Source organism: Brevibacterium sp. BRM-1 (assembly GCF_026802075.1).
Taxonomy (GTDB): domain Bacteria; phylum Actinomycetota; class Actinomycetes; order Actinomycetales; family Brevibacteriaceae; genus Brevibacterium; species Brevibacterium rongguiense.
Genome location: NZ_CP113788.1, coordinates 57,672 through 512,882, shown reverse-complemented (window position 1 = coordinate 512,882; position 455,211 = coordinate 57,672). Strand labels below are relative to the sequence as shown.

General features: G+C 72.4%; 390 protein-coding genes, 11 tRNA genes, 1 other RNA gene and 7 pseudogenes (2 of these 409 running past the window's edge). 179 read left to right on the top strand and 230 right to left on the bottom strand.

Going from position 1 to position 455,211, the window contains the following annotated elements; genetic code table 11:
- On the top strand, positions 1-530 hold the 3' portion of the coding sequence (gene ald / locus BRM1_RS02260; RefSeq protein WP_268527784.1) for an alanine dehydrogenase. The gene continues 586 nt to the left of window position 1, outside the view; only the last 530 of its 1,116 coding nucleotides appear in the window; its start codon lies off the left edge, out of view; it ends in the stop codon at positions 528-530.
- Between the two features lie 95 nt (positions 531-625).
- Here the strand turns inward: ald and BRM1_RS02255 are convergent, their stop codons facing one another.
- The gene (locus BRM1_RS02255) at positions 626-1,351 is read right to left on the bottom strand and encodes a FadR/GntR family transcriptional regulator (RefSeq protein WP_268527782.1); all 726 of its coding nucleotides are present in this window, start codon (positions 1,349-1,351) and stop codon (positions 626-628) included.
- A gap of 85 nt (positions 1,352-1,436) precedes the next feature.
- Between BRM1_RS02255 and map the strand changes: the two genes are divergently transcribed.
- Positions 1,437-2,336, top strand: coding sequence for a type I methionyl aminopeptidase (gene map / locus BRM1_RS02250; protein WP_268527780.1), 900 nt, complete (start codon positions 1,437-1,439; stop codon positions 2,334-2,336).
- A 167-nt stretch (positions 2,337-2,503) separates the two neighbouring features.
- Entirely contained in the window at positions 2,504-3,331 is an 828-nt protein-coding gene (gene ppgK, locus BRM1_RS02245) for a polyphosphate--glucose phosphotransferase (protein WP_160952436.1), read from the top strand.
- Here ppgK and rnpB read toward each other — a convergent pair.
- Positions 3,332-3,710, bottom strand: an RNA gene (rnpB, locus tag BRM1_RS02240) — RNase P RNA component class A.
- A gap of 82 nt (positions 3,711-3,792) precedes the next feature.
- Here rnpB and BRM1_RS02235 point away from each other — a divergent pair.
- Positions 3,793-4,554: a YaaA family protein gene (locus tag BRM1_RS02235; RefSeq protein ID WP_160952437.1), complete on the top strand. Its 762-nt coding sequence runs from the start codon at positions 3,793-3,795 to the stop codon at positions 4,552-4,554.
- A 12-nt stretch (positions 4,555-4,566) separates the two neighbouring features.
- Here the strand turns inward: BRM1_RS02235 and BRM1_RS02230 are convergent, their stop codons facing one another.
- Positions 4,567-5,292, bottom strand: coding sequence for a zinc ribbon domain-containing protein (locus BRM1_RS02230; RefSeq protein WP_268527768.1), 726 nt, complete (start codon positions 5,290-5,292; stop codon positions 4,567-4,569).
- 236 nt (positions 5,293-5,528) lie between these two features.
- Positions 5,529-6,383, bottom strand: a complete 855-nt coding sequence (locus BRM1_RS02225; protein WP_268527767.1) for a Nif3-like dinuclear metal center hexameric protein — start codon at positions 6,381-6,383, stop codon at positions 5,529-5,531.
- 48 nt (positions 6,384-6,431) lie between these two features.
- Between BRM1_RS02225 and BRM1_RS02220 the strand changes: the two genes are divergently transcribed.
- Positions 6,432-7,943, top strand: a complete 1,512-nt coding sequence (locus BRM1_RS02220; RefSeq protein ID WP_268527766.1) for a fatty acyl-CoA synthetase — start codon at positions 6,432-6,434, stop codon at positions 7,941-7,943.
- 249 nt (positions 7,944-8,192) lie between these two features.
- Here BRM1_RS02220 and BRM1_RS02215 read toward each other — a convergent pair whose 3' ends face one another.
- On the bottom strand, positions 8,193-8,612 hold the full coding sequence (locus BRM1_RS02215) for an OsmC family protein (protein ID WP_268527763.1): 420 nt from the start codon (positions 8,610-8,612) through the stop codon (positions 8,193-8,195).
- Between the two features lie 19 nt (positions 8,613-8,631).
- Positions 8,632-9,906: an alpha-hydroxy acid oxidase gene (locus BRM1_RS02210; RefSeq protein WP_160952441.1), complete on the bottom strand. Its 1,275-nt coding sequence runs from the start codon at positions 9,904-9,906 to the stop codon at positions 8,632-8,634.
- Between the two features lie 345 nt (positions 9,907-10,251).
- Here BRM1_RS02210 and BRM1_RS02205 point away from each other — a divergent pair, with 345 nt between their 5' ends.
- The 3 genes from BRM1_RS02205 (at position 10,252) to BRM1_RS02195 (ending at position 13,667) form a co-directional block, all read left to right on the top strand.
- Positions 10,252-10,611 carry a hypothetical protein gene (locus BRM1_RS02205; protein ID WP_268527760.1) on the top strand — a complete coding sequence of 120 codons (360 nt, stop codon included), beginning with the start codon at positions 10,252-10,254 and terminating at the stop codon, positions 10,609-10,611.
- Positions 10,612-10,747: 136 nt separating this feature from the next.
- Positions 10,748-10,821 (top strand) — tRNA-Val (locus BRM1_RS02200).
- Between the two features lie 95 nt (positions 10,822-10,916).
- The gene (locus BRM1_RS02195) at positions 10,917-13,667 is read left to right on the top strand and encodes an excinuclease ABC subunit UvrA (protein ID WP_268527757.1); all 2,751 of its coding nucleotides are present in this window, start codon (positions 10,917-10,919) and stop codon (positions 13,665-13,667) included.
- A 72-nt stretch (positions 13,668-13,739) separates the two neighbouring features.
- On the opposite strand, the gene BRM1_RS02190 is transcribed toward BRM1_RS02195, so the two are convergent.
- The 4 genes from BRM1_RS02190 to BRM1_RS02175 form a co-directional block, all read right to left on the bottom strand.
- Positions 13,740-14,144, bottom strand: coding sequence for a DUF4186 domain-containing protein (locus tag BRM1_RS02190; RefSeq protein WP_268527754.1), 405 nt, complete (start codon positions 14,142-14,144; stop codon positions 13,740-13,742).
- Positions 14,145-14,261: 117 nt separating this feature from the next.
- Positions 14,262-14,699 (bottom strand): VOC family protein, encoded by a 438-nt coding sequence (locus BRM1_RS02185; RefSeq protein WP_268527751.1) that lies wholly within the window; start codon positions 14,697-14,699, stop codon positions 14,262-14,264.
- 137 nt (positions 14,700-14,836) lie between these two features.
- Positions 14,837-15,334 carry a TetR family transcriptional regulator gene (locus tag BRM1_RS02180; protein ID WP_160952446.1) on the bottom strand — a complete coding sequence of 166 codons (498 nt, stop codon included), beginning with the start codon at positions 15,332-15,334 and terminating at the stop codon, positions 14,837-14,839.
- A gap of 193 nt (positions 15,335-15,527) precedes the next feature.
- Positions 15,528-17,045 (bottom strand): APC family permease, encoded by a 1,518-nt coding sequence (locus tag BRM1_RS02175; RefSeq protein WP_160952447.1) that lies wholly within the window; start codon positions 17,043-17,045, stop codon positions 15,528-15,530.
- 235 nt (positions 17,046-17,280) lie between these two features.
- Between BRM1_RS02175 and BRM1_RS02170 the strand changes: the two genes are divergently transcribed.
- Positions 17,281-17,357: transfer RNA gene (locus BRM1_RS02170), tRNA-Pro, on the top strand.
- Between the two features lie 106 nt (positions 17,358-17,463).
- Here the strand turns inward: BRM1_RS02170 and BRM1_RS02165 are convergent.
- The 4 genes from BRM1_RS02165 to BRM1_RS02150 all read right to left on the bottom strand — a co-directional run bounded on the left by BRM1_RS02165 (position 17,464) and on the right by BRM1_RS02150 (position 20,386).
- Positions 17,464-18,591 carry an Fpg/Nei family DNA glycosylase gene (locus tag BRM1_RS02165; protein WP_268527748.1) on the bottom strand — a complete coding sequence of 376 codons (1,128 nt, stop codon included), beginning with the start codon at positions 18,589-18,591 and terminating at the stop codon, positions 17,464-17,466.
- Between the two features lie 3 nt (positions 18,592-18,594).
- Positions 18,595-19,038 (bottom strand): HIT family protein, encoded by a 444-nt coding sequence (locus BRM1_RS02160; RefSeq protein WP_160952448.1) that lies wholly within the window; start codon positions 19,036-19,038, stop codon positions 18,595-18,597.
- A 255-nt stretch (positions 19,039-19,293) separates the two neighbouring features.
- Complete coding sequence (locus BRM1_RS02155) at positions 19,294-19,650, bottom strand: redoxin domain-containing protein (RefSeq protein WP_268527745.1); 357 nt, start codon at positions 19,648-19,650, stop codon at positions 19,294-19,296.
- A gap of 295 nt (positions 19,651-19,945) precedes the next feature.
- Complete coding sequence (locus BRM1_RS02150) at positions 19,946-20,386, bottom strand: DUF3052 domain-containing protein (RefSeq protein ID WP_160952449.1); 441 nt, start codon at positions 20,384-20,386, stop codon at positions 19,946-19,948.
- A gap of 315 nt (positions 20,387-20,701) precedes the next feature.
- Here BRM1_RS02150 and aceE point away from each other — a divergent pair, with 315 nt between their 5' ends.
- The 8 genes from aceE (at position 20,702) to BRM1_RS02110 (ending at position 31,884) form a co-directional block, all read left to right on the top strand.
- A complete protein-coding gene (aceE, locus tag BRM1_RS02145) occupies positions 20,702-23,464 on the top strand; it encodes a pyruvate dehydrogenase (acetyl-transferring), homodimeric type (RefSeq protein ID WP_160952450.1) in 2,763 nt (920 codons plus the stop codon).
- Positions 23,465-23,575: 111 nt separating this feature from the next.
- Positions 23,576-24,790, top strand: a complete 1,215-nt coding sequence (locus BRM1_RS02140; protein WP_160952451.1) for a PucR family transcriptional regulator — start codon at positions 23,576-23,578, stop codon at positions 24,788-24,790.
- Between the two features lie 63 nt (positions 24,791-24,853).
- On the top strand, positions 24,854-25,765 hold the full coding sequence (locus BRM1_RS02135; RefSeq protein ID WP_160952452.1) for an ACP S-malonyltransferase: 912 nt from the start codon (positions 24,854-24,856) through the stop codon (positions 25,763-25,765).
- 23 nt (positions 25,766-25,788) lie between these two features.
- Entirely contained in the window at positions 25,789-26,793 is a 1,005-nt protein-coding gene (locus BRM1_RS02130) for a beta-ketoacyl-ACP synthase III (protein ID WP_160952453.1), read from the top strand.
- Positions 26,794-26,897: 104 nt separating this feature from the next.
- The gene (locus BRM1_RS02125; protein WP_160952454.1) at positions 26,898-27,149 is read left to right on the top strand and encodes an acyl carrier protein; all 252 of its coding nucleotides are present in this window, start codon (positions 26,898-26,900) and stop codon (positions 27,147-27,149) included.
- 78 nt (positions 27,150-27,227) lie between these two features.
- Positions 27,228-28,469, top strand: a complete 1,242-nt coding sequence (locus BRM1_RS02120; RefSeq protein ID WP_268527735.1) for a beta-ketoacyl-[acyl-carrier-protein] synthase family protein — start codon at positions 27,228-27,230, stop codon at positions 28,467-28,469.
- Positions 28,470-28,693: 224 nt separating this feature from the next.
- Positions 28,694-30,709: a hypothetical protein gene (locus BRM1_RS02115; protein ID WP_268527731.1), complete on the top strand. Its 2,016-nt coding sequence runs from the start codon at positions 28,694-28,696 to the stop codon at positions 30,707-30,709.
- The gene (locus BRM1_RS02110; RefSeq protein ID WP_160952457.1) at positions 30,706-31,884 is read left to right on the top strand and encodes a hypothetical protein; all 1,179 of its coding nucleotides are present in this window, start codon (positions 30,706-30,708) and stop codon (positions 31,882-31,884) included. The genes BRM1_RS02115 and BRM1_RS02110 overlap by 4 nt, the downstream gene beginning before the upstream one ends.
- 17 nt (positions 31,885-31,901) lie before the next feature.
- Here BRM1_RS02110 and BRM1_RS02105 read toward each other — a convergent pair whose 3' ends face one another.
- The gene (locus BRM1_RS02105) at positions 31,902-32,708 is read right to left on the bottom strand and encodes an acyl-CoA thioesterase (protein ID WP_160952458.1); all 807 of its coding nucleotides are present in this window, start codon (positions 32,706-32,708) and stop codon (positions 31,902-31,904) included.
- A 204-nt stretch (positions 32,709-32,912) separates the two neighbouring features.
- Complete coding sequence (locus tag BRM1_RS02100) at positions 32,913-33,656, bottom strand: VIT1/CCC1 transporter family protein (RefSeq protein WP_160952459.1); 744 nt, start codon at positions 33,654-33,656, stop codon at positions 32,913-32,915.
- 230 nt (positions 33,657-33,886) lie between these two features.
- On the opposite strand from BRM1_RS02100, the gene BRM1_RS02095 reads away from it, so the two are divergent.
- The 4 genes from BRM1_RS02095 to BRM1_RS02080 all read left to right on the top strand — a co-directional run bounded on the left by BRM1_RS02095 (position 33,887) and on the right by BRM1_RS02080 (position 38,342).
- The gene (locus BRM1_RS02095) at positions 33,887-34,045 is read left to right on the top strand and encodes a hypothetical protein (protein ID WP_160952460.1); all 159 of its coding nucleotides are present in this window, start codon (positions 33,887-33,889) and stop codon (positions 34,043-34,045) included.
- 75 nt (positions 34,046-34,120) lie between these two features.
- Positions 34,121-35,797, top strand: a complete 1,677-nt coding sequence (locus tag BRM1_RS02090) for an NAD-dependent epimerase/dehydratase family protein (RefSeq protein ID WP_160952461.1) — start codon at positions 34,121-34,123, stop codon at positions 35,795-35,797.
- Positions 35,798-35,851: 54 nt separating this feature from the next.
- Positions 35,852-35,925, top strand: a tRNA-Ile gene (locus BRM1_RS02085).
- 206 nt (positions 35,926-36,131) lie between these two features.
- Complete coding sequence (locus tag BRM1_RS02080) at positions 36,132-38,342, top strand: catalase (protein ID WP_268527720.1); 2,211 nt, start codon at positions 36,132-36,134, stop codon at positions 38,340-38,342.
- 98 nt (positions 38,343-38,440) lie between these two features.
- Here the strand turns inward: BRM1_RS02080 and BRM1_RS02075 are convergent, their stop codons facing one another.
- Both BRM1_RS02075 and BRM1_RS02070 read right to left on the bottom strand, forming a co-directional pair.
- A complete protein-coding gene (locus tag BRM1_RS02075; protein WP_160952462.1) occupies positions 38,441-38,875 on the bottom strand; it encodes a hypothetical protein in 435 nt (144 codons plus the stop codon).
- A 68-nt stretch (positions 38,876-38,943) separates the two neighbouring features.
- Positions 38,944-39,807: an oxidoreductase gene (locus BRM1_RS02070; RefSeq protein ID WP_160952463.1), complete on the bottom strand. Its 864-nt coding sequence runs from the start codon at positions 39,805-39,807 to the stop codon at positions 38,944-38,946.
- 250 nt (positions 39,808-40,057) lie between these two features.
- On the opposite strand from BRM1_RS02070, the gene BRM1_RS02065 reads away from it, so the two are divergent.
- The 4 genes from BRM1_RS02065 to BRM1_RS02050 all read left to right on the top strand — a co-directional run bounded on the left by BRM1_RS02065 (position 40,058) and on the right by BRM1_RS02050 (position 43,846).
- Positions 40,058-40,906 carry a tryptophan 2,3-dioxygenase gene (locus tag BRM1_RS02065; protein WP_160952464.1) on the top strand — a complete coding sequence of 283 codons (849 nt, stop codon included), beginning with the start codon at positions 40,058-40,060 and terminating at the stop codon, positions 40,904-40,906.
- 64 nt (positions 40,907-40,970) lie between these two features.
- The gene (locus BRM1_RS02060; RefSeq protein ID WP_268527714.1) at positions 40,971-42,230 is read left to right on the top strand and encodes a kynureninase; all 1,260 of its coding nucleotides are present in this window, start codon (positions 40,971-40,973) and stop codon (positions 42,228-42,230) included.
- Positions 42,231-42,427: 197 nt separating this feature from the next.
- Positions 42,428-43,165, top strand: a complete 738-nt coding sequence (locus BRM1_RS02055; RefSeq protein ID WP_268527711.1) for an alpha/beta hydrolase — start codon at positions 42,428-42,430, stop codon at positions 43,163-43,165.
- A gap of 189 nt (positions 43,166-43,354) precedes the next feature.
- Positions 43,355-43,846 (top strand): DUF3145 domain-containing protein, encoded by a 492-nt coding sequence (locus BRM1_RS02050; RefSeq protein WP_160952476.1) that lies wholly within the window; start codon positions 43,355-43,357, stop codon positions 43,844-43,846.
- Positions 43,847-44,000: 154 nt separating this feature from the next.
- On the opposite strand, the gene BRM1_RS02045 is transcribed toward BRM1_RS02050, so the two are convergent.
- On the bottom strand, positions 44,001-45,251 hold the full coding sequence (locus BRM1_RS02045) for an EAL domain-containing protein (RefSeq protein ID WP_160952467.1): 1,251 nt from the start codon (positions 45,249-45,251) through the stop codon (positions 44,001-44,003).
- 220 nt (positions 45,252-45,471) lie between these two features.
- Positions 45,472-47,094, bottom strand: coding sequence for an MFS transporter (locus tag BRM1_RS02040; protein ID WP_268527708.1), 1,623 nt, complete (start codon positions 47,092-47,094; stop codon positions 45,472-45,474).
- 219 nt (positions 47,095-47,313) lie between these two features.
- Here BRM1_RS02040 and gluQRS point away from each other — a divergent pair, with 219 nt between their 5' ends.
- Complete coding sequence (gene gluQRS, locus BRM1_RS02035; RefSeq protein WP_268527706.1) at positions 47,314-48,255, top strand: tRNA glutamyl-Q(34) synthetase GluQRS; 942 nt, start codon at positions 47,314-47,316, stop codon at positions 48,253-48,255.
- Between the two features lie 128 nt (positions 48,256-48,383).
- Here the strand turns inward: gluQRS and BRM1_RS02030 are convergent, their stop codons facing one another.
- The 7 genes from BRM1_RS02030 to BRM1_RS02000 form a co-directional block, all read right to left on the bottom strand.
- On the bottom strand, positions 48,384-49,637 hold the full coding sequence (locus BRM1_RS02030) for a glycosyltransferase (RefSeq protein WP_268527703.1): 1,254 nt from the start codon (positions 49,635-49,637) through the stop codon (positions 48,384-48,386).
- A 4-nt stretch (positions 49,638-49,641) separates the two neighbouring features.
- Complete coding sequence (locus BRM1_RS02025; protein ID WP_268527700.1) at positions 49,642-50,550, bottom strand: DMT family transporter; 909 nt, start codon at positions 50,548-50,550, stop codon at positions 49,642-49,644.
- Positions 50,551-50,596: 46 nt separating this feature from the next.
- Positions 50,597-51,571: an amidohydrolase family protein gene (locus BRM1_RS02020; protein ID WP_160952469.1), complete on the bottom strand. Its 975-nt coding sequence runs from the start codon at positions 51,569-51,571 to the stop codon at positions 50,597-50,599.
- 350 nt (positions 51,572-51,921) lie between these two features.
- Positions 51,922-52,896 (bottom strand): hypothetical protein, encoded by a 975-nt coding sequence (locus tag BRM1_RS02015; protein WP_268527695.1) that lies wholly within the window; start codon positions 52,894-52,896, stop codon positions 51,922-51,924.
- A gap of 75 nt (positions 52,897-52,971) precedes the next feature.
- On the bottom strand, positions 52,972-53,295 hold the full coding sequence (locus BRM1_RS02010; protein ID WP_202410773.1) for a hypothetical protein: 324 nt from the start codon (positions 53,293-53,295) through the stop codon (positions 52,972-52,974).
- A gap of 242 nt (positions 53,296-53,537) precedes the next feature.
- Positions 53,538-54,047, bottom strand: a complete 510-nt coding sequence (locus tag BRM1_RS02005) for a GNAT family N-acetyltransferase (protein WP_268527690.1) — start codon at positions 54,045-54,047, stop codon at positions 53,538-53,540.
- A 181-nt stretch (positions 54,048-54,228) separates the two neighbouring features.
- A tRNA-Asn gene (locus BRM1_RS02000) sits at positions 54,229-54,301 on the bottom strand.
- 469 nt (positions 54,302-54,770) lie between these two features.
- Between BRM1_RS02000 and BRM1_RS01995 the strand changes: the two genes are divergently transcribed.
- Both BRM1_RS01995 and BRM1_RS01990 read left to right on the top strand, forming a co-directional pair.
- On the top strand, positions 54,771-55,328 hold the full coding sequence (locus tag BRM1_RS01995; RefSeq protein WP_268527688.1) for a C40 family peptidase: 558 nt from the start codon (positions 54,771-54,773) through the stop codon (positions 55,326-55,328).
- 134 nt (positions 55,329-55,462) lie between these two features.
- Positions 55,463-55,969, top strand: a complete 507-nt coding sequence (locus BRM1_RS01990) for a thioesterase family protein (protein ID WP_160952472.1) — start codon at positions 55,463-55,465, stop codon at positions 55,967-55,969.
- On the opposite strand, the gene BRM1_RS01985 is transcribed toward BRM1_RS01990, so the two are convergent.
- Positions 55,950-57,665 (bottom strand): NTF2-like N-terminal transpeptidase domain-containing protein, encoded by a 1,716-nt coding sequence (locus BRM1_RS01985; protein ID WP_268527684.1) that lies wholly within the window; start codon positions 57,663-57,665, stop codon positions 55,950-55,952. The two genes, BRM1_RS01990 and BRM1_RS01985, sit on opposite strands and share 20 nt — an antisense overlap.
- A gap of 36 nt (positions 57,666-57,701) precedes the next feature.
- On the opposite strand from BRM1_RS01985, the gene lysX reads away from it, so the two are divergent.
- Complete coding sequence (gene lysX / locus BRM1_RS01980) at positions 57,702-61,079, top strand: bifunctional lysylphosphatidylglycerol synthetase/lysine--tRNA ligase LysX (RefSeq protein WP_268527682.1); 3,378 nt, start codon at positions 57,702-57,704, stop codon at positions 61,077-61,079.
- A gap of 124 nt (positions 61,080-61,203) precedes the next feature.
- On the opposite strand, the gene BRM1_RS01975 is transcribed toward lysX, so the two are convergent.
- On the bottom strand, positions 61,204-62,931 hold the full coding sequence (locus BRM1_RS01975; RefSeq protein ID WP_160952532.1) for an AMP-binding protein: 1,728 nt from the start codon (positions 62,929-62,931) through the stop codon (positions 61,204-61,206).
- A gap of 98 nt (positions 62,932-63,029) precedes the next feature.
- Between BRM1_RS01975 and BRM1_RS01970 the strand changes: the two genes are divergently transcribed.
- From BRM1_RS01970 to BRM1_RS01960, 3 genes are all read left to right on the top strand, one after another.
- Positions 63,030-63,464, top strand: a complete 435-nt coding sequence (locus BRM1_RS01970; protein WP_268527679.1) for an acyl-CoA thioesterase — start codon at positions 63,030-63,032, stop codon at positions 63,462-63,464.
- A gap of 176 nt (positions 63,465-63,640) precedes the next feature.
- Positions 63,641-64,831 carry a M20 metallopeptidase family protein gene (locus BRM1_RS01965; RefSeq protein ID WP_268527677.1) on the top strand — a complete coding sequence of 397 codons (1,191 nt, stop codon included), beginning with the start codon at positions 63,641-63,643 and terminating at the stop codon, positions 64,829-64,831.
- Between the two features lie 95 nt (positions 64,832-64,926).
- Entirely contained in the window at positions 64,927-66,099 is a 1,173-nt protein-coding gene (locus BRM1_RS01960; protein ID WP_268527676.1) for a hypothetical protein, read from the top strand.
- A gap of 97 nt (positions 66,100-66,196) precedes the next feature.
- Here the strand turns inward: BRM1_RS01960 and BRM1_RS01955 are convergent, their stop codons facing one another.
- Together BRM1_RS01955 and BRM1_RS01950 are read right to left on the bottom strand one after the other, a co-directional pair.
- The gene (locus tag BRM1_RS01955) at positions 66,197-67,426 is read right to left on the bottom strand and encodes a metal-dependent hydrolase family protein (protein WP_268527675.1); all 1,230 of its coding nucleotides are present in this window, start codon (positions 67,424-67,426) and stop codon (positions 66,197-66,199) included.
- Between the two features lie 232 nt (positions 67,427-67,658).
- On the bottom strand, positions 67,659-69,569 hold the full coding sequence (locus tag BRM1_RS01950) for an NAD(P)/FAD-dependent oxidoreductase (RefSeq protein ID WP_268527673.1): 1,911 nt from the start codon (positions 69,567-69,569) through the stop codon (positions 67,659-67,661).
- Positions 69,570-69,685: 116 nt separating this feature from the next.
- On the opposite strand from BRM1_RS01950, the gene BRM1_RS01945 reads away from it, so the two are divergent.
- The 3 genes from BRM1_RS01945 to BRM1_RS01935 are packed head-to-tail and all read left to right on the top strand — an operon-like array spanning position 69,686 to position 72,030.
- Positions 69,686-70,534 (top strand): MOSC N-terminal beta barrel domain-containing protein, encoded by an 849-nt coding sequence (locus BRM1_RS01945; protein WP_268527671.1) that lies wholly within the window; start codon positions 69,686-69,688, stop codon positions 70,532-70,534.
- 40 nt (positions 70,535-70,574) lie between these two features.
- Positions 70,575-71,246, top strand: coding sequence for a SatD family protein (locus tag BRM1_RS01940; protein WP_160952538.1), 672 nt, complete (start codon positions 70,575-70,577; stop codon positions 71,244-71,246).
- 1 nt (position 71,247) lies between these two features.
- A complete protein-coding gene (locus tag BRM1_RS01935; protein WP_268527669.1) occupies positions 71,248-72,030 on the top strand; it encodes a hypothetical protein in 783 nt (260 codons plus the stop codon).
- Between the two features lie 135 nt (positions 72,031-72,165).
- Here the strand turns inward: BRM1_RS01935 and BRM1_RS01930 are convergent.
- Positions 72,166-72,238, bottom strand: a tRNA-Ala gene (locus BRM1_RS01930).
- Positions 72,239-72,770: 532 nt separating this feature from the next.
- Here BRM1_RS01930 and BRM1_RS01925 point away from each other — a divergent pair.
- Both BRM1_RS01925 and BRM1_RS01920 read left to right on the top strand, forming a co-directional pair.
- Positions 72,771-73,940 (top strand): MFS transporter, encoded by a 1,170-nt coding sequence (locus tag BRM1_RS01925; RefSeq protein WP_268527667.1) that lies wholly within the window; start codon positions 72,771-72,773, stop codon positions 73,938-73,940.
- Positions 73,941-74,094: 154 nt separating this feature from the next.
- Positions 74,095-74,505, top strand: coding sequence for a phage holin family protein (locus tag BRM1_RS01920; protein ID WP_268527665.1), 411 nt, complete (start codon positions 74,095-74,097; stop codon positions 74,503-74,505).
- 70 nt (positions 74,506-74,575) lie between these two features.
- On the opposite strand, the gene BRM1_RS01915 is transcribed toward BRM1_RS01920, so the two are convergent.
- The gene (locus BRM1_RS01915; RefSeq protein ID WP_268527664.1) at positions 74,576-74,965 is read right to left on the bottom strand and encodes a cupin domain-containing protein; all 390 of its coding nucleotides are present in this window, start codon (positions 74,963-74,965) and stop codon (positions 74,576-74,578) included.
- 435 nt (positions 74,966-75,400) lie between these two features.
- Here BRM1_RS01915 and BRM1_RS01910 point away from each other — a divergent pair, with 435 nt between their 5' ends.
- The 6 genes from BRM1_RS01910 (at position 75,401) to BRM1_RS01885 (ending at position 80,318) form a co-directional block, all read left to right on the top strand.
- The gene (locus BRM1_RS01910) at positions 75,401-76,528 is read left to right on the top strand and encodes a nucleoside hydrolase (RefSeq protein ID WP_268527662.1); all 1,128 of its coding nucleotides are present in this window, start codon (positions 75,401-75,403) and stop codon (positions 76,526-76,528) included.
- Positions 76,528-77,337 (top strand): PfkB family carbohydrate kinase, encoded by an 810-nt coding sequence (locus tag BRM1_RS01905; protein ID WP_160952543.1) that lies wholly within the window; start codon positions 76,528-76,530, stop codon positions 77,335-77,337. The genes BRM1_RS01910 and BRM1_RS01905 overlap by 1 nt, the downstream gene beginning before the upstream one ends.
- A 121-nt stretch (positions 77,338-77,458) precedes the next feature.
- Positions 77,459-78,754, top strand: coding sequence for an inorganic phosphate transporter (locus BRM1_RS01900; protein WP_268527658.1), 1,296 nt, complete (start codon positions 77,459-77,461; stop codon positions 78,752-78,754).
- Entirely contained in the window at positions 78,751-79,077 is a 327-nt protein-coding gene (locus BRM1_RS01895; RefSeq protein ID WP_268527655.1) for a peptidase, read from the top strand. Before BRM1_RS01900 ends, BRM1_RS01895 begins: the two co-directional genes overlap by 4 nt.
- A 38-nt stretch (positions 79,078-79,115) precedes the next feature.
- Positions 79,116-79,304, top strand: a complete 189-nt coding sequence (locus tag BRM1_RS01890; RefSeq protein ID WP_268527652.1) for a hypothetical protein — start codon at positions 79,116-79,118, stop codon at positions 79,302-79,304.
- 195 nt (positions 79,305-79,499) lie between these two features.
- Positions 79,500-80,318, top strand: coding sequence for a thioesterase family protein (locus tag BRM1_RS01885; RefSeq protein WP_160952547.1), 819 nt, complete (start codon positions 79,500-79,502; stop codon positions 80,316-80,318).
- Between the two features lie 4 nt (positions 80,319-80,322).
- Here the strand turns inward: BRM1_RS01885 and BRM1_RS01880 are convergent, their stop codons facing one another.
- The 5 genes and pseudogenes from BRM1_RS01880 to BRM1_RS01860 form a co-directional block, all read right to left on the bottom strand.
- Complete coding sequence (locus tag BRM1_RS01880; protein ID WP_268527649.1) at positions 80,323-81,822, bottom strand: rhamnulokinase; 1,500 nt, start codon at positions 81,820-81,822, stop codon at positions 80,323-80,325.
- A complete protein-coding gene (locus tag BRM1_RS01875; RefSeq protein ID WP_268527645.1) occupies positions 81,819-83,861 on the bottom strand; it encodes a bifunctional aldolase/short-chain dehydrogenase in 2,043 nt (680 codons plus the stop codon). The genes BRM1_RS01880 and BRM1_RS01875 overlap by 4 nt, the downstream gene beginning before the upstream one ends.
- 51 nt (positions 83,862-83,912) lie before the next feature.
- Positions 83,913-85,079: an L-rhamnose isomerase gene (rhaI, locus tag BRM1_RS01870; protein ID WP_268527641.1), complete on the bottom strand. Its 1,167-nt coding sequence runs from the start codon at positions 85,077-85,079 to the stop codon at positions 83,913-83,915.
- 143 nt (positions 85,080-85,222) lie between these two features.
- Positions 85,223-85,450 (bottom strand): annotated as a pseudogene (locus BRM1_RS01865) (L-rhamnose mutarotase); the annotation flags it as partial.
- A 59-nt stretch (positions 85,451-85,509) separates the two neighbouring features.
- Positions 85,510-86,871, bottom strand: coding sequence for an MFS transporter (locus tag BRM1_RS01860; protein WP_268527639.1), 1,362 nt, complete (start codon positions 86,869-86,871; stop codon positions 85,510-85,512).
- A 271-nt stretch (positions 86,872-87,142) separates the two neighbouring features.
- Here BRM1_RS01860 and BRM1_RS01855 point away from each other — a divergent pair, with 271 nt between their 5' ends.
- Positions 87,143-88,135 carry a LacI family DNA-binding transcriptional regulator gene (locus BRM1_RS01855; protein WP_268527637.1) on the top strand — a complete coding sequence of 331 codons (993 nt, stop codon included), beginning with the start codon at positions 87,143-87,145 and terminating at the stop codon, positions 88,133-88,135.
- Between the two features lie 19 nt (positions 88,136-88,154).
- Here BRM1_RS01855 and BRM1_RS01850 read toward each other — a convergent pair whose 3' ends face one another.
- From BRM1_RS01850 to BRM1_RS01815, 8 genes are read right to left on the bottom strand one after another with little or no spacing between them, the layout of a single operon-like run.
- Positions 88,155-88,790 (bottom strand): TetR/AcrR family transcriptional regulator, encoded by a 636-nt coding sequence (locus tag BRM1_RS01850; protein ID WP_160952552.1) that lies wholly within the window; start codon positions 88,788-88,790, stop codon positions 88,155-88,157.
- Between the two features lie 35 nt (positions 88,791-88,825).
- Complete coding sequence (locus BRM1_RS01845) at positions 88,826-89,671, bottom strand: enoyl-CoA hydratase-related protein (RefSeq protein WP_268527633.1); 846 nt, start codon at positions 89,669-89,671, stop codon at positions 88,826-88,828.
- The gene (locus BRM1_RS01840; protein WP_268527631.1) at positions 89,668-91,875 is read right to left on the bottom strand and encodes an ATP-binding protein; all 2,208 of its coding nucleotides are present in this window, start codon (positions 91,873-91,875) and stop codon (positions 89,668-89,670) included. Before BRM1_RS01840 ends, BRM1_RS01845 begins: the two co-directional genes overlap by 4 nt.
- Before the next feature lie 5 nt (positions 91,876-91,880).
- Positions 91,881-93,473, bottom strand: coding sequence for an acyl-CoA carboxylase subunit beta (locus BRM1_RS01835; protein ID WP_268527628.1), 1,593 nt, complete (start codon positions 93,471-93,473; stop codon positions 91,881-91,883).
- The gene (locus BRM1_RS01830; protein WP_268527625.1) at positions 93,470-94,693 is read right to left on the bottom strand and encodes an acyl-CoA dehydrogenase family protein; all 1,224 of its coding nucleotides are present in this window, start codon (positions 94,691-94,693) and stop codon (positions 93,470-93,472) included. The genes BRM1_RS01835 and BRM1_RS01830 overlap by 4 nt, the downstream gene beginning before the upstream one ends.
- Positions 94,690-95,106, bottom strand: a complete 417-nt coding sequence (locus tag BRM1_RS01825) for an AtuA-related protein (RefSeq protein WP_268527622.1) — start codon at positions 95,104-95,106, stop codon at positions 94,690-94,692. Before BRM1_RS01825 ends, BRM1_RS01830 begins: the two co-directional genes overlap by 4 nt.
- On the bottom strand, positions 95,058-96,731 hold the full coding sequence (locus tag BRM1_RS01820; RefSeq protein WP_268527619.1) for an acyclic terpene utilization AtuA family protein: 1,674 nt from the start codon (positions 96,729-96,731) through the stop codon (positions 95,058-95,060). The genes BRM1_RS01825 and BRM1_RS01820 overlap by 49 nt, the downstream gene beginning before the upstream one ends.
- Entirely contained in the window at positions 96,728-97,624 is an 897-nt protein-coding gene (locus BRM1_RS01815; protein WP_268527616.1) for a TIGR03084 family metal-binding protein, read from the bottom strand. The genes BRM1_RS01820 and BRM1_RS01815 overlap by 4 nt, the downstream gene beginning before the upstream one ends.
- Positions 97,625-97,881: 257 nt before the next feature.
- Here BRM1_RS01815 and BRM1_RS01810 point away from each other — a divergent pair, with 257 nt between their 5' ends.
- From BRM1_RS01810 to BRM1_RS01775, 10 genes and pseudogenes are all read left to right on the top strand, one after another.
- Positions 97,882-99,498, top strand: a complete 1,617-nt coding sequence (locus BRM1_RS01810; protein WP_268527614.1) for an acyl-CoA synthetase — start codon at positions 97,882-97,884, stop codon at positions 99,496-99,498.
- A pseudogene (locus BRM1_RS14040) lies at positions 99,495-100,067 on the top strand (SDR family NAD(P)-dependent oxidoreductase); the annotation flags it as partial. The gene BRM1_RS01810 and the pseudogene BRM1_RS14040, both read left to right, overlap by 4 nt.
- 31 nt (positions 100,068-100,098) lie before the next feature.
- Positions 100,099-100,419 (top strand): SDR family oxidoreductase, encoded by a 321-nt coding sequence (locus BRM1_RS01805; protein WP_202410793.1) that lies wholly within the window; start codon positions 100,099-100,101, stop codon positions 100,417-100,419.
- Positions 100,353-100,967: pseudogene (locus BRM1_RS14035) on the top strand (acyl-CoA dehydrogenase family protein); the annotation flags it as partial. The gene BRM1_RS01805 and the pseudogene BRM1_RS14035, both read left to right, overlap by 67 nt.
- A 74-nt stretch (positions 100,968-101,041) precedes the next feature.
- A complete protein-coding gene (locus BRM1_RS01800) occupies positions 101,042-101,647 on the top strand; it encodes an acyl-CoA dehydrogenase family protein (RefSeq protein WP_268527612.1) in 606 nt (201 codons plus the stop codon).
- A gap of 323 nt (positions 101,648-101,970) precedes the next feature.
- The gene (locus BRM1_RS01795) at positions 101,971-103,647 is read left to right on the top strand and encodes an AMP-binding protein (protein WP_268527610.1); all 1,677 of its coding nucleotides are present in this window, start codon (positions 101,971-101,973) and stop codon (positions 103,645-103,647) included.
- A 213-nt stretch (positions 103,648-103,860) separates the two neighbouring features.
- The gene (betT, locus tag BRM1_RS01790; protein WP_268527608.1) at positions 103,861-106,008 is read left to right on the top strand and encodes a choline BCCT transporter BetT; all 2,148 of its coding nucleotides are present in this window, start codon (positions 103,861-103,863) and stop codon (positions 106,006-106,008) included.
- Between the two features lie 62 nt (positions 106,009-106,070).
- Positions 106,071-107,543, top strand: coding sequence for an aldehyde dehydrogenase family protein (locus BRM1_RS01785; protein ID WP_268527605.1), 1,473 nt, complete (start codon positions 106,071-106,073; stop codon positions 107,541-107,543).
- 224 nt (positions 107,544-107,767) lie between these two features.
- Positions 107,768-109,336, top strand: coding sequence for a GMC family oxidoreductase (locus tag BRM1_RS01780; RefSeq protein ID WP_268527602.1), 1,569 nt, complete (start codon positions 107,768-107,770; stop codon positions 109,334-109,336).
- Between the two features lie 216 nt (positions 109,337-109,552).
- On the top strand, positions 109,553-110,341 hold the full coding sequence (locus tag BRM1_RS01775; protein WP_268527599.1) for an Ltp family lipoprotein: 789 nt from the start codon (positions 109,553-109,555) through the stop codon (positions 110,339-110,341).
- A gap of 42 nt (positions 110,342-110,383) precedes the next feature.
- Here the strand turns inward: BRM1_RS01775 and BRM1_RS01770 are convergent, their stop codons facing one another.
- Entirely contained in the window at positions 110,384-111,976 is a 1,593-nt protein-coding gene (locus BRM1_RS01770; RefSeq protein ID WP_268527596.1) for an N-acyl-D-amino-acid deacylase family protein, read from the bottom strand.
- Positions 111,977-112,007: 31 nt separating this feature from the next.
- On the bottom strand, positions 112,008-113,327 hold the full coding sequence (locus tag BRM1_RS01765) for an MFS transporter (RefSeq protein ID WP_268527594.1): 1,320 nt from the start codon (positions 113,325-113,327) through the stop codon (positions 112,008-112,010).
- An 89-nt stretch (positions 113,328-113,416) separates the two neighbouring features.
- Here BRM1_RS01765 and BRM1_RS01760 point away from each other — a divergent pair, with 89 nt between their 5' ends.
- Positions 113,417-113,737, top strand: coding sequence for a hypothetical protein (locus BRM1_RS01760; protein WP_268527591.1), 321 nt, complete (start codon positions 113,417-113,419; stop codon positions 113,735-113,737).
- A 143-nt stretch (positions 113,738-113,880) separates the two neighbouring features.
- Here the strand turns inward: BRM1_RS01760 and BRM1_RS01755 are convergent, their stop codons facing one another.
- Positions 113,881-115,284, bottom strand: coding sequence for an aminotransferase-like domain-containing protein (locus BRM1_RS01755; protein ID WP_268527588.1), 1,404 nt, complete (start codon positions 115,282-115,284; stop codon positions 113,881-113,883).
- Between BRM1_RS01755 and BRM1_RS01750 the strand changes: the two genes are divergently transcribed.
- Entirely contained in the window at positions 115,283-116,269 is a 987-nt protein-coding gene (locus BRM1_RS01750) for a DMT family transporter (RefSeq protein WP_268527585.1), read from the top strand. The two genes, BRM1_RS01755 and BRM1_RS01750, sit on opposite strands and share 2 nt — an antisense overlap.
- 147 nt (positions 116,270-116,416) lie before the next feature.
- Here BRM1_RS01750 and BRM1_RS01745 read toward each other — a convergent pair.
- Positions 116,417-116,489 (bottom strand) — tRNA-Ala (locus BRM1_RS01745).
- 165 nt (positions 116,490-116,654) lie between these two features.
- Between BRM1_RS01745 and BRM1_RS01740 the strand changes: the two genes are divergently transcribed.
- The 3 genes from BRM1_RS01740 (at position 116,655) to BRM1_RS01730 (ending at position 118,484) form a co-directional block, all read left to right on the top strand.
- Positions 116,655-117,098: an NUDIX hydrolase gene (locus tag BRM1_RS01740; RefSeq protein ID WP_268527583.1), complete on the top strand. Its 444-nt coding sequence runs from the start codon at positions 116,655-116,657 to the stop codon at positions 117,096-117,098.
- A 6-nt stretch (positions 117,099-117,104) separates the two neighbouring features.
- Positions 117,105-118,043 (top strand): alpha/beta fold hydrolase, encoded by a 939-nt coding sequence (locus tag BRM1_RS01735; protein WP_268527580.1) that lies wholly within the window; start codon positions 117,105-117,107, stop codon positions 118,041-118,043.
- A gap of 153 nt (positions 118,044-118,196) precedes the next feature.
- The gene (locus tag BRM1_RS01730) at positions 118,197-118,484 is read left to right on the top strand and encodes an antibiotic biosynthesis monooxygenase family protein (RefSeq protein WP_160952569.1); all 288 of its coding nucleotides are present in this window, start codon (positions 118,197-118,199) and stop codon (positions 118,482-118,484) included.
- A gap of 90 nt (positions 118,485-118,574) precedes the next feature.
- Here BRM1_RS01730 and BRM1_RS01725 read toward each other — a convergent pair whose 3' ends face one another.
- The gene (locus BRM1_RS01725; RefSeq protein WP_268527575.1) at positions 118,575-120,062 is read right to left on the bottom strand and encodes an APC family permease; all 1,488 of its coding nucleotides are present in this window, start codon (positions 120,060-120,062) and stop codon (positions 118,575-118,577) included.
- A 182-nt stretch (positions 120,063-120,244) separates the two neighbouring features.
- Between BRM1_RS01725 and BRM1_RS01720 the strand changes: the two genes are divergently transcribed.
- Both BRM1_RS01720 and BRM1_RS01715 read left to right on the top strand, forming a co-directional pair.
- A complete protein-coding gene (locus BRM1_RS01720) occupies positions 120,245-121,171 on the top strand; it encodes a nitrilase-related carbon-nitrogen hydrolase (RefSeq protein ID WP_160952571.1) in 927 nt (308 codons plus the stop codon).
- A gap of 124 nt (positions 121,172-121,295) precedes the next feature.
- Positions 121,296-121,718, top strand: coding sequence for a hypothetical protein (locus BRM1_RS01715; protein ID WP_268527572.1), 423 nt, complete (start codon positions 121,296-121,298; stop codon positions 121,716-121,718).
- 143 nt (positions 121,719-121,861) lie between these two features.
- Here BRM1_RS01715 and BRM1_RS01710 read toward each other — a convergent pair whose 3' ends face one another.
- The 6 genes from BRM1_RS01710 to BRM1_RS01685 are packed head-to-tail and all read right to left on the bottom strand — an operon-like array spanning position 121,862 to position 128,348.
- Positions 121,862-122,584 (bottom strand): cation:proton antiporter, encoded by a 723-nt coding sequence (locus BRM1_RS01710; protein WP_268527570.1) that lies wholly within the window; start codon positions 122,582-122,584, stop codon positions 121,862-121,864.
- Positions 122,584-122,844, bottom strand: a complete 261-nt coding sequence (locus tag BRM1_RS01705; RefSeq protein ID WP_268527568.1) for a monovalent cation/H+ antiporter complex subunit F — start codon at positions 122,842-122,844, stop codon at positions 122,584-122,586. Before BRM1_RS01705 ends, BRM1_RS01710 begins: the two co-directional genes overlap by 1 nt.
- Positions 122,841-123,377 carry a Na+/H+ antiporter subunit E gene (locus BRM1_RS01700; RefSeq protein WP_268527566.1) on the bottom strand — a complete coding sequence of 179 codons (537 nt, stop codon included), beginning with the start codon at positions 123,375-123,377 and terminating at the stop codon, positions 122,841-122,843. The genes BRM1_RS01705 and BRM1_RS01700 overlap by 4 nt, the downstream gene beginning before the upstream one ends.
- Complete coding sequence (locus tag BRM1_RS01695; protein ID WP_268527563.1) at positions 123,374-124,900, bottom strand: monovalent cation/H+ antiporter subunit D family protein; 1,527 nt, start codon at positions 124,898-124,900, stop codon at positions 123,374-123,376. Before BRM1_RS01695 ends, BRM1_RS01700 begins: the two co-directional genes overlap by 4 nt.
- Positions 124,897-125,229 (bottom strand): sodium:proton antiporter, encoded by a 333-nt coding sequence (locus BRM1_RS01690; RefSeq protein ID WP_268527561.1) that lies wholly within the window; start codon positions 125,227-125,229, stop codon positions 124,897-124,899. The genes BRM1_RS01695 and BRM1_RS01690 overlap by 4 nt, the downstream gene beginning before the upstream one ends.
- Positions 125,226-128,348, bottom strand: a complete 3,123-nt coding sequence (locus tag BRM1_RS01685) for a DUF4040 family protein (RefSeq protein ID WP_268527559.1) — start codon at positions 128,346-128,348, stop codon at positions 125,226-125,228. The genes BRM1_RS01690 and BRM1_RS01685 overlap by 4 nt, the downstream gene beginning before the upstream one ends.
- 232 nt (positions 128,349-128,580) lie before the next feature.
- Here BRM1_RS01685 and BRM1_RS01680 point away from each other — a divergent pair, with 232 nt between their 5' ends.
- Positions 128,581-129,681: a glycosyltransferase family 4 protein gene (locus tag BRM1_RS01680; protein WP_160952577.1), complete on the top strand. Its 1,101-nt coding sequence runs from the start codon at positions 128,581-128,583 to the stop codon at positions 129,679-129,681.
- A 191-nt stretch (positions 129,682-129,872) separates the two neighbouring features.
- On the opposite strand, the gene BRM1_RS01675 is transcribed toward BRM1_RS01680, so the two are convergent.
- From BRM1_RS01675 to BRM1_RS01615, 13 genes are all read right to left on the bottom strand, one after another.
- The gene (locus tag BRM1_RS01675; RefSeq protein WP_160952578.1) at positions 129,873-130,493 is read right to left on the bottom strand and encodes a histidine phosphatase family protein; all 621 of its coding nucleotides are present in this window, start codon (positions 130,491-130,493) and stop codon (positions 129,873-129,875) included.
- Entirely contained in the window at positions 130,490-130,915 is a 426-nt protein-coding gene (gene rsfS / locus BRM1_RS01670; protein ID WP_268527550.1) for a ribosome silencing factor, read from the bottom strand. The genes BRM1_RS01675 and rsfS overlap by 4 nt, the downstream gene beginning before the upstream one ends.
- Positions 130,916-130,992: 77 nt before the next feature.
- Positions 130,993-132,654, bottom strand: coding sequence for a hypothetical protein (locus BRM1_RS01665; protein WP_268527547.1), 1,662 nt, complete (start codon positions 132,652-132,654; stop codon positions 130,993-130,995).
- On the bottom strand, positions 132,647-133,252 hold the full coding sequence (nadD, locus tag BRM1_RS01660) for a nicotinate-nucleotide adenylyltransferase (protein ID WP_160954247.1): 606 nt from the start codon (positions 133,250-133,252) through the stop codon (positions 132,647-132,649). Before nadD ends, BRM1_RS01665 begins: the two co-directional genes overlap by 8 nt.
- Position 133,253: 1 nt before the next feature.
- On the bottom strand, positions 133,254-133,409 hold the full coding sequence (locus tag BRM1_RS01655; RefSeq protein ID WP_202411108.1) for a hypothetical protein: 156 nt from the start codon (positions 133,407-133,409) through the stop codon (positions 133,254-133,256).
- A 141-nt stretch (positions 133,410-133,550) separates the two neighbouring features.
- Complete coding sequence (locus tag BRM1_RS01650) at positions 133,551-134,846, bottom strand: glutamate-5-semialdehyde dehydrogenase (RefSeq protein WP_268527543.1); 1,296 nt, start codon at positions 134,844-134,846, stop codon at positions 133,551-133,553.
- Between the two features lie 13 nt (positions 134,847-134,859).
- Positions 134,860-136,017 (bottom strand): glutamate 5-kinase, encoded by a 1,158-nt coding sequence (gene proB, locus BRM1_RS01645; RefSeq protein WP_268527540.1) that lies wholly within the window; start codon positions 136,015-136,017, stop codon positions 134,860-134,862.
- Entirely contained in the window at positions 136,014-137,543 is a 1,530-nt protein-coding gene (obgE, locus tag BRM1_RS01640; protein ID WP_268527537.1) for a GTPase ObgE, read from the bottom strand. Before obgE ends, proB begins: the two co-directional genes overlap by 4 nt.
- A gap of 121 nt (positions 137,544-137,664) precedes the next feature.
- Complete coding sequence (gene rpmA / locus BRM1_RS01635; RefSeq protein ID WP_160954250.1) at positions 137,665-137,916, bottom strand: 50S ribosomal protein L27; 252 nt, start codon at positions 137,914-137,916, stop codon at positions 137,665-137,667.
- 21 nt (positions 137,917-137,937) lie between these two features.
- Entirely contained in the window at positions 137,938-138,246 is a 309-nt protein-coding gene (rplU, locus tag BRM1_RS01630) for a 50S ribosomal protein L21 (protein ID WP_268527533.1), read from the bottom strand.
- A gap of 207 nt (positions 138,247-138,453) precedes the next feature.
- Complete coding sequence (locus BRM1_RS01625) at positions 138,454-138,762, bottom strand: chorismate mutase (protein WP_268527530.1); 309 nt, start codon at positions 138,760-138,762, stop codon at positions 138,454-138,456.
- A gap of 42 nt (positions 138,763-138,804) precedes the next feature.
- The gene (gene malQ / locus BRM1_RS01620) at positions 138,805-141,291 is read right to left on the bottom strand and encodes a 4-alpha-glucanotransferase (protein ID WP_268527527.1); all 2,487 of its coding nucleotides are present in this window, start codon (positions 141,289-141,291) and stop codon (positions 138,805-138,807) included.
- A 122-nt stretch (positions 141,292-141,413) separates the two neighbouring features.
- Positions 141,414-144,896: an Rne/Rng family ribonuclease gene (locus tag BRM1_RS01615; protein ID WP_268527525.1), complete on the bottom strand. Its 3,483-nt coding sequence runs from the start codon at positions 144,894-144,896 to the stop codon at positions 141,414-141,416.
- Positions 144,897-145,342: 446 nt separating this feature from the next.
- On the opposite strand from BRM1_RS01615, the gene BRM1_RS01610 reads away from it, so the two are divergent.
- Both BRM1_RS01610 and BRM1_RS01605 read left to right on the top strand, forming a co-directional pair.
- Positions 145,343-146,086 carry a vitamin K epoxide reductase family protein gene (locus BRM1_RS01610; protein ID WP_268527522.1) on the top strand — a complete coding sequence of 248 codons (744 nt, stop codon included), beginning with the start codon at positions 145,343-145,345 and terminating at the stop codon, positions 146,084-146,086.
- A gap of 129 nt (positions 146,087-146,215) precedes the next feature.
- Positions 146,216-148,774, top strand: a complete 2,559-nt coding sequence (locus tag BRM1_RS01605) for an HtaA domain-containing protein (protein WP_268527519.1) — start codon at positions 146,216-146,218, stop codon at positions 148,772-148,774.
- Between the two features lie 184 nt (positions 148,775-148,958).
- Here BRM1_RS01605 and ndk read toward each other — a convergent pair whose 3' ends face one another.
- The 5 genes from ndk to BRM1_RS01580 all read right to left on the bottom strand — a co-directional run bounded on the left by ndk (position 148,959) and on the right by BRM1_RS01580 (position 155,936).
- Entirely contained in the window at positions 148,959-149,384 is a 426-nt protein-coding gene (gene ndk / locus BRM1_RS01600) for a nucleoside-diphosphate kinase (protein ID WP_268527516.1), read from the bottom strand.
- 163 nt (positions 149,385-149,547) lie between these two features.
- Positions 149,548-149,937 carry a DUF4233 domain-containing protein gene (locus tag BRM1_RS01595; RefSeq protein WP_160953917.1) on the bottom strand — a complete coding sequence of 130 codons (390 nt, stop codon included), beginning with the start codon at positions 149,935-149,937 and terminating at the stop codon, positions 149,548-149,550.
- Positions 149,937-151,520, bottom strand: a complete 1,584-nt coding sequence (locus BRM1_RS01590; protein WP_268527512.1) for a bifunctional folylpolyglutamate synthase/dihydrofolate synthase — start codon at positions 151,518-151,520, stop codon at positions 149,937-149,939. Before BRM1_RS01590 ends, BRM1_RS01595 begins: the two co-directional genes overlap by 1 nt.
- Entirely contained in the window at positions 151,517-154,804 is a 3,288-nt protein-coding gene (ileS, locus tag BRM1_RS01585) for an isoleucine--tRNA ligase (RefSeq protein ID WP_268529897.1), read from the bottom strand. Before ileS ends, BRM1_RS01590 begins: the two co-directional genes overlap by 4 nt.
- 379 nt (positions 154,805-155,183) lie before the next feature.
- Positions 155,184-155,936, bottom strand: coding sequence for an SDR family oxidoreductase (locus tag BRM1_RS01580; RefSeq protein ID WP_268527509.1), 753 nt, complete (start codon positions 155,934-155,936; stop codon positions 155,184-155,186).
- Between the two features lie 462 nt (positions 155,937-156,398).
- On the opposite strand from BRM1_RS01580, the gene valS reads away from it, so the two are divergent.
- The 3 genes from valS to BRM1_RS01565 all read left to right on the top strand — a co-directional run bounded on the left by valS (position 156,399) and on the right by BRM1_RS01565 (position 161,295).
- Entirely contained in the window at positions 156,399-159,038 is a 2,640-nt protein-coding gene (gene valS / locus BRM1_RS01575; RefSeq protein ID WP_268527506.1) for a valine--tRNA ligase, read from the top strand.
- Between the two features lie 2 nt (positions 159,039-159,040).
- Entirely contained in the window at positions 159,041-160,453 is a 1,413-nt protein-coding gene (locus BRM1_RS01570; protein ID WP_268527503.1) for a low temperature requirement protein A, read from the top strand.
- A 173-nt stretch (positions 160,454-160,626) separates the two neighbouring features.
- A complete protein-coding gene (locus BRM1_RS01565) occupies positions 160,627-161,295 on the top strand; it encodes an AIM24 family protein (RefSeq protein ID WP_268527500.1) in 669 nt (222 codons plus the stop codon).
- Positions 161,296-161,493: 198 nt separating this feature from the next.
- Here BRM1_RS01565 and BRM1_RS01560 read toward each other — a convergent pair whose 3' ends face one another.
- Positions 161,494-162,165, bottom strand: a complete 672-nt coding sequence (locus tag BRM1_RS01560; RefSeq protein ID WP_268527497.1) for a TetR/AcrR family transcriptional regulator — start codon at positions 162,163-162,165, stop codon at positions 161,494-161,496.
- 237 nt (positions 162,166-162,402) lie between these two features.
- Between BRM1_RS01560 and BRM1_RS01555 the strand changes: the two genes are divergently transcribed.
- Positions 162,403-163,248 (top strand): fumarylacetoacetate hydrolase family protein, encoded by an 846-nt coding sequence (locus BRM1_RS01555; RefSeq protein WP_268527495.1) that lies wholly within the window; start codon positions 162,403-162,405, stop codon positions 163,246-163,248.
- A gap of 93 nt (positions 163,249-163,341) precedes the next feature.
- Positions 163,342-164,256 carry a hypothetical protein gene (locus tag BRM1_RS01550; RefSeq protein WP_268527492.1) on the top strand — a complete coding sequence of 305 codons (915 nt, stop codon included), beginning with the start codon at positions 163,342-163,344 and terminating at the stop codon, positions 164,254-164,256.
- 66 nt (positions 164,257-164,322) lie between these two features.
- On the opposite strand, the gene clpX is transcribed toward BRM1_RS01550, so the two are convergent.
- The 9 genes from clpX to BRM1_RS01505 all read right to left on the bottom strand — a co-directional run bounded on the left by clpX (position 164,323) and on the right by BRM1_RS01505 (position 172,932).
- A complete protein-coding gene (gene clpX / locus BRM1_RS01545; RefSeq protein ID WP_160954083.1) occupies positions 164,323-165,594 on the bottom strand; it encodes an ATP-dependent Clp protease ATP-binding subunit ClpX in 1,272 nt (423 codons plus the stop codon).
- Positions 165,595-165,797: 203 nt separating this feature from the next.
- Positions 165,798-166,442 (bottom strand): ATP-dependent Clp protease proteolytic subunit, encoded by a 645-nt coding sequence (locus BRM1_RS01540; protein WP_268527489.1) that lies wholly within the window; start codon positions 166,440-166,442, stop codon positions 165,798-165,800.
- A 20-nt stretch (positions 166,443-166,462) separates the two neighbouring features.
- Positions 166,463-167,035, bottom strand: a complete 573-nt coding sequence (locus BRM1_RS01535; RefSeq protein WP_160954092.1) for an ATP-dependent Clp protease proteolytic subunit — start codon at positions 167,033-167,035, stop codon at positions 166,463-166,465.
- A 294-nt stretch (positions 167,036-167,329) separates the two neighbouring features.
- On the bottom strand, positions 167,330-168,961 hold the full coding sequence (gene tig, locus BRM1_RS01530) for a trigger factor (protein ID WP_268527486.1): 1,632 nt from the start codon (positions 168,959-168,961) through the stop codon (positions 167,330-167,332).
- Between the two features lie 263 nt (positions 168,962-169,224).
- Positions 169,225-169,860: an ABC transporter permease gene (locus BRM1_RS01525; RefSeq protein ID WP_160954086.1), complete on the bottom strand. Its 636-nt coding sequence runs from the start codon at positions 169,858-169,860 to the stop codon at positions 169,225-169,227.
- Complete coding sequence (locus BRM1_RS01520) at positions 169,857-170,537, bottom strand: ABC transporter permease (RefSeq protein ID WP_268527483.1); 681 nt, start codon at positions 170,535-170,537, stop codon at positions 169,857-169,859. Before BRM1_RS01520 ends, BRM1_RS01525 begins: the two co-directional genes overlap by 4 nt.
- A 3-nt stretch (positions 170,538-170,540) precedes the next feature.
- The gene (locus BRM1_RS01515; RefSeq protein ID WP_268527480.1) at positions 170,541-171,710 is read right to left on the bottom strand and encodes an ABC transporter ATP-binding protein; all 1,170 of its coding nucleotides are present in this window, start codon (positions 171,708-171,710) and stop codon (positions 170,541-170,543) included.
- 13 nt (positions 171,711-171,723) lie between these two features.
- Positions 171,724-172,671, bottom strand: coding sequence for an ABC transporter substrate-binding protein (locus BRM1_RS01510; protein ID WP_268527476.1), 948 nt, complete (start codon positions 172,669-172,671; stop codon positions 171,724-171,726).
- 187 nt (positions 172,672-172,858) lie between these two features.
- Positions 172,859-172,932 (bottom strand) — tRNA-Pro (locus BRM1_RS01505).
- Between the two features lie 183 nt (positions 172,933-173,115).
- Here BRM1_RS01505 and BRM1_RS01500 point away from each other — a divergent pair.
- A tRNA-Gly gene (locus BRM1_RS01500) sits at positions 173,116-173,189 on the top strand.
- Positions 173,190-173,450: 261 nt separating this feature from the next.
- On the top strand, positions 173,451-173,861 hold the full coding sequence (locus BRM1_RS01495) for a GNAT family N-acetyltransferase (protein WP_268527474.1): 411 nt from the start codon (positions 173,451-173,453) through the stop codon (positions 173,859-173,861).
- Positions 173,862-174,139: 278 nt separating this feature from the next.
- Here BRM1_RS01495 and katG read toward each other — a convergent pair whose 3' ends face one another.
- From katG to BRM1_RS01480, 3 genes are all read right to left on the bottom strand, one after another.
- The gene (gene katG / locus BRM1_RS01490) at positions 174,140-176,431 is read right to left on the bottom strand and encodes a catalase/peroxidase HPI (RefSeq protein WP_442864335.1); all 2,292 of its coding nucleotides are present in this window, start codon (positions 176,429-176,431) and stop codon (positions 174,140-174,142) included.
- 303 nt (positions 176,432-176,734) lie between these two features.
- Positions 176,735-177,202: a ribose-5-phosphate isomerase gene (locus tag BRM1_RS01485; RefSeq protein ID WP_268527472.1), complete on the bottom strand. Its 468-nt coding sequence runs from the start codon at positions 177,200-177,202 to the stop codon at positions 176,735-176,737.
- Between the two features lie 133 nt (positions 177,203-177,335).
- Positions 177,336-177,941, bottom strand: a complete 606-nt coding sequence (locus BRM1_RS01480; protein WP_268527470.1) for a mycothiol-dependent nitroreductase Rv2466c family protein — start codon at positions 177,939-177,941, stop codon at positions 177,336-177,338.
- A gap of 148 nt (positions 177,942-178,089) precedes the next feature.
- Here BRM1_RS01480 and pepN point away from each other — a divergent pair, with 148 nt between their 5' ends.
- The 3 genes from pepN to BRM1_RS01465 all read left to right on the top strand — a co-directional run bounded on the left by pepN (position 178,090) and on the right by BRM1_RS01465 (position 182,488).
- Positions 178,090-180,708: an aminopeptidase N gene (pepN, locus tag BRM1_RS01475; RefSeq protein ID WP_268527468.1), complete on the top strand. Its 2,619-nt coding sequence runs from the start codon at positions 178,090-178,092 to the stop codon at positions 180,706-180,708.
- Positions 180,709-180,986: 278 nt separating this feature from the next.
- Complete coding sequence (locus tag BRM1_RS01470; RefSeq protein ID WP_268527467.1) at positions 180,987-182,051, top strand: mechanosensitive ion channel family protein; 1,065 nt, start codon at positions 180,987-180,989, stop codon at positions 182,049-182,051.
- Complete coding sequence (locus tag BRM1_RS01465; protein WP_268527465.1) at positions 182,048-182,488, top strand: globin; 441 nt, start codon at positions 182,048-182,050, stop codon at positions 182,486-182,488. Before BRM1_RS01470 ends, BRM1_RS01465 begins: the two co-directional genes overlap by 4 nt.
- 184 nt (positions 182,489-182,672) lie before the next feature.
- Here BRM1_RS01465 and BRM1_RS01460 read toward each other — a convergent pair whose 3' ends face one another.
- Positions 182,673-183,557, bottom strand: a complete 885-nt coding sequence (locus BRM1_RS01460; protein WP_268527463.1) for a hypothetical protein — start codon at positions 183,555-183,557, stop codon at positions 182,673-182,675.
- Positions 183,554-184,096 carry an acyl-CoA thioesterase gene (locus tag BRM1_RS01455; RefSeq protein WP_160953016.1) on the bottom strand — a complete coding sequence of 181 codons (543 nt, stop codon included), beginning with the start codon at positions 184,094-184,096 and terminating at the stop codon, positions 183,554-183,556. Before BRM1_RS01455 ends, BRM1_RS01460 begins: the two co-directional genes overlap by 4 nt.
- 108 nt (positions 184,097-184,204) lie before the next feature.
- Between BRM1_RS01455 and BRM1_RS01450 the strand changes: the two genes are divergently transcribed.
- Positions 184,205-185,095 (top strand): acyl-CoA thioesterase, encoded by an 891-nt coding sequence (locus tag BRM1_RS01450; RefSeq protein ID WP_160953015.1) that lies wholly within the window; start codon positions 184,205-184,207, stop codon positions 185,093-185,095.
- Between the two features lie 120 nt (positions 185,096-185,215).
- Here the strand turns inward: BRM1_RS01450 and ettA are convergent, their stop codons facing one another.
- The 5 genes from ettA to BRM1_RS01425 all read right to left on the bottom strand — a co-directional run bounded on the left by ettA (position 185,216) and on the right by BRM1_RS01425 (position 191,888).
- Complete coding sequence (gene ettA, locus BRM1_RS01445; protein ID WP_160953014.1) at positions 185,216-186,898, bottom strand: energy-dependent translational throttle protein EttA; 1,683 nt, start codon at positions 186,896-186,898, stop codon at positions 185,216-185,218.
- Positions 186,899-186,958: 60 nt separating this feature from the next.
- Positions 186,959-187,594, bottom strand: a complete 636-nt coding sequence (locus tag BRM1_RS01440) for a DUF6993 domain-containing protein (RefSeq protein ID WP_268527461.1) — start codon at positions 187,592-187,594, stop codon at positions 186,959-186,961.
- Between the two features lie 149 nt (positions 187,595-187,743).
- Positions 187,744-188,367 carry a single-stranded DNA-binding protein gene (locus tag BRM1_RS01435; RefSeq protein ID WP_160953013.1) on the bottom strand — a complete coding sequence of 208 codons (624 nt, stop codon included), beginning with the start codon at positions 188,365-188,367 and terminating at the stop codon, positions 187,744-187,746.
- Positions 188,368-188,598: 231 nt separating this feature from the next.
- Positions 188,599-190,182, bottom strand: a complete 1,584-nt coding sequence (locus BRM1_RS01430; RefSeq protein WP_160953012.1) for a GTPase — start codon at positions 190,180-190,182, stop codon at positions 188,599-188,601.
- Positions 190,179-191,888, bottom strand: coding sequence for a dynamin family protein (locus tag BRM1_RS01425; protein WP_268527458.1), 1,710 nt, complete (start codon positions 191,886-191,888; stop codon positions 190,179-190,181). Before BRM1_RS01425 ends, BRM1_RS01430 begins: the two co-directional genes overlap by 4 nt.
- Positions 191,889-192,039: 151 nt before the next feature.
- Here BRM1_RS01425 and BRM1_RS01420 point away from each other — a divergent pair.
- The 5 genes from BRM1_RS01420 (at position 192,040) to BRM1_RS01400 (ending at position 196,312) form a co-directional block, all read left to right on the top strand.
- A tRNA-Arg gene (locus BRM1_RS01420) sits at positions 192,040-192,115 on the top strand.
- Positions 192,116-192,148: 33 nt separating this feature from the next.
- Complete coding sequence (locus tag BRM1_RS01415) at positions 192,149-192,724, top strand: AAA family ATPase (protein ID WP_160953011.1); 576 nt, start codon at positions 192,149-192,151, stop codon at positions 192,722-192,724.
- Positions 192,725-193,020: 296 nt separating this feature from the next.
- Positions 193,021-194,202 (top strand): acyl-CoA dehydrogenase, encoded by a 1,182-nt coding sequence (locus BRM1_RS01410; protein WP_268527455.1) that lies wholly within the window; start codon positions 193,021-193,023, stop codon positions 194,200-194,202.
- Complete coding sequence (locus BRM1_RS01405) at positions 194,199-195,533, top strand: PIG-L deacetylase family protein (protein ID WP_268527453.1); 1,335 nt, start codon at positions 194,199-194,201, stop codon at positions 195,531-195,533. Before BRM1_RS01410 ends, BRM1_RS01405 begins: the two co-directional genes overlap by 4 nt.
- A 2-nt stretch (positions 195,534-195,535) precedes the next feature.
- Positions 195,536-196,312, top strand: coding sequence for a glycosyltransferase (locus BRM1_RS01400; RefSeq protein WP_268527451.1), 777 nt, complete (start codon positions 195,536-195,538; stop codon positions 196,310-196,312).
- 21 nt (positions 196,313-196,333) lie between these two features.
- Here the strand turns inward: BRM1_RS01400 and BRM1_RS01395 are convergent, their stop codons facing one another.
- Positions 196,334-197,557 (bottom strand): aminotransferase-like domain-containing protein, encoded by a 1,224-nt coding sequence (locus BRM1_RS01395; RefSeq protein ID WP_268527447.1) that lies wholly within the window; start codon positions 197,555-197,557, stop codon positions 196,334-196,336.
- Positions 197,558-197,744: 187 nt separating this feature from the next.
- Here BRM1_RS01395 and BRM1_RS01390 point away from each other — a divergent pair, with 187 nt between their 5' ends.
- The 5 genes from BRM1_RS01390 (at position 197,745) to BRM1_RS01370 (ending at position 202,329) form a co-directional block, all read left to right on the top strand.
- The gene (locus BRM1_RS01390) at positions 197,745-198,638 is read left to right on the top strand and encodes a dihydrodipicolinate synthase family protein (RefSeq protein ID WP_160953006.1); all 894 of its coding nucleotides are present in this window, start codon (positions 197,745-197,747) and stop codon (positions 198,636-198,638) included.
- Positions 198,639-198,645: 7 nt separating this feature from the next.
- Positions 198,646-199,962: a CynX/NimT family MFS transporter gene (locus tag BRM1_RS01385; protein ID WP_268527444.1), complete on the top strand. Its 1,317-nt coding sequence runs from the start codon at positions 198,646-198,648 to the stop codon at positions 199,960-199,962.
- Between the two features lie 86 nt (positions 199,963-200,048).
- The gene (locus BRM1_RS01380) at positions 200,049-200,645 is read left to right on the top strand and encodes a VOC family protein (protein WP_268527442.1); all 597 of its coding nucleotides are present in this window, start codon (positions 200,049-200,051) and stop codon (positions 200,643-200,645) included.
- Positions 200,642-201,403, top strand: a complete 762-nt coding sequence (locus BRM1_RS01375; protein WP_268527439.1) for a YggS family pyridoxal phosphate-dependent enzyme — start codon at positions 200,642-200,644, stop codon at positions 201,401-201,403. Before BRM1_RS01380 ends, BRM1_RS01375 begins: the two co-directional genes overlap by 4 nt.
- A 2-nt stretch (positions 201,404-201,405) precedes the next feature.
- Positions 201,406-202,329: an exonuclease domain-containing protein gene (locus BRM1_RS01370; RefSeq protein WP_268527436.1), complete on the top strand. Its 924-nt coding sequence runs from the start codon at positions 201,406-201,408 to the stop codon at positions 202,327-202,329.
- Positions 202,330-202,437: 108 nt separating this feature from the next.
- Here the strand turns inward: BRM1_RS01370 and BRM1_RS01365 are convergent.
- The 5 genes and pseudogenes from BRM1_RS01365 to BRM1_RS01345 form a co-directional block, all read right to left on the bottom strand.
- Positions 202,438-202,623 (bottom strand): annotated as a pseudogene (locus BRM1_RS01365) (thiamine-binding protein); the annotation flags it as partial.
- A gap of 266 nt (positions 202,624-202,889) precedes the next feature.
- Entirely contained in the window at positions 202,890-204,020 is a 1,131-nt protein-coding gene (locus tag BRM1_RS01360) for an NAD(P)/FAD-dependent oxidoreductase (RefSeq protein ID WP_268527433.1), read from the bottom strand.
- 141 nt (positions 204,021-204,161) lie between these two features.
- Entirely contained in the window at positions 204,162-204,464 is a 303-nt protein-coding gene (locus BRM1_RS01355) for a putative quinol monooxygenase (RefSeq protein ID WP_268527430.1), read from the bottom strand.
- Complete coding sequence (locus BRM1_RS01350) at positions 204,461-205,030, bottom strand: type 1 glutamine amidotransferase domain-containing protein (protein WP_268527426.1); 570 nt, start codon at positions 205,028-205,030, stop codon at positions 204,461-204,463. The genes BRM1_RS01355 and BRM1_RS01350 overlap by 4 nt, the downstream gene beginning before the upstream one ends.
- A gap of 1 nt (position 205,031) precedes the next feature.
- Positions 205,032-206,198 (bottom strand): glutathione-independent formaldehyde dehydrogenase, encoded by a 1,167-nt coding sequence (locus tag BRM1_RS01345; protein ID WP_268527423.1) that lies wholly within the window; start codon positions 206,196-206,198, stop codon positions 205,032-205,034.
- A gap of 154 nt (positions 206,199-206,352) precedes the next feature.
- On the opposite strand from BRM1_RS01345, the gene BRM1_RS14030 reads away from it, so the two are divergent.
- Complete coding sequence (locus BRM1_RS14030; RefSeq protein ID WP_442864360.1) at positions 206,353-206,502, top strand: sigma factor-like helix-turn-helix DNA-binding protein; 150 nt, start codon at positions 206,353-206,355, stop codon at positions 206,500-206,502.
- Positions 206,503-207,004: 502 nt separating this feature from the next.
- Here the strand turns inward: BRM1_RS14030 and BRM1_RS01340 are convergent.
- From BRM1_RS01340 to BRM1_RS01330, 3 genes and pseudogenes are all read right to left on the bottom strand, one after another.
- Complete coding sequence (locus BRM1_RS01340) at positions 207,005-207,316, bottom strand: thiamine-binding protein (RefSeq protein ID WP_268527420.1); 312 nt, start codon at positions 207,314-207,316, stop codon at positions 207,005-207,007.
- A 58-nt stretch (positions 207,317-207,374) separates the two neighbouring features.
- Positions 207,375-207,515 (bottom strand): annotated as a pseudogene (locus tag BRM1_RS01335) (thiamine-binding protein); the annotation flags it as partial.
- Between the two features lie 2 nt (positions 207,516-207,517).
- The gene (locus tag BRM1_RS01330) at positions 207,518-208,705 is read right to left on the bottom strand and encodes an acetyl-CoA C-acetyltransferase (RefSeq protein WP_268527417.1); all 1,188 of its coding nucleotides are present in this window, start codon (positions 208,703-208,705) and stop codon (positions 207,518-207,520) included.
- Positions 208,706-208,990: 285 nt separating this feature from the next.
- Between BRM1_RS01330 and BRM1_RS01325 the strand changes: the two genes are divergently transcribed.
- Positions 208,991-210,820: a cell division protein gene (locus tag BRM1_RS01325; RefSeq protein WP_268527414.1), complete on the top strand. Its 1,830-nt coding sequence runs from the start codon at positions 208,991-208,993 to the stop codon at positions 210,818-210,820.
- Positions 210,821-210,902: 82 nt separating this feature from the next.
- On the opposite strand, the gene BRM1_RS01320 is transcribed toward BRM1_RS01325, so the two are convergent.
- Positions 210,903-211,208: a hypothetical protein gene (locus tag BRM1_RS01320; protein ID WP_268527412.1), complete on the bottom strand. Its 306-nt coding sequence runs from the start codon at positions 211,206-211,208 to the stop codon at positions 210,903-210,905.
- Positions 211,209-211,342: 134 nt separating this feature from the next.
- Between BRM1_RS01320 and nucS the strand changes: the two genes are divergently transcribed.
- Complete coding sequence (nucS, locus tag BRM1_RS01315) at positions 211,343-212,038, top strand: endonuclease NucS (RefSeq protein WP_268527410.1); 696 nt, start codon at positions 211,343-211,345, stop codon at positions 212,036-212,038.
- Positions 212,039-212,045: 7 nt separating this feature from the next.
- Here the strand turns inward: nucS and BRM1_RS01310 are convergent, their stop codons facing one another.
- The 5 genes from BRM1_RS01310 to arcD form a co-directional block, all read right to left on the bottom strand.
- The gene (locus BRM1_RS01310; RefSeq protein WP_268527406.1) at positions 212,046-213,293 is read right to left on the bottom strand and encodes an arginine deiminase; all 1,248 of its coding nucleotides are present in this window, start codon (positions 213,291-213,293) and stop codon (positions 212,046-212,048) included.
- A gap of 222 nt (positions 213,294-213,515) precedes the next feature.
- Positions 213,516-214,424 (bottom strand): carbamate kinase, encoded by a 909-nt coding sequence (gene arcC, locus BRM1_RS01305; RefSeq protein WP_268527403.1) that lies wholly within the window; start codon positions 214,422-214,424, stop codon positions 213,516-213,518.
- 10 nt (positions 214,425-214,434) lie between these two features.
- A complete protein-coding gene (locus BRM1_RS01300) occupies positions 214,435-215,439 on the bottom strand; it encodes an ornithine carbamoyltransferase (RefSeq protein ID WP_268527401.1) in 1,005 nt (334 codons plus the stop codon).
- 107 nt (positions 215,440-215,546) lie between these two features.
- Positions 215,547-216,794, bottom strand: coding sequence for an arginine deiminase (gene arcA / locus BRM1_RS01295; RefSeq protein WP_268527399.1), 1,248 nt, complete (start codon positions 216,792-216,794; stop codon positions 215,547-215,549).
- 140 nt (positions 216,795-216,934) lie between these two features.
- Positions 216,935-218,404 (bottom strand): arginine-ornithine antiporter, encoded by a 1,470-nt coding sequence (gene arcD, locus BRM1_RS01290; protein WP_268527394.1) that lies wholly within the window; start codon positions 218,402-218,404, stop codon positions 216,935-216,937.
- A gap of 307 nt (positions 218,405-218,711) precedes the next feature.
- Here arcD and BRM1_RS01285 point away from each other — a divergent pair, with 307 nt between their 5' ends.
- Positions 218,712-220,019, top strand: a complete 1,308-nt coding sequence (locus tag BRM1_RS01285; protein WP_268527390.1) for an ISL3 family transposase — start codon at positions 218,712-218,714, stop codon at positions 220,017-220,019.
- A 457-nt stretch (positions 220,020-220,476) separates the two neighbouring features.
- On the opposite strand, the gene murA is transcribed toward BRM1_RS01285, so the two are convergent.
- From murA to BRM1_RS01155, 26 genes are all read right to left on the bottom strand, one after another.
- Positions 220,477-221,772: a UDP-N-acetylglucosamine 1-carboxyvinyltransferase gene (gene murA, locus BRM1_RS01280; protein ID WP_268527387.1), complete on the bottom strand. Its 1,296-nt coding sequence runs from the start codon at positions 221,770-221,772 to the stop codon at positions 220,477-220,479.
- Positions 221,772-222,236, bottom strand: coding sequence for a DUF2550 domain-containing protein (locus BRM1_RS01275; RefSeq protein WP_268527384.1), 465 nt, complete (start codon positions 222,234-222,236; stop codon positions 221,772-221,774). The genes murA and BRM1_RS01275 overlap by 1 nt, the downstream gene beginning before the upstream one ends.
- Before the next feature lie 16 nt (positions 222,237-222,252).
- The gene (locus BRM1_RS01270; protein WP_268527381.1) at positions 222,253-222,510 is read right to left on the bottom strand and encodes a F0F1 ATP synthase subunit epsilon; all 258 of its coding nucleotides are present in this window, start codon (positions 222,508-222,510) and stop codon (positions 222,253-222,255) included.
- 3 nt (positions 222,511-222,513) lie between these two features.
- Positions 222,514-223,968, bottom strand: coding sequence for a F0F1 ATP synthase subunit beta (gene atpD, locus BRM1_RS01265; RefSeq protein ID WP_268527378.1), 1,455 nt, complete (start codon positions 223,966-223,968; stop codon positions 222,514-222,516).
- A gap of 30 nt (positions 223,969-223,998) precedes the next feature.
- Positions 223,999-224,943 (bottom strand): F0F1 ATP synthase subunit gamma, encoded by a 945-nt coding sequence (locus tag BRM1_RS01260; RefSeq protein ID WP_268527375.1) that lies wholly within the window; start codon positions 224,941-224,943, stop codon positions 223,999-224,001.
- Between the two features lie 37 nt (positions 224,944-224,980).
- A complete protein-coding gene (gene atpA, locus BRM1_RS01255) occupies positions 224,981-226,618 on the bottom strand; it encodes a F0F1 ATP synthase subunit alpha (protein WP_268527372.1) in 1,638 nt (545 codons plus the stop codon).
- Positions 226,619-226,689: 71 nt separating this feature from the next.
- Entirely contained in the window at positions 226,690-227,496 is an 807-nt protein-coding gene (locus tag BRM1_RS01250; RefSeq protein WP_268527369.1) for a F0F1 ATP synthase subunit delta, read from the bottom strand.
- Positions 227,496-228,050 (bottom strand): F0F1 ATP synthase subunit B, encoded by a 555-nt coding sequence (locus BRM1_RS01245; RefSeq protein ID WP_268529892.1) that lies wholly within the window; start codon positions 228,048-228,050, stop codon positions 227,496-227,498. The genes BRM1_RS01250 and BRM1_RS01245 overlap by 1 nt, the downstream gene beginning before the upstream one ends.
- A 19-nt stretch (positions 228,051-228,069) precedes the next feature.
- A complete protein-coding gene (gene atpE, locus BRM1_RS01240) occupies positions 228,070-228,276 on the bottom strand; it encodes a F0F1 ATP synthase subunit C (protein ID WP_202410866.1) in 207 nt (68 codons plus the stop codon).
- 93 nt (positions 228,277-228,369) lie between these two features.
- Positions 228,370-229,167: a F0F1 ATP synthase subunit A gene (gene atpB / locus BRM1_RS01235; protein ID WP_268527366.1), complete on the bottom strand. Its 798-nt coding sequence runs from the start codon at positions 229,165-229,167 to the stop codon at positions 228,370-228,372.
- Positions 229,168-229,423: 256 nt separating this feature from the next.
- Positions 229,424-229,900 (bottom strand): hypothetical protein, encoded by a 477-nt coding sequence (locus BRM1_RS01230; protein ID WP_160952984.1) that lies wholly within the window; start codon positions 229,898-229,900, stop codon positions 229,424-229,426.
- Positions 229,897-231,000 (bottom strand): MraY family glycosyltransferase, encoded by a 1,104-nt coding sequence (locus tag BRM1_RS01225; RefSeq protein WP_268527362.1) that lies wholly within the window; start codon positions 230,998-231,000, stop codon positions 229,897-229,899. The genes BRM1_RS01230 and BRM1_RS01225 overlap by 4 nt, the downstream gene beginning before the upstream one ends.
- Positions 231,001-231,672, bottom strand: a complete 672-nt coding sequence (locus BRM1_RS01220; protein ID WP_268527360.1) for an L-threonylcarbamoyladenylate synthase — start codon at positions 231,670-231,672, stop codon at positions 231,001-231,003.
- A gap of 4 nt (positions 231,673-231,676) precedes the next feature.
- Positions 231,677-232,639, bottom strand: coding sequence for a N5-glutamine methyltransferase family protein (locus BRM1_RS01215; protein WP_268527358.1), 963 nt, complete (start codon positions 232,637-232,639; stop codon positions 231,677-231,679).
- 7 nt (positions 232,640-232,646) lie between these two features.
- Positions 232,647-233,732, bottom strand: coding sequence for a peptide chain release factor 1 (prfA, locus tag BRM1_RS01210; RefSeq protein WP_268527356.1), 1,086 nt, complete (start codon positions 233,730-233,732; stop codon positions 232,647-232,649).
- Complete coding sequence (gene rho / locus BRM1_RS01205; RefSeq protein WP_268527354.1) at positions 233,732-235,705, bottom strand: transcription termination factor Rho; 1,974 nt, start codon at positions 235,703-235,705, stop codon at positions 233,732-233,734. The genes prfA and rho overlap by 1 nt, the downstream gene beginning before the upstream one ends.
- Before the next feature lie 417 nt (positions 235,706-236,122).
- Positions 236,123-237,073 carry a homoserine kinase gene (thrB, locus tag BRM1_RS01200; RefSeq protein WP_268527351.1) on the bottom strand — a complete coding sequence of 317 codons (951 nt, stop codon included), beginning with the start codon at positions 237,071-237,073 and terminating at the stop codon, positions 236,123-236,125.
- Positions 237,073-238,161: a threonine synthase gene (gene thrC / locus BRM1_RS01195; RefSeq protein WP_268527349.1), complete on the bottom strand. Its 1,089-nt coding sequence runs from the start codon at positions 238,159-238,161 to the stop codon at positions 237,073-237,075. Before thrC ends, thrB begins: the two co-directional genes overlap by 1 nt.
- A gap of 28 nt (positions 238,162-238,189) precedes the next feature.
- Complete coding sequence (locus tag BRM1_RS01190; protein ID WP_268527346.1) at positions 238,190-239,500, bottom strand: homoserine dehydrogenase; 1,311 nt, start codon at positions 239,498-239,500, stop codon at positions 238,190-238,192.
- 41 nt (positions 239,501-239,541) lie between these two features.
- A complete protein-coding gene (gene lysA, locus BRM1_RS01185; protein WP_268527343.1) occupies positions 239,542-240,999 on the bottom strand; it encodes a diaminopimelate decarboxylase in 1,458 nt (485 codons plus the stop codon).
- Positions 240,999-242,639, bottom strand: a complete 1,641-nt coding sequence (gene argS / locus BRM1_RS01180; RefSeq protein ID WP_268527339.1) for an arginine--tRNA ligase — start codon at positions 242,637-242,639, stop codon at positions 240,999-241,001. The genes lysA and argS overlap by 1 nt, the downstream gene beginning before the upstream one ends.
- Positions 242,640-242,745: 106 nt before the next feature.
- Positions 242,746-242,818: transfer RNA gene (locus tag BRM1_RS01175), tRNA-Arg, on the bottom strand.
- A gap of 76 nt (positions 242,819-242,894) precedes the next feature.
- On the bottom strand, positions 242,895-243,869 hold the full coding sequence (locus BRM1_RS01170; protein ID WP_268527337.1) for a M15 family metallopeptidase: 975 nt from the start codon (positions 243,867-243,869) through the stop codon (positions 242,895-242,897).
- A 170-nt stretch (positions 243,870-244,039) separates the two neighbouring features.
- Complete coding sequence (locus tag BRM1_RS01165; RefSeq protein ID WP_160952856.1) at positions 244,040-245,089, bottom strand: hemolysin family protein; 1,050 nt, start codon at positions 245,087-245,089, stop codon at positions 244,040-244,042.
- Positions 245,082-246,419, bottom strand: a complete 1,338-nt coding sequence (locus BRM1_RS01160) for a hemolysin family protein (RefSeq protein WP_268527334.1) — start codon at positions 246,417-246,419, stop codon at positions 245,082-245,084. Before BRM1_RS01160 ends, BRM1_RS01165 begins: the two co-directional genes overlap by 8 nt.
- Before the next feature lie 179 nt (positions 246,420-246,598).
- Positions 246,599-248,053, bottom strand: coding sequence for a GuaB1 family IMP dehydrogenase-related protein (locus tag BRM1_RS01155; protein WP_268527331.1), 1,455 nt, complete (start codon positions 248,051-248,053; stop codon positions 246,599-246,601).
- Positions 248,054-248,153: 100 nt separating this feature from the next.
- Here BRM1_RS01155 and BRM1_RS01150 point away from each other — a divergent pair, with 100 nt between their 5' ends.
- From BRM1_RS01150 to BRM1_RS14025, 3 genes are all read left to right on the top strand, one after another.
- Positions 248,154-251,939: a multifunctional oxoglutarate decarboxylase/oxoglutarate dehydrogenase thiamine pyrophosphate-binding subunit/dihydrolipoyllysine-residue succinyltransferase subunit gene (locus BRM1_RS01150; protein WP_268527328.1), complete on the top strand. Its 3,786-nt coding sequence runs from the start codon at positions 248,154-248,156 to the stop codon at positions 251,937-251,939.
- On the top strand, positions 251,936-252,550 hold the full coding sequence (locus BRM1_RS01145; RefSeq protein WP_268527327.1) for a GDSL-type esterase/lipase family protein: 615 nt from the start codon (positions 251,936-251,938) through the stop codon (positions 252,548-252,550). Before BRM1_RS01150 ends, BRM1_RS01145 begins: the two co-directional genes overlap by 4 nt.
- Positions 252,551-252,724: 174 nt before the next feature.
- A complete protein-coding gene (locus BRM1_RS14025; RefSeq protein WP_407925008.1) occupies positions 252,725-252,799 on the top strand; it encodes a 50S ribosomal protein bL37 in 75 nt (24 codons plus the stop codon).
- A gap of 184 nt (positions 252,800-252,983) precedes the next feature.
- Here the strand turns inward: BRM1_RS14025 and rsrA are convergent, their stop codons facing one another.
- Together rsrA and BRM1_RS01135 are read right to left on the bottom strand one after the other, a co-directional pair.
- Positions 252,984-253,277 (bottom strand): mycothiol system anti-sigma-R factor, encoded by a 294-nt coding sequence (gene rsrA, locus BRM1_RS01140; protein WP_268527326.1) that lies wholly within the window; start codon positions 253,275-253,277, stop codon positions 252,984-252,986.
- A 200-nt stretch (positions 253,278-253,477) separates the two neighbouring features.
- Positions 253,478-254,080, bottom strand: a pseudogene (locus tag BRM1_RS01135) (sigma-70 family RNA polymerase sigma factor); the annotation flags it as partial.
- A 280-nt stretch (positions 254,081-254,360) separates the two neighbouring features.
- Here BRM1_RS01135 and BRM1_RS01130 point away from each other — a divergent pair.
- The 5 genes from BRM1_RS01130 (at position 254,361) to BRM1_RS01110 (ending at position 259,471) form a co-directional block, all read left to right on the top strand.
- Positions 254,361-254,852 (top strand): DoxX family membrane protein, encoded by a 492-nt coding sequence (locus BRM1_RS01130; protein ID WP_268527324.1) that lies wholly within the window; start codon positions 254,361-254,363, stop codon positions 254,850-254,852.
- Positions 254,853-254,860: 8 nt separating this feature from the next.
- Positions 254,861-256,177 carry a 3-phosphoshikimate 1-carboxyvinyltransferase gene (aroA, locus tag BRM1_RS01125; protein ID WP_268527322.1) on the top strand — a complete coding sequence of 439 codons (1,317 nt, stop codon included), beginning with the start codon at positions 254,861-254,863 and terminating at the stop codon, positions 256,175-256,177.
- Entirely contained in the window at positions 256,174-257,190 is a 1,017-nt protein-coding gene (gene rsgA / locus BRM1_RS01120; RefSeq protein ID WP_268527319.1) for a ribosome small subunit-dependent GTPase A, read from the top strand. The genes aroA and rsgA overlap by 4 nt, the downstream gene beginning before the upstream one ends.
- A 244-nt stretch (positions 257,191-257,434) precedes the next feature.
- On the top strand, positions 257,435-258,199 hold the full coding sequence (gene hisN, locus BRM1_RS01115; RefSeq protein ID WP_268527314.1) for a histidinol-phosphatase: 765 nt from the start codon (positions 257,435-257,437) through the stop codon (positions 258,197-258,199).
- On the top strand, positions 258,200-259,471 hold the full coding sequence (locus BRM1_RS01110) for an aminotransferase class I/II-fold pyridoxal phosphate-dependent enzyme (protein ID WP_268527311.1): 1,272 nt from the start codon (positions 258,200-258,202) through the stop codon (positions 259,469-259,471).
- Positions 259,472-259,622: 151 nt separating this feature from the next.
- Here the strand turns inward: BRM1_RS01110 and BRM1_RS01105 are convergent, their stop codons facing one another.
- Positions 259,623-260,174, bottom strand: a complete 552-nt coding sequence (locus BRM1_RS01105) for a YceI family protein (RefSeq protein WP_268527309.1) — start codon at positions 260,172-260,174, stop codon at positions 259,623-259,625.
- A 164-nt stretch (positions 260,175-260,338) separates the two neighbouring features.
- Positions 260,339-261,523 carry a non-homologous end joining protein Ku gene (ku, locus tag BRM1_RS01100; protein ID WP_268527307.1) on the bottom strand — a complete coding sequence of 395 codons (1,185 nt, stop codon included), beginning with the start codon at positions 261,521-261,523 and terminating at the stop codon, positions 260,339-260,341.
- Between the two features lie 138 nt (positions 261,524-261,661).
- Here ku and BRM1_RS01095 point away from each other — a divergent pair, with 138 nt between their 5' ends.
- Positions 261,662-264,478: an ATP-dependent DNA ligase gene (locus BRM1_RS01095; RefSeq protein ID WP_268527306.1), complete on the top strand. Its 2,817-nt coding sequence runs from the start codon at positions 261,662-261,664 to the stop codon at positions 264,476-264,478.
- 171 nt (positions 264,479-264,649) lie between these two features.
- Entirely contained in the window at positions 264,650-265,153 is a 504-nt protein-coding gene (locus BRM1_RS01090; protein ID WP_268527304.1) for a TspO/MBR family protein, read from the top strand.
- A gap of 378 nt (positions 265,154-265,531) precedes the next feature.
- Here BRM1_RS01090 and BRM1_RS01085 read toward each other — a convergent pair.
- The 3 genes from BRM1_RS01085 to BRM1_RS01075 form a co-directional block, all read right to left on the bottom strand.
- Positions 265,532-265,605: transfer RNA gene (locus BRM1_RS01085), tRNA-Met, on the bottom strand.
- 280 nt (positions 265,606-265,885) lie between these two features.
- A complete protein-coding gene (locus tag BRM1_RS01080; RefSeq protein WP_268527302.1) occupies positions 265,886-268,807 on the bottom strand; it encodes a UPF0182 family membrane protein in 2,922 nt (973 codons plus the stop codon).
- A 108-nt stretch (positions 268,808-268,915) separates the two neighbouring features.
- Positions 268,916-270,055 (bottom strand): YlbL family protein, encoded by a 1,140-nt coding sequence (locus tag BRM1_RS01075; RefSeq protein ID WP_268527300.1) that lies wholly within the window; start codon positions 270,053-270,055, stop codon positions 268,916-268,918.
- A 214-nt stretch (positions 270,056-270,269) separates the two neighbouring features.
- On the opposite strand from BRM1_RS01075, the gene BRM1_RS01070 reads away from it, so the two are divergent.
- On the top strand, positions 270,270-271,790 hold the full coding sequence (locus BRM1_RS01070; protein ID WP_268527298.1) for a zinc-dependent metalloprotease: 1,521 nt from the start codon (positions 270,270-270,272) through the stop codon (positions 271,788-271,790).
- A 149-nt stretch (positions 271,791-271,939) separates the two neighbouring features.
- On the top strand, positions 271,940-272,359 hold the full coding sequence (locus BRM1_RS01065; RefSeq protein WP_268527295.1) for an NUDIX domain-containing protein: 420 nt from the start codon (positions 271,940-271,942) through the stop codon (positions 272,357-272,359).
- Here the strand turns inward: BRM1_RS01065 and BRM1_RS01060 are convergent.
- Positions 272,322-272,864, bottom strand: coding sequence for a M48 metallopeptidase family protein (locus BRM1_RS01060; protein WP_268527292.1), 543 nt, complete (start codon positions 272,862-272,864; stop codon positions 272,322-272,324). The two genes, BRM1_RS01065 and BRM1_RS01060, sit on opposite strands and share 38 nt — an antisense overlap.
- Positions 272,865-273,434: 570 nt before the next feature.
- Here BRM1_RS01060 and BRM1_RS01055 point away from each other — a divergent pair.
- Positions 273,435-274,388, top strand: a complete 954-nt coding sequence (locus tag BRM1_RS01055) for a hypothetical protein (RefSeq protein ID WP_268527290.1) — start codon at positions 273,435-273,437, stop codon at positions 274,386-274,388.
- Between the two features lie 111 nt (positions 274,389-274,499).
- Here BRM1_RS01055 and BRM1_RS01050 read toward each other — a convergent pair whose 3' ends face one another.
- Together BRM1_RS01050 and nudC are read right to left on the bottom strand one after the other, a co-directional pair.
- A complete protein-coding gene (locus BRM1_RS01050; RefSeq protein ID WP_268527288.1) occupies positions 274,500-276,611 on the bottom strand; it encodes an ATP-dependent DNA helicase UvrD2 in 2,112 nt (703 codons plus the stop codon).
- Positions 276,608-277,708: an NAD(+) diphosphatase gene (nudC, locus tag BRM1_RS01045; RefSeq protein WP_268527286.1), complete on the bottom strand. Its 1,101-nt coding sequence runs from the start codon at positions 277,706-277,708 to the stop codon at positions 276,608-276,610. Before nudC ends, BRM1_RS01050 begins: the two co-directional genes overlap by 4 nt.
- Positions 277,709-277,807: 99 nt before the next feature.
- Between nudC and BRM1_RS01040 the strand changes: the two genes are divergently transcribed.
- Positions 277,808-279,385, top strand: a complete 1,578-nt coding sequence (locus BRM1_RS01040) for a phosphotransferase (protein ID WP_268527283.1) — start codon at positions 277,808-277,810, stop codon at positions 279,383-279,385.
- Between the two features lie 82 nt (positions 279,386-279,467).
- Here BRM1_RS01040 and BRM1_RS01035 read toward each other — a convergent pair whose 3' ends face one another.
- Entirely contained in the window at positions 279,468-282,848 is a 3,381-nt protein-coding gene (locus tag BRM1_RS01035; RefSeq protein ID WP_268527280.1) for an ATP-dependent helicase, read from the bottom strand.
- Complete coding sequence (locus BRM1_RS01030; RefSeq protein WP_268527277.1) at positions 282,845-286,345, bottom strand: UrvD/REP family ATP-dependent DNA helicase; 3,501 nt, start codon at positions 286,343-286,345, stop codon at positions 282,845-282,847. The genes BRM1_RS01035 and BRM1_RS01030 overlap by 4 nt, the downstream gene beginning before the upstream one ends.
- 836 nt (positions 286,346-287,181) lie before the next feature.
- On the opposite strand from BRM1_RS01030, the gene BRM1_RS01025 reads away from it, so the two are divergent.
- Entirely contained in the window at positions 287,182-287,412 is a 231-nt protein-coding gene (locus BRM1_RS01025; RefSeq protein WP_160952879.1) for a DUF3107 domain-containing protein, read from the top strand.
- 196 nt (positions 287,413-287,608) lie between these two features.
- On the opposite strand, the gene BRM1_RS01020 is transcribed toward BRM1_RS01025, so the two are convergent.
- Positions 287,609-288,232, bottom strand: coding sequence for a ferritin-like fold-containing protein (locus BRM1_RS01020; protein WP_268527273.1), 624 nt, complete (start codon positions 288,230-288,232; stop codon positions 287,609-287,611).
- 69 nt (positions 288,233-288,301) lie between these two features.
- Between BRM1_RS01020 and BRM1_RS01015 the strand changes: the two genes are divergently transcribed.
- On the top strand, positions 288,302-290,047 hold the full coding sequence (locus tag BRM1_RS01015) for a DEAD/DEAH box helicase (protein WP_268527270.1): 1,746 nt from the start codon (positions 288,302-288,304) through the stop codon (positions 290,045-290,047).
- A 321-nt stretch (positions 290,048-290,368) separates the two neighbouring features.
- Here the strand turns inward: BRM1_RS01015 and BRM1_RS01010 are convergent, their stop codons facing one another.
- A complete protein-coding gene (locus BRM1_RS01010; protein ID WP_268527268.1) occupies positions 290,369-291,214 on the bottom strand; it encodes a PHP domain-containing protein in 846 nt (281 codons plus the stop codon).
- A 103-nt stretch (positions 291,215-291,317) separates the two neighbouring features.
- Between BRM1_RS01010 and BRM1_RS01005 the strand changes: the two genes are divergently transcribed.
- Both BRM1_RS01005 and BRM1_RS01000 read left to right on the top strand, forming a co-directional pair.
- Positions 291,318-292,916 (top strand): aminopeptidase P family protein, encoded by a 1,599-nt coding sequence (locus tag BRM1_RS01005; RefSeq protein WP_268527266.1) that lies wholly within the window; start codon positions 291,318-291,320, stop codon positions 292,914-292,916.
- Positions 292,916-294,133 carry a P1 family peptidase gene (locus BRM1_RS01000; RefSeq protein ID WP_268527261.1) on the top strand — a complete coding sequence of 406 codons (1,218 nt, stop codon included), beginning with the start codon at positions 292,916-292,918 and terminating at the stop codon, positions 294,131-294,133. The genes BRM1_RS01005 and BRM1_RS01000 overlap by 1 nt, the downstream gene beginning before the upstream one ends.
- Positions 294,134-294,347: 214 nt before the next feature.
- Here BRM1_RS01000 and BRM1_RS00995 read toward each other — a convergent pair whose 3' ends face one another.
- Positions 294,348-294,812: a general stress protein gene (locus BRM1_RS00995; RefSeq protein WP_160954202.1), complete on the bottom strand. Its 465-nt coding sequence runs from the start codon at positions 294,810-294,812 to the stop codon at positions 294,348-294,350.
- Between the two features lie 216 nt (positions 294,813-295,028).
- Between BRM1_RS00995 and BRM1_RS00990 the strand changes: the two genes are divergently transcribed.
- The 3 genes from BRM1_RS00990 to BRM1_RS00980 are packed head-to-tail and all read left to right on the top strand — an operon-like array spanning position 295,029 to position 298,144.
- Positions 295,029-296,306 carry a magnesium transporter MgtE N-terminal domain-containing protein gene (locus BRM1_RS00990; RefSeq protein WP_268527256.1) on the top strand — a complete coding sequence of 426 codons (1,278 nt, stop codon included), beginning with the start codon at positions 295,029-295,031 and terminating at the stop codon, positions 296,304-296,306.
- Positions 296,299-297,009 carry a DUF1003 domain-containing protein gene (locus BRM1_RS00985; protein ID WP_268527253.1) on the top strand — a complete coding sequence of 237 codons (711 nt, stop codon included), beginning with the start codon at positions 296,299-296,301 and terminating at the stop codon, positions 297,007-297,009. Before BRM1_RS00990 ends, BRM1_RS00985 begins: the two co-directional genes overlap by 8 nt.
- Positions 297,010-297,016: 7 nt before the next feature.
- Entirely contained in the window at positions 297,017-298,144 is a 1,128-nt protein-coding gene (locus tag BRM1_RS00980) for an Mrp/NBP35 family ATP-binding protein (protein WP_268527251.1), read from the top strand.
- Positions 298,145-298,172: 28 nt separating this feature from the next.
- Here the strand turns inward: BRM1_RS00980 and BRM1_RS00975 are convergent, their stop codons facing one another.
- A complete protein-coding gene (locus tag BRM1_RS00975; RefSeq protein WP_235936543.1) occupies positions 298,173-298,604 on the bottom strand; it encodes a twin-arginine translocase TatA/TatE family subunit in 432 nt (143 codons plus the stop codon).
- Between the two features lie 120 nt (positions 298,605-298,724).
- Between BRM1_RS00975 and BRM1_RS00970 the strand changes: the two genes are divergently transcribed.
- Both BRM1_RS00970 and BRM1_RS00965 read left to right on the top strand, forming a co-directional pair.
- Positions 298,725-299,120: an MGMT family protein gene (locus tag BRM1_RS00970; RefSeq protein WP_268527246.1), complete on the top strand. Its 396-nt coding sequence runs from the start codon at positions 298,725-298,727 to the stop codon at positions 299,118-299,120.
- A gap of 47 nt (positions 299,121-299,167) precedes the next feature.
- Positions 299,168-299,803 (top strand): O-methyltransferase, encoded by a 636-nt coding sequence (locus BRM1_RS00965; protein ID WP_160954197.1) that lies wholly within the window; start codon positions 299,168-299,170, stop codon positions 299,801-299,803.
- Between the two features lie 97 nt (positions 299,804-299,900).
- On the opposite strand, the gene BRM1_RS00960 is transcribed toward BRM1_RS00965, so the two are convergent.
- From BRM1_RS00960 to BRM1_RS00940, 5 genes are all read right to left on the bottom strand, one after another.
- Complete coding sequence (locus BRM1_RS00960) at positions 299,901-300,071, bottom strand: DUF3117 domain-containing protein (protein WP_160954196.1); 171 nt, start codon at positions 300,069-300,071, stop codon at positions 299,901-299,903.
- Between the two features lie 126 nt (positions 300,072-300,197).
- Positions 300,198-301,634 (bottom strand): hypothetical protein, encoded by a 1,437-nt coding sequence (locus BRM1_RS00955; protein WP_268527241.1) that lies wholly within the window; start codon positions 301,632-301,634, stop codon positions 300,198-300,200.
- 94 nt (positions 301,635-301,728) lie between these two features.
- A complete protein-coding gene (locus BRM1_RS00950) occupies positions 301,729-302,223 on the bottom strand; it encodes a DivIVA domain-containing protein (RefSeq protein WP_160954213.1) in 495 nt (164 codons plus the stop codon).
- Between the two features lie 82 nt (positions 302,224-302,305).
- Positions 302,306-303,265, bottom strand: coding sequence for a dihydropteroate synthase (gene folP, locus BRM1_RS00945; protein WP_160954214.1), 960 nt, complete (start codon positions 303,263-303,265; stop codon positions 302,306-302,308).
- On the bottom strand, positions 303,262-304,011 hold the full coding sequence (locus BRM1_RS00940) for a TIGR00730 family Rossman fold protein (RefSeq protein ID WP_268527237.1): 750 nt from the start codon (positions 304,009-304,011) through the stop codon (positions 303,262-303,264). The genes folP and BRM1_RS00940 overlap by 4 nt, the downstream gene beginning before the upstream one ends.
- 76 nt (positions 304,012-304,087) lie before the next feature.
- Here BRM1_RS00940 and dapD point away from each other — a divergent pair, with 76 nt between their 5' ends.
- Positions 304,088-305,023 (top strand): 2,3,4,5-tetrahydropyridine-2,6-dicarboxylate N-succinyltransferase, encoded by a 936-nt coding sequence (dapD, locus tag BRM1_RS00935; protein WP_268527234.1) that lies wholly within the window; start codon positions 304,088-304,090, stop codon positions 305,021-305,023.
- Between the two features lie 67 nt (positions 305,024-305,090).
- Here dapD and BRM1_RS00930 read toward each other — a convergent pair whose 3' ends face one another.
- From BRM1_RS00930 to fdxA, 3 genes are all read right to left on the bottom strand, one after another.
- Entirely contained in the window at positions 305,091-306,383 is a 1,293-nt protein-coding gene (locus BRM1_RS00930) for a citrate synthase (protein ID WP_160954217.1), read from the bottom strand.
- A 223-nt stretch (positions 306,384-306,606) separates the two neighbouring features.
- Entirely contained in the window at positions 306,607-307,719 is a 1,113-nt protein-coding gene (gene dapC, locus BRM1_RS00925; RefSeq protein ID WP_268527229.1) for a succinyldiaminopimelate transaminase, read from the bottom strand.
- Between the two features lie 117 nt (positions 307,720-307,836).
- On the bottom strand, positions 307,837-308,163 hold the full coding sequence (gene fdxA / locus BRM1_RS00920) for a ferredoxin (protein WP_160954219.1): 327 nt from the start codon (positions 308,161-308,163) through the stop codon (positions 307,837-307,839).
- A gap of 314 nt (positions 308,164-308,477) precedes the next feature.
- Here fdxA and BRM1_RS00915 point away from each other — a divergent pair, with 314 nt between their 5' ends.
- Positions 308,478-309,521, top strand: a complete 1,044-nt coding sequence (locus BRM1_RS00915; RefSeq protein ID WP_268527226.1) for a GNAT family N-acetyltransferase — start codon at positions 308,478-308,480, stop codon at positions 309,519-309,521.
- Between the two features lie 84 nt (positions 309,522-309,605).
- Here the strand turns inward: BRM1_RS00915 and BRM1_RS00910 are convergent, their stop codons facing one another.
- The 7 genes from BRM1_RS00910 to BRM1_RS00880 all read right to left on the bottom strand — a co-directional run bounded on the left by BRM1_RS00910 (position 309,606) and on the right by BRM1_RS00880 (position 321,647).
- Positions 309,606-311,387: a VanW family protein gene (locus BRM1_RS00910; RefSeq protein WP_268527224.1), complete on the bottom strand. Its 1,782-nt coding sequence runs from the start codon at positions 311,385-311,387 to the stop codon at positions 309,606-309,608.
- A gap of 111 nt (positions 311,388-311,498) precedes the next feature.
- Positions 311,499-313,040, bottom strand: coding sequence for a PIG-L family deacetylase (locus tag BRM1_RS00905; protein WP_268527221.1), 1,542 nt, complete (start codon positions 313,038-313,040; stop codon positions 311,499-311,501).
- Entirely contained in the window at positions 313,037-314,950 is a 1,914-nt protein-coding gene (typA, locus tag BRM1_RS00900) for a translational GTPase TypA (protein WP_268527219.1), read from the bottom strand. Before typA ends, BRM1_RS00905 begins: the two co-directional genes overlap by 4 nt.
- A gap of 132 nt (positions 314,951-315,082) precedes the next feature.
- A complete protein-coding gene (locus BRM1_RS00895) occupies positions 315,083-317,062 on the bottom strand; it encodes an ABC transporter ATP-binding protein (RefSeq protein WP_442864334.1) in 1,980 nt (659 codons plus the stop codon).
- Complete coding sequence (locus tag BRM1_RS00890; protein ID WP_160953177.1) at positions 317,059-318,186, bottom strand: ABC transporter permease; 1,128 nt, start codon at positions 318,184-318,186, stop codon at positions 317,059-317,061. Before BRM1_RS00890 ends, BRM1_RS00895 begins: the two co-directional genes overlap by 4 nt.
- Entirely contained in the window at positions 318,183-319,727 is a 1,545-nt protein-coding gene (locus BRM1_RS00885) for an ABC transporter permease (RefSeq protein WP_160953178.1), read from the bottom strand. Before BRM1_RS00885 ends, BRM1_RS00890 begins: the two co-directional genes overlap by 4 nt.
- A gap of 90 nt (positions 319,728-319,817) precedes the next feature.
- A complete protein-coding gene (locus BRM1_RS00880) occupies positions 319,818-321,647 on the bottom strand; it encodes an ABC transporter family substrate-binding protein (protein WP_160953179.1) in 1,830 nt (609 codons plus the stop codon).
- Between the two features lie 243 nt (positions 321,648-321,890).
- Between BRM1_RS00880 and BRM1_RS00875 the strand changes: the two genes are divergently transcribed.
- Positions 321,891-322,544, top strand: coding sequence for a PH domain-containing protein (locus BRM1_RS00875; protein ID WP_268527214.1), 654 nt, complete (start codon positions 321,891-321,893; stop codon positions 322,542-322,544).
- 18 nt (positions 322,545-322,562) lie between these two features.
- Here the strand turns inward: BRM1_RS00875 and BRM1_RS00870 are convergent, their stop codons facing one another.
- Complete coding sequence (locus BRM1_RS00870) at positions 322,563-323,198, bottom strand: MBL fold metallo-hydrolase (RefSeq protein ID WP_160953181.1); 636 nt, start codon at positions 323,196-323,198, stop codon at positions 322,563-322,565.
- 116 nt (positions 323,199-323,314) lie between these two features.
- Here BRM1_RS00870 and BRM1_RS00865 point away from each other — a divergent pair, with 116 nt between their 5' ends.
- Positions 323,315-323,710 carry a DMT family transporter gene (locus BRM1_RS00865; protein WP_268527211.1) on the top strand — a complete coding sequence of 132 codons (396 nt, stop codon included), beginning with the start codon at positions 323,315-323,317 and terminating at the stop codon, positions 323,708-323,710.
- A complete protein-coding gene (locus tag BRM1_RS00860; RefSeq protein ID WP_268527208.1) occupies positions 323,710-324,267 on the top strand; it encodes a DMT family transporter in 558 nt (185 codons plus the stop codon). Before BRM1_RS00865 ends, BRM1_RS00860 begins: the two co-directional genes overlap by 1 nt.
- A 30-nt stretch (positions 324,268-324,297) precedes the next feature.
- Here the strand turns inward: BRM1_RS00860 and BRM1_RS00855 are convergent, their stop codons facing one another.
- From BRM1_RS00855 to BRM1_RS00845, 3 genes are all read right to left on the bottom strand, one after another.
- Positions 324,298-325,383 carry an NADH:flavin oxidoreductase/NADH oxidase gene (locus tag BRM1_RS00855; protein WP_268527206.1) on the bottom strand — a complete coding sequence of 362 codons (1,086 nt, stop codon included), beginning with the start codon at positions 325,381-325,383 and terminating at the stop codon, positions 324,298-324,300.
- Between the two features lie 79 nt (positions 325,384-325,462).
- On the bottom strand, positions 325,463-326,242 hold the full coding sequence (locus tag BRM1_RS00850) for an alpha/beta fold hydrolase (protein WP_268527203.1): 780 nt from the start codon (positions 326,240-326,242) through the stop codon (positions 325,463-325,465).
- 86 nt (positions 326,243-326,328) lie between these two features.
- Positions 326,329-326,958: a thymidine kinase gene (locus BRM1_RS00845; protein WP_160953185.1), complete on the bottom strand. Its 630-nt coding sequence runs from the start codon at positions 326,956-326,958 to the stop codon at positions 326,329-326,331.
- Positions 326,959-327,235: 277 nt separating this feature from the next.
- Between BRM1_RS00845 and BRM1_RS00840 the strand changes: the two genes are divergently transcribed.
- Positions 327,236-329,464, top strand: a complete 2,229-nt coding sequence (locus BRM1_RS00840) for an NADP-dependent isocitrate dehydrogenase (RefSeq protein WP_268527199.1) — start codon at positions 327,236-327,238, stop codon at positions 329,462-329,464.
- Positions 329,461-329,901, top strand: coding sequence for a LapA family protein (locus BRM1_RS00835; RefSeq protein WP_268527197.1), 441 nt, complete (start codon positions 329,461-329,463; stop codon positions 329,899-329,901). The genes BRM1_RS00840 and BRM1_RS00835 overlap by 4 nt, the downstream gene beginning before the upstream one ends.
- A 25-nt stretch (positions 329,902-329,926) precedes the next feature.
- Here BRM1_RS00835 and BRM1_RS00830 read toward each other — a convergent pair whose 3' ends face one another.
- Entirely contained in the window at positions 329,927-331,081 is a 1,155-nt protein-coding gene (locus tag BRM1_RS00830) for an FAD-dependent oxidoreductase (protein ID WP_268527194.1), read from the bottom strand.
- 99 nt (positions 331,082-331,180) lie between these two features.
- Between BRM1_RS00830 and BRM1_RS00825 the strand changes: the two genes are divergently transcribed.
- Positions 331,181-331,504, top strand: coding sequence for a putative quinol monooxygenase (locus tag BRM1_RS00825; RefSeq protein ID WP_268527191.1), 324 nt, complete (start codon positions 331,181-331,183; stop codon positions 331,502-331,504).
- Between the two features lie 4 nt (positions 331,505-331,508).
- On the opposite strand, the gene BRM1_RS00820 is transcribed toward BRM1_RS00825, so the two are convergent.
- The 3 genes from BRM1_RS00820 to BRM1_RS00810 all read right to left on the bottom strand — a co-directional run bounded on the left by BRM1_RS00820 (position 331,509) and on the right by BRM1_RS00810 (position 334,584).
- Positions 331,509-332,063, bottom strand: coding sequence for an OsmC family protein (locus BRM1_RS00820; protein WP_268527187.1), 555 nt, complete (start codon positions 332,061-332,063; stop codon positions 331,509-331,511).
- A 68-nt stretch (positions 332,064-332,131) separates the two neighbouring features.
- Positions 332,132-333,238 carry a diacylglycerol/lipid kinase family protein gene (locus BRM1_RS00815; protein WP_268527184.1) on the bottom strand — a complete coding sequence of 369 codons (1,107 nt, stop codon included), beginning with the start codon at positions 333,236-333,238 and terminating at the stop codon, positions 332,132-332,134.
- Positions 333,239-333,288: 50 nt separating this feature from the next.
- Complete coding sequence (locus BRM1_RS00810) at positions 333,289-334,584, bottom strand: C40 family peptidase (RefSeq protein WP_268527181.1); 1,296 nt, start codon at positions 334,582-334,584, stop codon at positions 333,289-333,291.
- Positions 334,585-334,740: 156 nt separating this feature from the next.
- Between BRM1_RS00810 and BRM1_RS00805 the strand changes: the two genes are divergently transcribed.
- The 5 genes from BRM1_RS00805 (at position 334,741) to BRM1_RS00785 (ending at position 340,969) form a co-directional block, all read left to right on the top strand.
- Entirely contained in the window at positions 334,741-335,118 is a 378-nt protein-coding gene (locus BRM1_RS00805; RefSeq protein WP_268527178.1) for a hypothetical protein, read from the top strand.
- Between the two features lie 226 nt (positions 335,119-335,344).
- Positions 335,345-337,597: an N-acetylmuramoyl-L-alanine amidase gene (locus tag BRM1_RS00800; RefSeq protein ID WP_268527174.1), complete on the top strand. Its 2,253-nt coding sequence runs from the start codon at positions 335,345-335,347 to the stop codon at positions 337,595-337,597.
- Between the two features lie 105 nt (positions 337,598-337,702).
- A complete protein-coding gene (locus BRM1_RS00795) occupies positions 337,703-339,328 on the top strand; it encodes a helicase HerA-like domain-containing protein (RefSeq protein WP_268527171.1) in 1,626 nt (541 codons plus the stop codon).
- Between the two features lie 4 nt (positions 339,329-339,332).
- Positions 339,333-340,094, top strand: a complete 762-nt coding sequence (locus BRM1_RS00790; protein WP_268527169.1) for a PIG-L deacetylase family protein — start codon at positions 339,333-339,335, stop codon at positions 340,092-340,094.
- Positions 340,095-340,135: 41 nt separating this feature from the next.
- On the top strand, positions 340,136-340,969 hold the full coding sequence (locus BRM1_RS00785; RefSeq protein ID WP_268529887.1) for a patatin-like phospholipase family protein: 834 nt from the start codon (positions 340,136-340,138) through the stop codon (positions 340,967-340,969).
- 36 nt (positions 340,970-341,005) lie between these two features.
- Here BRM1_RS00785 and BRM1_RS00780 read toward each other — a convergent pair whose 3' ends face one another.
- Together BRM1_RS00780 and tpx are read right to left on the bottom strand one after the other, a co-directional pair.
- Positions 341,006-341,287: a YchJ family protein gene (locus tag BRM1_RS00780; RefSeq protein WP_326957546.1), complete on the bottom strand. Its 282-nt coding sequence runs from the start codon at positions 341,285-341,287 to the stop codon at positions 341,006-341,008.
- Between the two features lie 103 nt (positions 341,288-341,390).
- Entirely contained in the window at positions 341,391-341,903 is a 513-nt protein-coding gene (gene tpx, locus BRM1_RS00775) for a thiol peroxidase (RefSeq protein WP_268527165.1), read from the bottom strand.
- Positions 341,904-341,925: 22 nt separating this feature from the next.
- On the opposite strand from tpx, the gene BRM1_RS00770 reads away from it, so the two are divergent.
- From BRM1_RS00770 to BRM1_RS00760, 3 genes are all read left to right on the top strand, one after another.
- Positions 341,926-342,774: an amidohydrolase family protein gene (locus BRM1_RS00770; protein WP_268527163.1), complete on the top strand. Its 849-nt coding sequence runs from the start codon at positions 341,926-341,928 to the stop codon at positions 342,772-342,774.
- Positions 342,771-343,697, top strand: coding sequence for a DUF808 domain-containing protein (locus tag BRM1_RS00765; protein ID WP_268527158.1), 927 nt, complete (start codon positions 342,771-342,773; stop codon positions 343,695-343,697). Before BRM1_RS00770 ends, BRM1_RS00765 begins: the two co-directional genes overlap by 4 nt.
- 114 nt (positions 343,698-343,811) lie before the next feature.
- The gene (locus BRM1_RS00760) at positions 343,812-344,756 is read left to right on the top strand and encodes a polysaccharide deacetylase family protein (RefSeq protein WP_268527156.1); all 945 of its coding nucleotides are present in this window, start codon (positions 343,812-343,814) and stop codon (positions 344,754-344,756) included.
- On the opposite strand, the gene BRM1_RS00755 is transcribed toward BRM1_RS00760, so the two are convergent.
- The 4 genes from BRM1_RS00755 to BRM1_RS00740 all read right to left on the bottom strand — a co-directional run bounded on the left by BRM1_RS00755 (position 344,746) and on the right by BRM1_RS00740 (position 347,373).
- Entirely contained in the window at positions 344,746-345,150 is a 405-nt protein-coding gene (locus BRM1_RS00755; RefSeq protein ID WP_268527153.1) for a VOC family protein, read from the bottom strand. The genes BRM1_RS00760 and BRM1_RS00755 overlap by 11 nt on opposite strands.
- 34 nt (positions 345,151-345,184) lie before the next feature.
- Positions 345,185-345,922, bottom strand: coding sequence for a peptidyl-tRNA hydrolase (locus tag BRM1_RS00750; protein WP_268527150.1), 738 nt, complete (start codon positions 345,920-345,922; stop codon positions 345,185-345,187).
- A 72-nt stretch (positions 345,923-345,994) separates the two neighbouring features.
- The gene (locus tag BRM1_RS00745; protein WP_268527148.1) at positions 345,995-346,474 is read right to left on the bottom strand and encodes a SufE family protein; all 480 of its coding nucleotides are present in this window, start codon (positions 346,472-346,474) and stop codon (positions 345,995-345,997) included.
- Entirely contained in the window at positions 346,471-347,373 is a 903-nt protein-coding gene (locus tag BRM1_RS00740; RefSeq protein WP_268527146.1) for a sulfurtransferase, read from the bottom strand. Before BRM1_RS00740 ends, BRM1_RS00745 begins: the two co-directional genes overlap by 4 nt.
- Before the next feature lie 369 nt (positions 347,374-347,742).
- Between BRM1_RS00740 and BRM1_RS00735 the strand changes: the two genes are divergently transcribed.
- Positions 347,743-347,883 (top strand): hypothetical protein, encoded by a 141-nt coding sequence (locus tag BRM1_RS00735; RefSeq protein WP_160953204.1) that lies wholly within the window; start codon positions 347,743-347,745, stop codon positions 347,881-347,883.
- 67 nt (positions 347,884-347,950) lie between these two features.
- On the opposite strand, the gene BRM1_RS00730 is transcribed toward BRM1_RS00735, so the two are convergent.
- The 3 genes from BRM1_RS00730 to BRM1_RS00720 form a co-directional block, all read right to left on the bottom strand.
- The gene (locus tag BRM1_RS00730; RefSeq protein WP_268527142.1) at positions 347,951-348,595 is read right to left on the bottom strand and encodes a DUF1697 domain-containing protein; all 645 of its coding nucleotides are present in this window, start codon (positions 348,593-348,595) and stop codon (positions 347,951-347,953) included.
- Positions 348,592-349,404, bottom strand: coding sequence for an alpha/beta fold hydrolase (locus BRM1_RS00725; protein WP_268529885.1), 813 nt, complete (start codon positions 349,402-349,404; stop codon positions 348,592-348,594). Before BRM1_RS00725 ends, BRM1_RS00730 begins: the two co-directional genes overlap by 4 nt.
- A gap of 254 nt (positions 349,405-349,658) precedes the next feature.
- Entirely contained in the window at positions 349,659-350,330 is a 672-nt protein-coding gene (locus BRM1_RS00720) for a cysteine hydrolase family protein (RefSeq protein ID WP_268527141.1), read from the bottom strand.
- A gap of 86 nt (positions 350,331-350,416) precedes the next feature.
- Here BRM1_RS00720 and BRM1_RS00715 point away from each other — a divergent pair, with 86 nt between their 5' ends.
- Together BRM1_RS00715 and BRM1_RS00710 are read left to right on the top strand one after the other, a co-directional pair.
- Positions 350,417-350,995, top strand: coding sequence for a MarR family winged helix-turn-helix transcriptional regulator (locus BRM1_RS00715; RefSeq protein WP_268527139.1), 579 nt, complete (start codon positions 350,417-350,419; stop codon positions 350,993-350,995).
- Entirely contained in the window at positions 350,992-352,620 is a 1,629-nt protein-coding gene (locus BRM1_RS00710) for an MFS transporter (RefSeq protein WP_268527137.1), read from the top strand. The genes BRM1_RS00715 and BRM1_RS00710 overlap by 4 nt, the downstream gene beginning before the upstream one ends.
- A gap of 114 nt (positions 352,621-352,734) precedes the next feature.
- On the opposite strand, the gene BRM1_RS00705 is transcribed toward BRM1_RS00710, so the two are convergent.
- A complete protein-coding gene (locus BRM1_RS00705) occupies positions 352,735-353,544 on the bottom strand; it encodes a hypothetical protein (RefSeq protein ID WP_268527134.1) in 810 nt (269 codons plus the stop codon).
- A 906-nt stretch (positions 353,545-354,450) separates the two neighbouring features.
- Between BRM1_RS00705 and BRM1_RS00700 the strand changes: the two genes are divergently transcribed.
- The 11 genes from BRM1_RS00700 to BRM1_RS00650 all read left to right on the top strand — a co-directional run bounded on the left by BRM1_RS00700 (position 354,451) and on the right by BRM1_RS00650 (position 370,639).
- Positions 354,451-356,769: an HNH endonuclease signature motif containing protein gene (locus BRM1_RS00700; RefSeq protein ID WP_268527131.1), complete on the top strand. Its 2,319-nt coding sequence runs from the start codon at positions 354,451-354,453 to the stop codon at positions 356,767-356,769.
- A gap of 383 nt (positions 356,770-357,152) precedes the next feature.
- Positions 357,153-357,593, top strand: a complete 441-nt coding sequence (locus BRM1_RS00695) for a DUF2316 family protein (RefSeq protein ID WP_268527129.1) — start codon at positions 357,153-357,155, stop codon at positions 357,591-357,593.
- Positions 357,594-357,602: 9 nt separating this feature from the next.
- Positions 357,603-358,490, top strand: coding sequence for a putative RNA methyltransferase (locus BRM1_RS00690; protein ID WP_268527126.1), 888 nt, complete (start codon positions 357,603-357,605; stop codon positions 358,488-358,490).
- 447 nt (positions 358,491-358,937) lie between these two features.
- Entirely contained in the window at positions 358,938-361,181 is a 2,244-nt protein-coding gene (locus tag BRM1_RS00685) for an integrin alpha (RefSeq protein WP_268527124.1), read from the top strand.
- Between the two features lie 5 nt (positions 361,182-361,186).
- Positions 361,187-362,518, top strand: a complete 1,332-nt coding sequence (locus tag BRM1_RS00680) for a hypothetical protein (protein ID WP_268527122.1) — start codon at positions 361,187-361,189, stop codon at positions 362,516-362,518.
- Between the two features lie 43 nt (positions 362,519-362,561).
- Positions 362,562-364,979 carry an excinuclease ABC subunit UvrA gene (locus tag BRM1_RS00675; protein ID WP_268527119.1) on the top strand — a complete coding sequence of 806 codons (2,418 nt, stop codon included), beginning with the start codon at positions 362,562-362,564 and terminating at the stop codon, positions 364,977-364,979.
- Entirely contained in the window at positions 364,976-365,461 is a 486-nt protein-coding gene (locus tag BRM1_RS00670) for a fluoride efflux transporter FluC (protein WP_268527117.1), read from the top strand. Before BRM1_RS00675 ends, BRM1_RS00670 begins: the two co-directional genes overlap by 4 nt.
- Positions 365,458-365,871, top strand: a complete 414-nt coding sequence (locus tag BRM1_RS00665) for a fluoride efflux transporter FluC (RefSeq protein ID WP_268527114.1) — start codon at positions 365,458-365,460, stop codon at positions 365,869-365,871. Before BRM1_RS00670 ends, BRM1_RS00665 begins: the two co-directional genes overlap by 4 nt.
- A gap of 124 nt (positions 365,872-365,995) precedes the next feature.
- Entirely contained in the window at positions 365,996-368,119 is a 2,124-nt protein-coding gene (locus tag BRM1_RS00660) for a potassium transporter Kup (RefSeq protein ID WP_268527111.1), read from the top strand.
- A 34-nt stretch (positions 368,120-368,153) separates the two neighbouring features.
- On the top strand, positions 368,154-368,930 hold the full coding sequence (locus tag BRM1_RS00655) for an NAD-dependent epimerase/dehydratase family protein (protein ID WP_160953240.1): 777 nt from the start codon (positions 368,154-368,156) through the stop codon (positions 368,928-368,930).
- An 86-nt stretch (positions 368,931-369,016) separates the two neighbouring features.
- Complete coding sequence (locus tag BRM1_RS00650) at positions 369,017-370,639, top strand: long-chain-fatty-acid--CoA ligase (protein WP_268527105.1); 1,623 nt, start codon at positions 369,017-369,019, stop codon at positions 370,637-370,639.
- Here the strand turns inward: BRM1_RS00650 and BRM1_RS00645 are convergent.
- The 5 genes from BRM1_RS00645 to BRM1_RS00625 form a co-directional block, all read right to left on the bottom strand.
- Positions 370,626-371,096, bottom strand: a complete 471-nt coding sequence (locus BRM1_RS00645; protein WP_160953238.1) for an SRPBCC family protein — start codon at positions 371,094-371,096, stop codon at positions 370,626-370,628. The genes BRM1_RS00650 and BRM1_RS00645 overlap by 14 nt on opposite strands.
- A 40-nt stretch (positions 371,097-371,136) precedes the next feature.
- A complete protein-coding gene (locus tag BRM1_RS00640) occupies positions 371,137-371,811 on the bottom strand; it encodes an NAD(P)H-binding protein (RefSeq protein ID WP_160953237.1) in 675 nt (224 codons plus the stop codon).
- 93 nt (positions 371,812-371,904) lie between these two features.
- Positions 371,905-372,150 carry a DUF2630 family protein gene (locus tag BRM1_RS00635; RefSeq protein ID WP_160953236.1) on the bottom strand — a complete coding sequence of 82 codons (246 nt, stop codon included), beginning with the start codon at positions 372,148-372,150 and terminating at the stop codon, positions 371,905-371,907.
- 28 nt (positions 372,151-372,178) lie between these two features.
- On the bottom strand, positions 372,179-372,700 hold the full coding sequence (locus BRM1_RS00630) for an O-acetyl-ADP-ribose deacetylase (protein ID WP_268527098.1): 522 nt from the start codon (positions 372,698-372,700) through the stop codon (positions 372,179-372,181).
- An 18-nt stretch (positions 372,701-372,718) separates the two neighbouring features.
- A complete protein-coding gene (locus tag BRM1_RS00625) occupies positions 372,719-373,459 on the bottom strand; it encodes a DUF3152 domain-containing protein (RefSeq protein ID WP_160953234.1) in 741 nt (246 codons plus the stop codon).
- Between the two features lie 89 nt (positions 373,460-373,548).
- On the opposite strand from BRM1_RS00625, the gene BRM1_RS00620 reads away from it, so the two are divergent.
- The 3 genes from BRM1_RS00620 to BRM1_RS00610 all read left to right on the top strand — a co-directional run bounded on the left by BRM1_RS00620 (position 373,549) and on the right by BRM1_RS00610 (position 375,121).
- A complete protein-coding gene (locus BRM1_RS00620; RefSeq protein ID WP_268527096.1) occupies positions 373,549-374,004 on the top strand; it encodes a rhodanese-like domain-containing protein in 456 nt (151 codons plus the stop codon).
- 83 nt (positions 374,005-374,087) lie between these two features.
- A complete protein-coding gene (locus BRM1_RS00615) occupies positions 374,088-374,750 on the top strand; it encodes a hypothetical protein (RefSeq protein ID WP_268527093.1) in 663 nt (220 codons plus the stop codon).
- 29 nt (positions 374,751-374,779) lie between these two features.
- Positions 374,780-375,121 (top strand): plasmid stabilization protein, encoded by a 342-nt coding sequence (locus BRM1_RS00610; RefSeq protein ID WP_268527090.1) that lies wholly within the window; start codon positions 374,780-374,782, stop codon positions 375,119-375,121.
- A gap of 172 nt (positions 375,122-375,293) precedes the next feature.
- Here the strand turns inward: BRM1_RS00610 and BRM1_RS00605 are convergent, their stop codons facing one another.
- The gene (locus tag BRM1_RS00605) at positions 375,294-376,028 is read right to left on the bottom strand and encodes a TetR/AcrR family transcriptional regulator (RefSeq protein ID WP_268527088.1); all 735 of its coding nucleotides are present in this window, start codon (positions 376,026-376,028) and stop codon (positions 375,294-375,296) included.
- A gap of 87 nt (positions 376,029-376,115) precedes the next feature.
- On the opposite strand from BRM1_RS00605, the gene BRM1_RS00600 reads away from it, so the two are divergent.
- Both BRM1_RS00600 and BRM1_RS00595 read left to right on the top strand, forming a co-directional pair.
- Positions 376,116-377,873 (top strand): oleate hydratase, encoded by a 1,758-nt coding sequence (locus BRM1_RS00600; protein WP_268527085.1) that lies wholly within the window; start codon positions 376,116-376,118, stop codon positions 377,871-377,873.
- Positions 377,874-377,906: 33 nt separating this feature from the next.
- On the top strand, positions 377,907-378,632 hold the full coding sequence (locus tag BRM1_RS00595; protein ID WP_268527082.1) for a mismatch-specific DNA-glycosylase: 726 nt from the start codon (positions 377,907-377,909) through the stop codon (positions 378,630-378,632).
- A gap of 10 nt (positions 378,633-378,642) precedes the next feature.
- On the opposite strand, the gene BRM1_RS00590 is transcribed toward BRM1_RS00595, so the two are convergent.
- The 3 genes from BRM1_RS00590 to BRM1_RS00580 all read right to left on the bottom strand — a co-directional run bounded on the left by BRM1_RS00590 (position 378,643) and on the right by BRM1_RS00580 (position 381,797).
- The gene (locus BRM1_RS00590) at positions 378,643-380,016 is read right to left on the bottom strand and encodes a DUF2254 family protein (protein ID WP_268527079.1); all 1,374 of its coding nucleotides are present in this window, start codon (positions 380,014-380,016) and stop codon (positions 378,643-378,645) included.
- Positions 380,017-380,125: 109 nt separating this feature from the next.
- On the bottom strand, positions 380,126-380,986 hold the full coding sequence (locus BRM1_RS00585) for a 3-hydroxyacyl-CoA dehydrogenase (RefSeq protein WP_268527076.1): 861 nt from the start codon (positions 380,984-380,986) through the stop codon (positions 380,126-380,128).
- Between the two features lie 196 nt (positions 380,987-381,182).
- Complete coding sequence (locus BRM1_RS00580) at positions 381,183-381,797, bottom strand: endonuclease (RefSeq protein ID WP_268527073.1); 615 nt, start codon at positions 381,795-381,797, stop codon at positions 381,183-381,185.
- A 71-nt stretch (positions 381,798-381,868) separates the two neighbouring features.
- Here BRM1_RS00580 and BRM1_RS00575 point away from each other — a divergent pair, with 71 nt between their 5' ends.
- Positions 381,869-382,444 carry a 1-acyl-sn-glycerol-3-phosphate acyltransferase gene (locus BRM1_RS00575; protein ID WP_268527071.1) on the top strand — a complete coding sequence of 192 codons (576 nt, stop codon included), beginning with the start codon at positions 381,869-381,871 and terminating at the stop codon, positions 382,442-382,444.
- Between the two features lie 46 nt (positions 382,445-382,490).
- Positions 382,491-383,327, top strand: a complete 837-nt coding sequence (locus BRM1_RS00570; RefSeq protein WP_268527069.1) for an SDR family oxidoreductase — start codon at positions 382,491-382,493, stop codon at positions 383,325-383,327.
- Between the two features lie 18 nt (positions 383,328-383,345).
- Here BRM1_RS00570 and hchA read toward each other — a convergent pair whose 3' ends face one another.
- Complete coding sequence (gene hchA, locus BRM1_RS00565) at positions 383,346-384,263, bottom strand: glyoxalase III HchA (protein ID WP_160953223.1); 918 nt, start codon at positions 384,261-384,263, stop codon at positions 383,346-383,348.
- Between the two features lie 166 nt (positions 384,264-384,429).
- Entirely contained in the window at positions 384,430-386,190 is a 1,761-nt protein-coding gene (locus BRM1_RS00560; protein ID WP_268527066.1) for an L-aspartate oxidase, read from the bottom strand.
- 71 nt (positions 386,191-386,261) lie between these two features.
- On the opposite strand from BRM1_RS00560, the gene BRM1_RS00555 reads away from it, so the two are divergent.
- The gene (locus BRM1_RS00555) at positions 386,262-387,206 is read left to right on the top strand and encodes a LysR family transcriptional regulator (RefSeq protein ID WP_160953221.1); all 945 of its coding nucleotides are present in this window, start codon (positions 386,262-386,264) and stop codon (positions 387,204-387,206) included.
- 171 nt (positions 387,207-387,377) lie between these two features.
- Here the strand turns inward: BRM1_RS00555 and BRM1_RS00550 are convergent, their stop codons facing one another.
- Positions 387,378-388,850 (bottom strand): amino acid permease, encoded by a 1,473-nt coding sequence (locus tag BRM1_RS00550; RefSeq protein ID WP_268527060.1) that lies wholly within the window; start codon positions 388,848-388,850, stop codon positions 387,378-387,380.
- A gap of 291 nt (positions 388,851-389,141) precedes the next feature.
- Between BRM1_RS00550 and BRM1_RS00545 the strand changes: the two genes are divergently transcribed.
- The 4 genes from BRM1_RS00545 (at position 389,142) to BRM1_RS00530 (ending at position 392,894) form a co-directional block, all read left to right on the top strand.
- Positions 389,142-391,649: a glycoside hydrolase family 3 C-terminal domain-containing protein gene (locus BRM1_RS00545; RefSeq protein ID WP_268527057.1), complete on the top strand. Its 2,508-nt coding sequence runs from the start codon at positions 389,142-389,144 to the stop codon at positions 391,647-391,649.
- Positions 391,650-391,716: 67 nt separating this feature from the next.
- Positions 391,717-391,962 carry a hypothetical protein gene (locus BRM1_RS00540; protein WP_268527054.1) on the top strand — a complete coding sequence of 82 codons (246 nt, stop codon included), beginning with the start codon at positions 391,717-391,719 and terminating at the stop codon, positions 391,960-391,962.
- Positions 391,959-392,519, top strand: coding sequence for a class I SAM-dependent methyltransferase (locus tag BRM1_RS00535; protein ID WP_268527051.1), 561 nt, complete (start codon positions 391,959-391,961; stop codon positions 392,517-392,519). The genes BRM1_RS00540 and BRM1_RS00535 overlap by 4 nt, the downstream gene beginning before the upstream one ends.
- Before the next feature lie 132 nt (positions 392,520-392,651).
- Entirely contained in the window at positions 392,652-392,894 is a 243-nt protein-coding gene (locus tag BRM1_RS00530; RefSeq protein ID WP_268527049.1) for a DUF6582 domain-containing protein, read from the top strand.
- A 58-nt stretch (positions 392,895-392,952) separates the two neighbouring features.
- Here BRM1_RS00530 and BRM1_RS00525 read toward each other — a convergent pair whose 3' ends face one another.
- The 3 genes from BRM1_RS00525 to BRM1_RS00515 form a co-directional block, all read right to left on the bottom strand.
- Positions 392,953-393,672: a DUF429 domain-containing protein gene (locus tag BRM1_RS00525; RefSeq protein ID WP_268527047.1), complete on the bottom strand. Its 720-nt coding sequence runs from the start codon at positions 393,670-393,672 to the stop codon at positions 392,953-392,955.
- Between the two features lie 54 nt (positions 393,673-393,726).
- Positions 393,727-394,539 (bottom strand): GIY-YIG nuclease family protein, encoded by an 813-nt coding sequence (locus BRM1_RS00520; protein WP_268527045.1) that lies wholly within the window; start codon positions 394,537-394,539, stop codon positions 393,727-393,729.
- Between the two features lie 123 nt (positions 394,540-394,662).
- Entirely contained in the window at positions 394,663-395,460 is a 798-nt protein-coding gene (locus BRM1_RS00515) for an ankyrin repeat domain-containing protein (RefSeq protein WP_268527043.1), read from the bottom strand.
- Positions 395,461-395,599: 139 nt separating this feature from the next.
- Here BRM1_RS00515 and BRM1_RS00510 point away from each other — a divergent pair, with 139 nt between their 5' ends.
- From BRM1_RS00510 to BRM1_RS00490, 5 genes and pseudogenes are all read left to right on the top strand, one after another.
- Positions 395,600-395,908, top strand: a complete 309-nt coding sequence (locus BRM1_RS00510; RefSeq protein WP_202411138.1) for a transposase — start codon at positions 395,600-395,602, stop codon at positions 395,906-395,908.
- Positions 395,909-395,947: 39 nt separating this feature from the next.
- The gene (locus tag BRM1_RS00505; RefSeq protein WP_268527040.1) at positions 395,948-396,640 is read left to right on the top strand and encodes a DDE-type integrase/transposase/recombinase; all 693 of its coding nucleotides are present in this window, start codon (positions 395,948-395,950) and stop codon (positions 396,638-396,640) included.
- Positions 396,618-397,967, top strand: coding sequence for an IS30 family transposase (locus tag BRM1_RS00500; protein WP_442864352.1), 1,350 nt, complete (start codon positions 396,618-396,620; stop codon positions 397,965-397,967). Before BRM1_RS00505 ends, BRM1_RS00500 begins: the two co-directional genes overlap by 23 nt.
- Before the next feature lie 7 nt (positions 397,968-397,974).
- Positions 397,975-398,265: pseudogene (locus tag BRM1_RS00495) on the top strand (IS3 family transposase); the annotation flags it as partial.
- A 64-nt stretch (positions 398,266-398,329) separates the two neighbouring features.
- Positions 398,330-399,205, top strand: a complete 876-nt coding sequence (locus tag BRM1_RS00490) for a hypothetical protein (RefSeq protein WP_268527037.1) — start codon at positions 398,330-398,332, stop codon at positions 399,203-399,205.
- Between the two features lie 21 nt (positions 399,206-399,226).
- On the opposite strand, the gene BRM1_RS00485 is transcribed toward BRM1_RS00490, so the two are convergent.
- Positions 399,227-399,778 carry a hypothetical protein gene (locus BRM1_RS00485; RefSeq protein WP_012397802.1) on the bottom strand — a complete coding sequence of 184 codons (552 nt, stop codon included), beginning with the start codon at positions 399,776-399,778 and terminating at the stop codon, positions 399,227-399,229.
- 103 nt (positions 399,779-399,881) lie between these two features.
- Between BRM1_RS00485 and BRM1_RS00480 the strand changes: the two genes are divergently transcribed.
- Positions 399,882-401,128 (top strand): IS3 family transposase gene (locus BRM1_RS00480; protein WP_442864227.1). Its coding sequence is split into 2 segments (ribosomal slippage): positions 399,882-400,197 and positions 400,197-401,128, totalling 1,248 coding nucleotides; the frame shifts between segments, so codons are not numbered across the junction.
- 230 nt (positions 401,129-401,358) lie between these two features.
- On the opposite strand, the gene BRM1_RS00475 is transcribed toward BRM1_RS00480, so the two are convergent.
- The 4 genes from BRM1_RS00475 to ychF form a co-directional block, all read right to left on the bottom strand.
- Positions 401,359-401,667 (bottom strand): hypothetical protein, encoded by a 309-nt coding sequence (locus tag BRM1_RS00475; protein ID WP_268527033.1) that lies wholly within the window; start codon positions 401,665-401,667, stop codon positions 401,359-401,361.
- Positions 401,664-403,577, bottom strand: a complete 1,914-nt coding sequence (locus tag BRM1_RS00470; protein WP_268527028.1) for a heavy metal translocating P-type ATPase — start codon at positions 403,575-403,577, stop codon at positions 401,664-401,666. The genes BRM1_RS00475 and BRM1_RS00470 overlap by 4 nt, the downstream gene beginning before the upstream one ends.
- Positions 403,574-403,933, bottom strand: a complete 360-nt coding sequence (cmtR, locus tag BRM1_RS00465) for a Cd(II)/Pb(II)-sensing metalloregulatory transcriptional regulator CmtR (protein WP_012397799.1) — start codon at positions 403,931-403,933, stop codon at positions 403,574-403,576. Before cmtR ends, BRM1_RS00470 begins: the two co-directional genes overlap by 4 nt.
- Positions 403,934-404,011: 78 nt before the next feature.
- Positions 404,012-405,097 (bottom strand): redox-regulated ATPase YchF, encoded by a 1,086-nt coding sequence (gene ychF, locus BRM1_RS00460; RefSeq protein ID WP_268527008.1) that lies wholly within the window; start codon positions 405,095-405,097, stop codon positions 404,012-404,014.
- 207 nt (positions 405,098-405,304) lie between these two features.
- Between ychF and BRM1_RS00455 the strand changes: the two genes are divergently transcribed.
- A complete protein-coding gene (locus BRM1_RS00455) occupies positions 405,305-405,967 on the top strand; it encodes a biliverdin-producing heme oxygenase (protein WP_268527006.1) in 663 nt (220 codons plus the stop codon).
- Between the two features lie 35 nt (positions 405,968-406,002).
- On the opposite strand, the gene BRM1_RS00450 is transcribed toward BRM1_RS00455, so the two are convergent.
- Positions 406,003-406,509 carry a phosphoribosyltransferase gene (locus BRM1_RS00450; RefSeq protein WP_268527004.1) on the bottom strand — a complete coding sequence of 169 codons (507 nt, stop codon included), beginning with the start codon at positions 406,507-406,509 and terminating at the stop codon, positions 406,003-406,005.
- A gap of 113 nt (positions 406,510-406,622) precedes the next feature.
- Positions 406,623-407,672: an LLM class flavin-dependent oxidoreductase gene (locus tag BRM1_RS00445; protein WP_268527003.1), complete on the bottom strand. Its 1,050-nt coding sequence runs from the start codon at positions 407,670-407,672 to the stop codon at positions 406,623-406,625.
- A 124-nt stretch (positions 407,673-407,796) separates the two neighbouring features.
- Here BRM1_RS00445 and BRM1_RS00440 point away from each other — a divergent pair, with 124 nt between their 5' ends.
- On the top strand, positions 407,797-408,408 hold the full coding sequence (locus BRM1_RS00440) for an HhH-GPD-type base excision DNA repair protein (protein ID WP_268527000.1): 612 nt from the start codon (positions 407,797-407,799) through the stop codon (positions 408,406-408,408).
- Between the two features lie 193 nt (positions 408,409-408,601).
- Here the strand turns inward: BRM1_RS00440 and BRM1_RS00435 are convergent, their stop codons facing one another.
- The 5 genes from BRM1_RS00435 to BRM1_RS00415 are packed head-to-tail and all read right to left on the bottom strand — an operon-like array spanning position 408,602 to position 414,573.
- Positions 408,602-409,588, bottom strand: coding sequence for an ABC transporter substrate-binding protein (locus BRM1_RS00435; protein WP_268526998.1), 987 nt, complete (start codon positions 409,586-409,588; stop codon positions 408,602-408,604).
- Between the two features lie 27 nt (positions 409,589-409,615).
- Positions 409,616-410,560 carry an ABC transporter ATP-binding protein gene (locus BRM1_RS00430; protein WP_268526996.1) on the bottom strand — a complete coding sequence of 315 codons (945 nt, stop codon included), beginning with the start codon at positions 410,558-410,560 and terminating at the stop codon, positions 409,616-409,618.
- Positions 410,557-411,651: a FecCD family ABC transporter permease gene (locus tag BRM1_RS00425; protein WP_160953090.1), complete on the bottom strand. Its 1,095-nt coding sequence runs from the start codon at positions 411,649-411,651 to the stop codon at positions 410,557-410,559. The genes BRM1_RS00430 and BRM1_RS00425 overlap by 4 nt, the downstream gene beginning before the upstream one ends.
- Positions 411,648-412,790, bottom strand: a complete 1,143-nt coding sequence (locus tag BRM1_RS00420) for a FecCD family ABC transporter permease (protein ID WP_268526991.1) — start codon at positions 412,788-412,790, stop codon at positions 411,648-411,650. The genes BRM1_RS00425 and BRM1_RS00420 overlap by 4 nt, the downstream gene beginning before the upstream one ends.
- Positions 412,783-414,573: a siderophore-interacting protein gene (locus tag BRM1_RS00415; RefSeq protein WP_268526988.1), complete on the bottom strand. Its 1,791-nt coding sequence runs from the start codon at positions 414,571-414,573 to the stop codon at positions 412,783-412,785. The genes BRM1_RS00420 and BRM1_RS00415 overlap by 8 nt, the downstream gene beginning before the upstream one ends.
- Before the next feature lie 237 nt (positions 414,574-414,810).
- Between BRM1_RS00415 and BRM1_RS00410 the strand changes: the two genes are divergently transcribed.
- On the top strand, positions 414,811-415,908 hold the full coding sequence (locus BRM1_RS00410) for a DNA recombination protein RmuC (RefSeq protein ID WP_268526984.1): 1,098 nt from the start codon (positions 414,811-414,813) through the stop codon (positions 415,906-415,908).
- An 89-nt stretch (positions 415,909-415,997) separates the two neighbouring features.
- Here BRM1_RS00410 and BRM1_RS00405 read toward each other — a convergent pair whose 3' ends face one another.
- A complete protein-coding gene (locus BRM1_RS00405; RefSeq protein WP_268526982.1) occupies positions 415,998-417,701 on the bottom strand; it encodes an APC family permease in 1,704 nt (567 codons plus the stop codon).
- Positions 417,702-417,943: 242 nt separating this feature from the next.
- Positions 417,944-419,002, bottom strand: a complete 1,059-nt coding sequence (locus BRM1_RS00400; protein ID WP_268529883.1) for a 4-hydroxy-3-methylbut-2-enyl diphosphate reductase — start codon at positions 419,000-419,002, stop codon at positions 417,944-417,946.
- A gap of 108 nt (positions 419,003-419,110) precedes the next feature.
- Here BRM1_RS00400 and xseA point away from each other — a divergent pair, with 108 nt between their 5' ends.
- Positions 419,111-420,526, top strand: coding sequence for an exodeoxyribonuclease VII large subunit (xseA, locus tag BRM1_RS00395; RefSeq protein ID WP_160953086.1), 1,416 nt, complete (start codon positions 419,111-419,113; stop codon positions 420,524-420,526).
- 1 nt (position 420,527) lies between these two features.
- Complete coding sequence (locus tag BRM1_RS00390) at positions 420,528-420,812, top strand: exodeoxyribonuclease VII small subunit (protein WP_268526978.1); 285 nt, start codon at positions 420,528-420,530, stop codon at positions 420,810-420,812.
- A 112-nt stretch (positions 420,813-420,924) separates the two neighbouring features.
- Here BRM1_RS00390 and BRM1_RS00385 read toward each other — a convergent pair whose 3' ends face one another.
- Complete coding sequence (locus BRM1_RS00385; RefSeq protein WP_268526975.1) at positions 420,925-421,548, bottom strand: DUF4245 domain-containing protein; 624 nt, start codon at positions 421,546-421,548, stop codon at positions 420,925-420,927.
- Between the two features lie 66 nt (positions 421,549-421,614).
- On the opposite strand from BRM1_RS00385, the gene glpX reads away from it, so the two are divergent.
- From glpX to BRM1_RS00370, 3 genes are all read left to right on the top strand, one after another.
- Positions 421,615-422,778, top strand: a complete 1,164-nt coding sequence (gene glpX / locus BRM1_RS00380; RefSeq protein WP_268526973.1) for a class II fructose-bisphosphatase — start codon at positions 421,615-421,617, stop codon at positions 422,776-422,778.
- Positions 422,778-423,419, top strand: coding sequence for a carbonic anhydrase (locus BRM1_RS00375; RefSeq protein WP_160953082.1), 642 nt, complete (start codon positions 422,778-422,780; stop codon positions 423,417-423,419). The genes glpX and BRM1_RS00375 overlap by 1 nt, the downstream gene beginning before the upstream one ends.
- Before the next feature lie 122 nt (positions 423,420-423,541).
- Positions 423,542-424,915: a class II fumarate hydratase gene (locus BRM1_RS00370; protein WP_442864359.1), complete on the top strand. Its 1,374-nt coding sequence runs from the start codon at positions 423,542-423,544 to the stop codon at positions 424,913-424,915.
- Between the two features lie 60 nt (positions 424,916-424,975).
- Here BRM1_RS00370 and BRM1_RS00365 read toward each other — a convergent pair whose 3' ends face one another.
- Positions 424,976-426,271, bottom strand: coding sequence for a PhoH family protein (locus BRM1_RS00365; protein ID WP_268526966.1), 1,296 nt, complete (start codon positions 426,269-426,271; stop codon positions 424,976-424,978).
- A gap of 269 nt (positions 426,272-426,540) precedes the next feature.
- A complete protein-coding gene (locus BRM1_RS00360) occupies positions 426,541-427,317 on the bottom strand; it encodes an isoprenyl transferase (protein ID WP_160953079.1) in 777 nt (258 codons plus the stop codon).
- Positions 427,318-427,484: 167 nt separating this feature from the next.
- On the opposite strand from BRM1_RS00360, the gene trhA reads away from it, so the two are divergent.
- Positions 427,485-428,300 carry a PAQR family membrane homeostasis protein TrhA gene (gene trhA / locus BRM1_RS00355; protein ID WP_160953078.1) on the top strand — a complete coding sequence of 272 codons (816 nt, stop codon included), beginning with the start codon at positions 427,485-427,487 and terminating at the stop codon, positions 428,298-428,300.
- A gap of 260 nt (positions 428,301-428,560) precedes the next feature.
- On the opposite strand, the gene BRM1_RS00350 is transcribed toward trhA, so the two are convergent.
- Both BRM1_RS00350 and mca read right to left on the bottom strand, forming a co-directional pair.
- A complete protein-coding gene (locus BRM1_RS00350; RefSeq protein WP_268526961.1) occupies positions 428,561-428,956 on the bottom strand; it encodes a hypothetical protein in 396 nt (131 codons plus the stop codon).
- Positions 428,953-430,026 carry a mycothiol conjugate amidase Mca gene (gene mca, locus BRM1_RS00345; RefSeq protein ID WP_268526958.1) on the bottom strand — a complete coding sequence of 358 codons (1,074 nt, stop codon included), beginning with the start codon at positions 430,024-430,026 and terminating at the stop codon, positions 428,953-428,955. The genes BRM1_RS00350 and mca overlap by 4 nt, the downstream gene beginning before the upstream one ends.
- 166 nt (positions 430,027-430,192) lie before the next feature.
- On the opposite strand from mca, the gene BRM1_RS00340 reads away from it, so the two are divergent.
- Together BRM1_RS00340 and greA are read left to right on the top strand one after the other, a co-directional pair.
- Positions 430,193-430,615 (top strand): DUF4307 domain-containing protein, encoded by a 423-nt coding sequence (locus BRM1_RS00340; protein WP_268526956.1) that lies wholly within the window; start codon positions 430,193-430,195, stop codon positions 430,613-430,615.
- Positions 430,616-430,927: 312 nt separating this feature from the next.
- Positions 430,928-431,419, top strand: coding sequence for a transcription elongation factor GreA (gene greA, locus BRM1_RS00335; RefSeq protein ID WP_160953074.1), 492 nt, complete (start codon positions 430,928-430,930; stop codon positions 431,417-431,419).
- 89 nt (positions 431,420-431,508) lie between these two features.
- On the opposite strand, the gene BRM1_RS00330 is transcribed toward greA, so the two are convergent.
- The gene (locus tag BRM1_RS00330; protein WP_268526951.1) at positions 431,509-432,819 is read right to left on the bottom strand and encodes an AI-2E family transporter; all 1,311 of its coding nucleotides are present in this window, start codon (positions 432,817-432,819) and stop codon (positions 431,509-431,511) included.
- Positions 432,820-432,885: 66 nt separating this feature from the next.
- Between BRM1_RS00330 and BRM1_RS00325 the strand changes: the two genes are divergently transcribed.
- From BRM1_RS00325 to BRM1_RS00315, 3 genes are all read left to right on the top strand, one after another.
- Positions 432,886-433,959, top strand: coding sequence for an SGNH/GDSL hydrolase family protein (locus BRM1_RS00325; protein WP_268526949.1), 1,074 nt, complete (start codon positions 432,886-432,888; stop codon positions 433,957-433,959).
- Positions 433,956-434,633 carry a Maf family protein gene (locus BRM1_RS00320; RefSeq protein ID WP_268526946.1) on the top strand — a complete coding sequence of 226 codons (678 nt, stop codon included), beginning with the start codon at positions 433,956-433,958 and terminating at the stop codon, positions 434,631-434,633. Before BRM1_RS00325 ends, BRM1_RS00320 begins: the two co-directional genes overlap by 4 nt.
- 95 nt (positions 434,634-434,728) lie before the next feature.
- Positions 434,729-436,513, top strand: a complete 1,785-nt coding sequence (locus BRM1_RS00315; protein WP_268526943.1) for an acetyl/propionyl/methylcrotonyl-CoA carboxylase subunit alpha — start codon at positions 434,729-434,731, stop codon at positions 436,511-436,513.
- A gap of 100 nt (positions 436,514-436,613) precedes the next feature.
- Here the strand turns inward: BRM1_RS00315 and BRM1_RS00310 are convergent, their stop codons facing one another.
- Both BRM1_RS00310 and BRM1_RS00305 read right to left on the bottom strand, forming a co-directional pair.
- The gene (locus BRM1_RS00310; protein WP_268526940.1) at positions 436,614-438,056 is read right to left on the bottom strand and encodes an NAD(P)H-quinone dehydrogenase; all 1,443 of its coding nucleotides are present in this window, start codon (positions 438,054-438,056) and stop codon (positions 436,614-436,616) included.
- Between the two features lie 153 nt (positions 438,057-438,209).
- Positions 438,210-438,794, bottom strand: a complete 585-nt coding sequence (locus BRM1_RS00305; RefSeq protein WP_235936350.1) for a gamma carbonic anhydrase family protein — start codon at positions 438,792-438,794, stop codon at positions 438,210-438,212.
- Between the two features lie 259 nt (positions 438,795-439,053).
- Here BRM1_RS00305 and BRM1_RS00300 point away from each other — a divergent pair, with 259 nt between their 5' ends.
- On the top strand, positions 439,054-439,302 hold the full coding sequence (locus BRM1_RS00300) for a WhiB family transcriptional regulator (RefSeq protein WP_268526936.1): 249 nt from the start codon (positions 439,054-439,056) through the stop codon (positions 439,300-439,302).
- Positions 439,303-439,323: 21 nt separating this feature from the next.
- On the opposite strand, the gene BRM1_RS00295 is transcribed toward BRM1_RS00300, so the two are convergent.
- A complete protein-coding gene (locus BRM1_RS00295; RefSeq protein ID WP_442864333.1) occupies positions 439,324-440,829 on the bottom strand; it encodes a sensor histidine kinase in 1,506 nt (501 codons plus the stop codon).
- 1 nt (position 440,830) lies between these two features.
- A complete protein-coding gene (locus tag BRM1_RS00290) occupies positions 440,831-445,717 on the bottom strand; it encodes an NAD-glutamate dehydrogenase (protein WP_268526933.1) in 4,887 nt (1,628 codons plus the stop codon).
- 176 nt (positions 445,718-445,893) lie between these two features.
- Here BRM1_RS00290 and BRM1_RS00285 point away from each other — a divergent pair, with 176 nt between their 5' ends.
- Complete coding sequence (locus tag BRM1_RS00285; RefSeq protein ID WP_268526931.1) at positions 445,894-446,352, top strand: DUF2505 domain-containing protein; 459 nt, start codon at positions 445,894-445,896, stop codon at positions 446,350-446,352.
- On the opposite strand, the gene BRM1_RS00280 is transcribed toward BRM1_RS00285, so the two are convergent.
- The 3 genes from BRM1_RS00280 to BRM1_RS00270 are packed head-to-tail and all read right to left on the bottom strand — an operon-like array spanning position 446,302 to position 448,624.
- Positions 446,302-446,757, bottom strand: coding sequence for a DUF6912 family protein (locus BRM1_RS00280; protein ID WP_268526929.1), 456 nt, complete (start codon positions 446,755-446,757; stop codon positions 446,302-446,304). The genes BRM1_RS00285 and BRM1_RS00280 overlap by 51 nt on opposite strands.
- Positions 446,754-447,992, bottom strand: coding sequence for an AAA family ATPase (locus tag BRM1_RS00275; protein WP_268526926.1), 1,239 nt, complete (start codon positions 447,990-447,992; stop codon positions 446,754-446,756). The genes BRM1_RS00280 and BRM1_RS00275 overlap by 4 nt, the downstream gene beginning before the upstream one ends.
- A complete protein-coding gene (locus tag BRM1_RS00270) occupies positions 447,989-448,624 on the bottom strand; it encodes a hypothetical protein (protein WP_160953063.1) in 636 nt (211 codons plus the stop codon). Before BRM1_RS00270 ends, BRM1_RS00275 begins: the two co-directional genes overlap by 4 nt.
- 205 nt (positions 448,625-448,829) lie before the next feature.
- Here BRM1_RS00270 and BRM1_RS00265 point away from each other — a divergent pair, with 205 nt between their 5' ends.
- Positions 448,830-449,048 (top strand): helix-turn-helix domain-containing protein, encoded by a 219-nt coding sequence (locus BRM1_RS00265; RefSeq protein ID WP_160953062.1) that lies wholly within the window; start codon positions 448,830-448,832, stop codon positions 449,046-449,048.
- Between the two features lie 30 nt (positions 449,049-449,078).
- Here BRM1_RS00265 and BRM1_RS00260 read toward each other — a convergent pair whose 3' ends face one another.
- Positions 449,079-449,765, bottom strand: a complete 687-nt coding sequence (locus BRM1_RS00260; RefSeq protein ID WP_268526920.1) for a hypothetical protein — start codon at positions 449,763-449,765, stop codon at positions 449,079-449,081.
- 114 nt (positions 449,766-449,879) lie between these two features.
- Here BRM1_RS00260 and BRM1_RS00255 point away from each other — a divergent pair, with 114 nt between their 5' ends.
- Together BRM1_RS00255 and BRM1_RS00250 are read left to right on the top strand one after the other, a co-directional pair.
- Positions 449,880-450,908: a LysM peptidoglycan-binding domain-containing protein gene (locus BRM1_RS00255; RefSeq protein ID WP_268526917.1), complete on the top strand. Its 1,029-nt coding sequence runs from the start codon at positions 449,880-449,882 to the stop codon at positions 450,906-450,908.
- A complete protein-coding gene (locus BRM1_RS00250; RefSeq protein ID WP_160954299.1) occupies positions 450,905-451,345 on the top strand; it encodes an Rv3235 family protein in 441 nt (146 codons plus the stop codon). Before BRM1_RS00255 ends, BRM1_RS00250 begins: the two co-directional genes overlap by 4 nt.
- Before the next feature lie 156 nt (positions 451,346-451,501).
- Here BRM1_RS00250 and secA read toward each other — a convergent pair whose 3' ends face one another.
- Positions 451,502-454,228: a preprotein translocase subunit SecA gene (gene secA / locus BRM1_RS00245; protein ID WP_268526915.1), complete on the bottom strand. Its 2,727-nt coding sequence runs from the start codon at positions 454,226-454,228 to the stop codon at positions 451,502-451,504.
- Between the two features lie 54 nt (positions 454,229-454,282).
- A protein-coding gene (locus tag BRM1_RS00240) for a winged helix-turn-helix domain-containing protein (protein ID WP_268526912.1) crosses the window boundary here: on the bottom strand, positions 454,283-455,211 show its 3' portion. It continues 367 nt past the right edge of the window; the window shows 929 of its 1,296 coding nt (coding positions 368-1,296); its start codon lies off the right edge, out of view; the stop codon is at positions 454,283-454,285.

The following is a 455,211-nucleotide window of genomic DNA, read 5'->3' as shown; positions in this document are numbered from 1 at the left end:
TCATCGACATCAACATCCCGCGCCTGCGCCACCTCGACGAGGTCTTCGGCAACAGCCTGCAGACCACGGTGTCGAACGCCTTCGAGATCGCGCGTGCACTGCGCGAGTCCGACCTCGTCATCGGCTCCGTGCTCATCCCGGGCCACCGCGCTCCCAAGCTCGTCACGGACGCCATGGTGGCGGACATGCCCAAGGGCTCCGTGCTCGTCGACATCGCGATCGACCAGGGCGGCTGCTTCGAGGGCTCCCGGCCCACCACCCACGACGACCCGACGTTCCGCGTGCACGACTCGCTGTACTACTGCGTGGCGAACATGCCCGGCGCGGTGCCGACCACCTCGACGAAGGCGCTGACGAACGCCACCCTGCGCTACGCGGTGTCGATCGCGGACAAGGGGTGGCGCGAGGCGCTGCGCGCCGATCCCGCCCTCGCCAAGGGGCTCAACACCTACGGCGGCGAGGTGACCAACGCCTCGGTGGCCGAGGCCTTCGACCTGCCGACGACCGCGGTGTCCGAGGCCCTCGCCTGAGCGAGTAGCCCCTCTCCCCTCACGGTGTGCGCTGCCGTCGGGCCCAGGCCCGGCGGCAGCGGTCTGTCTGGTGCGACCCCGGCGGCAGCGCTGCGTCAGCCTGCGGCGCCGGAACCGCCCGGCGCGGTGAGCATCGTGGTCGTGCGGAAGTGCTCCTCGCACAGGCTGCCCGCGCGCTCGGCATCGCCGGCGGCGACCGCCTCCACGATGCCCGCGTGGTCGAGGGCCGCGCGGCGGGCCAGCTCCGCGGAGAACGGATCGTGCCGGAAGCCCGTGTTGATCCGCAGATCGAGGCCGCCGGCGATGGCCGCGAGCTCCTCGTTGTGCGCCGCGCGCGCCAGCGCCGCGTGGAAGCGCGCGTCGGCAGCCCTGGCCGGTCCGGCCTCGTGCTGGGCGGCGTAGTCGGCGGCCAGGCGGCGGACCAAGGCGAGCTCCTCGTCCGTGCGCCGCTGGGCCGCGAGACGGGCGATGCCGTTCTGCACGAGGGCGCGGGCCTCGAGCGCACCCCGCTGGCCGTGGCGGAAGCTCTCGAGGCGGTCGGCCACGCCGCGCAGCCCCGCCGGGGAGACCAGGGCGATGAACGTCCCTCCCCCGCGCCCGCGCCGGCGGTCGACGAAGCCGCCGCGCTGGAGGCGGTCGAGCGCCGCGCGCACACTCGAGCGCGAGACGCCCAGGGCCGCGGCCAGCTCCCGCTCGGGCGGCAGCGCGGTGCCCTCGGGCAGCGCGCCCACCGCGATGGCGGAGAGGATGTGGTCGGCGATCTGCTGGGGGGTCGACTGGGTCGCGACGATCTCGCCCAGCCCGTTCAGCCCGTCATCCACGTCCTCACCTCCCCCAATGCCCATCCTACGGTGGGCGGGGGCACCACCCGCCGGCGCCGCGGTCCCATCAGTAGACTTGCCCATCATGACCGCACACGCGCCGCTCGGCACCCTGCGCAAGGGCACCCTGTCCCCCGTCCGCCCCGTCCCCGCCAGCATCGCCCGGCCCGAGTACGTGGGCCGGGCCGAGCCGAACGAGGGCGGCGGCAGCGACCTCTACACGCCCGAGGAGATCGAGCGGATCCGTGCGGCGGGAACCCTGGCGGCGAATGCGCTGGCAGTGGCCGGCGCGCTCATCGCTCCGGGAGCAACGACCGATGCGCTCGACGCGGCTGCGCACGAATACCTGTGCGACATGGGCGCCTACCCGTCCTGCCTCGACTACCGCGGCTTCCCCAAGTCGATCTGCACCTCGGTCAACGAGGTCATCTGCCATGGGATCCCGGATTCCACCGTGCTGGCCGAGGGCGACATCGTCAATCTCGACATCACCGCCTACAAGGACGGGATGCACGGGGACACGAACTTCACGTTCGAGGTGGGCGAGGTCGACGGCGAATCGCACGACCTCATCGTGCGCACCTACGAGGCGATGATGCGCGGCATCAAGGCTGTGCGCCCCGGCAGGGAGGTCAACGTCATCGGCCGCGTCATCGAGAAGTACGCCAAGCGCTTCGGCTACGGCGTCGTGCGCGACTTCACGGGCCACGGGGTGGGCCGGGAGTTCCACTCCGGCCTCGTCATCCCCCACTACGACGCCGCACCCCAGCACGCCGAGGTCATCGAGCCGGGCATGGTGTTCACGATCGAGCCCATGCTCGACCTGGGCACCGAGGACTGGGAGCAGTGGGACGACGGCTGGACCGTGGTGACCGCGGACCGGAAGCGCTCCGCGCAGTTCGAGCACACGCTGGTCGCCACCGAGGACGGGGCGGAGATCCTCACCCTGCCCGATGCCGAGCACGCGGCGGCCCTCACCCTCTGAGCCGCATCTGAGCCGCGCACCGGGGAGCACCCGCCGGTGCGCGGTATCCCGTGCCGGTTCGCAGTATCTTTGGAGACAGACCGCCGCGGCACGGCATGCGTCGCGGCGCACACAGCCCCCGACAGCCTCTGCGCCTCCGCCCCGGAGCCAGACACGGAAAGGCAGCCATGAGTTCGAAGACGCACACCAGCTGGGCAATCGGCATCGACATCGGCGGCACCGGCATCAAGGTCGGCCTCGTCGACACCGCCACCGGAAGCCTGCCATTCAAGCGGGTGCGCGTGCTCACGCCCAAGCCCGCGACGCCGGAGGCCGTCATCTCCGAGGTGGCCGGCGCCGTCGACCAACTGCTGGAGAAGGCCGTGCGCAAGGCCGCCATCGGCCACGCGGACGAGGTCGCCGACGTGCCGCTGGGCGTCGCGTTCCCGGGCGTCATCAAGGACGACACTGTCTCGTTCTGCCCGAATCTCGACCAGAGCTGGCTGGGCGAGAGCCTGGGCGCCGCGATCCAGGAGCGCACCGGGCGGGTCTGCTACAGCCTCAACGATGCCGATGCCGCGGGCTTCGCGGAGATGGCGTTCGGCGCCGGCCGCGATTGGCGCCACGGCGTCGTCCTCGTCACGACGCTCGGCACGGGGATCGGCACCGCGCTGTTCACCAGCGGCCACCTCGTGCCCTATACCGAACTGGGCCACCTCGAGATCGACGGGCACGATGCGGAGACGCGGGCCGCGGAGTCGGTGAAGGTGCGCGAGGGCCTGGACTACCCGACGTGGGCCGCGCGCCTGCAGCGCTATTACGAGGAGCTCGAGAAGCTCTTCACCCCGGACGTGTTCATCGTGGGCGGCGGCGTGTCGAAGAGCCATGAGGAGTTCCTGCCGCTGCTGCGCCTGCACACCCCCATCGTGCCCGCGCACCTGCTCAACGATGCGGGCGTCGTGGGCGCCGCGGCGCTCGCGGCCAACGCCGGCAAGGCGAAGGTGAAGAAGAAGTAGGGGGACAGGCCGCCGATACGCCGGGTTCTGTGGCGCCTGCGCCCTTGCGGGTGCGGACGCGACGGTCATCTATCTAGGAGCGCCGTTGCCGGCGCCCTCGAGCGATCCACCCGACGGCTTGGGCGAGCAGCCCTCAAGCACCGTCTGTCTGATCTTGCTCCCGGTGGGGTTTGCCGAGCGATTCCGGTCACCCGGAACCCTGGTGGTCTCTTACACCGCCGTTTCACCCTTACCCGCCCGGTTGCCCGGGCGGGCGGTCTGTTCTCTGTGGCACTGTCCCGCGGGTTGCCCCGGGTGGGTGTTGCCCACCACCGTGCTCTGCGGAGCCCGGACGTTCCTCGGCGGCTCATGGAGCCGACGCGACCGTCTGGCGACCTGTCCCCCTCCATCGTAGCCGCCCGCCGGGAGCGAACTCCCCCGCCCTCACTGCAGACTTCCCCGGCCTCACTACAGTGGGTGCCGTGATCATCCTGCTCCCGCCCTCCGAGGGCAAGACACCCGCGCGCTCCGGGCGCCCCCTGGACCTCGAGGCGCTGAGCTTCGCGCAGCTGGCGCCCGAGCGCGCCCAGGTGCTCACCGCCCTCGCCGAGGCCTCGGCGGCCCCCGATGCGCTCCTCACCCTGGGCGTGGGCCCCAGTCTGGCCGCCGACGTCGAGCGCAACACCCACCTGCGCACCGAGCACGCCGCCCCCGCGATCCAGACCTATACGGGCGTGCTCTACGGCGCGCTGGGCGCCGCCGACCTCGATGCGCGGGCCCGGCGCCGGCTGAGCGGGGTCTACGTGTCCTCCGCGCTGTTCGGCATCGTGGGCGCCCGTGACCGGATCCCGGCCTACCGGCTGGCGATGAAGACCTCGCTGCCGCCGCTCGGCGGGCTCGCCGCCTGGTGGCGGCCGCGCCTGGCACCGGTCCTCGACGACGCATTCGCCGGCCAGCTCATCCTCGACTGCCGCTCCGCGGAGTACCGCCGGGCCTGGCCGGGGCCACCGGAGGCCGTCGTCACGGTCGAGGCCGTCACGGAGACCGGCGGCAAGCGCAAGGTGATCTCGCACAACGCGAAGCACGCCCGCGGCGCGCTCGCGGGCCACCTGCTGCGCCGGGCCGGCCGGATGCCGGCCACGCTCGAGGCCCTCGAGTCCGCCGCCGCTGAGGCGTTCCGCGTGGAGCTGCGCCCGCCCGTCGGCGCGCAGCCGGCGGTCCTCACGCTCGTCGTCGAGGGCTGAGGGCCGCGCCGCTCACGGCTTGACGAGCGGGACCTCGCACTCCTCGCACACGAACGTCTGGCCGCCGGGCGCCTCGGCGACGGCCGCCGCGGTGCGCCCGCTGAACGCCGTGCCGCAGGCGCCGCACGCGCCGGCGGAGATGAGCGCCGCGCCCACCCCGCCCTGCGCGGCATTCCCCTCGATCTGGGCACGAAACTCCACCGGGATGAGCGACGCCTGCGCCTCGAGCTGGGCGCTGAGGTCCGCGCGCTCGGCGTCCAGTCGCTCGGCGGTCTCCTTGCGCTCGGCCTGCAGCCTGCCGCCCTGCGCGGCCAGCTCCTGGGCCCTGGCGCGCAGCGTGGCGAGGCGCTCCTGCGTCTTCTCCAGCGCCTCGATCGCAGCCAGCTCGCCCTCCTCGGACTCCCCGAGCAGCCCCTGGGAGGTCGCGATGTCGCCCTGGAGCGCCACGAGGTCCTTCGACGTCAGTCCCTCGCCGGCCTGCAGCTTTGCGTCCATCGCCTCGATCTGGCCGCGGCGCTTGGCGACCTCGGCTTCGCGCTCGGCCAGCTCCTGCTGGCGCTCGGCCTCGCGGGCCTCCCCCGCGGCGATCGTCTGAGCGGTGTCCTTGTGCTCGGCCGCGACGGCGCGCAGGCGCTCGAGCAGGTCCGCTTGCTGTGCCTCGTGGCGGTTGCGCCGCAGCCGGCCGGCGATGTCGATCCACGCAGCGACCGCTCCAGCGGCTTGAGAATCGAGCTTCATGGGCGACCTCCGTCGATCGTGGGTAGAGAGTGAGACGCGGGTCCGGTGTAGGACACGGGCACTGGGCTGGACACGGGCATTGGGCTCAACGCGGGTGCGGGGCTGAACGCGGGTGCGGGACTGGGCAAGGGGCGGGTCTGCGGCGCAGCCGGGCCGCGCGCAGGCGCCGGGGAAAACGCGGGCGCCCGGACGGGGGCGGTCCGGTGCCGCGGCGCGGCGGCAACGCGGGCGGCCACCTAGGCGAACCCCGGCTGCCCGATGCACAGGTCCCAGGGATCCGAGCGCACGGCGGAGAGCTCGATGCGCACGGCGAAGCCGTCCCCGGCCAGCGCGTCGGCCAGCTGCGCGGCCGCCCGGGGCAGCCACAGCGCCTCGGCGGCCCAGTGGGAGATGTCGATGAGGTGCGGGGTGCCGGCGCCCCGGTGGGCGGTGTCGCGGGCCTCGGAGGCCGGGTGATGGCGCAGGTCGGAGGTGATGTAGACGTCGCTGCCGGCCGCGCGCACCTCGTCGAAGAGCGAATCGCCGGACCCGCCGAGCACGGCGGCCGTCTCGACGCGGGCCTCCGGGTCGCCGGCGACGCGCACGCCGGTGGCCGTGGGCGCCAGTGCTTCGGCCAGCGCCTCGGCGAGCTGCCTGACGCTCAGGGGCTCCGGGAGCGCGCCTGCCCTGCCGATGCCCACGCCGTCCGGGGCGCCGGCGGTGGGCGCGAGGGGCCGCCGCTCGCGCAGCCCGATGGCGTCAGCGAGGACATCGGAGACCCCGCCCACTGCGGAGTCCGCGTTCGTGTGCGCGTTGAAGGCGGCGATGCCCGCCTCGATGAGCTCGGCGACCTGGCCGCCCTTGAGCGTGTCCGCCGCCACCGAGGTCACGCCGCGCAGCAGCAGCGGATGGTGGGTGAAGAGGAAGTCCGCGCCTCCCTCACGGGCCTCGGCGATGACGGCATCGACCGGATCGAGGGCGCACAGGATGGCCTCCACCGGCGCCTCGGGGCGCCCGACGGCAAGGCCGACGGAATCCCACGGCTCGGCCCAGGCGGTCGGCCAGAGCCGCTGGCAGGCGGTGACGACATCGCGAACGCGGGGCGAATCCATATGTCAAACCTAATACACGCCCGGGTGCGCGGAGGCTAGATTTGCGCCATGACGATCACCCCCATGCGCTCCTCGACCATCTCCGACGTGATCCGCCGCTCCGCGCGCCGCTTCCGCACGGACACCGCCCTGCGCTTCGCCGACCGCACGTGGTCCTACGAGCAGCTCGATGCGGCCGTCACCGCGCTCGCCCGCGAGATGCTGGCCCGCGGGCTGGGGCCGGGAGACCGCGTGGCCGCCTACGGCAAGAACTCGGACCTCTACGCGCTCGCGTTCCTGGCCACGGTGCGCGCCGGCCTCATCCACGTGCCGGTGAACTACCAGCTCACGGGCGACGAGCTCGACTACATCCTCGACAACTCCGGAGCGCAGACCGTCATCGCGGATGCGGACTTCCTGGGCGCCGTGCGCGCCACGCAGCGCGGCCGCGAGGCGCAGCTGCTGAGCTTCGAGGACCTGCTGCCGATCGTCTCCGCCCAGGACATCGAGCCCGCGGGCGACGACGAGTTCCCGGTGGCTGACACGGACGTTGCGCAGTTGCTCTACACCTCGGGCACCACCTCGGCCCCCAAGGGCGCGATCATGACCCACCGCGCACTCGTCCACGAGTACCTCAGCGCGCTCGCGATCCTCGACTTCACCTCCGAGGACCGCCAGATCCACGCGCTGCCGCTCTACCACTCCGCCCAGATGCACGTCTTCCTGCTGCCCGGGCTCATGGTGGGCTCGGAGAACATCATCGTGCCCGCGCCCGTCCCCGGTGAGCTGCTGGCCGCGTTCGCCGCCGAGCGCATCAACACGTTCTTCGCCGCGCCCACCGTGTGGGTGGCACTGGCCAACCACCCGGACTTCGACTCGTTCGACCTCTCCAGCCTGCGCAAGGCCTACTACGGGGCCTCGATCATGCCGGGGCCGGTGCTCGCCAGGCTGCAGGAGAAGCTGCCGGGCCTGGGCTTCTACAACTGCTTCGGGCAGTCGGAGCTGGGCCCGCTGTGCACCGTGCTGCGACCCGAGGAGCACGCCGATCACCCCGGTTCTGCCGGCCGGGCGGCGCTGTTCGTGGAGACGAAGGTCGTCGACGCCGAGGGGCAGACGGTCGGCACCGGGGAGCAGGGCGAGATCCTCTACCGCTCCCCGCAGCTGTGCGAGGGGTACTGGAACAAGCCGGAGGCCACGGCCGAGGCATTCACCGGCGGCTGGTTCCATTCCGGCGACCTGGTCCGCCAGGATGCCGACGGCTTCGTCGAGGTCGTCGACCGCGTCAAGGACGTCATCAACACCGGCGGTGTGCTCGTGGCCGGGCGGCAGGTCGAGGACGCCATCTTCGAACTCGACGAGGTCGCAGAGGTCGCCGTCGTCGGCCGGCCCGATGAGAAGTGGATCGAGGCCGTCACCGCCTACGTGGTGCGCAAGGGCGAGCTCACCGAGGAGCGCGTCATCGCGCACGTGAAGTCCCGGCTGGCCGGCTTCAAGGTGCCCAAGTCCGTGCGCTTCGTCGACGCGCTGCCCAAGAACTCCTCGGGCAAGATCCTCAAGCGCACGCTGCGCGACGACGACTGACCGACGCACAACGGCCGGGGCACGTCGTCGGTCGGTGCACGTCGTCGGTCGGTGCACGTCGTCGGCCGGCCGCAGGCGGCCGGGAGCCGCCGCATGACGGCGACTCCCGGCCCCGTGCTCACGCCGGCGCCGGGGTACAGCACACCGCGCCCGAGGCGCGGGCCGGGCGGTGCTCGGCCCGCACCTCGGGCGCGGTGACGGTGGTGGCAATGGCGAACGCGGCCGGGCGGAATGCGCCGCCCGTGGCGCTCAGATCGCCTGGCCGGCCGCCTCGACCACCGGTGTCCCCTGGCCGCGCAGCAGCTTGGAGACCGGGCAGCGGGCGTGGCCGGCCCGGGCCGCCTCGAGCGTTCGCTGCGCGTCCAGGCCCGGGATGTCCACCCGCGCGCGCGGCTCGAACGCGTACTCCCCGTCCCGGCTCAGCAGCGCGACCTCCACGCTGACCTGCGGCGGGTGCGCGGCCGCGTCGATGCCCAGGCGCCCCAGAGCCACCTCGACGGAGGCGGACAGGCAGGTGGCCCAGGACATCGCGAGGAACTGCTCCGGGTTCGTCCCGGCCTCCGGGTGCTGGGGCGGGCCCGTCGTCACGCTGGGCCCGTCGCTCAGGCTCACGGTGCCGTGGGTGCCGCCCGTGTTGTGCGCCGTCGTCGCGTAGATCCGCTCGCCCATGGGCCGCCCCTCCCCCGGCTCAGCGCTTGGCGGCGGCGCGGTTGCGGGCGGCGTCGACCTCGTCGGCGATGCGCGGGCGCAGGTCGTCGAGCTGCGTGACGTGCTTGGGCTCGAGCTCCTCGAGCGAGGAGACGCCCAGCAGCTTCATGACGCGCGTGACCTCGCTCGTGAGGATCGCGAGCATCCGGTTGACGCCCATCTCACCACCGGCCATGAGGCCGTAGAGGTAGGCGCGGCCCACCTGCGTATATCGGGCGCCGTGGGCGATCGCCGCGACGACGTCGGCTCCGGACATGATGCCCGTGTCGACGTGGACCTCGAGGTCCTTGCCGACTTCGCGTACGACCTCGGGCAGCAGGCGGAACGGGACGGGGGCGCGGTCGAGCTGGCGGCCGCCGTGGTTGGACAGCTGGATGCCGTCCACCCCGAAGTCCGCGAGCTTCTTGGCGTCCTCGACGTTCTGCACGCCCTTGACGACGACGGTGCCGCCCCACAGGTCGCGGATCTCGGCAAGGTCGTCGTAGGTGATGGACGGGTCGAACATCGTGTCGAGCAGCTCGCCCACCGTGCCGTTCCAGTTGCGGATCGCGGCGAACTCGAGCGGCTCGGTGGTGAGGAAGTTGATCCACCACTCGGGGCGCGGGGCTGCGTCGATCATCGTCTTGAGCGTCAGCTGGGGCGGGAAGGACATCCCGTTGCGCTTGTCGCGGTGGCGGGCGCCGGCCACCGGCGTGTCGACCGTGACGAGGAGGGTGTCGAAGCCCTGGGCCTTGGCCCGCTCGACGAGCTCATAGGAGCGGTGGCGCTCCTTCATCATGTAGAGCTGGAACCACAGCCGCGCATCGGGGGCGGCCTTGCGCACCTCCTCGGGGCTCGTGGTGCCCAGGGTGGACAGCGCGAAGGGCACGCCGTAGTTCTGCGCGGCGCGGGCACCGGCGCGCTCGCCTGCGGCGTGCATGAGGCGGGTGAAGCCGGTGGGCGCGATGCCCACCGGGAACTCGACGCGCTTGCCCAGCACGTCCCAGCCCGTGTCCACGTTCGTGACGTCGTGGAGGATGCTCGGGTGGAACTCCACGTCGCGGAAGGCGCTGATGGCCCGCTGCAGGCCCACCTCGTTCTCCGCCGCGCCGAACGTGTACTCGAAGGGGCCCTTGGGGGTGCGGCGCTTGGCGATCTTGCGCAGGTCCCAGACCGTCTGCGCCTTCTCCAGGCGGGCGATCTTGGGGTTCTTGAACGGGTTCTCGAACTTCATGACCGACTTGAGGTATTCGAGGTCCGGGATCTGGTGCTCCATGGCGGCTCCTTCTGTGCGGCGTCCTGCGGACTGGGTGGCGCTGCCGGCGGCGCGTCCCGCATGGGGCCGCAACCGCACAGCCTCGCTCTTAGGCAAGCCTATCTGGTTGGACCGCGGGTGCGAGGTGCGGGGGCGGTCACTCTGGCGCAGGGCGGCGGGCCACCATGGACCATGGATGGCGGGGGTGTGCGCGCTCATGCGCGGCGATGACCCGCGCGGCGGGGTGCGCCCGCGCGGCGCGGCCGCACCCCGCCGGGGCCCGTGCACCGGTTGTCGGGCCCCCGGTCGCCCAGTAGTCTGCCAGCAGCGCGCCGCGATGGGCCGCGCCCAAGGGAAGGCGGCCGCATGAGTGCCTCACTGCTCCACCTCATCATCCTGGTGATCGTCGTTGTCGTGTTCCTCGTCATCGCCGGTGGGATCACCCTCATCATCGTGCTGGTCACTCGCAGCAACAAGAAGCAGACGGCGCAGCGGCCGCAGGGGCCACAGCCCGGCCAGCCCGGCCAATACGGGCAGCCCGGCATGAACCAGGGGCCGGCACATCCCGGCCAGCCGGCCTACGGCCCGCCCGGCCAGCAGAGCCAGGCGCCCCAGTACGGTCAGCCGCAGCAGGGCGGCGCCGTGCCGCCGCAGGGCTCGCAGGGGCAGCGGCCGCCGCAGGGCGGGCAGCCGCCGCAGTATGGCTCCGGGCAGTCGCCAAGCTGAGGCCAGCTCGAATCAGAGCCGACCCACGGTCAGCGGTTCCCAGCGACCGCGCCGAACACGGCTCGCCTGGGCCGCTGCGCACCGCGCCTGTGGCATACTCGGAACTCGTCGCCGGCCTGGCCGGATGACGCAAGTGGGGCCTATAGCTCAGTTGGCTAGAGCATCTCGTTTACACCGAGAGGGTCGGGGGTTCGAGTCCCTCTGGGCCCACCCCACCTGCCCTTCGGCGATGTTTTCCCGATCGCCGCCGTAACGGCAGTGCGACCAAGGCCCGATGCCCTCCCCCACTGGGTAGCCTGGGCCACATGTCAGCTGACTCCGGTCCCGCCTCCGCGTCCATCGCCCCGCCCGCCATCCAGCCCGACGTCCGCGTGCGCGGCGCCCGCGAGCACAACCTGCGCGATATCGACCTCACGATTCCCCGCGACGCCATGGTCGTCTTCACCGGCGTCTCCGGTTCCGGCAAGTCCTCGCTGGCCTTCGGGACGCTGTTCGCGGAGTCGCAAAGGCGCTACCTCGAGTCGGTGGCGCCCTATGCGCGCCGCCTCATCGACCAGGCCGGTGTGCCGGACTTCGACTCCCTCACCGGCATGCCGCCTGCGGTCGCGCTCCAACAGCAGCGCGGCGGCCGCAGTGCCCGCTCCTCGGTGGGCAGCATCACGACCCTGTCGAGCCTCGTGCGCATGCTCTACTCCCGCGCCGGGGACTACCCGCCGGAGCAGCCCATGCTCTACGCGGAGGACTTCTCCCCCAACACCGTCGAGGGGGCGTGCCCGGAGTGCCACGGCATCGGCCGGGTCTACGAGGTCACCGAGGAGCGCATGGTGCCCGACCCCTCCCTGACGATCCGCGAGCGCGCGATCGCCGCCTGGCCCACGGCGTGGCACGGCCACCAGCTGCGCGACGTGCTCGTGGCCCTGGGCTACGACGTGGATGTGCCCTGGCGCGACCTGCCGCAGAAGCAGCGGGACTGGATCCTCTACACGGAGGAGACGCCGAACGTGGGCGTCTATTCGCGCCTGTCGCTGCCGGAGGCGCAGGCCGCCGCCGAGGCGGGGGACGAGTACAGCTATCACGGCACGTTCGTGGGTGCGCGCAAGTACGTGCTCGACACGTTCGCAAACTCCAAGAGCGCCGGCATGAAGCGCCGGGCCGCCGAGTTCCTCAGCTCCGCGCCGTGCCCGGCCTGCCACGGCAAGCGGCTCAAGCCCGAGGCCCTCTCCGTCACCGTCGACGGCCTCGACATCGCCGATTTCTCCGCCCTGCCGCTGTGGGAGCTCACCGAGCGCCTGACCGCACTCGCCCAGGCCCCCGAATCTGCGGACCTCGACGGCGCGGTGTCCGAGGACGCGGGCCAGGGGACGACGGCCAGTGGCGAATCGGCGAGCACTGGCGCGGACGCCGGGCTCGATGCCGAGGCGCGGCGGGCCGCCGTCGAGCGGCGCGTTGCCGCCGGTGGATCGGCTCACGCGGCCGCCCCAGACGTGCGCCGCACGGGCAACCAGTCGGCGGAGAAGCGGGCCGCGGCCGCGCGATTGGGCGCGGAGCTGGTCAACCGACTGCGCCCCATCATCGACCTGGGGCTGGGCTACCTCTCGCTGGGCCGCACGACCCCCACGCTCTCCGGGGGCGAACTCCAGCGCCTGCGCCTGGCCACCCAGCTGACCTCCGACCTGTTCGGGGTGGCGTACGTCCTCGACGAGCCGTCCGCGGGGCTGCATCCCAAGGACGTCGCGGCGCTGCTGGGCATCCTCAGCGGCCTCAAGAGCGGGGGGAACAGCCTCTTCGTCGTCGAGCACTCCGTGGAGGTCATGCGCGAGGCCGACTGGCTCGTCGACATCGGCCCCGGTGCCGGTGAGCACGGCGGACGGGTCGTCTACAGCGGTCCCACCGCGGGGCTCGCGAACGCAGCGGACTCGCAGACCCGCGGCTATCTGTTCGGCGGGAGCGGGCTGGCCCCGCACACGCCGCGCACGCCCTCCGACTGGCTGCGCCTGTCGCACGTCGCCCGCAACAACCTGCGCGACGTCTCCGTCGACTTCCCCCTGGGTGCGCTCACGGCGGTCACGGGCGTATCCGGCTCCGGCAAGTCGAGCCTCGTGAGCCAGGTGCTGCCCGCCGTCGTGGGCGAGCGGCTAGGCCGCCCGACCGGCGCCGAGGACGAACAGCCGGAAGGCGATGAGCTGCTGCTGTCGGAGGGGCCCGGACAGCTCGACGGCACGATCTCGGGTGCGCTCAGCGGCGTGCACCGGGTGGTGAGCATCGATCAGCGGCCCATCGGCCGCACCCCGCGCTCGAACGTGGCGACGTACACGGGTCTGTTCGACCACGTGCGCCGGCGCTTCGCCCAGACACCCGAGGCGCGCTCCCGCGGCTACAAGCCCGGTCGCTTCTCGTTCAATGTGTCCGGCGGCCGCTGCCCCACCTGCGAGGGCGAGGGCCAGGTCATGGTCGAGCTGCTGTTCCTGCCCTCCGTCTTCACCCCGTGCCCGGACTGCCACGGCACGCGCTACCGGGCCAGCACGCTGGAGATCACGTGGCGCGGCGCGACGATCGCGCAGGTGCTCGACATGAGCGTTGAGGCGGGCCTCGAGTTCTTCGAGGGCGAGTACGACATCATGCGCTCGCTCACCGCACTCCACGATGTGGGCCTGGGCTACCTGCGCCTGGGCCAGCCGGCCACGGAGCTCTCCGGCGGTGAGGCGCAGCGCGTGAAGCTCGCCAGCGAGCTCCAGCGCGCGCAGCGCGGCGACACGCTATACCTGCTCGACGAGCCCACCTCCGGCCTGCACTGCGCGGACGCGGACCGGCTCGTCAACCACCTGCAGACGCTCGTCGATGCGGGCAACACCGTCATCATGGTGGAGCTCGACATGCGCGTCATTACCGCCGCCGACTACGTCATCGACCTGGGGCCCGGTGCCGGTGACGAAGGCGGCAGGATCGTGGCGGCGGGCACCCCCGCACAGGTCGCCGAGGCGCCGGACAGCACCTCGGCGCCCTACCTCGCCACCGCCCTGCGCGAGGCGGATGCCCACGGGGCCGAGCGCGAATAGCCGCGCAGGCAGCGCGGGCGAGGCCGGCCGGCACCGGGGCGTGCGCACCCCTCCCGGCGCGGCGCCCCGGGCTCAGAACAGCGCCGACTGGTGATCCGCACCGGGAGCGCCCCCTGCGACCGCGGCCTGACGCTCGATCCAGCGGCAGAGCAGGTCGACGATGTACGCCTGCTGGTCCTGCGTGAGCGGCTGGCCGCGCGCGAAACCGTGATTGCGCTCCAGGCACGTCCGGCAGCACGTCGCCGTGGCGTGCTGGCCGCGGAAGACGGGGTGACCGCCCCACGGGGTCTGCTGGCCGTCCTTCGCCGGCCGGGCCGGGGCCAGCCGGGAGCCGATGAAGTCCTGAGCGTGGCACCGGACCGTGGCCATGCCGCGCGAGCGCACGTACTCCTGCTCGCCGCCGCGCAGGTGGAAGCGCGCGCGAAACGAGCTGCGCGCCAGGCGCAGCAGAACAGCATCGAGTGCGAGGGTGTCCATGGTGCGGCCACCGTAACCCGGGCCACTGACATGGGCGGCTTCGTCGAACGGGGCCAGGGGCGCCGCGCCCCAGGAGACTCTGACTTGAGCGCTATCAGTCAAGGTCCCCGATCCCGCTCACCCAATCGACTCGGCCAGTCCCAGCAGGATGCCCTCGGGACCGCGGATGTAGCACAGGCGGTAGACGCCCCTGTAGTCGACGACCTCGGTGCTGACGAGCTCGGCGCCGAGCGCCCGCGCCCGGTCGAGTACCGTATCGAGGTCGTCGACGTTGAACATGACGCGCAGGTAGCCCAGCGCGTTGACCGGCGCGCGGCGGTGGTCGGCCGCGGGGGCGGGCTCGCGGAAGCGCGAGAGCTCGAGCCTGCCGTGCCCGTCGGGGGTGCGCACGGTGGCGATGTCGACGCGCTGCCCGGGCAGCCCCGTCACGCGGCCGGCCCAATCACCATCAACGGATGCTCGGCCCTCGCACTCGAGACCCAGCACCACGAAGAACTCGATCGCCGCATCGAGGTCCTCGACCACGATGCCCACATTGTCCAGCCGCACGCCCATGCCGACAGGCTAACGCCCGCCGGTGCCGTCGCCGCGGCCTCGCTCGGCCCTGTGCCGATCCGCCGGGGTGGCGCCCCGGCCAGGGGCGGCCGCACCGCGCGCGAGGTGTTCGCTGGGCCCGTCGGCGCGGTCGGTGCTCAGGGCAGCAGGGCCCGTGCGACGGAGGACAGCGCGGCGGCAAACCGCTCCCCCGCGCCCGCATCGGCGACGCCCAGCAGCTGCCGGTTCTGCTCGATCTGCACGTGGCCCAGTACGAACGACAGCAGGGCCTCCTGCGCGGCCGGGTCCGGCACCGCCTCCTCGAGGCGCTCCGGCACGGTCGATTCGGCGTCGAGGGAGTAGGCGAGGAGGAAGATCTCCGCCCCGTCGCGGTGGCGTAGCAGCACATCGCGCAGCGCGGTGGCGACCACGACCGCGCTCGCCGCGGTGCCGCGGGGCAGGCGCGCATCGACCTCGGCGGACAACCTCCGGCTGACGAGGACGAAGACCTCCTGTTTGTTCTTCACGTGCCAGTACAGCGCGGAGGGTTGGACATCGAGGTCGCGGGCGAGCCTGCGCATCGACAGATCCCCCATGCCGAAGTCCGCGAGGATCGCGAGCGCGGCGTCGGCGATCGAGTCGGTGGTCAGCGGCATGGGCGGGGCCTTTGATCGTGGTGGACGGGCGAGAAGAGCCTACCGGGGCGCGGCCGCGACCGGGCGCACCGGCCCGCGCACATCCGCACCGGGCAACGCACATGCCCACCGCGCGGTGTGTATCCGCACCGGCCCGCGCGCGGCCACACCGGGCAACGCACCGCCGGGCCGGCACGCGGCGGGCAGCACCGCCTCAGCCCTGCGTGCGGCGGCGCCGCTCCTCGACGCTGACCACCAGTTCCTCCTCCGCACCGGGCCCGGCCTTGATGCCGGTGGGCAGGCGGAGCATGAAGAACACGCCCACTGCCAGCCACAGGCCGAACATCGTCCACGAGGGCCACTCGAGCTGGGCGGAGAACGGCGTGATGGGCAGGTAGAGGATGAAGAGGATGAGCGTGAGCACGGCGGCGATCGCGCCGATGACCATGCCGCCGCCGCCCTTGCCGCCGATCCGCAGGGGCCGGCCCATGTCCGGCTCGCGGCGGCGCAGCACGAGGAATGCGACGCTGACGAGGAAGTACGCGATGACGATCGCGGGCGAGCCCGCATCGACGATCCAGCCGAGCGCGGCGGTGCCGAGGAACGGGGCCAGCGCGGAGAGCGCACCGATGAAGAGGATCGCGTTCGACGGCGTGCGGTAGCGCGGGTGGAGCTTGCCGAACCAGCGCGGGATCATGCCGGCGGCGGCCATGGCCCACATGAGCCGCGAGGAGCCCATGAGGAAGGCGTTCCACGAGGTGATGATGCCCGCCAGGCCGCCGGCGATGACGATCTTGCCCCAGATGGGCGAGCCGAGCATGGCCGAGAGCGCGTCGGCGGTGACGAGGTCGTGGGTGCCCAGCTGATCCGACGGGATGCCCACGGAGGTCATCGCGATGATGACGATGTAGAACGCGATCGCCATGACGACGGAGACGACGACGAGCTTGCCGATCTTCTGCGGCGGGAGCTTGACCTCCTCGGCCGCCTGCGGGATGACGTCGAAGCCGACGAACAGGAACGGCACGACCGCCATGACGCCGATGAAGCCGGTCGCCCCGCCTGCGAACAGCGGCTGCGCATCCGCGACGTCCCCGCCGACGAGTCCGCCGGTGAGCAGGAGGAGGGCCACGATGATGAGGAACCACACGACGAACGTCTGGACGAGTGAGGCGACCTTGACGCCGCGGATGTTGATCCACGTGATGATGAGCGCCGTGACGGTGCCCACCAGCGCCCAGGTGAGGTGGACGTCGAAGCCTGCGATCGTCCACAGCTTGATGTGCTCGAGGCCCGGGAACAGGAAGACCGCCGTCTTGGGCACGGAAACGGCCTCGAACATGACGACGCTGATGTAGCCGCCGGTGATCGCCCACGAGCCGAACAGGGAGGCGCGCGGGCCCATCGCGCGGATGAGGTAGTTGTGCTCACCGCCGGCGTGCGGCATGGCCGCGACGAGCTCCGAGTACACGGTGCCGACGAAGCACATGATGATGCCGCCCGCGGCGAAGGCGATGACCGCCCCGAGCGTGCCGGCCCCGTTGATCCAGTCGCCGGTGAGCACCACCCAGCCGAAGCCGATCATCGCGCCGAAGCCGATGAAGAGTGCGTCGATGCTGCCGAGCGCGCGGACGAACCCGTGACCGCGGTCGCGGTGCTCGAGCGGGTTGCCACCGGACGAACCGCCCGATGGCTGGTTCGCGGCAGAGTTGGGTGCGTATTCGCTGCTCATGTCCGTCGTCCTTCGTGTCCGTGCCTCATTGCTGCGGGCCAGTGGGCGGATGTTCAGAAGGCTAGCAGGCTTCGCTCAGGATCGGCGTCCCGTCGCGCCCGTGCGCCGCGGCCGCCCCGAGGCGCTCCCCACCGCTCGAACGCACGCCGCGCGGGCGCCCCCGATTATGCGAACGGCCCGCCGGCGGGTTAGAGTGTCTCCTGTTGTTCGGCCACCGCGGGTGGCGGCACAGCCTCGGGATATAGCGCAGCTTGGTAGCGCGCCTCGTTCGGGACGAGGAGGTCGTGGGTTCGAATCCCGCTATCCCGACCAGCTCAACGGGCCCGGAATCTCATGATTCCGGGCCCGTTCGCTCTTCGCCCTCGCCGCCGTCGCTCGGTCTTGGCCCTCGTCGTTCACAGGAGTGCACGGCTGCGCCTCAGCGCTGCTGGCAGACCGGGCACCAGAACAGCTTGCGGTTCTGCATGAGCTCCATGGCAATCGGCGTGCCGCACACGCGGCAGGGCTGACCGGCGCGCCCGTAGACCCAGTGGCGCTCCTCGCGGTGCTCGAGCGCGGCCTCCTTCGCGCGGCCGCGCAGACCGGTGCGGGTGACGATGACGCCGGTGTCCACCCCGATCGGCAGCAGCTTCGCCCAGTCATCCCACAGCGCGTCGACCTGCTCCGCGCTCAGCGCGCTGCCCGGGGCGAACGGGCTGATGCCCGCGCGGAACAGCATCTCCGCGCGGTAGATGTTGCCGATGCCCGCGATGACCGCCTGGTCCATGAGCAGCGTCCCAATGGGAGTGCGCCGCTTGGCAACCGCCGCGGCGAACCGGCGGCGGCCCCGCGCGCGCCCGTCGACGAGCGGATCGGGGCCGAGCTTCGCCAGCACGGCATCCACCTGTGCCGCGTCGAGCACCTCGCAGGCGGTGGGGCCGCGCAGGTCCGCGCACGCCCCGGCTCCCAGCAGGCGCACCCGCACCGCTCCGATCGGCTCGGGCGGCCACTCCTGTTCGAGCTCCCCCCGGCCCGCGCCCGAGGCGCCCGGCAGCTCGGTCTCGGACTCGCCGGCGCGCAGGCGGCGCGGGGCGCCCATGGACGCCGGCCGCTCGACCCGCGCCCGCCGGGCATCGAGGGCGCGTGCGGGAAGCGAGTACTCGCCCGTTTGGCCGATGCGCTCGGTGCTCCCCCGCTCACCGGGGTCTGCGGCCCCTCCGTGCGGCGCGCCGACTGCGTCGCCACCACGAGCGTCTGCGCCAGCGGTGTCCGCAGCACGAGCTGCCGCGCCACGGGCATCCGCGCCGACCTCATCCGGCCCCGCGCCCGCCCGCAGCGCGAAGTCCCATGCGCCGTAGATGCCCAGGTGGACGCGCAGCCAGAGGTCGCCGTCGAACTCCATGAACATCTGCTTGCCCACCGCGATCGTGCGCAGCACCGTGCGGCCGTCGAGCCGCTGCGCCCCCGCGGCGAAGCGGCCCTGCGGAGAGGTCACGCGCACGGGCTGTCCGGCGAAGAGCTCGTCGAAGCGGCGGGCGATGCGGTGGACGGAGTGGCCCTCGGGCACCGCTCAGCCCTCGGCGCCGCCGACCGCGCCGGAGTCACCGGCCGCGCCGGAGTCGCCGAGCTCCGCGGTGAGTTTGGCCGCCGCCACCTGCAGCGCCTCGGGCTGGGCCTGCGGGCCCTTGTTGCGCGGGTCGAAGTCGGCCGTCGAGGTGGTGGGCCAGACGTGGATGTGGACGTGGGGCACCTCGTAGCCCTGGATCATGAGGCCGATCCGCTGGGCGCCGAAGGCCGCGAGCTGCGCGCGGCCGATGCGCTGGGCGACCGCCATGAGGTGGTCGGTGAGCTCCTGGGGCATGTCGACCCAGTGGTCGTACTCCGTGCGCGGGACGACGAGCACGTGGCCCTCCGTCAGCGGCTCCACATCGAGGAACGCCGCGCACTGCTCGTCCTCGTAGACGAACGCGCCGGGAATCTCGCCGTCCATGATCTTCGTGAAGATCGTCGCCATCTCAGTCCTCCTCCTCGCGGGGCCGGGCCGCCAGGGCGCCGGCGCGGGCCCCGCCCGTTGCCGGCGGCGGCCCTGTGCCCAGCCTACCGAGCCCGATGCGGGGCGCACCGCGGACGGCGAAGCGGGGATGATGGGCGGCCGGACGCACCGCGCAGCGGTGCCCGGCCCGGTGCGCGGCGCGCTCGGAAGAGACCGGCGCGCTCGGAAGAGGTCCGGGCCGGGGGGAACCCGGACGGGGTAGGCGCTGCCGGGGGATCAGGGCCGAACGGCGCGGGCGCTCTCGAGCCACGGCGCGAAGTCGCGCCGAGCGCCGGCCGGCAGCACCTGGGAGGCCAGGATGCGGCCGGCTGCCACGAGGAATGTGGCGCGCACGGCCATCCCGCGCGCATCGTCGAACGCGCCGTAGGAGCGCGCAACCGCACCGTGCGGCCAGAAGTCCGACAGCAGCGGGAAGGGAGCCCCGAGCTCCCGGGCCCACGCGGCCAGCGCGAACTTCGGATCGCAGGAGATGCCCGCCAGCCCACAGCCGGCGGCCGCGAAGTCGGCGTGGCGCGCGGTCAGCTCGCCGAGCTCCTCACCGCAGACCGGGGAGAACGCGAACGGGTAGAACACAATGAGCGCCGAGCGGGCCGGCCGCGCCCCGCCCCCCGCAGCATCCGAGCCCGCACTCCCCGGGCCAGTGCCAGCCGGTGCGTCGCCGACATCGTCCCCGGGTGCGGGGGCAGGCGCGGGCGCCGGTGCGGCATACCCAGGTGCCGACGCCGGAGCGTCGGCTCGGACGATTGGATCGGCTCCGGCCACGAGATCGGCCGGGCCCAGCTCCTCGCCCCAGTGGGCGGGCAGGGCGAAGTCCGGGGCGGCGTCACCGGGCGCGGGCGCCTGGGGCGCCGGCTCGCCGGCGGCTGGGTCAGCCGTAGTTCTTCTTCCCCACGAGCCGCGTGGCCGACCAGTCGGACCCCACCGTCACGGTGTTCGTCACGTGCATGCCCGCGGTGGGGGCGGCATCGGCGATGTCGACCGGGGTGATGTGGCCCGCGCGCCCGGCCTTGGGCGTGAGCAGCCACACGATGCCGCCATCGGCCAGGGTGGTCTGGGCGTCGACGATGCCATCGGTGAGGTCGTCGTCATCGGAGCGCCACCACATGACGATGACGTCGAACACGTCGTCGACGTCCTCGTCGGCCATCTCCTCGCCGGTCGCGGCCGCAATGCCGTCCCGCAGCGCGGCGTCGACGTCCTCGTCGTACCCGATCTCCTGCACGTACTGGCCCGAACGCAGTCCGAGGGGATTGCCCTCGCTCTGCTCGCCGTCCGCTGCGCTCGTCCTCTCCGAAGGGGAAACACTCATGTGATCATCTTCCCGCCTCGGGCGGCCTGCCGCAAATGGCCGCACCGCGCGTCGCGGCGGCGCCCTCCCCCCGCCCGCACCCGAGGCGCCGGCCGCGGCCCGTCCGCCCGCACCTCGGGCGCGGCGCACCCCCGGGCCCGAGCACGAGCGAGCGCGCGGTGCGAGGAGGGAGCGGTGTGAGCAAGGACCTGCCCGCGCGGCGCGCGAGCACGTGCGCGGTGTTCTAGGCTGGGGGCAACCCGGCTGCCGGACGGGGTGGTCCTTGGCACCTCCGCCGTCTTTCGATGCCGTCGTCTCGCAAGAAGAGGAAGCGCAGTGGACAAGAACTTCAGGGGACCCATCCTCAACGGCCTGCCCAGCCAGGTCCCGGACACGGATCCGGAGGAGACGCAGGAGTGGATCGAGTCCCTCGACGCCCTCGTCGAGGACGGCGGCCGCACACGCGCCCGCTACGTCATGCTCAGCCTCATCCAGCGCGCCCGCGAGAACAACCTGGGCGTGCCCAGCCTCACGGCGACGGACTACATCAACACGATCGGCCCGGAGGCCGAGCCCTGGTTCCCGGGCGATGAGGAGATCGAGCGCCGCTACCGCCGGTGGAACCGCTGGAACGCCGCCATCATGGTCCACCGTGCCCAGCGTCCCGGTGTGGAGGTGGGCGGGCACATCTCGACCTATGCCTCCGCCGCCACGCTGTACGAGGTGGGCCTCAACCACTTCTTCCGCGGCAAGGACCACCCGGGCGGCGGCGACCACATCTTCTACCAGGGTCATGCCTCCCCCGGCATGTACGCCCGCGCCCTGCTCGAGGGCCGGATGACCGAGGACCAGCTCGACGGCTTCCGCCAGCAGGTCTCCCACCACATCGACGGCAAGCCCTCCGGCCTGCCGTCCTACCCCCACCCGCGCCAGCTGCCGGACTTCTGGGAGCACCCCACCGTCTCCATGGGCCTGGGGCCTATGAACGCGATTGCGCAGGCGCAGTTCGACAAGTACCTGCTCAACCGCGGCATCAAGGACACCTCCCAGCAGCACACCTGGGCGTTCCTGGGCGACGGCGAGATGGACGAGCCGGAGAGCCGGGGCATGCTCCAGACGGCGGCGTACGAGGAGCTGGACAACCTCACGTTCGTCATCAACGCGAACCTCCAGCGCCTCGACGGCCCGGTGCGCGGCAACGGCAAGATCATCCAGGAGCTCGAGGCGTACTTCCGCGGCGCCGGCTGGAACGTCATCAAGGTCGTCTGGGGCCGCGAGTGGGACGCCCTGCTCTCCCGCGACCGCGACGGCGCGCTCGTCAACCTCATGAACGTCACGAACGACGGCGACTACCAGACGTACAAGGGCGAGTCCGGCGGCTTCGTGCGCGACAACTTCTTCGGCCGCGACCCGCGCACCAAGGCGCTCGTCGAGGACTACAGCGACGACCAGATCTGGAACCTCAAGCGCGGCGGCCACGACTACCGCAAGGTCTACGCGGCCTATAAGGCGGCCGTCGAGCACACGGGCCAGCCCACCGTCATCCTCGTGAAGACGGTCAAGGGCTACTCGCTGGGGCCCCACTTCGAGGCCCGCAACGCCACCCACCAGATGAAGAAGATGACGGTGGACGACCTCAAGCTCGCCCGCGACCACTTCTCCATCCCCATCTCGGACAAGGCACTCGAGGAGAACCCCAAGCTGCCCCCGTACTACTTCCCCGGCGAGGACGCCCCGGAGATCCGCTACCTGCGCGAGCGCCGCGCGGAGCTGGGCGGCTTCACCCCCGAGCGCCGCTCGAAGTACGTCGACATCAAGCTGCCCGACGACAAGGACTTCCAGATCGGGCTCAAGGGCTCGGGCAACCAGAAGATCGCCACGACCATGGCGTTCGTGCGCATCCTCAAGGACCTCATGCGCGACAAGGAGTTCGGCAAGCGCATCGTGCCGATCATCCCGGACGAGGCGCGCACGTTCGGCATGGACTCGTTCTTCCCCACCGCGAAGATCTACAACCCGCACGGGCAGAACTACGTCTCCGTCGACCGCGACCTCTTCCTCGCCTACAAGGAGGCCTCCGACGGCCAGCTCCTGCACATGGGCATCAACGAGGAGGGCTCGACGGCCGCGCTGACCGCCGTGGGCACGAGCTATGCCACCCACGGCGAGCCGATGATCCCGTTCTACATCTTCTACTCGATGTTCGGCTTCCAGCGCTCCGGCGACGCGTTCTGGGCCGCCGGCGACCAGATGGCCCGCGGCTTCGTGCTGGGCGCCACCGCCGGGCGCACAACCCTCGTGGCCGAGGGCCTCCAGCACGGCGACGGCCACTCGCACGTGCTGTCGTCGACGTACCCCTCGATCGTGTCCTACGACCCGGCGTACGCCTACGAGATCGCCCACATCGTGCGCGACGGCATCCACCGGATGTACGACCCGGCCGATGAGCGCAAGGACCCGGACGTCCTGTACTACATCACGATGTACAACGAGCCGATGGTCCAGCCGCCCCAGCCCGAGGGCATCGACCCGCAGCACATCATCAAGGGCCTGTACAGGCTGCGCTCCGGCGCCGAATCCGATGGCCCGAAGGCCCAGCTGCTGTCCTCCGGCGTGGGCGTGCAGTGGATCCTCGAGGCCCAGGAGCTGCTCGAGCGCGATTGGGGCGTGAGCGCCGATGTGTGGTCCGTGACTTCGTGGCAGGAACTGCGCCGCGACGGCCTGGCCTGCGACGACGAGCGCCTCGTCAATCCCGAGCGGGAGCCCCGGGTGCCGTTCGTCACGCAGCAGCTGGCAGACGCGAAGGGCCCGGTCATCGCCACGAGCGACTACGAGCGCGGGCTGCCGGACATGATCCGCCAGTACGTGCCCGGCCACTTCACCTCGCTGGGCGCGGACGGCTACGCGATCTCCGACACGCGACCGGCCGCACGCCGCCACTTCCTCATCGACGGCCCCTCCGTCGTCGTCCAGACGCTCATCAGCCTGGGTGACCTGGGCGAGGTCGACCCGTCCCTTGCCGCGCAGGCCGCGAAGAAGTATCAGCTCGACGACCCGCGCGCCGGCGCCACGGGCTCCACGGAGGGCGCGGGCGCCTGAGCCCAGCCCTCCCCACGGCCGCCGAGGTGCGGCGCAGGTCCTGCGCCGCACCTCGGCGGCTTTGTGCTTGCCTCACAACGTTTTTGTCTGCCAGGCGGTACAGTTCCCGTCATGGCCCAGACGAAGGATGCAGCGCCCACCAGCACCGCCGGCCGCGCGGAGACGATCCGCCGGCTCAAGGCGGGCCAGGCGCTGCTGTCGAAGATCACCCTGCACCACATGGAGTCCCAGCTGCCGTGGTACCGCTCGATGAACACGGCGGACCGCGGCTGGGTCGTCGTGCTCGCGAACTCCGGCATCTCCTCGTTCATCGAGTGGTACCGCAATCCCTCGGCGCCCCTGCGGGTGGTCAGCGAGATCTTCAAGTCCGCGCCGCGCGAGCTCGTCCGCTCGGTCAACCTCCAGCAGACGCTGCAGCTGCTGCGCGTCGTCGTCGAGGTGGTCGAGGAGCGGGTGGGCGACCTCGCCCGGCCCGATGAGCAGCGGGAGCTGCGCGACGCCGTCCTCGTCTACTCCCGCGAGATCGCCTTCGCGGCCGCCGACGTCTACGCCCGGGCCGCCGAGGCGCGCGGCAGCTGGGACGCCCGGCTCGAGGCGATGGTCGTCGACGCCCTGGTCCGCGGCGATTCCGTCGACGAGCTGGCCAGCCGGACCGCCGCGTTCGGCTGGCGCTCCCAGGCCCCGGTCCGCGTGCTCATGGGCCGCGCGCCCCAGCGCAAGGCCCACCGGGGGACGAACGAGATCCGGCGCGCCGCCCAGAAGTGGGCCGAGGACGCGCTCGTGGGCATCCACGACGACCGGCTGCTCATCGTCCTGGGCGGGGTGGAGAGCGCGGACGAGGCGGCCGCCTCGCTCTCACAGTTCTTCGGCCCCTCCGACGTCGTCATCGGCCCGGAGGTCGCCTCGCTCGCCGAGGCCGGCACCTCGGCGGCCGCCGCGGTCTGGGGCCTGCGCACCGCCGCCGCCCGGCCCGCCACGCCCAGGCCCGTCTACGCCGACGACCTGCTGCCCGAGCGCGCGGTCGCCGGCGATGAGCGCGCCGTGCGCGCGCTGACCTCCCGCTACTACGAGCCGCTGGCCGCCGGCAGCGGGCAGCTCCTCGACACGGTGGCCAGCTACCTGGAGTTCGGCGGCTCGCTCGAGACGACGGCCAAGGCCCTGCAGGTCCACCCGAACACCGTGCGCTACCGGCTGCGCAAGATCACCGACCTCGTCGGAGCCGATCCCACCGATGCCCGCACGGGCTTCGTCGTGCGCATCGCTTTGGTCTACGGCCGACTGTCCGAGGCAGGCCAGTTGTCCCGCACCGACAAAATCCGGGGCTGAACCGCCTCCGTGCACTAGGTTCGGATGGCGCGCCCGCACGCCTGAAGATTTGGGAGTTCCTCTTTGCTCGTCATCGCCTGCCCCGGCCAGGGGGCCCAGAAGCCCGGTTTCCTCTCCTCGTTCCTCGAGCTCGAGGCCTTCGCCCAGGCGATCGGCGAGATGTCGGAGGCCTGCGGGCTCGACCTCGCCGCCCTGGGCACCACCGCCGATGCCGAGGAGATCAAGGACACCGCGGTGGCCCAGCCGCTGCTCGTGGCGGCGGCCATCGCCGCGGGCCAACAGCTGCTGCCCCAGGCGGCGCCCCAGCTGCTCGCCGGGCACTCCGTGGGCGAGATCGCCGCGGCCCAGCTCGCCGGCATCCTCTCGCCCGCCGATGCCATGCGCTTCGTGACCGTGCGCGCCCAGGGCATGGCCCGCGCCTCGGCGGCCGAGCCCACCGGCATGGCCGCCGTCGTGGGCGGCCAGGCCGACGACGTCCTGGCGGCCATCGGCGCCGCCGGGCTCTCCCCGGCCAACGTCAACGGCGGGGGCCAGACGGTGGCCGCCGGCAGCCTCGCCGGCATCGAGCGACTGGCCGAGGCGCCGCCCGAGCGGGCCCGCGTCCTCCCGCTCAAGGTGGCCGGCGCGTTCCACACCGCCTACATGGAGCCCGCGCTGCCGGAGCTGCGCGAGACCGCGGGCCAACTGCGCGCCGCGGACCCCACCACGCCGATCCTCACGAACGCCGACGGCTCGGCCGTCGCCTCCGGAGCGCGCTACGTCGAGCTCCTCGTCCACCAGGTGACGAACCCCGTCCGCTGGGACCTGTGCCAGTCGACCATGCTCGAGTCCGGTGCCACCGGCCTGCTCGAGCTGGTGCCCGGCGGCACGCTGACCGGCATCGCCAAGCGCGCTCTCAAGGGCGTGGAGACCTTTGCCATCAAGAGCGCAGACGACCTCGACGCCGCCCGCGAATTCGCCGCAGCCCACGCCTGAGCTGCGAGAACAAGGAGGAACCCGTGCCCAAGCTGAGCACTCCCACGCCGCAGCGCTACTCCCGCATCTCCGGGATCGGCGGTTACCGATCCGAGCACGCCGTCTCCAACGACGAGATCGTCGGGCCCATCAACTCCTCCGATGAGTGGATCCGCCAGCGCACCGGCATCATCACCCGCCACCGCGCGGGCCCGGACGTCCAGCTCATCGACATGGCCGAGGAGGCCGGCAGCGAGGCCATCGCCAACGCCGGCCTCAAGCCCTCCGACATCGGCGGCATCCTCATCGCCACCGTCACATTCCCCTACCCCACCCCGTCGGCGGCCTCGCTGCTGACCGAGCGCCTGGGCACGGGCCCCATCCCCGCCTGGGACATCTCCGCAGCCTGCGCCGGCTACTGCTACGGCATCGCCCAGGCCGACGGGCTGGTGCGCGCCGGCACCATGGACAACGTGCTGGTTATCGGCGCGGAGAAGCTCTCGGACATCATCGACCCCACCGATCGCTCCATCTCGTTCATCCTGGGCGACGGCGCGGGCGCCGTGGTCGTCAGCCACTCCGACGAGCCGGGCATCGCCCAGTCCGTCTGGGGCTCCAAGGGCGAGAACTGGGAGACCATCCGGATGACGAACTCGCTGCTCGACCTGCGCGACGACCGGGAGAACGCGCCCTGGCCCACGCTGCGCCAGGACGGGCCGAGCGTCTTCCGCTGGGCCGTGTGGGACATGGCCGAGGTGGCGCAGGAGGCGCTCGATGCCGCCGGGGTCCAGGCCTCGGACCTCGCGGCCTTCGTGCCCCACCAGGCGAACATGCGCATTATCGACGAGCTCGCCAAGCAGCTCAAGCTGCCGGATACCGTGAAGATCGGCCGCGACATCGCGGACAACGGCAACACGTCCTCGGCCTCCATCCCCCTGGCCACGGAGCGCCTCCTGCGGGAGAACCCCGAGCTCCACGGCGGACTGGCCCTGCAGATCGGGTTCGGCGCGGGCCTGGTGTACGGCGCGCAGGTTGTCGTCCTGCCCTGAGCGCCGCGGCCCGTGTCGTAGGATTCTTCCCGGGACACTCGTCGATTACACGTTCCACAATCTGGCGGCGAACCGGCCGCCCAATCAGTAGAAAGCAGGATCACATGGCACACAGCGAAGCCGAAGTCCTCTCCGGGCTGGCAGAGATCGTCAACGAGGAGACCGGCCTGGCGACCGAGGCCGTCGAGCCCAGCAAGTCGTTCACCGACGACCTCGACATCGACTCCATCTCGATGATGACGATCGTCGTCAACGCCGAGAAGAAGTTCGGCGTGAAGATCCCCGATGACGACGTCAAGGACCTCGTCACCGTCCAGGACGCCGTGGACTACATCGTCAAGGCCCAGGACGCCTGAGACCGACCCCGCCGCGGGGCGGGCGCGCGATCCGCGCCCGCCCCGCGGTCACCACCCCCTAATCGACGAGGTTTTTCAATGACATCGACAGTTGTCGTCACCGGAGTTGGTGCCGTCACGCCCATCGGCGGAACGGCGGATGCCACCTGGCAGGCCGCACTCGCCGGGACGCCCGGCGCCCGCACCCTCGACAACGACTGGGCCGAGAAGTACGGCATCCCCGTCACGTTCGCCGCCCAGGCCGACCGCTCCGCCGTCGACGAGACCCTCACCCGGGTCGAGACGAAGCGGCTCGATCCCTCCAGCCAACTCGCACTGGCCTCCGCCCGCGAGGCCTGGGCCGACGCGGGACTCGACGAGGTCGACAACGACCGCCTGGCCGTCTCGTGGGCCACCGGCATCGGCGGGGTCTGGACCCTGCTCGACGCGTGGGACACGCTGAAGGAGGACGGCTCGCGGCGCGTCATGCCGCTGACCGTCCCCATGCTCATGCCCAACGCGCCCGCCGCCGCCATCGGCATGCACTTCAAGGCGCACGCCGCCGTGCAGACGCTCGTCTCCGCCTGTGCCTCGTCCACCGAGAGCATCGGCAACGCGCTCGAGGCCATCCGCGGAGGCCGCGCCGATGTCGTCATCGCCGGCGGTTCCGAGGCCGCCGTCCACCCGATCACGCTGTCCGCCTTCTCGTCGATGCGCGCGCTCTCGCGGCGCAACGATTCGCCGGAGACGGCTTCGCGGCCCTACGACGTCGATCGCGACGGGTTCGTCATGGGCGAGGGCGCCGGCGCGCTCATCCTCGAGACGAAGGAGCACGCCGAGGCGCGCGGAGCGACGATCTACGCGGAGATCGCGGGCTGGGGCATCTCGAACGACGCCCACCACATCACCGCCAACGAGCCCGATGGCACGTTCGCGCGCCAGGCGATGGAGCGGGCCATGGAGATGGCCGGTGTGAGCGCGTCGGATGTCAAGCACATCAACGCCCACGCCACCTCCACCCCCGTGGGCGACGTGCCGGAGTCGCTGGCCATCAACGCGGCCATGGGCGACCACGTCGACGACGTGCTCGTCTCCGCGACGAAGTCGCAGATGGGCCACCTGCTCGGCGGCGCCGGAGCGGCCGAGGCGATCCTCACGGCCCTGGCGCTGAAGAACCGCACCGCCCCTCCGACGATCAACATCGAGAATCTGGATCCCGCCATCCACCTCAACATCGTGCGCGATGAGCCCGCGGCGCTGCCCTCCGGCGACATCGCCGCGCTGTCGAACTCGTTCGGCTTCGGCGGTCACAACGCCGTCGTCGTGTTCAAGAGCGTCTGAGCCCCAGCGCTCCCCTGGCGCCCCCGAGCCGCGGCTCGGGGGCGCTCGTGCGTCCGGATCGGGTCCGCGGCGGGCGCCGAGTCGCTGGCACGGGGTGCTCGGAGGGCCGATCCGCGCGCTTCCGGCCCGCGTGGTGTGGCCGGGCTGCCACAGCCAGTGCCGAATGGGATGCACCCGGCGGCTCTCGCACTAACCGTCAGGGTGCGCTGACTAGACTCACCAGCGTGTCTGCTTCCGATGATGGCTTCGATGCCTTCCAGAAGGCCCAGAGCGCCTCGGAGCCCGAGCGCTCCTCCCGCCTGGTGAGCGCGCTTGCCGCGGCCGTGGCCCCGCAGCTGCGGCGCGGACGCCTGGCGATCCTGCCCTCCGTGGCCCCGGGGCTCGACCCCGGGTTCGCCGACCGGGGCCGCGCCGCCATCGCAGCCTCCGGCGCGCCGCTCATCGTCATCGTCGGCCCGCAGCTCGAGGTCCGCACGGGCGACAACATCCTCCAGACCTATATCGACCTCCTCCTGCGCGTGGGGCCCAAGGACGGCACCGGCATCCTCGCCTACTTCGAGGTCTCCTCCGGCGGCGGGGTGCTGCCGCACATCGTCGCCTCAGGGGCCCGGGGAACGAGCGACCGGTTGGACGCCACCCCGGACAGCAACGACCTGCTCGAGGACCAGCTCGGCGGCGTCTTCCCCTTCGACCCGAGCCCGTATATCGCGTTCGCCGCCGCCGCCGGGCAGGCGTGGCTGCAGAACCGGCCGGCGCCCAACCCGAAGGACTTCGCCGGCTCCCATTCGAACGCATCGATGTCGCGTTACCTCGAGCTCGCGAAGCCCGGCGGCACGAGCGCGCTTGCTGCTACCACCACCGCGGTGACGGTGGGTGCCGCCACGGTCTGGGTGCTCGAGCGGCGCCGGCGGGCCGCGACGGTGGCCACGGTCCTCCCCACCGAGGTCGTCGAGCGGGTCCGCTCCACAGCCGGAAAGGCCTACGAGTTGCCGCCGCTCAAGCCCAATCCGAAGCCCAAGCAGCTCGAGCGCCGCTCGGAGCGCTCCGAGATGCTCGGCGCCCTGGAGGACGTCCGGGCGCGCGTCGGCCTCGAGGGCCCGCGTCTGGGCGGGGCGGCCACGGACATCGCCGCGCTGTGGATCATGGACCAGCTCGCCGCCGAGCCCGTCACCCAGCCCATCACCGGCAGCGGCCGCACGACCTGGTGCTACTTCAATCCCTTCCACGGGAAGCGGACCCGGGAGATCGCCTGGCACAGCGGGCGCGGTCAGCTCTCCGTGCCCGCCTGTGAGAACTGCCGCACCGCGGTCAAGGACGGGCACGAGCCGCGCGCGCTGCTGGTGCGGGCGGGCACGCGCGTGCGCCCCTACTACCAGCTCGACGACGGCTACGCCCGCACCGGGCTGGGAGCCTTCGCCCCCATTCACACGGATATCCCGAACCGCCCGGCGTCCGGACCCCCGCCCGATCCCCGTCGCCATCGGCGGCGCGCCGGCGGGCGCATCGCGTTGGGCGTGGGAGCGGTTCTCGTCGCGACGGTCGTGGGCGCGGGGATCGGCGCGATCGTCGCCGACCGCGTGGTCGACACGTCGAATTCCTCGTTCGACCCGGAGCGCTACGCCGATACCGAGGACTACCCCACCGAGCGCATCGACGCGCTGGCCGGCCAGCTGAAGAAGTCGCACCTCGCCGTCGAACCGGGCGCCGAGGGGCTCTTCACGAAGGCTGAGCGCGCCCGCGCCGCGAAGGCGGCCGCCTCCGCCCACACGCCCATCTGGCTGGTGTTCGCCCCGTCCGCGGGGACGGACGAATCCGGTGGCGAGGAGGAGCTGCTCGCCAACCGCATTGCGGCACAGACCGGCAAGGGAATCGTGGTGCTCGCCTCCCCCACGCATACGGCGTTCGGGGCCAACGGCTACGACCTCACACGCCCCGACAACGTGACGAGCGGCCTCAAGCTGGGCTGGAAGGACGGCTACAATCCGGACGGGGGCGCGGGCGCAGAGCGCCTCGTGCGCGCCATCGACGAGAGCCATCCCCAACCGGATCCGGACGTGAAGCCGAAGACGGCGCGCACACAGGGGCTGAGGACCGCCCCCGATGAGCGATCGGCCATCGTGCCGAACGCGCTGCGCGGGGCGGGTGCCGGCGCCGCCGTGGGCCTCGTCCTGGGCGTCATCGCCGAGGCGTTCCTCGCGTGGACGGCCGCGCGACTGCGAGCACGGAGGAGTCAGCGATGACGGACACCATCGAATACGCGAAGAATGCGGCGCAGCACCTGCGCAAGGACCCGCTCTTCATCGATCCGGCGGTGGCGGGCCGGGTGCCGCAGGCGACGAAGTCCTCGATCGAGCAGAAGCTCAAGGCGGACTTCCCCCGGCCGGTCAAGGTCCTCATCACGCCGAAGGACGTCGCCAGCGGAGACCTCGCGACGGTGGTGAACGCGGCGGAGGGCAAGCCCGACGCCGCCTACCTCATCCTCACCCCGGGCACGGGGATGGTCTACGCGCGATCGGAGGGGCCGAATGCCTACCGCGGGGACACCAGCGCCCGCCTCTCGAGCGGGCAGGACAAGGCCGGGGCCCAACCCACCCTGACCGCGGTCCAGACCTACCTCGATGTGCTCGGCGACCCGAACTTCACCGCGCCGCGCCACGACGCGGACCAGGGCCAACGGCCCGCCGTCCAGCACCAGCCCCCGCCGGCAACGCACCGGTCGGCGGACGGAGGGCTGCTCCTGGGTGTGGCCACGCCGCTGCTCGGCATCGCCGCGGTGGCCGCCGTGCTCGTCTACGTGTTCCGCCGGCGCGCCGACCGCCGGCGCTACGCCCTGCCCAAGCCGCTGTTCGACAGCGCGCGTCGTCTCCAGTCGCAGTCGATGCAGCGCCAGCTCAGCGAGCAGAGCCTCGACATCGCCGGCAGGCTCACCGAGCTGCGCACCGATGCGCTGCCGGCCGCGCAGGCGGACAGAGTGGAGCACGGCCTCGATGCCTATGCGCTTGCCGGCCGCCTCATCGACGATTCCGCGGCCACCGAGGCGGACCTCGCCGGTGCGCTCGTGCTGCTCAATACCGCAGCGGCGGACCTCAACGCGGTCGACCAGGCACAGGCCAGCGGCGCGCGGGGGGCGCGCCGCGCCAAGCGCTCCGCCCGCGGGGCCGGACGGATTCCCCGGCTGTGCGCGATCAATCCCACCCATGGCGAATCCGAGTCCACGATCGACGCGCCCACGGGCGGTGGCCGCATCCCGGCGTGCCGACAGTGCGCCGCAGACCTCAGCGCCGGGCGCGAGCCGGACTGGATGCTCGCCGGCGGCAAGCCGTACGTGGAAGGCGACAGCGTGTGGGCGAGCACGCTCTACGGCGCGGTGGGCGACGACCTCGTGGCCGAGCTGCACCGCACACACGGGGCATAGGGCCGGCACCGTGCCGGTTATTCCTGGGGCGCGGCCTTGTAGTAGCAGAGCTGCGTGGTCGTCGCGACGAGCGAGCCGTCTTCGCCCCACAGCTGGGCGTGCTGATCGGCCAGGCCGTCGGCGAACTGGAGTCCGCGCACGGTGCCCAGCAGGAACTCGCCCTGCGCGGCCAGGGCCTGGGCATCGGCGTGGAAGTAGGCGGTGAGCGTGACCGTGCCCGCCGGGACCGGTCCAAGGCGCTGGAAGATGCGCGGGCCGAACACATCGGCGGCCGCGGCAAGGCCGGGGTAGTCCCAGCCGCGCGCGGGCAGCTGCCGGAACCACTTCGTCGTCGTCGAGTCTGGCCCCGCCTCCTCGGCGCTGGCGACGAACGGCCCCTCCACGAAGCGCATCTCGTAGTTCTCGATCCACCGCAGCGGGAAGTGCCCCGAGACCACCGGGTATTCGTGCGGCCCCTTCACCTGCGGCATCTGCGCCTCGAGCGATGCCCATGAGGGGCGGTCGCGGACGAAGAGCGCGGTGCCTGTCATACGGTTCTCCCCGGCCTGGTCCACGCTGATCGTCCAGTGCTGGTTCGAGTTGTTCGTGCGGGCCGGCTGGACGTCGATTTCGTAGTCCCCGTCGGCCAGCGGGCCGGTGAAGTTGAGCGTGAGGGCGGCCGGGCGCCCGATCGAGCGCTCATCGGCCTGGATGGCGTGGACGATCGTCGCGGCGGTGATGCCGCCGAACGGGCCCACGAAGTTGCCGAACGCCGGGTGCGTGCGGGCGGAGAAGGTGTCGGGGCCGGCGGGGGAAACGGCGATGGCGTCATCGAATGCGGTCACGGGGGCTCCTCGGTCAGGTCGGGCGCAGTGTCAGGACGGGGTACGGAGCGCCGCAATCACGATCGGACGCCGCGCCAGCAGTCTACCAAGCGTTTGAACAAGCGTTCGATCGGAGGGGTGAAAGACCGACGGTGCGGCCAGCCTGGGTTCGGAAGCTGTCACCCGTTGCGCCAGCAGCGCGGTGTCGGGAACCGGGCGGGGCGATCAGCCCATCGCCGATGCGCCCAGGAGGGTGCCGACCGCGTAGGTCACCGTGAGCGCGAGCGCGCCGCCGATCACCACCCGCAGCGCGGCCCTCCACTTCGAGGACCCGCCGATGTGCGCGGCGATCGCGCCGGTGAGGGCGAGGGCCGCGATCGTGACGACGAAGGTCACGGGGACCCGCGCCTCGGGCGGGGGCAGGAGGATGGCGATCATGGGCAGCAGCGCACCCACGAGGAACGAGAGGAACGAGGCGAAGGCGGCATGCCAGGGTGAGACGAGGTCCTCGCGGTCGATGCCGAGTTCTATCGCCAGGTGGGCGCCGAGCGCGTCGCGGGCCGTGAGCTCGCGGGCGACGCGGGCGGCCGTGTCGGGGCTGAGCCCCTTGGCCTCGTAGAGTTCGGCCAGCTCTTCGAGTTCGCCGTCCGGGTTGTCGCGCAGCTCTCGGGTCTCCTGGGCGATGAGCTCGCGCTCGGAGTCGCTCTGGGAGCTCACGGAAACGTACTCCCCCAGCGCCATGGACACCGCCCCGCCCACCACGGCCGCCGCGCCGGCGGTGAGGATGGGAGCCGTGCTCGTCGTGGCGCCCGCGACGCCCACCACCACCGCGGCGACGGAGACGATGCCGTCATTGGCCCCGAGCACGCCGGCCCGCAGCCAGTTGAGCCGCTGGGAGAGGTTGGACTGGCCGCCCGGCACTGGGTCATGGGCCGCATGGAGCGAGGCATTCCTGCGCGTTGAGCTCATTGCCCCATACAAGTGATTCGGGTGGCCCGGGGCAAGTCAGGGCATCCCACGTCGACGGTGAGATGCTCGGCCGATGTGGCGCGAAGGGCCAGCGGCCGCATCGGCCGCGATCCGGTTGACGGCCCACCGGCACCCGGTCATAGCATGGCAGTAGCGCGGCTGCGGGTCGCCGCACACCGTCGGGACCTCCCCGGCGTTCAGGCATGGGCCCGGCCCCGCCGGAGTCATCGATGATCACACTCTCACATGAGCAGAAGCAGCTCATCTGCCTCGCTCTCGAGGACTATGCGAGCGGCCTTCCTCCACGGCTGTCGCCGTCCGATGCGGCCGAGGCCCGGCACATCGCGCGACTCATCATGCAGGCGGACCGCGTCCTCGTCGAGCGCTGACACCGCCCTTCGCAACACAGGCACATCGCCCCCGCCACCCCGCCTGTCGAAGGCGGCCCATTGAGAGGTTCTGCCATGAGAATCGCAGTCGTCGGAGCGACCGGCAACGCCGGCACCGCTGTCCTTCGCGCGCTGCACCGACGCGCCGAAATCGATTCGATCGTCGGCATCGCGCGCCGATTGCCGCCGTCCGACCGCGCTCCCTATCGGGGCATCGAATGGGAGAGCATCGACATCGGCGCGGCGGCCGCACCAGCCGCATCCGAGGCGGCCCTGACGCAGGCATTCACCGGTGCCGACGCCGTCATCCACTTGGCCTGGCTGATCCAGCCCAACGACCGCCGGGCCCTGCTGCGCCGGGTGAACGTCGAGGGGACGCGCCGTGTTCTGGCAGCGGTCGCAGCGGCAGGCGTGCCCGCGGTCATCGCGGCATCATCGGTGGGCGCGTACAGCCCGGATTCCACCGCAACACCGCGCACCGAGACGTGGCCCACTCGGGGGATCTCCACCTCGCACTACAGCGTGGACAAGGCGGCACAGGAAGACCTGCTCACTGAGTTCGTCGCCGAGCACCCGGAGATCGCCGTCACACGCCTGCGTCCGGCGCTGATCTTCTGCCGAGAGGCCGCATCGGAAATCCAGCGCTACTTCGTCGGCAGCGCGGGCGCCGCGGCTCTGCTGGGAGCACGGGGCGCGCCGGTTCTGCCCGTTCCGGCCGCACTGGCCGGAGTCCAAGCGGTGCACGCGGATGACCTCGGCGAGGCCTACGCCCTGGCGGCGGTGTCACCGGTTGCCGGGGCGTTCAATATCTGCGCCGACGACGTCCTCGATGCGCGTCAGCTGGCGTCCGCGGTCGCTGGAGGCCGGCGCATACCCGTGCCCGCCGCACTGATGCGCGCGGCGATCGCCATCGGCCACTCCTCCGGACTCATCACGGCCGACCCTGGGTGGCTCGACATGGCAATCGGCACCCCCCTCATGGACAATTCCCGAGCCAAGCGGGAGCTCGGCTGGCACCCGCACCGGAGTGCGCGCGAAGCGCTGGACGAGCTCCTGTGCGGGTTCGCCAACCGAGAGGGAGGGCAATCGATTCCGCTGCGCGCGGCCCGGGCAGCCCCGCCTCCACCGGCACCGGGCACCGCTGTCACCGGGCAGATCCGCAGAACGCTGAGTCGGTACCTTGCCGATCATCAGGCAGGCGCGACGGCCGGCGCCCAGCACGCGCAGCGGGCAGCGGAGCTGTTTGCCGAATCGGAAGCGTTTCCCCTGCTGTCGCAGATCGCTGCGGAGATCCAGGCAGAGCGCGACTTCGTAGCGCAGCTCCGCACTCGCTGGAACCTGACCGGGCCGCCGTTGCGCCGGCGCGCCGCGGACGCGGCCGCGGGCCTGTACCGCACCGTGGGCGGGCACCGGACGCGGGCAACCGGGCCTGAGCACCCCCTCCTCGCCCTGGAGCTCCTGGCGAGCGCGATCAGCGGTAAGGCTGGCTTGTGGAGGGCTTTGGCCGAGGCTGCCGGCACAGCAAGGGCGGAGCGGGCGCCCTTCGACGAGCGGATTCGCGCAGCCCAGCGCCAACTGGCGGACATCGCTCGCGTGCACGCGCGCGAGAGTCGCCGCCTTTTCGCTCGGCGGGGCGCACAGTCGGAGCGGGCCGGTGCCGATCGAGCGCGGACTGCGCGCGAGGAGGATGCCCTCGCCGATGAGTGGGGCCGGGAATCGTTCCCCGCCAGCGATGCCCCGGCTTTTCCCTGACGACACGAGTGGGCGAACGGCTCCGGCGAACCGGCCCTGTTACTATCGTCGCGCGCCCCTGTAGCTCAGCTGGTTAGAGCAGAGGACTCATAATCCTTTGGCCGTCGGTTCAAGTCCGACCGGGGGCACCCCCGACCCTCCGCCACGGCCCCAGCGGGCTGCGTCCGGTGCGAAGCCCCAGCCCCGTTGGCCGCTCGATCGAACCCGGTTTCGGCGTGGCGCACCTTCGTTGACGCCAGTGATGCGCGGTCCTACGGTGGGCGACCACACAGGGCATCTTGCTTTGTGAGGGGCCGCGTGCGCAGTCCTTGCCATAGCCACCTTGGAGGTCACCATGGCACATCCGACCATTCCCGGTCAGCCCAGCGCCGAACATCCCACCGTGAACGAGCCGACGCAGGCTCGTCCGCCGCTTTCGCCCAAACCCGATCAGGAGGCGCCCGCCGAGGTGGGGCCCACCGGTGTCCCCTGGACCGAGGCGTCCGACGCGGGCGGCGCTCGCAACGGCCGCGCCCAGGCCGGCGAGCGGCTCACCACCGCCCAGGGAGGCCGGCTGCGCGACACCGACCATTCCCTCAAGGCCGGTTCGCGCGGGCCCACGCTGCTGCAGGATCACCACCTGCGGGAGAAGATCACCCACTTCGACCACGAGCGCATTCCCGAGCGGGTCGTGCACGCGCGCGGCGCTGCCGCGCACGGGACCTTCGAGTCGTACGGGGCGGCCGCGGAGCTCACGTGCGCCTCGTTCCTGGCGGAACCGGGCACCGTGGACGTCTTCACCCGGTTCTCGACCGTGCTGGGCTCGCGGGGTTCGGCCGACACGGTCCGCGACACGCGCGGCTTCGCCGTGAAGTTCTACACCTCCGAGGGCACATTCGACCTCGTCGGAAACAACATACCGGTGTTCTTTATTCAGGACGCGATCAAGTTCCCCGACGTCATCCACGCCGGAAAGCCGCACCCCGATCGCGAGATCCCGCAGGCCCAGAGCGCGCACGACACCTTCTGGGACTTCGTCTCGCTGCACACCGAAGCGCAGCACCACACCATGTGGAACATGTCCGATCGTGGCATTCCGCGCTCGCTGCGGATGATGGAGGGATTCGGAATCCACACGTTCCGCCTGGTCAACGGCCGCGGTGAGACGTCGCTGGTCAAGTTCCACTGGAAGCCGCGGCTGGGTGTCCACTCCCTGACGTGGGACGAGGCGCAGCTGGTCGCCGGGGCGGACCCGGATATGCACCGGCGCGACCTCGCCGATGCGATCGAGGCGGGGGCCTACCCCGAGTGGGAGCTGGGCGCGCAGGTCTTCCCGGACACGGATGACCAGATGTTCGAGGGCATCGACCTGCTCGATCCCACCAAGCTCGTGCCCGAGGAGCTCGCCCCGGTGCGCCCGCTGGGCAGGCTCACGCTCAACGGCAATCCGACGAACTACTTCGCGGAGACGGAGCAGGTGGCCTTCCACCCCGGCCATCTGGTTCCCGGCATCGAGGTGACGGACGATCCGCTCCTGCAGGGGCGCCTCTTCTCCTATCTGGACACCCAGATCAGCAGGCTGGGCGGCCCCAATTTCGGTCAGATCCCCATCAACCGTCCGCACGCACCCGTCAATGACATGCTGCGCGACGGCATGCACCAGAGCGCCGACTTCGATGGGGTTGCGCCCTACAGGCCCAACTCGCTCGACGGCGGCTGCCCGTTCACCTCCGGCGCGGGGGACAAAGCGCTCATCGACTTCCCCCAACCCGTGGGACCCGCGCGCCGCGTGCGCGAGAACCCGGCCAGCTTCGACGACCACTACTCGCAGGCGGCCCTGTTCTACCGCAGCCTCACCGAGGTGGAGCGCGAGCACCTGCACAGCGCGTACGCGTTCGAACTCGGGAAGTGCTACGAGACTGCGATCAAGGAGCGCCAGCTCGCCTGCCTCGCCCGCATCGACGGCCGGCTCGCGGCAGCGGTCGGAGCCGGCCTGGGACTCGAGGTCCCGACCGGCATCGCGGCCGTCGCAGATGACGGGGAGACCAGCCCAGCCCTGTCCCAGGTGGGCGGCGAATGGCCCCTGGACGGGCGCCAGGTGGCGGTCGTCGTGGATGACCACGCCGATCCCGAGCAGGTCAGCGCGATCTGCGCGCGAATCGCCGAGCGCTCGATGGTGCCCCTGATCGTCGCCCCCACCGGAGCCCCGCTGCCGAATGGTCAGCCGGTGCAGCGGACGTATCTGACGGCCCGTTCCGTCGAGTTCGACGCCTTCGTGTTCCTCGCGGCCGCGCCCCCGCCCGGTGACTCCGCCGTGGCCGACGCCCGGGCCGGCGAGCCCTCCAAGGCGGCGGACGTCGATCCCCGCGTGTCGCTGCTGGCCGCCGAGGCCTACCGGCACTGCAAGGCCCTGCTGTTCGCGCCCGAGTCCGCCATTGCGACGGCGGCGGGCATCGTCCCCGACGCGCCGGGGGTCATCACCGCCGACCCCGTGGAGGGCACGGAGGAACTGTTCTCCCTCATGGCGGCCCACCGGGCCTGGGAGCGCTTCCTCAGCGCCGGCTGATCGCGGGCGCCCGGCAATCCGCCGCGCGGGGGCTTCACGCGCAAGGGGCCGCGACGACGATGTCGTCGCGGCCCCTTGGCTGCGGTGGGCGCGGCGGCTCAGCGAGCCGGGTGGCTCCCCTCGCGGCCGGAGCCGTGGTCATCCTCATCGCGTCGGGTGCCGCGGCGCTCATTCGGGTCATCGGCGTTGACGGGGGCATCCTCACCCTCCGTGGCCTTCCGGCGCTCACCGATCCCGGAGCCGGCCAGCGTGTCCGTCTCCGCGTGCTCCGAGTGGCTCGCCCCCATTTCGTCGAGCTTGTCCGGCCGGGCGACCTCGACCTCCTCCTCCGAGACGACGAGATGCGAGCCGTCCGGTTGGCGGATGACGCGATCGCCATGGTGGGCCGCGAGTGCCTGCACGTCTTCCTCATCCGCGTTGAGGGAGTAGCCGGGGCGATCCCCGTCGTTGCGGTTGGCGGGGCCGCCCAGCTTGGACGCGGCCTCGTCGAGCGAGCCCGCCGCCTTGCGCGCCGCATTCCTGTCATCGGCCATGATGCCCTCCTCTGTGTGGCCGCGGGGCGTCCCCGCGGAGCTTCGTCCCATCATAGGGCGCGGACCCCTCAGCCGATCGAGTCGAGTGCCGCGATCTCCTCGGGCGGGAGGATGAGGCCGGCGGCGGCGACGTTGGCGCGCAGATGGTCCACCGAGGACGTGCCCGGGATGAGGAGGATGTTGCCCGAGCGCTGTAGCAGCCAGGTCAGGGCAACGGCCTGCGGGCTCTGGCCCAGCCGCGCCGCAACCTCGTCCAGGGTGGCCGACTGGAGCGGAGTGAACCCGCCCAGCGGGAAGAACGGAACATACGCAATCCCCTGCGCCGCAAGCTCGGCGATGAACGCGTCGTCGCCGCGGTTCGCGAGGTTGTAGAGGTTCTGGACCTCGACGACCGGGGCGATGCACTGCGCCGCGGCGAGGTGATCCGGCGTGGCGACGCTCAGGCCCAGCTCGCGCACGAGCCCTTCCTCGCGCAGCGCGGCCAGGGCTGCGAAGGACTCCTCGAAGGGGACCTCACCCGCCGGCTCGTGACCGGGATCGGCCAGCCGCAGGTTGACGACGTCGAGCGCCTCGACGTCCAGCACGCGCAGATTCGCCTCGACCTGCGTGCGGATTGCCTGCGGCGAGCGATCGAGCAGCCAATCTCCGGCAGCGTTGCGGGTTGCCCCCACCTTGGAAACCAGCGTGAGCCCGTCGAAGGGATGCAGCGCCTCGCGCAGCAGCTCGTTCGACACGTCCGGGCCGTAGTAGTCGGCCGTGTCGAAGTGGTCGATGCCGAGGTCCACCGCGGTGCGCAGCACGGCCAGCGCCTGGGCCCGATCGCGCGGCGGCCCCATGACTCCGGGCCCGGGCAGCTGCATGGTGCCGAACCCCATGCGCGCCACCTGGGATCCGGCCAGCTCGAAGGGTCCGCCGGGGATGTCCTGTGCCATGTGCGCTCCTGTCTCTCACCGCGCACTCCGCTGCGCGCCGGTTCATCCTAAGCCCGCGCTCACCGGTCCCCCGCGCACAGCTCCCCGGATTGCGCCTTCCGCGCTTCCCCGCCCCTGCCGTAGCCCCGTTGTCGCGCCTGCCGTCGTGTCCGGGGGCAACCGCCCGGGCTGGGCGCCCGCTTCGCAAACGCATCGGCGTGCCTTAGCCTGAACGCGTGCTCGCAGCGCCGCGCGCACACGAGAGGAGCCCATGTCCAACGCCCGCGACCTCGAAGACGGGATCGTCCGCGATTTCCGGCAGAGCATGTCCTACGCCTCGTACCTGGACCTGCCGACGCTGCTCAGCGCTCAGCACCCCGTCAGCCGGCCCGAGCACCACGACGAGATGCTCTTCATCGTCCAGCATCAGACGACCGAGCTGTGGCTCAAGCTAGTCCTCCACGAGCTGCTGGCCGCCCGCGCCGCCTTCGATGCCGATGAGCCGGGCCCCGCCCTGAAGGCCATTGCCCGCGTCAAGCACATCCAGCGCACGCTCACGGAGCAGTGGTCCGTGCTGGCGACGCTGACTCCCACGGAATACGCGCAGTTCAGAGACTTCCTAGGCGCGTCGTCCGGCTTCCAGTCCGCGCAGTACCGGGCCGTCGAGTTCATCCTGGGCAACACGAACGCGGGGATGCTCGCAGTCTTCGAGGACTCGGACCCGCAGGCGCACGAGCTGCTCAGCCGCCTGCTGCACGAGCCCAGCATCTACGACGCCTTCTGGGCGCACCTGGCGCGCAGCGGCTACGACGTGCCCGCCTCGGCCCTCGACCGGGACGTCTCGCAGCCCTATGCGGCCAACGACGAGCTGCTGCCGCTCATCCGCGGGATCTACGAGCGCGCCGAGGACAACTGGAGCGCCTACGAGACCTGCGAGGAGCTCGTGGACCTCGAGGAAAACTTCCAGCTCTGGCGCTTCCGCCACATGCGCACCGTCATGCGCACGATCGGCATGAAGACCGGCACCGGCGGCTCCTCCGGCGTGGGCTTCCTGCAGCGCGCGCTCGACCTCACGTTCTTCCCCGAGCTGTTCGCCGTCCGCACGCAGGTCGGTCGCTGAGACCCCCTGCCCGTACCGCCGCACCCGCGCCATCCCTGCCCGCACCGCACCGAAGGACTCCCCCATGGCATCCGCCTCCGCCCCCCGCCCCGATCGCACCGCAGATGCCGCGTTCGCGGCCCGCGCCGCGGACCTCGACGCGCGCGACCCGCTGGCCGCCTACCCCGCCCGGTTCATCGGCCATGACGATCCGGAGATCGTCGCCTACCTGGACGGCAACTCGCTGGGCCGCCCGCCCAAGGCCGCGGCCCGGCGCATGGCCGACCTCGTCGAGCAGCAGTGGGGCAGGCGCCTCATCCGCGGCTGGGACGAGGGCTGGTTCGACCTGCCCCTCACGATCGGCGACCGGCTCGCGCGCACCGTGCTGGGCGCCGCACCCGGTCAGGCGACCATCGGCGACTCCACCACCGTGCTGCTGTTCAAGCTCATCAGCGGCGGGCTCGACCTGCGCCCGGGCCGCACGGAGATCGTCCTCGACCGCGAGAACTTCCCCACCGACCGCTACCTGCTCGAGTCGATCGCCGCACAGCGCGGCCTCACCCTCCGCTGGCTCGAACCGGACCCCGCGCTGGGGGTCACGACCGCAGACCTGGACTCCGTGATCGGCGAGCAGACGGCGCTCGTGGTGCTCAGCCACGTCGCCTACCGCTCCGGATTCCTCGTCGACGCCCCCGCGGCCGCGCAGGCGGCCCACGCGGCGGGTGCGCTGCTGCTGCTCGACCTCTGCCACTCGGCGGGCTCCGTCGAGCTGGCGCTCGACGACTGGGGTGTCGACCTCGCCGTCGGGTGCACGTACAAGTACCTCAACGGCGGGCCGGGCTCGCCGGCCTTCGCCTACGTCGCGGCCTCCCACCAGGAGCGGTTCGCCCAGCCCATCTGGGGCTGGATGGGGGCGGCGGACTCGTTCGCCATGGGCCAGGGCTACGAGCCCTCCCCCGGCATCCGGCGCATCATCAGCGGCACACCGGCCATCACCGGCATGGTGGCGATCGAGGACACGCTCGACATGCTCGACGAGGTGGGCATGGCTGCCGTGCGCGCCAAGTCCGTGGCCCTCACCTCGTTCGCCCAGGACGCCGCCGCCGAGGTGCTCGCCCCGTTCGGCGCGGTCCTCTCCTCGCCCTCGGATCCGGCCATGCGCGGCGGGCACATCACCCTCGACCAACCGGACTTCCGTGCCGTCGTCGCGCGGCTCTGGGAGCGCGGGGTCATCCCCGACTTCCGCAACCCCACCGGGATTCGGCTGGGGCTGAGCCCCCTGAGCACGACGTTCGCAGAAACCTGGGCCGGCATCGAGGCAATCGCGGAGGAGCTGTCCGCGTGAGCGAGGACGCGCCACGTCCGGGCGATCACACGCGTTCAACCGGGACCGCCGGAGAAGGCGGTGAAGACGGCGCGGCCGGGGCCGCCGGTCTGGCCAGGGCAACCGGGGCAACCGTTTTGGCAGGAGCAGCCGGTGCGGCGGGCCTAACCACCGCCGGCCCGAACGTCGCCTTCTACGGGCCCGACCCCGAGCAGCGGGTGGAAGTGTGGCGCCCGGCCCGCGCCGATCCGGCCGCAGCCGCGCAGGATCGTGCCGAACCGGCCGTGCCCGCACCGGTCGCGATCCTCATCCACGGCGGGTACTGGCGCTCGCGCTGGGCGCTCGACCTCATGGATCCCCTGGCCGCGGACCTCGCCGCGCGGGGCTGGGCGGTCGTCAACGTCGAGTACCGGCGGCCCGATCGGCACCCCTGGGCCGCCACGGTGGGAGATGTCCGCGCCGCACTCGCCGCCGTGCCCGCCCTGGCCGACGGGGTCGGCGCCGATGCGGGGCGGGCGGCGGTGTTCGGCCATTCCGCCGGCGGCCAGCTGGCCGTCCAGGCCGCCGGGGACGCCGCGCGCCGGCCCATCGCCGGGCTGGGCATCCGAGCGGTCGCTGCGCTGGCCGGTGTCCTCGACCTCGAGGCGGCCTGGCGCCTGCGGCTCAGCGACGGCGCCGTCGCCATGGCCCTGGGCGCGCCCTTCGACCCGGCCAATCCGGTCCACACCGCCGCCTCGGCCATGCACCGACCGCCCGGCGGACCGCCGGCCGTCATCGCCTGCGGCACCGGCGATGATCCCCACCTGGTGCGGATGAGCCGCGCGTTCGCCCGGCGCTGCGCGGAAGAGGGCCGGCCGTGCGAGCATATCGAGGCAGCGGGCGATCACTTCGACATCATCGACCCTGCCCATCCGCTCTGCGCCCGGGCCGTGGACGCCGCGCAGGCGCTCGTCTGAGCCCGCCCACGCGCGGCTGCCCCTCGTGAGCCCCGCCGCCTGCGAGCGCCGCACGAGCGTGCGTTCCGTCCGCGCAGGTCATCGCCGCGCCAGCCTTTGAAATCGGCTGTCCGTCGCATAGAATCGCACCAGGCTCCCGCCCGGATCGTAGGGGAAGACGTATCCGGACACTGGGAGGCACAGATGGATATGACACAGGGCGTTCTCTTCGTCCACTCCGCACCTCGCGCGCTCTGCCCGCACATCGAATGGGCAGCCGGCGGGGCCATCGGCGCGCAGGCGAAGTTCGACTGGACGCCGCAGCCCGCCGCGCCCGGAATGGTGCGCGCCGAGGTCTGCTGGAAGGCACCCGCTGGCTCGGGCGCCCGCATCGCCACCGCGCTGCGCGGCTGGGACGGGGTGCGCTACGAGGTCACCGAGGAGCCCTCCGCCGGCACCGACGGCGGCCGCTGGTCCCACACACCGGCCCTGGGCATCTACCACGCGGTCACCGATGCCCACGGCAACATCGTCGTCCCCGAGGACAACATCCGCACTGTGCTCGAGCGCTCCGCGGGAGACCCGCACCGCATGCAGCGCGAGATGGAGTCCGCCCTGGGCCAGTCCTGGGACGACGAACTCGAGCCCTTCCGCCACGCCGGAGACGGCGCCCCCGTGCGCTGGCTGTCCAAGGTGGGCTGAGGCTCCGGCCACCCGGACCGCACGCGCACGCCGAGCCCCGGCTGGCCGGCGCCGCCTCCCGGCCGGCCAGCGCTCCCCCGACCGACCGAGCCCAGAAGCAGCCGCTGGCGCCCGCTCCCGCCTCCGGAGCGGGCGCCAGCGTCTGCGTTGCGGCTCAGCGCGCCGCGGAGATCCGCGAGAGCAGCGAGCGTGCCGCGTCGACGCACGCGTAGCGCTCAGAGGTGACGAAGACGTCGTATTCGAGGCGCCCATCGGAGCCCAGGTCCACGCGCTGGGAGGCCGTGACCATCCCGGACCAGTCCGGTCCGACGACGATGATCGCGTACTCCCGGCGCAGCGGGTCCGAGGAGTCGACGCCGCCGGAGCGCACCCCGGCCACGGGAGCCTCGGAAAACCCGCCGGAGAGCATGCCCACGAACCCGCAGGCCTCCTCGAGCGCCGCGAAGCCGGAGACCATCTCCTCGGACAGGTCCGCCTCCTCCGCGAATGCCCCGATGGCCACCGTGGACGCGCCGCTGCCCAGGGCGCGGCGCACGAGCGAGCGCAGCTGCGCGCCCAGCATCGCGTGCGGCAGCACGAGCGGGTCGCGCCGCAGCCCCTGGGCGATGGAGTACGGGGTGCCGGACACGGGCAGGTTGCGGGCGGTGTGCTCGCCGAGGGGATCCTCGCGGGGGACGTCGATGGTGGCCGGCTCGCTCGTCGCCTCGCCCACGAAGGGGCCGGTGATGAGCCGGGCGCCGATCGCGGCGACGAGGTCCAGATCGTCCTCCTCGCTCACACCCTCGGCCACGATGACCGCGCCCGTGCGCTCGACGTGGGCGTGGAGCAGGCGGATGAGCTCGGCGAGGTAGTCCTCGTCCTCATAGCGCAGCACGTCCTCGTGCAGCGTGACGACGGACGGGTTGACCAGCGGCAGGAACGCGGTGCTCTCGATCGTCTGGCCCACGCCGGTCACGCCGATGCCCCAGCCCAGCTGGCGGGCCGCGCGCACGGAGCGCAGCACGGCCGCGGGATGCCGGGCCACGCGCCCGGCGTCGAGCTGCAGGATCACGGAGCGGTCCGGCTCACCGGAACGGTCCTCGAGGGTGACGAGAGACTCCGGCTCGGCGGTCATGAACAGGCGGGTGTGCGATTCGAGTCCGGCGGCCTCGGCCGCGCGCAGACCGGTCTCGCGGAAGGAGGAGTCGATGTCGCCCACGAGCGGGGACTGGCGCAGCACTGCGCGCAGCGAGGTCGACTCCTCGTGGCCCAGCTGCGGGTCCTCGCTGTTGATGTGGCGCACGCGGTAGCCGGCGGGCGCGTCGGTGGTGACATCGCGGACGGGCTCGAAGACGCAGTCGATGAGGCCGGAGCGGATGAGGCGCTCGAGATCGGGGGCTGTGGCGTCGGAGCTTGCGGTGAGCACGAGTGTGACCTTCCCTTCGGCGGCACGGGGGCGCCGCCGTCGTCATCGTCTCACGCCCGGCAGACGCGATCCGGGCCGCGCGGCGACTGTGGCCGAATCGGCACACGCCTTCATCTGCCCGCAACAGTCGCCGCCCGCGGGACTCAGCCCGCCGTGCGCGCCGCCCTTACGGCCCGCGGGACTCAGCCCGCCGCGCGCGGCGTCCTTGCCGCCCGGGAGCTCAGTCCGCCGTGCGCGCAGCCTCGCGGCGCCCGAGCACCCAGTCGTAGGCGCCCACGGCCCCGGCGGCCGCGACGACGACGGCGATCGCGGCGAATGCCGCCATGAAGCCGCGGTCCCAGCCGCCGTGGCCCACCGCGAAGAAGAACAGCGCGGTGATGAGCGCGATCCCGATCGCGGTGCCGATCCGCTGCCCCGTCTGGAGCACCCCGCCGGCGGACCCGGCGTAGGCGACGGGCACCTCGGCGAGGGAGAGCGTCTGGTTGGGGCTGATGACGGAGCCCTGCGCGATGCCGACAAAGCACAGCGTGAGCAGCAGCCACCAGACGCTCACCCCGTGTGCCGCATTGAGCCAGACGACGAACGCGCTCGAGGCCAGCCCCAGCAGGCACACCGCGGTGCCGAACACGACGAGCGGGCGGCCCACCTTCGTGACGAGGCGGCCGGAGACGTTGGCGGCGACGATCGAGCACAGCGCCGCGGGCAGGCCGATCATGCCGGCGGCCAGCGCGCTGTAGCCCTTGCCGTCCTGCAGGAACATGGCGATGACCACCCAGATGCTCGTGACGCCCATGAAGTACAGCGACACCAGCAGGGTGCCCGCGCTGAAGCTGCGGGTGCGGAAGAGGGCGAGGTCCACCATGGGTGTGCGCCCGCGCGCCACGGTCCGGCGCTCCCAGCGCACCCAGGCGAACACGAGCGCAAGGCCCACGGGCAGCAGCGCGTAGACCCACAGGCCGGCGGCGTGCTCGAGGAAGGGCACCATGACGGCGAGGATCGCGAGGCCCAGCAGCAGGTTGCCCACCGGGTCCAGGTCGACGCGGGGGCGCGCGGGGTCCCGGCCCGCCGCCGAGGCGCGGGCCGGCTCGCCTTTCGCGCGCGCCTGAGCATCTGCTGCTGCGCGCGGTTCAGCGCCTGCTGCTGCACGCGACTCGTCGCCTGCTGCTGCGCGCGGTTCGGCGCCTGCGCGCGACTCATCTCCTGTGCGCGGCCCTTCGCCGTCTGCGCGGGGTTCGTCCGGGACGGAGCCGCGCCAGGCCGAGGGCGGGAACCACGCCTTGGCCAGCACCACCGCGGCCACGCCGATGGGCACGTTGACGAGGAACGCGAGGCGCCAGCCCCATTCCGCGCCCGCGAGCGCGATGAAGAGCCCGCCGAGCACCGGGCCGATCGCCACGGAGACGCCCACCACGGAGCCGAAGACGCCGAACGCCCTGCCCCGTGCGGCGCCGTGGAAGTACTGCTGGATGAGCCCCACGGTCTGGGGGTTGAGCAGGCCCGAGCCGAAGCCCATGAACACGCGCGCGATGTTGAGCACGAGCGCGTTGGGCGCGAACCCCGCGGCCAGCGAGGCGAGCGCGAAGACGACGACGCCGAGGACGAAGAGCCGGCCGCGGCCCAGCACGTCGCCGGCGCGGCCGCCGGGGACCAGGAGGACGCCGAACGCCAGCGTGTAGCCGGAGAGCACCCACTGGAGGGCCGAGGTGGACGCGCCGATCGTCTCGCCGATCGAGGGCAGCACGACGTTGACGATCGAGACGCTCAGCAGCGACATGAAGAGGGGCACGAGGACCACGGCGAGGATGTGGCGGGATACGTCGGGGGCTTCGTCGTCGGGTCTCACCCGTCTTTGTTACACCCTGGACCGGGACGGGGCAACACGGTCCGCGCACTGGCACGCGCCGCGGTGCGCCCCGCCGGCCCCGCGCCCGTGCGCCGCATGCCCTGTGGGCTTCGAACCCCTGCGCGCGGGGTTCCTGCGCACGGGGTTCCGGCGCACCCCCGGCTCCCCTGAGCCGAGCTCCCGCGCGCCGGCTCCCGGCCCTGGCCTAGGCTGGCTGCGATGGACACCACGACTGTTTTCGGCCCCATCGAGGGGCCGCCGCCCGCCGCGCACGGCGCCGGCCGGTTCGCGCCCAGCCCCAGCGGTGATCTCCACCTGGGCAACCTGCGCACGCTCGTGCTGGCCGCCCTGTTCGCCCGCGCCTCGGGCCGGGCGTTCCGCTGGCGCATCGAGGACCTCGACCGCGTGCGCGCGGGCAGCGCGGAGTCCCAGCTGGCCGATGCCGCGGAGCTCGGCATCGACTGGGACGCGCCGCTCGTCGTGCAATCGGAGCGCACCGCCGCCTATGAGGCCGCGCTGGCCCAGCTGACGGAGCGCGGGGAGGTCTTCGAGTGCTACTGCTCGCGCAAGGACATCCAGGCCGCGCCCACCGCCCCGCACGCTCCCCCGGGTGCCTATCCGGGTACGTGCCGCGACCTGGACGAGGACGAGCGGCGCACCGCGCGGGCGGCACTGGCCGAGGCGGGACGGCAGCCCGCACTGCGGCTGCGCAGCTCACTGCGCGAGGCGCGGGCACACGATGCGCTGTTGGGCACGCTCACCGCCCCGCTCGACGACTTCGTGCTGCGCCGCGGGGACGGCGTGTTCGCCTACAACCTCACCTCCGTCGTCGACGACGGGGCCGCGGGGATCGACCAGGTGGTGCGCGGGGACGACCTTGCGTCCTCGGCGCCGCGGCAGGCCGACCTCGCCGCCCGCCTGGGCATCGAGCCGCCCGCCTACGCGCACGTCCCGCTCGTGCTCTCCGCCTCCGGCGCGCGCCTGGCCAAGCGCGATGGCGCGGTGACGCTCCAGGAGCTGCGCGCGCTCGGCTTCGACGTCTGGGGCTGGATCGGCCGGTCGTCCGGGTTCGGGGCGTGGGGCTCGTTCGCCGAGGCGCTGGGCGAATTCGACCCGGCCCGCCTGGTCCGCGAGCCCGCGGTGTTCATACCGCCGGAGTGAGCATCCGCTCCCCGCTCGAGTGGGGCTTCTCCCCGGGTGGGGTGGTTATCCCCGGTCGCCGAGCAGGCCTCCTCCCCCCGGTCCGCTGGGACCGAGCACCGCACGCCGGGGGCGGAGCCCCGTGCGGCTCAGGCCGCCCGCGCGGCGCGCTCGGCGATGACGCGGCGGTAGATGCCCTCGAACGTGTCGAGCGTGGTCTCGATGTCGTGCAGCGCGGCCACCTCCTGGGAGGCGGCGCTGAACTCGGCGAGCCGCTCGGGCGAGGCGGCGCACAGTTCCTCGAAGGCCCGCGTGTAGCCCTCCACGCTGTTGGGCTCGATGAGGTAGCCGTTGACCCCGGAGCGGCACAGGTGCGGCAGCGCCACGGAATCCGCGAGCACGACGGGCTTGCCGGACGCCAGGGCCTCGAGTGTCGCGATGCTCTGGAGCTCCGCGGTGCTGGGCATGCAGAAGAACGTGGCGCGGCGGTAGGCGTCGACGAGCCCGGTCTCGCTGACCTTGCCGAGCAGGTGCACGCGATCGGCGACTCCCAGCTCGCGCGCAAGCTGCTCCAGGGGGCCGCGCTGCTCGCCGGCGCCCACGATCTCCGCGTGGAGGTTCGCGGCGGGATCCATGGCGGCGACGGCCCGGATGATCTCGTCGATGTGCTTCTCGCGGCTCAGCCGCCCGACGAAGAGGACCGTGGGGTGGTCGGCCCCACCCGCCGCGGCGCGCTCGGCCGCGCTGGCGGGGTGGAACCGGGAGAGGTCGATGCCGCAGGAGACCGCCTGGATGGGGGCCTCGAAGCCGTGCGCGGTGAGCAGGTCCGCGGCGAGCTGGGTGGGCACGGTGATGTGGGCGGCCAGCTCGAACTTGCGGCGCAGATCCCACCAGACGGTGCGCGTGGCCGCGCCGACGAGGGGCGGGGGCACCGGCAGGTAGGGCTTGACGTTGTCCGGCATGAAGTGGTTCGTCGCGACGACGGGGATGCCGCGCTTCTCCGCCTCGGTGAACGCGTAGCGCCCCACGACGAAGTGGGCCTGCGTGTGGACGACATCGGGTTGGATCTCATCGAAGAGCGCGCTGAGCTCCGGCTTGGCCTGCCATGGGAAGCAGATCGTCCAGGAGGGGTGGAAGTACCAGCGGTGGGCGGTCACGTAGTGCACCGTGACCCCGTCGACGATCGCCTCGTGAGCGCGGCATGTGGGCGAGGGCGCGATGACGTGGACGTCGTGGCCGCGCGCGGACAGGCCGGCGGCGAGGTTCTCCGCGAACTTCGCGGCGCCGTTGACCTCTGGGGCGTACGTTTCGGCGGGAATGCAGATGCGCAGCCGCGGCCGCAGTTCGCTGCCGGTGCCGGCTGCTGCTCGCTGGTTGTCGGAGAAGTCGGTCAGTTGGCTCACCTGATCAGTTGTGCTGCGCGGCGGAGTCCTCCGCACGGCGCATCTTGCGTTCGCGCTCCCGCGCTATCGCGTCGGGATGATATCGGGACAATACAACGACCGCGCAGCAGGCAACCAATCCCGTGACCGCCATCACGACTACGAGCCACCAGGGGGCATGGGAGGCCTCGCCCAGCACGACGGCGCCCAGGATGACCGCGAAGATCGGGTCGATGACGGTCAGCCCGGCGATCACCGTCTCCGGGGGCCCCGCCGCGTAGGCGGCCTGGACGAACCACGAGCCCACGGCCGAGCCGGTGACGAGCGCCGCCACGGCCAGCCAGCTCACGGCGCCGAAACCGCCGTGGAGGAACTGGACGGCGACGAGGTGGACGTTCGTGGCCACGCAGCCGAACTGCAGGCCGGCGCCCAGCACGAGGACGAGCTGGCGCGGCCGGCGGTAGACGAGGATGGTGAGGAGGAAGAGCGCGGAGATGCCGAGCCCCACCCACGAGACGATGTTCGCCCGCAGCCCGTCCTGCACCTCGGACCGCGCCGTGAGCGCGGACAGGGCGACGAAGACCGCGACGCCTGCCACGCACACGATGACGGAGATGCCCACGCGCTTGCCCACGCGCAGGCCCCGGTAGTGCACGCCCAGCAGGACGGACACGAGCAGGGAGGCGGCGCCGATCGGCTGGACGACCATGACGGGCGCGATCGCCAGGGCGATGACGTTGCAGGCGATGCCCAGGCCCATGACGAGCGTGCCGAGCACCCACGTGCGGTCCCGGAACAGGCGGAAGACGGCGGTGATGCCGAACGCCTTCGCATCGTCGTGGTCGTCGGCGACACCGCTGTGCTGGAGCATTGCGCCGTACCCCAGCGCCACGGCGGCGGCCAGCGCCAGGGCGATCGCGATGAGTGTGGTCACGCCCACGAGTGTAGCGAGCGCCCTGAATGGCGTTCTGCGGATACCCTCAGGCGGCAGCGAGGCGCGGGAACAGCGCCAGGGCGTTGAGCCGGTCGATGCCCTCCTTCACCGGCTGGGCGAGGCCGGCGCCGTCGAACTCGCTGCGCATGAGGCCCACCGCGGGCGCCGGCGCGAACGGGAAGTCCGAGCCATAGACCACCTGCGTGTCCAGCGCCACCCGCAGCAGGCTGGGCAGGGCGGAGGGCGTGGAGCTCAGCGCGACATCGAACCAGAATCGCTGCAGCAGCGCACCGTAGCGGCGCACCGCCCGGTCGCGGTCCAGCAGCAGAGCGGCCTGCTTCCACTTCGGCTCGCGGTTGGCCAGGGTGAGGATGACGCGATAGGAGATGTAGGGCAGGAAGCCCCCGGCGTGGGCGAGGACGAAGCGGATGTCCGGGTAGCGCTCGAGCGCCCCGGAGAGGATGAGGCTGAGCGCGGTGCGGGTCGTGTCGAGCAGGAAGTCGGCGGTGAACGCGGGCACGCCCGGCACGGGCTCGGCGGGCAGCTCGCCGGGGTGGACGAAGACCACCGCGCGCCGCTCGTGGAGGAACGCGAGGAGCCGGTCGAAGGCGGGATCGCCCAGGTACAGGCCCTCGGAGTTGGCGAGCAGGACGATGCCGTCGGCACCCAGCTCGTCGAGCGCATAGGCGGCCTCGGCGATCGCGCCGTCGACGTCGGGCAGCGTGAGCGTGGCGAAGAACCCGAAGTGCGCGGGGTCGTCGTGGCGGACCTGGGCGGCCTCCTCGTTGACTCGCCGCCCCCAGCGGCGCGCCTCACCGGCGCCGCCGAACCAGACGCCGGGGGTGGACACGGAGAGCACGGCCGTTTCGATGCCGTTGTGCTTCATGAGGTGCCGGGAGCGCTCCGTACTCCACTCCGGGACGTCGATGCCGCCGGGGCGCACCCCCTTGTCCCGCAGCAGGCGCGCGTAGTCGCGCGGGACGATGTGGTGGTGCAGGTCGATGCGGCGCGGATTGTCCACTGGCGGATCCTTCGAGGGTGGGGCACGACGGCGAGGGTGGTACGACGGGCTGTGAGCCGGAGGCGATCGGGACAGCCCCTGGCGGGTCGTTCCGGGCGGAGTGGCCGGGGCTGAGCCTACGCCTCGGCGGCGGTGCGGGCGCACGGCCAGCCGCGCAGGCTCGGGGAGGCGGGCGCGCCGTGAGCGCGGGGGTAGTCGCCGGGCCGGAGCGGTGGCATGCTTCACGGCATGAGGAGGATGCCGAGGTTCGCCGTGTGGGCGCTCGCGATCGGAGCCGCGCTCCTGGCGGTGGCATTCGCGATCCAGGGGCAGTTCGGAGTGCTGCAGCCCTCGGCCGAGCTGGCGCGGTTCTACGGAGTGTTCGGCACGGTCATCCCCGCCGTCTGCTTTCCGCTGGGCCTGCTGGCACTGGGGGCTGGGATCGGCGCGATCGTGCAGGCCGCGGTGGGCGCCCCGCGCACCGGCGGTCCCGTGGAGCCGGCCGGTGGCGACGAGCGTGCGCAGCGTGGGGAGTCGCCCCGCGTCCGCCGGTGAGCCTCAGTCCCCGTCCAGCGCGTCCAGCGCTGCGGGCAGGGTGCCATGCTCGCCAGGGGCGAGAGGAGGACCGGCAGGGCCGAGCACACGGCGACCGCGGCGAAGATCCACAGGGTCGGCACGAGGCCGCACGCGTGGCCCAGGAGACCGGCCGCCAGCCCGCCCAGCGGCATCGGACCCCAGACAAGGAAGCGGATGGACGCGTTCATGCGCCCCAGCAGGGGCTTGGGGCAGAGCCGCTGGCGGAAGCTCACCAGGGTGACGTTGGACAGCACCGCCGCCCAGGACATCGCGCTCCATGCGGCCACCATCGTGGGCAGCGGGGGCAGCCACGAGGCCGCGGGCAGCAGGAGCGGTGCGGCTCCCGCAAGGTCTGCGGCCACGGCGATCGCCCGCCCCTCGCCCAGTACTCGCTGTGCCCAGCCCGCCGACAGCGCGCCGAGGACTCCGCCCAGCGCGCGGCCCATCACGAGGCTGAGCTGGAATGGGCTGAGGCCCAGCGCCCCCAGCGCGTGGAGGACGAGCAGGGCGGAGGCCGCCGCGGAGGCGCAGTTCGCCATCCCCGTGCACAGGATGATGCGCCGCAGGATCGGGTGGCCGAGGACGAACGCGAGGCCCCCGCGGATCTCCGCGACGAGGCGCGGGCGCCCGGCGGCCGAGGGGGTGTCCTCCCGGTGGCGGATACGGCTCACGAAGAGGCTGGAGAGCGCCATGTACACGCTCGTGGCGCCCACGGTCAGCGGGCCGCCGAGGAGGCCGATGAGGCCTGAGGCCAGCGACGGGCCCGCCACCGCCGCCGTCTGCTGGCTCGCCTGCAGCCTGCCATTGGCCGTTCCCAGCCAGTCGGCTTCGACGATATCCGGCAGCTAGGACTGGTTCGCGATGTCGAAGAAAACCGTGACCACGCCTGCCGCCCAAGCGAGGGGAACGGTCAGTAGGAGGCCGGCGCGCAGCAGGTCGCCCACGACGATCACGCGCTTCTTGCGCATCCGGTCGACCCACGCGCCGGCGGGGAGGCTGATGAGGAGGAACGCCGCGGTTTCGAGGGCGGAGAGAATGCCCATCTGGAGAGCCCCGGCATGCAGCAGCTGGACGGCGATGAGCGGGATCGCGAAGGCCGCAAACGCGTTGCCGAACACGGAGACCGTGTCGCCCATCCACGGCAGCCGGAAGTCGCGGCGGACGCTCATCCTCGGTCCTCGCTCGCAGGAGAGTCCGGCCTGCTGCACGCGGTACCCTCAGGCGGTTCGGGCTGTGCGGGGGTCGGTGCGGACATGTCCTCGCCCTCGAGTGAGGGGAACCGCTCATCCAGGACGAGGCCCTGTGGTACGAGGCCCTGCGGCGGTTCGGCGGGGCTCACACCGGCTGCCGAGCCGGATGCTCGAACAGTCGCTCCATCACCAGTCTGGCTGCTGCATCCGCTCGCCGTCGCTCACAGATCGCCGAACGGCGCCGCGTAGCGGATGCGCCCGCGTGGCAGGGGCCCGCCCTGCAGGCTGAGTGCCATGAGCGCGTCGTCGGGCACCGGCGTCCGCAGCCAGATGCCGTGCGCGCTCGCGCGCTCGAACCCGAAGCGCGGGTAGTACTGCGGGTGGCCCAGGACCACGACCGCGTCCTCTCCGCTCGCCCGGGCCGCTTCCAGGGCCGCGCGGGTCACGGTGCTGCCGACGCCCGTGTTCTGGCGCCCCGGCAGGACCGCGCACGGCGCCAGGCACAGCGCCGTCGAGTCGTCGATCCAGCAGCGCGTCAGCAGCGCGCAGCCCACCACGCGCCCGGTGGGCTCGGCGCCGGCCATCGCCAGCTGCGGGATCCACGCCTCGTCCGTGCGCAGCGCGTCGACGAGCTCCGCCTCCTCGGGGCCGGGAAAGGCCGCCAGCAGCAGCTCCCGCACGCCGTCGCGCTGCGCGGCGGTCTCCGGACCGATCGTGAGGTCGTCGCCCATGGGGCGCTCCTTCCCGGTGCGGTGCTCGGCCCATCGCCTGCGGCCGCACCGCATTCCAGCGTTCCTGAGGTGTTCGGCTGCGTTCCCGCAGCGCTCGGCGGCGCGTGGCGGGCCGCACGCCCGACGGCCCCCTTGCCACGGCGAAGGGCCCCAGACTCTCGTCTGGGGCCCTTCGAGTGCGCTCCCCCGGCTGGGCTCGAACCAGCGACCCTTCGATTAACAGTCGAATGCTCTGCCAACTGAGCTACGGAGGAAGAACGTGCCATGCACGCGAGTAAGAACTCTAACGCACCTGCGACCGGCCGGCAAATCGCCGGCCGCTACCGGCGCCCCGCTCTCGTGGCAATCCCCCAACGTGCCCCTCTGGCACTCCCCTCACGTCATGCCGCCGACACCTCGCCGCGACGCGCACCCACACCCCGCCGCAAACCCGCGCAGCCCCCTGCAGCCCGCACGCGGGACGTGAGACACGTCCGTGTTGAAACATTTCCCCGAAGCCCCAATATCGGCCCTGGCCTGGGGGTTTACCCCACCTCGAGGTCACGGGAGGATCACGCGAGGGTGAAATTGATTCAGAACCGCAATGTCTGTGTCATACTCGGTGAGCGCTTCGTGATGAGCGCACAGGATTCGCGCTCACCCGGCGCAGTTCGACCGTTTGACCACAGCGACAGGGCCCCCTTCCTTTCCCAGCCCTGCGCCCAACGATCCAAGGGGAAGTACATGAAGTTCAGGTCTGCCAGCGCGGCTGCCCTCATCGCAGCTGTCGTCGCCTCCGGCGGCACCCTCACCGCCACCAGCGCTTCGGCGGTGAGCCTGGGCGGCTCCTCGAGCCACAGCTCCTCGCACCACAAGAAGAGCTCGCCCAAGAAGCACTCGTCCAAGAAGAAGGCCTCCAAGAAGAAGTTTTCGAAGAAGAAGTCGAGCGCCGCCGCCAAGCGCGCAGCGATCGTCAAGACCGCCCGCAAGAACCTGCACGTGAAGTACCGCTACGGCGGCACCACCCGCAAGGGCTGGGACTGCTCGGGCTTCACCCGCTACGTCTACGGCAAGAACGGCATCAAGCTGCCCCACTCCTCGTCGGGCCAGAAGAGCAAGGGCCACCGCGTCTCCGCGAAGAACGCGAAGGCCGGCGACCTCATCTGGAGCCCCGGCCACGTCGCCATCAAGTCCAACAAGAAGGGCAAGATGTTCGACGCGGGCGGTCACCGCACCAACACCACCGAGCGCTCCTATGCATGGATGGTCGCCCAGGGCGCGCGGTTCATCCGCCTGACCTGAGCCTCCGGCGCCCCAGCTCCGGGCGCACGCGAAGCCGGCCCCGCCTCTGCACAGCAGGGCGCGGGCCGGCTTCGCGTTTCCCGCCGCCCCGCACGCACTCCCCCGCCGCTGCCCGCCGCCACCCAGGAGCCCCCATGCCCGCCTCGCCCGTTCCCGCCTTCGCGCAGGTCGCCGAACTGCCCATCCTCGTGGACCGCGCCGTGCCGGATGAGTGGATCGACGTCAACGGCCACATGAATATCGCGCACTACCTTGACGTGTCCTCGGACGCGGTGACGGCCTTCATGAACGACCTGGGGCTCGCGCAGTCCTACCGCGATGAGCGCGGCCTGGGCGTCTTCACCGCCGAACAGCACCTGAGCTACTACTCCGAGCTCCACGCGGGCCAGCGCCTCACCGCCCACGTGCGCCTCGTGGGCGTGAGCTCGAAGGCCATCCACCTCCTCGCGTTCGTCCTCGACCCCGCCCACGACCGCCTTGCGATGGTCTTCGAGACGGTCCTCGTCCATGTGGACCTGCGCGCGCGCAGCGCGGCACCGGTGCCGGCAGACCTGCGGGAACGGCTCGACGCCAGCGCCGCCGAGCACGCGGGCCTAGCCTGGGAGCCGCCCCTGTGCGGCGTCATGGGCGTGCGCGGCTGAGCACCTGAGCCACGGCCCGGGCCGCCGCGGCATCGCCGTCGTCGGCGACCACCGCCCAGCTGCCGCGCGGCTCGCTGCCCCAGCTCCACGCGGCTCCGGCGGTGCGCTGCTGCCCGGCGCGCAGCGCCGCGCGCATCGCGGCGACGTGGGCCGTCAGGCTCTCGTCCCGCTCCCCCGCCGCCGCGGCGCGCCCAGGCGCGTGCGCGTCGGCCGGCTCGGTGACGGGTCCGGTGCCCTCCGCGGCCATGCGCAGCACCACGGAGCGTCCCGCCCGCGCCGAGGCCAGCGCGCCGGCCGCGGCGAGCGGGCTCGAGCGCACCTGCGCGCCCCGTCCCTCCGGCGCCGCCGCGGCCAGGCCGAGCGCGCCCGTGTCCGTGCCGAGGCCCTGCGGCGATGCCCCGGCCGCGGCGGCAACGGCCACCGGGCCGCCGGGGTAGAGCCCGGTGCGCGAGCCCGTGGGGTCGCCGCCGCTCCCGCCGGTTGAGCGCCCGTCCGCTGCACCCCCATCCGCTGCGCGCCCGTCGCCCAGCGCCGCGACGGTGCCGTCCGGGCGCACGAGCGCCGCGTGCACCGCGGGGTGCTGGGCCAGTGCGGTATCGAGTGACTCCTGGGCGGGAATGTCGAGGGAGGTCGCCACCGGCGCACCGCGCTGGGCCGACCCGGTGCGCTCGGGCTCCGGGAGGTCCGCATCGGCCGCGGCGGCTCCCTCGGCATCCCCGTCGGCCACCGTGCGCGAGGCCCGCTCGGCGTCGGCCGGCCCCACGATCCGGACCGCAAAGCCCGGGCGCCCGCGCAGCGCGGAGTCGAAGGCCCGCTGGATCCCCGACTGCCCCACGAGCTGCCCCGCCCGGACGGCGGGGCCGCCGGCGCGGATCTGCTCCGCCGTGGCCGGACCCACGCGGCCCAGGGCGCTGGCCGCGAACCCGGTGCGCAGCGCGATCGGCCGGCGCTGGGCGTGGAAGACGGTGCCCGCCAGCGGTCGCAGCCGGCCCGCCAGCCGCCGGTATTCGCTGCGGCGCAGCGTGATCGCCTCGACGAACGCGTGGGGCTTCGCGCGCGCCACGCGGGCGGCCAGGGCCTCCCCGTCCACTCCCGTAATGGCCGCCGTGCGCCGCGCGACGGCGGCGGGGTCCTTCGCCCGTGCCCTCTCGATGCCCACGGCGACGATGTCCTGCGTGCTGGCGATCGCGGTGCCGTCCGCCGCGGTGACCGGCCCGCGCTCGGCGCCGGTGGTCTCGACGGCGAAGCCGCGGCGCTGGCTCAGCCGGGGGTGGATGATCGCGGGATCCCACACGGCGCGCCACGAGAGGCGCTCCTTGCGCACCGTCAGCGCGCTGTCATAGGTCCAGTCGGGGACCTGCGTGGCCGATCCGGGGTCCGTGATCCAGCCGATGCGCACCCGGGCCGTCGCATGCGCATCGTCGGTGCGCGTGACCTCGCCGACGTCGACGACTGCGGGATGGGCCACCCCCAGCGCGCCCAGCGGCGCAAGCGCCCGCTTGGCCCCCGCATCGGCGGCCCCGGGATCGGTCCACGGGCCGGAGCCCACGGCGCCGGACTCGAGGGACTCGGCGGCGCGGCGGGCCGCGGAGTCCGGTGTCGTGCCCATGTCCGGGTTGAGCCGGATGAGCAGTCCGAGGCCCAGCCCCAGCGCGACGAGGAGGATCGCCGCGAGCACAATGCGCGCGCGCTTCATCGGCCGGTCTCCCTCCCTGTGTTTGGATGGAGTCTAATGAACGCGCAGCCACAGACCCCCCACAGTGCCCGGACCGGGCGGCCCGGTCCGCTTGCCCACGCCCAGCGCGGCGGCCGCATCGCCTCCCTGCGCTCGCCCGAGGGCCGCGAGCTCGTCGCCCGCATGCTCGCCGCGCTCTACGCCTATGCGGGCCTCGCCGCCGCCCTCCTGTGGCTGCTGGGCCGAGTCGCCCCGACCGTCGTCGTGTGGCCGGTCCTGGCCTCCGGGGCGCTCAACATCCCCATCGCGCCCTCCCCGGTCTCCGTGGTGCTGCTGTGCCTGCTGGCCTGGGGGCTCAAGCGCCGCATGCGCCTGGCCCTCATCCTCGTGGTCATCACCGAGGTGCTGGGCGCGCTCATCTCCGTGCGCGCCCTGTTCTGGATCTGGACGCACGGCGTGCGGACGCACCCGCCGCAGTGGGTGGCGCTGCACACCGCGCTCGAATCCGTGGCGATCCTCGCCTGCGCGTTCTTCATCGTCGTCACCTGGTGGCTGCGGCCCGCCTATCCCGCCCGCGTGCCCGGCCGCGCCGTCGCCCGGGCCGGTGCCGTCCTGGGCGTGGGGCTGCTCGCGTGCGTCCTGTGGGCGGCGCTCATGTCCCAGCTCACCGCGCGCAGCGCCGAGCCGGGCATCCTCTCCGTGCTCGTGTCGTTCGTCCGCTCGTTCGGGCTGGGCCGCCCGCACTCGGGCGAGCTGCCGAGCCTGCCCATCTGGGTGCCCGGCACGATCTCGCTGCTCATCTCCGCCACCCTGGTGCTGGCCGCCTACGTCCTCATGCGCCCCGTCCAGTCGACCCACCGCTGGTCCGGCGAGCAGGAGGTGCGCCTGCGCGAGCTGCTGGCGCGCTGGCCCCAGGCGGACGCGCTGAGCTACTTCGCCACGCGCCGCGACCGCGAGGCCGTCTTCGCCCCCTCGGGCGCCGCCGCCGTGACCTACCGGCAGCAGGGCGCGCACTCCCTGGCCGGGGGCGATCCCGTGGGCGACCCCGCGCAGTGGGGCGCGGCGATCGCGGCCTGGCTCGAGCACTGCCGCACCCGCGGGCAGATCCCGGTCGCCTGCTCCGTCTCCGAGGCCGGGGCGCGCGCGTACTCCGCGTTCGGACTGGCCGTCATCCCGCTGGGCGACGAGGCCGTCATCGATGTCGACCGCTTCGACCTCAAGAAGGCCGCGATGACCCCGGTGCGCCGCGCCGCCGATCGCGCCGCCCGCGCCGGCGCGCAGATCCGCATCCGCCGCCAGGGCGAGATCGCCCCCGCCGAGCTCGCCGACCTCGGGACCCTGGCCGAGGCGTGGCTGCGCGGGGCCGACGACCGCGGGTTCTCCATGGCGCTCAACCGCTGGGGCGATCCGGCCGATTCCAGGACCGTCGTGGTCGAGGCCCTCGTCGACGAGGCGCCCGTGGGCCTGCTGACGTTCGTCCCGGCCGGCGCCTCGACGATCAGCCTCGACGTCATGCGCCACGCCGTCCAGGCCCCCAACGGCGTGACCGAGGCCATGGTCGCGGCGCTCGTGGCATGGTGCGGGGACAACGGGATCGCCGCCGTGTCGCTGAACTTCGTCGTGGGCCGGCGCATCTTCTCCGAGTCCGAGCGGATCGGGGCCGGGCCCGTCACCCGCTTCAACAGCCGCGTGCTCACGTTCTTCAACCGCTTCTTCCAGCTCGAGAGCCTCTACCGCTCCAATGCGAAGTACGACCCGCTGTGGTTCCCGCGCTTCATCTGCATCCCGGATGCGACCTCCCTGCTGCCGGCGGGCGTGGCGTTCTCCATGGCGGAGGGCTTCCTGCCCGAGGTGTTCGGCCGCATCCGCTCGACCGGGACCCTGGCCGCCGACCAGCTCGAGCGGATCGCGCAGCTGGGCGCGCTGCCGGCGCACGAGGCGCCCCACGGCCCCCGGCGCTCCCCCGTCTTCCACCACCGGCTCGCCCACGCGCGGGCGCTGCAGGACGCCGGGCACAGCCCGTACCCGATCGGCGCGTTCGACGGGATCGCCCTGGCCGACCTGCCCGCGGCCGGTCCGGAGCCCGCCGCGCTGCTGGCCGCGTGGCCGGCCGCGCGGCCGGTGGTGGCGCGCATCCGCCGGCTGCGCCGCCACGGGGGCGTCGTCTTCGCCGAGCTCGTCGACGGCCGCGCTCACGTCCAGGCGGTCCTCGAGCGCTCGGCGCTGGGCGAGGACTTCGGGGTGTGGGAGCACAACCTCGACACCGGCGACCTCGTCGCGGTCACCGGCCGCCCGGGCGCCTCGCGCAACGGCACTCCGTCGGTGCTCGTCAGCGCCGTGGAGATCGAGTCGAAGGCGCTCGTGCCCATCCCCTTCGACGGGATCGCCGACCCCGAGTTCCGGGCCCGCCACCGCTCCCTCGATCTGCTCACGAGCCCGGCCGAGCTCGAGACGCTGCGCCAGCGCTCGGCGGTCATGGCCGAGGCCCGCGCGTTCCTCACCGCCCAGGGGCTGCGCGAGGTCGAGACGCCGGTGCTCAACACCGTCCACGGCGGGGCGTCCGCGCGGCCGTTCCGCACCTACATCAACGCGTATTCGGCGGACCTCACGCTGCGCATCGCCCCCGAGCTCTACCTCAAGCGCCTGCTCGTCGCGGGCTCCGGGCCGATCTTCGAGTTCTCCCGCAACTTCCGCAACGAGGGCGCCGACACGACCCACAACCCGGAATTCACCGCGCTGGAGGCCTACGTCCCGTTTGCCGACTACACCGTCATGAAGGACCTCACGCAGGGCCTCATCAAGGCGGCCGCCACCACGCTGTTCGGCAGCCCGCGCCTGCCGCTGGGCAGCGTCCGCGGCACGGACTTCACGTGGACCGACGTGGACTACGACTGGCCCATGGTGCCCATCGAGGATGCCCTGAGCGAGCGCCTGGGCCGGCCCGTGGGCCTCGAGACCGATGTCGACGAGCTGCTCGCGATCGCCCGCGAGCACGGCATCCCGATCGGCCCCACGATGGGGCCCGGGGCGATCCTCGAGGAGCTCTACGGCGAGCTCGTCGAGGCCACGACCACCGCGCCCACGTTCTACTGCGACTTCCCCCAGGAGACGTCCCCGCTCACGGGCCCCCACCGGACGAAGCCGGGGCGGGTGGAGCGCTGGGACCTCGTCATCAACGGGATGGAGATGGGCACGGCCTACTCGGAGCTCACGGACCCCGTGGAGCAGCGCCGGCGCCTGACGGAGCAGTCGTGGAAGGCCGCGCACGGCGATCCCGAGGCGATGCAGGTCGACGAGGACTTCCTCGCGGCCCTCGAGGCAGGCATGCCGCCCACCGGCGGGATGGGCCTGGGCATGGACCGCCTCGTCATGCTCCTGACCCGCTCGACGATCCGCCAGGTCCTCACGTTCCCGTTCGTGCGCCCGCGCCGCTGAGCCGCGCCCGAGGCGCGCGCCGGGCGCCCCCGGCCCGCACCTCGGGCGCGGGCCGGGAGCGCAGGCGCTGCCCACCTCGGGCGCGGGCCGGTCGAACGTGCCCAGCCCGGGCGGGTGCGCGGGCTCAGCCCCCGTGCGAGAGCCGCTCGCCCTCCGCCCGCAGCTCGACCTTGCGGACCTTGCCGGAAACGGTCATGGGGAAGGACTCGCGGACCTCGACGTAGCGCGGGATCTTGTAGTGGGCGAGCTTGCCGCGGGAGAACTCGCGGACCTCGTCCGCGGTGAGCGAGGCGACGCCCTCGCGCAGGATGACCCACGCCATGAGCTCCTCGCCGTACTTCTCGTCGCTGACGCCCACGACCTGCACGTCGGCGATCGACGGGTGGGTGTAGAGGAACTCCTCGATCTCGCGCGGGTAGATGTTCTCCCCGCCGCGGATGACCATGTCCTTGATGCGCCCGGAGATGTCGACGTAGCCGTCGGCGTCCATGATCGCGAGGTCGCCCGTGTGCATCCAGCCGCCGGCGTCGATCGCCTCCGCCGTCTTTTCCGGCTCCTCCCAGTAGCCGCGCATGACCGAGTAGCCGCGGGTGCACAGCTCGCCCTTCTGCCCGCGCGGCAGGGTCAGGCCCGTGATGGGGTCGACGATCTTGACCTCGACGAAGGGCATGACGCGGCCCACGGTCTCCGTGCGGCGGGCCAGGGTGTCGTCCGTGCGCGTCATCGTGGACACCGGCGAGGTCTCCGTCATGCCGTAGCAGATGGCGACCTCGGACATGTGCATCTGGGAGATCACGCGCTTCATGACCTCCACGGGGCAAGGCGAGCCGGCCATGACGCCGGTGCGCAGGCTCGTGAGGTCGTAGTCGGCGAAGTTCGGCAGGTCGAGCTCCGCGATGAACATCGTGGGCACGCCGTAGAGGCTGGTGGCCCGCTCCTCGGCGGCCGCGGCCAGCGAGCGCTCCGGGTCGAAGCCGGGCGAGGGGATGATGGCGGAGGCGCCGTGGGAGAAGATCGCGAGGAAGCCGATGACCATCCCGAAGCAGTGGAAGAACGGCACGGGGAGCACCACGCGGTCCTCGCCCGTGTAGGCGAGCACCTCGCCGATCGAGTAGCCGTTGTTGAGCAGGTTGTGGTGGGTGAGCGTCACCCCCTTGGGGAACCCGGTGGTGCCGGAGGTGTACTGGAGGTTGATGGGATCGTCCGCGTCGAGGGCGCCCATGGCCTGGCGCAGCCGCACGGGCATCTTGGCGCCCGCGTCCGAGCCCAGGGCCCGCCCGCGCTCCATGAGCGCGGCGAACGACTCGGACGGCTGGATGGCCGCCGGGCGCTCGTCCTCGCCGGTGACCTCGGCGTGGGCGGTGTCGATGAAGACGAGTTCGAGGCCGCTTGCGCCCTGCGCGACCTCGCGGGCGATCTGCTCGAAGTTCGAATGGGGCGGGGCCGTCAGCTGGCTGATGAGCAGGCGGGTGCCGGACTGCCGGACGACGAACTCGAGTTCGTGCGTCCGGTAGGCCGGGTTGATGTTCACGAGGATCGCGCCGACCTTGGCGCACGCGTACATCGTCAGCGTCCACTCCGGCAGGTTCTGCGCCCAGATCCCCACGCGGTCGCCCTTGGCGATCCCGCGCTCGATGAGCGCGTAGGCCAGGGCATCGACGTCCGACTCGAGCTCCTCGTAGGTCCACCGGCGACCCGAGGGGCGGTCGATGAGCGCGGTCGCCTGCGGTGAGGCGGCGGCAATCCGGGAGAAGTGGCCGCCGATCGTGTCGCCGAGCAGCGGGAACTGCGAGGGTCCCGAGGCGTAGGACAGGGCGGCGGGGGTGCGCTCCGGCTGGGTGGTTGAGGTCACGTCGCTGTGCTCCTTCGAAGGGGTCTGCTCGAGCGGGCCCGTGAGGGTGCTCCGCGTCACATCGAAGCCTAGCCCAGGGCGGCTGGCAGGATGGGGCCATGAGCGAATCCAACGCCGACACCCTGGCCCACTTCCCGACGCACGCCACGGACATCCTGCGCTACGGCGACACGGACCGGCAGGGGCACGTGAATAACGCGGTCTACGCCACGTTCTTCGAGACCGGCCGCGTGGCGCTGCTGGCAGACGCCCTGGGCCCCGGGGACGCCTGGCCGGGTGAATTCGTGCTCGCCCAGATCACCATCGAGTACCTGCGCGAGGTCCACTGGCCGGGCACCGTGACGATCGGCTCGCGGGTGCAGCGCCTGGGCACCACCTCCCTCACCGTCGACCAGGAGCTCGCCAGCGGGGGCGAGGTGTGCGCGCGGGCGCGCAGCGTCATGGTCCAGATCGACGCGCACACGCGCCGCCCGCTGCCGTTGGACGAGGGTGCTCGCGGCGCGTTCGCGCGCTTCACCGCCGCGGGTGAATGACGCGAGCGAGTGATGCGGGCGAGTGACGGTGCCGGATGACGCGGCACGTCACGATTCTCAGAACAACGTCCCACCATGTGAAATGAGGCCCCTGGCAACGGCCGGTGTTACGCGTTCGAAACGGGCACGGTGCTAGTGTTCCCGGCAGATTGTTGCCCGCCTCACATGGAGTTCACATGGCCATCGACTTCCCCGCCGAGGGGGCCGCGCTGCTGCCCGACCTCGTCGAGCTCCGCCGCACCCTGCATCAGATCCCGGAGCTCGGCAACGAGCTGCCGCTCACCCAGTCCGAGGTGCTCTCCGCGCTCGACGGCCTGCCGTTGGAGATCACCCTGGGCCGCAGCGTCTCGTCCATCACCGCCGTGCTGCGGGGCGGTAAGCCCGGTCCGGTAGTGCTCCTGCGCGGCGACATGGACGCCCTGCCCCTGCACGAGGAGTCCGGCGAGGAGTTCGCCTCCGCCAACGGCCGCATGCACGCGTGCGGGCATGACCTGCACACCGCGGGCCTCGTGGGCGCCGCCCGCCTGCTCGCGGCCCACCGGGACGAGCTGCCCGGTTCCGTCATCTTCATGTTCCAGCCCGGCGAGGAGTCCCCCGGCGGGGCGCAGCCGATGATCGCCGAGGGCCTGCTCGACGCGGCCGGCGACCGGCCCATCGCGGCCTACGGGATCCACGTGGGACCCGGGCCGCTCGGCGAGTTCGCCACGCGCCCGGGCACCATGCTCGCCGGCGTCAACGACCTGCACGTCGTCTTCCGCGGAGTCGGCGGCCACGGCTCGGCGCCCCACCTGGCGCAGGACCCCGTGCCGGCGGCCCTGGAGTTCGGCACGGCCATCCAGTCGCTTGTCACCCGCAGGTTCAGCGTCTTCGACCCGGTGGTCGCCACTGTCACGCAGCTGCAGGCCGGCACCGCCGTCAACATCATCCCGGACACGGCGACCGTGGGCGCCACCGTGCGCACGCTGTCGAAGGACAGCACCGCGCGCTTCGGTCCGCTCGTCACCGAGCTGGCGGAGGGCATCGCCGCCGCCCACGGTGTCAGCGCCGAGGTCGACTGGGTCGAGCACTACCCGGTGACCGTCAACGACGACGCGGAGGCCGACTTCGCGCTGCGCACGCTGAGCGCAGAGTTCGGCGCCGCGCGCGTCATCACCGCACCCGATCCGCTCATGGGCTCCGAGGACTTCTCGTTCGTCCTCGAAGAGGTGCCCGGCTGCTTCCTGTTCCTGCGCTGCACGCCTGCGGACACGGACCTCGAGACCGCGCCGAACAACCATTCGGCCCACATCCGCTTCGACGACTCCGTCCTGGGCGACCAGGCGGCCGCGCTCGCACAGCTGGCCTACGAGCGGCTGCGCGCCGGCTAGAACCCAGCGCGGGCGCGAGCGCGCCCGCCCACTGAGCCCGGGTCGCCTCGGCGGCCCCTCCCATCCCGCACCACCGGCACCGGCAAAGGAAACCCATGACACCCATCTACGCAGCCGCGATCGTGCTGGCGTTCGTCGCCCTGGGCGAGCTCGTCTCGATCTGGTCGAAGGCCCGCGTGCCCAGCCTGCTCGTCGCCATGCTGGGCGTGTTCATCGTCGCGAAGGCCGGGATCATCCCCGACTCCGTCGTGAATGACTCGACCCTGCTCCAGGCCTACACGATCCTCTCCGCGCCCCTGCTGTTCCACATGGGCTCGATCATCCCGCTCAACACCCTGCTCAAACAGTGGCGCTCGGTGCTCATCTCCGTGGCCGGCATGGCCGTGGCCGTGGGCCTGCTGTTCGCCGTGGTCGGCCCGCTCTTCGACTTCCAGACGGTCATCGCGGGCGCCGGCCCGCTGGCCGGCGGCATCGTCGCCACGGGCCTGACGACGGAGGGCCTGACGAAGGCCGGTGTGGCCTCGACGATCGTCGTGCTGCCCGCCCTCGTGCTCATGCTCCAGTCCGTCCCCGCCATGCCGATGACGAACTTCCTGCTGCGCCGCTTCGCGATCGGCGTGCGCGACAGCGGGGAGCTCACGCGCCTCGCGGCCGAGAACCAGGCGGCCCAGGAGCACCAGGCCAAGCGCAAGAAGCTCGTCAACCTGCCCCAGGACCTCGTCGACAACCAGCTCTTCGTCCTGTTCCTCGTGCTCGTGGGCGGTTCGCTCGCCACGTTCCTGGGCGGCATCACCCACATCCCGTCGTCCATCGTCGCGCTCATCCTGGGCATCGTGTCCACGTACTTCGGCTTCACGCCGGAGCGCACGCTGGAGAAAGCGAACTCGTTCGGCCTGGCGATGGCGACCGTCATCGCGGTCGTCATGGCCCCGCTGCTCAAGGCGACGCTGGCCGATGTCATCGCGGCGATCCTGCCGGTGCTCGCCATCCTCGTGGTGGGCGGCATCGGCATCATGCTGGGCGGCTTCCTCGCGACGAAGCTGCTGAAGTGGCGTTCGGCGCTCGGCATGTCCGTGGCGCTCACCGCCATGTACGGCTTCCCGGCGGACTACCTGCTGACGAACGAGGTGGCCCGCTCCACCGGCCGCGACGACGAGGAGCGCAAGGCCCTGCTCGACGTCATGCTCCCGCCGATGCTCGTGGGCGGCTTCACGTCCGTGAGCGCGGGCTCGGTCGTCATCGCGAGCATCCTCGTGAGCTTCATCTGAGGCGCGCTCTCGCCCGGCTCCGCTAGGAGCCCGGCACGGCGAAGGGCCCGGCAGCCGAGCGGCTGCCGGGCCCTTCGCGCTGTCGCTGCGGACTGCCTCAGCGGGCCTGCACGCCGTTCTTGAACACGTGGCGCACGCGCTGGCGGATGTCGCCGACCCCGGTCTCGCGCAGGTCCCCGTCGAGGACCACGAGGTCCGCCGCCGTGTCCGCGGCGATCGTGCCGATGTCCTCGCGGCCCAGGACGGCGGCGGCCCTCGTGGTCGCCGCGCGCAGGGCGTCGACGTCGGTGAGCCCGATCGCGGCGAGCAGCTCGATCTCCTCGAGGTTCTCCCCGTGGGGGCCCACCCCGGCGTCCGTGCCCATCGCGATCGTCACGCCGGCCTCGTAGGCCCGGCGCACGGAGTCGTCGTGAGCGTCGGCGACGCGCTTGGCCTTCTCCACGAGCACCGGCGGCAGCGGCACGCCCGCGTCGGCCGCCGCGATGACCGCGCGCGGGGCCTGGAGCGTGGGCACGAGGACGGCACCGGCGTCCTTCATCATCTGGATCGCCTCGTCGTCCAAGTAGATGCCGTGCTCGATCGTCTTGACCCCGGCGCGCAGGGCGTTCTTGATGCCGTTCGTGCCCTGTGCGTGGGCCATGACGTACGTGCCCTGGGTTTGCGCCTCCTCGACGATGACCTCGATCTCCGCCTGCGTGAACTGCGAGTGGCGCGGATCGTCGGCTGGTGAGAGCACACCGCCGGTCGAGCAGATCTTGATGTGGTCCGCCCCGGCCCGCAGGATCCGGCGCACGGCCTTGCGGACCTCCTCGACACCGTCGGCCACGCCCGAGGGGCGTCCCGGGTGCTCCATGAGCATGGGCGAGTCGATGCCCGAGGGCATGTGTCCGTCACCGTGGCCACCGGTCTGGGACATGATCGTCACCGCGATCGTGAGGTCGGGTCCCTCCGTGAGACCCGTTTCGAGGGCCGCGCGCACACCGGCATCGGCGCCGCCGGCATCGCGGGCCGTCGTGACGCCGCCGTGCAGGGTCTTGCGCAGGTGGTCCGCGGCCTTGAAGAACTGGAGGGAGAACGGCTCGGAGAAGGCAGCGAGCGAGCCTGCCTGCGCGGTCGTCACGTGCACGTGCAGGTCGATGAAGCCGGGGGTGAGTGTGGCACCGGTGCAGTCGATGACCGTGCTGTCCGCGGGGCGCTCCGGTTCCCCGGCGGGGCCGATGGCCACGATCCGGCCGTCGGCGACGACGACGTCCTGGGGCTCGGGCAGGAAGTCGGTGCCGTCGAAGACGGTGGCTCCGGCGAAGACGGTGGATGCGGGTGCGCTCATGGGGTGCCTTTCGGACGGGTTGATGTGCCAGGCAGTCCTCGGGTGCCGTCGCTGCGGGTGAGGGCAGCGGCTGCGGGACCGCGGGTTGCGGCGGCTCGCGCGGTGCGCGGGCAGAGCGGGCGCGGACCGATCGTGCGGGCCTGCCCGGGCGCGCGAGTGCCGTGCTTCCCACGCTATCCCGAGGCGCGAACCGGCGCCCACCGGTCCGCGCCTCGGCGGCCTCATCCGGGACTCACCGGGTGTGGTGGGATTCCTGCAGCCCGTAGACGGGGGTCTCGATGCCCTGCTCGCGGGCCTTGAGCTGGAGGGCCAGGTACTTCGAGTAGTGGCGCGACTGGTGGAGGTTGCCGCCGTGGATCCACAGCTGCTCGACGTTCGTGGGCTTCCACATGTTGCGCAGCTCCCCCTCCCAGGGTCCCGGATCGCGGATCGTGTCCGAGCCGTAGCCCCAGCACTTGCCCACGGCATCGGCGACCTCCGGCGAGACGAGGTCGGCCAGCCACGCGTTCATCGACCCGTAGCCGGTGGCGTAGACGATGAGGTCGGCCGGGATGAGCCGGTCGCCGTCCACCACGACGCCGTCCGGGGCGATCTTCGTGACCTGGCCGCGCTCCAGTCGGATGCGCCCGTCGATGATGAGCTGGGAGGCGCCCACGTCGATGTAGTAGCCGGAGCCCCGGCGCAGGTACTTGAGGAACAGACCCGATTCGTCCTCGCCGAAGTCGAGTTCAAAGCCGGCGTCGGCCAGCGCCTGGTAGAAGTCCGCGTCCCGGCGCTTCATCTCCTCGTAGACGGGGATCTGCGCACCGGGCAGCAGCCGGTAGGGCCAGGAGGCGAAGAGCATGTCCGCCTTCTCCGTCGTCACGCCGGCCGCGAGCGCCTCCTCCGAGTACAGCGGTCCCAGTGCCAACTCCCGCAGCGAGTCGGAGCGGGAGATGTGGGTGGACGAGCGCTGGATCATCGTGACCTCGGCACCCTTCTCCCACAGGGTGGCCGCGATGTCGTGGGCGGAGTTGTTCGAGCCGATGACGACGGCCCGCTTGCCCTCGAAGGAGTCCTCGTCGCCGGTGAACTCGGAGGAGTGGCCCTGCCAGCCGGTGAAGTCCTCCGCGCCCTCGAAGTGGGGGATGTTCGGATAGCCGGACACGCCCAGGGCGAAGACGAGCTGCGTGGGATGGAGCTCGACCTGCTCGCCGCGGCGGTTGACGCGCACGGTCCACGTGCCGCTGGCCTCGTCGAACTGGGCGGTTTCGCACTCCGTGCCGGACCAGTAGTCGAGCTCCATGATGTCGACGTAGTGCTCGAGCCAGTCGCCCATCTTGTCCTTCGAGGGGAAGACGGGCCAGTCGTCGGGGAACGGCAGGTAGGGCATGTGGTCGTACCAGACCGGGTCGTGCAGGTGCAGGGACTTGTAGCGGTTGCGCCACGAGTCGCCGGCGCGCTCGTTCTTCTCCACGACGATGGCGGGCACGCCCAGGCGGCGCAGGCGCGCGGCCAGGCCGATGCCGCCCTGTCCCCCGCCGATGATGAGGACGTAGGGCTGCTCCTCGTAGCCCAGGGCGGCGTCGCGCTGTGCGCGCGCCTCCTTCCACGTGGTGCGCCCACGGGTGATCTCGTGCTGGACGCCCAGTTCCCGTTTGGGTCCCTTCTTCTCCTCGAACCCGGTGAGCTCCTGGAGTGTGGTCAGCAGCGTCCAGCACTTCCCGTTGACCAGGCGCAGGTGGGCCCAGCCGCGGCCCACGGCCGTGGAGAAGTCCACCCACGCCTCGGCCTCCTCGGCCGTGCCGCTGGCGGGCTCGGCGAGCTGCCAGCCCTGGGGCTGGATGGCAGGCAGCTGGGCGGTGAGCATGTCCGCGATCGCGTCGAAGCCCTCAAGGGTGGTGAGGTTCCACGTGAAGGCCACGAAGTCGCGCCAGTAGCAGTCCTGGGCGAAGAGCCCGCGGAGGGCATCGAGGTCGCCCGCCTTCAGGTCCCGGTCGAAGCGGTCGAGCCAGTCCTGCACGGCGGCGGTGGCCGCCTGGGGATCCTCGGCCGCGGGGTCCGGCTGGGCCTGCGGGTGCTGTTCCCCGGCTGTGGGATCGATCGTGTTCGTCATGTCCACTCCCTTGTGTCCATTCGGTGCGTCCATCGCGTGTACGCTCATGACCCATCTCACACTAACCCTCTGACATGGGCCGTGCCATCGTGTTCACGACGCGAAAACGCGCCCGCCACGTGGGCAAACGTCTGGGCGGCGCGGTGTGCGCGGAGGGAGGCCGAATGGTGCAGGAGATCGCGCTGCGCGTGCGCAGCGCCGGCTTCGCAACGGTCAAGGGCACGGCCCACGCACCCCGGCCGGGCATCCGATTCGACGCGGCCGGTCCCGTGGGTGATCGCCGCTACTGCGTCGTGGACCCGGAGCGGGGCGCCGTGCTCAAGACCGTGCAGACGCCGCAGCTGCTGCGGGTGGCCGCCCGCGAGTGCGCGGCCGGCCTCGCACTCGACATCCCCGGTACTGGCATCGTCGTCGCCCCGGTCGGCATGGGGCGCGCGCTTGACGTGGACTACTGGGGCAGGCGCGTGCGGGCCAGACTCGGAACCGGGCCCCACGCCGAGGCGCTCTCGGACTTCCTGGGCCGGCGCGTCGCGCTCGCCCGGGTGCCGCGCGGCGGGGCCGTGTACGGCGATCCGACCAGCATCGTGACGACCGGCTCGCTGCGGGCGCTCGGTGAGGCCACCGGACACCCGGACCTGCTCACGGAGTTCGTGCGCTTCCGGCCCACGCTCCTCGTCGAGTCCGACGAGCCGTTTGGCGAGGACGCCTGGGCAGGCGCCGAGGTGCGGGTCGAGCGGGTGCCGGCCGGCGCCTCGGGCGCGAAAGGCGATGGGGAGCGGACTCAGCCGGGGGCCGGTGAGGGCGGCATGGAGGGGCTGCGCCTGCGCGTGGGCGACCCCATTCCCCGCTGCGCGGTCATCGACCTGGACCCGGTCACGGGCGAGCGGGGCGGCGGGCTGCTACGGGCGCTTGCGGCAATGCGGCCGCGCAACGAGCGGGGCGAACCGCTGTTCGGCGCATATGCGCGGGTGGTGCGACCCACCGCTGAGACGCCCGGCACTCTAGGGCAGTAAATTGCTTATATATAGCCAATATAAGCGTTACAGTGGCGCAATGGACTCCTCGCAGCAGGTCATTGCCGTCATTCTCGACATCGTGGGCTCTCGGCGCCTGTCCGACCGCGCGGCGGCTCAGGCCGGGATCGAGCGGGCCCTGGCCGCCAGCGCCGCGCACGCGGTGCCGCGCACCCCGCCCGCGCCCACGGTCGGGGACGAGTTCCAGGCCGTCTACGACGAACTGCCGACCGCGATCCTGGGCTGCACCCTCACCGCCCTTGCACTGCCCGAGGGCGTGGAACTGCGGGTGGGCTACGGCGTGGGGACCATCCGCAGCGTGCGGTCGGCGGACGATCACGGAGGCGCGGGCATTCAGGACGGCCCCGCGTGGTGGAATGCGCGGGAGGCCATCGAGCAGGCACACGGCCGCCAATCCGCCGGCAACCCCTGGGTCCGCAGCCGGCTGTGCGCGGGCGACGACGGCCCGCTCGCCGGCCCCGCCGAAGCCGCGGTGAACGCCGCACTCACCCTCGCCGACCACTGCCTCACGCGCATGAAGCGCCGGGAGCGCAGGGTGGCCGCGGCCGCCCTGCGCGGCACCCCGCAACGGGAGATCGCGAAGCAGGAGGGTGTATCGCAGTCCGCGGTGTCACAGCTGCTCCACCGCAGCGGCGGTGCGGCGCTGCGCGTCGCCCTGGACCTCCTGGCCGACCAGGCGAAGGCACGCTGAGGTGGGTGCGGCGATCCTGCTGGCTGCCACGCTGAGCGACCTGGGTGCGCGGCTGGTGTGCCGCGGAACCGACCGGGCGCCCCGGTGGGTGCTCCTCCTCGCGTGCGCCGTCGCCCTGTGCTCGGGCGCCGCCGTGGCCCTGAGCGTCTGGGGGTGGCCCGGCCTCGTCGCGTTCGTCGTGACGGCGATCGCGTGGGGTGCGGTGGCGGCGGCGTCCGACGCCGGAGCGCGACCCCGCCTTCACCTCGGTGCGCTCTGCCTCCTGGGCGCAGCGCTCGCTGTCGCGGCCGCCATGGCCCCGTGGCACCAGGGGGCCACCGCTCCCGGCGGCGTTGCCTGGGACGCGCTCATTGCCTGGGCCGCCGCGGCGGGCTTCCTCACGCGACCTGCCAACGAGGCATGCCGCAGCGTCTTCGCGCTGCTCCACCTACGGCAGCCCAGCGGTTCTCAGGCCATCGGACCGGTGCGGCCGCCGCGCCGGTGGACGATTCGCGGATTCGCCGAGCGCACCGTCGAAGTCGAGGAGCCGGCCCCGGCGCCGGGCGCACCGCTGCTGGGAGGGGGCCGACTCATCGGCACCCTGGAGCGCGGCCTCATCGTGGCGCTCGTCATCGCCGGCATGCCGCCGGCACTGGCGGCCCTCGCGGCGGCCAAGGGCATCGTCCGCTTCCCGGAGATCGCCGCCGACCGCGAAACCGGCGCCAAGGCCGAGGAGTTCCTGGTGGGCAGCCTCATGAGCTGGTCGATCGCAGGGGCCGTGACGGCGTTCCTGCTGCTGGGGTGACGCCCCAATAAGATAAATCGCTTATATCGCTACGATATAAGCGATTTATCGGCCATGTGGGCTCTGCAGGCCCAACAGCGCAAAGCCCCGGCCCGCGCTCTGCGCGGAACCGGGGCTATGGGATGAAGCGAACTGTGGAGCTATGGGGAATCGAACCCCAGACCTCTTCATTGCGAACGAAGCGCTCTACCAACTGAGCTATAGCCCCTCGGGACACCGCTACTGTACTCGCATCTGCGCGCGTGTCCAAACTGGCGCCCTGTCCCTCGCAGCAGCCGCCCGCAGCCCTGGCGAGGACAGCCACCGGACTCCGTGCGCAGGAACGCGCGCACCGCAGCCCTGCACACACGTGCAGGTCAGCTCGCCCGCCGCCGTCTCGCGCCGCGGGCCGATGCGCACGCGCCGCCGCGATCGGTGGTGGTATGGGGCGATGAGCGCAGACGGCGACGGCGGCGGCCCGCCCCCCGACGCACCGGGGGCGGCCGGCGGCGCCCCGCGCGACCCCCGGCGCCCGGGCATGCTCGTCTTCGCGATGTGCCTGGCCCCCATGGCCACGATGTTCAACTCGACGATGGTCAACGTTATGGTCCCGCAGATCGGCACGGCGTTCCGCGTGGGCTCCGGCAGCCTCGAATGGGTCAGCGCCGCCTACACGCTCAGCTACGGCGCCCTGCTCCTGCTGGGCGGCGGCCTGGGGGCGGCCTACGGCCGCAGGCCGGGCGTTCCTGTGGGGCGTCGCCGTGTTCGCCCTGTCCTCTGCCGCGTGCGCCGCGGCCCCCACCATGGGCCTGCTGCTGCTCTTCCGCTGCCTCCAGGGCGCCGGCACAGCGCTCATGCTCCCCCAGACGCTCGCGGTGCTCACCGCGGAGTTCGAGGAGCCGGCCCAGCGCGCCCGCGTCGTGGGCCTGTGGGCGGGGGTCTCCAGCCTGGGCCTCGCCGCCGGCCCCGTCCTCGGCGGCCTCATCACCAGCATCGCGAATTGGCGGTGGGGCTTCGGGCTCTCCGCCCTCCTCGGCCTCGCCGCCCTGGTGATGGGCGGGCGGGCGATCACCGCCGAACACGGCCGCCCCGCGGACCCGCCGAGCCTCGACGTGGTGGGCGCGGCCCTCGGGGCGCTCGGGCTGGGCGCGCTCGTCGAGGGGTTGCTGGCGCTGCCGGCCCACGGGCTGGGCGCCCCGCGGGTGGTGGGCGCGTTCGTCATCGCGGCCGTCGCGCTGCCCGGGTTCCTCGCCTGGCAGTTCGCCCGGCAGCGGGCGGGCCGATCGGCGCTCATGCCCCCGCGCCTGTGGCGCTCGCGGGCCCTCAGCGCCGCCAACATCTCCGGCGCCGCCTACTTCTTCCTGTTCTTCGGCACGATGTACTTCTACTCCGTCGACCTGCAGGACGCACGCGGGCACTCCGCGCTCAGCACCGGGCTCATGTTCCTGCCCATGATGGCCCTCACCGCCTTCATGGGCCCGGTGGCCGGTCGCATCACCGCCAGCCTGGGAGCCGGCCGCGTCATGCTCACCGGCCTGGCGATCGGAGTGCTCGGCAGCGTGCTGCTCGCCTTGCTGCCAGCGCACTACTCCGTGTGGGACTTCGAGTGGCGCATGGCTGTAGTCGGCATCGCGGCGGGTCTGATGAGCTCGCCCATGTCCAACCTGGCGGTCTCCGGGGTGCCCACGGCGGAGGCGTCGACCGCGGCCGCAGTGCACAACACGTTCCGCCAGATCGGCTCCACCATGGGCGTCGCGGTGCTGGGCGTCATCACAGCGCACGCCACCGCGGCCGCGGGCTCCTCGGGACGCGGCGCGGGTCTGCCCGGCCTCGACACCGCCATGCTCACCACCGCGGGTGTGCTCGGCGCGGCCCTCCTGGCCGCCGGTGCGCTGCTCTTCGGCCGCCGAGGCGCGGGCCGGGGCGCATAGCCCCGCTCTTCGGCGATGGCAGAGCGGGGCACCACAGCACGGCTGCGGGCAAGGCACGGCTGCGGGTGAGGTGCTGTGACGGCGCGGATTCGCTGCGGCGTCTGCTCACGCACCCTTCAGGGCGCGCACACGGGGCCCCGCTAGGGTGCGGGGCATGAACGCCGTCCTGCGCATCGCCGTCAACGCCCTGGCCCTGGCCGCCGCCGTCTGGCTCGTGCCCGCCCTCACCGTCACGACGAGCTCCGGGCTCGCAGCCTCGGTGGGGACCGGCCCCGCGACCGCCGTCGCCTTCGCCGTCCTCGCGATCCTCTTCGGCCTCGTCAACGCGGTCATCCGGCCGATCCTCGCGTTCTTCGCGACGCCGCTGACCTGCCTGACGCTGGGCCTGTTCACCCTCGTCATCAACGCCGCGATGCTGGCGCTGACGGCGTGGCTGTCCCAGTTCACCCCGTTCCAGCTGGGCGTGGGCGGCTTCTGGTCGGCGGTCATCGCCGCGCTCATCGTCTCCGTGGTCTCCGCGGTCCTGGGGTGGTTCCTGCCCGACCGCGAGCGCAGCCGGGACTGACCCGGCCGCCCGCGGCGCGCCTCGGCGGCTGCCTCCGGGCGGGGCAGACGGGGCAGCTGGGGCGGGCGCCTTAGGCCAGATAGACCTTTCGCAGGCGCTCCGTGACCGTCCAGCGGGTGCGCGCGCCCGCGGCCAGGCGCACGATGCTGCCCGGGCCCACCTCGATGCTGCGGTCCTCGTCGAGGAAGTCGATGACCGCCCGGCCCACGACGACGATGAAGACCTCATCGGCTTCGACATCCGTGGCCGTGCCCTCCGTCATCTCCCAGACGCCCAGCTGCGCGCCGCGGAATGAGCCGAGCTCACCGGCGCCCGCCTCCGGGTGACCTGCCACGGTCTGCTCCTGCGGAAGCGGCTCGAGCAGCACCTCGACCGCGGTGGCCTCGATGGCCCCGTTGACCGGCAGTGCCCCCGCCGGCAGGTGCGCTGCCCCGGCTGCTTCCATGCGCTCATCGTCCATGTCCGTCTCCTCGCTCCCTGCGCTCGGCCCACGCCGAGGCGGCCGTCGTCGCTGCTCTGTGCGCTGCGGCCCGCGCTGTCTGCTGCGCACACCGTGTGGCTGGGGTTTGCACCGCTGGGCCTGGTTCGCTGTGCCCGGCACCGGCCGCGGTGCGCACTGCGGACCCGGCCGGCCCGCACCCTGCCATTGTCCCCGACCCCGGTGCCGAGCACGGCACCCACGCCGGGGGCACATCCGAATGGCACCAGCGCACTCGCAGCGGGCAGCGTGACCGTACCCGTCAGTGTGGCCGCACCGAGCCAGTGTGACCGCACCGAGCCAGGGCGCCCGCGCCGGGCAGCGTGCGCGCACCGGGCCGGCGCACCAGCGCCGCTCGGTGCGGCCAGCTCGCGGCGGTTCAGGAGGCGCCAAGCACGGCTGGCTAAGATCGCGCACATGCCCACCACTCCCGTCATCCTCGACGTCGACACCGGCATCGACGACGCCCTCGCCCTCATGCTCGCCGTGCGCCACCCCGCCTTGGACGTGCGGGCCATCACGTGCGTCGCGGGCAACGTCGACCGCGACCAGGTGGTGCGCAACACGCTGGGGATCCTCTCGCTCGTGGGCGCGCCGGACATCCCGGTGGGCGCCGGGGCGGCCGCACCCCTCGTGCAGGAGCCCCGCCCGGCCGATCACGTCCACGGGGGCGACGGCGTGGGCGGCGTGGCACTGCCCCAGGACGGCCGCACCGCCGATGGGCGCGGGGCGCTCGAGCTCATGCGCGCAGCCCTGGAGGCGGCGCCGGCGCCCGTCACCCTCATCTGCCTGGCCCCGCTGACGAACCTCGCCCTCCTCCTGCGTGCCCACCCGGAGGCGGCCGCGCGGATCGGGCGCATCGTCTGGATGGGCGGGGCGATCGGGGCGGGCAACGCCACCGCCAGCGCGGAATTCAACGCCTGGCACGACCCGGAGGCCGCCGCGGTCGTCGTGGGCAGCGGCATCCCCCTGCTCATGTACGGCCTCGAGCCCTTCTACCAGGCCGCGGTGCCCGCCGGCGCCATCGACGAGCTGGCGGGCTCCCCGGATCCCGTGGCCGCCGCGGTGGGCGCCCTGCTGCGCCGCAGCCAGGAGATGGGCGCGGGCGAGGCGCGCCTGCCGTTCCCGGACGCTGCGACCCTGGGCGACGCCGGGGCCGTTGCGGTGGCCATCGACGAATCCCTGGCCGCCTGCACGGAGGCGCCCGTGGCCGTCGAGCTGCGCGGCGAGCTCACCCGCGGGCGCACCGTCGTCGACCTGCGCGAGGCGGCCGTCGACCTGCACGGCCACGCCCAGGCGCCCCACCGGGCGCCGCTGCGCCACACCACGCCCGGGGCCGCCACGACCGTGGTCACCGGCGTGGACGGCGGGGCCGTGCGCGAGCTGTTTTTCACCACCGTGCTCGGGCCGCACGCGCCGACCCTCGGCGAAGCGCCCCACGGCACGGCGACTGCGCCCGACACCGCCCGTGAACCGGTCGCAAGCGCATCGGCGCCCGCCCACACGTCCGCCAGCTCAACGTCGAGCGAAAGGGGGGCCCGCTGATGGGCCGCGTCATCGTCCTGGGCTCCCTCAACGTCGACGTCGTCGTCTCCGTCGACCGCCATCCCAAGGTGGGCGAGACGATCCGCGCCACGAGCATCACCACCATGCCCGGCGGCAAGGGCGCCAACCAGGCCGTCGCCGCCGCAGCTGCCGGCGCGCAGACGCACATGATCGGCGCGGTGGGCACCGACCCCCATGGGGATCGCTACCTGAGCCACCTGGCCGCCAGCGGCGTGCAGACCTCGGCGGTGCGCCGCGCCCAGGAGCCCACCGGCAGCGCCACGATCACCGTGGACTCCGCCGGCCGCAACTCGATCATCATCGACCCGGGCGCCAACGGCAGCGTGGGCCAGCCCGAGCTCGACGCGCTGGGCGAGCTCCTGGCGCCCGGCGACGTGCTCACGACGATGCTCGAGATCCCGGAGGGCATCGTGGCCGCCGCCTTCGAGCTCGCGGCCGCGCGGGGGGCCACGAGCGTGCTCAACCCCTCGCCGTGGAGCCCGGGGGCCGCAGACCTGGCAGGAGCCGCGGACCTCGTCGTCGTCAACACGCTCGAGGCCAACGAGCTGGGCCGCAGCGACGACGCCGTCGTCATGACGTTCGGCGAGCAGGGGGCACTGTGGGCCGGGGTGCACGCCTCGGCCCCGCGGGTCGAAACGGTCGACACCACGGGCGCCGGGGACACGTTCACCGGTACGCTGTGCGCCCGGCTGGCCCTGGGCGAGCAGCGCGATGCGGCCCTCCAGGCGGCGGTGCTCGCGGGGGCGGCGGCCGTCACCCGGATCGGCGCGCAGCGGTGGGCTGTGTGAGCACCGGCTCCGGGCGCGCTACGCTGGGGGCGGCGCCTGTGAACTGTGGGTGAAATCGAGTTGAATGCTCGCAACAGTCAGCGGGCGCGCAGACCACCGCACCCGCGAGACTAGGCAGCCTGTGGAATACGTTGTCCTCACCGTCGTGCTCGTCATCGTCCTGGCGCTGTTCTTCGACTTCACGAACGGCTTCCACGACACGGCGAACGCCATGGCGACCCCCATTGCCACCGGCGCACTCAAGCCCAAGACGGCCGTCACCCTGGCCGCGGGGCTCAACCTCGTGGGGGCGCTGCTGTCCACCGAGGTCTCCAAGACCGTCTCCGGCGGCATCATCCGGGAGGACCGGATATCCGGCGGGGTCTTCCCCTCGATCATCTTCGCGGGCCTGATCGGCGCGATCTGCTGGAACATGCTCACCTGGCTGCTCGGGTTGCCCTCGAGCTCCTCGCACGCGCTGTTCGGCGGACTGATCGGCGCCACGATCGTGGGCATCGGCGCCTCCGCCGTGAACTTCGGCATCGTCGTGTCCAAGATCATCCTGCCCGCCCTGCTGTCCCCGCTGACCGCGGGGATCATCGCATTCATCGCCACGAAGCTCGCCTACGCGATCACCCGGCGCTACGACAAGAAGCCCGACGGCCGCGACGGGTTCCGGATGGGCCAGATCCTCACGAGCTCGCTCGTCGCCCTGGCGCACGGCACGAACGACGCCCAGAAGACCATGGGCGTCATCACGCTCGTCTTCATCGCCGTGGGCTGGCAGTCCGCCGGCCACCACGAGCCGCAGTTCTGGGTGGTCCTCGCCTGTGCCGGGGCGATCGCCCTGGGCACCTACGTGGGCGGCTGGCGGATCATCCGGACGCTCGGCAAGGGCCTCACCGAGGTCAAGCCGGCCCAGGGATTCTCCGCCGAGACGTCGACCGCCGCCACGATCCTCGCCTCCTCCGCCCTGGGCTTCGCCCTGTCGACGACACAGGTGGCCTCCGGCTCCGTCATCGGCTCCGGGCTGGGCCGGCGCGGCTCCAAGGTCAACTGGGGCACGGCCGGGCGCATCGTCATCGGCTGGGTGCTCACCCTCCCCGCCGCGGGCATCGTGGGCGCGATCTCCGCCCTCATCGTCGTGTGGCTGGGCCCCTGGGGCCTGGCGCTCGACGCGGTGGCCGTGGCCGCCGTGGTCTGCGGCCTGTTCGTGCGCTCGCGACTCAACCAGGTCGACCACACGAACGCGGTCAGCGACGTCGCGGAGTCCGGCACCGCCGTCGTGCTCGACAGCGACCCGCCGCTCACCCCCCGGCAGGAGCGCGCCCGGCAGCGCCGCAAGCGCGCCAAGCAGGTGCGCGGGGCCGCGCAGAAGTCCCAGGAGCGCGCAGCACAGGAGCGCTCCTCCGCCGAGGCGAAGGGAGACCGGCCGTGACCATCGACTGGTACGCCTTCCTCGTCGTCTTCGTCGTCGCCCTGGTGGGCGCTGGCGTCCTCGTCACGCTCTACGCGCTGGGCCTGCGGCTCCTCGTGGCGGCCGGCCGACCGCCCGTGGTGCCCCCCGCAGAGTTCCCCGACGCCATCACCGTCCTCACGCCCAAGCAGGCGGCGAAGGCGGAGAAGAAGGCCGCGAAGGCGGCCAAGAAGGTCGCCCTATACCCCGCCCAGCAGACGCTCGTGCTGGCGCTCGCCTACGCGTGCTTCGGGCTGTGCGGGGCATGCGTGCTGGCAGCGGTGGCGCTCCTGGTCTTCGGGTAGCACGGGCCTGCGGACAGCACTGGGCTTCGGGCAGCACGGTGGATCCCGCGTTCGAGCGCTGGCGCGCGGCCGGCGGCACCTGGCGGGTGCTGAATGGCGCTGGCGCGGCCGAGGTGCAGGTCGAGCTGCGCACGTGCGACGGTGGTGAGCCGATGGGCGTCCTCACGGTCGCCGATGCCGCCACGTGCGCCTTCCTCGCCGAGCACCCCGAGGGGCCCGCCGACTGAGGTCGTGCAATGCGCGCGGCCGCGAATCGGGGGGACACCAGCCCCCAGCCGGCCCACGGACGGGAGAAGCAGCCCCACCGGGACCAGCAACGCCGGGAACGCTGCGCTGGTGTCTGCTGCGGCGACGCTGTGCCGCGGATTACACTGCGAACTGAACGCCCGTTCGACAGGCACCCGGACAAAGGAGACGGACGCATGAGCTCCTTCTACAGCCAGCTCGACGACGCGGTGTACGCATCGCACCCGGCCACGGCCGGCCCGTGGAGTGCGGAAGCGCAGCACGCCGGGCCGCCCTCGGCGCTCCTGGCCCGGGCGATCGAGCGCCACGAGCCGCGCGAGGGCATGCGCCTGGCGGACTTCCGCGCGGACATCCTGGGCCCCATCCCCGTGGCGCCGCTCGAGGTGAGCGCGCGCACGCTGCGCGGCGGCCGGTCCATGGAGCTCATCGAGGCAACGGCCTCGGCCGGCGGGCGCCCGGTGCTCGCGGCCCGGGGGTGGCGGATCCTGCGCGCAAGTGCCGACTTTCCGCCCCTGCCGGCCGATGGCGCCGCCGCGGTGGCGGGATCGGGTCCCCGGCGCACCGCGTTGGAGCTGCCGCCCGCCTCCGCGACCCTGGAGGGCTCGCTCATCCCCGGCGCGCATGAGGACGGCTACCTCGCCGCCGTCGAATGGCGCTTCACCACCGGCGGGCCGGGCAGCGGGGGTGTCGCCGAAGTCTGGGGCCGCCAGCTCATCGACCTCGTCGAGGGCGAGGAGCCGGACGCGTTCCAGCGCGCGCTCGTGCTGGCCGACTCGGCGGGCGGGGTCACGTTCACGCTCGATCCCCGCCGCCACCGCTACATCAACTGCGACATCTCCGTGTCCCTGCACCGGGACCCGGAGGGCGAGTGGCTGCGCATGAGCGCGGAGTCCATCGCCTCCCCGGGCCACGGTGGCCTGGTCCGCAACGTCCTCGCCGATGGGCGCGGCGAGGTGGGAATCGGCGTGCAGACGATGGTCGCCCAGGAGCTGTGAGGGCTCAGTAGCGCTGGACGGGGGCGGAGGCGCGCACGATCTCCCGGAGGTCCTCGAGGCTCGCCGCGGGATCGATCGCACCCACCGCCCGGGCCTGGACGAGAAGATTGCCCATGGCCGTCGCCTCGACCGGGCCGGCGATGACGGTGCGGCCCGTCCGCTGGGCGGTCAGGCGGCACAGCGGCGCGTTCTGCGAACCGCCCCCCACGATGTGGATGACATCCGCGCGCCGGCCGGCAAGCGCCTCGGCCTGCTCGATGGTCTGCGCATAGGCCGCGGCGAGCGATTCGAGGATGCTGCGGACCACCTCCGGCCGGGTACGGGGCGGTTCGATGCCCCGCTGCGAGCACCACTGGGCGATGCGGGCGGGCATATCGCCCGGGGCGACGAATACCTCATCGCCCGCATCGAAGACGGGCACGGGCCGCTCGACGGCCTCGGCGGCGGCCAGCAGCTCCGCGAGGTCCGAGGCGCGCTCCGAACCGCTGGAACTGCGCTCCCACGTGCGCATCGATTCGCTGAGCAGCCACAGGCCCGAGACGTTCTTGAGGAATCGCACGCGCCCGTCGACGCCGCCCTCGTTCGTGAAGTTCGCCTCCTGCGCCGCCGCGCTGAGCACCGGTTCGTCCAGCTCGAGTCCCACCAGCGACCAGGTGCCACTCGAGATATAGGCGGCGCTGCGCGATTCCATGGGCACGGCGACGACCGCGGATGCGGTGTCGTGTGAGCCCACCGCCGTCACCGGCGTGCCGGGGGCCCCGATGCGCTCTCCCACCGCGGTGGTCAGCGTGCCAAGCCGCTCACCGGGGGCGATGAGGTCCGGCAGCAGCGCACGCGGATAGCCCAAGCGCTCGAGCAGCGCGGCATCCCAGGTGCCGCTGCGCACCCCCAGCAGACCGGTGGTGGAGGCGTTGGTCGCCTCCGCGCGGGCCTGCCCCGTCAGCCAGTAGCCCAGGAGATCCGGGATGAGCAGGAGCCGGTCGGCCAGCTCGAGCCAGCCGCCCTCGGCCTCCAGCGCCAGCCGGAACACGGTGTTGAAGTCCAGGTGCTGGAGGCCGGAGGCCGAGAACAGCTCCGCCGCGGTCAGCCGCTCGCACACGAGCTCCACGCCGCGGGCCGTGCGCTCATCGCGGTAGTGGTAGGGCACGCCGAGCATCCGCCCGGTGCGCAGCAGCGCATAGTCCACAGCCCACGAGTCGATGCCGATCGAATCGAGGCCTCCGGCCTCCGCAGCCGCGGCGCGCAGCCCGTCCTCCACGCTCTGGTAGAGCGCGGTGATGTTCCAGTGCAGGCCCACCCCGCCGTCCTCGGTCAGGCGAACCGGATCGTTTGAGAACCGCGCGATGTGGCGCATGCGCAGCCGCCCGCCCTCCACGGCGCCCAGGATGACGCGGCCGGACGTCGCGCCCAGGTCCACCGCGGCCAGCCGCGCCCCCGGGCCCGAGGTGCGGAGCGCCTCGGGTGCGGGAACGGCGCCGTTCGCGCCCGGTGCGGCTGCGCTCACCGCAGGAACGCCGCGGCGACGCCGGCGTCGACGGGCACGTGCAGGCCCGTCGTGTGGGAGAAGTCGGCCGTGCACAGCGCGTAGACGGCATTCGCGACGTTCTCCGGGACGACTTCGCGGCCCAGCAGGGTGCGCTGGGCGTAGAACTTGCCCAGGTCCTTCTCCTCGATGCCGTAGGTCTTGGCGCGCTGGGCGCCCCAGCCGCCGGCGAAGATGCCGGAGCCGCGCACCACGCCGTCCGGGTTGATCCCGTTGACCTTGACGCCGTACTGGCCGAGCTCCGCTGCCAGCAGGCGGACCTGGTGGGCCTGGTCGGCCTTCGTCGCGGAGTAGGCGATGTTGTTGGGGCCGGCGAACACGGAGTTCTTCGAGGAGATGTAGATGATGTCCCCGCCCATGCCCTGGTCGATGAGGTAGCGGGCGGCCGTCTTCGACACGAGGAACGAGCCCTTGGCCATGACGGAGTGCTGGAGGTCCCAGTCCTGCTCCGTGGTCTCCAGCAGCGACTTCGACAGCGACAGGCCGGCGTTGTTCACGACGAGGTCGATGCCGCCGAATGCCAGCACCGTCTCCTCGAGCGCGGCCTGCACCGCTGTCTCGTCCGATACATCGGCGGCCACTCCCACGGCGACGTCCGACGAGCCGAGCTCGGCCGCGACCTCCTGGGCCTTGGCCCTGTCGAGGTCGGCGACCACGACGCAGGCGCCCTCACCGGCCAGCCGAGTGGCGATCGCCTTGCCGATGCCGCTGGCGGCGCCGGTGACGAACGCGATGCGGCCGGCCAGCGGCTTTGGTGCGGGCTTGCGCTTGAGCTTGGCCTCCTCGAGCGCCCAGTACTCGATGCGGAACTTCTCCGACTCGTCGACGGGCGCATAGGCGGAAAGGGCTTCGGCGCCGGCCATGACATTGATCGCGTTGACGTAGAACTCGCCGGCCACGCGGGCGGTCTGCTTGTCCGCCCCGTAGGAGAACATGCCCACACCCGGGACCAGGATGATGGCAGGATCCGCACCGCGCATCGCGGGGCTCTCAGCGTCTGCGTAGCGCTCGTAGTAGGCGGCGTAGTCCGCGCGGTAGGCATCGTGCAGGTCCGGCAGCGCCGCGACGATCTGCTCGACCGTGGCGTCTGCGGGCAGGTCGACGACGAGCGGCTTGACCTTCGTGCGCAGGAAGTGGTCCGGGCACGAGGTGCCGAGCTCGGCCAGTGCGGGCATCTTCTCGCGGGCGAGGAAGTCGAGGACGACCGGGGAGTCCGTGTAGTGGCCCACCTGCGGTTTGTCCTGGCTGGCGATCCCGCGCAGGTGCGCGGCGATGGCCGCGGCCTTCCGGTGGCGCTTCCCGTCCGGAAGCGCCTCGTAGCCCTCGCGCACTGCGCCGAAGGGCTCGGCTGCGCCGTGCTCGCGGATGTATGCCTCGGCGGTGTCGATGATCCACTGCGAGTTGGTGCGCGCCTCCTCGCTCGTCTCACCCCACGCGGTGATGCCGTGGCCGCCCAGGATCGTGCCCACGGCCTGCGGGTTGGTCTCCTTGATCGCTGCGATGTCGAGGCCCAGCTGGAAGCCGGGGCGGCGCCACGGGACCCACACGACGCGATCGCCGAATACCTTCTTCGTCAGCTCCTCGCCGTCTGCCGCCGTGGCCAGTGCGATCCCGGAGTCCGGGTGGAGGTGGTCGACGTGGGCGGCGTCGACGAGCCCGTGCATGGCGGTGTCGATGGACGGGGCCGCACCGCCCTTGCCGAATGCGCAGTAGTCGAACGCGGCGACCATCTCGTCCTCGCGCTCGACCCCGGGGTAGACGCCGGTGAGCGCCTTGACCCGGTCGAGCTGGAGGACGGCCAGGCCCTCGGGCTTGAGCGTGCCCAGGTCTCCCCCGGATCCCTTGACCCAGACGACCTCGACGTCCTCGCCGGTGACCGGGTCGCGCTCCACGCCCTTGGCTGACGTATTGCCGCCGGCGTAGTTCGTGTTGCGGGGGTCCGAGCCGAGGCGGTTGGACCGCTCGATGAGCTCGGCGACGGTGGGATTGGTTGTGGGCACGGCTGCTCCTGCTGGTTGGTCTGGTCTGCGTTGAGAGAGGTGAGGCGGGGCTCAGGCGCCCCAGCCGGCCTGTTGGCCGCCCACGCGCTCGGCGGCGATCGTCTCCTGGTAGCCGGAGTCGAGGAAGGCGCGCATCGGGTCGGCCGGCAGGCCGCGGGACTCGCGCCACTGTGCGAGCTGCGGGCGCACGTCGGTGGAGAAGGCATCCATGAAGATCGCGTTGGCGGCCAGCACGTCATTGGCGGCCTGGGCCTGTGCCAGCGCTTCGCGGTCGAGGAGGAGGGCGCGGGCGGTCATCTCCTGGACGTTGAGCACGGAGCGGATCTGCCCGGCGATCTTGTCCTCCACGTTGTGGCACTGGTCGAGCATGAACGCGACGGGAGAATCCGGGCCGTAGCCCCCGCCCCGGATGACCTCGACGAGGATCCGGAAGAGCTGGAACGGATCGGCCGCGCCCACGATGAGGTCGTCATCTGCGTAGAAGCGGGAGTTGAAGTCGAACGAGCCCAGCTTGCCCAGGCGCAGCAGCTGCATGACGATGAATTCGATGTTCGTCCCCGGTGCGTGGTGGCCGGTGTCCAGGCACACCATCGCGCGCTCGCCCAGGGCGCTGACCTGGGCGTAGCTCGTTCCCCAGTCCGGCACGTCCGTGTGGTAGAACGACGGCTCGAAGAACTTGTATTCGAGCACGAGGCGCTGCTCGTCGCCGATGCGGGCGTAGATCTCCTGCAGGGAGTCCTGGAGGCGGTCCTGGCGGCCGCGCATGTCCGCCTGGCCCGGGTAGTTCGACCCCTCGGCCAGCCAGATCTTGAGGTCGCGCGAACCGGTGGCGTCCATGATGTCGATGCACTCGAGGTGGTGGGCGATGGCCTTGCGGCGGATCGCGTCGTCCGCGTGGGTGAGCGCGCCGAACTTGTAGTCGTCGTCCTGGAACGTGTTGGAGTTCACCGTGCCCAGTGCGACGCCCTGTTCCGCGGCGAATTCGCGCAGGGCCGCGTAGTCGTCGACCTTGTCCCACGGGATGTGGATGGCCACGGTGGGCGCCAGGCCGGTGTAGCGGTTGACCTGTGCTGCGTCGGCGATCTTCTCCTGCGGGGTGCGGGGCGTGCCCGGTGTGCCGAAGACCTTGAAGCGGGTCCCGGAGTTGCCGAACGCCCAGGAGGGCAGTTCGATGGCCTGGGTGGCGAGCTGGTCGGCGATGTCGTCGAATGTCGGCATGGTGCGTCCTTTCGAGCCCGGGTGCCGGGCGGGGTTGAAGCAGGTGGGCTGGGCGCTCTGCCCAGGTTCGCGAGCTGGTCTTCGAGGTGGAAGATCTCGGCCAGGCGCACCTGGCCGGTGTCGAACGAGCCGCCGGCGGCGAAGAGCCGGCTCATGTGGGCCTGCCACTGGGCGTTGATCTCCGTGGCGCTCATCCTGTCCTGGGCGGTGGTGTAGTCATCCGTCTCCACGTATCCGATGATCATGCCGTCGGGTCGGGCGAAGAGGGAGTAGTTCGTCCAACCGGCGGCGGCCAGCGCGCGCAGCATGTCCGGCCAGACGGCGGCGTGGGCCTCGATGTACTCGTCGAGGCTCTCGGGGTCCACCTGCATCTGGAAGCAGATGCGCTCCCGCGGCTGTCCGACAGGCGGTCGCTGCTCGGCCGCCTGTCTCACTGCGGGCTGCCATCGCGCGCCGCCGAGGTGCCAGCGGCCGGGGCGGCCGCCGCGGGTGCTTCCGCGGCGAGCGAGGGCCGGATGGCGGCGCGGGTGCCGTAGCGCTCCTCCTCGATCTCCTCGAGGGTCTTGCCCGAGGTGTTCGGCGCCCAGATCGTGCCGATGAGCAGGGCGGCGACGAGAAGGGCGATGATGAGGGTGCCCAGCCCGTGCAGGCCGATCGATTCGAGCATGAGCGGGAACCACAGGGACAGGACGCCCACCATGACGCGGGCGAGCATGAAGAGGAAGCCCTGGGCACTGGCGCGGTAGCGCGTGGCGAAGAGCTCCGCGGTCCACAGGCCGTAGAACGCCTGGGCGCCCACACCGGACGAGATGCCCCAGCCGATCGCGAAGGCGAAGAGGGAGAAGTACCCGGGGGGCGAGTAGATGAGCACAGCCCAGGCGATGATGCCGATGAGCGCGAAGACGAAGTACAGCCAGCGCCGGGAGACGCGGTCGCCGAACTTCATGAAGCCGATGACGGTGAACAGGGAGGTGAGGCCCCAGACAAGAACCTGCAGCCAGTTCTGCTGCGCGGGATCGGTCAGGCCGGTGGCCTCGTAGACGCGCGGCTGGAAGATGCCGGCCTGGCCCGCCACCGTGTTCCACAGTCCGTAGACGCCGATGAGGAAGGCGAGCGCAGTGAGGTTGCGCTTCTTCGTGAAGAGCTGGCCGACCGATTTCCAGTAGCCCTGGCGATTCGGATCATCGCGGTGTGCCTTCCAGCGCTCGGACTCCTCGAGGCCGCGGCGGACCCACCAGGTGATGAACGCGATGACGAAGAGGTGGGCGAAGACGATGCGCGAGCCCAGCAGGCCCAGCGGGCCCACCACGATCGCGAGGAGGAACCCGACCATCGGGCCGATCGACCAGGCGAGCTGGGCGACGCCCACGTGCGCGGCGCGCTGACCGTCCGGGGCCTCCTCGGCGATGTAAGTCCACGCCGCGGTGACGCCGGCGCCGACTGCGATGCCCATGGCGATGAACGCGGTGAGGAGTATGGCGAAGTTCACCGCGAAGACGGCGAGCAGCGCCCCGACCATGTAGAGCAGCAGATCGTAGGTGTAGATGAACTTGCGGCCGTAGCGGTCGGACAGGGGGCCGCCGATCGCCGAGCCGATCGCAGCGCCGAACGCGTTGGCCGACAGCGCGGCGAGCAGCCCGACGGCCAGGCTGGTGAGTCCGAACTTCTCCTGCCACATCGTCAGGCTCGTGGCGATCGCGATGATCGAGCCCGCTTCGATGTAGTTCGACATGGCCACGACCGTGGCGCGCCAGCGCCGTCGCGAGGCCCGGATGGGCTTCTGAGCCGTCATCGGCTGCCTCCGTGGGTGATGCGGTTCGACGATGAACCGTGGTCGGTGAACGTATTGAAACGTTTCATTCGTCGGGAGCGACGCTAGCATCCTGTGATCCGTGTGACAAGATGAGAGACGCGGTTCGCCCGAATCCGCGGACACCCGTCCGGTTCGACGGTGCCACCGTCCGCCCGCCTCATCGCGGCTGGGCCGCACCGGCACTGAGGCCGGGCGGAGTCGGCGCAGCCGAAACGCAGCCCAGCCGGGCAGCCAGCGAAAGGAGCAGCGCGTGGCACGCATCGGAGTCCGCGACGTGGCGCGCGCAGCCGGCGTCTCCGTGGGCACCGTGTCCCACGTGCTCAACCACCGCGAAAAGGTCGCCGCCGACACCGTTGCCCGCGTCGACGCCGCCATCGCCGAACTGGGCTTCGTGCGCAACGGAGCCGCGCGCCAGCTGCGCAGCGGCCGCAGCCTCACGGTGGGCGCGGTCGTCCTGGACGCCGCAAACCCCTTCTTCGCGGACGTCATCCGCGGTGCGGAGGAGCAGGCCGACGCGAGCGAGCACGCGGTGCTCGTGGGCACCTCGGGTGCGGATGAGGCGCGCGAGCGGCGCTACCTCGACCTCTTCTCCGAGCAGGGCGCCGACGGCATCCTGCTCTCCCCCGCGGCGTGGCCGCCGCAGCGTCTGGCGCAGATCGCGAAGCGGGGCACGCCCGTGGTCCTCGTCGACGCGCAGCCGGAAGGCTCCGCGCTGCCGTCCGTCGCCGTGGACGACGTGGCCGGGGGCGCGCTGGCGGTGTCACACCTCATCGGCGCCGGGAGGCGCCGGATCGGGTTCGTCGGCGGCCCGCACCGCATCCGGCAGGTGGCCGACCGCTGGACCGGTGCGCAGCAGGCCGCAGAGCTCGCCGGTGGGAACGTGGAGCTCGAGCGCTTCGACACTCCTGCCACGACCGTGCTCGCCGGCCGCGCTGCCGGCGAGCAGCTCATCATGCGGCCCGCCCCGCGCCGACCCGATGCGCTCTTCTGCGCGAACGATCTGGTGGCAGTGGGGGTCATGCAGGCCCTGGTGCTGGCGGGGGCCGCCATTCCGGACGACATCGCGCTCATCGGCTACGACGACATCGACTTCGCCGCGGCGACGATGGTGGCGCTGAGCTCCGTTCGCCAGCCCGCCCGCGAATTGGGCGCCACCGCCGTGCGCATGCTACTGGGCGAGGACGACCGGACGAGTGTGACGTTCGCCCCGGAGCTGGTGGTGCGGGAGTCCACGGACGGCTGAGGGGCCGAGCTGCGCTCCCTCAGCGCCGTTTGATCGAGCGCAGCTCGCCGGCCCAGAACTTCGCGATCCGCGCGCGCCGAGCCGAATCGTCGGTGAGGACGTCGGCCAGGCCCAGGCCGCGGGCGAGGTCGAGGGTGAGCTGGATGAGTCGGCGCGTGCGCTCATCGGAGATGTCCGCATCGAGCAGCTCGACCGCCTGCTCGAAGACGCCGCGGGCGAACTTCGCCTCGAGCGGCAGGATGCGGTCGCGCAGCGCGGGCTCCCCCGCCGCCGCCGTCCACACGTGCAGCGCCGCCGTGAACGCATCCGAGGTGTAGTAGTCCATGATGCGCGCGACGAGGACGTCGAAGCGCTCGTCGCCGTCGGGCAGCCGCTCCTCATCGCGCATGGTCAGCTGCAGATTGCGCTCGAACATCGCATCGAGCGCCGTGAGGAAGAGGTCCTCCCGCGTGCGGAAGTGGTGCTGGAGCGCCCCCCGGCTGATCCCGATGCGCTCGGCGACCACCGTCGTCGTCGTCGCCTGCCAGCCGCGCTCGGCGAGCGCCTCGATCGTCGATTCGAGGATGCGCTCGCGCGTCACGCGGCTGCGATCCTGCTTGGGCGCGTGGCCGTGCTGCGGAGCCGGCGAGGCGGGGGCGGGGTCTGCGGCGGTCATCGCGCTCGATTCTAGGGCAGGGGCGCCGCCCGCCGTCACGAGCGACCCGCGGCCCACGGCGGGTCCGCCTTGCGCGCGAACGCTGCCAGCCCGGCCTGGGCATCGGCCCCGGTGAAGAACTCCGCCGACAGGGCGACGAGGTCCTCCCCGCGCTCATCGACGGCGGCCAGCGCGCTGCGGTTGACCAGTGCCTTCGACGCCGCAATGGCCTTCGGCGCACCGCGCAGCAGGTCGGCCACGACCTCGTCGACCGCGGCGGTGACGCTGACCTCCGCACCGTCCACGGCGCGGGTGATGAAGCCCGCGGTCGCTGCCTCCGCGGCGCCGACGGGGCCGCCGCGCAGCATCCAGTCCGCCGCGGTCCGGTCGCCCAGCCGCGCGAGCACCGGCGCCGCGATCATGGCCGCCACCACGCCGATCCGCACCTCGCTCAGCCCGAACGTGGAGCGGGGGCCGGCGATGACGATGTCGCAGCATGCCACCAGGCCCATCCCGCCGGCCCGCACGTGGCCGTCGAGGGCCGCAATGACCGGCAGTGGGGAGGCCAGCAGGGCCCGGTTGACCGCCTGGCTCGCCCGGCCGCGTTCGCGCATCGCGGCTTGGGCATCACCCGGGCCGCTCGGGGACTCGCTCCCCTGGCCCGCCTCGGCGCCGGTCACTCCTTCGGTGTCCTGGCCCGGGCGGCGGGAAAGGTCGGCTCCGGCGCAGAACGTGGTGCCGGTGTGGGCGAGTACGAGGGCGCGCACCCGCTCATCGGCCTCCGCGGCGGCGAGGCCGTCCGCGATGCCGGCCAGCAGCTCGGGCGTGATCGCGTTGCGGTTTCTCGGCTCGTCCAGGGTCAGAGTCGCGACGCTGCCCTCCACCGCGTACTGCACGCTCATGATTCGCGTCCTTTCGCACCCGTGGCAGCTGGTTCGCCACCGGCACTGTCGGCTCCGCCTTCGGCCGGTGCCCCATCGTCCGCGATGACCGCGACGAGCGCCCCCACATCGACCTGGTCGCCCTGGGCCACCCGCAGCTCGGTGAGCGTGCCGGCCACGTCCGAGCGGATCGTGTGCTCCATCTTCATCGCCTCGATGGACAGCAGGGGCTGCCCGGCCTCCACGCGCTCGCCCACCCGGGCCTCCAGCCGGATGACGGTGCCGGGCATCGGCGCCAGCAGGCTGCCCGGCACCGCCTCGGCGGCCGGGTCGCTGTAGCGGGGCAGCCATGCGAGCGCCTGCGCCTCGGTGGGCGAGGACACGAGTGCCCCGCTCGCGGTGGGCTGGACAGCGAAGCGGCACTCCACCCCCGCGGCCCGCAGCGTCACCTCGCTCGGCGCCACCGCGACGACCTCCACCGCCTCGCCGACGGGCAGCGTCCCCGGCTCGAGCTCCCACCCGCCGCGCAGCCGGCGGTAGCCGATCTGGGCCTCGAGGCCGGCCACGCGCGCGCTGCGCCGGGTCCAGTCCGTGTGGAAGAGCCGCCAGCCGCCGATGTGCGGGCGGGGGTTGTCCCGCGCGATCGCGAGCGCGAGCGCGTCTTCACCGCTGCGCTGCCCCCCGGCCCGCTCACCGGCTGCAATGCTGCCCGGTGCAGGGACCGGCATGTCCGACAGCCCGGTGGGCTGGCCGGCCTCGACGGCAGCGGCCTGGGCGAGCGCCGCCGCCGCGGCCATCCACCCGGCCTCACGGCGCACACGATCATCGGGCCCCTGGGCCCCGAGCACCTCGGGGTGCTCTGCGAAGTACGTGGTGGCGGTCTCACCGGTGAGGAACGCCTCGTCGCCCAGCACGCGGATGAGCATGGCGGCGTTCGTCACGGGGCCGTCCCATTGCATTGTCCGCAGCGCCGCTGCGAGCACCCGGGCCGCCACGCGGCGGGTGGGGGCCACACCGATGATCTTGGCGATCATCGGGTCGTAGAACGTCGTGATCGCCTCGCCTGCCTCGATGCCGGCGTCCAAGCGGACATAGGGCTCCCCCGCATCGGCCAGGCGGAAGGCGGTGCGCGCACTCGGCAGCGCGAACGCCGTCACGGGGCCGGACTGGGGCTGCCAGTCCTCGGCCGGATCCTCCGCGTAGAGGCGCACCTCAATCGCATGCCCCCGGGGCGGGCCGGGCTCGGCACCCAGGGCTGCGCCGGCGGCGATGTCGAGCTGGAGGCCCACGAGGTCCAGCCCGCACGTCGCCTCCGTCACCGGGTGCTCCACCTGGAGCCGGGTGTTCATCTCGAGGAAGTAGAACGACCCGTCGTCGGCGGCGAGGAACTCGACGGTGCCCGCGCCCACATAGCCAATGCGCGCGGCGGCGGAGCGGGCGGCCTCGTAGAGGTCCGCGCGCATGGCCTTGCCCACCCGCTCCACGAGCGGCGCGGGCGCCTCCTCGACCACCTTCTGGTGCCGGCGCTGGATGGAGCACTCGCGCTCGCCCACGGCCCACACCGTCCCGGCACGGTCGCCGAACACCTGGACCTCGATGTGGTGGCCGGTGGGCAGGTAGCGCTCGCAGAAGACCGTGTCATCGCCGAAGGCGCTCGCGGCCTCGCGCGCCGCGGCGGCGACGGTCTCGTCGAGGTCGGCCAGCCGCTCGACGACGCGCATGCCGCGCCCACCGCCCCCGGCCGAGGCCTTGACGAGGATCGGCAGGTGCTCCTCGCCGATCGCTGCGGGGTCGAGGCGCTCGAGCACGGGCACACCCGCCTCGGCCATGAGCGCCTTCGACTCGACCTTCGAGCCCATCGTCTCGATGGACTCCGGATCCGGGCCGATCCACGTGAGCCCCGCCGCGGCGACGGCGCGGGCGAAGTCCGCGTTCTCGGAGAGGAACCCATAGCCCGGGTGGACGGCGTCGGCCCCGGCGCTCAGCGCGGCCGCGACGATGAGGTCGCCGCGCAGGTAGGTCTCCGCCGGTGTTGTGCCGGGAAGGGCCACCGCCGCATCGGCCTCGCGGACGAAAGCGGCCCCGGAGTCGGCATCGGAGTGCACCGCCACCGTCTCGATGCCGCGGGCGCGGCAGGTCGTGAAGATCCGGCGGGCGATCTCGCCCCGGTTGGCCACGAGCACGCGGCCGATCTCACCTGCGGTTCGCAGTGCCTGGTCGCTCATCGTCATCACATCCTGAAGATTCCGTAGGTGCGGTCGGACTCGATCGGCCCGTTCGCGATCACCGACAGCGACAGTCCGAGCACCGTGCGGGTGTCGCGCGGATCGATGATGCCGTCGTCGTAGACCAGCCCGGAGAGGAACAGCGGCAGGGACTCAGCCTCGATCTGGCGCTCGATCGCCTGGCGGCGCAGTTCGTTCTTCTCATCGTCGAACGGCAGTCCGCGCGCCTCGGCCGAGGCCTTCGCCACCGAGGTCACGACGTCGGCCAGCTGCGCGCCCCCCATGACGGCGGACTTCGCCGAGGGCCAGGCGAACAGGAACCGCGGATCGAAGGCGCGACCGCACATGCCGTAGTGCCCAGCGCCGTACGAAGCGCCCACGAGCACGGAGATGTGGGGCACCTCGGAGGTGGAGACGGCGTTGACCATCATGGACCCGTGCTTGATGATGCCCCCTTCCTCATAGCGCCGGCCCACCATGTAGCCCGTCGTGTTGTGGAGGAAGAGCAGCGGGGTGCGCTGGCGATTCGCGATCTGGATGAACTGGGTGGTCTTCTGCGCCTCCTCGCTGAAGATGACCCCCTTCGAATTCGCGATGACGCCCACGGGGTAGCCGTGGATGCGCGCCCAGCCGGTGACGATGCCCGAGCCGTAGAGCGGCTTGAACTCGTCGAAGTCCGAGCCGTCGACCACCCGGGCCAGGACCTCTCGCGGATCGAAGGGGATCTTGAGGTCACCGGGGACGACCCCCAGCAGCTCCTCGGCATCGAAGAGCGGCTCGACCGAGGGGCCCGGCGCCGGCCCCGCCTTGGCCCAGTTGAGCCGCGCGACGATCCGCCGCCCGATGCGCAGGGCGTCCTGCTCGTCGCGGGCGAAGTGGTCGGCCAGCCCGCTCGTGCGCGCGTGCATCTGCGCGCCGCCCAGGGACTCGTCGTCGCTGATCTCGCCGGTGGCGGCTTTGACGAGCGGTGGGCCGCCCAGGAAGACCTTCGAGCGGTTCTCGATCATGACGACGTGGTCGCTCATCCCGGGGTGGTAGGCCCCGCCCGCCGTCGAATTGCCGAACACGATCGCGATCGTGGGGATCCCGGCTTTGGAGAGCTCGGCCAACCTGCGGAACGTGTCGCCGCCGGGGATGAAGATCTCCGACTGCGTGGGCAGGTTCGCCCCGCCCGATTCGACGAGGCTGATGTGCGGCAGCCGGTTCTTCAGGCTGATGTCCATGAGCCGCAGGCTCTTCTTCAGCGTCCGGGGGTTCGAGGTGCCGCCGGCGATCGTCGGGTCATTGGCGGTGATGAGGCACTCGACGCCGGAGACCACGCCGATCCCGCCCACCATGCTGGCACCCACCGGGAAGTCCGAGCCCCACGCGGCGTAGGGGCACAGCTCCAAGAACGGCGTATCGCGGTCGATGAGCAGGTCGATGCGCTCGCGGGCGGTGAGCTTGCCGCGGCCGCGGTGGCGTTCGACGGCCTTCTCCCCGCCCGCCTGGGCGAGCTCGGCGTTGACGCCGTCGAGCTCCGCGAGCTTGGCCTCCATGGCCTGTGCGGCGGCGGTCCATTCGGCGCTGCCCGCCAGGGCCGAGGTGAGTGCGGTCATGCGGTGTACCCCATTCTCTTCGCGGCCAGGGCCGTCAGGATTTCGGTCGTGCCGCCCCCGATGCCGAGGATGCGTGTGTCGCGGTAGATCCGCTCGACCTCCGATTCGGCCATGTAGCCCATCCCGCCGAACAGCTGCACGGCCTGGCTGGCACACCATTCGGCGGCCTCGACGGCCATGTTCTTGGCAAAGCACGCGGTTGCCACGAGATCGAGCCCGCCCTGCGGCTCTGGGGCTGCCTGCTGATCGTCGTAGCGCGCGGCCAGCACGCGGGTGTAGACCCGGGCGGCGTCGATCCGCGCGGTCATCTGGGCGAGCGTGGCCTGGACGGTGGGGCGCGCGATGAGCGGGTCGCCGAACGTCACCCGATCCCGACACCACTGCACGGTGAGGTCGAGTGCGCGCTGGGCGCCGGAGTACGCCTGCGCGGCCAGGCCCACGCGCTCCGTGACGAAGGCCTGGGAGATGTAGGCGAAGCCGGCGTTCTCCGCGCCGATGAGGTGGTCGGCGGGCACGCGCACCGCGTCGTAGTGCAGCTCCGCGGTGTCCGAGGCGTGCCAGCCCATCTTCGCCAGTTTCTTCGCGACGCTGAAGCCGGGGGAATCGGCGGGGACCACGAGGAGGGAGACTCCCTTGGCCCCGGGGCCGCCGGTGCGCGCGGCCGTGACGACGAAGTCGGCGCGGGTGCCGGAGGTGATGAACGTCTTCTCGCCCGAGATGACGTACGCATCGCCGTCGCGCTCGGCCCGGGTGCGCAGTCCGCCGACGTCGGAGCCGCCGGAGGGCTCGGTGATGGCGAGCGAGCCGATGAGCTCACCGGCGGGGGTGGGCCGGACGTAGGCGTCGATGAGCTCGCGCGAGCCGGCCGCGATGAGGTGGGGCACCGCGATCCCCGCGGTGAACAGCGAGGCGAATGTGCCGCCGGACATCCCGGCCTCGTGCGCCGCCTCATTGATCGTCAGGGACGCGCGCAGGCCACCGCCGCCGCCGCCCACGTCCTCGGGGAAGCTCGCGCCCAGCAGGCCGGCGTGCGCGGCGTGTTGGTGCAGTGCGCGGGGCAGGACACCCCGTGCCTCCCATTCCTCCTGGTGGGGCAGCACGTGCGCTGCCACGAAGCGCCGGGTGGTCTCCGCGAGAGCCGCGAGTTCCGCGGCATCGGGCCCGGTCTCCGGCTGCGCTGCGGCCGAGGCGGCATCAGGGCGCTGGGCTGCGGATCTCATGGGTTCTCCTCTCCGGCGCGGGTGTCGCGCCCGCCCGCCGGGGCGGTGCCGTCTGCGGGGCCGGTGCCGTCTATGGGCGCTGGGTTGGCCGTGGGTGCGTCGGCCGTGGGTGCTGCATCTGCTGTTGGTGCTGCGTGTGCCGTTGGACCGGCGCCTGCTGCCAGCTCGGCCGGCACGCGGATCGTGCGGCTGCGCAGCCATTCGGCCAGCCCCTTGGCCTGGGCGTCGAAGCGCGCACCGTAGGCAACGCCCTCGCCCAGAATGTCGTGGATGACGAAGTTGACCGCGTGCAGGCCGGGCAGCTCGGTGCGGTCGATAGCCAGGCCGGCGGTTTCCGGCAGCAGGGCGCGCAGGGCATCGGCGGTCAGCTCATCGCGCAGCAGCGGCCATGTGTCCGGCGTGCGGGCCCACACGCCGATGTTCGCGCCGCCGCCCTTGTCGCCGCTGCGAGCGCCGAAGAGCGCGCCGAGCGGCAGCGCCGCGCGGCCCGCCGCGGCGTCGGGGGCGCGTCCCGCGGGTCGGTGCCCGCATCGCCGGCGGCCTGCGGCCCGGCCGGCACGGGGGCCGGTGCCGTAACGGGGCTCCCGGGCGCCTCGACCGCGGGGTGGCTCGTGTCCGCAGGGGTGGCTGCAAGCGGGCGGAACTCCGGCGGGGGCGCGATGGGCGCAGTGCTCCCATCGGGGGCGTGCACGGTGTGGGCCGGGGCGTCCTGAGGCACGCTTCCCGCGCGGAAGCGGCCGTAGACGCTCGCCTCCCCGGGGGGCGCGGCCATGAAGAAGCCGGGGATGGAGCCCAGCGCGAACTCGACACAGGTGTTGGCGAAGGCGCGCCCCACCGCCTGGGGGTCGCGGTCCCGGGCGATGAGGCGCAGGCGGGCGGTGGCCTGCTCCTGGGTCGCGGCGTCCGAGCGGTCGGTGCGCGAGAGCTCCCATTCGAGCTCCGCGGGCTCGGGCAGTCCCGCGGCGGCCAGTCCGGCTGCGAACTGTGCGCGCACCAGGGCGGCCTTGGCCTCGATGTCCAGACCGGTGAGGAAGAAGGTGAGCTCCTGGCGGAAGCCCCCCAGCTCGTTGACCGAGACCTTGAGGTCCGGCGGGGGCGCCTCACCGCGCACTCCGCAGATGCGCACGCGGTCGGGGCCGGCGGCCTCGAGTCGGATCGAGTCGAGGCGCAGCGTGGCATCGGGGCCCGGGTAGCGGGCGCCGGCGACCTCGTAGAGGAGCTGGGAGAGGACGGTCTCCACCGTGACCGCGCCGCTCGTGTGGGCGGGCTTCGCGATGATCGACGAGCCGTCGGCGGCGACCTCCGCGATGGGGAAGCCCGGGCGGATAAGGTCCGCGATCTCGGTGAAGAAGGAGAAGTTGCCGCCGGTGGCCTGCATGCCGCATTCGATGACGTGCCCGGCCGCCATGGCCCCGGCCAGCGCGTCGTAGTCTGTGCGCTCCCAGCCGTGGAACCAGGCTGCGGGTCCCGTGACGAGCGAGGCGTCGGTGACCCGGCCGGTGACGACGACCTGGGCGCCCTCGGCAAGTGCGCGCGCGATGCCGAACCCGCCCAGGTAGGCGTTGGCGGCAAGCGGCTCGCCCAGGCTCAGCTCACCGGCGCGGGTGGTCAGGTCGTCGCCGTCGACGAACGCAACCGGCAGGTCGATCCCGGCCTGCGCGGCGGCCTCGGCTATGGCGGCGGCGAGTGCGGCCGGATTCATCCCGCCGGCGTTGGCAACGACGCGGGTGCCCGTTTCCGCCAGGCGCGACATGGCGCCGGTGACCTGGGCGAGGAAGGACTTGGCGAACCCCGCGGCCGGGTCCTTCGCCTTCTGGCGCGCGAGGATGAGCATGGTGAGCTCGGCCAGGTAGTCGCCCACGACCACGTCGACCCCGGCGTCGACGAGTTCGCCGAAGGCCGCGAGGCGGTCGCCGTAGAAGCCAGATGCGCAGCCGATGCGCAGCGTGCGCGGCTGGGCGCCGGCTCCCGGCCCCTGGGCGGCTGACGCTCGCGCACGGCCCGGCGCCGCGGCGGTCTGGGGCTGCACAGCGCTCATGCGTTCGCGCTCCCGACCGCGGGGGCGCCGATCGCAGGTGTGCGGACCAAGGGGTCACCGGTCGCGGAGGCGCCGGACGCCCGGCCGGCACCCGTGGTGCGGGCCGGTCCGCGCTCCCCGGGTGCGGGCCCCTGGGTGGGCGCGCCCGCGAATGCCTGTGCGATCTCCATCCAGTGCCGCGCGCCCTCACCCACGATCGCCAGGTCGACGTCGGCGGGACTGCGGCGCTGCGTGACGACCGCGGCGAACCCCCAGGCATCGCCCATGATCCGCTCAGGCGCATCGGCCGGGCCCTCGGCGAACGAACCGTGGGGCAGGGCCAGCTCAACCCGCACTTCGGCGGTCGGCACCTCGAGGCCGCGGGAGGCGAAGGCGAACCCGCGGGTGCGGCAGCCGATCCGCGCGACCGCGGCGAGCGCGTCGGTGGCGGGCTTGTCGAGGCCGAGCGCATCGCAGACGTCGAGGCTGTGGGCCCAGGTCTCCATGACGCGGGCGGTGGCCATCGTGAGCGGCCGCATGGGCGGGCCGAACCACGCGATCTTCGCAGCGGGATCGGCCGCGGCGAGGGCCTGGGCGAGGGCCTCGCGCCCCGCGCGCCACTGGGCCAGGAGCTCCGCGGGCGCCTGGCCGGCGAGCCGGCGCGCCTCCTCGTCGACGAGGGCGGGCCGGGGATCGGCGCGCATGTCCGCCACGAGCGCGGCGAAGGCCGGGTCGCCGCGCACCGTCTGCACGCTGACGAGGTCTGTCCAGTGCAGGTGGGCGATCTGGTCGGCGATCGTCCAGCCCGTCGCCGGCGTGGGCAGCTTCCACTGCTCGGCGGGGAGGTCGGCGACGACCGCGTCGAGCCGCTGCGACTCATCGGCCAGGAGCGCAAGGGCCTCGTTGACGTCCATCGTGTGGCCTCCTGGTGCCGTGGAAGGGGAGTGTGGCTGCGGACCGCTCACAGGGGCGTGCAGCCTCTGCGCTGCCGCCGTCGCCGGTCCGGTCTGCGGCTCAGCGTGCCACAGTTCACACGAACAATCAATCACGTTTGCTTGTTTTGTCGAATGGCCCTAGTGTGTTGTCCACATCACACGTGGGCCGTGTTCCCCACGGTGACGGGATGGCCGCGCAGTGCCGCGCGGCCACCGCGACGACGCGAGGAGATCGCATGAGCGTTCCGCTCGGATCCTGGCCCGCCATCCACGCCCTGCGCTTCCCCGAGAGCACCGCGCTCATCGACGCGGATACCGGCGCGGCGCTCACCCACGCGGAGCTCGACGCGCTCACCACCGCTCTGGCGGCGGGCCTGCGCTCGAAGGGCGTCCTGCCCGGTGACCGGGTGGCGCTGCTCGCCCTCAATTCCGTCGAGATGCTCGCGCTCATCGTCGCGACGGCGAGGGCCGGGGCGATCGGAGTGCTCATCAACTTCCGGCTCACCGCGGAGGAGGTGCGCTACATCCTCAGCGACTCCGGGGCCGTGCTGCTCTTCGCGTCGTCCTCGCTCATGGACGTGGCGGATGCGGCCCAGCCCGATACCGGAGTCCGCGAGGTGATCGCCCTGCCCACGGCGGTGCAGCGCTCGCGCGGCCAGCGCACCGGATATCACGAGCTGGTCGACGCGGGTTCGGCCACCGCCGCGAGCACAGGTTCCGAGTCGCCGGAAGTCGATCCCGACTCCCTCGCCCTGCTCATGTACACCTCGGGTACTACGGGCCAGCCCAAGGGCGCAATCATCACCCACGCCAACCTGTTCTGGGCCTCGATCCTGCACAACTACAACGATGGAGGCTTCGACCGCTCCGATGTCTGCCTTGCCTCCGCACCGCTCTTCCACATCGGGGCCCTGGCGGTCAACACAATCGCCGCACTGTACTGGGGCGCCTCCTCCGTGGTCATGGAGTCGTTCGATCCTGGCCGGTGGGCACACCTCGTCGAGCACTACAAGGTGACAAGGGCCTTCAACGTGCCGGTCATGTGGGGAGCGATCCTCTCCTCCGGAGCTTTGGACCGCCACACGACGTCAACACTGCGGGCCTCTATGAGCGGCGGGGCCGCATGCCCCATCACGATCATCGAGGCTCTGCGGGACAAGGGGCTGAGCTTCTCCGAGGGCTACGGGCTCACGGAGACGACCGCCGGGGCCGCCATTCTGGCCGCTGCCGACGTGGTCGACCACGCCGGTTCAATCGGCCGACCGTGCATGCACGTCGACGCTGCCATCGTCGACCCGCTGGGCGAGCCGGTGCCTGTCGGCCAGGTGGGTGAGCTGGCGATGCGCGGGCCGAACATCTCCCCCGGTTACTGGCGGCGACCGGAGGCCACCGCTGAGGCCTTCCGCGACGGTTGGTTCTACAGCGGCGATCTCGCCACCGTCGATGAGGACGGCTACTACCGCATCGTCGACCGGAAGAAGGACATGGTCATCACCGGCGGTGAGAACGTCTACCCCACGGAGATCGAACAGGTCCTCTACCGCCACCCGCGGGTGAGCGAGGCCTCCGTCTACGGGCTTCCCGACGAGCAGTGGGGCGAGGCCGTCACCGCAGCCGTCGTGGTCAACGACGGCGAGGGCTCCGCCGAGGGGCCGGGTGAGCTCGTCGACGAGGCGGATCGCGCCGCACTCGCCGAGGAGCTGCGCGCCTTCGCCCGCGAGCGGCTCGCGGGCTTCAAGATCCCCAAGCGATTCGTGTTCCTGCCCGCGCTGCCGCGCACCGCGACCGGGAAGGTCCGCAAGGTCGAGCTCCGGCGAGCAGGCGGCGGCACGGGATCCGCGGTGCAGCGATGACGCCCCCGGACCGTCGGCCGCCGGTGCCCCATTCGCCGTTCCGCGCCGATGCGCTGGCCGAGCGCCGCATCCTCGTGACCGGCGGCGGCAGCGGGCTGGGCCGCGGCATGGCCGCCCACCTCGCCGCGCACGGTGCGCACGTGGTGCTCTGGGGCCGCCGGGAGTCCGCGCTCGCCGAGTCCGCCGAGCACGCCAACGCAGGAGCCGGTGCCCGGCTCGTGGCCTATCAGACCGTCGACATCCGCGACGCCGCGGGGGTCGACGCGGCCATGGCAGAGCTGTGGGCCGAACACGGGCCGCTCACCGGGCTCATCAACAATGCGGCTGCGAACTTCGTTGCCCCCACGCAGGACGTGAGCCCCAACGGCTACGAGGCGATCGCCTCCACGGTCATGGACGGAACCTACTTCACCACCCAGGCGGCCGGCCGGCGCTGGATTGCCGAGGGCCTGTCCGGCAGCGTCCTGTCCACGCTGGCGACCTGGGTGTGGACGGGGTCGGCCTACACAGTGCCCTCGGCCATGTCGAAGTCCGCGGTGCACGCGATGACGATGTCGCTGGCCGTGGAGTGGGCGAAGTACGACATCCGCCTGAACGCCATTGCCCCGGGGCCCGTTCCCCACCGACTTCACGTGGACCGTGCTGGGCGCGGACAGCAGGGCCAGGCGGCTCTCCGATGCGCAGGCCGTGCCCGCGGGGCGCACCGGGGAGATCTGGGAGCTCGGCAACCTCGCGCTCTTCCTGCTCTCCGGGGCCGCGGACTACATCACGGGCCAGACCATTGCGATCGACGGCGGCCAGATGTTCGCCGGGCCCGGCACGTTCGCCTCCCTGTCGTCCATGACGGACGGCGAATGGGAGGACGTGCGCGAAGCCGCGAAGGCCGCCACCGCCGCCTCGAAGGCCCAGCGCAGCGTGTAGCCCACAGCCCTCACCGCCGGCGCGCAGCGCCGGGAAGCCCCACGACGGCCCCGCCCCCGAAGCACCCCAATGACCCGGAGGTCCACCACATGCCCACCGAACTCGCAGAATTCCGCTCCACCGTGCGCGCCGTCTGGGAGCGCGAGGTGCTCGCCCACATCGACGAGTGGGAGGCCGACGGCTTCTTCGACGCCCACGCCCTGTTCCCCATCCTCGCCCGGCACGGGCTGCTGGGACTGAGCCACAGCGCCGAGGACGGCGGCGAGGGCGCGCCCATGGAGTACCAGATGGCGATGGCGGAGGAGCTGGGCCGCGGCAATGCGGCCGGGGTCGCGATGGCGGTGAATGTGCAGATGTACATGGCCACGCCGTCGCTGGCCCGCTTCGGCACTCCCGAGCTCAAGGAGCGCTACCTGCGCCCGGCCATCGCCGGCGAGCAGGTCGCCGCGATCGCCGTGACGGAGCCCGGAGCCGGCTCGGATGTCGCCCACCTGGCGACGAAGGCCCACCGCGACGGCGATCACTGGGTCATCTCCGGGCAGAAGATCTACATCACCAACGGCACCCAGGCCGACTGGTTCTGCATGCTCGTGCGCACCTCTGACGAGGGGGCTTCCGGGGCATGTCGCAGATCATCGTCCCGGCGGGCACGGAGGGCTTCGAGGTCGTGCGCAAGCTCGACAAGCTGGGCAACCGCGTCTCGGACACCGCGGAGCTGCGCCTCGAGGACGTGCGCGTTCCGGTGTCGAACACGATCGGCGAGGCCGGGCGCGGGTTCCAGCAGCAGATGCAGCAGTTCGTCATCGAGCGGCTCTCCGCCTGCTTCGCCGCCGTGGGCGCGTGTGAGTGGGCGCTCGGGCGCACGCGGGACTACCTGCGCACGCGCGACGTCTTCGGCGGGCCCCTCGCCCAACGCCAGTATCCGGTCTTCCGGCTGACCGAGGCATCGGCCCAGCTCGAGCTGCTGCGCGCGCTCAACGAGAAGATGGCCCTCATGCTCGACGCGGGCGAGGACATCACCCGCGAGGCAACGGCGGGCAAGCTGGCCGCAGGGCGCCTCATCCGCGAGGTCGCGGACCTGGCCGTGCAGTACCACGGCGGGATGGGCTACATGGAGGAGAACTGGACGGCGCGGTTCTACCGCGACGCCCGGCTGTCCTCGATCGGCGGCGGCGCGGACGAGGTCATGCTCCAGGTCCTCGCGCGCCTGGACGGATACGAGGTGTGACGATGGCGCCGCCCTGACCCGTCCGGTCCCGCTGTGCGCGGCCACCGCCCGCCCCCGCTGTGCCGTGCGGCAGCCGCGCAGCCGACGATCCTCCCCTCGCGCTGCGGCGCATCCCCCGGCACTCCCCTCATCCCCGCTGGCTCCGTCCCGGTGCCGCCCCCCAGACCGAGGCCCGGCCCGCACCCGAGCGGGTCCGGCCGCGCCTCATCGCCCGCCCCCGCACCCACCCATCCAAACCCGCTCATACCCGCGCATTGCCTCACGAAAGCGCGCGACAGCACCGGCACGGACAACGAGGTCCACGAGTCCCAGGAGGAAACCCTATGTTCGCCGACACCGCCCAGGTCGATCCGGTCGATCTCAATCTGGCCCGCCGGACGACGATCGGCGATGCGCTCACCCGCACCGCCGACCGCGTGCCGCATTCCATCGCCGTGGTCGATCGCGACCGCCGGATCTCCTACGCACAGCTCGAGCACGACGCCGAGGCGATCGCGCGAGGGATCATCGCCCTCGACGACGGGCCCGCGCAGGGCGAACCCTGCGCCATGCTCATGCGCAATTCCTCGGAGGTGCTCGCGGTCTACTTCGGCATCGTCAAGGCCGGCCGAGTGGCACTGCCCGTCAACGACGGCCTGACCGCGGAGGACATCGCGTGGATCCTCACGGACGCGCAGGCCACGACACTATTCGCCGACGAGGCGCTCCTGCCGCTCGTCCGCGAGGTCGCCGCGGCCGGAGCCACCCTCACGACGATCGTCGTCCACACCGAAGAAGCAGGCACGGCCGAGCCCGCAGCCGCCGAAGCGCCCGGCGGCGAGGTGCCGCAGGGGGCTGCGCGCCATGAGCTGAGGCAGCTTGTGGGCACGGAGGTCGGGCCCGAGCTGTGCCTCGCCATCGGCAGCGATGATGCGGCACAGTGCCTCTACACCTCGGGCACCACGGCCAACCCCAAGGGTGCCCTCGCGGCGCACGCGGCGGTGGTCACCGGTGCGATGTCGAACGCACTGCAGATGAGCGATGGCTGGGGCCGGGAGCCGGGCACCGTGCTCATCGTGCTGCCGCTCTTCCACGTCACCGCGCTCAACACCCTCGCCATGCCGGTGCTGTTCACCGGCGGCACGGTGGTCATCCAGCACGGGTTCGATCCGGCCGCTGTGCTCGATGCGATGGAGGCCGAGCGCATCACGATGTTCACCGGCCTGCCCATGATGTGGGCGGCGCTCATCGCCGAGAACCAGCGGCGCCCGCGCGACCTCAGCTCCATGGACACGGCCATGTACGCGATGGCGCAGATGCCCGAGCGGGTCCTGGCGGGCATGGACGAGATGATGCCGGATGCCAAGAAGGTGCTGGGCTCGGGCCAGACCGAGGTCATCCCGGCCACCACCTATCAGCGGCCCCACCACCGGCACGGCAAGAACGGCTCGTGGGGCATCCCCTCGCCCACGGTGCGCACGCAGATCATGGATCCGGACGGGAACCTGCTGCCGGTCGGCGAGGTGGGCGAGATCGTCTACCGCGGCCCGCACGTGACCCTGGGCTACTGGAACCGGCCGGATGCCAACGGCGAGGCGTTCCGCCACGGCTGGTTCCACTCCGGTGACATCGGCTACCTGGACGACGAGGGCGTCGTCTGGTTCACCGACCGGGTGAAGGACATCATCAAGACCGGGGGCGAGAACGTCTCGTCCATGAAGGTCGAGCGGGTCGTGGCGAATGCGCCGGGCGTCGTGGAGTGCTGCGTCATCGGCACCGAGCACGCCCACTGGGGCGAGGCCGTGACCGCCGTGGTGCTCAGCGACACGGTGCCGGCCCGCGGCGAGGTCGGCGACGAGGAGCGCGAGCGCGCGCAGCGGGCCACTGAGGAGGGCATCCTCGCCTACGCCCGCGAGCACCTGAGCGGGATCGAGGCGCCCAAGCGCGTCGAGTTCGTCGACGCGCTGCCGAAGACGACGACGGGCAAGATCCGCAAGAACGTGCTGCGCGGGCTGTTCTGATCGAGCGGGCCGACCGCTCGGCTGCGGGGCCCGTTCCCTGAGACGCACACGTCCCAGGAACGGGCCCCTTCTGCACCACCAGTGTGACCAATCCCCCACCGCAGCGCTCACCAGCGCTAACGCGTCCACCACCGCCCCACGCCATCCCCGCGTCGCCTCCGCTTGCTACCGTGAAGGCTCGCACCACTCCCCGGCGCCGACCCCTAGGAAGCGATGAGCAGACCCCGCGAAGCAGAGGAACCGACCACGGCGGAAGCGCCTACGCCCCCATCGAAGGCCATCGCTCCCCCACCCAATTGGCCGGTCCTTGCCATCTCCGGGGCCATGATCATCGCGATCGCCGCATGGGCGATCATCGCGCCGGAGAACGCCAACACGGTCATCACGACCATCGTGGGCTGGCTGTCGGCGAACTTCGGCTGGTACTACATCCTCACCGCGACGCTCATGGTCGTCTTCGTCATCATCATCGCCCTGTCGCGGATGGGGCGGATCAAGCTGGGCCCGGACCACTCCCGCCCGCAATTCAACCTGTTCACCTGGACGGCCATGCTGTTCGCCGCGGGCATCGGCATCGACCTCATGTTCTTCTCCGTCTCGGAGCCCGCCTCGCAGTTCCTCAGCCCGCCGGAGGGCGCGGTCGACCAGCCGCTCGACCCCTCGACGGACCCCGCTGGCCGCGCGCGCATGGCCGTGGTCTGGACGCTCTTCCACTACGGCATCACCGGTTGGGCGATGTACGCGCTCATGGGCATGGCATTCGCCTACTTCGCCTACCGCAAGGGCATGCCGCTGTCGATCCGCTCGATCCTCTACTGGGCGCTGGGCAAGCGGATCAACGGCTGGCTCGGCCACACGGTCGACATCGCCGCCGTGCTCGGCACCGTGTTCGGCATCGCCACCTCACTCGGCATCGGTGTCGTGCAGCTCAACTTCGGCCTCTACCTCATGTTCGGCATCCCCCAGGGCGTGGCCGCGCAGATCGGCCTCATCGCGCTCTCCGTCATCCTGGCCACCATCTCCACCGTCACCGGCGTGGAGAAGGGCATCCGGCGCCTGTCCGAGCTCAACGTCATCCTCGCGATCGTGCTGCTGGGCTGGGTGACGGTCACCGGCAACACGCGCTTCCTCTTCGACTCGCTCGTCACGGACATCGGCGACTACGCGGCGAACTTCCCGCACATGATGCTCAACGTCTTCCCGTTCATCCAGCCCGATGACTGGATGGCCTCGTGGACGCTGTTCTTCTGGGCGTGGTGGATCGCCTGGGCGCCGTTCGTGGGCCTCTTCCTGGCCCGCATCTCGCGCGGCCGGACCATCCGGCAGTTCGTCACCGGCGTGCTCGTGGTGCCCTTCGCCTTCATCGCGATCTTCATCTCGATCTTCGGCAACAGCGCACTGCACCGCATCCTCGGGGGCGACGTCCAATTCGCCCAGACGGCCATGGAGCAGCCCGAGAGCGCGTTCTACACCCTCCTGGAGTCCTACCCCGGGGCGTTCTTCGTCATCGGCCTGGCCACCGTCGTGGGCCTGCTCTTCTACGTGACCTCGGCGGACTCCGGGGCACTCGTGCTCGCGAACTTCACGTGCACCACGGAGGACCCCAAGCAGGACGGCCCCAAGGGCCTGCGGGTGTTCTGGGCGGTGGCGACGGGCGTGCTCACCCTGGGCATGCTCATCGTCGGCGGCGTGGCCACGCTCCAGGCGGCCACCCTCATCATCGGCCTGCCGTTCTCCGTCGTCCTCTACCTCGTCATGATCTCCCTCTACCGGGCCCTGCACCAGGAGGCCCTGCAGGCCGACGGCCGCATGGCCTCGCTGCCCACGCGCCTGGTCAGCGGCGATGGCCTGTCGTGGAAGCAGCGGCTCAAGCGCTCCACCTCGTTCCCGGCCGTGGGCGCCGTGCGCAAGTACGCGGAGTCCGTGGCCAAGCCCGCGCTGCAGGAGGTGGGCCGCGAGCTCGCGGAGTCGGGCGCGGACGTGTCCGTCGACACCGCCGAGGTGCCCTCGCTGCACCTGCCCCAGGTGTCCCTGCGCGTGGAGTTCGGCGAGGACGGCCCGTTCGTCTACCAGATCTACCCGGTGGCCGCGGAGACGCCCTCGTTCGCCATCCGCTCCCAGTCGCCGGGGGCGGACACGTACTACCGGCTGGAGGTCTTCACCGCGGACGGCTCGCGCGGCTACGACGTCTTCGGGTTCACGAAGGAGCAGCTGATCTCCGATGTCATCAGCAGCTACGAGTCCCATCTCGAGTACCTGCGAATCTCCGACGGCACGCCGGTGGACCTCACGGAGTCGCGCCAGACCATCACGACGGACTGGGCCGACGACTTCGCCTCGGAATCGGAGGAGCCATCGTGAGCCCCGCGCCCCCGCCCAGCCAGCCGAGCACCCCAACGACCTCAACCCAAAGGAGCACTGACATGCCGAACACGCTGTTCATCGACGGCGAATGGGTCTCCGCCCAGGAGGGCGGCACCCGGGACATCACCTGCCCGGCCAACGGCGACTTCGTCGCCACGGTCGACGAGGCCACGGAGGCGGATACGATCCGCGCGATCGAGGCCGCCCGCCGCGCCTTCGACTCGGAGGTGTGGTCGGCAAAGCCCACCTCGGAGCGGGCGGACCTGCTGCTCAAGGCCGGGGCCGCCATCCGCGAGCGCCGCGACGAGTTCGCCCGTGCGGAGTCCCTGGACACCGGCAAGCGCTTCGTGGAGTCCCAGCAGGACATGGACGACATCGCAGGCTGCTTCGAGTACTTCGGCAAGATCGCGGCCACGGACGCCGGGCGGATCGTCGATGCGGACTCGCAGGACGTCTTCTCCCGCATCAGCCACGAGCCGGTGGGCGTGTGCGCGCTCATCACCCCGTGGAACTTCCCGCTGCTCCAGGCCTCGTGGAAGATCGCGCCCTGCCTGGCCGCGGGCAACAGCTTCGTGCTCAAGCCCGCCGAGCTCACCCCCCACACCGCCATCCTCACGATGGCGCTCCTCGAGGAGCTGGGCCTGCCCAAGGGCGTGGGCAACCTCGTGCTGGGCTCCGGCGCCAGCGCCGGCGGTCCGCTGTCCACCCACCCGGACGTGGACATGGTCTCGTTCACCGGCGGCCTCGCCACCGGCAAGAAGATCGCGGCCAACGCCGCGCAGACCGTCAAGAAGGTCGCACTCGAACTGGGCGGCAAGAACCCCAACATCGTGTTCGCGGACGCGGACTTCGATGCCGCGGTGGACAACGCGCTCAACGCGGCGTTCGTCGATTCCGGCCAGGTCTGCTCGGCCGGTGCCCGGCTCATCGTCGAGGAGTCCATCGCGGAGCGGTTCACCGACGCCCTCGCCGAGCGCGCAGGCTCGATCCGCCTGGGCGGCCCGTTCGATGAGGCCGCGGAGAGCGGCCCCCTCATCTCCAAGGAGCACCGGGACAAGGTCACCGCCTATGTCCAGTCCGGTGTGGAGGAGGGCGCGCGCGTGCGCTGCGGCGGTCAGTGGGGGCAGGGCGAGCTCGAGTCCGGCTACTACTACGAGCCCACCGTCATCGACCAGGTGAAGCGCGGCATGTCCGTCGTCGCCGAGGAGGGCTTCGGCCCCGTCGTCACCGTCGAGACATTCACGACGGAGGACGAGGCCGTCGCGACGGCCAACGACACGATCTACGGGCTGGCCGGGGCTGTGTGGACGCAGGACGCGGGCAAGGCCCAGCGGGTTGCCAACCGGCTGCGCCACGGCACCGTGTGGATCAACGACTACCACCCCTACCTGCCGCAGGCGGAGTGGGGCGGCTTCAAGCAGTCCGGCATCGGCCGCGAGCTCGGGCCCACCGGCCTGGCCGAGTATCAGGAGGCCAAGCACATCTACCAGAACCTGCGCCCGGGCGTGACCGGGTATTTCCCCGAGCACTGAGGAACACGCCCCGCCCACGCGGGCAGCCTCGCCCAGTGGGCCGACCCGCCTGCGCGCGCATGAGCGCGGGCCGGTGGGCCGTTCCCGAGGCGCCCCGGGCCGGCGCTGGCACGCGCGGCCGGGGCGCGCCTCGGGCGCGGGAAGCACGGAATCCGCACACAGCGCACTGACATGAGCGGCCCGGCACTGCGGGCCGCGGAGCACACCGAAGAGGAAGGATCGAGATGGAGACGACGCACACGTTCGACTATGTGGTGGTGGGCGCTGGCTCGGCCGGCGCCGCCGTGGCCGCGCGCCTGAGCGAGGATCCCAGCGTGAGCGTGGGGCTGCTGGAGGCGGGTCCCACGGATACGGACAAGGACGTGATCCTCCAGCTCAACCGGTGGATGGAGCTGCTGGAGTCCGGCTACGACTGGGACTACCCCATCGAGGAGCAGGAGCACGGCAACTCGTTCATGCGCCATGCCCGCGCCAAGGTGCTGGGCGGCTGCTCCTCGCACAACTCGTGCATCGCCTTCTGGGCGCCCCAGGAGGACCTGGACGCGTGGGAGGCCCGCTACGGCGCCTCGGGCTGGGGCTCGAAGGAGACGTTCGAGCTGTTCACCAAGCTCGAGACCAACGAGGACGACGGCCCTCTGCACGGCCACGATGGGCCCGTCCACCTCATGAACGTCCCGCCCCGGGACCCGTGCGGCGTGGCGATCCTCGACGCCTGCGAGCAGGCGGGCATCCCCCGTGCCGCGTTCAACACCGGTGAGACGGTGACGCGCGGCGCGAACTTCTTCCAGATCAACCGCAGGGCCGATGGCACGCGCTCGTCGTCGTCCGTGTCCTACCTCCACCCCATCCTCGACCGGGAGAACCTCACGGTGCTGCCGGACACGTGGGCGCGCGAGATCGAGTTCGATGAGGACAACAACGCCGTGGCCGTGCACGTGGTCAACAACGCGTTCGGCACCACCCACCGGATCGAGGCGAGCCGCGAGGTCATCGTGTCCGCCGGTGCGATCGACTCCCCCAAGCTCCTCATGCTCTCCGGGATCGGGCCGGCCGAGCATCTGAAGTCCGTGGGCGTGGACGTGCGCGTGGACTCCCCCGGGGTGGGCGAGCACCTGCAGGACCACCCGGAGGGCGTCATCCAGTGGGAGGCCAAGCAGCCCATGGTCGACGAGTCAACGCAGTGGTGGGAGATCGGGATCTTCGACTCATTGGGCGTCGCGGGCTCCGACGAGGGCGTGCCGGACCTCATGATGCACTACGGCTCCGTGCCCTTCGACATGCACACGCTGCGCCAGGGGTACCCCACCTCCGACAACGCGTTCTGCCTGACCCCCAACGTCACACACGCGAAATCGCGGGGCACGGTGCGGCTGCGCTCGCGGGACTACCGCGACAAGCCCAAGGTGGATCCGCGCTACTTCACGGACCCGGACGGCTATGACATGAGGATCATGGTGGAGGGCATCAAGCGCGCCCGCGAAATCGTCTCCCAGCCGGCCATGCAGGACTGGGCCGGGCGCGAGCTCTACCCGGGCGCCGATGTGCAGACCGATGAGCAGATCGAGGACTACATTGTGCGCACGCACAACACGGTCTACCACCCCGCGGGCACCGTGCGCATGGGCGCGGCCGACGATGCGCGGTCGCCGCTCACCCCGGACCTCCGGGTCAAGGGCGTGGAGCGCCTGCGCGTGGCCGATGCCTCGGTCATGCCGCAGCTGACCGCGGTGAACCCGAATATCACGACGATGATGATCGGCGAGAAGTGCGCGCAGCTCATCAAGGAGGGCTGATGCGCTGAGGTGGGGCGGCTGCGCGATCGCGCGGCTGCGGGGTTGTGCGCCGCCCAATGACCGTGAGGGGCCGGTGACCTGCAGAGATGCAGGTTGCCGGCTCTTCGGTGTGCTGGGTGCAGTCGTTGAGAACCGCGGAGGATCGTCCGGGTCTTACGATTGTGCGAGAAGAACAGGCCCGACTGAGGGCGCACGCGACGCACGGACGGAAGTCACATGGCATACCAGTACCCGCCCGCCTCACCTGCCGGCCAGAACCCCCAGTGGCAGCAGCCCTGGCAGCCTGCCGCGCCTGCGAAGTCCTTCGTCGCCACCTGGCTGCTGAGCCTGTTCCTGGGCAGCCTCGGCATCGACCGGTTCTACCTGGGCAAGATCGGCACCGGCGTCCTCAAGCTCATCACGGGCGGTGGCTTCGGCATCTGGTCGCTCATCGACCTCATCATGACGCTGTGCGGTGCGCAGCGCGACAAGCTCGGCCGGCCGCTCGAGGGATACCAGCGCAGCCGGAAGATGGCCTGGATCGTCACCATCGTCCTGTGGCTGCTGGGCATCATCATCGGCATCATCGTCGGCTTGACCGCCGGCGCACTCGGGGCGGCTGCGTTCAAAGCCGCGGAGAACGGGAGCGATTCGTCGACGGCGCCCCAGAGCCCGGGCGCCACCGCATTCACCGGCCAGAGAACCGCAGACCCGAATGTTCCCGCGGAGTACTCTGACGCCCTGTCGAAGGCCGGGTACTACGCCGGCGACGGGCATATGAGCAAGAAGGGCCTGTACCGCCAGCTGACAAGCAAGAACGGCGAGGGCCTCTCAAAGGCAGCCGCAACCTACGCGGTCAACCATGTCGATGCCGATTGGAAGAACAACGCGCTCGAAACGGCGAAGGCCTTCAGCAAGAACCCGTCATACTCGCGGAGCACGGTGTATGACCTCCTCATCAACGAGAAAGTAGGCGGGTTCACCGAGGCCGAGGCGAAGTACGCACTCGACCACCTGGACGACTGACGTTCCGATGCGAGGCACCACCCGTTGAGTGCGCCGCGCGTGTCAGTGCGCAGCTCTGACGAACTCCCCGGCCCTGCGCCCAGTCCACTGGCCGGCTGCCACGGCACGCACGCCGTTGACGAACACCTCCTCAACGCCCTTCGGAGCGCAGGTCGGCTCCTCGAAGGTGGCCCGGTCGCGCAGCTCCTGCATGTCCAGGATGACGAGGTCGGCGATGCCGCCTTCCACAATGCGTCCGCGGTCCTTGAGTCCGAAGACCTCCGCGGGGAACGAGGTGATACGCCTGACCGCCTCAGAGAGGCCGACTAGTTTTTCATCGCGAACGTAGTGCTGGAGGAAGCGCGCGAATGAACCGTAGCCCCGCGGATGGGGCTTCCCGCCGCCGCCCACAGGGAGCCCGTCGGTACCGATCATCGTCGAAGCATCCAGCAGTCCGCGGCGCACATCGGCCTCGGCCATGACGTGCAGGATCATCGTCACCTGAAGGTTTTCGGCAATGAGCATCCGGGCGACCGCATCGACGGGGTCGAGGTGCTCCCGCGCGGCGATCGACTGCAGCGATTCCCCCTCGTAGCGGTGCGATGCCGTACTCGCGATGACGATGTTGTCCCACCCTGCCGAGCGTGCGTAGTTCTCGAACTCTGCGTGTGGATCTCGGATGTCGGCTTTGGCTCGCTCCAGAGCGGCGGGTGAGCCCAGGCGTGAGAGGAGTTGAGGGCTCCCGCCATCGTGCATCCAGGGCGGAAGCAATGCCGTGAGCATCGTGCTGGCGGCCGTGTAAGGGTACATGTCCTGCGTGACGGGCTGCCCCTGAGCGCGGCGTTCGCTCAGCAGTGCAAGGGCGTCTGGCATTTGCGAGGGCGCGTGCAGATCGGCGAACTTCAGATGGGAAACGTGGCATCTCAGCCCACCGGCCTGTGCCACGCGAAGGGTCTCTGCAATGCTGGGCAAGAGGTTTCGGCTCTCGTTCCTCATGTGGCTGGCGTAGACGGCAGTGGACGGAAGACGCGCGGCCAGCACACTGAGTTCGTCTGAGGTGGAGAACACGCCGGGCGGGTAGATGAGCCCCGAGGATAGCCCGGCCACGCCATGCTCCACAGCTTCGTCGACCAACCGCTCCATGGTGGCGAGCTCAGTGCGGCTAGGAGCACGCATCTCGTCGCCCATCGCGGCGATCCGGATCGTGTTATGGCCGATGAGGGTCGCGAAGTTCGTGACATACCCATTGCGGCCCATGACTTGGCGGTATTCCGCAATGGTCGACCACTCTAGGTCGAAGGGTGGAAAAATCCGCTTCACGAGCGTCCGGAATCCATCGCTGTGATCCCTCGAGACCGGAGCGAGGCTGAAGCCGCAGTTGCCGTTGATCTCCGTGGTCACCCCCTGCAGGATCTTGGAGGTGTCGTCTCGTGTGAGCAGTGGGCTGTTGTCGGCATGGGCGTGTGCGTCGATGAACCCGGGAGTGACGGTCTTTCCCTCTGCTTCGATTCGCTGAGCCCGCCGGACTCCGTCGAACCCACCCCGCGGGCGAATCGCAGCAATCCGCCCGCGCTCGATGAGCACGTCGACCTGGCGGTCTTCGCCTCCGGTCCCGTCGATGACGGTTCCACCGGCAATCACTATGGTTTCGGACATTGGGTGCCGTTCCCTTCTGCGAAGACGAGGCTCAATCCTGCGGTGCAGACACCACTTCCGGCTTCTGCTTCCAAAGCGTCTGCTTGAGCACTGCCAAGGCGGCTGCCGAGACCAGCAGGAGTGCCACCATCGTCATGAGGCCCCCACGGCTCGAACCGGTGGCCTGTTGCACGAAACCCATGATCGTGGGTGCAACGAAACCACCCAGGATGCCGATCGTGTTGATGAACGCAATGCCGCCCGCGGCGCCGGTGCCCCCGAACGTCTCCGTGGGCACCGCCCAGAACACGGCATACGCGCTCTGAATCATGCAGACCGCTAGGCACAGGGCCATGAACGAGATCGCGAACTGGTTCGACCACACCACCGCAGCGACCAGGCCGGCGGCGCCCACCAGCGTCGGGATGAAGGAATGCCAGAAGCGATCCCGTTTGCGATCCGAATGCCACGTCATGGCGAGTACCACCGGGATGGTGATGAGGTAGGGAACCGCCGTGACGAAGCCCAGCACGATCGGGCTCACGATTCCACTGTCGTGGAGGATCGTGGGCAGCCAGAAGCTGACCGCGTAGATCCCGCACATGATGCCGAAGTATGCGAGTGCCATGACATACACCGCGGGCGTCTTGAGCACGTCGACGAACCGTGAAGCTGCGTGACCTTCACTGGTGATAGAGAGATTGCGGTCCAACGCCACCCGTTCGCCATCATTGAGCCACGGGGCCGTGGCAGGGCGATCGGGAATGACGAACCAGAAGAGGATGCCCAGAACGAGCGCCGGAAAGCCCTGGAGGAGAAACATCCACTGCCAACCGGAGAGGCCACCGGTGTCGTGCATAAGTCCAATGATGAGCCCGGACGTCGAAGCGCCCACGATCGAACCGATCGGGCCAGCGGTCGCGAAGATGCCCATGACGAAGGCAAGACGCTTGGCGGGGAACCAATAGGTGAAGTAGAGCAGAATTCCGGGGGCAAAACCGGCCTCGAAAATGCCGAGGATGACGCGCAGCACATAGAAGGATACCGGTCCCTGAACGAAGAGCATGGCCATGGAGGCGATGCCCCAAAGCACCATGATGCGCGTGATCGTCTTTCGTGCGCCGATGCGGTGCATGAGCAGATTGCTCGGAATCTCGAGGCAGGCATACGCGATGAAGAAGATTCCCGCACCCAGGCCGAAGACAGCGTCAGTGAGATGCGGCATCTCCTGCTGCATCTGGATCTTCGCGAATCCGATGTTGGTGCGGTCCAAGTATGCGAAGACATAGCAGAGCAGGAGGAAGGGCAGTAGCCGCAGCGTGACCTTGCGGTAAAGACTCTGTTCATCAACCGAATCGACGTGCGTGGCCATGGCAGTCCTCCGGGCCTGGGTGCGAGAGCGGGGTACGCGTGTTCCCAGCGTAGTCCAATGAGACGCGCATCACGGAAGGCGTCCATGGCATGAAGAAGGCCCCGGCAGATGCCACGGAGTTCAGCGACGGCGTCACCAAGAGCACCGGTGCGGCGATCAACGCCCTCGCCCAGAACTCCGCCACCGCTATGGTCGCTGACGCGGCACCTGAGGCGATGACTCACGCACTGGCGTTCGGATCCTTCCTCACGGCGGGATTCCTGGTAGTCGGAGTCGTCGCCACGCTGTTCATCCCGAGCACCCGGCACGCCGACATCACGGCCGAAGACAGCCGTGAGAACGACGAGACCGAAACGGCGCGGAGCGAGCACGACTCGGAAGACGAACCAGCGGCGACACCCAGGAGGTGAACTGGCACATGCAGTTGCGGCGGGCGGCGGAGCAAGGCTCCTCCGCCCGCCGTCCATCGCCTACCCCAGGACGGACTCGCTCGGAGCAGGTGCCGACACCACCGATGTCGGTGCTGATGCAGCGACGATCACTGATCGAGCAGTCACCCCCCGAGGGCGGCTGCGATGATGCGGGCGGCCTCCGGGAAGGCACCGGGGTTCGGGCCTGCGTAGTTGAGCCGAAGATATCGGCCAGCGGGCTCCGCCGGGAACCACTCGTCTCCGGTAGCCACGATGACCCCCCTCGCCTCACAGTCTCGTGCCAATTGGGTGAGATCCGTGGCATCTGGCAGGCGCACCCAGAGGTTGAGGCCGCCGCTGGGCACGAACTCAAGATGCGCTGCGGGAGTGTGCTCGCGCAGCGCATCGACGAGCAGGTCACGACGGGCCGCGAGTTGACCGCGCAGACCTCGCTGGTGAGTACCCCACGCCGGTTGGGTCACGACATCGAGGGCGGCCTGCTGCAGCACTCCGCTGACGTACATCGCCTGGGCACCCGTGTCTGCGAGGATGCGGTCGCGAGCCGGGCCTCGCGCAATCAAGGCGGCGACCCTGATCGCCGGTGAGACGCTCTTGGTCAACGACCGCAGATAGACGACGTGTCCTTCATGATCACGGGCAGCCAACGGCACAGCGTCGGTGGTGATGCCGAAGTCGTGGGCCCAGTCGTCCTCGATGAGAAACGCACCGTGTTCGCGCACGACATCGAGCACCAGACCGGCACGATCAGCCGACCACTGGGCTCCCGAGGGGTTGGCATAGTTCGGCTGGCCGTAGAAGGCGCGCGCCCCGGTCCGGGAGAACACCCGGGCCAGTTCCTCGGGATCGGGGCCCTCCGGACCAGCAGGGATTGGGACCAGCTCCACACCGACCTGCGCAGCAGCGAGGATGGCACCCCAGTAGCTGGGAGACTCGATCAGCAGCGGCCGCCCAGCGCCGACGAGGCTGCGGAAAAGGGTGCTCAGTCCACTCTGGCTGCCTGGCAGAACCACGACATCGCTGGCGGCCGGTGGTGTCGACTTAGTGGGGACGTAACTGGCCAACTCGGAGGCGAACCAGGACTGCAAGTCGGGCAACCCGGCCGCCGGTGTTCGGCGCAATGCCGCCTCGCTTCGGGAGGCCCTTGCCAGCGCGGTGCGGACAAGCCGTCCGGGCAAGAGCTCCTTGTCGGGATAACCTGCGTGCAGCGCGATCACATCATTCGGCGCGGTACGCAGTGCCGGCGTCACCGTGGGCAGACGGTGCTGGGGGGTTCCGAGCGCGGCCGTCTGCCACCCGTAATCCTGGGGCAGGGCCGCGCGCGCCTCGCGCACGAAGGTGCCGACACCGGGCCGGGATTCAATCACCCCCTGTCCGGTGAGCGTGCGCAATGCCTTCTGCACTGTCACCGGGCTCGCCTCAAACCGGCTGACGAGCGCTCGCGTGGACGGCAGCCGGGCACCGGCGGGAGCCGAGGCTATCCATTCGCGCAGTGCAGACACGATCCGGTCACTGCTATTGTGAGACATGAGTATATATAGTACCGCTACTAATCAAGTTCCACTACCGCTATCAACACCCCGCGCCGGACTGTGGTGGGGATTGCTGGGCGTGACCGCGTTCTCCTTCACCGTGCCTTTCACGCGCGTGGCGGTGGAGAACGGGCACATGTCGGCCCTATTCGTCGGCTCCGGCCGCGCCGTCATCGCGGCCTTGCTCGCCGCACTTACACTCGGGCTGACACGTCAGCGACTTCCCCGTGGCACACAATGGATCCAGGTGGCCATCGTGGCGAGCGGCGCGGTAGTGGGATTTCCCCTCCTCACCTCGTTTGCGCTGATCACCGCCCCGGCCAGTCACGGTGCTGTGGTGATCGCCCTGCTGCCCGCCGCGACCGCAGTCATCGCCGTGCTGCGCACGGGAGAGCAGCCGGCGCGCTCGTTCTGGATCGCCGCCGCGCTCGGCGCGTTCGCGGCTGTCGCGTTCGCCGTCGTCCAGGGCGGGGGCTTCGGCGGGCTGCACCTCGCCGACCTGCTGCTGTTCGCCGCAGTGATCGTATGTGCAATCGGCTACGCCGAGGGTGGGCTGCTCTCCCGCTCACTCGGGTCCTGGCAGACGATTTCCTGGGGCCTCGTGCTCGCCTCCCCGCTGATGTTGGTACTCACCGGCATTGCCGTGATCCAGCAACCGCCCACCGGCTCCGCTGTTGAGTGGAGCGCATTCGCCTACCTGTGCGCGGTGAGCATGTTCCTGGGGTTCTTCGCCTGGTATCGCGGGCTGGCGATCGGGCCGATGGCGCAGGTCAGTCAGGTGCAACTGGCTCAACCGGTGATGAGCATCCTATGGTCCGGTCTGCTGTTGGGAGAGACCATCGGGTGGGCCACGGTTCTGGGAGGCATAGCGGTCATCGCCTGCGCCCTCACGGCCGTGCGCGCCCGCAACCGCGGCTCTCTGACCGCTAAAGGGCCGGGCCGCGACGCCCGTCTCCTCCGCCAGGAAGCCGAACACCCGTGACTTCCCGCCGCTCCGCCCATGCCACCACGCCAGTGGGCGCATCCTCGCAGCTGGACAGCGGGCACGTTCAGGAGTGCCATGGTCCCTCAACGAGCGAGAGCCCCCGACCTCTTGCTCATGTCGGGGGCTCTCGCTCATTGCTTTCGGTGGAGGTAACGGGATTCGAACCCGTGACCTTCTGCATGCCATGCAGACGCGCTACCAACTGCGCCATACCCCCGAAAGGTCGTCCCCGCTCCCGCGGCGACTCGAATAATACTAGGACACCGTCCTGCGTCATGCCAAATCGGCCGCTCGCCTCGAACGCGGTTACGCGCACGGCCACCACGACGGGGTCGCCATGCACCCGCCAGAAGCCCGAGACCACCCCCCATAGACTGCCCCCATGGCACCCGCTCACCCCGCACCTCGGCCCCCGCGCCTGGCCGCCAGCGCCGTCATCGCCGACGCCCAGGGCCGCGTGCTGCTCATCCAGCGCGGGAACGAGCCGTCGAAGGGCAAGTGGTCGGTGCCCGGCGGTTCGGTTGAGCCCGGGGAGACCCTGGCCGAGGCCGCCCAGCGCGAGGCGTACGAGGAGACCGGCCTGCACGTCGCCATCGGCCGCGAGCTGTGGTGCGTGACAGCGCCGGACGGCCGCGGCGGTGAGTTCGAGATCCACGACTTCGCCGCCACGGTCACCGGCGGCACGCTGCGACCGGCCGACGATGCTGCCGATGCCCGCTGGTGCACCGCCGCAGACCTCGACGAGCTGGAGCTGACCCCCAACCTGCGGGAACTCTTCGAAGGCGCGGGCGTCATCCCCCGCGATCCCGGTGCGCCGCTAGGCTGAGCGGCAATGTCCGACTACATCAGCCCTGCGCGCCACGACCTCGAACTCGACCTCCACGACCGAGGCACGGCAGCCCACCTCACAGCCCCCGCCTGGGTCCACGCGCCCCGTGTCCCGGCAGCCACCGCAGGAATCGGCAACCGCCGGCCGCTCCTGTTCGTCCACGGCTTCCGCGGCGACCACCACGGCATGGACCTCATCGCCCACCACCTGCCCGCACATCCCGTCATGGTGCCCGATCTGCCCGGCTTCGGACTCGCTCCTCCGCTGCCCGGCGGCCTCACGCTGGAAGGCTACGTCGCGTTCGTCGACGCCGCGGTGCGCGCCGTCGAGGCCGAATACGGTCAGGCCCCCATTGTCGTCGGCCACTCGTTCGGCTCCGTGCTCGCCGCCCACTGGGCGGCCGACCATCCGCGCGCGAGCGCACTCGTCCTCATCAATCCCATCGCGAGCTCAGCGCTGGAGGGGCCGGCGCGCGTGGGCACGCAGCTCGCCCGCGCCTACTACGCGCTCGGGCGCGCGCTGCCGCCGGCGGCGGGCAGCGCGCTGCTGTCCAACCCGGGCGTCGTGCGCGTCATGAGCGAGGTCATGGCCGCCACCTCGGATCCGGGCCTGCGCCGCTACATCCACGACCAGCACGCCCGCCACTTCTCCGCCTATGCGGACCGCGCCTCGCTGGCGCAGGCGTTCGACATCTCGGTTGCCCACACCGCCGCCGAGGTGTCCGCCCGGTTGGTCATGCCCGTGCTCGTCATCGCGGGCAACCGGGACCAGATCGCGCCGCTGGGCCCCACCCAGCAGTTCATCGCGGACCTGCCCAACTCCACGGCGCGGATCTTCGACGGGGTGGGCCACCTCATCCACTACGAGCGCCCCGAGGCCACGGCACAGGCCATCGCGGAGTTCGTGGCCGATATCGACGCCGTCGAGGCCGGCGAGGCCTGACGACCGGCCGCCGCGCGCTCCGTCCCACATGGCGTTGCCTTGCGTACCCCATCGCGATACGGCGCGCTCAGGCAGGCCTTACTCCCCTAGACTCGAAGCGCCAGGAGCTGCCGGGGCGGCACGAGCGCCGGCCCCACGATTGAGGAGTCCGCCATGTCGCTTGTGAAGATCAACGTGCTGTCCGTGCCGGAAGGCGACCGCAGCGAGCTCGAGGCCCGCTTCGCCGCCCGCAAGCACTCCGTGGACTCCGAGCCTGGCTTCGAGGGCTTCGAGCTGCTGCGCCCGGTGCGCGGCGAGGACCGGTACTACGTGCTCACCCGCTGGGCCGATGAGGAGAGCTTCGAGGCGTGGCGGGACAAGCGCACGCCGCGCGCCCCCGGCACCGCGGTCTCTCAGTCCGACGGGATGCTCGAGTTCGAGGTCGTCGACCTCCCCGACTGACCGCCGAGCTCGGCACGGACCAGCACTGCACTCACCACAGCGCCCTGCGCGCCGCCCCACGGGAGCGGCGCGCAGGGCGCTTGTCGTCGCTCAGTGCCCGCCGCCGGACTGCTCGGGCGGCTGCTGGCGGAAGCCCTTGGACAGGCACGCCAGGATGATGAGGCCGAGCACCAGCCAACCCGAGCCGATGAGGAGCGCGTGCGCGTCGAGCTGGGTGAAGAGGAAGATCGTCACGAGCGTGCCGATGACCGGCAGCAGGACGTGGCGCACGGGGGTGGTAAAGCGCACCTCGGCGTCGTCCTCCCCTCCCCCGGCACCCGCATCGGCATCGGCACCCGTGCGCGCCCCCGCCTTCCGGTCCTTGCAGAAGAGCACGACGACGGACACGTTGACCATGGCGAACGCCAGGAACGCGCCGAAGTTGATGAACGACGTCGACGTCTCCACGGACAGGAACAGCCCGCCCAGGCCCACCGCGGCGGAGACGAGGATTGCGACCCACGGGGTGGCGAAGCGCTTGGCGACCCGGCCGAACACGCGGTTGGGCAGCACGCCATCGCGGCCCATGGCGAACACGAGGCGCGCCGCCGAGGCCTGGGCGGCGATGCCGGAGGCGAACTGCGTGACGATGAAGCCGGCCAGGAACACGGCGGCGAAGAACGCGCCACGCACCTGCAGCGCGATCTCCGAGGCGGCGGTGTCCTCGTTGGCGAACTCGGTGCCCGGGTGCACAAGCGTCGTGACGTAGGTGACGATGACGAAGATGACGCCGCCGATGAGCGCGACGAGCATGATGGCCCGCGGGATCGTGTGCTTGGGCCGCTTCGCCTCCTCCGTCAGCGTGGTGATCGCGTCGAAGCCCAGGAACGAATAGCAGGCCACGGCTGCACCGGCCCCGATGACGAGCGGGGTCGTGTGCTCGTTGATGAACGGGTGCATCTGCACGAGCGAGCCCGCCCCCTGGCTGCGCACGACGAAGCCCGCACACAGCGCCGCGAAGATGGCGAGCACGAGGATCTGGAACGTCATGAGGACGAGGTTGACCTTGTCCGCGACCTTGACGCCCAGGATGTTGAGCGTCGTCGTGACGAGGATGAACGAGCACACCCACACCCACTTGGGCACGGCGGGGAAGGCCTCGGAGAGGAAGCTCGTGCCGATGAGCCAGATGACCATGGGCAGGAAGAGGTAGTCCAGCAGCACGGCCCAGCCCACGAGGAAGCCCACGCGCCCGTCGATCGCGTTGCGCGAGTACGTATACGCGGAGCCTGCCACCGGGAAGCGCTTGGACAGGACGCCGTAGGAGTTCGCGGTGAACAGCATGGCGACGGTGGCGAGCAGATAGGCCATCGAGGTGGCCCCGCCGGTCTCCGTCGCGATGACGCCGAACGTGCCGAGCACGATCATGGGCGCCATGTACGCCAGCCCGAACAGGGTCACCGACCCCAGGCCCAGCGTGCGCTTGAGCTCGCCCGATTCGGCACCGGATGCCTCGCCACCGTCACCCGTTCCGGAGCCCGCCGAGGTGGTAGCTGGGGACGTCTGTGCGGGTCCGCCCGCGTGTGAGCCAGTTGACATGAGCCACATCGTACGCCCGCGCGGGCAAGCCGCGTTGTCGGCCCGCGGACCGGATGGCGGACCCGCCGCGGCGCAGGCCGAGCGGGCCCGTGAGGCCCCGGGCCACCGGTCGCCCTGGTGAGTGTGCCAGGCGCTGTGGCATGTGCGCTCCGCACGCCTGGCCGCTGTGCCAGGCTGGGGCAATGACCGCAGTCACCGTCGCCCAGCTGCCCATCCGCATCGGCGAGCCCGAGCACAACCGGTCGCTCATCGCCGCCGCCGTGCGTTCCGCCCCGCCCGGCATCGTCGTCCTGCCCGAGCTCGCCAATTCCGGGTACTGCTTCCGCAGCCCGGCCGAGGCGCGCGGGCTGGCCGAGGACCTCGACGGACCCACCGTCGCGCTGCTCGCGCAGTTGGCCGCTCAGACCGGTTCGACGCTCGTCTGCTCTCTGGCGATCACCGCAGCCTCCGCCGCCGAGGCGGGGCTCGCCTTCGCCGGCCACCCGGCTCACGCGCTCGCGGGCTCCGAGGAGCCCGGGCACGAGGCACCCGGTGCCGAACCGCGCGACGCGGCCGGGTGCATCGTGAATGTGGGCGTCGTGGTGGAGGCCGGTGGCGTCGTGGGCGCCTACCCCAAGGCCCACCTGTGGGCCCGCGAGGCCGAGTTCTTCGCTCCGGGTGCCATGCCGCCGGCCATGGTCGCCTCGCAATTCGGGCGGCTGGCCCTCATGGTCTGCTACGACCTCGAGTTCCCCGAGTGGACGCGCATGGCCGCGCTGGCCGGCGCCGACCTCATCGTCGCGCCCGTGAACTGGCCCCTCGAGGGGCGGCCCGCCGGTGAGCGGGCAATCGAGCAGGTGGTCGTGCAGGCCGCGGCGCGCACCTCCCGCGTGGCGATCGCCGTCTGCGACCGCACGGGTGCCGAGCGCCTGGGCGAGGACGTGGGATCCGAGTGGGTGGGCGGTTCCATCCTCGTGGGCCAGGACGGCTACCCCCTCACCAAGCCCGCCTACGGCCAGGAGGCGCAGCTGAGCGCCGAGGTGGACCTGTTCGCGTCACGGGACAAGGCACTGGGCCCGTTCAACGACACGCTGCGCGACCGCCGCCCGGAGCTCTACCGGTTCGACTGAGGCGGTGCGACCGGCCGCCCCGTGGCGCGCGCACCTGTGACCCCCGGGTGGGTCGCCAGCTCCGGTTGTCCACAGATTGCGCGGCCGGCTTCCGGCCATCGCACGCACCGCTCAGGCTGGGCGCATGACTTTCGAGAATCTGCCGAAGAACTGGACCGCTCTGCCGCTGACCAGCCCGGCGCTGGCCGCCGACGTCGTCGATCTGCTGCTCAGCTGCGCCGATCGCGCACTGAGCTCGCTGCTGTTCCTGCCCTGCAGTGCCGACGGCATCGGCTACCCCCGACCCGTCATCATCGGCGGCATGGACTGGCGCTGCGCCGCGGTGGAGCGGCACCGGACGCTGCGCTCGCTCGGGCAGTCCGGGGCGGCGTCGGCCGTGCTGGCGATCTCCGCGCCTCGCCGCCTGCCGCTTGGCCTCGTGCGAAGCTGGCACACCGCGGCACACGACGAACTCGCTGCGGAGGGCATGCGGCTGCTCGGCTTCTGCTCGGCGGATCCTGACACCGTGCGCATCCACAGTCCCGCCGATGCACGGCGCGCGGCGTGAGTGCACCGCTCCCCAGGGCCACGCGTCCGGTAACCCCCGCACAGGCCGCGCGCTCGGGAAATCGCCTCCTCGTGCGGGCCCTGCGGCTGCGCCGCGCTGGGAGTGGCATGGGTGCGCCGGGCGGGGCACCACCCCACGGTGGCTCAGCCCCGGGCGTCGTCGAAGCCGTCGGAGGAGTTCGGGTCGATGTCCTCGTCGTAGTGGCCCGCGGGGTCGTCGTGGGCCGCGCGGGCCCCGCCCGTCGCCTCCGCTGCCTCGGCGGCCTGGCGGGCGCGCCTGCGGCCGCTGCGCCAGCGGGCGGCCTCGTCGCCGAACTGCGGGCCGAAGCCGCGCCGTGCCCGCACCTCAGCGGCATGGTGCCGGGCTGCGGCCAGCCGCTCGCGGGTCTGGTCGCCGGCGTCCATCGCATCGGCCTGGGCCTGGGCGTCCTCGTAGTCGGCCAGCTCCTCGGCCGTGAGCACCTCGGCCTCCGCCCGCTCGGCCTGGGCGAGGGCCTCGGCGTCCTGCGCGGGATCGCGGGGCTGGGCCAGGCGATTGGGCTCGGTCTTGCGCCACACGGGCGAACCGGAGGCGAACGTGGCGCGCGAGAGCGTGTTGGATGCAACGGAGGAGACGATGATGAGGGCGAAGAACGCGATGATCGCCATGCAGAGCTTCTTCAGGCTGAACCCGTCGTGCCACAGGGTGTAGGCGTAGGCGGCCACGAGGATGAGCGGCATGCCCACCCCGCTCGCGGGCGAGAAGACGTTGACTCGCGACAGCGCGTCGTGCGTGCGGAACATGGCCACCGCGCTCAGCAGCATGATGAGGCTGCCGGTGATCCCGCAGACGCCCACGATGACGGTGAACAGCACGTCGGCGCCCATCAGCGGTGCCCCCTCGTGAGGATGCGCGAGAGGGCCACTGTGGACAGGATGCCCAGCAGGGAGGACAGCAAGATGACGTCGAGCACGATCGACAGCCCCCCGAGCATCGCGATGAGCGTGAGGATCCCGATCGCGGAGAAGTACACGAGGTCGCCCACGACCGCGCGGGAACCGGAGTCCTTGGCCGTGACCGCCCGGACGATGCCGAGCACGATCGCGGCGGCGAGCAGCAGAATGCACACCCAGACGATGATGATCATGGCCTGCCTCCCGGGGCGCGGCCGCGCATAGCGCGCAGCAGCCTGTCCTCCATGTCGTAGAGCCCGTCGAGCACCTCGTCCTCCGAATCGCCGAACTGCGCGTGGACGAACAGCGTGGCCGGCGCGTCCTGCGTGCCCGCGCCCGTGGCCACGACGAGCGTGCCCGGGGTGATCGTGATGGACGAGGCCATCATCGTGATCTCCACGTCCGTCACGCACCGCAGCGGCAGCTCGACGATCATGGGCTTGCCGTAGGGTCCCGGGCGGAAGAGGTTCGAGATGACATCCCAGGTGCCCGTGAGCACCTCCTTGGCCACCCACAGCACGTAGGCCGCGAGCCGGAAGGGCCGCAGCAGCCGGTTGGCCGGCGTGCCGCGCCCGGGGCCGCTCGCACCGGCACCGCTCGCACTGGCACCGCACGCGCCGCCACCAGCCCCGCCGGCGCCGCCCACCGCACCGCCGCTCGCCGTGCTACCGCCCGCCGTGCCGCCGCCGTCGCGCGGTCGCTGGACCGTGCCGTCGTCGTCCTTCACAGCCCCATCACCGCCTGGATGTAGCGGGTGGGATCGAGCAGGCCCGCGGCCGCGCGCTGCGTGATGGGCACGAGCACCTGGGCCCCGCAGAACAGCGCCACGGACAGGGAGACCATGATCGTGCCGGGAACGAGCAGGCGCGGGCGGATCCGCACGCCGTCGGGCAGCTCGGTGGCCTCGGAGCGGCCCGTGTGCGGCGAATCGGGATGGTAGGTCTGCATGGGCGCACCCCAGAACGTATTGGCCCACAGGCGCTGGAGGACGAGCAGCGTGATGAGGCTGCCGGTCACGATGGCCGCGATGAGCAGGCCCGCCTGGCCCTGCCCGGAGGCGGCCACGGCGCGCACGAGCCCGAGCTTGCCCCACAGCCCGGACGTGGGCGGCAGGCCGATGAGGCTGAACAGGCCGAGGACCATGAGCGCGGCCGCCCACTTCTCCCGGGACGCCAGCCCGGAGAGCTTCTTGAACGCCCCGGTGCCGTACGTCTGCTCCACCGCGCCGATCGTGAGCAGCAGGCCCACCATCGTGAGGATGTGGTGGACGAGGTAGAACATGCCGGCGGCGAGCGCGGCCTGCGTGTACACCGCGATGCCGATGAGGATGCTGCCCACGCCCGCGGTCATCTGGAACGCCAGCACATTGCGCACCCGCTCCGGGCCGAACGCGCTGATCGCGGCGCCCACCACGGTGAGCACGACGAGCCCGGTGAGCGCCCAGTCCCAGCCCGGCCGCTCCGGGTAGAGGGCGGTGGTGAACCGGTAGATGCCGTAGAGCGCCACCTTCGTGTGCAGCGCGGAGAACAGCGCCATCATGCCCGCCGAGGTGTTGGGGTACGTGCGCACCAGCCAGCCGTGGACGGGCATCGCCCCGGCCTTGATGAGGAGCGCCGTGAGCACCACGCCGAAGCCCAGGGAGCCCGCGGGCGTCACCCGCCCCTCGGCGGCCAGGCGCGCCAGCGCCCCGACGTTGACGGTGCCCAGCGCCGCGTAGACGAAGCCCACGCCCACGAGCAGCAGCGTGGACGTCAGCAGGTTGACGATGACGAACGTGCGGCCCACGCCCAGCCTGCGCCAGGTGCCGGTCACGGCGATGAGCGCGTAGGACGGCAGCACCATGACCTCGACGAACACGAAGAAGTTGAACATGTCGCCGGTGAGCAGCGCGCCGTCGACGCCCGCGAGCATCATGAGGATGAGGGCGGGCACGAACCGGTACTGGTCCTCGCCCGTGGTGATGAGGAAGATCGCGCACACGAGGCTCGCCAGCGCCGTGATGACGAGCATGAGGGCCGTGAAGGAGTCCGCGACGAACGGGATCGCCAGGCCCTGCACGTACCCGCCCACCGAGTGGGCGATGACCCCGCCGTCGGAGAGCGCGACGAGCAGCCAGACGCCCACCGCGCCGATGAGGGTCGGCACCGCGGTCAGCAGGACCGCATCGAGCGCGCGCGAGCGCACCATGACGCTCAGGGCGGCCGAGCCCAGCGGCACGGCGATGATGAGGAGGAGCAGGGCGGGGTTCACAGCTGGTGGCCCTCCCCCGTCTCCGGCGTGCGCTGCTGGTCGTCGTCGTGGCCCAGGACCGCGAGCGCGAGCATGAAGATCGTCACGGCCAGCGTGATGACGATGGCGGTGAGCACGAACGCCTGCGGCAGCGGGTCCGCGGCGGATGCGGCATCCGAGCGGCCCTCGATGGGCTCACCGCGCCACGCCGTGACCCCGGAGGCCAGCAGCGCGAAGTTCACGGCGTGCGAGACGAGCGTGAGGCCGAAGACCGTGCGGACCATGGACCGCTGGAGCATGAGGTAGACGCCGCCCGCGGTCAGCACGGCCACTGTGATTGCCAGGATCATTCGCCGCGCTCCTTGGGCTGCTCGCCGCGCGAGGTGTGCCGCGAGGTCATGCTCAGGCGGGTGGGCTCGTGCTCGGCGCGGGCGGCCAGGCCCGCGCGGCCCGGGCGCTGGCCGCGGGTGAGGTCGAGAGGGCCGGGCAGCTCGCCGTAGAGCATCTCGTCCGTGCGCTCGCGAGTGCGGGGAATGCTCGGCACATCGCGCTGCATGCGGCCGTCCTGGAGCACGTCGTCACCGGCGGGCGTGAACGCGGAGTCGGAGGTGCCCAGCAGGTTGAACGACACGAGGATGAGGCCGAGCACGGCCATGTAGACGCCCGCGTCGAAGATCATGGACGTCGTCCAGTGCTGGTGGAGGAACTCCGCGTGCTTGGGCCCCAGGAACGAGCCGGTGAGCACGAGCCCCAGCAGGCCGGTGAGGACCGCGAGGCCGATCCCGCCGCCGATGAGGTAGAGGGGCGCCCGCGGCGGCCCGATGGGCCGGTCCTTCGACGTGGACATGTAGAGCAGGCCCACGATCGCGGAGCCGATGAGCGCGGCGATGAACCCGCCGCCAGGCTCATTGTGCCCGCGCCAGAACACGACGGCGGAGACGATCGCCAGCAGCGGTCCCACGACGCGCACCATGAGCTGGAGGGCGACGACGTTGGGCCAGGACTGCGTGACGGCCCGGTAGGCCGAGGTGCCGGGCGGGCGCAGCCCCAGCCAGGGACGGTGCGGCACCTCGCGCACCTGCGAGGCCGGCGGATCGATGTAGCGGTCGCGCACCGAGGACATCACGGCGACGATCGCGATGCCGGCCATGCCGAGCACGGAGAGCTCGCCCAGGGTGTCGAGCGCGCGGAACTCCACGAGGATCGTGTTGACGATGTTCTTCCCGCCGCTGATCTGCGGGGCGTGGTCGAGGTAGTACATCGCAAGGTCCGAGCGCCCGCGCCGGCCGGACACGGCCCACACGGTCCCGCCCATCGCCGCGCCCACGGCCAGGGCGAACACGGCGCGGCGGACCTGGCCGGCCTTCGGGTAGCGCCAGAACGTGCGGGGCAGCTTCTGGAGCACGAGCATGAAGACGATGATCGTCATCGCCTCGACGAGCAGCTGGGTGAGCGTGACGTCGGGGGCTCCGAGCGCCATGATCTGGACCGTCGCGAGGATGCCCACGGCCGAGAGCGCGACGACAGCGGTCAGGCGCGAGCGCGAGAGGCACACCGCGAGGACCGCGAACGCGATGAGGGCCAGCAGCACCCCGTCGATCGGGCGGCTGAGCCCCTGCACCGCCGGCGGCAGGCCGGGGCCGGCGAGGATCGCGAGGATCCCCCCGCCCATGACCGCCGTGAGCAGCGAGAGGTTCGCCGCCACGTGCGGGGCGGAGCGCTCCGTGCCCAGCGCGCGGTCCATGGCCCGGCCGGCCACGGCGAGGCCCTTCGCCTCGCCGCCCAGCACCTGCGCGCCGGAGACCGGGAACTGCGCGCGCGCGAAGAACGCGAACACCGCGGTGCGCAGCCGCCGCGAGGCGCACAGGACCGCCCCAACGGCCAGGAGGACGGCGGATGCGGCGAGCTCCGCGTTGAGCCCGTGGAAGAGCGCCAGATGGGCGTGCGCCTCGGGCTCGCCCATGACGGCTGCGAGCGCCGGGTCCGCGATCGCCGCGAACGGGTCGAGCAGGAACGCGAGCGGCACGGAGGCGACGATGGGCGCCGCGGCGCAGACGACCATGATGGGATCCTCGTGGCCCAGCCGATCGGCCGGCGGCAGCTGCGCCTGGTCCCCCGGCACAGGGCCGTCGATGAACGCGCCGAAGACGATGCGCACGCAGTAGACCACCGTGAGCACGGAGGCCCCGGCCGCGGCGAGCATGAGCAGCCAGCCGCCGGCCGTCGCCGCCGCGTCGCCCGCACCGGCTTCCAGCAGCCCGGTGAAGATCATCTCCTTCGAGGCGAAGCCGAGCAGCGGGGGCACGCCGGCCATCGAGGCCGCGCCCAGCGCGGTGATCGCGAACGAGGCCGGGGCTGCGCGGATGAGCCGGGGAATCGAGCCGAACTCGCGGGTGTGGCCCAGGTGGTCGACGACGCCCACCATCATGAACAGGCCGGACTTGAACAGGGCGTGCGCGACGACGTGAACGATCGCGGCGATGAGCCCCAGCTCCGTGCCCGTGCCGATGGCCGCGACGATGAGGCCCAGCTGGCTGACGGTCGAGTACGCCATGAGCTTCTTGAGGTCGGACTGCGTGAGTGCGCCCCAGCCGCCCACGAACGCGGTGACCAGCCCGGCGCTCAGGAGCAGCGCGCTCCACACGGGCAGCCCGGCGAAGGCCGGGCTGAAGCGCAGCAGCAGGAAGATGCCGGCCTTGACGACGGCCGCGGCGTGCAGGTAGGCGCTGACCGGGGTGGAGGCTGCCATGGCATCGGGCAGCCACGAGTGGAAGGGGAACTGCGCGGACTTCGTCAGCGCCGCGACCGCCACGAGCGCCGCCGCTCCCGAGGCGAGCCCCGGGTGCTGCGCCCACGCCGGGCTGGCGAGCACCTCGGCGACGCTGGTGGTGCCCGTCAGCGCGGCGATGAGGCAGACGGCCACGAGCAGCGCCAGGCCGCCGATGAACGTGAGGAACAGGGTGCGCAGCGAGGGCGCGCGCGCCGTGGGCCCGGAGCGGGCGATGAGGAAGAACGACGCGAGCGACGTGAGCTCCCAGCAGATGAAGAGCACGAAGATGTCATCGGCCAGCACCAGGCCCACCATCGCGAAGGTGAAGACGGCCATGAGGACCTCGAAGCTCGTCTCCCGGCGCTCGAAGTAGCGCGTCGAGTAGAAGAGCACGGCGGCGCCGATGAGCAGCGCGATGTAGGCGAAGACCACGCCCAGCCCGTCCAGGCGGAACGCCAGGCCGATGTCGTAGCCCGGCACCCACGGCACGGACCAGCGCGTCGCCGCGGGGTCGCCGGAGCCTGTCACCACGGTGCGCGCGGCCGGCAGCAGCAGCGCGCCGGCCACGAGGTAGCCGATCCCCAGCGCCCAGCCGGCGTTCCTGCCCAGCAGCCGGGCTAAGAGCGCCGCGACGGGGATGAGGATGGCCAGGAGGATGAGCGTGAGCGGGAGGGCTGCGAGGTCGAGGGAGGCGGGCAACGGTCACTCCCCCTCGGCGGTGCGTCAGCGGTCCGGCATCGTTTGCGGCTGCACGCCGACTCGCGGTGCGGGCCCGTCGCCGGGCGGGCCGCGGTGCGGTCGCCGAGCGGCGCGCCGGCCGGAACGTGCGGTACTCGATCCTAGCGAACGCGAAGAACGCGGGCCAACCGGAGCACCGGCCAACCGGAGCACGGGCCGGCCGCTGTGCCCGGCGCGGCTAGAGTGGTCGCCCATGAGGCTCTTCTTCGACGCCCGCTTCACCCGCACCGACCGCCACGACGGGATTTCGCGCTACGGCTCCTGCCTCCTCGCGGCCGTCATCGAACAGGCGCGCGGCACGGACGTCAGCGTCACCGCGATCGTCTGCGATCCCCGCCAGCTGAGCCTGCTGCCGCCCTGCGAGCACGTCGTGCTGAGCGGGCCCATGTCCCCCCGCGAGCCGTTCATCGCCCGCGACCTCAACCGGCTGGGCGCCGACGTCGTGTTCTCCACGATGCAGACGATGGGCTCGTGGGGGCGCCGCTACCGGCTCATCCTCACGCTCCACGACCTCATCTACTACGACCACCCGGAGCCTCCGCACGATCTGCCCGCCCCGGTGCGCGGGGCCTGGCGGCTCTACCACCGGGCCTACTGGCCCCAGCGCCTCATGCTCGACCGGGCGGACGCGGTGGCGGCGGTCAGCGCGACGACGGCGGGCCTCATCGCCGCCCACCGGCTGACGAAGCGCCCCGTGCGGGTCGTGGCGAACGCGGCCCAGCCGCTGGCGCAGCCCCCGCGCCGCGCGCCCGGCCACGCGGCGCGCAGCCTCGTCTACATGGGCGCGTTCCTGCCGTACAAGAATGTCGAGGCGCTCATCCGCGCGCTCGATCACCTGCCCGGCTACACGCTCCACCTCGCCTCGAAGATCGCCCCGGAGCGCGAGCGGGCGCTGCGGGCACTCGTCCCGGACCGCGCCCGGGTGGCCTTCCACCGCGGGGTCACCGATGACGAGTACCACGCGCTGCTCGACTCCGCGACGGCACTGGTGACGGCCTCCCGGGCGGAGGGCTTCGGGCTGCCCGTCATCGAGGCGATGATGCGCGCCGCGCCCGTGGCGATCAGCGACCTGCCGATCTTCCACGAGATCGCAGACACGGCCGCCGAGTACTTCGACCCCGAATCCCCCGCCGCCATCGCGGCAGCCGTGCGCCGCCTCGAGGATCCGGAGGTGTGGGCCGCCCGCAGCGCCGCGGGCCCCGACCAGGCGCGCACGTTCTCGTGGGAGTCATCCGCCCGCGGGCTCCTCGAGCTGGCCGGCGAACTCGCGGCCCAGGGCCCCGTCCGAAGCTGAGTCCGCACCCGAGGCGCGGGTCGGGTCATCGTGGGCCCGCCCGGGCGGAGGGCCGGAGTCGCCGAGGACGGGCGCGCCGGCTGTGCCGGTGCCCGGTCGAGCTGCCGGGCCTCACCGAGCCCCGGCCCTGCAGCCCGGTGGGCGCCGGTCCTGCCGCCGGCCGGGCGCGCGCTGAGGCTCGTGCGCTGAGCCTAGGAGGAGGCGCCCGCCGGCGCACTGCCGCCCCAGCGGCGCAGCACCCAGAGCGAACCGCGGCGGGCGAACTCGGCGTAGTCGCAGTTGTCGAGCACGCCCAGCGTGGCCCGCGGGGAGTCCACGAGGCCCAGGAAGATCTCCGCGGTCCCGCGGATCACGGCCCCGTGGGCCACGATGACGAGGACCTCGTCCTCGCCTGCCTGGTCGACGAGGCGCTCGACGGCGTCCGCGACCCGGCGGCCGGCCTCGTTGCGGCTCTCGCCGCCCGGCGGGCGCATGTCGGCCCCGGCGTTCCATTCCGCGAGCAGGTCCGGCCACTGGGCGTGGATCTCGTCGCGGTCGAGGCCCTCCCACTCGCCCACCGTGATCTCGCGCAGCCCGGGGTCGAACTCGACGTCGACGCCGGCGGCGCGGCCGATGGCCTGGGCGGTCTGGCGGGCGCGCGTGAGGTCCGAGGCGACGATCCGGTCGATCGACTCGGTGGCCGCGAGGTGGGCGGCGATCGCCTGCGCCTGGGCCTCGCCGCGCTCGTTGAGCGCCACGTCGATCTGGCCCTGGAAGCGGCGCTGGGCGTTGTAGGCGGTCTGGCCGTGGCGGACCAGGAAGAGGCGCTTCACCGCGCGGCGCCGCTCGCGCCGCGCTCCGGTGCCTCTGCCGATGCCTCCGCCGGCGGGCCCACCACGTCGTCGACGCCGATGGCCGGGCAGTCCTGCCAGAGCTTCTCCAGCGCGTAGAACTGGCGGTCCTCGACGTCGAAGACGTGGACGATGATGTCGCCGAAGTCGAGGAGCACCCAGTGCCCCTCGCCCTTGCCCTCGCGGCGGATGACCTTGGCCCCGTGCTCGCGGTGCAGCGCTTCTTCCACGGCGTCGACGATCGCGCCCACCTGGCGCTCGTTGTTCGCGGAGACGATGACGAACGCGTCGGTGATGACGAGCTGACCGCTGACGTCGAGCGCGACGATGTCGTAGCCGAGCCTGTCGGAGGCCGCCCTGGCCGCAGTGCGGGCCTGGGCGATGGCGGTGTCGGTTGCCGGCACGGATGTCCTTTCGGTTGGATGGGGGCGCTGGGCGGCCGCGCGGAGACGCGCGGGTGCCCGGGCCGCGCCCTGGGCGCTCAGAAGAGCAGGACGAGCGCCAGGACGATGAGGATGATGGCGAGCAGGCCCGCGACGCCCAGGACGATGTAGGGCACGGGCGAGGGACGGTCGCCCACGAGGATCTCACCGTCCTCCTGGGTGATGTTGCGGGCGCTCATGGGCGGTACGGGCGGCTGCTCGACCTCCTCGCCGGGGCGATCGTCGGGCAGCTCGTCGGCGTCGGCGAGCAGCGCGGGGTCCACCGAGGCGATGGGCCGCGTGGCGGGTCCGGCTGCGTATTCGCGGGGGTCGAGGCCCGCCCCGTCCACCGTCGCGGCGCTGTCGGCGCCCGCGGGCTGTGCGTCACGGGTCCGGCTCAGCGGCAGGGACCCGGTGACGACGCGGATCCCCTCCGTGTGCGGGGGGCGCACGAGCGGCGCCTTGCGGGGGCGCCGCGGCTCGGCGCCGTCTTCAGCGGCGGCGCTGCTTTCGGCGGCTGCGCTGCCTTCGGCGGCTGCGCTGTCGTCGGCGACGGCCCCGGCAGCGGCCCCCTGCCGAACCCGAGCGCTCAGGTTCCCGTCCGAGGCGGCGCTCTCGGCACCCGGCGCGGCGGCATCGCTGCCTTCCGTGCCCGGCACGGGGTGCGCATCGGCGCCCCGGGATACGTCCGAAGCGGCTCCCGCGCGCGCGGCGCGCCCGGCCGCCTGCCGGCGGGCGGTCATGTCGGGCATGCCACCGCGAGCCTCGCGGCCGGAGACGCTGTCGTCGGCCGGTCCGCCGGCGGTCGACTCCCCCGGCTCGGAGGCGCCGGCGCGCGGCGCGGAGCCGGCGGGTTGCGATGAGCTGGTGTTCGGCGCGGCAGTGGTGTTCGGCGCGGCAGTGGTGTTGGGCCGGGTGCTGGTGTTCGCCGCAACGGCGGCGTCGCGCTGCGAGCTCGGCGCGGCGCCAGGGGCTATGGGCTCCTCGCGCTGGCGGTGCCCGGGGGTCCCCGCGGCGTGGCGCGGGGGCGCATCGTCGCGGGCGGCCGACTCGTCGAGCCCGGCGCCGAATGGGGCATCGCCGCCGAGTCCCCTGCTGTCGAAGCCCCCGCTGCCGAGGCCGTCACTCCCCTGCCGCACAGCCGCGGGCTCCTGCGAGCCGGCGGGGCCACCGGAGGCGGCGGCGCCCTGCGGACCGGCGCCGTGCAAACCGGTACCCTGCGGGGCGGCGGCAGAGTCACCGGGGTGGGCGCTCAGGTAACGGCGCCGCTCGGCCCGCGATTCGAAGTGCGGCGCATCGCCGCCGGCGGCCGCGGACCGGGGCGTGGTGCCCTGCGGCTGCGAGCCCCGGGGTGCGCTGGCCGGCGGGGTGTCCGGGCGCTGCGGCTGCACGACCGGGGCGGGGGCGGCGGCCGGGCCGGAGCCGAGCGGCGCCGCGGCCAGGCGCGGGGGCATGGGGGGTGCGGCGGGCGGAGTGGGGGCCGTGCCGGGGCGCGCGGGCGCGCTGCCCGCGCCTGCGGCACTCGAGTCGGGCCGGGCGGCGGGCGCCTGCGGGGGCACGGCCGGGCGGGCCGGCACCTCGGCGGCGGCGAACGGCACGCCCGTGGACGGCCCGGCGGAATCCTGCCCCGGGCCCTGGGCGTGTGCGGCCTCGTAGGCGGCCTCGGCGGCGCGCCGTTCAGCCTCGCGACGCTCCTTGCGAGTCATGAACTGCTCAGCCATTTGCACTCCTGTAGAGGTCGTATTTTGCGATGTACTGCACCACGCCGTCCGGCACGAGGTACCAGACCGGCAGGCCCTCGCCCACGCGCTCGCGGCAGTCCGTCGACGAGATCGACAGCGCTGGGATCTCCAGCAGGCTCACCCCGTCCGTGGGCAGGCCCTCCGCGCTCAGCGCGTGGCCGGGGCGGCTGACGCCCACGAAGTGCGCGAGTGCGAACAGCTCGTCCGCGCTCTTCCACGTGAGGATCTGCGCCAGCGCATCGGCGCCCGTGATGAAGAACAGCTCCGTGGCCTCGCCGTAGACGCGGCTGAGATCGCGCAGCGTGTCCACGGTGTACGTCTGCTTGGGCCGGTCGACGTCGACGCGCGAGACCGTGAACCGCGGGTTCGAGGCGGTTGCGACGACGGTCATGAGGTAGCGGTGCTCCGCCGCCGTGACCTGCCGCTCGGCCTTCTGCCACGGGCGGCCGGTGGGCACGAAGACGACCTCGTCCAGCCCGAAGCGCGCGGCGACTTCGCTGGCGGCCACGAGGTGGCCGTTGTGGATCGGGTCGAAGGTGCCGCCCATGATGCCGACCCGGCGGGAGACGACTGGCATATCAGTGGCGGTAGGAGATGCCCTTCCAGGACAGCGTCACGATGAAGAGCAGGGCGAACACCGTCAGCGCGATGATCGGGAACATGATGGCGGGCATCGGCAGGTGGATGACGTGCTCGTGTTCCTCGGCCGCCATGACCAGAATCGCTGACTTCACTTCTACTCCTCGCAGTGCGCGGACCCGGGCGGGCCGCGTTCGCCTATCAGTCTCTCACGTACCGTACGCCACGCCGCGCACCCGCGTCATGCCGATCGGCGGCGCGTCCGGGCGCTCGGCCGCGGGCCTGCCGGCGCCGGCTCAGGCGCGCACCTGTCCGCTGCCGCGCATGATCCACTTCGTCGTCGTCAGCTGCTCGAGCCCCATGGGACCGCGGGCGTGGAGCTTCTGCGTGGAGATCCCCACCTCGGCGCCCAGCCCGAACTCCCCGCCGTCGGTGAAGCGGGTGGAGACGTTGACGCCCACGGCGGCCGCGTCGATCGCCGCGACGAACGTCTCCGCGTGGTCGAGCTCGTTCGTCACGATCACCTCGGTGTGGCCCGAGGAGTAGGCGCGGATGTGCTCGATGGCCTCGTCGACGTCGCGCACCGCCTTGATGGCGATCTCCATGCCCAGGTACTCCTTCGCCCAGTCCCGGCGGGTGACCTTGCGGACCCTCATGCCCTCCGGGGCGTACTGGGAGACGTCGGCGTCCGCGTGCACCGTGACGCCCAGCTCGCCCAGCCGGGCGAGGATCTTGGGCAGCACGCGCTTGGCCGCCTTCTCGTGGACGAGGAGGGTCTCGAGCGAGTTGCACACGCTGGGCCGGTGGGTCTTGGAGTTGACGACGAGGTCCGTGGCCATCCGCACGCCCGCGGAGGCGTCGACGAACATGTGCACATTTCCCACGCCCGTCTCGATGACGGGCACGATCGACTCGTGGACGACCGTGGAGATGAGCTCCGCTCCCCCGCGCGGGATGAGGAGGTCCACGTAGTCGCGGGAGTGCATGAGCACCTTGGCCCCATCGCGGCCGTGCTCGTCGATGCCGGCGACCGCCGCGCGCGGCAGCCCGGCCGTCTCGATGGCGTTCTGCAGCAGCTCGATGAGCAGCGTGTTCGACGACTTGGCCGCCGATCCGCCGCGCAGCACCACGGCGTTGCCGCTCTTGAGGGCGAGGGCCGCGATGTCGACCGTGACATTGGGCCGGGCCTCGTAGATCGCGCCGATGACGCCCATGGGAACGCGCTGCTCGGTCAGCTGGATGCCGTTGGGCAGCACCCGGCCGAGCACCACGTCGCCCACGGGATCGGCCAGGGCGGCCACCTCGCGCACGGCGCCGGCGATGCCGGCCACGCGCGCCTCGTCGAGGGTGAGGCGGTCGATGAGGTTCGCGTCGAGGCCCCGCTTGCGGGCGGTCTCGATGTCCTCCGCGTTCGCGGCGATGATCGTGTCGGTGTTGCCCTCGAGCGCGGCGGCGATCGCCTCGAGCGCGGCGTTCTTCTGCGCCGTCGTCGCCATGCCCATCGCCGTCGACGCCTCCTTGGAGGCCGCGACGATCTTCGTCACCGCGCGGACCGTCTTGGGGCGGACATCGGCGATCGTGCGATCGGGCATGGGCGGACTCCCCTCAGAAGACTGCGTCGGTGAGCACCAGGTCGTTGCGATGGACGACTTCCTTGCGGTAGTCGCTGCCGTAGCGATGGCCGAGCTCTTCGATCGACAGTCCGAACATGTGCGGCAGCTCCGAGGCTGCGAAGTTCACCATACCCCGGGCGATGAGGTCCCCGCGCGGGCCCAGGATGTCGATCGGATCACCCGCCTCGAAGTCTCCGGTCACGTCCGTGACGCCCGCCGCGAGCAGGGAGGTGCCCCGTCCCAGCAGGGCCTTCTGGGCACCCGCGTCGACCCGCACGCTGCCCTGGGTGCGCGCCAGGTGGGCCAGCCACAGCAGCCGGGTCTGGCGGCGGCGGTGCGTGACGCCGAAGTACGTCCCGACGTCCTCACCGGCCAGCGCCGCGGGGGCGTTCGCGGCGGCGGTGAGCACGGTGGGGATGCCGGAGTCGGCGACCATCGTGGCCGCCTGCACCTTCGTCGTCATGCCGCCCGTGCCGACCCCGGCGGCGCCGGTGCCGCCGATCGTCAGCCGCGCGAGCGCCTCGGCGCCGGGGACGAACGCGACCCGCTCGGAACCCGGATCCGAGGGCGGGGCCGTGTAGAGCGCGTCGACGTCGGAGAGCAGGACGAGGGCATCGGCGTGGGTGAGCTGAGCGACGAGCGCGGCCAGCCGGTCGTTGTCGCCGATCCTGATCTCGTGCGTCGCGACGGCGTCGTTCTCGTTGACGATGGGCAGGAAGCCCAGCGTCAGCATCCGGTCGATGGCCCGCTGGGCGTTGCGGTACTGGGTGCGGCGGATGAGCTCGTCCGGGGCCAGCAGCACCTGGGCGGGCACGATCTGGAAGTCCGAGAGCGCCAGGGAGTAGGCGGACATGAGGATGCCCTGGCCCACCCCCGCGGCGGCCTGCTGGGTGGCGAGGTCCTTGGGCCGCACGCGCAGGCCCATGGGCCCCATGCCCGCGGCGATCGCACCGGAGGACACGAGGATGACCTCGCGCCCGGCGGCGCGCTGGCCCGCCAGCTCGATGGCCAGCGCGTTGAGGTGCTCGAAGTTCAGGCCCCCCGGGGCGGTGAGCGAGGAGGAGCCGATCTTGACGACCACCCGGCCGGCATCGCGGATGAAGGCCCGCGTCGTGTCGAAGTCCGCGCCGATCGCGGCGGCGGGGCTCACCGGCCCTCGTCCCGGGAGGCGGCCTTCTCCGCGACGCGCTCGGCCTCCATCTCCGCGCGGGCCTCGGCCTTCGCGTCCATCCGGTCGTGGAAGGCCGCCTTGCGCTCCTTGCGCGAGGGGCGGCGCTCGTCCTCGAGGCGCAGGTCCGTCCCGCGCGAGCCCAGCAGCTCGGCGCCGCCGACCATCGTGGGGTCCCAGTCGAAGACGACAGCGTCGTCGGTGCCGATGACGATCGTGTCGCCGGGCACGGCGCCCACCCGGAAGAGCTCCTCCTCCACGCCCAGCTTCTCCAGCCGGTCGGAGAGGTAGCCCACGGCCTCGTCGTTGGAGAAGTCCGTCTGGAGCACCCAGCGGCGCGGCTTCTCGCCGAGCACCCGGAACAGCCTGCCGTCCGGGCCGTCCTCGGCGCGCACGGTGAAGCCGGAGTCGTCGACGGCCAGCGGGCGGATGACGGTGTGCACGGGCTCGGCCTCGAGCGATTCGCGGCGCTCGCGCTCGGCGGCGACGAGGCCCGCCATCGCGAACGACAGCTCGCGCAGGCCCGTGTGGGAGACGGCCGAGACCTCGAAGACCCGGTAGCCCGCGGCCTCGAGGTCGCCGCGGACCATGTCCGCCAGCTCGTGGCCGTCGGGCACGTCGACCTTGTTGAGGGCCACGAGCGCCGGGCGCTCGCTCAGGGGCAGCAGGTCCCCGCTGCCGGGGCCGATGTCCACGGCGTAGGCGGCGAGCTCCTCTTCGATGGTGCGCAGGTCGCCCACGGGGTCGCGGCCCGGGTCCCACGTGGCCATGTCGATGACGTGGACGAGCGCCGCGCAGCGCTCCACGTGGCGCAGGAACTCGAGCCCGAGCCCCTTGCCCTCGGAGGCGCCGGGGATGAGGCCGGGCACGTCGGCGACGGTGTAGCGCACATCGCCGGCCTGCACGACGCCCAGGTTGGGCACGAGGGTGGTGAAGGGGTAGTCGGCGATCTTGGGCCGCGCGGCCGACAGCGCCGCGATGAGGCTCGACTTGCCCGCCGAGGGGAAGCCGACGAGTGCCACATCGGCCACCGTCTTGACCTCGAGCACGAGGTCGCGCGACTCCCCCGGCTCGCCGAGCAGCGCGAAGCCCGGTGCCTTGCGCTTGGGCGAGGCCAGGGCCGCATTGCCCAGGCCGCCGCGGCCGCCCTGGGCGGCGATGAAGCGGGTGCCGGGCTCGACGAGGTCCGCGAGCACCTCGCCGTCGGGGGACTTCACCACCGTGCCCACCGGCACCGGGAGCACGAGGTCCTCGCCGTCCTGGCCGTGGCGCAGGTCGCCCTTGCCGATGCCGCCGTTGGGGGCTGCGCGGTGGGGGCCGCGGTGGTAGGGCAGCAGCGTGGTGGTCTGCTCGTCGACGGCGAGCACGACGTCCCCGCCGGTGCCGCCGTTGGCCCCGTCCGGCCCGCCGAGCGGCTTGAATTTCTCGCGGCGCACGGATGTGCAGCCGTTGCCGCCGTCGCCCGCGCTCACGTGCAGGGTGACCCGATCGACGAACTCCGTGGCCATTGTGCTCTCCTGTGCTGGTGGTGGGTGCGAACGGCCGGTGGGGCCCGGGAATGCGCGAATGGGGCGAGTCCGATACGGACTCACCCCATTGCGCGCTGCAGGCCGCGGCCTGCGGGCCGTATCAGCCTGCGACGATGCTGACGACCTTGCGACCGCCCTTGCGGCCGAACTCCACGGAGCCCGCGGAGAGGGCGAAGAGCGTGTCGTCGCCGCCGCGGCCCACGTTGTCGCCGGGGTGGAAGTGGGTGCCGCGCTGGCGGACGAGGATCTCGCCCGCGTTGACGACCTGCCCGCCAAAGCGCTTGACGCCCAGGCGCTGGGCGTTGGAGTCACGACCGTTGCGAGTCGAGCTCGCTCCCTTTTTGTGTGCCATTGTTCGTCTCCTGAAACAGTCTTACTTGATGCCGGTGATCTTGAGGCGGGTGAGGTCCTGGCGGTGGCCCTGGCGCTTCTTGTAGCCCGTCTTGTTCTTGTACTTCTGGATGACGATCTTGGGGCCGCGCAGCTCGCTGACGATCTCCGCGGTCACGGTCATATCGGCGAGCGCCTTGGCATCGTGGGTGACGGTGTCCCCATCGACGTGCAGGACGAGGTCGAGGTCGACCGAGTCCCCCGCTTCGCCCTTCATGCGGTTGACGGTGATGATGTCGCCGACGCTGACCTTCTCCTGGTGGCCGCCGGCGCGGACAATGGCGTAGACCATCTCGAACCTCTCCTGATCGATGGGCGCAGCCCTATGCTGCGGCTTCGTCTACGGCGACTCTTCCTTGGTTCGCACGCGCGCGCCGCCGCTGAGGCGGAGGCGCGCGGATGCCGCCCATTGTGAGGCAGAATCAACCGTGGTGCAGATGCACCGACACACCATCATAGCCGGGCGCAGCGCCCCCGGTCAAAGCGGCGGGCGGGCCGCTCAGGCGCCGCGGCGCTCCTCGGCGATCCGCTCGTGGCGCCGGATGACCTCGTCGACGATGAAGGCGAGGAACTTCGAGGCGAACTCGGGGTCCAGGTGGCTCTCGAGGGCCAGCGCGCGCAGCCGCTCGACCTGCTCGGCCTCGCGCTGCGGGTCCGCGGCCGGCAGCGCGTGGGCGGCCTTGAGCTCGCCGACGCGCTCCGTGAGCTTGAACCGCTCGGCGAGGATGTGCACGAGCGCCGCATCGACGTTGTCGATCGAATCGCGCAGCCGGTGCAGTTCGGCAATGGCCTGGGTGTCCTCGCTCATGCCCGCATCCTAACCGCGCCGCCCGCCCGCGGGCGGGGCGTCTCAGTGCTCCTTGTGCGCGCCGGCCTGGTCGCGCACGGCCGCGGAGCCGGGGGCGGCGTGGCTGCCCGCCGACTGGCCGCCCGCGCCGGACGCCGCGGCCGCGGCCGCGGCCGCGGATTCGGTCCCGCCGGACTCGGCCCGCCCGGCCTCGGCACGGCTCGACTCGGCCTGTCCCGACGCATTCGCCTGTCCCGACTCGGCCTGTTCCGACGCACCGGCCGAGGCGCGGCCGCCGCCCGCCGCCGCGTCCCCGGGCCGCCGAGCGCGGTCCGCCGCCCGTTCGCCGCGCTCGTGGAGGCCGGCGGCCAGCAGCTGGCCGATCTCGCGCAGCCCCCGGTGCGCGACGAGGTCGTCGACGAGCACCGGGCGGCCCGCGTCATCGGCCAACGGCAGGGTCCAGTTCGGGTACTCGGTGCTGGTGCCCGGCTTGTTCTGCGCCCGCCGCTCGCCCACGATGTCGGCCAGTGCGACGCCCGTGAGCGCGGCATCCGTGCGCGCCAGGCGCTTGACGAGCGCGCGCATGACGGGCCAGGCCTCGTCGATCCGGCCGGCCTCGATATCGTGGGCCAGCTCACCGTCCGGGTCCTGCGCCGCGAGCGCGCGCAGGGCGGCGGTGCGGTCCTCCGCCTCGGCGCGCCGGATGGCCTGCGGGTCGTCGACGAGGACGCCCAGGCGCTCGGACAGGTCGATGTCCTCGAGGTTGAGGTAGCCGGAGATGGGCGTCATGTCGTGCGTGTTGAGGGTGGCGAGGCTGCCGCGGCGGTAGCCCGCGGGATCGGCGAGTGCATCGCCGTCGCGTTCGAACCACATGACCGAGGTGCCCATGATGCCCAGCTGCGCGAGGCGCTCGCGCACGCGCGGCTCGACGGTCCCCAGGTCCTCGCCCACCACGGTGACCCCGGCCCGCTGGGCCTCGATGAGGAGGACGGCGAGGATGGCGCGGTCGTCGTAGCGGACGTAGGCGCCCTCGGCGGGGACGCGGCCGGCCGGCACCCACCAGAGCCGGAAGAGGCCCATGACGTGGTCGATGCGGATGCCGCCGGCGCCGGTGAAGGCCGTGCGGAACAGGTCGCGCAGCGGCACGTAGCCGGCCGCGGCCAGGGCGTCGGGGTCCCACGGCGGCTGGGACCAGTCCTGGCCCTGCTGGTTGTAGTAGTCCGCCGGCGCCCCCACCGTCGCATCGGCGGCGAGGTAGGGCTCGAGTGCCCAGGCATCGGCGCCGCTGTGGGACACGCCCACCGCGAGGTCGGTGACGATGCCGGTGCGCATGCCCAGCACCTCCGCGGCGCGCGCGGCATCGGCCAGCTGCTCGGCGGCGAGGAACTGCGTCCAGAGCCAGAAGCCGACCTCCCGCTCGTGCGTGCGGGCGAACTCGGCGACCGCCTCGGAGTCCGGGTCGCGCAGCTTGGCGGGGATCCGGCCGTCCTCCGTGCTGCGGATGATCGCGTTGTACACCGCCCACGCGCGCATGCCGGCAGGCGCTTCCTCGCTGAAGCGGGCGAAGCGGGAGCGCCGCGCGGCGGTGAACGGCACGTCGTAGAGGGTCTCGAGGGCGAGGATCTTGTCGTCGAGGATCCCGCCGCGCTCGATCGGCTGGTTGTCGATGTCGGCGGACATCCAGCGCCGGCCCAGGCTCACGACCGCGGAGACGACCGGCTCCCCGGCCGAGGCGAACTCGGGGATCGCCTCGATGCGCAGGTAGATGGGGTCGATCGCCTGCCGGGAGGAGGGCAGGTAGGGCGAGTTCTCGACCGGCGCCTCGGGCGCCCCGGCGTGGATCGGGTTGATGAGGACGAAGTCGGCGCCGGCCTGGGCGGCGGCCGCGACGATGTCACCCAGGTCGCCGAAGTCGCCGATCCCCCACGAGGCGCGCGAGCGCACGGAGTACAGCTGGATCGTCAGGCCCCACTGCCGGCCGGGCGGGATCGGCAGGCGCTGCGGCGCGACGGCCAGGGTCGACTCCGCAATGACCTCCGGGGCGCCGTCGCCGGTGCGCGAGCGCAGGCGCAGCGTGTGGTAGCCCACCGCCAGCTCGCGCGGGAGCCGGGCGCGGTGCTCGCGGCGCAGGACGGCCCGGCCATCGCGCATGACGGTGTGCGCGGGGCCGGCGGGACCGGCCGCCAGCTCGATGGGCGCGCCCCCGTCCTCCGGCACGAGCTCGAGGGTGGCCGTTCCCCGGTCGTCGACGACGACGGGGATCTCCGGTGCGGGCTCGCCGATGAAGGCGCCGACGAACGGGGGCAGCGCGCGCTCCCAGCGCGCGGCCTCGAGGCGGCGGAGGGATTCGGCGATCTCCTCGGCGGTGCGGGCCGGATACCCGCGGGCGGCGAGCACATCGGCCAGCACCTCGTCGGCGACGAGCGCCCGCTGGGACTGCGAGTCCTCGTACTCCCAGAGCACCCCGGCGGCATCGGCCAGATCGCGCAGCGCGCTGGTCGTCTCGGAGATGATGGCGGGGCGCGCCGGGCGCGGCGATGAGGCGGGCATGGGCCAAGCCTAACCGCGGCGACGGCGAGGGGGCGCACACCCGCGGGTGTGCGCCCCCTCGCCGCAGCGGCGGCCGGCCGGGCCGGCCTGCCCGCACCGCCGGCTGCCCGGCGGCCGGGGCCTCAGTCCTGGCCGATGATGAGGATCGGCGGGGCGGCCGGCGCCGAGGCGGGGGCCGCGCTCTGTGCCGCCGGGCGCTTGGCCGCGGGCGCGGCATCGGCTGCCGGAGCGTCCGCGCCGGACGTGCCGGACGTCGCCGGGCGGGCCGGGGCCGCTGCCTGCACGCGCGTCTGCGCGTCGCCGCCGATCATGAGCGGGGCGGGCCCACTCGGCTTCGCGGCCGGCTTGCGGCGCGCGCGGGCGGGCTTCGCGGCCGGCTGCTCCGCCGCGGCGGACTGCGCGTCCGCCCCGGACTGCCCAGCGTCGGCCGAAGGGGCAGCGTTTGTCGACTGCGCAGCGTCGGCTGCGGCGTCAGCGGCCTCCGGCTGTGCGCTGGCGGCGCTTCGGCTCGACCGGCGCGCGCGCTTCACGGCCGGGCCGGCCTCCGCGTCCGGGCGCTGCTCGGCCTCGACGTCGCGCTTGCGCGTGCGCCGGCCGCGGCGCGCCCCGCGGCCCTCGTCCGCCTGCTCGGCACCCGCGGTGGGCTCGTCAGCGGCCGGCGCACCGTCGCTGCGCGCGCCGTCGCCCTGCCCCTGCGCGGACTCAGCGTCCTCGGACTGGAAGCCCTCGGACTGTGCCTCACCGGCAGCCGCGCCCTGGTCGGCCGCCTCGGAGGCGGTCTGGTCCTGGCCCTCGGCCCTGCGCCCACGGGAGCGGCGTCCGCGCCCGGAGCGCTTCTGCCCGCTGCCGCCGTCGGCTTCGCCGCCGCCCGCGGCGTCCTGCCCGGCCTCAGAGGCTGGGGCGCCCTCGACCCCGGCCTCGGCGCGGGCCTGCTCGGCGGCCTCGTCCTTGCTCAGCGTCGCCTTCGCGACCGCGGCCATGGCTGAGCGCGTGGCGGTCTGCTTCTCCTCGTCCTCCGCGGACTCCGGCTGCTCGCGCCCCTTGTCCGCGCGCTCACCGCGCCCGGAGTCGCGCCCCGCATCGTCGGAGCCCCGGCGCTTGCCGCGCCCGCGCTTGGGCTGCGGCTCGGGCTCGCTCTCCGGGAGCATGAGGCCCAGGCCGTTCATGTCCTCGCCCGCCGCGGCGAAGGACTCGGCGAGCCCCGTGCCGATGCGCTTGCGGGTCATCTGCACGAGGCCCAGCGAGGTCACCTCGGCGACCTGGTGCTTCGTGCGATCGCGGCCCAGGCACTCCACGAGCCGGCGGACCACGAGGTCGCGATTGGACTCGAGGACCATGTCGATGAAGTCGACGACGATGATGCCGCCGATGTCGCGCAGCCGCAGCTGGCGGATGACCTCCTCGGCCGCCTCGAGGTTGTTCTTCGTCACCGTCTCCTCGAGGTTGCCCCCGGAGCCGGTGAACTTGCCGGTGTTGACGTCGATGACCGTCATCGCCTCGGTGCGGTCGATGACGAGCGAACCGCCGGAGGGCAGGTTGACCTTGCGCGTGAGCGCCTTGTCGATCTGCTCGCTCACGCGGTAGTGGTCGAAGATGTCGTCCTCGCCGTCGTAGCGGCTCACCCGCTCGCGCAGGTCGGGGGCGACGGACTCGACGTACTCGCTGATCGTCTCCCACACCTCGGCGCCGTCGACGACGAGCGCGCCGAAGTCCTCGTTGAAGACGTCGCGGACGATCCGCACGATCATGTCCGGCTCGCTGTAGAGCAGCTGGGGGGCGAGGACCTTCGTCGAGGTCGACTTCTTCTCGATCGTGTCCCACCGCTTCGTGAGGCGCTCGACGTCGCGGCCGATCTCCTCCTCCGAGGCGCCCTCGGCGGCCGTGCGCACGATGACGCCGGCCGAGGCGGGGACGATCTCCTTGAGCAGCTTCTTCAGCCGCTGGCGCTCGACATCGGGCAGCTTGCGCGAGATGCCCGTCATCGTGTTGCCGGGCACGTAGACGAGGAAGCGCCCCGGCAGGGAGATCTGGCTCGTCAGTCGGGCGCCCTTGTGGCCGATCGGGTCCTTCGTCACCTGGACGAGCACCGAGTCGCCGGACTTGAGCGCGACCTCGATCCGGCGCGGCTTGCCGTTCATGCCCAGGGCGTCCCAGTTGACCTCGCCGGCGTAGAGGACCGCGTTGCGGCCCTTGCCGATGTCGATGAAGGCGGCCTCCATGCTCGGCAGCACGTTCTGGACCTTGCCCAGGTAGACGTTGCCGATGAGCGAGGCCTGCGCGCGGCGCTCCGAGAGGTAGTGCTCGACTGCGATCCCGTCCTCGAGGACGACGAGCTGGGTCCGTCCGTCCTGCTCGCGCACGAGCATCGAGCGCTCGACGGATTCGCGCCGGGCCAGGAACTCGGCCTCGGAGATGACGGGCCGGCGCCGCCCGGCCTCGCGGCCCTCGCGGCGGCGCTGGCGCTTGGCCTCCATGCGCGTTGAGCCCTTGATGCCCTGGACGGCGTCCTCGCCGGTCGAGGAGTTCGCCGAGCCCGAGCCGTTCGAACCACCGGAGTCGTTCGAGCCGTTCGAGCCCCGGCCGCTGCGCGCGCGGCGCCGACGGCGGCGCGAACCGCCCTCGGAGTCGTCCTCGCCGTCGTCGTCGGAGGCGTGCTCGCCCTCGGCCTTGGGGGCCTCGCCGGCGCCTGCGTCCTTGGCCCTGTCCTTCTTGGACTTCCCACCGCGCTTCGAGCGCCCGCCGGAGGAGTCGTCGGCCGCCGCGGCGTCGCCGGAGTCCGCCTCGTCGTCGCCGCTGCCGCGCTCGGACGGCTCGTCCTTCTTTGAGCGGCGTCCGCGCCCGCCGCGGCGGCGCCTGCGGCCCTCGCCCTCGCCCTCGTCATCAGAGTCATCGTCGTCCGCGACTGCGCGCTCGCCATCGCCCGCCGTGCGCTCGGCTGCCGCTCCACGGTCATCCGCGTCGTCGTCCGCCCCGCGGGCATCGGCCTCGCGTCGCGCGCCTCGGCGGCCGCGCCTGCGGCGCCCGGCGGGCTCGTCGTCATCGTCATCGCCGGCGCCGCGGCCGGCATCGTCTTGGCCCTCTTCGTCGTCGTCGTCGTGCTCGTCGCTCCAGTCGGGGTCGACCTGCTGGCCGAGCTCGGCCTGAGGCGCCTGGAAGAGCAGTCCCCCGCCGGCGGGGGCGCCCACGGGCGCATAGGGCACCGGCTCATCCTGGGCGGAGAACATCCGGCCGGAGCTGAACGGCGCCGAGGCGGCCGGCGCCTCCGGCTCCTGGGCGGGCGCACCGGCGTCCGCCGGCTCCGCCGCATCGTCGGCGCTGTCGGAGAAGATCGCGTCCTCGAACGCGCGGCCGCGGTTCGAGTGCGCCGAGCGCGCCGAGCGCTGGCCGCCCTTGGCTGCCTTCTGCGCGGGGGCCTCCCCGCTGTCCGCGGGCTCCGCGCGCAGGTGCGCTGCGGCATCGGCGATCGAGTCGAGGACGGACTCGGAATCGGCTCCGCCGCGCGGCTGGGCGTCGGCGTCCTGGTGGGAGGCCCGCAGGCTCTCCAGGTCGGCGAGGATGCCGGCCGTGGGATCCGTGGTGCGGTCCTGCGAATTGTCGTTGTTCATGTGTATCGGCTCCTGTGCCGACTCGGGCGCCACACCCTTGCGCCCGCGTCGGTTGCTGGCATCGTCCGCGGTGCGGACGGAAAAATCCGTGTGCGGCCGTCGGCTCGCGCAGTCAGTCGTGCGCGGTGGCGTCGTGGCCGCCGCCTCGTCTTCGACCTCATCCGGGTGTGCACCCGATGGGTGGAGGCGGGCAGATCGCCGGGTGTGTCGGGCGATTGCGTCTGGACCAGTATGGCACAGGGCCCCCTCACACCCGGTCAGGCGCCGCCGGGCCGACGAGGCGGTCGGCGCGCCGGCGCCGCTGCGGCGGGCCCGGTGCGCACTGCAGGCACACCCCTGCCGGTGCGGGTAAGGGTCCGTTCCGGGACCGGTCCGCATGTCGGGCGGGCGGCGCCCCGGGGGCGGACCGTGTGGACGCGGCCTGCGAATCCGGGCAAGCTTGCCCCGTGAGCGCTTCGAAGAACCCCCGCACCGCGGACCCGCTGGCCGCCGCCGACGCCGAGCCCGGCTGGACCGCAAACGAGGCTCTGGCACCCGATGATGACCGTGCGGCGGACGATGGCCCGACCCCCGCCTCGGGCGCGGGACGCGGACCGTGGTTCACCCGCGACCGGCCGCTGGGCATCTTCCTCATCATCGCCTCGGCGATCGGCTTCATCGCCTCGTTCGACCTCTCGGTGGACAAGGTCAAGAAGCTCGAGCAGCCGGACCGCGTGCTCTCCTGCGACTTCAACCCGTTCTTCTCCTGCGGCTCCGTCATGCGCTTCCCGCAGTCCCAGCTCTTCGGCTTCCCCAATCAGTTCCTGGGGATCATGGCCTTCGTCGTGCCGCTGCTGCTGGGCATCCTCCTCGTCTCGCGCACGCCGATCCCGCGCTGGGTCATGATCGGGCTCAACGTGGGCCTGGCGCTGGGGACGGTATTCGTCATGTTCCTGTTCATCACGTCGATCTACGTCATCGGGATCGGCTGCCCCTGGTGCATCGTCGTGTGGTCGGTGACGATCCCGATGTTCTGCATCGTCACGGCCCGCAACGCGCTCACGGGCGCGTTCGGGGCGGGGATCGCGGACAGCACGGGGACCTACGCGCTCGCGTCCAATGCGGTGTTCGCGGCGGTCGCCTGGATGCTCGTCATCTACGGCTGCATCGTCCTGCACTTCTGGCCCTACTTCTCCTCGCTCATCGGCTGATCCGGCCGCCGACACCTCCCTCACCGGGATGGACGTCACAATTCAAACCACTCAGGGCACGCTAACCTTATTCACATCCGACGTTCAGTGGGCGCGCCTTCCCCGGCGCCCCAGATGTGAAAGCAGCCCATGCCCACACCCCCCTCCCCGGCCCAGCGCGCACAGCGGCCCCGCGCCCTCCACGCGGCGCTGAGCCTGCTGGCGCTCATCGCCGCCACCGTCTTCGCACCCGCCGCCGCGGCCTCCCCCGCGGCGGCCGATGCAGCCGCCCAGACCGCCCACGAGCTCACCTGGCGCCTGCGCGCCTCCTTCGACTCCTACACCGGGGGCGGCGAGACCTCCGATGGAGCCCGCGTCGCAGACGGCGTCTACCGCTTCCCCCTCAAGGACTCGGCCTACGACGCGAAGACCCGCACGACCACGGCGCAGTTCGGCGGCACCGTCCACTACCGCAAGTGGCACGGCTACCACGCGGCTTGCCCGGACGTCGACGCGCTCGACCTCACGTTCTCGGACATGCGGATCGTCCTCAGCCCCTCGGGCTCGCACCTCTACGCGCACGCGAAGTCCCGCGCCTTGGACGAGACGAAGTGCGATCCCGTCCCCGACCTCGGCGAGGTCGAACTCGCCGACCTCGATGCCGCAGCCGTCACGCCCGCCGTCGGTGAGGCCGGCACCACATGGACCGCGATCCCCGCCACGCTGGGCTCCGGTGGCAAGCGGGCGTTCGCCGGCTTCTACCCGGACGGCTCCCCCCTGGACCCCGTCACATTCTCCGTGCCGGAGGCCGGCGGGCCCGTGGCCGACGCGGACCAGGGCGCGGAGCCCAACGTCCCCGTGTTCAAGCGAGGTGAGACCTACCTGCCCGACCACAAGAACTCGCTCACGGAGATGACGGCCGCGTCGTCGGACGGCAAGCGCCTCTACTTCACGGAGAAGGTCTCCGGGGGCACCCGCCAGATCACGGTGCTCGATGCGCAGACGCTGCGGCCGGTCGTGGGCGCACAGCCGCTGCCCCTGCCGACCACCTACTCCAATGACGACGGCTACTACGATGCGGCCGGCGACCGCTTCTTCGCGCTCATCCCGGAGAACGGCCACAACTGGCTGACCGAGGCCGCGTTCCGCAACGGCGCCTGGCAGACCCGCCACATGCACGAGCTGCCCGCCGACGCGGACGAGGACGGCATCACGCTGGCCGGCCTCGGCTACGATCCGGTGAGCAGGCGCGCGCTGGCGATCACCGGCCTCGACGGTCCGAAGTCGGCGCAGCCCTACCGTGCCCACGTCATCGAGGAGACCGCCTCCGGCTGGAAGGGAACCGACACGCAGCTGCCGCCCGTCAAGGGCTACGCGGACTACACGTACCGGCAGCTCGACTCCCGCGCCTCCGACAACCTCATGGCGTTCGCCGATGCCGATCACGCGATCTACACGCCCGCCTCCACGGCGTACAACGACGACCGCGACTCCGTCCAGATGCCGCCCTTCGTCCTCACGATCGCCGCCGACCGGTCCGTCACGGTGACGCCGCAGAACGATCTGCTGTTCCCCGGCGACCGCACCCGCACCCACGATGCAGTGAAGAGATTCGACGACGGCACCCTGGTGCTCTACACCCGCCGCAAGCGCACCGACCAGGGCGGCCCCGACGATGCCCTGCGCACCGTCGAGCTGCACGGCACCGCGCTGTCCGTGACGAAGACCGTGCGCTACGCGGACGCGAACATCAAGCTGCCCGGCACGCTGGGCGAGGACACGGGCCTGGGCCTGCGCTACACGTTCGACACCACGGCGGCCTCCCTCGTGCCCTCCCGCGCGGGAACGGAGCTGCCGCGCACTGCGATGCCCGACTCCGTGGGACAGTCCCCGCTGGACGGCAAGTTCAGCATGGCGGTGGGGCCCGACCACAGCATCTACTACCCCATCCGCGACACGACCACGGCGTACAAGCAGTACGGCGTCTCCGTGCTGCGCCTGCGCGGGATCACACCGCACTTCACCCGCACACCGGAGTCATCGCTCGTGCTGGACGGGAAGGCGGCCGCGCTCTCGGCGCGCGCCGAGGGCACACCTCGGCCCGCGATCACCTGGCAGGTCAAGGCCCCCGGCGGCACGTTCGCGGAGGCGGGAGCGCAGAACCGGGAGACGGCCGAGGGCTCCGGCGAGTTCGCAGTCGCGTCCGACACCCCTGCGGGGACGCAGGTCCGCCCCGTGGCGACCAATGCCGCCGGCACGGTCTACGGCCCGGCGACCACGATCGATCACGCAGGTGCGGTGCCGGACTTCCCGGATCCCAGTGCCACCGCCTCCCCGAGCGCGGAGCCGAGCGACGATTCCAGCGCAGAGCCCAGCTCCCCCGCGAGCCCGGGCCCCTCGGAGTCCGCCAGCACCGCGCCGACGGCTGCCTCGCCGCAGCCCTCGACCACGGCGGGTCGGCCCGCGCCGGCGTCGTCGAGCGCCTCGCAGCGCCCGCACCCGGGCGGCCGGGACGACACGGACGGCTCGGATCCGAGTGCCTCGCGCCCGGGGCACCCTGGTGCGGGCGACTCGGACCCGAGCGCTTCCCACCCGAGTGACGATCCGCTGCCGCGCACGGGCGCAGCCGCCCTCGCCGCATTGGCGCTGGGCCTCGCGCTCGTCATCCTCGGGAGCGGGACGGTCATCCTCAACCGCCGCCGGCGCTGAGCCGGCGGAGGGAGGAGCCTGAGGAGCCGGCCGTCCGGTCGGCGCCCAGGGGCCGGCTGTCCGCACTGCCGGCGGCCCACCGCCGGCCGGCAGCAGTGAGCAAACGCGCCCGCCCATGAGTGAGGCCCCCGCCGCGGCGGGGGCCTCACTCATGGGCGGGCGCGGAACGTGGTCGCGGGGTGCCTCAGCCCTCGTCGGCGGGGAACCAGATCGCGATCTCGCGCTTGGCCGACTCTGTGGAGTCCGAGCCGTGCACGATGTTCTGCTGCACGGCGGTGCCCCAGTCCCGGCCCAGGTCGCCGCGGATGGTGCCGGGCGCGGCCGTCGTCGGGTCGGTGGCCCCGGCCAGCGAGCGGAAGCCCGTGATGACCCCGTCGCCCGTCGCGACGACCGCCGCGATCGGGCCGGAGGCCATGAAGTCGACGAGCGGCTGGTAGAACGGCTTGCCCGCGTGCTCGGCGTAGTGCTCGGCCAGCTGCTCCTTCGTGGCGCGGACGAGCTGGAGCCTCTCGATCTCGTAGCCCTTGGCCTCGATGCGGGCGAGCACCTGGCCGATGAGCCCGCGCTTCACCCCATCGGGCTTGACGAGCACCAGCGTGCGTTCGGTCATGACTCCTCCTCGCTTCGGCGTGATGGTTCCGCGCGGCCCGCGGGACAGGCCCGAACGGGTCGCGCTCCGCGCCCGAGTCTAGTTCAGCGGCCGCGGCGCGCCTCCCCCGGTCTCACCCAGCGCCCGCCCGCGGACCGCCTGGTGAACCCGCCGGAGGCGCGGTTCAGCGCGCGTTGTGCTCCACGGCCCAGGCGGTGGCCTCCCGGTCGATGCGCCGTCCCCAGTAGAGGCCCGCCACCCACATCGCCCCGAACACCGCGCCGACGATGAGCATGGAGGGCATGACGATGCCGCTGAGCAGGATGAGCGCCTGCACGGCCCATCCCAGGGCGATGCCGGGGCGGCGCTGGCCGGCCCGGCGCGGCAGCAGCGCGGTCGCGGCGATCGCGACGACCGTGATGACGGCGGCGCCGGCGACGAGCCACGCGAACGGCACGGGGCGCAGCCCGTAGCCCACGAGCAGGGCGAAGTACAGCGAGAGCACTTCGCAGATGAGCACGGTGCCGCACAGGATGGGCAGCTTCGACTTCAGCGGCAGCGCGATGGGCTCCATCACGCCTCCTGGCTGCCCAGCAGCGTGCGGGCCTCAGCCACCGTGGCCAGCGAACCGGTCACGACGATGCCGGCGCCCGTGTCCTCGGTGCCCACCACCAGGTCGATCGCCGCCATGAGCGCGGCGTTCATATCCGGTGCCCGGTGCACATCGTCCGGGTCGTACCACTCCTCGGCCGCCGCGGCCAGGCGGTCGACCGGCATGGCGCGCGGGCTCAGCGCCTGGGTCACGACGATCCGGGAGGCGAACCGGTGGACGTACTCGAGCATCCCGTGCGGGTCCTTGTCCGCGTACACCGCGACGACGGCCACGACGTCCGGGAAGTCGAACGCCTCGTCCAGCGCCTCGGCCAGGGCCTGCGCCCCGGCGGGGTTGTGCGCGCCGTCCACGATGATCGTGGGCTCGGTGCGCATGATCTCCATCCGGCCCGGCGAGGTGACCTGCGCGAACCCGGCCCCCACGACGTCCGCGTCGAGCGGCTTGTCCTGCGCCGCCAGGAAGCACTCGACGATGGCGAGCGCCTGCGCCGCGTTCTGGGCCTGATGGGCGCCGTGCAGCGGCAGAAAGACCTCCGGGTACTGCGCGAACGCGCCGCGCAGGTTGAGCAGCTGCCCGTCGACGGCGCGCGAGCGCTCGACGACGCCGAACTGCTCACCCTCCCACAGCGCCTCGTCGCCGCGCTGGGCGATCTGCTCGGCGAGGACGCCCGCCGCGGCCTCCGGCTGCTCGCCCACCACGGCGACGGGGTGCGGGGCCGGGCTCGGGTCGAGCGTGCGGTCGAGGATGCCGGCCTTCGTCGCGGCGATCTGCTCGAGCGTGTCGCCCAGGAAGGCCTGGTGGTCCAGCCCGATGGGGGTGAAGCCGCAGATGGCGGCGTCGGCGACGTTCGTGGAGTCCCATTCGCCGCCCATCCCCACCTCGAGGACCATGACGTCGACGGGCGCATCGGCGAAGACGGCGAAGGCGAGCACGGTGAGCGCCTCGAAGTAGGTGAGCGGCGCACGGTCCTCGGCCGCCAGCTGCCCGTCGACGAGGTCGAGGAAGGGGGCGATCTCGTCCCAGACCCGGCCGAGTGCGAACGCGCTGACCTCCGCGCCGTCCACGCTGATGCGCTCGCTCAGGCGGTGCAGGTGAGGGCTGGAGAATCGGCCCACCCGCAGGTCGTGGGCGCCCAGGAGCGCATCGACCATCCGCACGGTCGACGTCTTGCCGTTCGTCCCGGTGACCGTGATGACCGGTGCGGACTCGTGGATGTCGCCCAGCAGCTCGCAGGCCCGGCGGGTCGAGTCGAGGCGCAGCTCCGGCTGGGCTTCGCCGGCGCGCGCCTGGAGCGCGGCCTGAACGCGGGCGAGCTCGGCGATCGCGGCCGGGTCGCGGTGCTCCTCGGCGCGCAGCTGCGCTGCCCGCTCGGCCGCCGAGGCGCCGGCGGGCTCACCGTCTCCCCCGCGGTCGGTCGCAGGCTCGTCGGCGTAGGCGGCGTCGGCCTCCTCACCGCCGCCGATGAGGCTGTCGATGCCGAAGACGTCGTCGAAGTCCCCCTCGGGCTCGACGCCGTCGTCGTGGGGCTCGCGCGGCTCGCTCATGCGCGCACCACCTGGACCTGGGCACCGGGGGCGACGTCTCCCGCGGCGAACACGCCGTCGCCGGCGAGCTCGTCCGCGGTCAGCTCCACCCCGAGGGCGAGGGTTTCGGCCCCGATGAGCTCGGCGTGGGCGGCCAGCGCCGCGCGCACCCCGTCCTCCGGGGCCGCGATGCGCAGCCGGATGCGGTCGGAGACGTCGAGTGCCAGCTCACGGCGGGCCGACTGCACCGCGCGCACGGTGTCGCGGGCCAGGCCCTCGGCCTCGAGCTCCGGGGTGACGACGGTGTCGAGCGCCACGAAGCCGCCCGCGGTGGGGGCGAGGACAACGCCCTCGGCTCCGGATTCGGCGACGTCCTCGAGCGCGTACTCGCCCTCGACGAGTTCGATGCCGCCGCTCGTCACGGTGCCGTCGTCGGCCACCGACCAGTCGCCGGTCTTCGAGCCCTTGATGGCCTGCTGGACCTGCTTGCCCAGGCGAGGGCCCGCGGCGCGCGCGTTGACGGTGAGCCGGCTGGCCAGCGTGAAGCCGGCCTGCGCCGCCTCATCCAGCGTGAGCACGCGGACGCTGCGGACGTTGAGCTCGTCGGCGATGATCGCGGTGAAGTCCGCCCCGAGCTCGACGTCGGTGGCGACGGTGAGCTCGGACAGCGGCAGGCGCACGCGCAGGCTGTTGGCCTTGCGCAGGCTCGAGCCCACCGAGCACACGCTGCGGGTCACGTCCATGGCGGCCACGAGGCCCTCGTCCACGCCGAACGGCGCTGCGTCCGGGTAGTCCGCCAGGTGGACGGAGCGCTCGCCGGTGAGGCCGCGGTAGATCTCCTCGGCCGCGAACGGCAGCAGCGGCGCGGCCACCCGCAGGAACGCCTCGAAGCACGTGGCGAAGACATCGAACGTCTCCCGCGTGTCCGGGGTGCCCGCCCAGAAGCGGCGGCGCGAGCGGCGCACATACCAGTTCGTGAGCATGTCGAGGTAGTCGCGCAGGATCGCGCAGGCGCTCCACACGTCGTAGCCGCTCATCGCGGCACGGAAGTCCTCGATGAGCGCGTGGGTCTTGGCCAGCAGGTAGCGGTCGAGCACCTGCCCGGACTCGTAGCGCTGGGAGGCTCCGTAGCCGCGGGTCCCGGCGGGCGCCTCGGCGGCGGGATCCGCGCTGTTGGCGTACGTGGCGAAGAAGTGCCACGTGCTCCACAGCGGCAGCAGCACCTGGCGGACGCCCTCGCGGATGCCCTGCTCCGTGACGACGAGGTTGCCGCCGCGCAGGATGGGGCTGGACATGAGGAACCAGCGCATCGCGTCCGAGCCGTCGCGGTCGAAGACCTCGTTGACGTCCGGGTAGTTGCGCAGCGACTTCGACATCTTCTGCCCGTCGGAGCCGAGCACGATCCCGTGGCAGATGACGTCGAGGAACGCGGGCCGGTCGAACAGCGCGGCGGCGAGGATGTGCAGCGTGTAGAACCAGCCGCGGGTCTGGCCGATGTACTCGACGATGAAATCCGCCGGGTAGTGGTACTCGAACCACTCGCGGTTCTCGAACGGGTAGTGGACCTGGCCGTAGGGCATGGAGCCGGAGTCGAACCACACGTCGAGGACGTCCTCGACGCGGCGCATGGTCGAGCGGCCGGTGGGGTCGTCCGGGTTGGGCCGGGTGAGCTCGTCGATGAAGGGGCGGTGGAGGTTCGGCTGCCCGTCGGGCCCGGTGGGGATGCGGCCGAAGTCGCGCTCGAGGTCCTCGAAGGACCCGTAGACGTCGATGCGCGGGTACTCGGGATCGTCCGAGCGCCACACGGGCACGGGGCTGCCCCAGAAGCGGTTGCGGGTGATCGACCAGTCGCGGGCGTTCTCCAGCCACTTGCCGAACTGGCCGTCCTTGACGTTCTCCGGCACCCAGGTGATCTCCTGGTTGGTCTGGAGCATGCGCTCCTTGACCGCGGTGACCTCGACGAACCAGGAGCTCACGCCCTTGTAGATGAGGGGGTTCCGGCAGCGCCAGCAGTGCGGGTAGGAGTGGTCGTAGGTCTCGTGGCGCACGAGCACGGTGCCCGGCGTGACGGAGCCGGCCGGCTCTCCCTTCGTAGCGGCCTTGAGGTCGCGGATGACCATGGGGTTGGCGTCGAAGACGAGCTCGCCCTCGTATTCGCGCACCGGGGCCGTGAAGCGGCCGTCGGCGCCCACCGGCATGACGGCCTCGATGTTCTCGCGGGTCGTGACGACGTAGTCGTCCTCGCCGAACGCGCCGGCGGTGTGCACGAGGCCCGTGCCGTCCGTGGTCGTGACGAAGTCGCCCTCGACCACGCGGAAGGCGTTGGGCTGGTCGGCGAAGTAGCCGAACGGGGGGCGGTAGTGGGTGCCCAGCAGGTCCGCGCCCGAAAGCTCCCTGAGCACCGTGGGCTGCTCGCCGAACTCGCGGGCGTAGGCGCCCAGGCGGGTGCGGGCGATGACGTAGCGCTCCGGGCTGCCGGTGGGCCCGTCGGATTCGATGAGCACGTAGTCGATGTCCGTGCCGACGACGATCGCGAGGTTGGACGGCAGCGTCCACGGCGTCGTCGTCCACACGAGCAGCTTGGCGCCGGCCAGCTCGCCGTCGGTGGCCTCGAAGCCCACCGTCACGGCCGGGTCCTGGCGCATCTGGTAGACGTCGTCGTCCATGCGCAGCTCGTGATTGGACAGCGGCGTCTCGTCCGACCAGCAGTAGGGCAGGACGCGGAAGCCCTCGTAGATGAGGCCCTTCTCGTAGAGGCTCTTGAAGACCCACAGGACGGATTCCATGAAGCTGGGGTTGAGCGTCTTGTAGTCGTTGTCGAAGTCGACCCAGCGGCCCATCCGGTTGATGTAGGCCTGCCACTCGTCCGTGTACTTGAGCACGGAGGCCCGGGCGGCCTCGTTGAACTTCTCGACCCCCATCTCGAGGATCTCGTCCTTGGTCGTCAGCCCCAGCTGGCGCATCGCCTCGAGCTCCGCGGGCAGCCCGTGGGTGTCCCAGCCGAAGCGGCGCTCGACGCGCTTGCCGAGCATCGTCTGGTAGCGGGGGACGACGTCCTTGACGTAGCTCGTGAGCAGGTGGCCGTAGTGCGGCAGGCCGTTGGCGAACGGGGGGCCGTCGTAGAAGACGAACTCGTTGTCGCCGTCAGGGCCGGGATCGCGCTGGGCGACGGACTCCTCGAAGATCGCGTTGTCGTTCCAGAAGGCGAGGATGTCGCGCTCGAGGGCGGGGAAGTTCGGGGATGCGGTCAGGCCGGCCGCGGCCGTGGACTGCTTGGGGTAGACGGGCTGGGTGGCATCGGCCATGGCGTCCTCTTCCTGTGCGAGCCCGGCGTGCCGGGCGGGGGCTGCTTCGCACGAGGACGACATCACTGCCGCGGTACCACCTCGCTTATCCCCGGGCCCGAGGTGCGCCGGGGCTGCGCATTCGCACCGCCCCGCCGGCCTGGGCCAGAGGATCGCTCTTCGGGGCTGTGACGGGCCCGCCCGTCCGGGTCTACTGGGCGCTGGCGCCGTTCTTCCGGATGCTCCCCGGTGATGGCCGGATCACTGCGCGTCCAGTCTAGCGCGCCGGGCGGGCGCGGGCGAGGCGGGCCGCCGCGCAGCCCGGAGCGAGGCGGTCAACCGGGCGAGCGCAGTCGAGGCGGACCGCCGGGAGGCCCCGCTGGTCACAGGCCTCTGCTGCTCACAGGCCCCTGTTGCGCGCGACCTTGTGCTGGGCGGCCTGCGCGATGGGGCGGATGACCATGAGGTCGACGTTGAAGTGGTGGGGCCGGGTGAGCGCGTAGACGATCGCGTCGGCGCAGTCCTCGGCCGTCAGCGGATTCTCCACCCCCGCGTAGACCTTGTCCGCGGCCTCCTGCGAGCCCAGGCGCTTGGCCGAGAACTCCTCGGTCGCGACCATGCCGGGGGCGATCTCGATGACGCGCACGGGCTCGCCGGCGAGCTCCAGGCGCAGCGTCTCCGCGATCGCCGCGGTGCCGTGCTTGGCGGCCGTGTAGCCGCCGCCGCCCTCGTAGACGATCCGCCCGGCGGTCGACGACATGATGACGATGTCGCCGCGGCCGGACTCGATGAGGGCGGGGATGAGCGCCTTGACGCTGCGAAGCGTGCCCAGGACGTTGATGTCGAGCATCTTCGCCCAGTCGTCGATGTCCGCGCTGCGGATCTCGTCCTGGCCGAAGGCGGCACCGGCGTTCGCGACGAGCGCGTGAACCGGACCGCCGGCGGTGACCTCGGCGGCCATCCGCGCAACGTCGTCGTCGCTGGTCATGTCCGCCACGACGTAGTCGCAGCCCGTCTCCTCGGCCAGCTCGCGCAGCCGGTCCTCGCGGCGGGCGACGGCGACGACGTCCCAGTCGAGGTCGCGCAGCTGGCGGACCGTTGCCGCCCCCATCCCGGAGCTCGCGCCGGTCACCACTGCTCGCAGCTTCGCCATGTCTCTCCCCCTGTGCCCTCGCATTTGCCTTCGTACAGGGGCCCGCGGCCGCGCGCCCCGCGCGCGGGCCTCGTCCCGGCGCGCCCACCCAGCGTATACCGCGGCCCAGGGCACCCGCCTGCCGTTTCGCGGCGGGCCGGCCCGCGCCTCGGCGGCCATTTCGCAGCGGGTGCGGCGGCGGCTTCGCGGTGGGCTGGCCCGCGCCTCGGCAGCCGTTTCGCGGTGGGCAGGGGGCAGGAGCAGCGGGGGTGCACCGGCCGCGGGCTGTTCACCGGCCCCCCCGCGCCTTCCTGCCGCCGGATCGCGCGCTCTCGACCGCATCCCCCGGCTCGCCCTGCTCGGGCCCCTCGCCCGGCCCGGAGCCCTCGCCTCGGCGGTCCCGCCCGGCTCGCGGAGCCCCGCCCGGTTCGGAGCACCCGCCCGGCTTGGAGGCCCACGGGCGGGGATGGGAAGATCGTCACCATGAACACCCCAAGCACACATGACTCGGTGCACCTGCCGGACAAGCCGGCCCTCGAGGGCCTCAAGGACAAGTGGGATCGGGCGTGGGGTGAGGACGGCACCTACGCCTTCGACGCCACCGCGGACCGCGCGGACGTCTACTCGATCGACACTCCCCCGCCCACCGCCTCGGGCTCCCTGCACGTGGGCCACGTGTTCTCCTACACGCAGACCGATGTCATTGCCCGCTATCAGCGCATGACCGGCAAGAGCGTGTTCTACCCGCTGGGCTGGGACGACAACGGCCTGCCCACCGAGCGCCGGGTGCAGAACTACTACGGGGTCACGTGCGACCCCTCGGTGGCCTACGATCCGGGCTTCCGGCCGCCGGACAAGCCCGCGAAGAACCCGCGCGACTTCGTGGCGGTCTCTCGGCAGAACTTCATCGAGCTGTGCGAGGCCCTGGCCTCCGACGACGAGCAGGTCTTCGAGGATCTCTTCCGGTCCGTGGGCCTGTCCGTGGACTGGCGCTACACGTACCGCACGATCGACGACACCTCCCGGGCCGTGTCCCAGCGCGCCTTCCTGCGCGACCTGGCCGCCGGCCACGCCTACTCCCAGGACGCGCCGACGATGTGGGACGTGACGTTCGGCACCGCCGTGGCGCAGGCCGAGCTCGAGGACCGGGAGAAGGAGGGCGCCTACCACCGGGTGAACTTCTACCCCGAGGGCCCCGACGGCCTCGCCGATACCGCGCGCGAGCCCGTCGTCATCCTCACGAGCCGCCCCGAGCTCATCCCGGCCGTCGTCGCCCTCGTCGCCCATCCGGACGATGAGCGCTACCAGCCGCTGTTCGGCACCCGCGTGGTCTCCCCGCTGTTCGGCGTCGCCGTCGAGGTCCGCGCCCACGGCCTGGCGAAGTCGGACAAGGGCACCGGCATCGCCATGGTCTGCACGTTCGGCGACCTCACCGACGTCACGTGGTGGCGCGAGCTCGACCTGCCCACCCGCGCCGTCATCACGCGCGATGGCCGCCTGGCCCGCGAGACCCCCGAGTGGATTGCGGCATCGCCCAAGGAGGATGCCGTCGCCCGCTACGAGGCGCTGGCCGGCAAGACGACGTTCACCGCGCGCAAGGAGATCGCGGAGGCGCTGCGCGAGTCCGGCGACCTCATCGGCGAGCCGGAGGCCATCACCCACCCGGTGCCGTTCTACGAGAAGGGCGACAAGCCCCTCGAGGTCGTCGCGAGCCGCCAGTGGTACATCCGCAACGGCGGCCGGGATGCCCGGCTGCGCGACGAGCTCATCGCCCGCGGCCGCGAGCTCGAGTGGCACCCGGGCTTCATGCGCTCGCGCTACGAGAACTGGGTCGAGGGCCTCAACGGCGACTGGTTGGTCTCGCGCCAGCGCTACTTCGGCGTGCCCATCCCGCTGTGGTACCGCCTGGACGCCGAGGGCAACCCGGACTACGACGCGCCGCTGACCCCGGACGATGCCGCCCTGCCCGTGGATCCGCAGGCCCAGGCCCCGGCCGGGTTCGACGAGTCCCAGCGCGACCGGCCCGGTGGCTTCACCGGCGACCCGGACGTGCTCGACACGTGGGCCACCTCCTCGCTGACCCCGCAGATCGTGGGCGGCTGGAGCCGCGACAACGAGCTGTTCGGGACCGTCTTCCCCTTCGACCTGCGCCCCCAGGGCCACGACATCATCCGCACGTGGCTCTTCTCCACCGTCGTGCGGGCAAATTCGCTCAACGACTCCGTGCCGTGGACGCACACCGCGCTGTCCGGCTGGATCCTCGACCCGGACCGCAAGAAGATGTCGAAGTCCAAGGGCAACGTCGTCGTGCCCAGCGACATCCTCGCGGAGGCCAAGCCCGGCTTCGGCCCCGACGCCGTGCGCTACTGGGCCGCCAGCGCCCGCCTGGGCGGTGACACCGCCTACGACGTCGCGCAGATGCAGATCGGCCGCCGCCTGGCGATGAAGCTGCTCAACGCCTCGAAGTTCGCCCTGGCCCAGGGGGTGCACGCGGACCTCGTGGGCCGCACGGACCTCGTCACCCACGACCTCGACCGCTCGCTGCTCGTGCGGCTCGACGCCACGGTGCGCGCGTGCGGTCAGCACATGGCCGCCTACGACTACGCCCACGCGCTGCGCGAGGCGGAGTCGTTCTTCTGGACGTTCACCGACGACTACGTCGAGCTCGTCAAGGACCGCTCCTACGGCGCACAGGGTGAGGCCGCGCAGGCATCCGCGCACGCCGTGCTCGCCACGGCCCTCGATGCGCTCCTGCGCCTGTTCGCGCCCATCATGCCGTTCGTGACCGAAGAGGTCTGGTCCTGGTGGCACGAGGGCTCCGTGCACCGGGCGCCGTGGCCCGTGCCCGCCGCCGAGGCGCCCGCCGGCGATGCGGGGCTGCTCGACCGGGTGGCCGGGGTGCTCGCCATCGTCCGGCGAGCGAAGACCGAGGCGAAGGTCTCGCAGAAGACGGAGATCGCCGCGGCGCAGCTGAGCGCGCCCGCGGAGACGATCGAGGCGGTGCGCCTGGCGGGAGCGGACCTGCGGGCGGCCGGCCGCATCCGCGACTGGCAGCTGAGCGCCGACGACTCCCGCACGGGCGCCGAGCTCACGGGCGTTCAGTTCGTCCCCGCGGAGAGCTGAGCGTGGCAGGCGGGGAGCCGCAGGCGGCCTCCCCGCCTCCCGGGTCGGCATCTCCCGGATCCGCGCCTCCCGGATCCGCGCCTCCCGGGTCCGCGGAGGACGGAGGCGCGCCGCAGGCAGCCGGACCCGCCGAGCACCGGGCGTCGTGGGCCGAGCTGTTCTTCGACCTCGTGGCCGTGGCCGGGGTGGCCGCCTTCGCCCACGTCCTCCACGCGCCCTCGCCGCACGCGTGGGCGGTCTTCGTCCTGGGCTTCGGCGCGCTGTGGATGTGCTGGACGAGCTTCATGGTCTACGGCAACACCGCGGGGACCACCACGCGCACGGTGCGCCTCGTGATCGGCATGACGATGATCGCGGCGATGGTCGCCTCCGTCGACGGCCTGGCGGAGAACCTGGGCGCCGGCAGCGGAGAGACCCACGCCGATGCGCACAACATCCACGCCACCGTCTTCGCGATCGCCTATCTGGGCGCGCGCTTCTTCGCCGCCCAGTCATGGAACAGGGGCGAAGTCGTCACCGACTGGCCGGTCGCCCAGCAGGCGGTGGGTGCGCTGCCCTGGCTCGCATCGATCTGGGCCCCACCGTCGTGGACGCTGTGGCTGTGGGGCGCCGGCCTCACGATCGACGTCCTCATCCTCGTCCTCGTGCAGCGCTCCGACATGGTCGAGCGATTCAACGAGCGCATCCGCGAGCACGAGCGCCGGGCCCAGGCCGGGCGAGGCAGGCCCGCGCGCCTGCGCCGGCTGGGACAGGACACCGCCCACCGGGGACCGCGCGGAGGACGCCAGCGGCGCGGGGAGCGACCGCTCACGGTCGTCGGCCGGGCGCTCGACCCCGAGCACCTGGACGAGCGGATGAGCCTGTTCGTCATCATCGTCCTCGGCGAGTCCATCCTCCAGGTCATCGAGGCCGCCGCTCAGGCCGAATGGACCGCCGCGCTGCTGCTGGCCGGGGCCGCCGCGATCACCGTTGCGGCCTGCCTGTTCGGCCTCAGCGTCGTGCTGGGCGGGGCGGGCGTGCCGCTGCTGCGCCTCTCCGGGCTCGCGCTGCGCGCGGCCCTGGGGTTCCACTCCCTCACGACGGCGTGCCTCGTGATCATCGCCGTCGGACTCGGCGGGGCGGTGGAGTCCGCCGCCGAGGCGCCCGGCGGCACCGTGCGCTGGCTGCTGTGGGGCGGCCTGGGCGGCTACTTCCTCATCGGGGCCCTGGCCAGCCTCATCACCCTGCCCGGCAGTTGGCCGCGCGCCCTCATGTGGCTGCTCACCGGCACGCTCCTCCCGGTCCTGTGCGCGATCTTCGTCACCCGTCTCCCGGGAGCGGCGATGCTGTGGCTCACCGTCCTCATCGTGGGCTTCCACCTGGCCGGTGGGGCGCGACCGGCCCCGCAGCCGACCGCGCCCGAGCACGCCGGCTGAGCAGATCGCGCGGGTGCACCCGCCCGCCCCGGTGAGGCCGCCCCCTCCCCCGTGATCTTGCCCCGTGGTGTTGCAGCGCTGCCATCGAAGGCTCTGGGCACGGCGGCGCGCAGCGTCTAGCGTGGCACGCAGGATGCGGCAGCGGGCCGCAGCCGACATCACAGGAGGATGCCGTGCGCAGCGAACTGTCTGCCGCTTCACACCAGGAGAAGGAGTCCCAGCAGCGCTGGACGCTCCAGTCAGCGAAGATGCTGCGGACGTACATCGAGCCCAGCGGCCCGCTCATCGCCACCAAGGGGGCCATGGTCGCCTATCAGGGCAACGTCGACTTCGCGCATCAGGGCTCGACGTCGGTCGGCCAGTTCCTCAAGAAGGCCATGACGAGCGAGGACACGCCGATGATGCGGGTCGAGGGGCACGGCGAGGTGTTCTTCGCCCGCGCAGCGTCCAACATCTTCATGATGCAGCTGGAGGGCGGCAGCGACTCACTCTGCGTCAACTCTTCCTCGATGCTCGCGTTCGACGCCTCGCTCAACTGGGACATCAAGCGCATCAAGGGCGTGGGGGCGCTGGCCACCGGGTCGGGCCTGTTCAACCTCGAACTCTCGGGGCAGGGCACCGCGGCGCTCTGCTGCCAGGGCGAGCCCATGATCCTCGACTGCTCGCAGACGCCCACCTTCGTGGACCCCCAGGCGGTCGTCTGCTGGTCGGCCAACCTCGTGCCGCAGATCAAGGCGGCCGTGAGCCTCGGCTCGTTCATCGGCCGCGGCTCGGGCGAGAGCTTCCAGCTGCAGTTCCACGGCCCAGGCTTCGTCGTCGTCCAGCCCGCCGAGATCTTCTGAGGCCCGCTGTTCGCCGGGCCGCTCCGCTCGGGGCCGCTGTGCTCGGGATCTCTGCGCTCGGCCTCGAGCCGAGCGCGCCGCCGTGCTCGCCGTGCGGCGAGCGGGCCGCCGCGCCCCGAGCGAGCCGCCGCGCGGCCAGCGGTGCGAACCGGCCCCCGCCGTCCTCGCGGCTGAGGGCTGGCGGAGCCGCAGCGCCGCTCAGACCGCTCGCTCGGGCGCGGCGGGCAGCGCCGGCAGCGGACGGGCGCACACCTCGGCGGCCTCTGCCGGCGTCAGTCCGAGCAGGCGCAGGTTGTAGGCGGCCAGGTCGACCGTGGGGTCGCGGTCGGGCAGCGGGCTGCGCTGGTGGGCGTGGATGGCGCTGAGCACCGACCCGAATGCCACCTCCTCGGCCATCGGGAGGTTCGGGATGTCGAAGCGCCCCTCGTCGATGCCCCGCTGCATGTCGCGCGAGGCGCGGGAGCCGAGCGCTGCGACGAGGCTGGGGTGCGCAATGCCCAGGCGGACGATGAAGCCGCCCCAGACCGGATCGGATGCCGCGGTGGACATGAGGTGTCGCACGGAGATCGCGATGACCTCAGCGGGGTCCGCCATCGTCGCCGTCAGCGCATCGATGCGCCGGCCCAGTGCCTCGACCTCCTCCTCGATGAGGGCGGCCACGGTGTCGTCCAGGCCGGTGAAGTAGTTGTAGAACGTGCCGGTCCCCACGTCCGCCCGGGCGGTGATATCCGCCACCGCCAGCGCGTCGAGGCCCACCTCCGCCAGTCGCGTACGGGCGGCATCGAGGAGCCTCCTGCGCGTCTGCCTGCGCTTGCGCGCGCGGCGGTCGCCGGTCGCCTCGCCGCCGGTCCGGTCTGCCCCGTCTGCCATGCCGCGTCCTTCCGCTCGCCCTGCGCCACCGGCCGATGTCCGGCCGTCCGTCCAGATTCTCACAGCCGGGGGTTGCGCAGCAGCACACGGGCGTGCAGACTGTATACAGAACTGAAAGTGAATCATGATTCACATATGAGTTTCAGTTCAGTGCTGGCTCCCGGCAGCGCGCCTGCCCACCAACGACGATGGTGCAGCGACGACCCGCCCCCACGGGCGGCAGACGAAGGGAACACCATGCGATTCCGCTCCTACGCCTCACCCGACCGGGGAGCGGTGCTGGCCGCCACCGCCGGCGGTGCCTGGCACGACCTCGGCTCGGCCGACCTCGTCGACATCATCGCCGACGGCCGCCAGGCCGACGCGACGCTGCTCGACGGCGCACCGGAGCTCAGCACCCGGGGCCTGTCCCTGCTACCGCCCGTGCAGCGGCCCGGCAAGATCCTGTGCGTGGGCCTCAACTACGTGGACCACGCGGCGGAGAGCCCGTACGAGAACGTGCCCGACTACCCCACGTTCTTCACCCGGTTCGCCAGCACGCTCATCGCCGACGGCGACGCGATCATCCGCCCGCGTGCCAGCGCCGAGCTCGACTTCGAAGGCGAGATGGCCGTCATCATCGGCACCGGCGGGCGCCATATCCCCGCAGACGACGCCCTTGACCACGTGGCCGGCTATTCGGTGTTCAACGATGCGTCGATCCGCGACTACCAATTCCTCACCCCCCAGTGGACACCCGGCAAGAACTTCGACGCCACGGGCGCCTTCGGCCCGGACTTCGTCTCCGCCGACGAGGTCCCGCCGGGCGGTGCGGGCCTCAGCCTCGAAGTGGACCTCAACGGCGCTCCGATGCAGCGGGCCAACACCTCGGACATGGTCTTCAGCACCGCCCAGCTCATCGCCCTCGCCAGCGTCTGGACCACGCTCGAGCCGGGAGACGTCATCGTCTCCGGCACCCCCGCCGGGGTGGGCTTCGCCCGCAGGCCCCAGGTCTACATGGCGGCCGGCGACGTCGTCGAGGTCAGGATCGAGGGCATCGGCACGCTCCGCAATCCGGTGGAGGACGAGCCGGAAGCGCTTTGAGCCGACCGCCCACACCCCAGACGGCCGCGCACGCGCCCGCCGGACAACCGCACCGCCCAGACAGCCGCACCACCCGGTCAAAGGAGACTGACCATGCGACCTCTCATCCAGCGCCTCGGCTACCTCGTCGTCGATGCCATCGACCCCCACGCAGCCGCGCGGGACACCGTGAACATCGTCGGGGCGCGCATCGTCGAGGAGGGCCCCGACTCCGTCGCCCTGTCCTCGAACCAGCGCCACGCGGAGCTCATCATCCGCAAGGGGACCGCCAACGCCCTCGTGCGCTGCGGGCTCGAAGCAACGAGCGCGGCCGCCGTCGAGCAGGTGCGCGCCAACTGCGAAGCGGCGGGCCTGCGCATCCTCAGCACCGAGCCCTCGCTGCCCGGCATCGAGGCGGCGGTGACGTTCGCCACCTCCGAGGGCCACGTCTTCGAAGTGCACACGCCGATGAGCGCCGATCGTCCTGCCCGCTATCACGGCCCCGGGGCGCACCCGCGGGCCCTCGACCACGTGAACTTCACTGCGGTCGATCCCCGGGCGTGGGCGGACGAGATGCAGGCAGCGTGCGGTCTGCTGCTCAGTGAGCGGACGACGGGCTACGAACTCGCCTGGCTGCGCGCGGCCGACGGGCGCCACCACACGGTGGCGGTCGTGAAGAGCCACTCCCCCGGCATCCACCACATGAGCTGGGAATTCCCGAGCTTCGATGACTTCAAGAACCTGGCGGACGCCCTCATCCCCGATGCCCGGAAGCTCACCTGGGGCCCGGGCCGCCACGGAGCCGGCGACAACCTCTTCCTCTACTTCGCGGACTCGGCGGACTTCCTCATCGAGTGCGTGGCGGAGATGGAGGTCATCGACGACGAGGCGGCGCCCGTGCGGATCTCCGCGGCGGGTGAGAACCTCTCGAACTGGCGGGTGGTCAACCAGTGGGGCGCCCTGCCGCCCACCGAATGGGTCGAGCACCACTCCCCGCTCGCAGCGCTCGCGGAGGACCGCGCGGCCTGACGTCGCGCACGACAGCGCCGGGCCCCGCCTCCATCACGAGGAGGCGGGGCCCGGCGCTGTGCGCTGCTAGGCGCTCTTCTTCTTGCGGCGCTCGGCGATCTCGCCGCGCGGTACGAGGGTGGGCGCCACGTTGTTCTCCACGACGTCCTTCGTCACGACGACGCGCTCGACGTCGTCGCGGTCCGGGACGTCGAACATGACGGGCTGGAGGACTTCCTCCATGATCGAGCGCAGCCCGCGGGCTCCCGTGCCGCGCAGCAGCGCGAGGTCCGCGATCGCCTCGAGCGCCTCGTGCTCGAACTCGAGTTCGACGTTGTCGAAGGAGAACATCGCCTCGTACTGCTTGACGAGCGCGTTCTTGGGCTCCGTGAGGATGGACATGAGCGCCGCGCGATCCAGGTTGGACACGGTGGCGAGCACCGGGAGACGGCCGATGAACTCCGGGATGAGCCCGAACTTGTGGAGGTCCTCCGGCAGCAGCTGCGCGTAGAGGTCCTCCTCGTCCTGCTTCGAGGCGATGAGCGCGCCGAACCCGATCCCGTGCTTGCCCTGGCGCGAGGCGATGATCTCCTCCAGGCCCGCGAAGGCGCCGGCGACGATGAAGAGCACGTTCGTCGTGTCGATCTGGATGAATTCCTGCTGCGGGTGTTTGCGCCCGCCCTGCGGCGGCACCGAGGCCTGCGTGCCCTCGAGGATCTTCAGCAGCGCCTGCTGCACGCCCTCCCCGGACACGTCGCGGGTGATCGAGGGATTCTCGGACTTGCGGGCGATCTTGTCGATCTCATCGATGTAGATGATGCCCGTCTCCGCGCGCTCGACGTCGAAGTCCGCGGCCTGGATGAGCTTGAGGAGGATGTTCTCCACGTCCTCGCCGACGTATCCGGCCTCGGTGAGCGCCGTGGCATCGGCGACGGCGAAGGGCACGTTGAGCTTCTTGGCCAGCGTCTGGGCCAGATAGGTCTTGCCGGAGCCCGTGGGGCCCACCATGAGGATGTTGGACTTGGCGATGTCCACGCCGGACCCCGCGTCCTTCTCCTTGAGCGACTTGATGCGCTTGTAGTGGTTGTACACGGCCACGGCCAGCGCCTTCTTGGCGGGCTCCTGGCCGATCACGTACTCCTGGAGGAAGTCGAAGATGGCGCGCGGCTTGGGGAGCTCGATCTCCTCGGCGGGCTCGGCCGCCTGGTTGAGCTCCTCTTCGATGATCTCGTTGCACAGGCCGATGCACTCGTCGCAGATGTAGACACCGGGTCCGGCGATGAGCTTGCGCACCTGCTTCTGCGATTTGCCGCAGAAGTTGCACTTGAGAAGGTCTGCACCTGAGCTGCCTCGGGCCACGTTCACAACCTTTCGCGGGGGGAGTCAGCCCCCATCGTACTGAAGTCCGCCATGCGGCGCTCCCAGCATCGCACACGCGTGCGAGTCGGGCGCGCCCGCGGCAACAGGGGGCGTGTCGGGCCGGTGCGGCGGGGAGGGCACACGGCCCTCCCCGCCCGGCGCACGCGGCGCATGCCGCGTCCCGCCGAGGGGCGGGGCCGGGCTCAGGCCGTCTTGCGGGAGCTGAGCACCTGGTCCACCAGGCCGTACTCCTTGGCCTGCTCGGCGGTGAGGAACAGGTCGCGCTCGATGTCGTTCGAGATCTGCTCCGGTGTCTTGTTCGAGTGGTGCGAGAGCGTCTCCTCGAGCCACGTGCGCATGCGCAGGACCTCGGCGGCCTGGATCTCGATATCCGAGGCCTGGCCCTGCCCCTGGCCCTCCATGGCGGGCTGGTGGATGAGCACGCGGGCGTTGGGCAGCGCGAGGCGCTTGCCGGGCGCGCCGGCGGCCAGCAGCACGGCGGCCGCGGAGGCCGCCTGGCCCAGGCACACGGTCTGGATCTGCGGCTTGATGTACTGCATCGTGTCGTAGATCGCGGTGAGCGCGGTGAATGAGCCGCCCGGGGAGTTGATGTAGAGCGTGATGTCGCGATCCGGATCCTGCGACTCGAGCACGAGCAGCTGGGCCATGACGTCGTCGGCCGACGTGTCGTCGACCTGGACGCCCAGGAAGATGACGCGGTCGTCGAAGAGCTTCGTGTAGGGGTCCTGGCGCTTGAAGCCGTAGGGGGTGCGCTCCTCGAACTGCGGCATCACGTAGCGCGACTCGGGCATCTGGCCGGCAGCCGACCAGGGGGCGATGTTCGTCATCGTTGTCTTCCTTTGCTTCGTCAGTTCAGGGCGTTTTCGCCGTCGACGTCCGAGGCGCGCTTGACGACCTTGTCGATGAAGCCGTAGTCGAGCGCCTCGTCAGCGGTGAACCAGTGGTCGCGGTCGTTGTCCTTGAGGATCTGCTCGAGCGACTTGCCGGTCTGCTCCGCGGTGAGCTCGGCCATCTGCTTCTTCATGTGCAGGATGAGCTCGGCCTGGATCTTGATGTCCGTCGCGGTGCCGCCGATGCCGCCGAGCGGCTGGTGCATGAGGATGCGCGCGTGCGGGGTCGCGAACCGCTTGCCCTTGGCACCGGAGGACAGCAGGAACTGGCCCATCGAGGCCGCCATGCCCATGGCGACGGTGCCGACGTCGGGCTTGATGTACTGCATGGTGTCGTAGATGGCCATGCCGGCGGTCACGGAGCCGCCCGGGGAGTTGATGTAGAGCCAGATGTCGCGCTCCGGATCCTCGGCGGCCAGCAGCATCATCTGCGCGCAGATGACGTTGGCGTTGTCGTCGCGGACGTCGGAGCCCAGCCAGATGATGCGCTCGCGCAGCAGCCGGTTGAAGATGTGGTCGTCGAGGCCCATGCCCCCGGGGTTGCTCTCAGCAGCCGTGGGCTGGGCGAACAGCTCGTCGCTCGTCACGTTTCACTCCTGTTGTTCTTCGTCGATTTCTTGAGACTCTAACCGGTGGGTGCGGGCATTTAGTCCTGGCGACGGCGCTGTTCGCCATCAGCGTGACGATGGCCCCGCCGCTGCCCCGGCCGGTCCCCGCGCGGGTGCGGAACCGGGTGCGGCGCACACGCCGCGAGGGCGGGCGCAGCGGCTGCTGCGCCCGCCCTCGCGGCGGTCGAACCCTGCGGGGCGCAGGGCCCCGGCGGCTCACTTCTTCTCGTCGGCCTTCTTCGCGTCCGACTTCTTGGAGTCCGACTTCTTCGCATCGGCCTTCTTGGCATCCGCCTTCTTCGGCTCGGCCTTCTTGGCCGGGGCCTTCTTGGCGGCGGGCTTCTTCGCGGTCTTCTCCTCGTCATCGGCGGCGTCGGCCTTCGCAGCCTTCTTCGCCTCCGACTTCTTCGCCGGCGCCTTCTTGGGCGCGGCCTTCTTCGCAGGCTTGGCCTCGGCCTCGGCACCCGCGGCGGACTCGGCGCCGGCGGCGGCCTCATCGGCCTCATCGGCCTCGGCGGCGGCCTGCGCGGCGGCGGCGCCCTGGGTCGCCTCCTCGTCCTCGCCCTCGCCCTGGGGGGTCGTGAACGCGGTCATGTCGACGGTCTTGCCGTTCGTGTCGACCACGGTGGCCTCGGCGAGGACCGCGGCGAGGCCCTTGCGGCGGCCCACCTCGGAGACGATCGCGGGGACCTGGCCCTGCGCGTCGAGCGCCTGGGCGAACTCGTTCGGGTTCATCCCGTACTGCTGCGCGGCGGAGATGATGTACTCGATGAGCTCGGGCTGGCTGACCTCGACGTCGGCGGCCTCGACGACCTCGTCGAGGATGAACTGGGTGCGCAGGGTCTTCTCCGTGTCGGCGGTGACCTCTGCCCGGTGCTCGTCGTCCTCGGTGCGGTTCTCCTGCTCGAGGTGGCGGTTGACCTCCTCCTCGACGAGCTTGGCCGGAACCGGGACATCGGTGGCCTCGATGAGCGCCTCGAGGACCTTGTCGCGGGCCTGGACGCCCTGCTCGAACTCCTTCTGCGACGCGGCCTGCTTCTCCAGGTCCTCGCGCAGCTCGGCGATCGTGTCGAACTCGGAGGCGAGCTGGGCGAAGTCGTCGTCTGCGGTGGGCAGCTCGCGCTCCTTGACGGCCTTGAGCTCGATCGAGACCTGCGCGTCCTCGCCCGCGTGCTCGCCGCCGGCCAGCTTCGTCTCGAACGTCGTCTTCTCTCCGGCGGAGAGGCCGTCAAGGGCCTCGTCCATGCCGTCGAGCATGGTGCCCGCGCCCACCTGGTAGGAGATGTCGGAGGCGGAGTCGATCTCCTCGCCGTCCACGGAGGCGCTGAGGTCGAGGGTGACGAAGTCGTCCTTGGCGGCGGGGCGCTCCACGGTCTTGAGGGTGCCGAAGCGGCTGCGCAGCTCATCGAGCTGGGCATCGACATCGGCCTCGGTGACCTCGAAGGGCTCCACCTCGACCTTGAGCGAGGAGTACTCGGGCAGCTTCACCTCCGGCTTGACGTCGACCTCGATGGTGAAGGACAGCGTGCCCTCCTCCTTGCCGTCGAGCCCGGGGATCTCGCTGATCTCCACCTCGGGCGTGCCGAGCGGCGTGATGTCGTGCTCGTCGATCGCCTGGCGGAAGAAGCCGTCGAGGCTGTTGTTCACGGCCTCCTGCAGCACGGCGGGGCGGCCCACGCGCTGATCGATGATGCGCGCGGGGACCTTGCCGGCGCGGAAGCCGGGCACGGAGACCTGCTTGGCGATCTCCTTGTAGGCCTCGTCGATGCTCGGCTTGAGCTCGGCGTACGGCGCTTCGATGCTGAGCTTGACCCGGGTGGGCTCGAGGTTCTCGACGGAGCTCTTCACTGTTTACCTCTCGTTGCGGCGGACACTGTGCGGGCCAGCGGGCCCGCGTGACGTTCGGCGTCCCGCTCTCCGGCGCGCGGGGGCGCGGCGCGGCAGGGCTGGGACTGACTGACCACTCTAGTCGCGCGGGGCGAGGTTGTGCACACCGGGCCGTGGCCTAGCAGGCCCCACGGTGCCGTGTTCGCGCTCAGCGCAGGACCGCGGGGGCACGCGCGGCACCGGTCCGCACTCCGGCGGCGCCCCCGGGTGTGCGGGACGTCGTGCTACGCCGAGGCGCGGACCGGCCCGCGCAGGCGCGCGCGGCCCGCACCGGGGGCCAGGAGGCGAGCGGCGAGGGCCAGCAGGCCGTCGACGAGGACGGCGAGGCCCGCGACGAGGACGGCGCCCAGGAGCACCTCGCCGTAGTCGTAGACGGCCAGGCCGTCGAAGACGAAGCGGCCCAGGCCGCCCAGGTTGACGTAGGCGGCGATCGTCGCCGTCGCGATGACCTGGAGCGCCGCCCCGCGGAAGCCGGAGACGATGAGCGGCCCGGCGTTGGGCACCTCCACGCGCCAGAGGATCTGGCTCTCCGTCATCCCCATGGCCCGCGCGGCGTCCACGGCGGAGGCGCCGGCCGAGCGGATGCCGGAGCTCACGCCCGCGATGAGCGGTGGGATCGCGAGGATGACGAGGGCGACGATCGGGGGCATGAGGCCCAGGCCGAACAGCAGCACGAGGAGCGTCATGAGGCCCAGGCTCGGCAGCGCGCGCAGGGCATTGGCGCCGGCGACCAGCGGCATGCCGCGCCCCGTGTGGCCCACGAAGAGGCCGATCGGCACGGCGATGAGCGCGGCGATGGCCACGGCCAGTGCGGAGTAGCCCAGGTGCTCGGCGAGCCGGGTGCCGATGAGCGCGATCATGTCCGCGCCGCCTTCGCGCCGCGGGCCGCGGCGGCCGACTGGTCGCCGGCCCGCGCCCAGCGGGTGAGCGCCCACCCGATGAGGGCGAGGACCCGGTCGACTGCGAGGGCGAGGACGAGGATGGCGATGAGTCCCGCGATGATCTGGTCCGGATAGCTGCGCTGGTAGCCGGTGGTGAAGAGGTTGCCGAGTCCGCCCACGCCGATCACGGCCCCCACGCTGACCATGGACACGTTCGTCACGGCGACCACGCGCAGCCCCGGCAGCAGGACGGGCACGGCTAGGGCCAGGTCGACGGTGAGGGTGCGGCGCAGGGGGCCGTAGCCCATCGCCTCGGCGGCCTCGCGGACATCGCGGGGCACCGCGTCGAGCGCATCGAGGGCGGTGCGCAGCAGCAGGGCCAGCGAGTACAGGGACAGGGCGATGACGACGTTGGCCGGGTTGAGGATCGCCGTGCCGATGACGGCGGGGATGACGACGAAGAGCGCCAGGGAGGGGATCGTGAAGACGATCCCGGCGATGACGACCGCGATCGTCCGTGCCGCGCGGCGCCCGCGCAGCACGGCGGCCAGCGGGACGGCGAGCAGCAGGCCGATCACCGTGGGCAGGATGGCCAACAGGGCGTGCTGGGCGAACAGGCCCGCCACGATGTCGATGTTCTGGATGCCCCAGCGCACGTCTCAGACCTCCGTGTCCGCGGCGCCCGGGCGCCCGCCGCCGGCGGGCGTGGTCGTGTCGATGCGGGCGAGCACCGCGGTGCGGTCGATGAACCCCGCGAAGGCGCCCGCCTCGTCCACGGCGATGCCGGGCCCTGCCGGGGACGACAGCACCGAGTCGAGCGCCAGGCGCAGGTCGCCGCCGCGGTGGCACAGCGTGCCGACGATGACGGAGCCGGCGGGGCCCTCCCAGCGGACCGGCTTGGACTCCGCGTCCAGGCGCAGCGCCCAGTCCTCGCCCGCCACCTCGGCGGCGGGCCGGACCAGTGCGGGATCCGGACCGGGCAGCGGGGGCGTGACCGGCACCTCGGCGGCCTCGAAGCCCAGTGCCCGGAACCCGCGGTCGCGGCCCACCATCTCCGCGACGAAGGCATCGGCGGGGTCCGTGAGGATCTCGCGGCCCGTCGCGAACTGGTGGAGCCGGCCACCGGGGCCGAAGACGGCGAGGCGGTCGCCCAGGAGCAGGGCCTCGTCGATGTCGTGGGTGACGAAGACGATGGTCTGCGACAGCTGCCCGCGCAGCCGGATGAGCTCCTGCTGGAGCTCGCCGCGCACCACGGGGTCAACAGCGCTGAATGGCTCGTCCATGAGGAGGACGGGCGGGTCCGCGGCGAGCGCGCGGGCCACGCCCACGCGCTGCTGCTGGCCGCCGGAGAGCTGCGCGGGATAGCGGCGGTCGAGCTCCGGGTAGAGGCGCACGAGGCGCAGCGCGGCCTCGGCGCCCTCGCGCGCCTGGCCCTTCGACCGGCCGTCCAGGCGCAGCAGGGCCGCGACGTTGTCGAGCGCCGTGAGGTGCGGGAACAGGCCCGCGTCCTGGAGGACGTAGCCCATCGAGCGGCGCAGCGCGGTGGGGCGCTGCCCCGCGATGTCCTGCCCGCCCACGAGGATCCGCCCCGAGGTGGGGGTGACCATCCGGTTGATCATCCGCATGCTCGTGGTCTTGCCGCAGCCGCTGGGGCCCACGAAGGCGGTGAGCGAGCCGGCGGGCACCTCAAGGCTGAGGTCGTCGATGGCCGTGGTGCCGTCCGGGTACGTCTTCGTCACGTGCTCGAAGACGATGGACGGCGCCGAGCCGCCCGGGGTCTCGGTGCCGCTCGCGGCGGCGGGCTGTTGGGAGGAGGCGCTGGAGGTCATCGCCGGGCCCGCCTCAGCCGAGTCCCTTCTCCTTGAGCCAGTCCTCCGCGGCCTTGGACGGCTCCGTCTTCGCGTCGCCGGAGACCTCGTCGTTGAGCTTGCGCAGCTCATCGGTGGACAGCTGCTTCGAAACGGCGTTGAGCGCGTCCTTGACCTCATCGCTGGCGCCATCGGCCTTCATGACCGGGATGACGTTCTGCGCCGGGAAGTTGTCCTTGGGATCCTCGAGGACGACGAGCCCGTTTGCCTTGATCGCCGGGCTGGTCGTGAAGATGTTGGCGGCCTTGACCTTGCCGTCGGTGAGCGCCTTGACCGTTGCCGGGCCGCCGCCGTCGGAGATCGCCTCGAACTTCGCGGGCTTGACGCCGTAGAGCTTCTCCAGGCCGGGCAGGCCCACCGAGCGCTTCTGGAACTCGGGCGGGGCGCCCACCGTGAGGTCTGCGTTGTGGGCCTTGAGGTCGCCGATCGACTTGAGGCTCCACTGCTTGGCGGTGTCCGCCGTCACCGTCATGGAGTCCTTGTCCTCGGCCGGGGCCTTGTCGAGCATCGTCAGCCCCTTGGCGTCGAGCGCCTTGGGCAGCTCCGCGTCGATCTTCTCCGGGCTGCTGATGTCGGCCTTCTCGTCGAGGAAGCTCAGCAGGTTGCCCGTGTAGTCCGGCACTACGTCGATCGAGCCGTCCTCGAGGGCGGGAATGTAGGCCTCGCGGGAGCCGATGTTGAACTTCTCCTCGACCTCGACGCCCTTGGCCTTGAGCGCACCGGCGTAGAGGTTGCCGATGACCTCGGACTCCGGGAAGTTGGCCGAGGAGACGGTGACGGTCTTCGAGTCGCCGTCCTTCTTGTCGTCACCGCCGGAGAGGGGGTCTCCGCCGCAGCCGGCCAGGCTGAGGGCGCCCACGAGCGCGGCGGCGGACAGGGCGAGCGCACGGCGGCGCGCGGGGGCGTGAAGTGTGGGGGTCATAGTGCGCGATCTCCTCGTAGGGTTGAAAACCGGCCGAGTGCGGCGGATGTCGGAGCGCGTTCGCTGCGGGTCCGGACTGAGTCCACGTTAGCCGATGCGCGCGATGCGTGGGAGTGGGCGGCAGCAACTGCGGTTGTCGAAACCGGTGGCGGCCCACGCGAGGTGGGGACGGTCGGACGAGGCACGGTCGGGATGACAGGATTTGAACCTGCGACCCTCTGCTCCCAAAGCAGATGCGCTACCAAGCTGCGCTACATCCCGGTACAGGTACGACGCCCTGCAACGCCACCATCGTAGCGGGTCGACACGGCCGGTCGCGCGACGCGCACGGCAACGGCATCGGGGTGAGGCCGGGGCGCACCGGGACGGGACCGGAGTGCGCAGTGGGATCGCCGTGGGATTTGGCATCGCCCTGGGGGTGCACTACAGTCAACGGAGCAACTCGGGGATGTAGCTCAATGGTAGAGCCTCAGTCTTCCAAACTGATGGTGCGGGTTCGATTCCCGTCATCCCCTCCACCGGTGTTCTGCCTGGTGAGAGTGGTTAATTCGGTTGTGGAAATAGCAACCTTTCTTGCCTCTCAACCCCCATTCGTGACCCACTATGACCCAACGGGGCGCGTCGTGGGAAGCAGACACGATGAATCGGCCCCGTTCGGCCAGCCGCGCGCGGTCCCAGTTCGGGGCGATTGACCGGCTGCCCTCCGGCGCCTGCACCGCCGTCCCCCACGGCCTGCCGTCCGCACCGTGGTTCTTTCCGCACCGTGGTTCACTGGGGCGATGATCACCTACGAGACCGCGCAGCACGCCGTCCATCCCGCGCAGGCCGAGGGATTCTTCGTCGGCTGGCCCGCGCCGCCCACCCCGGAGATGCTCGTGCGCGTCATGGACGCGAGCCACCGGCGGGTGTGGGCGCTGGAGTGCGGGCGACCGGTGGGATTGGCCAATGCCATCAGCGACGGGCTGCTCACTGCCTTCATTCCGTGGCTGGAAGTGCTGCCCAGCCATCAGGGACGGGGCATCGGGTCCGAGCTGCTGCGCCGCCTCGTCGCCGAACTCGACGACATGTACTCGATAGACCTCACGTGCGACGAGGACCTCGTGCCGTTCTACACCGCGCGCGGGTTCACGGGGCTTGCCGGTGCCGGTGTTCGCAGGCCGGGCGCGCTGCGGGCCGCAGTCACGTCCTAGGCGCGCCCAAGCCGCGCGGGGCGCGGCCGGACCTGCGGATTCGACGGTGGACAGTCGCTCCCCGCCGCCGGCCTGCGACCCGCCGAGCTCCACAGCCTCGCACTCCGCATCCTCACCACCGCCGCGCCCGCCTGGCGGCGCACACGGCGGCACACACAGCGAGGGGCCCGGACACCACAGGGTGTCCGGGCCCTGCTGCATCAGCCGCTCAGCCGCAGCCCATCGGCCTCAGCCGATCAGCCTCAGCCGCTCAGCCGCAGCCCAGCGACCGCAGCGCCTCAGCGGTGCAGGTCGAAGCGGTCGTTCTCCGCGACCTTCTGCCATGCGCGGGCGAAGTCGCGCACGAACTTCTCCTTCGCGTCATCGCTCGCGTAGACCTCGGCCAGCGCGCGCAGCTCGGAGTTCGAGGCGAACACGAGGTCCGCGCGCGTGCCCTTCCACTTCTCCTCGCCGGTGACGGCGTCGACGCAGCGGAAGACCGTGCGCGCCTTGTCCTCGGCGATCCAGTCGTTGCCGAGCTCCAGGATGTTGACGAAGTAGTCGTTCGTCAGCTGGCCCGGGCGATCCGTGAGGACGCCCAGCTGCGAATCCTGGTAGTTCGCGCCCAGCACGCGCATGCCGCCCACCAGCGCCGTCATCTCCGGCGCCGTGAGCTTGAGCAGCTCCGAGCGGTCCACGAGCAGGTGCTCGGCGGGCACGCGGACGGCATCGGACTGGTAGTTGCGGAAGCCGTCGGCGGCCGGCTCGAGGAACTTGAACGCCTCGATGTCCGTCTGCTCCTGGCTGGCATCGACGCGGCCCTGGGTGAACGGCAGGTCGATCTGGACGCCGGCATCGGCCGCCGCCTTCTGCACGGCCACGGCCCCGCCCAGCACGATGAGGTCGGCGAGCGAGACCTCGTACGGCGCGTGGGCAGCATCGAAGTCGCGCTTGATGCCCTCGTAGACATCGAGCACCGCAGACAGCTGCGCCGGCTCGTTGACCTCCCAGTCGCGCATGGGCTGCAGGCGGATGCGCGCGCCGTCCGCACCGCCGCGCTTGTCGCTGCCGCGGAAGCTCGAGGCCGAGGCCCAGGCCGTCTTCACGAGCTGCGAGACGGTGAGCCCGGAGTCCAGGATCGCCCGGGTGAGGTCCGCGATCTGCGCCTCGCCGATCACCTGCGCGGGGCGCGCGGGCAGCGGGTCCTGCCAGATGAACTCCTCCTGCGGCGCCTTGTCGCCCAGGTACCGGGAGCTGGGGCCCAGGTCGCGGTGCGTGAGCTTGAACCACGCGCGGGCGAACGCCTGCGTGAACGCGGCCTGGTCGTCCTTGAACTTCCGGGAGATCTTCTCGTACTCCGGATCCACGCGCAGCGCCACGTCCGTGGTGAGCATGCGCGGCTCGCGGAAGGCATCGGAGTGGGCCATGGGGACCATGTCGCGGCCCGCGCCGTCCTTGGGCCGCCAGTGGATGTGCCCGCCCTCGCCGGTGGTGGGCTCCCACTCGTAGGCGAAGAGGATGTGGAAGAACTCGTTGTCCCACCGGGTGGGGTGGTAGGTCCAGGTGACCTCGATGCCGGAGGAGACCTGGTCGTCCCCGCGCCCGGTGCCGTAGCTGTTCTTCCAGCCCAGGCCCTGCTGCTCGAGCGGTGCCGCCTCGGGCTCCTCGCCCACGTACTCGGCATCGGGCGCCGCGCCGTGGGTCTTGCCGAACGTGTGGCCGCCGGCGATGAGCGCGACGGTCTCCTCGTCGTTCATGCTCATGCGCCCGAACGTCTCGCGGATGTCGTGGGCCGCGAGCTCCGGGTCCGGGTTGCCCTCGGGGCCCTCCGGGTTGACGTAGATGAGGCCCATCGTCGTCGCGCCGAACGGCTTCTCGAGCTCACGGGTAGTCGTGTTCGTGCCGTTGTAGCGCGCGTCCGTGCCCAGCCAGGTGGTCTCGGCGCCCCAGTAGACGTCCTCGGGCTCCCAGACGTCGTCGCGGCCGCCGGCCCAGCCGATCGTGTCGAGGCCCATCTGCTCGAGGGCCACCGTGCCGGCGAGCACGAGGAGATCGGCCCAGGACAGCGCCTGGCCGTACTTCTTCTTCACGGGCCACAGGACGCGGCGGCCCTTGTCGAGGCCCACGTTGTCCGGCCAGCTGTTGAGCGGGGCGAAGCGCTGCTGCCCGGCGCCCGCGCCACCGCGGCCGTCCATGACGCGGTAGGTGCCCGCGGAGTGCCAGGCGGTGCGCACGAGCAGCGGGCCGTAGTTGCCGAAGTCCGCGGGCCACCAGTCCTGGGACTCGGTGAGCAGCGCGGAGATGTCCGCCTTGACCTCGTCCAGGTCGAGCTTGGCGAACTCGGCCGCGTAGTCGAAGTCCGGGTCGGTGGGGCGCAGCTCCTGCGGGTTGTGCGCGAGGACGCGCAGGTTCAGGTGCTTGGGCCACCACTGCTGGTTGGCGTCGCCCTCGGTGGGGCTGAGCAGGCGCTCGCCCATCGCATCGGGCTCGTCGACGGCCTGGTTGATCTGCGGGGCGTGGCCGTGCTGCGGGGCGGGCTCGTCCTTGCCAGCGCCGTGGGGCACGGGGCAGCCGTTCATGGGGTCGGTCATGTCTTCCTCCTGTGGTGCTGCGCCCGGCTGCGGGACCGGGCGCCTGCGTGGTTCGGTGCTGTCTTCGTGCTCGGTGACGCGGTCACCGAGGCGGCGGGCCTGTGCCTGTGAGCCTAGGCCAGCCGTGCGCGCGCGCAGAGGGCCTGTCCGGCCAGCGGGCACGCGCGCGCGGCCTCCCGCCGCCGAGGCACGGGCCGGCACCCGCGCCCGCGCGCCTCGGGCGCGGCGGACTTCCGGGCCTGCCGGTCCGCCCGAGTGCCAACCGGCCGCCTGAGCACCCGGGCCTCCGAGGTGCGGGGCGGCTCAGACCTCGCCGGTCGCCTCGTAGTCGGCGATGATGCGCAGGCGGCGCACGTGGCGCTCGTCGTCGCTGAACGCGGCGGCGAGGAACGCATCGACGATGGCGAAGGCCTCGTCCTGCGGGTGCTGGCGCGCTCCCACCGCGACGATCTGGGCGTCGTTGTGCTCGCGGGCGAGCTTCGCGGTCTCCGTGTTCCAGGCGAGCGCGGCGCGGGCGCCGGGCACCTTGTTGGCCGCGATCTGCTCACCGTTGCCGGAGCCTCCGATGACGACGGCGAGCGCGTCCTGGCCCGCGGCGCGCTCGTCCACGGCCGCCCGGGCGGCGGCGATGCAGAACGCCGGGTAGTCGTCCTGGGCGTCGAAGGCCTTCGCGCCGTGGTCGACCACCTCGTGGCCGACCTGCGCGAGGTGCTCGCGCAGCGCTTCCTTGAACTCGAATCCTGCGTGGTCCGTTCCGAGATGGACTCTCATGTCCGCCTTTCTCCCCGGCCGCGTGCGGCCGGGGTGTGGGTGTGTCGTGCGGGTGCCGGGGCGGCCGGGCCGCCGCGCACCGGCTGGGCCTGCGGGTCCGGCAGGTGCTGCCGGACCCGGCGGCCCGTGCGGCTCAGTCGAAGACGGGGCCGGTCGTGCGGGTGCGCTTGAGCTCGAAGAACCCGGGGACGCCGGCGACGGCGAGCACGCCGTCGTAGAGGCGCCCGGCCTCCTCGCCCTTCGGGGCCGGCGAGACGACGGGGCCGAAGAACGCGACGTCGCCCACGGCGATGACGGGGGTGCCCACGTCCTCGCCCACCTTCTCGATGCCCTCCCGGTGGGAGGCGCGCAGCTTCTCGTCGTACTCCTCGGAGTGGGCGTACTGCGCCAGTTCGGCCGGCAGGCCCACCTGGGCGAGCGCATCGGCGATGACGCCGTCCCAGTCGTCGCGGCCGCCCGGGTGGATGAGCGTGCCCATGGCGGTGTAGAGGGGCTCGATGACCTCCTCGCCGTGCTGGTCGGCGGCGGCGATGACGACGCGCACCGGGCCCCAGACGGCATCCATCTTCGCCCGGTACTCCGCCGGCAGCTCGCGGCCCTCGTTGAGCACGGACAGGCTCATGACGTGGAAGCGGACCGTGACGTCGCGGACCTTCTCCACCTCCACGGCCCAGCGCGAGGTCATCCACGCCCACGGGCAGATCGGGTCGAACCAGAAATCCATCGTGCTCTTCGCCATGGGGCCTCCTTGAAGCGGTGGGCGGGTGCCGGGTCTGCGCGGGCAGCGGACCGGTGGCCGGGCCGACGCCGTGCGTACGTGGAACAATGGGATCGCCCCCATCATTTCAAACGGCGGGCAGAATCCGGAAAATGCGGGAAGGGTCTCAGTGCCACAGCACAATCTCACACGCGTCGAAGCCGCGGAGCGCGCCTCGCTCCTGTCCGTGACGTCCTACGACGTCACCCTCGTCCTCGACGGGCAGGGAGAGACGTTCCGGTCCGTGACCACCGTGCGCTTCACCGCGCACGAGGGCGCCTCCTCGTTCATCGACGCGATCACCGCGTCCGTCGACCGGCTGGTCCTCAACGGCGAGGAGCTCGACGCCGCGGCACTGCGCGGGGATGCCCGCATCGAGCTGCCGCACCTGGCCGCGGAGAACGAGCTCGTCGTCGACGCCCGCTTCTTCTACATGAACACCGGTGAGGGGATGCACCGGTTCGTCGATCCGGTCGACGACGAGGTCTACCTCTACTCGCAGTTCGAGGTCCCGGACTCCCGCCGCGTCTTCGCCGTGTTCGAGCAGCCGGACCTCAAGGCGAGCTTCTCGTTCACGGTGCTGGCCCCGCAGGCCTGGACGGTCGTGTCCAACGCGCCCACCCCGCAGCCGGAGGACCCGGCGGCCATCGCGGGCGGGCTCAACATCGCGGCGGAGGGCCTCGCGGCCTGGATCTTCGCCCCCACTCCCCCGATCTCCAGCTACATCACCGCCATCATCGCCGGACCCTACCGGAGCGTGCACGACGCGGTGCGCAGCTCCGACGGGGAGGAGGTCGCACTGGGTGTCTACTGCCGCGCCTCGCTGTTCGAGTACCTGGATGCCCAGGCGATCATCGGCATCACGAAGGCCGGCTTCGAGTTCTACGAGGCCGCGTTCGACACGCCCTATCCGTTCGAGAAGTACGACCAGCTCTTCGTCCCCGAGTTCAATGCGGGCGCCATGGAGAACGCCGGGGCCGTGACGATCGTGGAGAACTACGTCTTCCGCTCCCGCCCCACGGAGGCGATCGTCGAGCGCCGGGCCGTCACGATCCTCCACGAGCTCGCGCACATGTGGTTCGGCGACCTCGTCACGATGAAGTGGTGGAACGACCTGTGGCTCAACGAGTCGTTCGCGGAATTCATGTCCACGCTGGCCACTGCCGAGGCCACCGAGTTCGCCTCCGCGTGGACGACGTTCGCCTCGCTGGAGAAGTCGTGGGCCTACCGCCAGGACCAGCTGCCGAGCACCCACCCCATCGTCGCGCCCATCGAGGACCTCGCCGATGTCGAGGTCAACTTCGACGGCATCACGTACGCGAAGGGCGCCTCCGTGCTCAAGCAGCTCGTCGCCTGGGTGGGGCGGGAGAACTTCTTCGGCGGCCTCAAGGCCTACTTCGACGCGCACAGCTGGTCCAACACTGAGCTGCCCGACCTGCTGCGCGCGCTGAGCGAGGCATCGGGCCGCGATCTCGACTCCTGGACCCGCCTGTGGCTCCAGGAGTCCGGCATCAACGTCGTGCGCCCGCTCGTCGAGACCGATGAGCAGGGCCGCCTGACCCGGCTGGCGCTCGTGCAGGAGCCGTTCGCCATCGCCGGGCAGCCGGTGCCCTCACTGCGCCCCCACCGGATCGGCGTGGGCCTCTACGCGCTCGAAGGCCGCACCCTGGTCCGCACGGGGTTCGCGGAGGTCGACCTCGACTCCGCACTCGCCGAGGTGCCACTCGACCTGGGCGGGCCGCGCCCGGACGCGATCATCGTCAACGACGCGGACCTGTCCTACGCCAAGGTCCGCTTCGACGAGGCCACCCTCGCGACGGTGCTGGCCCGCCTCGACGGCTTCGAGGACTCGCTCACGCAGGTCATCGTGCTCACCACGCTGTGGGACATGGTCCGCGACGGCGAGCTGCCGGTCAGCGACTACATCGCAGCGCTCACCCGCCACCTGCCCTCGATCGAGCAGTCCACCGCCCTGCTCGTCCAGTTCCGCCAGCTCGCCACCGCACTGGGCTCCTATCTGGCGCCCGAGGCGCGCTCCGCCGCCCGCGCGCGGCTCGCCGCGGCGCTGTGGGACATGCTCGCCACCGCCCCCGCCGGCTCGGACCAGCAGTTCCAGTGCTTCCAGGCCTTCGTCAAGCACGCCCAAACGCCGGACCAGCTCGACCGCCTCGCGGCGATCCTCGCCGGTTCCGCCGAGGCGCCGGCCGGCATCGTCATCGACACGGACCTGCGCTGGGAGCTCATCATCGCGCTGGCCGCCGCCGAGCGGCTCGACGCCGAGGCAATCGCGCGCTGGCGCGAGTCCGACGACACCGCCGCAGGCCGCCGCGCGGCCGCGACCGCGCTGGCCGCGCCGGCCACCTCGGAGGCGAAGTCGCGGGCCTTCACCATGCTCAGCGAGGACCGCGAGCTGCCCAACGCCATGGTCGCGGCGATCGCCCGCGGGTTCGGCATCGGGCTGGAGCGCCCCGACGGCAGCCCGGTGGCAGCCGAGGCGCCGCTCGACGCGTTCGCCGCCGAGTACTTCGCCCGGCTCGCCGGGTGGTGGGAGACACGCACCCTCGAGATCGCGCAGACCCTCACGCTCGCCCTCTATCCGCCGGCCTCCGAGGCGGCCGTCGCCGCCACGCGGGTGTGGCTGGACTCTCACCCCGCCGCCCCGAAGGGGCTGGTGCGGCTCATGCGGGAGAACCTCGACACCGCCGAGCGCGCGCTCGCCATCCGCGCCGCCGACCGCGAAGGCGCCTGAGCGCGCAAGGCCCCGCCCGCACCGGATGGCCGCCCCGATAGGCGGGAGTGCCCCGCTGACCTGCAGCGGAGCCCGCGCCGGTTGGCAGCGGGCCCCGCTGCCAACCGCGCTCGGCCGGCGCGGGGCGGGCGCGCCTCGGCGGCGGAGCGGGGCCCGGCCCGCGGCGCGGGCACCCGGGCGCGGCCGGCGTGCGCACGAGCCCGGCCGGTGTTCCTGGGCGCGGCCTCAGCCGCACCTTGGAGCCGCGCTCAGACTCCGCCGGTAGCCTCGGAGGCGATATGACGAACGACCTCCTCACCCTCGCCTCACCCTCGCTGCCGGGCTCCCTGTCCGCGGCCGCCGCCCAGCTGGCCGCCATCAACTGGGAGTTCATCCTCGGCACGCCGCTGCGCATCGCGATCATCATCGTCGTGGCCGTGCTCATCAACATCGTGCTGCGCAAGGCGATCCGCAACTTCGCCCACAAGATCGCCGACGGCACGACCGCCGTGTCCCGGCGCCGCTTCTCCTCCTCCGGGGCCGACGAGCAGCAGGTCGAGCCCGCGCGCCATCGCACGGACGCCCGCGCGGACGAGGAGACGCTCAAGCGCCGCGCCCAGCGGGCCCGGACCGTCGGCTCGATGCTGTCGTCGTTCACCACGATCATCGTCTTCATCATCGCCTCGCTCTTCGTGCTTCAGGAGCTCGGCTTCGACCCGACGCCCATCCTCGCGTCCGCGGGCGTCGCCGGCGTCGCGATCGGCTTCGGGGCGCAGTCGCTCGTCAAGGACTACCTGAGCGGCTTCTTCATCGTCGTCGAGGACCAGTACGGGATCGGCGACTCCGTGGACCTGGGCGAGGCGATCGGCGTCGTCGAGGGGGTGGGCCTGCGGATCACGAAGGTGCGCGGCTCCGACGGCACGCTGTGGCACGTGCGCAACGGCGAGATCCTGCGGGTGGGCAACCAGTCGCAGGGCTGGGCGCGCGCGGTCATGGACATCCCCATGCCCTACAACGCCTCGCAGACGCTCATCGACGAGATCGTCCACACCGCGATCGCGAACCTGCGCAAGTCGCCCACGATCGGCCCGGACATCATCGAGGACCCGGAGGTGCTGGGCGTCCAGGAGCTCACCGGCACGTCCATGACGATCCGCACGCTCATCAAGACCAAGCCCAACCAGCAGTGGGCGGTGGCGCGGGCCTACCGCGCGGAGATCAAGCGCCAGCTCGATCGGCGCGGCATCGCCATCGCCCTGCCGGAGCAGACGGTCCTCACCACGATGCCCGACCCGGTGCAGGCGGCCGCCACGGCGCCCTCCAGCACTCCGACCGACGGCGATACGGCCGGTGACGGCGCATGATCGACCATGTCTCGCTGCAGCGCCCGGACAGCTTCTACGCGATGATCGGCGGGCACGCGACCTTCACGAAGCTCGTCGACGAGTTCTACGCCGGGGTCGCACAGGACGAGCTGCTCATCTCCATGTACCCGGACGGCGCGGACCTCACGGGCGCCAAGCACCGGCTGCAGAGCTTCCTCGAGCAGTACTTCGGCGGCCCTGGCACCTATTCGCAGGAGCGCGGCCACCCGCGCCTGCGCATGCGCCACCTGCCGTTCCCCGTCACCCCGCAGGCCCGCGACCGGTGGCTCGTCCACATGCGCGCCGCGCTCGATGCGATCGAGGTGCCGCCCATGTACGACGCCATGATGTGGGACTACTTCGAGCGGGCCGCGACGGCCATGGTCAACAGCCCCGAGGGCGCCACCGAGGGGCCCGGGCTGCCGGAATCGCGCTGAGCCGCGCGCGGGGCACCGGGTCACCGGCTGGCCCGCCCAGCCGCGGGGGGGGCAGAGCCACCGGCTGCGGGGCGCAGCCGAGCCATTCTTCGCTTCGGGGAGGGGCGGAGGCATTCGCGCCGGGGAGAAGCCGAGCCATTCGCGCCGGAAGAGGCGGAGTCACCCGCTCCAGGGAGTCGCTGTGTCACCCGCTGGCTCGGGTGAGGATGTGCCCGCCGCGGGTGCTCAGCCGCAGCCAGGGCCCGCTGGCGAAGACGGTCGCCGGCTCGGAGCCCGCGGCCAGGAATCCGAGCGCGTCCATCCCGAACGCCGCACCCGCCGGAAGGAGGCCGAGCACCGGCGAGGCACCGCCGGCCGGCTCAGCGGGTCGTGCGCGGGCCGAGGCGTTGTCGGCCCCGGTGGTGCCGGCGGCCTGGGCGGTGCCGGCGGCGCCCATCCCCTCGGCGGTATCGGCGGCGCCCACCCCCTGGGCGGAGTCGCCGGTGCCCATCCCCTCGGTGGTGTCGGCGGCGCCCGCCCCCTCGGTTGAGTCGGGGGCGCCCAGCCGCTCGGCGGCCCCACCCGCCTCGACGAGGCTGCGGCCCCAGACGCGGCGGCGCAGCGCGGCCACCGCGTGCGCCCCCGAGCCCTCCGGTGTGCCCCGTGCGATCTCCGCGATGCCGGCGCGGGCGATAGCGTGCAGCACCGCGGCGGGCACGCTGCCCGCGGCCGACCAGCCCCCGCGCGGAGGCGCGATGCCGGCCCAGGCGGCGTGCACCTCCTGCGGCGGCACGCCGATGTGCAGGGAACCGCGCGGGTTCGCGCGGGCGAAGCGGTCGAGGAGCGCCGCCGCCGGCACCACGGCATCGAGGCCGTCGGCCGAGGAGTCGGCGAGGCGGATCATGCGCATCCCCAGCACCAGCGGCATGCCGTCGCCCAGGCTCGCGGGATAGAGCGGCGCGCACGTGAGCACGAGCGTCGAGCCGGCGGCGCTCAGCCGGATCGCGGCCTCGGGATCCGCGCGGCGGGCGCGCTCGACCAGCGTCTGCCAGTCGGCCAGCGCGGCCGCGCTGGGCAGGGCGATGCTCACCGGCGGCGCTTGAGCGGAATCGGGTCGACGACGACCCGGCCGAGCGCCTCGACCTCGTCCTCGCGCAGACGGCGGGCACGGCCGGAGTCCGGATCGACGAAGACGACGTCGGTCTCCGCCACCGTGTAGACCCGCGACTCGTCGGGCTCGAGGACGACGTAGCCCACCGTGATCGTCACGGGGCTCACCCGGCTGATGACGACGTCGACGGCGATCGGGCCCTCCCTGTAGGGAATGGGCAGCCGGTACTCGACGGTGTGCGTGGACACGAGGATGTCCGTGTCCGCCGAGGCGGCGCGGAAGACCGGCGGGATCGGCACGCCGAACACGGAGGGGGCGGCGCCGTCCGCGGGATCCGAGGGCGCGGCATCGCGGGCCGCGGTGGGCGAGCCGAACGCGCGCACGCGCGCCTCCTCCAGCAGCCGAACCTGGGTCACATTGTTCACGTGGCCGTACGCGTCCATATCGCCCCAGCGCAGCTCGAGCAGCACGCGGGTGAAGGGGCCCGCGATGAGCGGATCGTGTGGGGTGCGTTCCATGCGCCCCATCTTGCCATCGGGGGCCGGGGACCGCGGCGGGCGGGTGCGCGCGGTGTCCTGGGCGCCGTGGGCGGCGGCTAAGCTGATCGCAGTCAAGCAGGAGGACACATGGACGATGCGCAGAACGCTGCGAACATGGCCGAGCTCGCACGCGTGCTCGACCTCGAGCCGCTGGGCGGACCCGGCCCGGGCGGCGAGGCACACGCGTTCCGCGCGTGGAACCAGCCCAAGCCCGGCGGGCGGCTGTTCGGCGGCCAGGTGCTCTCCCAGTGCGTCATGGCCACGTCGGCCACGGTCGACGATGACCGGCCCATCCACTCGTTCCACGGCTACTTCCTGCGCGCGGGCCACGACGACGTCGAGCTGCTGTTGGGCGTCGAGGACCTGCGCGACGGCGGGTCCTTCACCACGCGCCGCGTCCAGGCCTATCAGGACGGCACGCCCATCTTCTCCGGCATCGCCTCGTTCCAGCTCCGGCAGTCGGGCCTCGAGCACCACGACGAGATGCCCGCCGGCGTCCCGCGGCCCGAGGACGTTGCCCCGCTGCAGGACATGCTCGCCGCCTCGGACAACCCGCACGTGGCCGGCTGGGTGCTCAAGCGCCCCTTCGACATCCGGCCCATCGGCGGGGAGATCCACTCGCACTTCCACGGCCCCCAGGCACCCGACCAGCGCTTCTGGCTGCGCGCGGCGACCGCCTTCCCCACGGACCCGGTGCGCAACGCGGCCGCCGCGGCCTACGCCTCGGACTACAGCCTCCTCGAGCCCACCCTGCGCGCGCACGGGCTGAGCTGGAGCGACGCCCGCCTGCGCATGGCGAGCCTCGACCACGCGATGTGGTGGCACGCCCCCATCGACTTCAACGACTGGCTGCTCTTCGACTACCGCTCCCCCGCCGCGGAGAACGGGCGCGGCCTGGGCATCGGCCGGATCTTCAGCCGCGATGGGCGCCTGCTCGCCTCGGTGGCCCAGCAGGGCATGGTGCGCGTCAAGGAGTAGCACCGCCCCTGTGGGCAGGAACGCAGTGGGACTCACCGCCGGCCCGCGCATGCGAAAGGGGGCGCCGCCCGGCAGTGCCGGGCGGCGCCCCCTTGCGTGAACCGCAGGCGCGGGTGAGGCTCAGTCGCGCGTGAGGCGGCGGTGGGTGATGCGGTGGGGGCGTGCGGCCTCCTCACCCAGGCGCTCGACCTTGTTCTTCTCATAGGCCTCGAAGTTGCCCTCGAACCAGTACCAGTTCGCGGGATTGTCCTCCGTGCCCTCCCAGGCCAGGATGTGGGTGGCGACGCGGTCGAGGAACCAGCGATCGTGCGAGGTGACCACGGCGCAGCCGGGGAAGTCGAGGAGCGCGTTCTCCAGCGAGCCCAGGGTCTCGACGTCGAGGTCGTTGGTGGGCTCGTCGAGGAGCAGCAGGTTGCCGCCCTGCTTGAGGGTGAGGGCGAGGTTGAGCCGGTTGCGCTCACCGCCGGAGAGCACCCCGGCCTTCTTCTGCTGGTCAGGGCCCTTGAAGCCGAACGCGGAGACGTAGGCGCGCGAGGGCATCTCCACCGCGCCCACCTGGATGAAGTCCAGGCCGTCGGAGACGACCTCCCAGAGCGACTTGTCCGGGTCGATGCCGCCGCGGGACTGGTCGACGTAGCTGATCCGCACGGTCTCGCCGACCTTGAGGTTGCCGCCGTCGATCTCCTCGAGGCCCACGATCGACTTGAACAGCGTCGTCTTGCCCACGCCGTTCGGGCCGATGACGCCCACGATTCCGTTGCGCGGCAGAGTGAAGGACAGGTCGTCGATGAGGAGGCGGCCGTCGAAGCCCTTCTCCAGGTCCTTCGCCTCGATGACGATGTCGCCCAGGCGCGGGCCCGGCGGGATCTGGATCTCCTCGAAGTCGAGCTTGCGGGTCTTCTCCGCCTCCGCGGCCATCTCCTCGTATCGGTTGAGGCGCGCCTTCGACTTCGTCTGGCGGGCCTTCGCGTTCGAGCGGACCCACTCGAGCTCTTCCTTCAGGCGCTTCTGCAGCTTCTGGTCCTTCTTGCCCTGGACCTTGAGGCGCTCCTGCTTCTTCTCCAGGTAGGTGGAGTAGTTGCCCTCGTAGGGGTAGAGGTGGCCGCGGTCGACCTCCGCGATCCACTGTGCGACGTGGTCGAGGAAGTACCGGTCGTGGGTCACGGCGATGACGGCGCCGGGGTAGCTGGCCAGGTGCTGCTCGAGCCAGAGCACCGATTCGGCGTCGAGGTGGTTGGTGGGCTCGTCGAGGAGCAGCAGATCCGGCTTCTCCAGCAGCAGCTTGCACAGCGCCACGCGGCGGCGCTCACCGCCGGACAGGTTGGTCACCGGGGTGTCCGGCGGCGGGCAGCGCAGCGCGTCCATGGCCTGCTCGAGCTGCGAGTCGAGATCCCAGGCGTCGGCCGCGTCGATGGCCTCCTGCAGCTTGCCCATCTCCTCCATGAGCGCGTCGAAGTCCGCCTCCGGATCCGCCATGAGCTCGGAGATCTCGTTGTAGCGGTCGACCTTCGCCTTGATCTCGCCCACGCCCTCTTCGACGTTGCCGAGGACGGTCTTGTCCTCGTTGAGCGGCGGCTCCTGCTGGAGGATCCCCACGGTGTAGCCGGGGCTCAGGCGGGCCTCGCCGTTCGAGGGCTGATCGAGGCCGGCCATGATCTTGAGGATCGTCGACTTGCCGGCGCCGTTGGGCCCGACCATGCCGATCTTGGCCCCCGGGTAGAAGGACATCGACACGTCGTCGAGGATGACTTTGTCACCGTGCGCCTTGCGCGCCTTGTGCATGGTGTAAATGAATTCGGCCATAGTGGTCCCAGGTTATCCGCCGGGCCGGTGGCCTGCCAGTCGGGGCGCGTGGGCAGGCGCTCAGTTGCCGCCCAGGCCGCCGCCGGAATCGGAGTCGCCGTCCGAGTCTCCCGAGTTCGAGCCACTGGAGCCGGGCGATCCGCCGGACGTCGAAGCGCTGCCGGAGCTCGGCGACTGCGTCGACTTGGGGTTGTTGAGGTCATCGCCGGGCAGGTGGCCCGCCCCGTTGTCGGTGTCGCCGCTGCGGCGCTGCTCGCCGGTGGGCGCCTTCACGCCCTTGGGCCGCTCGACCTTGCCCATGAGGCAGGTGCCATCGGACTTCATCGGGGGCATGAGCTCGGCGGTGACCTTGCCGTCGCGGATCTCGCCGACGACGCAGCCCTCCTTGACCTTGACGCCGAACATCTTGGCGGGCACATCGTGCTTGAGAGGAGAGGAGTCGATCGTCGTCTCCAGGTTCTTCTTGGCGTACCCGGCCTTGGTCATGGCGGCGAAGAACTGCTTGCTGTCGGGCATCGTGCCCGCGTCGGTGAGCGGCTTGAGCGCGGCGGCGACCTTGTCGACCGCGGCGGGCACCTCCTTCTCCTCGGTCTTGGGCGCATTGCCCTTGGGGCCGAAGAAGCCGCACCCGCTGAGCGCGGCGAGGCCGGCACATGCGACTGCGACGGGCGCTGCCCGGAGGATGCTGTTGCTCACGCCCGCAAGCCTACCGCGAACCGGCCCACGAGCGGCCAGCGCACCGCCGCGGGGCCCTGCCTGGGCCCGCGCGACACAGCACGAGGAGCTCCGGAGGCCGGGGCGAACGCGCCCGAGTGCGCCGAACCCCGAACGGAGCCCGCCCTCGGTCAGAACGGCGGGGAATCACCGCCCCCGCCGTCCGCACCGGCGCCCACGAGGCTGCGCTCACCGTCCGCCTCGTCAGCGGAGCCCTCGGAACCGCGACGCTGGGTCTGGGCAGCGCGCCCGCCCGCTCCCGCTCCTCCCTCGACCGCGCGCTCCTTGCCGGGGCCTCCTGCACCCGCGGCGGCACCGCCGGGGCCACCACCGCCGGCCCCGGGTGCGCCCGCCGTGCCCGGGACGGTCTCCTGGGCGGTCTCGCCGCCGTCGGGGCGCTTGGCCGCGCGGCTGAAGCGCGTGGCTCCGAAGCGCATGTTGTGGCCCACCATCTCCGCGACGACCTGCGGGGTGGAGCCGGACTTCTCCTCGGTCTGCCACTCGCGCACGCGCAGCCGGCCGACGACGATGACGGGCTCGCCCTTGTGCAGGGAGGCGAAGAGGTTCTCGGCCAGCGCGCCGAAGGCCGACACGTCGAACCAGGTGGTGTCGTACTCCTCGAAGGCGCCGGTGGACGGATTGAAGCCGTCATGGGAGACGGCCATCCGGAAGCTCAGCCAGCGCTTGCCGTCCGCGGTCGTGCCCGCGCGCGGCTCTGAGCCGACCGTGCCGATGAAGTGGTTGAGGATCTTCATGGTGTCTCCTTCTGAGTCCGGGCCCAGGCAGGGCCGTGCTCAGAGGAGATCACGCGGCGGACGCGCACCCCGGGCAAACGGCGGGCGCTGTGGACGCACCTCCGGCGTCCCCAGCCACCACCTCACACCGGGCGCGGGCCTTCCACCGCTCGCAGCCGCCGCGGCCGCACGGGGAACCCGCTCAGTACAGAGGCTCCGCGCGGCGCACGCGCGCGCTTGGCAGCGCCAGCCTCAGCGCAGCGCGTCGTAGATGGCCCGGTGCTCGGCGAGGACCTGTGCGATCGGCGCGAAGTATGAGCCTGCGGCGGCCCGGCCAATGGCATCGGCCATGCGCTCGCGCACCTGGGCCGCAGCGCGATCGGCACCGCGAAGGCGGGCGCCCGCGGCCAGGACGGAAGTGATCAGCGAGCCCACGGCGCCGAGCACGAGCACCCCAGCGGGCACGATCCACAGCAGCGGGCTCCCATCGAGCAGGCCCAGCACTGCGGCGATGATCCCTGCGACCAGGGCCAGCGCGCCGATGATCGTGAGGACGAAGAACAGCACCTGGAAGAACCGTGCCGCCCCCCACCAGCCGGGCGTGGGGCGCTCCAGGTGCACGCCTGTCACCGCCTCGTCAAGGGTCTCGGTGAGCTGCGCGGTGCCGCGCTTCTCCGCCGAGCTCACGGAATCCCGCCAGCTCAACGGCAGGCCGGCAGTGGCCTCGGCGACGAATTCGTGGGCGGCGAGGTTGACCCGCGCGCTCTGGGCGGGGCTGGTCTCCGGCACGCCGGCGCGCAGCAGATCGTCCCGGTCGCCACCGTGGCGGGCACCCAGCGGGTCCGGCTTGCCGCGCTGCAGGCGGGCGAGCACGGGGTACGCGCTCACCCGGTAGGCCCGGCGCAGGTAGTCGTCGTGCACGGTCTGGGCCAGCGCCTCGACGCCGGCAGCCTCCTCCATGGCGGCCACGAGCCTGTCCGCGCCGGCAAGCTGCTCGGGATCCGCGACGGGTTCGCCGAGTTCGCCGCGGATCCGCTGGCCCATGGCCTGCAGATCGGCGACGAGGCGCTCACCGGCCGCATCGTGTGCGGAAACGGTCTCCTGCAGCAGGGTGCGCAGCTCGGGCACGCCCTCGCGGGTGGCCGCGGAGGCCAGTCGCACCTCGGCGTCGGCCAGCCCATCGTGCTCGAGCAGCTTGCGGAGGTGGTCGGCTGTGGCCCTGCGCTCGTCGAAGGCGAGCCGGTCGACCTGGTTGAGGACGACCACGACGCTGTCGGAGTACTCGGCCAGCCGGGTGAGGTAGCGCGAGTGCAGCGCGTAGTCGGCGTACTTCTGCGGGTCGACGATCCACAGGACCACATCGACCATGCCGACGAGGCGGTCGGACTCCACGCGGTGGGCCTGCGCCGTCGAGTCGTGGTCGGGCAGGTCGAGGAGCACGAGGCCGTGGAGGGCCTCCTCATCGTGGCCGTCGAGGGCGCTCTCGCGCCACGTGCGGTTCTCCGCGGGCACCTCGAGCCAGTCGAGCAGGTCCTCGCCGCCGCTGCCCCACACGCACGCGGTGGGCTTCGACGTGGTGGGCCGGCGGACGCCCACCTGGGCGATCTCCAGCCCGGAGACGGCGTTGAACAGGCTCGATTTGCCCGAGCCGGTCGAGCCGGCGAACGCGACGACGGTGAAGTCGTCGCCCAGCCCCTGGCGCTGCTCGGCGCGGCCCAGGAGCTCGGCGGCGGCCGTCGCGGTCTGCGCGCTCAGCGCACCAGCCTGGGCGTTGAGCGCGGCGCGGATGCCCGCCGCCCGGCGCTTGATCTCGCTGCGGGTGGACTCGCTGGTCACAGCAGTTCCTCCAATCGGGCGGCGGCCCCGCGCAGGGCACCGGCCTGGCGCGCGGGCACCTCGGAGACCGCGAGCGCATGGTCGTAGGGGGCGCGGCAGGCGCGCAGCAGTGCGCCGGCGTCCGTGAGGAGGCTGCGGCGCGCGGCGACGGCGAGGTCGCGCGTGACGTCCTCGCCGAAGATCGTCACGAGCAGCTTGTCGGCCACGAGTGCGGTCGAGGTGCGCTGCTGGGGTCCGCGGTCGCCGCCGATGCCGCAGAAGACGCCGATCATGAGGACGGCCGCGACGCCGTTGACGCCGAAGGACAGGATGCGGGCGCGGGCCCGCTTGCTCTGCCCGACCTCGCCGACGAGCTTGTTGACGTCGTCGATCCACTCCCCCACCAGGGCGCGCAGGCGGGCGTCGAAGTCGGCCGGCAGGCGCGTCATCTCCGGATTGGCCTGCACGATCGCGGCACCGGCCGGCGAGTCCTGCCACTGCCGCGAGGTGGCCGCGACGGCCTCGACTGCCTGCTCGCGCACGAGCACGGATACGGCGCCGGCGATCGCGTTCTCGAGTGGCTCCGCCGTGTCGCGGCGGCCGGTGACGGCGGAGGTGATGCGGTCGCGCAGGCGGGCGACGGTGGGCTCGAGGCCGCGGAAGAACTGCCCGGCGCCCACGAAGTCCTGCCAGCGGGCCAGCACCTCGCCGCGCAGGGCGCGCCCGCCCACGAGCGCGCGGGCGAGCTCGTCGGCGGCGTGGGCGAAGGCCACGTCGACGCTGCGGGACAGTCCATCGTGGGCGGCCTCCTGCTCGGCGGCGCAGTCCGCCAGCGCCTCGATGCGCGGGGGCACGGCCCGCAGGGCGCCGGCCAGGGTGCGGGCCATGACGCGTTCGCGGGCGCGCTCGCTGCGCCCCAGGTTGAGCACCCATGACTGGAGCGGGAAGATCGCGGCATCGGGGATCATCCCGTCGCGCAGGTTAAGCTCCGGCACGGTGAAGATGGGGGCGGACTCCAGGCCCTGGGCGGCGAGCAGCTCGCCCAGGTGGTGGCGGACCTCCCGGTTCGCGGCGGCGGGCACGCGGTCGAGCACGATGGCCACGGCGGTGCCGCGCTCCGAGCAGTCCGCGAGCAGCTCCCACGGCATCGCATCGGCATAGCGCGCCGCGGTCGTGACGAACAGCCACAGGTCCGCGGCGGCGAGGAGCTGGCGGGCGAGCGCCCGGTTGTCCGCCTCGACCGAATCGATGTCCGGCGAGTCGATGAGCGCCAGCCCAGGGGGCACCGCCTCGGAGGAGACGAGGCGCAGCTGCGGGTCGTCCCCGCGCTGCTCGGAGCGGGCGACGCGGCGCAGGCCGGGGAGTACGCGGGCGGGGTCGCCGAAGTGCGCGGAGTCCGCCGGGTTGTGCACGAGTACCGGCCAGCGGGTGGTGGGCCTGAGCGCGCTGGCGGCGGAGACCTCGGCGCCGATCATCGAGTTCACGAGGGTGGACTTGCCGGCGCCGGTCGACCCGCCCACGACCACGAGCAGCGGCGCGTCCGCGTGCGCGAGTCGCGGCAGGAGGTAGTCGTCGAGCTGGTCGCCGATGCTGCGCACGAGTTCGTGCCCGCGCACCCCGTCCGGGGTCCGCAGGGGGAAGCGCGTGGCGTGCACGCGGGCGGCGAGGTCGCGCAGCGCGGACCCGATGCCCGGCCGCAGCGCCTGTTCGTCGGATGCATGAGTCACGCGTCCACCTTCTCCGCTTTCTCTCAGACTCTCCACTCACCACGCCGGTGAGCCCCCGGATTCCGGGCCGCGTGCGCTCCGGCACCGTGCCCGGTGCACCGCGGCGAGCGCGAACCTCGTAGTAGTGTGTGGGCGCCGGGCGATCCGGCGCGCCTCCATAGCTCAATGGATAGAGCAACGGCCTTCTAATCCGTAGGTTCCCGGTTCGAGTCCGGGTGGGGGCACCAGGGACCCGGAGGCACGGAGGGGCGGGAGGCGCCATGGCACGCACCGCCCCGCCTCTTCACGGCACTCCCCCGGCCGCGCGCATCCTCATCGCCGGACCCTCCGGGACCGGGAAGACGACTCTCGCAAGGCGGGCCGCGAACCTCACTGGCATCCCGCACACGGAGATCGACGCCCTCTTCCACGGTCCCGGCTGGAGGCCGCTGCCGGACTTCGCTGCGAGGGTGGAGCGCCTGAGCGCCCAGAGTGCCTGGATCACCGAGTGGCAGTACCGCGAGCACGTGGGCGACCTGCTCGCCGGACGCGCTCAGCTGCTCGTCCACCTGGACTACGCGCCCCACGTGCACCTGACCCGACTCGTGCTGCGCACGCTGCGCCGCCGCCTGCGCGATGAGCCCCTGTGGGCGGACAATCGCGAACCGCCGCTGCGCACCTTCTTCACCGACCCCGAGCACATCGTGCGCTGGGGCTGGGCCACTCGCGCGCGCATCCGCCGCGCGGTCCGCACTGCCGCCGAGGCGCACCCCGGGCTGCGCACCCTCGTCCTGTCCTCGCCCCGCCAGGCGGAGGCGTGGCTGCGCTCGCTTGCGGGCGAGGGCACACAGCACTGAGGACACGCGCGGGCCGCACAGCAAGCGGCTTGAGTGCTCGAGCCAGGGTGAATTCGATGATGCCCGGGGACCTGCCCGAGGTGCCTCTGTGTCTGCGCTGGCGTCGACCAGGGGCTTTAGTCCAGAACCCCTCCGGCCCGGTGGCAACGCTCGCGGAAGCGAGTGCGCGTTGCCGCCTCCACGGCGGGACAAGTAGCCTTGCAGCAGCCGCGCCGGAGTTCTCGCGCGCGGCCACACCGCCCCACTCGCACCGCGGAGTCCGCGGTGGAGACGTCCACAGGCAAGGAGCGCCCCCGGTGAATCCCCTTCTCCTCATCCCGGGCACCTCGCCACAGGACCGCGGCGCCGTGGTCGACGCCTTCGCCCAGGCCCGCGCTGCCGCGGCGGCCCCCGACCCCATCGGCGCCGCGCTCGCGGCCGCCGATGCCTGGGCGGGCGACCTCCCACTGCCCGGTTCGAGTGCGACCGCGCTGCGCTGGTCGGCGCTCGCCGCCATCGGCGCCGCGGACCTGACCGTGGCGCGCGCCGCCGAGCCCCACCTCGACGCGCGCGCCATCCTCGCCGAGGCGCTCACAGGCGGCGCCGGGTCCCCCAATCCTGCCTCGCCCTCACCCACCGGCATCGACGTCGATGCCGGCACCGCCGCCCGCTGGGCAGTCTACGCCGCCGAAGCCCCCGGTCTGCGGGTCGAGGCCGCACAGGGTGCAGACGGCGCCTGGAGCCTCACCGGCACCAAGCCCTGGTGCTCGCTGGCCGACCGTGCGAGCGCCGCGCTCATCACCGCCGCCTACCCGGACGGGCGCCGGGGCCTGTTCGCCGTCGACCTCGGGCAGCCCGGTGTCACTGTGGGCGACGCCTCCGCGTGGCAGCCCCACGGTCTGGCCGCGATCACCACCGCCGAGGTGCGCCTGGACTCCGCCCCCGCGCTGCCCGTGGGCGGCCCGGGCTGGTACCTCGAGCGGCCGGGCTTCGCCTGGGGCGGGGTGGGCGTGGCAGCGATCTGGTACGGCGGCGCCGTGGCCATCGCCGAGCGGGCCTTCCGCCACTTCTCCGGCCGGGAACCGGACCAGGTCGCAGCCCTCCATGCCGGCCGCCTCGACCTCGTCCTGCGGGCCGCCCGCGCAGCGCTCGGCGAGGCCGCCGCCGCAGCAGACACCCCCGCGGATGATGGCTCCGAGGCACGTGGCACGTGGGCCCTGCGCGCGCGCAGCGCGGTCGCCCAGGCCGCCGATGAGGTCATCGCGCTGGCCGACCACGCGATGGGCCCGGCCCCCCTCGCGCTCGACCGGGAGCACCTGACCCGCGTGTCCGACCTGCGGCTCTACGTCCGCCAGCACCACGCCGAGCGCGACGTCGCCGCCCTGGGCCGCGCGCTCATCGCGGCCCGCCGCGACCCCGCGGCAACGACAGGGTCCACCGGGGCCGACGCACCGCGCGCGGCTGCCGACGGGCAGCGCGCGGAAGCCGGCGGCCGATGAGCGCCTTCACGCACCTCGGCGCCGGCACCCCGGCTCAGGCGTGGGCCGAACGCGCGGCGGCCGAGGAGCCCGCCCGGCTCGACCTGCGGCCCTACGGCCGAGTCGTGGTCCTCGCGGCGCACCCGGATGACGAGACCTTGGGCGCGGCAGGACTCATCGCCACGGCGGTCGCCGCCGGCTGCGACGTCGAGGTCATCGTCGCCTCGCTCGGCGAGGCATCCCATCCGGACTCCCCCACGCACTCGCCGCGCGAACTGGCCCGCGTCCGGGAGGCGGAGCTGCACGCCGCCGCGGAATGCCTGGGCGTCGAGCCGGCCCACGTCTCGGTGCTCGGCATGCCCGACGGCGGGATCGCCGCGCGTGAGGAGGAGCTGGTGCACGCCGTCGTCGAACGACTGGGCGAGGCCGCCGGCACGCTGCTGGCGGCGCCGTACTCCCACGACGGGCACCCCGACCACGAGGCCGTGGGCCGCGCGGGCCGGGTCGCCGCCCTGCGCTGCGACGCCGAACTCGTCGAGTACCCCATCTGGCTCTACCACGCGCAGGCCCCGGACGCCCTGCACTGGGCAGACGTCCGCGCGCTCCCGCTGGGTGCGCAGGCTCGGGCGGCCAAGCGCGCCGCGCTCGCCGCGCACGCCTCCCAGGTGGCACCCCTGTCGGATGCGCCGGGTGACGAGGCGATCCTGCAGCCGGGCATGCTCGCGCACTTCGACCGGGACACCGAGTGGTTCGTGGCCGTCCCGCGCGGCGAGCTGCGCGACGATGCGCTCGACGCCCTCCACCGCCGCCGGCCCGAACCGTGGGGCGCCCACGAGCGCTGGTACGAGGAGCGCAAGCGCGCCATCACCGTGGCGATGCTGCCCCAGCGCCGCTATGAGCGCGCCCTCGAGGTGGGCTCGTCGACGGGCTGGCTCGCAGCGGCGCTCGCCGAGCGCGCCGCCGCTGTGCTGGCCCTCGACGCCTCGCCTGCCGCCATCGCCGCCGCCCGAGCCCACGTGCCGGACACGGTGGAGCTCGAGCGCGCCCGGGTTCCCGAGGAGTGGCCCGCCGGGACCTTCGACCTCGTCGTCGTGTCCGAGACCGCCTACTTCCTCAGCCCCGCGCAGAACGCCCGCCTGCTCGAGCGCATCCGCGGCAGCCTCGCGCCGGCGGCGACGGTCGTCTACTGCCACTGGCAGCACCCGATCGCCGGCTGGCCGCTGTCGCCGGCCGCCATCCACCACCGCTTCGCGGCCGCCGGGCTGCTGGACGAGTTCGCCCGCTACCGCGACCGGGACGTGGAGATCCTCGTGCGCGCCTCGCCCGCCCACCGGCCCGATCCGGAGCGCTGAGCGTGGGCGCCATCTGCGCGGTCGTGCCCGCGTGCAACGAAGAGGACCACATCGGGGCGTGCCTTGCCGCCCTCGACACAGCGCGGCGGGTCCTCGCGGTGGAAGCCCCAGGCTGGTCCTCGCACGTCGTCGTCGTCCTCGATGCGTGCACCGATGCCACCGAGGAGATCGTCCGGCAGCACCCGGGGGTGCAGGCCATCCGGGTGCAGGAGCGCTGTGCGGGGGCCGCCCGAGCCGCCGGAGCCGCGGCTGCGCTGGACGGGCCGGCGGCAGCCCCGCGGCCGGGGCCGGTCCCGCAGCAGGCGGCAGTCCCACAGCAGCGGCAAACGCCACCGCAGGCGAAAGCCGCGGCAGCCCCGGCGCCGGAACTGTGGCTGGCCTGCACCGATGCAGACAGCACGGTGCCCGCAACGTGGCTGGTCGATCACGTGCGCGCCGCCCAGGCCGGGTGGGACGCCCGCGTCGGCACGGTCGAACCGCTCCTGGGCGAGGACTTCACCGCGGCGGACGCGCAGCGCTGGGCCTCCCAGCACACGCTGGGGCCCGGGCATCCCCACGTCTTCGGCGCCAATCTGGGCATCTCCGCCCACGCGTACCGCGCGGTGGGCGGCTTCGCGCCGCTGCACGTGGGCGAGGACGTCGACATCGTCGAGCGGATCCGCGCCCGCGGGCTGCCCGTGCAGGCGACGGCCGAGGCGCCGGTCACCACCTCCGCCCGGCCCCGCAGCCGTGTGGCCGGCGGCTTCGCCAGCTACCTCGCGCGCCTGAGCGTCCAGTAGGCCGCGCCCGGCAGGCCGCGCTCAGCCGCGGCCTGCGGAGTCTTCGCCCGCCAGTTCGGCGCGCACGGCGCCCACGAGGCGCGCCACGCCCTCGTCTAGGTGCTCCTCGGTCTCGAAGGAGAACGCGGCGCGGACCGAGCTGCTGGTGGCGCCGTCGATGCGGAACATGGTGCCCGGGAGGAACACGAGCTTGCGCTCGAGCGCCCGGTCGAGCACGCGCTGGGCGTCCGCGCCCCCGGGCAGATCGAGCCAGCAGAAGAAGCCGCCCTCGGGGCGCACGTAGTGCAGGCCCACATCGTCGTGGGTGCGCAGGGCCGCAGCGAATGCCTCGAATTGGCGGCTGTAGCGGCGCGCGGATTCGCGAATCGCCTCGCGCCAGCCGCCGCGCTCAACGAACCGGGCCGCGAGCTCCTGGGCCAGCACGTTGGGCGAGATGACGCTGCTGTTCGCGGCGTTCTGCACGAGAGCGCGATACGCATCGGGGCAGACGGCCCAACCGACCCGCAGGCCGGGCGCCAGGATCTTGGAGAACGAGCCCAGGTGGAAGACGGCCTGCGGGTCATACGACCACAGCGAGGGGCGCCTGCGGCCGTCGAACGCGAGCTGGGAGTAGGCCGCATCCTCGACGATGAGCGCACCCGCGGCGCGGCAGGCCTCGACCACCCGCGGCCGGCGGTCCTCCGCCAGCGTCGTGCCGCGCGGATTGTTGAAGTCCGGGATCGTGTAGAGCATGCGCGGCGCGCGCCCCTCCCGGCCGGCCCGCGCGAGGGCCGCGTCGAGCGCCTCGGGCACCAGCCCCTCCGCGTCGGTGGCGACCGGGATGACGTGCGCCCCGGCCGCCCGCAGCAGGTTGAGCATCGCCGGGTAGGTGTCCTCGTCGACGAAGACGGCATCGCCGGGGCTCACGAGCAGGCGGGTGATGACATCGAGGGCGTTCTGCGCGCCGGAGAACACCTGGACGGCATCCGCGGCGAGGTCCGCGCGCTGGTCGGCCATGAGCTCGACGATCGCCTCGCGCGTGGAGGGCTGGCCCGCGCCGGAGCCGTACTGGAGCATGGGATCACCCGGCTGGCGCAGCAGCCGCGCGGCCTCCTCGGCCATCCAGCCGGTGTCCGTGAACGCGGGGTTGGGATCGCCGCTGGCGAACGAGATGTAGCCGCCCTCCAGGGCGATCTCGAAGATGCGGCTCAACGGCTTCGGCTCGAAGGCCCGGGCATAGCGTGTGGGTTCGTCTGCGCTCGTCATCGTGGTGTCCATCGTAGTGGGGCGGCCTGTGCGGGCGTTTCGGACCCCGGACGAGTTCGGGCGCGCCCCGGTGCCGGCGCATAGGCTGAGCACCGCGGTGCAGGCCCTGCACGACACAGGGCCTGCCCCGGCCGCGCGCCGCCCCCACAACCGCCGCGCCAGCACCCGTACCCCGCAAGGAGCCACGATGTTCACCGGCCTCAACGCCTTCCCCCTCACGCCGCTCGCCGAGGACGGCATCGACGAGGCCGCCTTTACCGGCCTCATCGAGCGGCTGGCCGCCGCCGGGGTCGACGCGATCACGGCGCTGGGCTCCACCGGGTCCTATGCCTACCTCACGCGGACCGAGCGGGCGCGCACGGCACACCTCGCCGTCGCCGCCGCCGGCGAGGTGCCCGTCATGGTGGGCATCGGGGCGCTGCGCACGCGCCATGTGCTCGAGGCCGCCGAGGACGCCCAGCGCGCCGGCGCCGCCGGGGTGCTGCTGGCGCCCGTCTCCTATCAGGCGCTCACCCACGATGACGTCTACGGTCTCTACGCTGATGTCACCGCCGAGCTCTCCGTGCCCCTTGCCGTCTACGACAATCCCGGGACCACGCACTTCGCCTTCGACGATGAGCTCTACGCGGCCATCGCGAAGCTGCCCGGGGTGGCGTCGATCAAGATCCCCGGCGTGCCCGCGGACCCCGGTGAGGCCCGGGCGCGGATCGACCGCCTGCGCGCGCTGCTGCCCGACCGCGTGACCCTGGGCGTCTCCGGCGATGCGTGCGGCGCCGCGGGCCTGGCCGCCGGCTGCGACGCCTGGTACTCCGTCATCGCCGGCACCCTGCCCCAGGCGGCCCTCGCGATCGCCCGCCCGGCCCTGGCCGGGGACCGCGCGGCCGCGCACGCCGCATCCGAGCGCCTCGCGCCCCTGTGGGAGATGTTCGCGGCCCACGGCAGCCTGCGCCCCACCGCCGCAATCGCCGAACAGCTGGGGCTCGTGGCCCGGCCGTGCCTGCCGCTGCCCATCCGCGGCCTGGGCGAGGGCGAGCGTGCCCGGCTGGCGGGGATCGTCGCCGACCTCGGGCTGGACGGCTGAGGCGCCCGTGAGCGCACCCCGGAATCCGCCCGGCCCGCCGCCCGAGTCCGAGGCCGCGGCGTCCGCAGCCCGGCCGCGCGTGCGCGGCGCGCTGGCCCTCGTGGGGCTCCTGCTCATCGCGTCGAACCTGCGGGCGGGCATCACGAGCGTGGGCCCCGTCGTCGGCCTCATCCGCGCCGATCAGCACCTGAGCGCGGTGGCCGCCTCGGTCATCGTGAGCACGCCGCTCGTCGCATTCGCCCTCGTATCCCCCATCGCCCCCGCGGTCGCCGCGCGCTTGGGCCTCGAGCGCGCCCTGGGCCTGGCACTGGCCATCCTCGCCTGCGGCATCGTCCTGCGCTCCACCCCGCCGCAGCTCCTCCTGTGGGTGGGCACCGCGCTGCTGGGCGTCGCGATCGCGCTGCTCAACGTCTTGCTCTCCGCGCTCGTCAAGCGCGACTACCCCGACCGCATCGCGCCCATCACCGGCCTCTACGCCTCCGTCCAGTCCGCCATGGCGGCGCTGGCCTCCGGGCTGGCCGTGCCGCTGGCCGGCGAGCACCCCAGCGGCTGGCGGCTGGCCCTGGGCGTCTGGGCCGGCCTCGCACTCATCGCGCTTGCCGTCTTCGCCCCGCGCCTGCGCGCCAGGCCCCACCCGCCCACGGTGCTCGCCCACGCCGCAGCGGGCCCCGCCGAGGCGCGGGCCGACGCCGGCGCGCCCGTGCCGGCCAGCGCCTCGGCGGCGGGCTCCCACCGTGCCCGCACCCGCGCCCGGGCGATGTGGACGAGCCCGCTGGCCTGGCAGGTCACGCTGTTCATGGGCCTGCAGTCGCTGGCGTTCTACGTGCTCATCGCCTGGCTGTCCTCCATGGAGCAGTCCGCAGGGATCACCGCGGCGCGGGCCGGCTTCCACCTGCTGCTGTTCAACCTGTGCGCGCTCGTGGGCAACCTGCTGTGCTCCTCGCTCACCCACCGCACCTCCGACCAGCGCCTGATCGCCGCGGGCTGCTCGCTCGTGCTCATCGGCGCCTACGTGGGCCTCATCCTCGCGCCGCAGGCCGGCGTCGTCTGGGCCTGCGCGTCCGGGTTCGCCGGCGGGGCGACGATTGTGCTGGCGCTCTCGCTGTTCGGCCTGCGCACCCGTGACCACGCCGCGGCGGCCGCGCTGTCCGGCATGGCGCAGGCGGTGGGCTACGCGATCGCGGCGGTGGGGCCGATCCTCATCGGCGCGCTGCACGACGCGGCCGGCGGCTCGTGGACCCCGGGACTCCTCGTGCTCATCGGCGCCGGAGCGCTGCAGCTGCTGTTCGGGGTCCTCGCCTCCCGGCCCCGCATGGTCCAGTGAACGCCCGCCCGGGATGGGAGGCGCCGCGCGGGCCCGGAGTAGGCTGAGCCGCAGCCATTGGAGCCCCGAGCGAAGGAACGACGAGCATGTCCGAGCGCGCACCCCTGCCCCTGCCCCGCGGGATCCAGCACCTCGGCATCACCGTGCCGGACCTGGATGCGGCCACCCGGTTCCTGCAGGACGGACTGGGCGCCCGCATCGCCTATGACGGCCTCACCGCCGCAGACGAACCGCGCCAGGGCGCCGAGGTCGAGCGCCAACTGGGCCTCCCGCCGGGCGCCAGGATCGTGCGGCAGCGGATGTTCGCGGTCGGCGACGGGCCGGGTCTCGAGGTCTTCCAGATCGAGGGAGACCAGCGCGCGGCCAGCGGCCTCGCCGATCTGGGCCTCAACCACATGAGCCTCTACTGCGACGACATCGACGGGTGCCTGCAGCGGCTGCGCGCGGCGGGCGGTGAGCCCCTGAGCGAGGTGCACGGCAATAGCCGGCACGAGGACACCCCGGGCAACGGCAGCGTCTACGTGCGCGCTCCCTGGGGCATGCTCATCGAGCTCCAGACGATCCCGGGCGGCCACTACTACCCGCCGGACAGCGAGGCCGAGGTGTGGATGCCCTCCCCGCGCGACGCCTCGGATGCCCCCGCCCGGGCCGCGGACAGCGACGCGGCCGGCAAGCCGCGATGAGCGCCGAGGAGCGCTACCCCACCGCCGAGTCGACGGAGGACTTCGCCCGCAATCTCGCCCGGGTCCGCGCCCGCATGGACGCCGCCGCCGCTCGCGCCGGCCGCAAGGGGGACCGGGTGCGCCTGCTGCCGGTGAGCAAGACGGTCCCCGCGGAGCGGATCCGGCTCGCCGCGGCCGCCGGCTGCACCCGGCTGGGTGAGAACAAGGTCCAGGAGGCCGACCGCAAGCACAGCGAGCTGGCCGACCTGCCCCTGGAGTGGGCGATCATCGGCCACCTGCAGCGCAACAAGGCCCGCGAGGTCGCCGGCTTCGCGGCGGAGTTCCACGCGCTGGACTCGCTGCGCCTGGCCGAGGCCCTCCAGCGCCGCCTCGTCGCCGCCGAGCGCACGCTGGACGTCTACGTGCAGGTCAACACGTCCGGTGAGGCCTCGAAGTACGGCCTCGCCCCCGAGGAGCTGGCCGGCTTCCTCCGTGAGCTGCCGGCCTTCGACCGCCTCCGGGGCCGCGGGCTCATGACACTGGCGGTTCTGAGCGCGGATGCCGAGCGGGTGCGCGGCTGCTTCCGGCTCCTGCGCGAGCTGCGCGATCGCACCCGCCAGGAGGAACCGGATCTGCTCGGACCCGGCGAGCTGTCCATGGGGATGTCCGGGGACTTCGAGACGGCCATCGAGGAAGGCGCCGACGTGGTGCGCGTGGGCCAGGCGATCTTCGGAGCGCGGGCGACCTCGGACGCCCACTACTGGCCGGCGGAGGGCTGAGCGTGGCGGGGGTGCCGGCCGCGGGACTCGACTTCGTCGCGATCGACTTCGAGACAGCCAATCGCACGAGCGCCTCGGCGTGCCAGGTGGGCGTGGCCGTGGTGCGCGACGGTACCGTGGTGGCAGCCGACGGCTGGTTCATCGTCCCGCCCACCGGGCTCGATGCCTTCGATGCGTGGAACATCCGGATCCACGGGATCACCCCGGATGCGATTGTCCGCGGCGGCGGCCTGAGCTGGGCGGACTCCGTGGAGCGCCTCATGGGCATCGCCGGGGGCCTGTCGTTCGTGGCCCACAACGCGCCGTTCGACCGCGGGGTGATGGCCGCCGCGTGTGGCCTGACCGGCGTGCCGATGCCCGCCAACGACTGGCGCGACACCGTCCCGCTTGCGCGCCGGCACCTGCCCGGGCTGCCCAATCACAAGCTGCCCACCGTGAGCGAGCACCTGGGCGCCGCGCCCTTCGCCCACCATGATGCGGCCGCCGATGCGCTCGCCTGCGCGCAGATCGCCGTCGAGGTCGCCAGGCGGGCCGGCCTCCACACGGTGGCCGACCTCTGGCCGCAGCCGGCTCCGGGTGCGAGCCGGCCCGGTTGGGCGGGGAAGAACGCGAAGCCGCTGCCGCCGGACCCGGCGGCCGATCCCGCCCATCCCCTGCACGGGCGGCGCATCGTCCTCACGGGCGACGTGGCGGGGTTCACCCGCGCCGAGCTGTTCGCGGCCCTCGCCGCGCGCGGTGCCATCGTCCAGTCGAGCGTGACGAAGGCCACGGAGGTCTTGGTGATCGGCGGCGTGGGAAGCGTCGAGGCGGGCTATCCGTTAGAGGCCGGCACGGGCAAGGAGCGCAGGGCCGCCGCCTATCGTGCGGCCGGGCAGCCGATCGCGCTGCTGGGCGCCGACGACATCCGCCTGCTGCTGGGCGGCTAGCGGACCCGCCGCGCCCGGCGCTGGAGCACCAGCCACGCGAGCGGCCCGACGATCGGAAACGCGACGATGCCCGCGCCGGCATCCGCGATGCCGGCGCGGGCCGGCGCCTCAGTCCGCGTCCGCCTGGGCGATCGCGTTCTCGAGGCGTTCGAGCTTGCCGGTCAGCTCGCCGGTGTGCCCGGGCCGGATGTCGGCCTTGATGACGAGCGAGACGCGCGGGCCGAACGCGCCCACGGCCTCGGTGGCGCGCTTGATGACGTCGAAGACCTCATCCCACTCGCCCTCGAGGGTCGTGTGGGTGGTCGTTGTTCGAGCGCCGCTGCGAGAAACCCTAGCCAGGACGAACCGCTGCTCGATGCGGGCAACACGGTCGTCGCCGCGGAGCTGGACAAGGGCGTCGGTGCTTCCGCGGACTACCTTGCCGCCGCACTGCAGGCAGCCACCAACGTGACCCCAATGTCACGAGTGTGTCGCTGTGCGATCTGAACATCGCACAGCGACACACTCGACAGTTTGCCGGCCAGAATCGCGGGTCACCCCCGGCGATTGGGGGACACGTCCTAGCTCTGGGCCTCGCCGAGGCGCGCTTCGGGCGTGAGCTCGGCGTGGAGACCGCCGCCGGTCGCAGCCCGGGCAAGAGCGCGACCCAACGCAGGTGCCTGCTTGAACAAATTGTGACCGGCCACAAAAAGGACAGAGCCTGCCTCCCACACGGCCACGCCGTCCTCACTCCACGGGAGGTCGGTCACCCAGCAGTGAAGGAAGTCGCGCGGCTCTGGGTGGAGACCGGGCAGCGCCCGTGTCACGTATTCGCGTGCGCGTTCGTCCAGCGATCGAATCGCCGCCGGGTCGATGAAAGTTCCGTCGTCGCGGACGCCGACGGTGTCGCTGAGTCCGACCGAATAGTTGCTGTTGCCCGGTAGCGGCGTCGCGTAGACGCCGACTTCGCCGAAGACGCCGCTGCTGTCCTGCAGGCACGCGACTCGTGCCGGGGCGGCGGCTTTCACGTCGAAGGTCAGCCTGACGTGTGCGGCAAGGCGAACCGGCAGCGACAGGCCGACGCTGCGTGCCAGGCGGGCGGTTTCGCGGCCGGCGCACACGACCACCTTGGAGTAGACAGCCCGGTCGGTGACGCTGCGCACCTCGACCGTCCCGTCGGCGCGGGGATCGATGGAGATGACCTCACCGGTGGTGATTGCATCTGCGAGGGCACCCGTGAGTGCCGTGATCGCGGCTCGGGTACGGATCGCGCCGCCCGACTTATCGAGCACCGCTGGCCCCGAGTACCCGGCGAGCAGCGGCATCCGCTGGGCGACCTCGGCCGCGTCGATCTCGTGTGCTTCCACGCCGCCGACCTGGTCGAGCACCCGCAGCCGCGCCAGGGCGCTGTCTCCGATCGCCAGGACACCGTCTGATGAGACCAGCTCGACGTCGAAGTGTTCGGCCCACTCATCCCATATGCCGCGGCTTTCGCGCGCGAAAGCGACGAGGCGCGGGTCGTCGTGGGCATGCCGGAAGATCCGCGCCTCGCCTGCGGACTGACCCGTCCCCGGCAGACCAGCCTCGTACAAGCGCACCGGCACGCCCTGCTCCCGCAGCGCGTACGCCGTGGACAGACCGACGATCCCGCCCCCGATCACTGCTACCTCGGGTGAACGCGTCGTGGCAACGCCGTCGTCAGTTCCTGTCATCGCGGTTCCCCGATCTGTTGGTGATTAGCGATAGGCCGCAAGAGAAGGGGCCGCTGCCACGACGTCAGCGGGCTGTGTCAGCCCGAAGTCACCGCGCGCGGCGACCCCTCCTTCCTGGGCCAGTACTCCCGCTCTGTGGTGTCAGGCGGGGAGTTTGGAGCCCAGGACGTCGAGCTTCTCGATCGTCGGTTCGCTGAACAGTTTGCCGGTCTGCTCGCCGAGAGCGGCAGCGACTGCGCCGGACAGGTGCGCGTCGCGGCCGGCGTCATCGGGGAACACGTCGAAGATCCCGAATGAGGACGGGCCGAGACGGATCGCGAACCACGCGATGGTGGCCGGTTCCTCCTCGACGAGCCCCCGCCCGATGCCGAGAAATTCCTGGACCTCGTCTTCCTTGCCGGGCAGGGCCTCCAGCCTGACAAGCAGTCCCGTCGTCACGCTCATGACGTCACCTCTCCCTGGGTCGAATTGCTCGCAAATTTCGCCACGATCGTGTCACAGAACGCAGGCAGGTCGTCGGGTGAGCGGCTGGTGATCAGGTTCCCGTCGACCACGACGTCCTGGTCGACGACGTCCGCACCGGCGTTGCGCAGGTCCGTGCGGATGCTCGGGAAGGACGTCAAGGTGCGACCTCCGACCACGCCAGCCTCGATCAATGTCCAGGGCCCGTGACAGATCGCCGCCACGAGCTTGCCACTCTCGACGAAGTCGCGGACGAAGGAAACGGCGTCCTTGTCGACCCGGAGCTGGTCGGGGTTCACCGTGCCGCCGGGAAGCAGCAGGGCGCCGTAGTCGCCCACCGAGGCGTCGGCGACCAACCCGTCGACGGTGAACGTGCCCGCTTCATCCAGGTCGTTCTTACGGGCCTTGATCTCGCCGTCGTGGATCGAGAGGACCTCGGTCTGAGCGCCGGCCCGTTCCAGTGCTTCGCGGGGTTGCTCGAGCTCAACGCGTTCGACTCCGTCGGCGGCGAGGATCACGACTCTCTTGCCCTGAAAATCTGCTGCCATCTCAGTTTTCCTTCTTTCCGTTCGACATGCCGGGCTTGATGAGGACCTTGGTCCAACCCTTGGACCTGGCGTCGAAGTTCTTGTAGGCATCGGCGGCTTGGTCCAGCGAGATTTCGTGGGAGACGATCCAGGAAGGGGTCGCCTTGCCGGCCGCGATCAGGTCTCGCAACTGGCGGTTGTACCGCTTCACCGGGGCTTGACCGGTTCCCATCGTCTGCCCCTTGAACCAATGTGTGCCGAAGTCGATGGCTGCCTTGCCCTGCTTGGCCAATTCGCCCTTGGCACCCGGGTCCTGGGGGACGAACACGCCAACGGTGCCGATTCCTCCGGTGAAGCGGACCGAGTTGATGAGCATGTTCAGCGTGGCGGCGTTGTCCTCGTTGCCCTGGGGATCATGGGCCTGGTAGCCCACGCATTCGCAACCACGGTCAGCTCCGAGCCCCATCGTCTCGTCCAGCACCGCCTGCACGGGGTCGACCTTGGAGTCGTCGATGGCAATCGCACCGATCTGCTCGGCCAGCGCGAGCCGGTCAGGGTGGCGATCGACCACCATCACCTTTGCTGCGCCCTTGATCATCGCGGACAGGGCGGCCATCAATCCGACCGGACCCGCCCCAGCGATCACAACGCTGTCGCCGGGTATCACGCCGGCCATCTCGGTGGCGTGGTAGCCGGTGGGGAAGATGTCAGAGAGCATGACGTAATCGTTCTCCCTCTCCTCCGCATCCTCGCCCAGGCGCAGCGCGTTGTGGTCACCGAAAGGCACGCGGAGCAGCTCCGCTTGGCCACCGCCATAGGTACCCATGTCGGCGAACCCATAGGCCGCTCCGGCGAATGATGGTTCGGGCTGGGTGGTGAGACAGTAGTTGGTCAGGCCGCGTTCGCAGTTCTTACAGAATCCGCACGAGATGTTGAACGGGAGCACAACCCGGTCTCCGACCCTGACCTTCTCCACGCCGCTACCGACTTCGATGACCTCCCCCATGTTCTCGTGACCGAACGTCCGGCCTACTTCGAAGGAGGTCCGCCCCTCGTACATGTGGAGGTCCGAGCCGCAGATGTTCGTCGTCGTGACCCTGACCAGGACATCGGTGGGTCGCTCGATCTTCGCGTCCGGGACGTCCTTCGTGCTGACCTGACGGGGTCCCTCGTACACCACTGCTTTCATGTCTACTCCGATCCGATTGTGTTGATCGATGTATTTCTGGCAAGGCCTCTCCGATGCCGGCCCCATAGGCAGCAAACGCCCCCAGGAATCTCGTGTCAAGGGGCTCGCCTTGAGTTGATGTGTAGCGATCGAGCCGGGATAGTGCCCGGGTCCGCTGCTCGATCCCAGAAAGCGCACAGTCATCCTCGCCCGTCGAGAGAAGCGCGAGTCCATCCGCGAAATCGCAGCAGCCGCTGGTATCTCTGTGGGAGCCGTGCACGGGGTGGTTGCCGCGCATGAGCGTCAGACGAAGACGGGGGTCTGAGCCAATGTTCGAGCCTGTAGACGAGGAGTACCGCACCTGCGGCGAGCGCGGAGCGGACTGTGAGCCGGAGCCGTTCGATGCCGGAGAAGGGCAAGGCGTCAGAATCGCCCTCGCATGCCCGACCCACGGTGTCCACAGCGTCGTGGACCCATTCGAGGGCAAGCGGTAGCTCGTAGTTCTACAACAGCGCCGCCGCCCTAAGCGAATGCGTGGCGGGAGCGCGTCGAAGAACGGGCTGGAAGTAGCACGGAAGCGCGGCAAGGACGGTGGCCGGCCGCGGGTGATCGACGACGACAAGCGCACTGTCATCCTCGCTCGTCGGGAACGGGGCCAGTCCATCCGCGAGATCGGAGCAACCACTGGCGTCTCCCTGGGGGCTGTGCTCGGCGTGGTATCCGAGGAAAAGGCAGGGGCCTCCTCGTCACGAGGGACGAGGAGGCCCATCGCATCGAGAGCACGTCCAGTTGAGGATCACCGTCTCGGACGGCTCCGGGAGCAGTTACTACTCATCCGACTCCGAGATCGCCTGTTCGAGCCGTTCGACCTTGGCGTCCAGCTCGCCCTCGTAGCCTGGACGAATGTCAGCCTTGATGACGAGAGAGACCCGCGAGCCGAATGGCTCAACGGCCTCTGTAGCACGCTTCACCACGCCGAAGACCTCGTCCCAGGTACCTTCAACCTCGGTGAACATGCTCGACGTCCTATTGGGCAAACCGGAGTCGCGGACGACCTTCACTGCGGCAGCGACAGCATCGTGGACTGATCCATCTTCGCAGCCAGTTCCGGACGGGGCAACGGAGAATGCAAGCAACATGGCGGTTCCCTCCTCAGATTCCTGCGGACCGGATGAAAGACCCATGTCCTCGATCGAGGATACTTGTGAACATCGCGTCGGTGCGGTTGGGCAGCCCGGATTCCCGGACGATGCGCACGGCGGCGGCCACCGCCTCGTGGACGGAGCCGTCGCCCGCGTCGGCACCGCCGGAGGGGGCCACGGAGAATGCCGCGAGCATCGTCAGCGCCCCGCGACGTCGAGCACGAGCGCATCGCCCTGGCCGCCGCCGCCGCACAGGGCCGCGACGCCCTTGCCGCCGCCGCGCCGGCCCAGCTCGCTGACGATCGCGAGCACCACGCGCGCCCCGGAGGCCCCGATGGGATGCCCCAGCGCGATCGCGCCGCCGTTGACGTTGACCTTCTCGGCATCGATCCCGAGGTCCTTCATGCTCGCCAGCGACACGGCGGCGAACGCCTCGTTGATCTCGTAGAGGTCGAACGCCGCGGCGTCGACGCCCTCGCGCTGCGCCGCCGCCTTGATGGCCTGGGAGGGCTGGTGCTGGAGCGTCGAATCGGGCCCGGCGGTCCACGCGTGGGCGCGGATCTCCGCGAGGATGGGGGCGCCGAGCTCCTCGGCCTTCGTCCGGCTCATGATGACGAGCGCTGCCGCGCCATCGGAGATCTGCGAGGCCGAGCCCGCCGTGATCGTGCCGTCCTTGCGGAAGGCCGGCTTGAGCTTGCCCAGCCCCTCGGCCGTCGTGTCCGGGCGCACGCCCTCGTCGCGGTCCACGACCGTCTCGCCCTTGCGCGACTTCACGGTCACCGGCGCGACCTCCTCGTCGAAGCGGCCGGCCTCCCACGCCGCCGCGGCGCGCTGGTGGGACTGCGCGGCGAACGCGTCCTGCTCCGCGCGGCTGAACTCCCGGTCGCCCTTGTTCGCATCGTCGGTCAGACCGCCCATCGCCTGATCGGTGAACGCGTCCCACAGCCCGTCGTAGTCCATGTGGTCGCGCACGGCGATCGTGCCGTACTTGTAGCCGGCGCGGGAGTGCTCGAGCATGTGCGGGGCGTTCGTCATGGACTCCTGTCCACCGGCCACGACGATGTCGTACTCGCCGGAGCGCACGAGCATGGCCGCATGGGTGATGGCGGAGATCCCGGAGAGGCAGAGCTTGTTGATCGTCTCCGCGGGCACGCTCATGGGGATCCCGGCCTTGGCCGCGGCCTGGCGCGCGGGGCCCTGCCCCTGGCCGGCCTGCAGCACCTCGCCCATGACGACGAACTGCACCTGCTCGGGCGAGATCCCGGCCCGCTCGATGGCCGCTCCGATCGCGTGGGCGCCCAGCTCCGGGGCGCTCAGCGAGCCCAGCGCGCCGGACATCCGGCCCAGCGGCGTGCGTGCGCCTGCAACGATGACTGCGTCTTCCATGTTCGCTCCTCGTCTGCGCTCGGTGCGCGGGTGTGCGCGGCATCCGCGCGATGGGCGCTGCGGGCGGCGATGCCCCGCGGCGCGGGCCGCCCGTGCGCTGCGCGCCGGGCCGTCGAGGCCCACCCTAGTGCAGTCCCCCGCAGCGCGGCGCGCCACCGGGGGCGCCCGCCCGGGCGCGGCGCTCAGCCCGCCCGCGGTTTGGGTCGATAGAGTGGGGACCAGCAGACAGGCGTGCGCCTGCGGGTGTCACCGCTGACACAGAGGCCAACAGACAGGAGATGGACCGTGTCGCCTTCCGATGAGTTCCGCACAGCCATGCGCGGCTATGAGAAGAACGAGGTCGAGGCTCGCATCGGCCAGCTCCGCCAGGAGATCGACTCGCTGCGCAAGGCGCTGGCCGACGCGCGCTCCCAGGTCATCACCGCCGACCGCGCCAAGCTCCAGATCGCCGGCGAGCTCTCCGAGGCCAGGGCGCAGCTGAAGAAGGCGAGCACGGACCAGGGCGAGGCGCAGGGCGCGCCCGGCAGCCGCATCGACCACCTGCTCAAGATCGCCGAGTCCCAGGCGCGCGAGACCCTGGCCCAGGCGACCGCGGATGCGGAGACGATCCGCAACAAGGCCCGCGCCGATGCCGCGAGCGCCCGCGCGCGCATGCACACGGAGAGCAACGACACGCTCAACAGCGCCCGCTCGGAGGCCGAGGCCACGACGCAGTCGGCGGAGCTGCGCGCCGCGGAGACGATCGCGTCGGCCGAGACCCGCGCCGAGGAGATCCGCGCCGCCGCCGAGCGCGAGGCCTCGCAGCTGCGCGAGACCGTCGCCGCGGAGGCCGCCGAGGCCCGCGAGTCGCTCAAGCGCGAGCTCGCCAGCCGCAGCGCCGACGCGGGCGCGGAGGCCGCCCAGCTCACCGCGCGGGCCAAGGAGGAGGCCGAGGAGCGCCTGAGCTCGGCGCGCGCCCAGGCCGAGCGGGTGACGAAGGAGGCCGATGCGCACGCGCAGCAGGTCACCTCCGAGGCCCAGGAGCAGGCCCGCGTCGCCACCGAGGGGGCGCGCGCGCAGGCCGAGCGCGTCACCCGGGAGGCCGCGGCCGAGGCCGAGCGCGTCACCGCCGAGGCGAATGCCGAGGCCGAGCGGCTGCGCACCGAGGCGCAGGAGGCCCATGCCGCGGCGCGCGCCGCGGCCGACGCGCTCGACGTCGAGCTCGCCGAGCGCCGCCAGGCGCACGAGAAGGACGAGCAGGAGCGCTTCGCCCGCGCCGCGGAGGAAAGCCGGCGCCTGCACGAGGAGGCGAAGGCGCGCGCGGCGAAGGCCGACGAGGAAGCCCGCGAGGCCGCCCAGCGCGCGGAGGCGGCGCGGCAGGAGGCCGTGGAAAAGGCCGACACGATCATCGCCGACGGCAGGAAGCGGGCCCAGGACCTCATCGCGGAGGCCCGCGCCACGGCCGAGGCGACCATTGAGGAGTCCTCCGCGGAGGCCAAGCGCAATGTCCAGGCCGCCCAGTCCCAGGTCGACCTGCTCACCAAGCAACGGCGCACGATCACCGCCCAGCTCGAGCAGCTGCGCTCGATGTTCTCCGCACCGGGGCTGTTCGAGGGCGTCGACTTCGACGACGACAAGTCCGATCAGGCCGCGAAGGCCGCGGTGCCCACCGAGCGCATCGCGTCCGAGTCCGAGCTGCGCGCGATCGCCGAGCGCGCCGATGCCGCGGCCGATGACGCGGAGGTCAGCGAGGCCCAGGCCGCGCCGATCGCCCAGGACCAAAACCAGGACTACGGCGAAGGACAGGGCCGAGGCCAGGACACGGCCCACGACTCGGCCCAGGATGCGGCCGACGGCGCCGCCGCGGGACAGGCGCCGGGCCGCGCGCAGGAGCAGGAAGCGCCGCGGGAGCCGCGCGCCGACACGCTCGTCATCGACGCCGAGGCCGTGAGCGCGCAGAGCGCTGACGGCCAGAGCGCGGAGGCGCCGACCACGCAGGCGATCGACGCGCAGGCGACGGAGGCCCACGAGGTGGTGGCCGACGGGGCGAAGGACGAGGTCTTCGACGCCGAGGGCAGCGCCGAGTTCGACGGCTCGCTCGACCACGGTGGGGAAGCCGACAAGCGCCTGCGCTGAGCCCCGCACCCACCCCACTCATCGACCACCAGCCGCGCCCGAGGCGCGGGCCCAGCGCGAGCTGGGCCCGCGCCTCGGGCGCTCACATGCGGCGGGTGCGGGCGTTGAAGCAGGCCGTGTGCCAGTGGCGCCGGCCCGTGACCCCCGTGCCGTAGCCGAAGTCGTCATCGGAGCGCCAGGCGATGGTGTGCGGCGTGGCGGCCGCGAGCTCCTGGTGGCAGCCGGGGCACGTGTAGACCTTGCCCGAGGCGCTGCCGCGCACCTGCTGGATGACCCACGTGCCGTCGGGCTCGACCACGGTGCGCCGCAGCGCGCTGACCGCGGCGCCCAGCTCCCGCTGGGGCCGCTGCCACTTGTTCGCGCGGCGCGAGGACGAGGACCGGGGCATGGGTGCAAGCGTAGTCTCGGCCGCCCGCCGCGCGCACGCCGCCCGGCGCCGGCCGGCGCGTTGCCCTCCACCGCGCGGCGTGGCTCCACTCACCGCGGTGCCGTTCGCACGGCGGCGCTCGGTAGGCTGGTGCCGTGCGATTGGTGATAGCGAACTGCAGCGTCGACTACGCGGGCCGGCTGACGGCCCACCTGCCCCTGGCCCCCCGGCTCATCATGCTCAAGGCCGACGGCAGCGTCCTCGTCCACTCCGACGGCGGGTCGTACAAGCCGCTCAACTGGATGACGCCGCCGGCCGCGCTCACGATCGCGGAGCCGAGCGCCGAGCAGGCCGAGGCCGGGATCGCGGAGATCTGGACGGTGCGGCAGGCCAAGACCGACGACCGGCTCGTCATCTCCGTGGCCGAGGTGCTCTCCGACACCCAGCACGAGCTGGGCGTGGACCCCGGGCTCACGAAGGACGGGGCCGAGGCCCACCTGCAGGAGCTGCTCGCCGAGCACATCGAGACCCTGGGCGAGGGGTACTCCACGATCCGGCGGGAGTACATGACCGCGGTGGGGCCGGTGGACATCCTCGCCCGCGACGCGCGCGGCGCGGCGGTGGCGGTGGAGATCAAGCGCCGCGGCGGCGTGGACGGCGTCGAGCAGCTCACCCGCTACCTCGAGCTCATGAACCGCGATCCGCTCCTGGCACCCGTGGCCGGGGTGTTCGCCGCGCAGGAGATCCGACCGCAGGCGCGCACGCTCGCCGAGGACCGCGGGATCCGCTGCGTGGTGCTCGACTACGACGAGCTGCGCGGGATGGACGACCCGGAGTCGCGGCTGTTCTGAGCCGGGCTCAGTAGTCGACGGCCTCGCGGACAATCGGGCAGGTCATGCAGTGCCCCCCGCCGCGCCCGCGGCCCAGCTCCGCGGAGTCGATCTCGATGACCTCGACGCCAGCGGCGCGCAGCAGCGCGTTCGTGTGGACGTTGCGGTCGTAGCCGACGACGACGCCCGGCTCGAGCGCCACGACGTTGTTGCCGTCGTCCCACTGCTCCCGCTCGGCCTGGTAGGCATTGCCGCCCGTGGGCACCGTGCGCAGCTTCGGCAGCCCGAGCGAGCGCGCGACGACGTCCATGAACGGCCGCACCTCGAGGGTGGCGGAGAAGCCGCGCCGGTGGTCGTCGGGGCGCAGCGTGATGGGCTTGATGCCGGCCACCACGTCGTCGAAGGCCGTGACGAGGTCCCGGTCGCAGAAGGAGAAGACGGTGTCCAGGTGCATCGAGGCCCGATCGCGGCCCATCGCGGCGACGACGACCTGCTCGGCCGCGCCCCCGTCGAAGAGCCGCATGGCCAGCTGCGAGATCGCCTGCCACGATGACCGCTCCCCCATGCCCACGAGGACGACCCCGTTGCCGATCGGCATGATGTCCCCGCCCTCCAGGCTCGCCAGCCCGTGCTGGCGGTCCGGATCGCCGTACCAGATCGAGAAGTCCTCGCCCGTGAAGCGCGGGTGGAAGCGGTAGATCGCGCTCGTGAGCATCGTCTCCTGCTGCCGCACCGGCCAGAACATGGGGTTGAGCGAGACGCCGCCGTAGATCCAGGCGGTGGTGTCGCGGGTGAACTGGGTGTTGGGCAGCGGGGGGAGGATGAATTCGGTGGGCACGCGGGAATCGGCGAGCACCCGCAGCACGTGCCCGGAGAAGTCCCGCGGCAGGTCCGCATACGCCAGGCCGCCGATGAGCGTCTCGGCCAGCCGGTCCGCGGGCATCTCCGCAAGGAAGGCGCGCAGCTCATCGCCGACGCCCAGGCCCACGAAGTCCGGGGTGAGCTTGCGGTCGAAGATCCACTCGCGGGCCTCGTCGATCGCGACGGTCTGGGCGAGCATCTCCTGCATCTCGAGGACCTCGATGCCGCGCCCGCGCATCATCGCGATGAACGCCTGGTGGTCTTCGCGGGCGCGCTGGACCCACAGCACCTCGTCGAAGAGCAGCTCCTCGCGGTTGCGCGGGGTCAGGCGCTGGTGGGCCAGCCCGGGCGAGCAGACCATGACGGTCTGGAGCCGGCCGACTTCCGACCACGCTCCGATCGGGGTGTGCGACATCGGGGATCCCTTCGCAGGTGCCGGGGCCGCCCCCGGGCAGGTGAGACCCAACCTACCCCAACCGGGCTGCCCCGGTGCCCCCGCGCGCAGGCGCCCCCGGCTACGGTGCCCACCGGCGCCGAGGCGCGGCGCGGCCCCCGCTCCCACGGTCGGGAGCGGGGGCCGGGTCCGGGCCCGCCCCGGGCGCGGTGCCGGCGGCCCGGCCCCCGCCTCGGGGCCGCCTCAGCCGGCGACGACCGAGGTGCCGGCGGTGCCCGCGACGAGGCCCTCGATGTCGGCGAGCGCGCCGATGACGGCCCGCCTGCCGGTCTCGCGGACGAAGTTGCAGGCGGCCTGCACCTTCGGGCCCATGGAGCCCGCGGCGAACTCGGAGCCCTCCGCCTCGGCCAGCGTCAGCTGCGGGATGAGCTCCTGCGCGCCGGTCCCCCAGTTGCGGTAGACGCCCTCGACATCGGTGGCGATGACGAGCACGTCCGCGTCCAGGTGGGCGGCGAGCATGGCGGCGGCAAGGTCCTTGTCGATGACCGCCTCGATGCCGCGCAGGATGCCGTCGGAGCCGAGCACCGTGGGGATGCCCCCGCCGCCGGCGCAGATGACGAGCGTGCCGGACTCGACGAGGAGCTTGATGGGCTCCTCCTCGATGACGCGCACCGGCAACGGTGAGGGCACAACTCGCCGGAAGTAGGGGCCGTCGGGCGCGATCGCCCAGCCCTTCTCCTCCGCGAGCCGGTTCGCCGCGTCCTCGTCGTAGACGGGCCCGATGAACTTCGTCGGGTGCTCGAACGCGGGGTCGTCGGGATCGACCTCCGTCATCGTCAGCACCGTCACGAGGTGCTGCTCGGGGGGCATGACGTTGCCGAGCTCCTGTTCGAGCATGTAGCCGATCATCGCCTCGGACTCGGCCCCCAGGACGTCGAGGGGGTAGGCCTCGACGTCCGTGTAGGCCGCCGCCTGGAGGGCGAGCAGACCCACCTGGGGGCCATTGCCGTGGGCGACCACGACCTCGTTCTCCCCGGAGATCCGCGCGATCCGCTCCGCGGCGATCGCGATGTTCGCGCGCTGGTTGGCCGCGGTGAGCGGCTCCCCGCGCTTGAGCAGGGCGTTGCCGCCCAGTGCCGTGAGGACTCGCATGATCCCTCCCTCAGCCCATCGTCGAGACGAGGACGGCCTTGATCGTGTGCATGCGGTTCTCCGCCTGGTCGAAGGCGATGTTGTAGGAGGACTCGAAGACCTCCTCGGTCACCTCGATGCCCCCGGCCAGCTGCGGGTACTGCTCCGCGATCTGCTTGCCCACCTTCGTCTCCGAGTTGTGGAACGCGGGCAGGCAGTGCATGAAGCGCACGCGCGGATTGTGCGCCGCCTCGATGAGGTCCATGTTGACCTGGAACGGCAGCAGCGCGTCCACGCGCTCGCCCCAGCTCTCGATGGGCTCGCCCATGGAGACCCACACGTCCGTGTGGATGAAGTCCACGCCGTCCACGGCCTCCTTCGGATCGTCGGTGATCATGATGCGCGCACCGGACTCCTTGGCCCAGTCGCGGCACTTGGCCACGAGCTCGTCGTCCGGCTGGAGGGCCTTCGGGGCGGCGATGCGCACGTCCATGCCCAGCTTGGCGCCCAGCAGCAGCAGCGAGCGGCCCATGTTGTTGCGGGCGTCGCCCACGTAGGCGTAGGCGATGTCGTACATGGGCTTGTCCGAGTGCTCGATCATCGTGAGCGCGTCGGCGAGCATCTGGGTGGGGTGGAACTCATCGGTGAGGCCGTTGAAGATCGGCACGCCGGCGAACTCCGCGAGCTCCTCGACCGTGTGCTGGCTGAAGCCGCGGTACTCGATCGCGTCGTACATCCGCCCGAGCACGCGGGCGGTGTCCTTCATCGACTCCTTGTGCCCGATCTGCGAGGACGTGGGGTCGATGTAGGTGACGTTCGCGCCCTGGTCGTAGGCGGCCACCTCGAACGCGCAGCGGGTGCGGGTCGAGGTCTTCTCGAAGATGAGCGCGATGTTCTTGCCCGTGAGCGTCGGCTGCTCGGTGTGGGAGTACTTGGCGCGCTTGAGGTCGCGGGCCAGGTCGATGAGGAAGCGCAGCTCCTGGCCGCTGTGGTGGGTCAGCGAGAGCAGGTTGCGGTTGAGCAGGTTCATGCCCATGGTGGTCTCCTTCTGCTGGTGGTACGGGGATGGTCGTGGGTTCGGTCCCGGGCCCGAGGTGCGGGCCCGGGGCGCCGCGCCGGCGGGGTCCGCCGGCGCGGCGGCGCTCAGTAGTCCACGGGGTCGCGGGTGATGGGGCAGGTCATGCAGTGCCCGCCGCCGCGGCCGCGGCCCAGCTCGCCGGAGTTGATCGTGATGACCTCGACGCCGGCCTTGCGCAGCTGGGTGTTCGTGTGGGTGTTGCGGTCGTAGCCGATGACGACGCCCGGGGACAGGGCGACGACGTTGTTGCCGTCGTCCCACTGCTCGCGCTCGGACTGGTAGGCGTTGCCGCCGGTGGGCACCTCGCGCAGCTTCGACAGCCCGAGGGCCGCGGCGACGACGTCGGTGAAGGGCCGCTTCTCCATGGTCACGGAGAAGCCGCGCTCGCGGTCGGCCGGGCGCAGGGAGATCGGCCGGATCGTGTCGACGACGTCGCGGAAGACCGTCACGAGGTCGCGGTCGCAGAACGAGAACACCGTGTCCAGGTGCATCGAGGCGCGGTCGCGGGCCATCGCGGCGACGATGATGTGCTGCGCGGCGCCCTGGGCGAACAGGGACTGCGCGAGCTGCGAGATGGCCTGCCACGAGGACCGCTCCCCCATCCCGATGAGGACGACCCCGTTGCCCACGGGCATGATGTCGCCGCCCTCCAGGCTCGACAGCCCGTGGTTGGCGTCGACGTCGCCGTACCAGGTTGAGAACTCGCGATCGGCGAACTTCGGGTGGAACCGGTAGATCGCGGCGTCGAGCATCGTCTCCTGCTGGCGCACCGGCCAGTGCATGGGGTTGAGCGTGACGCCGCCGTAGATCCACGCGGTGGTGTCGCGGGTGAACTGCGTGTTGGGCAGGGGCGGGAGGAGGAAGTCCGTGGGCACGTGCGCCCCGGCCAGGGCCACGATGACCGAGCGGTTGAAGTCCGCCGGCAGGTCCGCGTAGGCCAGCCCGCCGATGAGGTAGTCGGCGAGCTGGTTCGAGGGCAGCTCGTCGAACCAGGCGCGCAGCTCCTCGTCCACGCCCAGGCCCACCATGTTGGGGCTGAGCTTGCGGTCGAGGACCCAGGCGCGGGCCTTCGGCTGCTCGAGGATGTCGCGCAGCAGGTCGTGCATCTCGAGGACGTCCACCCCGCGATCGCGCATCTTCGCGATGAAGTCGAGGTGGTCGCTCTTGGCCTTCGCGACCCACAGGACCTCGTCGAACAGGAGCTCTTCGCAGTTGCGGGGGGTCAGGCGCTGGTGGGCGAGGCCCGGGGTGCAGACCATGACCTCGCGCAGCGTGCCGACCTCCGACCAGGCTCCGATGGCTGGTGCATTCATGGTGTTCCATCCTTTCGATGTGCGGTGCAGACCGCGTCAGGAGTGCAGCCCGCGGTCGCGGGGCTGCGTGGGACAGCTGGGGCGGGAGGCGCGCCTCCCGCGGGGCCGCAGCGGTGGTTCGCTGCGGCCCGGGGCCCCGCTCAGCCCAGGAGGCTGAGCGAGCCGTTGGCCAGGCGGATGACCGCGATGACGGCGCCGAGCGCGAATGCCGCGAGCACGAGGAGCTCCCACCAGGTGAAGAGCCTCTTCGCGTGCTGTTCGCGCTTGGCCCAGATGTAGACGACCACACCCGGCAGGTAGATGAGGGCGGAGAGCAGCAGGCTGCCGAGCCCCGCCGCCACGAGCAGCCAGATGCCGTAGGCCACCGCGATGATGGACAAAATGAGATCGCGCACCCGGCCCTTCCTGTGCGCCCCGGTGTAGGTGTCGCCGGTGGCGGTGACCTCGAGGGCATAGCCCGCGGAGAGCAGGTAGGGCAGGAGGATGAGCGCCGCGGCCAGCGTGGCCATGGCCAGGTAGACGTCTTCGGAGAAGAACGTGAGGATGAGGATCGCCTGGCACAGCCCGTTCGTCACCCACAGCGCGTTGGCGGGCGCGTGGTGCTTGTTGAGCTTGCCGAAGAACGTCGGCATGGTGCCGTCGGAGCCGGGCACCTGCATCGTCTCGCCGCACAGCAGGATCCAGGCGAGCAGGGCGCCCAGCAGCGAGACGATGACGCCCACGCTGATGAAGACCGAGCCCCAGGGGCCCACGACGGCGGCGAGCACATCGCCCATGGAGGCATCGCCCAGGCCGGCGAGCTCCGCGCGCTGCATAATGCCCATGGACAGCAGGTTGACGGCCACGAGCATGGCGAGCACGGCCAGGAAGCCGATGATGGTGGCCTTGCCGACGTCGCTGCGCTTGCGGGCGCGCTGGGAGTAGATCGAGGCGCCCTCGATGCCGATGAAGACCCACACGGTCACGAGCATCATGTTCTTCGTCTGCGTGAGCACGGAGCCCAGCCCGGAGTTCTCACCCCAGAAGTCGAAGGAGAACAGGTCGTACTTGAACCCGATCGCGCAGATGACGATGAAGACGATGAGCGGCACGATCTTCGCGATCGTCGTCACGGTGTTGACGAACGCGGCGGTCTGGACGCCCTTGATGACGAGCAGGTGCGTGAGCCACAGCAGCACGGAGGCGCAGAGGATGGCGATGGGGGTGTTGCCGCCCTTGAACGCGGGGACGAACTTGCCGATCGTGGAGAACAGCAGCACGAGGTAGCCCACGTTGCCGATGAGGGCGGAGAGCCAGTAGCCCCAGGCCGAGTTGAAGCCGATGTACGAGCCGAACCCGGCGCGGGCGTAGGCGTAGATGCCGTTGTCGAGCTCCGGCTTGCGGTTGGCGAGGAACTGGTAGACGAAAGCGAGCGAGATCATGCCGACGCCCGTGATCGTCCAGCCGATGATGACGGGGCCCGCTGCGGCGACCGAGGCGATGTTCTGCGGGAGCGAGAAGATGCCACCGCCGATCATCGAGCCGATGACGAGGGCGAGGAGCGCCGGCAGGGACAGTCCGCCCGGGGCGGTGCCCGCGGCGGGGGCTTTCGACTCCGTTGTCGTAGACATTGGCATCCTTTCACCAATCGGGGTGACTCCCAGCGGCGGAATTTCCGCTGCGATACGTACACCCGCGCTATGGGAAATACGCTAGTCGGGCCCGCGCCGGGAAACTCCGAAAAGGGCTCGTTTGAGTCCTGGATCACACGTTTTATCTGCCTGCCGACCCCGATTTGTCCGTTATACGATACGGCGGATGAAACAGGCTCTTCACGAACGAGGGTGTAGTCGGTTGAGCGCGTCGGTGGCCGGGTAGGGGTCGAGGTCTCCCGGATGATGGAAGTTCTTCACGCTCGCCATCCCGAAAGACCTCGACGTGCTCCACCCTACTTTCGCGACCCCTGACCTGACCACGTTCTGCCGCCTCGACGAGCTCGGCCTCGTCGCCGTCGGCCACCTGATCGAGCCGGATCGGGCCACGATCGAATGCCGCGTCGTCGGGGACGACCCGTGGTGTCGGAAGTGCGGTGTCGAGGGCGTGCCGCGGGACACGGTCACGCGTCGACTGGCGCACGAGCCGTTCGGGCACCGGCCGACGACCCTGCTGGTGCGGGTGCGCCGGTACCGGTGCGGACACTGCCGGCGCACGTGGCGGCAGGACATGACGCGGGCAGCGGCGCCGCGTGCGAAGATCTCCCGCGGCGGCCTGGAGTGGGCGCTGCGGGGCATCGTCATCGACCACCTCACCGTCACCCGCGTCGCCGCAGGTCTCGGGGTGTCCTGGAGTGCCGCGAACGCCGCCGTCCTCGCGGAAGGCAAGCGGCGCCTGATCGACGACCCCGCCCGGTTCGACGGGGTCACCACGATCGGTGTCGACGAGCACGTCTGGCGACACACGAGGCTGGGCGACAAGTACGTCACCGTGATCATCGACCTCACGCCCGCGAGGAACAAGACCGGGCCGGCGAGGCTGCTGGACATGGTCGAGGGCCGCTCCAAGGCGGTGTTCAAGCAGTGGCTCGCCGCCCGCCCTGCGGACTGGGCGAAGCGGATCGAGGTGGTCGCGATGGACGGCTTCGCCGGGTTCAAGACCGCTGCCGCCGAGGAACTCCCCGACGCCGTCCCCGTCATGGACCCGTTCCACGTGGTCCGCCTCGCCGGCGACGCGCTGGATGTCTGCCGGCGTCGGGTCCAGCAAGACACCACTGGTCACCGCGGGCTCAAGGGCGACCCGCTCTACAAAGCCCGCCGCACCCTGCACACCGGGGCGAGCCTGCTCACCGACCGGCAGCGGGCACGCCTGGACGCAGTGTTCGCGAGCGAGGAGCACGTCGAGGTCGAGGCGACCTGGGGCATCTACCAGCGCATCGTCGCGGCCTACCGGGAGCCCGACAAGAAGAAAGCGAAGGCGATGATGCAGGAGGTGATCGCTGCGATCAGCAGCGGCGTTCCCGCGGCGCTCGTCGAGGTCCGCAAGCTCGGCCGGACCATGAAGCAGCGGGCGGGCGACATCCTCGCGTTCTTCGACCGCCCCGGCACCAGCAACGGCCCGACCGAGGCCATCAACGGGCGACTCGAACACCTCCGCGGCTCCGCCCTCGGCTTCCGCAACCTCACCCACTACATCGCTCGGTCGCTGCTCGAAGCCGGAGGGTTCAGACCCGCGCTACACCCTCATTCGTGAAGAGCCATGAAACAGGCGCGTCGAGACCGGCCGCGCACGCCCACCGACGCACAGGCGGGCCGTACTTGAGCGTCTGACCTGCATGAACGCACCGTTAACCGCGGGCGTCTGACGGGTGCGCTGCCCGCACCGAGCCTCCCGGAGAGCCCACCCTCGCCACCCCCGACGGTCGTGCGCAGGAGAGCAGGAGGCACCGCCGCGGGGGCAGGGAATATCCGCAGCGCATTGCTGCGCGGATATTCCAAACGCCGCATGAATATGCATCGCAATGAATGCATAGGAGATCCCGAATGAATGCGCGAAGAATGAATGCGCCGCAGCGCTCCGCGCCCCCCGGACGCAGGATCGCCGCCGGCGACGGACTGCCGCCCGCAGCCCCGGCACGCCAGCACCCCGCATCCCAACGTCCCAACGCCCCGACACCCCGCGACCCCGGCACCCCGGGGCCGCGGCCGCCTCAGAGCTCGGGCGGGAGGATGTCGGGGCGCTCGCTGCGGGCCACCGTCGCCCCGAGCGCGCGCAGCTGGGCGTCGAAGTGCTCGTAGCCGCGGTCGATGTGGCTGACCCCGGAGACCTCGGTGCGCCCGTGCGCGGCGATGCCCGCGATGACGAGCGCGGCGCCCGCCCGGATGTCGGAGGCCTCCACCTCGGCCCCGGAGAGGCGCTGAACGCCCGTAATGAGCGCGTGGTTGCCGTCCACGCTCACCTGCGCGCCCAGCCGGGCGAGCTCGCTGACGAAGCGCCAGCGCGCCTCGAAGAGGTTCTCCGTCAGCAGGCCCTCGCCGTCGGCCACCGCGTTGAGCGCGACGACGAAGGGCTGCAGGTCGGTGGGGAACCCCGGGTAGGGCAGCGTGGAGACGCGGATGCTGTGCGGCCGCGCCGGGCCCACCACCCGGAATCCGCCGTGGGGGGCGTCGAGCTCGGTGACCCGGGCGCCGGCGGCCTCGAGCTTGTCGAGCACATTGGGCAGCAGCCCGGGATCCGCCCCGAGGACCTCGACATCGCCGCCGGTGATCGCGGCAGCGAAGCCCCAGGTGCCGGCCACGATCCGGTCGCCCACGCAGCGGTGCTCCACCGGGTGCATCCGCGCCACGCCCGTGACGGTGAGCGTCGACGTCCCGATGCCCTCGATGTGGGCGCCCATCTGCACGAGCAGCGAGCAGATGTCGATGATCTCCGGCTCCTTGGCCGCGTTCTCGATCCGCGTGGTGCCGCGGGCCAGGCACGCGGCCATGACGAGGTTCTCCGTGGCCCCGACGGAGGGGAAGTCCAGCCGGATCTCCGCGCCCGTCAGCCCCTCGGGCGCCGCGGCGACGAAGTACCCGTGCTCCAGGCGCACCTGCGCGCCGAGGGCCCGCAGGCCGGCCTCGTGGAGGTCGAGGCCCCGTGAGCCGATCGCGTCGCCGCCCGGCAGCGCCACCTCGGCCGAGCGCATGCGGCCCACGAGCGGGCCGAGCACGGAGATCGAGGCGCGCATGGCCCGCACCAGCTCGTAGTCGGCCTTGATGCCCGGCGCCTCGGGCACGTCGATGGCGACGGTGCCCGCCGCCTCGTCGTAGTCGACGGCGCAGCTCAGGCGCTCGAGCAGCTTGGCCATGATGGCGACGTCGAGGATCGCCGGGACATTGGTGATGACGGAGCGGCCGGGGGCCAGCAGGCACGCGGCCATGAGCTTGAGGACGCTGTTCTTGGCGCCGCGCACCTCGACGCGGCCGCGCAGGTGGGCGGGGCCCTCCACGGAGAGGATCTCCATCAGGTGAACCGTCCGATCGCAAGGTTGTAGCCGGGAGGGGAGGACTCGAGCCAGGAGGACAGAGCGGACACCGCATCGCGCTCGAGCGCGAGCCGGGTCTCCGACGGCTGTCCAGCGTGGTCCCCGCAGCGCAGGACGATGACCTGCGCGTCGGCGAGGACGCTGTGGCGCTCGCCGTCCGCGGGCTCGCTGCGGGCCGCGATGACCATGTCCGCGCGGGGCAGGCGGATGGCGGGGCGGCGCGAGAAGCCGAAGACGGGGTACCAGTTGAACGTCGTGGCGGTGAGGAGGCCCACCCCTAGACGCCAGCGTGGGCGAGGGGTTCCCTCGCCCACGCGGATGGAGCAGTCGAACGAGCCGGCCATGCGGCTCATGGCGCGCCGACGCGAGGTCAGCGCGTACGCGACGATGAGTCCCAGGCCTGCCGCCGAGAGCAGAATGAGCAGCAGGGCTGACGGGTTCACGGTCGCGGGGTGGGGCTCAGACCAGCTCGGCCTGATCCGCGACGACCGTCACGCGGTCGTTCTCCACCGACAGGAATCCCCCGTCGGCCTTCGCGCGGATGTGCTCGCCGCCGGTCGTGAGGATCCGGACCTCTCCCCCGGCCACGAGCGCCATGACGGGCTCGTGGCCGGCGAGGATGCCGATGTCGCCGTCCCAGGTCTTCGCGACCACGCGCGAGGCCTCACCGGACCACACGGCGTGGTCCGCGGCCACCACGGTCACGTTGAGGGCCATGGGTCAGTTCTCCTTCTTGAGCTTCTCGTAGTTGGCGAGCACGTCCTCGATCGGGCCGACGTTGAAGAACGCCTGCTCCGGGATGTGGTCGTATTCGCCGTCGCAGATGCCCTTGAAGCCCGCGATCGTGTCCTTGATCGACACGGTGGAGCCCTCGACGCCCGTGAACTGCAGCGCCGTGTAGGTGTTCTGCGAGAGGAATTGCTCGATGCGGCGCGCACGGTGCACGGTGAGCTTGTCCTCCTCGGAGAGCTCGTCCACGCCGAGGATCGCGATGATGTCCTGCAGCTCCTTGTTCTTCTGCAGGATCTGCTTGACCCGCACCGCGGTGTCGTAGTGCTCCTGGCCCACGTACAGCGGGTCGAGGATGCGCGAGGTCGACGTCAGCGGATCGACGGCCGGGTAGAGGCCGCGCGAGGCGATGTCGCGCGAGAGCTCCGTCGTCGCGTCGAGGTGCGCGAACGTCGTCGCCGGCGCCGGGTCCGTGTAGTCGTCGGCCGGCACGTAGATGGCCTGCATCGAGGTGATCGAGTGGCCGCGCGTCGAGGTGATGCGCTCCTGGAGCACGCCCATCTCATCGGCCAGCGTGGGCTGGTAGCCCACCGCCGAGGGCATGCGGCCCAGCAGCGTCGACACCTCGGAGCCCGCCTGCGTGAAGCGGAAGATGTTGTCGATGAACAGCAGCACGTCCTGGTTCTGCACATCGCGGAAGTACTCCGCCATGGTCAGGCCCGTCAGGGCGATGCGCAGGCGGGTGCCCGGCGGCTCGTCCATCTGGCCGAACACGAGGGCCGTCTTGTCGAGCACGCCCGACTCGTCCATCTCGAAGATGAGGTCGTTGCCCTCGCGGGTCCGCTCGCCCACGCCGGCGAACACGGAGACGCCGCCGTGGTCCTGCGCGACGCGGGTGATCATCTCCTGGATGAGCACGGTCTTGCCGACGCCGGCGCCGCCGAACAGGCCGATCTTGCCGCCCAGCACGTACGGGGTCAGCAGGTCGATGACCTTGATGCCCGTCTCGAACATCTGGGTCTTCGACTCGAGCTGGTCGAAGTTCGGCGCCTCGCGGTGGATGGGCCAGCGCTCGGTGATCTCGTAGGGCTCCTCGATCATCGACGTGTTGAGCACATCGCCGGTGACGTTGAAGACCTTGCCCTTCGTGACGTCGCCGACCGGCACCATGATGGGCGCGCCGGAGTCGATGACCTCCTGGCCGCGGACCAGGCCGTCGGTGGGCTGCAGCGAGATGGCGCGGACAATGCCGTTGCCCAGCTGGAGCTCGACCTCGAAGGTGACCTTGCGGGTGCCCTCCGAGAGCTGCACCTCGGTGGACAGCGAGTTGTAGATGGCGGGCACGGCGTCGAGCGGGAACTCGATGTCGACGACGGGGCCGATCACGCGTGAGATACGGCCGACCGACTTCTGAGTCTGGGTGGTATCCGGAACTGTGGCAGTCATGTTCTCTTTCTTCTCTGCTCTTCTCGCCGCTCAGTCGTCGGCACCGGATGCCGCAAGGGCATCGGCGCCGCCGACGATCTCGGAGATCTCCTGGGTGATTTCGGCCTGGCGGGCCGTATTCGCCATGCGGGTGTAGGTCTTGATGAGGTCGTCGGCGTTCTCGACCGCGGTGTGCATCGCCTGCTGGCGGGCGGCCTGCTCGCTCGCCGCCGAGTTCAGCAGCGCGGTGAGGATGCGCGAGTCGATGTACTTGGGCAGCAGCGCATCGAGCACCGCCTCCGCGCTCGGCTCGAACTCGTAGAGCGGGAACACCTCGTCGTGCGCGGGGTGCCCGGCACCGGTGCCGGCGCCGCTGCCGGCACCGGCCTCGTGGGCGTCCACGACCGCCAGCGGCAAGAGCCTGCGGTACTGCGGATCCTGGCTGACGCTCGAGACGAAGCGGGTGTCGACGAGGTAGATCTCGTCGACGCCGCCGTCCTCGAAGGGACGGTGGAAGTCCGCGAGCAGGGCCTCGCCGATCTCCGCCGCGTGCTCCGCGGTCGGCGCCTCGGAGAAGCCGGTCCAGGCCCGGCGGATCTCACGGTCGCGGAACGTGTAGTACGTCTCCGCCTTGCCGCCCACCGTGAACAGCGCCACGTCCTTGCCGTCGCGGCGCAGCAGCGTCACGAGCTCCTCGGCCTTGCGGATGAGGTTGGCCGAGTAGGCGCCCGCGAATCCGCGGTCGGGGCCGATGACGAGCACCGCCGCGCGGCGGATCTCCTCCGGCTCGACCGTGAGCGTGTGCGCGACGTTCGACTGCGTCGCCACCGCCGCCACCGCCCGGGTGAGGGCGGAGGCGTACGGCGACGCCGCGTGCACGCGGTCGATGGCCTTCTGGATGCGCGAGGCAGCGATGAGCTCCATGGCCTTGAAGATCTTGCGCAAGGACTGGGTCGAGTTGATCTTCGCCTTGAAGACCCGCTGCTGGGCTCCCATCAGCTCTTCCTTTCGTTCGTCGTCATGAAGATGCGGCTCAGCGCTTCTTCTGCGTGACGATCTGCTCCTGCTGGACGTCGTCGGCCTGCGCGGCCTCGAACTCCTCCGTGCCGGCGCCGGAGCCCTCCTCAGTGGGCTGGAACTCCTGGGCGAAGGCGTCGGTGGCCTTCTTGAGCTCGGCGAGCACATCGCCGCCCAGCTTGTCCTTGAGCTCCCCGATCGTCGTGAGCAGGTTCGTCTTGCGCTCGAGGTAGTCGTGGTACTCGGCCTCGAAACGCAGGACGTCGGAGACGGGGATCTCGTCGAGGTAGCCCTCGGAGCCCGCCCAGATCGACACCGTCTGCTTGGCGGCCGACATCGGCTGGAACTGGCCCTGCTTGAGCAGCTCGGTCATGCGCGCGCCGCGGTCGAGCTGGCGGCGGGTCACCGGGTCGAGGTCCGAGGCGAACATCGCGAACGCCTCGAGCGAGCGGTACTGCGCGAGCGTGAGCTTGAGCGTGCCGGACACGCCGCGCAGCGGCTTCGTCTGGGCCGAGCCGCCCACGCGCGACACGGACACGCCCACGTCGACGGCGGGGCGCTGGTTCGCGTTGAACAGGTCCGACTGCAGGAAGATCTGCCCGTCGGTGATCGAGATGACGTTCGTCGGGATGAACGCGCCGACGTCGTTGGCCTTCGTCTCGATGATCGGCAGGCCGGTCATCGAACCGCCGCCGAGCGCGTCGGAGAGCTTCGCGCAGCGCTCCAGCAGGCGCGAGTGCAGGTAGAAGACGTCGCCCGGGTAGGCCTCGCGGCCCGGCGGACGGCGCAGCAGCAGCGAGATCGCACGGTAGGCCTCGGCCTGCTTGGACAGGTCGTCGAAGACGATGAGGACGTGCTTGCCCTCGTACATCCAGTGCTGGCCGATCGCCGAGCCCGTGTAGGGGGCGAGGTACTTGAAGCCGGCGGGGTCCGAGGCGGGCGCGGAGACGATCGTCGTGTACTCGAGCGCGCCGTTGTCCTCGAGCGCGCGGCGCACGGAGGCGATCGTCGAGCCCTTCTGGCCGCAGGCGACGTAGATGCAACGGACCTGCTTCGTCGGATCGCCCGACGCCCAGTTCTCGCGCTGGTTGATGATCGTGTCGAGCGCGATCGCGGTCTTGCCGGTCTTGCGGTCGCCGATGATGAGCTGGCGCTGGCCGCGGCCCACCGGGATCATCGCGTCGATGGCCTTGAGGCCGGTCTGCAGCGGCTCCTTGACCTCCTTGCGGTCCATGACGCCGGCGGCCTGCAGCTCGAGCTCGCGGCGGCCCACGGTCTCGATGTCACCGAGGCCGTCGACCGGGTTGCCGAGCGGATCGACGACGCGGCCCAGGTAGCCGTCGCCCACGGGCACGGAGAGCACCTCGCCCGTGCGGTAGACGTCCTGCTCCTCGGCGATGCCGGAGAACTCGCCCAGGATGACGACGCCGATCTCGCGCTCGTCGAGGTTCTGAGCCAGGCCCAGCGTGCCGTCTTCGAAGCGCAGGATCTCGTTGGCCATCGTGCCGGGCAGGCCGGAGACGGACGCGATGCCGTCGCCTGCCGTGACGACCTTGCCGACCTCGGTCCTATCAGCGGCCTCGGGCTTGTACGACTCGACGAATCGGCCCAGGGCGCCCCGGATCTCCTCCGGGGAGATTGTCAGTTCCGCCATTGCGGTTTCCCTGCTTCCTTCATTCCTCGCAGCGACCCAGCGGACCGCCGCCTGCGTATGTGTGTGTGGGCTCAGCCGACGAGCCGCCGGCGGAGGTCCGCCAGGCGATCCGCGATGGTGGCGTTCATGACCTCGTCGCCGATCTGCACGCGCACGCCCCCGACGACCGCGGGGTCGACGTGGACGTTGAGCACGAGGCGCCGTCCGAAGGAGGCGGACAGCGCGCCGGCCAGCCGCTGCGCCTGGTCGGCGCTGAGCGGACGGGCGACGGTGACGTCGGCCACCGAGCGCTGCTGGCGGAACGCGAGGATCTCGCTGTAGTTCTCCAGCGCCTCGGTCACGCGCTTGCCGCGCGGGTGCACCGCGGCCTGCGTGGCGAGCTCGACGGTCTCCTCGGCGGCCCGGCCGCCCAGCAGGTTCGCCACGAGCTCGGCCTTCGCGGCCCCGGACGCTGCGGACTCGAACGCGAGGTCGAGCTCCGGCTCGGAGACGATGAGGCGGGTGAAGCGGAAGATCTCCTCTTCGACCTCGCCGAGCCGGCCCTGGGCCTGCGCCTGCGCCGCGACCGCGGTGACGCCCGCGGTCTCGAGCGCCGTCACGAGGTCCTGCCCGCGCGCCCAGCGGCGCGCGGCGGCCTTCGCGGCGACCTCGAGGGCGGTGGCGTCGACCCTGCCGCCGAACACGGAGGACAGCAGGCCGCGCTTGGCGTCCGCGGCGATCGCCGCATCCGCCAGGGCGCGGCGCAGCGGTGCGCTGTCGGCGAGCACGCCGACCATGGCCAGCAGGCCGCCGCCGAGGCCCGTCGCCAGGCCCGCGTCGATGCCCGCGTTCGCGTCCTCGAGCGTGAGGGCGAGCGAGTTCCTGCTCGACTGGAGCATCAGTTCTCCTTGGAGGCCGCGGCCGGGGTCTGCTTCTCCAGGTCGGAGATGAACCGGTCGACGACGTTCGCGGCGCGGGCATCGTCGGTGAGCGTCTCGCCCACGATGCGCCCGGCCAGGTCCGTCGCCAGGCTGCCGACCTCGCCGCGCAGCGAGACCATGGCGGCCTGGCGCTCGGCCTCGATCTGCACCTTGGCCTGCGCGGTGATGCGCTCGGCCTCGTCGGCGGCGCGCTGCTTCATCTCGGCGATGATCTGCGCGCCCTCCTCCTGGGCCTCGGCGCGCATGCGCGCGGCCTCGGCCCGGCCGTCGGCGAGCTGCTTCTGGTACTCCTGAAGCGCGGCATCGGCTTCCGCCTGCACCTTCTCGGCCTTCTCGATGCCGCCCTGGATGCGCTCGGCGCGCTCGTCCAGGGTCTTCTTGAAGGCGGGCAGCACCATCTTCCAGAACACGAGGAAGATGACGATGAAGACGACCGCGCTCCAGAAGATGTCGTAGACCGCGGGGATGAGCGGGTTCGGCGTCTCTTCCGCGGCGATGAGCATGGGAGTCATGGAGGTGGTCACCCTGTTCTTACTTCAGGAAGAACGGCGTCGCGATGCCGATGAGGGCCAGCGCCTCGATGAGGGCGATGCCGATGAACATGAGGCCGCGGAGCTGGTTGGCCATCTCCGGCTGGCGGGCGGTGCCCTCGATGGTCTTGCCGATGACGATGCCGAGGCCGACGCCCGGGCCGATCGCGGCGAGGCCGTAGCCCACGGTGGAGAGCGAGCCGTTCATTTCAGCGAGAATATCCACTTGGGAGTTTTCCTTTCGGTTGCGCCCCGGCCCGTGCCGGAGCGTGCAGCGGTGCGTTCAGGGGGTCGGTGCGGGTCAGTGCTCGGCCGAGGCGGCCTGGCGGATGTAGACGGCGGCCAGCAGCGCGAACACGTAGGCCTGCAGCAGGGCGATGAGGATCTCGAGCAGCGTGACGAAGAAGCCGCCGGCGATTGTGATGATCCCGAAGAACTTGAAGCCCAGGGAGGCGTCGAAGAAGAAGAACCAGGTCGCGGAGAAGCACAGCACGAGCAGCAGGTGGCCCACGATCATGTTGCACAGCAGTCGCAGCGTCAGCGTGAAGGGCTGGATGACGAACTTCGTGAGCGCCTCGATGGGGACCATGAGAAACTGCAGCGGCAGCGGAACGCCCGGCAGCACGAGGGCGTTCTTGAGGTAGCCGAAGAGGCCCAGCTCGCGGATGCCCTCGATGTGGTAGCTGAAGTACACGATGAGCGCGAGCAGCAGCGGCACGCCCACGACCGAGGAGCCGGGGATGTTGAGGAACGGGATGATGCCCGTGATGTTGAGCGCCAGCACCATGAAGAAGATCGTCGTGATGAGCGGCAGGAAGCGCTCGGCCATCTTCTTGCCCATCGAGTCCTCGGCGATGCTCACCCGCACGAAGTCGAGGGTCATCTCCATGACCGACTGCCCGCGGCTGGGGACGAGCTTGAGCCGGCGGGCGCCGATGGCGAACACCGCGCACAGCGCCAGGGCGGCGATGACGCGGATGATCATGATGCGGTTCATCTCGAACGGCGTGCCCTCGAAGAGGACCGCGGGCGGGAAGAACTCCATGATGCTCGGGGCGTGGAAGCCGCCTTCGGCCAGAACGGTGGTCGCAATCGCCATGTCTTCGGTATTTCTCCCACATCCGGGCCCGAGGTCATCGGACCGCACCGGTTCGCCGGGCGCCGGGGCGACACCGCCCCAGGGCTCTCACAGAAGCATTCTGTGCGGGGGCTTGGCGCCCATCGCGCACGCGCCCCACTCTACCAATCGGGCCTTGCAGTTCACAAATCCTCGACAGCCGGCCGCGCGCCGCCTGAGTGCGCTCGCCGGCGCTCCCACCGGGGCCGTGGAGGCCGGCGGCCCGCCGCGGACGGGCTCAGCCGGCCTCGGGGTCGACGTAGGGGATCCGGGCGCGCTGGACGGTGAGCACCTCGAGCGCGGAGGTCGCCAGCACCGCGGCGACGATCGTGAAGAACGCCACCGGGCCACTGAGCCACGGCGCGTCCTTGATGTTCCACACGATGATCATGAAGATGAACGCCTTGAACGCGAACCCGATCCCCAGCATGCCGCCCACGGCGGTCAGGCTCGCATTGCGGCCCACGTACATGACGCCGACGCTCACGAGGACGAAGACGGCGGCGAGCGCGGAGCCCACGCCCGCGCCAGCCAGGCCCCGGGCGCCCGCGAGCAGGCCGCCCACCAGCAGGGAGGCGGCCGCGATCGCCGCGACCACGCACGCCCCGCGCACGAGCAGCCGCAGCCACACGCGCCGCCAGGCGGCCTGAGCGGCGGTCTCGGCCGGCCGGCCGCCGCCCGCCGCGGAATCGGCCGGGCTGTGCTCAGTGCTCATGCGAGGGTCTTCTTTCGGTGCAGGAGGAACGGCGAGAACGTCAGCGCCAGGGTGACGACGACGGCGCCGGCGAGGATCGGGATGACCGCCCCGGCCGGGCAGACGAGGAACGCGACGGAGCCGAACGCGAAGTCGGCCGTCCACAGGTACATGATGAGCACCGCGCGGGCGTGGGAGTGGCCCAGCCTGAGCATGCGGTGGTGGAGGTGCTTGGCGTCCGCGGAGAACGGGGACTTGCCCGCCGCCATCCGCCGGACCACCGCGAGCATGAGGTCGATGAGCGGCAGGGCCATGACGGCGATCGGGAGGATGATCGGCAGGAACGTGGGCAGGGCGCGCTCGTCGCTGAGCACGGCCGGGTCCACCTGGCCGGTCACGCGGATCGTCGAGGCCGCCAGCAGCAGGCCGATGAGCATCGAGCCCGAGTCGCCCATGAAGATCCGCGCGGGGTTGAAGTTGTGCGGCAGGAAGCCCAGGCAGGCGCCGACGAGCAGCGCGATGATGAGGGAGGCGAGGTTGGCGTAGCTGTCCGGGCTCGTGTCCCGGGCGAGCATGTAGGAGTAGGCGAAGAACGCGACACCGCCGATCGACACGACGCCGGCGGCCAGCCCGTCGAGGCCGTCGACGAAGTTCACGGCGTTGATGGTCACGAGCACGACGAGGACCGTGATGACGATCGACATGCGCGGCGAGCCGATGATGACGCCGTTGAACGGGATGGAGAGCAGGGAGACGCCGTTGAGGGCCATGAAGCCCGCCGCCATGGTCTGGCCGGCGAGCTTCGTGATCCAGTTGAGGTCCCAGATGTCGTCGATGACGCCCAGCAGGCACAGCATCGCCCCGGCCCCGGCCACGCCGACGATGGGCCCGGGGGCGTCGAAGAGCCGTTCGAGGAACGGGGTGCCGGAGGCGAAGGCGAGCCCCGCGAGCAGCCCGGCGAACATCGCCACGCCGCCCATCCGCGGGGTGGGCACGGAGTGCACATCGCGGTCGCGCAGGGGCGAGAAGATGAGCCCGCGCTCGGCGATCCTACGCACCATCGGGGTGACGAGGTAGCACGTGATCGCGCTGACGAGGACGATGAAGAGGTAGGCGCGCACTCAGCTTCCCGCATCCGGGTCGGGGCCCTCGGGGTCTGCGAGGTCCGCGACGATCTCGCGCAGCGCGGCGGCGCCGATCGGGCCCGCGCGGAGGATGCGCGGGGGCTGCGAGGTCATGTCGACGATCGTCGAGGACGCCTGGCCGGGCGCCTCGCCCCCGTCGAGGTAGACGTCCACCGAGTCGCCGAGCATCTCCTGGGCGCCGGCCGCGGTCACCGCGGCGGGAGCCCCCGAGGTGTTGGCGCTGGAGACCGCGAGGGGCCCCGTGCGCGCGAGCAGCTCGAGGGCGAGCGGGTGGTCGGGCATGCGCACCGCGACCGTGCCGTGGGTGTCGCCCAGATCCCAGTCCAACGACGGCTGGGCGGGGCACACGATCGTGAGGGGACCCGGCCAGAAGCGCTCGGTGAGCTCCATGATCCGCTGGTCGAGCACCTCGGCGATGCCGAGGAGCGTGCTGCGCTGGCCGATGAGCACGGGCGGGGGCATGTCGCGCCCGCGCCCCTTGGCGGCGAGCAGACGGGCCACGCCGGCGGCGGAGAATGCGTCCGCGGCGATGCCGTACACGGTGTCCGTGGGGATGACGAGCAGCCCGTCGTCGGCGACCACCCGGGCGCTCTCGTCGAGGATGAGGTCCCTCACCTGCTCGGAGCGCAGGTCGAAGTTCCGCGCCATGTGCTCAGCTCTCCATCCGGTGTGCCGTCGTGTACCGATCCCGGCCAGTGTAGTCCGAGTGCGTGGCCGCTCCCCCGAACCCCAGCGCGTGGGCCGCGCGCCGCAGGGCGGGCCCCTGCGCCTCCGCGTGCTCGAGGACGAGCAGCCCCCCGGGGGCGAGCAGCGCGGCCGCGGTCGCGATGATGCGGCGCGGGATCTCGGTGCCGTCGGGACCACCGCCCCACAGGGCCGCCGCGGGATCGCTCGCGGTGACCTCCGCGCTCGCAGCGCCCGGGGGCACATAGGGCGGGTTCGACACGACGACCTGCGGGCGCTGGCCGAGCTCGCGCTGGACGAGCCCGGCGACCTCCGCGGCCTGCGTCGCATCGCCCTGGGCGAGCAGCAGCCGGGAGCCGGCGGCCGCCAGCTCGTCCGCGTGCTCGGCGCGGGCGCGGCGGGCCCACTCGAGGGCGGCCTCGGATCGCTCGATGCCGAGCACCCGCGCTCCGGGGGCCTCGGTGGCGAGCGCGAGCCCGATCGCACCGCTGCCGGCGCACAGGTCGACGGCCACGGGCGCGGCCGAGGTGCGGGCGAGCACCGCGTCGACGAGCAGCTCGGTCTCGAGGCGGGGCACGAAGACCCCCGGCCCCACGGGCAGCGTGAGGCGGCGGAACGGGGCACGGCCCGTCAGGTGCTGGACGGGCGCGCCGTCGGCGCGCGCGGTGAGCAGCTCCCGGTAGGCCCGCGCTGTGCGGGGGGCGACGGACTCGCCCATGAGGCGGGCGCGGGCCAGCTGGGCCCCCGTCCGGTCCCACGCGTGGGCCAACAGGAGCGCGGCGTCGGCGGCCGGGGAGGCACTGCCCGACAGTGCCGCCGCGCCCTCGCGCAGCAGGGCATCGGCGGTGGGGCCGGGGTCCGCGTGAGCGGGGCCCGTGTGGGCGGAGTCCGTGTGCTCGGGGCCCGCGGACTCGGTGCTGCCGGCTGCCATCAGCGGCTCATCCGATCTCCTCGAGGCGCTCGGCGCGCTCGGCGGCGCGCAGCGATTCGACGACCTCGTCGAGCCGGCCGGCGAGCACCTGATCGAGGTTGTAGGCCTTGTAGCCCGTGCGGTGATCGGCGATCCGGTTCTCCGGGAAGTTGTAGGTCCGCACCCGCTCGGAGCGGTCCACGGTGCGCACCTGCGAGCGGCGGCGGTCGTTCTCCTCCGCCTGGGCCTCCTGCGCGCGCACCGCGAGCAGGCGGGCGCGCAGCATGCGCAGCGCCGCCTCCTTGTTCTGCAGCTGGGACTTCTCGTTCTGGCAGCTCGCGACGATGCCGGTGGGCAGGTGGGTGATCCGCACGGCGGAGTCGGTCGTGTTCACCGACTGGCCGCCGGGGCCCGAGGAGCGGAAGACGTCGATGCGCAGGTCGTTCTCGTCGAGCGAGACCTCCTCCGGCTCATCGGCCTCCGGGAAGACGAGCACGCCCGCCGCCGAGGTGTGGATCCGGCCCTGCGACTCCGTCACCGGCACGCGCTGGACCCGGTGGACGCCGCCCTCGAACTTCGTCCAGCCGTACACGCCGCCGGCCTTGGCCTTGACGGCCAGGGTGATGTCCTTGTACCCGCCCAGCGCGGATTCGGCGGCGTCGAGGATCTCCGTGGACCAGCCGCGGGACTCGGCCCAGCGCTGGTACATGCGCGTGAGGTCGGCCGCGAAGAGCGCGGACTCCTCGCCGCCCTCCCCCGCGCGCACCTCGATGATCGCATCGCGCGCGTCATCCGGGTCGCGCGGCACGAGCAGCTCGCGCAGCTCGGCGCCCAGCTCCTCGCGCTCGGCGGCGAGGTCGCGGGCCTCCGCCGCGAACGACTCGTCCTCCGCCGCGAGCTCGCGGGCCGCGCCGAGGTCGCGCTCGACGGCCTCGAGCCTGCGCCACGCGGATGCCACGGCGTCGAGCTCCGCATAGCGCCGGTTGAGACGGCGCGCGCGCCCCGCATCGGCGTGCACGGCCGGATCGGCGAGTTCCGCCTCGATCCGGCCGTGCTCGTCGAGCAGGGCGCGCACGCTGCTGACCAGCGACTCGAGGTCGCCGGGGGTGCTCATCAGAGGTCGTCGGCCGCCGACTTCGGCAGCGGAGTCGACTTCTGGACCTGCATGAGGAACTCGGCGTTCGAGCCGGTTTCCTTGAGCTTCGTGAGCAGCAGCTCCACGGCCTGCTGCTGCTCGAGGCCGGCGAAGAGGCGGCGCAGGCGCCACATGATCTTCATCTCCTCGGCGCTCATGAGGTTCTCCTCGCGGCGCGTGCCGGAGCCGTTGACGTCCACGGCCGGGTAGATGCGCTTGTCCGCGAGGTTGCGCGACAGACGCAGCTCCATGTTGCCGGTGCCCTTGAACTCCTCGAAGATCACCTCGTCCATCTTCGAGCCGGTCTCGACGAGCGCGGTGGCGAGGATGGTGAGCGAGCCGCCGCCCTCGATGTTGCGCGCCGCGCCGAAGAACTTCTTGGGCGGGTAGAGCGCGTTCGCGTCGACGCCGCCGGAGAGGATCCGGCCGGAGGCGGGCTGCGCCAGGTTGTAGGCGCGGCCCAGGCGGGTGATGTTGTCGAGCAGGACGACGACGTCCTGGCCCATCTCGACGAGGCGCTTGGCGCGCTCGATGGCGAGCTCCGCGATCGTCGTGTGGTCATCGGCCGGGCGGTCGAAGGTCGAGGCGATGACCTCGCCCTTGACCGCGCGCTGCATGTCCGTGACCTCCTCGGGGCGCTCGTCGACGAGGACGACCATGAGGTGGACCTCGGGGTTGTTCGTCGTGATCGCGTTCGCCAGCTGCTGCATGATCGTCGTCTTGCCGGCCTTGGGGGGCGAGACGACGAGGCCGCGCTGGCCCTTGCCGATAGGCGAGACGAGGTCGACGATCCGCGTCGCGATGAGCTTCGGATCCGTCTCGAGCCGCAGGCGCTCCTGCGGGTAGAGCGGCGTGAGCTTAGAGAACTCGACGCGGCGCTTGGCCTCGTCGGCGCTCAGGCCGTTGATGCTGTCGAGGCGCACGAGCGCATCGAACTTCTCGCGGCGGTTGTTCTTCTCGCCCTCGCGCTGCTGGCGGATGGCGCCCACGACGGCATCGCCCTTGCGCAGGCCGTTGCGCTTGACCATGTTGGCCGACACGTAGACGTCGTTGGGGCCGGGCAGGTAGCCGGAGGTGCGCAGGAACGCGTAGTTGTCGTGGACGTCGAGGATGCCGCCCACGGGGATGAGGACGTCGTCGGGGCGCAGGTCCTGCTCGTCCTCGCGCCCGTTGCCGCCGCGGCGCTTGCGATCGCGCCGGTTGCGCCCGCGGCGGTCGTCCCCGTCGCGGCCGTCGCCCCGATTGTTGTCGCGGCCGTTGCCGTCGTTGCGGCCGTTGCTGCCGTCGCCCCGGTTGCTGTCGCGGCCGTTCTTGCTGTCACCGCGGTTGTCGTTGCGGCCGCCGTTGTTGTCGTTGCGGCCGTTGCTGTCGCTGCGGTCCGCGCGGCTGTCGCGGCCCTCGCGGCCACCGCGGGCCTCGGTGTCACCGTCGCGGTTGCCGCGGCGGCTGCGCCCGCGGCGCTCGTCGCGGTCGTCGGACTCGGTGCGCTCCGCGCGGTCCTGCTGGCCGCGCTCCTGGCCGTCCTCGGCGTCGCCGCGTCGGCTCTCGCCCCGGCGGCGGCGCTGACCGCGCTCCGGGCGGTCCTCCTCGCGCTGCTGCTCGGCGGCCGCACCGCGATGCTCGGGCTGGGGCTCGGCTGCCCGCGGCTCGCTGCCGGGGGCCTGCGCCTCGGGCTGCTCGGCCTGCGCCTCGGGGGCGCGGCGGGGCGCCCGCTCGCGGGGCTGCTGCGCGGCGGCCTCGGGGGCCGCAGCGGCGGCCGGCGCCTGGCGCTGGGGTGCCGCCGCGGGGGCAGCGCCGGAGCCGGCGGACTGGATGGCGTCGATGAGCTCGCCCTTGCGGAGGCGGCGGTAGCCCTTGATGCCCAGGCCGGCGGCCATCTCCTGCAGCTGGGGCAGGCGGAGGCCGGTCAGGCTTCCCGAGCGCACGGTGCCGGGGGTGGTGGTTTCTGACACGAAGGTTTCCTTCTCCCTCGTTCGGCCGCCGCGCCGGGCCCGAGCGGACTCGGGACGGTGCGCGGCAGCGGACGTGCACGGCTGATGCGTGCTTCGGAATCGGTGTACGGGCGATCCCACTGGGGTTCCCGTACTCGTGATGTTCCCGGTGAGCGGGCGGTCCGCGCGCAGTGAGCGGGTAGCGCCCCGATGCGGCGGCCCCGGAGGGGGCTGAGTGCCGGTGGGAACGTGATCGATTCTACCCCTTCCCCGCGGCGGTTGGGAAATCGCATGGCGGCGATCCGCGCGGAGTCGAGGTGCGGCCCCGGCCGCGGGCGCCCCGCACCGCGCAGACACCGCCGGCCCGGCCCGGCCCCGTGGGGCGGCGTCGGTCAGATCGCGCGGGACACGGGACTCGGACCGCGCCGAGCACGGGGCTCAGACCGCGTCGGGCACGGGGCTCAGCGCGGTGGTCGTGGCCCCCGCCTCGCTGATCTGCGCGCCGCGCACGCGCGCATCGTCGCCGGGCAGGGCGGCGGCCGTGCGCTCGGCGAGGTCGCCGCCGGTGCCGAGCACGAGCACCGTCGGCCCGGCCCCGGAGACCACGGCGGCCAGTCCGGCCGCGCGCAGGGCGTCGACGCGCGCCAGCGCCTCGGGCATGGCGGGACGGCGGAATTCCTGGTGGAGGCGGTCGGCGGTGGCATCGAAGAGCAGCTCCGGGGCGCTGCCGATCGCGTGGACGAACAGGCCGGCCACCGCGCTGTTCGCCGCCGCCTGCGCGTGCGGGACCGTCGCGGGGATGAGCGAGCGGGCCACCGCGGTGTCGAGGCGGGCCGAGGGGATGACGAGGGCCGCGCTCACCCGCGGATCGACCGGGATGGAGGCCGACTGCGGGCGGCCCTGCGCATCGGCATAGCTCACGGACACGCCCCCGTAGAGGGCGGGCGCGGCGTTGTCCGGGTGGCCCTCGAAGCGCGTGGCCCAGGCCAGCTTCTCCGCCGCCGCGGGCTCCGGCAGCCCGGCCCCGGCGCTCAGGGCATCGGCGATCGAGATCCCCGCCACCACGGCGGAGGCCGACGAGCCCATGCCGCGGGACTGCGGGATGCGGTTGAGGCAGTGGAGGAGCAGCCGGTCGGCGAGGTCTGCCAGGCCGCGCTCGGCGAGCACGGTCGAAGCGATCCGATGCACGAGGTGCGAGCGGTCGCCCGGCAGGCTCCCCTCCCCCTCCCCCTCGACCTCGACGCAGCGCGCCGGGTCGACGGGCTCGGCGCACAGCCAGGCGGTCACCTCGTCGCGCAGGTCGAGCGCGAGCCCGAACGAATCGTAGCCCGCCCCGAGGTTCGCCGAGGTGGCCGGCACCGTGACCTCGAAGGCCGCCGCTGCGGGCATCACCCCTCCTCGAGGCCGAGCTCGCGGGCGGCGGAGACCGCGTCGACGGGCACCCGCGTGGGCGTGAGATCGCTGCCGTCGGCCGTCCGCAGGGCCCACTGGGGATCCTTGAGGCCGTGGCCGGTCACGGTGCACACGAGCGTGGCGCCCGCGGGCACGCGCCCCGCATCGGCCTGCTTGAGCAGGCCGGCGATCGAGGCGGCGGAGCCGGGCTCGACGAAGATGCCCTCCGTGGTGGACAGGAGCCGGTGGGCGGCGAGGATCTGCTCGTCGGTGACGGCGTCGATGAGGCCGCCCGATTCGTCGCGGGCGGCCTCGGCCTGGGTCCACGAGGCCGGGTTGCCGATCCGGATCGCGGTGGCCACGGTGTCCGGGTCGTCCACGGGGTGGCCCAGCACGAGGGGCGCGGCGCCGGCGGCCTGGAAGCCCCACATCTGCGGGGCGGTCTCCGCGAGCCCCGCCTCGCGGTACTCGCGGTAGCCCTTCCAGTAGGCGGTGATGTTGCCCGCGTTGCCCACCGGGAGGAGGTGGACGTCGGGTGCGCGGCCGAGCGCGTCGACGACCTCGAACGCCGCGGTCTTCTGGCCCTCGATGCGGTCCGGGTTGACGGAGTTGACGAGGTGGACGGGGTAGGCCTCGGAGAGCTTGCGGCACAGGGTGAGGCAGTCGTCGAAGTTGCCGTCGACCTCGAGCAGCTGCGCCCCGTGGGCGATGGCCTGGCTCATCTTGCCCACCGCGATCTTCCCGGCGGGCACGAGCACCGCGCAGGTCAGCCCCGCCTTCGTCGCGTACGCCGCGGCCGAGGCGGAGGTGTTGCCCGTCGACGCGCAGATGACGGCCTTGGCGCCGTGGGCCCGCGCCTGGGTGATGGCCATCGTCATCCCGCGGTCCTTGAACGAGCCGGTCGGGTTCATGCCCTCGTACTTCACGTAGACCTCGGCGCCCACCCGCTGCGAGAGCGCCTCGGCGGCGATGAGGGGCGTGCCGCCCTCGCCGAGCGTCACCGCCCGCGTGGACTCCGCGAGCCCCAGCAGGGGCCGGTATTCCTCGATGACTCCCTGCCACTGGTGGCGGTGCGCTAGGGCCATGGCTGTCCTCAGTCCTTCTTCCGGTCGTTCAGAGTCCCTCGATGCGCAGCACCGAGGTCAGGTCGTTGACTACGGAGAGCGCCGCGATGTCCGCGACGGTCTGGGCGAGCGCCTCGTCCGTGCCGGAGTGGGTGGCCACGACGAGCTTGGCGTGCCGCTCGGCGGCCTCCGAGGCGGGCAGCTGGGTCTGCTGGACGAGCTCGATCGACACGCCGTGGGCGGCGAAGACCTCCGTGACGGCGTTGAGCACGCCCGGGCGGTCGAACACGTCGAGCGTGATCTGGTAGCGGGTGGTGATCGCGCTGATCGGCAGGACGGGCAGGGTGGCGGTGCTCGCGTGCTCGTACTGGCCGCGGCCGCCGAGCACCTTGCGGCGGGCCACCGAGACCACGTCGCCGAGCACCGCGGAGGCCGTGGGCGCCCCGCCGGCGCCCTGGCCGTAGAACATGAGCGAGCCCGCGGCCTCCGCCTCGACGAAGACGGCGTTGAAGGCGCCGGAGACCTGCGCCAGGACGTGCTCGCGGGGCAGCAGCGCGGGGTAGACGCGCGCGGAGACGCCCGCGCGGCCCTCGCTGACGAGCTTCTCGCAGATCGCCAGCAGCTTGATCGCGAACCCCTGGGCGCGCGCCGTCTCGATCATGTCCGCGGTGACGGACGCGATGCCCTCGACGTGGACGTCGTCGATCGAGACCGGCGTGTGGAACGCGAGCGCGGCGAGGATGGCGGCCTTCGCGGCGGCGTCGTGGCCCCCCACATCGGCGGTTGGATCGGCCTCCGCGAAGCCCAGCTCCTGGGCCGTGGTGAGCGCGCGGTCGAAGTCCCAGCCCTCGCGGTCCATCTGGTCGAGGATGTAGTTCGTCGTGCCGTTGACGATGCCCATGACGCGGGTGATCTCATCGCCGGCCAGGGAGTCGCCCACGGGCCGGATGATGGGGATGGCGCCGGCGACCGCGGCCTCGTGCTCGAGGCGCACCGCGGCGGAGTCGGCGGCCGCCATGAGCTCCCCGTAATGGGCGGCGAGCAGCGCCTTGTTCGCCGTGACCACGGAGGCGCCGGAGTCGAGCGCGGCGAGGATGGCCCGCCGCGGCTCGTCGATGCCCCCCATGAGCTCGATGACGATGTCGGCTCCCGCCATCGCCTGGTCGACGTCGTCGGTGAGGAGCCCCACGGGGATCCCGGGGCGCTCGCGCTGCGCATCGCGCACGGCGACCGCCGTGAGCTCGAGCGGGGCGCCCACGCGGCGCTCGAAGTCAGCAGCGCGGCCCAGGAGGCGGCGGGCGACCTCGGTGCCGACGACGCCGCCGCCCAGCAGGGCGACCTTGAGGGGTGTGGTTTCCATCGTTTCCTTCTCATCGGGTGCGCTCGGGCGCACGGGCGGGGTCAGCGCGCGCTGCGCGGGGGCTCGGCGGTCTCGGGTGCCGTGGCGGCGAAGCCGGGATCGGCGGCGAGCATCGCCTCGTGCGTCTCCGGCAGGAGGATCCAGCGCGCGCGGCCGTCCTCGACCGCGACGATGCCGGGGCGGGGCACGAGGTTGTAGTTCGAGGCCAGTGGGCGGCAGTAGGCGCCGGTGCCGGGCACGGCGACGAGGTCGCCGGGGCCGATGTCGGCCGGCAGGTACTCGTCGCGCACGACGATGTCCCCGCTCTCGCAGTGCTTGCCCACGACGCGCACCACCGCCGGCTCGGCCCGCGAATCCCGGGAGGCCAGCGAGCACGAGTAGTCCGCGTCGTAGAGGGCCGTGCGGATGTTGTCGCTCATGCCCCCGTCCACGGAGACGTAGGTGCGCACGCCCGCGCCGGTCTCGACCCGCTTGACGGTGCCCACGGTGTAGAGCGTGAACACCGCCGGGCCGATGAGGGCCCGGCCCGGTTCGAAGGACACGAGCGGCAGGGAGGTGCCCGCTTCGCGGCACGCGCGGGCGAGCGCCTGCGCCAGTCCCTCGGCCAGCTGGGCGAACGTGCCCGGGGTGTCCTGGGAGGTGTAGCGGATGCCGAACCCGCCGCCCAGGTCGAGCTCCGGGACCTCGATGCCGTGGGCCTCCTGCAGCTGGGCGCGCAGCTCCACGAGGCGGCGCGCGGCGACCTCGAAGCCCTCCGCGTCGAAGATCTGCGAGCCGATGTGGCTGTGCAGGCCCACGAGGTCCAGGTGCTCGGCGGCGACAACCGCATCGGCGGCCGCGCGGGCCTGGCCCGTCGTCAGCGACAGGCCGAACTTCTGGTCCTCGTGCGCCGTGGCGATGAAGTCGTGCGTGTGCGCTTCGACGCCGACTGTGGTGCGCACCATGACCGGTGCGCGCACCCCGCGGGCGGCGGCGGCGGCCTCGAGCCGCTCGATCTCCGGCAGGGAGTCGATCACGATGCGCCCGATCCCCCAGTCGAGGGCGAGGGCGAGCTCGGCATCGGACTTGTTGTTGCCGTGCAGGCCGACGAGGGCGGGATCGACGCCGGCGCGGCGGGCCACGAGGAGCTCGCCGAGGCTGCACGCGTCGATGCCGAGCCCGGCCTCGGCCATCCAGCCGGCGATCGCGGTGGTGAGCAGCGCCTTACCGGCGTAGAAGGCCCGCGCGCGCCCGCCCACCGCTGCGAATGCGGCTCCGAACGAGGATGCGAAGCCCTCCGCCCGGGCGCGCAGGTCGGCCACGTCGAGGACGTAGAGGGGCGAGCCGAATTCGCGCGCCAGCCACGGGGCCGAGCAGCCGCCCACCGTGAGCACCCCGGCGTCGTCCTTGGACACGCTCGCGCCCCACAGGCTGGGCATGAGCGCGTTGACGTCGGCGGGGTACGGCAGCCAGACCGGCGAGGGCCCGGCGTGCAGCACGCCGGAGACGTGCGCCGGCATTACATGCGCTCCGGCGCGCTCACGCCCATGAGCTCGAGGCCGTTGGCGAGCACCTGGGCGGTGGCGCGGTCGAGGACGAGGCGGGCGGAGTGGGTCGCGGTGACCTCCTCGTCGCCGCGCGGGGAGACGCGGCAGGCGTCGTACCACTTGTGGAACGCAGCCGCCAGCGATTCGAGGTAGCGGGCCACGCGGTGCGGCTCGCGCAGGCGGGCGGCCTGGGCGACCACGCGCGGGTAGTCCGCGAGCGCGGACAGCAGGACCGCCTCCGTGGGTTCGCTCAGCAGCGCGGGGTCGAAGTCCTCGGCCCCGACGCCGGCGGCCCGCGCGTTGCGCTCGACGCCGCGGGCGCGCGCGTGGGCGTACTGGACGTAGTAGACCGGGTTGTCCGCGCTCGCGCTGCGCAGCACCTCCGGGTCCAGGGTGAGCGGCGAGTCCGCGGGGATGCGGGCCAGCGAGTAGCGCAGCGCGTCCGCGCCGAGCCAGTCGATGAGGTCGCGAAGCTCGATGATGTTGCCGGCGCGCTTGGACAGCTTGGCGCCGTTGACCTTGATGAGCTGGCCGATGAGGATCTCGATGTTGGCCTCGGGGTCGTCGCCCGCGGCGGCCGCGATCGCCTTGAGGCGGCCCACGTAGCCGTGGTGGTCGGCGCCGAGCAGGTAGACCTTGCGCTCGTAGCCGCGGTCGCGCTTGTTGAGGTAGTAGGCCGCGTCCGAGGCGAAGTAGGTGGGATTGCCGTCGGCCCGGATGAGCACGCGGTCCTTGTCGTCGCCGAACGTCGTCGTGCGCAGCCACACCGCGCCGCCCTCGTCGTAGACGTGGCCCTGCTCGCGCAGCCGCTGCACGCTCGTGGCCAGCGCGTTCGAGTCGTAGAGGGACTGCTCGGAGAACCACACGTCGAAGGCGACCCCGAAGTCGTCGAGCGTCGAGCGGATGTCGGCTAGCTGCAGCTCGTAGGCCTCCGCGCGCACCTGAGCGCGGATCTCGTCCTCCGGGGCGTCCGCCCACTGCGGGTGGCGCTCCAGCAGCGCCTGGGCGATGTCGGCGATGTACTGGCCCGGATAGCCGCCCTCGGGGACGTCGCGGCCGTGCATGCGCGCGAGCACGGAATCGGCGAACGTCTCCATCTGGGAGCCGGCGTCGTTGATGTAGTACTCGCTGGCGACGCTGCCGCCGGCCGCCCGGAGCACCCGGGCGATCGCATCGCCCAGGGCCGCCCAGCGGGTGTGGCCCAGGTGCAGGGGGCCCGTGGGGTTGGCGGAGACGAACTCCATGTTGATCGTCTCGCCGGCGAGCTCGTCGCTGCGGCCGTAGTCGCGCCCGGCCGCCACGATGTCCGCGGCCACGGCGCCGGCGGCGGCGGCCTCGAGCGTGATGTTGATGAAGCCGGGGCCCGCGACATCGGCGCGGGCGATGCCCTCGCGCGCGCTCAGCAGCGCCGCGAGGTCCGCGCCGAGCTCGCGCGGGTTCAGGCCCGCCCCCTTCGCCGTCTGCAGCGCGACGTTGGTCGACCAGTCGCCGTGCGCGCGGTTCTTGGGCCGCTCGACGACGAGTGCCGCGGGGGCCTCGATGGACAGCCCGCGCTCCTCGTTCAGCTGGGAGATGGCGGCTGCGATGGCGTCTTTGAGTTCTTCCGGAGTCACATCACAAGCCTATTACGACGCGATTGCGGGCCGAAATCCGGGGCGCGGTCGGGCGGGAGGGGGTGCGCGAAGGGCCCCCGGTCATACCGGGGGCCCTTGCGTGCGGTGCCCGCGACAGGATTCGAACCTACGACCTTCTGCTCCGGAGGCAGACGCTCTATCCGCTGAGCTACGCGGGCGGACGACCGTGTCAGCATAGCACCGGTGGCGCGGCGGTCGAAACCGCCGCCCGCCGGGCCGCCGGCACGGCGGGACTCAGTGGCCCTTGATCGTCTTGCGGGCGGGGACGTACTCCCAGTGCCAGGGCTCGTACTGGCCGCCCTTGGCCCAGTCCGGGTTCTCCCAGCCGTACTTCGCGGCGTTCTTCACGAGCCAGTCGTACTGGGTGCCGCTGGCCTCGGCGGAACCGCCGGCCATGTCGAGGGCGATGCCCCAGCCGTGCATCGAGGTGCCCGGCTTGGCGGCGAGGCCCGGCTTGCGCCCGGCGACCGAGATCTGCCCGTCGAGCGAGCGGTAGGAGTCCGTGACCGCCATCGAGGAACCGGTGTCGGCCTTGAACGCCGCGTTCATCTTGGCGAAGGCGACGGCCGCGTCCGCGCGCAGCTTGTGGTCGCCCACGCCGATCTTGCACAGCGAATCGGCCGGGACCTGGCCGTTGGAGAACTCGCCCTTGGGCGGCTTGCCGGAGCAGCCGGGCAGTGCGGTGCGCTGCACGGAGCTGGCGGCCGCGGCCGCCTTCTTGTTGTTCGCGGTGGGCGCGCCGCCCGCGAAGTTGTGGGCGCCCGAGGACTTCGCGTCCTTGTCCGCGCTCGCCGCGGAGCCGTCGACGGCCTCGGGGGCGAGCTCGGCGCGGTCGAGCTCGGTCTGCTGCGCGACGTGGCCCTCGGCGGCCTGGACCTGGTCCCCGCCGCCCATGTTGCCACCCACGAGCACTGCGGCGATCGCGATGCCGGCCGCGGAGACCGTGGTGAGCGCGGAGATCGTCGCGGTCCTGCGGCGCCGGTGGCGGCGCAGCGCGGAGCCGTCGGAGCCGCGCACGGCGCGGGCGGCCGCGGTCGCGGCGCTGCGCCCGGGACGGTCCGCGGCGGGCGCGGGCTCGGCGTCCGCGGCGGAGCTGAAGGTCCGGCGGTGCAGCGGCGACACGGCGTGGCGATCGGCCCGGCGGGCCGCCTCCTCCTGCTTGCGCAGGTCCCGACGGCGCACGACGGGCTCAAGACCAGACTGATCCACAGAATCTCCAAACAGACGGAAGTCATGCTTGCGCGGCACGGCCGCGAGTTCGCATGTCACAGCACTATAACGAGAAATCGCGGGAAAGTCACAGAACTGTGACGCGATTTTCCGGTCGCGCCATCGCCCGAGGTCAGGGCGCCGGCTCCCGCGGCATTCCGCCCGGGCGCTCAGGGCCGCGGGCTGCGCTGCATCGCGTCGTGGACCTCGCCCACGAGTTCCTCGAGGACGTCTTCGAGGAAGAGCACTCCCACCGCCTGCGCGCGGTCGTCGAGCACCCGGCCCACGTGATTGCCCGCGTCCTGCATCTGGGCCAGCGAGTCCTCGATCTCGTCGCCCGCGCGCAGCGTGACGAGCGGCCGGAAGCGCTTCGCCGGCACCGGCGCGCGGTAGTCGGCCTCGGTGTCCGCATAGAGGACGTCCTTGATGTGCAGATAGCTTTCCGGCACCCCATCGGAGCCCAGCACGATGTAGCGGGAGTACCCCGTCCTGCCCACGAGGTGCTCGAGCTGGGCCGGCGTGACCTCCGCCGGGATCGTCACCACCTCATCGAGCGGGACCATGACGTCGCCGATCGTCTTGTCCGAGAACTCGAGCGCGCCCTTGAGCAGGCCCGTGTCATCGCTGAGCAGCCCCTCGCGCTGGGACTCGGCGACGATCGACTGGACCTCCTCGACCGTGTACGCGGCATTCACCTCGTCGCGGGGCACGACGCCCAGCAGGCGCAGCACGAGGTTGGCGAACGCGTTGAGCGGGCGGATCGCGAACCCGAACACCCGCGAGAGGAACACGAGCGGGGGCGTGAGCAGCAGCGCCGCCTGGCGGGCGGCCGCCAGCGAGATGTTCTTCGGGATCATCTCCCCCACCACCACGTGGAGGAAGGTCACGATGGCCAGCGCGAGCACGAACGCGATCGGCGCCGACAGCGCCTCCGGGGTCCCCAGGCGGTGCAGCGGCCCCTCGAGCAGGTGGTGGATCGCGGGCTCGGCGACGTTGCCGAGCAGCAGCGAGCACACGGTGATGCCCAGCTGGCAGATCGCGAGCATCGCGGAGACGTGCTCCATGCCGTAGAGCGTGGTCTTGGCCGCGCGCGAGCCCTCCTCCGCGGCCGGCTCGATCTGGGAGCGCTTGGCGGAGACGACGCCGAACTCCGCCGCGACGAAGAAGGCATTGCCCAGCAGCAGCACGACAAGCCAGATCAGCCCGAGCCAGTCACTCATGGCGCTCCCCCGCCCCGCCCGGCTGGGCCGGATAGTCCGCGTAGTCGGGGATGAGGCGCAGCCGCTCGATGCGGTGGCCGTGCATCCGCTCGACGACGAGCTCGGCGTCGTCGAGGCGCACGCGCTCCCCGACGACGGGGATCCGCCCGAGTGCCAGCAGCACGCAGCCGGCCACGGTCTCGTAGTCCGGGTCCTCCGGGATCTCGATGCCGGTCACCGCCTCGACCTCGTCGGGGCGCAGCCGCCCGGGCACGATCCACGAGCCGTCGCGGGCCGGCCGCACGCTCACGCGCATCCGGTCGTGCTCATCGGCGACCTCGCCCACGAGCTCCTCGACGACGTCCTCGAGCGTGACCACCCCGGCCGTGCCGCCGTACTCGTCGACGACGACGGCCATCTGGTTGCCGCGCTCGCGCAGGACGCGCAGCAGCGGGTCGAGCGGCAGCGTCTCCGGCACCTCGGAGACGTCCGTCATGAGGCCACCGGCAAATGCATCGCCGCGGTTGGGCAGGGGCACGGCGAACGCCTGCTTGACGTGGACGACGCCCAGGATCTCATCGCGCGAATCGCCGACGACGGGGAAGCGGGAGAAGCCGGTCTCGCGGGCGAGCTCCATGATCTCCGCCGCCGTCGTGGACTTGCGCACCGTCGACATCCGGGTGCGCGGGCTCATGACGTCCTCGGCGGTGCGCTCGGAGAATGCGAGCGTGCGGGTGAGCAGGTCAGCGGTCTGCTCGTCCATCGTGCCCTCCTCCGCGGAGTGGCGCACGAGGGCGGTGAGCTCATCGGCGGAGCGGCCGGCGGTGCTCTCCTCCTGGGGCTCGATGCCCATCGCCTCGAGGACCTTGTTGGCGGTGCCGTTGAGCACCGCGATGACCGGCTTGAAGGCCAGCGAGAACACGTACTGGATGGGCACCGCGATCCGCGCGGCCGCCAGGGGCGCGGCGATCGCGAGGTTCTTGGGCACGAGTTCGCCGATCACCATGGACAGCACGGTCGAGACGAGGAGCGCGGCCGCCAGGGCCACCCCGTCGGCGAGCGCGACGGGCACGGGCAGCAGCTCGAGGACCGGGGCGAGGATCCGCCCGAGCGAGGGCTCCATGAGGTAGCCGGTGAGCAGGGTCGTGATCGTGATGCCCACCTGCGCGGCCGACAGCTGCGTCGACAGGTGGTGCATGCCGCGCTCGATGTAGCGCGAGCCGCGCTCGCCGCGGGCCACCGCCTGCTCGACCGTGTGCTTGTCGAGCGTGAGGAGGGAGAACTCGCCGGCGACGAAGACGCCGGTGCCCAGGATGAGCAGGAGCGCGAGCGCGAGGAGCAGCCACTCCATCAGGCGCGGACCGCCGACGGGCGCGGCAGCGGCGGTGCCGGGCGGCGGTGCCGCGCGAACGCGCCCTGCCGGGGGCTGCGGGCCGGGCGGGCCGCGGGGGCGTGAAGGGGGCCGGCGCAGCGCCGGCTCGGACTGTCACCGCTCATGGGGCGATCCTAGCCGAGTCCGGCGCCCGCCGGTCACCAGCTGCGCTCGACGGGCCGGCCCTCGTCGTAGCCCGCGGCCGACTGCGCGCCCACCAGGGCCCGCTGCGCGAACTCGGGCAGGCTCGCCGCGCCGGCGTACGTGCACGACGAGCGGACGCCGGCGGCGATCTGGTCGATGAGGTCCTCGACGCCCGGCCGGGCCGGGTCGACGTACATCCGCCCGCTCGAGATGCCCTCCTCGTAGAGGCCCTTGCGGGCCCGCTCGAAGGCGGAGTCGGTGCGGGTGCGGGCGGCCACGGCGCGCGCCGAGGCCATGCCGAAGCTCTCCTTGTACTGGCGGCCCTCCGGGTCGACGAGGAGGTCCCCCGGGCTCTCGAGGGTGCCGGCGAACCACGAGCCCACCATGACCTGGGAGGCGCCGGCGGCCAGGGCGAGCGCGATGTCGCGCGGGTGGCGCACGCCCCCGTCGGCCCACACGTGGCCCCCGGCCTCACGCGCGGCCTGGGCGCACTCGACCACGGCGGAGAACTGCGGGCGGCCGACGGCGGTCATCATGCGCGTCGTGCACATGGCACCGGGGCCCACCCCCACCTTCACGATGTCCGCACCCGCCGCGAGGAGGTCCTGGGTGCCCTCGCCCGTGACGACGTTGCCGGCCACCACGGGCACGCCCGGGCCCAGCTGCGCGATCGTCGCCAGCGCCTCGAGCATCTTCTCCTGATGGCCGTGTGCGGTGTCGACGACGAGGACGTCCGCACCCGCCGCGGCGAGCTCCCGGGCGCGCCGCGCGACGTCGCCGTTGACGCCGATCGCCGCGGCGACGCGCAGGCGTCCGCGCGCGTCGAGCGCGGGCGCGTAGACGGAGGAGCGCAGCACGGCCTGCGGGGTCAGCGCCCCCACGAGGCGCCCGGCGGAGACGACGGGCGCGAAGTCCACCCGGGCGCCGGCCATGTCGTCGTAGGCCGCCGCGAGGGCCGACCGGTCCGCCCCGGCGAGGTCCGCCGCCTCGAGCACGGTGACCGGCTCGGCCATGACCTCGCGCACCGCGCGGAAGCGGTCGATGCCCTCGAGCGAGCGGCGGGACACGACGCCCAGCACCTCGCGGTCGGGCCCGACGACGACCGCGTGGCCGTGGGCGCGCTTGGGCAGCAGGTGGAGCGCGGAGAGGGCCGTGTCGTCGGGGCCGATGCGCACCGGCGTCTCGTAGACCGGGTCGCGGTCCTTGACCCAGCGGATCGCCTCGCCCGCGACGGCCAGCGGGATGTCCTGCGGCAGCACGGCCAGCCCGCCGCGCCGGGCCAGCGTCTCCGCCATCCGCCGCCCGGACACGGCGGTCATGTTCGCCGCGACGATCGGCAGCGTCGTGCCGGTGCCGTCGCCGGTGGCCAGGTCGACGTCGAAGCGCGAGGCCAGCGCCGAGCGGCGCGGGACCAGGAAGACATCCGAATAGGTCAGGTCGGTGGCCGGGGGCTCGGTGATGAAGCGCATAGGCACATTGTCCACCCACTGGAACACCGCGGACCGAAACGGGCTTAAGCTTGCTAGACGACGTCGAAGCTCCGAGCTGAGGAAGAGGGCGATTCCCGCCGTGTCCGAAACACTGCCGGCCCAGACCGCTGAGGAATTCGGTTCCAACGAGTGGCTGGTCGAAGAACTCTACGAGCAGTACAAGGCCGATAAGAACTCCGTGGACTCCTCGTGGTGGCCATTCTTCGAGAAGTTCGAGGCCGAGGGCGGTGCCGGCGGCGATGCGCCCCAGCCCGCCGCGAAGTCCGCCCAGCAGGCCTCCAAGCCCGCCGCGAAGGCGCCGGCCCCGAATTCCACGGGCGCCGACAGCGCGCAGCCTCGCGGCGCCTCGGGCCCGGAGCAGGGCAGCGCCAAGCGCGCCGAGCCGAAGCCCGCCAAGGGCGTCGAGCCCTCGGTGACGGACTCGGAGACGCCCAAGGCGGAGTCCAAGGGCGTGCCGGAGAAGCAGAACTCCCCCGCGCCCAAGGCCAGCGCGCCGGCGCAGGACGCCGAGGACACCGTGGTCAAGCTGCGCGGGCCGGCCAAGCTGCTCGCCCAGAACATGGACGACTCGATCTCCCTGCCCACCGCCACCTCGGTGCGCGCGATGCCGGCCAAGGCTCTCATCGACAACCGCATCGTCATCAACTCCCACCTCAAGCGCACCCGCGGCGGCAAGGTCTCCTTCACCCACCTCATCGGGTTCGCGGTGATCCGGGCGCTCAAGGCGTTCCCCAGCCAGAACGTCTACTACGACGTCCGCGACGACAAGCCCGTCATGATCCAGCCGGGCCACATCAACTTCGGCCTCGCGATCGACGTGCCCAAGAAGGACGGCAGCCGCTCGCTGCTCGTGCCCAACGTCAAGAATGCCGAGACGCTGACGTTCCGCGAGTTCGTCGACGCCTACGACGACCTCGTCGCCCGCGCCCGCGACGGCAAGCTCACCGCGGAGGACTTCGCCGGGACCACCGTGTCCCTGACGAACCCCGGCGGAATCGGCACCGTGCACTCAGTGCCGCGCCTGACCCGCGGGCAGGGCTGCATCATCGGCGTCGGCGCGCTCGACTACCCCGCCGAGTTCCAGGGCGCCAGCCAGGAGACGATCAACCGGCTGGCCATCTCCAAGGTCCTCACGATGACGTCGACCTATGACCACCGCGTCATCCAGGGCGCCGGCTCCGGTGAGTTTCTCAAGCTGATCCACGGCTACCTGCTGGGCGAGGACGGGTTCTACGACGAGGTCTTCGAGTCCCTGCGCCTGCCGTACGAGCCCGTGCGCTGGGTGCCCGACGTCGACACGAGCGACCAGGACGACGTGTCGAAGTCCGCGCGCGTCATCGAGCTCATCGACGCCTACCGCACCCGCGGCCACCTCATGGCCAACACGGACCCGCTCGTCTACCGCCAGCGCAGCCACCCCGACCTCGACATCAACTCCCACGGCCTGACGCTGTGGGATCTCGAGCGGGAGTTCCCCACCGGCGGCTTCGGCGGCAAGCCGATGATGTACCTGCGCGACATCCTGGGGCTGCTGCGCGACACGTACTGCCGCACGATCGGCTTCGAGTACATGCACATCGCCTCGCCGGAGCAGCGCCGCTGGTTCCAGGCCAAGCTCGAGGTGCCGATCACGGACCTCAGCCGCGAGGAGCAGGGCCACATCCTGGGCCGCCTCAACGCCGCGGAGGCGTTCGAGACGTTCCTGCAGACGAAGTACATCGGCCAGAAGCGCTTCAGCCTGGAGGGCGGCGAGTCGGCCATCGTCATGCTCGACGAGGTGCTCAACCGAGCCGCGGACAGCCAGATGCATGAGGTCACAATCGGCATGGCCCACCGCGGCCGGCTCAACGTGCTCACGAACATCGCCGGCAAGAGCTACGACCAGGTCTTCCGCGAGTTCGACGGCACGCAGGCCCCGGACAGCTTCCAGGGCTCGGGCGACGTCAAGTACCACCTGGGCACCTCCGGGTCGTTCACCTCGCCGGCGGGCAACACCACCGACGTCTACGTCGCCGCCAACCCGAGCCACCTCGAGACGGTCGACCCGGTCCTCGAGGGCATCGCCCGGGCCAAGCAGGACGTGCTCGACCAGGGCGAGGAGGGCTTCTCCGTCCTCCCCGTGCTCGTCCACGGCGATGCGGCCTTCGCGGGCCAGGGTGTCGTCTACGAGACGCTCAACCTCTCCGAGCTGCGCGGCTACCGCACCGGCGGCACGATCCACCTCGTCATCAACAACCAGGTGGGCTTCACGACGCCGCCGGCCTCGGCCCGGTCCTCGTTCTACAGCACGGACGTGGCGAAGGCGATCAGCGCGCCCATCCTCCACGTCAACGGCGATGACCCGGAGGCCGTCTACCGGGCCGCCCAGCACGCCTTCGAGTACCGCATGGAGTTCAACCGCGACGTCGTCGTGGACCTCGTGTGCTACCGCCGCCGCGGTCACAACGAGGGCGACGATCCGTCGATGACCCAGCCGGTCATGTACTCGCTCATCGAGAAGAAGGGCTCGGTGCGCAAGCTCTACACCGAGTCGCTCGTGGGCCGCAAGTGCATCACCGACGACGAGGCCGCCGAGGTCGTCAAGGACTTCCAGTCCAAGCTCGAGCAGGCGTTCGCGGAGACGAAGGACGCGGAGTCCCGCGAGGGCTCCTCGACCGGGTTCCCCAAGCCCTACGAGCGCCCCGCCGACCTCGAGGCCGATGCCGACGTCTCGACCGCGGTCAGCGCCGAGGTCATCGAGGCGATCGGCGATTCGATGCTCAAGGTGCCCGAGGGCTTCTCGGTGCACAAGAAGCTGCGCGGCCTGCAGGAGAAGCGCTACGAGATGTCGCGCTCCGGCGGCATCGACTGGGGCTTCGCCGAGCTGCTGGCCTTCGGCTCGCTGCTCATGGAGGGCATCCCGGTGCGCCTGGCCGGCCAGGACTCGCGCCGCGGCACGTTCACCCAGCGCCACTCGGTCCTCATCGACCACGAGAACGGCAACGAGTGGACGCCGCTGTCGAACCTCAGCCCCGAGCAGGCGAAGTTCTGGGTCTACGACTCGCTGCTCAGCGAGTACGCGGCCGTCGGCTTCGAGTACGGCTACGCCGTCGAGCGGGCCGATGCGCTGGTCGCATGGGAGGCCCAGTTCGGCGACTTCGCGCAGGGCGCGCAGTCGATCATCGACGAGTTCATCTCCTCCTCCGAGCAGAAGTGGTCGCAGACCTCGGGCGTGGTCATGCTCCTGCCCCACGGCTATGAGGGCCAGGGTCCGGACCACTCCTCGGCGCGCATCGAGCGCTACCTGCAGATGTGCGCGGAGAACAACATGACGGTGGCCTACCCGTCGAACGGCGCCTCGTACTTCCACCTGCTGCGCCGCCATGCCCACGCGCCGGTCAAGCGCCCGCTCGTGGTGTTCACGCCCAAGTCCATGCTGCGGCTCAAGGCGGCGGCCTGCTCGGTCGACCAGTTCACGCACGGCACCTTCGAGCCGATCATCCCGGACACCGAGGTGGCCGCAGACAAGGTCGACCGGGTCGTGCTGGTCTCCGGCAAGCTGTACTGGGACCTCGTGGCGGCGCGGAAGAAGGCCGGCGACGAGAAGACCGCGATCGTGCGCGTCGAGCAGCTCTACCCGCTCGACGGCGACCTCATGAACGAGGTCCTGGGCCGCTACCCGTCGTCCGCCGAGCTCTACTGGGCCCAGGAGGAGCCGGCGAACCAGGGCGCGTGGCCGTTCATGGCGCTCAACCTCACGCCGCTGCTCGACGGGCGCCAGATGACGCTCGTGTCCCGCGGGGCCTCCGCCTCGCCCGCCACGGGCCTCAAGAAGGTCCACGACGCCGAGCAGTCCGGCCTGGTCGAGCGAGTCTTCGACCGGTGACCGGCACGAAGGACACGGCCATCGTCGTGGCCGGCGACGAGCTCGTCGCCGGCCACGGGGACGGCCGCGGCCTGGGCTGGACCGGGCGCGTGGCCGCGCGCACGCTGCCCGCGCTGCCCACCGCGCGCTTCTACCCGCTGGGCGTGCCCGCGGAGGACAGCGCGGCCTTCGCCAAGCGCGCGCTCGCCGAGGCCGGCCTGCGCTTCACTCCGGAGTCGGAGAACCGCCTCGTGCTCGCGCCGGGCTCGCACGACATCGCCTCGGGCCTGTCGACTGCCCGCTCGCGGCTCAACCTCGCCAACGTCCTGGATGCGGCGCTGGCCGCGGAGGTCGCGACGTTCGTCGTGGGCCCCACCCCGGCGCTGCGCGCGGAGGACAACCGCCGGATCGGCGAGCTCAGCCAGGGCTACGCGGACGTGGCGCTGCGCCGCGGCGTGCCCTTCGTCGACGCGTTCACCCCGCTCGACGGGCACCCGGTGTGGCAGCGCGAGCTCGCGGCCTCGGCGGCGGGCCTGCCCTCGCAGGAGGGCTACGGCCTCATCGCGTGGCTCGTGCTCAACCGCGGCTGGTTCGACTGGCTGGGCGTCGAGGACGCACTCGCCCGCGCCTGAGCGCCGAGCCCTGAGAGCCCCGGCCGCCGGGGCCGCGCACGCGGCTGCCGGGAGCGCGCCCGGGCCCGCGGGCGCCGGGCGGCGCAGGATTGGTCCCGGGTGTCGACCGCCGCGCATTGGCGGGCCCGCGGGCCGTATGGGAAGATGGTCCGGGTCAATGAGAAGGAGAGAGCTATGAGCAAGCGCGCACGCAAGCGCCGCGACCGCAAGCGCCGCGGCCCCAACCACGGCAAGCGCCCCAACGCATGAGCTGACGCTCTGACGTCGCAGCAGGGCCGAGGTGCCCCCGGGATCTCCCGAGGGCGCCTCGGCCCTGCTGGTGTCTGCGCTGTGGGTGGTGTCTGCGCTGCCGGCGATTGCCGCGCTTGTCGGTGGTCGCTGCGCTGCCGGCGGTTGCCGCGCCGCCTGTGATTGCTGTGCTGCCGGGAGCCGCTCAGCCGTTCCAGCGAGCGATGATCGTGCGCTGCTCGACGACGATGCGCGCGCGGATGCGCTCGCGCAGGCCGTCGGGCGCCTCCTCGGACTGGCACGAGCGACGCACGAGTTGCTTGAGCATCGCCTCGATCGCGTACTCGCTCTGGCACTCCGGGCACGTGGCCAGGTGGTGCTCGATCTCGCCGAGCTCGGAGGCGTCGAGTTCGCCGTCCAGGTAGTGGTAGATCCGCTCGAGGCTCGAGAGCCGCTCCGGTGAGAAGCGGGCGGCTTCGGGGGTGCGCTCCTCGCTCATCGCTGCTCTCCCTTCTGCGTGCTGGCGGCTTTCCCCTGCGTGCTGGCGGCCTTGCCTGCCGCGGGCTTCTGCCCGGACGCCTTCTGGCCGGGCGTCTTCTGCGGCGCCGTCTTCTGGGCCACCGGCTTCTTTCCGCCGGACTTCTTCGCCGGGGCCTTCTTCGCCGCCGTCTGCTGCGGCGCGGCCTGCTGCCCGCCGGAGCGCGCGGCGCTGGGATCCGTGCCGAAGCCGCGGTCGGCCGCGTAGTCGGAGAGCATCTCGCGCAGCTGCCGGCGCCCGCGGTGCAGGCGCGACATCACGGTGCCGATGGGCGTCTCCATGATCTCCGCGATCTCCTTGTAGGGCAGCCCCTCGACGTCCGCGTAGTAGACGACCATGCGGAACTCCTCCGCGAGCCTGCCCAGGGCGTCCTTGACGTCGCTGTCGGGCAGGTGGTCGAGGGCCTCGAGCTCGGCCGAGCGGCCGTCCGAGGACGAATGGCTGGCCGCCCGCGCGATCTGCCAGTCCTCGATGTTCTCGCCCGAGGACTCCTGGGGCTGGCGCTGCTTCTTGCGGTAGGTGTTGATGAACGTGTTCGTGAGGATGCGGTAGAGCCACGCCTTGAGGTTCGTCCCCGGCGTGTACTGGTGGAAGGCCGCGTAGGCCTTCGCGTAGGACTCCTGGACGAGGTCCTCCGCATCCGCGGGGTTGCGCGTCATCCTCAGCGCCGCCGCATAGAGCTGGTTGACATACTCCATGGCGTCGCGCTCGAAGCGCTCCGTGCGCTCACGGTCGGTTTCCTCTGCGGGCGATTGCGCAGTCATCGAGTCACTCATCACCGTCAATCGTACGTCGGGCCGCTGCCGCGGCGCTCGGCGCTCATCCAACGCCTGCACGCGCATCACCTCTCAGCTGGAGAACAAGCGGACCTGCCGCCCGCCGGGGCGCGACCGCGCAGGCCCCTGGGGCGTCCGCGGCCGCTGCCGTCGTGGGTGCACAACGGAGCCCCCGGTGCGAATATTCCGCGGCCGGGCCCCGGTGCGCCCCGGCCGCGGCGCGCTATGCTGGCGCTTGAGACAACAGCCGCAAGCGAAAGGCATCATCGTGTCCCTGGTCCGACTGCTCGCCCGCCCCATGCTCGCCTCCGCCTACATCGCCAACGGCGTCGCGCGCGTGAAGAACCCGAAGGCCAGCGCGGGCTCGGTGGCTCCGCTGCTCAGCCTCGTGAAGAAGAACGTCGACATCCCGGTCGACGCGGAGACCGCGGCGCGGATCGCCGGCGGCGCCCAGGTCGCGGCCGGTGCGCTGCTGGCCATCGGCCGCTTCCCGCGCATCTCCTCCACCATCCTCATCGGCACCTACGTCCTCGACGTCGTGGGCGAGCAGATGTCGAAGGGCAAGCTCGATCCCAAGGAGGAGCTGGCCAACGGCTCGCTGCTGACGAAGACCTCGCTGCTCGGCGGGGCCCTCCTGGCGGCCGTGGACACGGCTGGGCGCCCCGGCCTCGTGTGGCGCGCCCAGCACGCCGCCGAGGAGCTGCGCGATGCCGTCGAGCGCAACACCGCCAAGGCGATCGACGCGGTCTCCCCCAACTGAGGACCCCCGTGAGCTCCACGCCCTGGCCCGCACCGGAAGCACGCCATCCGGTGCGGGCCACTGTCACCGTCCCCGGCTCGAAGTCGCTGACCAACCGCTACCTCGTGCTCGCCGCGCTGGCCGACGGCGATTCGCGCATCGCGAACCCGCTGCGCAGCCGCGATGCCGACCTCATGATCGGCGCGCTCACGGCGCTCGGCGCCGAATTCTGCGAGCCCGAGCCCGGCGTCCTGCGGGTCCGCCCGGCCCCGGGCCCCGGCGCCGGGTCGCCTGCCGGCCAGGCGCGCATCGAGTGCGGGCTCGCGGGCACCGTCATGCGCTTCGTCCCGCCCCTGGCCGCCGCGCTGGGGCGCGCCGCGGACTTCGACGGCGACGAGCAGGCGCGCGGCCGCCCGATGGGCACGATGCTCGGCGCGCTGCGCGAGCTGGGCGTGGACGTGGACGGCGAGGCCCTGCCGTTCGCGCTGCGGCCAGCCCCCGGGGGCGTGCGCGGCGGCCACCTCGAGATCGACGCGAGTGCCTCGAGCCAGTTCGTCTCCGGCCTCCTGCTCGCCGCGTGCGCGTTCGACCTGGGCCTCGAACTCGCCCACACGGGCACCGCGCTGCCCTCGCAGCCCCACATCGACATGACGCTCGAGGCGCTCGCGGACGCGGGCGTCATCGTCTCCGCGCCCCGGCCCGGGCGCTGGGTGGTCGAGCCCGGCCGCCCGCGCGGGCTCGAGGTGGCCGTGGAGCCGGACCTGTCCAACGCCGCCGCGTTCGTCGCGGCCGCGCTCGTCACCGGCGGCACGGTCGACGTGCCGCTGTGGCCCTGCGCCACCACGCAGGCCGGCGACGCGATCCGCGGCCTCGCCCGGGACTTCGGTGCTCAGGTCGAGCTCTCCCGCGCGGGCCTGCGGGTGGAGGGACCGCAGCGGCTGGCCCCCATCGAGGCGGACCTGAGCGCCGTGGGCGAGCTCACCCCCGTCGTCGCCGCGGTCGCGGCGCTGGCGGACGGGACGTCGACGCTGCGCGGCATCGGCCACCTGCGCGGCCACGAGACGGACCGGCTGGCCGCACTGGCCGCCGAGCTCCAGGCCGTGGGCGCACGGGTGGAGGAGGGGCCCGACTACCTCCGGATCACCGGGCCCGCCGACCGCGGTGCTGTGTGGCACACGTACGCCGATCACCGCATGGTCATGGCCGGGGCAATCGTGGGCCTGCGCGTGCCCGGCGTGGTCATCGAGGACCCGGACACCGTCGCGAAGACGATGCCGGACTTCGCGGCCCGCTGGACGAAGATGCTCGAGCGGGCACCCGGCACCGCCGCCGCGGAGCGCAGGTGAGCCCGCGCTACCGGGACTTCACCGAGGACGACTACCGGCCGCGGCCCAACCGCCGCGGCAGCCGCCCCCGCACGAAGGAGCGCCCCGCCTACGAATCCGCCGTCACCGGCATGATCACCGCCGTCGACCGCGGCCGCTACCGCGCCGTCGTCCTCGACGGCGCGGAGGACCGAACCGTCACGGGGGTGCGCGCGGCGCGGCTGCGGCGCACGGCCCTGGTGCCCGGCGACCGGGTGGACCTCGTGGGCGACACGAGCGGGGCCGAGGGCTCGCTCGCCCGGATCGTCGGCCTCCAGCCGCGCCGCACGGTCCTGCGCCGCAGCGCCGACGACGCGGATGAGACCGAGCGGGTGATCGTCGCCAATGCCGATCAGCTCGTCATCGTCACCGCAACGGCGGACCCCGCCCCGTCGGAGGGCCTCATCGACCGGGCGATGGCCGCGGCCTTCGATGCGGGCATCGAGCCGCTGCTGGCCGTCACCAAGCTCGACCTCGCGCCGCTCGACGACATCGTCGAGCGCTTCGGCGCCACCGGCATCGACATCGTGCCCTGCGGGCTGGGCCCGGACGGCCGGGTGCGCACCGAGGAGCTCCGCCCTCGCCTGGAGCACCGCCTGAGCGTACTGCTCGGCCACTCCGGGGTGGGCAAGTCGACGCTCATGAACGCCCTGCTCCCGCAGGCCGAGCGAGCCACCGGTGCGGTCAACGACGTCACCGGGCGCGGTCGCCACACCTCGTCCTCCGCCCTCGCACTGCCCGTGGGCGCCGACGGGTGGGTCGTCGACACCCCGGGCGTGCGCAGCTTCGGGCTCGCCCACGTCGATCCGGACAGCGTGGTGGCGGCGTTCGCCGACCTCGTGCCGGCGACCGCGGACTGCCCGAAGGGCTGCACCCACCTCGCGGACTCCCCCGGCTGCGCGCTCGATGCGTGGGTGGCCCAGGGCCGGGCCGGCGAGGCGGGCCCGGCGCGCCTGGCCTCCCTGCGCCGGCTGCTCGCGGGGCTGCGCGGCTGAGAGGCTGCGCGGCCAAAACCCTGCACGGCTGGGGGACCGCTTGATTCGGGGGCGGAGCGGTTCAAGGTCTGAGCGGTGAAGGGTCTGGGCGGTTCAGGGCCCGCGCGACTGAGGGCCGCACCGCCGCGGGCCAATGCGCGGACGGGCCTCCGCGGTGCCCGGGGCCGCGCCGCCGCCGCCGCACCTGCCCCGCGGGCGGCGGGCGCCCGCCGTCCGCGGGCCGGCCGGCCGTAGTGTGGGGCGCATGGACGATCTCCGATTCGCACTCGACCTCGCCGACCGCGCCGACGCGATCTCGCTGCCCGCCTTCCGCGCCCACGACTTCGCCGTCGAGCAGAAGCCGGATCTCACCCCGGTCACCGACGCCGACCGCGCCGTCGAGGCCATGATCCGCGAGCGCCTCGCCGAGGCCCGGCCCGCCGACTCGCTGCTGGGCGAGGAGTTCGGCGAGCGCGGCGCGGCCGCCCGGCGCTGGATCGTCGATCCCATCGACGGGACGAAGAACTTCGTGCGCGGCGTGCCCGTCTTCGCCACCCTCATCGCCCTCTACGAGGAGCGCACGCCCCTGCTGGGCGTCGTGAGCGCCCCGGCGCTCGGACTGCGCTGGTACGCCCAGCAGGGCCAGGGCGCCTGGCGCAGCATCGCCGGCGGCCCGGCCGAGCGCCTGCGCGCCTCGGGCGTCGCGCGCCTGGCCGACGCCTCGCTGTCCTACGCCTCCCTGAGCGGCTGGGCGCAGCGGGGCACCCGCGAGCGCTTCATCGAGCTGTGTGACACCGTGTGGCGCACCCGCGGCTACGGCGACTTCTGGTCCTATATGTTGGTCGCCGAGGGCAGCGCGGACATCGCGTGCGAGCCGGAGCTCGAGCTCTACGACATGGCGGCCCTCGTCCCCGTCGTCACGGAGGCGGGCGGCGCGTTCACGGATCTGGACGGCCGGCCCGGCCCCTTCGGCGGCAATGCCCTGGCCACGAACGGCCGCCTGCACGACCAAGCCCTGGAGTACTTCTAGATGACGCCTGCCGCCCGACCCTCCCTCGAGCGCGCGAACCTGTGGCACCGGGCCTCCGCGGCCGCCGGCCTCATCGATGCGCAGGGCAGGGTGGGCGGCACGGTCTACGCCGCGATGACGGAGCTCGCCGCCCGCACGGGGGCGGTCAACCTGGGCCAGGGCGCGCCCGGCACGGACCCGGACCCCCGGCTCGTCGAGGCGGCGGCACGGGCCATGCGGGCGGGCGCCAACCAGTACTCCCCCGCCCAGGGCCACCCGGACCTCATCGCGGCGGTCGCGCAGTACCGCAGCTCCCCCGCCGTCCCGGTCGCCCCGGAGGAGGTGCTCATCACCGTGGGCGCCACGGAGGCCATCACCGCCTCCGTGCTGGCGCTCGTGCCGGCCGGGGGCGCGGTCATCGCGTTCGAGCCGTTCTACGACTCCTATGCCGCCGCTGCGGCGCTCGCCGGCGCCGAGCTGCTCACCGTGCCGCTGCTGCCCACGGCCGAGCGCGGCTTCGCCCCGGACTGGGCGGCACTCGACGCCGCGCTGTCATCGCCGCGGGCCGCGGTCGGCGCCGCGCTCATCGTCAACGATCCCCACAACCCCACCGGCACCGTGTTCTCCACCGCGGAGCTGCTGCGCCTGCACGCGGCTGCGCAGGCCGCCGATGCGTGGCTCATCACCGATGAGGTCTACGAGTTCCTCACCTTCGACGGCCGGCCGCACGAGCGCCTCGCGCAGCTCGTGCCGGACTCGCAGCGGATCGTGAGCATCTCCTCGGCGGGCAAGACCTTCAACGTCACCGGCTGGAAGATCGGCTGGCTCACCGCGCCGGCGCCGGTGCGCCTCGCGATCCAGGCCGTCAAGCAGTACCTGACGTTCGTGGGCGGCGCGCCGTTCCAGCCGGCCATCGCGCAGGCCCTGGCCGATCCGTCGCTCGCCGCGGCCAACCGCGATTCGCTGGCCCGCCGGCGCGAGGCGCTCACGGCGCCGCTGCGGGAGATCCCGGGGCTCACCGTTGCCGAGGCACAGGCGGGCTACTTCGTCCTCGCCGACTTCTCCGCCCTCACGGACCTCGACGCGGTCGCGCTCAACGAGCGCCTCGCCGTGGACTGCGGGATCGTCGGCATCCCGGTGGCGGCGCTGTGCCGCCCCGGCAGCCCGGCGGCGCAGGCCTATCGCGGCACGCTGCGCTATTCGTTCTGCAAGGCGCCCGAGGATGTCGCCGAGGCCGCGCGCCGGCTCTCCGGGCTGGGCGCCGGGCTCGCCGCGGGCCTCAACTCCGCCTGAGCCGGAGCCTAAGCCCGAGTCTGCGCCCGGGCCCGCTCCTGCGACTGCGCTCCGCAGGCGCCCGCGGGCCGTCGCACGGTGTTCGCGCACGTCGAAGGGGCGGGTGCGAGCACCCGCCCCTTCGCTGCGCGCACGGGGTGCGCGGGATCGCTCAGGCCTGCTTGACGGCCTCGATCTCGATGGCGAGCTGGATCTTGTCGGACACCAGGAGGTCGCCGCCTGGCAGCTTCGCGTCGAAGCTCATGCCGAAGTCCTTGCGGCTGATGGCGGTCGTGGCGGAGAAGCCCGCGACGGTGTTGCCGTACGGGTCCTCGTTGGCGCCGTTGAACTCGGCCTTGAAGGACACGGGGCGCTCGACGCCGCGCAGGGTCAGCGTGCCCTCGAGGGTGAATTCGGGGCCGTCGACGCCCGTGATCGCGGTCGAGGCGAAGGTGATCTGCGGGTGCTCGGAGGCGAGGAAGAAGTCACCGGACTTCAGGTGCTCATCGCGCTGCTCGTTGGCGGTGGAGACGGTCGCGGCATCGGCCGAGGCGCGCACCGAGCTGGCGGTGAAGTCCTCGGCGATCTGGAGGACGCCCTCGATGCCGTAGATGTTGCCCCGGACCTTCGAGACGCCGGCGTGGCGGGCGGTGAAGGCGAAGTCGGAGTGGGCCCCGTCGATGTTCCAGGTGCCTGCGGTCAGTCCGGTGGGAAGGGTGCTCATGTGCTCTCCTTGGCGATTGCGGGCGGGCCTGCGGCTGCGCCCCGTGGTCTGTCGGTGTCCTGTCGAACCAGTCTAGTTTAAACGTAAACCACTTGGTTGTGCTGGTGTAACCGGCTCCCACAGCCGATCATTCCCGCCCCGCGGAAAAACTTCCGCGGACCCGCTCAGCCCGCGGCCCGCTCCTTCGCGCCCTTCGACTGCACAGCGCCCTGCTTCTTGCTGCTGTTCTGCTTCTTGCCGACGCCCTGTTTCTTCACGGTGCCCTGTTTCTTGGGCCCGCCCTGCTTCTTGCTGGCACTCTGTTTCGTGGTGGTGCCCCGTGTCGTGGTGGTGCTTTGCTTCTTCGTGGTGCTCTGCTTCTTTGTGGCGCTCTGCTTCTTGGCGTCCGCAGTCCCGGCGCCCTTGCTCGCGGCCCCGCTCTTCTTCGAGCCCTTCTTCGCGGTGCTCTTCGTTCCGGCGCCCTTCTTGCCGGCGCTCTTCTTGGCCGCACCCTGTTTTGCGGTACCCTTTTTGCTGGCGCCCTTCTTCTCGCTGCCTTTCGCACGGGCCCCGTTCCCACCGCCCGCGCCCGTACCCGGCTCCTGCGCCCCGGAGCGGCGGGCCGCCACGCTGCGCTTGAGGGCCTCCATGAGGTCGATGACCTCACCGCCGGAGTCATCGTCGTCCTCCCCCAGCGTCACGGCGGTGTCGGTCGATTCGCCGCGTCCCAGTTTGTCCTCGATGAGGGCGTCGAGCTCCTCCTGGTACTCGTCGTGGAACGCCTCCGGTTCGAAGTCGGCGGAGAACTCCTCGATGAGCGAGCGGGCCATCTTCTTCTCCTGCGCACTGGGCTCGGCATCCTGCGCGGCGGTGTCCAGATCGGCCGGCCGGACCTCGTCGGCCCACAGGAGCGACTGCAGCGCGATGACCTCTCCGCGCACCCGCAGTGCGCCCAGCCGGGTGCGCGAGCGCAGCGTGAACGTGACGATGGCGGTGCGCTCGGCCTCCGCGAGCGTCTCGCGCAGCAGGGCGTAGGCCTTGGCGGACTTCGCGTCCGGCTCCAGGTAGTAGGCGCGGTCGACCATGAGCGGGTCCACCTGGGCGGCGGGCACGAACTGGGCGATGCTGATCTCGCGGCCCGCCTCGGCGGGGAGCGCGTCCAGCTCCTCATCGGTGATGATGACCGTCTCGTCACCGTCGTCATAGGCCCGGTCGATGTCCTCGTAGGCCACCTTCTTGCCGCAGATCTCGCAGCGCCGCTCGTAGCGGATGCGGCCGCCGTCCTCGTCGTGGACCTGATGGAGCTCCACGTCGTGGGACTTCCGCGCCCCGTAGAGCCTGACCGGCACGCTCACGAGCCCAAAGGCCACCGTGCCACTCCAGATTGCCCGCATTGCCCGCACTCCCCTTCACCGCCGCAACCGTGCTGACTACGCTGAGCCTAGCGGTGCGGCCCACGCCCCGCCCGCGGCCGCGGCGCACGCGCAGAACCCGCAGGAGGCAGCGCCATGCCACGATCCGATCGCCCCCGCGGCGGTTCGCGCACCGCCTCCGCCCACGCGCGGACCGTCACGATCGACGGGCACCGGCTCAAGCTGACCCACCTGGACAAGGTCCTCTACCCCGCCGCGGGCTTCACGAAGGCCGACGTCCTCGACTACTACGTGGCGGTCGCCGAGGCGCTCATCCCCCTGGCCCGGGCGCGCCCGCTCACCCGCAAGCGCTGGCCGGACGGGGTCGGAACCGCGGCGCATCCCCTGCGGCCGTTCTTCCGCAAGGCCCTCGAGGCATCCGCGCCGGCCTGGATTCCGCGCGTGTCCCAGCACCACGCCGATCACACGAGCGTCTACCCGCTGCTGGACTCCCCCGGCGTCCTCGCGTGGCTCGGCCAGCTGGCCGCGCTCGAACTGCACGTCCCGCAGTGGCGCGTGTCCGCCGAGGGCAGCGCCCTGCCGCCCGACCGCATGGTCCTCGACCTGGATCCCGGACCCGGCGCCGGGCTGGCCGAGTGCGCCGAGGTCGCCCGGCTGTGCCGCGAGATCATGCACGGCATGGGCCTTGAGCCGCTGCCCGTGACCTCCGGTTCGAAGGGCATCCACCTGTACGCAGCGCTGCCCGGTGACACGGGCGCGGAGGAGGTCAAGGAGGTCGCGCACGAACTGGCGCGCTCCCTCGCCGCCGAGCGCCCGGAGCTCATCGTCAGCGAGATGGCCACCGCACTGCGCCGCGGCAAGGTGCTCATCGACTGGAGCCAGAACAGCGCGGCGAAGACCACCGCCTGCCCGTACTCCCTGCGCGGTGGCCCCGAGCCCACCGTGGCCGCGCCCCGGACCTGGGAGGAGCTCGACGACCCGGGGCTTGCGCAGCTGGGACCCGCCGAGGTCGTCGAGCGGCTGCGCTCCGGCCTGGAGCCGCTGGCCGCGCTGGCAGGCGGGGGCGGCGACCGCCTCGACGCCTACCGCGCCAAGCGCGACGGCAGCCTCACACCCGAGCCGGTCCCGGTGGCGGGCACGCTGAGCACCTCGGGCGGCTCTGACGCGCCGAACGGCTCCGGCGCATCGAATGGCTCTGGCGTATCGCATGGCTCTGACGTATCGGATGGCTCCGACACATCGGCAGGCGCCGGCGCCTCGGCGCCCCGGAACGGCGGGGACGCGCGCAGCGGGCCCGGCGGCGGGCCGGGCCGGATCTTCGTCATCCAGGAGCACCACGCACGCGCACTGCACTTCGACACCCGCCTCGAGCACGACGGCGTGCTGGTCTCCTGGGCGGTGCCCAAGGGGCCGCCCCTGCGCCGGGGCGTCAACCGGCTGGCCGTGCAGACCGAGGACCACCCCATGGACTACGCGGACTTCTCCGGGACGATTCCCGCGGGGCAGTACGGCGCCGGCACAGTGAGCATCTGGGACACCGGCGCGCTGGAGGTGGAGAAGTGGCGCCCCGATGAGATCGTGGCGGTGCTCTTCGGCCGGCCCGACGGCGGGCTGGGCGGCGTGCCGCGGCGCTACGCCCTCATCCGCACGCGGGGCGAGGACTGGCTGCTGCAGCTCATGAAGGACCAGCCGCCGAAGGGCGCCCGGCCCCCGAGCGGACAGCCGCCGGCGGACGGACAGCCGCCGGCGAGCGCACCGTCAACGGCGAACCCACCGGACCGCGCGGACGCAGCGGACCGGGCGGACGCAGCGGACCGGGCGGTGGCACCGGGCCAGGTCGATGCACCGGACCGAGCGGGCGCGGCGGGTCATACCGCCGGTGAGGACGAGGCGGCCGGCGAGGACCGTCCCGGTGCCGCCGATTCCCGTGAAGCCCCCGCCGGGCACGCCGGGCACGCCGGGCACGCCGGGCACGCGGGGCCCGCGGCGCCCAGCGCTGGCGGCCTGCCCGCCCCCATGCTCGCCGTGGCGGAGCTCCCCGGCCCGCGCCTTGCCGCCGAACCGCGCGCCTGGGAGGCGAAGTGGGACGGCTACCGGGCCATCGCCCGGGTGGGTGAGCACGGGGTCGAGGTGCGCAGTCGCAGCGGGGCGGATCTCACCGAGCGCTTCCCCGAGCTCGCGACGCTTGCCGAGGCCGGCGCATCGGGCACGGTCGTCGACGGCGAGATCGTGGTGCTCGACTCCGACGGCCGCCCGGACTTCGCGCGCCTGCAGCGGCGGGCGGACCTCCCGGTGGCGCAGACCGCCCGGGCCGCGCAGTCGCAGCCCGTGTTCTACATGCTCTTCGATCTGCTCGCAGCCGCCGGGGAGGACCTGTGCGAACTGCCCTACGCGCAGCGCCGCGCACGGCTCGCGGACACCGTGGAGCCCGGTGGTCCCATCGCCGTCCCGGCGGGCCTGGGCGATGCCCTGCCCGCCGCGCTCGCCGCGAGCGCGGGACTGGGCCTCGAGGGCGTGGTGGGCAAGCTGCGCGAGAGCCCGTACCGGCCCGGGGTGCGCTCGCAGGACTGGGTGAAGATCAAGCACACGGCGGACCAGGCCGTGGTGATCATCGGCTGGCGGCCCGGCCGCGGCGGCCGCGCGGCCACGTTCGGCTCGCTGCTCGTCGCGGTGCACAGCGACGGCGAGCTGCGCTACGCCGGTCGTGTGGGCGCGGGCTTCGACGACCGGCAGCTGCGGACCCTGCGCACGCGCCTCGACCGCCTGCGGCGGGCCACCGCGCCGGCCACCGGCGTGCCCGCGGCGGTCGCCCGCGAGGCCGAGTGGGTCACTCCCCGGTTGGTGGGCGAGGTCCGCCACTCCGGGCGCACCGCCGGCGGCGCGCTGCGCCATCCCGTGTGGCGCGGGCTGCGCGAGGACGTGGCCCCCGACCAGGTGCAGTGGGAGATGTGATGGCCGCCCGCGCACCTCGGCGGGGCCCGCATGCCCACGGGTTTCCCAGCGGGGGCGCCTAGGCTGGGAGAGCGCCGGGGCGCGGCAGCCGCCGGGACCCGGCCATCCGAGCACCACGCACGCGCGAGGCTCCGCACAGGGACGCCCTGCCCGACCTCTCGAGGAGACCCCTTGTCCAGCGCCGCCGCCCCCGTCCACCGCTCCACGACCCCGCCCACCGGCAGGAGCCTGCTGGCCCTCCTGGGATTCGGTGCCGCCGTGCTGGCCGCCGCCGTCATCGGCGGCCTCGCCTCCGGTGGCTCGCAGCAGGTCTACTCCTCGCTCAAGCTGCCCGCCTTCGCGCCCCCCGGCTGGCTCTTCGGCCCCGCCTGGGCGCTCTTCTACGCGCTCATCGCCCTTGCCGGCTGGCTGGTCTGGCGCCACGCGGGCTTCGATTCCGCCCTGTGGGTGTGGACCGCCCAGCTCGTCCTCAACGCCGCCTGGACGCCCCTGTTCTTCGCGGCCGGAATCTACTGGCTGGCCTTCGCGGAGATCGCCCTGCTGTGGGTGGTCCTCCTCGTATGCATCGGCATGTTCTGGCGCCGCAGCCGCCCGGCCTCCCTGCTCATGCTCCCCTACCTCGCGTGGGTGACGTTCGCGGCCGCCCTCAACCTGGCGATCGCCGTCCTCAACTGATCCGCTGATCCGCGCCCGCTGGGCGTCTGGTCCCTTGGGCCCGTGCGCGGCCGGTTCGCCCGTGGGCGGCCGGCCGCACACTCGTGTCTCGCAGGGTCCGCCGACGGCGCCGGCACAGCCGGGCCGCACCTCGGGTCCGGAGGGATGCCGCGCCCCCGCCCGGGCCCCGTGGGCGCCTGACGATCCGAACGCCCCGCGGCCCCGTACGCACCTCGGTCCTGCACGGACCTCGGGTCCGAACTCCGCGCAGCCCGGCCGCAACGCTGGCCCCGCTCGGGTGAGGCCCGCCGTCCGCTGCCGACCGCCGTGCGCAAACTCGCTGCCGGTGAGCATGACGAAGGCCCCCGATCCTCATGAGGATCGGGGGCCTTCTTCTCGTGGCGGGGGAGGGATTTGAACCCTCGACCTCCGGGTTATGAGCCCGGCGAGCTACCGAACTGCTCCACCCCGCGATGCGTGTCCCACTATACGCACTCCCCGCTCGGGGGCCAAATCGAGGGGCTGTGACCTGCCCGACACCCCCCGGCGGCCCCTCGGGAACGCGGGCCGGGGCTGGTGTGCACCCGAGCCGGCGCACGCAACCCGGCCCCTGCGCGCCGCGGGCGCGGCCTCGGCCTCACCCGCGGCGCAGCCCGCGCTCCGGGACCGGGCGCAGCCTGCGCGCCATGCCCGGCCTGCGCCTCGGGCCGCGCGCGCCCGGCCCCTGAACCGGGACCGGGCGCGCCCGGGCGCTCACCCCTCGGCCGACTCGGCCTTCTCGAGGGCCTCGCGCAGGCGCTTCTGGGCCTCGCCGTACTTCGTCCAGTCGCCGTCCTTCATGGCGGCGTCGGAGTCCTCCATCGCCTTCTTCGCATCGGCGAGGCTCTTCTTGTAGTCCGCGCTGCCCTGCGCGCCCGAGGAGGACTCGCTGGCCTCGGTGCCGCCGGCCGCATCCGAGTCCTTCTTCTTGCCGGCCTGGTTCGAGTCGCCCGCATTGGCCCCGGAGTTGCCCCCGAACACCTGGTCGAGCGCCTCGTCGAGCGTGGAGGCGTAGCCGATCTTCTCGCCGAAGGCCACGAGCACGCGCTGGAGCACCGGGTAGGACGTCTCCCCCGAGGAGCGCACGTAGACCGGCTGCACGTAGAGCAGCCCGCCGGCCACCGGCAGCGTGAGCAGGTTGCCGTTCTCCACCTTCGACGAGCCCAGGCGCAGCACGTTGAGGTTCGACTGCACCTTGGGCTGGGTGTTGAAGTTGTTCTGCGCCTGGCCCGGCCCGGGGAAGGTCGTGTTGCGCGGCAGCTGCAGCAGCCGCAGCTTGCCGTAGCCCTCGCCGCGCACCCCCTTCTTCGAGCCCGCGTCCGCGGAGGCGGAGAGGAAGCCGGTGAGGTTGTTGCGCGTCTGCCCCTCGATCTGGCGCGGGATGAACGACGACGTCAGCGAGAACGACGGCTGCTGCTGGCCCGGCATCTTGAGGGTGAGGTAGTACGGCGGCTGGGTGAGGTTGTCATCGCGGGCGACCGTCGGATCGAGCGGCGACGTCCAGAAGTCCTGCTTCGTGTAGAAGGAGCCGGCGTCCTCGACGTGGTACTGCGTGAGCAGCGAGCGCTGGACCTTGAAGAGGTCCTCCGGATAGCGGACGTGGCTCATGAGATCGCCGCTCATGGAGTCGACGGACTTGAACATGTCCGGGAAGACCTTCGACCACGACTGGAGGATGGGGTCGTCCTCGTCCCAGTCGTAGAGCTCGACCTTGCCGTCGTAGGCGTCCACGGTGGCCTTGACGGAGTTGCGGATGTAGTTCGCCTGCTTCTTGGGCAGCGCCGCGTTCGCGCTGCCGCGCTGCGTGTTGGAGTCCTCCGTGGCGTCCTGGAGGACCTGCGGCTTGGAGTACGGGTACTGCGAGCTCGTCGTGTAGCCGTCGACGATCCACTTGATGCGCCCGTCCACCACGGCCGGGTACGGGTCGCCGTCGACCTGCAGGAACGGGGCGGCCTTCTCCACGCGCTCGCGCGGGCTGCGCTCGTAGAGGATCTGGGACTTCGAGTTCAGCGCGTCGGAGAGCAGGATCTGCTCGTCCTGGAACTTCACCGCGTAGAGGAGGCGGTGGAAGAGGTTGCCCACGCTGGGGCCGCCCTCACCGGAGAACGTGTTGTAGACCTGCGCACCGCCGTCCTCCTTGTCCGCCGGGTAGTCGATCTCCTGGGGCTTCGCGCCGTCCTCGGCGCCCACGATCGAATAGCGCGGCGACTGCTCGCCGAAGTACACCCGCGGCTCGTACTCGCCCAGCTCGCCCGTGGGCGGGATGTTGGCCTCGGAGAACGCGGGCTGGCCATCGGTGCCCTGGCGGTTGCCGTAGGCGGACACGACGCCGAACCCGTGCGTGTAGACGACCGCCTGATTGAGCCACGAGGCATCGGACTGCGACTGCGGGTTGAGCTCGCGCACCGCGATGACGGTGTCCTGGCTCTGCCCGTCGATCGTGTAGCGGTCGACGTCGAGCTGGGAGGGGAACGAGTAGAAGGACCGCTGCTGCTGGAGCTGGCGGAAGGTATCGGAGACGAGGTTCGGGTCGAGCAGCCGGATCGAGGCCGCCGTCTGGGCATCCGAGCGCAGCGCGCCCGAGGGCGCATCCGTCTTGGGCGTGTAGGGCACCACGTCAACGTCGTCGATCCCGTAGGCCTTGCGCGTGGCGTCGATGTTGCGCTGGATGTAGTCGCGCTCGAGGTTCTGCTCGCTCGGCATCACCTGGAACTGCTGGACCGCGGCTGGCAGCGCGATGATTGACACCGCACCCAGGACGAACAGCATGACGACCGCCACGACGGACAGCCGCCAGATGGGCCGGAACGCGTTGGCGGCCATGAGCACCGCGACCACGGCCGCGGCGATCGCGACGATGAGCATCGCCGGCAGCGTCACGTGGGCCGCCGTGTACGTGGCGCCGGTGACGAGCCCGCGCTCCGAGGTCAGGTCCGCGTAGCGCTGGACGAACAGGCGCGCGGCCTGGGCGAGGACGAGCACCGCCGCCGTGATGGCCAGGTGCACGCGGGCGGGCTTCGTCAGGTGGATTCCCCGCTCCTCCCCCGGGCGGATGCCGCCCATGAGGTAGTGGCCCACGAGCGCGGCGATGAAGGACAGCAGCGCGGCCATCCCCAGGAAGCCCAGCGCGATCTGCAGCATGGGCAGGCCGAAGACGTAGAAGGAGATGTCGTGGCCGAACTGCGGGTCCGCCTGGCCGAACGAGGTGGGGTGGAGGAAGAGCTGCGCCTCCTTCCAGCTGGCCGCCAGGGCGGTGCCGCCCAGCAGGCCCACGACGATCGGCAGCGCGATCGTGAAGACGCGCCGCAGCGGCTCGACCGCCGCGCGGTAGCGGTCGAGGTTCTCCTGCCGCGGCGTCGTGGGCGCATAGACCGGCCGCTGGCGGTGCGAGAACCACAGCGGGAACCACACGGCCGCGCCCATGAGGACGAGCCCGATGGCGAAGAGCACCGCGCGGGTCAGCCACTGCGTCGTGAAGACCTGCAGGAAGCCCGCCTGGTCGAACCACAGCACGTCCGTGTAGACCTGCGCGAACACGACGAAGAGGATGAGGAGGATCACCACGGCGATGATCGTGAGGATGAGCGGCGAGGGCCCGCGCCGCTTCGTTCGGGTGTGCTGGGTCTGCGCTGTCACGCGAGTCCTTCCGCGGTCGGGTCCGCCCGGCGGGCCGGGCGCACCTGGGGGGCCGCTGCGCGGCCGCTCACTGCCATGGGGTCGTGGGGGCTGGGCGGGCGGCGGGCGTCACTGCGCCCCGCCCGAGGTGCAGGTGGGCAGGCTGTCGGTGTCGTGCTTGCCGATGCGCTCCACCGAGGTGCGCGCGGAGTGCAGCGTGTCGATCCGCACGACCGTGATGTCCTCGCCCTGGGCGGCCTCCTGGGCCTCCGCGCAGTTGTCCTTGGGGGCCAGGAAGTACTTCGCCCCCCGCTCGGCGGCGGCCGCGACCTTCTGGCGCGCACCGCCGATGGGCGAGACGGTGCCGTCGGGGCTGATCTCGCCGGTGCCGGCGATCGGAACGCCCCCGGTCATGGCCCCGGGCGTGAGCTTGTCGACGATGGTGAGCGCGAAGATCGTGCCGGCCGAGGGCCCGCCGATCCCGCTGACGTTGTAGGTCACCCGCACGGGGAAGTCGTACTGCTGGGCAAGCCGCACGCCGATCGCCTTCTGCCCGTCCGTGTCCCGGGGGGTGAGCGTGGCACTGCCGCGCTCGGAGCCGCGCCGGTAGTCCACGGTGACCGTCGCGGAGGCGCGCACGGCGTCCTGCACGGCCTGCGCACCGGCATCGTCGCCGGTGATCTTCGTGCCGTTGACGGCCGTGATCCGGTCGCCGGCCCGCAGCTTGCCCACCGCCGGGGTGTCGGGGAGGACCTCGGAGACCGCGATCTGCGAGGTGTAGGGCTTCTTGAGCTCCGTCATCGCCGCGGCGGTGGCGGTGTCCTGCGAGCCGGCCATCTGGGCCGCGTTCTCCGAGGCCACCTCGTCGCGGGTGGTGGTCAGCGGGTAGTAGGACTCGGTCGGGATGACGGTCTGGGCGCGCTTGAGCACGGCGCCCAGCGCCTGCGAGGCGAAGACCGTGCGGCCGGGCCCGCCGGACACGCCCACGGTGAGCATGTCGAGCGAGCCCTGCGTAGGATAGGTCCGCGCCCCGCTGATGGCGATGACGTCCTTGCCGTCCTGGCTGCCGAACGTGTTGAGCACGGGGCCGGGCACCTCGATGAGATAGGGCACGGGCACCAGGGCCGCCGCGAGGACGAGGGCGTAGGTGAGCAGGCCGGAGACCATCCCGGAGTCGAGGCGCCCGCCCCGCCTGCGGCGGACCGCGAGCGATGATCCGGCCGGGCGCGCCGGGGCGTCCGCGTGTGCGCGGGCGTCGTGGGTGCTCACCAACCGCATCCTTCCAAACCGGGGTCTGCCCGAGTCTAGTTCAGAGGCACCCGGTGCGGCGAATGCCCCGGGCGCTGCCGCGCCGCCCCCGGGGCCGCGCGATCGCGCCCGGTTTCGCCCTCGACGAAACCGGGCGCGCGGCCCGCGGATTCGGAAGGTTTGACCAGGCGTCGTCGTTAGGGTGGGGAAAACGCCACCGACCCGGGGAGACGCCATGAGCGAGAACGACCGCGACAATGAGAAGCCGGATGAGAACGATCCGCTCGGCAACCTGTTCAGAATGATCTTCGGCCAGGGCGGGATGCCCGGCCAGTCGGGTGCGGGCCAGCAGTCCGGCCAGAGCGGGATGCCCGGCATGTCCGGGATGAATATCGACCCCGCGATGCTCGGCGGCATCATGTCGCAGCTCCAGGGGATGTTCTCCGGTGCGGGCGGCGGCGTGAAGACCGCCGCCGTGCGCGCCGCCGAGGCCAAGCTGCCCACGCCCGACCCGCAGCCGGGCGAGGAGGCCAAGCGCACCAGCGCGGATGCCTTCCGCGTGGCCGAGCTGTGGCTGGGCGGCGTCACCGAGGAGCCCGCAGGGGTGCCCGCCGGCCGCCCGCTCAGCCGCAAGCAGTGGGTCGAGGACTCCGCCGAGGGCTGGCTGGAGCTCGTGGGCCCCATCCGGGAGAACATGAGCGAGGCGCTGCTCGGCTCGCTCGGCGAGCAGGTGCCCGAGGAGATGAAGCCCATGCTCGCCCACGCCGGGCAGATGCTCGGGTCGATGACGGACATGATGTTCGGCGCGCAGCTGGGCGAGCTGCTCGGAGCGCTCTCCGGCAGCGTCCTCACCGGCACCGAGTTCGGGCCCTCCGTCATGCGCGGCGGCGAGCCCGTGCTCGTCGAATCGAACATCGCGGGCCAGGCCGCCGAGAGCGGGCTCGACACCGCCGAGCTGCGCATCTACCTCGCCGCCACCGAGCTCGCCCACCTGTGGCTGTTCGCCCGCGTGCCGTGGCTGGCCGGCCACGTGCGCACCGCGCTGGCGAAGTACGCCGACGGGATCGAGGTCGACACCGAGCGCATCCAGGGGATGGCCGCCGGGGGCCTCGACCCCAGCCAGCTCGAGCAGATGGGTGAGGAGCTGCGCCAGGGGATGTTCCGCCCGCAGCCCACCGCGGACCAGCGCGAGGCGCTCGAGACCCTGCAGACCGTGCTGTCCGTCATCGCGGGCTGGGCCGACGTCGTCGCCTACGCCGCGTGCGCGCAGCTCGAGCAGCGCGAGGAGATCCGCACGGCGCTGCGCGAGCGCGCCGCGGCGCAGAGCCCGGCCGATGTCGCGCTGTCCGACTTCATCGGCCTCAACCTGCAGCCGGCGCGCCTGCGCGAGGCGATCAGCCTTTTCGCCTACCTCGAGTCGACGAAGGGCGCCGAGGCCCGCGACGACGTCTTCCGCCACCCCGACATGCTGCCCACCGCCGCCGACCTCGACGATCCGCTGGGCTACTACGAGCGCCGCAGCGCCGAGTGGTCCGCCGACTCCTCGATGGACGAGGCCCTCGAGCGGCTCCTCAGCGAGGAGTCCGGCACGGGTGCCGGTGCGGCGGGGACCGCGGATTCGGGTCCCGCGGAATCCGGACGGGCCGAATCGGAGGGGTCCGGGGAACCGGAGCACTCGACGGACGAGGGCACCGGGCGCACGCACCGGGACGGCCGCTCAGGCGACGGCGGCGACGAACGGGACGAGGACCGCTGAGCGGTCCCGCCCGGGCCGTCCGCGCCGAGCTGCGCGAGGCCGCGGCCGACCTCAGGGCCACCGACCCGCAGACCGCGCGGGCATGTCGCACCCTGGCTGCAGAGCTCGCGGCCGGGCTGGGTGTCGAGCGGGAGTCCGGGCCCGCCCACGTGACGGCTAGCTGCGCCGTCTTCTCCCCGGGCTTCGACGCCGTCCTCCTCCATCTGCACCGCAAGGCGGGGGTCTGGCTGCAGTTCGGGGGCCACATCGAGTCCGCGGACGCGGGCGCTCGGGCCGCCGCGCGGCGCGAGACCGGCGAGGAATCCGGGCTGGCCGAGCTCGCGTGGCTCTCGCCGCTGCCCGTCGACGTCCACCGCCACGCGCTCGCCGGGCGCTTCGGCTCGTGCGCCGAGCACACGGACATTGTCTTCGCCGCCACGGCGGACCCGGCCGCCGCGACGCGACGCTCGGCGGAATCGGCGGGCCTGGCCTGGAGCGCCCTGGCTGAGCTGCCGGACGGCATCGCGGCCGACCTGCCCGCCCGCCTGCCGGCTATTGCCGCGCGCGCTCGGCGGCTCGCCCGTGGCTGAACCCCGCGAGGTAGATGTCCGCCTCGGCCGTGCGCTCGTAGCGCGCGACGAGGGCCTTGAACGCGGGCGAGTGGTTGGGCTCGCGCAGATGGGCGAGCTCGTGGACGAGCACCGCGTCGATGACCCACTGGGGCGCCTCCCGCAGCTGGGCTGAGACCCGGATGGCGCCCGTGGCCGTCGTGGTCGAGCCGAAGCGCTCGAGCTGCTGTTGGGACCATACGACCGAGGCCGGTGCCAGGCCGTCGTCGAAGATGCGGGCGTTGAGCACCGCGGCCCGTTCGGCCAGCGCCGCATCGGATGCCGGGCCGCGCGCCGCCCGCCGCTCCATGCGCGTGATGAGCTGCGCGATCTGCGCGCTGTTGCGCCGGGGGTCGTAGGACTGCGGGACCGCCAGGTGCCAGCGCTCGCCCCGGCGGGTCAGCGAGATCGTCTTGCGCCGCCGCGCCGAGCGGCTGATGGAGATCCCGTCCGCCGCGAGCAGCGCCCGCACCTCCTGTGCATCCATGGCGCCACCGTAGCCCCCGGCGCCCGGCCATTGGACACGGCATGTCCGCCCTGTGGCCGGTGCGTCCGACATGCGGGCCCGGCCGAAAAAATTTTGCGCTCCCGTGCATCCCGGGCGCGTCGCACGTCCCCGGGACCGCCCGCGCGCACCGCTCGGCCCGCAACGGCGGGCTCCGCCCGGCCGGTACCACGGCGGCCGGGTCCGTGCGCGGAGCGCGTGCTCCACAGCACTGTCCACAGCCCAGCGACGGCCCTGCACACCTTGTCCACACGCCATCCACAGTTCTGTGGTCGTGCGGCTTTGACGGGAGCGGCGCGCCGGCATAGTTTGAGCAGTTAGATCCGCGGAAAACCCGGAGTTCATGGGCAAGGGGAAGGCTCATGAACAGCCGCGAGCGCCTGTGGATCGTCCGCGGACGGAGGCGGTCGCAAGCCCCCCGGCACCTCGATGCCGGAGAGCCGAGCGCCTCCGTCCGCTCTGTGCGTCCACAGTTTTTCCACAGCGCTTCCGCGCGGGTGGCCGCCGGCGCCGCGCGTTCCTAGAGTGAGCCTCCCGAACAAGGGAGGCCCCGTGTACACCATCTACCGCTGCGTGCCGCTCGTATGGCGCTCCCCCGGCTGCGTTCAGTTCGGCGCCGATGACCCCGTGCTCATCGATGGGCTGCGCCCCGCGGACGCCGATCTGCTCAACCTGCTGCGGATGGGCGTCTCCGCCGCCGGGCTCTACGACGCCGCGGCGCGCTGCGGGGTGGAGCGCACCCGGGCGGCCTCGCTGCTGGCCCTGCTCGACGAGGCCGGCGTCCTCGTGCCCGTCGGGCCCCCTGCGCTCACCGGCGCCCCGCCCGGTGCCGAGGCGCTGGCGGCGCACCTGCACGCGGCACCGGCCCGCGTGGCCGAGGCGCTCTCCGCCCGCCGGGTGCGCGTCACCGGCCCCCTCGCCGAGCCGCTGGTCGCCGCCCTGCTGCGGGCCGGCCTGAGCGCGCAGGCAGTCGGCAGCGCCGAGGAGGCGGCGGCGGACCCGGACGCCCTCACCGTCCTCACGGCCGTGTGGGCCGCCGATCTGCTGGGCGCGGGCCTCCTGAGCGAGGCGGGGGCAAGCCACGCCCACGTCGTCATCGGCGAGGGCCTGGCGCGCGTCGAGCACCCCGTCGTCCCCGGCTGCACCCCGTGCACGGGCTGCCGGGTGGGCGCGCTGAGCCGGGAGGACCCCGGCTGGCTCGATGCCTGGCGGGCGCTGCGCGCCCTGCGCGCCTCGGCCGAGCGGGCGGACCCGGCCCTCGTCGCGCTGGCGCTCGCGCTCGCCGCCGCGCGCCTGCGCTCGTTCCTCGTCGCCGAGCGCCTGGACCCGGCCGATGTCACGATCGCCCTCGATGGGTCCACCACGATCGCAGCGCCCGCCTTCCACCCGGCGTGCGACTGCCGCCTGCCGCTGGCCGCGCCCGGCGCACCGGCCGCGCACCCGGCTGCGCGGGAACCGCTCCCGGTGGCCGCCGGCCCGAACCGGGCCGCCGAGCGCGCTGGCTGAGCCGGCGCGCGGGAAGCGCGAATCGGGCACCGGCCCCGGGAGCTCACACCGGGAGGCGCCGGCACCGCGGGCGGGCTCCGGGGCCTCGCAGCGGGCGCTACGAGACGAGGACTACGGGGCGGGGCTGCCGTGCACGGCGGCGGCGACGACGGCCACGACCTCGGCGCCGAACTGGCCGAGCTTGACCGGCCCCATGCCCGGCACCCGCTCGAGGTCGGCGGGTGTCTGGGGCACCACCTCGGCGATGGCCGCGAGCGTGGCGGTGGTGAAGACCATGTAGGCGGGCACGCGCAGCCGCGCGGCGGTCTCCTCCCGCCAGGCCGTGAGCGCCTCGAGCACCCGCGCATCGGCGGCCTGCGCGCAGCGCGAGCAGCGGCCCATCCGCCGCTCGGCCGCCCCGTCGAGCGGACGGGCGCAGCGCGCGCACTGCTGCTCGCGCAGCCGCGCGCCGGCCGCACCCGGGCGCCGGGCGCCCGAGCGGGCAGGCTGCGCCGCGGGGGCCCCCTGGGCCCTCCCCCGCAGCTCGCCGACGAAGCGGGAGGCCCGGCGCTGGACGCGGCTGCCGGGCTGGCGGGCCAGCGACCAGCTGAGCGTGAGCTCGTCGCGGGCCCGGGTGAGCGCCACGTAGAACAGGCGCCGCTCCTCCGCGATCTGGGCCGGCGTCGTCGCGTAAGAGATGGGCAGGAGCCCTTCCGAGAGGCCCACGATGTGCACGCTGTCCCATTCGAGGCCCTTCGCGGCGTGGACGCTGGCCAGCGTCACCCCGTCCACCGGCGGCGCGAACTGGTGCTCCCGGCGGTCCTCGAGCTCTGCGACGAACTCGGCGAGCGGGACCGGCAGCTCGCGGTCGGACTGCAGCCGGCGGGCGAGCTCCACGAGCGCGCTCAGCGATTCCCACCGTTCGCGCAGCGCCCCGCCCCGCGCGGGGCCGGCGGCGGTCCAGCCCAGCGATGCCAGCACCTCGGAGACGGCGTCCGGCAGCGGCTGGGGGGCGCGCGCCGAGCGGGCCGCGCGCAGCATCGCCATGGCCTCCTTGACCTCGCGGCGGGCGAAGTAGCGCTCGCCGCCGCGCAGCACATAGGCGATGCCGGCGTTCGCCAGCGCCTCCTCGAGGCCGCGGGACTGGCCGTTCGTGCGGAAGAGCACCGCGATGTCCGAGGCGCGCCTGCCGGCCGTGAGCTGGGCGGCGATGCGCTGGGCGATGCCCTGCGCCTCCGCCTCGTCGTCGGGGAACTCGAGGAGCGCAGGCGGCTGGCCGCCCGTGCGCGTGGGCTGGAGGACGAGGGGGCTGCGGCCCGTGTGGGCCAGCACCCGGTTCGCCGCGTCGACGATGGGGGCACGCGAGCGGTAGTTGCGCACCAGGGAGATCGTCGCCGCGTCCTCGAAGCGCTGGGGCAGGCCGAGCAGGAACGAGTCGGTGGCGCCGGCGAACGTGTAGATCGTCTGCGCGGGATCGCCCACGACGCACAGCGAGCTGCGCCGGCCCAGCCAGCGGGAGAGCAGGTCGAACTGGACCGGGGAGACGTCCTGGAACTCGTCGACGACGAAGTGGCGGTACTGCGAGTGAACCTGCGCGGCGATGTCCTCGCGGGTGGCGAGCACCCCGGTGAGGACGAGGAGGACGTCTTCGAAGTCGAGCATCCGGCCGCGGGTCTTGATCTCCCCGTAGGCGGTCATGATGCGCACCATGGCCGCGGGGTCGATGCCCTCGGGCAGCTCCCGGTCCGCGGCCAGGCCTGCGTACTCCTCCGTGCCGATCATCGACACGGCGGCGAACTCGATCTCCGCGGCGACGTCGCGCACCGTCTCCCGCTCCACCTCGAAGTCGGCTTCGGCCAGCGCGCGGGCGACGGCGCCGGCCTTCTGTGCGATGAGCTCGGGAAACGGCCCCTCCGCGAACGCCGGCCAGAAGAACCGCAGCTGCCGCAGCGCCGCGGAGTGGAACGTGCGGGCCTGCACGCCGGGCACCCCCAGGCTGCGCAGGCGCGCGCGCATCTCCCCCGCCGCCTTGGCCGTGAACGTGAGGGCGAGCACCTGCTGGGGCTCCAGGGCGCCGGTGGCCGCGGCGTAGGCGATGCGGTGGGTCATGGCGCGGGTCTTGCCGGTGCCGGCGCCGGCCAGTACGACGAGCGGGCCGATGGGGTGCTCGACGACGCGGCGCTGCTCGGGATCGAGGGCGGCCAGCAGGGCCTGTGCGTCCTTGCCGCCGGGGGCTGCGCTCATGCGCCGCCGGCCAGCCAGGCGGCGATGATCTGGCCCGCGATGGAGACCTCGCCGGGGATGAGGACGTCTTCGGCCGCCACCGCCGCGCGCAGCTCACGGCGGGTGAACCAGCGCACCTCGGACATCTCGTCGCCGTCCGGCTGCAGGTCCGCGCTGCGCGCCTCCGCGGTGAAGCCGAGCATGAGGGAGCACGGGAACGGCCATGGCTGCGAGCCCACGTAGCGCGGATTGTCGCAGTGCACACCGGCCTCTTCGAAGACCTCGCGCTGCACGGCGCGCTCGAGGGTCTCGCCCGGCTCCACGAATCCCGCGAGGATCGAGAAGCGGCGCTGCGGCCAGGCCGCGTTGCTGCCGAGCAGGATCCGCTCCTCGCCGTCCGGATCCGTGTGGACGACGGCCATGATGACGGCGGGGTCGGTGCGGGGGAAGTGCTCGGCGCCCGTGGTGGGGTCCCTGCGCACCCAGCCGCCTGCCGCGGGCTCGGTGGGCTCGCCCGTGCGCGGCGAGCGCGGGTGGGCCGCATGCCAGTTGCCCAGGGCGACGAGCGTGCAGGCCAGGCCGGCGTCGAGGTCGCTGAGCGCCAGGGCGAGCGCGCGCAGGTCGAACCACGTGGGCGCCGCGACGTCGAGGCCGGTGGCGGGCGCGTCCAGCAGGTCCTCGGCCTGGGCGCCCTGGGCGCGGGCGAGCGCCTCGTCGACCCGGGAGCGGGAGGCGTCGTCGAGGAGGAGGCCCACGCAGTCCGTGCCGTCGGCGGCCCGGCCCAGGTAGATGCGGGTGCCGCCGAGGGCGCCCAGCTCGGTGGTGAGCGGACCCGGCCCGGGGGCGGGCTCAGCAGTCGGCTGCGAGGGCTCCGCGCTGGGCTGGGCGGGCGCCCCGTCATGGGGGGCGGTCAGCTCCACCGCCTGCGGCTCCTGGAGCCGCAGGCGGTGGAGCTGGCCGCGCGAGACGAGGAGGCTGCCGCGGTGGGCGAGGACGATGACCGTGCCGGGGCGCGCGAGCACCTCGTCCAGCGCTGCGTCGGAGCCCCGATCCAGGTGGTTGCGCAGCGCCGCGCTGCGGGCGAGGCTGGCGGGGGCGAGGACGGGCAGCGGCAACATGGGGACCACGATAGCGAAGGGCGCTGACGCGGCCCGCCCGCCCAGACACGCACCGCGCGGGCGGGCCGGCCGGGTGCCCTGTCCGGGTAGATTGGGCGTGTGGATACTCTCGCCCTTCGCATCGCAGCGGCCAGCGCCCAGCTCGTCGAGGACTTCGAGCCCAGCGGCTTCGCGCCGCTGAGCGATCCGCGGGGACCCCGCCTCCTCCTCAGCGACGGGCAGCGCAGCGTCGTCGCTGCCCTGCTGGGCCCAGCGCAGGCACTCGAGGCCGCGGCCGAGCAGGTGGCCGCCGCCGTGCTGCGGGCCATCCTGCCCGACTCCCCCGTGGCATTCCCCACGGTCCTCGCCCGCCAGCCGATGCCCCGGGGCTTCATGCCGGACGAGGAAGTCGTCCTGCAGGTCAGCGAGCCGCTGCCGGGGGCGCCGGTGTCCACGCTGGACTTCCGGGAGTCGGCGCTCGCACCCTCCCTGGCCCGCTTCCTCGCGGCGCTGCACTCCGCGGACGCCGGCGGGGTCGCCGATGCCGGCCTCGTCGCGCAGGAGTCGCAGGAGATCCGCGAGGCGCTGCTGGGCGAGCTCGATCGCGGTGCCGAGACGGGCGAGGTGCCCGGTGGGCTGCTGGGCCGCTGGGAGGAGGCGCTCGAGACCGTCTCCCTGTGGCGGTTCCTGCCCGCCCCCGTCCACGGGGACCTCAGCCTCGAGGCGCTGCGCGCGCAGGACGGTGAGCTGAGCGCGGTCTCCGAGCTGGCGCGCCTGCGGGTGGGCGATCCGGCCGCCGATCTCGCCGCCGTCTCGGGGCTGCTCGATCCCGATGACTTCGATGCGTTCCTCGCCGCCTACGCCGCGGCCCGCCCGGCCGAGGACGCCGGGCTGTCCGAGCGCATCGATTTCATGAGCGAGTTCGCGGTGCTCCAGTGGTTCCTCGCCGCGGTGGACGCCGGCGACGCCGAGGCGCGGGCCGAGGCCGTGGCCCTGCTGTGGCAGCTCGCCGAGCTCACCGGCGGCACGGCCGCCTCCGGCGCGCCGGCGCGGGCCGGGGCTGCCGGGGCTGCCGGAGCTGCCGAAGCTGCCGAAGCAGAGCGAACGTCGGACGAGCATCCGTCAGCGGAGCCGTCCACGGCGGACGACCCGGGCGCAGCCGCAGCCGGGGCGCCCAGTGCTTCCGGTGCTTCCGCGGCCGGCGCGGACGGTCGAATCGACGGCACCGGCCGCGGCGCGGAGGACGGGCGAGACGGTCACGGTGAATCGCCGGCGCGGACGGGCGCCGAACCGGCGGCCCCCCACGTCACCGAGGACATCGACCGCGACCGCGCGGCGTTCCGACCGGCAGCGCCGGTGCGCCCGGCTCGCGCGGGCCGGCAGGAGGCCGGGGGCTCACACGCCGCCGGGCACGGCGCGGCGGCGCCGGGCACGTCACCCCAGGGCGCCTCGCCTCAGGGCACCGCAGCCCAGGGCACGGCTGGGCGGGGCGGGATCCCCGAGGACCCAGCCGAGGCGGAGACGGGCAGGATCGCCGGCCCGGACGAGCTCGAGCGCATCGGCTCGCCCACTGACTCCGCTGACTCCGGTGACCCCGGCGACGCGCGAACCCGTTCGTCTCTCGTGGACACCCAGCGCACCGAGCTGGGCGAGGACTTCGCAGCGGGCGACGACACGGCGCCCGTCGAGCGCCCCTGACCGGGCGAACGATTCCCCGCGAGCGGGCGGCCCCGCCCCTGACCGGGCGCGCCCCTCTCCGCCTTCGCCCGCCGCTGACCCGTCAGGGGCCGCTGCCGCGCAGCAGCTCGGCGAGCTCGGTGGGGCCGAGGAGCCGCTCGGGGCGCACGAGCCGGTCGTCGGCGACGAAGTAGAACGCGCCTCCCACCTCGCGGCCGGAGAACCGGTCCATCTTCTCCACCGCCAGCGCATAGACGGACAGCTGGACGGTCATGGCGGCCAGCCGCTCGTCGTCGGGCACGCCGCCGGTCTTCCAGTCGATGACCTCGATGCCCTCGCCGCGGTCGAAGACGGCATCGATCTTGCCGGGGATGTGGACCCCGCCCAGATCGAGCTCGAAGGGCAGCTCGATCGCCAGCGGCTCGCGCTGGGCGAACTCGGAGGCCTCGAATGTCCGGCACAGGCGGTCGAATCGGTCCTCGAGCTCGGCCGGCAGCCGGCGCCGCTCCGCCTCGTCGGCCAGGCCCTCGAGGGCGGCCTGCCCGTAGCGCTGCTCGACCCAGGCATGGAACGCGGTGCCGAGCGCGGCGGCCGGGGCCGGGCCCTGCGGCATGGGCCGGGCGAGGTCGGTGAGGAACGCGCTGCGGTCGGCGCGCAGCGCCACGATGCTCGTGGTCGAGAGCCGTTCGGGCAGCGCACCGCGGAACTCGCGGGGCGCCCGGTCGGCCAGGAGGTCGAGCGCGCGGCGGGCGTAGGGGGCTGCGGGCCCGTCCGCGAGTGCGTCGAGCGCGACGGCGGGGGTCGCGGCCAGCTGCCGCAGGACCGCGGTGCGCAGCGCGAGCTCCGCCGCCGGCGGCTCGACGGGCCAGGGCACCGGCGGGGCATCCCCGGCCTCCACCTCCGCGTCCTCGGCGGGCAGCTCCACCTCGGCGCCGAGGGCCTCGATCGCCTCGAGGAGGAACGGGGAGAACTCGCTGCGCCTGGTGCGCCGGGGCGAGTGGGCCGCGGCGCCGAGCCACAGCTTGGTGCGGGCCCGGGTGATCGCGACGTAGGCCAGGCGGCGCTCCTCCGCGAGGCTCTGCTCGCTGAGCGCGGGGCCGAGGGTGCCCTTCAGCCAGTCGGCGAGCTCCTTCTGCGAGGCGAACGAGGTCGCCGTGAGGTCGAAGCGGGGCAGCTTGTCCCGGTCGCCGCGCAGCGGGTAGGGCAGCCGGCCCAGCGAGAGCCAGCCGCGCCCATCGCGGGGTGTGCTGGGCAGATCCCCCACGACGAGGTTGGGAATCGCCACCGCGTCGAACTCGAGGCCCTTCGAGGCGTGGACGGTCATGACGACGACGCTGCGGTCGGCGGGATCGGACCCGTCGGGCAGGGCTGCCTCGGCCACGGCGAGCGCCGCGGACTCCTCGGCCAGGGCGAGCCACGCGAGCAGGTCTTCGGCCCGCACCGCGGGGTCGGTGGCCACGTAGCCCGCCACCGTCGACAGCAGGGCGTCGATCGCGGCCCGGTGCTCGGCCGCCCGCGCCGGCGCCAGCGCCTCGATCTCCGCGTCGATGCGCAGCTCGCGCACGGCCTCGCGCACAAGCCCCGTCACCGTGGTCTGGGCCGCGCGCAGCCGGCGCAGGCTGCGGGCCAGCCGGCCGGCGCGCTCGCGGGCGTCCCCGCTCAGGCCAGCCGCGGCGATGTCGTCGCTCAGCTGCGGGCCCGGCTGCTGCGCGGCCAGGTCATCGAGGCACTCGGCCAGCCCGATCGGCTCGACATCGTCCGCGCTCGCGCCGAGGGCGACCTCGAGGCGCCGCTGGCGCAGCCGGCGCAGGCGGCCCAGCGCCGCGACGTCGGCCGCACCGAGTGCGCACGAGGCACCGGTGAGCAGGCGCATGAGGTGCTCGCCGGCTCCCGGGTCGACGACGACGTTGAGCGCGGCGAAGACGTCGGCCACGTAGGGATCGTCGAGGCCTCCGGCGCTCCCGGCCATGATGACTTCGAGGCCCGCCTGCTCGAGCGCCGCGGCGACGGAGGCGAAGTCCGCCCGCTTGCGGCACAGGACCGCGCGGGTGCCGTGGGTGCCGGCCATCCAGGTGGCGAGGGAGGCGAGCTGATCGGTGCCGTAGTCGGCGTCGGCGTGGCCCACCGTCACGGCGAGGGCCACATCGCCGGCCTGTGCCGTGGGCGCGGCGGTCAGCTGGGCGGCGGGGTCGATGTCCGGCAGCTGCGCGGCGATGCGGTTGGCCACCGCTAGCACCCGCCGGCTGTTGCGCCAGCTCGTCGTCAGGCCCAGCGTGCGCCCGGGCCCGCCGTCCGGGCCGGGGAAGTCGAGCGGGAACTGCCCGATGTTGCCGGCGCTGGCTCCGCGCCAGGCGTAGATCGACTGCCGCGGATCGCCCACCGCCATGACCGGCAGGCCCGCGAACATGAGCTGCAGGAGCTTCGCCTGGCTGTCCGAGGTGTCCTGGTATTCGTCGAGGAGGATGAGCTGCCAGCGCGAGCGCTCGATCTCGAGCGCCTGGGCGTCCTCGGCCATGATGCGGTGGGCGAACGCAACCTGGTCGGAGAACTGCATGGCGTGGCGGGCGCGCTTGAGGCTGCGGAAGCGCTCGACGAGGCCCGCGAGGCGGCGCTTGGCCTCGAGGGCGGCGACGTCGCTCGACAGGTCGTTTGCGCAGATGAAGTCCACGAGCTCGGCGCGGGTCGCCGCCGACCACAGCTTCGGCGGCGCCCCGCCCGTCGCGCCGATGATGCCCGCGAGCCGCGCGCGCAGCTCGGCCTTGTCCTCGGTCGGCATCTTCTTCCTGCCGATCGTCGCGTCGAGGGCCGCGAGGTAGTCCGGATTGAGCAGCGCGGCGAGGCTTGCGTCGATGTGCTCGACGACTCGGGCGGGGGTGCTCAGGTGCTCGTCGATCTGCCCTGCGAGTTCGAGCACGGCGGTGACGATCGTGCTGCGGGCCCTGCCCGCGGGCACCTCGGCTGGTCCCGCCGCGTCGACGATGCGGCCGGCGAGCAGGGTGGCGGAGGCGTCGTCGAGCAGGACCGTGTCCGGTTCGACGCCGATGGCCATGCCGTAGTCGCGCACGAGCCCGGCGGCGTAGGCGTTGTACGTCTGAACGCTGGGCACGTCGAGGCCGTCGAGCGGGCGCGGCGGCGCAGGGGCGCGGCCCGGCGCGCCGGCCGTGCCGCTCTGGCGCTGCCAGTGGCGCAGCGCCGCGAGGCCGCGCCGGATGCGGTGGCCGAGCTCCCCCACCGCCTTGCGGGTGAATGTGAGGCCCAGGATGGCGCTCGGCTCGATGAGCCCATTGGCGACGAGGTAGACGATGCGCTGGGCGAGCACCGTCGTCTTGCCCGACCCGGCGCCCGCGATGACGACGGTGGGGCCGAGTCCCGCCTCGATGACCGCCTCCTGTTCTGCGGTGGGCGGCGGTGAGCCCATGATCTGGGCGACCTCTCGCGCGCTCAGCCGCGCGACCGGGGCCACTCCCGCAGTCGCAGCGCTCACGGCGCCTCCTCTTCTCCGGCACCGGGGACCATGGCGGGGCAGGAGCTGCGCACGGGGCAGGTGCGGCAGACCGTGGTCGAGGGGGTGGCAGGGAACACCGCGCTTCGCATGCCCTCCGCGGTGCGCTCGATGAGCCGCAGCGCCCAGCCGGGATCGTCCGCCTCGGCCAGGGGCGGCTGGATCCGCCGGTTCGGCGCTGAGGCGCCGCTCTTGTGCGCCTTGCGCGGGTAGACGAGCTCGGCACCGCCCGCCGCCGTGCCGCCGAGCTGCTCGGCGCTTCGGCTGCCATCGGCCCCGGTGAGGGTGGCACCCGGAGTTTCGAGCGCCGCCTGGTAGGTGCCGAGCTGCGCGTGCTCGGCCATCTGCGCCTGGGTTGCCGGGACCTTGGCCGTCTTGAAATCTACGACGTGGAGCCGACCCTGCGCATCGCGCTCGAGGCGGTCGATCCGCCCGCGGATGCGCCAGGGGCCCGCGCGCTCCGGGTCGTCCGTGGCGGCGAGGACCTCCTCCTCGACCCCGAGGAGCTCGTAGCCCTCACCGCGCCGGGAGACGAGGAAGTCGTTGAGGTTCGTCACCATCCCCAGGCCCGCCTCGCGATCGGCCTCGCGCTGCCACGCAGAGGCGTAGGGCAGCTGCGCGAAGGCCTCCTCGAACTCGCGGCGCATGGCGTTCAGGCCCCCGTGCGGATGGTGCTCGGCAAGCGCGTGGATGAGCGTGCCGAGGGACTGCGCGGCGGTTTGGCCCGCCTGCCCGCCGCTGTCGGTGAGGAACCAACGCAGCCGGCACTCGGCGAACGACTCGACGCGCGAGGGCGAGATCGGCACGGTGTCGTGCTCGCCGAGCACGGGGTCCGTGGAGCTGATGCGCTGCCAGTTCAGCCACGTGGCCGGGCGGGCTTCGGGGACCCCGGCGGCCTCGAGGGCGCGCAGCAGCAGCGCCCAGTCCTGTCCGGCGGGGTCCGCACCGACCGCGGCACCGGCCTGCGCATCGGCGGTGCGGGCGTGCTCCTCGCGCAGCCGGCGGCGGGCGTGGGCGGCCACGCCGCGCAGGCTGAGGGGAAGGTCATCTTCACCCGTGTTGCCCGGTGCACCGGGCGCCCCGGCCGCGCCCCCGGGAGCCCCGCGGTGCTCGGCGGGGCCGAAGAGCTCCTCGCACAGGCGGAAGAACACGCCGGGGGTCTGCTCGCCGTCGTCGATGCTGGCGAGCACGAGTTCGGTGCGCGCCCGCCCGATGCCGCACAGCAGGAGGCGCCCCTCCTCGTCCACCGTGGCCCGCTGGCGCCGGCGGTATTCGGCGGGGTCGAGACCGGGCGGGGGCGTGCCCTCCATGGCGCTCGCGAGGCCCGCGAGGTCGAACACGGTGCCGCGGACCCGCGGGTTGGGCCACGTCCCCTCTTCGAGGTCGACGATGCACACGCGCTCGAACTGCGTGTGCGCCACCGCAGCGGGCGGGGCCACGGTGACGATGTCGCCGTCGGCGCCCTGCGCGAGCGAGTCCTGCGCGAAGTGCTGATCGGCCACGAGCTCGGCGAAACCGGCGGCGTCGAGGTTGCCGCGCTCGGCGAGCTTTTCCGCGAGGGCCATGAGGCGCACGACGGCATCGAGGCGGTCGTTGTGGGGGCTGGTAGGGCTGGCGAGGGCCCGCCGGCGCCAGTCCTCGGCGACGCCCGCCGCGGTCCACAGCCGCCACAGCGCGGTGTGCGGATCGAGTGCGGCGGACTCCACCGCGGCGTCGAGGATGCGGTGCACGGTGCGCAGCGGGCCCGGCAGCCGATCACTCGGCAGCTCCCGCAGCGCGCGGTCGATGAAGCCGTCGCGTCCGCCGGGCGCGTCGGCGGCGCCGGGCGCGTCAGCGGCGCCGGGTTCCGCCGCCGGGGCTTCCATTCCATCCCCCGGTGCCTCAGTTTCCTCCCTCGGGGTGCTGGGATGCTCCGCCGGGTCGCCGTGCGTCTCCCCCAGGTCCGCGGCACGGTCTGGGGGGCCGGCGCCCTCGGCGGGCCCGAGGTCGCCGGCGAGTTCGCGCTCGAGGCCGCGCAGGGCGATGGCGTCCAGCCCCACGTACGGCCCGGTGAGCAGCTCGCGGGCCAGCGCCCCCAGCCCCGCGCGGTCGCCCGGGTCGAGGGTGAGCGCGCGCAGCAGCGGTGCGGTGGCACGGTCCACACCGAACGGCAACTGGGTGTGGGCGACGGGGATGCCGAGGTATTCGAGCTGCTGGGCCAGCGCCGCGGCGGTTCCCGCCGTGCGCGTGAGCAGCGCGCAGTCGGCCCACGGCACGCCCTCGTCGTGGTGCCAGCCGCGCAGCAGTGCGGCCAGCGACCGCGTCTGCGCGGCAGCGCCCTCGAAGGTGCGCAGGCGCACGGTGGAGGGCCCTGCGGGATCCTCGGCCGCGGTGGCCGGGACGTGGCGCAGCGCCAGCGCGGCGGAGACCGTACGAGCGAGCTCCCGATAGCAGCGCAGGATCTCCCCACGTCCGCGGGCGGGCTCGCGCAGCACGAGCGGGCCCCGCCCGCCGCCCGCCTCGAGCGCCCAGCGCAGCACGGCGCCGCGCGCCCCGCGGAACGATTGGCTCGCCGTGTCCGGCGAGGCGAAGACGACGATGCGCGTGCCCAGTTCCCGCAGCCGGGCGAGCATGGGAACCGCCGCGTCGGGGACGTCCTGCGCCGCGTCCAGGAGCAGGTAGCGGGGCGCCGGCTCGGAGGAGAAGCTCCACGGCTGCCCGGCGGCGGTGCCGGCGGCCACCTCGCCGGCGATCGCGGCCGCCGCCTCGACGAACACGGCCGCGGTGTCGACGCCGCCGAAGTTCGGCACCGCGAGGAGGTCCGCGTAGTCCTGCAGCACCTGGGCGACGACGAGCCACTCGCCGCGCCCGAACCGCTGGGCGGCCGCGGCGATCTCGCTCTGGGCCCAGTCGCGGCCCATGACCTCGTTGAGGGCCTCGCGCAGGTGGTCGCGGAAGCCCGCGGTCGCTCGCAGCTCCGGGGACATGCGCGCGGTCCACGTGGGCGGGGCCTGCCGCCCGGCGTCGTAGCCGGCGAGCAGCTCGGCCAGCAGCGCGTCCTGATCGGCGCCGGAGACGAACGACACGGGCGATCCGAACGCGGTCTGGGCGTGCGCGGAGACCAGCCCGAACGCGAACGAGTGCACGCTGCGCGCCGGGGGGCCCTGCCGGAGCCCGGCGGCACCCGCGCCCAGTTCGTCGCGCAGCGCATCGGCTCCCTCGCGGCTGGGGGTGAGCACCGCGATCTCCTCGGGGCGCACGCCGCGGGCGCCCAGCGCCGCGTGCAGCCGGCGCAGCAGGGCGGTCTTGCCCGTGCCGGCCCCGCCCACCACCGGGACGACCTGCGCTGCCGCAAGCGCCTCCACCAGCTCCGCCTGCACTGCCTCGAGGCTCGCCGAGAGCCCGGCGCCGGTGCCGGTGCCGCTCGCGGACTCCCCCGCCGCCTCGCGTGCACCGCCGGCCGCGGGCTGCGGCTGCGGGGTGGGCTCTGCTGTGCTCATGGGCCCATTCCACCACGCACCACGGACACGGCGCCGCGCCGGGCCGCGCGGCCCCATATCTACCCGTGATATCTACCCGTGCGTCCCTCCATCCGGCACGGCCGACGCCCCCAGCGGACCCCACTGGCCCGGGCGGTGCGGGGCCGGGGTGAGAACGGGCAGCGTCGGCGGGAGGCGCCACGGGCACCGCGTATCCGGCACGGGCTCGGGAAAAGTCCAAGGCAGGGGGCACGGGAAGACGCGGGCTGCGCGCACCGCTGTCCCGGCAGGGCGCCCAGCGGTCCCGGTGCCGGGCACTGTTGCCCGGCAGCGCTGCGCTGCCCCGGTGCTGCACTGCTGTCGTCAGGTTCCCGGCGCTGCGCTGCGCTGTGCTTCCGGTGCTGCGCTGTGCTTCCGGCGCTGCGCTGTGCCCGGTGTTCGCGCTGCCGGCGCTCGCACTCCCGCTGCCGCCACCGCTGCTCGCCCTGCCGCTGCCGACACTGTGCTGCGCTCCCGGCACTGCACTGTGCTGTCGGCACTGCGCTGTGCTCCCGGCGTCCCGCTCTACTCCCGGCACTGCGCCGTGCTCCCGGCGTTGCGGCCTACTCCCGCCGCTGCGCTGCGCTCCCGGAATTGCGCTGCCGCGCCCGGTGTTGCGCTGTGGACGAAACCCGGCGGGGAGCAGCGCTGGCGGCCGTACAGTGGGGTCGTCGGCGGCGCGGCGCGGACTCGCCGCGGCCACCGCGCCGGATCCGCGGTGCTCACCTGGGCCGCGCGGTGCTCACCCGGCCCGCGCCTCGGGCCCGGGCAGCATTCGGCCCCGCCGCCCCGCACCACCTGCAGAAGAGGAGAACAGCATGGAGATCAAGATCGGCATCCGCCAGTCCAACCGCGAGGTCGTCGTCGAAAGCGACCTGAGCGCCGATGAGCTCGCCGAGCGCGTGTCCGCCGCCCTCGCGGCCGAGGGCGTGCTCTCCCTCGAGGACGCGAAGACCAAGGGCCGCCGCGTGCTCATCCCCGCCGAGCAGCTCGCCTACGTCGAGACCGGCGCGGAGCACCAGGCCCGCGTGGGCTTCGGCATCGCCTGAGCGAGCCACCCCCACCGGGCCCGCCGAGCCCGTGCGCACCGCAGCCGAGGCGCCCACGCGAGGGCGCCTCGGCTGCGGTGCTGCTGCGGCCAGGCAAACCCAGCGCCCGCTCCCGCCCGGTCAGCCGTGCACGGGGCCGACCTACCAACGGGGCTGAGCACGCAGCCGGCCGGCAGGGCCGAGCGCCGGGCGGCGCTCAGGCGACGAGGCCGAGGGCGGACATCCGCCGCGAGTGCTCGGACAGCGCGTGCTGCGTGAGCTCCGCGGAATCGACGCTCGCGCGCGGGAACTGCTCGGTGAGCTCGCGGACCCGGTGGAGCGTCTCCGCCACGAGCTTGCGGCCCCACAGGGCCAGGCGCGAGGCCAGCACCGGATCGCCGGCCACGGCGGCGGCCAGGCGCTCGCGGAGGTAATCGGCCTGCCGTGTATCATTCAAGGCGGTGACGGCGACCTCGTGGCTCGCCTCATCGAGCTCGCCCAGGGCCGCTCGGCTGAAGTCCTTCATGATCCCGTCGTAGACGTAGCCCTTCATGAGGCTCTCGTACCAGTCCTTGGGCTTCGTCCGCTCGCGAAACGCCGTGAACGACGGCTCGGCCTCCGCCAGGAGGCGGGGCAGGTCTCCACCGAGATCCTCGATGCGGTCCGTGAGCGCCTCGAAGTGCGCCAGCGACCGCCCGGCGATCCGGGACAGGTCGATCGAATCGCGCACGGTGGGCGCGTACTGCGCATCCGTGGCCATCCGGTGGAACGCGGAGAGCTCGCTCAACGACAGGATCGCAAGCGTCGTCACCGAAGCGTCGGAGGAATCGGGCGTGGGCATGGCCCCACCCTATCCCGCCGGCGAGATGACAGCGTGCTCCCGCGGGAGCACCGTGAGGAGTGAAGAAACATGTCAGCAGATCCCAACGCGGCGACCGCCGCGCAGCCGGCCGACGAGCAGTCCGCCCCGCCCGCCGTGCTCGTGGCCGATGCCGCGCCCGCAGGCGAGACCGCGCCCGCCGCCGAGGCGGAGCTCGGCGAGGCCGACCTCGTCGCCGCCCGCCCCGGCTCGGAGCCCACCGAGCAGACGTTCGCCGACTTCGGCGTCGCCGAGCCCATCGTCGAGGCGCTGGCCGAGGACGGCATCGTCCACCCGTTCCCCATCCAGGCGCTCACCCTCCCGGTGGCGCTGACCGGTGCGGACATCATCGGCCAGGCCAAGACCGGCACCGGCAAGACCCTGGGCTTCGGCATCCCACTGCTCCAGCGCTGCGTCGCCCCCGACGAAGACGGCGCCGAGCCCGCCGAGGGGCGCGCCCCTCAGGCGCTCGTCGTCGCGCCCACCCGCGAGCTCGCCAACCAGGTCGCCGAGGACCTGCGCACCGCCTCGACGAAGCGCAGCCTGTCGATCGTGACGATCTACGGCGGCAAGGACTTCGATCCGCAGATCAAGGCCCTCAAGGACGGCGTCGACGTGGTCGTCGGCACCCCGGGCCGCCTGCTCGACCTCTACGGCCGCCGCGTGCTGCGCCTGGACCGCGTGCGCACCGTCGTCCTCGACGAGGCAGACGAGATGCTCGACCTGGGCTTCCTGCCCGATGTCGAGCGCATCATCGCCGCGCTGCCCGCCAGCCGGCAGACGATGCTGTTCTCTGCGACGATGCCGGGTGCGGTCATCTCCATGGCCCGCCGCTACATGAGCCGGCCCACCCACATCCGCTCGCAGGAGGTGGGCGACGACTCGCAGACGGCGCGCAACACCGTCCAGCACGTCTACCGGGCCCACTCGATGGACAAGGCGGAGATGGTCGCGCGCCTGCTCCAGGCCGAGGGCCGCGGGCGCACGATCATCTTCGCCCGCACCAAGCGCACGGCGGACAAGCTCGCCGAGGAGCTCGCCGACCGCGGCTTCGATGCGCGCCCGCTGCACGGCGACCTCAACCAGGGCATGCGCGAGAAGGCCCTCAAGGCCTTCCGCGAGGGCAAGTCCGATGTGCTCGTGGCCACCGACGTGGCGGCCCGCGGCATCGACATCGACGATGTCACCCACGTCGTGAACTACCAGTGCCCGGACGACGAGAAGACCTACATCCACCGGATCGGCCGGACGGGCCGCGCCGGCCACTCGGGCATCGCCGTCACGCTCGTGGACTGGGACGACATCCCGCGCTGGAAGCTCATCAACCGGGCGCTCGGCCTCGACTTCGACGAGCCGGCGGAGACCTACTCGACCTCCCCGCACTTCTACGAGGAGCTGGGCATCCCGCAGGGCACGAAGGGCCGGCTCAAGCGCCGCCGCCCGGCCGCCGGCGAGGTCGTCGAGGACCGGCCCGGCGACGATGCGCCCGCCCGTCGCTCCGAGCGCTCGCGCGGCGAGTCGCGCTCGAACGGCCGCAGCGAGTCGCGCTCCGAGGGCCGCTCGCGCTCGCGTCGGCGCACGCGCTCCGGCTCCGAGAATGCCCAGGGGGCGCAGAACGCCCAGGGCGCCCAGGACTCCGCCGCTCCCGCGGGCGCGCAGCACGGCGCGGGAGCCGAGGCGGGGACCGGGGATGCCCCGCGCCGCCGGCGCCGCCGCCGGGGCGGCCGCGGCCGCGGGGCCGGCCAGGGCGGCGGCGAGCAGGGTGGCTCGGCCCAGGCCGGGTCCGACCAGGGCTGAGCCCGGGGCACCGAACGCACCCAGGGGCGCGCACTCAGCGGAGTGCGCGCCCCTGTGTCGTGAACCGGCCGCGTCATGGACGGGCTGTGCCATGGGCGGTGAACGGCTCATGGGAGGGCTGTGCCATGGGGGGGTAGCCGCGTCGTGGGAGGGCCGTGCATCGTAGGTGGGCTGCGCTGTGCGGGGCCTGCATCCTGGCGGCGCGTGTCTTTCGGGGGCGCGTGTCTTTCGGGGGCCCGTGTCTTGTGGGGACATGGCGCAGTTGGGCAGCCCTCAGCCTGACCCCAGCTCAGCGCCTCGGCCCGGCACCAGGGCAGCGCCTCAGCCCGGCAGGAAGTCGCTGCCCGACGCCCGCTCGACGAGCGCGGCGAGCTGCTCGGGCGCCGTGGAGTGCTCGCCCAGCCGGTTGGGCTTGCCCGCCCCGTGGTAGTCGCTCGAGCCCGTGGTGAGGAGCCCGTTGTCGGCTGCGATCGCGCGCAGCCGTTCCCGCGCCTCGGGCGGGTTGTCCCGGTGGTCGACCTCGAGTCCGTCGAGTCCGGCTGCGATCATCTGCGCGAAGCCCTCCCGGGGCACCACGCGCCCGCGGCTGGCGGCCATGGGATGGGCGAAGACGGAGACGCCGCCCGCCTCGCGGACCATGCGGATGGCGTCGACCGGGGAGATCGTGGGCAGCGAGACGTAGTACTTCGAGGCGCCGGAGAGGATCTGCGCGAACGCCGCCGAGCGGTCGGGCACGACGCCGGCGGCCACGAGCGCGTCCGCCAGGTGCGGGCGCCCGATCGTCGCGCCGTCGCCCGCCTGGGCGCGCACGCCCTCCCACGTGATCGGGAAGTCCTCGGCCAGCCGCTCGGCCATCGTGCGGGTGCGCCGCAGCCGGGCCTCGCGCGCGGCGTCGGCCGTCGCGGTGAGCTCCGCCCCCCGCGGATCGTGGAGGTAGGACAGGAGATGGACGCTGATGCCTTCCCAGTGGCACGAGACCTCCATGCCGCGCAGCAGCCCCACGCCGTGCTCGCGGGCCGCGCGGGCGGACTCGTCCCAGCCGCTGACCGTGTCGTGGTCCGTGAGCCCCAGCACCGCGATCCCGGAGGCCGCCGCATCGGCGATCAGCTCCGCCGGCGCCTGCGTGCCGTCCGAGCGCCGCGAATGGGTGTGGGCATCGATCGTCATGCGCCGAGTCTAGCCAGGCGGCTCGCGGCCGGCGCCGCTCCCCGCGCCGTGGCCCGCTCCCGTGGCCCGCTCCCGTGTCACTCCCGGGTCCTAGACTGACACCATGTCCAACCCAGAGACCCCCGCGACGCCCGAGCCCATCGACCCCAGTGCCGCCGCTCCCCCGGCCGCCGGCGAGCCCGAGCTGGATGAGCGCGTGAACAACCGCTCCCGCCGGCCCGCCTCGGCCGCGTTCCGCGACTTCGTGGCGGCGGGCTGGGACACCTCGGCACAGGAGGCCGAGCCGCTGGCCGCGGCGGCCTTCACGCCCGCCCGCCGCGCCGCCGTGTCCGCGCGCTTCCCCGGCGAGCGCATCGTCGTGCCCGCGGGCCCGCTCAAGGTCCGCTCGAACGACACGGACTACCGGTTCCGCGCGCACTCCGCGTTCATCCACCTCACCGGCCTGGAGACGGACTCGGAGCCGGACTCGGTGCTCGTCATGGAGCCCACCGACGACGGCCACGAGGCGACCTTCTACTTCCGCCCGCGCGCCGGCTTCGACACGGAGGAGTTCTTCTCCGATTCGCGCTACGGCGAGTACTGGGTGGGCCCGCGCGATGACCTGCGCACGATGTCCGTGCGCACCGGCATCGCCTGCCGCGACAGCGCCGAGGCGCCCGAGGCCATCGCGAAGGACCTCGGCTCGGTCTCCGTGCGCCTCGTCCGCGCGGCCGACGAGGCCGTCCAGACCCAGGTCGACGAGGCGCGCGCACAGGTCCAGGCCGACCTCGAGACCGCGCGGGCCGGCGATGACGAGCTCGCGGAGTTCCTCTCCGAGCTGCGCCTCATCAAGGACAGCCACGAGGTCGACGCGCTGCGCGAGGCCGTGGCCATCACCCGCGAGGGCTTCGACCGCGTCGTGGCCGCGCTGCCGGCCGCGCTGGCGGACGAGCGCGGCGAGCGGGTCATCGAGACGGCGTTCGAGACCGCCGCGCGCACGGCGGGCAACGGGGTCGGCTACGACACGATCGCCGCGGCCGGCGACCACGCGTGCACCCTGCACTGGATCAAGAACACCGGGCGGGTGAGCCCGGGCGACCTCGTCCTCGTCGACGCGGGCGCGGAGGCGGACTCGCTCTACACGGCCGATGTCACCCGCACCCTGCCGGTCGACGGCACGTTCACGCCCGTGCAGGCGAAGGTCTACGATGCCGTGCTCGAGGCGGCCGATGCCGCGTTCGCCCGCGCCGCCGAGCACGCCACGCGCCCGGTGATCTTCGCCGAGGTGCACGATGCGGCGATGGAGGTCCTCGCCCACCGGCTCGAGGAGTTCGGCCTGCTGCCGGTCACCGCAGAGCAGGCGCTGAGCCCCGAGGGCCAGCAGCACCGGCGCTGGATGGTCCACGGCACCAGCCACCACCTGGGCCTCGATGTGCACGACTGCGCGCAGGCCCGCGCGGACATGTACCTGGGCGCGCGCCTGGAGCCCGGCATGGTCTTCACGATCGAGCCCGGACTGTACTTCAAGGCCGCGGACCTCCTCATCCCGGCGGAGTTCCGCGGGATCGGCGTGCGCATCGAGGACGACGTCCTCGTCACCCCCGACGGGGTGGAGAACCTCTCCGCCGCCTTCCCGCGCACCCGCGCCGAGGTCGAGGCGTGGGTGCGCGGGGCCGGGCGCGCGGGTTCCACGGCCGCAGGCTCGGCTGCGGCGCGGGCCTGATGCCACTGCCGCCGCAGGGCCGCCTGGCCCGGGGCGCCGGGCTGGGAGCCGTCCCCGGTGTGCGGCTGGGCCTGTGGGGCAGTGTCGAGGCGCTGACCGGGGTCGCCGTCGTCCTGCCCCCGCCGGGCACCGCCGCCGGCGTCGATGTGCGCGGCGGTGGGCCCGCCAGCCGTGAGACCGCGATCCTGGCCCCCGGCACGCTCGAGTACGGGGCGGACGCGGTGGTCCTCACGGGAGGCTCTGCGTTCGGACTGGCCGCGGCCGGCGGTGTGCAGGCGGGTCTGGCCGAGCAGGGCATCGGCTGCCCCGCCGGCGCCGGGCTGCGCGTGCCGATCGTGCCCGCCGCGGCGATCTTCGACCTGGGCCGGGCCGACGGCGCGCCCCATCCGCCCGGTGAGGCCGAGGGCCGCGCGGCGCTTGACGGCGCCCTCGAGCCCGCGGGCGGGCGCCAACCGGTGCGCGGCAGTGCGGGCCCCGGCCTGGGCGCCTGGACCGGGCGCGGGGTCAGCCGCGGGGGCCTGGGCCAGGCGGCCGTGACGACCCCGGCCGGCCACACGGTCGCAGCCCTCGTCGTGGCCAATCCCATGGGCACGGTGCTCGGCGCCGATGGCGGGCTCCACGCAGCCTCCGCGCTCGCCGGCTACGGGGTCGAGCTGCCGCGGGTCGATCCCCGCGCGGTGCGCGAGCTGCTCACCGGCGCGGGCGCCGCACCCGGGGCCCCTGCCGCCACGGCGGGCGGGGCTGCACCGCCCGGGGCTGGGCGGTCGAGCGCGCCGCCAGCGACCGCGGGACCGCTCAACACCACGATCGCCTGCCTCGTCACGGACGCGGCTCTCACCGACGCCCAGGCCACTCGCCTTGCCGCCTCCGCGCACGCCGGCATCGCGCGGGCCGTGTGGCCCTCGCACACGCTCTTCGACGGCGACACGGTGTTCGCCCTCGCGCTGGGCTCGCAGCCCCTGCCGGCCGGGCCGGCCGCGGGCGAGGCGCTGGCGCTGCTCAACATCGCCGCCGCCGATGCCCTGAGCGCGGCGATCGTCGACGCGGTGCTCTGCGCGGACGACGGGCCCGAGCCCGGCGGCTCGGCCGGCGCCGGGCACCGGGAGGACCGAGCGCGCCGGGAAGCGGAGGGGGCCGACTCCCCCGCTGCGCCGCGTCCGCCGGCGCTGGCCTCGGTGTTCCCGGAGCTCGCGCGGGCCTGGCGCGCCGTCGACTGAGCCCCGGCCGGGCATGACCGACCCGGCACGCGGCGGACGCGCCGCGGACCCGCACTCAGCCGGTGCTCGTCCAGTGGATGCCCGCCATCGGCGGATGCGCGCCAGGTGAGCGCGGCGCGTGCGGGCTCTGCCCTGCTCGAACTCATGCCGGCCCAGAAGAGTGCGCGTGACCGGTGCGCGCGCCCAGCGCTGCGCGCCCTCGGTGCGCGTGCGCTCAGTGCGTGCCGAGCAGCAGCCGCGCCTCGGCGGCCCGGGCGGGGGCGCACACGATGTCGTAGCGCCCGGCGAGCACCTGCGGCCGGCCGGCCACGGAGCCCCGGCGGCCCGCCTGCCAGCGCATGAGCAGGCCCCAGATGATGCCGATGCCCACGCCGATGAGCAGGGCGGGCAGCAGTCCGCCGGAGGTGAGCGACTGGTCCCCGCCCAGCAGCGCCATGATGAGGCCCAGGAACAGGCCCAGCCACGCCCCGGACAGCGCGCCGGAGCCGGCCGCCGCAGCCCAGCTGCGCAGGCCCTCCATCGACTCGACGATCGCGACGTCGGAGCCGACGATCGTAAGCGCGCTGACGTCGAAGTCGCGCTCGGCCAGCCGCGCGACGGCGGCGCGCGCTTCCTCGTGCTTCGAGTACGAGGCGATCGTCTCCCCGCGGGGGACTTCCGTGATGGGCTGCTTGGGCATGGGCCCAGCCTAGCCGCCGGGCACGGCACGGCCCGCCCAGCGGGCGCCCGCGCCCACCGCGGCGGTGCGGCGGGCGCCCGGGTCCCGGTCGCAAACCTCCACGTCAGGGCCGCAGAATTCGGCCGCAGAAGTCCGCTCCATGGGGCCCCGGTGAGGCGCCCGTCGCGGCGTGGACACCGCTGCCGGGCGCACCCCGCGCTGGCGTAGGCTGTCCGGGTGAGCACTGCAGACCGAGTCTTCGTCGCACGCCTGGCCTCCACAGCGGTCTTCGACCCGCTGGGCGACCAGGTGGGGCGCGTGCGCGATGTCGTCATCGTCTACCGCGCCACGATGCGGTTGCCCCCCAAGGCGATCGGCCTCGTCGTCGAGGTCCCCGGCCGCCGCCGCGTCTTCGTCCCCATGGGCCGTGTGACCAGCATCGATGCGGGCGCCGTCATCACCACGGGCCTGGTGAACATGCGCCGGTTCGAGCAGCGCTCCTCGGAGACCCTCGTGATGAATGACCTGCTGGGCCGCAAGGTGGTGCTGCGCGACTCCGGTGCGGAGGTCACGATCGAGGACGTCGCGATCGAGCAGCAGCCCAACCGCGAGTGGGAGGTGGGCCGCCTCTTCGTGCGCCGCGTCACGGGCAAGACGGCGTTCGGCTTCCGCAAGCGCGGCGAGTCCACCCAGGTGGACTGGGTGGATGTCGACCACCCCGTCGACTCGACCGTCGACCAGGACGCCTCGCAGCTCATCGCCGCCTACCAGGACACGAAGCCCGCCGACCTCGCCGATGTGCTGCGCGAGATGAGCCCCAAGCGCCGCCTCGAGGTGGCCCGCGAGCTCAACACCGAGCGGCTGGCCGACGTGCTCGAGGAGCTGCCGGAGGAGACGAGCATCGAGATCGTCTCCGGCCTGGAGATGGACCGCGCGGCCGAGGTGCTCGAGGAGATGCAGCCCGATGACGCGGCGGACCTCCTGGGCGAGCTCGACGACGAGCGCGCCGAGGAGCTGCTCCAGGCGATGGACGCGGACGAGGCGAAGGATGTCCGCACGCTGCTCGCCTACGACGAGGACACCGCCGGTGGCCTCATGACCACCGAGCCCGTCATCCTCTCCCCGGAAACGACGGTCGCCGAGGCGCTCGCCCACGTCCGGCGCGAGGACCTGCCCACCGCACTGGCTGCGGCGGTGTTCGTGTGCCGCCAGCCCCTCGAGCCGCCCACCGGGAAGTACCTGGGCGTCGTGCACATCCAGGCCCTGCTGCGCGTGCCGCCCACGGAGGCGGTCGGGAGTATCATCGACGACGAATTCGAGCCGCTGGGCTCGGACGCCACGATCGCCGAGGTCTCGAAGACGCTGGCCGCCTACAACCTCGTCTCGGTGCCCGTGGTCGACGACAACGACCACCTCGTGGGCGTCGTCACGGTCGACGACGTGCTCGACGAGCTCCTGCCCGAGGACTGGCGCTCGAACCGCTCCGATGAGGCCGAGGAGGTGCGCCATGGCTGAGAAGGACAGGAAGGCCGCCGGGCCGCTGGACACCCCGCGCGTGTCCAAGCGGCGGCTGCCCGTCATGGGCATGCCCAACGACTTCTTCGGCACGGCCGCCGAGGCCATCGCCCGGTTCATGGGCACCCCCGTCTTCCTCGCCTGGATGACGGTGATCTGCGCGCTGTGGCTGGGCTGGAACACGCTGGCCCCGGAGAGCATGCAGTTCGACCCCCGCGCGCTCAACTTCACGCTGCTCACGCTCATCCTGTCGCTGCAGGCCTCCTACGCGGCGCCCCTGCTGCTGCTGGCGGACAACCGCGCCGCCGACCGCGACCGGGTGGAGTTCGAGAACGACCGCCACCGCGATGAGCGCCACCTGGCCGACACCGAGTACCTCATGCGCGAGGTCTCGAGCCTGCGCATCGCGATGCGCGACATGGCCACCCGCGACTTCATCCGCTCGGAGCTCAAGGACCTCCTCGAGGAGATGGAGGAGGCGCGCGCCCGGGACCCGGAGGCCGCACCCGCGTCCGGGGACGGCCCCAAGGCCGCACAGCCCAAGGCCGCACAGTTCAAGACCGGCCAGGCCAAGACCCCACAGGCCCAGGCCGGCCAAGCCAAGGGCGGCGGGTCCACGGGCGACCAGCCGCAGGGCGACCGGTCCCAGTCCGGCCGGCCCGGAGCCGCCGGCGCCCCCGCTCGCCCCGCCCCGGAGCACTGAGAGGCCCATGCCCCACCCCACCGAGGACGCCGTCCGCGAGGCTCTCGCGGGCGTCATCGACCCGGAGATCCGCCGCAGCATCGTCGAGCTCGACATGGTCGAGTCCATCGACATCGCCGCCGACGGCCACGTGAGCGTCACCGTGCTGCTCACGGTGGCCGGCTGCCCGCTCAAGGACACGATCACCCGCGACACCGAGGCCGCGGTGACCCGCGTGCCCGGGGTCACCGGGGTCTCGGTGTCCCTGGGCGCGATGACGCCGGAGCAGCGCGCTCAGATGCGCGAGAGGCTCCAGGGGCCGGGCCGGGCGCGCGAGATCCCGTTCGCCCGCAAGGACTCGCTCACGCGCGTCTACGCGGTGGCCTCGGGCAAGGGCGGGGTGGGCAAGTCGACGGTGACCGCGAACCTCGCGGCGGCCTTCGCCCGCCGCGGGCTGCGCGTGGGCGTCGTCGACGCGGACATCTACGGCTTCTCGATCCCGGGCATGATGGGCCTGGCGGGACAGCCCACGAAGGTCGACGAGATGATCCTGCCCCAGGTGGGCCACGGGGTGAAGGTCATGAGCATCGGCATGTTCGTCGAACCGGGCCAGGCCATCGTGTGGCGCGGGCCGATGCTCCACCGGGCCCTCCAGCAGTTCCTCACGGACGTCTTCTGGGGCGATCTCGACATCCTCCTGCTCGACCTGCCCCCGGGCACCGGCGACATCGCGATCAGCGTCTCGCAGCTGCTGCCCGGCTCCGAGCTCCTCATCGTCACGACCCCGCAGCAGGCCGCGGCCGCCGTCGCCGAGCGCGCGGGGGCCATCTCCAAGCAGACGGAGCAGAGGGTCGCCGGGGTCATCGAGAACATGTCGTGGCTCGAGCTGCCGGACGGCACGACGATGGACGTGTTCGGCTCCGGCGGCGGTGACCGGGTCGCGGCGAACCTCAGCGAGATCCTCGAGGCGCCGATCGACGTGCTCGGCCGGATCCCGCTAGACCCGCCCGTGCGGGAGGGCTCCGACGCCGGCGTGCCCGCCGTGCTCGCGAGCCCCGAGGCGCCGGCCGCGCGGGCGCTCGACGCGATCGCCGGCCGGCTCGCCTCCCGCGGGCGGGGCCTGGCCGGTATGCGCCTGGGCCTGCGCCCCGAGTAGGCGGCCGATGGGCGGTGGGCGTGCGCGCCTACGTCGCCTCGGGATCGAAGGGGGCGGGGCGGTCGGCCTCGCGCAGCTTCGCCTGCCGGGCGTGGCGCTGGACCGGGGTGATGGGCTCCTCCCGCTGCGCTCCGGCGCTCGGCGAGCCCGCGTCCGCGGAGCCCGCACCGGAGGCGTGCGAGCCCGAGGCGGTGGGCGCGCCGTCGTCCTCGGCGAGGGCCTCGCGCACGATCCGGCGGGGATCGTACTGGCGCGGGTCGAGCTTGCGCCAGTCGACGTCCTTGAAGTCGTCGCCGAAGTCCTCCTGCACGCTGCGCTTGGCCTCCTCGGCCTTGCCGCGCAGCATCTTGACGAGGTCGCGCAGCTTCTGCGCGTACTCGGGCATCCGCTTGGGGCCGATGACCACGAGCGCAACGACGACGAGTATGAGGAACTCGGTGCCGTTGATGTTGAGGAACATGGATTCCATTCTAGGCCCGTGCCCGGCTCCGCGGTGCCGGCGCCTGCGGGTGTGCCACAATCGCGGCCATGACCACTCCCCCGACAGCCGGCCGCTGGGCCGCCCCGGCGGGCACCCGCCGTGGATGATCTGCGCGTCGAGCGCGTGCTGCGCTGCGTCGAATGCGTCCCGCCCGGGCGGGCGGCGCCGTACTCGATGATCGGGCGCATCACCGGCGAGTCCGCTCGGGCGGTGGGCCGCGTCATGTCGCTCTACGGCTCGAACGTGGCGTGGTGGCGCGTGACGAACGTCGCCGGCGCCCTGCCTGCGCAGCTGCTGGCCCGCGCGGGCGCCCACTGGGACGCCGAGGCGCTGCCCCACACGGCCGCGGGCGCCGACCTGGCACGCTGCCTGGCCGACGAGGACGAGCTGCGCGCGCGCTGGGCCGCGCGCGTGCGCGGCCTGGCCGAGGGTGAGTGCGCGGGCGACAGTGCCCCCGGCGCCGCCGCGGGGACCTCCGGGGTGCCGGTAGACTGATCCGGCTGGGCACCCCCGCCCCGCCGACCCCGTGCGAAGGAGGCTCCTTGGCCCGCGACCTTGCCGCCGCCGCGCAGTACGCGGACCGCTTCAACGCCTCCGAGGCCGTCGAGGATGCCGCCCGTTCGCTCGCCGCAGACTATCAGATCGCGCCGCTGCCTCCCACGTCGACGGCCCTGCTGCGGATGCTCGTGGCGCTGGCCAAGCCCACCGCGGCGATCGAGGTGGGCACCGGCACGGGGGTGTCGACCCTGGCCCTGCTCGACGCGATGCCGCCGTCGGGGATCCTCACGAGCATCGACATCGACCCCGATCGGCAGGCGGCCGCCCGCGAGCTTGCGCAGGTCGCCGGCCACCGGCCCCACCGGGTGCGGATGATCACGGGGCGCGGCGAGCAGGTGATCTCCCGGCTCGCCCCGCGCGCCTACGAGTGCGTCTTCCTCGACTCCGAGCCCGCAGGCTATGACCGCCTCGTCCCCCTCGCCCTCGAGCGGCTCAGCCCGGGAGGGCTGCTCGTCGTCAACGACGTGCTCGCCGCCGGGGCGGTCCCGAACCCCGCCGATCGCAGCCCCCGCGCCCGCACCCTGCGCGGGGTGCTGCGCGAGCTCGAGACCGCGGCCCCCGCCGGCCTGCGCGTCCTCACGCCCGTCGATGCCGGGCTGCTCGCGCTCATCCGCCCGTAGCGGCCAGCGCCGCGGCAGGGGCCCACAACGGCGCCGAGCCCGGCCCCCGCGCAGCGGGAACCGGGCTCGGGCCGCGCGCTGCGCGCGCGGCGGGGCATCACTTGCCGATCGCGGCGCCCAGCGTGTCGTACAGGTCGCCGGCTTCGTCCGGGCTGATCTCGATGACGAGGCGCCCGCCGCCCTCGACGGGGAGCCGGAGGACCAGTCCGCGACCTTCCTTGGTCACCTCGAGGGGCCCGTCGCCGGTGCGCGGTTTCTGAGCTGCCATGAAACGTCGTTCCTTCCGGTGTGCCGATGTGTACCGCTCAATTATCCACCATCGCGGCCCCGATCACACTTCGGCCCGCCCGAGGGGTCCGCGAAGCACCGCGCGCTGCGCCCCGCGGGCGCCGGCTCACGGCGGGAAGTCCGCGGGCGGGGTGAACTTCCACAGGTAGGCGACCCAGACGATCTGGAAGACGATCGAGGCGGTGAGGATCGCGAATCGCGCCGTCCACGACCGGGACTGGGCGAGGATGAGCGCGAAGGGGAACATGGGCAGCATGAGGCGCAGGGTGGAGGTCTGGGGCGTGAAGAACAGCAGCAGGTAGACGCCGTAGGCCAGGGTGAACTGCCGGCACACGCGGCCCATCGCGGCGCCGGCCGGGCTGAGGATCGCGCCGACGAACAGCGCGACCGTGACGAGGAGCAGGGGGATGCCGAAGCCGCCGACGAGGCCCTCGGCGCGGTCCACCCACTGGAGGAGGATCTTCGAGTGGCCGGTCCAGGCGGCCTCCGTGTCCGTGTAGGCGGTGGGCGATCCCGTCGCGATCCACGCATAGGCGGGCTGGATGAGCGCGGCGGCGCACGAGCCCACGCCCAGCGCCCACGAGCGCACGACCTCGGCGGGCGGATACGGGTCCGTCCGCCGGCGCCGGATGCGGCCGATGAGGTGGACGAGCATGAAGAACGAGAACGCGACGCCGATCGGCCGGCTGAGGTCGAGCAGGACGACGATCGGCAGGGCGAGCAGGTAGCGCCGCCGCACGACGAGCAGCAGCGCCGCCGCGAGCAGCATGAGCGTGAGCGCCTCGGCATAGCCGGTCATGAGGACGGGCGAGGCCGGGAACGTGAAGACGAAGGCCAGGCCCGTCAGCGCGCGGCCCGGGCTCGAGTGCAGTCGGAACAGGTGGAGGATGAGGATCGCGGCGATCGCGGCGAAGACCATCGAGAGGATGGGCGAGATGACCCGGTAGTCCAGCGGCAGCAGGAACTGCACATCGCGCACGAGCAGCGGGTGCAGCGGGTAGAAGGCCCACTGGTTCTGCGCGACGTCGCCGGTCTCCGTGAGCGGCAGCTGCGAGGGGTACCACTCGTCGGCGATGCGCTGGTACCAGCCCGCGTCCCAGAAGTTGAGGAAGTCGTTCAGCGAGGTGGTCGCGCCGGTGGTCCAGGGCGAGGCGACCTGGGTGCGGACCACCGCGCCCATGATCCCCAGCGTGAGGATGCGGGTGACGAGGTAGACGGCCAGCGCCTGCAGCCAGACGGGCAGCAGGAGCATCTGGCGCGCGGCGGCGTTGAGGCCGGGGCGCGAGAGGAAACCGGGCAGGTGGGGCTGCGCGACGTCGGCGGCGGTCGTCGCCGCCGTGTGGGCGGCCGTGCCGGCCGTGTGCGCGGCGGCCGTGCGCTCGGTCGGCCGCTCACCGCCGGCTGCACCGCCGACCGCGGGCCGCTCGCCCGCGGCCGCCGGCTCAGCCTGCGCTGCGGCCGGCGGGCTCGCCTGCGCGCGGCCGGTTTCGCGTTCGGCAGCGCCGTCCGGCGCGGGGAAGGTCCTGGGTACGTCGTGGGGCATGCTCAGCTTTCGCCGGCCGCACCCGAGGTGCGGCGCGGGGTCTCGGCGCCGTCTGCGGCGCCCGCGGATTCGGGCTCAGACTCGGGCTCAGCGGTCACAGGGGCGGCGGGTTCGCGTCGACCGCTCGGCTCGATCGCATCATCGGCTCGGCCGGGTCGTGCACCTGAGCCAGGATGTCCGCGTCTGCCGGGGCAGCGGGCTCGGACGGATCGCCGAGCTCGGCGGCGGCACCGCGAGTCCCCTCGGGCTCGGCGGCGGGCTCGGCACCCGGCTCGCCGGCGGCCTGGCCCACGGGCTCCTCGACCCCGTCTGCCCCGGCGGCCGGCTCCCGGCCGGCCTCGAGCTGGGCGATCCGGTCGTGCAGTGCGTCGAGCGCGGCATCGACCTCGTCGGGCCGGTAGCCGCGCAGGGCCGGGGAGAACCGCAGCTGGGCGATGTCCGCGGCGGCGAAGTCTGCGGGCAGGCCGGGGCGCGGCTCGGATTCCGAGGCGGCGGGCATGCCGCCGTTGAACAGGTTGAAGGAGCCGGCCACGGCGATGACCATGACGAAGACGGCGGCGCACACTCCGACGACGATCCACACAGGCATGGGCCCAGTGTGTCACAGGCGCTCGGCGCCGCTCCGGAGGCCGCCGGGCGCGCCCCGCGGCACCGGGCGGCCGGGCGCAGCGCTAGACGAGCCCGCGCACCGCGGTGCGCGGGGGCCGGATGCCGCGCACCGCGAGCACCGTGTCGATGGCCTGGACCGTGGCCGCCGCATCGTGGGTCCGGATGACCGCAACCCCCGCGTCGATGGCCAGGGCCGTGGCCGCGATGGTGGCGGGCAGCCGGTCGGCGGGATCGGCCACGCCCGCGGCCTCGCCGATGAAGTCCTTGCGCGAGATCGCGAGCAGCACCGGCAGCTCCCCCGCGCACAGCCGCGGGAGTGCCCGCATGACCTCAAGCGACTGGTAGGTGTTCTTCCCGAAGTCCGGGGTGGGGTCGATGAGGATACGGCCGGGCGCCACCCCGGCGGCCCGCGCAGCCGCGACGAGCCCCGCCAGCCCCTCCTCGACGTCATCGAGGAGGTCTGCCGCGCACAGCCCGTAGCGGTTGCGGTGGGCGTCCGTGCGCGGCTCGAGGCCCCCGGTGTGGGAGCACACGAGGCCGATGCCGTGGGCCCCGGCGACCTGCGCCACGCGGGGGTCGTGGCCGGCCCACGTGTCGTTGAGCAGCCGTGCCCCGGCCCGCGCGGCCGCCTCGGCGACCTCGTGGCGGTACGTGTCGACGCTGATGACGAGGTCGGGCAGCTCCGCGGCGACGGCCTCGACGACGGGGCACACGCGGTCGATCTCCTCGGCCGCGGACACGGCGGGGCCGCGCCCGGCGCGCACTCCCCCGATGTCGACGATGCCCGCGCCCTCCCGCGCGGCGCGCGCGCAGGCCGCCACGGCCTCGGCGGCGGTGGCCGAGGACGCGTAGAAGGAGTCCGCGGAGCGATTCACCACCGCCATGACGACGGGGCGCAGCGGCCCGGCGCGCACGGCTCCGAGCTCGAAGACGGCCCGGGCGCCCGGTTCGGGCCCTGCGGGCTGCCCCGCGCCCTCCCCGCCCGCGGGTGCGTCCGACCCGGCCTGGCTGCCCTGCCTCATCCGATGGGCGAGCTGGGCCCGATGCCCGCCGCGATGTGCGCGACGGCCTCCGCCGGGGAGTCGGTCACCCAGAAGAGGTCGAGGTCGCGCGGGGAGATCGTGCCGCGCGCCAGCAGGGTCTCGCGCAGCCAGTCCACGAGCCCCGCCCAGAAGTCGGTGCCCATGAGCACGATCGGGAAGCGGGTGATCTTGCCGGTCTGGACGAGGGTGAGGGCCTCGAAGAGCTCATCGAGCGTGCCGAAGCCGCCGGGCATGAAGACGTAGCCCTGCGAGTACTTGAGGAACATCGTCTTGCGCACGAAGAAGTAGCGGAAGTTGATCCCCAGGTCCACGTACTCGTTGATGCCGGACTCGAAGGGCAGCTCGATGCCCAGGCCCACGGACAGCCCGCCCGACTCGCACGCGCCCCGGTTGCCGGCCTCCATGATGCCGGGCCCGCCGCCCGTGATGACCGCGTAGCCGCTGGCGACGAGCCCCCGGGCCACCTCCTCGGCGGCAGCGTAGGCGGGCTCCTCGGGGCGGATGCGGGCGGAGCCGAAGATGCACACCGCGGGCCCCAGCTCCGCCAACGAGCCGAAGCCCTCGACGAACTCCGCCTGGATGCGCATGACGCGCCACGGGTCCTCGTGCACCCAGTCGGTGCTCCCCCGCTCGTCGAGCAGCCGCTGGTCCGTCGTCGTCGCGGGGATCTGGGAGCGGCGCAGGCGCACCGGCCCCTTGTCGTAGGTGCTGCCGCCGGCGCTCATCGGCGGCCTCCGGCGGGCATCCGCCTGGCCTGGATGGGGGTCATGGCCTCAGCGTACCGCCCGCTAGGCTGGGCGCATGACTTCACGCTTCGCCGCGGCCACCGGAGTGGCCACCTCGTTCGCCGACACCGTCCTCAGCGTCTGGTTCCCCGCCCCCACCCTGGGGCAGAGCGCCGACGACGCGCTCGCCGCGGCGCAGACCCTCGCCCCCGATCTGAGCGCCCTGGCGGGCGCCGACGAGGCGCGCGGCACCACGGCGACGGTCGTGACCACGACGATCGACCTGGACGCCGCGCCCGCGGACGCCGCGGATGCCTACCTGCGCCTGCACGCGCTCTCCCACCGCCTCGTGCGCCCCAACGACCTCAACCTCGACGGCATCTTCGCCACGCTGGCCAACGTCGTGTGGACCTCGCGCGGGGCCTGCTCCCCGGAGGGCTTCGAGGCCACGCGCGCCGCGCTCCTGGCCGACGGCCAGCTCAGCGTCTACGGCGTCGACAAGTTCCCCCGGATGACGGACTTCGTCGTGCCCTCGGGTGTGCGGATCGCGGACGCCGACCGCGTGCGGATGGGCGCCTACCTGGCACCGGGCACCACCGTCATGCACGAGGGCTTCGTGAACTTCAACGCGGGCACGCTGGGCGCCGCGATGGTCGAGGGCCGCATCTCCCAGGGCGTCGTCGTGGGCGACGGCACGGACATCGGCGGCGGCGCCTCGATCATGGGCACGCTCTCCGGCGGGGGCAAGGCGAAGATCACGATCGGGGCGGGCACGCTGCTGGGCGCGAACGCGGGCGTGGGCATCTCGCTGGGCGATCACTGCGTCGTGGAGGCCGGGCTCTACGTCACGGCCGGCACCCGCGTGAGCCTGCCGGAGGAGGGCGGAACGGTGGTGAAGGCCTCGCAGCTGTCCGGCCGGTCCAACATGCTCCTGCGCCGCAATTCGACGACCGGCGCGGTCGAGGCGCTGCCCCGCGAGGCGGGCATCTCGCTCAACCCCGACCTGCACTGAGGCCCGCGCCCAGACGGCAGACGGCCGGCGAGACCCCAGGGGTCCCGCCGGCCGTCTGCCGTCTGCGTCAGTTCGAGCGCTCGTCCATGGGGACGTAGCCGCGCTCCGTGGCCCCCGTGTAGATCTGGCGGGGGCGGCCGATCTTCGTCTCCGGGTCATCGATCATCTCGCGCCACTGGGCGATCCAGCCCGGCAGGCGCCCCACCGCGAACAGCACGGTGAACATGTTGGTCGGGAAGCCCATCGCCTTGTAGATGAGGCCGGTGTAGAAGTCGACGTTCGGGTAGAGGCGGCGCTCGACGAAGTAGTCGTCGGCCAGCGCGATCTCCTCGAGGCTGAGGGCCAGGTCGAGCAGCTCGTCGTCGCCGCCGAACTTCTCGAGCAGATCGTGGGTCGTGCCCTTGATGATGGCGGCGCGCGGGTCGTAGTTCTTGTACACCCGGTGGCCGAAGCCCATGAGGCGCACGCCCTTCTCCTTGTTCTTCACCCGCTCCATGTACTTCTTGGCGCCGTCGTCGGAGTCCTTGATGCCCTCGAGCATTTCCAGCACCGCGGAGTTCGCGCCGCCGTGCAGCGGGCCGGACAGGGCGTTGATGCCCGCCGCGATCGACTGGTAGAGGTTCGCCTGCGACGAGCCCACGAGGCGCACGGTCGAGGTCGAGCAGTTCTGCTCGTGGTCGGCGTGGAGGATGAAGAGCTGGTCGAGCGCCTTCGCCTTGAGGGGGTCGACCTCGTAGGGCTCGGACGGGAAGCCGAAGTTCACGCGCAGGAAGTTCTCGACCAGGCCCAGCGAGTTGTCCGGGTGGACGACCGGCAGGCCCTGGTTCTTGCGGTGGGCCAGCGCGGCGATCGTCGGCATCTTCGCGAGCAGGCGCGCGGTCGACAGGTCGATCTGCTCCTCGTCGAAGACGGAGAGGCTGTCCTGGTAGAACGTCGACATCGCGTTGATCGCTGCGGAGACCATGGGCATGGGGTGCGCGTCGAGGGGGAATGCCTGGAAGAAGCGGCGCAGGTCCTCGTGGACGATCGTGTGGCGACGCAGGCGGGCGTCGAATTCGTCGAGCTGGGTCTGCGTGGGCAGTTCACCGTAGATGAGCAGGTAGCTGACCTCGACGAACGTGGACTTCTCCGCGAGCTGCTCGATGGGGTAGCCGCGGTAGCGCAGGATCCCCTCGTCACCGTCGATGTAGGTCACGGCCGAGGAGGCGTTGGCGGTGTTGGCGAAACCCGGGTCGTAGGTCACCTTGCCGGTGTCCTTGAGCAGGGAGCCGATCCGCAGCCCCTCCATGCCTTCGGCCGAGGGCACCCCGGGGAGTTCGTACTCGTGATCGTCGACCCGCAGGACACCGTCAGCTGCCATGTCTCTCCTCAGCGTTTCCCCCAGGCACTCCTGCATCTCAAGAGAACCGTGAGCGTTGTTTAACAGTCACATCAGAGCGTACAGGCTGTTGGCGCCCAACTCTAAACCCGGCGGTGAGCAGGGCATCCTGTGCCCGCGCACCGTGCGCCCGCCGTCGCCGAGGCGCGGGCGAGCACGGTGCGCGGGCGCCCGTGCCGCACGGGCTCCGGTATGGGGAGGGCCCTCAGCCGCGCAGGCGCTCGGCCGCCGCGGCGATGACGTCGTCCGGGGCGGTGAGCGCGATCCGCACGTGCTGGGACCCGGCCTCACCGTAGAAGATGCCGGGGGCGGCGATGATGCCGAGGTCGGCGAGCCGGCCGATCGTGGTCCAGCAGTCTTCCCCCGCCGTGGACCACAGGTAGAGGCCCGCCTCGGAGTCGTCGATGCGCAGCCCGAACGCGCGGACCGCGGGCTCGAGCACCGCGCGGCGGCGCCGATAGGCGTCCTTCTGCGCGCGGACGTGGTCCTGGTCGCGCAGGCCGGCCACCATGGCCGCCTGGACCGGGCCGGGCACGATGAGTCCCGCGTGCTTGCGGGAGTTCGTGAGGTCGGCGATGAGCTGCGGGTCGCCCGCGGCGAAGGCCGCGCGGTAGCCGGCGAGGTTGGATTCCTTCGACATCGAGTACACGCTCAGCACGCCGGTGTGGTCGTCGCCCACCACCGCACGGGAGAGCACGGAGGGCGCGGGCGCGGGACCCGCCCAGTTGAGCAGGCCGTAGCACTCGTCGCTGGCGACGACGACCCCCGCAGCGCGCGCCGCCGCCACCGCATCGCGCATGAGGTCCGCAGCGAGCACCGCACCGGAGGGATTGCCCGGCGTGTTGAGCCAGAGCAGACCGATCCCGGCCAGCGAGGCGCCCCCCGCCACCGCCTCGGCGTCGAGGCGCACATAGTCGACTCCGGCGAGCTCCGCACCCATCTCATAGGTCGGGTAGCCGACCGAGGGGCCGGCCAGCGCCAGGCCGCGCTGGCGCAGCCCGGCAAAGAGGGGCAGGAGCGCGATGAACTCCTTGGACCCGACGCTCGGGATGACCTGGGTGTGCGGGTCGAGCTCGACCCCGTGCCAGGCGCGGTACCAGTCGGCGATCGTTTCGCGCAGCTCCGGGGTGCCCGCCGTCTGCGGGTAGCCGGGCCAGTCCGCGGCCGCGGCCAGCGCCTCGCGGATGACGGGAGGGGTGGGATCGACCGGCGTGCCGATCGACAGGTCGCACACGGGGCCGCGCTCCTGCGCGCGGGCGCGGTAGGGGGCCAGCAGCTCCCACGGGTATTCGGCCAGTCCGAGTCCGAAGCCGGTCATCGTGGTTCCCTTCTGCGGATGGGCGGGAGGTCTGCGGATGGGTTGGGGTCTGCGGATGGACGGGAGGAGCACGGGTGCGCAGGCCTCACGGCCCCCCAGCCCCGCGGGCGGGTCGCCTCAGTCGTCCTGGTTCTGCGGGGGCAGCGCGGCGATCATCGGGTGGTCCGTGCCGGTGTTGCCCAGCTTCGCGGCCCCGCCCGGGGAGCCCAGCTCATCGAAGAAGTCGACGTTGGCCGTGTAGTACTCGGACCACTCCTCCGGCACATCGTCCTCGTAGTAGATGGCCTCGACGGGGCAGGCGGGCTCGCACGCCCCGCAGTCCACGCACTCATCGGGGTGGATGTAGAGCGAGCGCTCGCCCTCGTAGATGCAGTCGACGGGGCATTCGTCGATGCAGGCCTTGTCCTTCACATCCACGCACGGTTGCGCGATGACGTAGGTCACTTCCAGGTCTCCTCGGTCGAAGTCGGCTCGTGCGCTGCCGCGGCGGGGTGCGGGCCGGACCCGCGAGCGGCTGCTCGCCGGCGGCCGCAGCGGCTCACCGGGACCACCGCGTCGTCGCCGAGCATCCGAGCGGGTCCGCGGCAGGCGAACCCGGCACAGGGAGCCCTGCGGCCGCACGGCGCGCATCGCGGTCCAAATGCACTCCCACCAGGGTACTCCCTCATAGGGTAGGGGGAAGGGCTGACGCGGTGCCCGCGCCGTGCGCTCGGACACAGCGGCCGCCCCGGCCCGCCACGCGAATCACGAGGTATCCCATGACCACTCCCCGCCCCGGCCAGCGCCTCGTCATCCGCTACGGTGCGGACGGGCAGACCACGGATGCGCTGGGCACCGTGGCCGCGGCGGACGACCAGCGGGTCATCATGGACACGGGCCGCGGCCGGGTCGAGATTCCCGTCGCCGCGATCGAGGTCGTCCACGAGATGCCGCCGGCCCCCACCCAGCCCGGGCGCCTGCACCGGGTGGTCTCCCCCGAGGACCTGCGCCGGATCTCCGCGGCGGTCTGGCTGCCGGCCGATGCAGTCTGGCTCAACGCCGACAATCTGCGGGCGGAGGCCTCCGAGTCCGCCTCCGATGTCCAGTCGGGCTGGCTGCTGCGCGCGGCGCACGGGGTCTCGCAGCGCGCCAACAGCGCGCTGCCGCTCACCGCGCCGGGCATCGAGCCCGCCGAGGCGCTCGACATCGCGCAGCGCTGGTACGCGGACCGCTCGCTGCCGCCGGCCGTCCAGATCTTCTCCACCGTCGAGGGCGCGCTGGCGCCCAGCTGCGAGCCGCTCGGCGCGATCTTCCGCGAGCGCGGCTTCGCGCCCTCGGGGCCCACGCTGGCGCTCACCGCGGATGCGAAGGAGGCCGCGGGCTCCGCCGAGGTGCCAGCTGGCCTGGCGATCGTCGTCTCCGATGACGCCCACCGCCCCCACTTCGATGCGTGGGGCCGGCCTGCGGAGGGCGAGGGCAGCGAGGGGCACGCGGACTTCGCGGCGCTGATCCGCAGCCCGGAGCGGTTCACGATCGTCTCCGCCATCGCCGAGCACCCGGACGGCTCGAAGAGCCTCGTGGGGACGGTCCGCCTGGCCATCGCCCAGAAGTGGGGGGTCGTGTCCAACCTCGTAATCGATGAGGCGCTGCGCCGCCGGGGCGCCGGCCGCGCCCTCGTCCAGGCGGCGGCCAGCCTCGCGGCCCGGCAGGGTGTGCGCTCGCTCATGGCCGAGGTCGAGGGCGCCAATGCGCCATCCCTGGGGCTGTTCTCCCAGCTGGGCTTCGCCGAGCACCACCGGTACTGGTTCGCCCGCCGCAGCTGAGCACTCACCCGGCCCAGCACCCACCCAGCTGAGTGCCCGCCCGGCCCAGCACCCAACCGGCCCAGTGCCCGCCCGAGACCGGGTTCAGCGGCAGGTGATCCCGGTGACGGGCGCGTAGACGGTGGTGAACTGGTCCCGGGTGGTGCGCCCGGTGGCCTTCTCGGTCATGGTCCGCTTGATCGTGATCGACCAGCCGCCCTTGGGCGACTGCGGCCTGCAGGTCGACCCCGAGCCCTGCTTGGTCCCCGGTGAGGTCCGGTTGAACCGTCCGGACGACTCGGCCTTGACGTCGTAGGCCCGCGTGCCGAAGACCTGGGCGGTGACCCTGCCGCCGGAGACGTCCATCGCGAGCACCACCGGGGACTTCGTCGTGTTCGTGAAGGCCATGTCGATCGAGCGCCAGTCCAGGGTGGCCTCGCGGCCCTCCGGATAGCGCGAGATGTAGCGCGAGTGCGCCTGGTGCTCGTTGAGCTCGAAGCCGGCGAAGAACGCGGCGTTGAACAGCGTCGTAGAGACCTGTGAGACGCCGCCGCCGTAGTCCTCCTTCATCTCGCCACCGGAGATGACGCCCGCCTTGCGGTAGCCGTTGGCCGCGGTGCGCTCGCCCAGGGTGTCGTTGAGGCTGAACCGCTTGCCGGGCATGACGACGGTGCCCGTGACCTTCCGCGCGGCGGTGCGCAGGTTCGCGTCGCGCGCCGGCTCCGAGTTGTAGGGGGTGTGGAACTCGGACGCGACCTGGGAGACATCGGCCTTCTTCGCATCCGCCGTGGTGAACTCCGGCTCCTGCACGGTGCGGGTGACGGCGGCGGTGCGGTTGGCCGCGCCGACCGCGTGCTCGACGCCCGCAACGAGTGCCTTCGGCTCGACGGTCGTGCCGCTGCGGGCGGGCACGACCACCGGGGCACCGCCGGACATGCGGAAGCTCGCATCGCGCGCCGCGGTGCCCAGGGTGGAGTCCTTCTTCGCGATCGCCGCGTGCAGCCTCTTCGCGTCGATGCTGCGGGTGAGCGCGCCGTCCTTGGCCGGGAACGACAGCGCGGCGGCGAGCTGGGCCGGGCGCACCGTCACGCGGGATTCCTGCCCGGAGCCGCGGACGGTGAGGACGAGGGGCTTGGACAGGGCCGGCTCGGCCAGGGAGCGCTGTGCCTCCTGCGCGTCTGCCGTGCTCACCTGCGGGTCCGCAGCCTCGGAGGCCACGCGCAGGCGCTCCTCGCGCAGCCAGCCGGTGCGCAGTGCCGAGCGCACCGCGGCGCCATCGGCCTCGATCCCGGTGGCCGCCTTCTTCACGTGGGTCGTGGAGCCCGTCACGGTGAGGGCCGCGTCGGTGGGCGCCGCGCTGAGCTTCTTCGCGGCGGCGTCCGAGGCGGTGGTCAGCGCATGGTCATCGGCGGCGATGTCCACGGGCCGCTCGCTGCCGCCCAGGAGGCGGGGCACCACGATGCGGGGGTCCAGGGTGAAGCCCAGCAGAGCGTCGACGGTGCCGTCGATGTCCGGGGCCAGCCCGGCGTCGGCCGGCTTGAGCTGGGTGCGCGCGGTGCGCTCGCCCTGCGCGGCGGTGAGCTCGACCGGCTTGCTCGCCCGCTTGTCCAGGCCCGCGCGCAGCGCGGCAGCGGCCTCGGCGCGGCTCTTGCTGCCCACGTCGACACCCGCCACCGAGGTGCCGTGGGGAATCGTGCGCCCGCTCAGGGCCGCGGCGGCGGCGTAGGCGCCGAACAGGAGTGCCAGCACGATGCCGGCGATGAGGGCGGCTCGTGTGCCCGCCCGACGGGTCGCCGCGGGGTGCACCGACTTCCGCGCGGACTTCCGCGTGGTCGTCGCTGCGGGTGTCGGCTTCGGCTTGCGGTGCGGCTGCCGGCTGGCTGGCACAGGGTCTCCTCTTGGCTGCGGGGAAGGTCGGCGGGGAGGGCCGGCACCGCGGCGGGTGCGGGGCCCGGGCCCGGTGCGCGCCCGGGGCTCGGGCGGTGTGCCCAGGGGCGCTCAGGGGCGGGCGGGCCGCCGCTTGAGCGAGGGCAGGGCGAACGCGAGCACCGCGGCGATGAGCATGGGCCCGAAGAGCCATCCCACGGAGCGCAGCGTGTTGACGACGAGCAGGTCGTGCCCGGGCAGCAGGCCCGGCTGGCCCAGCGCGAACGAGCCCAGCGAGATGATGACCGCGGTGACGACCAGGAGCATCGTCGAGCGGTAGAGCACGGAGACGTGCCACATCGCCGCGGCGGCCAGGGCCAGGGCGAGCACGAGCCCCCAGGGGAGGACGAGCTGCTGGCCCCCGAGGCTCACCGCGGTGGCGTTGAGGTGCTGCATGGTGCCGAGGAAGGCCACGAGCACCGCGACGAGCAGCGTGTGGATGACCGCCCAGGGGCTCAGCCGCGGGCGCCCGGCTGGGCGCGGCGCGGCGGCGGAGGCCTCGGGTTCAGCTGGATCCGCGGCGGGCTCGGCCCCCGTGGCGCCGTGCCCGGCCCCGCCGGCGCTTCCAGCCGCTGCGCCGCCTCCGGCGCCGGCGGCCCCGGCCGGCCCCTCGGCCGCGGCCGAGGCCCCGGTGCCCGCTGCGCCGCGCGGACCGGCGGCCAGGTCCGGTGCGGCCCCGCGCTCGGTCTCGGCCCCGCGCTCTGCGAAATCCCCTCCGACCGCCGCGTCCGGGGCGGCGACGTCGAGGACGGAGGCGTACGGCGCGCCGGGCATGGGCTCGGGCCCCGGGTAGGCGGCGTGGGAGAAGTACTCGACGGCGCCGATCGCCTGGCCCAGGTTGTTCGAGAGCGCGAAGAACTCACCTGCGACGGTGATCTGGGTGGCGTGGGCGGCCATCGCCATGGCCTTGCGCCCCAGCACGGCGGAGACGTCCTGGGCGACCGCGATGGGCGCCTGCGCCGGGAAGTTCGCGGGCGCCGGGGCGGGGTCGAAGCCGGTGAGCTCGAACCCGGGCCGTGTCGGATCGAACGCGGCGGCCACGGCCTCGGCCGGGGTCTCGACGAAGAGCAGCGTGGGCTCGATGCGCCCGCGCAGGCCCGCGAGCGCGGCCACGACCGCCTCGTGGACGCGCCGGTGGTCCGGGTGGCCGTAGCCGCCATCGGCGGCGTACGTGATGACGAGGTGCGGGCGGATCTCCTCGACGACCGCGCGGATGAGCGCGGCGGGCGCCTCGGCGGGTGCGCGGCACAGGGCGCCGGGGGGCATGTGCCGCGGGGCCCGGGCGTGGCCATCGGGGCCCCACTCCATGCCGGAGTCCTCGAAGCGGCCGGCCACGGGGGCGAGGAAGCGGTGATCGGCCACCCCGAGCGCCGCCATCGCGCGGGCCAGCTCCCCCTCGCGGTGCGCGGCCAGGCCCGCGCGATCGCCCTCGAGGTGCTGGTGCGCGGCGCCGATCACCTCGCCGCCCTCCCCGCGCGAGGCGGTGAGCAGCGTGACCTGGGCGCCCGCGTCCACGAGCTGGGCCATCGTGCCGCCCGTCGTGATCGACTCGTCGTCCGGATGGGCGTGGACGAACAGCGCGCGCACCGGGCCGCTGCGGGCGGCAGCGCTCATGCGTTCTGGCGGCGGCGCGCGTTGAACAGCTTCTGGCGCTCCTTCGCGTCGAGCGCGACCTTGCGGATGCGCACGGCGCCGGGCGTGACCTCGACGCACTCGTCGTCGTTGGCGAACTCGAGGCTCTCCTCGAGCGTGAGCCTGCGCGGCGGCGTGAGGTTCTCGAAGGTGTCCGCCGTCGACGAGCGCATGTTCGTCAGCTTCTTCTCCTTCGTGATGTTGACGTCCATGTCATCGGCGCGCGAGTTCTCACCCACGACCTGGCCCTCGTAGACCTCGCTGGTGGGCTCGACGAAGAACGTGCCGCGCTCCTGCAGGTTGATCATGGCGTAGGGGGTCACGACGCCGGCGCGGTCGGCGACCATGGAGCCCGCGGTGCGGAACTCGATCGCGCCGGCCCACGGGGCGTAGCCCGCGCTGATGGAGTTGGCGATGCCGGTGCCGCGGGTCTCGGTGAGGAAGCGGGTGCGGAAGCCGATGAGCCCGCGGGCGGGGACCTTGAACTCCATGCGCACCCAGCCGGTGCCGTGGTTCGACATGGTCTCCATGCTGCCCTTGCGCGCGGCCATGAGCTGGGTGACGGCGCCCAGGTGCTCCTCGGGGACGTCGATCGTCATGTGCTCCATGGGCTCGGAGAGGACTCCGTCGATCTCGCGGGTGACGACCTGCGGCTTGCCGACGGTGAGCTCGAAGCCCTCGCGGCGCATCTGCTCGACGAGGATGGCCAGTGCCAGCTCGCCGCGGCCCTGGACCTCCCACGCATCGGGGCGCTCGGTGGGCAGCACGCGCAGCGAGACGTTGCCCACGAGCTCCTGGTCGAGGCGGTCCTTGACCATGCGGGCCGTGACCTTCGTGTTCTTCTCCCGGCCGGCCAGCGGTGAGGTGTTGATGCCCACCGTCATGGAGATCGCGGGCTCGTCCACCGTGATGGGCGGCATGGGCTTGGGGTTCTCGAGGTCGGTGATCGTATCGCCGATCATGATCTCCGGGATGCCCGCGATCGCGACGATGTCGCCGGCCTGCGCGGACTCCGCGGGCACGCGCTTGAGGCCCTGCGTCTCGAGGAGCTCGGAGACCTTCGCCTGCGCGATCGTGCCGTCGGACTTCGCCCAGCCCACCTGGGCGCCCTTGCGCAGGGTGCCGCCGTAGATGCGCAGGAGCGCGAGGCGGCCCAGGAACGGCGAGGCGTCGAGGTTCGTCACGTGGGCCTGGAGGACGTCGTCGTCGTTGATCTCCGGGGCCGGGATGTGCTCGAGGATCGTGGCGAAGAGCGGCTCGAGGTTGTCATTGGCAGGCGCGTCGCCGTCGGCGGGCTGGGTCGTGGAGGCGGCACCCACCTTCGCGGCGGCGTAGACCGTGGGGACGTCGAGCACCGCGTCGACGTCGAGGTCCGGGTGGTCCTCGGACAGGTCGCTGGCCAGGCCCAGGAGCAGGTCCTGAGTCTCCTCGACGACCTCGTCGATGCGCGCGTCGGGGCGGTCGGTCTTGTTGATGACGAGGATGACCGGCAGCTTCGCGGCCAGCGCCTTGCGCAGCACGAAGCGGGTCTGGGGCAGCGGGCCCTCGGAGGCGTCGACGAGGAGGACGACCCCGTCGACCATGGACAGGCCGCGCTCCACCTCGCCGCCGAAGTCGGCGTGGCCCGGGGTGTCGATGACGTTGATGACGATGGGCTGGTCCCCGGCCGAGGGGCCGTTGTAGAGCACCGAGGTGTTCTTCGCGAGGATCGTGATGCCCTTCTCGCGCTCCAGGTCGCCGGAGTCCATGACGCGGTCCGCGACCTCGCCGTGGTCGCCGAACACGCCCGTCTGGCGCAGCATGGCGTCCACGAGCGTGGTCTTGCCGTGGTCGACGTGCGCGACGATGGCCACGTTGCGGAGGTCGGAACGGCGCGAAGAATTGTCAGTCATCGATTCCCTTACTGGATGAGGCAGAGGCGGCGGGGCGCCGCGAAGACGGCGCGGCAGGCGCGCCCAACCCCACCAGTATAGGGGCCCGCCGGGATTCGCCCAGCCGGACCCGCGCCGCCGCTGCCCCGCGCCTCAGCCGGCGAGGTCCTCGCTGGCCGCGACGAGCATCGCATCGCGCGCCTCGCGGCGGCGGCGTTGCTCGTCGGGGTCCGGCACGGGCACGGCCGCGATGAGCCGCTGGGTGTACGGGTGGACCGGGTGGGACACGATGTCGCTCGAGGGGCCCACCTCCACGAGGTAGCCGTGGCGCATGACCGCGACCCGGTTCGACAGCATCTCCACGACCGCGAGGTCGTGGGTGATGAAGAGGCTGGCGAAGCCGTACTCCTCCTGGAGCTGGCTGAACAGCGCCAGGACCTTCGCCTGGACGGAGACGTCGAGGGCGGAGGTCGGCTCGTCGGCGATGAGCAGGCGCGGCTTGAGCGCGAGCGCCCGGGCAATGCCGATGCGCTGGCGCTGGCCGCCGGAGAGCTCGTGCGGATAGCGGTTGCGCATGGAGGTGGGCAGCTCGACCGATTCGAGCAGGCCCTCCACCCGGGAGCTCAGCTCGGCGCCCTTGAGCCCGTCGTGGAGGTAGAGCGGCTCCCCGATGCTCTCGCCCACCGGCAGGCGGGGGTTGAGCGAGGAGCCGGGATCCTGGAAGACGATGCCCACATCGCGCCGGTACTGGCGCAGCTGCTTCGAGCTCATGCCCGTGATGTCGACGCCGTTGATCTCGATCGTGCCCTCGACGACGGGCAGCAGCCCCAGCGCCGCGCGGCCGATCGTCGTCTTCCCGGAGCCGGACTCGCCCACGAGTCCCACGACCTCGCCAGGGGCGATCGTGAGGTTGACGTGGTGGGCCGCCCGGAAGGCCGGCGTGCGGCCCACCTTCGGGTACTCCACCGCGGCGTCGGTCAGCCGCAGGGCGGGCTCGCCCGTCAGCTCGGCCTCCGAGCCCGGGTGGTAGATCGTCTCCGTCGAGTCAAGCGAGACGGACGCCGGGCGCCACGCCTGATCGCCGGATGCTCCGGGCTCGCCTGCGACGTGGGAGCCGTCCGCCGTGGGGGCCGCGGTTCCGGCGGCTCCGCCCGCGGGGGCCGAGGCGCCCGAGGCGGGGGCATCCTCAGGGCCCTCGCCGCGCTCAGCGGCCAGCGTCTGGGCGACGACCTCGACGTCCTCGGCACTCGAGCCGAACGTCGTCTCGCTGCCGCCGCCCAGGTGGGGCACGGAGGCCAGCAGCTGCTTCGTGTAGTCGTGCTGCGGGTCGCCGAAGATCTGCGCGGCGGTGCCGGCCTCCACGGCGCGCCCGTTGCGCATGACGAGGATGTAATCGGCCATGTCCGCCACCACGCCCATGTCATGGGTGATGAGGATGATGCCCGAGTCGATCCGCTCGCGCAGGTCGCGCATGAGCTTGAGGATCTCCGCCTGGACCGTGACGTCGAGGGCCGTTGTGGGCTCGTCGGCGATGAGCAGGTGGGGATCGCAGGCGAGCGCCTGGGCGATCATGATGCGCTGGCGCTGGCCGCCGGAGAGCTGGTGGGGGAAATGGTCGAAGCGGCGCTCGTAGTCCGGGATCTCGACGAGCCGCATGAGCTCGAGCGCGCGCTCCTTGGCCTCCGCCGGGCCCACGTTGAAGTGGGTGCGCAGCGTCTCGACGATCTGGAAGCCCACGGTGTACACCGGGTTGAGCGCGGTCATGGGCTCCTGGAAGATCACGGAGATCTCCTTGCCCCGGATGCCGCGCATCTGCTCCTGGGGCATCCCGATGAGCTCCCGGTCGCCCAGCTTGGCCGAGCCGCTGGCGCGCCCGTTGGGCGGCAGCAGCCCGATGAGCGACATCGACGACTGGGACTTCCCGGACCCGGACTCGCCCACGATCGCCAGCACCTCGCCGGCATGGAGCGTGTAGTCGAGGTCCTCGGCGGCGGTGAACCACTCGTCGCCCACCCAGAACCGCACGCCCAGGCCGCGGACGGTGAGGATCGGCTTCTTGCCGCCGGCGCCGGACTGTGCGCCAGTGCTGCCCTGCGCGCCGGTGCTGCCCTGCGCGTTCTCTGCCGTGCTCACTGGCCGTCCTTCCGCTCGTCGTCGATGCTCCGGCGCCGCTCGCCGCGCGTGCTGCCGTCTCCCGTGCCGCCGGGCGTGAACGGGCCCGCGAGGTTCGCGGAGCTCGCCAGCAGGCGGTCGGCCCTGGCCATCTTGCGGGCCGAGGGGATCTTGCGCTGGCGCGGGTCGAAGGCATCGCGCAGGCCGTCGCCGATGAAGTTCACCGCGAGCGCCACGATGATGATGAACAGGCCGGGCCACCAGAACAGCCAGGGGCGGGTGGCGAACGAGCCCTGGTATTCGTTGATGAGCTGGCCAAGCGAGACGTCCGGGGCGTGGACACCGAAGCCCAGGAAGCTCAGCGCCGTCTCCAGCACGATCGCCTGGCTCATCATGAGCGTCGTGTTGACGATGACGACGCCCATGGCGTTGGGCAGCATGTGCTTGAACATGATCCGGAAGTCGCTGGCCCCGGCCACGCGGGCCGAGTCGACGAACTCCCGCTCGCGCAGGGAGAGGAAGTCGCCGCGCACGAGACGTGCCAGGGTGGGCCACAGGATGAGGCCCAGCACGAACGCCAGCAGCGGCGGGTTGGCGAGGTGGCCGGCGAGCACGCCGAGGATCGCGCCCACGACGATCGTGGGCAGCATGATGAAGCCGTCGGTCACGCGCATGAGCGCGTTGTCGACCCAGCCGCGGTAGTAGCCGGCCAGCGCGCCCACGACGACGCCGACGACGAGCAGGGTGGCGCCCATGATGAGCATCATGAGGATCGACACCTGCACGCCCTTGAGCACGCGAGCGAAGTTGTCGCGGCCGATGTCGTCCTGGCCGAACGGGTGCTCGCCCAGCGAGAACGGGTTGGACAGGTGCCACGTGGGCGCGCCGCCGTTCATGACGTCGGAGCTGTTGTAGAAGTTGTACTTCCACCAGCCCGGGATCGGGCCCATGCCCACCGCGGTGAAGGAGAAGACGATGACGATGATGAGCAGCACGAGGCTGATCATCGCGCCCTGGTGGCGGAGGAACTTGCGCAGGACGATCTGGCCCTGCGACATCCCCGCGGTCTCGCGGCCCTCGATCGAGCCGCTCGTGTCCGGCAGTGCGCCCTCGCTGACGGAGGGGTCCTGAAGTGGTGCGCTCATGCTGTCACCCGAATTCTGGGATCGAGGATTCCGTAGACGAAGTCGGCCACGACGTTCGCGAGGATGGATAGGATGCCGACGATGAGGATGTAGGCCATGATCGGGTCGATATCGGCCTGGTGCAGGCCGTCGGCGAACATCTTGCCCATCCCCGACCAGCCGAAGACGGTCTCGGTCATGACCGCGCCGCCGATGATCGTCATGAGGTCGACGGGCACGACCGCCGCGAGCGGCAGCAGCGCATTGCGCATCGCGTGACGCATGATGACCGTGCGCTCGCTCAGGCCCTTGGCCCGTGCGGTGCGGATGTAGTCCTGGTTCATCACCTCGAGCATCGACCCGCGCGTATAGCGCGTGTACGTGGCGAACGAGATGAGGATGAGGGCGATCGACGGCAGGATGAGGTGGGTGTAGTTGTCCACCGTGTGGATCCAGAAGTTGCCCTCGAGGCCCGGCTCCCCCGCGCCGATCGTACGGATGGGGCGCCCGGAGATCTGCGACATCTTCGAGTACTTCGCCCAGTACTGCATGGCCTGGTCGATGAAGATGACGACGCCGGCGATGAGGGCGACGATGCCCGCCGTGCGGGCCGACTGCCACTTGTCCGGCCCGCCGAAGGCCAGGCCGATGCCCACGCCCACCGCGATCGCGAGGATCGTCAGGAGGGCGATGAGCCACACCGTGGGGTTGTAGAAGTGATAAAACCACTGCATCCCGTAGTAGACGGCGCCGCCCATGACCACGGCCGTGGTGAGGGCCGCATAGAGGGAGCGGCGGTTGTTCAGGCCCGTCGACAGGTGGGTGACGAGGACGGCGGCGCCCAGCGCGATGACGAGCGAGCCCACGAGCCCCAGGCCGGGGTGCTGCAGCCAGCCCGAGGTGAAGACGTAGGTGAGCGCCGCGAACGTGATGACCGTGGCCGCCGCGAGGTTGATGAGCCGCCGGCGCAGCGAGCCCGCCATCGCGCCCATCCAGAACAGCCCCGCGGCGATCGAGATGACGATGATGAGCGGCCAGTTGGGCCGGGGGTGCTGGAGGTAGTTGTTGAAGCTGATGGAGCCGTACTGCTTGAGGAGCACGGCCACCCAGAACACCGGCAGCGAGTACATGAGGAACGTGACGAACGTGATGACGTAGTCGAACGTCGTGTACTGCCGCAGCGCGGAGATGAGGCCCACGACCACGCCGATGAGGATCGCGACGATCGTCGCGGCGAAGACGAGCTTGAGCGAGGTGCCCACGGCGCCGGGGAGCATGTCGAGGACCGTCTGGTGGGTCTTCCACGATGAGCCCAGGTTGCAGCGGCCGATGAAGCAGCCGCCCACGCCGCCCAGCCACCACAGGTAGCGCAGCGGCGAGGGCACGTCGAGGTGGAGCTGCTGGGTCCGCGCCGCCATGTCGGCCTCCTTGTTCGGAGACGTCGAGGTGCGCAGCTCCTGCAGGGGGTCGATGGCGAGGTCGGTGAGCACGTAGAGCAGGAACGTCACGACGATGAGGACGAGCACCGACGACGCGATCCGCTTGGCGAGGAATTTGATCATAGGGATTCTCTCTGACACGCCTCAGGCGGGGCGGCCCGCAGGCCGCCCCGCCCAACGCGGGGACGATGAGTCACGCAGCTCCGCTTCGCCTTACTGCATCTTCCACTCGTAGTAGTTCCAGAACAGGGTGGGGGCAACCGTGATGTTGTCGATGCCCGAGAGCTGCTCGCGGTACGAGGTGATCGACGGGAACTGGAAGAGCGTGATGCCGAAGGCGTCGTCGACGAGATGCTTCTCGATCTGGCCCTCGAGCTCCGCCTGCTTGCCCGTATCGAGCTCCTGGCCGAGCTGATCGTAGAGCTTGTCGACGTCCTTGTTCGAGTACTTGCCGAAGTTGTTCTGTCCGGTTGACGTGAAGTTGGCCTCCGACTCCGTCACCGTCGTCGAAGTCGACTGCCAGCCGAACAGCGAGGCATCGTAGCGGCTCGTGTCGGGCAGGTGCTCGCTCCACTGCGCGTCGCCGCCGTCGACGACCTCGAAGCCCGCCTGGTCGCCGGCCTCCTTGATGAGCTGGAACTCCTGCTGGCGGCGCGCATTGTCCTTCGCGTACATGACGCGCACCTTGGGCTTCGAGGCGCTGGCCTCCTGGAGCAGCTTCTTGGCCCCCTCGAGGTCCTGCTGACCGTACATCTGCTCGATGCCGTTTTCCTTGACGATCTGGTCGTAGCTCGGCGAGCCCGGGACCTGGATGAAGGAGTTGCGGACCTTCGCGGAGTCGTTGAGCGGCTTGATGATGTCGTTGACGATCTTCTCGCGCGGCATCGCCTTGAGGAACGCCTGGCGGACCTTCTTGGCCTTCGCGGCGTCCCCGCCATAGGTCTTCGGGTCGAAGGGCCCGCCGTTGGCCATCGCCAGGTCGACGTGCTCGTAGGTCGCGTCGTCGCCGGTGTCCGTCTTGACGCCGTCGATCCCCTGGACCTGCTTGAGGATGTCCGCGGTGGCCTGCGGCTGGATCGCGTCGACCTCGCCGTTCTGCAGCGCCTGGACCGCGGCGGTCGGGTCCTCGTTGTAGCGAACCGTGACCTTCTTGATATTGGGCTTGCGGTCACCCTCGTAGTTGTCCCGGCGCGTCAGGGTGACGTACTGGTTCTCCTTGTACTCGGTCATCTCGTAGGGGCCGGTGGTGACGAGGAGGTCCTTGTCGCTGGGCAGCTTCGTGAAGTCGAAGCCGGTGTTCCACGTGTTCGCGATCTTCGTCAGCGACTTGTTGTCCTTGTCCTTGAACGCCTTGAGGACCGCGTCGTTGCCCTTCTGGGCGTCGTCGGTGCCCAGGGCCTTCTTCGCGACGATGTGCGCGGGCAGGCCGCCATCCGTGAGAGCCAGGTTCGCCTCCCAGTCCGCGAACGGCTTCGGGTAGCTGAAGGTCACTTCCTTGTTGTCCGAGCTGATTTCCGGGAAGTCCTTGATCCGCGCCACCTGGGGGTCCGCAGCATTGAAGACGACGTTCTCGCCCTTCTGCTTCTTGACGTTGCCCTCGTCGTCAGACGCCTTGTCCGCATCCTTCGTGTTGAAGTTCCCGCTACGAGCACCCCAGGCCAGCACGAGGTCCGCCGCCGAGTACGGCGTGCCGTCGGACCACTTGGCCTTGTCGCCGATCGTGTACTTGACCTTCAGCGGGTCGTCCGAGACCTTCTCGATCTTGCCGAAGCCCTCGTTCTCCTGAAGCTTCAGATCCGGGTCGTAGTACTTGAAGGAGTCGTTCATCATGTACACGAGATTCGAGTTCGCCGTGGCGTTGCCGGTGTTGGACTCATTGTTCATCGAGAAGAACGGCTGGTTCCACATGACCTTGACTTCGGCGTCCTGGTTGCCCGAGCCGCCCTCATCCGACGAGTCGGCGCCGTTGTTGGGGCTGCAGGCGGACAGCAGCATAGCCGTGGCGAGCACTCCGGCTCCGGCGGTGAGGAGGTGCTTCTTCACGTGTTCTCCATTCGTCAGGACGCGCGGACTGCGCAGTCCGCGGTGGAAGTCGTTCCGGCGCCCGCGCGCCTCCCAGAATGGGAAAACCGTGAACGCCTCATGCATGTTGCATGGACTGCCCCTAACGGTAAGCTCTGGGGACGTGACCGGGTCCACACTCTGGACGTTGTGACCCGATTGTTACCAAGCGTGCTTGAGGCGCGCACATCGCGGGCCGGCAGCGGCCCCACTAGACTCAGCCGCATGTCAGAGCACCCGGTGCACGAGCCGACGGGCGGGCCCCGCGCCGCGCCCGAGGCCGTTCGCACGCACCGCGCGCGGGTGCTGGCGGTCGGGGCGGGCGCGGTGGCGGCTGTCGTCGCAATCGCGCTGTTACTCAGCGTCCCGCTCCCCCGCGCCCCGGCCCTCCTGGGCTTCCCCATCCTCGTCGGAGTCCTCGCCTGGGCGCTCTACTGGCGTCCCCGGGTGGAACTCGACCCGGACGCACTCACTTTCGTCGACGTCGTGCGCACCGCCCGGATCCCCTGGGCCGAGGTGCGCGACTTCGATGTGCGCTTCGGGCTGCGGGTGAACACGGTGGGCGGGCGAGCGCTCGCCGCGTGGGCGCTGCCGGCCGCCGGCCGGCGCGCGGTTGCCCGCGGCTCCGAGGCGAACGCCGGCGCGGGCGGGGCCGGTGGGCAGTCCGCGCCCGCCCCCATTCCCACCGGCCGGAGCCTGCGCGGCGAGCTGCGGCCGCACATGCCGCCCAGCCTGCAGCGCGTCCTCGACTACCGCCGCCTCGCGGCGTCCGGCGCCGCGCCTCGGGCGCAGGGCATCGAGACGCACTGGCACTGGGGCACCCTTGCGGCCTTCGCGGCCGCGCTGGCGTGGGCGGGGATCGCGCTCAGCGCCGTCTGAGGACGCGGGCGCGCCGGCTCACCAGCCGCGCTCGCGCCACTGCGCCAGGTGCGGGCGCTCGGCGCCCAGCGTCGTGCCCTCCCCGTGGCCGGGCAGCACCGTCACGGCGTCGTCCAGCCGGGCGAAGACCCGGTCCCCCAGGTCGTCCATGAGCGAGGCGAAGTCCGCCTCGCTCCACGTCTTGCCGGGCCCGCCCGGGAACAGCGAGTCGCCGGAGAAGAGCACCTCCCTGCCCGAGGAGTCGCGCAGGAGGAACGCGATGGAGCCCGGCGTGTGCCCGCGCAGGGCGATCGCCTCGAGCGAGAAGCCGTCGAAGTCGAGCACCTCGGCGTGGTTGACCGGCACGTCGATGACCGCCCCGGTCTCCGCCTCGATCGCCTCCGCATCCGCGGCGCCGGCGTACGCGGTGACTCCCTCGCCGGCGACCTCCGCGAGCGCGCGCACGTGGTCCCAGTGGCGATGGGTCGTGAGCACCGCGGTGAGCGGCCGGCCGGAGCCCGCGGCGATGAGGTCCGCGATCGCGTCCGCGTCATCGGCGGCGTCGATGAGGACCTGCTGCCCGGAGGCGTTCGCGGTGATGAGGTAGACGTTGTTGGCCATGTCGGACACGGAGATCCAGCGGATCGTGACGTCGGCGAGTTCGAGCTGTTCCATGCTTCCTCCGGTGGGGTCCCGGCGCGTCGCTGCGCGGGGCTCGGGGCGTGGGCCGCGGCAGGCACCGCGTGGATCCCCGGGCGCCGCTGCCGCAGGCTTCACCCTAGCGCGCGGATGTGACAGCCTGGGGGCAGGCGCGCAGCCGCGCCGCGGACGAGGGAGCCGTACCCGCCCAGCGCAAAGACGGCCGGAAGGCAGACATGCTGTGGTTCGTCCTCATCCTCTCCGGGCTCGGTGAGCCCCTGTGGGCCCTGGCCCTCGCGCTGCGCGGCCGCCAGCTTCTGCTGCGTGCGGGGCTCTTCCTCGTGGGCGCCGGCGTCTCCATGGGCGGGCTCGCCTGGGCGCTGAGCGCCATCCCCGTCTCCGTCGGCTACGCGGTCTGGGTGGGCGTGGGCGCCGCCGCGACCTTCGGCCTCAGCGTGGCGCGCGGCCAGGACCGCCTCACGCTGCTGCGCGCGGGGTTGGTCGTCATGCTGCTGGGCGGCGTGGTCGGGCTCAAGGCGGTGAGCTGATGGGCCGGCGCGAGCGCGCGGCCGCCGGGGCGCGGGGCCGCATCGGCGCACTGGCGCGCAGCCGTCCCGCGGCGCTCGCGGTCCTCGTGCTCGCCGCCGCGTGCGAGGCGGTCTGGGCCCACGCGCTCGGCGGCGGGCTGCGCTCCGCGACGGCCGGGATCGCGTTCGGCTGCGCGCTCTTCGCCTCCTTCGCGGGCCTGGCCTGGGCGATGCGCACCATTCCCATGGGGACCGCCTACGCGATGTGGACCGGCCTGGGCGCCGCGCTCACCGCCGCGTGGGGCTTCGCGGACGGCGAGCCGTTCTCCTTCGGCAGGGTGGCGGGCATCGCCGTCATCGTCGTGGCGGTGGCCGGGCTCCAGCTCACCGCCGGCCGCGGGGCGGGGCCTCGGGAGACCCGTGCAGCAGGCGGTCGGGCAGCGCCCCACGGTGACGCAGCACCCGGCGATGACGCAGCACCCCACAGCGACGCAGCGCTCCGAAGTGACACAGCACCTCACGGTGCAGCAGCACCCGGCGCCGAGGCGCCGGACCAGCACGGCCCGGACACGGCCTGAGGCGGCACTGCCGTCAGGGCCGCCGCAGCCTCACCACGCGCCGCGCGTGTACTGCGGCGGGTACGGGGCGGCGCGCCAGCCGAGGCCAAGCTCGTGGGCAGCCCGCTGGGGCCACGAGGGCTCGCGGAGCGCCGCACGCGCCAGGAGGACCACGTCTGCCTCGCCCGTGACGAGCAGCGTTTCCGCCTGCTGGGGGCTCGTGATGAGCCCCACCGCACCCACCGCGGCGCCCGCGGCGGCGATCTCCCCGGCCAGTGGGACCTGGTAACCGGGGCCCACGGGGATGTCGGCGGGGACGTTGCCGCCGGAGGAGACGTCGACGAGGTCGACCCCGGCCTCCTGCATGAGGACGCTGAGCTCGACGGCCTCGTCGATGCCGAAGCCGCCGTCGACCCATTCGCTCGCGGAGATCCGCACGAGCACGGGCACGTCGTCGCCGACGGCCTCCCGCACGGCCGCGATGACCTCGAAGATCAGGCGCGAGCGGCCGGCGAGGTCCCCGCCGTAGGCATCGGCCCGGCGGTTCGACAGCGGGGAGAGGAACTGGTGGAGCAGGTAGCCGTGGGCGGCGTGGATCTCCACGGTGTCGAAGCCGGCCCGCATCGCTCGGCGCGCGCCGGCGGCGAACGCGGCCACAACCTCGGCGATCCCGGCCGCATCCAGCTCGGCCGGCTCCGCCAGCCCCGGGTAGGCGACGGTGCTGGGACCGACCGACTGCCAGCCGCCCTCCGCGGCGGGGACCGTGCCCGTGGGCTCGCCTGCGAACGGCCGATAGGTGCTGGCCTTGCGCCCGGCGTGGGCGAGCTGCACCCCGATCGCGGCCCCCTGCCCGTGGACGAAGTCGACGATCCGGGCCCACGCGCCGGCCTGCTCGTCGTTCCAGATGCCCGCGTCCTGCGGGGAGATCCGCCCCTCGGGCGCGACGGCGGACGCCTCCGTGATGATGAGGCCGAAGCCGCCCTGGGCGCGGGCGCCCAGGTGCACGAGGTGCCAGTCGCCGGGCATGCCGTCGCGGGCCTCGCACGAGTACTGGCACATGGCGGCGAGCCACGCGCGGTTGCGCACGCTCAGGCCGCGCAGGGCGATGGGCTCGAACAGGCGGGGTGCGGTGGGCATGGGGCGTCCTCTCGAGGGTGCGGCGGCGGGCCGCGGTGGGTCGGCGGAACCGCGCGAGGCGGTGGTGACGTGCGGCGGTTCAGTCGTGGGCTGCGAGGTGGCGCTCGAGGCGCTCGGCGACGAGCTCCGGGTGCTCGACCATGACGAGGTGAGCCGCATCCGGGATGACGGCGAAGGAGGCTCCCTCGACCCGGGCCGCGAGCGCCTCCATGTCCTCGGGCGTGTTGCCCAGGTCCTGCGCGCCGGCGAGGAAGAGCGCGGGCGCGGCGATCGACTCGACGCGGGCGTCCGCATCGAAGCGGGCGAGCGCCCGGCAGCAGGCGATGTAGGCGCGGTCGTCGGTGCGGCGCAGCATCTCGAGCACCATGGGACCGGCGGCGATGTCCTCGTCGAGGAAGCCCGCGGCGAACCAGCGGTCCGCGGTGTCCGGGATGAGGGAGCCGGTGCCGTCGGCGGCGACGTCGGCGATCCGCGCCTCCCATGCCTCGGGGGTGCCGAAGCGGGGGCCCGCGCACAGCACGCTCAGGGAGGCGAGGCGGTGCGCGTGCTCGGCGCCGAGCACCAGGCCGGCGCCGCCGGAGATCGAGCACCCGGCGTAGTGGAAGCGCTCGCGGCCCAGCTCGTCCGCGACGGCCACGGCCCCGGCGGCGATGTCCTCGACGGTCAGCGAGTCCGGCACCCGGTCCGCGCGCGCGGCGTCCAGGCCGTGGCCGGGCAGGTCGAGCAGGGCGACCGTGTAGTCGTCGGCGAAGCGGTAGGCGACGCCGGCCCACACCTCCGCCGAGGTGCCCAGCGGCGGGCCGAGGACCAGCAGCGGGGCTTCGGGGGCGGGTTCGTTGACGAGCGTGTAGGCGGGCATGGCCCCACTCTAGCGACGGCGGCGGCTCCGGCGACGGCGGCGGCCGGTGCGCTGAGGTGCCGCGGGCCCGCTGCCACCGAGCTCGCCTACGCCAGCGTGCCGCCTGATTCGGCCAGGTAGCAGCGCGGGCACAACGACTCGTAGGCCACGTCGAGGCCGTCGATGGCGACCTGGTCACCGGCGAAGACGAATCGCCCGTCCACTCGGCGGCCGTTGAACATGGCCTTGCGCCCGCACCGGCAGATGGTCTTGAGCTCCTCGAGCGTGTGGGCGATCTCGAGCAGCCGGGCCGAACCCGGGAACGCCCGGGTCCGGAAGTCGGTGCGGATCCCGTAGCACATGACGGGCACGCGGCGCAGGGTGGCGATCCGCATGAGGCCGTCCACCTGCGCCGGGGTGAGGAACTGCGCCTCGTCGATGAGGAGGCAGGCGACGGGCGCCACCGGCACGTCGAGGCTCTCGAGGAGGGCATCGTGGTCGACGTAGCCCGCGACGTCGGCGAACAGCTCCTCGACATCGGCCTGCGCGCCGATGAGGAAGTCCGCGGTGCGCGCCACCCCGAGGCGCGAGACGACCTCCGCCGCGCCCTTCGTGTCGATCGCGGGCTTGGCGAGCAGCACGCGCTGCCCGCGCTCCTCGTAGTTGAACGCCGCCTGCAGCAGCGCCGTCGACTTCCCCGAATTCATCGCCCCGTACCGGAAGTACAGCTTGGCCACCGGCGGCTCCCTCCCCGCGCCGTGCGCGGACTCACAGTGTGCGCCTCACCACTGACCGCGGGGCTCGGCGGCTGCGCGCCCCGGAGGCACATGCGCTCCCGGGCCGCGGGCCCGCTCGATCCTACCGGCCCGCAGCCGGGCCGGCCCACGCAGCCGGCCCCGCCCGCGGCCGCCCGCCCCGCGCGTCCGCGGACTGGGACCGGGGCGGGCGGCGAGTAATAGACTGGGCGGCGGAATCACCAAGTCCTCACCCAACAGATCTGGAGTGGTCACCCCCATGGCGAAGATCATGTACACCCGCACCGACGAGGCGCCGCTCATGGCGACGCACTCGCTCAAGCCCATCCTCGAGGCCTTCGCCACCACCGCCGGCGTCGAGGTCGAGACCCGCGACATCTCCCTGGCCGCCCGCATCCTCGCCCAGTTCCCCGACTACCTGCCCCAGGACCGCCAGCAGGACGATGCGCTGGCGGAGCTCGGCGAGCTCACGCAGAGCCCCGAGGCCAACATCATCAAGCTGCCCAACATCTCCGCCTCCGTGCCGCAGCTCAAGGCCGCGGTCAAGGAGCTCCAGGGCCAGGGCTACGCGATCCCCGACTACCCCGACGAGCCCAAGACGGACGAGGAGAAGGACGTCCGCGCGCGCTACGACAGGGTCAAGGGCTCCGCGGTCAACCCCGTGCTGCGCGAGGGCAACTCGGACCGCCGCGCGCCCAAGGCCGTGAAGAACTTCGCCAAGGCCCACCCGCACTCGATGGGCGAGTGGTCGAAGGACTCGCAGACGCAGGTGGCCACGATGGGCCACGACGACTTCCGCACGAACGAGCAGTCCGTCGTCATGGACGCCGACGACACGCTCCAGATCCGGCTCGTCACCGACCACGGCACGACCGTGCTCAAGGAGTCGCTGCCCGTCCTCGCCGGTGAAGTCGTCGATGCGACGTTCATCAGCGCGAAGGCCCTCGACGCGTTCCTCACGGAGCAGATCGCCGCCGCCAAGGAGGCCGGCGTGCTCTTCTCCGTCCACCTCAAGGCCACGATGATGAAGGTCTCCGACCCCATCCTCTTCGGCCACGTCATCAAGGCGTTCTTCCCGGAGGTCTTCGACCGCTACGGCGAGCAGCTCTACGCCGCGGGGCTCACCCCGGACAACGGCCTGGCCGGCATCCTCGCGGGCCTCGACGCCCTCGATCCGGAGGTCGCCGCGGGCGTGAAGGAGGGCATCGAGAAGGGCCTCGCCGACGGCCCCGAGCTCGCGATGGTCAACTCCGACAAGGGCATCTCGAACCTCGCGGTGCCCTCCGACGTCATCGTCGATGCCTCGATGCCGGCGATGATCCGCATCGGCGGCAAGATGTGGGGCCCGGACGGCAAGGAGGCGGACACGCTGGCCGTCATCCCCGACTCCAGCTACGCCGGCATCTACGCGGCCACCGTCGAGGACTGCAAGGCCAACGGCGCGTTCGACCCCTCGACCATGGGCTCGGTGCCCAACGTGGGGCTCATGGCGCAGAAGGCCGAGGAGTACGGCAGCCACGACAAGACGTTCGAGATCCACGAGGACGGCACGGTCGAGGTCGTCAACGCGGCCGGCGACGTGCTCATGAGCCACGCCGTGGAGCCCGGTGACATCTGGCGCGCCTGCCAGACGAAGGACGTGCCGATCCGCGACTGGGTGAAGCTCGCCGTCACCCGCGCGCGCCTGTCCGAGACCCCCGCGGTGTTCTGGCTCGACGAGACCCGCGCGCACGACCGCAACCTCATCGCGAAGGTCGAGGAGTACCTGGGCGAGCACGACACGAACGGCCTCGACATCCGGATCATGGACCCGGTGGCCGCCACGAAGCTCTCCCTTGAGCGCATCCGCCGCGGGGAGGACACGATCTCCGTGACGGGCAACGTGCTGCGCGACTACAACACGGACCTCTTCCCCATCCTCGAGCTCGGCACCAGCGCGAAGATGCTCTCCGTCGTCCCGCTCATCGCCGGCGGTGGCCTGTTCGAGACGGGAGCGGGCGGTTCGGCGCCCAAGCACGTCCAGCAGCTGCTCGAGGAGAACCACCTGCGGTGGGACTCCCTGGGCGAGTTCTTCGCGATCGCGGAGAGCCTGCGCCACCTGCTCAACACGGAGGACAACAAGCGCGCCGGCGTGCTCGCCGCGGCGCTCGACGAGGCCACGGGCACCTTCCTCAACGAGAACCGCTCCCCCTCGCGCACGGTCGGCGAGATCGACAACCGCGGCTCGCACTTCTACCTGGCCCTCTACTGGGCCGAGGAGCTGGCCAAGCAGACCGAGGACGCGGAGCTCGCCGAGGCGTTCGCCGAGGTCGCCAAGCGCCTGCGGGAGAACGAGGACACGATCACCGCCGAGCTCCTGGGCGTCCAGGGATCGCCCGTGGAGCTGGGCGGCTACTACGAGCCGGACACGGAGAAGGTCAACGCGGTCATGCGGCCGTCGAAGACCCTCAACGAGATCATCGGCACGCTCGCGAAGGAAGACGTGTGAGCCGTCCCGACGACGCGATCTCCGGCGACGACGCGCTGGCCGAACTCGACGCGCTCGATGCGCGCGAGTCCGGCGGCGCGCCCCGCACGGGCGAGCCCGCACGGCGCGGCGGCGCACCGGCACCGCGGCCGCGCGGTGAGGCGGCGCCCCGCGTGCGCTCCTCGCCGATCTCCACGGGCATGTGGATCGCGCTCATCGTCAGCGCGCTGCTGCTCGTCCTGCTGCTCGTGTTCGTGCTGCAGAACAACGTGCCGTCGAACATCCACTTCCTGGGCTGGTCCTTCACGCTGCCGCTGGGCGCCGCGATCCTCTTCGCCGCGATCGCGGGCGTGCTGCTGGCCGGGGCGATCGGCTCGGCGCGCATGTTCCTCGTGGGCCGCCGCCGCAAGCGCGCGGCCCAGGCCCAGGCCGGGGCCGCGGCGCGGCCCGGCCGCTAAGCCGAGGCGCTGGGCCCCGCCCGCGCTAGGCCCCCAGCAGCTCCATGAGCTCGCGGGCCACGGCCCGCCCGGCCCGGTTGGCCCCGATCGTCGAGGCGGTGGGGCCGTAGCCGGGCAGGTGGATCCGGTGATCGCGGGCCACCCGGGTGGCGAGCCTGCCGTCCATGCGCACCCCGCCGCCGGGCTCGCGCAGGCGCAGCGGCGCCAGGTGGTCGAGCCGGAAGCGGAAGCCGGTGCACCACAGGATCGCGTCGAAGGCCTCGGTCTGTCCCGGCCGAGCATCGCCGGGCCCCTGCACGACGCCGGCCCCCGTGAGCGCTGCGAACATGGGCCGGGCGGTGAGGATGCCGGCCGCGCGCGCCGCGCGCAGGCCCGGGGTGAGCGGCAGTGCGGTGTTCGAGACCACGGAGCCGGGCCGTTCACCGCGGCGCACCCGCTCCTCGACGCGCGCGATGACCGCGTGGCCGAGCTCCGGGGTGAACTCCCGGTCCGTGAACTCCGGCGGCCGGCGGGTGAACCAGGCGACCTCGGCCACCTGGGCGATCTCCTGGAGCAGCTGCACCGCGGAGATCCCCCCGCCCACGACCGCCACCCGCTGCCCGGCGAACTCGCCCGGTGAGCGGTAGTCGTGCGTGTGCAGCTGCCGCCCGCCGAACGCCGCTGCGCCCGGGTAGTAGGGCACATAGGGCCGATCCCACGTGCCCGTGGCGCTCACCACCGCGTCCGCGCGCAGTGCGCCCGGCCCGGCCGGAGTGCGCAGCTCCAGGCGCAGCGCGCCCGCGTCCTCGCGCACCCGGTCCACGCTGACCGGCCGGTGAGCGCGCAGGCCCAGCCGCTCCTCGTAGGCGGCGTAGTAGGCGGGCACCGCCGCCGAGGCGCGGATCGAGTCCGCCGCGCTGCCCGCCTGCGCCATGGGCAGGCCCGGCAGGTCGTTGATGCGGTTGACGTTGGACAGCGTGAGGCTGGGCCAGCGGTGCTGCCAGGCCCCGCCGGGCGCCGGATTCTCGTCGAGCAGCGCGAAGTCCCGGCCCGGCTCCAGGCCCCTGCGCTGCAGGTGGTAGGCCGCGGACAGCCCGGCCTGCCCCGCGCCGATGACGGCGACCCGCACGGCATCCGGAAGCAGTGCGGCACCCCCACCGGCCACGGGGCGCGGCGGGCCGTCCTGCTGCGCGCGGCTCATCCGCGCCACCCGCCCTTGCACAGGGCTTGGTACCGTGAGCCCCGATCAACGCCCCCATGGGCCGCCCGCCTCACCGGGCGCCTGCCGAAAGGAGTCGCCGTGTACCTCATCGTCGTTCGCTTCCCCGTCAAGCCGCAGTATGCGCAGGCGTGGCCCGAGCTGTCCGCGGCGTTCACCCGGGCCACCCGCGCGGAGCCGGGCAACCTGTGGTTCGACTGGTCGCGCAGCCTGGACGATCCGAGCGAATACGTGCTCGTCGAGGGCTTCGCCGACGACGAGGCGGCCGCGGTGCACGTGAGCAGCGCGCACTTCGCGACGATGCAGGAGGAGTTCCCGCAGTACCTCGTGGCCACTCCGCGCATCATCTCCCGCAAGGTCGAGGGCAATGGCTGGGAGGAGATGGGCGAGCTCTCCGTGGGGTGACGCCTCACGGTGCGCCCGCCTCCCCGTGCGCCGCGGAGCCGATCCCGCCCACGTCGATGTGGGAGCTCAGCTGCGCATCGGCGCCGTGGTGCAGGGTCCGCGAGACCGTGCAGTAGCGCTCATGGGCGAGGTCGAGCAGCCGGCGGGCGCGCTCGGCGGTGCGGGCCTCGCCCCCGGGCCCCGCGGCCAGCCGCAGGCGGGCCTCGAGGCCGAGGTCGGCCAGGGTGTTCTCCCCGTCGGCCCCGCTCTGGTGCCGGGCGCGCGCGGTGAGCTCGAGGAGCTCCGGCTCCCCCGCGCGGCTCAGCGGCTCCTCGACGGTCGCGGCCATGCAGCCGGCCAGCGCGGCGAGCAGCAGCTCGGCCGGGCTCAGCAGGCCGTCCGCGGTCCCGAATTCCACGGCTGCCCCGCCGGGCGCCTGCGCCCGCAGCCTGCCGGGTCCCGTGCGCGTGACGGTCACCGAGCTGAGCGCACCGGGTTCGCCGCCCGCGGAGCGCTGCTGCGCGCGCGGGCCATCCGGCTGCACCGGGTCTGCCCCCATGGCGGGCTGCGTGTCGTCCATGCCGCTCATTGTGCCGCGAACCGGCTCGGAGCGCTCGGCCGGGGCGCGGCGGCCCCGGCGGCGGGCGCTCAGCGGATGCGCGGGGCGGCGGCGCGCAGCGCGCCGGGCAGCGCCTCGGCGCGCAACCGCACGATGCCCGACACCGCCTCGCCGTCGAGCTGGACGGGCTGGGGTGTGAGCGGCTCGACGACTACGGTGCGCGCCCGCGCGCGGCGCAGCGGGTGCGCGCCTGTCCCGCGGGCCGCCGCCGCGTCGCCCGCGCGCTCGGGAGACTCGCCGGCGCGGGAGTGTTGCCCCCTCAGTGCGGGGCCTCCCGCGCCGCGCCCGGGCAGGGCGCTCGCGGCCACCGCCGCCCAGTCGGCCCAGCGGCCCACCGGCGAGGTGCGCGGACAGCAGGCGAGGAGGTCGAGCGCGCCGTCGTCGGCGCGGCCGGGGAAGGCGCGCAGCGGGGCGGGCAGCCCGGGCCCCAGGCCGGCCAGGAGGCTCCACGCTCGCACGCGCGTCTCCTCCCCTGCCCCCACGGCGGCCTCCCACCGCACGCGCGCGGCGAACGGCGCGGCGCCCAGCAGCGGTACGCCGGCCAGCGGATAGGCCAGCCACCGCGCTCCCGCATGTCCCAGCCCGCGGATTGCCGTGCGCCGGCGTATCCGCGTGATCGTGCGCGCATCGTGGCCCATGCCGGCCGCGGTGAGGAAGATGCGCGTCTCCCGGTGGTCGTCCCCGCGGCCGCGGGTCAGCTCGGCGTGCCCCGCATCCACGCGGCGCACCGGCGCCGCGAGCAGGGCCTCCAGCGGAGTCCGCCGGGTGATGCCGAGCGCCCCGGCGAACAGGTTCGCCGTGCCTGTGGGGATGGGCACCAGCACGGGCTGGGGCGCGGCGCCCGGCGCCTCGGGGGCGGAGGGGGGCGGGGCAGCGGCTGCCGCATCCTCACCGCAGCCCAGCAGGCCCTGGGCGCACGCGCGCAGCGTGCCGTCCCCGCCCACCACGGCAAGCGCCTGCACCCCGCGGGCGGCCAGGCGCGCGGCCTGGGCCGCGCCCGGACGAACCGGCGTGGTGAGCGCGAGCTCCCACGCGATGCCGCGGTGGTCGAGGAGCGCGCACAGCGCCCGCACGCGCGAGCGCGCGGCCGGGTGGATGGGATTGAGGACAATCCCCCACCGCGGCCGCGCGCTCATGATCGGGCTCCCGTGCTCACGGGGTCGGCGTGCTCACGGGATCATGGGGCTCACAGGTACCGGCGCGCCCCGGCGAACTCGCCGCGCGAGTCCCAGTCCCGCCAGTCGGAGACCTTCACCGACGTCGAGGCGTTGGGCGCGTGGATCATCTTGCCGTCGCCGATGTACATGCCGACGTGGTGGACGCTGCCGGTGCCGCCCGGCTGGGCGAAGAAGAGCAGGTCGCCGGGCTGCAGCTCGGACGTGGAGACCGCCTTGCCCGCCTTAAACTGCGGGCCGGAGTCGCGCGGCAGCTCGATGCCGTGGGCGCGGTAGACGGAATAGGTGAAGCCGGAGCAGTCGAAGCCGTAGGCCGAGGTGCCGCCCCACAGGTACCTGAGGCCCGTGAACTGCTTGGCGGTCGCGACGAGCTCGGCCGGCTTGGGTGCCGGGACCGGCTCGCCGTGGGCGCGCACATCCATATCGGCGGACTTCGCCCACGCCTTGGAGCCGTCGGGCAGGCCCACGCGCACCTCGTCGTCCGTGCCGGCCAGGGCCGGCAGCTCGGTGTTGAGCGGCACCTCGATGCCCGAGTCGTCCTTCGCCCCCGGGTTCGGGCGCAGGCGGGTGGCCTTCGCGGTGACGGTGGCGACCGCGGCGGACTCGGCCTGCTCGGCGTAGTCCTTGTTGTCGAGCAGCTGCTTGGCCGGCAGCCACGCCTCGTAGCCGTGCTCGGCGCCGGGCGCGGGCTCGCGGGCCACGCCCACCTTCGCCCAGGAGCCCTTCGTCGCGAGGACGGTGACCGCGTCGCCGTAGAGCGCCTGGGTCTCCGTGCGACCGGTGAGCCCACGGCGCAGCTCGGTGGTCTTCAGCGCCTTCGTCCAGGCCGCGATGTCCGCGGGGTTGCCCAGCGCCGGCCGGTCGACCTTGCGCGGCGCGCTCGGCGACTTCCACAGCGTGGCGACGGGCACCGCCACGTAGGCCGTGTCGCCGGCGGAGATGCCGCGGCCGGCCTTGACGGTGGGCGCTGCCGGCGCCGAGTCGTCGCTCGAGGCCGGCTGCAGGACATCGGGCCGGTCGACGGCGGTGAGGCCGCCCTCGTCCTCCGTCTGCGCAGGGCTGGGCTGGCCGGGGCTCGCGGGCGCGCCCGTCGTCGGCATCCCGCTCGCGGCGGGCCCGGTGGTGGGCTGCGCGCTCGGATTGGCCGGGACGGCGGTGCCGGTGGCGGTGGCCGAGGCGCTGGCCGCGGCGGTGCCCGCGCTCGGGGCGTTCGTACTGGCTGCTACGGCGGGGAGGACCGTCAGGGCCGTGCCGAGGGCGACGGCACCGGCGATGGTGCTCCGCACCGCGATTGTTCGCGTGTGCATCGGTGTCCTTCCAGAGAACTGGTGGGAAGCGGGACAGTGAGTCGAGTTTACCTCCGCGCTCCACAGGATCGGCACAGTTGCGCCCTGTCAGCGGGCCAGGCGGCGGGGCTTTCATGATGGTGCACACACTCCTCACACCCCCTTAGGCAGGCAGCGATGAAGAAGCTCACGACAACCCTGGCAGGCATTGCGGCGGCCGGCGCCGGCATCCTCGGCCTGGCCGCGGTGCCCGCCACGGCGCAGGCGGGAGGGCCCCAGGCGGCCTCGATCGCCCACGTGCGCGCGGCGGTGCTGCCGCAGGCCGAGGTGCGCTCCGGCTCGAAGTCCGCGAAGACCGGCACGGACTCGGCAGACGGCGCAGATGACGATGTGGTAACGATCGGCGGGTCCGGCGCGTCGCTGGACCTCATGGCGCTGCTCGAGGCGCCCGCCCGCGCCGCCGCGGGCACCGTCACGACGGCCGCCGGCACCGTGAGCGTCTCGGTGACCCGGGCCGCCGCCGCGGCGGGCGACCCGGCCGCAGTGGCCGCCTGAGCGCCCCGCGGTGGGCCCGGGCGGGCCGTGATGGAGCCCGGGCACGGTCCGGGCACGGTGCGGGCGGCTCGGGTGCGGTCCGGGGGTGGCTCGGGTGGGATCCGGGGGGCGCATCGTTGCGAGACCGTAACCGAATTCGGCGGACGCGCCGGTGCGGGTCCTGGGCTAGGGGCGCGCCGTTCGCTAGGTTCGCAGGCGTAGGTCTCGTCTTCCCCCTAGGACCCTCATGCATCGCTTCATCACCAGCACTCTGCTGTCCGCGGCCCTCGTGGCCGCCGCCGCGCTGCCCGCGTCGGCCGCCGGCTCGGACCTCCTGACCGGCCCCGTGCCCGGCGCATTCGGCGCCGGGCAGGGCGCCAGCCAGACCGCCGACCGCGACGGCGGCGAACTGGGCAGCCTCGCCGATGCGCAGGAGCGCCTCGACGCCACGGCCACCGAGCAGCACCCGGAGGTCGCCTCCGCGACGCAGGACGTGCGCGCCGGGCGCAGCATCGACATCGTGCGCCCGTTGCTCAAGGACACGGCCGCCGAGGCGTCCGTCACCGTCATGGGCGCCAGCTGGCGCACCGCGAGCGCTCCGGACAGGGTCGAGTACCGCACGAAGGCCGCGGAGGCCGAGGACTGGACGGCATGGGAGGAATGGGGTCCATCGGACTCCGGCCCCGACGAGTCCAGCCCGGAGCACCGCACCGACGAGGTGGCCACCGATCCCATCGTCGTCGCCCAGGACGAGACCGTGCAGGTGCGCGCGGTGGGCCCGGAGGCGGCGCGGGCCACGGTGCGCACCGTCACGACCCCCACCACCCGGGAGGACGAGGAGCTGGCCGGCGGGGTCGTCGACGAGAACGCGGCCGGCGGAGCCACGGCCTCGCCCGCCCCCAGCACCGGGGAGCCCAGCCAGTCCAGCACCGGCGAGCCCACCGAGCCCAGCGAGTCCGGCCAACCCAGCCAGTCCAGCGAGTCCGCCCAGCCCAGTGCCGCGGCCCAGCCCTCCGGCCTCGACCTCGCCACGGCCAGCACCGACGACGTCGAGGCGGCCCGGCTGCGCACGGCATTCGGCGCGCAGTCCGCCGCGGTGGAGCAGACGGGGATCGGGGCCGGTGCCTCGGACTCGAACGGCACGAAGAAGCCCGCCAAGCAGCCGGCGAAGCGCGCCGCCGCGCAGCCGCGCACCGCCTCGGTGTCCGGCGGCCCCACGGTGGGCGGCCTCAACTACGTGAGCCGCTCCCAGTGGGGCGCTGCCAAGGACTCGTGCGGCAATGACTCCGGCGCGAGCCTCAAGGCGATGGCGATCCACCACACGGAGGGCGCCAACGGCTACTCGCGCGCCCAGGTGCCGGGCATCCTGCGCGGCATCCAGGCCTACCACCAGCAGAGCCGGGGCTGGTGCGACATCGGCTACAACATGCTCGTCGACCGCTTCGGCACCATCTACGAGGGCCGCGCGGGCGGCCTGGACAAGGGCGTCGTGGGCGCCCACACCTCGGGGTTCAACAACGCCGTCTACGGCGTCTCGGTCATCGGCACCTACAGCAAGCCCGCGCCGGCCGCGGTCGTGAGCACGCTGTCGAACGTCGCCTCCTGGCTCTCGGCCCGCTGGGGCTGGGACCCGAACTCCACGGTCAAGGTCAAGTCGCAGGGCGGGACCACTGTCAAGTACGCCCGCGGCACCACGGCGACGATCCCGCGCATCTTCGGCCACCGCGACACCTCGGACACGGACTGCCCCGGCAACGGCCTCTACGGCCAGCTGGGGAAGATCCGCTCGAGCGTCAAGGCCAATCGCGCGACCATGACCGGCGCGATCCGCTCCTTCTACTTCCACAACTCGAACACCACGAGCGCGCCGCGTGCCAAGGCGCAGTGCGGGCTGGCCGGCGGCGGGTGCTACCAGGCGTTCGGCAACGGGACCGTGTACTGGTCGAAGGCCACCGGGGCGCAGCTCGTCAAGAGCCCGTCCTCGGTGGGCCGGGCCTACGCGGCCGCCAAGCACGAGGCGGGGGCGCTGGGCTACCCCACCGGCGGGGAGTTCCGGCTGGCGAAGGCGCGCGGCGCAACCGCCCAGCGCTTCGAGCACGGGGCCATCGTGTGGAGCGCGCAGACGCACGCCCAGCGCGTCACGGGCGCGGTGGGCGCCAAGTGGCGCGCGGCCGGCTGGGAGCGCGGGGAGCTGGGCCTGCCGACCTCGAACGCGTCCTGCGGCCTGACCGGCGGCGGCTGCTTCCAGTCCTTCCAGCGCGGCCAGATCCACTACTCGAAGGCCTCGGGCGCCCACACGACCGTGCGCGGCTCGGCCATCACCCGCGCCTGGCAGGCGGCCGGCGCCGAGCGGGGCAGGCTGGGCTACCCGACCTCGGACGAGAAGTCGCGCGGCGCCTCGGCGACCCAGTCCTTCGAGCACGGGACGATCACGTGGACGAAGGGCAAGGGCGCGCGGGTCTCCGCGCGCGGCGGGAGCATGACGGCCGGCACCCACTGACCCCAGCCCGTCGGCCGGGCCCCTGCGATCACCCGATCGCAGGGGCCCGTTCGCGTCTGCCCCGAGCACCCGGGCGCGGGGGCCGCGCTGTGCCAGAATGACGCCATGAGCGAATCCCCCGCACTCGATGCGATCCGCGCCGGCTACTCCTTCGACGTCCCCGCCGTCCGCCTGGGCTCCGCCCTCGACGGCGACGCGCCCGTGCCCGATGCGCCCGTGGCGCTGCCCCTGGGCATGCTCAACCGCCACGGCCTCGTGGCCGGCGCGACCGGCACCGGCAAGACGATCACGCTCCAGGTCCTCGCGGAGGCGATCAGCGCCGCCGGGGTCCCCGTCTTCGCCGCGGACATGAAGGGCGACCTGTCGGGTATGGCGACCCCGGGCAGCGCCTCGGACAAGCTGAGCGCCCGCACGCAGGCCAACGGGCAGGACTGGCAGGCCCGCGCCGCGGAGGTCGAGTTCTACTCGCTGGGCGGCCAGGGCACGGGCATCCCCATGCGCGCGACCGTCAGCTCCTTCGGCCCGCTGCTCCTGGCCAAGGTGCTCGGCCTCAACGAGACCCAGGAGTCCGTCCTCGGCCTCATCTTCCACTACGCGGACTCGGCGGGCCTGGCGCTGCTCGACCTCTCCGACCTCAAGGCGGTGCTCACGTTCCTCGACTCGGACGAGGGCAAGACCGACCTCAAGGGCATCGGCGGGGTCTCCGCGGCGTCCGTGGGCGTCATCCTCCGCGCGATCGCGAACCTCGAGGCGCAGGGCGCCGACGCGTTCTTCGGCGAGCCGGAGTTCGAGATCGCGGACCTGCTGCGCACCGCGGACGACGGCCGCGGCATCGTCTCCATGCTCGAGCTGCCCGCGTTCCAGGACCGCCCCCAGCTGTTCTCGACCTTCCTCATGTGGCTGCTCGCCGAGCTCTTCCACGAGCTGCCGGAGGTGGGCGATGCGGACAAGCCGGCGCTCGTGTTCTTCTTCGACGAGGCGCACCTGCTGTTCAACGGCGCCTCGAAGGCCTTCCTCGACTCCGTCGCCCAGACGGTGCGGCTCATCCGCTCGAAGGGCGTGGGCATCTTCTTCGTCACCCAGTCCCCGGCTGACGTCCCGGACGAGGTGCTCGCGCAGCTGAGCTCGCGGGTCCAGCACGCGCTGCGCGCCCACACGCCCAAGGACGCGAAGGCGCTCAAGGAGACCGTGCAGACGTTCCCCAGCTCCGACTACGACCTCGCGGCGCTGCTCACGGGCCTGGGCACGGGCGAGGCCGTCGTCACGGTCATGGACCCCGATGGCTCTCCCACCCCGGTGGCGCCCACGAAGGTCTTCGCCCCCGCATCGAAGATGGGCCCCACGGAGGCAGGCGCCCTCGATGCCGCCGTGCACGCATCCCCGCTGTGGGAGAAGTACGGCGAGCCCATCGACCGCGAATCCGCCCGGGAGATCCTCACGGCCCGCCTGGAGGGCGGGGCGGAGCACGCCAAGGCGCACGGCGAGGGCGACGAGAGCTCCGGGGCCGAGGCGCACTCGGGGGCCGAGGGGCACTCCGGGGCCGAGGGACAGCCCGCCGAGCACATCCCGGCACCGGACGGCGGGGGCCGGGGTGAGGATTACGACGACGACCGCGGCGGCCCCTCGATGTTCGACCAGGTGGTGGGCTCGTCTGCGTTCAAGCAGTTCACACGCACGGCGGCCCGCGAGATCGCCCGCGGCATCTTCGGCACCGGCCGCCGGCGGCGCTGAGCCCATGACGGACGCCGCACCCGCCCGCGCAACCGAGCCGTTGGAGCCGCTGGAGCCGTTCGAGCCCACCGGGATCGAGCGGATCCTCTGCATCGTCGCCCACCCGGACGACATGGAGTACGGCGCCTCGGCCGCGGTCGCGGCGTGGACCGCGCGGGGCATCCGGGTGGACTACCTGCTGCTCACGGCCGGCGAGGCCGGCATCCGGGGCCGCGAGCCCGGCGAGGTGGCGCGCCTGCGCAGCGCCGAGCAGCAGGCCGCCTGCGACAGCGTGGGCGCCGCGAGTCTCACGGTCCTCGACCTGCCCGACGGTCTCCTCGAGCCGGGGCTGGAGCTGCGCGCGCTCATCGCCCACGAGATCCGCCGCCGGCGGCCCCAGGCGCTCGTGACGATGACGTGGGAGCTGCGCCTGCCGTGGGGCTTCAACCACGCCGACCACCGGGCGTGCGGCCTCGGCGTCATCGACGCCGCGCGCGACGCCGACAACCCGTGGCTCTTCACCGCCGCGCCGGACGGCTCGCCCGCCCTGCCCGCGTGGAAGGCGGACACGCTCATCGTCTCCGGCGACCCGCACCCCACCCACTGCGTGGACGTCAGTGGCGCCGCGCTTGAGGCCGGCATCGCCTCGCTGAGCGCGCACCGCCTCTACCTGGAGGCGCTGCCCGAGCACCCCGAGCCCCGCGAGCTCCTCACCGGCATGACGCGCGAGGCGGGGGTCGCCGCCGGCTGCGAGGCCGCGCTGCCGGTGGGCGTGTACGCCCAGTGAGCCGCGCGGAGGCCACCGCGCTCATCTTCGAGGGCGGGGGCATGCGCGCGGCCCTGACCTCCGGCTTCGCCGTCACCCTCATCCAGGAGGGCATTGCGTTCCCCTGGGTGGCGGGGATCAGCGCGGGCGCCTCGAACGGCGCGAACTACCTCTCCGGGGATGTCCGGCGCGCCCGCCGCAGCTTCGTCGAGTTCTCCGCGGACCCGCAGTTCGGCTCGCTGCGCACGTTCGCCGCGGGCCGCGGGCTGTTCAACGCGGAGTACATCTACCAGCGCACCGCGCTGCCCACCCAGGCGCTGCCGTTCGACTGGGAGGCGTTCGCCGGCAACCCCGCAGAGTTCGCGATCAGCGCCTTCGACGTGGAGTCCGGTGCGGAGCAGGTGTGGACGAAGGCGGACTTCCCCACGATGGACGACCTCATGGTGCGCGTGCGGGCGACCTCCACGATGCCGGTCATCATGCCGCCCGTCGAGGTCGCCGGGCGCACGTACGTCGACGGCGCGCTCGGCGCGGACGGCGGCATCCCGCTGAGCGCCGCGCGGCGGGCCGGCTTCGAGCGCTTCGCGATCGTGCTCACCCAGCAGCGCGACTACGTCAAGGCCCCGCAGCGCTTCCCCGCCTTCTACCGCGCCTACTTCCGGCGCCATCCCGCCGTCGCCGAGGCGCTGCTCACCCGCTGGCGGCGCTACAACGCCATGCGCGAGGAGGTCTTCGCACTCGAACGCGCAGGCCGCGCGTATGTCTTCGCCCCGGAGGTCATGCCGCTGCGCAACGGCACGCGCAATCTCTCGCAGCTGGCCGCGGCCCACCGTCTGGGGCTCAGCCAGGCCCGCCGCGAGCTGCCCGCGCTGCGCGAATTCCTGGGCCTGGCCTAGCTGTGCGGCCCCGTGCGCCCGCGGACGCACGGGGAATCAGCCCGCCGCGCCGTCGAGGTACATCCAGCGCCCGGCCCGGCGCACGAAGCGCGAGCGCTCGCGCATGGCCCCGGCCCGGCCGCCCGCTCGGCTGTGGGCGGTGAAGGCGACGATCCCCTCGGCGTCGTCGACGCCTCCGCCCACGACCTCGTCGATGATGAGCCCGGTGAACTCCACTCCGGGCTCCGGCGCGGTGTCGCGCGGGCGGGTGCGCGGGTGCCACGTGCGGAACAGGTGGTCGCCGTCCCCCACGGCGAAGGCCGTGTAGCGCGAGCGCATGAGCGCCTCGGCGGTGGCCGGCCATGCGCGCCCGCTCAGCGCGGGTTCGCAGCAGGCGGCAAACGCGGCCCCCGCGGGGATGCCCCCGCAGGGACAGGGGGACTCAGAGGACGGCGAGCGCGGCATTGTAGTCCGGCTCGTCGGCGATCTCCGACACGAGCTGGGTGTGGAGCACCCGGCCGTCCGCGTCGAGGACGATGACGGCGCGGGCCAGCAGGCCGCGCATGGGGCCGTCGACGAGCGCCAGCCCGTAGGCGGTCCCGAAGTCCTGCCCGCGCCCGGCCGGCGCGCGGAAGTCAGACGCGACGGTGACGTCCTCGATCCCCTCGGCGCCGCAGAAGCGGGCCTGGGCGAACGGCAGGTCGCGCGAGACGCACACCACCTCGGTGTCCTCCAGGCCCGCGGCCAGCTCGTTGAAGCGGCGCACGCTCGCCTGGCACGTGCCGGTGTCGATGCTGGGGAAGACGTTGAGCACCGCGCGCCGGCCGCGGACGTCGGCGAGGGCCACGGGCGCCAGGTCCGAGCCCGTGAGCTCGAAGTCCGGTGCCTGCGAGCCCACGGCGGGCAGCGCTCCGGACGTGTGGACGGGGGTTCCCCTGAATGCGGTTTCAGCCATGGGGCCACTCTAGACTTCGACCATGGATCCCGCGCCAGCCCCGTCCCCTGCCCCGCCGGCAACCGCACCCGCCCGCGTGTTCGACGCCCATCTGCACCTCATCGACCCGGCGTTCCCGCTCACCGCCAACGACGGCTACGTGCCCCAGCCCTTCACCGCCGCGGACTACCAGGCGCGCAGCGCGCCGCTGCCCGTGGCCGGCGGGGCCGTGGTCGCGGGTTCGTTCCAGCGCCTCGACACGGGCTGGGTGGCGCCGGCCCTCGCGCAGCTGGGCCCGGGGTTCCGCGCCGTGGTCAACCTCTCCCCCGCGGTTGCGGACGCGGAGCTCGACGGTGAGCTCGATGCCCTGCACGCCGCCGGCGCCCGCGCGCTGCGGATCAACCTGTTCCGCGGCGGCGCGTGGGAGGCCGAGCAGCTCGACCGGCTGGCCCGGCGCGCGTTCGACCGCGTGGGCTGGCACACGGAGTTCTACGCGGACGTCGCGGCGCTGGGCCGCGACGAGCGCCTCATGGGCGTGCTCACCGGGCTGCCGCGCATCACCGTCGACCACTTCGGCATGTCCGAGGCGCGCGAGGCCCTGCTGCGCCTCGTGGCCTCCGGGGCCGTCGTCAAGGCCACGGGGCTGGGCCGCATCGACATCGCCGACCCCGCCGCGCTCACCGCCGCGATCCTCGCGGAGAACCCCGCCGGGCTCATGTTCGGCTCGGACCTGCCGTCGACCCGCGCCCGGCGCCCCTACACCCCCGCCGATGCCCAGGACATCGCCGCGTGGGCCGGCCCGCACGCGCCCGCGGTGATGTGGGGCACCGGCGCCGCGCTCTACGGGGCGCCCGAGCCGGAGACCGCCGGCCAGCCGGAGCCCGCAGAATGAGCGGCGGCCTCATCGCGCTCCTCGACGACGTGGCGGCCCTGGCCCGCGCGGCGGCCGCGAGCGCCGACGATGTGGCGGCCGGGGCGGCGAAGACCTCGGCGAAGGCCGCCGGCGTCGTCATCGACGATGCCGCGGTGGCCCCGCAGTTCGTCCAAGGCGTCCAGCCGGCCCGCGAGCTGCCGATCATCGGCAGGATCGCCACGGGCTCCATCATCAACAAGCTGCTCATCATCCTGCCGCTCGCGCTGCTGCTCAGCCAGTTCGTGCCGTGGCTGCTCACGCCGCTGCTCATGATCGGGGGCACCTACCTGTGCTACGAGGGCGCGGAGAAGGTCTGGGAGATGGTGCGCGGCGAACACCACGAGGCGGTGGAGGCCACCGCCGGCGATCCGCGGGATGCGGAGCGCCGCCTCGTCCGCTCAGCCGTCCTCACCGACTTCATCCTCAGCACGGAGATCATGGTGATCTCGCTCAGCGACGTCATCGACCGGCCGCTCATGGACCGCACGCTCATCCTCATCGTCGTGGCGCTGGCGATGACCGCCGGCGTCTACGGGGTGGTGGGCCTCATCGTGAAGATGGACGACGTGGGCCTCGCCCTGAGCCGGCGCGGCGGCCCGCTCGCCGGCGCCGGCCGACTCCTCGTGGCCGGGATGCCCCGCCTCCTCACGGCCATCGGCTTCGTGGGCACGTTCGCCATGCTCTGGGTGGGCGGGCACATCATGGTCACCGGCGTGGATGCGCTGGGCTGGCACGGCCCGCACCACCTCATCGCAGTCGCCGCCGAGGCGCTCCACCCCATCGCGCTCGCCGGGCCCGCGCTCGCGTGGCTGGCCGAGACGCTGTGCTCGCTCGTCGTGGGCCTCGCGTGGGGGCTCGTGGTCTTCGGCGCGGTGCGGGCGCTGGCGCGCCTGCGCCGCTGAGCGGTGCAGGCGGTAATGGGCGCCGCCGCTTGGCCAGTCGGCGGGGTGCGCCCCGGTGCTAGCGTGGGCAGGGTTGCCCGCCCCGACCCAGCCCCCACGACACCCGGAGCCCGCATGAAGACCCTCCCCCGCGCCGTCCGCGCCGCAGCCCTCGCCACGGCAGCTGCGCTCGCCCTCACCGCCTGCCAGGGCGGCGGGTCCTCCGACGCCCAGTCGAGCGGGCAGGCGCCGGCCGGATCGTCGAGTGCCGGCGCCTCGGCCGCCCCGAGCGCGAGCGGGCCGGACGCCACCGCCTCGGCGGGCCCCTCGGGAGATGCCGCGGCCGATTCCGCGGCCCTCAAGCCGGGCACCAACCACAGTGCGGCGGCGGACGGCTACGCCTACCCCGCGAAGGACGTCCACGACTGGCTGTGGGGGCGCAAGGCGAAGTCGCCCACGTACCCCAAGAAGAAGCTCGCATTCCTCACGTTCGACGACGGGCCCACGAACTCCACGCCCCGCACGCTCAAGGAGCTCAAGAAGGCCGGCGTCCCGGCCAGCTTCTTCATCATCGGCGGTGACAAGGGGCTGGGGCGGCCCAAGAGCGCGGGCTACCTCAAGGACGAGATCGCGCAGGGCAACTCCGTGTGCATCCACTCCTACACGCACTCGTTCCCCCTCCTCTACCCCGGCCGGACCGCCTCGCCGAAGGCCATCGTCAAGGACTACACGAAGACCGTGAGCGCGGTGCGCGACGTCCTCGGCGAGGACTACCGCGTGGGCTGCCAGCGCTACCCGGGCGGCCACGGGTGGAACGGGATGAAGCCCGCGGACCGCGCCATGCAGAAGAAGGGCGCCTGGTGGATCGACTGGAACTCGGAGAACGGCGACGGCACGGACACCGCCTCGTCGACCGGGGCGGGGAGGGCCAAGCAGGCACTGTCGACGCTCGGGTCGAATCCGCGGGTCGCCGTCATCCTCATGCACGACTACAAGGACAACGACGCGACGATCGAATCGATCGCACCGCTCGTCAAGGCCCTGAAGAAGAAGGGCTACGACTTCGGCGTCATGAGCTGAGCGGCTCGTCGCGACCCTCGCGCACGGCCAGCTGCCACGAGACGCCGAAGCGATCGTCGAACCACGCGTAGCGCTGCGCGAACGGATAGGCCCCGGGCTCCATGAGCACGCTCCCGCCCGCGCTGAGCGCGGCGCAGACGGCATCGAACTCGGCGGCGCCGACCTCGAGGAACAGCGAGAGCGCCGGCGTGAAGCCGAACGCGTGGTCGATGGGCGAGTCGAGGACGTCGATGTCCTGGCCCTGGATGCGGATCCGGCTGCGGGTCAGGAGGCCGGGCTGCGCATCGGCGGGCACGAGGGCGACGACGTGGGCGTCCGGAATCGCGCTCGTGTACAGCTCGACCGCGGCGCGGGCCGCGCCGCCCTGGAACATGAGGAACGGGGTGAGCGACACGATCGGTCCTTCCGTTGGCTGAGCCCCCACTGTCTCAGACGGGGGCGGAGCCACCATCGAGTGTCCAGCCCGCGACGGTGGTCTGCGTGGGCCCGTCGAGTTCTGTGAAGCCGGCGTCGGTGATGCGCACGGGCCACTCGCGTTCCCACGCGGCGGCGTCGAGGTCGACGACGCGGGTGCGGAACCCGGCCTCCTGCCAACGGCGGCGGGCGGCCTCGGGCATCGTCTCCCAGGCCCGCTGGGCGGCGTGGGCGCACTGTGCCGCGGCCTTGCCGGTCGTCATGCCCAGCCCGGGCCGGATGCCCACGGTCACCACCGCGTCCGGGGCGGTGCTCGGCCCGCGGGCCGGGAAGTTCGTCTCGCCCACCTGCAGCTTCGCCAGCGCCTTGGGCAGCGGGGAGACGGGCGCCGGCACGAAGGCGCGCACGGCGGCCGCGGGGCGGGCGGACTGGTCCCCTTCGGCTCTGTCTCGTTCTGCCGGGTCTCGGGGTTCCGGCTGTGGCGCGGTGGAGTCCTGCTCGCCGGGCACCGGCGGGATTGCGGCCGTCACCCCGGGCAGCTCCTGGACGTCGGCCCACCGCTTGCCGTCGGCGCGGCGGACGACCTTGCGGATCGCCAGCCCGCGCCACTGCGCCACCGCGCGGGCCCACTCCCCGCCGGGCTGCGCGGCGCGGTCGTCGGCGAGCAGCGCGACCGCGGCCGCAGCGGCGGCCTCGCAGACCTCGATGTGCCCGGCCTCGGCCGCGCGGTCGCGGAAGACGACGAGCTGCATGGCCCAGGGCACCTCGGGCCCGGGCTGAGGCGCACCGGCGGTCACAGTCGCCTCACGGATCCAACCGCGCGCTCACGCACCGGTCTGCTCGCGGACCTGGCGCTGGATGCGGCCGAGCATGCCGCCCATGCCGCGCAGGCGCAGCGGGGAGACCTGGTCCTCGAGCGAGAGGCGCAGGGGCAGGTCCGCAGGAACCGCCAGCACCGTCTCCGCCGAGCTGCCGTCCAGGCCCTCGGCCAGGATGCCAGCGAACCCGCGCGTGGTGGGCGCCTCGGGCGGGGCGCTGAAGAACAGGCGCACGGCGGCGTCGGGGGGCGCGGGCTGGCCGTCCCCCGCGCCGTCGACCTCGACGGTGAGGAAGATGGGCGACTGGCACTCGGGCACGGGTTCCAGGAGCCCCGGATCCTCGGCGAGTCGGGCGGGCAACTCCGGCAGCTCCTCGGAGAACTCGAGGAGCAGCTGCAGGCGGTCGGGGCCGCTCAGCGCGGCGAAGTCGTCGGCGATCTCCTGCAGGCCTCCGGGCAGCGCCTCGGGGTCTGCGGCCGCGCTCATGCCGACGCCTCGCCGGGCTCCTCGCCCGCGGCGATCGGGACGCGGACCGCATTGCCCCACTCGGTCCACGAGCCGTCGTAGTTCTTCACCGAGTCGAAGCCCAGCAGGTGGGCGAGCACGAACCAGGTGTGGCTCGAGCGCTCCCCGATCCGGCAGTAGGCGATGACGTCGCCGCCGGGCTCCAGGCCCAGCTCGTCGAGGTAGACGCCGCGCAGCTCGGCGGCGGACTTGAACGTCCCGTCCTCGTTGGCGGCGCGCTTCCAGGGCACGGAGTGCGCGGTGGGGATGTGGCCCCCGCGCAGCGCGCCCTCCTCCGGATAGGCGGGCATGTGGGTGCGACTGCCCGTGTACTCCTCGGGGCTGCGGACGTCGATGAGCGGGGTGGTGCCGATCGCCTCGCGGACCTCGGGCAGGAACGCGCGGATCGCCGAGTCATCGCGCTCGACGCTCGGATAGTCGGCGCCGGCGCGCTCGGGGCGCTCCTTCGTCAGCGGGCGGTCCTGGGCGATCCACAGCGCGCGTCCGCCGTCCATGAGCCGCAGATCGGGGTGGCCGAACAGGGAGAAGACCCACAGCGCGTAGGCGGCCCACCAGTTGGACTGGTCGCCGTAGAAGACGACGGTGGAATCGCGGGAGATGCCCTTGGCGGCCATGAGCTTCGCGAACCCGGCGCCGTCCAGGTAGTCGCGGGTGAGCGGGTCGTTGAGCTCCGTGTGCCAGTCGATCTTCACCGCGCCGGGGATGTGACCGGTCTCGTAGAGCAGGACGTCCTCGTCGCTTTCGACGACGACGACATCCGGGTCGTCGAGGTGGTCTGCCACCCACTGCGTGCTCACGAGGCGATCGCCGTGGGCGTAGTCGGCGAACTTGGGCGTGCTGTCATCGATCGGAGCGGACACTGATCCTCCGTGCGCGAGGGGACATGGACACCTGCGTCAACCGGCGCCCCGCGCGCGCTTATTCCCGGCCAGCCGCCCGGGCGGCCGGTGACGGCCGGTGACGCTGCGCGTCCGCGCGCGTCCCCGCGGGTCCCCGTGCGTCCGCCGCCGAGGCGCGGACCGCCTGCCGCTCGCACACTGGCGGGGCCGGTGCGCGCCCGCGCACCCTGGTTCGGGCGCGTGGGCAGAACCGCCGATCGCGCACTCGTGCTCGGGCGAGGCAGGCTCGCGCCCCGGTTCGCACACGGGCATGAGGCGGACAGGAGCACTGCGGCCGGCAGGTCCGCGCAGAGGAGACCGGCAGGACCGCGCAGAGGAGAGGAGCACGGCATGCAGGCACAGCTCGCCCGTTCGGAGGGCGCGTGGCTCGTCACGATCGACGCCCGCGAGGTGGGGCGCTTCGCGCGCATGACCGACGCGATCCGCCGCATCGAGAGCGCGCTCTATCCGCGCTCGGGCAACCGGGGCTGAGCCCGCGCGGCCCATCGGCCGCGCGCGCTCAGCCGCACCAGCCGACCGCATCCGCCGGCCGCGCCCGTCAGGCCTCCAGGCGCGCGGCCACCGCACGCAGGGTGCGCAGATTCCGGGCGGTGACGGTCATGCCCAGGCGCCGCTCGAAGAGGGCCTGGGACAGGCGGGAGCCGTGGGCGCCATTCGCGTACCAGATGCGCGCGTGCCGCTCCCCCACCCAGACTTCCTCTCCGCCTCGGGCCAGCGCCTGCACCTCCCTGTCGAGGGCCGAGCGCTGAGCCTCGGGCACGGCGGAGGCGAAGAACAGCAGCGCCTCGCGCGCCTCGTCGCGATCCGCCTCCCTGGTGTGCGCGCCGAAGGGACTCGCCTCCAGCGCCGCGCGCAGCTCGCCCGCCCCGCGGGCGACGACGGGCACCGCGAAGCCGCAGCGCTCCTCGAGGGCCGCGGCGAGTGCGAGGGCGAAGGCATCGGGCGGTGTCGGCTGGTCGGCAGGACGGGGTGCGCTGGTCGCCGGGGGTGCGGTACTCGGCGCCCCGGCGGTCGGGGGTGCGGTTTCCGGGGGCACGGCGAGGAGATTGCCGCTGGCCAGGTGCGTGGCGACCTCCGCGGCGCCGAGTTCTGCGGCCACCGCGCGCAGGTCCGCCATGCGCACCGTGTTCTTCCCTCCCAGGTTGACCCCGCGCAGGAAGAAGGCGCAGCGCTGCGCGCTCACGGCCGCCCGCGCAGCAGGAACGCGCGGAGTGCCTCGAGGAATTCGGCGGGGCGCTCGGAGTGCACCCAGTGGCCGGCGTCGCGGATGGTGATGCGGGTTGTGCGGGGGAAGAGCTCGCGCATGCGGGGCGCGCAGGCCTCGTCGATGTAGTCGGACCGGCCCCCGGCGACCCACAGGACCGGCCCGTCGAAGGGGGCGTGGGTGAGTTCGGCCTGCGGGGGGAAGCCGCCGATGGCGGGCAGCGAATCGGCCAGCAGCTCGAGGTTGGGCTGCCATTCGAAGGCCGGCCCCGTCGTGTGCGGGGCCGCGCTGCGCAGATTCTGCAGGAGGAAGCCGCGCACCGTGTCGTCGGGAATGGCCGGGGCGAGCGCGGCATCGGCTTCGCGCCGGCTTTCCAGGCGCGTGAGGTCCAGGCGCCGCAGGCTGCCCAGGAGGTGCTCGAACTGGCCGCCCGAACCGCCGTCCACCGGAGCGATGTCGACGACGACGAGGCGCTCGACGAGCCTCGGGTGGCGCAGCGCGAGGACCATCGCGACCTTGCCGCCCATGGAGTGGCCCAGCAGGTCGATGGGCCCGGCTGCGGCGAAGTCGGCGGCCAGGAAGTCCGCGACGGCATCCGCGTAGGCGACGTAGTCGATGCGCTCGGTCCACGGGGAGGCGCCGTGGTCGGGGAGGTCGATGAGCAGGCTCGTGAAGTCCTCGCCGAGTCCGCGGGCGATGCGCGTGAAGTTCTTGCCGCGGCCCATGAGGCCGTGGAGGAACGCCACGCGGCGCGGTCCGTCGCCGATGCGGGTGGCCGCGAGTTCGATGGGGCCGGCGGTGGGGCCGGCGGTGGGGCCGTCATCGCTGCGGGTGCGCCTGCTGTCCTCGTCCACGCGGGTCCCCTCTCTGCTGCTCTCGCCTACTGCGCTGTCACTGGTGCTGCTGTCGCTATTGCTGCGCCGTCGCGGGCGCTGCGCCGTCGCTGGCGCTGCGCCGTCACGGGTGCTGCGCCGTCACGGGTGCTCATTCGTTCGCGCCGCCGCCGCGCCGGCCGGCCATACGGCTCCCGTGCTCCCCGAGCCTATGCCAGCCCGTTGCCCGCGCCGGCGAGCGCGGCGGTCCACTCGGCCACGGTGGCGACGTCGGCCTGGCGCGGGAAGACGGAATCCATGAGCACCTCGTGCACCTCGGGGCTGCGGTCGGCGCAGGCATCGGAGAGCACGGTGAGCTCGAAGTCCATGTCCGCGGCCATCCGCACGGTGGTGAGGACCACTCCGGCCGTGGCGACTCCGCCGAGCACGAGGCGGCGGGCGCCGGAGGCCCGCAGCAGCACCTCGAGGTCGGAGCCGGCGAACGCGCCGATCCGCTTCTTCGTCACGAGCGGCTCGTCGTCCCGGCGCTCCAGCTCGGCGGCGAGCTCGGTGCCGGGGTTGCCGATGAGGAGCCGGTCGCCCGCCTGGGCGGCGAGCGCCTGGAAGCCCGCATTGGAGGCGCTGAGCTCTGGGAAGCCGGGGCGGAACGCCGCGCGCACGAAGACGACGGGGATACCGTGGGCGCGGGCCGCGCGCGCAGCCCGCGCGGCGGCGGTGAGCGCGGTGGCCGTCTCGAAGCCGGCCAGGATGCCCTGCTGGTAGTCCATGAGCAGGAGCGCCGTTGCGGTGGGCTCCGCGGCGCGGGCCGCGGCGGGGGCTGCAGCGCGGGTCGAGGCGTCTGTGGAGGCACGAGAGGACGAATCCGTGTGTGTCGGCGTCATACCCACATTCGATCACGCTCAATTGTTCAGATCAACCTGTTCAGTCTGGCCTGTACATCTGCCCACGGGCTCCCTAGGGTGGGCACATGGCCTCCTCTTCCGCACGCTCAGCCGAGCACGTGCCCGCTCCTTCCCCCGGCGACCCGAACGAACCCCGGCCCAGTGGCCCGCTCGCCGCGCGCGCGGCCCACGAGACCCGCGTCGCCCTGCGCCGCATGCTCCACGCCCTGCGCGCCGTGGACGACGACAACGAGCTGAGCCCCACCGAGGCATCGGCGCTGGCCCGGATCGCGAAGAACGAGGCGGCAACCGCCTCGGGCCTGGCCGCCGTCGAGGGCGTGCGCCCGCAGTCCATGGCGGCCGTGCTCGCCAAGCTCGAGTCGCGCGGGCTCATCCACCGCTCCCCCGACCCCACGGACGGCCGCCGCCAGCTCGTCACGCTGGCCGAGCCGGGCCGTGCAGTCCACGAGGGCAACCGATCCGCACGCGAGGAGTGGCTGAGCGCCGCAATCGCCGGCGAGTGCACGCAGGCCGAGGCGCGCACCCTCCTGGCCGCCGCGCAGATCGTCAGCCGCCTCGCCGCCCCGCGCCGGGTTCCCGAGCAGCGGCCTTCCGGGGAGCGGGCTTCTGGGGAGCGGCTTCCCGAACAGCGGCGGGCCCGGTGACGAGGCGCGACGCGGCCGGCGCCGGTCGAGGCGCGGGCCCGGCGCGCACCTCGGGACCGGCGCGCACCTCGGGCACCGCCCGCGCCTCGGGAGCGGCCTTCGACCGGCGCCTGCTGGGGCCGATGATCCTGGGGGCGATCCTCAACCCGATCAACTCCTCGATCATCGCGGTGGCCCTCGTGCCGATCGGGGCGGCGTTCGGGGCACCGGCCTCGCAGACGGCGTGGCTCGTGTCCGCGCTGTACGTGACCACCGCGATCGGCCAGCCGCTCACGGGCCGCCTCGTCGACCTGTTCGACCCCCGCCGGGTGTACCTCGTCGGCACCTCGCTGACGGGGGTGGCCGGGGTGATCGGCGCGCTGGCACCGGGCATCGGGGTGCTCATCCTGGCGCGCGTCATCCTGGGCCTGGGCACGTGCGCGGGCTACCCGGTGACCATGCACCTCATCCGCCATGAGGCCAAGCGCACCGGCCGGGCCAGCCCCGCCGGGGTCCTCACTGCCGTCGCCGTGGCCACGCAGACGGTCTCCGTGCTGGGGCCCACGCTGGGCGGGCTCCTCATCGACCTGGGCGACTGGCGGCTGACGTTCGCGCTCAACATCCCCCTGGCCCTGGCGTGTCTGGTGTTGGGCTGGCTCTACCTGCCCCGTGAGACGCTGGCCGGCGAGGGCTGTGCCGACTCGGGCGGCACCGAGGCGGATGCAGCCGGGGCGGGTGGCACCGAGGCGGGCAGCGCGGGGGCAGGCGCTGCCGGGATAGACAGAACCGGAGCAGTCAGTACCGGAGCAGTCAGCGCCGGGGCAGGCACTGCCCGGGCAGGCGGGGCCCGCAGCACAGGCGGCAGCCTCCTCGTGCGGTTGGATCCACTGGGCGTCGCGCTGTTCTCCGCGGCGCTCATCGCGCTCATGTTCTTCCTCATGGCTCTCGATGCCGCCCACCTGTGGCTGCTGGGCACCGCCGCGGCGGCGGCAGCGCTGTTCGCCTGGCGCGAGCTGCGGGCCGCGCAGCCGTTCATCGACGTGCGGGTCTTCGCCTCGAGCGCACCGCTGCTCGTCACGTATGTGCGGATGACGCTGACGGCCACCGTCTCCTACTGCTTCGTCTACGGCTTCACGCAGTGGCTCGAGGAGGGCCGCGGGCTCAGCCCCACCCTCGCCGGCCTCATGCTCCTGCCGACGTTCGCCACCGGCATCGTGGGATCCGCATTGTGGGGCCGCAAGCCGGGCGTCCGGGCAAAGCTGCTCGTGGGCGCGCTCGCCCAGGCGGCTGGCAGCGCGCTGCTGTTCGCCGTGGAGCCGGGCGCGGCGATCTGGCTCATCGTTGCGGTGGCGCTCGTCTTCGGTGTGCCGCAGGGCATCCTCAACCTCGCGGTGCAGAACACGCTGTACTACCAGGCGCGCGACGAGTTCATCGGCGCGGCCTCCGGCCTGCTGCGCACGTTCATGTACGTGGGCGCGATCGCGGCCTCCGCGGCCACGGGCCTCGTCTACGCTGCCGAGGTGGGCACCGGCGGCCTGCACCGTCTCGCCGTGCTCATGGTGGCGGCATCCGCCCTGCAGGTCGTCATCACCCTCGCCGACCGCTCGCTCCTCGCGACCGACCGTCAGGCAGTGAATGGGGGGTGAGCGGGCTCGGACCGCTGCCCGGCAAGGCAGCGGGACTCCTTTGTTTTTGTGCCTGTGTAGCACGGCCGGGCCGAGGCGAGCGCCCCATGGCGCCGCCTCGGCCCTGCCGCCCGGTCAGCGAGTGACGCGCACCGTCGTGGCGGCACTCATCTTCGCGCCGCCGATCACGGTCACTCGAACGGTCGCACGGTAGGTGCCCGCGTGCGCCTTCTTCAGCGCACCCGTCTTCTTCGCCACCCACACGGCCTTGCCGTTGCGACCGACCCTGACCTTCTTCACCAGGGTTCGCTTGCCATTGCGCAACGTGAACGTGGCCATGGTGCGCGGCTCACCGCCGATCGCCGTCAAGCGGTCACCCTTCTTGGCGAGAGTGCGCACCGAAACCCGATGGCGGGCTGCAACAAGATTGGGGTGCACGGTGAAGTAGGTCGGGGAGTCCTCGAGCCCACCATCCCAGGTCCCGTACATGAGCTCGTGGCGCCCGGCCTCAAAGCGCTTCGCGTCCAACCAGCCATTGTGGGCGCGCAGCCGGCCGGTCGCGTTTCCATGGCGATCCGCTCGCAGCTTCTTGCTCACCGACACTGCACCATCCCAACCGTCCAGCCACGAGGCGAAGGCGATCTTCTGCCCCGGGCGGAAATGAGACCCACGCACTACTACGCCGCGCTTGGTCGCACTCGAAACGGTGATGTGCTTGCTCACCACGGTCAGCTTCGGGCGGGCCGAGCGCTTGGCGGCCTGCGCATGCGCTGCTGCCGGCGCCTGGGCCGTGGTGGAGTGGGAGCCCACCGCAGCGGCACGGGCGATTGCGGCCGGCTGGGACTGGGGTGCAGCGCCGACAGACGCCTGCACCGGCTGCACACCGGTGAGTGCCAGAGCGAGGGCCGCGCCGGCGGAAACAGGCAGCAGGAAGAGCTTCTTCATGAAGGGTCCTTGAGAGAGGAGGGGAGTCATCGTCGCTGCCGCAGTGGAGAGCGGAAACGACGAGGGGTTCCGTAGCGAGGAATGTGGGGAGCCCCTCATTCCTTCGCGATCATACTACGTTTTTCGGCAGGAAAATCCCACAGGCGCACACGGAGTGGAGCACCCGCCAATCGCTCCGCGAACCCCCGCCGGCGACGCCCCCATCACCCCGCACGCAACCGCAACCCGCCTCGTCCCGCAGGTCGGCACGACGGTCACCACGACGCCTCGCGACTCGCGGTTCGCAGCGGGCACCATTCCGCCCTGGCGCGCAGGTTTGCGAGGCAGCTCTCGTGCCCCCGGTGACGAGCGGTTCACCCTGCGGCACAGGCCTGCGAGGCGCCCGCCCCACCTCCCACGCGACCCGCGGCCCACCCTGCCATGCAGGCCTGCAAGGCGACTCGAACAACTCCCCGCGACGAGCGGTTCACAGTGCCATGCGGCTTAGTGAGGCGCCTGTCGCGATTCCCCCGCGACTCGCAAATCGCGGTTCGCATTGACTTACAGTTCGCAGCGACTCGCAGTTGGTAGTGACTCGCAGTTCGCTTCTATTCACAGGTCGCTTCTATTCGCAGGTCGGCTCGCAGCACTGACCGACACGGCAGCTGTCACCGCTCACCCTGGTTTGCGGCCCCCCTGGGTTTGCGGCCCCCTGGGGTTGCGGGTGCCTGGCCTCGACATTCACCGCGCTGGGGAACGCGCCTTGCAGCGCAACCCGCCGAAAGACGCGGGCTGCCATGCAGCCCATGCCTTCGCGCCGCACCCCCCCACCTTCACGCCGCACCGACCACCGTGGAGAACAGGCCACTGGCGCACCTGTGGCCACGAGTCCACCGAGCCCTGCGCAACGAAGCTTCGGGAAAACTCTTGCGCGAGGCCTTGCGTTCGATTATTGTTCGTATATACGAGAGCGAGACCCTCAACGAGGAGGTGATGGCAGTGCAAGCGAATCCCGAGACTGCAGACCGGCGACTGTCGCCACCCGATCCCGGGTTACCCGACGCCTCGCCCGCGTTCACGGGTGGGGGTTGCGATGGCGCCGCCACTCGCCCGAATGGCGGCGCCCCTCCCCCGGAGGAGTCATTCCGATTCGCCCTCGGCTCGGGCATTCGCTCATCGCTGCACGATTCCGAACGTGCGGCAGACGCAGCGTCGCGTGCCCGCTTCGCCGCAATCTGCGCATTCCTCATCACCGCCCACCCCGGCCCCACGCCTGCCCACACCTGCCCCTGTGGCACTTCTGACGCACACCCCTCCCCCTGCGCGGATCTGGAAGGCTATGTGCGCGCGATCCCGGAGGCGATCTGGATTGCCCTCGCCCTCGAGCTCGACGTCTCGATCTTCCGCGCCAAGCGCCAGGGGGCACTCGCACTCTGCGCAATCCACGGCATGCCGGACACATTGCGCGAGACTATGGCGTCTCACCTGCGCTTCGGACGACTCGAGTTCGCCGCATCACTCGGCGTCAAACTCGACGAGGAGCGGCGCGCGACGTTCGACCATGCCGTCAGCCGAATCGACCCGGGCCTCGAATGGAAGCGCTATCGGCGCGCCGTCTCGGAGATCTACTTGGCGCTCCTGCCTCCGCGGGAGGACGGGACCGCGCGGCGCGATCGCGGCGTCAGCTGCTGGAACAACCACGACGGCACGGGCTGCCTGCAGTTCCGGGGGCCGCTGAGCACCATCGTGGCGGCCGACCGCAGACTCACTGCATGGTCGAAGGGCGTCATCCGCGCGGAGACGGCGCTCTTCAACGCCGTCGAGGCGCACGATCGCCTCGCGCCCGGTGATCGGCTTGCCGATGCGAGGCTCTACGACGAGCTCCGCTTCGACATCGGTCTGCTGGGCGTTCCCGAGGTCCCCCTCACCGTCGCGCACGCAGATGGCTCTGAAGAGCTCATCACGCTGACGATGCCCACGGAAACGGCGTGGCTGCGGAAGCAGGCAGGGGTGGCCGTCACCATTCCGCTGCTGAGTCTGCTGGGGGAAAGCGACCTTCCAGCGCGGCTCGACGGCGACTCTCCGCTGTCTGCGGCCGAGGCGCGTCGCATAGCATCCTGTGCCCCCTCGATGCGGCGCATCCTCACCGATCCCATCACCGGACGGGTAGCCGAAGCCGTCGCGCGTTCCTACCCGATCCCCATGTCTTTGCGCACCACACTCATCCAGGAATGGGTGTGGTGCACAGTCCCCGGCTGCAGTCGGATGGCGCGCAGCTGCGACATGGATCATGTCGCACCGTTCGACCATGAGAATCCGGTCCGCGGAGGGCCCACCCAGCTCGACAACCTGCATCCGCTCTGCCGGCGCCATCACCGCCTCAAGACCGAAGGAGCGCTGGGGGTGGAGCGCCGGGGCGACTCCTTCGTCTGGACGTTCCCCTCCGCTGCCGCAGCTGTCCTGCGCCCACCGGGTTCGGAGGCGGACATCGTGCACGCCGATCAGCTCCGCGCCCTCCTGTGCCTGTGGGACCGCACTGACACCGATGCGGCGGCGGCAGACGATTCGGCAACGGAGAGCTGGGCGGCAGCGCGCACTGCGGCGGCAGAGGCACACGATCCGACGGAGCATGACGGGTCGGCGGTGAACCGGATGAGCGGCCCCGGTCCTCACGGTGAACAGAACACCGCTAAGTCCACACCCCGCCCGTCCAACGTCCCCGCGGCCCGAGCAGCCGCTCGCACCGCGGTCTTGCGCGCCGCCGTGCCCGCCCTCATTGCTTCGGGCAATCCTGCTGGTCCCACTGCACCGAGCGCTCCTATGGACACCACTACCCCGGGGGCGAATTCCAGCGTTGCCGCCCAAGACACTCGCTCCATTGCCCCTGCACTGGGCAACGCTTTTCCCAGCATTGCCCAGGGTTTCGTTTCCTGGAACGCCACCCCGGCCACTGCTTCCAGCTCCGCCACCGCGGGCGCTCACCCCATTCCCACCGTCCCTGAAACTTTCTCCACCTCCAACGTGGCGGGTGCTCGCTCCGCTCCCTCAACGTTCGCTGCCGATTCCGCGCTCACCGCCCCAGGCGCCGCTCATCCACCACCTGCACCGGGCCCTGCTCCCACACCTCGCGCAACGAGCCCAGCACCCACGCCTCACACGCCGGGTACCGCGCCCATAGGCCCGAGTCGGCGTCCGCATCGCCGCCCCCGAGCCATCACCCACCCGTTTGCGGCACCTCCGCCGTGACGCCCACTCCCCCACGGTTCCCCACGCACGGTTCCCCACGCACGCGATGCTGACCGCGCTTGAGGACCCGTCGCGCAGAGACGACGCAAGCGGGCGCGCGGCAACGCATCGGCAGCACAGCACGGCCGACAAGGCCCACCGCGTAGAATCGGTCGCCATGGTGGAAAGCGCCGATGACCGAGCGATGCCGGGCAAAACGGAATGCTGGGCGAGGATTTGCGCGAGCTTGTTGTTCTGCGCAGACCGGGCTGTCACGCGCACATGACCGCCAACGTAAGCAGACATGACCGCGCACGTCAGCGCCGGCCCCAGCGGCGCCGAGTGCCCGCCATCGCCGTACGACTGCCACCTGCCACTGCCCCCGCACGACCGGAGATGCCCCGATGTCACTGAACGCCCGCCAACGCCAGCAGACGGCTTGGGAACTCCGTACCAACCTCGCGGCCACGGGGCTTTCCACCAAGCAGATCAGCGACCGCGCTGGCCTGAGTGAGGCGCGCGTCAACGCCGCTCTCGCTGTGGACGATGCCGATCCGCTCGACGTCTGGCGGCTGCGCGATGCCATCGCGGGCGCGTTAGGCGAAACGGGAGCCTCCCCGAACGGCGGGGCCAGTCCGGACAGTGGGGCCGCCCCGCACAGCGGTGCCGTCCCGTTCAGCGGTGCCGTCCCGTTCAGCGGTGCCGTCCCGTTCAGCGGTGCCGTCCCGTTCAGCGGTGCCGTCCCGTTCAGCGGTGCCGTCCCGTTCAGCGGTGCCGTCCCGTTCAGCGTGCTGTCCGACGACAAGCGCGCCGCCGCCCGCGCCTGGTTCGGCTACGAGGGCTGATCCACCGCCATGGCCGTCCCCCGTTCGCTTCCCGCCGTCCTGTCGGCACTTCGCTGTCCTCTGTGCGGGCGCGAGCTGGCACTCTCCGGCAGCGCACTGCGCTGCCCGCAGCGGGACACCTTCAACATCGCACGCCAGGGCTACCTCAGCCTCCTCGCCGATGCGAAGGCCCGCAGCGGCGATGACGACGCGATGATGATCGCCCGCGACCGCTTCCTCGGCTCGGGTGCATACGCCCCGCTGCGCGATGCCATCGTGCAAGCGGCGCTGGGCGAATCGGGAGGCCCGCAGACGCACAGGGCCGATGGTGCGCACATCGTCGACGCCGGCAGCGGCAGCGGCTACTACCTGGCAGGCGTTCTCGCGGCAAACGAGGGAGCCGAGACCGCGGGCTGGGGATTCGGCTTCGACTCCGCTGTGCGCGGCGCCCGCCTCACGGCCAAGTGCCACCCGCGTGCGGTGGCAGCGACGTGGGACGCCTTCCGACCCTTCCCGCTCGCCGATCGGTGCGCCGACATCGTCCTCGACATCTTCTCCCCGCGGAACCCGTCCGAGTTCGCCCGCGTCCTGGCACCGGGCGGTCGGCTGGTCGTGGCGCATCCGCGCGCAGACCACCTCGCCGAGCTGCGGGCCGCGGTGCCGGACATGGTCGGCATCGATCCCGAAAAGGAGCGCCGCCTGCACGCGGCGCTCGATCCGCTCTTCACCGAGGACCACCGGCAGGAGCTCGCCTTCGAGGTCGCGCTCACGCCGGACCGAGCCGCTGATCTGATCGGAATGACCCCCTCGGCCCGGCACGTGTCCGCAGCAGACCGCTCCGAGCGCCTGGCCGCCGAGGGGGCACTGCCCGCAGCCGTGACCGCGGCCGTGACCGTCAGCCGGTGGGAGCCCCGCTAGCAGTGCGCGAGGCGGAGCGGTTCAGCGGCGTGTCACCGCACGCCCGGTCGCCGCTCTGCCCCCGTGCCCGATCTCTCGGGTGCACGGGCCCTGGGCCCCGAACCGAGGTGGGCAGCTGGGTGCGGTGAGTTCGTGACCCATGACACCCACCCGCACCGCACTCGTCCGGCCGGGACTCCGCGATGGGAAACCACTGAGACTGTCTCACAATGCAAGATTTTGGCCCGCGGACCCCAGGTGCCAATTAGCCCCAAAAATCCGCACAGAACCGCGGTTTCAACCCGCCCGACCTGGGGTTATAGTGCGAAAACCGCAGCGGTTTGTCTCATGATCTGCTCAGCGACCTCCAGCAAGTACACAGCATAGGCTGGCCTACAGAGCGCCGCGCTTCCCCCGCTCCCGCGGCCGCGAACAGGCCCGCACCCGGGCCCCAGAAGAAGGCTCTCCATGACACAGGCACCACCCCCCGTCCCGCCTCAGCACTCGCCGCAGCCGCCGAACCCGCAGCAGAGCTCCCAGTCGACCGGACGGCTGCGCGCCGCGGCCCGCGGCCCCCTGGCCCTCGCCGCGGGTGCCGCCGCCCTGGCCGCCGTGGCCGCCGGCACCGGCATCGTCGGCCTGACCGGACCGGCCTCGGCCGCCGAGGCCACGGCCGACCCCGACCACACGTGGACCGGCACGATCCGCGGAGCCACCGGCGCGTCCGTCTCGCAGCGCTCGTGCGACTTCACCGGCGACGGCAAGCAGGACATCGTGACGAGCAGCTGGATGTGGGACCGCGGCCAGTACGGCAGCATCGGCGCCACCTACGTCATCCCGAACGGCACGAAGTCCGCCGACCTCGACGATCCGAACTCCGGCATCATCCGCATCGAGGGACCACAGGAGGAGGACACGCTCACCGGCTTCAACGTCAGCTGCGCCGGCGACGTCAACAACGACGGCTACGACGACGTCCTCATCTCCGAATACGTCAACAACCGCGGCTACGTCGTCTACGGCTCCGATGACCGCTCCACCGTCTCCCTGCCCTACCTGGGTGAGCGCGGCTTCGTCCTCCAGGGCGACAACGAAGACAACGACCGGACGGGCTACCAGCTCACCGGCGTGGGCGACGTCAACGGCGACGGCTTCGACGATGTCGCTGTCATCGCCCTCACCGCCGAGAAGCGCGCCGGGCGCGCCACGATCGTCGCCGGCGCGGACGACATCGCGACCGTCGACCTCACCGGCGATGACCGCATTCTCGGTCGCATCAACGGTGGCGGCCCCACGCAGGGCATCTCCGCGATCGCACCTGCCGGAGACGTCAACGGCGACGGCGCACAGGACTACATCCTGGGCGGCTACGTCGCCGTGCCCGACGGCTACGACAAGGACGAGCGGAAGGCCCACGGCATGGCCTGGGCCGTCTTCGGCAAGGAGGACGGCAAGCTGGGCACCGTCGACCTGGGCAAGGGCTTCGACGGCTTCACCGTCAACGGCCCGGCGCGCGGGCGCGATCGCCTCGGCATGTCCGTGGCCGGTGCCGGCGACATCGACGGCGACGGCAAGGACGACGTCCTCATCGGCGCGGACAACGTGGCCGCCGTCGTCGACGGCGAGCTGAAGTACAGCCGCGCCGGCGGTGCGGCCGTGGTGCGCGGGTCCGCCAGCACCGCGACCGTCTACACCGACCCGGATGCCGACGTCCCCGCGGCGACGCCCAGCGCCTCCACCAGCTCCGCGGCATCCGCCGCCGAGGCGCGGGCCGGCTCGGTCACCGCCTCGCCCGCAGTCTGCGAGACCGGGAGCGCCACCCCAACAGCACCGACGACATCGCCGAGCACCGCGCCCGCCTCCGTCTTCACCGCCTCCGGCCCGTCGGCGGAGGCGGGCGAGCGCACGGACCGCGGCTGGTGGATCACCGGGGACACGAACGGCGGCCACGCGGGCTACGCCGTGGCCGCACGGCCCGCCAGCGCGCAGACCTCCGGCACCCTGGCGATCGGCGCGTGGGCCCAGGACACCGCGTGGGCGCTCGACACCCGGGCGCTCACACAGCCCGTCGTGCACATCGCCGAGGTCAACTCCGCGCTCGTCACCCGCGTCTCCGATGCGGATTCGAGCTCCCGGCTGGGCCGTGGCGTCGGCTTCGTCGACTCCTTCGACGGCACCTCTGGCCCGCAGCTCGTCGTCGGGGCAGACCACGCCACCGGCACCACCCCCGGCTACGCCACTCTCGCCCCGGCACCCGCACCCGGCACCGTCAGCCCCAAACCCCGTGCGAGCACACCGGTCCCGGATCCGTGCACCACGACCACGGAGCCCGCCCCGGAGGACTCGGACACCGCAGGGCCCACCGACTCCGCTGCTCCGACTGACTCCGCGAACCCCAGTGAGTCTGCTGGTCCGAGTGCATCCGCCAGCCCCTCGCAGTCGGCCTCGGGCGGGCCAGCAGATCCCAGCAGCCCGAGCAACCCGGGTGGCCCTGACGATCCCGGACCCTCAGACAATCCCGGACACCCGGGCAGCCCCGGCGACAACAACCCGAGCGACAACGACCCGGGCAACGGCAACACCAACAACGGCAACGGCCCCCTGCCCCGCACGGGTGCGCAGCTCGCGGGCATGCTCGCGGCCGCGGCGGCCCTCATCGCAGGCGGCGTCGCCGTCATCATCGGCGCCACGCGCAGGAGGAACGAGAAGTGAACCGCATGACATCGCGCAACCGCTCACGGCGCACGGCAGCAGCCGCGGCGCTCGCGCTGGCCCTGGCGGGTCTGACCGCGCCGGCCTCGGCGAGCACGGGCCACACCCACCCCGCCACCACAGCCACCAGCACTCCCAGCGCAACCGCGGCGACCACGAGTGCACCCGCCGGCGAGCACCCCACCTCGCCCCACGCGGGCTCCTGGAAGCCCACGCAGTACGACACGTGCTCGGCGCAGCTCCACGACTCCTACCAGGTCATCGCGCCCGACGGCATGAAGTACGAGGGCTGGCACCCCAGCAGCGTGACCGACCCGGCCACGGGGGAACGCTGCACCTTCGGCCACGAGCACGGAGACGACCCGAAGACCTCGAAGATCTACCAGTGGGTCATCGGCAAGCTCGGCGGCGAGACGAACGGCATCCCCTTCGGCTACGCGGCCGCCCAGACTGACCTCGCAGCCGGCGGGGTGCTCCCCCACCGGCACGAGGACGACCCCGGCCAGAAGGTCATCGTGCGCAACGACGTCAAGCAGCTGCGCGCCGACCGCACGGGATGCGCGAAGGGCGCCGACGGCAAGCCGATCGTGTGCAGCTACCTCATGAAGATGCACCAGGGCTCGCACTCATCGGATGCGCTGAAGAACAACGCCCACGAGCTCCTCTACGCCGCGCGCTGCTCCGACGGCACCGAGCTCATGGTCGACACCCTCGCCCTCTTCGGCCAGCCCAATCAGTTCCAGGAGAACTGCTCGGACACGATCGTGAAGACCACCGGCTCCCAGCTGCCGGCCTCGAAGGCCGGCAAGCGTCTCATCCCGAACACGGACTGCGTGCAGAAGTACGTGCAGTCCGGCCCCAAGGCCTCCTCCGACGTGTGGGGCGTCTACGAGAACTGGCAGGCGGAGAGCACCATCACCGGGCCCGATGGGAAGGCGAAGGCGAGCTTCGACCCGTGGTTCGGCGTGCGCAACCCCTCCCAGGTCGGCAGCGGCTCGGACGGCGTGCCCACGGCCAGCCTCTACACCTCGGCGACCAAGGCCTACCCGTGGTCGACGATGGACGGGCCGCTCGAGCAGCAGGACCCCGCGAGCCCCTTCAACGGCGCCCAGCGCGATGTCTACGTCCACAACACGACCGTGGCCAACGCGGGCGGGCTCACCACGTGGTACACGGACGCCTACGGCAACAATGCGAGCGACAAGCCGTTCGCCGGCTCGGTCAAGCAGTACGTCTCCGCCACCTCGAACACCGGGCTGCCGGAGCTCGAGCGGCGCGCCTACGGCTTCTCCACCGACTACGGCCCCAAGGGCTCGGGGGTGCACGCGCCCAACTGACGCACACCGCGGGCGGCCCCGGCGCCCCCGCTACCATGGCCCCATGCACCCCGCCGATTCCCATGACGCCATCACGGTGTCCGGGGCCCGGGTGAACAACCTCGACTCCGTGAGCCTGTCGCTGCCCAAGCGCAGGCTCACGGTCGTCACGGGGGTCTCCGGCTCCGGCAAGAGCTCGCTGGTCTTCGGCACGATCGCGGCCGAATCGCAGCGGCTCATCAACGAGACCTACAGCGCGTTCCTGCAGGGGCTCATGCCCAATCTCGACCGCCCGGACGTCGACGCGCTGGGCGGGCTCACCACCGCCATCGCGGTCGACCAGGAGCCCATGGCCGCCAACCCCCGCTCCACCGTGGGCACGGCCACGGACGCGCTGGCCTACCTGCGCGTGCTCTACTCCCGCCTGGCAGAGCCCCACATCGGTGGGCCCGGCGCCTACTCGTTCAACGTCGCCTCGGTCAGCGCCTCGGGCGCCATGACCGTCAAGCGCGGGGAGGCCCCGCGGGCCACGAAGACGACGTACAACCGCACCGGCGGCATGTGCCCGCGCTGCGAGGGCATGGGCTCGGTGACCGACCTCGACCTCGCGGAGCTCTTCGACGAGACCCGCTCGCTCAACGACGGCGCACTCACCGTCCCCGGCTACACCGCGGGCGGCTGGAACCACCGCCTCTACGCCGAATCGGGTCTCGTCGACCCGGACCGCCCCATCCGCGACTACACGGACCGCCAGCGCCACGACCTCCTGTACAAGGAGGCCACGCGGATGAAGATCGCGGGCATCAACATGACCTACGAGGGCCTCATCCCCCGCCTGCGCGGCTCCATGCTCGCCAAGGACCGGGCGGCCATGCAGCCCCACATCCGCGCGTTCGTCGACCGCGCGGTCACCTACCGCACCTGCCCGGACTGCGCCGGCACGCGCCTGGCCGAGTCGGCCCGCACCTCGCTCATCGCCGGGCGCAGCATCGGCGACCTCGCGGCCATGCAGCTGACCGACCTGGCCGACTGGATCGCCGCGCTCGACGCGCCGCAGGCCGCCCCCCTGCTGGCCGCACTCGGCGAGCTGCTCACGGCGTTCCGCGAGATCGGGCTGGGTTACCTCTCCCTCGACCGCCCCACCGCGACGCTCTCCGGCGGCGAGGCCCAGCGCACGAAGATGGTCCGCCACCTGGGCTCGGCCCTCACCGATGTCACGTACGTCTTCGACGAGCCCACCGCGGGCCTGCACCCGGCCGACATCGAGGCGCTGGGTGCCCTGCTGCTGCGCCTGCGCGACCACGGCAGCACCGTGCTCGTCGTCGAGCACCGGCCGGAGATCATCGCCGCCGCGGACCACTGCGTCGAGCTGGGGCCCGGCGCCGGGCCGGACGGCGGCCGGATCTGCTTCGAGGGCACCCCCGAACGGCTCGCGGCCTCGGACACCCCCACCGGGCGCAGCCTCCACACCGCAGTCCGGCTCAAGGACCGGGTCCGGGCACCGCAGGGCGCCATCGAGGTGCGCGGCGCTCGCGCGCACAACCTCGCCGACGTCGACGTCGACCTCCCCCTGGGCGCGCTCGTCGCCGTCACCGGCGTCGCGGGCTCCGGCAAGAGCTCGCTCATCGCCGAGGCGCTCGCCGGGCCCGCCCGCGGGCGCGCCGAACTGCTCGACCAGAGCCCCCTCACGGGCTCGCGGCGGTCCAATCCCGCCACGTACACGGGCCTGCTCGAGCCCCTGCGCAAGGCGTTCGCCAAGGCCAACGGCGTGAAGGCCGCGCTCTTCAGCGCCAATTCCGAGGGCGCCTGCCCCGTGTGCGGGGGCGCCGGGGTCGTCGTCACGGACCTCGCGCTCATGTCCCAGGTGGCCACCGTCTGCGAGGAGTGCGAGGGGCTGCGCTACCGGCCCGAGGTCCTCGCCTACGAGCTGGGCGGCCTCAGCATCGCCCAGGTGCTCGCGCTGCCCGCCGCCGAGGCGCTGGCCTGGGCCCGCGACCTCGCACCGGGGGTGCCGGCCGCTGTGCGCATCCTCGAGCGCCTCGTCCGGGTGGGGCTGGGCTACGTGCGGGTGGGCCAGCCGCTGAACTCCCTGTCCGGCGGCGAGCGCCAGCGCCTCAGGCTCGCCGTCCAGCTGGCCTCCGACGCCGCCGTCCTCATCCTCGACGAGCCCACGAGCGGGCTCCACCTGGCCGATATCGGGGGCCTGCTCGCCCTCCTCCACGACCTCGTCGACGCGGGCCGCTCCGTCATCGTCGTCGAGCACCACCAGGCCGTCATCGCCCACGCGGACTGGGTCATCGACCTGGGCCCCGGCGCCGGGGCCGCCGGCGGCCGGGTGGTCTTCGCGGGCACCCCGGCCGAGCTCGCCGCCGTGGGAGCCGGAGCGCAGGCCGCGCCGACGGCCCGGCACCTGGCGCGGGCCCTCGCCGGTGACCAGTGGGGCGGCGGGCAGTGGGGCGACGGGCAGTGGGGCGCGCCGTGAGCGGGTCCGTGCGCCCACCCCACCTGCGGCTGCGCTTCCTCGCGCTTGTCTTCGCGGGGGGCGCTGCTGGCACCGCGCTGCGCGCCGGGCTCACCCTGGCCGTGCCCCACCTGGGCCGCGTCCCGCTCGCGATCCTCACCGCCAACCTCGTGGGCGCCTTCGCGCTCGGCTGGCTGCTCGAGGCGCTGGCGCTGCGCGGCCCCGACGAGGGGTCCCGCCGCGCGGCGCGCCTGGGGCTGGGCACCGGCCTCATCGGCAGCTTCACCACCTACAGCGCCCTGAGCGCAGACACCGCGGCCCTGTTGGGCGCTGCCAGCCCCGCCGAGGTGCTCGCGGGCCTGGCCTACGGCCTCGGCAGCGTCCTGGCCGGCCTCGCGGCCGCGTTCGCGGGCATCGCCTGCGCCGCCGCCCTGCACCGCCGCCGCACCGACGCCACGGAACGAACAGGGGGCGCCGGCGGCCCGGGCGGGGGGCAGCCGTGACCACCCTGCTGTTCGCGCTCACCGCGCTGGCGGGCGGCTGCGGGGCGGTGGCGCGCTTCGCCCTCGACGGTGCGATCCGCGCCCGCCTGACGAGCGAGGGCCGCTCGCGGCTGGCTGGCGCGCTGCCCTGGGGCACCGTCCTCATCAACGTGTCCGGCTCATTCGCCCTGGGCGCGCTCGCGGGCCTCGCCGCCTCCGGCGCGGCCGCCGCGTGGCACGCACCCGCGCTCACGGCCGTGCTGGGCACAGGCTTCCTGGGCGGCTTCACGACGTTCTCCACCGCGTGCGTCGAGACGGTGCGCCTCCTGCAGGAGGGGCGCTGGCGCGCGAGCGCCGCGAACGGCCTGGGCGTCCTGGTGGCGGGCACGGCCGCGGCGGCGGCGGGCCTGTCCCTGGGCACCGCACTCTGAGCGCCGCGCTCCGAACACCGCGCTCTGGACGCCGCCGCCGCGCGGGCGAGCACCACAGGTCCCGCGGACCCCCATCGACGCCCGCAATTGAAAATGGCCCCCCGCGGTGACATGATCACGCATCGTGAGTACTGATTCGGGCACCGACCCGATGGATGCCTCGGGAGCGAACACCGCCCCCGCCGAACCGGCGGCGGCCGACCAGCCGCCCGCACCGGACCCAGCGCAGGCGACCCCGGCGGCCCAGGCGGCACAGGCCCCGCCCACGGAGACCTCGGCGGCAGGCGCAGCACAGGCCCCGCCCGCCCGCGCGGGCTGCAGCACCGCCGGCCTCGACGCCGTGGGCGCTCCGGAGGACCACCCCCGGCACACCTCGCCGCTCCTCGTCCTCATCATCGGGGCCATGGGCGTGGTCTTCGGCGACATCGGCACGTCCCCGCTGTACTCGCTGCAGACGGTCTTCAGCGTCCACCACAACTCCGTCGACCCCAGCGAGCAGGACGTCCTGGGCGTCATCTCGATGGTGCTGTGGTGCATCATGCTCATCGTCTCGTTCACCTACGTGGGCCTCATCCTGCGCGCCGACAACCAGGGCGAGGGCGGCATCCTCTCGCTGGCCGCGCTCATCGGCCGCAAGCTCGGCAAGCGCTCGAGCCGGGCCTCCGCGGCGCTCATCCTCGCCGTCATCGGCGCCTCCCTGTTCTACGGCGACTCGCTCATCACCCCCGCGATCTCCGTCATGAGCTCGATCGAGGGCCTCGAGGTGGCCAACCCCGCCTTCGCCGAGTACGTCGTCCCGGCCGCCATCGTCGTCCTCACCGCGCTCTTCGCCGTCCAGCGCTGGGGCACCGGGTTCATCGGCCGGGCGTTCGGGCCCATCATGATCGCCTGGTTCGTCGTCATCGCGGCACTCGGCGTGCCCCAGATCGTGGCCAACCCCTCGATCCTGCGCGCGGTCTCGCCCACGTACGCGCTCGCCTTCGCCATCGACCGCCCGTTCGTCGCGTTCATCGCGATCGGCGCGGTGGTGCTCTCCGTCACCGGCGTCGAGGCGCTGTACGCGGACATGGGCCACTTCGGCCGCCGCCCCATCATGCTCGCCTGGTTCTGCCTCATCTGCCCGGCGCTGCTGCTCAACTACTTCGGCCAGGGGGCCATGATCCTGCGGCACCCGGATGCGATCGACAACCCGTTCTTCCACCTCGCCCCGGACTGGGCGCGCATCCCGCTCGTGGTGCTGGCCACGTGCGCCACCGTCATCGCCTCCCAGGCGGTCATCTCCGGGGCCTTCTCCGTCTCCCGCCAGGCCACCCGGCTCTCCCTGCTCCCGCGCCTCAAGGTCATCCAGACCTCCAGGCGCGAGGGCGGGCAGATCTACATGCCCGCCGTCAACGCGGGCCTGTTCCTGGGCGTCCTCGCACTCATCCTGTCGTTCAAGTCCTCGGAGGCCCTTGCCTCGGCCTACGGCCTGTCCGTCACCGGCACGCTCATCCTCGAGCTCTCGCTCTTCCTGCTGCTCGCGCAGGCGGTGTGGAAGTGGAACCTCGCCGCCGTCATCGCGGTGGGCGCCGTGATCGGCGGGGTCGAGCTCTCCCTCTTCGCGGCCAACGTCGTCAAGGTGGCCTCCGGCGGCTGGCTGCCCCTGCTCATCGCCAGCGTCATCATCGTCGTCATGACCACCTGGCTGCGCGGCTCGCGGATCATGTTCGGCCGCCGTGCGGACATGGAGGGGCCCATCGACGACTTCGTCGAGGAGGTCCACGAGCGCGGCATCTCCCGCGTCCCGGGCGTCGCGGTCTACCCGCACGGCGATCCGACGACCGCGCCGCTGGCCCTGCGCCGCAACGTGGAGTTCAACCACGTCCTCCACGAGCACGTCGTCATCCTCACGATCAAGCACCTGGGCGTGCCGCACGTGCGCCGCGAGAGCCGCGTCGTCATCACCGACCTGGGCCGGCCCGGCGACGGCATCGTCCACGTGTACTACCGGGTGGGCTTCAACGACTCCCAGGACGTCCCCCGCGCCCTGCGACAGGCGGTGGGCCGCAGCGCCGAGCTCGACTTCGACGCCTCGGATGCGCGCTACGTGCTCTCCGTCTTCCGCATCGAGCCGGGCGAGGACACGTGCATGCCGCGCTGGCAGAAGTTCCTCTTCCGGGTCCTGGAGAAGGCCTCGACGAACCGGACCCAGGCGCTGCACCTGCCGGGTTCGCGCACGATCGTCATGGGAGCCTCCGCAGAACTCTGAGCGCGCAGCCCGCCCCGGGTGCCACAATGGGGCGATGACCGCTGCGAAGACCGTCCTCATCACCGGCGCCACGGGCGGCGTGGGCTCCGTGCTCGCCGCGGCCCTCGACGCGGACTACCGCGTCATCCGCCACGCGCACTCACACCAGGAGGGCCGCGAGGACCTGCGGGTGGCCGACCTGGCCGACCTCGAGGCGCTGTGCAGGATCATGGACGGCGTCGACGCCGTCGTCCACCTCGCCGGTGCCGCCTCCCCGGAGTCCGAGTGGGAGGCCGTGCTCGACGCGAACATCGTGGGCTCGCGCAACGTCTTCGAAGCCGCCCGGCGCTCCGGTGTGCCGCGGATCGTCTACGCCTCGTCCAATCACGCGATGGGGATGTACGACCGGTTCGAGCAGTGGCCGGTCTACGCCAGCCAGGTGCCGCGCGGCGATTCGCTCTACGGCGTCTCGAAGATCTTCGGCGAGGCGCTCGGGCGGTACTACCACGACGCCTACGGGCTCGAGTTCATCGCGCTGCGGATCGGCTGGATGTCGGAGAACCCGCTGGCCACCGACGTGGACGTGCTGCGCGCCATGTGGCTCTCGCCCGCGGACATGGTGCGCGTCTTCCGCGCAGCCCTCGAGGCGGATGCGTCGTGCGGTGCGTTCTACGCGATCTCCGACAACCCGAATCGGCGCTGGGACATGACCGACACGATGCTCGAGCTGGGCTACCGCCCGCAGGACTCGTGGACGGACCTGCCGGGCGCCTCGGAGCACGTGGTCCTTGGCGGTGCCGATGCCCCCGAGGATTGGCCCAAGGGCTCCTGACCGGGCCGGCGCACAGCCGGCCGCACGATCCCGGCGATACAGCACTCCCAGCAGCACAGCACTCCCAGCAGAGCAAAGGAGCTCGCATGGTCGCCTCCCCCGCCCCGACCCACGACCCCGCCGAGGCAGGCCTCGCGGCCGACGGCACGATTCCCGCCGCCCTGCGCCGCGGGCACTGGATGAACCTCCTGCGCCTCCACGCCGCGGTGGAACCGGATGGCGTGGCCGTGCGGTTCGAGGGCGCGGACACGACCTGGAGCGGCCTGGCGGCGGCGATGGAGGCAGGAGCGGCCGCGCTGAGCAGGCGCGGGGTGGGCCCCGGCGACCGCGTCCTCCTGCTCGGGCTCAACCGGCCGGAGTACGTGGAGGCGCTGCTGGCCATCCACGCGCTCGGGGCCATCGCGGTGCCCATCAACGTGCGCCTCGCGCCGCCGGAGATCGCCTACATCGTCGACGATGCGGATGCGGACCTGCTGCTGGCCGATGCCGTCTTCGCGCCCGCCGTCGACGCGGTGCGCGGGCTCACCGGCCGGCTGCGCGAGGTCGTGTGGCTCGACGCCGCGCCGGAGGCGGCGGCCGGCGGAGGCGAGGACGCCGCGTGGCCCGCCCTCGTCGCCCAGGGCACCGAGGGATTCGCCGCGCCGGACGTGGCCGAGGACGCCACCGCGCTCATCATGTACACCTCGGGCACCACCGGCCGCCCCAAGGGCGCGATGCTCGACCACCTCAACATGCTCGCCCAGGTGCGCACCTCGCAGCTGACCTCCGAGCCGCCGAGCGCCGACGATGTCATGTACCTCTCCGCGCCGCTGTTCCACATCGCCGGGACCGCGAACCTCATCGCGGCGATCGTCAACCGCGTGCGGGTGGTCCTCCACCCGCTGGGCACGTTCGACCCCGTCGCGGTGGTCGAGGCGTACGAGCGGGAGGGTGCGACGACCGCGTTCAACGTGCCGCAGCAGTGGCAGGCGATCTGCGCCGTGCCCGGCGTGCGCGAGCGCCGCCTGCGGCTGCGCACCATCAGCTGGGGCGCCGCACCCGCCTCCCCCACCCTGCTGCGGCTCATGGCCGAGACGTTTCCCCAGGCGCTCATCGTCGCGGCCTTCGGGCAGACGGAGATGTCGCCGGTGACCTGCGTGCTGCGCGGGGAGGAGGCGCTCGAGCGGATCGGCTCGGTGGGCCGGCCCATCCCGTGGATCGCCGCGCGCGTGGTGGATCCCGCGATGGAGGACGTGGCGCCGGGCGAGGTGGGCGAGATCGTCTACCGCGGGCCCACGCTCATGCGCGGCTACTGGCGGCGCCCGGACGCAACAGCGGAGGCGTTCGCTGGGGGCTGGTTCCACTCCGGCGACCTCGTGCGCCAGGACGCCGACGGCTATGTCTGGGTCGTCGACCGGGTCAAGGACATGATCATCTCCGGTGGGGAGAACATCTACTGCACGGAGGTGGAGAACGAGCTCTTCGCCCACCCGGCCGTGCTCGAGGCCGCCGTCTGGGGCCGGCCCGATGAGCGCTGGGGCGAGGTGCCGGCGGCCGGCGTCGTGCTGCGCGAGGGGCACTCGCTGGGCATCGAGGAGCTGCGCGCCTGGCTCGAGGGGCGCCTGGCGCACTTCAAGATCCCCCGCGAGCTCCACATCGTCGACGCGCTGCCGCGCAACGCCTCCGGCAAGGTCCGCAAGGTGGAGCTGCGCGGCCTCACCGAGCGCTGAGCAGCCCGGCCAGTCCCCGCTGCCCGGCGGCCATCACCCGGCCGTGGGACAGCCGTGCCGCCGGCCGGGCCAGCGCCAGGAGGACCCGGTCGGACTCCACGTCCCAGCGCAGGTCGACGCGGGTCGCGCACACGGAGCCCGAGGCGGTGGCCGGCACCGCGCGCAGGCGCACCCGGGCGGTGCCGCTCAGGTCGCCGACGGCGCGCAGCACGGCCGCCTCCGGCGCTCGCACCGCGGAGGCGGTGAGCTCGAAGCGCAGGTCGGCGCCCAATGGGGTGCGCACGGTGAGCGCGGCCGTGCGGCCGAGGCCGCGGGCATCGCCCGCGGCCAGCGGCTGGGACACGGCGATGCCCGGCCACCACTGCGGCCAGGCGGCCAGGTCCGCGAGTGCCGCCCACACCTCGGCGGGGGCGGCGGCGAAGTGCCAGCGGGTGGAGAACCGGAAGCGGCTCAGCACTGCGTGCGGCGCACCGCGGCCTGGCGCTGCGCCCGGTGCCTCACTCGGCCAGCGCCTCGGCGATGGGCGTGTCTCCGTCGTAGAAGTTCACGGTCCGACGACTGGCGGCCCCCGAATCGAGGACGTAGGCGATGACGGCGGCGACGTTGTCGCGCGACGTCTCCTTCTTCACGTCCTGCTCCGGCTCGCCCTGGGCATCGGCCAGTGCGATCCGGCCGGTGCCGGGCTCGAGCGTGAGCATCCCCGGGCCCAGGATCGTGTAGTCGAGCTCGGTCTCCTTCAGGCGCGCGTCCGCGTCGTGCTTGGCCTTGGCGTAGGGGTAGAACGAGTCGTCCTCGCTCAGGGAGTCGACGTCGACGCCTGCTCGGGAGTAGGAGACGATGACGAACCGCTCGACGCCCGCGGCGCGTGCGGCGTCCATCGAGCGCACGGCGCCCTCGTAGTCGACGGCGTGGGTGCGCTCGGGCGACCCACCGCCGGCGCCCGCGGAGAAGACGACCGCGGCGGCGCCCGCGAAGGCGGCCTGCAGGTCCTCGACTGTGGCGGTCTCGATGTCGAGCACGACGGGGGTGGCCTGGGCCGCCTCGACATCGGCCGACTGCTCGGGCTTGCGGATGAGCGAGTCGACGCTCCAGCCGGCCTCGGCCAGCTTGGGCGCGCTCAGCAGCGCGATCTTGCCGTGTCCGCCGACGATGACGGCCTTCTTCTCAGCCATGGCAACCTCCTGTGCTCGCATCAATGGGCTGCCTGGCACAACACCGCTGGGCGCGCAGTATTCCGCGCGTGCGGCTGCGGGCGCTCGGGGCGCTCAGCTGCGGTAGTCCTCGACCTCGGCCGCCGAGCGCTCACGGGCCCCGTCCGGGTTCTCGCCGAACTCGCGGCGGGCCCGGCGCTGGCGCAGCAGGTCCCAGCAGCGGTCGAGCTGGACCTCGATGCCCTTGAGCTCGGAGGTCTCCTGCTCCGGCGAGAGCGTGCCGTCCTGCACCGCCTGGCGCAGCTCCTGCTCGCGCTCGACGAGTTCGTTGATGGTCGTCTGGATGTCCTTGTCAGCCATGGTGCAATCATCCCACACGCGCGGGCGGCTACGCGTCGAGCTGAGCCCGGAAGGCGGCCTCGGCGGAGGCGCCGAACGGCACGAAGACGACCTCGCGGACCGTGCCCTCCACCTGCGGCGCGGTGGCGCGGACGGTCTCCACGGCGATCCGCGCGGCGTCGTCCATCGGCCAGCCGTAGATGCCCGCGGAGATGGCGGGGAAGGCGATCGACTCCGCCCCCACCTCCGCGGCGGCCAACAGCGCATTGCGGTAGCAGTCGGCGAGGAGGTCTGAGCGGTCCTCCTTCTTGGCGAAGACCGGGCCCACCGTGTGGATGACCCAGCGGGCCGGCAGCTTCCCCGCCGTCGTGGCGACGGCCTGGCCGGTGGGCAGGCCGTCGGGGTAGGCGGTGGCGCGCAGCTCCTTGCAGGCGGCGAGGATCTCCGGGCCGCCGCGGCGGTGGATGGCGCCGTCCACGCCGCCGCCGCCCAGCAGCGTCGAGTTCGCGGCGTTGACGACCGCGTCCGTGTCGATCTGCGTGATGTCGCCTGGCTCGATGCGGATGTCCATCCGCTCACTGTAGGCACCTCAGCGCTGCGCGGGCCACCCGTTCGCCCGGCAGCCCTGGAGGGAGATCGACTGCTGCTGCATGACGGGTGCGAGCCGGCCCCTGCCGGGGCACTTCTCGTGGCCGTGCCCCAGGGCGTGGCCCACCTCGTGGCTGACGAGGTAGGTCCGGTACTGGGCCAGGCTGTCGAACTCGGGGGTCGCGGCGAGCCAGCGTCGGGCATTGAACACGACGTTGTCGCCGTTGCGGCAGGACAGCTCCCCGTCGGTTGTGGCGGGCGCGCACAGCCTGTCGACGGTCGACGGCGCGGCGATGTTGATCGTGACCTTGGCCTTGGACTGGCTGCTGACCTGCGCGAACGCCACGTGGTCGAGGCGCTGCCAGCCGCGGCGGTCCTGCAGCGTCGTCATGATGAACGACGCGGCCTCCTGTGCGTCGATCGGCAGGCCGTCCTCGACGCGGATGAAGACGGGGAAAGCGCGGCCCTGCGCATTGGCCCGCTTCGTCTCCCCCAGCGCGGCCCACCGGCCGCTGCCCTTCTCCGGCACCCCGTCGGCCGCGTGGGTGGACAGCCCGGTGGGCGCCGAGGCGCTCGGCGCCGCGAGCTGTTCCGGCTCGGCCTCCGCATCCCCGGGCCCGGCTCCGCGGGCGACCGCGGCCCACAGCACTCCGGCGGCCACGAGGAGGAGCGCGCAGACCGCGGCGCAGGCGGCGATGAGGCGGCGCCGGCGGATCACCGCGCTCGGGGGCTTCTCGGACATGGGGCAAGGCTACGGGGGCCGGTGGGCACCCCGCGCTTTTCGGAAGGAGTGGGAGCACCGCGGGCGGGGGCGGGGTGTACGGTGCCGGGATGGCAGCGAACGACTCACCGCCCGCATCGCCCGCGGCGGGCACCTCCGAGCCCACCGCCCCGGGTGCCATGGCCCTGCTCGCGCGGGCGCGGGCCGGCATCGAGCGGCTCAGCCCGCAGGAGGCCCTGGCGGAGCAGGGTGCGGGCGCCCTCATCGTCGACGTCCGCACGGAGGCCCACCGGCGCGGCGCCGCCCACATCCCCGGTGCTCTCGTCATCGACCTCACGGTGCTGCCGTGGCGCCTGGACCCCGGGTTCGCGTGGCGCATTCCGGAGGCGCGCAGCCGCGATCAGCGCTGGATCATCGTGTGCCGCCACGGCTACTCCTCCGCACTGGCGGCCTTCAGCCTGCGCCAGATGGGCCTGCACCGGGCCGCGGACATCGACGGCGGCTTCGAGGCCTGGGCCGCCGCGGGCCTGCCCCTCACCCAGGAAGCGCCCGATGTGCGGGAGTGACGCCGCCGCCGGCGCGGACTAGGGTCGGAGACGAACACCGGCCACCCACGGGCCCACGGGCCCGCACACCCAAGGAGGAACCCATGAGCGATCACGCGGAGAAGACCAAGGAGCGCATCCTCGCAAGCCCCGCCCCGCGCGATATCGAGTGGACCCACTTCATCACGATGTGGGAGAACTACGCGGACCGTGTCGAGCAGGAGTCCGGGGACCGCCTGGCCGTCGATATGAACGGCCACCGCCAGGTCTTCCGCCGCCAGCACGACGGCCTCGTGGGCATCGAGGACATCGAGCACGCCCGCCACCTCTTCGCGAAGCACGAGTCGACCGAGGGCACCGGCCGCCTGTTCGTCGTCACGCTGACGGAGGAGGACGCGCGGTTCTACGACTTCGACCTCAGCGCCCACGACGTGGAGGTCGACGCGCACGAGCACGAGAAGAACCCGGACTCGCGCGGCCACCACATGCGCACGGTGGAGAAGAAGACCGGCCGGGACGACGAGAACGACCTCAAGCGCTTCTTCGACGACCTCGTCGCGGACCTCAATAGGGACGCCGCGGGCCGCGACTTCGTGCTGCTGGGCCACGGCACCGGCAAGTCCAATGCCGCGCAGGCGTTCGCGGAGTACCTGGAGAAGGGCAGCCACCCGCTCCACGCGCACGTCATCGCGGTGGGCGACATCGACCTGAGCGCCGCCGGCGAGCCGGAGATCGAGAAGAAGGCCCAGGAGCTCGCCGGGCGCTGAGCGCGCCGGCCAGCGGGAAGGGAGCGGCCATGCCCCAGCAGCCGTGGAGTGACAAGCGCGAGCGGCAGTACGAGCACATCCGCGACAGCCTCGAGCAGCGCGGCCGCTCCGAGGACACCGCGGAGGAGATCGCCGCGCGCACCGTGAACAAGGAGCGCGCCCAGGAGGGCGAGGCGAAGGACGCCTCGCGCACCTCGACGCAGGACATGTCCCCGTCGAAGCGCGGGGGCCAGCACTCGCACGAGGGCCCCCAGGGCCGCACCCGCGACCAGCTGTACGCCGACGCCAAGCGCCACGGCATCGAGGGCAGGTCTTCGATGGACAAGGCCGAACTCGAGCGCGCGGTGCACCGGGCCGAGCGGCGCGACTGAGGCGATGGCGCGCAGCACCGGGGCCAGCGAGGACCCCGCGGTTGAGGCCGGGCCGGTGCTGCGGGCCTCGCATTCGCACCTCTTCTGCGGGGCGCGCCTGCGCTGGCGGGCACGCTCCTGCCGGCCGTGCGGTGGGGCATCGAGCCGTTACCGGCCGGCGACGGCTTCCGGGTCACCGAGCGGCTGACGCCCCGGCCACCACGAGGTCGATGAGCCGGCGCAGGACCACATCGATGTCCTCGCCGTCGATGCGCCCCTGCCGGGAGCGGTTGAGCTCGACGAGCACGCCGGTGACGATGAGGCGGGCACCGGTCGCCGCGGCATCGGTGCGGGAGCCGGGCTGGGCCGCTTGCCTGTCTTCCCGATCTGCTTCCTCCGCCCCCCGCAGCCGGGCGGCGATCTGGTCCTCGAGCGCCTCCACGTGGGCGAGCACCTGCTGACGGTGCGGCATGTCCGCGCCGAAGAGGATCTCGCGGGCGACCCACGTCGTGGGCTCGGGCCAGCGGCGCATGGCGGCGACGAACGGCGAGATGAGGTCCGCGATCTGCCCCGCGGTCTCCCCCGCCGCCAGACGGGTGCCGGATGCGCCGGGTACGCCGCGCCCAGGTCGCGGTGCCGCGGCCTGCGCCTCCTCGTGCCCGCCCCAGAGCGCCGCCGTGACCATCATGAGCAGCTCCGCCTTCGTCGCCGCGTGCTGGAAGACGGTCCCCTGGGCCACGTCCGCGGCCCGGGCCACCTCGCTCATCAAGGTGGCCTCGAAGCCGCGCTCCTCGAAGAGCGCGCGCGCCGCGGCGAGGATCCGGGCGCGCTTGTCCGCCTTGGCCCGCTCGCGCCTGCCCGGTGCCGGCGGCTCCCGCCCCGTCGTGGGCGATGTCCCTGCCGCCGCGGCCCCCTCAATCGTCGTCATGCTGCGATTGTAGTCCACTCAAAATTGAGTACACTCAATATTGAGGCCGGATGAGCCCCGTTCGGCACGCATCGGGAAGGACGGACCATGGAGCACACGGCAGGCAACTACGAGGCATTCGCGCGCCCCCGCCCCGCACGCCACGCGCAGGAGACGAAGGCGTACATCGTCGGCAGCGGCCTGGCCGGGCTCGCGGCGGCCGTCTTCCTCATCCGCGACGCCGGGGTCCCCGGCGCCAACGTCACGATCCTCGAGAAGGGCGACATCGCCGGTGGCGCGCTCGACGGCCTGGACGTCCCGGAGAAGGGCTTCGTCATCCGCGGCGGCCGCGAGCTGGAGAACCACATGGAGTGCCTGTGGGACATGATGCGCTCCATCCCCTCACTCGAGATCGACGGCGCCTCCGTGCTCGACGAGTTCTACTGGCTCAACAAGGACGACCCCAACTACTCGCTGCGTCGCGCCACCGTGCGCCAGGGCGAGGACGCGGGCCACGAGGGCCGCTTCGACCTGCCGAAGCGGGCGCAGAAGGACCTGTTGAAGATCTTTCTCGCCGAGCGCTCCGAGATGGAGGGCAAGCGCATCGACGAGGTGATGGGCCGCGAGTTCCTCGACTCCCCGTTCTGGATGTACTGGCGGACGATGTTCGCCTTCGAGGAGTGGCACTCGGCGCTCGAATTCAAGCTCTACCTCCACCGCTTCATCCACCACATCGGCGGGCTGCCGGACTTCACGGCGCTGAAGTTCACGAAGTACAACCAGTACGAGTCCTTCGTGCTGCCGCTCATGCACTACCTCACCGAGCACGGCGTCGTCTTCCAGTCCGGCACCGAGGTCCTCGATGTGGACTTCGCCCACCGCAGCGGGGAGATCCGGGCGACGGCCCTCCACTGCCGCCGCGCCGGCGCCGAGGAGACGATCGAGCTGGGCGAGCACGACCTCGCGCTCCTCACGATCGGCTCGCTCGTCGACAACTCCGACGACGGGGACCACCACACGCCCGCAGCCCTCAACGAGGGCCCGGCACCGGCCTGGGACCTGTGGAAGCGCATCGCGAAGAAGGACCCCGCCTTCGGCCGGCCCGAGGTGTTCTGCTCCTCGATCGAGGAGACGAAGTGGGAATCGGCCACCGTCACGACCCTCGACGAGCGCATCCCCGCCTACATCGAGCGCATCGCCCAGCGCGATCCGTTCAGCGGCCGCGTGGTCACCGGCGGCATCGTCACCGCGGAGGACTCGAAGTGGCTGCTGAGCTGGACGGTCAACCGCCAGCCGCACTTCAAGAAGCAGCCGGCCGACCAGATCGTCGTGTGGGTCTACGGCCTGTTCGTCGATGTCGAGGGCGACTACGTGAAGAAGCCGCTGGCGCAGTGCACCGGCGAGGAGATCACCCAGGAGTGGCTCTACCACCTGGGCGTGCCCGTCGAGGAGATCCCGGAGCTCGCGGCGACCGGCGCCCGGTGCGTGCCGGTCATGATGCCCTACGTCACGAGCTTCTTCATGCCCCGTCGCGCCGGCGATCGCCCGCAGGTGGTGCCGGAGGGCGCGCAGAACTTCGCGTTCCTCGGCCAATTCGCGGAGACCGGCCGGGACACGATCTTCACGACCGAGTACTCGGTGCGCACGGGCATGGAGGCCGTCTACGAGCTCCTCGACGTGGAGCGCGGCGTGCCGGAGACCTGGGGCTCCACATACGACGTGCGCGCGCTGCTCGAGGCCTCGGCCCGGATGCGCGACGGCAAGAAGGTCGAGATGCCCGGGCCGGCGGCGCTGCGCGGCTACCTGCGCGGCAGGCTCGAGCACGGGGAGATCGGCCAGCTGCTCGAGGAGCACGGCCTCATCTGAGACCGCTCCCGAGGCGCGCCTAGGCTGGTTGGCATGTCGCCTCCCGCTCCCCTCGGCCCCGAATCCGGTCTCCCCGCGCGCTGGCGGCCCTGGCGGCGGCCCTCGCCGCTGGGCGGCGCGCGGCCCACTCCCGCGCAGCTCGCCGCGGCGGCCGAGGGGCCGGTCCGCGACGATGTGCTCCCGCTGCCGGACGACGCGCAGTCCGCGGGCCGGGTCCGCCTGCTCATCGTGGGCATCAACCCGAGCCCGTGGACGACCGCGGTGAACGCGCCCTTCGCCCGGCCCGGCAACCGCTTCTGGCCCTCGCTCGCGGCGGCGGGCATCCTGCCGTGCACCGTCGATGCCTCGCGCGGGCTGAGCCCGGCCGACGAGCGCCTGCTCGCCGAGCGCGGCATCGGCATCGCCAACCTCGTGGGCCGCACCACGGCCCGCGCCGCCCAGCTGAAGCCCGCGGAGCTGCGCGCGGGCGGGCAGCGGCTGGCCCGGCGGACGGCCGTGCTGCGGCCCGGCGCCGTGGCGATCGTGGGCATCACCGCCTTCCGCACGGCCTTCGACCGGCCCGCGGCGGTGCTCGGCCGGCAGCCGGCCGCAGCCGACGACGGTGTGCCCTGGGTGCCCGGCTGGCCGCACGATGTGCCGCTGTGGGCGCTGCCGAACCCCAGCGGCCTCAACGCCCACGAGACCGCCGACACGCTGGCGGCGAAGTGGCGCGAGGTGTGGGCGGCCACGGGCGGTGCACCCGAGTCGGGGCGGGGCTGAGCGGCAGCGCTCAGGCCGGCGGGGCCTCGGCGGTCCCGGCGGCCCGGCCCAGCCCCTGCGGGTCGGCGCACCCGGCGAGCCTGCGATCGAGCGGATCGGCCCACCACCGCTCGAGCCCGCGGTCGAGGGCGGCGCGGCGCTCGGCCAGCGCCCCCCGCTGCCCGGGCTCGCACTGCGCGGCCAGCGTGTCGAAGAGCGCCCGCAGGCGGCGCTGGATCTGCACGCTGCCGGTGCCGTACTGGCGGATCTCGTCCGTGGCCGCGGCCACGTAGTCGTCCCAGCTGCGGGTCCAGTCGCGCAGGACGGAGGCGTCGGGGTGGGCGGCGAGCAGCGCCTCGCGCGCCGCGATGTCCGGGGCGAGCTCGGCGAGGATGTCCTCGATCTCGTCGAGTGCCTGGACGGCCCGGCTGGGGTCGTTGACGGCGGGCGAGAGCGCCTTGAGCGCGATGTCGACCATGGCGCGGATCGCGCCGAAGGGGCCGCTGGCGGGCGAGAGCACGTCGCCGAACGCCAGGACGGACTCGAGGGTGCGGCACTGCGCGCGACTGGCCGGCGCGCTCGTGCGGAACAGCAGGCCTCCCACCGGCACGGGGGTGCCCAGGCTCGGGACGAGCTCGATGCGCATGCCCCAGGCGTCCTCGCAGTCGAGCAGGCGCGGGATGTTGACGGCCAGCACTACGTCCCCGCGCGGCGTGCGCCTGCGCCGCCGCACCGCATGGCCGCCGGCCGCGGTGCCCGTGGCCAGCTCCGCGGCGCGGGTGTGGAAGCGGGCGGGGTCGTAGCGCGAGGCCTCGGGCCCCTCGGCGGCGAGGTGGCGCAGCAGGCCGCCGGGGTTGAGCAGGCGGCACACGCGCACGACCACGGCGATGAACATGATGCCGCAGCCCGTCGTGATGATGACCGCCACGAGGGTCGAGGCCCACGGCCGGTACGCCTGACCGCGCATGGCGATGGAGAGCGCGACGAGCAGCGCATACGCGAACGTGCCCACGAAGCAGCCCAGCCCCCACTGGATGACGCGATCGCCCTGGAAGACCGGGGAGATGCGCACCGACAGGGCGGTCACGCCCAGGCTCATGGCCGCCGTCAGCGCGCTGAAGACCAGGCCTGCGAGCGTGACCATGGCCCCGGAGATGATGCCGAGCAGCGAGCCCACGGCGCCCGCGTCGAGGGGCGGGTAGGCCGTCAGCGGGGCCAGGACGCGATCGGCCAGGGGCAGCAGGAGGCCAAGCGCGAGGGCCGCGAGGAAGAGGCGGAGCGGAATGCCCCACATCGTGGGCTCGCGCACGTGCCTGCACATCGCAGCCCACTCGCGGCGGTCGGCCGCGGTCTCTCGGCGGGCCTGGGCGGCCTCCCGGCCCTCGCCCCTCGGCGCTGCGCCCACACGGACCTCCCTGTCTGCGGCCCGCCCGGCGGCGCGCCCGCCGCACGGGTGGCGCGGCACCTGAAGCCTACCGAGGCGGGCGCGCCGTCACCACTGGGAGGCGGGCGGCTCAGGCCTGCGGGTCGTCGTAGAACCCGCCGCCCGCGCCGGCGCCCAGGCGGCCGCGATCGATGTAGTGCTCCTTGAGCCACGCGGCGAGGCGCTGGCTGTGCTCATCGCCGCTGGCCAGGATGTTGTAGGCCGTGCCCAGCCCCACGACATCGTAGATCTGGAACGGTCCCATGGGAGCGCCCGTGGCGATCCGCCAGACGTTGTCGACGTCCTGGGGCTGCGCATAGCCGCCCGCGGCCAGGTCGAGGGCCGCGTTGAGGAAGGGCACGAGCAGCGAGTTGAGCACGTAGCCCGGGCGCTCCTTGAGCACGGGAATGGGCACCATGCCGATCTCCCGGGCGAACTCCACGACCGTGTCGAAGACGGCGGGGCTCGTGTCCGCGGTGCCCATGACCTCCGCGGTGTTGAACTTCCAGATCTGGTTGGCGAAGTGCAGGGCGAGGAACCGGTCGGGGCGCCCGGTGAAGTCCTTGATGTCGCTGGGCAGCAGCGTCGAGGAGTTCGTCGCGAAGATCGTGCGCTCGGGGGCGAGCGCCGCGAGCTTCTCGTAGGTCTCGCGCTTGATGTCGAGGCGCTCGGGGACGGCCTCGATGATGAGGTCGGCATTCCCCGCGGCCTGCGCGAGGTCCGTCGTCATCGTCAGGCGGTCGAGCGCGGCCTGCGTGCTCGCCTCGGTGGCGCCCTCGACCTCGGCGCGGTAGGCGGCGACGAGCGCGTCCAGCCGCTTGCGGCCGGCGGTCAGGGCCTCATCGCCGATGTCGTAGACGGTAACGTCGAAGCCGCGGTAGGCGGTCTGGTAGGCGATCTGCGTGCCGAGCACTCCGGCTCCCAGCACGGTGACGTGTGCGATCTGACTCATGGTGTCCCTCCTCGCTCAGCCGCCGCGGCGGCCGCGCATGCTCCATGCGCTCATTTTTGAGCGTACTCATTTTTATCCGCGCGGCAAGGGCACACGTCACAATCGGGCCCGGCTGGACGCGTCCGGGACTGTGGGCCGAGCAGGACCGGGCCCGCAGTCCGGGCCCAGCAGTTCGTGCCCTGCGCGGTCGCGGGTCCTACTTCTGCAGCGCGCGGCGCACGAGCGCGGCGGCGAACCGCGCCCGGTCGGCAGGGGCGACGAGGCCGGCCAGCGCCTCGGGGTCGGCCGGCAGCCCCGCCCGGCGGGCGCCCTCGAGGGCCTTGGCGTCGAAGACCGGTTCCAGCGACCAGACCCCCTGGGCCTCGCGCAGGAAGATCTGCGCGCCCGCGGGTCCGATGCCGGGGAACGCCTGCAGCAGCCGGCCGAGGGCTGCGAGGTCTGCGCCCCCGTCGGCGCGGAGCCGGCGCAGGTCACCGCGGTAGTCCGCGAGCAGCTGCTCGGACATGGCGCGCAGCCGTGTGGCAGTGCTCTCGTCGTAGCGCCGGTAGCCCGCGCGGCCCAGAGCCGCCACGCGCTCAGCGCGCCCCGAGTCGCGCATGCGCGCGGGAGTGGTGAGGCCGGCGGCCCAGAGCTCGCGCGCCGCGGCGACCGCGATGTCCGCCCCGATCCGGGCGGACAAGAGGTTGGCGAGCACGAGCAGCTGGAAGAGGGGCGCCGGACGATCGGCCAGGCGGATCCCCGCCTGCTGGGCATACGTCGTGCCGTGCTCGTCCAGGAGGTCGCCCGCGATGCGGGCGGGGGGCTTCGCCATGGCGCCCACCCTAGGCCAGCCGCCCCGGACGCGAATAGGCCGCTGGCGGCGCGTCGCCTAGGGTGGGCGCCATGATTCGACGCCTGATCGCGCGCGGCTTCTGGCGCCTGAGCCCGTACACGCTGGCCACCGACCCCGCCCCCAGCCGGCCCACCGTGCTGCTGGGCGCCCCGCACACCTCGAACTGGGACTTTCCGCTCATGCTGGCGATCGCGTGGCGCCTGGGCATCCACGTGCACTGGCTGGGCAAGCACAGTTTGTTCGCGGGCTGGCGGGGGCCCATCATGCGCGCGCTCGGCGGGATCCCGGTGGACCGCTCGGACCCCAGCCGGATCGTCGCGCAGGTCGTGGCGCGGGTGCACGCCGGGGAGTCGTTCGGCATCGTCGTCACCCCCGACGGCACCCGCGGTGCTCACGAGCACTGGAAGTCCGGCTTCTACCGCATCGCCACCGAGGCCGGCATGCCCGTGACGCTGGGCTTCGTCGACAGCGCCACGAAGACCACGGGACTCGGCCCCACCATCGACCTCACCGGCGATGTGGCCGCAGACATGGACCGCATCCGCGCGTTCTACGCGGGCAAGGTCGGAATCCGCCCGCAGCTCACGGTCGAGCCGCGCCTGCGCGAGGAGCGCGCGTTCGACTGAGCGCGCGGTAGGATCGGCCCACATCCGCGCGGCACCAGGAGGAAGCATGGCCACAGGCGTCTGGCTCGTCACGGGAGCCTCGAAGGGCATGGGGCTGGAGATCGTCCGGGCGGCACTGGCCGCCGGCCACACGGTGGTGGGCACCTCGCGCTCGCCGGAGCGGCTGCGGGCGCAGGTCGAGGCGGGTGCGGACCGCTTCCGCGCCGTCGCCATGGACCTGGGCAGCGCCGAGAGCGCGCAGGCCACGGTCGATGCGGTCGTCGCCGAGTTCGGCCGCCTCGACGTGGTCGTCAACAATGCGGGCTATTCCCTGCTGGGGGCCGTGGAGGAGTTCTCTGATGCGGAGGTCGCCGCGAACTTCGAGGTGAACGTCTTCGGCCTGCTGCGGGTCACCCGCGCGGCGCTGGGCGCCATGCGCCGGCAGCGGAGCGGCATGATCGTGAATATGGCCTCGATCTCCGCGACCGTGACGAGCCCGGCGACCGGGCTCTGCAGCGCCACGAAGGCGGCGGTGCTCATGCTCACGGAGGCGGTGGCCCAGGAGGCCGCCGAGTTCGGGGTGCGGGCCACGGCCGTGTGCCCCGGCGGCGTGCGCACGGACTTCCTCGACGCGTCGTCCTCACGGCGCCCGGCTGACACGATCGAGGACTACACGCAGGTCTCCCGCGCACTCGCGCAGCTCGACGGCCTCAACCACGCACAGGGCGGGGACCCCGCCCTCGTCGCGCGCGCGATCGTCGAGCTCGCGGACCTGCCGAACCCGCCCTCGCGCCTCTACCTGGGCCGCGATGCGCTCCACGCCGTGCGCGAGCAGTCCGCGCGGGTGCTGGCGAGCGCCGACGAGCACCGCGAGCTCTCGGAGAGCACCACCCGGCCCGCGTGAGCGGGCCCGGGGGGACGCTTAAGAGCCGAAGCGCTCGAGCAGCGCGGCGGCGGCCTCCTTGCCCAGGGCGTTGGCGGCCAGGGGGCTGTCGCCGGTGAGGACATTGCGGTCGCGGGTCGTCTGGCCGGTCATGTCGTCGTTGAGGATCGTCAGCCCCTCGGCGCGCAGCGCCTCGCCCAGCTTCCACGGCATAGGGCCGGGCAGGTAGCCGATCTCCAGGTTCGCCCCGAAGTCCAGGGCGTCGGGGAAGGCCGTGATGGCGAAGCCCGCGAACGGGTTCGATGACCGGCCCAGCCCGGCGGCCCGGAAGGCGGCCGGTCCGTGGCACAGGGAGACGATGAGCCGGTCCTCGGCCAGGAAGAAGTCGAGCGCTTCCTGCACCTCGGCGCTGAACGGCAGGGCATTCATGGCCCCGTGGCCGCCGGGGATGAACACCGCGGCGTAGTCCTCCAGCCCATCCGCGATGACGTCGGACAGGCGCCTGGGGGCCTTGAAGTCCGCGCGCGAGGCCTCCCAGGCCTGGGCTACGGCTGCGTCCTGCGAGGGGTAGGCCCACCACTCGAACTTGGCGGGCGTGCCGTCGATCGTCGCGATGTCGATGCCGTAGCCCGCGTGCGCCATGTGGTGCAGCGGCAGCAGGGTCTCGACCGGGTGGTTGCCGGTGGAGAAGAACGTGCCGTTGTCCATGAGCATGTAGCGCTCGGCGGTGGCGATGACGAGGACCTTCCAGCGATCGCCGGCATAGGCCTCGTCCGTGGCGAACCCGTCGAAGTCGGTCGTGGGCGCGGTGTACTGCGACAGCGAGTAGGGCGAGGGGAAGAAGGCGCCGTCCTCGGCGTGATCCGGGGCGGGGCTGCGGTCCTCGGCCTGCTGGCGGTCCTCGTCTTGCAGGGCTTCCTGAGCGTGCTGGTTCTGCTGGTCCGATGTCTGGGCCATGTCGTTCCCTTCTCGCGGCGATCCGCCCTGTGGCGGGGTGCCCACCCTAGCCCCCGGTCCCCGGCACCGGGCAACCCCGGCACCGGACAACCCCAGCACTGGGCAGCCCCGGCCGGCCCGACGCACGCCTCCCCCGGCCTCGGGCACCCCGGGGCCGGTGTGCCCGCTACCCGACGAGCTTGCCCTGCAGGTCGATCTCCTCGCCCGAGTGCATGAGCGCGCCGACGGCCGGGTCGGCCTCCGGGATCCGCTCGCGCACGACGCCGGCCTCCGGGGACCACACGAGGTTGACCTGGAGCTCCGGGTCCATCTCCGGGTAGTCGCTGCGGTTATGGCACCCGCGGGTCTCGCGCCGCTCGAGCGCGCACTCGAGGGTGGCGCGGGCGGCAAGCACGGAGGACTTGAGGTCGAAGGCGTGGGACAGATCGGCGTAGCCGGCGATGTCCGGGTGGATGCCCACCTGGGCCATCCGCGCCTCGATGTCGGCGAGCCTGTCGAGCCCCGCCCGCAGGCCGGCCTCGTCGCGCACCACGCCGGCGTGCTCGGTCATGAGGTTGCGCACCTCACGCTGGAGGGCGCGCACGTTCTCCGTGCCCTGGTAGTCGAGCAGCTTTTGGACCTCGCCGCGGGCCTGCGCCACCGCCTCGGCGGAGCGCACCTGCGCCTCGAGGCCCGCGGAATAGGCGAGCGCGCTCTGGCCCACGAGCCGGCCGAAGACGAGCAGCTCGATGAGCGAGTTGCCGCCCAGGCGGTTGGCGCCGTGGAGCCCGGAGGACGCCTCGCCGATCGCCCACAGGCCCGCGACGTCGGTGCTGTGGTCGACGGGGTCCACCCACACCCCGCCCATCGAGTAGTGGGCGGTGGGGGCGATCTCGATGGGGCTCTGGGTGATGTCGAGCATCTGGGTCTCCATAAGCGTCTGGTACACCCGCGGCAGGCGGCCCATGATCGTCTCGCGCGGCAGGTGCGAGACGTCGAGCCACACGCCGCCGTGCTCGGTGCCGCGGCCCTCCTGGATCTCCGTGTAGGCGGCCAGCGCCACGCGGTCGCGGGTGGACAGCTCCATCCGCTCCGGGTCGTAGCGCTCCATGAACCGCTCGCCCAGGGCATTGCGCAGGATGCCGCCCTCACCGCGCGCGGCCTCGGAGACCAGGGTGCCCGCCGCGTTCTCCGGCTCGAGGATGCCCGAGGGGTGGAACTGGACGAGCTCGGCGTCGCGCAGGCGGGCGCCGGCCTCGACGGCCAGGCGGAACGAGTCGCCGGTGTTCTCATCGCGGCGCGAGGAGGTCCGCCGCCAGATCCGGTTGTGGCCGCCGGCGGCCAGGATGACGGCGTCCGCGTTGATCCGGTAGCGGGTGCCGTCGAGCGTGTCGAAGCCGTAGGCGCCGAAGATCCGGCCGTCGGCCACGAGCAGCTTCGTGATGTAGACGCGGTCGAGGATGGGGATGTCGAGCGCCTGCGCGCGGTGGATGAGGGTGCGCTGGATCTCCAGGCCGGCGTAGTCCCCGGCGAAGGCGGTGCGCCGCCAGGTGTGGGCGCCGAAGAAGCGCTGGGAGATCCGCCCGTCCTCCTCCTTGGCGAACGCCATCCCGTAGCGCTCGAGGTCGGCGATGCCCTGCGCGGCGCCCTGGGTGACGATCTCCACGGTGCGGGGGTTGGCCAGCCCGTAGGACTCCTTGATCGTGTCCGCCGCGTGCTGCTGCCATGTGTCATCGGGGTCCATCGTGGCCAGGGCGGCGTTGATGCCGCCGGCGGCCAGCGAGGTGTGGGCGTCCTCCTTGGGGCGCTTGCCCACGGCGACGACGTCGACGCCGGACTCGGCCACCTCGATGGCGGCGCGCAGGCCGGAGCCGCCGGTGCCGATGACGAGCACGGAGGTGGCGATGACGTGTTCTGTGGTGGGGGCAGGGCCCGCTGTGGCAGTCATGCCGACCAGGTTAGGTACGCCTGATCTATGCGTCCAATGCATTGTTCAACTGACCTTGATAGCCCTACGCTATGGGGGTGAATCTCGAACAGCTCGCGGGCTTTGCCGAAGTCGCCCGGACCGGCCACTTCACGAGGGCCGCCGCGGCCCTGCATCTGGCCCAGCCCTCGCTCAGCCGCCAGATCTCCACCCTCGAGCGGGAGCTGGGCGCTCGGCTCTTCGACCGCGCGCACGGGCGCATCGCCCTCACCGCCGCCGGCGAGGCGCTGCTGCCCACCGCCCGCCGGATGCTCGCCGATGCGCAGGCGGTGCGCCGTGACCTCGACGAGCTCGCGGGCCTGCGCCGCGGCCGGGTCCGCCTGGGCGCCACGCCCACGCTGTGCGTGAGCCTGGCCGCCGAGGCGCTGGGCCGCTTCCACCGCGCCCACCCGGGCATCGAGCTCGAGCTCATGGAGAAGGGCTCGCGCGAGCTCATCGGCGCGCTCGGCGCCGGCGACCTCGACCTGGCGCTCATCACGCGCACGCTGGAGCCGGCCGCGCGGATGCCGCGCCTGGACCTGCGCGCGGTGCTGGGCGAGGACCTCGTCGTGGTCTGCGGGGCGGACTTCCCGCTGCTGCCGCGCGGTGCCGTCACGCTGGCCCAGCTCGCCGCGCTCCCCCAGGTCCAGTTCCACCACGGCTATGACCTGCGCGAGGCCACCGATGCCGCGTTCGCCGCGGCGGGCCTGTCCCCCGCCGTCGTCGTCGAGGGCGCGGAGATGGACGCCGTCCTGCGCTTCGTCGAGCGGGGGCTGGGCGTGGCCGTGGTGCCCGCGATGGTGCTCGTCGACCGGCCGCAGCTGACCTCCGTGCCGCTCGTCGAGCCGAGCCTTTCGCGCACCGTCAGCCTCGCCACCCGGGCGGGGATCCGCCCCTCGCGCGCGGCGCAGGCCCTCGAGCGCGCGATCCTCGCCACGGCGCGCACCCTCGTGGAGGAGGAACCGGAGCTCGCCTCGCTCGTGCGCCCGGCGCCGTAGGTGCCCTGCCGCCGAGGCGCCGGTCCGCCAGGCGTGCCCCCGCAGTGCCGTGCTCGCGACACAGGGTCCGAGCGCGGGACCCTCACTGCTGGGCCTGCACCGCTGGGCATCGCAGCCCAGGCTCGGCAGGTTCACGAGACGCCCGGTTCATGCCGGGGGTCGTCAGCGCAGCTAGCCGAGCGGATGGTGCACCGGGGGCACTTGCGCGGCCCACACCTCGGGCGCGGGCCGCAGCGAGGACCGGCCGTGGCGCAGGCAGTACCAGCCCACGCACACCGCGGTGAACGGCAGCCCGAACCACAGCGCCGCCCGCTGGGCGGGATCGAGGGCCACGCCCACAAGCGAGGCCGTCAGCGCCACCAGCGCGAGGATGGGCAGCACGGGGAAGAACGGCGAGCGGTAGGCCAGGTCTCCCGCCCGGCCACCGCGCCGGCGCAGACGCAGGCGGAACGAGATCTGCGAGGCCACGATCGCCATCCACACGGCGACGACGGCGAAGCCCGCAACGGACACGAGCGCGAGGAAGAGCGTCTCGGAGGCCACGACGCTCGACAGCAGCGAGGCCAGCCCACCGAGCATCGAGATGCCCAGCGCCAGCAGCGGGATGCCGCGGCGGGTGGTGCGGGCAAGCGCGCGCGGGGCCTGACCGTGCTCGCCCAGGGAGTGGAGCATGCGGGTGCACGAGTAGAGCCCGGAGTTGCCGGCCGACAGCAGCGCGGTGATGATGACGAAGTTCATCACATCGGCTCCGAAGGGCAGCCCCGCCCGGTCGAACACGGTGACGAAGGGGCTCTCGTCCACCCCGGCGGTCTCGAACGGGACGAGGGCCGCGATGACGGCGATGGCGCCCACGAAGAAGATCGTCAGGCGCAGGACCGCGGTGCGCAGGGCGCGCGGAATGCAGCGGGCGGGGTCCTTCGCCTCGCCGGCGGCCACGCCGATGAGCTCCGTGCCAGAGAACGCGTAGAAGACCGCGAGGATCGTCACGAGCACGCCGCCCGCGCCGGTGGGGAACAGCCCGCCGGAGGTGGCGAATCCGCCCAGGCCCGCCGGAGCCTCGCCCGCGGGGCTGATGCCGGTGATGACGCCGGCGCCCACAACGATCATGGCGACGACGGCGACGACCTTGACGAGCGAGAACCAGAACTCCGTCTCCGCGAACACGCGCGAGGACGTGGCGTTGATGCCGAACAGCAGGGCCGCGAACAGCAGGCAGAACACCCAGACGGGCACCGCGGGGAACCAGCGCTGCATGAGCAGACCCGCCGCGGTGAACTCGCTGCCGAGCGCCACCGCCCAGCACATCCAGTACAGCCACGCGACGGCGAAGCCCCACGCGGGGCCCAGGTAGCGGGTGGCGTGGTCGTGGAAGCCGCCGGAGACCGGGTGGACGACGGTGAGCTCACCCAGGCAGCTCATGACCATGTAGGCCACAAGCGCCCCCAGGCCGTAGGAGATGACGGCGCCCAGCGGGCCCGCCTGGGCGATCGTGTACCCCGAAGAGACGAAGAGCCCGGAGCCGATGACCCCGCCGAGGGCGATCATGACGAGGTGGCGCGACTCCATGGTCCGGCGCAGGCCGGTGGGGGCGGTCGCCTCGCCCACTGGCGCGGGCCCGGCGATGTCCTGGGCGGGTGCGGACATGGAACCTCCCTGGGGCGGTCGCGCCCGGTGGCCGGGCGCGGGGTGCGGTCAGCCTAGCGGGGCCGCTCCGGTGGGAGCGGTGGCGCGTCATGGGAGGTCATGGGGGGCAGGTGGCGCGCGGCAGGGGAACCCGGCAAGGGTGCTTGGCGAGGCGGGACGACCGCCGCTTATCAGGGGTTTTGCCCGCCGCTCGAACGTGCCAGCATGAGCGCTAGGACGCCCTGCCAAGGCATCCGGCAGAACCCCGTTCGGCACCACACCGTTCACCGTTACACGCGAAGCGAGACGCCCATGACCTCCCCTGCACCTTCGGCGCCCACCGGACCGATCGCCCAGGCCCTGGCCGGCCTGACCACCCAGGCGAAGGCCTCGCTCACCAGCGGCGCCGACTTCTGGACGACGCGCGCGATCCCGACCGCCGGCATCGGCTCCATCGCGTTCTCCGACGGCCCGCACGGCCTGCGCAAGCAGGGCGACGACGCGGACCACTTGGGTCTCGCTGCGAGCATCCCGGCCACGTGCTTCCCGCCGGCGGTGGCACTGGGCTCCTCGTTCGACCCGGAGCTGGCCCGGCGAGTGGGGGCCGCGCTCGGCACCGAGGCGCTCCTCGCCGACGTCGCGGTGGTCCTGGGACCGGGCATCAACATCAAGCGCTCACCCCTGTGCGGCCGCAACTTCGAGTACTTCTCCGAGGACCCCCTGCTCACCGGGGCCGTGGCCGCCGGCATGGTCGAGGGCATCCAGTCGTGCGGGGTGGGCGCCTCGCTCAAGCACTTCGCCGTGAACAACCAGGAATCCGACCGTCTGCGCATCTCCGCCGAGGTCGACGAGCGCCCGCTGCGCGAGATCTACCTGCGCGGCTTCGAACGCGTGGTCCAGCAGGCGCGGCCGTGGACCGTCATGTGCTCGTACAACCGCATCAACGGCGTGCTCGCCTCGGAGAACCCCTGGCTGCTCACCCAGGTGCTGCGCGAGGAATGGGGTTTCGACGGCCTCGTCGTCTCCGACTGGGGTGCGGTGCGCGACCGAGTGGCGGCGCTCGCGGCGGGACTCAACCTGCAGATGCCCGGGGGCTCCGGTGAGCCGAATGCGCAGGTCGAGGCGGCCGTCGAGTCCGGCGACCTCTCCCCCGCCGTCCTCGATGCGGCGGCCGAGCGCATCGTCGAGCTGGTCCGCCGGGCCGAGACCGGGCGGGCGGAGGCTCAGCAGGGAGGGGCCGGGACGGCGGGAACCGAGCCGGCAGGGGTCGGACTGGCAGAGACCGCAGCGAGTGCGCCCCGCACCCTGGACGTCGCGGCCCACCACGCGATCGCGCGGGAGGCCGCGGGCCGGGGCATCGTGCTGCTGCGCAACGAGCCCGCGCCCCGGGCCGGCGCGCCCACGGAGGCCGAGGCGCTGGCCGGGCCCGCCGCTCCCCTGCTGCCGCTCGACCCGCAGCGCTCGGTGGCGGTCATCGGCGAGTTCGCCCGCACCCCGCGCTTCCAGGGCGGGGGCTCCTCGCACATCAACCCCACCCGGGTGGACTCGGCACTCGACGCGCTGCGCGAGGCGCTGGGTGAGCGCGTCGCCTTCGCGCCGGGGTTCGCGTTCAACGGCGGGGGTGACGGCAATGGTCACGGCGGAGGCGGTGAAGCCGGGGTCGCGCTGCGGGAGGAGGCCGCGGCACTGGCCGCCGCGTGCGACACCGCGGTGGTCTTCCTGGGCCTGACCGACAACGAGGAGTCCGAGGGCTACGACCGCGGCCACATCCACCTGCCGGCCCACCAGCTCGCGGACCTCGACGCGGTGCTCGATGCCAACCCGCGCACGGTGGTCGTGCTGTCCAACGGCTCGGTCGTCGCGCTGCCGTTCGCTCACCGGGCGCCCGCGATCGTCGAGGCGTGGCTGCTGGGCCAGGCGGGCGGTTCGGCCACCGCGGATGTGCTGCTGGGCGCCGTGAACCCCTCGGGGCGGTTGGCCGAGACGATTCCCCTGCGCCTCGAGGACACCCCGGCGTTCGGGAACTTCCCCGGGGAGCTGGGCCGCGTGCGCTACGGCGAGGGCGTGTTCGTGGGCTATCGCTGGTACGACAAGCGGGAGTGGGAGGTCGCCTATCCGTTCGGCCACGGGCTGTCCTACACCGCGTTCGCCTACGGCCAGCCGACCGCCCGGGTGTGCGAGTCCGGCGACATCGCGGTCACGGTGACCGTGGAGAACCGGGGCGAGCGCGACGGGCGCGAGGTCGTCCAGGTATACGCACACCTCGGCGACTCCATCGTGGCGCGGCCTCCGCGCGAGCTGCGGGCGTTCGCCTCCGTGGAGATTCCTGCCGGGCAGGCCCGCGAGGTGGAGTTCATGGTGCGGGCTGCGGACCTCGCGTACTGGGACGAGCGGGTGGGGCGCTTCGTCGTGGAGCCGGGCACGTACCGGCTGGACGTGGGCGCCTCGAGCCGGGACATCCGCGGCAGCGTGGACGTGGCGGTTGCCGGCGAGGCGGTGCGCCCGCCGCTGAGCATGGAGTCCACCGTCGCCGAGGTGCGCGAGCACCCCGTCGCGGGCCCGCTGCTCGCGGGTCTGGCCGGGCGCCTCGGCGCCGGTGAGGAGGGCAGTCAGACCGCGCTCGCGATGCTCGGGTCCATCCCCATCGGCCGGCTGCCCGGCTTCACGGGCTTCGGCGTGGAGCGCGCGGACGTCGAGCGGCTCATCGCCACCGGCAATGCGGAGGCGGTCGGTGATGCGGGAGCGAGCGGCGATGCGGGGGCGGGCGTCGATGCGGGAGAGAGCAGCAGCGCGATCGAACACGACAAGCACGACTCCTGAGTGTCCGATCGCTGCCTGAGAGCGCAACCGCGAGCAGACCGCACAACCACCAGCAGAAGGAGAGCACGTGCCACTTACTCCCGTCCAGGAGACCCTGTTCTTCCCGCTCATGGGCCGCGCGGACTCCGCGCGGCGGTGGCCGGAGCTGTTTGCCGACCCGTGGGCCGAGCAGGCCGCGCGGATCCGCAGCGCGGCCGGCAGCTCCGCCGAGCAGCTGGGCCGCGGGCCGGCGATGGTCTACGGGCTGCGCCACCCCTCACCGTCACAGAGGTCAACCGGTACGTCGCGGAGCACCCCGGGGCGGCGGTGGTGAACATCGGCTGCGGGCTCGATCGGCTGGCGCCCGAGGTGTCTGACGAGTCCTCGCCCGTGTACAACCTGGACTTCCCCGACGTGCTGGAGATGCGTCGGCAGTGGGTCGAGCCGAGCGAGCGGGAGGTCGACCTGCCGTACTCGCTCACCGACCACGCGTGGCTGGACCGGGTGGACGCCAGCCGAGGCGTCATCGCGGTGGCACCGGGCGTCATGTACTACGTCGAGATCGCCGATGCCCGTGACCTCGTGCGGGCCATGGGCGAGCGCTTCCCCGGCGGACGGTTCTGCTACGACGCGGAGTCACCGCTGGTCACGGCGGGCAGCGAGCGCCAGATCAGCCGCTCGGGCACCCCGAACGCCCGCATGCCGTTCCGCCTCAAGGACCCCTATGAGGTCCGCGGCTGGAGCGATCGGATCGCGAACGTCCGCGTCGAGTTCGACTTCTCCTCCTACCTGGCCGATAGGTCGCGGATGCCCCGGCTCCTGCGCCTGGGGTTCACGGGGATGCGCCTGATCAAGGGCATGTACGAGGTGGTCATCGACTTCGCGGAGTGAGTGGCGTGCACCGTGGGCCTGTGGGGCGGCGGGGCGCGCTGTGTCGATGCTGGCGCGGTTGGGGTTGACCACGCCGCCGCTATGGAGAAGTGGCGCGGCGCGTGCCACGATGATCCGGAGAGGAGTGAGGTCATGACGAGGTTGAGTGCACACGAGCGCGATGAGCTGCCCGATTCCGCCTTCGCGTTCCCCCGGGAGCGCAAGGAGCCGCTCGTCGATGCGCGGCACGTGCGCGATGCGCTGGCCCGTTTCGACCAGGTCGAGGGCGTCAGCGACGCCGAGCGCGACGAGGCGTGGCGGCGCATCCTCGACGCCGCGCAGCGCTTCGGCGTCCACGTCTCGGAGTCGACCTGGCGGGAGCTGGGACGCGACTGAGGCGAGTGCTGGGTCGCCTGGGTTGGGTCTTGCTCGCAATTCTGGGTCGCAGGTCGTTTTATGAGGCCGGGAGCCAGATCCACCCCTCCGCGGCGGCCTCCTCGCTGAGTTCCGGTGGCGGCGGCACGGCCTCGCCGCGCGCCACCGCTCGTGCGATGAGCGCGGCAATGACGGCGTCGAGCGCGTTGTCGTCGGCGATGCACGAGTCGCGGTGCCCTCCCCAGTCCAACGAAGGCAAGCGCTCGGCCAGGCGTTCTACGAGTCTGCGGCGCACCTCGGCGGCCTGGGGGCCCTTGTACTTGGCGTGCGGCAGGCCCCAGACGGCGAGCGCTCCCCCGGGATAGACCTCGCAAGCGCGGCCGGACCCATCGAGCGGAGTCGGAGTGCCGTCCGCGCGCAGGCGGGCTGCGATGCCGGCCCAGCGGATGGCGGGGTAGGCGATCTTGTCCGATGCGACGCTGAGCGGGACCTTGCCCACGCGCCTGCGCACCTCGCGGTCGGTGGCGCGGAAGAGCACCTCGCGCCGCCAGTCCGGACCGGTGTCCGCGGGCGGTTCGAGCGTGCCGGCGCGGTGAGCCATGATGAGCTGTGTGAACGCCCGCGGCCACCCGAACGGCACATCGACGCCGGCCTTGGTGGAGGCGGCGACGTGCGCGATGACGTCGTCGTCATCGGCCCCAACGTGGACGTCGCTGACGACAATGGCGGCGCCTTCGTCCCGAAGGGTCGCGACGCCGGTTCGACGCGGGTCGGCGGCCAGGTCGATGCCGGTGAACATGATGGTGACCTTAGCTGTCAGGGGAACTGCAAGGAGCGGTCGAGCTTTTCCGGTTCAATTCCGGTTGAGCCCGTGGCGGCGCGTATCGAGCGCCTGCTTGAAGTGGCCTTCCGCCGCGTCGATGACATGCGGAGGCGTTGCCGGGTCGAAGACCCGGAGAATCGAGTAGCGGAAGGTCACGGGGTCCAAGCCCCGGAGTTCGACATTGCCGCCGTGGCCATTGGCCGCGTAGGCGGCCCAGCGCTGGCTGATGCGCTCGGCGCCGTCCGCCTTGCCGACGTACTGACGACCGTCGCGAGTGTCGGTGATGAGGTAGATGCCCGCGACGGAGGCGAGCGCCGTGCGCCAGGCGCCGTACCGGTGTTCGCGCATGGCCGCCTCGAGCTGCGGCCGATCGAGCACCACCTGGTCGAATCCAGGGAATGGCACCGGTTGCGCATCGACGATCTCGAGAACGGGATAGCGCCCGGCAGTCGGTCCGTTGAGGCGCCAGGCGCGGGGAGCCCGCCAGCCGATGACAAGGCGGTTGTGCAGGTCGGCCAGATGGCCTGTCCGGGCGATGTCGAACGTGCGCACCACCCCATCGTCGGACACCTCTCCCCGGTTCTCCACAACCGACCAGAGACGCGCCCGATCACCGCCTTCTCGGAGGAAGACCACCCAGAGCTTGGGTGGTGAGACGGGGAAGGTGCCCGGTTTCGACGAATGCTGCCCCGTGTAGGCGAGCACCTGCTCGTCGGTGGAATCGGCATGGATGCCCGCCATGCCGGAATCCTCGTGCTCGCGCACGTAGGCATGACGGATGACCAGCGCCTGCGCGGGATCGATCCCGGCACTGCGCAGGATTGCATCGAAGGTCAGGGACATGTGGCGCGTCTCCTTGGGGTGTGGCTGCGTGCACCCAGCTGTGCGCCGCGGTGAGGCGGGGTCCGCGGGCGGCGATCGCGGTTTCGTTCCCCCACCCTGCCACGAGGGGTGCGCATTCCCCATTCAGCGCGAATACGGCACAGACCCCAAAGGAATCGGGGCAGGATTTCCTCCCACCCACCGGATGGCCAACTCACTGAGGCGGTCAACCTGGGCGGCGGGCCCTTCTCCGCCGATCACGGCTCCGGCAAGCTCGCGCGCTTGGTGCAGGTCATCTGCGTCTAAGGGATTACCGAGGGCAAGGTATCGCGGCAACGCGTCGACCATGGCTCGGTAGTCATCATCCCAATTCATCCCGCCGTTGCGGACGCTCTCGTCGGCGATCCGCCCGGTGATGCGGAGGACCTCGCCCTGCACCGTTTCGGCGGGACCAGACGATGGCACGAGTGAGCGCCACAGCGCTGCGTGCTGCTCCTGCCACGTGCCAGTGGGCAGTGCGATAGCGGAATGGCCATCGTGAGGTTCGGTGCGGTCCTCGGGAGTGACGTTGAAAAGCCGATACAGGTGTGCGAGCCCGGCATCCGCCGCGTCGAGCAGCGTGGGATTGAACTTCTCCCGGTGGAATTCGAAGTCGCGGCCGATCCGCTTCACCTGCTCGTCCATAGCAGGTGTCGCGCTCGCACCGCGATCCAGCAGGAGCTTCGCAATGGTGGCCATGTCCGCGATGCCGGTGTTCCTCGTGGTGCTGAGGCCGAGCAGCAGAAGCGGCGCGCCCTGCGCGTCGAGCACATCGGCCGAGGCACCCTGGTCCAGAAGTACACGCGTCGACTCGCCCGCTGCCGTTCGATTGCTGCCTGCCGGAGCGTCTTTCTCGCCTAAGGAACCGGGGACACGCTGTTGTCGCGTTTCAAGGCAGGCCATGTGAGGCACAAATGTTCGTCTCCACAACCAACAGGGAGCGACACTGGCGTCACGGCGTGCGAGTAGGCTGGGACTGATGCACGATCAGGTGTCACATGATCTGTGGCGCCGTGCGGCGTTGCAGGGAAGGATGTGCGCCATGCCCGCTCCCTATCCCCAAGAGTTCCGTGAGGACGTCGTCCGCGTCGCGAGGAACCGTGAACCCGGCCAGAAGCTCTCCGTGATCGCGAAGGACTTCGGGATCTCCGAGTCCTGCCTGACGAACTGGATGCGCCAAGCGGACGTCGAGGACGGCAACCGGCCTGGGAAGACCCGTGAGGATTCCACCGAGCTGCGCGAGCTCCGACGCCGGAACCGGCTGCTGGAGCAGGAGAACGAGGTGCTCCGCCGTGCTGCTGCATACCTGTCCCAGGCGAATCTGCCGGGAAAATCCTCTACCCGCTCGTGAGCGAGCTCGCCGCCGACGGGCTCCCCCGTTGCGGTGTCCTTGCGGGTCCTGAAGCTCTCTCGCCAGCCCTACTACCGCTGGCGCAAACAGCAGGTCACCGAGGCCGAGCTGGTCGAGGCCTATCGAGCCAACGCGCTATTGGACGCTCACCGCGACGACCCGGAGTTCGGGTACCGATTCCTCGCCGGCGAAGCCGCTGAGGCTGGTGAGGTCATGTGCGAGCGGACCGCGTGGCGGATCTGCCACGACAACCAGTGGTGGTCCGTTTTCGGGAAGAAGCGCGCCAAGAACGGGAAACGTCCGGGACCGCCTGTCCACGATGACCTCGTCCAGAGGGACTTCACTGCCGATGACGTCAACGAGCTGTGGCTGACCGACATCACCGAGCACTGGACCAGCGAGGGCAAGCTCTACCTCTGCGCGATCAAGGACGCCTTCTCCGGCCGGATCGTCGGCTACTCCATGAGTGACCGGATGAAGGCCCGCTTGGCGGTGAACGCCCTGGCCAACGCGGCAACGCGGCGCGGCGACGTTGCTGGCTGCATTGTTCACTCAGACCGCGGGTCGCAGGGCGGATTCAACTGGTTGTCGCAACACCTCGATCGAGAGGTGTTCAACGATGGTGACGGCGGATTGGAGCAAGAAGACCAGCGAAGTGCCCGTGAGTGCGCGTCGGCAGTGGCGTGCGGATCGGGCGTTGCGTCCGCCGATGCGCTCGCCCGGGCGGCCTGAGCCTTCGCGGGAGGTGCAACGGCAGTTCTGGCGTCTGATCGCGACGGGTATCACCTCCGCCGAAGCGGCGCTGACGGTGGGCGTGTCTGTGCCGGTCGGGACCCGTTGGTTTCGTCACGCTGGCGGCATGCCGCCGATCAGCCTCGCCCCGCCCACAGGTCGTTATCTGTCCTTCGAGGAACGCGAGGAGATCGCGCTTCTCCGCGCCAAGCAGCTCGGCGTGCGTGAGATCGCCCGCAGGATCGGCCGCGACCCGGGAACGATCTCCCGCGAGCTGCGCCGCAATGCCGCTACGCGCAGCGGCAAGCAGGAATACCGGGCGCTGGTGGCGCAGTGGAAGGCGCAGCAGGCGGCGAAGCGGCCGAAGAAGGCGAAGTTGGTGACCAACGCTAGGCTGCGCGAGTACGTCCAGGACCGTCTCGCCGGCAACGTCCGCCGACCCGATGGCAGCGTGGTCGTCGGCCCTGAGCCGCTGGCATGGAAGGGGCGGAACAAGCCACATCGGCAGGACCGGCGGTGGGCGATCGCGTGGAGCCCGGAGCAGATCTCACACCGCCTCAAGGTCGACTTCCCGGATGATGAGTCCATGCGCATCAGCCACGAGGCGATCTACCAGTCGCTGTTCATCCAGGGCCGTGGCGCGCTCAAACGCGAACTCGTCACCTGCCTGCGAACCGGTCGCGCACTCCGGCAGCCACGAGCTCGAGCGCAGAACCGTCCGCAAGGGCATGTCACCGCCGATGTCGTGTTCTCCGAACGTCCTGCGGAGGCGGCGGACCGCGCCGTTCCTGGGCACTGGGAGGGGGATCTGATCATCGGAACGGGCCGATCGGCGATCGGCACTGTCGTCGAGCGCAAGAGCCGCTCGACTCTGCTGGTGCACCTGCCCCGCCTGGAGGGCTGGGGCGAGAACCCATATGTGAAGAACGGTCCTGCACTGGGAGGCTACGGCGCCGTCGCGATGAATGCTGCTCTCGTCGCGACCATGACCAAGCTTCCAGAACAGCTTCGCAAGACACTCACCTGGGATCGCGGCAAGGAGCTTTCTGCGCATGCCCAGTTCGCGCTTGAGACGGGCACGAAGGTGTTCTTCGCCGACCCCCACTCGCCCTGGCAGCGGCCGACGAACGAGAACACAAACGGGTTGCTGCGTCAGTACTTCCCGAAGGGCACGGACCTCTCGCGGTGGTCGGCCGAGGACCTCGAAGCCGTCGCTCTCGCGCTCAACAACCGGCCACGGAAAAGCCTGAACTGGCGCACTCCCGCGGAAGTCTTCGAGGAGCAGTTACGCTCGCTTCAACAACACGGTGTTGCAACGACCGATTGAGCCCAAGCAGTTTCGATCCCGGAAGTTCGTCCACGCCCTGAACCAGCATCACCTCATCGGATCCATGGGCCAAGTCGGTGCTGCCGGTGATAACGCGGCGATGGAATCCTTCTTCTCGCTACTCCAGAAGAACGTCCTGGACCGGCGCCGTTGGCGCACCCGTGAGGAACTCCGGATCGCGATCGTCACCTGGATCGAACGCAAGTATCACCGCCGCCGTCGACAGGCACGTCTGGGTCGATTGACCCCCATCGAATACGAGACCATCATGAACCCGGCCGTGAGCCTCGCGGCCTAACACCCCAACTGTCACCTAACGGTGCGGCAGTCCCGAGTGGCAGGACGCAGATGATCTTGCGCGCATGAGCATCGAGACTCTGCGCGCTGAGCACGGCTTGCTGCGGCGCGACGCTTCTTCAGGGTCTCTGCGCCTGACTGGGCCAGGAATCACGATCCACTCGGGAGCGATCGACGGGATTGCTGACACGCTTCGCAATTTTCAGCGCCTGGTGCTTGCGACAGGCCTCGCGGTGAAGGGGCACAAGTCGTTGCGTGGGCAACCGCCCGCCGACGTCGTCTCGAAGACCCGACTGAACCTCAATGGTTCACCACTGCCGGGAAGCCTCATCCTGCAGATCGTGCCGACGACTTCGCCAGCGGACGAGATCTCACCCGATGGCCAAGTCGGGCTGTTCGGAGACGACAATGCAGAGCCCCAGTTGATCGACACCGCCATGAAGCGAGCACTGGGACTGCTCGAGGACGGACGTCGTCTCGGCCCAGATGCCGACACCAGTGACTTCTTGGCGCGCATCCGCGAGTACGGACCGCGCGTCGCCACGACGTTGCGCGACTTCTCGACAGGTCTGGTGAAATCAGGGTTCGAGCCTGATCTCACTTGGTCCCAGCCTCGCCAGGCGCGCCTGCGCACGCGCCTCTCCACGGCTGAACTCGCTCACATTGGAGAGCTCATCGCTTCTCGGGAACTCGAGCTCGAGCCGACCACCATCCGCGGCATCTTGCGGACTGTCAGTGAGATCAGCGCTTGGCAGCTGGAGATCGAGGACGGCGAGATCGTCAAGATCGACGCGAAGAAGATCCCTGCGGCGAACACTGCAACGCTGCGCACCGGCATGTCAGTTTCAGTCGATGTGTCAGTCACGGAAGAAACCGGCCCTGCCGGCGAAGTTAAGCCAGAGTACACGGCGACGTCGTTCACAGTGCTGAGCAACCCGTAAGGCCGAGTCGTTACACCACATCTAGTCCAACGGCTGGATCCGGAGGTTGGTCCGCGGCGGCAAATCCCAGCCGTGACGCGCATGAATTTCCCTAACCAACTCTTCCGCGTTGACCTGGAGCTTGGCAAGTGCAGCCGCGTCGTGGCCGACTGATCGTAAATGGCGCAGGTTGCTGCTCAGCGCGTGCGCCCAACTCATCAGCGGGTCGAGGTTCGCCACCCGCCGCTCAACGGTGTCGCCGGGCTTGGCGGCCTCCATCACCTGGCGGCCGATGGTCGCGCCCAGCGTGCGCTCGGCCTCCAGCCACGAGTCGATACCATCCCAGCCGTCGAGCTGGTCGACGAGCGCGATCGACGTGATGCGCAGGTTGGCGAGCCGCTCCCCCACCGGCTCGGCCGTCGGATCGAACCCGATTAGGCGCTGCACGGCTTCCTGCACCGCGAACCAGCGTGCGTCCTCGGCCGCCTTGCGCGACTCGGCGAGTGCCTCGTTCGCGCGCTTGTTCGCTTGGTAAGTGCCGACGCCGGCGATCAGCAGCGACAGGGCCGAGATCACCAGCGCGAGGACATCCATGGCTCGATCCTGCCACTACAAGAAGCAGTTCCTGAAGGCGCTTGACCCCTGATCGTGGACACGCTGATTCCAGCACGAGGCTGGGGAAGCGAGAATCCAAGGGATGGCTAGGAAGAATTACACGGACGAGTTCCGCCAGCGGGCGGTGGATTTGTACGAGTCCACCCCTGGCGCGACGTTGAAGGGGATCGCGGCGGATCTGGGGATCTCCCGCGGTGCGCTGAAGGAGTGGGTCGGCAAGCACGGCTCTGGGGCCACGACTGCGGGTATGGGGCCGATGCCCGCGGCGGGGCGGGCGGAGTCGCCGACGGCGAAGATCCTCCGGCTGGAGGTCGAGAACGCGAGGCTGGAAGCGGAGAAGCTGAAGCTCGAGACGGAGCGGGACATTCTCCGCCAGGCGGCGAAGTATTTCGCGGGGGAGACGAACTGGTGAACCGCTTCCAGTTCGTCCAGGACCACAAGGACGCCTACGGCGTGAAGCGGTTGTGTGAGGTCGTCGAGATCGCGAGGTCCTCGTTCTACGCCTGGCTGGACGCCGCACCGCGGCGCGCCGCGAAGGCTGCCGACGACGCGGCCCTCGCGGCGCGGATCCGCGTGTTGCAGGACCCCGCCCAGGGCGGCGACCGCGCTTACGGGGCACCGCGGATCACCGCCGACCTCAACGACGGCGTTCCCGCCGCCGGGCGGGTGAACCATAAGCGGGTCGCCCGGGTGATGCGGGAACACGAGCTCGCCGGGATCCGGCTGCGACGAAGGGTGAAGACCACGATCCCGGACCAGTCCGGGCGGAAGTTCCCTGACCTGATCGAACGGGACTTCAGCATCGGGGAACCGAACCGCAGGTATGTCGGCGACATCACCTACCTCCCCATCGCCGACGGATCGAACCTGTATCTGGCGACCTGCATCGACCTCGGGTCGCGGAAGCTCGCGGGCTGGCAGGTCGCCGACCACATGCGCACCGAACTCGTCGAGGACGCCCTCCGCGCCGCGGCCCGCGACCGCGGATCGCTGGCCGGTGCCGTCTTCCACAGCGACCACGGAAGCGTCTATACGTCGAAGGCCTACGCAACGCTCTGCGAGCAGCTCAAGGTCACCCAGTCCATGGGTGCGATCGGCACGAGCGCCGACAACTCACTCGCGGAGAGCGTCAACGCGACGCTCAAGCGAGAGCTCCTCGAAGGGGCGTCGGCGTTCCCGGACCAGGCCACCGCCTACCGGGCCGTGTTCCGGTGGGCGAACCGCTACAACACCCGCCGGCGCCACTCCGCGATCGGCCAGATCACCCCGAACAACTACGAGAACGCCTACGCGGCGACCACGTCCGCTACCCTCGCGGAAGCGGCATAACCGAACCGACACCGTGTCCACGATCGAGGGTCAAGGCCCGAAGCACTTCCGGCTATTGCTTGCCCGAGGCGCGTCAGCCGACTAACCCGCGCTCACTACGATGCTCCGCGCGGCGACCAATCCCTACAGCGCGAATCTCCACTCCACCGATTTCCGGTACATACCACCCTCTTGAGGTGTGCAGTGAAGCGCTCGGCCCCGCGTCCGGGACCGACAGCTTGCGTTCGACGTCAACGATAGGTCTCGTGCAACGCCTCCTCGATCTGAGACGGAGTCGGTGCACCGGCGTACCCGCGCTCAGTCGCGTAGACCCGGCACGCGAGCGAGCGAACCGGTTGCGTCGGAAACAGGTCGACGCCGTCGACGAGGATCGTGGGCGAGCCTCCGAATCGGGTGTTCGCCACTTCGGTCTCGGTGTGGATCGTTACCAGCTCGATGGGCACTTCCGCGAGCTCGGCGGCATCCAGCGCGGCGCGCGCGTTTGCTTCGGCGATGGCCGTGTTCGGGCAGTCGACGATGTGCAGCAGTTCGACCTTCATACGATCTGCTCCTTCCGGGTCCGGGCCGCGCGCAAGCCATTGAGGATCACGATGACCTCCGCGATCTCGTGCACGAGCACCACGGCAGCGAGTCCCAGGACGCCGAAGAGGGCGAGCGGGAGCAGGGCGATGATGATCAGCAGCGACAGGATGATGTTCTGGTTGATGATGTGCCGTCCGCGCCGGGCATGGTCGAACGCGCGCGGCAGAGGCCGCAGGTCGTGCCCGGTGAACGCGACATCGGCCGACTCGATCGCGGCATCCGACCCGGCCGCGCCCATCGCGATCCCGATGTCCGCGGCGGCGAGGGCGGGGGCGTCGTTGATGCCGTCGCCGATCATCGCCACCGAACCATGCTGGCCGAGCTCAGCGATCGCAGCGGCCTTGTCCTCGGGGCGCAGCTCGGCGCGCACGTCCTCGATCCCGGCCTGCGCCGCGAGAGCGCGGGCGGTGCGGGCGTTGTCGCCGGTGAGCATCGTGACCCCGATGCACTGCGCGGCGAGCGTGCGGACGACCTCCGGGACCTCCAGGCGCAGCTCGTCGCGGACGCCGATCGCAGCGACCGGCTCGCCGTCGCGGTGCACGATGACGACCGTCATGCCCTGCTCCTCCAGCCCTGCGACCCGGTCGCCGAGCGTCCCGGCGTCCAGCCAGCGGGGGCTGCCGACCGTGATCCGCGCGCCGTCGAGCTTGCCCTCGATGCCGTGCCCGGTTTGCTCGGTCACGTCCTCGGCTACTGAGGCCCCCGGCGCGGCGGCGGTGATCGCGGCCGCGAGCGGGTGGGTGCTGTGTTGCTCCAGCGCGGCCGCCCACGCCAGCGCCTGCGCCTCGGTGGTCCCGTCGGCGGTGAGAACGGCGGTGACGACGGGCTCGTTTCGGGTGAGGGTGCCGGTCTTGTCGACGGCGACGTGGCGGATCACGCCGAAGCGCTCGAACGCGGCACCGGACTTGATGATCACGCCGAACTTGCTCGCCGAGCCGATCGCGGCGACCACGGTCAGCGGCACGGAGATCGCCAGCGCGCACGGCGACGCCGCCACGAGGACGACCAGGGCGCGAGTGACCCACAGCTCGGGGTCGCCGAACAGCGAACCGATCAGCGCCACCAGGACGGCGAGGACGAGCACACCAGGGACGAGGGGTCGGGCGATGCGGTCGGCGAGGCGGGCGCGGTCTCCCTTCTCGGTCTGCGCCTGCTCAACGAGCTCCACGATCGTGGTCAGCGAGTTGTCGGTGCCCGCCGCGGTCGTCTCGACTTCCAGCGCGCCGGCGGAGTTGATTGCACCGGCCGAGACTGCATCTCCCAGCTCGACCTCGACCGGGATCGACTCTCCAGTGATCGCAGACGTATCCAAACTCGAACGACCCGTGACCACGACGCCGTCGGTCGCGATCCGTTCGCCCGGCCGCACCAGCATCAGCTGGCCCACCTGGAGGTCTTTCGCGGCGACCTCGACCGACGCGCCGTCGCGGCGGATGGTCGCTGTCTCAGGGACGAGCTTGAGCAGCGCCCGGAGCCCGCCGCGGGCGCGGTCCATCGCCTTGTCCTCCAGCGCCTCAGCGATCGAGTACAGGAACGCCAGGGCCGCGGCCTCCTCGACGTAGCCGAGGATCACCGCGCCAATGGCGCTGATCGTCATCAGCAGGCTGATGCCGAGCTTGCGCTTGAACAGTTTGCGGATCGCGCCCGGGGTGAACGTCGACGCTCCCAGCAGCAGACCGAGCCAGAACAGCACCAGCGCCAGGATCTCGAGCCCGAACCACTCCAGGACGAGACCGGTCAGGAAAGCGACGCCGGAGAGGACCGGGACCATGATCCCGCGGTCCCGCCACCAGGGTCGCTCCTGCACCTCCTCAACTACTTCGCCGACCGTGGTCTCGGGCTCGTCGCAGCCGCACGCCACGCTCATGCGCCTGCCCCCGTCCCGCAGCAGCCCGGCACCGGGCACTGGTCATCAACGCATGGCGCGTGCTCGTCGACGGCCAGCGTCACATCCACGAGCGCCGTGAGCGCCGCAGCGAGGTGCGGGTCGGCGATCTCGTAGCGCGTCTGCCGTCCCTCGGGCTCGGCGGCCACGATGCCACAGTCGCGCAGACAGGTCAGGTGGTTCGACACGTTCGACCGGGTCAGCTCCAGCTCGCGCGACAGCACCGCCGGATAGCTCGGGCCGTCGAGCAGGGTCATCAGGATCCGGGATCGCGTCGGGTCCGCCATGGCTCGGCCGAGCCGGTGCATGACGTCGAGGCGTGAAGCAATGGTCAGCATGCACTGAACTATACAGTGACTGCTGACCTATTTTGGTCATCGCATCGGCAGGTCAGACCACTCAATCGACGCCAGAGGTTATACGGCGAAACGAAATTCCACCACGTCCCCATCCCGCATGACGTAGTCCTTGCCCTCCATGCGCACCTTGCCGTGTGCACGGGCCTCGGCCATCGTACCGAATTCGTCCAGATCGGAGAACGAGACGATCTCGGCCTTGATGAAGCCCTTCTCGAAGTCCGTGTGGATGACGCCAGCCGCCTGCGGGGCGGTCGCGCCCTGCGGGATAGTCCACGCGCGGGATTCCTTGGGGCCGGCCGTCAGGTACGTCTGCAGCCCCAGCGTCGCGAAGCCCACGCGGGCGAGCTGGTCGAGGCCCGCCTCGTCCTGCTCGGAGAGCTCCAGCATCTCGGCGGCCGACTCATCGTCGAGCTCCGCCAGCTCGGACTCGAACTTCGCGTCCAGGAAGATCGCCTCGACGGGCGTCACGAGGGCGCGCAGCTCGTCCTTCTTCGCCTCGTCGCCCAGCACGTCATCATCGACGTTGAAGACGTAGAGGAAAGGCTTCGTCGTCATGAGCTGCAGCTCGCGCAGCGGCTCGGCGTCGAAGCCGTCGCGCTGCATCGCCTGGTAGAGCGTCGTGCCGGCCTCGAGCACCTCGACGGCCCTCTGCATCGCCTCGAGCACCGCGGGCTCCGTGCGCTTCTGCTTGACTTCCTTCTCCACCCGCGGCATCGCCTTCTCCAGCGTCTGCAGATCCGCGAGAATGAGCTCGGTGTTGATCGTGTCGATGTCGTCAGCCGGGCTGACCTTGCCGTCCACGTGGACGACATCGCCGTCGGCGAACCCGCGGATCACCTGGCAGATCGCGTCGGCCTCGCGGATGTTGGCGAGGAACTGGTTGCCCAGCCCCTCCCCCTCGCTCGCACCGCGCACAATCCCCGCGATGTCGACGAAGCTCACCGCCGCCGGGATGATCTTCTCCGACGAGTAGATCTCCGCGAGCCTGCCTAGGCGCGCATCCGGCAGCTCGACGACGCCCACATTGGGCTCGATCGTGGCGAACGGGTAGTTCGCTGCGAGCACCTGGTTCTTCGTCAGAGCGTTGAACATGGTGGACTTGCCGACGTTGGGCAGTCCGACGATTCCGATAGTCAAAGCCACGCCGCCAGTCTAGTGAGTGCGCGGGCCCTGCACGAACCCGGGCGCCCCGCCACCGCCGCCGAGGCACGGGCCGGGCCGCGTGCGCACGCCGGCCGGCGCGCCTCGGGCGCGGTGGGCACCCGCCCAGGTGAACTACTGAGACGACCAAACGGCGAAATCAACCCTTTGGTTGATCCGCGCGCGCCGCCCGCGCGCGAGGATGGGCCCATGATGACCGCAGAGCACACCGAGGCCCGGCCCGACGACGCAGAGGCGCCGCTCAGCACCGCGATCAAAACGGCCACCGCCCAGGCGCACGACGAGACGGAGAACTCCAGCTTCATGTCCCAGCTCATGGGCGGGCACCTGGACCGCGCGGCCTACACGACGCTGACCGGCCAGCTGCTCCTCATCTACCGCGAGCTCGAGGCGGCGGTGGGCGCCCACCGGACGGATCCGGCGCTCGCGCCGCTGGCCGACCCCGCACTGGAGCGCACGGCGGCTCTCGAGGCCGACTGGGCCGCGCTGACCGGCGGCGCGGCCGATCCCTCGCCGCTGCCCGCCACCCGCGCCTACATCGAGCGACTGCGCGGCCTCGATGCACCGCAGCTCGCGGCCCACCACTACACGCGTTACCTGGGCGACCTGTCCGGCGGCCAGATCATCGCGACGCTGGCGCAGCGCCACTACGGGATCGACGAGGGGCGCGCGTTCTACGACTTCTCCCACCTGGGCAAGCTCAAGCCGTACAAGGACCGCTACCGCTCAGTGCTCGACTCCCTGCCACTGACGGCCGAGCAGCGCGCAGACCTGCTGGCCGAGGCCAGCACCGCGTTCGAGTGCAACAGCGCGCTCTTCGAGGACCTCGCTGCCGCCAGCGCGGCCGGCTAAGACAAGCGCGGCACGGCCGCTGGGGCGGCGGAAGGTCAGCCCTGCGTCTTCTCCACCGGTGGATCGGCCGACCAGGGGAAGACGATCCACTCATCCGTGCGCTTCCATACGAAGTCCGGGTCCACGACGGAGGCCGACTTCGCGTAGATGACCGCCGAGCGCGGATCGGCGCCCAGGTTGGCGAGCAGCTCGAGCACGAGCGCGAGGGTGCGCCCCGAGTCGGCCACGTCGTCGACGACGAGGAGGCGCTTGCCCTTGATTGCCTCGGCGTCGAGCATGGGCTCGAGCAGGACGGGGTCGGGCAGTGTCTCGTGCACGTCGGTGTAGAACTCGACGTTGATGGCATCGGCGAGCTTGAGGCCCAGCGCGTAGGACAGCGCGCCGGCCGGCAGCAGGCCGCCGCGGGCGATCGCGATGACGATCTCCGGCTCGAAGGGGTCATCGGCGATCGCCTGCGCGAGCTCGCGCGCCGAGCGGCCGAAGTCGTCCCAGGTCAGGATCTCCTTGTGCGTAAGCTCCGTTGAGTCTGCGTGATAGGCCATGTCTCCCCCGGTCATCGGCTGCTGGCGACGGGTGCGCCCGCGCGGCTGGTTCAGCCTAGCGCGGGCGCAGTGGCACGTGACGAGCGGCCCAGCACGGTGGCCGGCCCCACCGGTCAGCCCACCGGATCGCCCTGGACGGGCCCCTCCGTGTTCGGCTTCCACCCGAGTGCCGGGGCGACGTGCTCCGCGAATCCCTGCAGCAGGCGGGCGTTGAAGTCCGCACCCAGCTGCGACGGGATGGTCAGGAACAGCGTGTCCGCGGCCTCGACGGCGGCATCGGCGCGCAGTTCCTTTATGAGCCGGTCCGGCTCCCCCGCATACGTCTTGCCGAAGGTCGAGCGGAAGCCGTCGATGATGCCCACCTGGTCGTCCTCGCCCTGCATGCCGTACATGAGCCGGTCCTCGTCCGTGAGGATGGGGAAGACGCTGCGGCTGACGGACACGCGCGGTGCCCAGTCGTGGCCCGCGGCCTTCCACGCCGCGCGGTAGCGGTCGATCTGCTCGCGCTGGAGGTCGGCGAACGCATCCCCGGTGGCCTCCGTCAGCAGCGTCGAGCTCATGAGGTTGACGCCCTGGGCTGCGGCCCATTCGGCGGTCTCGCGCGTGCCTGCGCCCCACCAGATGCGGCGATCGAGGCCCTCGGACTGCGGTTCGACCCGCAGCAGGCCCGGGCGGCCGAACTGTGCCGGGTCTGCCTGCGCCATGCCCTCACCGCGGATCGCCGCCATGAACTCGTCGAACTTCGCGCGCGCGAGGTCCGCCCCGCGAGGGTCCTGCGAACCCGTGTAGCCGAATGCCTCCCAGCCGCGCAGCGCCGGCTCCGGGCTGCCGCGGCTCACACCGAGCGCCACCCGCTGATCGGCCAGCAGGTCGAGCTGCGCCGCCTCCTCAGCCAGGTAGAGCGGGTTTTCGTAGCGCATGTCGATGACGCCCGTGCCCACCTCGATGCGCTGCGTGCGCGCCGCGATCGCGGCCAGCAGCGGCATGGGCGAGGCGGACTGCCGGGCGAAGTGGTGGACGCGGAAGTAGGCGCCGTTGACGCCCATCTCATCCGTCGCCTGCGCCAGGTCGACCGCCTCGTGCAGCGACTGGCCGGCGGTGGGGTCGCCGGGGCCGCGCCCGTGACCGTAGTGGCCGAAGCTCAAGAATCCGAATGCCTTCATGCCGCGCACAACCTGGTTGAGAGTTCAATTATTCCGAGGCGGTGTCCTGCCGCACGCTCCGCACCGCACTCACCAGCACCCGCCTCACTCCCCACCCCCACCGGCAATCCGGCACAATCGAGCCATGACGACTCACCTCTACCTCTCGACGGACCCGCAGGCCGACGAGCTGCTGGCCCGCAATCCCTTCGCTCTCATGGTGGGCATGCTGCTCGACCAGCAGATCTCTCCATGGAGACCGCGTTCGCGGGCCCGGCCAAACTCCGACACCCGCCTCGGCGGCCTCACCCCCGCCTCCGTGGCCGGCACGGACCCGGAGGACTTCCTCGCGGCCTTCAGGGAGACCCCGGCCGTCCACCGGTTCCCCGGCTCCATGGCGACGCGCGTCCAAGCCCTCGCCCAGACCCTCGTGGACGACTACGACGGCCGGGCGGAGAACGTGTGGACGGCCCCGAACGCGGACGGCACGGAACCCACGGGGCCGCAGATCCTGCGCCGCCTCCAGGCGCTGCCCGGCTTCGGCAAGCAGAAGGCGCAGATCTTCCTGGCCCTGCTCGGCAAGCAGTTCGGGCTGCGGGCAGACGGCTGGCGCGAGGCCGCCGGCGGCTACGGCCCGGACGACTCGCTCAACTCCATCGCCGATGTCCGCGACGCAGCGACCATGGACCGGGTGCGGGCGAACAAGCAGGCGGCCAAGGCCGCCGCCAAGCAGGCGAAGGCGGACGCGGGCCGCTGACCGGCCGCGAGCACAGGCCACCAGCACCGCAGCAATACAGCACCTCGGCCACACAGCTCCTCCGCACTACAGCACCACGGCACACCGGCGCCACAGCAATCCGGCAAAAAAGCGGGCGGCTCCCCTCCGAAACGGAGTGGGAGCCGCCCGCCAGCCGGGCCGCACAGATGCGGCCGGCCGAGCGCGTGAGCGCTTACTTCATCTTCTTCAGGCCCGCCTCGATCTGGTCGAGCGAGTAGTTCGCATCGGAGAACCCGGCGATCGTCGTCTTGCCGATCGGGAAGTTGTTGCCGGCCTTGACCGCCTTGAGGTTCTTGTACAGCGAGGTCTTCATGAGCGCCTCGACCGGAGCGGTCGTCTTGCCCTGCTCGGTCGAGCCGTGGAAGATCACGTCGGCATCGCCCAGGACGGAGCCGATCTTCTCGTTCGAGACGTCCTTCTCCGGCTCCTTCTCGTCCTTGACCGCGGCGTTCTCATCCTTCGACCAGGTGAAGCCCAGCGGGGTGAGGAGCGTGCCGGTCATGTTCTTCTCGCCCCAGGCGTAGAAGTTGTTGTCCTCGAAGGCATCGACGACGCCCACGGACTTGCCGGAGATGACGTCCTTGTACTGGCTGGCCATGTCCTGCTGGCGCTTGGAGAACTGGTCCTTGAGCTCCTTGTACTTGTCCGTCTTGTTCGTCGCGTCCGCGACCTCCTCGACGCGCTGCTCCCAGTTGGCGCGGTCGTCGCCGCGCAGGGTCCACACGTACACGGGGCCGATCTCGCGCAGCTGCTTGAGCACGTCATCGGACGTGGTGTTCGGCGCGAGGATGAGGTCGGGCTCGAGCTGGGCGACCTTCTCGACCTGGACCTCGTCCTGGGTCGTGACGACGGGCACGTCGCCGATCTTGTCCTGGATCTCCTTGGTCATGGCGCCCTCTTCGAAGATGCCCTGGCCCACGAGGTTGACGCCCAGATCGTAGACGGACTGGGTCGCGGCGTAGTGCAGCGAGACGACCTTCTGCGGGTCCTCGGGCACCTGCACCTCGTTGCCCGCGGCGTCCTTGACGGTCCGCGTCGCGGCCGACGATTCGCCGCCCTTGTCCTCGGAGCCGCTCGAACCGCAGCCGGCCAGCAGCGCCAGGGCCGCGATCAGCAGCGCGGCAAGCGGTGCGAGCACCTTGTTCCTGCTCAGCGTCATATCGGAGTGTCCTCTCTCTATCTTCTTCTACTGGTCAGTGGTGAGGCTATGGGGGCCCGGGTGCTCCTGCGGGCTGACGGGGACGCCCTCCGCCGCCGAGGCGCGGGCCGGGCCGGGCTCGCCGGCGCCGGTGCGCCGGCCGTGGCCGCCGTGGGCCGGGACGACGAGGGGCCCGCCGTTGACGGGGTCCTCGACGATGGCCGCGGTGATGCCGAAGACCTCGCGCAGGAGCTCGGGGGTGACCACCTGGGCGGGCGGGCCCTGCGCGACGATCTGCCCGTCGGCCATGACGACGAGGTTCGTCGCGTACTGCACGGCGTGGTTGATGTCGTGGACCACGGCCACGAGCGTGCGGCCCTCGGCGTTGAGGCCCGCGAAGAGGTCCATGAGGCCCAGCTGGTGGCGGATGTCGAGGAACGTCGTGGGCTCGTCGAGCAGGAGGATGGGCGACTGCTGGGCCAGGGCCATCGCGACCCACGCGCGCTGGCGCTGGCCACCGGAGAGCTCGTCGACGAGCCGGTCGGCCAGCTCCGCCATCCCGGTGGCCGCGAGCGCGTGGCCGACCGCGTCCTCGTCGGCCTTCGACCAGCGCGAGAGCAGCGACTGGTGGGCGTACCGCCCGCGGCCCACGAGGTCCATGACCGTGATCCCGGCGGGCACGAGCGCGGACTGGGACAGCAGGCCCAGCCGCTTGGCGACCTCCTTGGCCCTGAGCGTGGCGATGTCCGTCCCGTCGAGCAGCACGGTGCCCGTCTGCGGGGCCAGCAGCTTCGACATGGCGCGCAGCAGCGTGGACTTGCCGCACGCGTTGGGCCCGATGACGACGGTGAAGGAGCCGGCGGGCACTTCGACGCTCAGGCCCTCGACGATCGCGCGCCGGTCGTAGGCCAGGGTGAGGTCCTGCCCGAGGATGGCCGGCGCCGCGCCGGGCTCCGCCGCGGGCCTTTGCGCCGCCGTGTCCTGGGCCGTCACAGGGTCCCCCTCTTGTTCTCCGTGATGATGACGCTGAGCAGGTAGACGCCGCCCACCGCGACGGTGACGACGCCGGCGGGCAGCTGGATGCCCGGGATCGCGTGCTGGGCGAGCATGTCCGCGAGCAGCAGGATGAGCGCGCCCACGAGGCCCGCCGGTAGCATGGGCGCCCCAACGGCCCCGGCCAGGCGCCGGCCGATCTGCGGGGCGGCCAGCGCCACGAACGCAATCGGCCCGGTGGCCGAGGTCGCGATGGCCACGAGCACGACGCCCACGACGATGCCGAGCACGCGGGTGGCCCCGGGATCCGAGCCCGAGGCGGTGGCCTGGTCATCGCCGAGGTCCAGCTGGGCCAGCCTGCGCGAGAGCAGGCCCGCCACGAGCAGGAACACCGCGCCGGTCACCATCGCCGGGCCGGAGAACTCGACGTCGAGGCCGTTGAGCGAGCCCACGCCCCAGGTCGCTGCGACGAGTGCGATGTCGACATCGGAGGTGAGCCGGAACCACGTGTCGATGCTCGCGAGCATGGCGGTGACGCCGATGCCCACGACGATGAGGCGGAAGCCCTGCAGGCTGCCGCCGCGGGCGAGCGCGAAGATGATCGCGGCGACCGCGAGGCCGCCGGCCACCGCGCCGCCGGCCACGGCGTAGTAGCCGCTGGAGACGAAGAGGATGACGAGCAGCCCGCCGGTGTAGGCGCCGGCGGAGAAGCCGATGATGTCCGGGCTGCCCAGCGGGTTGCGGGTGATCGTCTGGAAGATCGCCCCGGAGACCCCGAGCATGGCCCCGAAGACGATCGCCCCGACCACTCGGGGCAGGCGCCACTGGACGATGAAGAGCGACTCGAGGCGCGAGCCGTGCCCGCTCAGCGCGGAGAGCACACGGCCCGGGGCGAACGTCTTCTCCCCGATCATGAGGGCGAGGAACGCGGCGGCGAGGATCGCCAGCGCCAGGGCCGCGCACACGACCAGAGTGCGCACGCGGATCCGGCCGGAGATCGGCCCGCGCAGTGTCAGGGTGCGCGGGCGCCCGCGCTCTGAGGCCTGCGCGGCAGGGGTGGGCGCGACGGGCCGGGCGGTGGGGGCGCTCACAGCGCGAACACCTTCCTGCGGGTCACGAGCGCGATGAGCACGGGGGCGCCCACGAACGCGGTGACGACGCCCACGGGCACCTCGCGCCCGGGCAGGATGACCCGGGAGAGGACGTCGGAGCCGAGCATGATGACGGGCGCCGCGAGCAGGGAGAGCGGGATGACGCGGCGCTGGTCGTTGCCGACGATGAGCCGGCAGGCGTGGGGCACCATGAGCCCGATGAAGCCGATGGGCCCGCAGACCGCCACGGCACCGCCCACGAGCAGCGCGACCGCGCCCACGGTGGCCAGGCGCACGAGGCGCACGTTGACGCCCACGGCCGCGGCGAGGTCGTCGCCGAGGGCCATGGCGTTGAGCGCGCGGGCGAGGAGCAGCGCGATGGCGATCCCCACGAGCAGCGCCGGGGCCACCTGGGCGAGGTCGCCCAGATCGCGGCCGGCGGCTGAGCCCGCGGCCCACTGGCGCATCCGGTCGAACGTCGCCGCGTTCGTCAGGCGGATCGCCTCGCCGATCCCGGAGAGGACGGCGGCCAGGGCGACGCCGGCCAGCGTGATGCGCAGGGGGTTGGCCGCCGCGCGGCCGCTGCCGGCCACGAGCATGACGGCCAGTGTGGCCAGCAGCGCCCCGCCGAACGCCGGCCACACGAGCACGCCGGTGGCGCCCATCCCGGCGAAGGCCACGCACAGGGTGACGGCGAGCGCGGAGCCGGCGTTGATGCCGATGATGCCGGGGTCGGCCAGCGGATTGCGGGTGAAGGCCTGGATGAGCGCCCCGGCGGTGCCGAGCGCTGCGCCCACGACGATCGCGACGATGGTGCGCGGGAGGCGGTACTCCCACACGAGCGCGGTGGCCTCGGAGCCGCCGCGGCCCTGGAAGACGGCCAGCACCTCGCCGGCGCTCAGCGGCTGGGCGCCCACGATGAGGCTCGCGCAGCACAGCACGACCAGGCCCGCGGCGAGGGCGGCGACGCCCGGCCAGATCCTGCGCGGCACTGCGGTGTGGGCCTCGAGCGCCGCGGCGGCGGTCCGGGCATCGCCCGCGCCTGCGGAGGCAGGCGGTGGGGTGTCCCCCACGGTCGCGTGGCTGTTCGCCACCGCGCCGGGCGCTCCGGGCGCGGCGGTGCGGGCGGGCTCAGGCATCGGCCCGCATGACGGTGTCGTAGCTGCCGAAGCCCCAGCCCACGTCGAGGACCTCGGCGCTGCCGTAGCCGGCGGCGGAAAGCAGCTCGCGCAGCTCGGCGCGCTCGCGCAGCGGCCGCCCGGTGTTGGCCAGGCTGATGAGGGCCCGCTCGGCGGCGTGGTCGTCGGCGGCGGCGCCGTGGGCGGTGGAGTCGAGGAGCACGAGCACGGAAGCACTGGCCCGGGCAGCGCGCAGCAGGTCGAGTGCCGCGGCGTCGGGCAGGCCCTCGAGGGCGCCCACGAGCACGGCGCAGTCGGCCTGCGGCCAGGCGCCCGCGCCGGGGGCGCGCATGAGCTGGGGCGGCTGCGGGCGCGCGGCAAGCGCCGCCTCGAGCACGCCCAGCCCGCGCCCGGCGAGCACGATGGAGCCCGCGCCGGCCAGCGGCTGCGCGGCGGCCAGCGGGTCGGCGAGGTATTCGAGCAGCGCCTCGGCGGCGTGCTCGAGCGGTGCCTGCGCGGCGGGCTCGCTCGGATCGAGGGCGAACCTGCCGGGCGCGGCCCCGCCGATGACGTCGACGAGGTCGGTGAGCGCGTAGGCGGAGCGGCTGACCGGGTCGCGCAGGTCGAGGCCGTCCGCGGCCCCGTCGGCGGCGAAGATGCCGCCGAGTTCGGTATTGGCAAAGCGCTCGGGCGTGCCGGTCAGCAGGCCCAGCGCCAGCATGGCGGCCACGAGCGGGCGCAGGCGCGCCTCGTCCGCGCCCACAGCCGCGGCCAGCGCGGTCGGGGTGGTGTGCCCGGCCTCGACGAGCGCGCCGATGCCCAGCGTGACCGCGGCGCGGGTGACGATGGGGGCCAGCAGCTCGGTCATCTCGTGGGCCTGGAACAGCACGGCGGTGCGGTCCTCAGCGCCGGGCGCCCGGGCGGCCGCCGGCGCGCCAGCGGCCGCGGGTGCGGGCTGGGCATCGGCGTCGGCCGCGGCCGAGGCGGTGCGCGGCGGGGCAGGCCTGCGCCAGTAGCCGTCCACCTGGACGTGTTCGCGCGCCAGCCCGCGCTCGTTGCGCAGGTGGCGGCGGATGGGCGCGATCGTGAGCGCCTCTCCGGCGCACCAGGCGAAGGTCGACTCCGGCAGCGCAGGCAGGGCGGTGACGGCCCCGAGCAGGAGCGGGCTGTGGCCGGCCTCTGCCGTCCTGCGCTCCAGCCACGTGACGGCGACACCCGGGAGCTCGGCGAGCTCCTGCCGGTCCGCGGCCTCCGGAACCTCGATGATGAGCTGGCCGCGGGCACCCGGGGGCGCCTCCTCGAGCCAGCGCGCCATGGCCGGCAGCGCCGTCTCATCGCCGATGAGGAGGTGGAAGGCGGCGTCCGTGTCGATGGCGGCGCACGTCTTGGGGCCGGCGAACGCGATGGGATCGCCGGGGCGCGCGGCCTCGGCCCACTCGGCGGCCAGGCCCCCGGGGTGGCGGACGAAGTCGACGTCGAAGCTCAGCCCGTCCGGTGCGACGCTGCGCACCGTGTAGTCGCGCGAGGCCACGAGGACGGAGCGCTCCCAGTCGAAGGTGTACTCCTGCTGCTCTCCCGCGTGGGGCAGACTGCCGTCGGGGCCGGGGAAGACGAGCTTGACGTGGTCGTCGAAGCCGGCGCTTTCGAACGGCGGCATGGCGAAGCCGTTCGAGGCGAAGGCGCCCAGCTGCGGGCCGCCCAGGCGCACGCGGCGCATGTGGGGGCTGACGTCGAAGGCGTCGATCACCTCCACGGCGCGCAGGACGATCGGGCGGCTGCTGATGCGCCGCGAGGTGCGCGCCACGGTCGGACCACCGGACCCTTCTCTACGATTTCGGTTACAGTTTCCTACGCAAAACGCGTGCAGGCGACGCTATCCTACGGCCTCCGGCGCGTGCAAAGGCAACGCTGGCCTCGCGGCCGAGCCCTGGGGGTGAAGTTGCTGGTCACGGACCCGGACGCGCACCCGGGGCACCCCGCGCGCCCCGGTCGGAGCGGCCGTCGGAGCGCCCGTGTCCGTGCCCCGGGCCACACTGGCGGCATGGAAACCTCGCTCATCGTCACCGCCGTCGTCTTCCTCCTCCTCGGCCTCGCCGTGGGCGCGCTCCTGGGCGCGATGGCCGTGCGGGCCCGCACGGCCGCGCGGCTCGCCGAGGCGCAGACGGCGCGCGGGCTGCTGACCGAGCGCAACGCGGCGCTCGAGGCCGATGCCGCGCTGGCCACCGAGCTGACCGCGGCGGTGGGGCCGCTGTCGAACGGCGTGCGCACGCTGCAGTCCGAGGTCGGGCGCCACGAGCGCGAGCGCATCGACCAGCTCGCCCGCCTGAGCGAGCAGATCAGCGGGCTGAGGGAGCAGAACCGCACGCTCCAGGAGTCCACCGGGCGCCTGTCGAGCGCCCTGCACTCCACCGCTCGGAGGGGCCAGTGGGGCGAGGTGCAGCTGCGCCGCATCGTCGAGCACGCCGGCATGCTGCCCCACGTGGACTTCGACGAGCAGGTCTCCCGCACCGACCGCGACGGCACGGCCCTGCGGCCCGACCTCATCGTCCACCTGCCCGGCGGGTCCACGCTCGTCGTGGACGCGAAGGCCCCGCTGAGCGCGCGCCTGGACGGCGGCAAGGAGGAGGACCACGCCCGCGCGCTGCTGCGCCACGTCGATGCGCTGGCCGCGCGCGCCTACTGGCGGGCCTTCGATCCGGCCCCGGAGTTCGTCGTGTGCTTCCTGCCCACCGACGGCCTGCTCAGCGAAGCCGCGGCGGCGTACCCGCAGCTCATCGACCAGGCGATGGCGAAGAACGTCGTGCTCACCTCGCCCTCGACGCTGCTCGTGCTGCTCAAGACGGCCGCCCTCAACTGGCGGCAGGCGGCGATCGGGGAATCGGCCCAGGAGGTGCTGCGCCTGGGCCGCGAGCTCTACGAGCGCGCGGGCCTGCTGGGCGAGCGGCTCGGGCGCCTGGGCGGCAGCCTCGAGCGCGCGGTGGGCGACTACAACGCGTTCATCGGATCCTTCGAATCGCGCTTCCTCGTCTGCGCCCGGAAGTTCCCCGCCACCGGCATCAGCACGGAGGAGATCGCACCGGCGGCCGCGGCACAGGCGCAGGTGCGCCGTGCCGCGGCCGCCGAGCTGAGGGCGGAGTGAGCGCGGAGTCCCCCGCCGGGCGCTGAGCGCTCCGGCGGTGGCGGGGCGCTACGGCGTGCCGCCGCGCCCGGTCACGGGAGTGCCCGTCCTTACTCCTCCTTGGCCGAGGCCGCCTCGTGCTCGAAGGCCGCGACGCGCTCCTCGACCTCCTCCTGGGGCAGCATGGTCGCCTGCGCCCAGTAGAAGATCACCACGCTGAACACGGCGGTGACCGGCATGGCCAGCCAGAACACGAGCGGCGTGGCCTCCGGATCGGCGCCGGCATTGCGCTCGGCGTCCATGAAGAAGCTGATCGCCGCCAGGCCCGCGAGCCACACGACGGCCCAGATGCCGTGCTTGGCGTGCAGCGCGGACATGTGGTCGGCCCCGCGGCCGAACAAGTAGGTCAGGCCCAGCAGCGCGAAGCCCACGACGATCGCGATGAAGAGCTTCGAGTTCGTCTCCCAGCCCGCCCAGTAGACGATCATGTTCGCGAAGAAGAACGCGATGAGCGGCAGCGCGTCACCGCCGGGCAGGCGGAACGGGCGGCCGTGGTTGGGCATCCGGCGGCGCAGCGCGGCGAGCACGAGCGGGCCGGCGGCGAACGAGATGACGGAGCCGGAGGTGATGAAGCCCACCATTTCCTGCCACGACGGGAACGGCATGAGCAGCACGCAGCCGATCACGAACGTGAACACGAGGCTGGCGGCCGGCACGCCGTGCTTGCTCACGGTGCCCAGCACGCGCGGGGCGTTGCCGTTGCGCGAGAGCGCGTAGGAGATGCGCGCAGCCACGCCGGTGAAGATGAGGCCCGTGTCGGCCGGCGAGATGATCGCGTCGATGTAGAGGAGCACCGCGAGGAAGCTCAGTCCCGCCAGGGTGGACAGCGCGGCCAGCGGGCCGAAGTCGTCCTCGAACTTCAGACCCGCCCAGGAGCCGGCCTCGTTGAGCAGGTCCGTGGGCACGCCGATCGTGAACGCCACCTGCAGCCCCGCGTAGATGAGGGCGCAGATCGCGATCGACAGGATGATGGCCAGCGGGATGTTGCGCTTGGGGTTCTTCGACTCGCCGGCCAGCTCGATGGGCTGGCGGAAGCCGGTGTACGCGAAGACGATGCCGGCGGTGGCGACGGCCGTGAGGACCGCGGCGAAGCCCTTGGGCGCGAACCCGTGGGAGGTGAAGTTCGCCGGCGTGCCCATCTTCGTGGTGGTGAGCGCGCAGAAGAGGAAGACGACCACGACGAGGACGATCATCGCGAGCTTCCACCACACGAGCCCGTCGTTGATACGGGCGAAGAGCTTGACGCCGAAGAAGTTCAGGGCGGTGAAGACGGCCATGAGCACGATGCCCACGCCGATGCCCATGGGGGTCAGGACGTGCGCGGTGGTGCCGGAGGCCGACGTGACAGCCTCGGTGAATGGCGCGAACTTCGTCGCGTACGTCAGCACCGCCTCCACCTCGATGGCGGGGGTGGCCGCGGCGGCGATCCACATGACGAAGCCCAGCGCGAACGAGGCGAGCGAGCCCCACGTGAGGTGCGGGTAGCGCACCACGCCGCCGCTGACCGGGAACATGGGGCCGAGCTCGGCGAAGCACAGGCCGATCGCGAGGATCATGACGCCGCCGATGAGCCACGAGAACAGGGCGGCGGGCCCCGCGATCATCGAGGCGTTGTAGGCGCCGAACAGCCAGCCGGAGCCGATGATCGAGCCCACGCCCATGAACGTCAGGGAGATCATCCCCAGGTTGCGCTTGAGGGCGGGCTGGTCCTCGAAGCCCTTCTGCTTCTGCGGAGCCACTTCGGCATCCGACATGGTCTCTCCTCGAGTCGGCGACAGGATCGCCCCGACGGGCACGGGAGGCTCTGCAGGGGGCAGAATCGCAGCCGTTCGACCGTCGAAGCGAGCGCCACGCTACGCCCGACCGTTGGGTAATACAACTCACATGCCGTTGCGGGGGTCACTTTTTCGCGGCGGTCAACAATGGCGGTCCGTAGTGACGGCCACCAGGGCGGCGCGCTCGGAGCCGACCGGGCGGCGGCGCGGGGCGGTGCCCCTCAGCGCAGCTCGTGGGCGCGGTCGGCGCCGCCCTTCTTGTTCGAGGACTCCTGGCCGCGCGCCTTGAGGTCCTTGCGCAGCTCGCGGGGCAGGGAGAACATGAGGTCTTCCTCGGCCGTGCGGACCTCTTCGACGTCTGCGTAGCCGTAGTCGGCCAGCAGCGCGAGCACCTCCTCGACGAGCGCCTCGGGCACCGACGCCCCGGAGCTCACGCCCACGGTCGCGACCCCGTGGAACCAGGCCTCGTCGATCTCGCGGGCGAAGTCCACTCGGTAGGCCGCCGCCGCCCCCTGCTCGAGCGCCACCTCGACGAGGCGCACGGAGTTCGAGGAGTTCGCCGAGCCCACGACGAGCACGAGGTCGGCCCCCGGCGCGATCTTCTTGATCGCGACCTGACGGTTCTGCGTGGCGTAGCAGATGTCGTCGCTGGGCGGATCGGACAGCTGCGGGAAGCGCTCGCGCAGGATCTCCACGGTCGCCATCGTCTCGTCGACGCTCAGAGTCGTCTGCGAGATCCACACGAGCGGCTCCTCGCCGGGCACCTCGACGGCCCGCGCCTCCTCCGGGGTCTGGACGAGTGTGATGGCGCCGGGCGCCTCACCCATCGTGCCCTCGACCTCCTCGTGGCCGGCGTGGCCCACGAGCAGGATGCGGTAGCCGTCGCGGGCGAACCGGACGGCCTCCCGGTGGACCTTGGTGACGAGCGGGCAGGTGGCGTCGATCGTCGTGAGCTCGCGCTCGGCGGCCTCGGCGTGCACGGCCGGCGCCACCCCGTGGGCGGAGAAGACGACGCGGCCGCCGGCGGGCACCTCAGCGGTCTCGTCGACGAAGACGGCCCCGCGCTCGCTCAGCGTCTCCACGACGTGCCGGTTGTGCACGATCTGCTTGCGCACGTAGACGGGCGCCCCGTAGAGCTCGAGCGCCCGCTCCACCGCGATGACCGCCCGGTCGACCCCGGCGCAGTAGCCGCGCGGCGCGGCCAGCAGGACCCGCTTGGCGCCCCCGCGGGGCGGGCGGATCTCGGCGGGCGCCGCGCGCCGGCGCGGCAGCGCGGGCACGGGAACGGTCACGGAGGTCACCCGTGCAGTCTAGGAAGGCCGTGTCCGGACCGCACGCTAGACTGCCCCCACACGCAGGATTCCCACGCAATGAACAGGCGGTGAGCGGTGGCCCAGCGCATCTCCGGCACCCCCGGCACCCTGGGCGCGGCGCCCCCGGAGGCGCTGCCGGCCACGGCCGGTGAGACCTCCCCCGAGCAGCCCTGGCCCCTGGCGCTGCTGAGCGCCAACATCAAGCGCTACATCGACCGCATGTCCGCCGTGTGGATCGAGGGCCAGGTCATCGAGTTCAACCGGCGCGGCAAGGTCTCCTACCTCACGCTGCGCGACCTCAACGAGGAGATGTCGCTGCCCGTCCAGGTCTTCGCCAACGTCCTCGACCGGATGCCCGCGGTCCCCGAGCCCGGCGCCCACGTCGTCGTCAACGTCAAGGCCGACTTCTGGACGAAGGCCGGGCGGCTGTCGATGCGCGCCAACGACATCCGCGCCGTGGGCCTGGGCGAGCTGCTCGCCCGCCTCGAGCGCCTGCGCGCGCAGCTGGGAGCCGAGGGCCTCTTCGACCCCGCCGCCAAACGGGCCCTGCCCTTCCTGCCAAGCCGCATCGGGCTCATCACCGGCCGCGATTCGGACGCGGAGAAGGACGTCGTGCGCAACGCCCGGCTGCGCTGGCCCGCCGTCGACTTCGAGATCCGCGAGGTCGCCGTCCAGGGCAACGGCGCCGTGGGCCAGGTCATGGGCGCGCTGGCCGAGCTCGACGCGGACGCGGGCGTGGACGTCATCATCATCGCCCGCGGCGGCGGCAGCCTCGAGGACCTCCTGCCGTTCTCCAACGAGGCGCTCATCCGCGCCGTGGCCGCCGCGCAGACCCCGGTCGTCTCCGCGATCGGCCACGAGGCCGACCGCCCGCTGCTCGACGACGTCGCGGACCTGCGCGCCTCCACCCCCACGGACGCGGCCAAGCGCGTCGTGCCCGATGTGGCCGAGGAGCAGCTGGGCATCCTCCAGGCCCGCGCGCAGCTCGACGGAGCGCTCGACCGGCTGCTGGCCCGCGAGGCGGCGGAGCTCGCCGCGCTGCGCAGCCGGCCCGTCCTCGCCGAGCCGCTGTCCATGATCACCGGCCGCGAGGCGGAGGTCGCGGCGCTGCGGGAGCGCGCCCTGCGCGCCCAGACCACGGGGCTGGCCCAAGAGGCCTCCGCGATCGAGCACCTGCGCGCCCAGGTCCGGGCGCTCTCGCCGCTCAAGACGCTCGAGCGCGGCTACGCGGTCGTCCAGGACGAGGCCGGCGCGGCGATCCGCGCCGCCGCCGAGGTCTCGGCCGGCCAGCCGCTGCAGGTCACCGTCGCGCACGGTGCGTTCCGGGTCGCCGTCACCGGCGACGCTGCGGATGCAGACACCGCTCATGCCGGCGCCTCACGTGCGAGCGCCGCCCACGCACGCACCGCCGATGGCGGCGCCGCAGACACCGGCGCAGACGATTCCCCCACGGCAGATTCCCCCACGGCCCCGGCAAGAGAAGAGGACTGAGATGGCGAAGACGGAGTCAGCGAACGCGAAGGCCCAGCGGGAGGCCGGGCAGGAGCCCACGGGCGACGTGGAGCTGCGCGAGGAGCTCGCCGCACTGAGCTATGAGCAGGCCCGCGAGGAGCTCGTGACCACGGTGCGCCGCCTCGAGGCGGGAAACCTGCCCCTGGAGGAGTCGCTCTCGCTGTGGAAGCGCGGCGAGGCCCTGGCCGACCGCTGCCAGGCGTGGCTCGACGGCGCCCGGGAGACCCTCGAGCAGGCCCGCGCCGAGCAGGCCGCGGACGACTGAGCCCCCGGGGCACTGGCTCGGGGAGGCACTGACTCACTCGGGGAGGCACTGAAGATGGTACTGAACCCGGGGAACCGCGCCCCGGAAGCCGAACCGGGGGAACTGCGGCGGCTCAGGCGGCCGCGCGCAGCGTCCGCGCGGCGAGGTCCTCGAAGCTGTCCCACTGCGCCGTGCCCATGAGGATGACGGTCGTGTCGCCCACGGTGCCCACGAGCGCCTGCTTCTGATCCGGCTTCTCGAAGCGGTCGAAGGCCACCGTGCGCCCCTGCGGGCCCGCAACCTTCGACGTGCCCGTCTGCGCGGCGTCCTCGCCGACGATCGAGGTCGCCCACGCGGCCGCATCGGCGCCCGGCTGCGCCTGGCGCAGGGCGATCCACTGCTGGCTCGGGCCCACGTAGGAGGCGTACCAGGTCTTGAGCTCCGGCTTGCCCATCTGCTCGAGACCGGCCTCGTTGCTCGACCAGCCCTGCGGCAGCGCCGGGGCGGCGGGGTCGAAGCCGGCCTGCCCGGCGGCGGCGCTGGCCTCCGCGGCAGCGTCGACGGTGCGGGTGGGGTCGCCCTGGGGCTGCGGGGCGATCATGAGCGCGACGAGCACGAGGGCCATGCAGGCGGCGAGCGCGATGACCATGTTCACCCAGTTCGACTGCATGCGGTTGCGCCGCATCTCCTCGCGGGAGCCGGGCTGGGGCTCCGCGGCCGGCTCCGCCTGCGCCGCGGGGATCTGGGATTCGCTCACGGTCCCATTGTGCCGCCGCCCACCGCGCCGGCCAAAAGCGCACGGCCGGGTGGCACAATGAGTCCCATGACTGAGACGACGCCGTCCGAAGACTCCCCGTCCACCGCGCAGCAGGCGAAGGCGGCGCCCGCCTCGCCCAAGGCCCACCACAACGGCGGGCGCGCCGATTCCGAGCCCGTCGCGGTGACCGACGCCTGGACTCAGCGCCTGCGCACCCAGGAGGGCGAGCCGGACCGCAACCTCGCACTCGAGCTCGTGCGCGTCTCGGAGGCCGCCGCCATCGCCTCCTCCCCGTGGGTGGGGCGCGGGGACAAGCTCTCCGCCGACGGCGCCGCGGTGGCGGCCATGCGCAACGTCATCTCCACCGTCCGGATGGACGGCACCGTCGTCATCGGCGAGGGCGAGAAGGACGAGGCGCCCATGCTCTTCAACGGCGAGGCGGTGGGCGACGGTCAGGGCCCCGCCGTCGATGTCGCCGTCGACCCGATCGACGGCACGACGCTGACCGCCAAGGGCATGCCGAACGCCATCTCCGTCATGGCCGTGAGCGAGGGGGGCTCGATGCTCGACCCCTCGGCCGTGTTCTACATGGAGAAGCTCGTGACGGGCCCCGCCGCCGCGGACTCCGTGGACCTGCGCCTGCCGGTGGCGGAGAACATCCGCCGCGTCGCGAAGGCGAAGGGCACCCCCAAGGACATGTCGTCGGTCACCGTCGTCATCCTCGACCGCCCGCGCCACGAGTCGCTCATCGAGGAGGTCCGGGCGGCCGGTGCGCGCATCAAGCTCATCTCCGACGGCGACGTCGCCGGTGCGATCGCCGCCTGCCGGCCCGGCACGGGCATCGACATGCTCATGGGCATCGGCGGCACGCCGGAGGGCATCATCTCCGCCTGCGCGATCAAGGCGCTCGGCGGCGTCATCCAGGGCCGGCTGTGGCCGCAGTCGGACGAGGAGCGCTCCGCGGCGGCAGCCGCGGGCCTCGACGTCGACCGCGTGCTCAACACCGACGACCTCGTCACCGGCGACAACACGTACTTCGTCGCCACCGGCATCACGGACGGCGACCTGCTCGACGGAGTTCGCTACGACGGCCAGTCCGTCCTGACGAACTCGCTCGTCATGCGCTCGCGCTCGGGCACCGTGCGCAACGTCTACGCCGAGCACCAGCTCGCCAAGACCCACTCCTACGTCGAGGCGGCCGAAGAGGCCGCACGACGGGGCCTCGTCTGATGCCCGAGCCCACCTTCGCCACCCCGCGCGCCGCCTACGACCGGCTGCTCGAGGGCAACGAGCGCTTCGTCTCCGATGTCCCGGAGCATCCCAACCAGGACGCCTCGCGCCGCCGGGCGCTGGCCTCCGCGCAGGCCCCGTTCGCCACGCTGTTCGGCTGCGCGGACTCCCGCGTGGCCGCGGAGATGATCTTCGACGTCGGCCTGGGTGAGATGTTCGTCGTGCGCACCGCGGGCCAGGTCACCGACGGCGTGACGATCGGCAGCCTCGAGTACGGCGTCGAGGTGCTCGGCACCCCGCTGCTCATCGTGCTCGGCCACGACAGCTGCGGGGCCGTGACCGCGGCCGTCGACTCGTTCGCCACCGGCGACACCCCCGGGGGCTTCATCGCCGACGTCGTCGCCCAGCTGCTGCCGTCCGTGGTGCGCGCCCGCGGCAACGGGATCGACGACGTCAACGGCACCGTCGAGCAGAACACGATCGACACTGTGGACCTGCTCTACAACCGCTCGCGGATCCTGCGCGACGCGGTGGACTCCGGGCGCCTCGTCATGCTCGGCATGACCTACCACCTGGGCGATGGCCGCGTTAAGGTGGTCGCGCAGACGCCCGCGGACGTGCCCGCGGCACCCGCGCCCTAGCGCACCCGCCCCTCCCGCGCCCGCCCGTGCGGGCCGTGGGCGCCGGTCCGCGCCCACCCACCCCGAGTAGCCGATCCGAGGAGATCACTGTGAGCGAGAAGTACCGCATCGAACACGACACGATGGGCGAGGTCAGGGTGCCCGCCGATGCCCTCTACCGGGCGCAGACGCAGCGCGCCGTGGAGAACTTCCCCATCTCCGGCAAGACCCTCGAGCGCCAGAACATCGCGGCGCTCGGCCAGGTGAAGAAGGCTGCTGCCCGCACGAACGCGGAGCTCGGAGTCATCGACGACCAGCGCGCGCAGGCCATCGCGGACGCAGCGGACCGCGTCATCGCCGGCGAGTTCGACGACCAGTTCCCCATCGACGTCTTCCAGACCGGCTCCGGGACGTCGTCGAACATGAACGCGAACGAGGTGCTGGCCACGCTCGCCTCGCGCGCCCTCGAGTCCGATGGCGTCGACGTCCACCCGAACGACCACGTGAATGCCTCGCAGTCGTCCAACGACGTCTACCCCACCTCCGTCCACGTCGCGGTCACCCACGCGCTGGTCAAGGAGCTCAAGCCCGCCATGGAGACGCTCGCGGCGTCGCTGGAGAAGAAGGCCAAGGCCTTCGCCGACGTCGTGAAGTCCGGGCGCACGCACCTCATGGACGCCACCCCCATCACGCTGGGCCAGGAGTTCAGCGGCTACGCCGCGCAGGTGCGCTACGGCATCGAGCGCATCGAGTCGGCGCTCCCCCGCGTCGCGGAGGTCCCCCTGGGCGGCACCGCCGTGGGCACCGGCATCAACACCCCCGACGGCTTCTCCGGCCGCGTCATCGAGCTGCTGCGCGAGCAGACCGGCCTGCCGATCACGGAGGCGCGCAACCACTTCGAGGCGCAGGCCAACCGCGACGGCCTCATCGAGGCCTCCGGCCAGCTGCGCGGCATCGCCTACAGCTACATGAAGATCTGCAACGACCTGCGCTGGATGGGCTCCGGGCCCAACACGGGCCTGGGCGAGATCCACATCCCGGACCTGCAGCCGGGCTCGTCGATCATGCCGGGCAAGGTCAACCCCGTCATCTGCGAGGCGACGATCCAGGTCGCGGCCCAGGTCGTGGGCAACGACACGACCGTCGCCCTGTCCTCGACGAACGGCGCGTTCGAGCTCAACGTGGGCATCCCCGTCATGGCCGCGAACCTGCTCGAGTCCATCCGCCTGCTCGCCAACGCCTCGGCCGTCATGGCGGAGAAGATGATCGACGGGCTCGAGGCGGACGAGGAGCGCGCGCGCTTCCTCGCCGAGGCGTCCCCCTCGATCGTCACCCCGCTGAACAAGGTGATCGGCTACGAGGCGGCCGCGAAGATCGCCAAGCACGCCGTGGCCAACAAGATGACGGTCAAGGAGGCCACGGTCGACCTGGGCTTCGTCTCCGACGGCCAGATCTCCGAGGCCGACCTCGACCGCGCCCTCGACGTCATGTCGATGGTGGGCGAGTACAACCGCTGAGCCGCAGAGCCGACCCGCCGCCGCGCGCGGACCTCGCCCGGGGTCCGCGCGCGGTCGCATTCACACGAGTTCGAGGTCCTCGAGCACCTCGGTGACGAGCGCCGCGATCTCCGAGCGCTCCGAGCGGGCGAGCGTGATGTGGGCGAAGAGCGGGTGGCCCTTGAGGCGCTCGATGACGGCGGCGATGCCGTCGTGTCGGCCCACGCGCAGGTTGTCGCGCTGGGCGACGTCGTGGGTGAGGACGACCCGCGAGCCCTGCCCTATGCGCGAGAGCACGGTGAGCAGCACCGTGCGCTCGAGGCTCTGCGCCTCGTCGACGATGACGAACGCGTCGTGGAGCGAGCGGCCGCGGATGTGGGTGAGGGGCAGCACCTCGAGCTGGCCGCGGTGGACGACCTCGTCGATGACGCTGCGGCTCACCAGCGCCCCCAGCGTGTCGAAGACCGCCTCCGCCCACGGATTCATCTTCTCGCCCTCGGAGCCCGGGAGGTAGCCCAGGTCCTGCCCGCCCACCGCGTAGAGGGGGCGGAACACCATGATCTTCTCGTGGCTGCGGTCCTCGAGCACGGCCTGCAGCCCGGCCATGAGGGCGAGCGCCGACTTGCCCGTGCCCGCGCGCCCGCCCAGGGAGACGATCCCGATGCTGGGGTCTGCCAGCAGGTCGAGCGCGATCCGCTGCTCCGCCGAGCGCGCCCGCATCCCGAACAGCTCCCGGTCCCCGCGGACCAGGCGCAGCCGGCCGCCCGGTGCCACCCGGGCCAGCCCCGAGCCGCGCGGGGAGGTGAGCACGAGCCCGGTGTGCACGGGCTCAGCGGCGAACTCGGGGGCGTCGATGCGGCCCTCGGCGTAGAGCTGCGCCATCCGCTCGGCGCTCAGGCTGGCCTCGGCCAGGCCCGTGAAGCCCGCATCGGCGGCCAGCTCCGCGCGGTACTCCTGGGCCCGCAGCCCCAGGGCGGCGGCCTTGATCCGCATGGGCACGTCCTTCGTCACGACCGTGACGGCGCGGCCCTCGGCGGCCAGGTTGCGGGCGACGGCGAGGATGCGCGTGTCCGCCGCCGCGCGGTCGAAGGCGACGGGCAGGCCCTGCGGGTCGACGTGGTTGAGCTCGACGCGCAGCGTGCCGCCGGCCTCCCCCACCGGCACCGGGGCGTCGAGGCGGCCGGCGTCCGCGCGCAGCTCATCGAGCAGGCCCAGCGCCCGGCGGGCGGTGAAGCCGAGCTCCGGGTGGTCGCGCTTGGCCTCGAGCTCGGCCACGACGGTGAGCGGGATGACCACCTCGTGCTCGGCGAAGCGGAGTGCGGCGCGCGGATCGCTGAGCAGCACGGAGGTGTCGATGACATAGGTGCGGAGGTCCATGGGCTCCCCTGTTCCCTGGGCGCCTCGCGCAACAGCGGCTGCCGCGCAGGGCGGTGGCGGTCTGGGCACGTGCTGCCAGCCGTGGTCCGCACGGCGCTTCCCCTCGCCGCGGCGGTCCGCTGGCCGGCAGCTCCCACGCTAGGGCGGGGCCGGGGCGCGGGGCGGCCGCGAAACCCGGCGCCGCGGTGACGATCGGGTGAATAGGAGCGGGCGAGCCCGTTCGAGCCTCAGCGCGATCGCGCCTCGGGCACGGGGGGCGGCGGAGCCGCTCAGCGGCCGAAGCGGCGGGAGCGCTGGGAGAAGTTGCGCAGCGCGCGCAGGAAGTCCGTCTTGCGGAAGTCGGGCCAGTAGGCCTCGCAGAAGTAGAACTCCGAATAGGCCGACTGCCACATCATGAAGCCGGAGAGCCGCTGCTCGCCGGAGGTGCGGATGATGAGGTCCGGGTCGGGCTGGCCCTTCGTGTACAGGTGCGCGGAGATCTGCTCCTCGTCCAGTCCCTCGATCGCCGCGTCGACGTCCGCCCCGGAGTCGCGGGTGGCCCGCAGCCAGGAGCGCAGCGCGTCGACGATCTCCTGTCGCCCCCCGTAGCCCACGGCGACGTTGACCCGCACCCGGTCGCCCGGCGCGGCTCCGGAGCGCTGCTCGGCGGAGACGAGGCGCAGGCGCAGCGGCTCGGGCAGGAGGCCCAGCTCCCCCACGAGGTTGACGCAGTAGCCGGCGGTGTCCGCGATCGTGTCAACCATGTCCGCGATGATCTCCGTGAGGACCTCGACCTCCGCGGCGGAGCGGGCGAGGTTCTCGCGCGAGAGGACGTAGAGCGTGACGACCTCGACGCCCACCTCGCCGCACCAGCCCAGGAACTCGACGATCTTGTCCGCGCCCGCGCGATGGCCGTTCTCCGTGGTCGTGCCGAATTCCTTCGCCCAGCGGCGGTTGCCGTCGGTGATGACGCCGATGTGCTTGGGCACCCGCTCATCCGGGATGAGCTCGTTGGCGATCCGCTTGTCGTAGAGGCGGTAGAGCCACGACAGCGCCGATCCGGCCACGGGCCACCCCTCCTCTCCACCAGCGGATTTCCTGCGCACAGCCTACAGCGGCCGCCTGCAGGCCCCCGCGCGGAGCCCCGGCCCCCGGCTGGGAGTCCAGCCGGGAGCCTGGCCGGGAGCCCCCCGGAGCCCAGGCCCCTGCCAGGAGTGCCGCCTAGACTGGGGCCATGACGACGTCGCCATCGCACCGCGCTTCCCGGGCAGACCGGCCGGACGAGTGCGTGCGCGCCGGGGACGCTCCGCAGCCGCAGCCCGCGGCGGGGTCCGAGGCGCCCCAGCGACGGACCGGCGGGCGCCGCGGCCGCGCGCTGCGCAGCGAGCTCTTCAAGCTCAGCGGCCAGCTCAAGCCCAGCTGGCGCGGCTGGATCCACGCCGGGGCCTTCCCGCTCGCCGTGCTCGGCGGGCTCGTCCTCGTCATCCTCTCCCCCACGATCGCCTCGCGGCTGGCCGCCGCGGTCTTCGCGCTCACGGGGATGATGCTGTTCGGCACTTCGGCGGTCTACCACCGCGGGCGCTGGCGGATGCGGATCCGGCTGCTGCTGCGGCGCATGGACCACGCGAACATCTTCCTCATCATCGCCGGCACGTACACGCCGCTGGCGGTGCTCATGCTGCCTCGGCTCGAGTGCATCGTCCTGCTCACGATCATGTGGGCCGGCGCGGTGCTGGGCGTGGCGTTCCGGCTGCTGTGGACCACTGCCCCGCGCTGGCTGTTCGTGCCGGTCTACATCGGCATCGGCGCGGCCGGCGTGGGCTACATCCCCCACATCTGGCGCGCGAGCCCCACCGTCGGCATCCTCGTGGTGGTCGGCGGGGCGCTCTACATCGCGGGCGCGGTCATCTACGCGCTCAAGCGCCCCAACCCCGCGCCCGCGCACTTCGGCTTCCACGAGATCTTCCACACCTTCACGGTGCTCGGCTACGGCTGCCACCTGGCAGCCCTCATCGTCGCCGCCGTCATCACGAGCCCGGAACTCGCGTAGCGGCACAGCCCTCGGCCCGCCTCGAGCAGAGTGTGCCCGACCGCAGGGTGCCGCGTCGCTGGACGGCTGGGCTGCGGTTGGACTGCAGGCCGTTCGGCACGTGCGTCCCCGTCCCTCGCGTTCGGGGCTGAGGCTGACGGGTCCGTCACCACGGCGAGGCACCCCGTAGGCCCCGTTCGAAGGACCGGCCGGGTCGCGGTGCATTCGGCCGGGCTCAGCGCTGCGCGGTGGCCGGCCTCAGCGCTGCGCACCCGGCGTCCTCAGCGCTGCGCGGTGGGGGGCTCCTCGTTGCGCTCGGGGTCCTCGGCCGTGGCCGCGCCATCGCCCGCGGCGGTGTCCGCCTGCGCGTCGACGCGATGGGCGGGCACCGCATCGCCGCCGTCCTTGGGCCGGATGCGCGGGCGGCGCTCGATGGGGAAGTGGGAGACGGTGTGGGCATCGTCGGCCGCCCGCACCCGGCGCACGCGGCGCGTGGCGTCCCGGATGAGGAAGACCGTGAGGATCGCGACGAGCGCCGTGGCGATGAAGCCGATCGTGCCCGGCGTGACCTGGGCGGGGTCGGAGTAGTGCACCTGCGTCCCCGGCGAGGTGGTGCCGGCCGGCGAGGGCCGCTGCGCGAGCACGGCCAGGGATCCCAGCTGGGCAATCGCGCTCATGCGCGCTCCTCCCCCGCAGCGCCCGCGGTGCCAGAATCGCCCGCCGCGGTGCCGTGAGCGTCGGCGGAGTCCCGCTGGGCGCGCCCCAGGGGCGCCTCGAAACCGGCCGCCTCCAGCGCGCGGCCCAGCTCACCGTCGGGCACCCGGGTGCCGTCGTCGCGCACGACCCCGGCGAACAGGTCGTCCTCGACGAAGTCGCGGCGCTGAAGCGGCGGGCGGCCGGTGTCGTCGAGTGCGAGCTCGAACTCCTCGGTGGGCCAGTAGCGCTTGGCTGCGGCGCGGACGTCGGAGAAGAACCCGCCCTTCGGATCGATCTGGGTGGCGTGGGCCAGCAGCGCCTGCTCCGCGCGCTCGGCGAAGGCCCCACTGGGCACCCGCGTGGACAGCCACGTGTCGCGCTTGGCATCGCGGTCGCGGTAGTTCTCCAGCAGCTTGCCGAACGGCGACTCCACACCGTCGGCGAGCATCTGCTCGTGGATCGTCAGCCACTTGCGGGCCGAGAGGTCCTGGTTGTAGTAGACCTTCTGGACCTGCCATGCCTCGCCCAGCTCCGGGTGGTCATCCGGATCCGCCGCGGCGGCCACCGCGGCCATGGTGACGAAGTGGTTCTTGATGTGGTCCGGGTGGGGGTAGCCGCCCTGCTCGTCGTACGTCGTGACCACCTGGGGGCGGAAGCGGCGGATGATGTTGACGAGCGGGCGCGCGGCCACCTCGGTGGGGACGCGCCAGAAGACGCCGTGCGGGACCTGCTCGTCGAAGTCGCCCTCGGGCAGGCCGGAGTCCACGAAGCCCACCCAGTCGTGCTCGGCGCCCAGCAGCTGCGCGGCCCGGGCCATCTCCCGCCGGCGCAGGCCCGCGATGTCGCGCTGCGCGGTGGGGCTGTCGGCCAGCGCGGGATTGAGGATGTCGCCGGCCTCGCCGCCGGTCATCGTCGCGATGCGCACCTGCGCGCCCAGCTGCGCGTACATCGCGCTCGTCGCGGCGCCCTTGGAGGATTCGTCATCGGGGTGGGCGTGCACGGCGAGCAGCCGCAGGCCCGCGTACGGCTGGGCGCCTCGGGGCTGGGTCATAGGGGGTCACCTTCGGTCTGCGAGGACGAGCGGCACGCCTGGCCGGCGCGCAAACGGGACTACCCTAGACTAGTACGCCGCACCCGGCGGGCCCCACAGCGGACGGCCAGCCGCGGCGGCGCACCGCACAACGGCCCCTGCCACGGAAGGCGACCCCCAGCCAGCGATGACCGCCCAGGACACCCTCCCCGAGCGCTACGGCCGCGCCCCCCGCGCGCCGCGGCCCCCGCGCCGCAGCCGGCGCGCCGCCGTGCTCGCCGGCTGCGGAATCCTCGCGCTCATCGCCGTCGTCGCAGCCCTCGCGTTCTGGCCGGACGACCATCCGGTGGACCCGCAGGACGCGGGCTACGACGTGCGCGATGCCGCGCTCACCGTCGTCTCGCTCGCCGTGGTGCCCGATGAGCGGCGCACCGTGCGCTGCGGGGTGCGCGCCATCAACGAGTACGAGGCGGTCGTAGGCTACCGGGAGGTGGCCGTGGGCCCGCGCGCCGGGGCGAGCACCACCGACCCGGTCCACCTGCGCGTCGAGGTGTCCACCACGCAGCGCGCGGCCACCGGCAACGTCGACCACTGCTGGTTCGAGGACTGAGGACCGCCGGCCGGAGTCCTGCCGGGCCGAGGCCCGCCGGGCTCGGCTTCGCGCATCTCCGCTCCGCCGGCTCGGTTCCGCTTGCCTGGGCACTGCCGGGCTGGGCGCCGGTGGCCCGGGCATTGTTGGCCCGGGCATTGCTGGCCCGGTCATTGCTGGTCTGGGGGCCGAAGTTCGACTAGACTCGACAGTTCAGCAAGACGCGAGCGTCCCGGGTGCCTCCGGTGCCCGGGACCTCTCATTGCCGCAGGCGACTGCGGCAGACGACGACCGCCGCCGTGCCCCGCACGGCGGCTCAGCCAAGGAGATGAGATGACCGAGGAGACCGCGGACGACCAGACGTGGCTGACCCAGGAGGCATACGACCGGCTGACGAAGGAACTCGAGCAGCTCTCGGGCCCGGGCCGCCAGGAAGTCGCCGAGCGCATCGAGGCCGCCCGCGACGAGGGCGATCTCAAGGAGAACGGCGGCTACCACGCGGCGCGCGAGGAGCAGGGCAAGCTCGAGGCGCGCATCCGCCAGCTCGAAACCCTGCTGCGCAGCGCCAAGGTGGGCGAGGCCGATGCCGACACCACGAAGGTGGCCCCGGGCAAGATCGTCGCCGTCGACATGGGCGGGCGTGAGATGCGCTTCCTCCTGGGCTCGCGGGAGATCGCCGGCGATTCTGACATCGACGTCTTCTCCGAGAAGTCGCCCCTGGGCGCGGCCGTCAACGGCGCGAAGGTGGGCGACGAGGTCGAGTACGAGGCCCCGAACGGCAAGACCATGAAGGTCACCGTGTCGAAGGTGGAGGCCTTCGGCTGAGCATGGCGCGCCGCCGGGCCGTCTGAGCTCGGGCAGCCGGAAGGGGCCGCACACCACGTGGTGTGCGGCCCCTTCCGTGCCTCCCGCGCCTAGGCCGAGGCCTTCGCGCGCTTGCGCTCGGCCTTCTCCTGCTTCTTGCGCTCGGCATCGGCCTGCGCCTCCGCGAGGATGTCCCGGCCGTGGAGGTAGAGCACGGTCGTGTTCGCCACCGCCATGAGCGGCACGGCGAACAGCGCGCCGGGGATGCCGAAGAGGAACCCGCCGCCCGTCACGCCCAGCACCACGGCCAGCGGGTGGACGGAGACGGCCTTGCCCATGATGAACGGCTGCAGGACGTGCCCCTCGATCTGCTGGACGGCGAGGACGACGCCGAGCATGATGAGCGCGGTGATCGGCCCCTGCGAGACCAGGGCGACGAGCACGGCGACCGCGCCGGTGAGGATCGCGCCGACGATCGGGATGAACGAGCCCATGAAGACGAGCACGGTGAGCGGGACCACGAGGGGCACCTGCAGGATGAACGCTCCCAAGCCGATGCCCAGCGCATCGACCGCGGCGACGAGGATCTGCACGCGGACGTACTGGACGAGCGACTGCCAGCCGCGCAGTGCGGCGCCCTGCGTCTTCTCCCGGGCCGGCACCGGCAGCATCCCGATGAACCAGTGGAAGATCTTCTGGCCGTCGTAGACGAAGAAGATCGTGGAGAACAGCACGAGGAACATGCCGGCGAAGAAGTCCGTGACGGACGAGGCGGCGCCCGCCACCCCGGAGAACAGCTGCCCCGAGCGCTCCTCGAGGAACGACGTGGCCTTCGCGAGGCCCTGGTCGATGTACTGCGAGATCTGGCTGGACTCGATGCCGAACGGGCTCGACTGCAGCCACGAGCTGATCGCCTGGAAGCCCGCCATCACCCGGTCGGAGAGGTCCGAGAAGCCGGAGTAGAGCTGCTGGCCCACCAGCGCGAGCAGCCCGAGCACGACGACGATGAAGCCGAGCACCGCGGCGATCGTCGCGAGCGAGCGGGGCCAGCGGTGGCGCACGAGGAAGCGCGCCAGCGGGGAGAGCAGGGCGCCGATGAGCAGGGCGATGAGCACCGGGAGCACGACGATCTTGACCTGCGCGAGCAGCCACCACAGCGCGGCGACCGCCGCGACGACGATGAGCGCCCGCCAGCTCCACGCGGCGGCCGTGCGCAGCGCGGGCGAGACGAAGGGCTCCACGCGCCCGCGCGCCTCGGCGCTGTCCGTGAGCGCGGCGGCGCTGGCCGTGGTCGCGGCGCTGCTCGTGGGCGCCGTGCTGTCCGCGGGCGCGGCGGCAGTGCCGGCGGGCGCCGCGGCGCCCGCACCTGCTTGCCGGTGGTCCTGCGCGCTCTCCGGCGCGCTGTCATTGCCAGAAGTCATGCGCCCCAGCGTAGTGCCTGGCCCGCGCCCCGGAGCCGCGGCGCCCCGCGCGGCTAGACTCGGAGCGTGAAATGGCCCCCTCGCCCGCTGCCCGCGGTCCTCGCGCTGGCCGCCGTGCCGGCCGCCGGCGCGGCCGGGCTCGCGGTCCTGCTGCGCTGGCAGTCACGGCGGATGCGCGCGCTCTTCGACGCCGATGCGGTGGGCCGGCCCGGCACCGGCACGTGGGAGCCGAGCGGGGCGTGGGTCGCCGGCGGCGCCGACATCGCCTTCGGCACGCCGGCCGCGGAGGAACTGGCCGTGCTCGCGGTGCTGGGCGACTCCTGGGCGGCTGCGGGCCCGGTCCCGACCCTCCCCCGGCTGCTGGGCCGCGGCTGCGCCCGCCTGCTCGGCGCCCCCGTGCGGGTGTGCAGCCTCGCCGGCCCCTCGGCCCGCGCGGAGGACATCGGCGCGCAGGTCCGCGCGCTGCTCGCCGACTCCCGCCTGCGGCGCTCGAAGGGCGGCGGGCGCGCCCCGCGCCTGGCCGTGCTGTCCATGGGCACGGCGGACCTCATTCACCCGATCAGCGGCTCGCTGTCGATCCCCGCGCTCACGAGCGCCGTCAACCGCCTCGAGCGGGAGGGCGGCTACACCGTCTTCGTCCTCACGTGCCCCAATCTGGGCCGCCTGCCCGGCAGCCGCCGGCCCCTGCGCACGGTGCTGCGCCGCAGCTCCCGGGTCCTCGCCGGCTCGCAGTGGCTCACCGCGCTCAGCGCGGGCGCCGTCCCCGTCTCCGCGTCCGAGGCGCTGCGCGGGACCGCCCAGCGCGGGCTCATCGACGCCTCCGGCCGCTGGCCGAGCGCACTCGGCCGGGCCCAGCTCGCCGCCGCCGTGCTCGCCCGCATCGCCGCCCACCTCGAGGCGCCCGTCGCCGTGGCGGCCTCGGCTGCCCAGCCCGCCCCCGAGGAGGAGGACGGTGCGCCTCAGTCCGCGGCGGCCCCGGACGCGCCCGCGGGCGCCGCCGAGCCGCCGCTGCTCGGCCTCCACGCCGATCCCGCGCCCGATTCCCCCGCCGAGCCCGATTCACCAGCCGAGCCCGCCTCGCCAGCGCTGCCCGACTACCCAGCCGGACCCGCCTCCCCCGCCGATCAGGAGCTGCCATGACCGATGTCCTCCTCGCCTCGACCTCGCCGTCGCGGCTGTCCCTGCTCACCGCGGCGGGCCTGGCGCCGCTCGTGAGCGCGCCCGGTGTCGACGAGGACGCCGTGGTCGAGCACGAGCGCCCGGAGACCGTGGCGGCGCAGGCCCTGCTGCTCGCCCACGCGAAGGGCGAGGCCGTCGTGGCGCGCCTGCTCGCCGGGGCCGAGGAGGTGCCCGGCGACCGGGATGACCTGCTGCTGCTCGCCTCGGACTCGCTGCTCGAGCTCGACGGGCAGGCCGTGGGCAAGCCCCACACCCCCGAGGCCGCCCGCCGCGTGTGGCAGCGGATGGGCGGGCGCTCGGCCGTGCTGCACACCGGCCACTTCGCCGCCCGCCTGCGCCGCACCGCCCCGGACGGCTGGCGGGAGGAGGGCCGGCGCGCGGAGCTGGCCTCGACGACGATCCGCACCGCGGCGCCCTCCCGCCGCGAGCTCGAGGACTACATCGCCACCGGCGAGCCGCTCGAGGTCGCCGGCGCGCTCACGATCGACGGCCTGGGCGCGGCCTTCGTCGAGGGCATCGACGGGGACCACACGAACGTCATCGGCCTGAGCATCCCGCTCGTGCGCCGGCTCGCGGCGGACCTCGGGATCGCCTGGACCGGGCTGTGGCGCGGCGACACGCCCGAGGCGCACTGAGAATTCGCCCGCGGGCTTTTGTCCGCCGGCCACAAAGGGTTTGCGCTTCGCCCTAGATTGTTCTCGTTCACCACCCCCGTCCCTCAGGAGCGCCGATGGCCAAGGCCGCGCACTATTCCACCACCGTGGACCGTCGTCCGTTCGAGCGCGTGCTCATCGCCAATCGGGGCGAGATCGCCCTGCGCGTCATCCGCGCCTGCCACGACCTGGGGCTCAGCGCGATCGCCGCGTACACCGAGCCGGATGCCGACGCGGACTTCGTGCGCTTCGCCGACGATGCGTGGCTGCTGCCGGGCACCGGCGCCGCCCACACCTACCTCAACGCGCCGGCGCTCATCGAGCTCGCCCGCCGCTCCGGCGCGCAGGCCGTGCACCCCGGCTACGGCTACCTCGCCGAGTCCCCCGACTTCGCCCAGGCCGTCCAGGACGCGGGCCTCGTGTGGGTGGGCCCCCCGCCCGCGGCCATCGCCGCCCTGGGCGACAAGGCGAGTGCCCGCGCCGTCGCCGAGGCCGTGGGCGCCCCGATCGCCCGCGGCTCGGACGGCGCCGTCGCCGACGAGGCCCAGGCGCTCGCCGTCGCCGCGGAGATCGGCTATCCCGTGGCCGTCAAGGCCGTCTACGGCGGCGGCGGGCGCGGCTTCCGCACCGCTGCGAGCGCCGAGGAGCTGCCCGCAGCGCTGGCGGCGGCCCGCCGCGAATCGCAGGCGGCGTTCGGGCGCTCCGAGTGCCTCATCGAGCAGCAGATCGTGGGCCCGCGCCACATCGAGACCCAGTGCATGTCCGACGGCGAGACCGTGCTCGTCGCCTCCACCCGCGACTGCACGCTGCAGCGGCGCAACCAGAAGATCATCGAGGAGGCGCCGGCATTCGGCCTGAGCCCGGAGCAGGAGACGGCCCTCGCCGCGGCCTCGCGCGATGTGCTCGCCCGCGTGGGCTACGTGGGCGCCGCGACGTGCGAGTTCCTGCTGGGCACGAACGGCGTGCTCAGCTTCATGGAGGCCAATGCGCGCATCCAGGTGGAGCACACCGTGACCGAAGAGGTCACGGGCGTCGACCTGGTCGCCTGGCAGCTGCGCGTGGCCGCCGGCGAGGCGCTGCCCGCCGCGTTCCCCGCCCCCCGCGGCCACTCCCTGCAGTTCCGCATCAACGCCGAGGATCCCGCGCACGGCTTCTTCCCCGCCACCGGCCAGATCGCCGAGCTCCACGAGCCGGCCGGGCCCGGCATCCGCATGGACTCCGGCGTGCGCCCGGGCACGGTCGTGGGCACGGACTTCGACCCCATGCTCGCCAAGCTCATCGTCACGGGCGAGGACCGCGCGCAGGCGCTGGCCCGCGCCCGCCGGGCGCTCGACGAGTACGTGCTCACCGGCGTGGCCACCCTGCTGCCGCTGCACCGCGCGCTCGTCGACGAGCCCGCCTTCGCGAACGAGCTGAGCGTGTCGACGGACTGGCTGCAGAAGGAGTACATGCCGCGCTTCGCCGGACCGGCGGCCGAGGAGGCGCCGCGCGAGCAGCCGGCGGCCGATTCGCTCGACGTCGTCGTCGAGGTCGACGGCCACCGGCTCACCGTCAAGGTCCCCGCTGAGCTCGCCCGCCCCGCCGACCCGGGGGCCAAGGCCAGCGCCGGGCGCCTGCGCCGCAAGGGCTCGCGCCGGGCCGACGACTCCCCCGTGCTCGCCGCCCCCATGCAGGGCACGATCGTGAGCATCGACGTCACCGCCGGCGATGACGTGGAGATCGGCGACCGGCTCGCCGTCATCGAGGCGATGAAGATGGAGCAGCCGCTCACGGCCAAGCGCGCCGGCACCGTCTCCGAGGTGCTCGTGGGCTCCGGCGAGGCCGTGCGCGCCGGCACCCCGATCGTGCGCTTCAGCGCCTGACGCCCGGGCGCTCAGTCACCGCCCGCCGGCCCGCACTGCATGCGCAGGGGCCCCGCACCGGATCCCGGTGCGGGTCCCCTGCGCGCGGCTGCCGGGCGCCTCAGCCGCCGCGGTGGTGGAGGCGGCGGGCGGCCTCGGCCAGCGAGCCGCTGAGCGAGGGGTAGACGACGAACGAGGCGGAGAGCTGATCGACCGTCAGCCGGTTCTCCACCGCCATCGTCAGCGGCATGATGAGCTCGCTGGCCTTGGGGCCCACGACCACGCCGCCGAGCACCGAGCCGGAGCCGCGGCGGGCGTAGATCTTGACGAAGCCGTCCGTGATCCCCTGCATCTTGGCGCGCGGGTTCGTCTGCAGCGGCTGCATGACGGTCTCGATGTCGTGGCGGTTGTCGTCGTAGGCCGCCTGCTGCATGCCCACCGTGGCGATCTCCGGGGCGGTGAAGACATTCGAGGCGACGTTGCGCAGCTTGAGCGGGGAGACCGCATCGCCCAGCGCGTGCCACATCGCGATCCGGCCCTGCATGGCCGCCACCGAGGCCAGCGGCATGACGTTCGTGCAGTCGCCCGCGGCGTAGACGCCGGGCGCGGAGGTGCGCGAGACGCCGTCGACGACGATGTGCCCGCTGTCCTCCGTCTGCACGCCCGCGGCGTCGAGGCCCAGCTCCTCCGTGTTGGGGATCGAGCCCACGGCCATGAGACAGTGGCTCGCCTTGACCCGCCGGCCGTCGGCCAGCGTGACGACGACGCCGTCGTCATCGCGCTCGACGGACTCGGCGCGCGAGCGCGAGAGCACGGTCATGCCGCGGCGCCGGAAGGCCTGCTCGAGCACCTCGGCGGCATCCTCGTCCTGGCCGGGCAGCACCCGGTCGCGGGAGGAGACGAGCGTGACCTTCGCGCCGAGCGCGTTGTAGGCCGAGGCGAACTCAGCGCCGGTGACGCCCGAGCCCACGACGACGAGGTGCTCGGGCAGCTCGGTGAGGTCGTAGAGCTGGGTCCACGTGAGGATCCGCTCGCCGTCCGGGACGGCGGTGGGCAGCTCGCGGGGGTGGGCGCCGACCGCCACGAGCACGGTGTCCGCGTCGAGCGTGTACTCCGTGCCGTTCTCCTCGACGATGTCGACCCGGCGGTCCCCCACGAGCGTGCCGGTGCCCTTGATGAGCTTGATGCCCGCAGCGGCGAGCGCATCGCGGATGTCGTCGGCCTGGGCGCCGGCGAGCCTGTGGATGCGTGCGTTGATCGCCTCGAGGTCCGCGCGCACCGCGGCGCGCCCGTCGTCCTCCCGGGGCTGGCCGTCACTGTCCTCCTCGACGAGCCGGATGCCCAGCTCCTCGGCCTGGCCGAGGTCGACCATGACCTCCGCGGTGGCGATGAGGGACTTCGAGGGCACGACGTCGGTGACGACGGCGGCGCCGCCGGCGCGGCTGCGCTCCACGAGCATGACGTCGCCGCCCAGCTGCGCGGCGACGAGGGCGGCCTCATAGCCGCCGGGGCCGCCGCCGATGATGACGACGCGGTTCTGCGAGGGATCGAGTACATTCTTCACGGGCCCATTGTGTCAAAGGACGCGGGCCGGCTCGAAGCAAGCGCACCCTTACCCGCCCGGGGTCGGCCATTGCCCCTCGTCACCTGCCCGATGCCATCGCCGCGGGCCGCAGCGCACGGGCGCGCGGGCCGCCGCGGCCGCCCGCGCGCGGCCTCACTGCCCGACTATGCGCCCGCCGTCGCGGTGGAGGGCGAGGATCTCCTCATAGCTGCGGGCGTTGGCGAGCACCCGCTCGATGTCGGCCTCGCCCATCTCCCGGCGCACCTTCGCCGGCACCCCGGCCACGAGCGAGCGGGGCGGGATCTCCGTGCCCTCGAGGACGACGGCGCCCGCCGCGACGAGGGACAGGCTGCCGATGCGGGCGAGGTTGAGCACCGTGGAGCTCATGCCGATGAGCACGTCGTCGTCGATGACGCAGCCGTGGACGAGCGCCCGGTGGCCGATCGAGACCCGATCGCCCACGACGACGGGCTTGCCCGGATCGGCGTGCATGACCGTGTTGTCCTGCACGTTCGTGCCCCGGCCGATCGTGATGGAATTGCGGTCGGCGCGCAGCACGCAGCCGTAGTAGACGCCCGAGCCCGCCCCGATCCGCACATCGCCGATGAGCGTGACGCCCGGGGCCACGAACGCCTCCGGGTGGATGCGCGGGCGCCGCCCGTCGATCTCGATGAGGCGGACGTCGGCCAGCTCGCCCACCCGGCGGCCGGACGGACTCGGGGCTGCGGGAGTCTCCATGGTCCGAGTCGACCACATTCGCCCGCCGCGCACAACGGCCCGGGCGCATCTTGCGCCTCGGGACCGGATTTGCGCCCTGGGCCGCGGATGGCCGATCATACCCTGTCAGTGATTTCACACTGCCGGACTCTTGTGCGCCGGGGGCGCATGTGTGAATCTGTTTGCAGTTGATCCCACAATCATCCAGCTCCCGCTGCCCTGCGGCGGTGCCGTCGTGTTCGTCCGCGGTGTGAAGCTGATTCGCCCCTGAAAGGACACCATGGACTGGCGCCATCGCGCGGCTTGCCTCAACGAGGACCCCGAGCTCTTCTTCCCCATCGGAAACACCGGCCCCGCCCTCCTCCAGATCGAGGAGGCCAAGAGCGTCTGCCTGCGCTGCGAGGTCGCGGAGCTGTGCCTGCAGTGGGCCCTCGACTCCGGCCAGGAAGCCGGAGTGTGGGGCGGCCTGAGCGAGGACGAGCGCCGCGCGCTCAAGCGCCGCGCCGCGCGCGCCCGCCGCGCCGGCTGAGCCGGCCGCCGCGCCCGCGGCTCAATCGCTCCTGAGGGGGACATCGATGATCGCTTCGGTGCCCCCCTCTTCGCGTGCCCGCCACTCGATGGTCCCCGCCAGGTCCGTGCTGATGAGCGTGCGCACGATCTGCGTGCCGAGCCCGGTGCCGGGCCCGCGCTCGGGGTCGAGCCCCGCGCCGTCGTCGGCGACGACGACCCGCAGGCGCTCGCCGGTGCGCTCCGGGCTCACCCACACGTGGGCGGGCCGGCGCTCACCGGCCGCGGGGGTCGCACCGGCCTCAGCGGGCTCCGCCGCGGGGGCGGGGAAGCCGTGCTCGATCGCGTTGGCGACGAGCTCGGTGAGCGCGAGCGCGAGCGACGTCGCGTCGCCGGATGAGATCGAGCCGAAGCTGCCCGTGCGGCGCAGGCTGATCTCCACGTGCGGGCCGGCCAGCTCGGGGGTCAGCCGCAGCCCCTTGTCGACGATCTCGTCGAACTCCACCGTCGCGTCGATGCCCTGGCTGAGCGCGTCGTGGACGACCGCGATGATCGAGACCCGGCGCATCGCCTCCTGCAGCGCATCGCGGGCCTCCCCGCTGCTCATCCGCCGCTCCTGCAGGCGCAGCAGGGCCGAGACGGTCTGCAGGTTGTTCTTCACCCGGTGGTGCATCTCGCGGATCATGACGTCGCGGCTGAGCAGCTCGCGCTCGCGGCGCCGAATCTCCGAGATGTCGCGGGCCAGCACGACCGCGCCCGTGCGCAGGCCCGCGCGGGTGAGCGGGATCGCGCGCAGGGAGACCGCGATCCGGCCGGACTCGATCTCGCTGCGCCAGGGGGCGCGGCCGGTGAGCACGAGCGGCAGCGATTCGTCGACGGGCCGGTGCTGGTCGACGAGCCCGGAGACGACCTCGGCGAGGTAGCGGCCCTCGATTTCCCCGTCGTGGCCCAGCCGATGGATGACGGAGACCCCGTTGGGCGAGGCGTAGCGGACCCGCCCCTCGCGGTTGAGCACGATGAGCCCGTCGCCCACGCGCGGCTCGCCGCGGCGCGCCCCGGAGGGGGCGTCGAGGTCCGGGAAGGCGCCCTCGGCGATCATCGCGAGCAGCGCGTTGGCGCACGAGCGGTAGTTGCGCTCGAGCCGCGAGCCGCCGCTGCGCCGCTGCTCCTCACTGTGCCGGGTGAGCACCGCGATCGGCCGGCCGCCGCGCACGACGGGGATCGCCTCCGCGCCGGCGAGCTCGTTGGCATCAGCCGGCGCGGCGACGACCGCTGCCTCACCGCAGGCCCGCTCGAGCAGCTCGGTCTCGGCCGGGGTGGACAGGGCGCCCACCTCGTCGTGCGGGTAGACGGTCGTGCCCGTGGTGGGCCGGCAGTGGGCGACGATGCGGAAGCTGCCTGGCTCGCCGGCGACGGGCACCCACAGGACGAGGTCGGCGAACGAGAGATCGGCGATGAGCTGCCAGTCGCCCACGATGAGGTGGAGCCACTCGACGTCGGTGCCGTCGACGATGCCCTCGGCCGCGAGCTGTTCGGTCAGCAGCGACACGTCAGGAGTTCTCCGCCTGCCACACGGTCGAGCGCACGATCGAGCGCATCATCCGCAGCAGCACCGACAGCGGCGCCTGGTCGACCTCGTCGAGCTCGCGGACCTCCTCGATCGTGGCGAGCACCTGCTCGAGCGCGTACTCGTTGCTCGTGCGCCACTGGGCAATGCGGTCGTCCGCGCGCTCCGCGGGCGTGGGCCGGTCCGACTCGGTGGAGCGCAGCACCGCGATCGCGATGGAGAACACGGCCTGGTAGTAGTCGTCGCGCAGGGCGCCGCGCGCGAGCGCCGTCCACCGCGAGCGGCGGTCGAGCTGGCCCACGAGGTCGAGGATCGCGGCCCCGGAGAGCAGGTCGGTCACCGCGTAGTAGACCTCCGCCACGTCCTCGGCCTCGAGGCCCGTGCGCTGGGCCGCCTGCGCGATGTCGAGGAGGGCGAACTCGTCGAGCAGCCCCGCGGCGCGGAAGGCGAGGCCCTGCGGTACGCCGGCCCCGACGTAGGCGGCGGCGTGGTCCTCGAGGTCGCTGCGGTCGCGCCCGCGCAGCATGCCCGGCACCGACTCGCGCAGCGCCGCGACCACCGGGCGGTAGGCGGCGATGCCGTCCTCGACGTCGAGGGCGTCGCTGGCCTGGTGGATGAGCCACCGCGAGCCGCGGTCGAGCAGGCGCACGTAGTTGTTGATGAGCTCGTTCTGTACGTGGGCGGGCACGACGTTGTCGAGCGCGCAGATCTCATCGAAGTGCTCGTCGAGGTCGAAGACCGCCGAGACGACCGAGAACGCGCGCGCCACCTGCGCCACAGACGTGTTGGCCTCCTCCAGCAGGCGGAAGACGTAGGTCAGCCCGCCGCGGTCGACCATCCGGTTGACGAGCCGGGCGGTGGCGATCTCGCGGTGCAGGGGGTGGCGCTCGAGCGCCTCCCCGTAGCCGCCGAGCGCGGCCGGGAAGTAGGCGCGCAGGTGGGCGCGCATGAACGGCTCGTCCGGGACCTCGGAGGCGAGGATGCGCTGGACCGCGTCCATCTTCACGTAGGCGAGCAGCACGGCGAGCTCGGGGGACGCGAAGCCGCGCCCCGCCTCGGCGCGGCGCGCGAGCGCCTTCGAGTCCGGCAGGAACTCCACCGCCCGGTCGAGTCCCGCATTGCGCTCGAGGTAGCGCAGCAGCCGGCGCTGGGTGCCCAGCATGGCCGAGGACTGCTCGCGGGCATCGCCGAGCGCGGTGTTCTGGCTGTAGTTGTTGGCCAGCACGAGGTCGGCGACCTCGTCGGTCATGGACAGCAGGACCTCCTCGCGGTCCGCGGCGGCGACCTCGCCCGCGTCGATGAGCCCGGAGAGCAGCAGCTTGATGTTGACCTCGTGGTCCGAGCAGTCGACGCCGGCGGAGTTGTCCACCGCGTCGGTGTTGATCTGCACGCCCGCCAGCGCCGCCTCGACGCGGCCCAGCTGGGTGGCGCCCAGGTTGCCGCCCTCGCCCACGACCCGGGCGCGCACCTCGGCTCCGGTGATGCGGATCGCGTCGTTGGCCTTGTCGCCCACCTGCGAGTCCGTCTCCGACTCGGCGCGGATGTAGGTGCCGATGCCGCCGTTGTAGAGCAGGTCGACGGGCGCGCGCAGGATGCCCTGGATGAGGTCGCCCGGGGCCACGCGGCCCGGCTTCATGCCGAGCGCCTCGGCGGCCTCGGCGGAGAGCACGACGGACTTCGCCGAGCGCGAGTAGACGCCCCCGCCGGAGGAGATGAGGGAGCGGTCGTAGTCCTGCCACGAGGAGCGCGGGACGTCGAAGAGGCGCCGGCGCTCGGCGAACGAGGCCTGCGGATCCGGGTTCGGATCGATGAAGATGTCGCGGTGGTCGAACGCGGCGATGAGCTTCGTGTGCGGGCTGCGCAGCATGCCGTTGCCGAACACGTCGCCGCTCATGTCGCCGATCCCGACCGCCGTGAAGTCCTCGGCGTCCGTGTTGACGCCGAGCTCGCGGAAGTGGCGCTCGACGGACTTCCACGCGCCGCGCGAGGTGATCGCCATGGCCTTGTGGTCATAGCCCACCGAGCCCCCGGAGGCGAACGCGTCGCCCAGCCAGAACCCGCGCCGCTCGGCGATGCCGTTGGCGACGTCGGAGAACTTCGCCGTGCCCTTGTCGGCCGCGACGACGAGGTAGCTGTCGTCGCCGTCGTGGATGACGGTGCGCTCGGGGTGGACGGTCTGCGTGCCCTCGGCGGTGGGCACGAGGTTGTCGGTGACGTCGAGGAGGCCGTTGATGAAGACCTCATAGGCGTGCTGGCCCGCCTCCGCCCAGGCCTGCCGGTCGACCGCGGGGTCGGGCAGGCGCTTGGGGAAGAAGCCGCCCTTCGCCCCGGTGGGCACGATGAGCGCGTTCTTGACCATCTGCGCCTTGACCAGGCCGAGCACCTCGGTGCGGAAGTCGTCGCGGCGATCGGACCAGCGCAGGCCGCCGCGCGCCACGGGCCCGAAGCGCAGGTGGACGCCGGAGACCTCGGGCGAGTACACCCACATCTCCAGCGCGGGCTTGGGCTTGGGCACGAAGTCGAGCTCGTTCGGGTGGATCTTGAACACGCTCGCCTCCGGCAGGGACCCGTCGGCGGGCTGGAAGACGTTCGTGCGCACCATCGCCGTGATGAGGTCGAGCACGGCCCGCAGCACGCGGTCCGCGTCCAGGCTCGAGACCCCGGAGAGCTCGTCCTGGATGCGCTCGCGGATCTTGTCGATGTGCTCGGCGCGGGTGCCTGCGACGGGCAGCAGCTCCGGGTCGAACTTCGCATTGAAGTAGCCCACGAGCAGCGCGGAGATCTCCGGATTGGAGGTGAAGACCTGGCCCATGTAGGGGTCCGAGTAGGAGAAGCCGGCCTGGCGCAGGTAGTGGGTGAAGGCGCGCAGGATCGACACGTCCTGCCAGCGCAGGCCCGAGACGATGAGGCGGTCCATCCGGCCGGACTCGCGCTTGCCCAGCCAGCCGGCGACGAACGCCTCCTCGATGCGCTCGAACTCCGTCTCCGGGACCTCTGCTTCGAACTCGAGGCCGAAGTCGTAGATGTAGCGATGGGTGCCGTCGGCGAGGGTGAGCTCGTAGGAGCGCTCGTCGAGCAGCTGCGCGCCGAGGTTCGACAGGTAGGGCAGCACCTGCGTCAGGCCCGCGGGCTCGAGGCGGTAGAACGCGAGGCGCAGGCGCCTCTCGTCGGTGCCGAACTCGCGGTGGACGCGCACGAGGGGCTGCGCGTCCGAGGCCAGCGATTCGAAGCGGGCGACATCGGCGACGGCATCATGGGGGGTGTTGTGCTCGAGGTAGCTGGGCGGGAACGAGGCGGCCCACAGGTGGGCGCGCTCGAGCGCGCGGGAGGTCAGCTTCGTGTCGGAGGGGGCGAGGTATTCGCGCACGTCCTCGTGCCACGAGCGCACCGCCGAGCGGATGCGCCCGGCCACCCGGTCCGGGGCGATGTCGGGCAGCAGCTCGTCGCGGGCCGCGCGCACGACGAAGTGGAGGCGGGCGAGCGCCGAGTCGGTCAGCAGCACGTCGAAGTCGACGCTCTCGGCCCGGTAGAACTCGCGCAGCACCTTCTCCACGCGCATCCGGGAGGCGGTGTCGTAGAGGTCGCGGGGGACGTAGACGAGCACGGAGACGTAGCGCTCGTAGGCATCGCGGCGGATGAAGACGCTCGACTCGCGCTTCTCCTGGAGGTCGATGACCGCGAGCGCGACGTCGAGGATGTCCTGCGGATCGGCGTGGAAGAGGTCATCGCGCGGATACGTCTCGAGCACGTCGAGCAGCTCGTTGCCGGAGTAGGAGTCGCGCGCCAGCCCCGAGTTGCGCAGCACCCAGGAGACCTTCTGCTTGATGACGGGGATGTCGAGGACCGAGGCGTTGTACATCCCGGAGGTGTAGAGGCCCACGAAGCGCCGCTCCCCCACGATGTTGCCCTCGGCGTCGAAGGTCTTGACGCCCAGGTAGTCCATGTAGCCGCGCCGCACGAGCTGCGAGCGGGAGTTGGCCTTCGTGAGCACGAGGACGTGGCGGTCGAGCGTGTGGGCGGCCACCGCGCGCGAGAGCGGCGAGCTCGTCGTCTCCCGCAGCGTCGAGATGCCCAGCGCCGTGTCCGGCACCGGCTCGAGCGTCGTGTTGCCGGCCGAGTCCTCGCCCAGCGTGTACTCCCGGTAGCCCATGAAGGCGAAGCGCCCGTCGAGCCAGTCGAGCAGGTCGGCGGCCACCGCGGCCTCGTCGGCGAGCTCGGCGCTGGGCGCGTGGGCGCGCAGCTCGGCGGCGATCTCCTCCGCCTTGCCGGCCATCGCGTCGCGGTCGTCCTCGGCCGCGGCGACGACGGTGATGATGCGCTCGAGCTCCTCGGCGAGCTCCGAGAAGCGCTCCGCGGGGACCTGGTCGATCTCGATGCGGATCCACGACTCGATCCGGCGGGCGGTGTTGGACATGCCCGGGCGGATCACGGGCAGCGCCGAGGTGGCGGTCGACATCCGCTCGACGTCGTCGGGGTCGACGATCGTGAGGTGGCCCCCGGCCCGCTCCGTGACCGGCTGCGGGTGGTGGACGGCGCGGATCGCGTAGCCCGCGCCGGTGAGGTCGGCGACGAGGGAGGACAGCAGGTAGCGCATATCGCGCACGACGATCGCGATGACGGTGCGGTTGCCGCTGTAGTCGGCGTCGCCGGGCTCGGGATTGCGCAGCTCGATCGCCGGACGGTCGCCGGTGAAGCGCTCGGCGAGCTCGAAGTGCCGGCGCGCGCGCTCGGCCATGGCGCGCGGCCCCTGCGCGGAGTACTCGCCGCGGTCGATGCGGAAGAAGTACGACGACAGCAGCCCGGTGGGGGGAATCTGCCCCGTCAGCTCCGTCCACGCACGTGCGATCTCGGTCGCGTAGACCTCGGTCACGATGTCACCTCGTTGCTCTCGCTTCACTCAGGGGCGTTCGTCGTCGATGCCCAGGCCTACTCTATGCGGTGGCGCGGGGTTCGGGGCGCCCGGCGGTCGCCCACGGGCATGCGCCGGGCGGCTGCGCGCGGTTCGCCGGGCCCCGCGCGCGGCAGGGGGCGTGACAGACTGGGGGCATGCGCTCGATCGACTTCACCACGCAGATCCCCCAGTCCCCCGCCGAGTTCCTCGCCGCGATGGCCCGCCCGGAGGCGTGGGACGGCGACGCCTCCCGCGTGGAGGGCACGCCCGAGGCCGGCCTCGACATCCGCGCCAGCGCGCCGATCGACGCGGAGGACGTGCCGGCGGTGGCGGTCAGACTCCTGCCGGCCGGGGCCGCGGTGCAGCTGCGCGTGCGCACCTCGCCGGCCAGCGCCCAGCCGGTCTCCGCCGACATCGACGCGCAGGTGCCCGGAGCGCCGGTGACCATGGCGGCGCGCCTCGAGGTCAGCGGCGGCGCGGGGGGCTCCGAGGTCGTCGCCCACGCCGATGTCACGAGCACGGCGCCGCTCATCGGCCCGATGATCGAGGCCGCGGTGTCGCCCTCAGTCGAGAAGATCCTGCGGCAGTCCATCGAGGACATCGCGCAGCTCTGAGGGGTCATACCACAGCAGGGCCGCCTCGCTCAGCGCCTGCGCGTCGGCCTCCTGGCCGCGCCCGAGGCGCGCTGCCAGCCCCGGCTCGTCGAGGTGGGCGCTGACGATCGCGATCTCCGAGGCCTCCGCGGGCGCCACCGCGACGAGGCCCGCGCCGAGCGCGGTCTCCTGCGCCCCGGTCACATCGACTGCGAGGACCGCGCGCAGCCGGCCGCCGGCCGCCGCCTCGCGGGCGGCGTGCTCGGCAGCGGCGCTGAGCGCGAGCCACTCCGCCTCCTCCAGGTCATCGCCGCTCAGGGCCCGGCCCGCGGCGTCCGGGGCGTAGGCGAGCGGGATCTGCGGGTCCGGCCAGGCGGCGGCCAGCTGCGGGAGGGTGAGGGGCGCATAGGCGCGAAGCGTCGTCATGGTTTCATCTTGCCCCGGCGGCCGCGGCGGCCGCCAGCGGCCCGCCGCGGCTGGGCGGCCCCCGGCACCGGCAGCTGCGCGGCGAGCTTCCGCAGCGCGCGGGAGAGCGCGGAGTGCGGCGCGTGCTCGGTCACGGTGCGGGCGGCCAGCAGCGCAGCATCGACGTCCGGGCGGGCATCGGGCAGCATGGTCGCGCCGACCACCCCCGCGAAGCGCTCGAGCGTCTCGGCGATCCGCCGCTCGGGGTCCGCACCCACCGCCTGGGCCCGGACCCGGTTGAGCACGATGGTGCACCGCTCGCGGAGCTCCTGGCCGCGCTCGCCCGCCAGCAGTGCGATGAGGCGCTGGAGGCTCAGGGGCTCCGCGCCGGCGACGATGACGACGTGGTCGGCGGCGTCGAGGACCGCGCGGGTGGCCCCGTGGCGGTCGTAGTGCGGGTCGGCGAACTCGTCGTCCGGGTCGATGCGGTCGGAGACATCGGCGACGAGGCACTGGGCGCGCTCGGCCAGGGCGCCGAGCACCTCGGCGAGCACGCCCGGGCGGATCTCCGGCCAGCGCTCGGGGCGGCTCAGCCCGGTCACGAGGCCCAGCCGCTGCGACAGCGGCACGATGTGCGCGCCCACCTGCTCCGCGTCGAGCGGACCGGCCGCCGCGGCGCGGCACAGCGCCGCCAGGTGTGGGGCGTCGTCGAGGATGCCGAGCATGGGCGCCTGGGCCGCCGCGACGGTGTCCGCGTCGACGAGGACGCACTCCACGGACTGGGCGAGCGCATGGGCGAGGCCCGCCGCGACCGTGCTGCGCCCGGGCGCCGATCCCGTCCCCCAGACCGCGATGAGCGGAGCGCGGCGGGCGCCGGAGCCGCCCGCCGGGGGCGCGGCGGGCTTGGGTGGGGCCTCGAGATCGGCGGCGCAGTCGCGCAGGGCCGCGGCCAGCGCCTCGGGCTCAGCCCACGGGGAGACCGTGTGGCGCACGCCCCAGCGGGCGAAGACCTCGGCATCAGCGCCGAACCCCAGCACCTTCGCGCCGCTGCCGAGCAGGCGCCGGACGACCTCGGCGTCGGCACCGGGGAAATGCCTGCTGAGAACGGCCACGGAGCCCTGGCCCGCCTGGGCCGCCGCGAGGAGGTCGACGTCGTCGGCGGGCCGCGCGAGGACCTCGACATCGGCCAGGCCGGTGAGGGCGGCCACGAGGCCGGCCTCGAACTCGACGTCGACCGCGACGATGGCCCCGATCATCGGCCGGCCGCCGGCTCCGGCACCGCGACGACGGCCAGGCGCTCCCCGGCCCCGACCGCGGCGAGCACGCCGGAGAGGGCGGCCGTCGGCACGAACACCTCGATGCGCGCACCGCGGTCCGCCGCGAACCCGCCGTCGTCGCGGGTCACCGCGATGACCTGGGCCGTGCGCAGGATCTCGTGGGGCTTGGCGCCGTCCTCGTCCGGGGTCGCCCACACGTCCACGCGCGAGCCCGCGCCCACCGCGGCGGGCAGCGCATCGGCGGCGGCCAGCGCCATGACCCGGCCGGCCAGCGAGTCGGGCGAGGCGAGGCTGCCCGCCGGCAGCAGCTCGCCCTTGCGCACGGCCGAGAGCACCGTGGAGCCCTCCGGAATGCGGGTCGCGGACGGGATGTAGGCGGCGGCGCTCTCCCCCTCGGGCAGGCGGACCTCGAGGGGGACGAGGTCCTCGGGCGCGATGACCGCACCGGGGACCAGCGGCGTGCCGGCGGCCCAGACGGTGGTGGTGCGGGCGGCGGCGCGCACGACGTACCAGGTGCCCAGCAGCGAGGCGAGGACGAGGACGGCGCCGATGAGCACGCGCGGATCGCGCCAGCGGGGGCGGCGGAAGCGGGAACTGCCGTGCGTCGGCATGTCGAACTCCGATGTCCGATCCCCAGGCGCGCCCGGAGATGCCAAATACGATCAAGAGCTATTATCGAGCGACAAACACGGTTCAGGCAAGACCAGGATCATGCGATTTCGGCAGTGCTTCGGCTTCGCCGGGCGCCCGCACCGCCGGTCCTGCGACTGCTCCGGAATCGGAATGCTATGCACACCCCCGGCGAAAGGGAACCCCATGGTCGTCGAAGCCCGCTTCCTGCCCCTCACCGACGTCGCCGAGATCCTCAACGTCTCCGCCGCCCAGGCCCGCGCACTCGTGCGCTCCGGGGAGCTGCGCGCCATCAAGGTGGGCGGCCGCGGCCAGTGGCGCGTGGAGAAGTCCGAGCTCGAGGACTACATCCAGCGCATGTACCGCCAGACCCAGGCCGAGGTGGAGTCCGGCACCGAGGTCTGAGCCGCGCCCCTCAGCAAAGCTCAGCACCCCTCAGCGCAGCTCGGCCACGAGCTCGATCGCCGCGAAGGGGAGGACGTCGAACCCGTGGGCCCCGCGCAGCTGCACGTAGTCGCGGGCCACCGCATCGAGGGCGCCCTCGGAGCTCCCGCCATCGGAGAGCTCGACGCGCACGGCCCTGCCCTCTGCGGTCCACTGGCGCAGGGGCGCGCCCATCGACAGGGCTGAGATCCCGCGCTCGCCGGCGTGCGCGCGCCCGCGCAGGCGCACCCGCACCAGGCGGGCGGCATTCACGAGCACGCGCAGGCCCGAGGCGCCATCACGCACGATGCACCACCCTCGACCCACCGCGGTTAGGCGGCCCGCCGCCGAGGCGCGCGCGGTGCGCAGCTCGACGGGGCGCCCCACGCTGCCCGCCAGCCGCGCGGCCAGCTCGCTGTCGGCATAGGCCTCGGCGACGAGGTCCGAGTAGCCGCCCGCCCGCTCGTGGGCATCGCGGCCCTCCTCCGCCGCGGCGAGGTCCGCGAAGAGCGCGTCGAAGCGCTCCGCGGCGGGCTGCCGATGGCCGGTGGCCGGGCCTGGAGGACTGACGGGTGCGGTTGGAGCGGGCGGGGCGGCTGGGGCGGCGGGGGCGCCCGGCTCGGCTGGCTGGGCCTGCGCCTCGCCCCCGCTTCCCACGGGCGCCCCGCCGGTCGCGTGGCCGTCGTCAGAAGGGATCATCGCCCCATCATGCGCGCACCCAAGCGCCACCACAAGCGCTGAGAATCATCTATTGACATCAAACTGCATCATTTGGCACAGTATGGCGCACACAGCGTCGATGGGGTGGTTGTCATGGTCGGGCGGATCGTTCTCTGCAGCGCGGCCCATGCCGCCCTCACGGCCGCGCTGGCGGTGGCCGCACCCGCCCTTGCCGAGGCCGCCTGGCGGGGAGACGCCGCCGCTGCCGCGGTCCTGGGCTTCGGCGCCCTGGTGGTCGCGGCCGGGCTGCGGGTGCACCTGTCCGCGGTGTGCCTCCTGGGCTGCGCGCTGCTGCGGCCGGTGAGCCCGCGCGCGGCACGGCGCGCCGCCGCATGGGCCGTGGCCCTCAGCCCGCGCCTGCTGCGCGTCGCGGCCGCCACCGCGGTGGCGGGCAGCCTGGGCGCCGGAGCGGCCGCCGCGCAGACACCGGCCGCCGCACCCGCCGCGCAGGCCACGGCGGCGCAGGTCGGCCGCGCACAGTCGCCGGCACCGGATCCTGCCTCCCCCGGCTGGCCGCTCACCCCACGGGCAAGCATCCCGCAGCCCACCGCCGCGACTGTCGACGGGCGGGTCACCTCCCCGGGCTGGCCGCTGACGGACCCGCCGGCCTCCACGCCGACGCCTGCGACGCAGGCAGCCTCGAATCCGGCGACCTCGAAGCCACAGCCTTCGAAATCACAGCCCTCGAAGCCCGCACCGTCCAGTCCACCGGCCTCGGACGCTCCCGGCGCCGATGCGACGTCACCGGGCTGGCCGATCACCGCGCCCCACGGGCCCGGAACGCCCACGGCCCCCGCCGACCGCCCCTCCACGGCCGATCCCTCCCAGCCCCAGCACACGGAGCGGGAGACGCGGAAGGCCGACCGTGCCCGGGAACCGCACCGCACCGAGGGCGAGCGCACGAGCGGCCGGAAGGCCGGGCCGCGGGACCACGGGCATGCCCGGCGCACCGTCGTCGTGGTCGAGGGCGACAGCCTGTGGTCGATCGCGCAGCGGACGGCGCCCACGGCATCGAACGCCCAGACCGCCCGGCGGGTCGCCGAGCTCTACCGCGCCAACCGCGCCCGGATCGGACCGGACCCGGACCTCATCCTGCCGGGACAGAGATTGGACATGCCATGACACAGGAACTGACGCTGCGCAGACCGCACCGCGAGGCCGCCGCCCAGCAGCGCGCGCACCCGCTGGCCCGCCGGCGCGCGGAGCCACTGCCCCCGGAGCCCGCCGACGACGACCTGCAGCGCACGGCGGCCTCACTGGCCCTGGCCGCGGTCGAGGTGCTCCACGGGCTGCGCGCCCTGCGCGCGATCGCCCGCTGGTTCGAGCCCGCGCTACTCGAGCGGATCCGCGTGAGCGCCGAGCTGCGCGCCGAGCTCAGCCGCACGCAGGCGCCGCAGCACCTGGGCTTCGCACCGGGGCGGCCGCGCATCTGCCGGATCAGCGAGGACATCGTCGAGGCGTGCGTCGTCATCCGCACGCGGCGCCGCCACCGGGCGGTGGCCCTGCGCCTCGAGACCCATCGCGGCCGCTGGATCGTCACGCAGCTGCTCACCCTGTAGGCGGCACAGTTCGCGGGCGGCGGCGCCATCTGCGGGCGGCAGCGCCCTCGCCTCGGCAGGTGACCTGGGCGCCCCACCGGCAGGCGCGGTGGGCACCGGACCGGCCAGCGCGGTGGCCAGCGCACCGGCAGCCCGCGCTGGGCAAGGCCGGGGCGCCTACCGCTTCTTGTTCTTGGCCCGCCGCTCGGCGCGGTTGGCCGGGGCCTGCCGCGCACCGCGACCACCGGACCCGCCAGTGGACCCGTCGGCGCCCTCGTCGACCTCCTCGGCATCGCCGGTCTCGGACGGCGCGGAGAGGTGCATCTCCGGCTTCTTGGGCTTGAGTTCCTCGGCCTCGACCTCGACGAAGTCGTCGCTCGGATCCTCGGGATCCTCCCCCGGGTTCATCGACACCGTGACCTCGAGCTTGTTCGTCAGCCGGAAGACGTCCTCCTTCATGCCCTCCTGCATGGTGTTGAACATCTCGAAGCCCTCGCGCTGGTATTCCACGAGCGGATCGCGCTGGGCCATCGCCCGCAGCCCGATGCCGTTCTTCAGGTAGTCCATCTCGTAGAGATGCTCGCGCCACCGGCGGTCGATGACGGAGAGCACCACCCGGCGCTCGAGCTCGCGGGTGGCCTCCTCGCCCAGCTCGGCCTCGCGGCGGTCGTAGGCGACATCCGCATCGGCCTGGAGCTCGCGGGTCAGGCGCGCGCGGTCGAGGTTGGCCTGGCCGCCCGCGTCCTCGACGAGCTCATCGACCGTGATCGTCGAGTCGTAGAGCTCGGAGAGGCCCTCGAACAGCCTGTCGAGCTCCCAGGTCTCCGGCGGGCCGGCCGTCGCCGCATCCACGTAGGCGCGGATGACGTCGTGGCGGAACCGCTCCACCTGATCGGTGAGGTCGGCGCCCTCGAGGACCTCGCGGCGCTCGTCGTAGATGACGGTGCGCTGGCGGTTGAGCACGTCGTCGTACTTGAGCACGTTCTTGCGCTGCTCCGCATTGCGCTGCTCGATCTGGGTCTGCGCGGACAGGATCGCGCGGGAGACCATCTTCGATTCGAGCGGCACATCGTCGGGCACGTTCGCCGTGGCCATGATCCGCTCGGCGGCGCCCGAGCCGAACAGCCGCATGAGGTCGTCCTGCAGCGACAGGTAGAACCGCGACTCACCCGGATCGCCCTGGCGCCCTGAGCGGCCGCGCAGCTGGTTGTCGATGCGGCGCGACTCGTGCCGCTCCGTGCCGAGTACGTAGAGGCCCCCGGCCTCGCGCACCTCGGCGGCCTCGTCCTCGACCCGCTCCTCGGCGGCGTTGAGGACGTCGCCCCACTGCGCCTCGTACTCCTCGGAGTCCTCCTCCGGGTCCAGTCCGCGCGCGGCCATCTCCGCGACGGCCAGGTGCTCGGCGTTGCCGCCGAGCATGATGTCGGTGCCGCGGCCGGCCATGTTCGTGGCCACCGTCACGGCGCCCTTGCGGCCGGCCATCGCGATGATCGCGGCCTCGCGCGCATGGTTCTTCGCGTTGAGCACCTCGTGCTCGATGCCCTTCTTCGCGAGCTTCTGCGAGAGGTACTCGCTCTTCTCCACGCTCGTGGTGCCGACGAGGACGGGCTGGCCCTCCGCGTGGCGCTCGGCGATGTCGTCGACGACCGCATCGAACTTGCCCTCGACGTTCTTGTACACGAGGTCGGACTGGTCCTTGCGCTGCATGGGCTTGTTCGTGGGGATCGGCACGACGCCCAGCTTGTAGGTCGACATGAACTCCGCCGCCTCGGTCTCGGCGGTGCCGGTCATGCCGGAGAGCTTGTCGTAGAGGCGGAAGTAGTTCTGCAGGGTGATCGTCGCGAGCGTCTGGTTCTCCGGCTGGACCTCGACGGCCTCCTTGGCCTCGATCGCCTGGTGGAGCCCCTCGTTGTAGCGGCGTCCGGCGAGGATGCGGCCGGTGTGCTCGTCGACGATGAGCACCTCGCCGTCGAGGACGACGTAGTCCTTGTCGCGCTTGAACAGCTCCTTGGCGCGGATCGCGTTGTTGAGGAAGCTGATGAGCGGCGTGTGGTCGGCGTCGTAGAGGTTGCCGATGCCCAGGTAGTTCTCCACTCGGTCGATGCCGGCCTCGAGGATGCCGATCGTCCGCTTCTTCTCGTCGACCTCGTAGTCGCGCTCGGGGCGCAGGCGCTTGACGACGTTGGCGAACTCGCCGTACCAGCGGTTGGCGTCGCCGTCGGCGGGCCCGGAGATGATGAGCGGGGTGCGCGCTTCGTCGATGAGGATCGAGTCGACCTCGTCGACGATCGCGAAGCTGTGCCCGCGCTGGACCATCTCGTCGACCGACCAGGCCATGTTGTCGCGCAGGTAGTCGAAGCCGAACTCGTTGTTCGTGCCGTAGGTGATGTCCGCCGCGTACTGCTTGCGCCGCTCGTCGGGGGTCATCTGCGAGAGGATGCATCCGGTCTCCATGCCGAGGAACCGGAACACGCGGCCCATGAGCTCGGACTGGTAGCCCGCCAGGTAGTCGTTGACCGTGACGACGTGGACGCCCTTGCCGGACAGGGCGTTGAGGTAGGAGGGGGCGGTGGCCACGAGGGTCTTGCCCTCGCCGGTCTTCATCTCCGCGATGTTGCCCAGGTGCAGGGCGGCCCCGCCCATGAGCTGGACGTCGAAGTGGCGCAGGCCCACGGTGCGCGCCGATGCCTCGCGCACGGCGGCGAACGCCTCCGGCAGCAGGGAGTCGAGGCTCTCGCCGTCCGCGTGGCGCTCCTTGAAGCGGTCCGTCTCCTCCCGGATCTGCGCGTCCGTCATCTCCTCGAACTCATCGGAAAGATTGTTGATCGCCGTCGCATAGTTCCGCAGCTTCTTCAGCGTGCGGCCCTCGCCGAACCGGAGCATCTTCTCCAGGATGTTGGCCACGTCTCTCCTAGCACCCGGCCGCCCGTGCGGCCGCAGACAACAGACTTGCGCCCCTCAGCTTAGCGTGGACTGCACCCGGCCAAGTCCCAGCCACCGCGCCAGTTCTTCGAGTTCCGCACTCAGGCGCGCGCGCAGCCGGGCCGGCACCGCGCCCGAGGCGCTCGGCCCCGTGGGCGCCCGGCCGGCGGGGCCGGCCTCGCCGGCCCGGGCACAGGGCTCCCAGTGGGCGCGGGCGCTCAGCGTTCCGGCGGCACGGTCGGCCACTGCGTCGACGCGTGCGACGAGCCGCTCGCCGCACAGGAACGGCATCACGTAGTAGTCGTGTTCGCGCAGGTGGGCAGGCGTGTAGATGGAGATCCGGTAGTCGAAGCCGAACAGCCAGGCGATGCGCCTGCGGTTGAAGACGAGCGGGTCGAACGGGGCGAGCAGGGCGCATGCGTCGACCGCGCGCGGCACGCGCGCCGCGTGCCAGCGGAAGGCCTCGCGGCCCGCAACCTCCACGGGGATCAGCTCACCGGCTGCCGTGAGCTCGTGGGCGGCCCGGCGCGCCTCGGCGACCGTGAGGCGGAAGTAGTCGGCCAGGCAGTCGAGCGACGCGACGCCCAGGGCCGCGGCGGCCTGCCGGATCAGGCCCTGGGCATCGTTGGACCGCCCGCCGATCCCGCGCGGCAGGCGCGCTCCGGCGCGCATGCCCGCCTGCGGATCGTCCGGGGGCCCGAAGCGCAGTTCCGGCGCTGGCAGGTCGGGGTGGACGTCGGCCGGGAGCGCGAAGACCTTCTCGAAGTGCTGGTTGCGCCGTGCCACGGACGCGCTGCCCGCGGCGAAGAGCGCCTCGAGGGCGGACTTCGTGCGGGTGGGATTCCAGCCCCAGTGGTCGCGGCGGCGCTCGGGCAGCCCGTGCTCGACGCGGCCCGCGAGCTCGCGGGCCGTGCCCGGGCCCTCGGCCAGCGCCGCGAGCAGCTCGCGCATGAGCCGGGCGAACG

Excerpts from the sequence above, each read along its gene's own strand:
- map (WP_268527780.1), top strand. The coding sequence starts at position 1,437 with ATGACCGCACACGCGCCGCTCGGCACCCTGCGCAAGGGCACCCTGTCC.
- ppgK (WP_160952436.1), top strand. The coding sequence starts at position 2,504 with ATGAGTTCGAAGACGCACACCAGCTGGGCAATCGGCATCGACATCGGC.
- BRM1_RS02230 (WP_268527768.1), bottom strand. The coding sequence starts at position 5,292 with ATGAAGCTCGATTCTCAAGCCGCTGGAGCGGTCGCTGCGTGGATCGAC.
- BRM1_RS02225 (WP_268527767.1), bottom strand. The coding sequence starts at position 6,383 with ATGGATTCGCCCCGCGTTCGCGATGTCGTCACCGCCTGCCAGCGGCTC.
- BRM1_RS02220 (WP_268527766.1), top strand. The coding sequence starts at position 6,432 with ATGACGATCACCCCCATGCGCTCCTCGACCATCTCCGACGTGATCCGC.
- BRM1_RS02215 (WP_268527763.1), bottom strand. The coding sequence starts at position 8,612 with ATGGGCGAGCGGATCTACGCGACGACGGCGCACAACACGGGCGGCACC.
- BRM1_RS02210 (WP_160952441.1), bottom strand. The coding sequence starts at position 9,906 with ATGGAGCACCAGATCCCGGACCTCGAATACCTCAAGTCGGTCATGAAG.
- BRM1_RS02205 (WP_268527760.1), top strand. The coding sequence starts at position 10,252 with ATGAGTGCCTCACTGCTCCACCTCATCATCCTGGTGATCGTCGTTGTC.
- BRM1_RS02195 (WP_268527757.1), top strand. The coding sequence starts at position 10,917 with ATGTCAGCTGACTCCGGTCCCGCCTCCGCGTCCATCGCCCCGCCCGCC.
- BRM1_RS02190 (WP_268527754.1), bottom strand. The coding sequence starts at position 14,144 with ATGGACACCCTCGCACTCGATGCTGTTCTGCTGCGCCTGGCGCGCAGC.
- BRM1_RS02185 (WP_268527751.1), bottom strand. The coding sequence starts at position 14,699 with ATGGGCGTGCGGCTGGACAATGTGGGCATCGTGGTCGAGGACCTCGAT.
- BRM1_RS02180 (WP_160952446.1), bottom strand. The coding sequence starts at position 15,334 with ATGCCGCTGACCACCGACTCGATCGCCGACGCCGCGCTCGCGATCCTC.
- BRM1_RS02175 (WP_160952447.1), bottom strand. The coding sequence starts at position 17,045 with ATGAGCAGCGAATACGCACCCAACTCTGCCGCGAACCAGCCATCGGGC.
- BRM1_RS02160 (WP_160952448.1), bottom strand. The coding sequence starts at position 19,038 with ATGGCGACGATCTTCACGAAGATCATGGACGGCGAGATTCCCGGCGCG.
- BRM1_RS02150 (WP_160952449.1), bottom strand. The coding sequence starts at position 20,386 with ATGAGTGTTTCCCCTTCGGAGAGGACGAGCGCAGCGGACGGCGAGCAG.
- BRM1_RS02140 (WP_160952451.1), top strand. The coding sequence starts at position 23,576 with ATGGCCCAGACGAAGGATGCAGCGCCCACCAGCACCGCCGGCCGCGCG.
- BRM1_RS02125 (WP_160952454.1), top strand. The coding sequence starts at position 26,898 with ATGGCACACAGCGAAGCCGAAGTCCTCTCCGGGCTGGCAGAGATCGTC.
- BRM1_RS02120 (WP_268527735.1), top strand. The coding sequence starts at position 27,228 with ATGACATCGACAGTTGTCGTCACCGGAGTTGGTGCCGTCACGCCCATC.
- BRM1_RS02110 (WP_160952457.1), top strand. The coding sequence starts at position 30,706 with ATGACGGACACCATCGAATACGCGAAGAATGCGGCGCAGCACCTGCGC.
- BRM1_RS02100 (WP_160952459.1), bottom strand. The coding sequence starts at position 33,656 with ATGAGCTCAACGCGCAGGAATGCCTCGCTCCATGCGGCCCATGACCCA.
- BRM1_RS02095 (WP_160952460.1), top strand. The coding sequence starts at position 33,887 with ATGATCACACTCTCACATGAGCAGAAGCAGCTCATCTGCCTCGCTCTC.
- BRM1_RS02090 (WP_160952461.1), top strand. The coding sequence starts at position 34,121 with ATGAGAATCGCAGTCGTCGGAGCGACCGGCAACGCCGGCACCGCTGTC.
- BRM1_RS02080 (WP_268527720.1), top strand. The coding sequence starts at position 36,132 with ATGGCACATCCGACCATTCCCGGTCAGCCCAGCGCCGAACATCCCACC.
- BRM1_RS02075 (WP_160952462.1), bottom strand. The coding sequence starts at position 38,875 with ATGGCCGATGACAGGAATGCGGCGCGCAAGGCGGCGGGCTCGCTCGAC.
- BRM1_RS02070 (WP_160952463.1), bottom strand. The coding sequence starts at position 39,807 with ATGGCACAGGACATCCCCGGCGGACCCTTCGAGCTGGCCGGATCCCAG.
- BRM1_RS02065 (WP_160952464.1), top strand. The coding sequence starts at position 40,058 with ATGTCCAACGCCCGCGACCTCGAAGACGGGATCGTCCGCGATTTCCGG.
- BRM1_RS02060 (WP_268527714.1), top strand. The coding sequence starts at position 40,971 with ATGGCATCCGCCTCCGCCCCCCGCCCCGATCGCACCGCAGATGCCGCG.
- BRM1_RS02050 (WP_160952476.1), top strand. The coding sequence starts at position 43,355 with ATGACACAGGGCGTTCTCTTCGTCCACTCCGCACCTCGCGCGCTCTGC.
- gluQRS (WP_268527706.1), top strand. The coding sequence starts at position 47,314 with ATGGACACCACGACTGTTTTCGGCCCCATCGAGGGGCCGCCGCCCGCC.
- BRM1_RS02010 (WP_202410773.1), bottom strand. The coding sequence starts at position 53,295 with ATGAGCGTCCGCCGCGACTTCCGGCTGCCGTGGATGGGCGACACGGTC.
- BRM1_RS02005 (WP_268527690.1), bottom strand. The coding sequence starts at position 54,047 with ATGGGCGACGACCTCACGATCGGTCCGGAGACCGCCGCGCAGCGCGAC.
- BRM1_RS01995 (WP_268527688.1), top strand. The coding sequence starts at position 54,771 with ATGAAGTTCAGGTCTGCCAGCGCGGCTGCCCTCATCGCAGCTGTCGTC.
- BRM1_RS01990 (WP_160952472.1), top strand. The coding sequence starts at position 55,463 with ATGCCCGCCTCGCCCGTTCCCGCCTTCGCGCAGGTCGCCGAACTGCCC.
- BRM1_RS01985 (WP_268527684.1), bottom strand. The coding sequence starts at position 57,665 with ATGAAGCGCGCGCGCATTGTGCTCGCGGCGATCCTCCTCGTCGCGCTG.
- lysX (WP_268527682.1), top strand. The coding sequence starts at position 57,702 with ATGAACGCGCAGCCACAGACCCCCCACAGTGCCCGGACCGGGCGGCCC.
- BRM1_RS01970 (WP_268527679.1), top strand. The coding sequence starts at position 63,030 with ATGAGCGAATCCAACGCCGACACCCTGGCCCACTTCCCGACGCACGCC.
- BRM1_RS01965 (WP_268527677.1), top strand. The coding sequence starts at position 63,641 with ATGGCCATCGACTTCCCCGCCGAGGGGGCCGCGCTGCTGCCCGACCTC.
- BRM1_RS01960 (WP_268527676.1), top strand. The coding sequence starts at position 64,927 with ATGACACCCATCTACGCAGCCGCGATCGTGCTGGCGTTCGTCGCCCTG.
- BRM1_RS01955 (WP_268527675.1), bottom strand. The coding sequence starts at position 67,426 with ATGAGCGCACCCGCATCCACCGTCTTCGCCGGAGCCACCGTCTTCGAC.
- BRM1_RS01950 (WP_268527673.1), bottom strand. The coding sequence starts at position 69,569 with ATGAGCGTACACGCGATGGACGCACCGAATGGACACAAGGGAGTGGAC.
- BRM1_RS01945 (WP_268527671.1), top strand. The coding sequence starts at position 69,686 with ATGGTGCAGGAGATCGCGCTGCGCGTGCGCAGCGCCGGCTTCGCAACG.
- BRM1_RS01940 (WP_160952538.1), top strand. The coding sequence starts at position 70,575 with ATGGACTCCTCGCAGCAGGTCATTGCCGTCATTCTCGACATCGTGGGC.
- BRM1_RS01920 (WP_268527665.1), top strand. The coding sequence starts at position 74,095 with ATGAACGCCGTCCTGCGCATCGCCGTCAACGCCCTGGCCCTGGCCGCC.
- BRM1_RS01915 (WP_268527664.1), bottom strand. The coding sequence starts at position 74,965 with ATGGACGATGAGCGCATGGAAGCAGCCGGGGCAGCGCACCTGCCGGCG.
- BRM1_RS01910 (WP_268527662.1), top strand. The coding sequence starts at position 75,401 with ATGCCCACCACTCCCGTCATCCTCGACGTCGACACCGGCATCGACGAC.
- BRM1_RS01905 (WP_160952543.1), top strand. The coding sequence starts at position 76,528 with ATGGGCCGCGTCATCGTCCTGGGCTCCCTCAACGTCGACGTCGTCGTC.
- BRM1_RS01885 (WP_160952547.1), top strand. The coding sequence starts at position 79,500 with ATGAGCTCCTTCTACAGCCAGCTCGACGACGCGGTGTACGCATCGCAC.
- rhaI (WP_268527641.1), bottom strand. The coding sequence starts at position 85,079 with ATGCCGACATTCGACGACATCGCCGACCAGCTCGCCACCCAGGCCATC.
- BRM1_RS01860 (WP_268527639.1), bottom strand. The coding sequence starts at position 86,871 with ATGACGGCTCAGAAGCCCATCCGGGCCTCGCGACGGCGCTGGCGCGCC.
- BRM1_RS01850 (WP_160952552.1), bottom strand. The coding sequence starts at position 88,790 with ATGACCGCCGCAGACCCCGCCCCCGCCTCGCCGGCTCCGCAGCACGGC.
- BRM1_RS01845 (WP_268527633.1), bottom strand. The coding sequence starts at position 89,671 with ATGAGCGTGCAGTACGCGGTGGAGGGCAGCGTCGCGACTCTGACCCTG.
- BRM1_RS01840 (WP_268527631.1), bottom strand. The coding sequence starts at position 91,875 with ATGAGCGACCAGGCACTGCGAACCGCAGGTGAGATCGGCCGCGTGCTC.
- BRM1_RS01835 (WP_268527628.1), bottom strand. The coding sequence starts at position 93,473 with ATGACCGCACTCACCTCGGCCCTGGCGGGCAGCGCCGAATGGACCGCC.
- BRM1_RS01830 (WP_268527625.1), bottom strand. The coding sequence starts at position 94,693 with ATGAGATCCGCAGCCCAGCGCCCTGATGCCGCCTCGGCCGCAGCGCAG.
- BRM1_RS01820 (WP_268527619.1), bottom strand. The coding sequence starts at position 96,731 with ATGAGCGCTGTGCAGCCCCAGACCGCCGCGGCGCCGGGCCGTGCGCGA.
- BRM1_RS01815 (WP_268527616.1), bottom strand. The coding sequence starts at position 97,624 with ATGGACGTCAACGAGGCCCTTGCGCTCCTGGCCGATGAGTCGCAGCGG.
- BRM1_RS01810 (WP_268527614.1), top strand. The coding sequence starts at position 97,882 with ATGAGCGTTCCGCTCGGATCCTGGCCCGCCATCCACGCCCTGCGCTTC.
- BRM1_RS01800 (WP_268527612.1), top strand. The coding sequence starts at position 101,042 with ATGTCGCAGATCATCGTCCCGGCGGGCACGGAGGGCTTCGAGGTCGTG.
- BRM1_RS01795 (WP_268527610.1), top strand. The coding sequence starts at position 101,971 with ATGTTCGCCGACACCGCCCAGGTCGATCCGGTCGATCTCAATCTGGCC.
- betT (WP_268527608.1), top strand. The coding sequence starts at position 103,861 with ATGAGCAGACCCCGCGAAGCAGAGGAACCGACCACGGCGGAAGCGCCT.
- BRM1_RS01785 (WP_268527605.1), top strand. The coding sequence starts at position 106,071 with ATGCCGAACACGCTGTTCATCGACGGCGAATGGGTCTCCGCCCAGGAG.
- BRM1_RS01780 (WP_268527602.1), top strand. The coding sequence starts at position 107,768 with ATGGAGACGACGCACACGTTCGACTATGTGGTGGTGGGCGCTGGCTCG.
- BRM1_RS01775 (WP_268527599.1), top strand. The coding sequence starts at position 109,553 with ATGGCATACCAGTACCCGCCCGCCTCACCTGCCGGCCAGAACCCCCAG.
- BRM1_RS01770 (WP_268527596.1), bottom strand. The coding sequence starts at position 111,976 with ATGTCCGAAACCATAGTGATTGCCGGTGGAACCGTCATCGACGGGACC.
- BRM1_RS01765 (WP_268527594.1), bottom strand. The coding sequence starts at position 113,327 with ATGGCCACGCACGTCGATTCGGTTGATGAACAGAGTCTTTACCGCAAG.
- BRM1_RS01760 (WP_268527591.1), top strand. The coding sequence starts at position 113,417 with ATGAAGAAGGCCCCGGCAGATGCCACGGAGTTCAGCGACGGCGTCACC.
- BRM1_RS01750 (WP_268527585.1), top strand. The coding sequence starts at position 115,283 with ATGAGTATATATAGTACCGCTACTAATCAAGTTCCACTACCGCTATCA.
- BRM1_RS01755 (WP_268527588.1), bottom strand. The coding sequence starts at position 115,284 with ATGTCTCACAATAGCAGTGACCGGATCGTGTCTGCACTGCGCGAATGG.
- BRM1_RS01740 (WP_268527583.1), top strand. The coding sequence starts at position 116,655 with ATGGCACCCGCTCACCCCGCACCTCGGCCCCCGCGCCTGGCCGCCAGC.
- BRM1_RS01735 (WP_268527580.1), top strand. The coding sequence starts at position 117,105 with ATGTCCGACTACATCAGCCCTGCGCGCCACGACCTCGAACTCGACCTC.
- BRM1_RS01730 (WP_160952569.1), top strand. The coding sequence starts at position 118,197 with ATGTCGCTTGTGAAGATCAACGTGCTGTCCGTGCCGGAAGGCGACCGC.
- BRM1_RS01725 (WP_268527575.1), bottom strand. The coding sequence starts at position 120,062 with ATGTCAACTGGCTCACACGCGGGCGGACCCGCACAGACGTCCCCAGCT.
- BRM1_RS01720 (WP_160952571.1), top strand. The coding sequence starts at position 120,245 with ATGACCGCAGTCACCGTCGCCCAGCTGCCCATCCGCATCGGCGAGCCC.
- BRM1_RS01715 (WP_268527572.1), top strand. The coding sequence starts at position 121,296 with ATGACTTTCGAGAATCTGCCGAAGAACTGGACCGCTCTGCCGCTGACC.
- BRM1_RS01710 (WP_268527570.1), bottom strand. The coding sequence starts at position 122,584 with ATGGGCGCCGACGTGCTGTTCACCGTCATCGTGGGCGTCTGCGGGATC.
- BRM1_RS01705 (WP_268527568.1), bottom strand. The coding sequence starts at position 122,844 with ATGATCATCATCGTCTGGGTGTGCATTCTGCTGCTCGCCGCCGCGATC.
- BRM1_RS01690 (WP_268527561.1), bottom strand. The coding sequence starts at position 125,229 with ATGATCCTGGCAATCACAGTGGCCGTGCTGACCGCGGGCGGCGTCTAC.
- BRM1_RS01680 (WP_160952577.1), top strand. The coding sequence starts at position 128,581 with ATGAGGCTCTTCTTCGACGCCCGCTTCACCCGCACCGACCGCCACGAC.
- BRM1_RS01665 (WP_268527547.1), bottom strand. The coding sequence starts at position 132,654 with ATGGCTGAGCAGTTCATGACTCGCAAGGAGCGTCGCGAGGCTGAACGG.
- nadD (WP_160954247.1), bottom strand. The coding sequence starts at position 133,252 with ATGCCAGTCGTCTCCCGCCGGGTCGGCATCATGGGCGGCACCTTCGAC.
- BRM1_RS01650 (WP_268527543.1), bottom strand. The coding sequence starts at position 134,846 with ATGCCCGATCGCACGATCGCCGATGTCCGCCCCAAGACGGTCCGCGCG.
- obgE (WP_268527537.1), bottom strand. The coding sequence starts at position 137,543 with ATGGCCACGGAGTTCGTCGATCGGGTCACCCTGCACGTGAGCGCGGGC.
- rpmA (WP_160954250.1), bottom strand. The coding sequence starts at position 137,916 with ATGGCACACAAAAAGGGAGCGAGCTCGACTCGCAACGGTCGTGACTCC.
- rplU (WP_268527533.1), bottom strand. The coding sequence starts at position 138,246 with ATGGTCTACGCCATTGTCCGCGCCGGCGGCCACCAGGAGAAGGTCAGC.
- BRM1_RS01625 (WP_268527530.1), bottom strand. The coding sequence starts at position 138,762 with ATGAGCGAGGACACCCAGGCCATTGCCGAACTGCACCGGCTGCGCGAT.
- malQ (WP_268527527.1), bottom strand. The coding sequence starts at position 141,291 with ATGCCCGCCTCATCGCCGCGCCCGGCGCGCCCCGCCATCATCTCCGAG.
- BRM1_RS01615 (WP_268527525.1), bottom strand. The coding sequence starts at position 144,896 with ATGAACAACGACAATTCGCAGGACCGCACCACGGATCCCACGGCCGGC.
- BRM1_RS01605 (WP_268527519.1), top strand. The coding sequence starts at position 146,216 with ATGCCCACACCCCCCTCCCCGGCCCAGCGCGCACAGCGGCCCCGCGCC.
- ndk (WP_268527516.1), bottom strand. The coding sequence starts at position 149,384 with ATGACCGAACGCACGCTGGTGCTCGTCAAGCCCGATGGGGTGAAGCGC.
- BRM1_RS01595 (WP_160953917.1), bottom strand. The coding sequence starts at position 149,937 with ATGGAGCCCATCGCGCTGCCGCTGAAGTCGAAGCTGCCCATCCTGTGC.
- BRM1_RS01590 (WP_268527512.1), bottom strand. The coding sequence starts at position 151,520 with ATGAGCGAGCCGCGCGAGCCCCACGACGACGGCGTCGAGCCCGAGGGG.
- ileS (WP_268529897.1), bottom strand. The coding sequence starts at position 154,804 with ATGGCCGATGCCACCCAGCCCGTCTACCCCAAGCAGTCCACGGCCGCG.
- BRM1_RS01580 (WP_268527509.1), bottom strand. The coding sequence starts at position 155,936 with ATGGCGAAGCTGCGAGCAGTGGTGACCGGCGCGAGCTCCGGGATGGGG.
- valS (WP_268527506.1), top strand. The coding sequence starts at position 156,399 with ATGAACACCCCAAGCACACATGACTCGGTGCACCTGCCGGACAAGCCG.
- BRM1_RS01560 (WP_268527497.1), bottom strand. The coding sequence starts at position 162,165 with ATGGCAGACGGGGCAGACCGGACCGGCGGCGAGGCGACCGGCGACCGC.
- BRM1_RS01555 (WP_268527495.1), top strand. The coding sequence starts at position 162,403 with ATGCGATTCCGCTCCTACGCCTCACCCGACCGGGGAGCGGTGCTGGCC.
- BRM1_RS01550 (WP_268527492.1), top strand. The coding sequence starts at position 163,342 with ATGCGACCTCTCATCCAGCGCCTCGGCTACCTCGTCGTCGATGCCATC.
- BRM1_RS01540 (WP_268527489.1), bottom strand. The coding sequence starts at position 166,442 with ATGACGAACATCGCCCCCTGGTCGGCTGCCGGCCAGATGCCCGAGTCG.
- BRM1_RS01535 (WP_160954092.1), bottom strand. The coding sequence starts at position 167,035 with ATGGGCCTCGACGACCACATCTTCAACCGGCTGCTGCGCGAGCGCATC.
- BRM1_RS01525 (WP_160954086.1), bottom strand. The coding sequence starts at position 169,860 with ATGATCGCGCTCATCGGCACCCGGCTCGCCGAGCACCTGGGCTACTCC.
- BRM1_RS01515 (WP_268527480.1), bottom strand. The coding sequence starts at position 171,710 with ATGACCTCCAGCGCCTCCTCCCAACAGCCCGCCGCCGCGAGCGGCACC.
- BRM1_RS01510 (WP_268527476.1), bottom strand. The coding sequence starts at position 172,671 with ATGACCCCCACACTTCACGCCCCCGCGCGCCGCCGTGCGCTCGCCCTG.
- BRM1_RS01495 (WP_268527474.1), top strand. The coding sequence starts at position 173,451 with ATGATCACCTACGAGACCGCGCAGCACGCCGTCCATCCCGCGCAGGCC.
- katG (WP_442864335.1), bottom strand. The coding sequence starts at position 176,431 with ATGACCGACCCCATGAACGGCTGCCCCGTGCCCCACGGCGCTGGCAAG.
- BRM1_RS01485 (WP_268527472.1), bottom strand. The coding sequence starts at position 177,202 with ATGAGAGTCCATCTCGGAACGGACCACGCAGGATTCGAGTTCAAGGAA.
- BRM1_RS01480 (WP_268527470.1), bottom strand. The coding sequence starts at position 177,941 with ATGGCGAAGAGCACGATGGATTTCTGGTTCGACCCGATCTGCCCGTGG.
- BRM1_RS01470 (WP_268527467.1), top strand. The coding sequence starts at position 180,987 with ATGACGAACGACCTCCTCACCCTCGCCTCACCCTCGCTGCCGGGCTCC.
- BRM1_RS01465 (WP_268527465.1), top strand. The coding sequence starts at position 182,048 with ATGATCGACCATGTCTCGCTGCAGCGCCCGGACAGCTTCTACGCGATG.
- BRM1_RS01455 (WP_160953016.1), bottom strand. The coding sequence starts at position 184,096 with ATGGAACGCACCCCACACGATCCGCTCATCGCGGGCCCCTTCACCCGC.
- BRM1_RS01450 (WP_160953015.1), top strand. The coding sequence starts at position 184,205 with ATGGACGATGCGCAGAACGCTGCGAACATGGCCGAGCTCGCACGCGTG.
- ettA (WP_160953014.1), bottom strand. The coding sequence starts at position 186,898 with ATGGCCGAATTCATTTACACCATGCACAAGGCGCGCAAGGCGCACGGT.
- BRM1_RS01435 (WP_160953013.1), bottom strand. The coding sequence starts at position 188,367 with ATGAAGATCCTCAACCACTTCATCGGCACGGTCGGCTCAGAGCCGCGC.
- BRM1_RS01415 (WP_160953011.1), top strand. The coding sequence starts at position 192,149 with ATGGCACGCACCGCCCCGCCTCTTCACGGCACTCCCCCGGCCGCGCGC.
- BRM1_RS01405 (WP_268527453.1), top strand. The coding sequence starts at position 194,199 with ATGAGCGCCTTCACGCACCTCGGCGCCGGCACCCCGGCTCAGGCGTGG.
- BRM1_RS01395 (WP_268527447.1), bottom strand. The coding sequence starts at position 197,557 with ATGACGAGCGCAGACGAACCCACACGCTATGCCCGGGCCTTCGAGCCG.
- BRM1_RS01390 (WP_160953006.1), top strand. The coding sequence starts at position 197,745 with ATGTTCACCGGCCTCAACGCCTTCCCCCTCACGCCGCTCGCCGAGGAC.
- BRM1_RS01380 (WP_268527442.1), top strand. The coding sequence starts at position 200,049 with ATGTCCGAGCGCGCACCCCTGCCCCTGCCCCGCGGGATCCAGCACCTC.
- BRM1_RS01375 (WP_268527439.1), top strand. The coding sequence starts at position 200,642 with ATGAGCGCCGAGGAGCGCTACCCCACCGCCGAGTCGACGGAGGACTTC.
- BRM1_RS01360 (WP_268527433.1), bottom strand. The coding sequence starts at position 204,020 with ATGACAGGAACTGACGACGGCGTTGCCACGACGCGTTCACCCGAGGTA.
- BRM1_RS01355 (WP_268527430.1), bottom strand. The coding sequence starts at position 204,464 with ATGAGCGTGACGACGGGACTGCTTGTCAGGCTGGAGGCCCTGCCCGGC.
- BRM1_RS01350 (WP_268527426.1), bottom strand. The coding sequence starts at position 205,030 with ATGGCAGCAGATTTTCAGGGCAAGAGAGTCGTGATCCTCGCCGCCGAC.
- BRM1_RS01345 (WP_268527423.1), bottom strand. The coding sequence starts at position 206,198 with ATGAAAGCAGTGGTGTACGAGGGACCCCGTCAGGTCAGCACGAAGGAC.
- BRM1_RS01340 (WP_268527420.1), bottom strand. The coding sequence starts at position 207,316 with ATGTTGCTTGCATTCTCCGTTGCCCCGTCCGGAACTGGCTGCGAAGAT.
- BRM1_RS01330 (WP_268527417.1), bottom strand. The coding sequence starts at position 208,705 with ATGGAAGACGCAGTCATCGTTGCAGGCGCACGCACGCCGCTGGGCCGG.
- BRM1_RS01320 (WP_268527412.1), bottom strand. The coding sequence starts at position 211,208 with ATGCCCCGGTCCTCGTCCTCGCGCCGCGCGAACAAGTGGCAGCGGCCC.
- BRM1_RS01310 (WP_268527406.1), bottom strand. The coding sequence starts at position 213,293 with ATGTCGCACACCCCGATCGGAGCGTGGTCGGAAGTCGGCCGGCTCCAG.
- arcC (WP_268527403.1), bottom strand. The coding sequence starts at position 214,424 with ATGCGAGTCCTCACGGCACTGGGCGGCAACGCCCTGCTCAAGCGCGGG.
- BRM1_RS01300 (WP_268527401.1), bottom strand. The coding sequence starts at position 215,439 with ATGGGCATGAACCTGCTCAACCGCAACCTGCTCTCGCTGACCCACCAC.
- arcA (WP_268527399.1), bottom strand. The coding sequence starts at position 216,794 with ATGAATGCACCAGCCATCGGAGCCTGGTCGGAGGTCGGCACGCTGCGC.
- arcD (WP_268527394.1), bottom strand. The coding sequence starts at position 218,404 with ATGTCTACGACAACGGAGTCGAAAGCCCCCGCCGCGGGCACCGCCCCG.
- murA (WP_268527387.1), bottom strand. The coding sequence starts at position 221,772 with ATGGAGATCCTCTCCGTGGAGGGCCCCGCCCACCTGCGCGGCCGCGTC.
- BRM1_RS01270 (WP_268527381.1), bottom strand. The coding sequence starts at position 222,510 with ATGGCCCTCAACGTGACCGTGGTGGCCGCGGACCACGCCGTGTGGTCC.
- atpD (WP_268527378.1), bottom strand. The coding sequence starts at position 223,968 with ATGACTGCCACAGTTCCGGATACCACCCAGACTCAGAAGTCGGTCGGC.
- BRM1_RS01260 (WP_268527375.1), bottom strand. The coding sequence starts at position 224,943 with ATGGGAGCCCAGCAGCGGGTCTTCAAGGCGAAGATCAACTCGACCCAG.
- atpA (WP_268527372.1), bottom strand. The coding sequence starts at position 226,618 with ATGGCGGAACTGACAATCTCCCCGGAGGAGATCCGGGGCGCCCTGGGC.
- BRM1_RS01250 (WP_268527369.1), bottom strand. The coding sequence starts at position 227,496 with ATGCTCCAGTCGAGCAGGAACTCGCTCGCCCTCACGCTCGAGGACGCG.
- BRM1_RS01245 (WP_268529892.1), bottom strand. The coding sequence starts at position 228,050 with ATGACTCCCATGCTCATCGCCGCGGAAGAGACGCCGAACCCGCTCATC.
- atpE (WP_202410866.1), bottom strand. The coding sequence starts at position 228,276 with ATGAACGGCTCGCTCTCCACCGTGGGCTACGGCCTCGCCGCGATCGGC.
- atpB (WP_268527366.1), bottom strand. The coding sequence starts at position 229,167 with ATGGCGATTGCGACCACCGTTCTGGCCGAAGGCGGCTTCCACGCCCCG.
- BRM1_RS01230 (WP_160952984.1), bottom strand. The coding sequence starts at position 229,900 with ATGAGCACTGAGCACAGCCCGGCCGATTCCGCGGCGGGCGGCGGCCGG.
- BRM1_RS01220 (WP_268527360.1), bottom strand. The coding sequence starts at position 231,672 with ATGGCGCGGAACTTCGACCTGCGCTCCGAGCAGGTGAGGGACCTCATC.
- BRM1_RS01215 (WP_268527358.1), bottom strand. The coding sequence starts at position 232,639 with ATGGCAGCCGGCAGCACCGAGTCCGCGGGCCCCGAGCACACGGACTCC.
- prfA (WP_268527356.1), bottom strand. The coding sequence starts at position 233,732 with ATGAGCACCCCCGGCGACCTCGAGTCGCTGGTCAGCAGCGTGCGCGCC.
- thrB (WP_268527351.1), bottom strand. The coding sequence starts at position 237,073 with ATGCCCGCAGCGGCGGCCTTCGAGGTCACGGTGCCGGCCACCTCGGCG.
- thrC (WP_268527349.1), bottom strand. The coding sequence starts at position 238,161 with ATGGCCCTAGCGCACCGCCACCAGTGGCAGGGAGTCATCGAGGAATAC.
- BRM1_RS01190 (WP_268527346.1), bottom strand. The coding sequence starts at position 239,500 with ATGGAAACCACACCCCTCAAGGTCGCCCTGCTGGGCGGCGGCGTCGTC.
- lysA (WP_268527343.1), bottom strand. The coding sequence starts at position 240,999 with ATGCCGGCGCACGTCTCCGGCGTGCTGCACGCCGGGCCCTCGCCGGTC.
- BRM1_RS01165 (WP_160952856.1), bottom strand. The coding sequence starts at position 245,089 with ATGAGTGACTGGCTCGGGCTGATCTGGCTTGTCGTGCTGCTGCTGGGC.
- BRM1_RS01160 (WP_268527334.1), bottom strand. The coding sequence starts at position 246,419 with ATGGAGTGGCTGCTCCTCGCGCTCGCGCTCCTGCTCATCCTGGGCACC.
- BRM1_RS01155 (WP_268527331.1), bottom strand. The coding sequence starts at position 248,053 with ATGCGCTTCATCACCGAGCCCCCGGCCACCGACCTGACCTATTCGGAT.
- rsrA (WP_268527326.1), bottom strand. The coding sequence starts at position 253,277 with ATGAGCGAGGAGCGCACCCCCGAAGCCGCCCGCTTCTCACCGGAGCGG.
- hisN (WP_268527314.1), top strand. The coding sequence starts at position 257,435 with ATGGACGATCTCCGATTCGCACTCGACCTCGCCGACCGCGCCGACGCG.
- BRM1_RS01110 (WP_268527311.1), top strand. The coding sequence starts at position 258,200 with ATGACGCCTGCCGCCCGACCCTCCCTCGAGCGCGCGAACCTGTGGCAC.
- BRM1_RS01105 (WP_268527309.1), bottom strand. The coding sequence starts at position 260,174 with ATGAGCACCCTTCCCACCGGACTGACCGCAGGCACCTGGAACATCGAC.
- BRM1_RS01095 (WP_268527306.1), top strand. The coding sequence starts at position 261,662 with ATGCCACGATCCGATCGCCCCCGCGGCGGTTCGCGCACCGCCTCCGCC.
- BRM1_RS01070 (WP_268527298.1), top strand. The coding sequence starts at position 270,270 with ATGAGCGAGAACGACCGCGACAATGAGAAGCCGGATGAGAACGATCCG.
- BRM1_RS01060 (WP_268527292.1), bottom strand. The coding sequence starts at position 272,864 with ATGGATGCACAGGAGGTGCGGGCGCTGCTCGCGGCGGACGGGATCTCC.
- BRM1_RS01050 (WP_268527288.1), bottom strand. The coding sequence starts at position 276,611 with ATGAGCGCAGCCCCCGGCGGCAAGGACGCACAGGCCCTGCTGGCCGCC.
- nudC (WP_268527286.1), bottom strand. The coding sequence starts at position 277,708 with ATGTTGCCGCTGCCCGTCCTCGCCCCCGCCAGCCTCGCCCGCAGCGCG.
- BRM1_RS01030 (WP_268527277.1), bottom strand. The coding sequence starts at position 286,345 with ATGAGCACAGCAGAGCCCACCCCGCAGCCGCAGCCCGCGGCCGGCGGT.
- BRM1_RS01025 (WP_160952879.1), top strand. The coding sequence starts at position 287,182 with ATGGAGATCAAGATCGGCATCCGCCAGTCCAACCGCGAGGTCGTCGTC.
- BRM1_RS01020 (WP_268527273.1), bottom strand. The coding sequence starts at position 288,232 with ATGCCCACGCCCGATTCCTCCGACGCTTCGGTGACGACGCTTGCGATC.
- BRM1_RS01015 (WP_268527270.1), top strand. The coding sequence starts at position 288,302 with ATGTCAGCAGATCCCAACGCGGCGACCGCCGCGCAGCCGGCCGACGAG.
- BRM1_RS01010 (WP_268527268.1), bottom strand. The coding sequence starts at position 291,214 with ATGACGATCGATGCCCACACCCATTCGCGGCGCTCGGACGGCACGCAG.
- BRM1_RS01005 (WP_268527266.1), top strand. The coding sequence starts at position 291,318 with ATGTCCAACCCAGAGACCCCCGCGACGCCCGAGCCCATCGACCCCAGT.
- BRM1_RS01000 (WP_268527261.1), top strand. The coding sequence starts at position 292,916 with ATGCCACTGCCGCCGCAGGGCCGCCTGGCCCGGGGCGCCGGGCTGGGA.
- BRM1_RS00995 (WP_160954202.1), bottom strand. The coding sequence starts at position 294,812 with ATGCCCAAGCAGCCCATCACGGAAGTCCCCCGCGGGGAGACGATCGCC.
- BRM1_RS00985 (WP_268527253.1), top strand. The coding sequence starts at position 296,299 with ATGGCTGAGAAGGACAGGAAGGCCGCCGGGCCGCTGGACACCCCGCGC.
- BRM1_RS00980 (WP_268527251.1), top strand. The coding sequence starts at position 297,017 with ATGCCCCACCCCACCGAGGACGCCGTCCGCGAGGCTCTCGCGGGCGTC.
- BRM1_RS00975 (WP_235936543.1), bottom strand. The coding sequence starts at position 298,604 with ATGTTCCTCAACATCAACGGCACCGAGTTCCTCATACTCGTCGTCGTT.
- BRM1_RS00960 (WP_160954196.1), bottom strand. The coding sequence starts at position 300,071 with ATGGCAGCTCAGAAACCGCGCACCGGCGACGGGCCCCTCGAGGTGACC.
- BRM1_RS00955 (WP_268527241.1), bottom strand. The coding sequence starts at position 301,634 with ATGCCCCACGACGTACCCAGGACCTTCCCCGCGCCGGACGGCGCTGCC.
- BRM1_RS00950 (WP_160954213.1), bottom strand. The coding sequence starts at position 302,223 with ATGCCTGTGTGGATCGTCGTCGGAGTGTGCGCCGCCGTCTTCGTCATG.
- folP (WP_160954214.1), bottom strand. The coding sequence starts at position 303,265 with ATGAGGCAGGGCAGCCAGGCCGGGTCGGACGCACCCGCGGGCGGGGAG.
- BRM1_RS00940 (WP_268527237.1), bottom strand. The coding sequence starts at position 304,011 with ATGAGCGCCGGCGGCAGCACCTACGACAAGGGGCCGGTGCGCCTGCGC.
- dapD (WP_268527234.1), top strand. The coding sequence starts at position 304,088 with ATGACTTCACGCTTCGCCGCGGCCACCGGAGTGGCCACCTCGTTCGCC.
- BRM1_RS00930 (WP_160954217.1), bottom strand. The coding sequence starts at position 306,383 with ATGGCAGCTGACGGTGTCCTGCGGGTCGACGATCACGAGTACGAACTC.
- dapC (WP_268527229.1), bottom strand. The coding sequence starts at position 307,719 with ATGACCGGCTTCGGACTCGGACTGGCCGAATACCCGTGGGAGCTGCTG.
- BRM1_RS00915 (WP_268527226.1), top strand. The coding sequence starts at position 308,478 with ATGACCACTCCCCGCCCCGGCCAGCGCCTCGTCATCCGCTACGGTGCG.
- BRM1_RS00905 (WP_268527221.1), bottom strand. The coding sequence starts at position 313,040 with ATGAGCGCTGCCGCCCGCAGCGGCCCGGTGCGCGCGCTGTTCGTCCAC.
- typA (WP_268527219.1), bottom strand. The coding sequence starts at position 314,950 with ATGACTGACAATTCTTCGCGCCGTTCCGACCTCCGCAACGTGGCCATC.
- BRM1_RS00890 (WP_160953177.1), bottom strand. The coding sequence starts at position 318,186 with ATGAGCGCACCACTTCAGGACCCCTCCGTCAGCGAGGGCGCACTGCCG.
- BRM1_RS00885 (WP_160953178.1), bottom strand. The coding sequence starts at position 319,727 with ATGATCAAATTCCTCGCCAAGCGGATCGCGTCGTCGGTGCTCGTCCTC.
- BRM1_RS00875 (WP_268527214.1), top strand. The coding sequence starts at position 321,891 with ATGTCAGAGCACCCGGTGCACGAGCCGACGGGCGGGCCCCGCGCCGCG.
- BRM1_RS00870 (WP_160953181.1), bottom strand. The coding sequence starts at position 323,198 with ATGGAACAGCTCGAACTCGCCGACGTCACGATCCGCTGGATCTCCGTG.
- BRM1_RS00860 (WP_268527208.1), top strand. The coding sequence starts at position 323,710 with ATGGGCCGGCGCGAGCGCGCGGCCGCCGGGGCGCGGGGCCGCATCGGC.
- BRM1_RS00855 (WP_268527206.1), bottom strand. The coding sequence starts at position 325,383 with ATGCCCACCGCACCCCGCCTGTTCGAGCCCATCGCCCTGCGCGGCCTG.
- BRM1_RS00850 (WP_268527203.1), bottom strand. The coding sequence starts at position 326,242 with ATGCCCGCCTACACGCTCGTCAACGAACCCGCCCCCGAAGCCCCGCTG.
- BRM1_RS00840 (WP_268527199.1), top strand. The coding sequence starts at position 327,236 with ATGGCGAAGATCATGTACACCCGCACCGACGAGGCGCCGCTCATGGCG.
- BRM1_RS00830 (WP_268527194.1), bottom strand. The coding sequence starts at position 331,081 with ATGAGCCGCGCGCAGCAGGACGGCCCGCCGCGCCCCGTGGCCGGTGGG.
- BRM1_RS00820 (WP_268527187.1), bottom strand. The coding sequence starts at position 332,063 with ATGGACGACACGCAGCCCGCCATGGGGGCAGACCCGGTGCAGCCGGAT.
- BRM1_RS00815 (WP_268527184.1), bottom strand. The coding sequence starts at position 333,238 with ATGAGCGCGCGGCCGCGGTGGGGGATTGTCCTCAATCCCATCCACCCG.
- BRM1_RS00810 (WP_268527181.1), bottom strand. The coding sequence starts at position 334,584 with ATGCACACGCGAACAATCGCGGTGCGGAGCACCATCGCCGGTGCCGTC.
- BRM1_RS00805 (WP_268527178.1), top strand. The coding sequence starts at position 334,741 with ATGAAGAAGCTCACGACAACCCTGGCAGGCATTGCGGCGGCCGGCGCC.
- BRM1_RS00800 (WP_268527174.1), top strand. The coding sequence starts at position 335,345 with ATGCATCGCTTCATCACCAGCACTCTGCTGTCCGCGGCCCTCGTGGCC.
- BRM1_RS00795 (WP_268527171.1), top strand. The coding sequence starts at position 337,703 with ATGAGCGAATCCCCCGCACTCGATGCGATCCGCGCCGGCTACTCCTTC.
- BRM1_RS00790 (WP_268527169.1), top strand. The coding sequence starts at position 339,333 with ATGACGGACGCCGCACCCGCCCGCGCAACCGAGCCGTTGGAGCCGCTG.
- BRM1_RS00785 (WP_268529887.1), top strand. The coding sequence starts at position 340,136 with ATGCGCGCGGCCCTGACCTCCGGCTTCGCCGTCACCCTCATCCAGGAG.
- BRM1_RS00780 (WP_326957546.1), bottom strand. The coding sequence starts at position 341,287 with ATGCGCTCGCGCTACACGGCCTTCGCCGTGGGGGACGGCGACCACCTG.
- tpx (WP_268527165.1), bottom strand. The coding sequence starts at position 341,903 with ATGGCTGAAACCGCATTCAGGGGAACCCCCGTCCACACGTCCGGAGCG.
- BRM1_RS00770 (WP_268527163.1), top strand. The coding sequence starts at position 341,926 with ATGGATCCCGCGCCAGCCCCGTCCCCTGCCCCGCCGGCAACCGCACCC.
- BRM1_RS00765 (WP_268527158.1), top strand. The coding sequence starts at position 342,771 with ATGAGCGGCGGCCTCATCGCGCTCCTCGACGACGTGGCGGCCCTGGCC.
- BRM1_RS00760 (WP_268527156.1), top strand. The coding sequence starts at position 343,812 with ATGAAGACCCTCCCCCGCGCCGTCCGCGCCGCAGCCCTCGCCACGGCA.
- BRM1_RS00750 (WP_268527150.1), bottom strand. The coding sequence starts at position 345,922 with ATGCAGCTCGTCGTCTTCCGCGACCGCGCGGCCGAGGCCGGGCACATC.
- BRM1_RS00745 (WP_268527148.1), bottom strand. The coding sequence starts at position 346,474 with ATGAGCGCGGCCGCAGACCCCGAGGCGCTGCCCGGAGGCCTGCAGGAG.
- BRM1_RS00735 (WP_160953204.1), top strand. The coding sequence starts at position 347,743 with ATGCAGGCACAGCTCGCCCGTTCGGAGGGCGCGTGGCTCGTCACGATC.
- BRM1_RS00720 (WP_268527141.1), bottom strand. The coding sequence starts at position 350,330 with ATGACGCCGACACACACGGATTCGTCCTCTCGTGCCTCCACAGACGCC.
- BRM1_RS00715 (WP_268527139.1), top strand. The coding sequence starts at position 350,417 with ATGGCCTCCTCTTCCGCACGCTCAGCCGAGCACGTGCCCGCTCCTTCC.
- BRM1_RS00705 (WP_268527134.1), bottom strand. The coding sequence starts at position 353,544 with ATGAAGAAGCTCTTCCTGCTGCCTGTTTCCGCCGGCGCGGCCCTCGCT.
- BRM1_RS00695 (WP_268527129.1), top strand. The coding sequence starts at position 357,153 with ATGTCACTGAACGCCCGCCAACGCCAGCAGACGGCTTGGGAACTCCGT.
- BRM1_RS00690 (WP_268527126.1), top strand. The coding sequence starts at position 357,603 with ATGGCCGTCCCCCGTTCGCTTCCCGCCGTCCTGTCGGCACTTCGCTGT.
- BRM1_RS00685 (WP_268527124.1), top strand. The coding sequence starts at position 358,938 with ATGACACAGGCACCACCCCCCGTCCCGCCTCAGCACTCGCCGCAGCCG.
- BRM1_RS00680 (WP_268527122.1), top strand. The coding sequence starts at position 361,187 with ATGACATCGCGCAACCGCTCACGGCGCACGGCAGCAGCCGCGGCGCTC.
- BRM1_RS00675 (WP_268527119.1), top strand. The coding sequence starts at position 362,562 with ATGCACCCCGCCGATTCCCATGACGCCATCACGGTGTCCGGGGCCCGG.
- BRM1_RS00655 (WP_160953240.1), top strand. The coding sequence starts at position 368,154 with ATGACCGCTGCGAAGACCGTCCTCATCACCGGCGCCACGGGCGGCGTG.
- BRM1_RS00650 (WP_268527105.1), top strand. The coding sequence starts at position 369,017 with ATGGTCGCCTCCCCCGCCCCGACCCACGACCCCGCCGAGGCAGGCCTC.
- BRM1_RS00640 (WP_160953237.1), bottom strand. The coding sequence starts at position 371,811 with ATGGCTGAGAAGAAGGCCGTCATCGTCGGCGGACACGGCAAGATCGCG.
- BRM1_RS00635 (WP_160953236.1), bottom strand. The coding sequence starts at position 372,150 with ATGGCTGACAAGGACATCCAGACGACCATCAACGAACTCGTCGAGCGC.
- BRM1_RS00630 (WP_268527098.1), bottom strand. The coding sequence starts at position 372,700 with ATGGACATCCGCATCGAGCCAGGCGACATCACGCAGATCGACACGGAC.
- BRM1_RS00625 (WP_160953234.1), bottom strand. The coding sequence starts at position 373,459 with ATGTCCGAGAAGCCCCCGAGCGCGGTGATCCGCCGGCGCCGCCTCATC.
- BRM1_RS00620 (WP_268527096.1), top strand. The coding sequence starts at position 373,549 with ATGGCAGCGAACGACTCACCGCCCGCATCGCCCGCGGCGGGCACCTCC.
- BRM1_RS00615 (WP_268527093.1), top strand. The coding sequence starts at position 374,088 with ATGAGCGATCACGCGGAGAAGACCAAGGAGCGCATCCTCGCAAGCCCC.
- BRM1_RS00610 (WP_268527090.1), top strand. The coding sequence starts at position 374,780 with ATGCCCCAGCAGCCGTGGAGTGACAAGCGCGAGCGGCAGTACGAGCAC.
- BRM1_RS00605 (WP_268527088.1), bottom strand. The coding sequence starts at position 376,028 with ATGACGACGATTGAGGGGGCCGCGGCGGCAGGGACATCGCCCACGACG.
- BRM1_RS00600 (WP_268527085.1), top strand. The coding sequence starts at position 376,116 with ATGGAGCACACGGCAGGCAACTACGAGGCATTCGCGCGCCCCCGCCCC.
- BRM1_RS00595 (WP_268527082.1), top strand. The coding sequence starts at position 377,907 with ATGTCGCCTCCCGCTCCCCTCGGCCCCGAATCCGGTCTCCCCGCGCGC.
- BRM1_RS00585 (WP_268527076.1), bottom strand. The coding sequence starts at position 380,986 with ATGAGTCAGATCGCACACGTCACCGTGCTGGGAGCCGGAGTGCTCGGC.
- BRM1_RS00580 (WP_268527073.1), bottom strand. The coding sequence starts at position 381,797 with ATGGCGAAGCCCCCCGCCCGCATCGCGGGCGACCTCCTGGACGAGCAC.
- BRM1_RS00575 (WP_268527071.1), top strand. The coding sequence starts at position 381,869 with ATGATTCGACGCCTGATCGCGCGCGGCTTCTGGCGCCTGAGCCCGTAC.
- BRM1_RS00570 (WP_268527069.1), top strand. The coding sequence starts at position 382,491 with ATGGCCACAGGCGTCTGGCTCGTCACGGGAGCCTCGAAGGGCATGGGG.
- hchA (WP_160953223.1), bottom strand. The coding sequence starts at position 384,263 with ATGGCCCAGACATCGGACCAGCAGAACCAGCACGCTCAGGAAGCCCTG.
- BRM1_RS00560 (WP_268527066.1), bottom strand. The coding sequence starts at position 386,190 with ATGACTGCCACAGCGGGCCCTGCCCCCACCACAGAACACGTCATCGCC.
- BRM1_RS00555 (WP_160953221.1), top strand. The coding sequence starts at position 386,262 with ATGGGGGTGAATCTCGAACAGCTCGCGGGCTTTGCCGAAGTCGCCCGG.
- BRM1_RS00550 (WP_268527060.1), bottom strand. The coding sequence starts at position 388,850 with ATGTCCGCACCCGCCCAGGACATCGCCGGGCCCGCGCCAGTGGGCGAG.
- BRM1_RS00545 (WP_268527057.1), top strand. The coding sequence starts at position 389,142 with ATGACCTCCCCTGCACCTTCGGCGCCCACCGGACCGATCGCCCAGGCC.
- BRM1_RS00530 (WP_268527049.1), top strand. The coding sequence starts at position 392,652 with ATGACGAGGTTGAGTGCACACGAGCGCGATGAGCTGCCCGATTCCGCC.
- BRM1_RS00525 (WP_268527047.1), bottom strand. The coding sequence starts at position 393,672 with ATGTTCACCGGCATCGACCTGGCCGCCGACCCGCGTCGAACCGGCGTC.
- BRM1_RS00520 (WP_268527045.1), bottom strand. The coding sequence starts at position 394,539 with ATGTCCCTGACCTTCGATGCAATCCTGCGCAGTGCCGGGATCGATCCC.
- BRM1_RS00515 (WP_268527043.1), bottom strand. The coding sequence starts at position 395,460 with ATGGCCTGCCTTGAAACGCGACAACAGCGTGTCCCCGGTTCCTTAGGC.
- BRM1_RS00510 (WP_202411138.1), top strand. The coding sequence starts at position 395,600 with ATGCCCGCTCCCTATCCCCAAGAGTTCCGTGAGGACGTCGTCCGCGTC.
- BRM1_RS00500 (WP_442864352.1), top strand. The coding sequence starts at position 396,618 with ATGCGCTCGCCCGGGCGGCCTGAGCCTTCGCGGGAGGTGCAACGGCAG.
- BRM1_RS00490 (WP_268527037.1), top strand. The coding sequence starts at position 398,330 with ATGAGCATCGAGACTCTGCGCGCTGAGCACGGCTTGCTGCGGCGCGAC.
- BRM1_RS00485 (WP_012397802.1), bottom strand. The coding sequence starts at position 399,778 with ATGGATGTCCTCGCGCTGGTGATCTCGGCCCTGTCGCTGCTGATCGCC.
- BRM1_RS00475 (WP_268527033.1), bottom strand. The coding sequence starts at position 401,667 with ATGAAGGTCGAACTGCTGCACATCGTCGACTGCCCGAACACGGCCATC.
- BRM1_RS00470 (WP_268527028.1), bottom strand. The coding sequence starts at position 403,577 with ATGAGCGTGGCGTGCGGCTGCGACGAGCCCGAGACCACGGTCGGCGAA.
- cmtR (WP_012397799.1), bottom strand. The coding sequence starts at position 403,933 with ATGCTGACCATTGCTTCACGCCTCGACGTCATGCACCGGCTCGGCCGA.
- BRM1_RS00455 (WP_268527006.1), top strand. The coding sequence starts at position 405,305 with ATGATGACCGCAGAGCACACCGAGGCCCGGCCCGACGACGCAGAGGCG.
- BRM1_RS00450 (WP_268527004.1), bottom strand. The coding sequence starts at position 406,509 with ATGGCCTATCACGCAGACTCAACGGAGCTTACGCACAAGGAGATCCTG.
- BRM1_RS00445 (WP_268527003.1), bottom strand. The coding sequence starts at position 407,672 with ATGAAGGCATTCGGATTCTTGAGCTTCGGCCACTACGGTCACGGGCGC.
- BRM1_RS00440 (WP_268527000.1), top strand. The coding sequence starts at position 407,797 with ATGACGACTCACCTCTACCTCTCGACGGACCCGCAGGCCGACGAGCTG.
- BRM1_RS00435 (WP_268526998.1), bottom strand. The coding sequence starts at position 409,588 with ATGACGCTGAGCAGGAACAAGGTGCTCGCACCGCTTGCCGCGCTGCTG.
- BRM1_RS00420 (WP_268526991.1), bottom strand. The coding sequence starts at position 412,790 with ATGCCTGAGCCCGCCCGCACCGCCGCGCCCGGAGCGCCCGGCGCGGTG.
- BRM1_RS00410 (WP_268526984.1), top strand. The coding sequence starts at position 414,811 with ATGGAAACCTCGCTCATCGTCACCGCCGTCGTCTTCCTCCTCCTCGGC.
- BRM1_RS00405 (WP_268526982.1), bottom strand. The coding sequence starts at position 417,701 with ATGTCGGATGCCGAAGTGGCTCCGCAGAAGCAGAAGGGCTTCGAGGAC.
- BRM1_RS00390 (WP_268526978.1), top strand. The coding sequence starts at position 420,528 with ATGGCGAAGACGGAGTCAGCGAACGCGAAGGCCCAGCGGGAGGCCGGG.
- glpX (WP_268526973.1), top strand. The coding sequence starts at position 421,615 with ATGACTGAGACGACGCCGTCCGAAGACTCCCCGTCCACCGCGCAGCAG.
- BRM1_RS00375 (WP_160953082.1), top strand. The coding sequence starts at position 422,778 with ATGCCCGAGCCCACCTTCGCCACCCCGCGCGCCGCCTACGACCGGCTG.
- BRM1_RS00370 (WP_442864359.1), top strand. The coding sequence starts at position 423,542 with ATGGGCGAGGTCAGGGTGCCCGCCGATGCCCTCTACCGGGCGCAGACG.
- BRM1_RS00365 (WP_268526966.1), bottom strand. The coding sequence starts at position 426,271 with ATGGACCTCCGCACCTATGTCATCGACACCTCCGTGCTGCTCAGCGAT.
- trhA (WP_160953078.1), top strand. The coding sequence starts at position 427,485 with ATGACGACGTCGCCATCGCACCGCGCTTCCCGGGCAGACCGGCCGGAC.
- BRM1_RS00350 (WP_268526961.1), bottom strand. The coding sequence starts at position 428,956 with ATGAGCGCGATTGCCCAGCTGGGATCCCTGGCCGTGCTCGCGCAGCGG.
- mca (WP_268526958.1), bottom strand. The coding sequence starts at position 430,026 with ATGACCCAGCCCCGAGGCGCCCAGCCGTACGCGGGCCTGCGGCTGCTC.
- BRM1_RS00340 (WP_268526956.1), top strand. The coding sequence starts at position 430,193 with ATGACCGCCCAGGACACCCTCCCCGAGCGCTACGGCCGCGCCCCCCGC.
- greA (WP_160953074.1), top strand. The coding sequence starts at position 430,928 with ATGACCGAGGAGACCGCGGACGACCAGACGTGGCTGACCCAGGAGGCA.
- BRM1_RS00330 (WP_268526951.1), bottom strand. The coding sequence starts at position 432,819 with ATGACTTCTGGCAATGACAGCGCGCCGGAGAGCGCGCAGGACCACCGG.
- BRM1_RS00320 (WP_268526946.1), top strand. The coding sequence starts at position 433,956 with ATGACCGATGTCCTCCTCGCCTCGACCTCGCCGTCGCGGCTGTCCCTG.
- BRM1_RS00315 (WP_268526943.1), top strand. The coding sequence starts at position 434,729 with ATGGCCAAGGCCGCGCACTATTCCACCACCGTGGACCGTCGTCCGTTC.
- BRM1_RS00305 (WP_235936350.1), bottom strand. The coding sequence starts at position 438,794 with ATGGAGACTCCCGCAGCCCCGAGTCCGTCCGGCCGCCGGGTGGGCGAG.
- BRM1_RS00300 (WP_268526936.1), top strand. The coding sequence starts at position 439,054 with ATGGACTGGCGCCATCGCGCGGCTTGCCTCAACGAGGACCCCGAGCTC.
- BRM1_RS00285 (WP_268526931.1), top strand. The coding sequence starts at position 445,894 with ATGCGCTCGATCGACTTCACCACGCAGATCCCCCAGTCCCCCGCCGAG.
- BRM1_RS00280 (WP_268526929.1), bottom strand. The coding sequence starts at position 446,757 with ATGACGACGCTTCGCGCCTATGCGCCCCTCACCCTCCCGCAGCTGGCC.
- BRM1_RS00275 (WP_268526926.1), bottom strand. The coding sequence starts at position 447,992 with ATGATCGGGGCCATCGTCGCGGTCGACGTCGAGTTCGAGGCCGGCCTC.
- BRM1_RS00270 (WP_160953063.1), bottom strand. The coding sequence starts at position 448,624 with ATGCCGACGCACGGCAGTTCCCGCTTCCGCCGCCCCCGCTGGCGCGAT.
- BRM1_RS00265 (WP_160953062.1), top strand. The coding sequence starts at position 448,830 with ATGGTCGTCGAAGCCCGCTTCCTGCCCCTCACCGACGTCGCCGAGATC.
- BRM1_RS00260 (WP_268526920.1), bottom strand. The coding sequence starts at position 449,765 with ATGATCCCTTCTGACGACGGCCACGCGACCGGCGGGGCGCCCGTGGGA.
- BRM1_RS00255 (WP_268526917.1), top strand. The coding sequence starts at position 449,880 with ATGGTCGGGCGGATCGTTCTCTGCAGCGCGGCCCATGCCGCCCTCACG.
- BRM1_RS00250 (WP_160954299.1), top strand. The coding sequence starts at position 450,905 with ATGACACAGGAACTGACGCTGCGCAGACCGCACCGCGAGGCCGCCGCC.